The following is a 328,586-nucleotide window of genomic DNA, read 5'->3' as shown; positions in this document are numbered from 1 at the left end:
AGAAGTGAAACACAGTATCGCCGATGGTAGTTTGGGGTCTCCCCATGCGAGAGTAGGTCATTTCCAGGCGCCTAATTACTCGAAAGAGTAGCTTCATTATGAAGCGAGTCTCCTAACCATGACACGTTAGCGACTTAAAAAGCATTTAGCATCGTGCGTAAGCAATTTGCTAAAGGAGCGGTAGTTCAGTTGGTTAGAATACCGGCCTGTCACGCCGGGGGTCGCGGGTTCGAGTCCCGTCCGCTCCGCCAATTACATAGAAGCCTCGTCTAACGACGAGGTTTTTTTGTATCTGAAGCTTACCCATTTTTCCCGAACAGATATCAACAGCCACAAGCGCTGCATTAATTTAGTTGGTCCAATAACGTTCCCGGTATTGCTTTGCATTCATCCAATCTATTTGGACGGTTGACTCTCAATCAATAGAAAGTGACCAGTCACGCCAGATGACTAGTTCATTCTTTATTATAAGCAGCGTCCGCACTGCCACCTTAAGATGAAGGCCTTTGCTGCAATGCAAAGGCCTTTTTCGTATGTGAAAATCAACCGCGACATTTCTGTTTCATTAAGCGGCAATAGGCCTTGTAATTTGTCCGACATTATTTTGTATTGTCTTTCATTTTTGATAATACTTTAATACATTGAATCAATATCAAAATAATCAATTTAGCTATTTTTGAGATATTACTGTTGAGTTGTTGTAATTCATTAAGTCTTTTATTGGCTAATTTTGGATAAATGCGATCTATTGTCTTGCCATTCACATATTGCTCCCCTAACTTAAGTGCCAATAGCATGGGATTAGGAATAATGATGAAGTTAGAAATGATTTGTACTGGTGAAGAGGTACTCTCTGGCCAAATAGTCGATACCAATGCTGCTTGGGTTGCGAATACTTTGATGGAGTTAGGTATCGAGATGCAACATCGAGTGACGGTTGGCGATCGGATGGATGACCTCATAGCCGCATTCCAAGAGCGCAGTAAGCATGCTGATGTCATTATTGTTAATGGTGGTTTGGGGCCTACTAGTGATGATATGTCTGCGTTAGCCATGGCGAAAGCTAAAGGTGAAGACCTTGTCGAAAATGTGCAATGGCGTGAACATTTGGAAGATTGGTTTACGCGTAATAATCGTGTAATGGCCAAGAGTAATTTAAAGCAGGCTTGGTTACCAGCTTCTGCTGTGATGGTAGATAATCCTGTTGGGACAGCATGTGGCTTTAGAGTGAAGCTGAATAACGCATGGTTATTCTTTACTCCAGGCGTGCCGTTTGAATTAAAGCACATGATCACTGAACAGTTTATTCCGTTTATTACTGAAGAGTTTGGTGTACAACAAAAATCGGCTTTAGAAAAATTACTTACAATTGGTCACGGTGAGTCATCATTAGCAGATACATTGTCAGACATCACTTTGCCACAAGGCATTGAGTTAGGTTATCGCTCATCTATGCCACACATTGAAATTAAGATTTTTGCTCGTGGTGAAAAAGCTATCCGTCAGCTACCTGATGTAACAAAGCAGGTTAAAGCTTTATTAGGTTGTGCGGTTGTTGCTGAAAATCGGCCAACATTAGCAGCAGAGATCCATCATCGATTATACCAATCTGGTTTTAGTCTTAGTGTGGCAGAGTCTTGCACAGGTGGCATGATCACCAGTCAATTGATCGACTTTGCAGGGAGTTCATCGTACTTGCATCATGGTTTAGTGACCTACAGTAATGAATCTAAAGTGAAAGTGCTGGGCGTTAATCCACAGATCTTAGATGATCATGGTGCAGTGTCTATTGCTACTGTTGAGGCGATGGCGCAAGGCGTACGAGGTATTCTTGATAGTGATTATGCTTTAGCTACTAGTGGTATTGCTGGCCCTGACGGAGGCTCAGATGATAAGCCCGTTGGAACAGTCGCTATAGCATTAGCAACTAAACATGGCGTATACAGTCAAATGGTCAAGTTACCAAAGCGCTCACGTCAGCTTGTGAGAAGTATGAGTACGGCAATTGCTTACGATATGCTTCGTCGTGCACTACTTGAAGAAGCCGTTATTGTTGATTACCCGTCGATACCTAGATTCGCCAAGTAAGTGTATTTCTCGCTTGCTTACCATTGGTGTAAGCAAGCTAGATTTAATGACTAGGCTGTAAGGTCATCAGCCAATTGACTGTTTTTCGCTTTTTGATAAAAGTAAGCAACCGTTAATAAAATAACGCCAATCAAAATAAAGGCGACGATTTTTTGAATTAATTCAAATGACGCCATATCAACAACAATCACTTTGATACATGCCAAAGCAAATAGTAATGCTGCTAGCCTGACCAGGCTTGCTTGTTGAGGCCGTAAGCTTATAAACATCACCACACTAGCATGCACAACTAACAGCACTGCACTCATTGGTGCAGCAATAATTAGGTCGAATTGATAGCTCCACAGTAAATAACTTATCACTAATAAAGCATGCCAAGCCCACTTAAGCGTGACATAAGAGATAATTTTTCTGTGTGCTCTAATACCTAATCTTGCTGTTAACAAATAATGACCTAATAAAATCAGCACTCCAAGCTCTGCTAAATTGGTCAGAACATTATCAATATTAAGGGTGAGTTGTGTTTCGCTGTGAAATAGGATGGGTAAAATGGCACAAGCAAAAATAGCAAAATACGCCAAGCTATAACTTGGTGCTAAGGCCTGCTTAAAATGTTGACCTATGCGTGTGTTTCTTTCGGTAATAACACTAAAATATCCACAGATGATTAACGCTGTTATTGCCCATGATGGATGGATTAGGTTAGTGAGAGTTTGACTTAGTACGGCTATGACTAAGGCAATATAATATGGAGCAATGTGCCATTGTAGCGTAGTAATTTGCTGCCACTTTTTTGGTAATTGTACATAGCGTACACTAATTAATCCGAGTAATAGCAATCCTATTGTCAATGCAGCAAGTCCTTGCCACAATTCTGCTAGGCACATTGCTGCTGTAACCATGGTTGCTAATACCGTGAGTATTTGCGACTCATAGCGAAGACTCTTGTGATTAATAAAGTAAGCCAAACCTAGACTCATCATACTGCTTAACCATAATGAGATAGCAATGTAGTCAGGATAGCTGCGTATGACTTTGGGCAATAATAGTAATGGTAGCGCGAGATAACATGCTAACTGAACATAGTAAGCAACGTGGATTAACTTGGCATTGGCATAATATTTTTTGTACCAATAATACGCCAATAGTAATCCGATAAAGAGTTCAAAACGGGCTAATTTAGCGTTCATTGCTTGGTCGGCAAAGCTAAGACTATCAGCGTCTATCATGCCAAAAATAACTAACCCTAATAACGGTAGTTGCAATAACCAGGCTAATACTTCGCTAAAACGTAGGGTGTGTTTAGCACTCATGTACAGTAGTAAAAAGCTGATTAATGGTAATGTATTAAGCCAATATTGCTCGGTGATAAAGAAGCTAATGAGTAACAAGGTTACTGTATAGAGCACTCCAAGTAACTCGCGGATAAACCGTACTACTAGGTGTTCAAATTGCATTAAATCAGCTTGATGGCGGCTCAGAAGCTTTTGCGCTACAAAAGTCATCGCACAGGTTAGTGTCATCGATATAATTAATAATGCTTGATATCCTAATAGGCCATCATTGTCATAGCGTGACAGAGCTAGCACATCAAAGACGTTAGCAAAGCTGCCGATTATGCCTAGTACGAGTAAGACATAGGCTTCTGCTCTAATAGGGCTAAACAACTGTTTACAGCCAATCCACAGTAACAATAATCCCTCTAATAACAGCACTAAACCCATCAGTTCGACGCTGAGTAAAAACAGTGCGGCAAAACCAGCAAAGCTTCCGGCAAAAGCCAAGGCTAGGGCACTAATATCTTTATCGCGTTTAATTACCCAATATAACAACCCACACAGCAATGCATTAAGTGCAAATAGCTCACCAGCAAAAATGCTCCACTCCGTTAGGGTGTAGAGAGTAAAAACCATAAGTGCGATTGGAACCGCTAGCAGCCTTGGTGTTAATGCAGACTTGATGACAAATAATAAGCTGGCAATACTGTAGAGGTAGAACAGCCCATTGATCATTAATACTGCTAGGCCGGTTTGCCAATCAATGACAGACAGCGGCAATTGAATAAATAAGCTGAGTATTTGTATGCAAGCTATATGGAGTAAGGCGGTAATTTCGATGAGTATTGGCCAAGCTAATTTGTGGCTTTGTACCATCGAGCAAATACCGATAAGCATTAAATAAGGCAGGTACAATAGCGGCGTTTGTCCACCATCAAGTAGCATCAATGGCGCGAGTGATCCGCCAAGTAAAGCGACAATCGCGACAACTTTGGTGTCGAGTTTAAACGATAAGCTATAACCCAATATCGTATTAAGCAATAACAAGCCAAAGCAGGCAATATCAGGAATAAGATTAAAGTACGGTCCAAGGAAATATAGGCACAAATAATTAAGAATAAGCCCAAGGCCAACTAGGCCTGAGCCGAAGTCTTGCATTCCTGGGCGTTTTTGCCGAATAAATACTCCACCAACAATAATACTATTTGCTACGCCTAAACCTAATAACGCTTTACCCAGTTCTGAAAACCAGTTGTTAATTGAAAACTGCAGTAAATAACCAAAACCTAATGTCAGGGTAATAATGCCTGCAACCGTCATCAAAAATACAGGCCCTAACCCTTTACTTTGATAATGCTGATAGAATTCTTTTGCTTGTTCGGTTAACCCAGAAATGGGAGCAAATGCTGACGCACTGAACTCACCGATAGCGTCAGCTAATTGAGTAACCATCGCACTTAGGGCACTTTGTCTAGCGGGTGACTTTGTGACTACCGAAGTTTGTTGTTCTGATAGAGATGATGTTAACGCTGAATGACTTATATCTAATGGTTGGCGCTCCCAAGCAGAAGACGAGTATTGAGGTTTATCGGCTACGATACTGCCGCTCGAATCGTTTTCTCGACTCTCATGCACTGGGGCATGTAAGTTTTCAGCAGGCAAGGCTATCGGTTGTTCATTATTATTTTGCGCTTGTACCTGTTGGGCCAAAGCATCAAGTTGTTGACTGAACTGAGCCAATTGTCTATTTACATCGGCCTGTTGAGCGCCTTGCTGTGAAGTAAACTCCGCCAGTTGTGCTTTTAGTTTTGCTACGTCATCCATTAACGGCATCATTTATCCCATGATTATTATGCACTCCAATATTGCCAAGTTATTGTACGTGGTTCTGATTGATTAGGAAATGCTCAGTTTTCTGATACTTGAGATGTTTAGCCTTTATTTTCGATGTGCATGTAGATGAGTTTGAAGCAATAAAAAAGCACCCTAAGGTGCTTTCTGCTACTACGATTATAACGTTAAAACTTAACCACCAGTTTGCCTTGTTGTACGGCAATTTCTTTGGTCATTTTAGCCATTAGCGCTTGATTACTGTCGCGAGTGTCTAAGGTATACACTGGCTGGTTTTCAAGATAATTACGTAAAAATCCCATTAGTTGTGGTGTTGCCTGGCTGATGTATCGTTCAATATCAGCGGGTTCAGACTCAACCTTGACTAAGTTTAACTGTCGAAGATAGACACTCTTGGTATTACTGTCATACCAAGGCACTGCCTCAAAAGTCGTTTTCAGCTTTGCATGGATCGGCAAAAGTGGGTTGTTAACTGTGATCACTGTTGCTGCTGTCACTGCCATAGTATTTGGCTTAGCGCCCAACACGACCTGCATATCATTTAGCTTAAGTGATACACCAATTAACTTGTTGCCCTGTTTTACCTCAAAATGCATGTCTTTATTCAGGTACTGCTCAATTTCAGACTCAGTGATACTGTACTGACTGGCACAGCCAGTTAGTAACAATAACAATCCAAGTCCAAGGGTTTTAACCAAGGTTATCATCCAGTGTTTCTCATTCCTGCTGCAACGCCGGCAATGGTCAGCATAAGTGCTAGCTGAACATCTGCAGACGGTTCAACTTCTCTACGTGTACGGGCTAATAGCTCGGTTTGTAAGAAGTTAAGTGGATCTATGTAAGGGTTGCGCAGTTTAACAGACTCACGGCTCCAAGGCGTATGTGCCATTAACTCTGTCGCTTGGGTTAATGATAATACTGCTTCAATACCCAATTGCAGACGTTGACGTAACTTCTCGCCTAAATGATGTAACTCTGGCTTCACTAAACATAGCTCGTAGTACTTGGCTAAGTTAGGTTCTGCTTTGGTGTAAACCATTTCGAGCATTGAAATGCGAGTTTCAAAGAAAGGCCATTGCTCTTCCATTTCACGCAATAATGTTAACTCGCCACGATCTGCCGCATCTTGTAATGCTTCGCCAGCACCAAGCCAAGCGGGTAGCATTAAGCGGTTTTGTGACCAAGCAAAAATCCACGGAATCGCGCGTAAGCTTTCAATACCACCATCAACTTTACGCTTAGCTGGGCGACTGCCTAGTGGCAACTTACCGAGCTCAACTTCTGGTGTGGCAGATCTAAAATACTCAACAAAGTCCGGTTCTTCACGTACGATGCCGCGATAATGCAGTACTGATTCTTCAGCAATACGCTGCATGCAATCACGCCACGATTTTTTAGGCTCCGGTGGTGGTAACAATGTCGCTTCTAATACCGCTGAGGTATATAGCGCTAAACTTTGTACCGCTAATTTTGGTAAGCCAAACTTAAAGCGGATCATTTCGCCTTGTTCTGTCACACGGATGCGACCATCTACCGAACCTGGTGGTTGCGATAAAATGGCTTTATGAGCTGGTCCGCCCCCACGGCCGATAGAACCGCCACGACCATGGAACAACATCAATTTAACGTCAGCTTTTTTACACACAGCAACTAACTGCTCTTGTGCACGATACTGCGCCCAGGCAGCTGCCATTACGCCAGCATCTTTGGCTGAGTCAGAATAACCAATCATCACTTCTTGCATGCCTTTGGTGTAACCACGATACCAATCAATATTCAGTAGCGAAGTCATACAGTCAGCGGCACCCTCTAAGTCAGCGAGGGTTTCGAATAATGGCACTACGCGCATTGGATTAGTGCAACCGGCTTCTTTTAGCAGTAATAATACGGTTAATACGTCAGATGGCTTGCTGGCCATTGATATCACATAAGAGCCCAGTGCATTAACAGGCTGCTGGGCGACTAAGTTGCAGGTTCTGACAACTTCAGCGACATCATCCGTCGGTTTCCAATTTGTTGGGATCAGTGGACGTTTGCTGGTTAACTCGCGCAGTAAAAACGCTTGTTTTTCATTTTCGTCCCAATGGTTGTAATCACCCATGCCCAAATAACGAGTCAGTTCAGCAATCACGTCACTATGGCGGGTAGCATCTTGACGAATATCTAGGCGTAACATGTGAATACCAAAACACGCTAAACGACGTAATATGTCGAGTAACAGGCCATTAGCAATCAGCTTCATACCGCAATCGGTCAAACTCTTATAAAGTAGTTCAAGCGGTTCAAGCAAATCTGATTTATGCCAAATTAGCTCGCTGGTATCAACATCAGGTTTTTTACCTTCAAGACGTGCGTTAAGGTAATCGATGGTGTCACGTAATTGGCAGCGTAATTTGCGTAACACATCGCGGTACGGTTCTTTACTGTTATCTGTTAACGCTGACAATTCAGCATTCGCTTGTTCCATCGACAATTCGCCAAGCAAGCTCACAATATCTTTTAAGTACAATCTTGCTGCGGCATGACGATTGCGATCGAGTACTTCTTGGGTGACGAGAGACGTTACAAACGGATTTCCGTCGCGGTCTCCGCCCATCCAGCTTGAAAATCTCACCGGAGAGACATCAATAGGTAATTGCTGGCCGGTCTTTTGCTCAACTTGATCATTGAGTTGACGCAGAAAGTCAGGAATAGCTTGCCACAAAGACGTTTCGATAGTGCTTAAACCCCAACGTGCTTCATCTACAGGAGTTGGGCGTTCGTTACGAATTTCGTTGGTGTGCCAAATTTGGGCAATAAGCTGACGCAGACGCAGAGTGCTTTGTTGGCGTTCGCGATCCGTCAGTTGGCTGTTTTCTTGTTCCGTTAAGCAATCAACTACAGCCGCATATTTTTGAATTAGCGTGCGGCGTGAAATCTCGGTTGGATGCGCTGTTAATACTAAATCGATGTCTAAGTTTTTTAAGCTCTTAATTACATCTTTTTTATCTAAATCAGTATCAAGCATGCGTCCAAGTAGTTGCTCTACTGGATCGGGCACACACACGAGTTCGTCGCAATTACGGCTAATGGTGTGAAATTGTTCTGCGATATTGGCTAAGTTTAAAAATTGGTTGAAGGCTTTGGCGAAAGGAACCAGTTCTTCGTCTGGTAAAGCGGTTAATAATGCCAACATTTGCTCGCGAGAGGCTTCGTCACCCTGGCGAGATTTTTTTGCTAAAATTCGAATTTGTTCTACTTTTTCTAAAAATGCATCACCTAAATGGTTTTGCATTGTTTCGCCTAATATCTGGCCTAAATGCCCCACATTTGATCGAAGTGACGCATACATATCTGCCGTTTGCTCTGTCATACTTACTCCCGAAAAAAAGAACGATTTTGCCAATAACTCTTACATCACAATACCCAGCGTATCAAAATCGGTCAATACGCAGGCACTGTATTTTGTAATTTTATTTCGTAAAAAAGTTACATTTTGATTTAACTTTCACCGATTATTGATGTTTACTTAATGCAGGCATGAAAAATCATTTTTTTGATCAATTCTACCGTTGGCGTTAAGTATTCTAAGCCAATAAATTCATCTGGTTGGTGGGCCTGGTTAATACTGCCCGGCCCAAGTACTAAAGTTTGGCAACCTAGTTTGTTGATATAAGGTGCTTCAGTTGAATAGTTGACCACTTCTGCTTCGTTGCCAGACAATTCTGCAACGAGTTTGGTCCATGGATTATCTGCTTTTCCTGCAAACGATTCAGCGCCTGGGTACAAAGTACTGACACTTATGCTGCCAGGATACTCTTTACTGATGTCAGATAAGTAGTTCAATACCATTAATTCCAGATCCGCTAACTCCATTCCCGGTAAAGGACGAATATCTAAATGCAAATCGCAGCAACCACAAATACGGTTTGCGGCATCACCGCCATGAATATGGCCAAAGTTCATGGTTGGGTAGGGTACAGTAAACGCATCTTCGCGATAGTTCTCGCTTAAGTGCTGCTTTAGCTTCATTAGCTGGCTAATGACTTTATGCATAACTTCAATAGCATTAAGGCCGCGAGCAGGATCAGATGAATGACCACTTCGACCAATCACGCGGATCCCTTGGGCTAAATGCCCCTTATGCATATAGACAGGTTTTAAGCTGGTGGGTTCACCAATAACCGCATAATCAGGTGCGATAACTTTTGAGTCGGCAAATGCTTTAGCGCCGCTCATGGTGGTTTCTTCATCTGCACTAGCAAAAATAGTCAGCGGACGTTTGAATTGATCAAGTGGCATGTCTTTTAATGCTTCGAGTACTAATGCAAAAAAGCCTTTCATGTCGCAAGTGCCTAAGCCGTACCAACGATTGTCTTTTTCAACCATCTCAAATGGACTTTGGCTCCAACGGCCTTCGTCAAAGGGCACAGTATCTGTATGGCCCGCAAGTAAAAGCCCACCACTGCCGCTGCCGATTCTGGCAATCAAGTTCTGTTTATTACGTGAGTCTTCTACCGTGGGGGTTTCGCATTCAAAACCCAACTCACCGAACCAATTTTGCAACAAGTTGATAACTGCATGATTACTCATATCGTGTTCTGCTTCGAGCGCACTGACTGATGGCGCTGCAATCAGCTGTGTAAAACAACTTTTTAGATCTGGTAGTGTGCTCATGGGTTATCCTAAAAAATAATATGTAAAATACTTATTCACATATATTGCATAATTAATATTGTGTGATAGTCTAGCAAACAGCATTAACCGACACCATAAATAGAACGATAGAAATGAAAATAAACATGTGCTTTCTTACTGCTAAAACCACTATATCAATAATCAACGCGAACTTCCTGCGACGATAGTTCAAAATTAGGCGGCCCCCGTCTAAATAGGCTATGCTGACACTTTCTCTCATTATTTAACAAGAAAACAAACTTATGAAAAGCATCGCAATTATTGGCGCCAGTGGTTATACAGGTGCACAAATTACTTCGTTAATTAACGCAGACAGCAACTTTAGCGTTCAAGGGTTGTATGTGTCGGAAAACAGTTTAGATAAAGGCCGTAAATTAGCCGACCTTTACCCTACATATAGTCACATGGCTTATACGCTTTCGCCGTTATCAGATGACGCTAAAAAGAAAATTGTTGCCGAAGCAGATGCCGTGGTTTTAGCGACTGAGCATTCAGTTAGCCTAGAGCTTGCCGCATGGTTTTACCAGCAAGGTTTAGCGGTATTTGACTTAAGCGGTGCATATCGTTTTGCCGATGTGGCGCAATATCCAAAATGGTACGGTTTTGAACATACTCACCCTGATGTATTAGCTCAGGCGGTGTATGGCTTAGCAGAGTGGAACAGCGAACAAATTAAACAAACAAGAATGATTGCTGTACCAGGTTGTTATCCTACGGCATCACTTACTGCACTAAAACCGCTTAAACCATTCTTAACTGAAATGTATCCAGTCATTAATGCCGTGAGTGGTGTAACAGGTGCAGGTCGTAAAGCACAGTTACATACCAGTTTCTGCGAAGTTAGCCTTACGCCATACGGTGTATTGGGTCACAGACATCAGCCTGAGATTGCGACACATTTAGGTCAGGAAGTTATTTTTACGCCGCATTTAGGCAACTTTAAGCGGGGTATTTTGGCAACCATTACCGTGCAACTAAAACCAGGCACTACAGAAGCCGATGTCTCTAAAGCGTATAGCGTGTACGACAATGCGCCAATAGTGACAGTAAAGCACAATCAATTCCCTAAAGTTGATGATGTGGTTAACACCCCCAATTGTCATTTAGGTTGGAAGTATGATGCCAACAGCGGTTATTTAGTGGTCGCCAGTGCGATAGACAATTTAATGAAAGGTGCTGCTAGCCAAGGTCTACAGTGCATTAAAATCCATTTCGGTGTGTAATTAACTCGCATTAGTGAAGGAATAAAAATAATGGCTACAAAATCAGTATTAGTTTTAAAAGTCGGTGGTGCGTTGCTTCAATGCGAAATGGGCATGGCGCGTTTAATGGCGGCAGCAGCCGAAATGCTTGCTGCGGGTCAACAAGTCATATTAGTCCATGGCGGTGGTTGTTTGGTTGATGAGCAATTAACCGCTAATGGCAAAGAAACGGTTAAATTAGACGGTTTACGTGTTACGCCAGAAGATCAAATTCCTATTATTGTTGGCGCGCTAGCAGGTACCTCAAACAAAATTTTACAAGCAGCTGCAGCTAAAGCTGGCATTGTTAGCGTAGGCATGAGCTTAGGCGACGGCAATGTTGTTACTGCAAAAATCAAAGATGAGCGTTTAGGACTTGTGGGCGAAGTTGAGCCAAAAGACGCGACCTACTTAAACTTTATTTTAAGCCAGGGCTGGATGCCAATTTGTAGCTCGATTGCCATTTCTAGCCAAGGCGACATGTTAAACGTCAACGCAGATCAAGCCGCAACAGCCTTAGCAAAATTAGTTAACGGTACGTTGGTGTTATTGTCAGACGTATCGGGTGTGTTAGATGGTAAAGGTCAATTAATTCATAGCTTAAACAAAAGTGAAATTGAACATCTTGTTGCCCAAGGTGTGATTGAAAAAGGCATGAAAGTCAAAGTAGAAGCCGCATTGGAAGTTGCTCAATGGATGGGTAAACCCGTGCAAGTTGCTTCATGGCGCGATGCCGAACAGTTAAAAACCTTAGTCAAAGGTGGGTCCGTCGGGACTCAAATACAACCTTAATGGAGTAGTAGTATATGCAGCACCTATTGTCGATAAAAGAGTTAACTCAATCTCAGCTTTTAGCCATCATTGATCTGGCTAAAAAAATTAAGAATAATCCCGCTGAGTACCGTCGCGCCTTAGATGGTAAAAGCGTTGTGATGCTGTTTGAAAAGCCATCACTGCGCACCCGAGTCAGCTTTGACATTGGCATTAATAAATTAGGTGGTCACTGCTTATACTTAGATCAACAAAATGGTGCGTTGGGACAACGCGAAACGGTAGCTGATTTTGCGACAAACATTTCATGCTGGGCCGATGCTATTGTGGCAAGAACATACTCGCACACCACCATAGAACAATTAGCTCAACATGGCAGCGTGCCGGTGATTAATGCTTTGTCTGACTTGTACCATCCATGCCAAGCGCTAGCGGACTTTTTAACACTATCAGAGCAATTTGATGACGTCAGCCAAGCAAAACTGGCTTATGTTGGCGATGGTAATAACGTCACCCACTCACTGATTTATGGTGCAGCGATTTTAGGCATGACCATGACAGTGATTTGCCCTGAAGGGGCATTCCCTGATGCACTCATCGTGACAGAAGCTCAGGCGTTAGCAAAGCAAAATGGTGGCAAGTTAACTCTAAGTGCAGACATTAATGCCATTGAAGGCCATGATGCTATTTACACCGACACTTGGATTTCTATGGGTGATGAAACACCGCTTGCTGACATTAAAGCCCGTTTTGCACCATATCAAGTTAATAGTGAGCTAATGGCTCAAGCTGGTGCTAAATTCTTTATGCATTGCTTGCCAGCACATCGTGGTGTGGAAGTGACAGATGAAGTGATGGATGGCGAAGGTTCATTGATTTTACATCAAGCAGAAAACCGCATGCATGCGCAAAATGCAGTATTAGTGACCTTATTAAGTTAGTCACCTTATTTAAGTTATTCACCTTATTTAAGTTATTCAAAAGATTAAGTCAATAGTGCCTCTGGCGTTATTTAAATTGAAAATATACGTAATCGATTTTAGGAAATAAACATGTCTAATGCAGTGAAAAAAAACGGTGTTAAAAAAGTGGTATTGGCATATTCAGGTGGTTTAGACACCTCGGCTATTATCCCATGGTTAAAAGAAACTTATGACGACTGTGAAATCATCGCATTTTGTGCCGACGTCGGCCAAGGTGAAGAAGAGCTCGTTGGCTTAACAGAAAAAGCCTTAGCGTCAGGTGCTTCTGAGTGCCATATCGTCGATCTAAAAGAAGAGTTTGTTGCTGATTATATTTACCCAACTATTGCAACGGGTGCTATTTACGAAGGTACATACTTGTTAGGTACGTCAATGGCGCGTCCTATTATTGCTAAAGCGCAAGTAGAAGTCGCCCGTAAAGTCGGCGCTGATGCGGTATGTCATGGCTGTACTGGTAAAGGTAACGACCAAGTTCGTTTTGAAGGTTGTTTTGCTGCATTAGCACCAGACTTAAAAGTGATTGCGCCTTGGCGTGAGTGGGAAATGCGTAGCCGTGAAGACTTATTGGCTTACCTTGCAGAGCGTGATATCAAAACCAGTGCTTCAGCGACCAAAATTTATAGCCGTGATGCCAACGCATGGCACATTTCGCACGAAGGTGGTGAGTTAGAAGATCCATGGAACGAGCCATCAAAAGGCGTGTGGACATTAACAGTAGCACCAGAAGATGCACCAAATGAGCCTGAATATGTCTCGTTAGCGGTTAAGCATGGTCGTGTGACTCATGTAAATGACGAAGCATTATCGCCATATGCTGCACTCATGAAGCTAAACGACATTGCTGGCAAACACGGTGTAGGTCGTATCGATATTACCGAAAACCGTTTAGTGGGCATGAAGTCTCGTGGTTGTTATGAAACACCAGGCGGCACCGTAATGTTTGCTGGTCTGCGTGCCATTGAAGAATTAGTTTTAGACAAAACTAGCCGTACGTGGCGCGAGCAAATTGCTGGGCAAATGTCGCACCTAGTGTACGACGGTCGTTGGTTTACCCCTTTATGTAAATCACTTATCGCAGCGTCAGAATCATTAGCAGAATCGGTTAATGGTGATGTAGTGATTAAGCTGTATAAAGGCCAAGCGACAGCCGTTAAAAAACGTTCGCCAAACAGCTTGTATTCAGAAGCTTTCGCAACGTTTGGCGAAGATGACGTATACGATCAAAAACACGCTGAAGGCTTTATCCGTTTATATTCTTTAGCGAGCCGTATTCGCGCGCTAAACACTAAATAGATTTTACGCCAACGATATAAAGGCGCTGCAAAGCGCCTTTCTTATAATGACTTTTGGCAAACAGAGAGTCATTACAAGAAAGAGAATAAGACTTACAGCTATATTATTAAACACCCAGTTCTTAAAACAGTTTTCAAAACAGAGGATACCGACATGGCGTTATGGGGCGGAAGATTTCAGGGCGAAACCAGTGCACTTTTCAAGTTGTTTAATGACTCACTGCCAGTGGATTACCGCTTATTTGAACAAGACGTTGTCGGCTCTATTGCATGGGCAGATGCCATTGCTAGCGTCGGTATTATTACTGCAAAAGAATGTATCGATTTAAAAGCAGCGTTAAATGAGCTGCTGGTGGAAGTGGGTAACGATCCGCAAGCGATTATCAGCAACGGCGCCGAAGATATACACAGCTTTGTTGAACAAAAGCTGATTGCCAAAGTAGGCGATTTAGGCAAAAAACTCCACACGGGCCGTTCGCGTAACGACCAAGTCGCCACAGATTTAAAGCTGTGGTGCAAAAAAGAAGGTGCAGCATTACTCGCACGTTTAGGTACATTGCATGCAGAGTTAATTGCATTAGCCGAGCGTGAAGTCGATGCGGTTATGCCGGGTTACACCCATTTACAACGTGCACAGCCAGTTACTTTTGGTCACTGGGCGCTAGCTTATGTTGAAATGTATGAGCGTGACATTAGCCGCCTGCAAGATGCTCTAAACCGTGCCGATTCATGTCCATTAGGTTCTGGCGCACTCGCTGGTACTGCTTATCCTATTGATCGCCACGCGTTAGCGGCGGCATTAAACTTTGCTCGCCCAACCTTAAACAGCTTAGACAGTGTGTCGGATCGCGACCATGTGGTTGAATTATGCAGCGCAGCGTCAATCAGCATGATGCATTTAAGCCGCATGGCTGAAGATTTAATCTTCTTCAACTCTGGCGAAGCTAATTTTATCTCACTAGCCGATGAAGTCACCTCTGGCTCATCTTTAATGCCACAAAAGAAAAACCCTGATGCTTTAGAGCTTATTCGTGGTAAAACCGGCCGTGTTTATGGCAGCTTAATGGGTATTTTAACCACCATGAAAGCCTTGCCATTAGCGTACAACAAAGACATGCAAGAAGACAAAGAAGGCTTGTTTGACGTAGTCGACAGCTGGGCTATTTGCTTAGACATGGCAGCATTAGTATTGTCGGGCTTAAAAGTGAATCGTCCACAAGCCTTGGTTGCAGCTCAGCAAGGTTATGCTAACGCAACTGAACTTGCTGATTATCTTGTGGCTAAAGGCATGCCGTTCCGTGAAGCACATCATGTAGTGGGCGAGGTGGTGGTATTTGCCATTGGTGAGCAAAAGCCGATTGAAGACTTAAGCGTGGCTGAGCTACAAAAATTTGCCAATGTGATTAGCGATGATGTGTATCCAAACCTTACTATTGAAGCGTGTTTAGAGAAACGTGATGTATTAGGTGGCACCGCTATCAATCAAGTGCAAGCAGCCATAGCAGCTAAAAAAGCATAGCTATAAAAGTATAACGATAAGTACTTATTTCGATAGCATCGAGGTAGATATTAGTAACCAAGCCCTGTTGATATTCATCGGCGGGGCTTGTTTGTTTTCGCCACCATAAACCATAGCTAGAACACACTATAGAGCAGTCATTTATTTAACCATGCTGCGTATGCAGAGGTTGTGGTCGTTTGTATCGCTCTTATGTATTCAATTTAGGATCAATGCACATCAGTCTGTCACCACTCTAGTTATCGATTTTACTCATCGATTTTACTCATCGATATCACTCATAAGATAGCCATGCCAATACACGATTAATTTTTTTTACAAGTTTGAGTAATTACTTAAAACATCTGTGTCAAATACTATAACGTCCCATTTAAGTTGTTATTGCCTACCGTTAAATACCGGAATGCTAGTCGGTTTAAATTGTTATCTGTTAATTCAAACACTCGGTCTATTTTGACAATAAATAGGCCGAATTTTTGTGGTTGCATTGTTTTGATTCTGCTCTATGTTGATGTTGGAGTTGTAATAAAAAATCCAATATGAGTAACAAAATAATAGAATTCTGTTAACAGTGTTGTTGGCGCTGCAGCAGATAAATAAGAGGACAACCCAATGACAAAATCGATACTTTTACTGTTGGCAGGCTTATTAACTGGCGCAGCTCAAGCAGCCGTTGGTAGCTACCCAGTAGTGTTAGTGCATGGCTTTCAACCGGATAATTTACAAAGTAAGCCGACAGGTACACAGGTAACTGACAATGGTTCAGAGTACTGGGCGCAATATTGGCGTGATCGCGCTGATGCACGCATTGATTGGCCATCGCAAGAGCGTATTGCCAATAAAATAACCAGTCAGTATGTGTGGCCTAAATTGCAACAGTTGTCGCGTGAGGGGACATGTGCCAGCGGTTGTGTATTTGTGACCCATTCTACTGGCGATTTAGTGATGCGCTATATTATTGATAACCAAGCGCTATGGTTGCAAAACGCAGGTTTAAAGCCGCTTAATATTGTCGCCACATTTGACTTTTCTGGCGCGGGTGGTGGGGTTGAATTGGCTGATTTGGCGGTTAATGTCGCCAGTGGTTCAGGTTTGATAGATGCAACATTAAAACTAGCTGTCTCGTTATGGTTAGGAGAACTGCCATCGTCATCCAATATTGGGGTATTGAATGATTTACGCGTAAATACTGCACGCCAATTGGCAGCGTTTCCCGAAAACCGAGTGCCACGTTTACGTTTTGCTGGGGCAGGCTCTGACTTTCTCGGTGTGACAGGGGCATTTTTACCCGGCGAAGATGATGGCGTTGTTGCCAGCCATTCTAGTTGTGGTGCCGCGGCCGTTGGCAGTTACAACAGTTGTTCGCGCAATGTGGCATTTGATGGCAAGCTCACCTCGACTAATGGCCCGAGCGGATTTATGCCTTATCACTATCCAATGTTGATGAGTGAAGGTTATAGCCATGGCGACACTATTTTAAATAGCGCTAAAGATGAAGTAACTTCTGCTAATAGTCGTGCCAATTATCTCAATGGCGATAACTTACAATTCAACACCTATGATGAAAAACGTGGCTGGTGGATATTTAGTTCACGTTATAGAGTGGTTAATCATTCGAACAAAACCAGCATGTCAGCACTTGTGTATCAGGCTGCTAACTAAGCGTATATGAAATATAAAAAAATCATTATAACAATATCCCTACTCGCTACGGCAGTAGGGTTTTGGGTTTACACTTCTGAGTCGGCACTTGAGCCACCTCAGAGTGCGGCCGTTATCGAGCAAGATGATACAGCGCCAACCAAACTGAAAGTAGTAAAACACATGCAAACTAAAACGATGACCGTGGTTGAAAAGCTTCCACAGCCGATCAGTGATAGTTTTCAGCTTATGGCAGAGGCTTATGCTAGCGAACTTGAGTTGCCATCTTACTCAATGCCTTTATCGGTTGATGATACGCACTTACTTAACCCCAATGCTTACATTCCTCAGCCGGTGCTGCTCCAAGATGGAGCCAGTGCCAGCATAGTGTTGCCTAAGTATCGTTTTAGTTTTCCTGAACCAGTGGTTATTAATCTCGACGTTAATGGCTTGCTTGTTGCTGGGGCAAGTGCAGCATTACACAGTGAGCTTACAAGTGGATCGGAGCCATTAATTAGCGGAACCATGCTAGGTGCCGATGGAAAATGGGCGATACAACTGAATGCTGAAGACGATTGGAATGGTCCAATGGAGGTCAGTGTTACCTTTAGCGCTAAGGGCAAAAAACAAACGTTAAAAACAGGCATAGAATATAGTCATCCTACGGCAACCATAACCGGAGTGGAGGATATCCGCGCTGAAGGCAGTGATATGTTGATACCAGTTAAATTGGATGTTGAGCAAGCGGGTTATTATCGTTTACGGGCAAATCTATATACAGCAGATAAGCAGCCGATTGCCTTGCTAACGGGTTCAGACAAGCTGACTGAAGGCTCTGTGGTGCTGGATCTTAAAGCCTATAAAGGGGTGTTAGCGCAATATAAAGGCCCTTATGTTCTGAGTACATTTGTATTGGAGCGCCGCCCTGCAGTACCCGGTGAGTTAACTCAGTACGGCCACAGTGAGGAACCTGCCTACCAGTTAGGTGATTTTGCGGTTGAGTCGTTATCTGATGAGCCATGGCAACCCGATGAGCAAGAAATGCAGCGACTTGAGTTTTTGCAAAAAATGGCAACAGACTAGGGGGTAATCATTGTTGCTTACATTATCTAAAGCCCGCGTTAGCCAATAACGTGGGCTTTTTTATGCATAAATAACCTCAAAGTTGCCATGATTACTGCATTAATTTGTGCAAATAAGTAATGGAGGCAATGACTATAAAATAGATAATCTGCTTAGTTTCTTCGTTGTTGCAACAGTTTCAATGTATTTTTTGTAATCAGTTCTATACTAAAAATAGGTTCATTGTTTATTTAAGTAAAGACACTTTGATGATAATAAATTGAAATTGGGAGCAGATATGTTTTTAGATTATTTTGCGCTAGGGATTATATTTTTTGTCGTGATATTTATTTTTTACGGCATTATTGCGATTCATGATATTCCTTACGAGATTGCGAAAAAACGTAATCATCCACAGCAAGATGCATTGCATATTGCTGGTTGGGTAAGCTTATTTACATTGCATGCCATTTGGCCATTTTTATGGATTTGGGCCACGTTATATCGAGAAGATAGAGGCTGGGGATTTAGTGATTCGAGAAAGCGAGAATTGATACTCGAGGGTGAAGTTAAAGAGCTAATGAATCATGTCACAGCGTTAACGGATCGTTTGTCGCTATTAGAGCAACGTTCTGCTGTCACGACTCCTCCCGTTTCTGATGAAAACTCACAAGAGGCCTAAGCATGGACTTACTACTGATACTGACTTATACCGCATTTTGTATCGCAGTTTTTAAAGTATTTAAAATTCCGTTAACTAAATGGACTGTGCCGACAGCTATTCTTGGCGGAATTGTATTAATTGGTACTTTATTAATTTTAATGAATTATAACCATCCCTATTCGAGGTTTGCTCGCGAGTATTTTGTCACTATTCCGATTGTGCCTGCAGTTAAAGGATTGGTTATCGAAGTCAATGTTAAGCCAAATACACCAGTAAAAGAAGGTGAGGTGTTATTTAAAATTGACCCTACACCTTACCTTTCAATGGTTAAGCAAAAACAAGCGGCGCTAAAAGAAGCAGAACTGCAAGTACCACAACTTGAAGCCGCTTTTCAAATAGCGGCAGCTAAAGTTGAACAAGCAACAGCAGATAAAGATCGTACAGAATCAGTCTATCGACGCTATGAAGACGGTCGCAAAAAAGCGGGGCGTAATTCACCGTTTACTGAGCTTGAGCTCGACAATCGTCGCCAATTATACATAGCTTCATCAGCGCAACTAGATGCCGCTTTAGCTGAGGGGCTGCGGACTCGTTTGGCATATGAGTCGAATATTGATGGCGTCAATACCAAAGTGGCAGGCCTACAAGCTGAACTCGCTAAGGCTGAATATGACTTACAGCAAACAGTCGTCAGAGCGCCTGCGGATGGTGTAGTGACTCAATTAGCGCTACGAAAAGGCGCTATGGCGGTGCCTTTACCTTTGCGCCCAGCACTGACGTTTATTCCAGATGAGACGAGATATTTTGCTGGCGCTTTTTGGCAAAACTCATTATTACGTCTTAAAGAAGGTGATGAAGCCGAAGTGATAATTGATGCCATGCCTGGACAAGTGTTTAAAGGCAAAGTTGCCAAAATACTCCCTGCGATGGCAGAAGGTGAAATTCAATTTAGCGGAAATTTACAGTCATCGAATAAGTTGTTTCAACGCGGTCGAGTATTGGTGTTGATTGAGCTAGAAGATGACGCAATAAGACAATCATTGCCAGCAGGTGTCGCAGGGCAAGTGGCTATTTATACCGATCATTTTAGCCATGTTGCGGTAATGAGAAAGGTATTATTAAGAATGCAGGGCTGGTTAAATTACTTGTTTACAGAAGGACATTAACCTCGATTTTATGAGCGCCAGGGTTTAAACGTTTTTCTCAATAATGGCGGCAAGATGAAACCAAGTTATACAGTCTGTGCTTGCTGTACTTGGTTTCTGCCGCCGCGTTTGGCGCAATACATAGCCATGTCTGCTCGGCTAAAAAGGTCTTGTATTACCTTGTCTCCGGCGGTTAATGAACTTACGCCAATAGATACGGTAACGTTAATGTTGCTATTTGCCTGAGTGGTATGAAATGAGTGTTTGGCAATATGTTCTCGAATACGCTCAGCAATGATCATAGCACCTTCACCGTCGGTCATCGGTAAGATGATGGTAAACTCCTCACCACCGATTCTGGACAATGAATCTGATTGGCGCAGTAAATCACTGCATATTTGGGCAAACTGTTTAAGTATGCTATCTCCGCCCTCATGACCAAAATTGTCATTAATCACTTTAAAGTAATCGATATCGATAACCAACAAGGATAACTGTTGGTTAAATCTGATCGCTCTGGCACATTCTTGTTTTGCTAATTGGTTATATGAGCGACGATTATGCACCCCAGTTAGTTGATCTGTATTCACTAAACTTTCGATTTGTTGATGTGCTTGTTCTAGTGATGTTTGTGCCTGTTTTAGGTTGGTGATATCTGCGCCCATAATAATGGTGTAACCACTGTCTAAGTTAATCCTGGTCATTTTAAACCAACGCCCATCAGACAGATCTGTTTCATACTGGTTTAGAGCCTTTTCTGAATGCAGTTTATGCAGATTTTCCAGCCATTGTTCAAAATCATCAGTATTGATAATAACGCCTTGCTTAGTTTCCCAAGCGTGGCGTAATAAATCGCCTGATTTTTTGCCAATAGCATCTTCTGTGGTAGTGCCAAAGATGCTGGCGAAGTGCTGATTACAGTAGATAACTTCTTTATCTTGGTTGAGTACACCGAAACAATTTGGAGTGAGTTTTAATGCATCCAAGAGGATGGGCTCTAAATTGACAGGTGGACTTTGCGGCATAGGATACTCAACAATGTGACGATACTTGGGCGTAATTATAAAGGAAAAACGTTACTTTTTGGTAACAAGCTAACCGGTGCTATGACTCTGCTGCTGGATGGACAAAGCTTGTCCACTGTTTTTATTGACGTTTTTTAAATCGAGTCGGGGGAAATAAAATTATTTATCCCTCAGTCTAAAGAATGATAACGATGAGGTGCAGCAAGCATAAAAAAGCCCAGTCATTATCGCTAAGACTGGGCTGTTAAAGCAGATAAATTACGCGTTAGTTAACGCGTTTTTCACGTCGCTAGGCTTCATCGGAATTTTACGTAAACGTACACCGACTGCATTGTAGATTGCATTGGCAATCGCTGGAGCAACAGGGGTTACTGCCGGTTCACCTAATCCAGATGGTGGCATTTTGCTCGGGATAAACTCGATTTTAACTTCTGGAGTTTGGCCTAAGCGCAGCGGGGTATAGGTATCGAAGTTTGAGTCTTTATACTGACCATTAAGCAGTTCAGTACCTTCATACAAGGCCATCGATAATCCCCACAATGCCGCGCCCTGGCACTGAGCTTCAGCACCATTAGGGTCAACAATAATACCGGCATCGATGGCAATATAAAGCTTTTGCACATTGACAATACCGTTGCTTTTGTCGACATGAACTTGTACTGCACACGATACCCATGTTGGCATGTCACGTTCTTGACCAAAGGTTGATGCAATGCCAAGCGCTGTGTCTTTGGCTTGCGGAGTGCCCCAGCCAATCATCTCAGCAGCTTTTTTCAATACTGCGGCTTGGCGAGCCGCGCCACCTTCAGCAACAGGTGTGCTACCAGCATTTCGGCCTTCGGCAATGAGCATGTCTAGGCGGAACTGCAATGGATCTTTACCCGCGTGATGGGCAGCTTCATCCATAAAGCTTTCAACTGCCCAGCTTGTCCAACCTGGTCCAACAGAACGTAACCAACCTGGTCTGAAGGTCGCAATGGCCAGATCATTCGATACCGCGCGTATTTTTTGAGCACCAACAGTGTACCAATGGTCTGCTCCGGCAATCGAGAACGGATCATACGGTTCGCCATTGGTGCCTTTAGGCATAAAGCCTGGCGCTAATACTTGAGTTGGCCAACCTGCTGTGGCGTGATGTTCCATTGCGGTAACCGCTTTTTTATCATCAAATGCCATTTTGAGTTGTTGAACTGATGCCGAACGCGCGCTATCAAATAACATGTCTTGTGGACGTATCATCACCATTTTAACCGGTTTACCGCCTAATGCTTTAGAGGTCAACGCCGCAGGAATGGTGTAATCGCCGTTAAGTCTGCGGCCAAAGCCACCGCCTAACATGTAGCTACGAATAACAATGTTAGCTTCTTCTTCGCCTAATGCCGTGGCTAATACGGGTAGAGTAAGTGATTGCCACTGACAACCTGAATGCACTTCCCATATACCGTCTTGGTTTTTAAATACCAAGGCATTAAGCGGTTCCATTTGCGCATGGAGTACTGTGCTGGTGATATATTCTTCTGCAATGGTACTTTTCGCGCTCGCAAATACAGGCCCAGTGTCAGAATTGCCTGTGTCTAAAATACTGCCTTTGGTTTGGTCGCCAAGTAATTGCTTACCATGAGCAATAATGTCTGCTTCAGACACGTTGGCCGTTTTACCTGCATCCCATGTCACCTTTACCAGCTTCGAGGCTTTTTGGGCCGCATTAAAGCTGCTGGCGATAACCATTAACCAACCTGGTACACTGCCACTGGCATCTTCTAGTACGATAGTTTGCTGATAACCCTTTACTGCTTTTGCTGCAGAGTCATCAAACTTAACTACTTTAGAGCCATAACGAGTAGGGGGTAAAATAGGGTTGGCGTACACCATGCCATCAACTTTCGCATCGATACCAAATATGGTTTTACCGTTGGTCTTGTTGGCGATATCAAGAGAGGTCACCTGTTGGCCAACCAGTTTAAGATCGGCATTAGGCTTCAGCGGCAAGGTTTTCAGTTCTTCTTCAGTAAACTGACGCGTTAGGCCCATGGTGACTAATTCACCGTAAGACAGCTCGCCTTTACTTGAGATAACTTTACCGTTACTGGCTTTACAGTCTTTAGCTGCAATACCCCATTTTTTAGCTGCAGCTTCAATTAACGCTGTACGACCCGCAGCACCGGCTTGACGGTAAACCGGCCAACTTTGTGATATAGACCAACTGCCGCCGGTAACCATGTAACCCCAGCGTGGATCACTGTCGACATGGATAATTTCAATATCATCCCATGAGGCTTCCAGTTCATCAGCAAGAATACGAGCAATAGCGGTACCGACATGTTGGCCCATTTCTGAGCGCATAATGTTGACTTTAATTTTGCCGGCAGTATCGATTGAGTACCATAAAGACGGTTCGTAAATGTCACCTTCGCTTGGGAGTACTTTACCGTCAGGGCTAGCAGGATCCATTGCCGCCATCAAATGGCGAGGAAAACCAAAGCTGACACCTACCGCTGTCATGGCAATTAAAAAACCGCGGCGGGTTATACCCACCGATCCACGTTTAGGCAGTCTGCTCATCGTTGCTCTCCTTGATTGCGTTTGCTGCTTCATGAATGGCGCTGCGAATACGAACGTAGGTCATACAACGACATAAATTTCCGCCCATCACAGCGTCAATGTCTTTGTCTGAAGGCTCAGGAATGTCTTTTAGTAGTGCTGCAGCTTGCATAATTTGGCCCGACTGGCAGTAACCACACTGTGGTACCTGCAGTTTTTGCCAAGAAATTTGCAATGGATGATCACCCTTTTCAGAAAGCCCCTCAATCGTAGTGATTTCGGCTCCTTCAACTGACGATATAGGGGTTATACATGAACGTGTAGCTCGGCCGCCAACATGGACGGTACAGGCACCACAGGTACCAATACCACAACCAAATTTGGTGCCAGTCATGTCCAGTTCATCACGAATAACCCACAGTAGAGGAGTATCACTCTCTACATCGGCAGTCATCGGTTTGCCGTTTAAAATAAATTTTGCCATTGTCACTTCTCCAGTGAAGTTAGTGCTCAAATCGGGGTTGATTACGGATCTCGCCCACTTGTTGTTGTAATTTAGGCCAGGTGTTTTCCCCAGCTGTTTGGCGCAAATAAGCTGCAATTGCGCTAATGTCTTCATCGCTAAGTGCATCACGGAAGCCTGGCATTACAACGCCGCTAATCCCTTGATCGCTGCGCACACCATCCAGTATTACGTTAATCAGGTTAGTTGGATCATTAAGATGTGTTGCCGAGCCGATAGTAATTAATGGGCGGCCTTTAACTAATTGGTCGCTGTTGTAGTGGCATGCTTGGCAAGCTGCCGCATATAAACGTGCACCTTCATCAATCCGCAGATCCGGTTGTTGATGTTGTGCCGCTATTGCTGCTTGTAACGTGCTACTTGAGTCTGGATCGTCGGTGTTATTGGTACGGGCAATTTCAGCAAAGTAGCCACTAATGGCTTCTATGTCGCTGTCTGGAAGAGCTGATAAGCCCTTGTGCATAACCGGCGCCATTGGACCTACCGCGCTACCATGGTAAGGCGAGTTACCGGTTGTAAGGTATTCGTAAAAGTCTTGTGCACGCCATGGGATAGGCGAAGTGCTAGTAGAGGTTAACGATGGTGCTATCCAACCATCAATGGCGGCACCTTGGTACATTTGTGCGTACTTTTCGCCGCCCAATGCATTACGTGGAGTATGACATGCACCACAGTGAGCAATACCTTCCGCTAAGTAAGCACCGCGATTCCATTCGGCAGATTGTTGGCTGTTGACCTCAAAAGATTGGGTATCAGCAAACAGCAGTTTCCAACCCGCTTGAAACCATCTTATATTGAGCGGAAACGGAATGCCGTTGTCTTTTTTTGCTTGGTTAACCGCCGGAACAGACGTCATGATGTAAGCATAAATCGCGTTAATGTCATCGTCGGTCATTTTATTAAAGTGTTCATAAGGGAACGCAGGCAATAAATGATGTCCATCGCGGCTCACACCCGTGCGCATGGCGCGAGCAAAAGCAGCTTGAGACCAGCTACCAATACCGGTTTCGACATCTGGAGTGATGTTACTTGAATAAATGGTGCCAAAGTCAGTATGCATTTCATAGTTACCAGCATAAGGAGTGCCACCTGGCGGTGTATGACAAGTACTGCAATAGCCTGCAGAAGCAAGCATTTTACCTTGTTCGATAACGTGTGGAGAATAATCTGTTTGAGTTGATTCGACGGGATCAATTGCAGGGTGCCAAGCATATATACTGAATATAGCTAGTCCAACAATAGCTGCGCCACATACGCTGTAAACGATGCGCTTTAGCATATTACATTGCCTTATTTTAAATAAAAAATGAGATAGAGAAGGGAATATTTCATCTGACATTCCCTGTTCGACTTTGTATTATTATTGTGATTGGTCAAATATTAATCCTAAGCAAGGGATGGCCCTTTGTCCAGCATTGATATTGACGGATCTTTTACTGTATTAGAATAAAATAATACAGCACTGTGCAGACGAGTAACATGAGGATTGTTAAATAAATAGCTTTAGTTAATCCACTGTTAATCCAGAGTTTTCAAGGTTGCTACTATGTTGCGTTAATCTTAGTGATCTATGATTAAAATGAGCGCCAATGCCAGATTCATAAAGTGTTGGATACATTAATGAAAAAGTGGTTATTAGCCATTAAGGCTTATGTCGATGTTTATCGACTATTTGCTCATCGGTGATCAGCTTATTTCATCGCCAAACAGCTATTTAATATTGTGGTTGTTTGCCTCGGCGATTGTTTTCCCTCGATATGATTGTTGACCATGATAATTTCCATAACCATGATTAAGCCACAATATATCGTTACAGCGCTGTTAGAGCACATTCAAACTGCTATTTCTAAAGGCTTGAGCACAATCAACTTGTATTTGGCAAAGATATTCTGGATAATTAATGCAAATCATTATCATTTGCGTTAAATGGCCGGAGATCGAAATAGATGGAACTTGTCAGTGTAGCTTCTTTATGGCTTGGTTGCTTGTTTGCCTATTTGGCATCTGACAAACAGCAGCTTGTTAGTTTACCTTTTCCCAAATTACTGGCTTGGTGCTTATGCGGTTTAGCGGTGTTATTTGCAGTGTGGGGGTTTAGCCATACTTACAGTGTATTCGTCGCCAGTTTAGTGGTGCTGATTTGCATGATGACCATGTGGATACTACTGGTGCTGGTGGCCTCGCACTATAAAGGTCGTAGCATCTGGGTCAGTTCGCTAGGCTTTGCGTTGTTTGTCAGTATCCTCCTTGTTGGGGTTAAATAACCGTGTGGCCTAAATCTATTGCTGCATTTTTATGGGGGTTATTACTGGCAATCAGTTTAATGCTCATTGTTTTTCGAATATTACCGGCTGCTGTAGATGTAAAACTATTTGTTGGGCTAATGCTGGGTTTTTGTGTGTGGGTTGGGGTGATGACATTTTGTTATAGCCGCAATAGCGCAAAAGCGGCGAGTGTCGTGTGCGCCAAATGGCTTGTGGCCAGTAGTCTTATCAATACGTTGTTATTTTATTCGCAAAACTAACTATTTTTTTTCAAACCTAAGTCATGAATAACTCAATGAAATCTGATTCTCCGGTACAGCACAAAGTCATTAAAAATCTCATCGAAGCCCACAGTTGGCTTGGGTTAATTATTTCACCTTTACTGTTTTTGGTATTTTGGGCTGGCGCGGTGACCTTGTTTCACGATGAAATCGCCCAGTGGGCCATTACGCCTCATCATCCAGTCGATAATACCCAAGCAGATATTCCTTTAGCGAAACTGGTACAGCAAAAGTTTGCTGAATACCCAGTAGATCAAGCTGGCCGTTTTCGAATAAATATGCCGACTGAGCTAGTACCTTATTATATTTTTTACTTCGATGTGTTTGGAGATGCTCCGCAATCGGACCGCCAGTCGATGGCGATATTGGTTGATCCTAAAAGCGGCGAAACCGTAGCGGGCAAAGATGACTTTTACTTATCGCAATTTATGTACCGTCTGCATTACAACCTCGATCTACCCGGCGGCAGTTATCTTATTGGTGTCGTTACGCTGATTTTTCTGTTTGCACTCGTGTCTGGCATTTTTATCCATGCGCGTAAATTACTGAAATATTTCTTTTTGTATCGCGTTGATAAACAGCGCCGGGATAAATTACTCGATCTTCATACTGTAGTCGGAGTAATGACAATTCCCTTTACCTTGATGTATGCCCTAAGCGGCTTGATCCTTAACTTGGCCATAGTGTTCCAACTGGCTTTTGTGGTGTTTATTTATCAGGGCGATCGACAAGCATTGTTTAACGATGCCGGTTTTAACCGTAGCAGCGAACCGCGAAGTGAAACGTCACTGGATATGAGCAATGCGTTTACTTTAATTGAACACACTACACAGCAATCGAATTTTGAGTTACGTAATATTATTTTCCACCATTACGGTGCTGAAAATGCCTTAGTACAAGTGCGTGGTACCGATACGGTTAATTTTGCTCAACGAGATGAAGTGACCTATCGGGTGCAGGATGGCACTGTGATGGATAAGGTTAATGCCGATAACTACAATGTGTTCCGCCAGGGTAGAGATGTACTAGTGACATTGCATTTTAGTAACTTTGCCGGCTTAGACATCCGTATTTTGTACTTTATTTTGGCGATGGCTATTAGTGCGATGATTGTTACCGGCAATATGTTATGGATAAATAAGCGCAGCGCTCAGCGCCAGTCTTCACCGCGCAGTATTGCTATCGTAACCGCGATGACGATTGGTGGCTGTGGTGGCATTATTGTGGCGACAGCAGTTGGATTTTTGTGTGAACGACTATTACCTGCAACCTTATCTGGACGAGGTGAATGGTTAGTGGGGTGTTTTGTAACGTCACTATTGCTCGTTATGTTGTGTAGTATAAAAGTGACCGATATTAAGCGTCATATCAGCCAGCTACTTTTGCTCACCAGTAGTATATTAGCCATTACAATTTTGGCAGATTGGTTGTTGTTTTCTGAGCAAATAATAGCGTTATGGCAAAGCGGTTATCATGGTGTCATCGGGATCCAAGTTGGCATGATGCTGGTAACGGCAGTGTGTTTATGGACTGTCAGTAAGTTAGGCGTATTACCTCGGTCGCAACCAGCCATGGCAAAAAACGTTACTCCTGCTAATGGATAATGGAATGGGTATAAAGTTGAAGCTATTAAGCCTGTGAAGGAACACTATCATAGGCTTAATCATCAACTAACCTCATCTAGGGTAAATCAAAAATCAGTGCAGTTGCTTGAGTGTCCGATGGATTAACTAAGGTCACCGTGGTCATGTCGGTGAGTTTAGCGCCATCACCTATTTTTAGCTGTTGATCTTCAATATTGAGCTCGCCAGCGACTTGATGAACATACACTTTACGGTCAGTCGCAATCTGATAGGTTATTTCAGATTTAGGCGCCAAAATCAGTTGTGACAATGTCGCATTTTGCTTGATTTGCAAGGTTCCGTTTTCACCCGTTGGCGTAGCAATCGTGGTTAGTCCTACTGCTTGACCAAAGTTTTTTTGTTGATATCCTGGTGTATTACCTAAAGCATTTGGCTGGATCCAAATTTGTAAAAACTTCAGTGGCTCTGTGGCGGATGCGTTGTACTCACTGTGAGTAATACCACTGCCAGCAGACATTAATTGGAACTCACCTGCAGGCAACACTTCAACATTGCCTTCACTGTCTTTATGGGCGATAGAGCCTTCAAGTACGTAGCTGATAATTTCCATGTCACGGTGGCCGTGAGTGGCAAATCCGGCACCAGGAGTGACACTGTCGTCATTGATCACTCGCAGTGCTGAAAAGCCCATGTGTTGTGGATCATAGTAGCTGCCAAATGAAAAACTGTGTTTGCTGTCTAACCAACCAAAGTTGGCTATTCCGCGCTCGCTTGCATGACGTAAGGTAATCATAATGTTGTTCCTATCGTTTAATGAATAAGTGATCAGTACGGAAAATTAAGACAGTTTGCTTACAATGGCTTTATCTAGCGCGACTTTGCCTGAACCTGATAGTGCAAGTGACACACTGGCAGCCAATAGTGCTAACGCAAATTCATAACCGTTGTTTGCCATAAATAAACCGTTGCTAATATGTACGCTAGCAATGGCGATAATCATGGTGAATGCTAATACAACCGCTGCTGGACGAGTCAATAAACCCAATAAGATGAACAGTCCGCCAACCAATTCAGCGCTACCGGCTAAGAAAGCCATTAACACGCCGGGCTCAATCCCAATCGATGCCATCCACTGTCCTGTACCTTCAAGGCCATAACCGCCAAACCAACCAAACAGTTTTTGGCCGCCATGAGCCATAAAAATAATCCCAACAGGTAAGCGTAATGCCAAAGTGCTAAAACCTGCAGTAGAGTTTGTGATGCGTTTAACGAGTGCTTTCATGGTATATATCCTCAATAAATTTAAACATTAATTGTTTCTAGTGAGCCTGTCTCACTGGTTGATAAGAAGTATATTGAGACTTGATTGAATAAAAAATCGGAATAAACTGACGTAAAGGTTCAAATTATTTGAATATGGAGAGTTGATGCAAAATCCGATTACTATTGACGCATTACGTGCCCTAGATGCGATTGAACGTAAGGGCAGCTTTGCTGCTGCAGCGGCATCGTTATATCGAGTACCGTCAGCGCTGACTTACACCATCAAAAAACTTGAAGATGATATGGGCACGGCGTTATTTGACCGCACAAAGCAAAAAGCACAACTGACGCCAGCAGGTAAAATTGTGTTAGAGCAAGGGCGGCAGATTTTGTTAGCAACCAATCGGTTGGTTGATTCTGTGCAGCAATTAGAGTCTGGTTGGGAAACTGAAATTCGGCTATCACGCGACACGGTCATCCCCCAGGGGACGTTGTTTCAATTAATTGAACAATTTAATCAGCTAGAACACTCGGTCGACATTAGTGTCGATGTTGAAGCCGTCGGTGGTGGTTGGGATGCATTGCACAGCCGACGCGCCGAGATTGTGATTGGTGCGTCTGGTGAGTTACCAAGAGGTGTATTTCAAACCCATAAAATAGGCGAAATTGAATTTGTATTTGCGGTAGCGCCACATCATCCATTGGCGTTTGTTGATGGCGTATTAGAAGCCGACAAACTAACTGACTATGCTTCGGTGGTGGTCGCCGATACATCACAACTTTTACCTACTCGCAGTAGTGGCCTTTTTAAAAGCAAACAAGTGATTAAAGTTAACACCATGGAAACCAAGATAGCAGCACAGTTACAAGGACTAGGTATTGGTTTTGTACCCAGACACATGGTGCAATGCTACTTTGATAGTGGTGAGTTGATTGAAAAAATGTGTTCAATTCCAAGACCGAATCAAAGTTTGTACATTGCTTGGCATAAAGACCATCAAGGCCGTGCATTTGACTGGTTTGTGGAGCATTTACCTAAAGCCGATTGGGGTTTATAACATCTGAATGTGAGCACAATGATAGCGACCAATGTGAGATCGCAGATACGAGCTCACATTGGTGCTTATCGATCCCATCGTGATGTTGAATATCAGCGTTGATGTCGTTGCTTAACTATTTTTTTAACTATTCTTTTAACTACTCGCTTGAATACTCACTTGAGCATTCTTGCTAGCGTTAGTTTTCTTGTCTAGTGAGCCACTGAAACGTGTTAATGCTAGGGCAATAACCACAATCACCGCACCAACCCAAGGTGTATGCATTAGGCCAGCGTTAGCCACAATCAGCCCGCCACCCCAAGACCCAAGTGCAATACCGATATTAAAAGCGGCAATATTTAATCCTGAAGCCACATCAACGGCGTCGGGTGTGTACTTCTGTGCAAGGGAAACTACGTAAACTTGTAGCCCAGGTACATTACCAAATGCAAATGCGCCCCAGACCAAAATGGTGATCACAGCGGCAATAGGGTTAACCGCAGTAAAGTTAAATATCACTAATATGGTCGCAAGACCGCTGAAAATAATACTTAACGCTTTAATTGGGCCCATTTTATCGGCCATTTTTCCGCCCCAAATATTACCAATAGCGACCGATACCCCGTACACCAACATGATTAAGCCAATAGATTGAGATTCAAAACCAGACACTTGCTCTAAAATGGGGGCTAAAAAAGTAAAGGCTGTGAATGTGCCGCCGTAACCTAATGCGGTAATGGCATAGACCAGTAATAACCGTGGTTGAGTGAGTACTTTTAATTGCGATGATAATTTTGCCGCGGGTGGCTGAGGTAAATTATTGGGAACCAACAAGCTACTGCCAATCAAGGCTACAAACCCAAGAATTGCGACAGTTAAAAAAGTGGCTTGCCAGCCAAAGGTCTGGCCAATATAGGTGCCCAAAGGGACGCCTGTCACTAAGGCGACGGTTAACCCCGTAAACATAATGGCAATCGCACTGGCGGCTTTTTCTTTGGGTACTAACCCAGTGGCAATGGTTGAGCCAATAGAGAAAAACACTCCGTGGGCTAACCCAGTGATAATGCGTGCAGCGATTAAGGTTTCGTAACCGGGCGCTTGCCAAGCCAATAGATTACCCGCAACAAATAAACTCATTACCGCCAGCAATACGTGTTTGCGATTCCATTTACCGGTTAATGCGGTGAGTACTGGTGCGCCAATGGCGACACCTAATGCGTAAAGACTGACCAATAAGCCAGCCGATGGTAATGATACGTTAAGGTCTTGTGCCATTGTGGGGATTAACCCCACAATGACAAATTCGGTGGTTCCAATAGCAAAGGCGCTAAGCGTCAATGCGAGTAAAGCTAACGGCATAATGTGTTCCTCTTAGGTTGTCGCTAGGATTTACCGTCGCGATAAATGTGTCAGTCAGTTGATGGGCGTCATTATTGATTAGATATATGTTGTTAAAAACAGTATGTTTAGCAAATGACTTTTGCTATAAATGCAATAAACAATGATGTTAGAGCGACTCTTTAGATCGACACAGCACAAGATGAGGTATGCATGCTTACGCGTTCAGATGATTTAGATATATTGCTGATGGTGGTCGACTGCGGCGGGTTTTCTGCAGCGGCCGATGCACTCAATATTCAGGTTGCACGAGTGTCACGCGCGGTAAGTAAAATAGAGCAACAGCTCGGGGTCACCATTCTCAATCGCACCACTCGGCGTGTTGAGTTAACCGATGAAGGCCGCCAATTTGTCGAATCTGTTCGGGGTGGATTACAACAATTACAACGCGCAGAAGATGAACTCGTACGTCGTGGTGAACTACCACAAGGACGTTTGCGTGTGGACGCGGCAAGTCCGTTTGTGTTTCATCAATTAGTGCCTTTGATGAAAGATTTTCGCGCCGCTTATCCAGACATTGAATTAGCATTGACCTCGAACGAGGGCTATGTCGATTTACTTGAAAAGCGTACCGATGTGGCCATTAGAATTGGTAAGTTGGCAGACTCAACCTTGCATGCTCGACCATTAGGAAAAAGTGCCTTACATATTGTTGCCTCCGCTGAGTATTTAGCGCGTAGAGGTGTGCCACAAAAAGTGTCTGATTTGACTTGCCACGAGTTACTTGGGTTTACCGAACCTAAAATATTGAATCACTGGCCGCTAAAAGGTTTCGATGTTATTACCCCTACCATCAGCACCAGCAATGGAGAAACTTTGCGTCAACTAGCACTGGCAGGTAATGGCATTGCGTGTCTTTCAGGTTTTATGATTAATGATGATCTCGTGGCGGGTCGGTTAGTGCCCATACTTCAGTCGGAGAAGTTTACTCACATAGAACGTGAACAAGTGAATGCGGTGTATTACAAATCGTCTATTGTTGCGCGACGTATTTCTGCATTTATTGAGTTTATTCAACCAAGATTAACCTTATAACTAAGGGCTCAATTTAACCGTGTGTAGATATTTGCAGTTTGAGCAAAACAGATTTGCTTGGTTGACGGTTTATTTCTGTTGTTAGTTGGCGCACAGTGTTGGTTCAGATACCGTTTTTAGGAAGACAATATGATCACTATTCCATTGTTAGGCACAGGTACCTTCAGACTTAAAGATCAACTGGCATTTGATTCAGTGTTAATGGCGCTACAGCAGGGGTCTCGCCACATTGATACCGCTCAGATTTACGCCAATGAGAAACAAGTTGGTGATGCAATTAAAGCATCGGGTATCGCAAGAGCTGATATTTTCCTCACCACTAAGGTGTGGACAGATCGCTTTGCCCACGACCAACTGATTCAAAGCGCGCATGACAGCTTGGCTTTATTGCAAACCGACTATGTGGATTTGTTACTGATACATTGGCCGTTACGCGATGATTCAGTACCTATGCGAGAGTATTTACTGGCATTAAAAGAGGTGCAAGATGCTGGTTTAGCGAAACACATTGGCGTGTCTAATTTCACTATGGCCCAGGTTACACAAGCGATTGAGATTTTAGGTACCGACGCAATATTCACTAATCAGGTTGAAGTACATCCATATTTGCAAAATAACCGACTGGTCGAATTTTGTCAGCAGCACAATATTATGGTGACGGGTTATATGCCATTTGCCTATGGTGCGGTATTAACCGACGACACTATTGTCGCGATTGCGAAGAAACACCAAATGACACCCGCCCAAGCGGTATTAGTGTGGATGCGCCAAAAAGGTTATGTCACTATTCCATCGTCAACTAAGCTGGTAAATGTTCAAGCTAATATTGCCTCATTAGCGTTATCGCTCCCGTCTGTAGACATGGCCGCAATTGATAAGTTAGACCGAAATCATCGTGTGGCGGCGCCTGACTTTAGCCCCGATTGGGATCAATAATTTATCAGCGAATGTGCCAATAGCTTAAGTGCCCACGCAGTTTGCACTCACCATTAGATTATTTATATATCAAGTATCCACGCCGACATGAGTGTTCATATTGGCGTTTTTTATTTTCAGGGTTATTGGCCACTTGACATAGGTGTAAGACATAGGTTTACAGTCGTTGCATATACTCAATAGATTTATTTATGTAGATCTTATTATTTAATACAGTCGTTACCCCAAGGAGTGATTATGCAAGTAAGTGAACTCGCAACGTTATTGGGTGTTACCACAGACACAATTCGTTTTTACACCCGAATCGGCCTGCTCGCACCAACAAAATCGCCTAGCAATGGTTATAAATACTATCGTGACAAAGAAGTGTCGCGGATGCGATTTATTATGAGTGCCAGAAACTTAGGTTTTTCGGTAGATGAAATTAAAGTGATTTTTTCCAAAACCGATCACGGTGAAAGTGCTTGTACCATGGTGAAGCAGCTTATTAGCCAAAAGTTGGCCGAAACTGAAATACTGTTTAATGAAACGTTAAAGCTACGTAATAAGCTGACTCAAGCCGTAAGTGAGTGGGAAAATCTGCCAGCATTGGCGCCTACAGGTGCCATGATTTGTCACTTGATTGAGGGATTTGATCCAAACCATGAAACCCCTTGTCAGGTTAGTGATAAGGAGTCTTTGTGATGAATACCCAAACAACAACACAATTATTGATAGAGGGTGCAGGTTGTGCCAGCTGTGTTGGCAAAATTGAGAAAGCCCTTAAAACAGTCGCGCAAGTAGAGCAGGCTGAAATGAACTTTGCTGATCGCAGTGTGATGGTCACCGGAGAGGTTGAAGTCGCTAGTTTGCTTGAGGCCGTTGAAAAAGCCGGTTATCACGCTATTTTGATTAACGATCAAGGTGGTGCAGATGCTATTGATGAGAAAGAACAGGCAGATGCAATATATTATAAAAGCCTAATAAAACACACTATTGTCGCATTGGCAGTGGGTATCCCACTGATGATTTATGGTTTGTTTATTGGTGACATGACCGTTACTAACCCAATACAACAGCTGGTTTGGGGAGCAATTGGTATACTGACCTTAGGGATAATGTTCTTCTCCGGCAAGCATTTTTATACTGGCGCATGGAAATCATTTACTCATCATAGTGCCAATATGGACACCTTAATTGCGCTCGGAACAGGCACTGCGTGGGTTTACTCTATGGTGGTGGTATTTGCACCAGATTTATTGCCAGAAATGGCGCGCCATGTCTATTTTGAAGCAACCGCGATGATCATTGGTTTAATCAATCTTGGACTCGCGTTAGAGGTCAAGGCGCGCGGTAAAACCTCGGCAGCGATTAAGCGCTTAATTGGTTTACAAGCTAAAACGGCTAGAGTGATCCGCAATGGTAAAGCGGTCGATATCGATATTGCCTTGGTGCAATTAAACGATAAAGTCAGTGTTCGACCAGGTGAAAAAATTCCCGTAGATGGTGTGGTCGTTGAGGGGAGTAGTTTTATTGATGAATCGATGTTGACGGGTGAACCTATTCCGGTTGAAAAAAGTGTTAATGATGATGTGGTCGCAGGTACATTAAACAAACTGGGATCACTTACTTTTACCGCCACACGAGTCGGTAAAGATACCGCTTTGGCGCACATTATTACTATGGTTAAACGGGCGCAGAACTCCAAACCGCCAATTGGTCGAATGGCAGATGTTATTTCGAGCTATTTTGTTCCTGCAATGATGATTATTGCCATTATCAGCGCCATGGTATGGCTTAATTTTGGGCCTGAACCCTCTGTGGGATACGCCATAGTGTCGGCGATGACAATTTTAATCATCGCTTGTCCGTGTGCGTTAGGGTTAGCAACACCCATGTCGGTGATGGTGGGTGTAGGTAAAGCCGCTGAATCTGGCGTGCTTATTCGTAATGGTGAAGCTCTGCAAACGGCATCGACTATTACCACCATGATTTTAGATAAAACCGGCACGATTACCGAAGGCGCGCCAAAAATCACCGATATCATCGTGGTCAATGGTCGCGAACAAGAACAAGTATTGCAACTGGCGGCAAGTATTGAGCAACATTCCGAGCATCCACTTGCACAGGCCGTTGTTCAAGCCGCAGCGGATAAGGGATTAACCTTATTCAATGTTGAAAATTTTACTGCTATTGCAGGATTTGGTGTCCAAGCTCAGTATCAATCGACTCAGTTATTATTTGGTAATGAAAAATTAATGCGCGAAAAAGGCATAGTCTTAAGCGATTATCAACAGCAAGCACAAGCGTTGGCAGCAGACGCCAAAACGCCAATGTATTTTGCTATCGACGGTGAACTCGCAGCAGTGATTGCCGTGGCTGACCCGATTAAAGCAGACTCTGTTGCCGCCATCGCAAGGCTTAAAAGCAGTGGCATTAAGGTCATTATGCTTACCGGAGATAACCACGCGACAGCCGCAGCTGTGGCTGCCAAAGTGGGTGTCGATGACTTTTTTGCCGACGTATTACCGCAAGATAAAGCCAATAAAGTGGCCGAATTACAAGCATTAGGTGAGGTGGTTGGCATGACTGGTGATGGCATTAATGATGCACCTGCGTTGGCGCTAGCCAATGTCGGCTTTGCTATTGGCACCGGAACCGACGTCGCGATTGAAAGTGCCGACATAACGCTAATGCGAGGATCGCTACACGGTTTGGCAGATGCCATCGCGGTGAGTAAGGCGACTTTAGGCAATATTAGACAAAACCTAGTCGGCGCGTTTATTTACAATATGGCGGGTATACCGCTTGCTGCTGGGGTGTTATTTCCGGTGTTTGGCGTATTACTTAACCCTGTGGTTGCTGGTGCTGCGATGGCATTTTCATCATTAACAGTAGTGAGCAACGCCAATCGTTTGCGCTTTTTTAGCCCTCAACAACACTAGGAGTGAATGATGCTATTAATTAATTTATTTTGTGTGGCATTAATTGCCATTATCGTTTGGTGGTTTTGGTTGTATAAACCCAAAGCGACCACTCATCAAGCAAGTAACGCTATTGTGGTTAAAGACGGGGTTTACTCCCCAGCAAGGATAACTGTGCCGGCCAATACCGCGACGCAATTAACCTTTTTACGCCAAGACAAAGCAGGGTGTTCGGCCAGTTTGTTATTTCCAGACTTAGACATTAGCGAAGAGCTACCACTGGATAAATCTGTGGTAATTTCGCTGCCAGCATTAGCCAAAGGTGAGTATCCGTTTCATTGCCAAATGCAGATGTATAAAGGGGTATTACTGGTTGAGTAAACCTAGATAGTAGCCATGCTAAGCAGGTATCACTCTCACCTTGATGCTTGTCGCTAGGCACATAAACTTTCAAAAAAGCCACACAATTACGTAAGTTAACATCTGTTTATTCAAGATGCTTACTTGCGTAATTGGTGATATTCTGAGGATTCATTTACAACTGATTTTTCGATGACATCATGATACGACGTTTAATGGATTACTTTCGCTTAGTGTTGTTTATTTGTGGTGTCTTGATTGGTATTCAAGTCCCTGCTTTTGTCGAACAATACGGCCAACGACTCGAAGCTCATCAGCTTGAAGCTAAACTCAGTTTGGCAGAATTTCAACGTGATGCAGACCGTTTTTTTGCTGGAGACATCAGTAAACTTATCCTTCACTATCAACAAAATAACGATCCGGTGTTTAGTGCCGGTGGTGAAAGTATTGAGTCAATATACCAACGTTATACATCACTCACCGAAGCGTTGAGTCGTTTTCATCAACACAGTTATAGTCCTTATCAGCAAATAGCATTAGCCCCACAAAAAGACATTCAAGCTGAGGTCTGGCAGGCTTATAGCCATGTGATTTTATTGAAACCAGAGGCGATTGCCATTGGGTTGCTGCTAGGGTTATTGATCTCGATATTGTGTGAATCAGTATTATCTATTTTGTATTTGGGTTGTCGTAGGGTATTTTCCCCAAGGTAACCTTTCTGTTTAACAAGGGTTAATAGCCTCTAATAATCAAGGAAATATTATGATCGCTACAGGACAATCTTTACCAAAAGCTACCTTAAGCCAACTGACAAAAGACGGCATGGTTAATCACGATGTTACTGAGCTTTTCGCCGGTAAAAAAGTGGTATTGTTTGCTGTACCAGGTGCATTTACACCAACCTGTTCAGAAGCTCATTTGCCAGGTTTTGTTGTACTTGCAGACGAGTTTAAAGCTAAAGGTGTTGACCTTATTGCTTGTGTTGCAGTTAATGATGCATTCGTAATGAAAGCATGGGGTGAAGCCCAAAATGCTTCTGAATTAATGATGCTAGCCGACGGTGATGCAAGCTTTGCTAAAGGGTTAGGCTTAGAAATGGATACCGCCGGTTTTGGTGGCGTTCGTTCACAGCGTTATGCGATGGTGATCGACAATGGCGTGGTGACTTTACTGAATGTTGAGGAAGGTAAGTCATTTGAAGTCAGCACTGCTGAAGCAGTAATGGCTGCACTGTAATCTATATTATGTCTCAGTAATAGAGACTTAACAGTACAGTAAAATGGGCGCCAATATGGCGCCCATTTTTATGATTAAAACAGCGATACCGCAAATTTGTCAGTATTGATTATCCGCGGATGCCTAAGTGTTGTTCAATATTATCGACACTGTTACTGACCTCAAGCGCAATCGTTTCACTTTGTTCAAACGCATCTTTAGCATGCAGCATTAGGCTATCCATCGCGATGACAAATTCATCAAGATGCCCCACCTGTTGCTTAGCATGTTCACTCCCTTGGCTCGCACTGCTCGCCATCTCTTGAGCTTGCTGTTGTACTTGCAACGCAACATCTAACAAACTCTGGGCTCGACCTTTCTGCTGTGCAGATGCTTCGCTGATGTCGTTTACGCTGTGGCTAAGTGCTGTGTTAGAGCGGGTTAGTTGCTCGAAAATAGCCATTATGTCTTTTAATGATTGTTGAGTCCGTTGCGATAAACTGCGCACTTCATCGGCTACCACCGCAAAACCACGACCTTGCTCACCTGCACGAGCGGCTTCAATGGCGGCATTTAAGGCCAATAAGTTGGTTTGGTCGGCGATATTACTAATAACATCTACAATTTTAGCCGCGTCGTTAACTGATGTACTGAGTTGGGTTAGTGAGTGGTTACATTGATTGACCTTGGTTAACGTATGATCGGTCGCATCTAACACCGCTTGGGCTTCTTTTTGGCTTGCTTGCATATCATGCATGGTTTGTTCTGCACTGGCAGTTACTAAACTAGACGACCGGTTTACTTCATTTGCAAGAGTAATTAAATCAGCGGTTTGTGATTGCGTTTGTTGTACCACATGTTGCGTTTGTTGCGTGCTAGTTGATAAGAAACCAATTTTGGCGACTAGCTCACTCAATGAGTTAGACACCTGTGCCATATTACTTTTTTGTTGTTCGTCATCTTGTTCAAATCGCTGTAAAAGGCGATTAAAGTGTGCCGCAATTTGGCCTGTTTCACATTGGCTGGTCACGGGTAATGGTTCACGTTGATTCGATTCGCTTAACATTGAAAAAGCATGATTTAAACGTTTAAGTGGGCTAACGACTCGACGTTGTTGTAATACTAAATAACCAATAGAAAACAATGCTATCAATGTCACCATGGTGTATAGCAGCCACTGTAAACGGATTTTAAGTTGTTCATCGGTTACGGCTTGCGTGTCGGCTAGTGTCACCAGTTGTTGTTCCACTAGGCTGGTGGCGTTTATTAGCGCTGCTTGTACCTGTTGATTATCGCTGAGCATTTGCTTGGTATTACTCACTTCTTTGCTATAGCGTTGGGTCAAACTGAGTAATTCTGCCCGTGGGGTTTCACCGGTTTCAATACGTTCCGGTTCGTCATCACCTAAGGCGAATTCATCCACTTCTTCGGTGCGATAAATACCCAGCAAAGATAGCTTCTCCAAATCGTCATGCCATGTGTTGAGGGCATTAATTGAAAAATTAAGACTATTACTGACTCCGGTATCTTGATCAATCAATAAGGCCTGAGTCTGCTGTGATAATTGATAAACTAAGCTGGGTAACTTAAGGCTAAGCGTAAGATATTGCTGCGCGGTATTTGAGTCATTTGGAGCTGATTGGGCATAGCGATGTAAACTACCGCTGTAATCGAGCATTTCTGATTCAGCAAAAGCCAGTAGTTGGCGTGGGTTACCGGCCAGTTTTCCTGCTGCACGGTATTTAGTGTCTAAGTCGCCAATTAATTGAGTCATTAAGGTGGTCAGTGAAGCACTATCAAGCTGCGGGTGAGCAGAATGTAACTGGGTAATATTGACGGTTATGCGGGTTATATCACTACGGGCTTGTTCGAGATAATTGCTTTGCCCTGTTTGTAAGTAGCTATCAATATTCCGGCGAACATCATATTGAAAGGTATGTTGAATATGTTGTAAATCGAGGTTTAATTTTTCACTCGTTTGTCGTTGTTGGTTACTCCATAACACAGTGGCAGCGAGCAATGCCGCAAGCACTAATAATAAGGCGGATGCACTAAGGGATAGGGTTGATATCTTCATAGGTAAATGAGTTCACATAAATGCCAATATGTGTATTTTATGGCACTAATGTTACAGTCTTTCGTGACTTCACTTTATCTATGAGTTGAGTCATGTGGGTGGTGAAATATGGCCGTTGTTAGTTGTAGAGGTTTTTGTCGATTAACGGCAGCCACACTTGCGCTTTTAAGCCACCTTGAGGGCGATTAGACAGTTTAACTTTGCCGTGATGACGGTCGATAATGCGTTTAATAATCGCCAGTCCTAGGCCTGAACCAACACTGCCACGTGCGGTATCGCCTTGAGTAAAGGGTTGAAAGAGCTGTTCAACTTGGTCTTCATTAATACCAGGGCCATTGTCTTCTACACTAAAGCACAAGTATTGACCTTGATTATATGAGCTGATTTTTATCCACCCGTTACCATAGCGGAATGCGTTTTCGACTAAGTTACTTAATACGCGTTTTATCGCCACACTATTGATGGCTATTTCGGGACAGTCAGCCAGAGATAACTCAATGGTGCCTTCGCGGTGTGACTCTTGTTGGCTGATTTCTTGGATCAAACGATTAATTTGGTCGGGTTCACGTATGCCTTCTTGGTCGTTACGAATATAAGCAATAAATTGGTTAATAATCGCATCCATGTCTTCAATATCAGTGACAATGCCTTCTTTCAAATATTGGTCGTCTTCTACCATCATTTCTGACGCTAAGCGTATGCGAGTCAATGGCGTGCGTAGATCATGTGAAATCCCTGCCATTAGCAAGGCGCGGTCTTGCTCAAGCTGCTTCATGCTATTGGCCATTTGGTTAAAGGCATGAGTAACTTCAACAATTTCGGTTGAACCAATCAATGGTAACGTCGGAGGGAAATCGCCTTTAGACACGGTTACTGCCGCTTTTTGTAAGCGTTTAAGCGGACGATTTTGTCTGCGGGCAAACAGCCAGCCACCGGCGACACTGAGCCCGCCAATCACCAGTAAATATAATGTTAGTGGAGACAGGTCTGATTCATTAATGCCTGTGAGCGGCACTTTAATCCATAAAGAAGGGGCTTGTGGCGGTTTAATCCACACATCGAGCTTTTCACCTTGCGAAAAACGCACTTCAGCTTCGCCGCCAAGATAAACCGACATTTGTTCTGACAAGAAACTGTAATAAGTGGCTTGGCCGAGTCCGGCTTCTTGCGCTTGTTTTTGGTTATAAACGGTCATGCCATCGTCACGCACTTTGGCGTTTAAGGCATCCACCATGGTGAGATGTTCACGACCAACATCAACCCCATCAACAAATAGTATATTGATTTGGCGGGCAATCAGTTGGTTAATTTGCTCGTAACTGGGCTTGATAAAGTAAACGGCGACAGACCAATATGACACTAATTGATTGATCAACAGTAAGCTGCCAATCAACAATACGGTTTGACTAAAAGCGCTTCTGGGCAAGAAGCGTTGCCACCATTTTAACTTGAGTTTCATGGATTACTTACGCGTGGTGCCGTCGGGTACAAATACATAACCTAAACCCCAAACCGTTTGAATATAACGTGGGTTAGCGGCATCTTTTTCAATTAAACGGCGTAGACGTGACACCTGAACATCGATTGAACGCTCAAGGGCAGAGTAGTCACGGCCACGGGCAAGGTTCATTAATTTGTCACGTGATAGTGGCTCTCGAGGATGGTTTACCAGCACTTTAAGTACCGCAAATTCACCGCTTGTCAGGGCAATACTCTCATCGCCATGAAACATTTCACGAGTGGCTAAATTTAGCGAAAACTCGCCAAACTCAATCATTTCTTCTTGCTGAGCTGGTGCGCCAGGTACTTCAACAATTTGACGACGCATAACCGCTTTAATACGTGCTAATAATTCACGTGGATTAAACGGTTTAGGTAAATAGTCATCAGCGCCTAGCTCTAGGCCAATAATACGATCAACTTCATCGCCTTTAGCGGTTAGCATCACAATCGGGATAGGGTTCTCTTGCTGACGTAAACGGCGACAAATCGACAAACCATCTTCACCGGGTAGCATGAGGTCGAGCACCAGTAGATGAAAGTTTTCGCGCTCTAGTAATCTATCCATTTGTTCAGCATTGGCAGCGCTGCGAACTTGGAAGCCTTGCTCAATTAAGTAACGTTCTAATAACGAACGTAATCTCATGTCGTCATCGACAACGAGAATCTTAGAGGTTTCTTGGCCCATGACATATCCTTTTAACGCTAAATTGATACCAGCAATGACTCAGTATGAAGTGTAATCGCTTGAATTTGAATAGCTGATTGTGGCAGAAATTGTAACTAAATAGCTGTAAATGTTTGTTTATCGCTTAAATAGCAACAAATGGTCAGTTAAATTACCAGTATCTACGCTAAACGATAATGCCAATTGCTGTTTGCTAGGCTGATAAACCATGCTGGGACTAGTACTGGGTAAGTTAGATGTGTGTTGGAGATGGCTATTAAAAACGGGCTCAAAGGTTAGCTGATTTTGGTGTAATTCAAACCGTCCCCATTGTAAGTGAGTGACGTGCTCATTGGCTTGTGGGTCTTGGTGTAGGTTAATGTTCACCATGGCGTAATAGCCATTGTCGAGCAGTACCAAGCTACTCAGCGCTGGGGTAGACAATTGATGCCATACACCATAGACTGATTGGTTTGGGGTGAAGCCATACTGATGTTGCTCATCCGCAATGCTATCGGCATTGGTATCTATGGTTAAGGCGAGTTGTAACGACTGTGATGTCAGCGTCATGTTTAATTGCGGATACTCGAATTGATATGCGGCTAATCCTTGTTGGGCATTATTGCTGTAGCTAGGGATAAAGTTAGCAGTTGTTGATTGCAGATCCAAGCGTCCCCATTCTGCAACGCTATTTTGTGGCGCGCTTAAGTTAAGTTCTAGGTGTAAGTAGCTGCGATTATGATTTAACTGCAACAAGGTAATACGTTCAGGTGTGTTGATTACCCAATCACCAAATACGTTGTTTTTTGCTTCTTGGATCGTCGGTTTCTCGCTAGCTTGCAGTGGGTTTGCCAACAGTAAACAGCCGGTCAGCAGGAAGGGAATGAGGCTTATTGAGCTAAGCGACGGGATGTCGGGTTTGTTGCCTGTTAACACGGTAAACATAAGATCCCTTTATGTTTGATGATGCGGTTAAAAACGAAAAATAGAATTGCATGCGGTAATTTTAATCAGTCTTAAACCTTAGTCTTTAATGCGGATTTATCAAATAAAAAAGCCCGCAGCATAATGCCACGGGCTTGAAGCCTTGATTGAGTTTAGCCTTTTATTGAACTTAGCCTTTTACTGAGCTTAGTCACTTATGGCACCAATGTAAGTAAAGGCGCTTAGGCTACTACTTGAAAGTCCAATGCCATGGTCACGCTTAATGCGGTAATGGTAATAATGGAAAATCCAAATACTTGCCTAGCCCAAGACTGTAAATTGATGCCGCGACGATAACCTTTTAACGCCATCGCTAGCCACCATAAACTGGTGGCAAAGGTCACGGCCATAAAGGCAATACCTGTGTAACCCGCCAGCGGTAATAGTGCGCTAACCAATGCAAAAACAGCAATGTACAACACGATATGCAACTTAGCTTTAGCCATGCCTTGGGCAACCGGTAATACCGGAATATTAGCAGCGGCGTAGTCGTCAAAGCGAAAAATCGCAATCGCATAAGAGTGGGGCATTTGCCATAGGCTAAACATCAGCAGCAAAATAATTGCGCCCATGTCCATTTGCCCGGTGACCGCACAATAGCCAACGACCGGTGGCACTGCACCCGAAAAACTGCCTACTAGGGTGCCGTAAACCGAGTTGCGTTTCATGTACAGGCTGTACACCCCGACATAAACCACATAGCCAATGGCGGCAAATAACACCGCTAAGCTATTAGTGAATATCGCCAGCATGGTAAAGCCCACAACACCCAAACCAATACCAAAGCTCAATACCGCTTGTACTGATATTTCACCGGTAACGGTAACTCGGTTTCGAGTACGCTTCATCTTGGCGTCGATGTCGCGATCAATGCAGTTATTGATTGCGCAACCCGACGCTACCACCAAAGATAAACCTATCATGGTGGCAAACATCAAGGTCATATCAACATTGCCTTGAGCCGCGAGTAAAAAGCCGCCTGCGACAGAAATTAAATTGCCCATGATGATGCCTGGTTTGGTTACCTGAACATATCTTCGTAAGCGTGAGGTTAATTGTGCTGACATAGATTGACCTTGATTATTCATGATAGCTGTCGGTTACATCATCAATTCATTGGCTGCGTAGATAATCCACACAGACAAACCCACAACCATGACAATAATCAAGGCCGTGAATAAGAACGAGAATGTATTGATTCTGCCTTCTTTAGAAAAATCTAAATGGAGGAAGTATTTCAAGTGCACCACGATTTGCACGATAGCCGCAGCGACGACAATCCATAAGGTGGTGTCATGATCAAAGCTGTGAGTCATTACCGACCAAAATGGAATACCGGTTAAGATCACTGATAATACAAAGCCGACTAAATATGACTTAACGCTAGCGCCAAAGTCGCCCTCGGCATGACTTGAATGTGCATTGCTCATCACAAGACTCCTAACAAATAAACAACGGTAAACACACACACCCACACGATGTCTAAGAAATGCCAAAACAAACTTAAGCAACTCAAGCGGGTGATGCTGCGATTATTTAAACCGCACTTGACGACTTCGACCATCATGATCAGCATCCAAATTAAGCCCGCGGTAACATGCAAGCCATGCATGCCGACTAAGGCGAAAAATGCTGATAAAAAGGCGCTGCGATCTGGACCATTGCCATGTTCAATCAGGTGATGGAACTCGTACACTTCCATGGCGATAAACACACAACCCAAAGCGAAGGTGATTAATAACCACCCTAAAGTCGCCGCTTTCTTTTGGTGTCTCGCACAAATCATGGCAAAGCCATAAGTAATACTACTGACAAGTAATGCGGCGGTTTCGATAAGGACGAAGTCTAATTCGAAAATATCTTTACCCGACACTCCACCATCGGTGTTCATGAATAACACGGCATAAGTGGCAAAAACGGATGCGAACAAAATACAGTCGGTCATTAGATAAATCCAAAAACCGAACAAGGTGTTACCACTGGTATCGTGGTGTTCTTCGTGGTGTTGATCACCGTGCTCAGCAGAATGAGCGTCGTGTAAATCTGCTTTAATAGCAATACTCATTATCGGCCTCTAGCTACGTTATCTATATGTGCATTTTCAATACGCGCGACTTCATCAGGTTGCACGTAGTAGTCAACATCATTGTTATAAGCACGCATCAAGAACAGTACAAACGTACCCGCAAACCCAACAATAGCTAACCACCAAATATGCCAAATTGCAGCAAATCCCATCGCCGTAATACACGCCGCCATAGCAATACCGCTGGCAGTATTTTTAGGCATATGAATAGGCTGGTATGTTTCACGACGTCTGTAGGCAGTGCCTTTTTCTTTCATGTCGGTGAACGCATCAATGTCTGTTACTGGATCTAACTGGGCAAAGTTATAGAACTGTGGTGGTGAAGATGTTGACCACTCAAGCGTGTGGCCGTTCCATGGATCGCCTGTGGTATCTAAGTTTTGCTCACGGTCACGGAAGCTGACATACAATTGTACAAACTGTAAAATAATACCCACAAGAATGATAAATGCGCCGACTACGGCAAAGTAAAGCCAGAAGTTCCACGCTGGGTTATCTGTGTGGTTAATACGACGAGTCATGCCCATAAAACCAAGTACGTACAACGGCATAAAGGCCACATAGAAGCCAATTTGCCAGCACCAAAATGATGCCTTACCTAAGCGTTCATTGAGTGTGAAACCCATCGCTTTAGGGAACCAGTAAGCAAAACCAGCCATGTAACCAAATACCGCACCACCAATAATGGTGTTATGGAAATGGGCGATTAAAAACAAGCTGTTATGCAGTACGTAATCGGCACCAGGTAATGCTAACAATACCCCGGTCATGCCGCCGATGGTGAAGGTCACCATAAAGCCTAAAGACCACAATACTGGCACGGTAAAACGTAAACGGCCGCGATAAATGGTAAATAGCCAGTTAAACAGTTTTACCCCGGTCGGCACCGCAATCACCATGGTCATTACGCCGAAGAAGGCGTTAACGTTAGCGCTTGAACCCATGGTAAAGAAATGGTGTAACCACACAATAAAACCAAGCACCGAAATCGCACCGGTTGCCCACACCATTGAGGTGTAACCAAATAAGCGCTTTGAGGTAAAGGTTGAAAACACTTCAGAGAAAATACCGAAAGCCGGTAATACCAAAATGTATACTTCAGGATGACCCCAAGCCCAAAACAGGTTGATGTACATCATGGCGTTACCGCCACCATCATTGGTAAAGAAGTGAAAATCTAAATAACGGTCTAAGGTCAACATGCCTAAAACAGCGGTTAAAATTGGGAACGATGCAACGATTAACACGTTAGCCCAAGTACAGGCCCAAGTGAAAATAGGCATTTGCATTAGCTTCATGCCAGGTGCACGCATTTTTAACACGGTGGCGATAAAGTTCACCCCAGTTAAGGTTGTCCCGATACCGGATATCTGCAAGGCCCAGATATAATAATCAACCCCCACCCCCGGACTGTATGCCAGCTCAGACAATGGCGGATAAGCTACCCAACCTGTTTTAGCAAACTCACCGAGTCCTAGCGAAATATTGATTAATATTGCCCCAGATGTGGTTAGCCAAAAACTTAAGTTGTTTAAGAATGGGAATGCGACATCGCGAGCACCAATTTGCAATGGTACGACCAAGTTCATCAGACCAATCATAAATGGCATTGCCATAAAGATAATCATTATCACGCCGTGGGCTGTGAAGATTTGGTCGTAATGTTCTGGTGGTAAATAGCCCGCAGCGCCGTTAGTGGCAAGTGCTTGCTGAGTTCGCATCATAATCGCGTCAGAAAAACCACGGACCAGCATTACCATCGCTAATACGATATACATAATACCGAGTTTTTTGTGGTCAACCGAGGTTAACCAGTCGTGCCAAAGCACGCCCCATTTTTGATGTTTAGTAATTAAGGCCGCAATGATGACACCAATAATGGCGACAGCCGCTAGGGTCACCATAATAATGGGTTCATGATACGGAATAGACTCGAGTGTTAATTTTCCAAGAAATGACATGATTACTCCGCCTCCCCAGATGCAGTCGAAGAATGCTCTGTGGTTGAGTGTGTAGAGGATGAAAGTCCAGAATGTTGTTCAGCGTCCATGTCTTTCATATGCTGCATATCTTTCATATGTTCGGTATGTTCCATACCAGACATTGATTTCATGTTGCCCATGTCATGCATACCTTCCATGCCTTCCATACTGTCCATTGGTTTCATATTCGAGTCAGGGTGCATGTATTGCATAACAATGTGGTTAAACATGCCTTTTTGCACTGACCCATAATATTGAACAGGATTATTTTCGCTCTGTTGAGCTAGTTGCTCATATTGCTCAACATCCAAGGTATTCCCTTGTTGTTTTATCTTGGCAACCCACGCATCAAAATCACCGGCTGTTGCAGTCGCAATGGCATTAAACTTCATGCCCGCAAAACCAGCGCCACTGTAGTTAGCTGAAATACCTTTAAAAGTACCAGGCTCGTTTGCGATAAGGTGTAACTTGGTCGCCATGCCAGCCATTGAGTAGATTTGACTGCCTAACTGCGGAATGAAAAATGAATTCATTGCCGTGTCTGAAGTGATTTTGAAGTTAACCGGCACGTTCGCAGGGAAGGCCAATTCGTTAACCGAAGCAATACCATATTCTGGATAAATAAATAACCATTTCCAATCCAGTGACACCACTTCAACTTTTACCGGTTTAGCATCATGAACAAGCGGTTTATAGGGGTCTAAGTCATGGGTCGAATTCCAAGTGATAACACCAAGAATGATCACGATAACAATTGGTACAACCCACACCACAATTTCAATGGCGGTTGAGTGCGCCCATTTAGGTGCATAAATTTCTTCATCGCGGCCATCACGGTATTTCCAGGCAAAATACAAGGTCATGAAAATCACCGGAATAACCACAATCAGCATCAGTAATGTCGCCACAATAATGAGATGCTTCTCATCTATACCGATTTGACCCTTGGGATCCAGCACGCCGCCTTCACAGCCTGCGAGCATAAATGCTAATGCAGCTAGCGCTGGTTTACTTAAATTTCGAATTAACAAAGGAAGATTCCTCTCACCTTAAAAGCTTACTACGCTACCAATTGGAGGATCGGCAGTTGCAGAATAATCATCGAATGCAAATAACTGCACCAAAGGACTCGCTCAAATCAATTAACAGTGATTTTGGCGTACGTCTTAAGGCAATATAGATTTTGCGAATGATGTATTTAAATTAAAATATTTAAGCTTGTAGAGGAGGAGCGCGGCAACCGTGTGCCGTGTATTCAAGGGATTTAGGGGCAACAACAGATAAGGCACTTAGCGCGTAGCTAAGAGCAAGAAGATTACAAAATGTAGAATTGAGATTGAATAAACGCCAAAATTGCTCGATCACCAATGGGTTTAATATTAGTAGGCCCAGAAAGCTAGCGCCCATAACTTCAGCTAGTAAAGTGTCAACAACGGCAATAAATTCACTGATATCGACGACATGCCCCATCGACATAGATAATGAATCAGCTAAGGGTTGCAGCAACAGTAACCCGAAACACAACGTTAAATGTGCTTTACTCAATTTAGACAGCCTTGCGATGCGATTAAGCGGCTTAGCTAGGTATTGGCAAAGAGTTAGATTCAAGAAACGATTCCAAACGAGCTCAAAGGAGTGGGTAGTTGAATCAATAGATCCAGCTGACGATTTTCATTGGCAGGAGAATAACAAGAAGGCGCTATTGATTGAAAGTAAATCAGAGTAGTAAAACAGCGGAATTATTAAATAAACTTGAATTCGAACAATATCTATACTGTCTATTTACATGTTTAACTGTTTTGTTACTTGTCGATAGCTCAAAAATCACAAATCTGTGATCCATACACCTAATATAGATGGGTGGATGTCATCAGATACAAGCGCCTTAATTCAACAATCCTAACATCTATAGATACGCCCTTGAGGGGGTGTGAGGATCATATTTTTTCGATCTAAAATATTTTCTGGCTTCTGTATTGTTACCAATCGATATCGCAATAAATACTTGGGGGACAGCAGATTATCTATTAAGGTTATTAGCGACTGTCACTGCTAGTTCAGCAACGTCAAATAGACAAGCAATAATCGTCTTATGACTCGAGTATAAAGATCTTCTATCCATTGATGTTCCGTTGCGGATAATGCTGCTAAGTGACTAATGATGCAGCTTTAGTACAACAAGTCTCCATCAATAAATAACTCTATAATCCATTTAAAAAGCTGCATTTCATTCACTATAAACGGCGGGTTTTTAAATCATTTAAACAATGAAATATCTAGATCTTTCTCAATAACTGACTGAACTGCTACACTCATTTTGATTATGTTAAGGTAAGATTAATTTTTATGCAGCGTCCACCACTACGTCAAGCCAAAACCATCGATAACGTTTTTAATAGTGCTTATTGGCATCTTGGCCAGCAAGACTTTACCATTAACGAAATTCGCACCAAGCTTGAGCGTAAAACCGACAATCAACAATGGATTGATACCGTACTCGCCAGACTCATCGAGGGCGGTTATTTAAAAAGTGACTTTGACTTTGCGGTACGTTACTGCGAGTTAGCCTTTAGTAATGAAATCGGTATTGGTGCCATAAGACGTAAGTTACAGCTGCGCGGCGTAAGTGCTACAGAGATTGATACCGCGATAGAACAAGTGATGCACGAGCAAACAGTGGACCTTTTTGAGTTAGCCACATCGCGATTGCTGAGTCGGTTTGAAAACTTCTATGGTACCAACATAGAAAAAGTCTATTCCCAGATGACCACAAAAGGTTTCTCTCGGGCTGAAATTGATCACGCATTAGCACAACATCCACAACGTGAAACCCTGCGCAGTAAATTAGCCCTCAAAGCCGACAAAGCCGATTTAACCACTGAAATAATCAAACTGTTTAATAAAGGCAAAGGTAAAACCCTTATCTTGCAGGAATTAAAGCAGCGACTGATTGATGTAAGCGACTTTGAAGAAACCTTGTACCAACTAACGCTAACAGAAGACGTCGATTTTTATCAAAGCTGCAAAAATGAATTGGCTAAGAAACGCTATAACTTAGCGGACTATAAAGAAAAGTCGAAAGCGTATGCCTATTTATCCCGTAAAGGATTTGGCAGTGATGAAATAAAAGAGGCAATGACGCTAGATGATGAGTAATAACGTTTACCGCCGATATCACTGAGACAACGGATATCGGCAGACTTCTTACGACTCACTACTCACGATTTTTCATTCACCATTGCACTTTTACCGACTTGAGTGATGGCTAACATCTAACATCTTCAATCTCAAATTTATGTTATTCACCCAACTATTGTCAGTTTGGTGGCTGCTATTCATTAGGTTTTGCCAGATGTAACGGGTCGAGTATCGCTTGGAGTTTATCTTCGTCTAAATCGGTTTCTTCAAGCGCAATGGCTAATACTGATTTATGTTCTTTATCTGCTCGTTTAGCAATTTTTGCGGCCATATCGTACCCCACTACTGAATTAAGTGCGGTAGCTAGAATGGGGTTTTTCTCTAATGCCTGGGTCAAATGTTCTGCATTGGGCTTAAATTCGGCAAACACTTTATCGGTCATTGCTTGGCAGGCATGGGTTAATAAATCAATACTGGACAGTAGTTTGTCGGCAATCAGTGGCAGCATCACATTCAACTGAAAATTACCCGATTGCGCCGCGATGGTGATGGTTGCTTCATTGCCGATGACTTCAGCGGCAATCATGGCTACGGCTTCTGGGATAACGGGGTTAACCTTACCGGGCATTATCGATGAGCCCGGTTGCAGCGCCGTTAAGCTAATTTCTTGTAGTCCTGCAACAGGGCCAGAGTTCATCCAGCGTAAATCATTGGCGATTTTCAATAATGTAACCGCTAACCCTTTGAGCGCCGAAGCCATGGCTAAGGTGTGATCTTGGCTACTCATATACAACGCAGGGATTGGCGCCGCCTGCCAAGGGATCTGATCTTGCTGTTGTAAATCATCACATGCAAGTTTGGCAAAATTGGGGTCACAATTAACGCCAGTGCCCACCGCGGTGCCGCCCAATGGCAAATGATGCAGGCTCAGCGCTACTTGCTGTACCCTAGCTTGAGCACCGTTTAACTGTTGTTGCCAGCATTGCAGTTCTTGGCCAAGTGTAATCGGCATGGCGTCCATTAAATGGGTGCGACCAGTTTTGACTGTATTTGAATACTCATCGGCCAAAAACGTTAATCTGTCACTTAAGCCCTGAATGGCAGGATATAATAAGCCCTTTAATTGCCTAACCGTACTAATATGAATACAGGCGGGCACCACATCGTTACTGCTTTGACCCATATTAATATGATCATTAGGGTGAACTTTTGCCTGTAAAATGTCGCTAGCGAGGCTGGCAATCACCTCATTAACATTCATATTAGAACTGGTGCCAGAGCCTGTCTGGAACAAATCAATTGGAAAGTGCTGCGAAAAATCAAGCTTCTTACTGGCGATAATCGCTTGTTGAATTGCTTTGGCCATAGCGTTATCTAACAAGCCGAGTTGGCTATTAGCCTGTGCTGCAGCTGATTTTATGTCGAGTAGGGCGAGTATTGCTGGCGACGGAAAGCGTCGCTCAGAAAACTGAAAGTTATCTCGTGCACGTTGAGTTTGCGCCTGGTAATAAACATCATCTGGCACCTGAACTTTCCCCATGCTGTCATATTCTATACGTATCTTACTCATAAGGTTTTCGACTCGATTTTTGATTGGGATATGTTAGTGTGTTCACTAAGCTTAGCAGGAAGTGCCAGTAAACGTTTATAGGGAGATCAGTAATGAACCATTCTATGCAATTATTGAAACAGATTGAAAGTAATGACAAAACTTTCCGGTATTACAGCTTTGATCGACTAGCAGAACACTACGATTTATCCCGCTTACCCTTTGCGGCAAAAATATTATTAGAAAATCTACTGCGTTATGAAAATTCGGAATTTGTCCAGCCGAAGGATATTGAAATTTTGGCCCGCTGGGATCTGGATAACTGGTCTGAAACCGAAATTGCCTTTGTCCCTTCTCGAGTCATTCTACAAGATTTTACCGGTGTACCTTCAGTCGTCGATTTAGCCGCTATGCGTGATGCAATCGTGACATTGGGCGGCAATGCCGACGCTATTAATCCACTGAACCCGGTGGAGCTGGTTATTGACCACTCAGTGATGGTCGATGTATTTGCCGAAACAGGGGCGTTGCAAAAAAATACTGCCATTGAAATTCAACGAAACCGCGAACGATATCAGTTTTTGCGTTGGGGTCAGCAAGCCTTCGACAACTTTAAAGTGGTACCTCCCGGGCGCGGTATCGTGCACCAAATCAATCTGGAATATCTGGCGAGAGTGGTCTTTGTCAAAGAAGATGAAGATAACCTATTGTATCCAGACACCTTAGTCGGAACAGATTCTCACACCACCATGATTAATGGTTTGGGGGTATTGGGTTGGGGCGTCGGCGGCATTGAGGCTGAGGCCGCGATGTTAGGCCAACCCGTGACGATGTTGTTACCCGAAATTGTCGGATTTGAATTTATCGGTAAATTGCCTCCAGGGGTTACCGCTACCGATCTGGTGTTAACCGTGACCGAACAACTGCGCTCATTTGGCGTGGTAGGTAAGTTTGTTGAATTTTTTGGTGCCGGTGTCGATCAATTAACCTTGGCCGATAGGGCGACCATTGCCAATATGGCGCCAGAATACGGTGCTACTTGTGGCATTTTCCCGATTGACCAACAAACACTAGATTACCTAAAGCTTACTGGTCGTGATCCAGAGCATATCGCGCTGATCAAGGCATATCTTAAACAGATGGGTATGTGGGCCAGTGCATCCGACAACAAAGCCTGTTATCACGCCAGCTTACAACTGGATTTAGGCAGTATTGTGCCTTCTATCGCTGGCCCCAAAAGGCCACAGGACAGAATTGCACTTGAGCAAGCTGGAGTCAGTTTCCGTCAGTGGTTGGATAGTCAGATCCCTGTTAGCCACATCGACGCCGAAGGTAAAGACGAGCTGGCAAGCGAGGGTGGCCCATCAGTGCAAGTTTCCGTCGTCGATGGTAGTACCGGTGTTGCTTGCCGTTATCGAGATAAAGACTTTGTGCTGGAAGCTGGCGCGGTAGTGATAGCGGCGATAACCAGCTGTACTAATACCTCTAATCCATCGGTGTTAATCGCAGCCGGATTATTGGCCAGAAACGCTCGTGAAAAAGGCTTACAGGTTAAACCTTGGGTGAAAACCAGCTTTGCACCTGGCTCACAGGTAGTGACGGATTATTTAATAAAATCAGGTCTTAATGTCGATTTAGATGCACTAGGCTTTCAGTTGGTTGGCTACGGCTGTACCACTTGTATTGGTAATTCCGGCCCATTGCCTCAACCCGTCAGCGAAGCGATACAACAGGGCAGGTTAAAGGTGTGTTCGGTGTTGTCGGGCAACCGTAACTTTGATGGACGTATCCATCCAGAAGTGCAAGCCAATTACTTAGCATCGCCGCCATTAGTGGTGGCATATGCATTGGCCGGTAATATGAAAGCCGATATGGTCACTGAGCCATTGGGTGAAGATGCTGATGGTAATGCGGTGTATTTAAAAGATATCTGGCCAGACAATCAGGAAATCCAGCAGGTCATGGCCAGCGCTGTGCAAAGTGAGATGTTTGTTTCCCGTTATGCCGATGTATACAGCGGCGACGCAGACTGGCAAGGGCTTGAGGTGGTACAGAGCCAAAAATATAACTGGCCCGATTCCACCTATGTTAAACAGCCGCCATTTTTTGACGGGATCAGTGCCGAAATACCGAAAATTATGGCTATCGACAATGCCCGTTGTTTACTTAAGTTAGGTGATTCGGTCACTACCGACCATATTTCACCTGCGGGATCTATTGCACCAGACAGCCCTGCCGGAGACTATTTACAGCAAGCTGGAGTCGCCATTAAGGACTTTAACTCTTACGGTTCACGCCGTGGCAACCATGAAGTAATGATGCGCGGCACCTTTGCCAATGTAAGGCTAAGAAACCTGCTGGCACCGGGAACCGAAGGCTGTTGGACACGTTTAATGCCTAACGGTGAGTCGATGACAGTATTTGATGCCGCTATGCAGTATCAGCAACAAGGTACGCCTTGTATTGTGCTGGCAGGGAAAGAATATGGCACCGGTAGCTCACGAGACTGGGCGGCCAAAGGGCCTGCATTGTTGGGGGTAAAAGCGGTTATCGCGCAAAGTTATGAGCGTATTCACCGTTCTAATTTGGTTGGAATGGGTATCTTGCCACTGCAGTTTATGCCTGATGACAGTGCAGAATCGCTAAACCTTACAGGTGAAGAGCAATTTAGTATTCCTGCGGTAAGTGCCGAGCAGAAAACCGTGAATGTATCAGTGACCGACAAAGCGGGTAAGCAACATTCGTTTGAAGCTAAAATCCGCATTGATACCCCTAATGAGTTTAGTTATTACCGACATGGCGGCATCTTGCATTATGTATTACGTAATTTAGCGAGGTAATTTAGTTAAGTCTTCTCGCTCAGTCGCTTGGTTTTAACCTAAGGTTATGACCTGCTTTAAATAACCCGTAAATAGGTTCAAGTTTAACGACTTGAGCCTATTTTTTTGAGTGAAAAATGAGCTGCTACGACGGGAAGATAAGTTGTTTGCTTATGTTGAGTTAGGGATTATGTTGAGTAAGGGATTATGTGGCGCAAGCTTTGTAAACTCATTTATGCCCACTACGAGCAAGAGAGGTTACTACTTCCCATTTTTTTTAGATTAATTTTCAATACATTAATCTGTGAGGGTAAAGCCTTTCGTGCCTATGTATTAGCCACTGAAGACGACATCATCACGACCTCTGTTTTTTGCGAGATAAAGTGCTTCATCTGCGCGTTGTAGCCAGGTGTCTGCAGTTGTACCTGGAACCCAGAGTGCGACACCAAATGACACGGTTATTTCTTCGCCATCTGGATTTTTCAATTCTTTTTTAATCGCCGTTCTCAGGCTGTCAAAAAACGCTGGTTGTTGATTACTGCTCTCGGGAATTAATAGCACAAACTCCTCCCCGCCAAAGCGATAAAGCCGATCATATTTACCAATGTGCGAAGTGGTAATTGTCACAAAATTTTTAAGGATTTGGTCGCCCACAGCATGACCGAATTTATCATTAACCCTCTTAAAGTAATCTAAATCTAGGATGGCTAGCCACTGCCTAATACTGTGGCTATCGGCGTTGGATAACACCTCATTCATATCTGAACTCATGGCACGGCGATTAAATGCACCTGTGAGTGGGTCTATCGTATTGAGATCTTCCAGCAAGCGAAATTGCTTGGCACTGTGGCTGGCATAAACGAAAACACACAATGACAACATCAAGTTTGTCACAATGAAGGAGTCCTCTGATATGGTGGCAAAAATGTTAGATAGTTTTACTACAGCAACGCCGGCGACAGCATTAATACCAAGGGCTTCAATTGGCTTTACCAGAACAAAAGTGCTGGCGAAAACAGGGTAAATCCACAAAAAACTATCTATTCCGTTAGCAATAACAATAACGACAACACCGACATTAATAAATATTGCTATCACCGCGCTTACGATGCGGATTTTTTTTACATAATGTGCATAAGTAACTAGCGCTATGATGCCTAATATCAGCGTAATATCAATAATTGCAGCCGTAAAGTTACCAGCAAGATAACGTATCACCACAAAAGGAGAAATCCCCAATACAGCCACGGCGCTGAGTAGCAACAATAGTGACAGTTGATATTTTTCCTGCAGCTGATTGATCATAATGCACTCGCAATAAGTTTAATTATTATGTTGTTCAAACTGAGACATTAACAAGTTGAAACCCCTGTTTTGCTTGTTAAAAATCACCAGTATCTTTGGCTTAGAATACTACACCTTTCACGATTTAGTTTTGGTTATATTTCGTGCAAATATTGTCTAGTCATCATTTCGTTTAAAATCATTATCGTCATCTCTATTAAGGGTTATCTTTATCCTTACGCTTCGATTATGCTCGCTTGTTAACATCAGTTTTCGTGCTGAAGCTCAGTGAATTTGTCCTGTTGACTCACTGGCAATAACGCTAACGTTGACTTATTTTAGATTTTAAACGCTAAGGTATTGTAGTCCATCTTTAAGTTAACATAACGTACTGACTTGGAAGTCAATTTACAAAGGGAATTTACACAAGGAAGTTACAAAAGGAATTTACATAAGGAATTTGGTTGTGTTTGACATTATTGCCGTTTATTCAGGATTAATCGCGACAATTTGAATTGTTATTGGCGTAACTTCAATTGGCAATAAACTCAGCAAAGACACAAAACAGTTGGCTACGCTGTAAATTGGTATAGCTTACTGTCAATGGTCTATTAGTAAAGCGTTTTACCAACAGCTACGAGGAAGTAACATGGAAGTAAATGTATTTAAAAGAAGCAGTACTACTGACCCCATCATTAGTGCGACAGCCTATAATTTTGCTATCGGTTTAACCCTTTGTTGGGGTTTTGCTATGAACTGGTTGATGGTCACAAATATCGATCCTCAATCGATAGCGGATGTTAATCCTTGGATTTTCTTTATTGGGTACTTTGCTTCATGCTTTTTTGGTCTGTATCTGTTTAATAAGTCTAGTAATCCACTGGTGAGTTTTATTGGTTACAATTTTGTCGTTATTCCCTTTGGTTTAATTATTAACTTGGTGGTGAGTGGCTACGATGCCTCCATTGTATCTGAAGCGATTCGGATTACTGGCTTAGTGACCATTGGCATGATGTGCTTAGGGTCTATGTTTCCTGCTTTTTTTAAAAAAATATCTGGTGCACTCAGTATCGCCCTGCTGCTTGTTATTGTTGTGGAGTTGATTGAGATATTTGTTTTTGGGATCCACCATGGGATTCTTGATTGGATAGTGGTGCTGATTTTCTGTGGCTATATTGGGTATGACTGGGGGCGGGCTAATCAGATACCCAAAACACTCGATAATGCGATTGATAGCGCAGCTGCGTTGTACATGGACATCATCAACTTGTTCCTTCGTATCTTAAGAATACTTGGGCGTAAATAAGTTCAGTGCGTGATTGTGAAGTAAATAGGGAGAATGTTGTGTATAGGGTTATTGTAGAAAAATAAAGCGTATTATCTTCATTATTAATCTATAAATGCATGATGTCGGACTAAAATAATCAATTTGTAAGTCGCAGTAGGCGTCTGTTGTCCTCCCTTTTGTGGTGTGATTAGACGTGATTGAGCTCTACATGCTATGGATGAGAAGACATCTACAGCAGACTTTTGGACTCCTGTAAGATTACCGTTAATTCACAATGGCTAAAAATATTATGGAACATAAACGATACTTTCTCATTCTGTCAGTCATCTTTGGTATTGAATTCCTAGTCATTTCTATATCGCCTTATGATCGAGCCGATTGGGCGCTTGAAAATGTACTCGTTGTCTTATCTGCCATGTTCATTTTTTTTACGTATAAGAAATGCCCATTATCGCGACTCTCTTATAGTTTGATATTTGCCTTTATGAGCTTGCATGAAATAGGTTCATATTATACTTATTCCAATGTTCCCTATGATGCATTTTTAACGTCGTATTTTAACTTTAGCCTTAATGAATATATGGGCTGGACCAGGAACAATTTTGATAGATTGATTCATTTGGCATACGGTCTTTTATTGGCATATCCAGTTAGAGATTTGTATTGTCGGATTGCTGGTTTGAAAGGCTTTTGGAGTTATTTAACGCCTTTAAATCTTATTATGGCAACATCGATGCTATATGAATTGATTGAGTGGGGCGCCGCTGAAGCATTTGGTGGCGAGCTAGGAATGGCATATTTAGGCACACAGGGAGATGTTTGGGATGCACATAAAGATATGGCCCTGGCAAGTCTTGGCGGTTTTATAGCGATGGCGATAACTCTTTTTATCCATTCACGTATTCAGAAAGACTTTCGAGAACAATGGATATTAAGTTTAACAGTAAAAAATAAAGAATATTAAGCAGGAAATTAAAGCCCTAGTGTGCAACTTGACTAGCAATAGACATGCTCACCTAAGATGGGTACTGATTAGAGTCCAGCCTATGTTCACATGGTTGTTAATCACAGAGCTAAAAACTGCAGGCTATGTTGTTACTCTCAATATGAGCCCACAATTTTTAAACCATATACCCAAGACAGATCAAAATATACAATCCTGCATTTTGGGACCATTTGGTTATTATTAACGGTAAACCATACCGCCATCGATCAGTGGCGCCTGACCTGTCATGTAATCAGAGTCTGGACCCGCTAAATATGAAACAAAGTTGGCGACATCTACAGGTGTTTGCGCACGACCAAGGGCAATGCCTTTCACGTATTTATTATAGGTTTCACCTATTGGGGCCCCAGTAATTTCAGAAAAGCGTTTATCAATCTCGACCCACATATCGGTTCCGACCACACCAGGGCAATAAGCATTGACTGTAATACCTGCGCTAGCATATTCCTGTGCTGCAGCCTGAGTTAACGCACGCACTGCAAATTTAGTCGCCGAATATGCGCCCAGTAAAGCAAACCCGTTATGGCCCGCAATGGAAGAGGCACTGATAATTTTGCCTTTTTGCTTGCGTTCGATGAATTTCTTTGCCGCGGCTTGAATACCCCAAAGGGTTCCGTCTACGTTGATCTTTTGGATTTTATCCATTTCTTCTTGAGTAATATCGGCTATGGCTTGAACTTGCGCAATACCTGCGTTATTCACCATAATATCGAATCCACCTAAGGCTTTTTCTACATGGTCTATAGCGGCATAAACTTGTTTCCGGTCGCTAATGTCAGCTTTAAAAGTAGTTGATTTTCGACCTAGGGCTTCGACCTCAAGAGATACAGCGAGCATTTTTTCTTCGTTTAGATCAACGATGGCAACATCTGCTCCATCTTTTGCTAAACGAAGTGCAATGGCACGTCCTATGCCCTGAGCTGCGCCAGTGACTAGCGCGACTTTTCCTTGTAATGACATATCTGACTCCTTTTTGATAATAGATAAGGAAGACCTTTTTATAGCCTTCCAGATAACGATTGAATGATCAGTTTACAAGGACGTAGAGCAATAAAATTAGATGTAGATCAATTCGAGTCAGCATAATGGTTGAAAATTAAACATGTTTAATCTCTAAGAGTGACCTTTCAATATTAGTGAGGAGCATTTAGATATCATGCTTTTAGTTTGAAAATACTACACTAATCAATGGTCAACATCATCAGGGTGTGTAACCGCTCTCCTTCGGTCAATACCTTTAATATCTAATTAGCATGCTAGATAAAAATTGAATCACCCTTCGAACATCAATGCTGTTTATCTACTCCGCTCTCATTAGGTTGTTGAAATTTTATCCTGTATGGCCAGTCTTAATCTGTTAAATGACAATGTTGTCATATAGGTTGCGAGTGCGATGCGTCAGGTGAGATACTTTTAAGTGTTTCCCAAGGATAAAACTCAATGAACGTATTGCTTGTCGAAGATGAACAAAAAATTGCAGATTTTATCTGTGAAGGTTTGCGCGCCAAAAATTTCGATGTCACTCATTGTGCCGATGGTATTCAAGGTTATCAGGCGGCAAGCAACAATACTTATGATGTGATTATTCTCGACATTATGCTTCCGGGCAGAGATGGCTTAGATATTCTTCGTTCGCTGCGTCAACAAGGTGTCGATACGCCCATTATTTTGCTTACTGCGCGTAATGAATTGGGTGACCGCGTTCAAGGGTTAGACATGGGCGCTGATGATTACTTAGCTAAACCATTTTATGTTGAAGAGTTGCATGCTCGCATTCAAGCCTTATTACGACGCCATGGCGGCACACAGCAGCATGTTGTCGAGGTAGGCGCATTGCAACTTGATTGTATTAATCGCAGCCTTAATTGTCAGGGACAATCAGTCGAACTTACTAGTCGAGAATTTAGCTTGCTTGAACACTTAATGCGTTCACCCAACCAAGTGTTAACCCGGGGGCAGTTGTTGGAGCATGTTTGGGGATACGACTTTGATCCTTGTACCAATGTTGTCGATGTGTGCATTAAACGTATTCGCAGTAAAATGGCTTCTTTAGAGAAGGCCGGAAAAATGGTCGGCGCCATTGAGTCTGTCCGCGGCACAGGCTATCGCTTAAGCATTCGATAAGGTGTTAATATGCATTTTCGTACTCGTATTTTTGCCATATCAATTTTAACGGTAACCGCTGTGCTTACGTTGGTTATCAGCCTAAGTTGGTCGAGTATTATGACTGTAGAATTGACTCACCTTGATTCTCGCCTTTGTATGGAAGCAAAACGCTTAATACCCAAGCATACATTACCTGATGTAAATACTTCCGCTGCCAATATAAGTAATTTACGCGACACTTCGCTTTCTAGTAGCCGGTTAATGACTGATTTAACGGACAAGTTACGAATCAATTCACCTAGTCAATTAATGCTGTCTGTCGGTTCTGCTGAGCAAGGCTTTTTAACCGCGCCAGACGGTGTAGACGTACAAGGCGTGATAAGTCGCTTACATTGGCTACGCGCTGAGTCACTCACATTACCCCACAACAATAAAGCCGACGCGGTTTGTCAGCTGGCCTTTTTTAAACATCAGCAAAACCGATGGCGAGCCAGCTTATTTCAAACCTCAAACCAACAAAGTTTTATCGCTGTGAATATTGCAGCCACCACAAATCAGTTAACGAATACCTTGCTGACCGCGTTGGGTGTGGTTATTCCTTTTTCATTACTGCTCAGTATTCTAGGCGCATGGATTATCTCGACCAATACCATTAAACCAATAAACAGATTACATAAAGCCATGGATAAGGTGACCCAAAAAGATCTTAGCCATCGCTTGCCTGAGCATAAAGAAGACAAAGAATTCAAAATGTTGATTGATGCATACAATATGATGCTCGATCGCCTAGAGGACAGTTTTCAACAAGTTTCTCGTTTTACGGCTGATGCAGCCCATGAGCTAAAAACACCACTCACAGTGCTAAGAGGCAAGCTTGAACAAGCTGTATTGTCTGAAAACCCATCGCAATTAGATCTCAATGCCATTCTTGATGAAGTAGGGAATTTGTCAGCTATTACCCGTAAATTGTTGCTGCTATCACAGGCGGATTCTGGCTCTATGGCGTTGCATTTTGAACCGATAAATATCACTGAATTGGTCGATGAGTTGATTGCCGATATGACCTTGCTGTCGGATGAACTGGAGCTTGATTGTGTTATTGAAAAAGGGTTAATCACTAAAGGCGATATTGTGTTGCTGAAGCAGCTGTTAAATAATCTGCTCGTAAACGTAATGCGTTATAGCCTTCATCACAAAGGTGTCACTATCCACGCTCGCCAACACGAGTCTGCTATAGAAGTGGTTATTAGCAATTTTTGTCTGCCGATATCTCACGAGGTCAGGGTTAAACTGTTTGATCGTTTTTACCGCGGAGAGCCTGCTCATACCCAAGGCATATCCGGCAGTGGTTTAGGGTTAAGTTTAGCCAGAGAAATCGCTCGCGCGCATGGTGGCGATCTTACGCTTGAGCCCAGTGATATTGAGGTTGTGACGATGCGGCTGTTGTTACCCATCGTTAAATGACAACATTGTCATCCATCAGCGAAGCCTAATCGATACACTTAAGTTAACTCATTAATCGTTAACTTAAGTGTATTGGAGATTAGGCCATGAATACCCACATTATTGGCGCCATTTTATCTTTGACGTTGCTCAGTGCAACCGCCGTTAATGCCAAGCCGTCACTTGAACTCACCAGTCCTGCATTTTCCGATAATGGGACATTGCCAGTTGAATTTACCTGTGAGGGAGAGGGTATTTCACCACCATTAAGTTGGCGCGGAGTACCAGACGGAACCCAATCATTGGTGATGATAATGGACCACATGCCTAAGCCTCATTTCACAAACAATGTCACAGGCAACGAAAAGAACGCACCAAAGGCTGACTCGGCTGACAATAAAAAAGGCACTCCACCTCAAGGTGACACTAAGGCACCTAAACTAAACCAGCCTGAAGAACTCAAGTGGTATTGGACTGTGTACAATATTCCGGCGCAAGCTTCTGGTATTGGTTCTGGCAGTAAAGAAAATCAATCTGTTGGTTCATTTGGCAGTAATACTGTGAATGATCGTAACGAGTATGCACCGCCATGCTCTAAAGGACCTGGCCAAAAAATGTATACTTTTCATTTGTATGCGCTATCCAAATTTTTAGATATCGATTCGTCTGCCACTGTATCTGCCCCAGTGTCAGCCCCTGTGTCTGCCCCTGTGTCTGCAATATCGCTTCGACAAAGCATGCAAGGCTTCGTACTGGACTCAGACTCTTTGACTGTGAGTTTTGAGCGACACTGTCAAACGCCGCAACGGGCTCATTCACCACAAGCTCATCCGCAAGAAGCTCATCCGGAACAAGCACAGCCACATAATGACAGCATGGATCCGCTGTCAACATTGCCATTGTGTAAACCCACTTTGAATACGACTTCTGCTGTTATTGATAGTAAGTAAACGCAAATCCGTTATTACAAGATTGTTAGCGCAGATCAGTCACTAAAAAGACATTAAGAGATCCACATGAAAAAGAACATTAAAAACACCTTGCTGCTTCTTACTCTTGGCGCAATCGTTGCCGTTGTAGGATACAAGTACACTCAAGCACAACAAGACCAACCTATCTTTACCTCCGATGTGGTTAAACGCGGCAACATCGAAAAAGTAGTACTGACCAATGGCGTGCTTTATCCGTCTAAATTAGTCAGTGTCGGTGCTCAAGTATCGGGGTTAATCGAAACAATGGACGTGAACGTTGGCCAAAATATAAAACAGGGCGACTTGATTGCTCAAATCGATAACTTAACTCAACAAAATGCCCTTAAAGAAGCCCAAGCATCACTACAAAGTATTGATGCGCAATATCGGGCAAAGCAGGCTCAAATAAAAGTCGCACAGTCTGAATATGCTCGTAATAAAAAGATGCTGGTTAATGGCGCTGCGTCGGTATCAGATTTTGACTCGGCAGAATCGATATTGGCGGTTTATCTGGCTGAGCTTGATGAACTCAGTGCTGAAAAAGACAAAGCAATCATCAGTGTCGATAACGCCAAGCTCAATTTAGGTTACACAACTATTCGATCACCTATTGATGGCACCGTGATTTATGTGTCGGTCGAAGAGGGGCAAACCGTTAATAACAATCAAGGCACCCCCAGTATTATTGAGCTGGCGCAATTAGACGTAATGACGATTAAAGCGCAAGTATCTGAAGCTGACATTATCAATGTGAGTGCTGGGCAAGACGTGTATTTCAGTATTTTGGGCGCGACAGCGAAAAAGTACCGTGGTGTATTACGCACCATTGAACCAGGGCCAACTTTGCTTAGCGGCGACGACAGCTCATTGATGATTGGCGATGATGAAGCGATTTACTACAACGCTCTGTTTGATGTTGAAAACCCTGACAACCTATTGCGCTTTGGCATGACAGCGCAGGTATCGATTATTTTAGCCAATGCGCAAGATACCTTGCTGGTCCCATCACAGGTATTGGTCACCAAATTAGGTTCGAGTACTTCGTATCAAGTGCCAGTGATCATAAACAACCACATTGAATACCGCGATGTTGAAGTGGGCATTAACAATAAAATCTACGCTCAAATCCTCTCTGGGCTTAACGAAGGTGATCAAATCATGCTTAGTCAATCTTCAGCTAAAGACAGCGCAGTTTCGATGACCGGTTTAGCTACAGGCAATAAGCTTGGACAACGTACACCTGGTCTTGGCAAAGAGATGAGGTTATAACCCATGGCTGACGTTCTGTTAAATATTAAAGGTGTTAGTCGTTCTTTTACCGCCGGAGAGCAGGAGCTGACGGTACTTAACAACATTAACCTGCAAATCTGTCGTGGTGAATTGATTGCCATTATCGGCGCGTCTGGTTCCGGTAAATCAACGTTAATGAACATCCTTGGCTGTCTGGATAAACCCAATACAGGCAGTTATTTCATTAATGGTCAGGACACATCCAGTATGGATGACAATGAATTGGCCGCCCTGCGACGTGAATATTTTGGGTTTATCTTTCAGCGCTATCATCTTTTGGGAGATTTAACTGCGCTTGGCAATGTGGAAGTGCCAGCATTGTATGCCAATGAGGGGCCGCAAACCCGACACGAAAAAGCTAAAAAATTACTGACTCGTCTAGGGTTGAGCGATCGTTTAGATCATAAACCAAGTCAGCTAAGTGGCGGCCAACAACAACGTGTCAGTGTGGCCAGAGCTTTAATAAATGGTGGCGATATTATTCTGGCCGATGAACCCACCGGTGCTTTAGATAGCAGTAGCGGCGAAGAAATGATGAAACTCATTCAAGAACTGCATCGCGACGGTCACACCATTATTTTGGTGACACACGATCCGCATATTGCTGAGTTTGCCGATCGCGTCATCGAGCTAAAAGACGGCGAAATCATTGCCGATACCCAAAAACGTATCCCAGCAGAAACGAGCTCGTTAATCGCAGACAGACAATCTTCCCAAGCAAGTATGAAGATAAACTGGTCGCGATACCTTGAAGCGTTAAAAATGGCGTTAATTGCCATGTCCAATCATCGTTTGCGTACGTTTCTGACGATGCTCGGCATTATTATTGGCATTGCTTCAGTGGTGTCCGTGGTTGCGTTAGGTGCCGGTTCGCAGCAATCTATTTTGGATAATATTGCCTCAATGGGCACCAATACCATTGAAATAAAACCAGGCACTGGGCGAGGCGATCGCCGCTCTGAACGGGTTAAGTCGCTCACGGCAGACGATGCCAATGCGCTTAAAATATTGCCCTATGTGGACAGCGTTACCCCAACCGTTAGGACCAATGTTGCCATACGTTATGCAAGTGAAACCGTCACAGGCTCAGTTCAAGGCGTGGGTACTGAGTATTTTCGGGTGCGCGGTTATGCGTTGGCCAAAGGACAATATTTTGCCGATGACAGTATCGATGCGTTAGAACAGGTTGCCGTCATTGATGCCAATACTGAGCAAACGCTTTTTTCTGACGGCAGTGCATTAGGTAGCGTCATTTTTCTCGGCCGCCTTCCGGTTCGTGTTATTGGCGTAACAAAGCCAATTGAAAGTGTGTCCGACAACAGTGATGAACTGAATGTTTGGTTGCCGTATACCACGGTTTCAGGACGTATTCTTAGACAAAATTATGTTAACGATATTACCGTAAGGATAGATGCCAATGTATCAAGCGATGTGGCAGAGCAAGGCATTATTAGCTTATTGACTATGCGCCACGGCAAAGTTGATTTTTTCACTATTAATACAGATACGATACGTAAAAGCATTGAAAAAACATCTGAAACCATGACGTTACTGATATCAGCTATCGCGTTTATCTCTTTGTTAGTTGGCGGGATTGGGGTAATGAATATCATGCTGGTATCGGTAACAGAGCGAACGCGCGAAATAGGCATTCGTATGGCCGTTGGTGCCAGGCAAACCGATATTATGCGTCAGTTTTTGATTGAAGCTGTATTGGTATGTTTTTGTGGTGGCGCATTGGGGATTGGACTTGCTTATCTTATCGGTATGATATTTACCTACACAGGCAGCAGTTTTCAGATGATCTATTCGAGTACGTCAATAGTGGCAGCTTTTGCCTGCTCGACCTTAATCGGTATTGTGTTTGGTTATCTGCCCGCCCGGAATGCGGCTAAATTGAATCCGGTTGATGCACTTGCTAGAGACTAACCTCTGCCAAGTAAATATGGCCCCCTAAATTATCGGCTTTGATGAGCAAGCGAAGTAATTGTACCGCGCACAGTTTGAAGCAGTATGGCAAATGTTAAGTTAATTTTGGATCACCCGAAAACACTTACAAAGTCAGCTTGGGTGCACGGCGGTTCTGCATACTTGGGGGCAAATTTTAACCTCGCTATTCACTTACACTGCTTAATCCCAGAATGTAGTGAATGAGTAAAACTGGCCATTAGTTTGTAGGTAATTCAAATAAATTTGATGTAGCGACTGGGAGTTTCAAGAAGGAATAGCCGTTGATTTTCTCTTGGTCTGGTGTGGGCGAAGCGCCACGACATTAGTGGCCGAAGGCCATATCTTAAATACACTGTCGCCCATAAACGGGTGAGCAAATCTTCAGGAATTGATAATGTTTTATTGGGGGAAACTACAATATGATTATGCCGGTTTAAACTGGTTAGATGGAATGTCATCTGGGTGATCAACCGTTATAGGGTGTGACGTTCCACTTTTTATCGAGAACAACAACCTTACCTAATAGTTGTTCAATGTACTCCGAAGTGTGGGCTATCTTCCGTAATTTTGGCAATACATTGTTTGCGTATATTTCATGAGCTGCTGGTGATTCCCAATGCGTTACCACTAAGTAACAGTCATGGTGTTTAACATGGCGCCAAACGTGACCGCCTAAACATCCGAGTTGCGTTGACAGTTGAGGGTTCCAGATAAGTTGTTGATCTCGATTAAACCTATCAATGTCCAGTACTCTTGAGCAGTAAGCGACTCTTAATACTCCAGCACCTGAAAAATCAATCTGTAAGCCAGATATGGTTGAAATGAGTTCGAAGTAATTAACTGAACAATGACGATAAGTGGATTGTTGTTTATTACTTAAATAAATATCATCGTGGGTAGTTCTCATGAATTCACTCACGTGAAACTGAGATTCCCAAAAACCTAAAATAATGGCTGTGGTTGACGAGGCCTCCCATCCACCTGCTTGCCCAACAAAACCGTTACACGTCGACAGTTGACTCCAGGCACTCTGACTTTGTGAAAAAGCCTCCTGTTTACCGTCATCAACCTCGCACATAATCAATTTTGCTATAGTCAAAATGGTTCCTAATATTGATGGTTCATGAGTCAATATGGCTCTTCAAAGCTGAATCTATCAGGGAACAATATCTTTGTGGTGTTGGAGTCACCACGCCCAGTGCTAGCAGCAAAGTTTAACTGTTCAATACTTCTTTTTGACGGAACAAAACCATAGCAACTAACGCCTTTGATTCCGTTTTCCTTGGATAAGTTATTTCTGTTCTAGTTTGTAACTAATCTTATTGATGTACCAGGTTTTATCGCCTTGAGGTGTGCTCACTACCGCTTCATCGTCGACTTGTTTTTTGAGTAACGCGCGGGCCATGGGCGAGTCGATGGAGATGTAGTCTTTACGTTCGTCGTAAATTTCTTCTGGGCCGACAATTTTAAAGGTTTTAATGTCACCGGCGTCGTTTTCAATTTCAACCGTGGCGCCAAAAAACACTTTGCCTTCTTGCTCTGGTGCGTAATAGACAATTTTGAGTTCGGGCAGCAGCTTGCGTAAATAACGTACTCGGCGGTCAATTTGCCTTAATAAACGTTTATTAAAAGTATAATCAGCGTTCTCGGAGCGATCTCCCAAACCTGCCGCCCAAGTGACAATTTTAGTCACTTCAGGACGTTGTTCTTTCCACAAGTAATCGTGCTCAATTCTGAGCTTATTGTAGCCTTCTAAAGTGATTAACTTAGTTTTCACGCAGTTTACTCTTAATGTGGTCGAAGAACGGTGAGGTTTTATATAAGCCGTAATATTATCATCTGTGTTTTAGCACTTCATGTCCGATGATGCATTCTTTTTATCGATTATCTATAAAGACATCATAAAGCCTTTCGTACTAGCAGCGAACTGGTGGTCTTTATGGTATCTTTGGCATAATTTTATTTTAAACCATGTCGAATTCGATTGATTATGCATAATATTGCCCAGATTATCGCTCAAGAACTTAATGTCCGTGAACAACAGGTCACAGCGACCATTGCGCTATTAGATGATGGCGCCACCGTGCCGTTTATTGCGCGCTATCGTAAAGAAGCTACCGGTGGTTTAGATGACACTCAGTTGCGTAACTTGTTTTCTCGTTTAGGTTATTTACGTGAGTTACACGACCGCCGCCAAGTGGTGTTGTCGAGCATTGATGCGCAAGGCAAGTTAACCCCAGCGTTAACTAAAGCGATTAATGACGCCGACAGCAAAACCCGTCTTGAAGATTTATATCTGCCATTCAAACCAAAGCGTCGTACCAAGGGCCAAATAGCCATCGAAGCGGGTATTGAGCCGCTTGTAGATGCAGTATTAGCCAATCGTCAATTAGATATAGAAAGCAAAGCAACAGAGTTTATTAATCCTGATGCAGGTTTTGCCGACACTAAAGCAGTGCTTGATGGTGCGCGTTACATTTTAATTGAGCGCTTTGCTGAAGATGCAGAGTTACTGCGTAAAGTGCGCCAGCATTTATTACAACAAGCGGTACTTGAAAGCCGCATGGTAAAAGGCAAAGAGAAAGAAGGCGCTAAATTCCGCGACTATTTCGAGCATAATGAGCTGATGAGCAAAATCCCATCTCACCGTGCTTTAGCCATGTTGCGCGGCCGTAACGAAGGCATGTTAAGCCTGTCGATGAACGCCGATCCCGATACTCAAGCGACAGAAGGCAGTTATTGTGAAGTGATTATTAGCGATCACTTTAAGTTAGAACTGACTAACTCTAGCGTTGATGAATGGTTGAAAACGGTAGTGACCTCGACTTGGCGCATTAAAGTTGCTTTGCAAATGGAAACCGAGTTTATCGCTAAGATGCGTGAAAGCGCGGAAGAAGAAGCCATTAGAGTGTTTGCCCGTAACTTGGGCGATTTATTAATGGCGGCTCCTGCTGGTGCTAAAGCGACAATGGGACTCGATCCTGGTATCCGTACTGGCGTGAAAGTCGCGATTGTTGATAACACCGGTAAGCTGGTGGCCCACACCACTATTTTCCCGCATGCGCCACAAAACTTATGGGACAAATCGATTCGTACCTTAAGTAATTTAGTGACCATGCATAAAGTTGAAATTATTGCGATTGGTAATGGTACTGGCTCGCGTGAGACCGACAAGCTAACTGGCGAGTTAATCGCTGCCGTGAAAGAAACGCATCCGACGCTGACCAAAGTGATTGTGAGTGAAGCGGGCGCATCGGTATATTCGGCCTCTGAGTTTGCCGCTAATGAGTTTCCTAATCTTGATGTGTCAATTCGTGGTGCGGTATCAATTGCGCGTCGCTTACAAGATCCGCTAGCAGAGCTAGTAAAAATTGAACCCAAAGCAATTGGCGTAGGACAATATCAGCATGATGTAAGCCAAAGCCAGTTATCGCAGTCGCTTGATGCCGTCGTTGAAGACTGTGTTAACGCTGTAGGTGTTGATTTAAATATGGCATCAGCGCCGTTATTAGCTCAAGTTGCTGGCTTAACCAAAACCTTAGCTAAAAACGTGGTTGATTTTCGTGACGCTAATGGTCAATTTACCAATCGTAAGCAGTTATTGAGTGTGGCTCGTTTAGGGCCTAAAGCTTATGAGCAAGCAGCGGGTTTTTTACGTATCCGTAATGGTGATAATCCATTGGATTCATCATCTGTTCATCCAGAAGCTTACAGCCTAGTTGAGTCGATTGCTGGTGCTAAGCAATTGCCATTAACTGAACTGATTGGTAATAGCGATTTGTTAAAACAGATTAATGCTGCCGATTTTGTTACCGACGCATTTGGTGTGCCGACCATTAATGATATTTTAGCCGAACTAGACAAACCAGGACGCGACCCTCGTGGTGAGTTTAAAACGGCTACGTTTAAAGACGGCATAGAAGAATTGAAGCACCTTAAAGTCGAGATGATTTTAGAAGGTGTAGTCACCAACGTGACCAACTTTGGTGCCTTTGTTGATGTGGGTGTGCATCAAGATGGTTTAGTGCATATTTCATCGTTAACCGACAAGTTTGTTAGTGACCCACATACAGTGGTTAAAGCCGGTGATGTGGTTAAAGTGAAAGTGATGGAAGTGGATATTGAGCGTCGTCGTATTGCGTTAAGTATGCGTCTTGATGAAAAAATTGATACCGAAAAGGCAACCAGACAGTCGCAGGGTAAGCCACAAAATAATTACCAGAAAAAGCCTGCTGCGGGTAAATCTTCAGTCAATACCAAGAGTTCTGGTCATAATAAACCAGCCAGTAAACCTGTTAAAGCACCACAAAATGCGGCTATGGGTAATGCGTTTGCTGATGCCTTTGCCAAGATAAAAAAATAATCAATTATACGGTGTGGTAAAACACATTTAGCTAATGTATTGATTATAAAGCCTTTGCACTGATGTGTAAGGGCTTTTTTTTAGCTCATTTTTATATTTTGAAACTGAATATAACCACACAGCAATAATTCAGTTTTTATTCAGTGGATCTTAAGTGTTTTAGTTGAATATCAGCGCCAGTCGAGTTTATTGCGAGTGGCAAAATTGAAATTACTAACGAAAACATTATCCAGTATCACCCCAAAGAGCATCAGTTACGAGGCGATGACCTGCATTATCGCTGTCTATTTTGGCTTGGTATTAAATTTTCCGATAATCCGTAAAATCTATCAATTATCAGCAGATGGTCATGTGCTGTTTTCTTTGTCACCTGCATTGTTATTAAGCAGTTGTTTTATGCTTATTTTTAGCTTATTTGCTTTTAAATTTGTTTTTAAACCCGTGATGATTGTGTTGTTACTGACATCGTCAGCGGCCATGTATGCGATGTTGCAGTACAACGTGATGTTTGATTACGGCATGATTGAAAATATTTTTGAAACCAATTCTGGTGAAGCTTTTTCCTATATAAGTATACCCTCAGTTAGCTATGTGATGGTGTTAGGGGTAATACCTTCTGTTTTGTTATACCGCACTAAATTATCGAGTGGTCCGTCACTGGCCAAAATAGTGCTTCGTCGCGCTGGCTTTACAATATTCAGCGTGGTGTTAGTCGGGTTGATGGTGCTGTTTTTTTACAAAGACTATGCGTCAGTGGGGCGCAATAATAATTATCTGAATAAGATGATTATCCCCGCACATATTTATAATACGGTTAAATACCTAAACAACCGTTACTTTACCGAAAAATTAACCTTTGACCCTATTGGTCAAGATGCACAGTTAATCCCTAGCACGAATGGCAAACCGACTCTTATGGTGCTTGTTGTCGGTGAAACTGCCCGTGCAGAAAATATGGCGTATAACGGTTATCAACGTAATACCAACCCGTACACAGAAAACCTTGACATGATTGCCTTACAAAATGTGTCATCGTGTGGCACGGCTACCGCGCATTCATTACCGTGTATGTTCTCAAACCTCACTCATGATAATTACAATCGTGAAGTTGCCGATGCTCGAAATGACGTACTTGATGTGATTAACGCCGCTGGTGTTAACGTGACATGGTTTGAAAACGATGGCGGTGATAAAGACGTTGGGGCCCGCGTTAATAAGATTGATATTTCGCCGAGCGAGCCAAATCCATTATGTGATGGCTTAAGTTGTTATGACGAGATTTTAGTTGAAAAACTCAGCCAAAAATTACAACAAGACAGCCAAGCCAGTGCACTGTCGGGTAAAGGCTTAGATAATCAATTTATCGCTTTGCATACTATTGGCAGTCACGGACCAACATATTGGCAGCGTTACCCAGCCGATAAAGCGTTATTTACGCCAGCTTGTAGCCGCAGCGATATTGAAAACTGTAGCGACCAAGAGATTGTTAATGTTTACGACAATACTATTGCCTATACCGATTTTGTGTTGGCAGAAACGATTAATGTACTTAAGCAGTATCAAGACAAATATAACGTCGCGCTGGTGTATTTATCTGACCATGGTGAGTCGTTGGGTGAAAGTGGTATGTATTTACACGGTACGCCTTACAGCATTGCGCCGAGCCAACAAACTCATGTGCCTTGGTTTATGTGGTTACCACAAGACTACACACAAGCTAAAGAAATTGACCGTGAATGTGTTGCCGAGCATGCATTAAGTGGCTCGTACTCACATGACAACTTGTTCCATACATTGTTAGGGCTTTACGGTGTTAGCAGTTCGGTACGTGATCCTAAGCTAGATATCACCACCGATTGTAAAATGAACTAGGGATATACTCATGACAATTTCAGCTTCATCATCTACGTCTGATGATAATGTAACAAAGAATACGGCAAAGAGTGCAGCAACTAAACAGCCAAAAATTGTGGTGAAACGCCATGGCATTATGCGCTTGCTGTATACCTGTAAACATACCTTTAATGGTTTAAAGTGGATGTGCCGTAATGAAGCGGCATTTCAGCAAGAGTTAATGCTGTTTATTCCATTAACTGTATTTGCTTGTATGGCAAATATTAGTGCGCCGCAATCTGCCATGTTAGTGCTGGCGTTACTATTTGTATTGTTTGCTGAACTGGTTAACACTGCTGTAGAAGTGGTGGTTGACCGTATTGGCCTGGAGTTTAATGAGTTATCTGGGCTCGCCAAAGATATTGCTTCTGCATTTGTGTTTCTCAGCATGCTGATGGCAGCGATTGTTTGGTGGGTTGTTTTATGGGCATAATTGACTCGTAAACGGTTAATCTGCCCGCAACGTGTCGGCTGTTAACTTATCGCTATGGATAGCATAGAGATAAGTTTGCTAATGGTAGTTTGTTATCCCGAGTTTAGATTATTTTTCCGTTTGGACTGCATCACTCGTAATATGGATATAGGCGCAATTATGATAAAGGACACTCAATGAAAGTGTTGTTAATTGAAGACTCTGAAGCGCTGCGTCGCGGCATTAGAGTTGGGTTAGATCATTTAGGTTATACCGTTGATGAAACCGGTGATGGTTCTGAGGGCTTAAGTATGGCGCTCACTAATTCTTATGATTTCATTATTTTGGATCTCATGCTGCCTAATGTAGATGGTCTGAGTTTACTTAAGAGTATTCGTAAATTAGGTAATCAATCTAAGGTCATTATTTTATCGGCTAAATCACAAGCTGAAGATCGTGTTACTGGCTTATTGGCGGGTGCCGATGATTATCTGTGTAAACCATTTTCGTTTGACGAATTACAAGCCCGACTCGTGACTCTTGGTCGCCGTGGTGAACTCAATCAACAAGTTAAAACTATTTGTATTGCTAATTTTGTTTTAGACACAAGTAATAAATCACTTCATGCAGATGGCCATTATATCGATCTGACTAAAAACGAATTCAAAATTGTTGAATATTTATTTAGTAACCCTAAGCAAGTACTTAATCCTGAACAAATCAGTGAAGCAGTCGTGGGTTCATTTAATCATTTATCAAAAAACACCATCGAGGCTCATTTATCGTCCGTGCGTAAAAAAGCTAAAGCCGTAGGGGTGACGCTACCGATAAAAAACAAACGTGGTTTTGGCTATTTTGTGGGTGAACATTAATGAGATCGTTAACCACCAATTTAGTCAATACCATGACCTATGTGGTATCAGCCATGTTGATTTTGGTGTTTTTGGCGATTGATATCAGTATCGATAATTGGGTCGATGTTGAGTTTGATAGCGCGTTAACAGACAAGTCTAACTACCTAAAGACCTTAGTTAAAGTGACTCCAGAAGGCACCGAGTTTGATTTTGCTGGCGAGTTTATGCCTGAATTTGGCATCTCGACTAAAGCAAGCTTTTTTCAATTGTGGCAAGGCTCAAGCGTGTTTGAACGTTCTGAGTCGTTGCGTAATTTCGAGGGGGTAGATTTACTTAAAAAAGACATTCCACTCAACAGTGCTTTTTTTGCCGATGTGGTGTTACCAGATGGTCGAGACGGCAGGGCGATGGTGTCGTATTTTGAGCCGCAAGTGCCTAAAACTAATCGGTCAATGATGGATACAGTCGAACCCATGTGGTTAACCATAGCCATTACCACTGAAGATTTGTCGCAAATTTTGGTGATCATCGACTCTAGTTTAGCCATTGGCTTACTACTGGTGATTGTGTTGATCCGTTGGGCCGTAGTGAAGGTTATTCATCGTGGTTTGACCCCGTTGAACGAATTAAACATGTCGCTAAAAAGCGTCGATGTCACTAAAAAATACATCCCACTGTCTAATGAGTCTGAACGTTATCTCGAAATTGAACCAATTCGTAATGAACTGAATAAATTTGTCAAAATTAGCCAACAATACTTACAAACAGAAAAGCGCATTACTGCCGATATCGCTCATGAACTGAAAACGCCAATCAGTGAGTTGATTAGTTTAAGTGAAATTTATATTCGTTATCCGGATGATCAGCGTATTGGCGTGAGCTATAAACAAGATGTACTCAGCATTAGTTTACGGATGAAAACCATAGTCAATAATTTACTACTATTGCAACAAGCCACATCTGAAAATATTAATCTACATCGCCAGCATATCAATATCAAAACCTTGATGGGCCAGGTTATTGATGAGTTGGCATTTAAGTACTCGACTATTCATGCTCGTTTGAATATTGAAAATAGTGTTTTGGATCAAAGCTGCCTTGTCGATGAGTTTTCTTTGCACCTTATCTTGACCAATTTATTTGATAATGCACTGTACTACAGTCCGCCAAAGTCATCGATTAAAATAAGGTTAGTCTCTGATAATAAAGGATTAAGTTTTAGTGTTGAAAATCAATTAGTGACCAGTATTAATGCGAATGATTTAGAGCGACTTACGCTACCGTTATTCCAGGCTGAACAATCGCGATCAAATAGCGAAAGGCATGGATTAGGATTGGCCATCGTTGAAAATATTGCCAAAGTGAATGGATTTAAGTTTAGTTTTGAATTGGTTTCGGAAGACAAAATTATGTTTACTGTGTTCATTCCAAATGACCATGCGGCGATGGTGTAAGTCGATGCAAAAAACCTTTTTAAAAAACAGAATTTAACCGACTGTAAATAAGATGTTAATATATGTTATTACGCCCTGAACTTAATATCTTCGCTAAGGTCTTAGGCTCAGATGGTTTTTGTTACTGTGTCTTCTCGTAGCTCGTTTACAATGATGATATTGAAAATATAACAAAAAATCTTGTTTAAAATCGTTGAGTAAACAAGGTTTTCAGTAACACGATAAGCTTAAGTTGCCCTTAAGATACACATACTAGTCTATTACCCAGTAATTATGTTATTACATTTGGGGTAGCTTGTTGCGGACTTAATTGCATATGAAGCCTAAAAATAATAATAATTTTGGAGCAATAAATGGCTGTCAATTTCTTTGGTCTTGGTAGTAGTTCAAGTGAACTCGGTACACAAAAGACCTCGCATAATTTATTTCAAGCAATTGTTATATTTAGTGTTATCTCTCTGCTTATTATGAGTTTGAGCCGTATTGGCATGTCTTTATGGCAAGCTGAGCGAGTATCCGATGCCCAAGGTTGGGGCTACATTTTATTGCAAGGTTTACGGGTAGATTTTGCCTCTTTATGTTGGTTGTGGGGTATTGCAGCGCTCGGAACCGTAGTGTTTGCCGGTGAGCATTTAGTTGGCCGTGTTTGGCTGACGATATTACGCGTATGGCTCACACTAGGTTTATGGGTGGTGGTTTTTCTTGAGGCGTCATCGCCGTCATTTATTGCTGAATATGGTTTTAGACCTAACCGTTTATATGTTGAATATCTTGTTTATCCAAAAGAAGTGTTATCGATGTTATGGGCTGGGCGTAAAGGCGAGCTTATTTTATCGGCGCTAATCACCGTGGGTACCTTATGGGGTGGCTGGTGGTTAAGTGGCAAATTAACGCAATATGTTCGTTTTCCTAAATGGTATTGGCGTCCAGTGCTTGCCGTTATCGTCATTGCTATTACGGTGCTAGGTGCGCGTTCATCGTTGGGGCATCGACCACTTAATCCTTCATTAGTGGCATTTTCTGACGATCCTTTAGTTAATTCTTTGGTGTTGAATTCCTCTTTCTCATTAATCTTTGCGATTAAGCAAATGAGTAATGAAGAAGATGCATCGAAAGTGTATGGCAAGTTAGCGGACGCAAAAGTGATCGATATTGTGCGTCGTGAAAGCGGTCGGCCACTGAGTGCATTTACCTCATCAACCATACCGACGTTGTCATTTAATCAAGCCAGCTATACCGGTAAACCAAAGAACCTTGTGATCATTTTACAAGAAAGCTTAGGTGCGCGCTTTGTGGGGAGTTTAGGTGGTTTACCGTTAACGCCTAATATTGACGAACTCTCTAAACAAGGGTGGTTTTTTGAAAATTTATACGCAACTGGTACGCGTTCGGTAAGAGGTATTGAAGCGGTAACAACCGGTTTTACGCCAACGCCAGCACGCGCCGTGGTGAAACTAGGGAAGAGTCAAACAGGCTTTTTTACCATTGCTGATTTATTGAAGCAACATGGCTATACCACGCAGTTTATTTATGGTGGTGAAAGCCATTTTGATAATATGCGCAGCTTCTTTTTAGGCAATGGTTTTACCGATATAGTTGATCAAGGTGACTATAAAGACCCCGCGTTTGTAGCGTCTTGGGGGGTGTCTGATGAGGATTTATTGTTTAGAGCGGATGAAGAGTTTTCGCGGATGCACAAAGAGGGTAAGCCGTTCTTTAGTCTAGTGTTTAGCTCAAGCAATCATGATCCGTATGAGTTCCCAGATGACCGTATTGAGTTGTACGAACAGCCGCAATATACCATGCATAACGCGGTGAAATATGCCGATTATGCCGTGGGTGAGTTTTTCAAAAAAGCTAAAAAATCAGATTACTGGAAAGATACCTTATTCCTCGTTGTGGCCGATCATGACAGTCGAGTGGGTGGCGCAGCACTAATACCTGTGTCACGTTTTCGTATTCCTGGGCTTATATTAGGTGATGGGGTTGATGCGAAGCGCGATCCACGTGTTGTTAGCCAAATTGATATGTCGCCGACGTTAATTTCGTTGCTGGGTATTTCGGATAGCTATCCAATGCTAGGCCGTGATTTAACCACAATGCCAGACTCTTGGCCGGGTCGAGCAATGATGCAATATGATAAAAACTTTGGTTTATTGGAGGGGAATAAAATGACTATTTTACAACCTGAATTACCACCGGAAAGTGTTACCTATAATTTTGTTACTGAAAAATTGACTCCGACCACATTGAATGAACCGCAAGCAGAAGCCGCGTTAGGTTGGGCATTGTGGGGGAGTTTAGCGTACAACAAAATGTTGTATCGTTCGGCTAATTCAGAGGTAAAACCGACACTGTCTGATATGGCTACCAAAGAAGTATCACGCTAATATTTGTAGTTGAGACTCATTATTTGGGGCGGATTGCTGTTGATAAAATTGACCAATCCGTTGACCGAATTGTTGGTAGGTCGCTTTGGATATGCCAGTGTCTAGCGCTTGGCGTTGACGGGGTTCTGGTGTTGTTTTAGCATTTGTCGATTGTGTTTTTAGTTGAATATCTTTACGTTGCAGCGCTGGGGTTTGGCTAGCCATGATTCTAATGACTTGAGGCCGAATGACTGGCGAGGCAATTGCTTTAGACTCTACCGCTTGTTGTGTGACACTTTGCTGTTGTCGTTTAGCTTGCTCTTGCTGCTGTTTTTTCTCCGCGACAATGTAAGGCGTAGCGCGTTCATTTTGTTGGTTTAATGACCGTTCAGCATGTTCTTTTGTCGGTTCTTGTGGCGGGATAATCGGCGGTTTTTGTTGATTGTCCACTCGTGCAAGATCCGTCGCAACATTCGAAGTTGCTAACGGTACTTGTGGATAATGAGTGGTAATTATCATGTTGACCTTGTCAATACGACGCCTTGACTAAATTATAGACAACATTTGGCTAAGGCCAAAGTGCTATTAAGATATTTTTAGCGGTATTTTGTGATCCACGGTAATAAATGGTTTAAAAATGCATCGGGATGCGAAATAAACGGTGCATGGGATGCTTTGTGGACCAGCACATCTTCAATGTTGTCACTGCTTGGTAATGACGAGATAATCTTTCTCGGCACCAAACTATCTAACTTTCCCCAAATTCGTAACCATGGCTGCTGTATTTGAGTGATCGTGGCGCGTAAATCTACTTGCGCTAACATATCCAATCCTTGTGATAAGCCTTGTTGTGTCGGCAATGGTTTGCTTAACACTAAGCTTTTTATTTGTTGGATATCAGATTTTGGATTATCACTTCCCATGGCTTGAATTGCCAGGAACCGTTCAACAGTGCGAGACAAATCGCGACTTAATTGACTTGAAAATTGTGCCAATACATCAGGTTGAATACCTGCCCAAGATAGGGTTGAGTCGTCTTTTTCGTGAGCCATAACACTTTCGCGGGCCATAAAGCATGGTGATGAGGCAATAGTGACTAATGCAGCCACTGACTCTGGGTAATCGATGGCAATTTGGCTAGCGATTAACCCTCCCAACGACCAACCAATCCAAATTGCCTGTTGTGGAAGTTGCTCTGCAAGTGCTTGTGACCATTGCGTTATGTCTCCGTCGATATTGGGACTTAACCCAAAACCCGGCAAATCAACATAATGCACTCTATACTGGTGCAATGCGTTTTTTAATGGACTAAAGACTTGGTTATTCACACCCCAACCGTGTAATAGCACGATGTCTTGGCCTTGTGAGCCTACGGTATCAATATGCAATGCAGGAAAACTCACGGTTAACACCTCTTTTGAGTCTATTTAATGGAATGAATAGCCAATGCCGCCAATCAATAATTCAATCGATATCACCCATATCTTACGTTTATGCGTCAAGCGCCTTCAGCGTGCCAGGGTCATTTTACTAGGCAGTTTACCCAACCGTTGCTTGCTGTGCCAGCAAAGGATAGATCAAACGGGTTATCAGCAATTGTTCCCTAATCAAGTGCTCACAGGTGTTTGCCAAGTGTGTTTAGCGGCAAGTTTGTATCAGCACGAAGTGTGCTTAGGTTGTGGGCGCGAAATAGCGTTGCTGCAGGCTTATTGTGGTAAATGCAATAAACACACTCCTAATTGGGTGGTAGCCCCTTGTAGTTATCATCAAGGGCTGGGACCTGTTATTGCCGCCATTAAATATCAACAGCAATGTGCACCGCTTAACGCGATAACTCAGCAACTAGCCTGTCGAATCGCATTGTTAATTAAGCATGGCATTATTAGGCGACCACAAGTGTTAATCCCCGTTCCGTTACATCCCAATCGTTTACGTCAGCGAGGTTTTAATCAAGCTTGGCTCATTGCTAAAGAGTTAAGCCTATTAACGAATATTCCTCTAGATGACCGTTGTTTAATTCGGATTGTTGATACGTTGCCACAAACGGGACTTGCGGGTAAGCAGAGGCGTAAAAACTGCCATGGTGCATTTGCACTACAACCAAGCATTACGTATCAGCGTGTTGCGTTGATTGATGATGTTGTTACTACTGGAACAACCGTAGATGAAATTGCAGGTTTATTTAGCCTGCAGTTTGTCCATGTGCAAACTTGGTGCCTTGCGCGTGCTGAAGCGCCGGGATTGTTAGATTAAATCTTTTTAAGGGTAGATTAATCTAGGTTGAGGTTAGATTAATTCGATTTGAGTAATAACAAGATTTTTTGTAAATAAAAACAATTAATTAATATGTCTTGTAACGCTTGGTATATGGGGCATTGCAGTTTTTTTAGGGTAAAAAAAAGTTGAACTGGATCATTTTTTCGAGATCAAATCCCACTGACACTACAAAGCCAATGCAACACAGAGTATCATAGGTCTAATTCTTACTAATTTACTCAGGTATTCCCTGACGGAGCAGGTTTTTATGATCACCATTACCGATACAGCTCAGGCCCATTTCGTCAAACTATTGGCCGACCAGCCGGAAGGTACGCACATTCGTGTGTTTGTTATCAGCCCAGGTACTGCACAAGCAGAGTGTGGTGTGTCTTATTGTCCACCTGATGCCGCTGAAGCTGATGATGTAGAACTTCCATTTAATGGCTTTAGTGCTATGGTCGATGAAAAGAGCGCACCATTTTTAGATGATGCCAGCATTGACTTTGTAACCGACCAGCTTGGTTCGCAACTAACATTAAAAGCACCTAACGCAAAAATGCGCAAAGTGTCTGGAGATGCGCCATTAGTTGAACGTATTGAATATATTATTCAGTCAGAGATTAATCCACAACTTGCTAGCCACGGCGGTAACATCATGCTGGTAGAAATTACCGAAGCTGGTGTTGCAGTATTGCAGTTTGGCGGTGGGTGTAACGGTTGCTCGCAAGTTGATATCACCTTAAAAGATGGTATTGAGAAGCAATTGTTAGATATGTTCCCAACGGAATTGACTGGTGTTCGTGACGTGACAGAGCATGAGCATGGCGAGCATTCTTACGCTTAATCGCGTGACGAATTACTGCTACTAGCAAAGCTAATAAACAAAAACGCGACCTCATTATGAGGTCGCGTTTTTTGTTGGTGTCGATTAGGTTTTCGCCATCTAGTGGCTTTAGTCGTCTCGAGTGAGTACTTCAAGTAATTCAATATCAAAAAATAAATCTGAGTGTGCTGGAATTCGCTCACCAATCTGGCGTTCTCCATAAGCTAAATGAGCCGGAACTGATAGTTGTCGCTTGCCGCCGACATTCATACCAATAATACCCAGATCCCAGCCTTTAATGACTCTGCCCGTGCCAATGACACACTGAAACGCATCTGAAGCGTCAAACTGACTTCCGTCGGCTAATCGACCGCTATAACGAGTGGTAATTAGCGCGCCTTTAACTGCGGTTTTACCGTTGCCAACTTCAATGTCGGTAATAATCAATTCTTGAGTCATAGTATTCTCGTATGTGACGACTTGGGCTATTTGAGGTTATTTTACCCCAAGATTGGTCGCTAAGAAGTGTTCTATTGCAATGAATGTTGTAAGACGATGTTCATTATTACTTAAGTAATGATCGCCATTTTCCAGTTCGATATACTTTACGGGTTTATGTAAATCCTTAAGCGCATCATACATTTCTTCACTGTGTTGCACTCGCACCACGCGATCTTTAGTGCCGTGGATTAATAATACCGGCACGTTAATATTGGCTACTTTGCTAATAGGTGAGCGCTGATACAAATCGTCGTAATCATCACCAATTTGTTTTTTTACAATTTTGCTATTGTCGTACCGACGCGATGATTTAACTAAATATTCAAGGTCAGTTACGCCCGCGACACTAATGGCACATTGATACAGATCGGGGGTGATAGCTACGCCCATTAATGCTGCATAACCACCGTAACTGGCACCGACAATACACACGCGTTTAGGATCGCTAATACCTTGTTCGATAAGCCAGTGAGTACCATCCTCAATGTCGGTTTGCATTTCTAGGCCCCAGTTTTTAAGACCCGAACTCATGAAATTGAAGCCATAGCCTGACGATCCTCGAAAATTCATTTGTAGCACAGCATAGCCACGATTAGCTAAAAACTGCGCCCAATAATCAAACGTGGTTGAGTCGTAGCTAATAGGTCCACCATGGGGGAAAATTATGGTCGGTAAGTTTTTGGCGTCAGTGTCTTTTGGAGTAGTGAGAAAGGCTTCAATGGCTAAACCATCACGAGCATTATAATGGACTGTTTGTGGCTGAGATAACACTTCTGGTGGTAATTGGCTGTAACGGTAAGCGATAGGGTAAAGTGCTTTTTGATCTCTATTTCCAAAGTAATACGCACCAGATTCAATAGGGCCAGTAGCATAAACGATGTAACGACGTTCATCATCACTGAACTGAGTGATCACATTATGTGACTCTGGTAATGCAGTTGTAAGACCATTGTTCAACTTGATATAATCTTGGTCCCAGAACAGATATTCACCTTCAATGTCGGTGCTTAAACCAATGACCTTTTGTTTTAGCGCGGAATACACTAGCCAGCCTTCAACATCGTAATTTTCATTGTGAGAAACGAGTTCTTTAGTCAATGTCGGGTCAGTTAAGTTGACTTTAAAGATGGCTTTAAAACCTTGATGATAGGCGCTGATATATAAGATATTAGGATCATGGTCAAAACCGATAGGCCAAATTACGTCTTCTGCTAAAGCCTCGAACTCCCATAACTTACGGAGATCTTCACCCGCTCCTTTTTGCTCGTAAATACGGTAGGTAGTGTCATCGCGATAAATGCCAATACGCACTTTGTGCTGCCTATCGGTTAACCAGTTTCCAATGTGCATACGTGCTGGTTGTAAAGTCTTGATACCGCCTGTTTTTAAACTGACTTTAACGACGCTTTCATATTGTGGTTTAGAACCTAAACCTTGAATTTGCATGAGGATATGATCTGGATCGTTGTCAAGATAATCAATAACCGATGCTTGTAATTGCGGTAAATCGACAAAACGCGATAGAGAACGATTAGAAAACACACTTGAGGTTTTATTGTCGCTCAGTGAGTATTTTATTAACCGTGTTTCGGTTGTGGGAACACCTCGACGGATGGCGGGATATTTAGACTCGATTAAGATGACATCATTATTTGCCCACGTTAACGATAAAATGACAAATTTATGATTGTCAGTTTGCAATGGATAAATATCTTTATTGGTTTGAATATCGCGAATAGTGAGTACTTGGCCTTCAAGCTCATTAGTACTGACTCGTACGAGCGACGCAATTTTTTTACCGTCTGGAGATAAGCTAACAAAGCGGACATCTGGGATGCTGGCAAAGGCTTCTATAGGCAGAGATTTGGCAAATGAGCTAAGCGAAAATAGACATAAACTAATAACAACAAGCCATAAAATCCGTTTCATTAAAGGTCCATGTAATGCGATATAAAAATGTTATTTGGATGTTACATTTTTATATCAAGGTCTTCAATATATTATACGGCCGCCAGTTGATATCTGAGTTTGTAGTAATAGTGCCAACCAAGAGTCAAGCTTCGGCATAGCATGAATATTGACATCGCAGCCCAAAGGCTGTGGTTGCCCCAATCTTGCAATAGGTACCAACTCGGAAAGTAAACGCCAAAGGTAGCAATTATCATGCTGTTTCGCATAATATTCCCGTGCGCTGCACCAATATACACACCATCAAACAGGTAACAGCCAAATGCCAAGATAGGCATAAAAATGAGCCAGATTAAGTAGTTGTTTGCAGCGTTTTGTACCGCTTCAATATTGGTTAATAGCTGAATTATCCATGGTCCTGCCGACCAAAAAAGCAGGCTAAATAATACCGCAACCATTGCCGACCAGCAAAATGCCAATACGACACTGTCATGCAGTAATGTTGGATTTTTTTGACCAAATGCGCGGCCCACTTCGGCTTCAGCATAATAAGCTATACCATCTAACGCATAAGATATCAGCATGAGTAAATTAAGCAGCACTGCGTTGGCGGCAATCGTATTGTCGCCCAAACCGGCACCATAAAAGGTCATAAAACTAAAGGCGGCTTGCAAGCACAAACTGCGGATAAAAATATCACGGTTTAAGGTGAGTAAACGAGCATATCCGCGCCATGATAAATGGGCGATAACTTGGCTTAAATTAAGCCCTCCAGTAAGTACTAGCTGGCGTTTGACCATAATCAATGCCACTGAAAAAGCACTGATATCAGCAATAACCGATGCCAATGCAGCGCCTTGGACATTCCATTTAAAGATGATGACAAATACAATATCGAGAATAATATTAGCGCTGTTAGCGATAATTAATTGCCACATGGCTGCTTTCGGCGCTTGGCGTCCGAGTAACCAGCCTAATAACACTAAGTTGACGAGAGCAAAAGGCAGTGACCAGATTCGAATTTCGACGTATTGGCGGCAGTAGAACATCACTTGTTCGCTGGCATCGCTGAGGCTTAATGCTAAATCAAGTATGGGAGAGTGTAATATTACACAAGCTACTCCCAAGGTTAATGCTAGGCTGCAACCTTGTATCAGTAATTGTTGTTGAGTTGAGGTATCATTAGCACCGTAGGCTTGTGCGACTAACCCGGTGGTGGACATGCGTAAAAAGCCGAGTAACCAAATCATTAAGGTGATAATGGTACTGCCTAGTGCTACGCCACCAAGATAGTAAGCTTGTCCAAGATGACCAATTACCGCAGTATCAACTAATCCTAATAGCGGAATGGTGATATTCGACAGTATCATTGGTGTCGCTAAAGCCAATAATTGACGATTTTTTTGGCGGTTTAATAGTAATGCGCTAACTGACATAGGTATGGATAATCATGGTTAAAAAAATAGCTTTATTGTTGGTGTTGTTCAGCTTGAGTGTATTGCATTTTGATGCCAATGCGGTGGTCATTTTACAATATCACCACGTGTCGGAAAATACCCCCAAAAGCACGAGTGTGACGCCAAGTCAGTTTGCTGAACAGATGCAGTACTTGGCTGATAATGATTTTACCGTGATTTCATTAGCTGAAGCTGTTGATTCAATAAAGCATAACACGCCAATAGCCGATAGACGTATTGTGATTACTTTCGATGACGGTTATGACAGCATTATCAACAATGCTGCGCCCATTCTAGCCTCACATCAATTTCCGTACACTGTGTTTATTTCTGTTGCCCCCATCGATGCCGGTTTCAAGGGCATGATGAGTTGGAAAGACATTACTGCCTTATCCGATCAAGGCGTGACGATTGCCAACCACAGCTGGGGACACGAACATTTAATTCGTCGTCAAGGCAAAGAAACCCAAGCCCAATGGCAAGCCCGTGTCGAAGATAATATCTTATCGACAGAAGCTGAAATATTAAAACGTACTGGCCAAAGTGTAAAAATGTTTGCCTACCCGTATGGTGAATACACTAACAAATTAGAAGCAATTTTGACGAAACAGGGCTTTGTTGGCTTTGGTCAGCAATCTGGTGCCGCAGGGGAATATGCTTCACTAACGGCATTACCGCGCTTTCCGGTTGCCAATGCTTATGCTGATTTAGCGAGTTTAACGGTTAAGTTTTCCAGTTTACCGATGCCGGTGATTAAGCAGAACATCAGCGATCCATTATTGGTATCAGGTAAGTGGCGACCTAAATTAGAGTTAACTATTGATACGCAAGATATTTATCCACATCAAGTGATGTGTTTTATTCAAGGCCAAGGACCGAAGAAACCTATTTGGTTAAGTGAAAATCGCTTATCTATCCAAGCATCATCAGATTTGGCACCCGGGCGTTCACGCTATAACTGCACAGCGCCCAGCAAAACAAAAACGGGCTATTATTGGTTTTCACAAGCGTGGATCCGCCCGCAAGATAATGGTCAATGGCTCGAAGAGTAACGATATTACGTAAATGGCTAGTGCCAAGATTGAACGATTTGGCTAAAGTCAGCAATGAGCTCAGCATTAAGAATTTGTGCGAGCTGCCCAGGTTGTGGTTTGGGTTTAAATACTGCTATTTTTTCCCCTCTTGGCGAAACCAACACATACGATGCGCTATGGTCTACTTGGTAATCACTGTCCTCTCCCACCATGGCATACACAAAGCCTAAGTCACGACTAAACGGAAATAAGTCGGTGTGTTCTGCGCTGACCGCTTTAAAGTCTTTATTGAAAAAATTTATGTAATCTAATCGTTTAGCTTGAGTGTCACGTTTAGGGTCTGCTGACACAAACACCACTTGTACATTGCTGGCTATTTTTTGCAGTTGTGGATATGCCGCTGCGAGTTTATTCAGAGTGGTAGGGCATACATCCGGGCAAGCTGTGTAACCAATAAAGAACAAACTCCATTTACCTTGTAACGTTTGGTTAGTAAACGCATTGCCGTATTGGTCTGCTAATGTAAATGGTGCTAATGGGCGCTGCTGCTCAAATACATAACTGGTCGCCAATGGCATAGGCTCTGTTTGCGTCTGTTGATAAACGACACCACCCACTAGGGCTAATAACATTAGCCCTACCGCTATCATTATTTTCAATATATTTTCCTTTCTAATTTAAGCGTTTACCCAAAAGTAATGGTCAACTAATAATACTATAAACAACACCATTAAATGATAAATTGAGAATTTAAAGACTTGCATAGACAGCTCTGGATAGTCATGAAACTTTAACTGCCACGCTTTATAGATAAAACCACAACTCAATAACGTTGAACCCACCAAATATATTGGACCACACATGCCGACTAAAACGGGTAGCAGGCAGGCAATGGCTAATAAAATGGTGTAAAGCAAAATACAGGTTTTGGTAAATTCTACCCCATGTGTCACCGGTAACATTGGAATATCGACCTTGGCATATTCTTTACGGCGATGAATGGCTAATGCCCAAAAATGCGGTGGAGTCCAAGTGAAGATAATAATAACCAGTAACAAGGCGTAGCCATGCAGTTCATTGGTTATTGCGGTCCAGCCTAATAATGGCGGCATAGCGCCGGCTAATCCACCAATGACAATATTTTGTGAGGTCGCCCGTTTAAGATAGGCGGTATACACCAAGGCATAACCAATTAAACTGGCAAAGGTTAACCAAGCTGTGAGGGGATTAACTAAGGTATATAACACCACAAAGCCGAGTGATCCGAGCGACACCGCAAAGGTTGCCGCTTTAATGCTGGAGATTTTTCCTTTAGGCAGCGGACGATTATAAGTTCGAGCCATCAAACCATCGATTTTACGATCAATTAAGTGATTAAACGCCGCCGCAGAGCCTGCCATCATCGCAATGCCTGCCATTCCCGCAACCAAAGGTTGTAACGGTACAATGCCAGGCACAGATAAACACATGCCGACCAACACTGTAAGCAGCATAAGTGCTACGACTTTGGGTTTGGTCATTTCAAAATAGGCGCGCCATTGTAGAGTTATCTTAGGTTGAACCTGACTAATAGTAAGAGGTTTTGTCATGGTTGATCCTCACTTATGCTTTACGCAACAGGGCGTAATTAATAAAGACTAAGGTAAGCAGCAATAAGGCTGCGCCTCCATTGTGTGATACTGCGATGCCTAAAGGTAAATTCATCACCACATTACTAATACCCAGTCCGACTTGAGCGATGACCAGTAACACTAATAAGTAACCACTGTTACGCATTATATGTGATTGTGCATAGCGTAATTTGAGTGCAAGTACGATTAGCGTTATGGCGGTTACCACTGCCCAAATTCGATGGCTGACATGAATGGTCATGCGGGTGGAATAGTCTAAAACGCCAAATTCAAAACTGGGGTGATCGCCTTGGAATGGTGAAAAAGCATCGGCTAAACGTAAATTATCGACCCAATTACCTTCACATATGGGCAGGGTGGTACAGGCAAGCGCGGCGTAATTTGATGAGGTCCAGCCACCGAGTATAATTTGAATGACTAATACACCAAAACTGACTAGTGCTAAAGGAATGAGCTTACGCGCATAGGTATCACCTCCGGGGATCCTTAATGGTTTAAGCCGCAGATATAACAGCAGTAACAAGGCGAATAAACTAAAACCGCCTATAAGGTGCGCCATTACTACAACAGGCATTAATTTCATGGTGACAGTCCACATTCCCAATGCGGCTTGAAACACAATGAGTACCGCAATAAAAACGGGCAGTTTTTTGGGTGCTTGCGGCTGTTTAAGACACATAATTAGAATGGCTAAAACCATTAACCCTAAAGTACCAGCAATATAGCGATGGATCATTTCAAGCCAAGCTTTTTCTGGCTCAATTTGAGCATCAGGAAATCGACTTTCAATATTGGCTAAGTCATGGCTTGCACTCGGCACCGCTAAATGGCCGTAACAGCCTGGCCAGTCAGGACAACCTAATCCAGCATCAGACAGACGTGTATAGGCGCCCATTAAAATAACGGCCAAGGTAAACACTAAAGTGAATTTGATTAATCGCTGTATTGCCATTAGCCAACCCTCGACAACTTAAGCATTTTGCGTAAATCGGCAATCATGGCTTTGCCCTGAGCAATATTGGCGTCGTGACCTATTACGTTGTCATATTGCATGACTAAGCTACCGAGAGGGTCGACAATAATAAGCTGTTGATTGATCAATAGTGCAGCAAGTGCGTCATTGGCGTTTGCTTGGTCAAATGAGATATTTAATTGCTTGAGAATTTTGGTGTCACTGTGGCTGTTTACTACAATGATTGGGGTAACACGATCCCTATCTTTGCCCAGGGCAATATAGCTTTGGTGTAAAATGTACAGCCGTTCTTGGCATTGCTCATTGCAGGTTTCGGGTAGAAAAAACAGTACTTGCCATGCATGAGGTTTAGGGTTTTCCATGGCTAAGTTGGTGTAGTTTATGTCGGGAGCGATCAGCGCCCCTTTGTTGGTTGCTGCTCCGTTATACAGCTCTAGGCTTAACACTAATTTGGCTAAGGCAACCGGTAAAATAAATACCAGCAGTAAGACCAGTAGTGCTTTATTGCTTTTTTTCGGTAGGGAGTTCATTCCATCTCCTCTTTATCATTTGATATTATTGTTAAGTTAATTATGAACGACGGTGCTTAGCGTCGAAATTGTCGAAATGCTATCCAACTCATTAGTCCTAAAAATACTGCTGCCATGGTGAACCATTGCAAGGCATACCCTTGATGTTTTTGTGCCGACAATGGAATGGGTATCCAAGGTTGAGGCAGGTGATAATTTGGAACATTGTCGGGTTGCAGCACCACAGGCGTCAGTGTATGGCCAAGCATGTCAGTGAGTGCGGGTATATTGATATTTTGAAAACGTACTGGAGCATGAGTATCGGCTAATTGCTCTGGATCTAGTCGGTCACTTAATGGGTTGGGTTGTTTTTGATAAACTCGGCCAAACAGTGTGTAGTAATTTGTTTTTAAGGGGGTTAGTTCAGGTAAAATTCGACGGTCTTTGTTTGCAGGCACAAAGCCTAGCTCGACCATTATCCAAGGTTGTTCAGGGGTTATTTCAAAAATTTGATACGCTAAATATCCTACTTGACCCTGAAACACTTGATTGTCTAATAACAGCATCATGTTATTGACGGGTTTAGCTGAGATCTTCAGACGATAACCCGTGAGTAATCTCGTCTCCGGTTGAGAGCTTGTTGAGGCTTCTGACGTTTCAACTATTGTCAACATTTCCTCATAAGTGAGTGCTTGTTGCTGTTGGCGCTGGATAAGTGTGCTTTGCCACTCTTGTTTAAAGGTTGCTCGTGATAACTGCCATAATCCTAACTTGACCAACAAGCTAAACACGACCAAAGTAATGATTACGAATAATACCCGAGACACCCCCACACTTTTAAAAGGATTGCCTGTGACAACACCTTTCATCGTTAAGTTAGTTTTAGTCTCGTTGCTTGTATTCATATTATTTAACTTAGGTAGGGCCTTATTTATTATGGTTAAGGGCGAGCATCAACAATCAATGAGTCGTTTTCTCGGCCGGCGCGTATTGTTTTCTGTTGTCGTTATAATGGTATTGCTGGTGGCTTTGGGGCTTGGTTACATTCAACCTAACCCCAGACCTTATTAGTCGTTAATACGTGGTTTTATAGTACGTATACGAAAATGAATAAACATAACCACACCACATCAACGAAGTGCCAATACCAACTCCCAGCTTGAAAAGCGAAATGCTTGTCGGGGCTAAAGTGGCCCTTTACAATTCTGAGTAATAAAATAATCAAGAACAGGGTGCCAATCGTTACGTGCATGCCGTGAAAACCGGTTAACAAAAAGAAGGTGTTGCCGTAGACACCAGAAGAGAGCGTAAGCCCCATTTCTTGGTATGCATGGCTATATTCTTCAACCTGTAAACTGAGAAACGCAATACCCAGAATTACCGTCAACGCTAACCAGATTATCAAAGGTTTACGATTGGCTTTTTCGAGATTGGTATGAGCAAAGTGCAAGGTAACCGACGAGGTTAGCAGTATAATAGTGTTAATTAACGGCAAACCCGTCCATGGCATGGCTTCTGTTGCGGTGCCATCAGGTGTTTTAACCAATGGCCACATAGCTTCAAATGCAGGCCACAACACTTCATGGGTCATGGCATTGTTAGATGCGCCACCAAGCCAAGGTACTGAAATCATTCGGGCATAAAATAGCGCGCCGAAAAATGCCCCAAAAAACATAATCTCTGAAAAAATAAACCAACTCATTCCCTGCCTAAATGAACGATCCATTTGCGGTGAATACAGTCCAGCCATGGATTCATCAATAACGGTCTTAAACCAGCCAAAAATCATAAAGATAATCACGGCCAAGCCGGTTATTAAAATGTAACCGCCAGAGGTTTTTTCAGTGGTTAATTGTTGTACATAATTACCTGCGCCAAACGCAATTAAAAATAAACCGATAGCACCGATTATTGGCCAAGCACTTTGGGTTGGCACATAATAAGTTTGATACTTTGTTGTCATTTTGCTGCTCCTTGCTCCATGACGATCGCCTGTCTATCGGTGATGTCATAAAGGGTATAAGAGAGAGTCAATGTGTTAATGGACGCTGGTAAATCAGGGTCCACGTAAAAAATCAGTGGTAGTTCTGCTGTTGCTGCTGCAGCCAAAGGTTGTTGATTAAAGCAAAAACATTCCGTTTTATTGAAGTATGCCGCCCCTTGCCCTGGCGATACCGAAGGTATTGCTTGGCCTACCGTGTCACGTGTCGATAGGTTTTTAACCAAAAATTGTGCGTGAGTGAGCTCCCCAGGATGTACGCTTATTTGGTTAACTTTAGGGCTAAATTCCCATGGCATACCTGATTGAACTTGAGTCACAAATTCAATGGTTACGGTCCGGTTTTTATCAACCACCACCGCTTCATAACTACTGGCGCTATTTTGGGGTTTGCCATTAATCCCCAATGTATCGCAGAGCACGTCATAAAGCGGTACCAGCGCAAAACCAAACCCAAACATACCAATTGACCCGGCAATCAGGATGATTAATAGCTTACGATTTGATTTTGTTGGCTGTGTCATCTCATTTAATCTCCGGTGGAGTGGTAAACGAGTGATATGGCGCAGGGCTGGCAATCGACCATTCCAAGCCTTCGGCTGCTTCCCAAGGATTATCTCCAGCGGGTTTGCCACCCTTGATACATTTGAGAACTACAACAAGGAAAATTAGCTGAGATAAACCAAATGCAAAGCCACCAATCGACACAATTTGATTCACATCGGCAAACTGTACCGCGTAGTCGGGAACCCGACGCGGCATACCTGCTAAGCCTAGAAAGTGCATTGGGAAAAACAACACGTTGACGGATATTACCGAACACCAAAAGTGCCACTTACCTAAAGTTTCGTTATACATATGGCCGGTCCATTTAGGCAGCCAATAGTAAGCCGCCGCCATAATGGAGAATATCGCCCCAGTCACCAGTACATAATGGAAGTGAGCCACGACAAAGTAAGTGTCGTGGTATTGGAAATCAGCAGGGGTAATTGCCAACATCAAGCCCGAAAAGCCACCAATGGTAAACAGGATGATAAATGCCACTGCAAACAGCATTGGAGTTTCAAATGTCATTGAACCGCGCCACATAGTGGCGACCCAATTAAACACTTTCACCCCGGTTGGAATGGCAATCAACATGGTGCAATACATGAAAAACAATTCGGCAAAAACAGGCATACCAGTAGTAAACATGTGATGTGCCCATACCAAAAATGACAGAATGGCAATACTGGCAGTGGCGTAAACCATCGAGGAGTAACCAAACAGCTTTTTACGGCTAAAGGTTGGTACTATCGCGGAGATAATACCGAAGGACGGTAAAATCATGATGTAAACTTCGGGATGGCCAAAGAACCAGAAAATATGCTGGAACATCACCGGATCGCCACCACCTGCAGCATCAAAAAAGCTAGTACCAAAAAACTTATCGGTTAATACCATGGTGACCGCACCTGCGAGCACCGGCATTACCGCAATCAGTAAAAATGCGGTAATGAGCCAAGTCCACACAAACAAAGGTAACTTCATCCAGGTCATGCCAGGAGCTCGCAAGTTTACAATGGTTACAATGACGTTAATTGCACCCATTATCGAACTTATTCCCATTATGTGAATGGAAAAAACAAATAGGGCGGTACTGTCAGGACTATAGGTGGTTGAGAGCGGAGCATAGAATGTCCAGCCAAAGTTAGGGCCGCCGCCTTCCATAAAGAGTGAACCTAATAAAATGGTAAAGGCGAAGGGTAAAATCCAAAAACTCCAGTTGTTCATTCGCGGTAGTGCCATATCTGGGGCACCAATCATCATTGGAATTAACCAGTTTGCTAACCCGGTAAAAGCGGGCATCACCGCCCCAAACACCATGATGAGGCCATGAACTGTTGTCATCTGATTAAAAAAGTTAGGTTCTACTAGCTGTAATCCAGGCTGAAATAATTCAGCTCGAATCACCATTGCCATCGCACCGCCAGTAAGAAACATAATGAAACTAAACCATAAATACAGCGAGCCGATATCTTTATGGTTAGTGGTGAGTAGCCAGCGCATTAGCCCCTTCGGAGCGCCGTGATGATGATCATCATGAGCGGTAGCCAGTGTATCGTGCGTTGTTGTGCTCATTGTTTTCCCCTACTGTCCATGGCTAGCGACATCGGCAGGTTGCACCGCTTCGCCAGAATTATTGCCCCACGCATTGCGCTCATAAGTAATCACAGCCGCCATCTTTTGCGGGCTAAGTTGACTACTAAATGCCTGCATTGCGGTACCTGGTTTTCCGTGCATAACGATATCGATATGTCCGCTAACCGGTCCAGTAACAACAGGGCTGCCAATAAGTGAAGGGAAAGCGCCTGGTAAACCAGCGCCAGTGGCTTGGTGACATGCAGCACATGTCGTAGCATAAACCTGCTCACCTTCAGCAATTAATTGCTCCAAGGTTAACGTGGGCAGATCCTCTGGTACAACAGCTTCTGCTACGGCTTCGACAGCTTGATTGGCTTTTTCGGTAACCGCATCGGTAATGTCAGTTGTCGTTGCTGCAATAGTATTTGCTGCATCGGTTACTGCTTTACTTGGTTCGGTGCTTGCCTCGTTACTGCCTAAAAAGTTTCCTATATCAGCAGCTTGAACTACATCACCGCTATTATTGCCCCACGCATTACGCTCAAAGGTAATGACTGCGGCAATTTCTTGGGCGCTAAGTTGCTTTGCAAAGGCTTGCATTGCAGTACCTGGTTTACCGTTTAAGACGATATTCAGGTGATCGTTAACAGGGCCTTTTATGATAGGGCTGCCAATTAATGATGGGAATACACCAGGAAGACCCGCACCATTGGGTTGATGACAAGCGGCGCACCTAGCAATATAGATTTGCTCACCTTGTGAGGTTAGCTCCTCAAGAGACAAGGTTTTAGACATTGATGCCGCAGCGGCTGTAGCTGCATTGCTTGCTAGTTTTTTTTGCTCTACTAACCAATTATCAAAATCGGCCTCCGATAATGCTTGCACCACAATCGGCATGAAACCATGGTCTTTACCGCATAGCTCGGCACATTGGCCGCGATACGTTCCAGGCTTATCAATACGAGTCCAGGCTTCGTTGATAAAGCCTGGATTGGCATCTTTTTTAACGGCAAACGCGGGCACCCACCATGAATGGATAACATCATCAGATGTCATCAAGAAGCGCACTTTTTGGTTAATGGGCAGTACTAATGGCTTATCGACTTCAAGGAGGTAATGCTCGCCTTTGGCCTCACTGCCATCAATTTGTGCTCTGGGAGTGGATAATGTGCTGTAAAATTCGATGTCTTTATCAAAATAGCTGTAATGCCACTTCCACTGCGACCCGGTAATTTTTATGGTGAGATCAGCATCACTGGGATCTTCCATAGCAATCAAGGTTTTGGTGGCTGGAATAGCCATGCCGATTAAGATGATGAAAGGGATGACGGTCCAAGCAATTTCCACTTTGGTACTTTCGTGAAAATTGGCCGCGACAGCGCCTTTTGATTTGCGGTGATAAATCATTGAGTAAATCATGATCCCAAACACCACTAACCCAATTGCACAACAGATGTAAAGAATCGTCATGTGGAGGTCATAAACCTTGCCACTGATATCTGTCACGCCTTGAGTCATGTTGAGGGGCATTTCTGATGCCCCAAGCGGAAGTGCTACAAACACCACCAGTAAACAATACAACCATTGCTTCACAAGACTACTCCTCTGCTAATTGCAAATAGCAACTACAAAGAAGAGTCACACAGTAATTCTCTGCTCTATGCAAACTCTTCGGTTCCCGAAAAAAGTTTGATGACCTCAAAGTACTTTGGTGGCTGTAAACATACGGTCTACGGTTTTATTGTTAGCTGTGCACCACGCTTGTACCTACTACTGAACTTATCAATTTTGATTTGGCTCATTTGTCTGAAAGTAATCTTGATTACTGCCATTCACGTCCAATTAAAGATAAAAAATGTTTCATCCTTGTTAACCACATTACTTGTAGATTAAACATTGATCAAGATCACTTTGTTGGCTAATAGGCTGAAAAAAGATGAAAAAAACCCCTGAATTCAATACAGGGCTTGGTAATGAAGGGTTCGTGCTTAGTGAAATGAGCAAAAATTACTTGTTCCATTTGTTAAAGTAGGGCTAACAAGTTGATGTTTGTGAGGTAAGTGAGCATTCACATCTTCAATTACCACCCCTAATGCACGTGCACTTTTGGCGACAATTTCTAAACGGCGACTATCGCGAGCATCAAGTGAGCTTGTCCAAGTTACTACTGCGCTCGATGTACCGCTAGTGAGCGCTTTCTCCATGGCCCATAATGTTTCGACTTCATCTTTGGTGTGCACCAGTAAAATGCGATCCATTCTTACACCAGCACTTGCCAGCATATGTTTATAGCCAATATGGGGCGGGCTAATTAATACAATCCATCTGCCTTGCTGGCTCAATATTGCCAACTGGCTGCACAATTGGCTCAGTTCAGCCTCACCTTGAGTGACAGTTTGTAATGTTTGAATGGTTTGGGTGCCATGCAGTTCTGTTTCAGTTAAATCTACCCATAAGCCCGGGTGGCGTGGCGCGATGCCCATTAGTTTGTTCATAACCAATCTCCATTACGGATAACGCCAACGGCAAGCCCTTCGATGGTTAGGCTTTGGCAACTTAAATCTACTTTTATCGGATTGTAATCTTCATTTTCGGCATGCAGATAAATCACATTACCTTTTTGTTCAAATCGTTTTACGGTGACGTCATCATCAACACGTGCCACAACAACCTGGCCATTACGTGCTTGCTGCATTTTATGTACAGCGAGTAAGTCACCTTCTAAAATGCCGATGTTTTTCATGCTGTCACCACGCACTCGCAATAAAAAATCTGCGGCGGGCTTAAACATGTTTGGATCGACTTGATAGTATTGCTCTACATGCTCTTGGGCCAAAATTGGTTCACCAGCAGCAACCTGTCCAATGAGTGGCAGACCGGTTTCAACCTGTTCTTCATGAGGTAAACGAATGCCTCTTGAGGTACCAGGCATGATCTCGATAAAGCCTTTTTTGGCTAATGCTTTTAAATGCTCTTCGGCGGCATTAGCACTTTTAAAGCCAAGACGATTCGCAATTTCAGCACGAGTGGGTGGCATACCTGTTTCGGCGATATTGTTTTTAATTAAGTCTAAAATTTCTGCTTGGCGCGGCGTTAACGGTCTCATGATAATTCCTGTCTTTTTATACAGTGACTGTCATTATATACAGTGTTTGTGTTCGCGCAAGTATTAACCAACTATTTTTTGTATTTTGTTGATTAAGTATCACTCAACAATATGTTTTAATTAACTATTACTAATGTTCTGTCTTATGTTATTTCTGATAGTGAGAGCTTAAACGTAAAGATAGATCGGTCTGATAGTGTAAGCAGGGTGGTTTCTGGTATCCTATACGACAATATTACAGTGGCTTATGTTGCGAAAATAACCATGTCAAAACCAGATTCAATATTTTTACGAGCATTAAGATGGATTCAAAAGTGGATGGTACAGACCATTGTGGTCCCTCACGATCCTTTTGATGACCTCAATATAGATCCAACTAAACCTTTGGTTTATTTAATGAAAACGGAATCTATTAGCGATATTGCCGCGTTGAGCGAAATCACCGAGGGCTTTGGTCTGCCCAGTCCTTATGAGCCATTACAGCTTGATGGCTTAACCGTGCCTCGTGTGGTCTGTTTAGAGGGCCGCAAACCACTATTTGGTAAACGTGAAAGTGGTGACAAATTCCTTAATTATTTTACCAGCTTATTGTCACTTCATAGTGAGAGCCCTGAATTAGATATACAGTTGGTTCCTGTTTGCCTTTATTGGGGACGTACCCCAGGTAAAGAAGAAGACAGCATGAAAGCTGCAGTATTTGAACGTGAAAACCCTACGTGGTTACGTAAATGGTTAATGATTTTATTTTTAGGACGCCATAATTTCGTCCAGTTTTCTAATGCATTATCGCTTCGTCATATGGCCGATGAACATGGTACTGATAAAAGAATTGCTCACAAATTGACCCGAGTCGCCCGTGTGCATTTCCGCCGTCAACGCAAAGTGATGACGGGGCCACAATTACCGAATCGACAAGCGTTGTTTGCCTCTTTATTAAAATCAGAATCTATCAAAAAAGCCATTGAAGAAGAGTCTGCAAATAAGAAAGTAACAGTCGAGAAAGCGCGTGAAACCGCCATTGAATACCTTGATGAAATTGCCGCCGACTATTCTGATAGTTTGGTGCGTATTGCCGAACGTTTCCTGACTTGGTTATGGAACAAATTATACAGTGGCATCAATATCAAAGGTGCCGAGCAAGTAAGACAGTTACATCATGATGGTCATGAAATTGTTTACGTTCCTTGTCATCGTAGCCATATGGATTACTTGCTACTGTCGTATATTTTGTATTATCAGGGCATGGTTCCGCCGCACATTGCTGCCGGTATTAACCTTAATTTTTGGCCAGCAGGGCCGATGTTCCGCCGTGGTGGGGCATTCTTTATCCGTCGTAGTTTTAATGGTAATAAACTTTATACCGCAGTATTTCGTGAATATTTAGATCAGTTATTTGCTAAGGGTTATGCGGTCGAGTATTTCACTGAAGGCGGTCGTTCGCGTACAGGACGTTTGTTAGCGCCTAAAACCGGTATGTTGGCTATGACAATTAACAGTGTGCTACGTGGGATAGAGCGCCCAGTAACCTTAGTACCCGTGTATTTAGGTTATGACCATGTGATGGAAGTGGCGACGTACCACAAAGAATTAAGCGGTAAGAAAAAGAAAAAAGAATCTGTATGGCAGGTATTTGGTGCTATTCGTAAGTTAGGCAATTTTGGCCAAGGTTATGTGAATTTTGGTGAGCCGATTAATTTACAACAGTTCTTAAATCAGCAGGCGCCAGAGTGGCGTGATGAGCTAGCTAAAGATCCTGACCAAAAACCCTCTTGGTTTACGCCCTCAGTTAATTTGTTAGCTAACCGCGTAATGACTAATATCAATGGAGCTGCCGCAGCCAGTTCAGTAACATTGACTAGTTTAGTGTTATTAGCGTCAGAGCAAAATGCGTTAGAAAGAAGCCAGTTAGAACGTCAGCTTGATTTGTATTTAGCCTTACTTAAAACAGTGCCTTATACCGATTACACCTCTGTGGCCGAAGGTAATGGCAAGTCAATTATTGATCACTGTCTGTCGTTAAATAAGTTTGTTAGTACCAAAGACCTTATTGGTGAAATTATTTCAGTTGATGAAAAAATTGCCATCACCATGAGTTATTACCGTAATAATATTATTCATTTGATGGCGTTGCCGTCATTAATTGCCAGTTGTTTAGTGCATTATGACGTGTGCGATCGCCAGCGAATTCATGGCATTGTAATGGACTTTTATCCATTACTTAAAGCCGAGCTATTTATGAGCATTGATGACGTGCCTCAACATGTGGATAGCATTTTAGATTTCATGGTTGAACAAGGTTTACTGACTGGTAGCGATCAGTTTGAGATAACGCCTCGTCATATTACCCAAGTGTTACTGCTTGCTGAAACTATCAGTGAAACGTTGCAACGTTATGCGATTATCTTCAATTTACTCGCAATAAAACCTGATCTTGAGCGCTCAGAACTGGAACGCGATAGCCATTTGTTAGCCCAACGATTAGGCGCGCTGCATGGCATTACCGCACCAGAATTTTATGACAAAAAATTATATAACACCCTGAGTGTGAAACTGAAAGAATTGGGTTATTTATGCAGCGACGAACATCGTGCTGAAGTGATCAGAATTCGTGATAACGCTAATAAATTACTCAGCTCTTTAGTAAGACAAACCATTGTTGATAGTGTGGAAGCGGAGCACGGACAATAATGGCTAATCATATGAATGCTGCCAAGCATCGTACCAGCGGTAAATCTGTATTGGGTGGGGCGATGATTATTGCCGGAACCACTGTGGGTGCGGGCATGTTTTCGTTACCCGTTGTTGGTGCTGGAATGTGGTTTGGCTATTCTATCGCGATGTTGCTCGGCGTTTGGTTTTGCATGCTAATGTCGGGTTTATTGTTATTAGAAGCCAATTTGCATTTTGAACCAGGCGACAGTTTTGACACCTTAACTCGGGTGACTCTTGGGCAGTTCTGGCGGGTGATTAACGGCGTTTCGATTGCGTTTGTGTTATATATTTTAACCTATGCTTACATCAGTGGTGGTGGTTCGATTGTGAATCACAGTCTGTCAGCATTGGGCGTGAGCCTACCCCAGAGTGTGGCCGGATTGGTGTTTGCGGTAGTCTTGGCTCTGGTGGTATTTATTAGTACTAAAGCGGTCGACCGTATCACCACAATCATGCTTGGTGGCATGGTGATTACTTTCTTTTTGGCTATCGGTAACTTACTAATCGACATTGATACCATAAAGCTAGTATCGCCTGATGGTGAATCGCGTTACCTGCCTTATTTACTTGCCGCTATCCCTTTTGGATTGGCCAGTTTTGGTTATCACGGTAATGTGCCAAGTTTAGTCAAATATTATGGTAAAGATGCCAAAACCATCGTTAAGGCGATTATTACCGGAACCACTATCGCATTGGTGATTTATATATGTTGGTTAGTGGCAACGATGGGTAATATTCAACGAAGCCAGTTTGCCGATATTATTGCTCAAGGTGGCAATATAGGTGTGTTAGTGGGTGCGTTGTCTGGGGTTATTGCCAGCCAATGGCTGGATAACATGTTAACCCTATTTGCTAATCTTGCCGTCGCCTCATCATTTTTAGGTGTGACACTAGGCTTGTTCGATTACCTTGCTGATTTATTTGGGTTTGACGACTCGCGCTCAGGACGAATTAAAACGGCAACGGTCACGTTTGTACCGCCAACAATCCTTGGTTTGTTATTTCCGAATGGATTTATTTTAGCGATTGGTTTTGCTGCGCTAGCTGCCACTATTTGGGCTGTTATTGTACCAGCGTTATTAGCCTATAAAGTAAGACAACAATATCCTGACTCAAAGGGATTTAAGGTCCCTGGTGGAACCCCGTTAATTGCTATTGTGGTGTTGTTTGGGGTTATCACTGCTACATGTCATTTGCTGGCCATGGCCGATATATTGCCGGTGTTTAAATAGACGCAAAAATTCCGGTGAAACAACTTTTAGCCTAAAAGCCTTCGTTTGAAGGCTTTTTGCTTTTCTGCTGATATCGACTTAACTTATGAGACAAGTTTTATGTTGGCCATATCAAGGCAACTATTTTATAGAGGATTAAGATAATGCAGGTACAACAGTATCAACAAGGACAGCCTTGCTGGATTGAATTAGCAACTCATGATTGGGCGGCAGGTAAAGCATTTTATCAGGCGCTATTTGGCTGGGGAGCAGATGATATGCCTATGCCAGAAGGGCATTATACTATGCTGCAAATCGACGGTGATGACATTGCGGCAATGTACCCAATGCCAGCAGAAATGGAAGCCTTACCGACTCATTGGACAATTTATTTTGCGGTCGATGATGTTGATGCTACCTCTAAGGTTGTGACTCAAGCTGGAGGTGAGATTATTGCTGGGCCACATTCTGTTGGAGATGCTGGCCGTATGGCGCTATGCACAGATCCAGAAGGCTGTCGATTTGCATTATGGCAAGGCCAAGACCATATTGGCATTAAGCGATCACAAGAATCAAATACCCTATGTTGGGTTGAGCTTGCTTGTCGTGATACCGCTGCGGCGAAACAGTTTTACAGCCGAGTATTAGGTTATCAAACTCAGCTTAATGATCTAGCTGATTTTGAATATATCGAATGGTATGCGGGGGAGCAAGCCATTGGTGGATTGATGGAAATGACTGCAGAATGGGGCGATACTCCTGCTCATTGGATGAGCTATTTTGCCGTTGATGACTGTGATTTATCAGTGACTAAAGCACAAACCTTGGGGGCTTCAGTTTGTGTACCTGCAACTGATATTCCTAACGTAGGCCGTTTTTCTGTACTCAATGATCCACAAGGTGGGGTGTTTTCAATTATTGCGTTATTTACTGCAGAATAAATAGATTTGAAAATTATGTTTTTACATAATGAATGTTGATTATTTATATTCGTGTGTTGCCGATTAAAGCTAGAGTATCATTTAATGTAGAGTGCCGATTTAAGATAGAAGGGCGATTGAACCTTGATTATTAAGTGATGTCATATTGAGTTGTTGGAAAAATGTTACTGTTAGTAGAGTGTTACTATTAGTTGTTGGTAAGAGTTAGTGTATTTAAACAAGGATGAGTGAATGACACAGGAAAACACCCAAATCACATTAGCCAGTATTCATCGCAGTATGTTGTTAGTGGCACTGATCGATTTTCCTGGCACGATATTATTTGGTCTTGGGCTCTACGGTATCCTTGTAGGGTTTGACCAAGATTTCTTGCCTATGTTAGCCAACCCTTTGATCATTATTATTATGTTGATTATCGGTGCGATTATTATGCTATGGGGGATTATCCGCATGATGCTGCTTGCGCGTCAAAAACAAGGAATATTACAACAATGAAAAAACGGATAATCCAATTAAGCTTGTTATCTAGCTTAGTGATACTTACGGGATGCCGTGGTACCGATATCATCAATATTGGTAATAATATTGGCAATGCAGATGACAATAAAAATGACACAGATTACATGATACTGAATGTCCCTAGGGCAATTTTAGCCAGCGATCCATGCAAATATGGGCATCCTGAAGATATTGCTGCGTGTCGTAAAAAGAAACAAGATGAAGCCGACCAACTTAATGAATCACTTAAGCGTAAATAACATTGTGATTAGCATATAAAAATCCCAAGCGATTAATCGTTTGGGATTTTTTATTTATAGAGATAAAAAGTAAATAAATTTAAGTGAATTATTGCTTGGGCAACTTGCGGCCGTATATGAGTAAGTAAATTGCTGGGATAACAAATAGCGACAGTAGCGGCGCCGTGACCATACCGCCGACCATAGGTGCAGCAATTTTTTGCATCACTTCATTACCCGTACCGCTGCCCCACATGATCGGCAGTAAACCAAAAAAGATGGTTGCGACGGTCATGGCTTTAGGGCGAATTCGCATCACTGCACCTTCCACTAATGCAGCCGTTAAATCCGCTTTACTGTGGTAGTTGTCGGCTTCTTTATAGGCCTTAATACTATTATTAAGGTACACCTGCATCACCACGCCAAACTCTGCGGCAACCCCAGCTAAGGCAATCATGCCGACAGATACGGCAACTGAAAAATTAAAGTCCAGCCCATAAAGTAACCATGCACTACCCACCAATGAGAAAGGTAAACTTAACATGATCACCGATGCTTGTATTACTGAATTGAAAGTCATCATCAGCAACATAAAAATCACCGCGATCATTAATGGGATCACCATTTTCATTTTGGCGTCTACGCGTTGCATATACTCGTATTGTCCAGCAAAACTATAGTTGTAGCGTGGAGGAAGGGTAATTTGTTGCTTAAGCGCCTTTTCTGCTGCAACGATATATTCACCGATAGAAATGTCTTTTAGATCGACAAACACCCACGAGATAAGGCGACCATTTTCACTGGCTAGCATGGGGGCACCATCGGTGATTTTCAGTTCGGCTAAATAACTTAACGGTAAGTACTTACCCGTTTTAGTCAGTACCGGTAAATTTCTGAGCTTCTCGATGTTGTCACGTAACTCTCGCGGGTAACGGATATTGATTGGATAGCGTTCTTGACCTTGTATTGATTCACCAACGGTCATGCCGCCAATGGCAATTTTTACCACATCTTGGATATCTTTTAAGGTCATGCCATAACGTGCAGCATTTTTAAGGTCTGGTGTGATATCAATATAGCGGCCGCCGCTACTGCGCTGTGAAAATGCCGACTCAGTTCCCGGTAATTGGTTTACTACCGCTTCTATTTCTGCACCAATACGTTGTAGTTCTTCAACATTTGCGCCCGATATTTTTATGCCGACAGGGGTTCTCACGCCGGTAGATAGCATATCGATACGGGTTTTAATCGGTTGCACCCAAGCATTGGTCATCCCTGGTATACGCACGGTTTTTTGCAGTTCAGCAATAATGCTCTCTAAGGTTACGCCTTCACGCCATTCGCCAGGCGGTTTGAGCATGATGGTGGTTTCTAGCATTGTTAGCGGCGCAGGGTCTGTTGCTGTCATGGCCCGGCCCACTTTGCCAAATACTCGTTTCACTTCGGGTACTGTTTTTATCAGTCGGTCAGTTTGTTGCAATATTTCTGCTGCTTTGCCTGCACTTACACTGGGTAGCGTGGTGGGCATATAAAGTAGGTCACCTTCTTCTAAGGTGGGCATAAACTCTGAGCCCATTTGGCTTAATGGGTAGTAAGCACTGAATAGCACAATGATGGCTAATCCGATGGTGATTTTAGGAAAATGCAGTACCCATTTTAACAATGGTTGGTATATGGCAATTAATACTCGGCTAATGGGGTTCTTACGCTCATCAGGGATTTTTCCGCGGACAAAATAACCCATTAACACCGGAATTAAGGTGATTGCTAAAATGGCAGATGCCGCCATAGCAAAGGTTTTGGTAAAGGCTAGCGGGTGGAATAAACGCCCTTCTTGCGCTTCAAGGGCAAATACCGGCGTAAAGCTTAAAGTGATAATCAACAAGCTGAAAAATAATGCAGGGCCGACCTCGATAGAGGCTTCTCTGACGAGTTGCCAATGGTCTTCTCCCTCAGGAGCTTTACCGTGTTTTTGGCGATAATGTTCCAAATGTTTATGGGTATTTTCGACCATCACAATTGACGCATCAACCACCGCTCCTATGGCAATGGCAATGCCGCCTAAGCTCATAATATTGGCATTGACACCAATGATATTCATGGCGATAAAGCTGACTAAAATCGAAATAGGTAAGGTGATTATCGCGACTAACGTTGAGCGTGCATGCAGTAAAAATAGTAGACAAATAAGTCCGACAACCAGCATTTCTTCTAGCACTTTATGCTTAAGGTTATCGACTGAGCGTAAGATTAACTCTGAGCGATCATAAGTGGTGACTAATTCGACCCCATCAGGTAATCCATTACTGATCTCTTTGAGTTTTTGCTTAACATTATTAATGGTTTCAAGAGCATTTTCACCATAGCGCATCACCACAATACCGCCGACAACTTCACCTTTGCCATCGAGTTCAGCAATACCACGACGCGCCGCAGGGCCAGTTCGTAGTTGGGCAACGTCTTTCATTAATACTGGTGTGCCAGTTTCAGATAAAATGCCCAGTGGGATTTCAGCAAAGTCGGCAATGGTTTGGCGATAACCACTTGAAGTGATCATGTATTCTGCTTCGGCCATTTCAATCACCGAGCCGCCTGTCGAGCTATTGGAATTATCTAAGGCGTTTTTAATGGTCATTAAGTCGATTTTATACAGTGCTAGCTTATGTGGGTCGACGACCACTTGATATGTTTGTTCCATCCCGCCAACGGTGGCAACTTCTGATACTCCGGCAACACTTTGTAATTCTAGTTTTAAAAACCAATCTTGTAATGAACGCAGTTGGGCTAAATCATACTGTCCATTGCGATCGACTAAGGCATATTGGAAAATCCAACCCACTCCCGATGCATCTGGGCCAATACTGGGTGTAACACCGGCTGGCAGTTGGTCTTGTGTTTGCGATAAATATTCAAGCACCCGTGAACGCGCCCAATAGATATCGGTGCCATCTTCAAAAATGACATACACAAACGAGTCACCAAACATTGAAAAGCCACGTACTGTTTTGGCTCCCGGCACGGCCAGCATGGCCGATGACAATGGATAGGTAATTTGGTCTTCAACTAATTGCGGTGCCTGGCCTGGGTAAGAGGTTTTTACAATAACTTGTACGTCTGATAAATCAGGTAGCGCGTCCAGTGGGGTCATGCGCATGGCTTGATAACCCACTAACGCGATAACGGCCGTGAGTATCAACACCATAACGCGTTGCTTTATTGAAGCACTGATAATTTTTGCTAACATTGTCGTGCTCCTTAGTGCTGATGAGCATCGGTAGTGGTTGATTCTTTGGTCGTTGGCGCATTACTTAAACGCTGTAAACTGCCTTGAATACTGGCTTCTGAGTCCAATAAGAACTGCCCTGAAATAACCACTTTGTCATGTTCATTCAGTCCTTCTAAGATTTCGGCTCTACCGTCTGCCATCATACCAATTTTGACTGGCACGGAAGCAAAGCTGGTATCACTGCGTTGCACCACCACACGGTTTTCACGTCCGGTAAGGATCAATGCTTCAGTTGGTACAGTGAGCACATTATTCTTAGGCAGACCAAATAAGGTCACATCAACTAAACTGCCTGGTCTGAGTTTGTCGTTATGATTGTTAAGCTTGATCCGCACCCGCATCGCTCGGGTGACAGGGTCTAATTCTGGGTAGATATAGTCAATTGTCGAGTCAATATCAAACAGCCCTTGTGCTGCAGCGCTAACAGTGACTTTACGGCCTTGTTGTAGCCAGCTTTGTTCATTTTCAAATACATCAGCAATGACCCATACACTGTCTAAATTAACGATTTCAAACAAGGTATCTCCAGGCTGAATATACATGCCATCACGCACGGTTAGCTTACTGATAAAGCCATCTTGTGGGGCATAAAAAGGCACTTTAAAAATGGTTTCACCGGTTTTTTCTAAACGATCAATTATCGAGGTATCGACGCCAAGCAACTCTAAGCGTTTACGTGCTTTAAGTAATAAACTGCTACCTCGTTTTTTATCTTGCAAAAGGTAGTCTTGAGCTTGGGAATAGTCGTCTTGGGCATTGACGAGTTCGGGCGAGTAAAGCTCATATAAAAGTTGGCCCTTTTTTATCTGTTGTCCCACGTTATTTACCGTGAGCGTTTCGATCCATCCGGTTGCGCGTGTATGCACATGGCCAATCGCATTTTCATTATATTGCACTGTGCCTATGGTATTCACTTGGCGCGACAAATTGGTTTTTTCAACTACATGGCTTCGCATACCCAAAGCTTGTTGCATCCCGCCAGAAACACCGACAACAATTTCTTGGCTTGCATCGGTAACGGTGACTTTCTCTAGGTTCATCCCGCAAATAGGGCAGGTACCAGGAGCATCGGACACTACATGTGGATGCATTGGACAGACATATTTTACATTGGTGCTATCGCTCTGATTTGCTGTCGGCACTAATGTAGGTTTAGGTTGGCTAAACACCTTATCTGCTTGGCTTTGTTTTACAGGAGTCGCACTTTGCATGTTTGCCATTGGATCTTGAGTGCCGTCAACGGTGGACTCTTCTTCCTCCTCTTTGACGACGAGAAACATATTACAGATGGGGCAGGTTCCCTCTTTATCACTGATCACTTCAGGGTGCATCGGGCAAGTATAGGTTTTACTGGCTTGTGACTGATGCTGAGCATGATCGTGCTCTGCGCCATAAGCGACAGGTGATGTGAAAGCCGCGGGGATCATTACCCCAACAAACGCGCCTAATAGCACACTAGAAAGTGGGAATTTTTTCATAACAACCTCGATATTCATCATGACAATACTGACGATTGCCATGATGATAAACGCTAAAAACAATAATGTTGAATGTGCTCAACACACAAGAATGATCAATTAAACTTGTCTGCTAGGCTTGGTTCTTTTGGAATAGCGCCATGCATGTTAGCCATCGGATGTTGAGTGTCGCCAGCACTGGACTCTTGTTGCTCATCTTTGACGACGAGAAACATATTACAGACGGGACAGCGCCCCTCTTTATCGCTGATCACTTCAGGGTGCATCGGGCAGGTATAGGTTTTACTGGCTTGCGACTGATGCTGGGCATGATCGTGCTCTGCGCCATAAGCAACCGTTGATGTGAGAGCTGCGGGGATGATGACCCCAACGAATGCGCTTAATAGCACATTAAAAAATGGCAATTTTTTCATAATAACCTCGATATTCATCATGACAATACTGATAATCGGCATGATGATAAACGCTAAAAACAATAGTATTGAATGTGCTTAATGCACAAGAATGATCAATTGAATTAAGCGATAGGAGGGCGAAACGCAGGAGGGAATGCGATTGACACATGGTTAACAACCATCGCAAGCGGTGCAGAGTAAACGGGAATACTGGTCGTTGCCAATGGAATATCAATTAGGTTGGCAGTAAACGAAATAGTCAAACAGTGGTTACAATCCAAGCTGCAAAATCCGGAACCATTACAACAGCTGGTTTGCGGTAACTTTGCGGCAATAGGTTCATCCATATCATTGACGATATTTTGCATATTATCGTGGCAATTCTTCATTGCCTTATGCGACATGGCTGATGTGGTGTTGGTTGTTTTGTCGGTTTGAGCGGACATTGCTTGAGCCATTTCTGCATGGGCCATTGGCACCATCAAACTGTCATTAGTCAGCAACCCCTGTCCGACAAGTGCGAACAAAGTGATTACGATGATCCAATAGTTTGACTGCTTTGCTCTCATTTAGCCTTAACCAAGTCGTTTATTAGGGGTTAGCTTAACAGACCTTTACTTAAGTAAAAATCTTTCAAGTAATAACAGATTAAATTTATTAATCTGAAAATGATGATAACGCTTTTATGATCAGTATCGTGTGATACACATTCCATTTCATTAATTTAGGGTCAACTTACGTTTAAATCGCCATTATTTGCGCTTTAGTTTGGGCCGATACCTGTTGCGCTTAAGCATATCAATCACCCAAATCAATCCACTAAAGGTTAACCATAACGTTATAAACGCAAAAATCTTGATAGGGATGTTATTAAAGCTGCCTTCACTGGTGTAATCCATAAAGTGCAGCATAAAAAATATATCGGCTAAACGTGTATGTTCATCACTGTGGCCGACGAGTCGACCCGACTGTGCTTCAATATAAACACTGGTGCCAATGTTATCAGCAAAGTTTATCTGCCAAGTGTCATTGCGCTGTTTTGGAAAGTCGTCCAATGGCGGAGTGAGTAAGAGAGTTGAACTTATTACAGCCTCTCCAGAGTAAGATGCTTTGGCCAACCGTTGCGCCATTGTGGTATTAATTATTACTTGGTTACCGTCATAAGCATCAACCAAGGTGTAGTCATTGTTAAGATGATTGTATAAGCCTTTTTCATGGGTTAATAGGTAGTAAGGTTTATCTAATAAAGTAATGATGTTAAGCGATACGCTAGGTTTAAAGGCGGCCAGAATAGTACTAGGTTCACGCAAACGATGAGTCTCTATTACCACTTCAGTGTGAGTGTCGTTAAGGTGGGTAAGTCCTTGGGCTTTATTGTGATCCATAAGATTAAAATACAGCCCGCTGATTAACCAAAGGAGTAACTGAACCCCTACAATGACTGATGCCCATTTATGCAGTTTTCTGACCCAAAACATTAGGCAACCCCACTGTGTTTACGCTTGCTCAACATAGGCTTACGTTTGTTTTTAGTACGACGTAATACCCTGAAATACACTAATATTAACCCGCTAACGGTAGCTAAAGTTGAGAACAACGCTATCCAGAATAATAATTGGTTATCGATTTCTTCAGCATCGCCATAATCCATCACATGAAAACGAAACACCCAGTCGAATAAACGCCAAAATGCATGGCGCTTGCCTACTAATAATCCACTGTCAGCTGAGATATAAAGTGATGGTGCGGAAAAGTGGTCGAAATTAATTCGCCACGCCGGTAAGTGACGAGCACTGAGTTCAAAAGGTGGGTTATCGGTCAGTAAACTCACTTCGCTAATGGGCTCATTACCAAGGTAATAATATTGCGCTAATGCTATGGCTGCCGTTTGATTAAGTGGCGATAAACGTTCACCTGTTTGCGCATTTAGCAGTACCTGCTGAGTCGATTTTATGGTCGCATTTATGGTCGGAATAGAGAAGCGGTATACGTCTTGTTGCATCAGTTTACCGACACTTATTTGCTCTGCTTCAGGATAAGTTTGTAACAGTTTTGCCAATGAATACTGCATTTTATCGGGATTGATTTTTGTTTGGGGGTTACTGATGAGCGAATCCCCATGAATATAGTCAATATGCATAAACACCATATATGTTCCAGTTACTGACCAAATCACAAACTGTAGCCCGAGAAACAGCATCAACCATTTATGGAGTGTTCTTGCGGTTTTATGCATTCAAATTAACCTTATTATTTTTATTATTGGTTTAGTTAGAAAGTGTTTTAGGCTAGTAAATCAAGCTATAAATGACCATCGAGATACCATTATCTGTTAAGTGACTCATAGTTTGCAGCAATTTATGTTAATCGTGAAGTTAAAGCAGAGCTGTCAACGTACGCCAATAGCATTACTAGCACTAATAGCATCACTAGCATGCAATTAGTGGCTAACAATGCGATGCCTGCAATGGAGTCGCATCACATTCAACATTAGTCGTCAGCGCTAACGCCGAATCAATTAGCGGGCCGTGAGTGATTATTTCGCTAATATTTGGCAGGAGATAAATGTTATCTCCTGCCTTTATCAAAGAAGGTGCATTTATCTACCACCGCTGTTGTTAATTTTTGCTCTTCAGTGTTGTTAGCCACTAGTGAAGGGTGAAGGCAAATACTTAAATTCAAAATCAAATTTAAAATCAAATATAAAATCAAAAACAAATTTGGACACTGACAAGTTCACTCTTTTACTCAACGTTATCTTTATTGGCCACTTCGTTGACCTGATCCAGTAATTGATCATTATTTCGGTACGGCATGTGCAAAAGTCGAGATCTAGCTCGCATTTTAGACATATTTTAGATAAACAATTCTCAAAATGGCGACTAAAATCAATTTTATAATTTCGAATAATCCTAAACTAGACTTATAAATATTAGAAATTCCTTTTTTTGCTATTACGGAGATTGAACAATGAACTGGCGTGCACTATTTAAACCAAGCGCGAAGTACTCGATTATTGCCCTTATTGTGGTTGGTGTAATTGTGGGTGTCGTAGGTTATTTCGCAACACAACAAACTTTACATGCAACAAGTAGCGATGCTTTTTGTATGACATGTCACCGTGACCACTCGTTAAGAGAAGAGGTTATGGCGTCAGCCCATGGTGGTGGTAGAGCAGGTGTCACAGTACAATGTCAAGATTGTCACTTACCACATGGCCCATTTGATTATTTAGTTAAAAAAATCATTGTTTCTAAAGACATTATTGGCTTGATGACCATTGATGGCTTTATGACGCAAGAATGGTTAGATGAAAACCGTAAAGAACAAGCTGATTTAGCATTAGAATACTTCCGCGGTAATGATTCGGCTAACTGTCGGCATTGCCACACTCGTATTTATGAAGATCAGCCAGATACGATGAAGAAAATGGCCGTAAGAATGCACAGTATGAACTTTAAAAAAGCACCAGAAGATAGAAAGACCTGTGTCGATTGTCACAAAGGTGTCGCGCATCCTTATCCTAAAAAGTAATGTGCCGATGTTATTAACTAAAAAACCTCGTTAAATAACGAGGTTTTTTTATGTCAATGTCTCAGATAATCGTCATTTTTATTATTTGTTGCTGCGGTTAACAAGCGGACTAGCGTACTGTGAATGATGTTGCTCAAATAGTGCAAATACTCCCCACAGCAAAATCGCCCGATAATGTGCCGCAGGTATACTGTTTCGGAAATTTTTTAAGCGTGTGAGTAGCACAAATAGCATGTGCATTGCTGCGGTGATAAAGGCAAACGTATTAATAAACAGCGATACATCAGGGCTGAAAATAAACAAGCCGTAAGCCACCAAACACCACATCGACAAAGTGGCCGTTTTACCAATTAGTATAATATCGTGTATTGATATAGGCATTAACTTAATCGGCCGATAATTCGGTATTGTTCGGCTGATATTGGTACAGTCGATAACATACTTGACCTGCCTTTTTTTCTTTTAAGGCAACCCAGGTTGCTGGCACATTGACTGAGGTTAATTCTGATTCGGTTTCGAGATAAATTTGTGCATTGGGGTTTAACCATTGATGTTGCATCAATAACTCAATGGTTTTGTTTACTAAATCTTTACGAAACGGTGGATCGATAAACACAATATCAAAACCACTGGGTGTGCCTTTAGCAAGCACTTGTAAACTGTCGGCATTAATAACCTGTGCATTTTGACATTGCAGGGTGGCAAGGTTTTGTTTCAGCTGATGAGCAGCATTTTTTTGCAGTTCAATTATGGTAGCAAAACTGGCATAACGGGATAAAGCTTCAAGGCATAAAGCACCGCTGCCGGCAAAGCAATCGAGTACTCTGGCACCACGGATATCGTTGGCAAGCCAATTAAATAAGGTCTCGCGGACGCGATCAGTTGTTGGGCGTAAACCTTCAAGATCATGGATCGGTAGCTTACGAGATCGCCATTGACCTGAAATAATCCGCACCTGACCGCTGCTGGTATTTTTTTTAGCCATCTCACCCTCGTGATTTTGCCTGAACAAAGAAAATAGAAAGTGGTAGACTATGCCACAATCTGAACCGCCGTTATTTTATATCAAACTTGTGATTAAATGTGAGTATTCATCATTTTACTGGTTAGAGATGCAACAAACGGCTTCAACTGAATTTTTAAGCATATAAATACTGGTAGCAAACATGGCAAAGAAAGGTTTTTTTTCCTGGTTTCGTAAAGATAAGCCCGTCCCTGAAGTTGAAGAACAGCAACAACTCGATATTGATGCGGAACATGAAGTTGCAACAGAGTCTGCTGACCAAACCCAACAAGCTGAGCTGCAAAAGCAAACTGAAGCAACAGCGCGTCTAGACGTTGAGCGTTTTGAGCAAGAACGTCTCGAAAGCGAACGCGCAGAACAAGCGCATATCGACACTGGGCGTATTGCCGCGGATAAGTTAGCTGCTGATGTTTTAACTTCAGAAAAGCTAGCCGTTGAGCAGGCAGAGCAACAAAAGCAAGCACAAGAGACTCAGCGTTTAGAAACTGAACGCTTAGAAGCCGAACGTATTGAACAACTTCGTCTTGAACAGCTTGATCTAGAAAATAAGCGTCTTGAGCAAGAGCGTGTCGACAGTGAACGAGTAGAACAAGCCCGTATCGATGCTGAGCGTATTGCTGCAGAAAAGCTAGCTGCTGAGCAGGCTGAGCAACAAAAGCAAGCACAAGAGATTCAGCGTTTAGAAACTGAACATTTAGAAGCCGAACGTGCTGAACAGATTCGTCTTGAACAGCTTCATCTAGAAACGAAGCGTCTTGAGCAAGAGCGTATCGACAATGAACGAGCAGAACAAGGCCGTGTCGATGCGGAGCGAACTGCTGCAGAAACGTTAGCAGCTGAAGCCTTAGCAACCGAAGCTTTAGCTACAGAACTAGCCGCACAGCAATTAGCAGAGCAGCAATTAGCAGAACAACAGGCTGCCGAGCAACAAGTAGCCGAGCAACAAGCACCGATAGAGTCTATTGAGTTAGCACAACAAGATGAACCGCAAGCTAAACCACAAAAAGAGGGTATGTTTGCCCGCTTAAAACGTGGCTTAATGCGCACCAGCGAGAATATTGGTTCTGGTTTCATTGGCTTATTCCGCGGTAAAAAAATTAATGATGAGTTATTTGAAGAACTCGAAGAACAATTGTTAATCGCTGATGTGGGTGTCGAAACCACCAATAAATTAATTAAAAGCCTGACCGAGCATGCATCACGTAAGCAACTTAAAGATGCAGAAGCACTTTATGATTTAATGCGTGAAGAAATGCAAAAAATGCTCGATCCGGTAGCCATTCCTTTAGTTCCCGATAACGCCAATGGCCCGTTTGTCATTCTTATGATTGGTGTCAATGGTGTGGGTAAAACCACCACGATTGGTAAACTGGCTAAACAGTACCAAAGCCAAGGTAAATCTGTCATGTTAGCAGCCGGTGATACCTTCCGCGCAGCAGCCGTTGAGCAGTTACAAGTGTGGGGACAACGCAATAATATTCCGGTCGTGGCCCAACATACTGGCGCAGACAGTGCTTCAGTTATATTCGATGCCTTACAAGCCGCTAAAGCGCGTAAAGTAGACGTATTAATTGCAGATACAGCGGGACGTTTGCAAAACAAAAGTCACTTAATGGAAGAGTTGAAAAAAGTCGTGCGAGTGATGAAAAAACTCGACCCAGATTCGCCTCATGAAGTCATGCTAACGCTAGATGCTAGCACTGGTCAGAATGCTATTAGCCAAGCACAATTGTTTAAAGAAGCGGTTGGCGTGACGGGGATTACCATCAGTAAATTAGATGGTACCGCCAAAGGCGGGGTGATTTTTGCGATTGCCGATAAGTTTTCTATTCCTATTCGTCATATTGGTGTCGGTGAGCAAATTGATGATTTGCGTACTTTTAACTCCAATGACTTTATTGAAGCATTATTTAGCCAGGATAAAACGGACCAATAATTTATGATCCAATTTGAGCAGGTCAGTAAAATCTATGCTGGAGGCCAAAAGGCCCTTATGGATGTCAACTTTCACCTTCGACAAGGTGAAATGGCTTTTTTAACCGGCCATTCTGGTGCGGGTAAAAGTACCTTGCTCAAACTCATTACGGTTATTGAACGTGCTACGGCAGGTAAGGTGTCTATTAATGGGCATAACATTGCCAATGTAGGGCCAAAACATGTGCCTTATTTACGTCGCAATATTGGGGTGATCTTCCAAAATCATCACTTGTTGATGGATAAAACCGTATTTGACAATATTGCTTTGCCGTTAGTGATCGAAGGTTTCACCCATGGCGAAATTCGTAAGCGTGTTGCTGGCGCACTCGACATGGTGGGTTTATATGGCAAAGAACGGCATTTGCCGATAATGCTGTCGGGTGGTGAACAACAACGAGTCGGCATTGCCCGTGCTATTGTTAACAAGCCACCACTGTTGTTGGCCGATGAACCTACGGGTAACTTAGACCCTAAATTATCGATGGATATTTTACGCTTATTCGAAGCTTTTAATGACTCGGGTACTAGCGTGCTAATTGCCACCCATGATTTAGGCCTTATTGCGCGCATGAAATATCGCACTTTTACTCTGCGTGAAGGACGTATGCTCGGTGGAGAACGTTCTACTGCTGGTGGGGAGACAATACGATGAGTAAAAAAGTGAATATTACTCAGAGTAAATTACCTTTAAGCGGTCGTATTGTGATGTTTTTTATTCGCCATGTGCAACAAGGCATGTCGAGTATGGGAGAACTTTGGCGCAGCCCTGTTTCATCCATTATGACCATGGCAGTATTGGGCGTGAGTTTAAGTTTACCGGCGGCATTGCAGGTACTGGTAAAAAATGCTGAAAACATCACTCAATCTTGGAACAGTGCCGCTGAAATTTCGTTATTTATTAATAAAGGCCGCAGTGAGCAATCCATTCAAAGTTTGTTGTCGCGTATAAAAGCATTCCGCGAGGTTGAATCGGTCACTTATATTAGTCGCGATCAAGCATTAGAAGAGTTTCAACGCTTATCTGGTTTTGGTGAGGCGTTGTCATATTTAGATGAAAACCCACTACCTGCAGTCGTTACGGTAACGCCTTCGCTTAAGTATTCTAGTCCCACAGGGGCGCGTGAGTTACTGGTAAAATTAGAACGTGAATCCGAAGTTAACTTTGGTCGTTTAGATATTGAATGGTTAGAGCGTCTGCAGGCATTACTTAAATTACTTGAAAAAACCGTGTTGGCCATTGCTGCCTTGCTGGTTCTTGCGGTGGTATTAGTAATAGGCAATACCATTCGGCTTGCGATTATGAACCGTCGAACCGAAATTGAAGTGATGAAGCTAGTGGGTGCAACCGAAGCCTTTATTCAACGTCCGTTTTTATATACTGGAATTTGGTATGGGGTCATCGGTGGCATTTTGGCTTGGCTCATTATTAATGTGTTAGTGTGGTATCTCGATGGTGCCTTAGCAGAGTTGCTGGGATTATATGGCAGTGAATTAACCATCCAGTCATTAACATTTTCAGAGTTGATTAAACTGGTGTTATTGGCATCATTCTTAGGCTGGTTTGGCTCATATTTATCTGTACGACAACACTTACGTAGCATTGAACCGTCATAATTGCAGGCGTATAATGAAGCTTAAGCCTTAATAATGAACGTTTGTTCACTTGCATTGCGATAGCCTTGCGGTAAAAATGTTCATCTAGTAGAACCTTATTTGACATATGATGTCATATAGTTGATAGTTTATCGGCTAAATCGAGTTAGCTCTCTTGTGTTGTGAACCAAGAGACCTTATTCATCGTACAGAATCATCGTACCGAGTTAGCTGAAATATATTTTTGAATGTAGTAGGAGAGCGAATGACTTATCAAACGCAATCAATGGCGCTGGCGGTTCCGCATAATGCTAGTAGCCTAGAAGCGTACATCCAGTCTGTGACCAGCATCAATATGCTGGACGCCGATACAGAGTACGACATCGCCAAGCGTTTACAAGAAAATGGCGACCTACAAGCGGCAAAGCAATTAATTATGTCGCATCTTCGTTTTGTTGTGCATGTTGCGAAAGGTTATTCAGGATACGGTTTACCACAGGCAGATCTTATTCAAGAAGGTAACATTGGCTTGATGAAAGCGGTTAAACGCTTCGATCCCGATGTTGGTGTTCGCCTTGTGTCTTTTGCGGTGCATTGGATTAAAGCTGAAATTCATGAATACGTGTTGAAAAACTGGCGTATCGTGAAAGTAGCGACCACGAAAGCACAGCGTAAATTATTCTTTAATATTCGTAAGTCTAAAAAGCGTTTAGGTTGGTTTAGTGACGCTGAAGTGACCATGGTTGCAGAGAATTTAGGCGTATCGAAAGCTGATGTGACCGAAATGGAATCACGGATGGCAGCCCAAGATCCGGCCTTCGACTTAACCAATGACAGCGATGACGATCATCATGATTTTGCCCCAGCATTATATTTAGAAGATCATTCTTCAGATGTGGCGGATCAGGTTGAGCATGCCAATTGGGAAGCAGACTCTCAAACACGTTTATTATCGGCCATTAAAACCTTAGACGAACGTAGTCAGCATATATTACGTGCGCGTTGGTTAGATGATACTAAAGTGACTTTGCAGGAACTTGCATCGACTTATGAAGTATCGGCTGAGCGAATCAGACAGTTAGAAAAGAATGCCATGAACAAGCTTAAATCTTGTATGGAGTAACACTCCAGCGTATTCGATTTTGATAGATTAAAACCTGCTACGGCAGGTTTTTTTATGGCTTAAATTTGATAATTTGATAATTTGGCTGCGAAACTTTATCAGCACTCATTGATGTTGAACTGAGGTCAATCCAATGTAGACCCATTCACTTTAGAGCCTGTCAATGTCGTATAGGCCAATTTCGAATAAACGAGTTTAGTGCCATCAAATAAGCCCGAAGCCACCGATGGTTAAGCGTTGTTGAGCAATCAATATTATTATGGTGCTATTTTTGCTGCGTCTATCTGGGTTTGAATGGCGTTGATGATGCTTTTTCTTGGCACTTTTAAACCACTGGTGACGACGTCTTTTGGCCAACCAAAAAATTGTCTAGGCCGCTTGAAACGCGCCAGTGTTGATTCAACTAACTGACTCAGCTGCAGGTTAATGTTGTCGACATCAATGGCTCTTAAATCAACAGTCTTTAAGTCAACAGCCTCCATGTTAACAGTCTCGAAATCAACTGGATTGGCATTAACGGTTTCGAGTTCAATTGCATTAGTACTATTGTCTACGACACAATAATCAATAATGGCAGCAGGTAAGTGGCCAAAAATTGTATCGTCTAAGGCAAATACAATTGCTTGTGCGACATTAGGATGGGTTAATAACACCGCTTCAAGTTGTTCTGGATGAATGTTCTCACCGCCACAAATAAACATGTTATCCATGCGGCCTAAAATACTCAGTTGTCCCTCTGGATCTAATAGTCCTTTGTCGTGGGTACAAAACCAACCTTGATCATCTAATGGCAAGCTTAACCCCTGGTCGGTTAAATAGCCTAAAAATAAACACTCACCTTTTACCCAAATTACCCCGTCTTTCAACCTCAGTTGTCTTGAAGGCAAAGGACAACCATGATGGCCTAATAAATTGGCTTTAGCGGTGGTAATTTGTGAGCTCATCTCTGTCATACCATAGCTGGTGTAAGCGTTAATGTGCAGGTGTTGTAGTGCATCAATAAGAGCCGGTTCTATGGCTCCGCCACCCAACAGTAATGCGCTTACATTGGTAAACGCCGCGGGATGTTGCTGGAGTATCTGTATCGCCTGGGTTGGCACTAATGACACATGGGTGATATGGCTACTTGCAAGTTGTTCGGCCAGTGTCAATGCGGGATCTCGCAATACAATACAGGCTCCAGCTAAAGTGCAACGATGGATAATGGCCAACCCACCAATATGAAACAGTGGTAACGATAATAGCCAAGTGTCAGACGGGGCTAAAGCAATAAACGTTGCAGCCCCTTTAGCGCTGCTCAAATGGTTAGTTAAGCAATGTACCGCAGCTTTGGGTGTTCCACTTGAACCAGATGTGAGAATAATATTGGAAGCTTGATGCGGTGATACCTCAACAGCTTGGTTGCTTAGTTGATCTACTTTTTGAGGCAGTTCAATATCGAGCCAGTAGGCAATCTCAATTGCGGTTTTTCTGCTGACGTTATCGGTCCATAACCATTGGAGCTCAAAGCGTTTGATAAGCTGATTAATCTGCACATCAGCCAATCGAGGTGACAAAGGTAAAAATATCCATCCCGCATCAATGCATGCCCAATATAGGCAAATCATGTCAATATTATTGTGTGACACACAAGCTACAATATCGCCATGCTTAACACCTTGTGATTGCAATTGTTGCACTACGCAGTGAACTAAACCACTTAACTGAGCATAACTGACGCGAGTCGTGGGGCAAGTATTGTTGCAAGTCTTATTACCAGTAGTGATGCTCGGATTGACGGCTTTATGGCTACTTTCAATAGCAATAGCATCTGGATGATTTAATGCTGCTTGATGCAAAGGTGACATCATTATATATCAGCCTCGCCTGAGTCTTGTGGTTGGCCGATGTGAGTCAGTAATTGCAACACTTGATGATTTAGCCGTGGAGATAACCCAGAGGTGGCTAACAGCAAGGTTTTGCCAAAGGCGCTTAATGTATCAAGGCCTGGTGGTTCATCTGGTGTTAGTGCCTGGCTCACTATGCGTAAGTCGCTGATACCGAGGTCAGCTTCTAAGCTTGAACTTACTATACCGCGCACACCAGCAAGATGAGCTTGGCTAATCATGTTTTGCAATTTTTCCAGCGAACCCAATAACATGGGTTTGATAATTAATGCGCCTAAGCCGGGTTGTTGTAATGCTAAATCGAGATCAAATTGAGATGAATTTAATGACTCATCTAAAGCATATTTTATTCCTAATTGCCGGTGTATTTGGGCATTATCACTGGGGTTAATACATGGCTCTTCAATGTATTCAATTTTGTGTTTTGGTAAACACGCTAAAAAGTCGATAGCCTGTTCAAGACTAAAACCACGATTAGCATCTAAGCGTAATGTTACGTGAGGTGCGATTGCCAGCACTTGATAAATAAATTGGATTTCGCTTTCCATACTGGTTTGAGCGACTTTAATTTTTACGCTGTTGATGCTGGTCAGTGTCTGTAACTTTTGAGTAATAACGTGTGCTGACATTCCATCGTAAAGTAATGGCACCACAGCTAACTGAGTCTGTGGATTTTCGATGCGAACAGGCAATCGATGGGTTAGTTTTGCATCCAATAAGCTCAATGAGAATGCCAATGATGGCAGCGACATCTGCTCGGCAATATTGGCTAAAATCGCTAAGGGTTGATCGATCAAGCTCGGTAATATTGACAACAGTTGTGATGTCACCTCATCAAGCGACTCTTGGCTAAACCCTGTTATTGGTTGGCTATCAATATCAAGGCCTGATAATGGGGCAATTTCAACCCAAGCCACTTGTTGATTATTGAGCTGGATAGCAAGCACTAACCCTTTACGAAAATCAATTCGTTGTATGCCTACAGGTAAACTAGGATTGAGCTCAATTTGATATTGATACAGAGTACAGCTGGTTATCGTTGAGTTATCTGATGACATTGTTACTCCTTTGGATCCGTTAACGGATCTAAGCACAATAACCCCAGTAAGGTGTCGGTAAACAATTGAGGATGCAGGCTGTGAATATTATGTCCTGCGGCGTGCAAAGGATGTAACTGCAAAGTGCCTAAACCAGACTCTGCCAGTGTCGCCTGCCAATCTATAGCCACCTGAGCAAATTTTTTGTCATCAACCCCATACATAAAATGACATGGACACGTTAGCGACTCAAGTACAGTGCGGCAGTCTTGCTGCAAACTAAGAGACGTTGTTATGTAACAATTGGCTAAGCGTTGTGGATCATTGCTGCGGCGTATTGCAATAAGTTGCTGCTTTTGAGATTGACGCAAGTCATTAAAAACCGCTTGTTGATACCAAAGACTGAGAAAGTCCGCTATGGGCATATGCTGGAGTTTTTTCGCCCAGATACTATCGCTTTTAGCTCGCGCGGCTTGTTGCTGAGCATCTTGCAAGCCTGGATGAGCGGATTCGAGCGTTAAGCTCAAGAGCGAATCAGCATAATCATCTGCAATATGCAGCGCTATCCGTCCGCCGAGTGAGTAACCCAATACATGAAACTGCATATAACCCATGCTATGCATTTTACTCACAATAAGCTCTGCCGCTTGGTGTAATCCCGGTGAGTTTAAAGTGTCTACGTTAGCGCCATGGCCTGGTAAATCAATGCAAATACAATGAAAATATTGGCTTAAACGTGGCATTAAAATAGACCAGTCGTCTTTACTACCCAAAAAACCATGCAGCATTAATAATGCTGGTAATTGTGGTTGGCCAAAGCGACTGATCATTACCATTAGTGTTGTTTCACCCATTGACTGATTTGTGCTATTTGGTCGCTGGCTTGAGTTGGGCTGACATTGACTTCAATCACTGAGGCACAATTAAACTCAAAGGCTTCTTGATACGCTTGATTAAACGACTCAATATCATCTGCTTGTCGATAGGCTAAACCAAACATAGCAGCGCCATAACCAAACTCTAAACCGTGGCTTAATCGATAAAAATCATTGCGCAGGCTTTCATTGGGTACAGGTAATAGATTAAAAATATTACCTCCATCATTATTAATAATAACCAGCACAAATGGTTGAGTCATTTGTTTTAACAGTGCCAGAGAATTGAAATCATGCAAACAGGATAGGTCGCCCATCACTAGGGTTGTAGATGCATTTTTGTCTGCGGCTACGCCACAAGCGGTTGCAATTAATCCATCAATGCCCGATGCCCCTCGGTTGGTATAAATTGCCGGTGTATTGGTGGCAATTGGTGCGTACATATCGTAGAGCCTGATAGGTAAACTATTACCGATAAACAGTATATGTTGATCTGTTTGAGCCAATGCTATGGCACGCACAACTTGGGCTTCACCAAAGGTTGTATTGTCGATTTGTTGTTTAAACAGCGACTCCAATGACTCATTCAGCGGTAATAATTGTAATGCCCAGTTGGCTTGTGATGAGCGTGGCCAAGGTAATTGGCATACCGCTTGAACACTTGCCTGATAAAATTCTTTAGATTGATGGCTCGGGTCTAAACGATCGCCGTATTTACTTACATGCCAGTAGCTATGCCAAGATTGTTGGGCAATATATTGAAGTAAACGTTTAGAAATAAAACGCCCACCAAAGACTAATATCCGCTCAGCTTGCTCGAGTTGTTTGTTGGCTTTCGGGTTTAATAATAACTGGTCAACGTGGCCTATTACGCCTGGATGCTGACGCAACTGTGATTGTGCATCAACTAATACTGGCCAGCCAAGCTTCTGTGCTAACGCGACGATTTGCTGTGGATTATCTTCAGGAGCTAAGGTACCAATCACTATCACGCCTTTACCGTGAACAAAGCGCATTAAGGTGTCTGTAGTGGGTAACTCTGCAGTCGTTAGGCTAGCATAGCGCGTCAGTGGTTTAGTGTTTTCAAACCACTGGTTTAATGGTGCAAGATAGGTTGCAGTTGTAAAGCTCGCGGTTTTTTTTACGTGAGCCAATGTCACCAATTCTGTTGGGTATAGCGGCTCACGGTACATACAGTTTATGTGAACCGGCTGGTGTTGGTTAGCTACAGCATGATCGATAGTACTCAATAATGCATTAGCCGGATAACCAAGATCAGGCGTTGGTAAGTTAACTTGTTTAGCATATTGAGCAAAAATAGCGGGCTGAATTATCGCTTGATTCGCACCACAATCAATCAGCTCTGGTGGTCTGTCACCAGATAAAATAATCAGCGGCACATGGGTTAACCACGCCTCAACAATGGCTGGATAAAGATTGGCCACGGCGGTGCCTGAGGTGGTAATGATGGCGACTGGCGCATTGCTGGCTTTTGCCAATCCAAGGGCCATAAACCCTAAACCACGCTCGTCAAAATGAATATGACGAGTGAGCTGGGTTTGACTAGCAGCGGCCAATGTTAGCGGAGTTGAGCGAGAACCTGGTGCCATACACACATGCTTAACCCCTAAGCGTGCAAGCTCTTCCAAGATCAATTGACCCCATAACAAATTCATATCGGCGCTGGTCTGTTGTTGCATATTGGCTCATATTACAAATAAATAAACGAATATTAGTGTAACGCCAAGTTAGCGTTATATCTAAGATTTAGCGCAGATTTTTATCCAAAATCTGCGAAATAAGTTGTTAAGGCTACAATCAAATATCAGCCTCATCCTCTCTTGCTTTATTTATGTTGTGCTAATGTTATTAATATGATTTATTTATTGTATTAAAAATAATAACAAGGACTCTCGGAATATGGAATCTGCTGCATTATTAAAAAGAGTTGATGAGTTACCTCGCTTACCCAAAGCGGTTAGTGAATTGTTAGATGCGGTTAATAATGAAAATACCACCGTAAAGAGTATTGCAGCCAAAGTGGCTCAAGATCCTCTTATTAGCGCTAGAGTATTGAGGTTAGCTAATTCAGCTCATTTTGGTCGCAGTCGTGAAGTGGGTTCTATTGACGAAGCTGTGATTCGATTAGGCATGCAAACGTTGCGGACGTTAGTGATTGCTTCTGCGGTTATTGGTGCAATTCCTAATGCTGAAGGGATTGATCTCGCCCAATTCTGGGGTGAGACTTTTGAGGTCGCCCTGTATTCACAAGAAGTAGCCAAACGTTGTGGCGTTGCACCAGATGAAGCTTTTACGTGCGCAATTTTACACAATATTGGTGATTTACTGATTGCCGTTGTTGAGCCTTCGGTCGCAGCACAAATCAGAGCCGCTGTCGCTGAAGGGGCTGATAAGCAACAGCTTGAAACGAGCTTATTAGGTTTCGACTCACCCTCTGTTGGTGCTCTATTAGCTAAAGCATGGAAATTTACTCCCTCTTTAGTGCAAGGGCTCGAGCATCAACGCGCACCGCTTAATGCCAAGCCGGTTTCTAAGCTGGCTGCCGTTATCTATTTGTCGCACGAGGTGTTTGCCCATTGGGATGATCAACGCGATGACGAATCTTTTACCGCTTGGTTGGCAGATATAACGAATCACAAAGCCGGTATCATCAAAATGGATATGGCCGGATTAGCCGAGAAGCTCATCGAGTTAAGAGGTAAAGGGTTAGAAATAGGTAAGCAATTAGCTTAGTTACAGTTAACACACTTAACCATTAAGCTCTGTCTATACAGAGCTTTTTTAGGCTTGATTGTTAATCCATTCGCTCATAACCACATGGGTTTTAATTTTGACGATGTCAGCTTGAGCATCAATAAATTCGCGGATTTCATGTAATCGTTGCATAGAATTGGCATGCACATAAACCAATAAATCCATGTCGCCGGTAATGCCTTGGCAAGTTATCACTTCCGGTATGGTGGTGAAAATATGGATGACTTCGGCGCAACGGGCGCAACGATGCTGAATTTCAAAGTATGCCGACACGCCTTGTTTTTGCGACTCACTCAGTAAAACCTGATAGCCACGGATAACCCCCGTTTGTTCTAATTTCTTAATTCGCTCGGTGACAGCACTGCGCGATAAATTCACTTGCTCAGCAATAAACGAAATACTCTGTCGAGCATTGTGGCGTAATTCGTTTATAATCGCTTTATCAAATTTATCCAATGATTTATATCCCGATAATTGTGTGTCACACCTACATACTGTCATTATGACGGAAAGTTGCCTTTTATCCGTCATATTGTCGGTTTAGCAAAGCAACTTGAGCTCATTAACCCGCAGAATGTTTTACTGTTTGGCCTTATAATATCGCAATATATCACAGTAAGAATAAGATAATGAATCAAATGACCGCAACAATAGGACGCTGGCAAGGCGCTGGCTTAATGGCCACCACATTGCTAGGCACTGGGGTATTTATTTTACCGCAAATGACCATAGAGGTAGCAGGCTCAGGTTCGCTATTAGCATGGTTGTTATTAACGGTAGCCATTATTCCAGTCGCATTAGTATTTGGTTTGTTAGCGAGTCGATTCCCGCATGCAGCGGGTCCAGCTTACTTTATTGAAAAAGCATTTGGTGCTACAGCAGGCCGAACAATTGGGCTGATTTTTTTATTAGTGATCCCCATTGGTGCACCTGCTGCAATTTTAATGACCTTTCAATTTTTAGAAGCATTAATATCGATTTCTGGGCTAGGTCAATTAGTCGCAGAGTTATTGATTGTGGTTGTGTTATTGCTGCTGAATATTAAAGGTATTCAGGTGTCGGCAAAATTACAGTTTGCATTAACCTTGTTGATTGTATCGGTAGTCGCAATATTATTTGGCGCCAGCGGGTTAAATGTCGATCAGCTACAAACCTTTGCGCATGGCAGTCATCCGCAGTTTAGTGGGGTGATGCTAGCAATGGGTATTGGTTTTTGGAGTTTTCTAGGCATTGAGGCCATGACACATCTTGCCAGTGACTTTCGCCAACCCGAAAAAGATTTGCTGCCTGCAATGATGATGGGCACCGTATTAGTGGGTGTTATTTATTTAGCCTGTACTTTTTTATTGCTAATGGTACCAACCGAGGGTGACGGCTTAGCGATGATATCGGCATTTGATTATTTGTTATCAAACACCTTTTTGGGTGGATATGGCGCGTATATCATCGGAGTATTAGGTATCGCCAGCGGGTTAGCAACCGTGAATGTGTATGCTGCTAGCGCCGCGCGTTTATTGTGGAGCTTCAGTAAAGAAGGCATTTTACCGCGCTATTTTGATAAATTAAACCCACACGGTGTACCCTTTAGAGCCTTGTTTGCCATTTTGGGGGCTATGGCGGTGGTGATCATCGTGACCTTTTATAGCACTCAAGAATTAGAAGACTTAATCGCTTGGAGTAATGGCGTGTTTGTGATTATTTACTTATTGGCGATGTTGTCTGCAGCTAAGTTACTCAGCAAGCGGTATCTACCATTAGTGATTGCAGGTTGTTTGTTTTGTGTTGGTTTGGGCATCGCGCTTGGCAGTAATATGATTTACGCCATTGTATTGGTGTTGGTTATCGCCCCTTTTATGTGGTGGCAAAAAGCTCATCTTACGCGTAAGTATTTACTCAATAATAGCCAAGGCTAATTGGCTATTATTTAGCGAGTTTCCATGGCGATATTGCGCATTTGAATCAGTTCACTGTGCTTTAAATGCAGTAAATCAGCTGTACGGCGAATAATTTGGTCTTCATATTGCGACAATTCACCATCGGCATAAGCTAATTGCCACATTGACAGCAGTAATTTTTGTTTGTCATCAATACTAAATTGAGCATTGATTTCGGCGGTAAACTCAAATAGAGACGTGGCATTTTTACGGCTTTGATTTGCTTCTTCTATAAGGGTTATCGCTTCTTCTGGGTTAATGCCTAAAGTGCTGATGAGCACTTCGGGCAGTAAAGCAGCTTCAGCAGCAGCCAAATTTTCGTCGGCGTACACAACCTCTTGCAATAGGGTTGCCGCGGCCAGGTTGAGGTTTTTCTGTTTCTCTTCTGGGCTACTTTCTTGAGTATGCGATTGGAGAAATTGCTTTAGTTTGGCGATCATAATTATTCTGTCCAATGTTACTATTCATTTTTATGCTAGCAAAAATGCTAATCCCAAGCGAATGGCTTGGGATTAAATAATGTTAACGCGGGTGTTAGGGTAGCTTTAAGCCGTCTTAATAATGATTATAAGACTGAACCTAAGCCTTTCATTAATAAATCAACCGTACCGTCACCACCACTCTGTTGGAGATAGTTTTTAGCGATATCAACCATAGGGGTAATATATTCTTTTGAGATACCAAGCTTTTCAAAAGCATCATATACCATTGCGCTACCTTGTAACGCAGAGCCTAAATCACCTGCTTGTGACAATAATCCTGACATGCCATTGCCTGATGATAAAGCAGGAACTGCAGCCAGTAGACCGTCCGCATTTGGGATGCTGTTGCTTAATTGGCTAAAATCATTTTCACCTAAATTGGTTTGAGCCAAGCTAAGTAGTGAGCCTAACCCGCCTTCAGCTTGGGTTTGAGATAAGCCAAGTTGAGACATAACGTTACCCACTAAAGCACTTGATTGCTCAGTTGTTTCAGACAGTGCAATGGTTTTGGCTTGTTCAGTTGCTGGTTTTTTAGTTATTTCAGCAACGTTGTCTAACCAGCCCGCAGTTGCTGGCGCTGAGAATACGAAGACGGTAAACAGTACCGGTAATGCAGAAGCTAATTTCATAATGAGTGTCCTTTGATGTGGCTCAATGTCTAAACTTATGCATCATTTTACCCTGATTTACATAAATGCGACAGATGATCGCGATTTTTACACATTAGACTTGTGCAAAATGCATTTTTTTTGGGTATCCTAAGCGCAATATTCGTTGTTAATAGATTACTGGAACCCACATGTCATTGTTTGCAATTTTGACTGAAGCATTTAACTTTTTTCGAAACCACATCCGTCAGCTTGCCGTACTGACGCTGCCATTACTGTTAATCCAAGTCGCTATTCAACTTTGGCTAGGTAATGAAATGCTACAGGCTGATGCTGAAAACCCACAATTCGGTGCAGTACACGCTGCAGCAATGATGGTGTTATTGTTGGTGTTTTCGTTTTTAATTGCCGCATTAACTTTGTATTTAGAGCTACGCTCTCAAGGCCATGATCTTGCCCCGGCACAAATATTAAAGGCTAGTTTGCCTTTTGTACCGCCATTATTACTGGCTGGAGTATTTTCTGGTTTAGCCATTTTAGCGCCGGTGATGATCTTTGCTGCGTTTGGCCCACTATGGTTGATTGGCTTAATCGTGAGCTTGTACTTGTTTTCTCGCCTCGCCTATGTGAACTTTATGGTGGTGGTTGAACGTTTAACACCTTTAGAAGCGATTAAGAGTAGCTTTAAATTTAGCGGCCCTATAACGATTAAAACCATTGCGGTATTAATGCTGTACGTGCCATTGTCTCTATTAGCTGGCATGTTTTCACAAGTCGCGATGCAAGTTGGTTTTCCATTGCAGCTGGTGGTTGAAGCAACGTTTTCGTTCTTAGGTTTGTTTGTTAATATTGCGTTATTTAGATTGTATATGGTTAATCGTAAAACACCGGATGCCGATAAAGCAGAGGGATAAATATTCAATCAACATGCTAAAAGGAGAAACCATTGTTAAATGATATTGAGTTTATTAATGGTTTCTCTGTTGAGTTGGGCGATGATTACCGTTTAGCTAAAAGCTATGTACGCGATATTCCTACCCAAGCGTTAGTTTACATTCGCAGCTTTACCCATAAACTCGCCGCTCAATTAGCGGTGCAGCATGATGTAACGTTTACCTCGGCAAACTTGTATGATCGTATCGAGCAGCTAAACCTTCGACGCGTTATTGATGTTGCTGCAGTGCGGGCGTTACACCGATTGCGCAGTGATGGTAATCGTGGTGCGCATCCTGAAAAATATCATTTAACTCAAACTCAGCTTGTTAGCATCGCAGAAAAGTCGATCCATCAAATTCTGCAAATAATTGCAAAGCTATATCCTTCACTGCATCAAGGTGCTGCTCCGCGCTATCAATTTGAAGCATTTGATTCATATGCTGGCCGCGACTTATGTTATCGCGCAGTGATGAAGAATGACCCCGAAGCACAGTATTTAGTGGGGATGTCACTTAAAGCCAAAGGATTAATGCTACAAGAGCAAGAGCGTGCGTTGGCGCAAACCACAGACGGTTCACTCTTAGCAAATTCAAGTTCAAGTTCAAGTTCAAGTTCAAATTCAGCAGAATCAAACACTCCAAGCCTTATATCAACCACGGTTGAGCAAACGTCAGCGGATGTATTTGCCCAAGCAGCACATTGGTTTCATATTGCATCAGTTCATCATCAAGCGGCATTGTTTGAGCATGGCGTGAGCTTACTGCATGGCTATAGTGGTGCGGCAAATCCTGCGACGGGCGAGGCGTTTATTGCGCAAGCTGCAGCACAAGGTATTGTTAATGCGCAGGCCTTATTAGGTTTCTTTTATCTGGTGGGCAGTGATCAATTTGAAGTGGATATTAATCAAGCCGAAACATTGCTGACATTAGCCGCTAATGCGGAAGATGCTGAAGCAATGTCAAACCTTGGGGTGCTGTTTTATCAAAACCAACAATTTGAACAAGCTTACTTATGGGTAAATAAAGCCGCGCAAACCGGTTACCCGCATGCACAATATCATTTGGCGCTGATGCTTGAACAAGGTGAGGGCTGCCAGGTTGATATCGCTACGAGCCAGCAATGGATGCAAGAAGCCGCCGAGCAAGGTCAATTAGATGCGATGTTACGTTGTGGCAGTGATATTTTGCACGACGATGGTGCTAGCCAACAGCAACTTAATATTGCTGAACACTATTTACATGAAGTGATTAAATACGGCCGTAATGTCACCGCGATGATTGAACTGAGTGTCGCCTTAGCCGACGGCATTTTAGGCCGTATCGATGTGGTACAAGCAGCGTATTTATTACAACAAGCTAATTTGCACGCCAACGAGATTCAGCGCCAAGTTATCGAACCGCTTTGGCAGTCGTTACTGATGCAAATTGACAGTGTTATCGCGCTTAATCCAACGGAAGATGAGTTAGCGACCTTGCAACAGGCAAAGTGCTTACTCGTGTAAATTACGTTTGCTTTATTATGGTTTTTTTACTTTGGGGTTGTTTTTACGTTGGGGGGTTATTAGCCAGTAAGGACTTACCGCAGATAAGTTTGTCGCGCGTACCTTCAATTCGCTTTAGTTAGAAACAATGCCTAATATTTAACTGATATATATTCAACATATCTCAACCTGCTTTGAAGCGCTTAGTGGAAAAACTTCACAGCAAGCCTAGCCTTACCATGCTCATACCAATAGAAAAGGTTAACTGACAGGTGCCTGCAATGAATATAACGACTTTGCCACCGCTTCCTGATGCGCATGCACTGGCTGTGTTATTGCTTGTGTTGCTTGCCCTGTTTCTATTTACCAGAGAATCTATTGCCATTGAGACGTCGAGTCTGTTTATTCTGGCAATGCTGAGCATCGGTTTTACTGTTTTTCCTTACGTCAATTCGCAGGGGCAACATCTTGAGGCGTTGCAGTTTTTCAGTGGTTTTGGCCATGAAGCGCTGGTGGCAGTGTGTGCGCTAATGATTGCCGGAAATGGTTTAGTGCGCACCGGAGCGCTAGTACCTCTTGGCCGAATTCTGGCGCGCTTATGGCTTGTAAGCCCCGCATTGAGTATGTTGCTGACCTTGCTGGTTGGCGCTTTTCTGAGTGCATTTGTTAATAATGTACCGATAGTCGTATTGCTGCTGCCTATTCTAATCAGTGTATCGCTGCGAACCGGAGAGCCAGCTTCGGGGATGTTAATGCCAATGGGATTTGCCACTCTGGTGGGCGGTATGAGCACCAGTATTGGCACCTCGACGAATTTGTTAGTTGTTTCAGTTGCTGCAGATATGGGCTTAAGAAGACTGCAGATGTTTGATTTTTTTGTACCGGCAGCAATCGTTGCCGCTATTGCTATTGTTTATTTATGGTTGATTGCGCCACGCTTACTGCCTGCTCGTAAGGCCATACTCAGCGATACCTCCCCAAGAATATTTACTGCCCAACTGGTTATATTGGAAGACGGTTTTGCAGTCGGTAAGACATTGACCGAACTGATTGAAAAGAGCTCAGGTTTGCTGGAAGTATCACGCATTATGCGGGGCACTGGAACCTATGTTGTACCGTTGCCCGATGCGCAAATTCAGGCTGGAGATAGGTTAATGGTGAATGACACTCCGGAAAATTTGAAGGAACTGGAAAGTGCTCTGGATGCCATGCTCTATGTTGGAGATACGCCTGTTGATGAAGAGCATCCATTATCCGGTGAGGGACAGCAGATTGCCGAAATAGTTGTCATGCAAGGTTCACCTTTGCTCGGTATGACCTTGAGGCAGCTTAACTTTTATGATCGTTATCAATTAATGGTGCTGGCAATACATCGAGAGGGAAACTCAGTAGAGACGCTGCGTGAAAAAATAGCACAGGCCCGTTTGCGCATTGGTGATGTTCTTTTAGTGCAGGGAGATCAAGATACCATTGGCGAAATTAAACGTGCTGGTGAGCTATTAGTGCTCGATGCCACCGCAGATCTTCCGTACACGGATAAAGCGGTAACGGCTTTACTGATTATGGCGGCAATTATTCTTGTGTCTGCATTTGGGGATGTTCCCATTGCGATAAGTGCTGTAGGGGGTGTGCTGCTTATGCTGGTCACACGCTGCCTAACCTGGCGCCATGCTTCTATGGCGCTAAGCACTCAGGTCATTTTGATTGTGGCGGCGAGTTTGGCGATGGGGGCGGCATTATTAAAAACCGGTGGTGCAGAGTATTTAGCACAAGTCTTTGTCGCGTTAACCGCAGGGGCTTCTCCGGCGGTTATTGTATCTGGACTGATGTTGCTAATGGCCATTATGACCAATATTGTGTCTAATAATGCTGCTGCAGTCATAGGCACTCCTATTGCTATCAGCATTGCGCAGCAACTGCAGGTTGATCCCGAACCCTTTGTTATTGCTGTGCTGTTTGGTGCCAATATGAGTTATGCCACACCTATGGCTTATAAGACTAACCTACTGGTAATGCATGCTGGCGGCTATAAATTTACCGATTTTGTCCGAGTGGGCGTCCCACTAACGATTATCGTTTGGGTGAGTTTATCGCTATTACTGCCAGTCATGTATTCGCTTAGCTGGTAATCTTTGAAGTGGCTGTTTATTCTTTATTGGCTACGGCCACTAACGTAGTTGGTTCTGACCACTTCAAAGCTAGTTATGTAAATCATTTATGCAGTAAAGTGAGTTAGCAAGGTACATCAGGGAAAGGCAATAATCGAAAAAGATGAAAGCTAACAAAACCCACCTTAAAAGGTGTAATCAGAACAGGAAATTAGCCAAAAGATTGTACAAAATACCACTACCGTTAAAAAGCGAATTCCTATAGCATCTTACGTTAAGAAAAAAGTTACCCGTTAACTTGGATGTGGCTTCGACCAAGTCCAACAAGCGATTTATGCGTCGCAAACAGCGCAACTCATAAATACTAAAACGTTAACTCTTAATCATGAAAAGGACATCATCATGTTTCCAATGGAATTTTACATCCTCCCTGAAGAGCTCTTCCGACTAGGTAATTCCACAAGTCCAAAGCTTGCCAATGTACGCGCTAGAGACGTAGATATAATCGAAATTAACGGTATTAAGGTTATTATCGCAAACGGTAAAGGCATTAGCGTCTTTGATAAGGTTGGGATCAACGAATCGCCAATGACAGGTTGGGCGTGGCGATTCGCTCCTAACACTAGGCCTCCGGTTGGTTTAAAGATGGTTCAGGATAAACCCCATCACTATTGTATTTCACCGGCGTGTAATATGCCTGTTGATAAATACAAAGGATTACTTGAAGAAATGGCATTGATTGCCACTCGGGTGTTCAAAAAAGAAGGCAAATTTGCATGAGTAGTATTCAACTCGATTTAACCGCTTCTGAAGCCAAAATTATTCTTGAGGCTCTGACAGAAATGGAAGCCAAGATGACTGCCATCTGCGAAACCTCTGCAGATGAAGATGAGGTTGCTGATGTTGGAAATGACCTCATTGAGGTTCGGCTGCTGCTAAACCCTCTCAAGAAGCAAGCAATTACTCAGTTTGGTGAAAATGTAATAAATTTTTCTCGAGAGCTACTATAAAGTTAAAAACAAAGTCACTGCGACCAAATACTCTTCACTTCGTTTTCGTGCCGAAAAATGCTCTCACAAAAACAAAGCTCCGGTATTTGGCGCGTGCTTTGGACGTTACCCATAGAAATTTTAATCCGAAACTCACGAACTAGAGTTAGGAATCTAACGCACTTTTGTCCATAAATACGTCAAATACCTTGCTTGAAAATGGATAAATTCAACTCTGAACTTGTGGCCGTTGAAGACTCTTTATAAAAGAATGCGTGAGCCTGACAGGACGTCAGGCTAGCTTTCGCGGTACAGGATGTAACATCGAAAGCGTTAGCATTTTCACTTTTTATTACAAGATGGGTCGAAGATGGTTACATACGCAGTCAGAAGCTGGATCAATTTCCGTCGCAATGTGTTCGCTGCTGATCCCTTTTTTGCCCGAGCAAGGTGGAACCTTGCGATGTTAATCTGGTGTGGGTGAAGCGCCACGACGTTAGTGGCCGCAGGCCATATCTTAAATACACTTTTGTCCAAAAATCAGCAAGCGTATTAGCTTTTATCATTTGCACAATGGTCACTCTTCCACACCTAGATAATCGCCAGTCAGTTCGGTAATCTAGCAGTGTACGATGGTTAAAAATGTCATTTCAGGCTTAAAGTTCAGGGCTAAATAGTGGTGCACCTAACCACGGAATATAGCTGATTTGTTTTATCTAAGACTATGAAAAAATACTAAAAATAAAACGGCCAGCGTTGTGCTGGCCGTTTTATTTCAGTGTTTATAGTGTTGTTAGGCGAATGCCTACTGAATGGATTAATTTAGGACATCAGTGAGGGATTTACTGCCATTAAATAATTCAAAGACTTTGCCGCCTAGCTGTGGTTTTCCTACAGCGTAAATCAGTGCGCGAGCAACATCTTCTCTGTGAATGGTCATTTTTTCTTTGCTGCTCGGCCGTTGGGTTTGGACTTTACCTGTGGCACGATCATCGGTTAATGAACCCGGTCTAAATATAGTGTAGTTAAGCCCACTGCTGATCAAGTATTCGTCGGCCATGTGTTTGGCAACTAAGTAAGGCTTCATTTGTTCTGAGCCTTGGTCGGGATCGTCAGCGCCGATAGAGCTGACCATAATGAAATGTGACACATTAGCCGCTTTTGCGTAATCAATGGCTTTACAGGCCGCCCATAAATCAATGAGCATAGTTTTGTCTGCACCTGTTTTACCACCTGAGCCAGCGCTGAAAATGACTTGATCGCAATCGTTAAATGCTTGGCTAAAGTCCTGTTCTAAATCCGCTTCAACTATGTCTAGCTTCTTATCGCTGGCGATATCAGCCAATTTATTTTTATCTCGCACTAACGCTATGACTGATTGGCCATCTGCTAATAGCTGCTTTGTCGCCATGTTACCGATCTGTCCGCTTGCGCCTAAAATGAGTGTCTTGTTCATTTTATCTTCTCCTCAGTATCGAATTTTTGGCTTATATTACTGGCAAATGTGGCAGCATCGTTTGCTACTCTATTTGCCCGCCTTCTAATAACATTGGGGTTTGATCTGCGCGATTCAATGCCTAAGAGGTGACTAGTGTTTAGCCGCTCTTTATGTGTTACATAAATAATAAACATAGCAAGTCGATATTTTTGGCGAATATTTAAGGTTTTACCAGCTTAGATATCGTTAATAGCTTGCAGGAATGACGACTAATGACGGTAATCTTAAGATAAACATAGCCAATACCAATTTGGACAAATGGCTAGAATCGGTAAGGTTGTCACTAAACGCATTTAACGGTTAGTTAATCTGCCTGATGCTCAAATGTGCGACCAGTGTGTTGAGTTTGAGTCGATTTAGGTCGGCTAAACATATCTGCGTAAGGCGCTGCTTGTTCGCGCTGAACATCAGCGCGGTCTTGGTAAATATCACCTTGTTGAGCTTGTGACTGGTTTCTCTGCAATATTTTTTTACCTAATAGTTGTAAAGTAATAAAGCTTAATAAGCCCAGTAACAATAAAAAGGGTAATAGCACAATTGTGGTTAATGCGATGCTAAAAAACATCAGTAATGCCAAAATGGGGTTCATAGCCGAGAATCGACTTTTTAAATTGGCAGTGTGGAATGATTGATTAAATTTCATGGTAGCTCCTGAATGCGCTTGGTCTGAATATGGGTGTCTAAAGACGTTACCTATAAATTAGTAACGATGACTTAATGTACAGCTTGCAACGTTTTGACATAATATGTCACGTTAAACCTAGTTAATGTTTTAAGTTTGAGAGCGAAAGTTATTGCCCACACAGACAATGCCAAAGGGTTAATCGAGACTAGATTTAGGCATACTGTTTATAAAATGCTTTTAGTGATGGTTACTTTCGCTGTCATGTTATAACGACTGCATGATGGTCAATAGGTGAGTCAATACTAACCTGTTATTTTTTAACTTTAGTTACGATAGTCCTGCAGATTTGGCATGACTCAAACGAGATTTCTGATTCGAGTTTTCTCGTTCAATATTTGGATGATCATGATAAATATCATCTTTGGGATTAGCTGTTGAAAGGGGTGATGATGCAGTACGATGCTGGCGCATGTATTGGCGGCTTAACAGTGTCATACCGATGAAACCTACAAACACAAACAGTAATATTAACGGTAATAATAGCAAGCCGCCGATCAAGACTGTGGCAACCGTTGTTAATGCTGCCAATGGTCGCATTTTTTGCAGATGTTGCATTATTTTGTGAGTGTAAATTGAACTGAACATCCTCTGGTCTCCGAGGGTTTACCCTATTACATAATCCATCAGGTTGGCTTGATGGATTATTTGTCATCTAGTCGTTTTATTTGAGTGTTGCGCGAGCTAAAAGTTCAATTTAGGCTCAATGTCAGCCGTTGTGTTTACTAATATGTTGGTTCGCGATGGCTTTATCGACGCTGCTGAAAATAATATTGCGAAACCATTGATGTCCCGGCTCTTGATTATTTCGTTCATGCCATAAAAACACATAAGCCATAGGCATAAACTCAAAGGGTAAGGGAATGGGCACCAGCGAATATAGTTTTTGTGCATGGTTAGCAAAGCTAGAGGGCAAGGTAAAAATTAAATCGGTATTGGCACAAACGCTGGCAGCACCATAAAAATCTGGCACTGTGGTCGATAGGTTACGATGTAAGCCCAAGTTGGCTAAGTGGTAATCTAGTGCCCACCAATCGTTACCTTCACATCTTACCTGTACATGAGACATGTTAAGGTAGTGAGCTTGATCCCAGCGACCATCTTTTACAGCCTGTAAAATAGGATGATTTTTACGCACTAAGCAAACTTGATGATCGTTAAATAAGACTTGTGATTCAATGCCTTCAGGTACGTTGTCAATATTGACGTCGGTTTGAGGCAGAATATCTCGACCTGCAATGCCAAAATCTATTTGTCCTTGCTGTAGGTCTTGCATGGATTTTTCGGTCCAAACATAGGAATCTAATTTTATTAACGGTGCCTGTTGTAATAATGGTCCGATAAAATAGGGAATTAAGGTTTCATAAGCACTTTCGACCATCGAGAATGAAAATTGGCGGTTACTGGTCGCCGGATGAAAGGTTGGCGGTTGCGTAAGTTGATACAAGTTTTGTAATACTAACGGCAGTTGTTGTCTTAATGCATCAGCATGTGCGGTTGGCTTTAAGCCGTGTGCTGTGCGTTGAAACAGTGGATCGTCTAGTGTTTCTCGCAACCGATTTAAGCTTTTACTGACAGCAGATTGACTCACATGCAAGCGATGGGCAGCCCGAGTGACGCTTTGCTCCTCAAGTAATACTTGTAGAATGACTAATAGATTAAGATCGATTCGAGCAAGGTTGTCTAAATTCATGTGATATTCTCAAATGGAAATTCACTTCGGATTTTATATCATTTTCATTCATACCTCCATTTGACTTATTATAGCGCCCTATTAAGGGTGACCTTTGTGCATTAAAAATTTGAGAGAAAGAAGTTTATGCGTCGTAACTTATTGCCACTGTTAATGTTTATGGTGCTTTTGAGCCCGTTGGCTATTGATATTTATCTACCGTCTATGCCTGCAATGGCATTGGAGTACGGTGTATCAAACAGTGAAGTACAGTCCACCTTAGTGTTATTTTTATTTGCGATGGGCGTAGGGCAAATTTTAATTGGTCCGTTAGCTGACCGTTTTGGCCGTAAACCTGTCGCATTATTTGGGATTGTACTTTATGGCATTAGCAGTTTATTAGGGGCTTATGCGGTTGAGTTTGAATGGTTGCAGGTTGCCCGTGTGTTTCAAGGCTTAGCGGCTTGTTCCACCTCTATTGTGGTATTTAGTGCGGTACGTGACTGCTATTCGCGCAAAGAAAGTGTGTCGATGTACAGTTATCTAAATGGTGCAATTTGTGTGGTCCCGGCACTGGCACCTACATTTGGTGGCTTATTAGCATTACAGTTTGGCTGGCGTTCTACCTTCATTTTTATGGCTTTGTATGCCATTTTTGTGTTGTTTTTGGTGGGGTTCCGTTTTCCGGAAACACGTCCGTTAAATACCGACAGTACAGGGCCTTTATACCGTTGGAGCCGCTATAAGCCGGTTATTGGCGACCCTCATTTTATGTTTTATGCCAGTTGTTGCATGATCGCGATGGCATCAATTTTATGTTACGTGTCTTATTCACCAGTATGGTTAATTGGTCATTTAGGCATTTCAGAATTAACTTTCAGCGGTTTATTTGGCCTTAATGCTGCGGTAAATATTGCCGCATGTTTTGCTGCCCCAGTGTTGGTTAAGCGTATTGGTAACCGTCCGGGAGTAGTAGTGGCATTATCGTTGATGTTGATTGCTGCTGTTATCGAAGCCGCGATGTACTTTGCTGGCCCTCAAGAAGGATTAGCCGCCGCAATTGCCTTTATGGCTCCGATGATGATTTTATGTATTGGCTTTGCTATTTTGCTTGGCCCAGCAACCAGTATGGCGTTGTCGGCTTTCGGTGAGCGCGCAGGTACCGCGACGGCGATGTTAGGTTGCATTCAAATGAGTGGGGCATCAATACTGACGGCGTTGATCCAGCTAACAGATACACCTGCACCTTATGCGATAGCGGTTGTGATGGGGGGCTTTAGTGCAGTATTGCTGATCATTATGGCAATGAACCGTTTAAGCCATTTGCATCAAGAACAGTTACAACATGACTAATTAGCTTTAGTAATATCACCTTTAACCCGCAGAATGCTAACCACATTCCGCGGGTATTTTTTTTGTCTCAATATGATGAAACTTAGAAACGGGCGTTAATTGCTATGCCAACATTAGTTTCTGAATCACTATTATACTCACCATTATCGAAATAATGTTCTAGTGAAAACTTAGCCGAGAATACATCTGAAAAATGCCAGAAGTAACGTGTATTTAAACCCGTTTCAGTGATGTTGTTGCTGTGGCTACTTTTATTTGAGTCATCAATATTACTGCTGCTGAAATCAGTATTTACATCTGTCCGGTAGTAAGTCGCACCCACTGACCATGCGTTATTGATATACCAATCTGCAAACACTGCAACAGTATAAATGTCATTTTCAAAGTTTATTTTAGAATCTTGCACTATAGTCGGAGTTGAGCCATCAACTTGAGTGAGCATTTCGTTGTTGATATATTGTGGGTTTTGATAACCTACAGCCCCAGTTATAAACACTCCAGCGGTTGATTGTAATGGAATAAAATGTTCGTAAGTTAACGTGATAGCATCAATGTTTTGGCTAAAATATGATTCAAATTCATATTCTAGATATGCGCCATTGTTAGATTCTGATTCTGAGTTGGTCGTGTAGTTCAAGGATAACTTTGAGTGTTCGCTAAAAAAATATCCAGCACTAATCTCGTATGTTGTGATGTCAAATACAGCATCATCTGCATTTAACTGGTTGACTCCAGCCCCCAAAAACCATTTTGAGTCAAAAACGTATTCTCCAGAGATGTGATATAAATCTTGGAAGTCAGTTGTGGCATAACGCGCAGAAACAGTTGAGCCTTGATTAAAGAATCCCGCCAATGCGTATGGCTTATCTGCTTGTTCAACCGCTTTAAAGTAATAGCGATAATTGGCGTTAACTAGGCCATCCGCTTCACCTGATGAGTCTAAAAAACCGATTTCTGCTTCGTGGTGATAGGTATTATCTTGGGCTGCATATGCAGGGATTGTGGCCAATGCGAGCATTAATGCCACAGACATCTTTGTTCTAGTCATAGTAATGGTTCTTCCTTGAGGTATTATGGTGTAGAGCGAAGTATATTGAACTCAACTTTACATATTTGCAACAACAGATTTGCAACAAAATAAGACAAAAAATGAGCAGAAGTTATTGTATCCATTGTCAATACCCACAGTCGGCTTGCGTGTGTCATGCGCTCAAACCGGTGGCGTCAAATACCGAGGTGGTGGTGATGCAGCATCCATCTGAAGTGGATCATGCTAAGAACACCGTGAGGTTATTGAAACTGGTGATGCCGCAGATGAAAATTTACGTGGGTGAATCTGCCGCGGACTTTATTGAGCTGCAACATTATTTAGCTGCGCAAACGAAGCCGATTTATGTGGTTTATCCAAATGAGCACAGTCAAACTGTAGCCGAGGCTGGAGCGAGTGAGGCTGCGATAATTATTTTAGTCGACGGTACTTGGCGTAAAGCATACCGAATGTTGCAGCTCAATCCGTGGTTACTTAATTACCCGTCATTGCATCTAGAATGTGAAGATGAGTCGCAATATATCATTCGTAAAGCGAAACGTAGCGACAGCTTGTCGACTCTGGAAGCGGTTGCCCACACGTTGATTGCGTTAAATCCCGCTGCTGAAATCGCGCCAATATTTGCAGTGTTTAACGCAATGGTGCAACATAAGTTAACGGCCATGCCTGCTGTGGTTCGTGAGCGTTATAGCGGCGATAAAATCAAAGGATAGACAAGATGAAACATCGGCTAATAGGCTCATTTATTTTGCTCGTTACTGCCAGTTCATTGGCGTTTTTTACAGTAGCTGCTGATAAGCCACATAAAACAATGACCTTGGCTGAAAAAGGCGAGCAAGCGCGCCAAGAGTCGGCTGAACTTGAGCAAACGCAATTGCAAAAAGCGCGTGAGGCAGCCAAGGCTACCTCGGAACGTGAGCAAGAAGTATTAGCTAAGTCGCAGCCAAACGATTGGGAAGCGCAGCAGCTCGAAAAAGCCCGTGCTCAATCGGATGAGCGTTTAACCCGTCAGCAAAAGTATTTACAACAGGCGCAAGAGGCCGCTACTCAAACCCGTAAAATCCCTAAAGACACCAGTATAGAGCCAGTTCAATCTGATTAGTCTTGCTGTTGATTGACCCATTCGGTTTATTTTGGAGTTCGCTTTGTCGTCTTGTCCTTTGTGTCACCATGAAACAGTTGCTTTTTCTCAAGATAAAAGTCGTCCCTATGTCCGTTGTCCGCAATGTTTTTTGGTATCGGTTCCTGCAGCATTTCATTTGGATCAAATAGCTGAAAAAGCCCATTATGATTGCCACAATAATGACGTTGCCGATGTGGGTTATCAACAATTTTTATCTCGTACTTTAACGCCATTAATCGCCCGTATTAAACCCGACGCAACAGGGTTAGATTTTGGCTGCGGTGAAGGCGCAGTGTTAAGCCAAATGGCTGCAGCGCAAGGTATTAAGGTGGTTAATTATGATTTATTTTACCACCCAGATACTCAAGTACTCTCTCAGCAATATGATTTTGTTTGCTTAACTGAAGTGATAGAGCACATTGCCAATGCGCAGGCGTTGATGACGCAGTTAAGTACATTATTGTTGCCTGGCGGCATATTGGCAGTAATGACCAAACAAGTACCCAGCTTAGATAAGTTTAACAATTGGTACTATAAAATTGACCCAACTCATATCAATTTCTACTCTATAGAAACCTTTCAATGGTTAGCATTACAGCAAGGTTGGCAGCTTGAAATTATCGACAGCGATGTGGTGTTTTTTCACCTTCCAAAGTCGCCAGTTTAGTCGTGAGTGTTGGGTATTAATAAATAGATACAATTGACTTGTTAGCAAAGCGGTAAAAGATTTAACAAAAGCGTCATTTCAAGGTAGTTTTGTTGCACTAATTACTATAATAAATGGAATAAACATGCGCCTGACGTCTGTTGCTTTACTGCTTTCAAGTGTATTTGCCACCAGTGTTTACAGCACGACTACCGTGGCTAGCGTGCCCAATGCTGCAGAACTAACCGCTCAAGTTGAAAGCAAAGTCATTGCATGGCGCCGCGATTTACATCAACACCCTGAATTATCTAATCGCGAATTTCGCACCAGTAAAGTGATTGAGAAACATCTTAAATCTCTCGGACTTGAAGTGCAGACGGGTATTGCTCATACCGGTGTGGTCGCCATACTAAAAGGCGGCAAGCCTGGGCCATTAATTGGTTTACGCGCTGATATGGATGCGCTGCCCGTTACCGAAGTGGTTGATTTACCTTTTGCCTCTAAAGTAACTGACACTTATCGAAATCAAACAGTAGGTGTGATGCACGCGTGCGGTCATGATACCCATGTTGCCATGCTGATGGGCGTGGCTGAAAACCTCGTAAAAGTAAAAGACAGCCTAGCCGGTGATGTAATGTTTATCTTTCAGCCAGCCGAAGAAGGCGCGCCAGAAGGTGAGCAAGGCGGTGCGGAGTTAATGCTCAAACAAGGCTTATTTGCTAAGCGCAAGCCTGAGCAAGTGTTTGGTATGCATGTTACTTCAAGCATGCCTACAGGTATGATTGGTCTACGTTCCGGCCCTGCAATGGCGAGTGAAGACTCATTTACGATTAAAGTGATGGGCAAGCAAACCCATGGCTCACGTCCTTGGAGTGGTGTTGATCCTATCGTGGCCTCGGCACAAATTATTAATAGTGTACAAACCATTATTAGTCGTCAGGTGGATATTACCAAAGCACCCGCCGTAGTGAGTTTTGGGGCCATTAATGGTGGTATTCGATCGAATATTATTCCTGATGAAGTAGAGCTTATCGGTACTATTCGTACTTTCGATCAAGATATGCGCGCCGACATTAAAGTTAAATTGGCCGAAGTGGCAGCTAATGCCGCTAAAACAGTTGGCGCCACTGCAGTAACCGTGATCCAACCTGGTTATCCGGTTACGGTTAACAACCCAGAGTTAGTCAGCAAAATGCGCCCGGTTATCGCCTCTGTAGTGGGTGACAATATGTTGATTGAGCCAGGACTGATTACCGGTGCGGAAGACTTTTCTTATTACGCATTAGAAACACCTGGGATGTTCTTTTTCTTAGGAGTGACTCCTGCTGACCAAGATATCAATAACGTCGCCAGTAATCACTCTCCAGCATTTTATGTTGATGAAAGTGCCCTTAAGGTTGGCGTACAAACCATGACCCAAATTGCTTTAACCGCATTAAGCGCGGCACAATAGCCCTATTTAAAAACCAATTTTAATAATCCATTTTTAAAAAACCAATTTTAATAAACCATTGGACGATAGCTCAAAAGGAGCGAGATATGACCCGCAAGATAATGGCGTTGCTGATGACGTTAGGTGTACTGAGTGCACCTAATGTGTCAGCGACACAAGCTGAAGATATTAATAGTTTTACCTTAGATAATGGCATGAAGATTATGGTGTTGGAGGATAGTTCTATCCCTAATGCCAATATGTACATTTTTTGGAAAGTGGGTTCGCGCAATGAAGTACCTGGTATTACCGGTATTTCGCACTTTTTTGAACACATGATGTTTAACGGTTCTAAAAAGTTTGGCCCTAAAATGTTTGACCGCACGATGGAAGCTGCTGGTGGCGCCAACAACGCTTATACCAGTGAAGATTTAACGGTATATACCGACTGGTTTCCAGCCAATGGTCTAGAAACTATTTTTGATTTAGAAGCAGACCGCATCGCCAATTTAGACATCAACCCTGAAATGGTTGAGAGTGAGCGCGGTGTGGTGCAGTCAGAGCGTACCACAGGGCTTGAAAACTCTAACTGGCGTACGATTCAAGAAGCGCTTAAAAGTGTCGCCTTTGCGGCGCATCCTTATAGCTGGTCGGTTATTGGTTATGAGTCAGACATTGCAGCTTGGACATTAGCAGACTTACAGCAATACCATAAAACCTACTATGCCCCTAACAATTCGCTAGTGGTGATTACCGGTGATGTGAAGCTAGCCGAAGTGAAAGCCCTGGCTAATCAGTATTTTGCGCCAATTCCGGCCCAAGCCCCACCGAAAGCCGTACGCACGGTTGAACCGCAACAAAATGGCGAACGTCGGGTATTTGTTAAAAAAGAATCGGTAAGCACGCCAAACATTATGTTGGCTTATCATGTACCTGCAACTAGCCATGCAGACTACTATGCATTGGATTTATTAACGTCGATGTTAAGCGAAGGTAATAGCTCACGCTTTTATAAAGCGCTAGTCGACAAGCAATTAGCTGTCGCTGCCGACACTTACATGCCGATGTCGTTTGACCCTAACTTGTTTTATATCTTGGGTGTAGCGAATGCGGGAGTCAGTGCCGAGACTTTAGAAAAAGCTCTCATCGAGCAGATTGATCTAATTTCCGAGCAAGGTGTGACTCAGCAAGAACTTGAAAAAGTTAAAAATATTAAGTTAATGGACTTTTACCGCACGATGGAAACCATTAATGGTAAAGCCAATACTTTAGGCACATACGAGCTGTATTTTGGCGACTATGCAAAACTGTTTAACGCCCCAGAAGCCTATAACAAGGTCACTCCTGCTGATATTCAGCGTGTGGCGCAAACCTATTTAATTAAAGCGAATCGAACAGTCGGTGTGCTCGCTGCTACTGAGGAGTCAGACAAATGAAAACCGTAACTCACACACGTATTAAGATATCGTTATCAGCAATTGCATTAGCGTGTAGCTTAGGGATAAGTGGTTGTGCGACGACCCAGAAAACCACTGCCGACTCCGCCAACCCTGTTACCGCTAGCTTTGTTATGCCAAGCTACCAATCTGTTACCTTAGACAATGGCTTAAAGGTTAAGCTGATGGTGCAAAAAGAAGTGCCATTAGTGACCATTGATGCCGTAGTGAGAGCGGGAGCAGTCAATGATATGACTTCTGGTATGGCTTACATTACCTCACAAAGTTTAATGTTGGGTGCAGCGGGTCAATCAAAGGCCGACATCGAGCAGCAGTTAGATTTTATGGGTGCCAGCATAGACACCAACGCTGATTTAGAAGGCAGTTATATTCGTGCCAATATGATGAGCAAAGATGTTGATACCGTGCTCGATATTTTTAGCCACGTATTGCGTCAACCAGACTTTGATAGCGCTGAATTTGATAAACTAAAACAGCGCGAAATTGTGGGTTTATCACAGCAAAAAGAAAGTCCTCGAGCAGTGATTGGTCGCTACTTCAATAAGTTAGTCTTTGGTGATCATCCTTATGCCAATCCGGTATCAGGCAATAGTGACACCATTGGTAAACTTTCTGTTGAGGAGTTACGTGCTTTTCATAAAGGCTATTATCAACCAAACAACATGACCATTAACGTGGTGGGCGATTTTGATGTTGCCGACATGACCGCTAAACTGAATAAAGCCTTTGGTGATTGGCAGACCACTGAAACCGTGGTTCAGCCAGATTTAAGCCAACATTTACCAACATTAACCCAACCTCACGTACTGTTGGTCGATAAGCCTGACGCAATTGAAACCACCTTTTTAATTGGTGGCGTGGGGATCCGTTATGACAATCCTGATTATGTTGGGTTAACTGTAGTGAACACCATTTTAGGTGGTCGTTTTACTTCATGGTTAAATGATGAATTACGCGTCAATGCCGGATTAACTTACGGTGCCCGTTCTGGTTTTAGCCCTTATGCTCAATCTGGGGTATTCCAAATCAGTACTTTTACTAAGTCATCGACCACTAAAGAAGCCATTGATTTAGCCTTAAAAACCTATGCTCGTTTATGGGAGAAGGGCATTGATCAAGCAACTTTAGATTCTGCCAAAGCCTATGTTAAAGGCCAGTTCCCACCTAAGTATGAGACGAGTGGACAGTTAGCCGGTTTATTGTCTGACATGTATCTGTATGGCTTTAATGATGATTTTATTAATCAATTTCAAGCTAAAGTAGATGGACTTACCCTTGCAGACACTCAACGTTTGATTAAGCAATATTTCCCACAACAAAACTTACAGTTTGTGTTGATTGGCAACGCTGAAAACATTGCTGATATTGCGGCGCAATACGGTGAAGTGACTAAAGTTGATATCACTGCGACGGGTTTTGGTCAGTAGTTATTAGTGGGTTAATGACTTATGCAATTAATGGCTTATTCAGTTAATGACTTAGTCTGTTAATTGCACTGTAGTATCGTATGATGGCTCACATAAGTGGGCCATTTTTATGGCTAGATATCATGGTGTCACTGAGTGATTCAATGAGCTCGCTAAGCCAAGATAGATGCAGGCAACATTGGCTATGTTGAGCTTGGGATCCGTTAAGTGTTGAACGCGATTGTGATAAGAGGATGGTTAATGATACATACATGCCGATTTATATTACTGCTAACGGCGATGTTGTTACTGACACATTCAACGTCATCTTATGCTGCGAAAGTAACTTTAGATACGTTTTGTAGCCAACTAGTGGGTGAGTGGCAGGGCAGTGCTGCCAATCCGAATGTTGCGCCGAAGCAGGTAAGCACTTCGGTGATGTGCTCGGCAGATGAACGTAATTTATACATTAGTGTTAGCCGTGGTAGTCGCTTTTCGAACAGTGAAACTTGGTGGTTTAGGCAACAACAAGATCATATTTTATTGGTGTATGCCAATGGGATTACCGATGATATTTCGCAACAGTTAACGCTTTATGAGCAAGCGGGCAGCTACTCATTTTTAGGCAAGGGGGAAATCAATCAACGTCCGGCCTTAGTACAATTGCAGTTCGACCCCATGATGAGTGATACCAAACCGTCAACAGCTGGTTGGCAATGGCAGCAAAGCGCGCACTATTTGGATGACGACAGTGAGCAGTATCAAGTCATTAGAGCTATTAGTCTGCTTAAACCATCGGCAAAGAATACTCTGCCGACAGAATAAAATGAGTGCTTCTTAACACCCACAGTGACTTAGCGATAAAACAAATAAGCGGCAAACAATGCCCAACTCAATAGCAGTAATCCCAGCAACGACCATGTTAAAGGGTTGAATCGACTCTCTGGTTCAATGTAAGACATATCGGAATCGTCATCATTTGAGCTTGTCGCGCTTTTAGATTTTTGCTGCTGTTTACGGGCTTTATCTCGTTCACGAGCCTTAGCCTTCTCACGTTTTTTGTATTCAGCAATCCCCTTTTCAACGCCCGCAGCAATCAGCTTGGTTTGTTCTTTAACTTGCCCAGGTTTTTGGGTTGCTTTAGCAATGGCTAAAGCATCTTGTTGGGTTTCAGGTGATAGCGTCTTTTTCATTACTCAGCGCCTGCAAAACCCAGCTGACGCCATGCTTCATAGCTAATAATGGCGACTGAATTGGATAAGTTTAAGCTACGGCTATTGGCGGTCATTGGGATACGTAAGCGCTGCGCAAGCGGCGTCGCATCAATAATATCCATTGGTAACCCACGGGTTTCGGGGCCAAATAATAATACATCATTTTCTTGGAAAGCAATTTGCGTATGAGGACGGCTACCTTTAGTGGTGCAAGCAATAATACGCTTTCCTGCCATGGCCTCTAAAAAAGCGGCATAGTTTTTATGGCGAGTCACACTGGTTAGATCCGAATAATCGAGTCCCGCGCGACGTAATTTCTTTTCTTCGAGATCAAAACCTAACGGCTCAATCAAATGTAACTGCGAGCCATTGTTGGCGCATAGACGAATGATGTTTCCGGTATTTGGAGCGATTTCGGGTTCATAAAGGGCAATATGAAACATAGCAACCTTAGGTACGAAGCATAAAAAGAGTGGCAAATTATACCCTAACCAAGGTTTGACTGCGAGGCGTTATAAACGCTGACGTTATCAAAATGGGCGATACAGCCCTGATGATAATTGCTGGTTGGGCGCTGACACATAGGCAATAACAACCTGATAAAATACTGGCTATTTTATTGATGCCTTCGCGCTATAGTTCGCATATCGAGAAATAAAAATTCCATGCTTATTCCTCAACCAAAATAAGAGCTTAGATAATATTGGCGCCACTTTCAGGATCTCGTGATTGTGCCGCTTGTTGACGTATATCATCGGTATCGCTGCTGATGTCATCGCTAGTTTCATTATGGGCATCTTCTAATGACTCTTGGGCTTTGTTGCTGTTGTGCTCAGTGCTCTGTATCGTATTCAGAGGTGTTTCACCTTGCTGATGTCCATTGGTGACTAATTGTATCCCTTGAGGGAAAATACGTTCGCGGGCGTCGTCAGGCAAGCTTATCTGATTCGCTTCATAAGCGCGCACCAGCAAGCGCATTAAAATTGAAGCCACTTTTGGAACACTGTGAGTTTCAGCATTGACCCAAAAATACACTTGTAGATTAATCGTCGATGAACCAAGGTTTTTTATCAGCACCTGCGGCTCGGGATCTGCGAGTACGCCGTGATGATCAGTCATGATCTCCATAGCGATGTCTTGAGCCTTACGGATACTTGCATCATAGCCAATGCCAATGACAAAATTGCCACGCATTCTCGGGTTGGCGGTAAGGTTTTTAATCACGTTTTTATAGATAGTGGCATTGGGTATTTGGATATGATTTCCGTCGTAATCGACTAACGTGGTGGCTCTTGCTGTGACTTGCTTTACCACTCCCAAATTCCCTTCGACGGAGATTACATCACCTAATTTGAACGGACGCTGCACACTGAGTAATAAGCTGGAAATAAAGTTTTCGGCGATGTCTTTAAAGGCAAAACCTAAAATCAGCCCAATGACACCAGTGCTGCTAATAATCGCGACCGCAAACTGCGTTAAGCCAGCGAGGCGCAAAAATATATACAGTCCCAATAAGATGATCAATACACTGATGCTGCGCTGCATCACTAAACGGATCAACTCACTTTTTGTCACCCAAGCTAAGGGACTAATCAATAAGCGAGCTAAAGGATGTGAAAGCCAAAATAGGAGTAAAAAAATCGATAACCCTAAAGCCAAACGCGGTAAATAGAGTAAGGCTTTGGCCCAAAATTGCTCAGCATCTTGCTTCAGGGGAGCTAAAGATAAGGGCGCAATAGGTTGCAAGTGAATATTATCCACCACCTGAGTTACACCAGGTAAAGCGGCTATGGTTTGCAGTATGCGCTCTTTACTCGCTTGCTCCGTGGCAGAGCCGTTTAGATTGACGACAGAGCCTTGTATTTCAATGTCTATTGCGCTGCTTGGGTCGTTAATCTGTATCAGTTGTTTCACAGTATCAGGCGAAGGCGCAGCCTGGGCATCAGTAGACACAAAGTTGGTAAGGCAACCAACAGTGACTAAACTCCATAGTAGAATCCATCGACTTAATCTTGGGGATGATCGCTGATTGCAGCGAGAAAAACGGTTTAAAAAAAATCGACAAATCATAAGATTATCCGCAAGGTATTAGCCTGTCATTATTCAATATTAGCAAATAAACTTCAAAGGCACCAAAGGTTGTGAGTGTTATCTGCTAATGTTTTAGAGTATGCAAAAAGGGCTTTTTTCACTTCTAAAGGCATACTAATAGGTCAATATATGGGGTCGTGTAGTTGCTTAAAAACCGATGCTGATTAAGATCTAGAACAGCAACATTAGAAATAGTGGTCTGGTAATTGCTTTGTATATTATGAAAGTGAATACAAATCAGTTCATACACGCTGGGGTAATTGCTAACCTCGGCTCATTCAAAATGGAGAATATCATGGATTTATTACGTATTTTAATCGCAATCTTACTACCACCTCTTGGGGTTTTCCTGCAAGTGGGGCTAAGTAAGACCTTATTATTAAATATAATTTTAACCTTGCTAGGCTACATTCCTGGGATAGTGCACGCGGTATGGGTGATTGCTAAGCGCTAATGGCTGCCAAGATGATTATCCCTAATGGTGAAGCGGCTCAGGCTGCTCACATTTATCGGAAAATGTTGCCAGTTAGGGGTAATTTTTACCTAGTAATGACATGTTTATCAATAATGTGCTTTACGCTGTGTCGTCTATTAAGCTGAGCTAGCTGTTTATTGATACTCGTTTTTTCCCTGCGTATGCAGGGGTTATGGACAATGCCATTACTCAGTCCGATTAGAATATAAGTGGTTGAAGTTTATGTTTTTTATATCGACTAGTTAACCGGTAAACTGATACTGAGCTTAAGGCCTTCGCGCTTTCCTGTTGGGCCGATAAGGTTTTCTGCCACTATACTGCCTTGGTGTAACGTAATGGCGGCTTGAGTGATTGCCAAGCCCAAACCCCAACCGCCGCTTTGCCTGTCTCTGGCAGTGTCGGGGCGATAGAAAGGTTTAAATATAGCTTCGAGTTCTTGTGGCTCTATACCTGGACCGTCGTCTTCCACCGTTATCAATATGTGCTTGCCAACTTGGGCTGCACTAATGGTTATCTGACTATTGGCATAGTAAATCGCATTACGCAGCAGATTTTCTATGGCGCGCGAGAGTGTCTTTGGGTGAAAAGGTAATAGCAGCGCCTCTGGTATATCAATTTGTAATAGTTTGCCTTGCTGCTCGGCTTCAAATTCGGCGTCATCTAACACTTGGCTTAAAGATTCTGCTAATTCGAGTACGACTTTATTTTCATGGCTGGCCAAGCTTACCCGAGATAGAGTGAGCAACTCGCTTATTAGCGCTTCAAGTTGTAGTGCTTCATAGCCGATACGTTCTAGCTCTTCACTTTGCTGCCCTTTTTTACGGCCTAACGCTAAGGCTAATTGCAGCCTAGTGAGTGGTGTGCGCAGTTCATGAGATATGTCGCCCATTAATCTTTGCTGATTGTTAATCATGGTTTGTACGGCATCGGCCATGCCGTTGAAAGCCTGTGCCAATTGGCCCATTTCATCGCGACGATTTGCGGTAGCTGCATCAACTCTGCTAGATAAATCACCTCTAGCGAGGGCATTGGCACTGTGTTTTAGCGAACGTAATGGCTTACCCAAATACCATGCGAGTAAACCGCATAATAAGCCTGACAATAATATGGCTAAGCCTGCAGTCAGTAATTTATTGTCGGCAAAGAAGAAGAACCACGGCCGTGGATGATTATCGGGGAAACGACCAAATAATTGATACGGTTTGCTGTTGACCTCAAAAGAATACGGGCCAAAAATAAGCTCATCTCTAAATTGATGGCTGATCGGTTGGTCAGCTTCTTCTGCCATGAGTTGAAAACGTCTAAATCCACGCGAGACTCGTTTGGTATTTAATACTTGGCCTTCGCCGTCGGTTAAATATAAACGCAATGGGCCGCCATTATGGTTTCTATCACCTTCTTTATTGCGGCTACGGTGCAGACGTTGAAGGTTTTTACCTTCGAGCAATTGAGGTTGCTCTTGTATCCGTTCTGCAACGTTTTTAAGCACTCGCTCAAGGCTGGCAGGTAATGGCGAACGATCATGGTTTTGTTGCAGTAATGGCAATAAAGACACCAGTGCAATAATCAATGAACTGCATAGCCAAAAGCCTAACAATAATTTAAAAAATAGCCCGTTAAATGGATTGTTCTTTAGCATTACGGTATCCAAATATAACCTTTACCGCGCAGGGTTTTGACGCGTGGACGGCCATCTTGGCGCTCTGGTAGTTTCTTGCGTAAGTTAGACAAATGCATATCTAAGCTACGATCAAATGGCATTAACTTTTTGCCTAATACGTTTTCGCTTAATGATTCTTTGGTGACCAGTTCGCCTGACTTTTCGATTAAATGAAACAGCAGTGAAAATTCGGTGCCAGTGAGAATGATTAGTTGCTCATTGCAATAGGTTTCTTGGCGGGTAGGGTCGAGACGTAAATCACCAAACTGCATCATTTCATTGGCTTGGCTATCTTGCTGAGTCGTTTGTGCTCGACGTAATATGGCTCTAATTCGAGCCACTAACTCGCGGTCATTAAAGGGTTTTGGCAAATAGTCATCGGCACCAATTTCAAGGCCGACAACTCGGTCAATTTCATCACCGCGAGCGGTTAGCATTAATACCGGTGTTTGCTTGCGTTGGCGTAAAGCACGCAAGACTTCAAAACCATTCAGTTTAGGCAGCATCACGTCAAGAAGGATTAAATCGAAGTCTTGCTGTTGCGCCATCATCAGCCCTTGCTCACCATCATAAGCTTGGGTTAGTACAAAGCCTTCCAACTCAAGTAATTGGCTGAGTAGATCGGATAAACCAATATCATCGTCGATCAGTAAAATACGATTCATAACTTTCCTCTGGCACAAAGAAAATCTGTATGTTGAAGCTAACATACAGATTTTTCGATCAATTAAGCTTATCTTATGCCAAGATTAAATCATATCAACATTGCACAGTTTTACATTTATCCTGCTTTATTTTGCACTATGTAGCGTTTAATTCTGGCAATAATAAAGGTCAGTACAATAGACCCCAAAATCAGACCTACAGAAAAGACTGCATTTTGCAGTGAGTTAGGGTTAAACACTAACATGCTGCCTAAACCTAACATCATAATACCTGACATCAGTTTAAGTACTTCGCCTTCTTTTTCGGTCAGTTTGCGTTTACCTAAGGTCATTGAGAATACAATCACAATAGCGGCAAGTGGAATAACGTAAACCACATTATAAGCGATGAGGTATAAGTAACGCTGCATGGTATCGAGATCTGATAACGACAACACTGAGGTGTAAATCATTGGAAAACCTGCGGTGCAAAGCAGTTCATAAGTGTTAGCTAAAATAGCCAGAATCGTTGAGCCTAAAATCATTGTTGGTAACGAGCTGGCTTTAGATAATTTGCCCATCCGTTTAATAAGCGAGCCACGATTTTCAACTGACATTGAAAGGCTAACGTCGCCGCGGCCGTAAAAGTAATCTTTTATATTCACTATGGCCGCAATCAATGCCAATACCCCCGCACAAGTGATAATGATACCGCCATCACCGCCGCCAAGTAGTTGGAATAAGTTAAGCCAGGCGCTCATAAATATAAAGTAGATAAAGCCTGAGAAGAATACAAAAATACCGCCTACCAATAACATACGTTTGCGGCTGCCTGCATTAACCATGATGCTCAGTAAAAACAGCAACACGAAAAATGCGCAAGGATTAAAAGCATCGACACCAGCGAGTACTAAGGTGAGCACTGGCAATGACATTTCTTCAGGGTGCACTGCACCAATGAGTGGAATGTCGACAGGCTGAACAGTTGGTATAGGGGTAATGTCACTGGCTTGGTCAAATGACATGCCACACGAACCTTCGGCTTCTGGGTCGTCACTTGTGTCACTACAGGTTTCAAATAGTGGTGGGCTTACCACTGGCGTAGCGCCTAAGAAATCATCGAGCTTATTACCAATGTCAGCTTTACCACCTTGGCGTTGATAGCAGTTAACTAAGCGCTCTAGGATGTAACGCCCTGTGACATCGTGGCTGTTATAGCCAACAACGGCCTCGCCACAAATGGCAAAGTAGGGCACCGATTTAGGTTCAACACCAGTGTGTTGGCCCATTTCCATGAGTTTATCGACATTGCCGGGTTCGCTAATGGCGTAGTCATGTAATTCTATCCAGTCAAAACGTTCGCCTAAAGCATCAATAAAAGGATGCGCTTCACGACAATGAGGACAGGTTTTAGACCAAAAGAAATGCAGTTTAACCACAGGCTGCTGGTTTTGCTGAGTATACCAAAGTGAGTCGTCTGTTGAGGCCGCGGTACTGGCTATTGAGCTGGGTGCCAATATCAGTACACAAAGAAGTAACAGTAATTGGCCAATCAATCGGTTCATAATGTATTCCATTAAAGCGCTAATAGTTAGATTTTATGCCCTAATATGAATACTGTAAGGATCAAGTCTGAATTACGTTAACTGGCTCGCATTACTGCGATTTTTATCATTCAATATGCCAACTTGATCATGAATTACTGGCGCTAAAGTGCTATGAAAACGTTCTTTACATAGGTTTACTCAGTCTTAACCCTCATTGACATTGCATTCGGTAAACTGAGTATCAAATCTGCTAAGGCAGAAAATAAATCCCATTCATACCGAGGTACTTAACAATGAAAACATCATCAATCATCAAAACGAGTTTAGTTGCCTTAGTGGCAAGTTCGGCTTTATTAGCTGGCCAGTTATATGCAGTTGATGCAGCTGATAACACTGTAAAAACTGAAAATGTTGCCGCTAAAGGTGACCGACATCATGGTCACAAAGGTGGCATGCATAAAATGCTTCGTAAACTGGACTTAACTGATGCCCAAAAAGTTCAAGTAAAAGCCATCTTCGATAAGTACAAAGCTAACCGTCCTGAGCGCCCAACTAAAGAGCAGCGCGCTGAGCACCGTACAGAAATGTTAGCGTTAATCACTACCGCTGGTTTTGACGAAGCAAAAGCAACTGAAATGGCTGAAGCACAGCAACAAAAGCATTTACAAAAGATGCTGACGCATTTGAAAATGCAAAACGAAATTTATCAATTATTAACGCCTGAACAGCAACAAACGTTTCAAGATAAATTTAAGCTAGGTAAAGGCCACAAACCGCGCCGTTAATGATTAACTGATACAACATCAGGTTAAATAGATAAAAGCCATTACCTTGGGGTAATGGCTTTTTTATTCATGCAAGTTTGCTAATGGTCACACTTTGCATAAGACCAGCAACGACTTTAGTAAACTTTATCCTAATCGAGCAATGAACTTGCTATAGTAATAGCAGATAAATCATCAGTTAAATGAGCCGACAATTCTTATATGAGTACCTCTTCTGAATATGACTTTTGGGTCAAATTAGCTAGCCGCGCGTCGGTAGCTACTGCGCTGTGTCTTATTGTGATTAAGTTAATCGCTTGGTTGTACTCTGGCTCGGCCAGTATGTTGGGCTCATTAACGGATTCATTTGCAGATGCACTTGCTTCGATTGTTAACTTTATTGCTATTCGGTATGCCATTGTTCCCGCGGATAAAGATCATCGTTATGGCCATGGCAAAGCTGAACCATTAGCAACGTTAGCCCAAGCGGCCTTTATTTTAGGTTCGGCGTCGTTATTATTATTGTATGGCGGCGAAAAGCTTATTCATCCAGTGGCAGTCACCAATGCGATGAGCGGCATCGTGGTGTCGATTATTGCCATTGTGCTGACATTTGCACTCGTTTTACTGCAACGACATGCGTTGAAAAAAACCAATAGCTCTTTGGTTGAAGCCGATTCATTGCATTATAAGTCTGACTTGTTATTGAATGCAGCGGTGTTGTTTGCGCTAATATTAGCGCAATATGGCTGGTGGTGGGCCGATGGTTTGTTTGCGGTGTTTATTGCATTGTTTATTGGTAATCAAGCACTCGGTTTAGGTTATCGTTCAATTCAGAGCTTACTTGACCGTGAGTTAGACAACGAGACTCGTGACAAGATTAAAGCCTTGGCCAAACAAGACCCTCGGGTTCAAGGTATTCACGATTTACGTACTCGCCAAGCAGGTAAAACCACATTTATTCAATTGCACATGGAATTAGCCGGTAACTTGTCTTTGCATGATGCTCATGAAATAGCAGATAAAGCGGGTATGACGATTAAAGCGGCGTTTGATGATGCTGAAGTGATTATTCACCAAGACCCGGTGTGATAGAGATGAATGGGGATGACAAATGCCAGCTCAGCAATACGTGCGATTAAGCTGACACAGGTTAGATATAGAGATTAAAATCCCAGAGCGTTAAATTGCGCCAAAGCCTGCTTTACTATGTCTGTAATACTGGCGTTAATATCGACAGTCACCACTAATGGCTCATTAGTGGGTTCTTCTAATGTGGCAAACTGGCTGTCGACCATGTTTTGTTTCATAAAGTGACCTTTTCTGGCCATTATGCGTGCCAAAATCAATTCATAGCTACCCTGCAAATATAAAAAACCGACCTGTTGATTACCTTGCCGAATTAGATCCCGATAGGATTTTTTTAGTGCAGAACAACCAATAATCACGGTTTTATTTTGGTTGTTAAATTCTAAAGCTAGATCACCAATACGCGATAACCAAGGTGCTCTATCAGCATCATTTAGAGGTTCTCCTCGGGCCATTTTATCTATGTTGGCCTGGGGGTGAAGATCGTCACCGTCTACAAAAGTGGCATTCATAATTTTTGCTAACAGTTCACCTACGCTGCTTTTACCACATGCGCACACACCCATTACAATAATGCATTTTCCTGTCATTCTCTTACCATTCCTTAATATAAGCTTATATAATTAAAGGCTTATTTTTTCGTAACTCAGTTTATAACTTGAGTTTACTGATCTCATTAAGGTTTGTGAATTCGAATGAGCACTCTCATTAATCACTTTGGAATATAGTATGGACACAATGGTACAAATCGCAGACCCGACCTACTTGTTGATGATAGCTGCACTCGCCATTATCGCGTGATTGATCTTGATTATTAAAATGAAATTGCATGCTTTTGTATCGTTAACATTAGTCTGCGTGGCCACTGCACTGGCAAGTGGCATTAGCAGTGATCAAGTAGTGCCGACTATGATGGCGGGTTTTGGTGGCACCTTGGCTTCAGTTGCCTTATTAGTCGGCCTTGGCGCTATGATAGGTAAGATTTTAGAGGTCACTGGCGGTGCTAAAGTGCTTGCCGATACCTTGATTAGCCGCTTTAGTGAAGATAAAGCGCCGCTAGCGTTAGGTATCGCTTCGCTGTTGTTTGGTTTTCCAATATTTTTTGATGCTGGCTTAATGGTAATGATGCCTATTATTTTTAGCGTGGCTAAACGCTTTGGCGACTCACCACTTAAGTATGCTTTACCGTCTGCGGGTGCATTTGCGGTGATGCATGCTTTTGTACCGCCACACCCTGGACCGGTAGCGGCTGCAGACTTACTTGGCGCCAACATTGGTTTATTGCTATTTGTTGGCATGATGGTGGCAATCCCTACATGGTATATCGGCGCTTACTTATTTGGTTTATATGCAGGCAAAAAATTTGATATTCCCGTATCGAAAGTTTTCTTCAGCACCGCACCTATTATCGATGTCGACAAGATCCCCAAGTTTGCTACAGTGATGTCGATTCTGGTGTTACCTGTGATACTCATTTTTATGGATACGGGGTTAAATACCTTAGCGGTAGCAGGAGTTATTGATGGTAAGTTGCCATTAGTTCAATTACTGCGAATGCTGGGTAAGACGCCCATCGCATTGCTGATTACCTTATTAGTGTGTTTGGTGGTCTTTGCTAAAGACTACGGCATGCAACCGCTTGAAAAACTGTGTGGCGATTCATTAGGGCCAATTTGTGCGGTGATATTAGTCACGGGTGCTGGTGGCATGTTTGGTGGTGTGTTACGTGCCAGTGGTATAGGACAAGCGTTAGCGGATGCATTATCCGATACCGGTATGCCGTTAATTGTGGCCGCATTTGTTATTGCCACCTGTTTGCGGGTGGCGCAAGGTTCTGCAACTGTGGCATTAACCACTACAGCTGCATTAATTGCGCCCATGGTTGCGGCAACGGCTGGATTAAGCGCTGCTGATTTATGTTTTATTGTGATTGCCATTGCTGGTGGTTCAACGGTGTTATCGCACTTTAATGATTCCGGTTTTTGGCTGGTAGGGCGTTTGATGGAAATGGACGAGAAAACCACGTTAAAAACATGGACAGTGATGGAAACTTTACTCGGCACCATAGCTTTTATCATTGTTGGTATCTTGAGCATACTGTTCTAAATATCAATCGGTTATCATTAACAGTGACGAATTGACGTTTTAATACTAACAAAGCCGCAATAGCGGCTTTTGTTAGCCAGAATATTGGCTTAATTTAGTGTATTTATGATTCTAGGTTATGCAAACACTAGCTGGCTAGTGATTTGTGATCGGGCTTGTTCTAACGCTGAATCTGCACGCAAAATAAGGCGGTCGATAGTGTCGTCAGCTTGCCAGTTAGATAACCCGACACAGGCACTAAAGCGAATGTGCTTACCGCTTTCTGGTTCGATTAGCTCCGTATGTTCGATACTATGACGAATACTCTCGGCTATTTTTAGTGCCATATTTTTGCTGCTAGCTTGAATGATGGCAATAAATTCATCACCGCTCCAACGGGCGATTAAGTCAGTTTCAGCAAGCTTACTTTGGCAATGCTGAGCAAAGTGAATTAACGCTTTATCACCCATATCATGGCCAAACAAATGGTTAATTTGCTTTAAGTCATCTATACCCATTAAGACACAATAAAGGTGTTCATGCACAAGGGTGCTATGGGTCATTAATTGCTGACTAAAATGGATTAACCCTCGTCGATTAAGGGCTTTTGTGAGGTAATCAACATAGATTTGTTTATCGAGTTTGTCTTTTAATAAATAAGATTCGGTGACATCGATCATGGTAACTTGAATAGCGGGTTGCTGCTCCCAACTGATTACCGTCTCAATTAATTTCACCCATATGATACGACCGCTAAGGTGTAGGCATTTGATTTCAACAGGATGAGGTTTAACTTTATTCGCGAGTAACGCAGCGTTAGCGTCTAGGCGCTGTTCTTGATAGCTTGGTTCAATCACATCCAAAATTGAGGCGAGTGACATAATACTTTGGGTATTAGGGTAACCGAATAGTTGTGCTAATGTCTGATTGCAATACAGCGGGCTAAAGTTGCGATGTACTAATACGCCTTGTACAGATCCATTGACTAATTGCTGATAGCGACTTTCACTTTGTACTAAAGCTTGTTTAAGTGTTGTAGATTCAGTTAAATCCACAATCGTGATTTGTAGGGCTGATCGTCCTTGCCATTCAACTATGTGTTCAATAGCTAATATATTGAGTTTCAAACCTAAACGGTTACGGTTAATGTAGCTGCGTACCTGAGGTTTTTCTATACCACTCATTAATGCGTAGTAAGTGTGTGTGGCTACATCCTGTAGTTCGGGATCGATTAACTCTAGAACACTCTTTAGCGCTAAAATATCTTGAGCTGTATTATAACCGAAGATTTTTGCATAATTATCATCGGCATAAAGTGGTATAAAATCTTGATGAATAACTACACCATAATGAGCATCAAAATCCAAAATCGTTCCTTGTTTGAATGTTATATTTTAATGTAGCATTTTTACTCGATAAATATTCTAGCGCTTTTGGTTATTTGTACCCTGATGTGATGTGTAAACTGGGCAATATGAGATCATCTTCGCACTTACCGTTGTTAAGATCATAGCATTTTCATAAAAGTGTCATTGCCATAATGTTATTACATCATTATGGCTCCCCTGCGTCGTTTCGTTTTTAGTCCATGGACAGTTCTTTTAATTTACGCGTTAGGGTATTACGACCCCAACCTAGACGTTTAGCGGCTTCTTGTTTATGGCCTTGAGTATGTCTTAGTGCTGTTTCAAGTAAAATACGTTCAAATTCAGGTTGCACTTCAGTGAGTAAATCACTTTCACCTGCAGCCAGCTTTTCATCAATCCAATCAGTTAATGCGGTTTGCCAGTCATTTGCTCCAGCTTGTTTCTGCTGGATTGCTACTGGGTCTTTAAGCAATTCTGGTGGTAAATCTTGCGGTAAAATTTCTTGTCCGGACGCCATTACGGTTAACCAACGACAAGTATTCTCAAGTTGACGAACATTACCCGGCCAAGGAAGGTTAGCCAATTTTACCGCGGTTTCTTTAGTGAGTATTTTGGGTTCAACGCCAATCTCTTTCGCTGCGGTGCTTAAAAAGTGATTGGCGAGTTGGGCAATGTCTTCACGGCGCTGCGATAACGGCGGTAAGTGTACTCTGATCACATTGAGGCGATGAAACAAATCTTCGCGGAAGGTGCCTTTTTGCACCTGCACCTCAAGATTTTGATGCGTCGCAGCAATAATACGTACATCAACTTGCACTGCTTGATGACCGCCGACACGATAGAACTGGCCGTCGGCAAGGACTCGTAATAATCGCGTTTGCACATCGATTGGCATGTCACCGATTTCATCTAAAAATAGCGTGCCACCATTGGCTTGTTCAAAACGACCTTGGCGCACGTTGGCGGCACCAGTAAAGGCGCCTTTTTCATGGCCAAAGAGTTCAGATTCAATCAAATCTTTTGGGATGGCAGCCATATTTAATGCAATAAAGGGTTTGTCCTTACGCGGGCTGTGTTTGTGCAATGCACCAGCGACTAATTCTTTACCAGTACCAGATTGGCCATTGATGAGCACACTGATAGATGAGCGAGATAATCGGCCTATGGCACGAAACACTTCTTGCATTGCCGGGGCTTCACCAATAATTTCAGGGGTTTTTATGGTGGTATCAATAACGGGTTGTGGTGCTTGCTCTGTTGCATGTGTGAGTGCGCGTTCAACTAAATTAATGGCTTCATCAATATCAAATGGTTTTGGTAGGTATTCAAATGCACCTGCTTGATATGCGCTCACGGCACTGTCTAAGTCTGAGTGGGCGGTCATGATGATCACTGGAATATGCGGATAATGCAGTTGTAAGCGATCAAGCAAGGTTAAGCCATCAGTACCTGGCATGCGGATGTCTGAAACGATGACTTGAGGTTGTGATGCTTCTAAAGCTTGCCACAAGGATTCTGCAGCAGCAAAGCTAGCCGTTGACAGTGATGCGCCTTTAAGGGCTTTTTCGAGTACCCAACGGATCGAACTATCATCATCGAGGATCCAAACTTGTTCACTAATGTTCATGTTACTACCTCATTCTGCCTACAAAGGGCATGCTAGTTATTGTAATGGCAGGTTAATAATAAATTCGGTATGCCCTGGTGCCGAAACACAATCAATGCGACCGCCGTGTAATCGGGCAATGTTATGCGCAATGGATAATCCTAACCCTGAACCCTCGTCACGTCCGGTGACCATAGGGTAGAAGAGGGTATCCATTAACTCAGCAGGAATACCGGGGCCGTTATCAATAATGGATAAGGCGAGTACCACTTTATAGCGCTGTGTTCCAATGGTGACTTGATGTTGAGTGCGAGTGCGAATGACAATGTCGCCACCACAATGTTCTAACGCTTGTATCGCATTTTGCACAATATTCAATACGGCTTGCTGCATTTGATCTGGATCCATCTGAATATCTGGAATCGATGGATCATAATCTCGTTTTAAGCAGATATTGTCTGGCAGTGCCATTTCGACTAACTTAAGCACTTTTTGAATCACTTGATGGATATTGTGTTCAGCATGTTGCGTTGGTCGTTGTGGGCCAAGTAAACGGTCGACTAAATTACGTAATCTATCTGCTTGTTCGATAATCAGACTGGTAAATTCTTTTAATTCGGGCGAGTCGAGCTCTCGCGATAACAACTGCGCAGCGCCTCTAAGGCCGCCCAGTGGGTTTTTAATTTCATGGGCTAAGTTACGTACCAAAAACTGTGCAGCTTGTTGTTGGGCGTCCATATTAAGCTGCTGATGAATGCGACGTTGTTGGTCTACTTGACGTAATTCTAAAATGCTGAGGTTATTGTCATTTTCAATTGGCATCAAGGTGATATCAATGGTGTGATGTTGGCCGTCTAGGGTAATTAATGCGGCGGTATTGACCGTGAGTCCTTGGCCGGCATTAATGGCATCGCGTAGTAATTGTGGCTCAACCCCCATCAGTTGATAAAGCTCAGGAAGCGTTTGCTCGAGTAGCTTATGGTTACCTACTCCCAATAATTGTGCGGCCGCGGCATTAGCATAGCTCGGCTTGAGCTCGTTATTAATAACAAGCACTGCGGTGACTAAGTGATTGAGAAGGTTATTTGTGTCCATTAGCCGTCCTAGTATAGGGTTGCACCATTATAATGCACCACTTTGGTGCATATCACAACCCGGAACACACAAGCACTTTGTAAGATAAATAGTCACGAAAAATTTCATAAGCTAATGAATGAACTGATTTTTATCTTAATCATTTAGACTTTTTTGCAGGTCCAAATACAGATGCTTGGTGAAGGAATATCTTTCTAGGAGAGCTTGATGCAAGGACTTTGCCGCTTTGTGTTACAGCGTTAACAACCAACGAGTGTTGACCTCTATTAATGCCGGTTAATTGGAATGTATTCGATACTTGAGCAGGACCAGTGATAATGCCATCGACTGCTAATGTCATCAGTACACCACGAGGTAGTTGAGGATTGACGCTCACCGACACGCTAAATGCGCCGTTATTGTCACGCACAGTAGCTTCTTCTTGGGGAGAGGTAATCGAAATCGTGTAGTTAATTGATGCTTCTGTTGTTGGGATGACATTGATTTTTGTTGGGGTGTCAATCGTCATGTTGTTTTGGGTGTTTTCATTTAATTCAACAGCTTCGGCATTATTTTTTTGTTCATCTGAGTAATGAACTTTGCCATTTTCATCTACCCAACGGTATACGGTAGCAACACTTTGGGCGCTCAATAATAGCAAACTAATAAGTATGATAAGGCGCATGATGTACTCCATAAAACGACAGTTTTAATAGAGTAGACGTTTTTATAAAAAAAATCAGCTTAAACTGTTTAGTTAAGCTGAATCGAAGCGGCAATATTAAACCGCTATTGTTTATTTAGGTGCAACAACACTAGATGTATTGGCAGCAGTATTCTGAAATTTGATCTGTTCGGATACTGAAGCTCACATTTGGTGCAAGCTCAAACTGGCTTGCTTCAGCATATGCAACCCACTCAGTTTTACCCGGTAATAACACGTCAAATTTGCCAGAAATAACCTGCATTATTTCACCTTGAGCCGTTGAAAACTCATATTCACCAGGCAATACCACACCAAAAGTTTGTTTACTACCATCAGCTAATACTACGCTTCTGCTTATCACTTTACCGTTAAAATACACATTGGCTTTTTTAGCGACGCTTACCTGTTGCAACATACTCATATATTTTCCCTAAAAATGATCTTGGTTTGAATCTATCTGCGTTTACGTAAAATATCTAGTTAAATGTTTTCATGTTGTATCACGAGAGTCGCTTCGCTGCTAGAGACAGCTTCAGAAACGATAACAAGCGATAACAAGCGAACGCTGCGTGCAGTCTAGCACCTAGGCTCTTGGCTTGTCATCGCTCGTCAGCGCTTGTCATCTCAGGGATAGAGAAAGCTTCGCTGCTAAGCAGTTGACTTTATAGCCTCTAGCCGCGGAGCGTACTAGCAGCGCAGCGTCCTAGGCCTTTCGCTTTTAGCCTGTATAGACTAGACAACAAAAAGCCCAGATGCATGCATCTGGGCTTTTTAGGTCTCAATGAGTGGCAGACGTTGCCACTCATTGATGGTAATTAACTGCGGTTATTACGCTTACGCTCATTCTCAGTTAAGAATCTCTTACGAACACGGATGTTCTTAGGAGTTACTTCAACTAATTCATCATCATCGATGAATTCAAGAGCTTGCTCAAGAGTCAATGTGATAGGCGTAGTCAATACTTGTGCTTCATCAGTACCTGATGCGCGCATGTTAGTTAGCTGCTTACCTTTCAAACAGTTTACTGTCAAATCGTTAGAGCGAGCATGAATACCCACTACTTGACCTTCATACACTTCAGCAGCGTGACCAATAAACATACGACCACGGTCTTGCAAAGCAAATAGAGCGAATGTTAGTGCTTTACCTGTTGCGTTTGAAATCAATACGCCGTTAGCGCGTTGACCAATATCGCCACCTTTGTGTGGACCGTAGTGATCAAATGAATGATAAATTAGACCAGTACCAGATGTTGCTGTTAAGAATTCGGTTTGGAAACCAATTAAGCCACGGCTTGGGATAACGAAGTCGATACGTACACGACCTTTACCATCAAGCTGCATGTCTTTCATTTCGCCTTTACGAACACCTAATTTTTCAATTACGGTACCTTGATGATCTTCTTCAACGTCAACTGTTACAGTTTCGTATGGTTCATGTAGCTCACCATCGATTGTTTTTAGAATAACTTCTGGACGAGATACGGCTAATTCATAACCTTCACGACGCATGTTTTCAATTAAAATCGATAAGTGTAATTCACCACGACCTGAAACGCGGAAACGGTCTGGACTTTCTGTTTCTTCAACGCGAAGTGCTACGTTGTGAACTAATTCAGTCTGTAAACGTTCAAGAATGTTACGTGAAGTAACATACTTACCTTCTTTACCCGCGAACGGAGAAGTGTTTACTTGGAATGTCATCGTTAGTGTTGGTTCATCAACAGTTAACGGTGGCATTGCTTCTACTGCATTCACTGCACAGATAGTATCAGAGATTTTAAGCTCGCCTAAACCTGTAATAGCAACGATGTCACCAGCATTTGCAATTGGCACTTCAGTACGGTCAAGACCCATGTAACCTAATACCTGGCCCATTTTACCGTTACGTGTCTTACCGTCAGCGCCAATAATGGTCACTTGTTGGTTAGTCTTAACGCTACCACGGGTAATACGGCCAATACCGATAACACCCACGTATGAGTTATAATCGATTTGAGAAATTTGCATTTGGAATGGAGCTTCTGCATCAGCATCTGGGAAAGCTACTTTCTCAACGATAGTTTGGAATAGCGGCGTCATATCATCGCTTGCTACATCTGGATCTAACGTTGCAAAACCATTTAATGCCGAAGCATAAACGATTGGGAAATCTAGTTGTTCGTCAGTGGCACCTAAGTTAACGAATAAATCGAATACTTGGTCAATAACCCAATCTGGACGAGCACTTGGACGGTCAATTTTGTTGATAACAACAATTGGCTTAAGGCCTTGAGCGAATGCTTTCTTGGTTACAAAGCGAGTTTGTGGCATTGGGCCATCAACTGCATCAACCAACAATAATACTGAGTCAACCATAGATAGAACGCGTTCAACTTCACCACCGAAATCGGCGTGGCCAGGAGTATCTACGATATTAATACGGTAGTCGTTCCACTGGATGGCAGTGTTCTTTGCCAGAATGGTGATCCCACGTTCTTTTTCAAGATCGTTAGAATCCATAACCCGCTCAGTAGCTTCTCCACGAGATGCAAGGGTTCCTGACTGCGCCAACATTTTGTCAACCAAGGTTGTTTTGCCATGGTCAACGTGGGCAATAATGGCGATGTTACGTAAATTCTCTAGCACGGATAAACCTCTAAACCAGCAAATAAAAAAAAAGGATCTAACAGTAGTTATAGATTATAGCTACTGTAAAAAAGCGTGCCATTCTACTTCACAGCAGCTTTTGTAGATAGGATTATTTTTGAACACTTGTAAATCTATCGCTTGCTATGGATTAATAAACAGCATAAAACGTATATATATGAAGCATAACCATGGTGTAAGACAAAACTGTGACATTGGCTAAAACAGCAACATTAACATGACGCACCATTATGGACTTTTGCACCATGATGAAACATAGTGATGCACGAGGTTGGTGCAAGGTTATGATTTAGAAGATTTGGAAACTTTCTCATCTTCATAAAATCAATTAGTTAGCGATCTGGCATGAATATCGCTTTATTGCTGATAATTATGAAAAGATTCGTTTTCCAGGTGCATCATCTGGCGAATAGCAAGATTATTTAAGGGACAACCCTTTACCCTACCGGAGGCTTGAGAATGTCAGTTGAATCAGTTTTAAAACAACTTGTAGAGTTAGAAGTTAAGTTTGTAGACTTACGCTTTACCGACACTAAAGGTAAAGAGCAGCACGTTTCTATTCCTTCTCATCAAGTAAATGAAGATTTCTTTGAAGACGGTAAAATGTTTGATGGCTCTTCAATTACAGGTTGGAAAGGCATTAATGAATCTGACATGGTGCTAATGCCAGATCCAACCACTTTCGTATTAGACCCTTTCACAGAAGAAACAACAGCGCTTATTCGTTGTGATATTTTAGAACCTGGTACTATGACAGGTTATGATCGTGACCCACGTTCAATTGCTAAAAAAGCTGAAGCTTACCTAATTTCTACTGGTATTGCTGACACAGTATTGATTGGTCCAGAGCCAGAGTTCTTCTTATTTGACGATGTCCGTTTTGGTACCGACATGTCAGGTTGTTTTGTTAAGATTGACGCAAAAGAAGCATCATGGAACTCAGCTAAGAGCTATGAAGAAGGTAACACGGGTCACCGTCCAATGGTGAAAGGTGGTTATTTTCCAGTTGCACCAGTTGATTCTTCACAAGATTTACGTTCGGCAATGTGTTTAGTACTTGAAGAAATGGGTCAAGTAGTTGAAGCGCATCACCACGAAGTAGCAACTGCAGGTCAAAACGAAATCGCAACACGTTTCAATACGTTGACTAAGAAAGCTGATGAAATTCAAATTCTAAAATACGTTGTTCATAACATGGCGCATGCTTATGGTAAGACAGCGACATTTATGCCAAAACCAATCGTTGGTGACAACGGTAGTGGCATGCACGTGCATCAGTCTTTAGCTAAAGACGGCGTAAACTTATTCGCAGGTGATAAGTATGCTGGTTTGAGTGATTTAGCGCTTTATTACATTGGCGGCATTATTAAGCATGCTCGTGCATTGAATGCGTTCACTAACCCAAGCACTAACTCTTACAAGCGTTTAGTGCCACATTTTGAAGCGCCTGTAATGCTTGCATATTCTGCACGTAACCGCAGTGCTTCAATTCGTATTCCAGTGGTACCAAGCCCTAAAGGCCGTCGTATCGAAGCGCGTTTCCCTGATCCACATGCAAACCCATACTTAGGTTTCTCAGCATTACTTATGGCTGGTCTTGATGGTATTCAAAACAAGATCCACCCAGGTGAAGCAATGGATAAAGATTTATATGACTTACCTCCTGAAGAAGCTGCTGAAATTCCACAGGTTGCAACGTCATTAGAAAACGCACTTGAACATTTACAAGCTGACCATGAGTTCTTGACTAAAGGCGGCGTATTCAGCGAAGACTTTATCCAGTCTTATATCCAACTTAAAACGGCTGAAGCAGAACGTGTTGCACGTACTACTCACCCACTTGAGTTTGAGATGTACTACAGCTTGTAATTCTTGAATACAATTGCTTAAACAAGCAAACCAATAAAAAACCCGATAATTGATTATCGGGTTTTTTTTTGCTCAAAAGAGGTGAGAATGATAGTTTTCAGCAAATGTCAGAAGAGGTGATAAACAGCCGTGAAGAGTTATCTCAACGAGTCAGAGATCGCACTGCAGATTTAGTTATTGCCAAAACTAAAGCGTTACATTTAGCCAATCATGATGTGGTGATTGGACTCGCTAATCGGTTGTCGAACAGGCAGGCAACTGAGCGTTTACGGGATAAAAAACAGCCGTTCTCAATCCTTTTTATCGATCTCGATGGATTCAAAGTCATTAATGATACTTACGGGCACGGCATTGGCGATGCTTTGTTAGTCAAAATTGGTCAACAAGTAAGTAAGCATTTGTTTCCGAGTGAAATTCTTGCGCGTTATGGTGGTGACGAGTTTGTATTACTTTTACCGAATGATATCGACAGTGACGCTGTTATGGCCACTGCCAACAGTGTTCTTAAACTGATCAAACAACCTTTTCAAATAGGCTCACATTCTTTAATCATTAGTGCATGTATTGGCGCTGCCATTTATAATGGTGTTGATAGCGATACAGATAGCTTAATCCATCGTGCTGATGTTGCGATGTATCAGGCTAAACATGCCGGCAAAAGTCAGGTGATACTGGCTGATTAATATTTTAGAATAGAGATTAATGTTATTTTTTATTTGGCTGCAGGATGTCTAAATTGATACATACATGCTCATTTAATCATGGTTGTTTTTCGTGGCGTAAGCCGCAAGGGTTTAGCTTAATAGAACTTGTGGTAGTGATTATTATTTTAGGCATTCTTGCTGTCGTGGTTGCTCCGAAATTTATCGATTTAAAAAGTAATGCTTACGCGAGCAGTATGCAGGGTGTTGCAGCAGCAATTAACAGCGGTAAAACTTTGGTCTATTCAGCTTGCGTGATAAGCGCCAGTTGCGATGAAACGGCCCCTGGAGCCAGTAATGGTTTGGGCAATAGTATTACAGTACAAGGCCAATCAGTGACTCTAGCTTACGGATATCCGCGTCATACCTCAGCAGGTATCATCAGGATGATTAACATTGCCGACAACGGTAGCGGTGGTGAATTTAACATCACAACATACGATGTTAATAATCGAAGCGGGTTACGTATTCGTCCTAATGCGGATTATGCTGCGAATAAATGTGAAATTAGATACTCTCAGCCACAAGTTGCAGGAGAGTCACCTTTAGTTGTCGTCGATATTGACGAGTGTTAAGTGCTCTTGTTATTCGCGAGTATCACCTCAAATTACCCTCTTTAGACAAATGCCATGTTAACTTTATGGCATTTATTGTTTTGTGGCTCCCATTTGCTTGAAATATTTGTGATTAACGTAAATTTGTAGAGGATTTCACTCAGGAATATGATATTTATACCGTTAATCACTCACTAAAAAGCGATTTGTTCAATGGATAAGAAAGACCTCAAGCTATTAGAAATTTTACAACGTCAGGGCCGGATGGCTGTTTCTGAATTAGCCGATAAGGTTAATATGTCGGATACTCCTTGTTTACGACGAGTCAAAAAGCTTGAACAAGATAAAGTGATTTTAGGCTATGGTGCCCAAGTTGACCCTTTTAAAGTGGGTCTTAATGTTGTGGTTTATACATCGATACGCTTAACGGAACATACTGATCAATCGACAGCGTTATTTGAGTCAACCATGGCACAATTACCTCAAGTGATGGAATGCGCCGTGGTAACTGGATCTTATGATTATATGCTCAAAATAGTCGCCAAAGATTTGGTTTCTTATGAGCAATTTATCAAAAAATCGCTCGGCAACCTCAAGTTTGTCGCCAGCATTGAAACTACAGTAGTTTTGAAGCAAATATTTAGCCGTACGGCATTGCCAGTGGACCAGTCACCGATCGAATAAGCACAAATACGCAAATAGGCACATATAAATACCCAAAAGCAGCACCTAGGCCGTCATAGACTATGACAGCATAGGTTACCGCTAAGGGCGTTAAGTTGGTAGGTTAGGTAAGGTTTAACCTTGTTCCATTGAGGTAATAAACTTGTTCGATTCGGCAATCGATTTGTTCATTTCTTTAATCAGGCTAGAGATATCAGTCTGTAAATTGGCAAACTCACCTTTAATTGCACCAATAGCCTGCGCATTTAGGTTATGTTTTAAATACAGCATATTATCTTTCATCGCAGTTAGAATGGGTGGCATTTTTGCTTCTGCACGACGCATGCTTCTCACTAGCGTTTTATATGAACGCTTGGTTTCATTGAGCTTGCTGGTGCTGTTACGACGTAAACTGGCTTTACTGATTTCTTCGATTTCAGTTTGCCATTCGTCAAATAATGCATCCGCGACATCTTCGACTTTCTCGATACGATGACTCACTTCATCTGCTGCAGATTGAGCTGACTCATATTCATCTTTCGCTTTATTATAAGCATCTTCTAAATCGCCACCATCAAATGCCAAAAGCGCCTGCATTTCTTCCAATGCAGAGCTAAATTGCTCTTGTGCTTCTTCCTGCGACTCTTTAGCCTCTTGAACTCTATCGACCATAATGTCGCGTTTGTGGTAGCCGACTTTTTCCATTGCACCGTAATAGGCGCTTTGACAACCGCTCAACAGTAAACTGCTACTTAATAGTGCCAGTGATATCCATTTTTTCATCAATGTGTCTCTTTTATTGTGTGAGGCGAAAAGTGTCCTCGTTGAGGTTAACTACCTTATGAGTTAACTGCCTGATTTAAACTTTGCTGCGTCGATGATGCTCCATAAATGGAATAAACCACCGATAATGGCTGGGATGACCAACACAAAAAAGAAATAGCAAACAGCAGTAATGCAGAAGAATAACAAAGCCGCTAATATACGCCCTTGTAAAAGCTGACCTAGGCCTGGGAAAAATAAGCTCGCGACAGCTGCGAGTATATTACCCGCCGAACCTTGTTGTGACATCAATTTGCTCCATTATTCGATGACTAATATGTTATAACATTGTACGAAGTTAGTGACTTAATACAAATGTTATCTCCACTAACATGGTATGAAATAAGGATTATTATGCCCAAAAAGTTTGATTACAGCCCTATTGCGGCTTTTTTTAGTGGGATTTGGCAGTTTCTACTCCATCTCAAACAACGGCTTGCTGAAGACCAAATTAATATACGAGCAGGTCATTTGGCCTATGTGACCTTGTTGTCATTGGTGCCTATGTTGGCTGTCACCATGTCGATGTTATCGGCCTTTCCGGTGTTTAAAGGTATTCGCGGCAATATTGAAGGCTTTATATATAATAATTTTATACCTGCAGCGGGTGATACGGTGCAAGTGCATATCAACGAGTTTGTCGCTAATGCATCTAAAGGCACCTTTGTCGGTATTGTTGCGTTAGTGTTTGTTGCCATTATGCTGATTTCAGCTATCGATAAAGCATTGAATAACATTTGGCGAATTACCGAAAAGCGCTCTTACGTGGTGTCATTTTCGATGTACTGGATGGTGTTAACTCTAGGTCCTGTACTCATTGGTGCAAGTCTAGTGGCCACCTCTTATGTTGTTTCATTAGAGGTGGTAACAGGCAGTGAGTTGTCTGGATTAGTCCCGTGGATTGTTGAGCGTCTACCATTGCTGTTTTCTGTGGCATCTATATTACTGTTGTATATGGTCGTGCCTAACAAGAAAATCCATTTTTTACATGCTCTATTGGGAGCGATTGTAGCAGCGGTATTATTTGAAGCAGGCAAAAAGGGTTTTGCGTTTTATGTGACCCAATTTCCGAGTTATGAAGCCATTTATGGTGCACTGGCAGTAGTGCCGATTTTATTTGTATGGGTATATTTATCGTGGATGATTGTATTACTCGGTGCAGAAATTACTGCCGCACTGCCAGAGTATCTGGAAAGTTTAGCGGTCATCGCGGATGATCTTAAAGCTGAAATTTTTACAGAGACTGAGACTAAAAGCCAGAATCTCAATAATGTGCACGATCCTATAGTGGTCGATAAATCCATTTCGTCGTCTGATAAATCTTAAGTGGCATTGGTGTTCTACGCCAATGTATTCAGTAACAACTAGTCTGTATGGGCCACAAGTAGCAAGTTATGTTGCTACCTGTGGTCTCTCAGTTGGCCTTGTTTTATTTTCTTCAATAAGCATCATCAAATAGCATAGTTTAAGGCAGTTATGATTGCATTAATTCAACGAGTTAAACGCGCGTCAGTGGCGGTCGACAATACAATAGTCGGCAAAATTGACCAAGGCTTGTTAGTATTACTAGGCATAGAGCGCGAAGATAATATTGATAAAATGGTTAAGTTAGCTACAAAAGTCATTAATTATCGGGTGTTTAGTGATGAAAACGGAAAAATGAATCTTAATCTGGCTCAAGTCGGTGGACAATTATTGGTGGTGTCGCAATTTACCTTAGCAGCAGATACCGGCAAAGGCTTAAGACCCAGTTTTTCGAGCGCTGCAACTCCTGAGCAAGCCGATCGCCTTTATTTGGCTTTTGTCGAATATTGTCGCCAACAAGGGGTTATGACACAGACAGGACAATTTGGTGCAGATATGCAGGTCGAGTTGGTCAATGATGGCCCAGTGACCTTTAATCTGCAGGTATAAGGCCTTAATTTATTACCATTCTATTATTGTCAGTAGAGGTTAACCAGTCATCATCGGAGGGATGCCGTTATGTTTGATATTTCATTCACAGAAGCGCAATCAGATGCCAAGGTCAATGCTTTACTGCAGACCTTGTGTGAAACTTGGCATAGTACGATTCCTGTTAGTCAATTTATGGGCATTAAACCAGTGTTGTTTAATGGAGATAGCCTACAAGTCACTGCACCTTTAGAGCCCAACGTTAACTTACATCACACCATGTTTGCTGGCAGTATTTATACCTTAATGACATTAACAGGCTGGGGAATGGTGTGGTTACAGCAGCAATTGTCACAAGCCCATGGTGATATTGTATTAGCTGATGCAAAAGTCAGGTATTTAAAACCGGTGACTAAACAGCCCTATGCCAAAGTTATTTGGCCCTATACTGATTTGAACCCATTAAACCGAGGCCGGCGAGTCAAAATCACCTTAGAAGTGGCGTTATATTGTGATGACATTATGTGTGCTACGTTTACCGGCCAATTTGTGTCTTTACCGCCAAAAAATGGTCGCGTTGATTAACATATTCGCGTTGAACAAGTAAATATGTTTCGATTTTATCGAATATAATTGCATAATTATTGCGCTATTATTCTTTTTTATAGGTCAATATACTAGCTACATTGGTCAGGCACATAGCATATGACCCAACAAACATATGGGTGAGACTTAACAATGGCAAAAGTATTAATTTTAAAATCAAGCATTCTAGGCAGTTATTCACAGTCTTCAGCATTAGTTGATTATTTAAATCAGCAATGGAGCAGTAAAGGTGCACAAATTACAGTGCGTGATTTAGGTAAAAATACCTTGCCAATGTTAGATGGTGAGCTAGCTTCTGGTTTACGTGGCGGCGATAACCTTTCCGAACGTCAATTATCTGCAGTGGCACTATCGAATGAATTAGTCGCTGAAATTAACGATCATGACACCATTGTTATCGCAGCGCCGATGTACAACTTTGGCATACCGACAACGTTAAAAAATTGGATCGATTTTATTGCTCGTGCCGGTGTAACGTTTACTTACACCGATACCGGACCCGTTGGATTAATCAAAGGTAAGCGTGCCATTATTGTGACGACTCGTGGTGGAGCGCATAAAGGCGGGTCTACAGATCATGTTGTACCTTACTTAACAACTGTGTTGGGCTTCATTGGAATTAACAACGTCGAAACCATTTATGCTGAATCATTAAATATGGGCCCAGATGCAGCCGAAGCAGGTATTAGCCAAGCTAAGCTTGATATTGATGCAATAGCACTCTAATCATTTTATAGATGTTTAGATAACGCCACGAATTCGCATACTTAACGCTTAATGAGCCTTTGACATTTAAAGGTTCATTAAGCGTTTTTTTATTTTGTGTTTTGTTGTTATTTTATTAATCCAAAAAAGTATTTACTGCGTATAATTAGTACAACCAGTATCTAGATTGATGCCAATTTTACTTTTCAAAAATGTAGTTTCATTAACAAAAGCCTACGGGTTTATCGTTGAAAAGCCGTCATACTGTCATTTATTTTTTATGAAACTCAGAAAAATTGTCATCGCGTCAGTATTAATCTTGCTCGCTTTGAGTCTTATGCCTATATTGATGCTGATCAATCAGTGGGCTTCAGAGACAGAGGCTTATGGCATTACCGGAAATGACGGCCAACAGATTCATTTTCGGTGGCAAGACGTTAATCAACAAGTTCACCAGTACCCTGCGTCCGCGGGAACATATACCTACTTATTTTTAGGCTTTTTGTCGTGCTCAGAAATTTGTCCAATACGCATTGAGCAATTAGATCAACTTGAGCAACGAATAGAGCAGGATGCTTCGATAAATAAAGCTGAGGTTCAATTTATGTTTGTGACTATCGATCCTGATAACGACACATTAGCCGTGCGCCAAGCGGTGATCGATGCACGCTCTAAACGTTTTGTCAGTGCGTCATTGTCCGAGTCAGATTTACATCAACTTGAGTTACGCTTATCTGACAATATCAATCGACAACTCGCAACGATAAATCATGTAGGCAATCTATTTTTGTTGGATCCTTACGGAAAAATTGCGCGTATTTACACTGCTAAGCAGCTTTCAACATCCAAAATGCTCATCGACCTAAACCATATTATTTCAACTCAACACTAGGGATATGTATGAATGATAATCAAACAGTAACACTGCTTAAAAAAAATGATTCATATATATACCGATTATTGTTGCTGCAGGCTCCACTGCTAGCCGCGAGTGGTTTTATCGGCGCTAAAATGCTGACATTTAGTATCACCGCCGCGATAGCAGTATTGGTAATATCACAGCTCAGTTATGTTTTGCTAAAAGGTACTGAGTTGTTTGGCATTGTGGCTGCTGTGATTATGATGACAGTATCGGGGCTATTAGTTCAAAGCCAAATGGGCATGATTGAAATGCACTTTCATATCTTTGCTACCATGGGGATATTTCTTATTTACCTGCGCTGGCAGCCGTTAGTGGCCGCTTTGTTGACCGTGGCGATACATCACGTCTTAATGACTTATATCCAATTACAAGGTGTTGAACTATTTGATACGCCAGTGATGATTTTTGCTGGCGAGTGTAGCTGGAGTATCATGCTCGTTCATGCGCTGTTTGCCGTAACTGAAACCGGTATTTTAATTCGTATTGCATTATTTATGCGTGCAGACTCAGTTGCCAATCAACGTATTGCTGGTGCAATTCAACATATTTCACAGCATAAAGATTTATCGATTCGGTTACCTTCAGCCGATACTCAGGCAGAAATGTCCTTTAATTTGATGCTGGAAGAGTTGTCGCAATTGTTTAACGACTATCGCGATATTGCTGTGAAAATGGCAAGTACTTCCGACAACTTAATGAGCCTGAGCGATCAAGCTCAACATGCGGTACAACAGCAAAATAACCAAGCGCGATTGATTGCCGAATCGACTCAACATGTTATTGACAGTTTTCAGCAAATGGCTCATGACAGCCAAATTTCAGCGGATCAAGCAAGAGAGGGGGCAACCTCAAGTCTTGGCGATCGCCAGAATGCATTAAGCATTATGAAAGACATGCAGGCGCTAGAAACTAATATGACTGAAGTAACTGAATCAATGACTGATTTAACCACTGATGTTAGTGCTATTACCACACAGTTGCAGGCCATTCGCAGTATTTCAGATCAAACTAACTTACTTGCGTTGAATGCGGCGATTGAAGCGGCTAGAGCGGGTGAGAGTGGCCGTGGTTTTGCGGTGGTGGCAGATGAAGTTCGCACTTTAGCAAAGCGTACCAGTCAGTCTACCGATGGTATTGAAAAAGTACTGAGTCGTTTAAATGTCAGCATGCTAAAAACCGTTGAGTCGATGGATCAAGGCAAGCAACGTACGACGCAAAATGTAGTCCACACCAGTAGCATTGCTCAAGGACTTGAGCAACGTTCTGCTCAAATAGGTCAAGTGGCTACCTTGAGCCACAATGTGGCAAATGGTACACAACAACAAGCAGATAGATTGACTCAAATAGGTGCGGAGATTTTGGATAACGCCCAAGCCGTTGTACTTTTATCGGCGCAAGTTCAAAAGCTGGCTGGTGGCGCGGTAGAAATGAAACGGATTACTCAAGACTATCAAGCCAAAGCTGCGGCTTACAAGGTGTAAAAACACAGGCGAAAGCATCGCTTTCGCCTGCATTATATGGCTGCAAAGGAGCTATACCCTTATATGATTAACGCCAACGTTTAAAAATCAATGAAGTATTAATGCCACCAAAAGCAAAGTTATTACTCATAATATAGTCGGTGTCGATATGACGAATATCGTCTTTAATGTAATCGAGCGGGGCGCATTCTGGGTCGACATGATTAAGATTGAGTGTTGGTGCAAACCAGCCTTCATTCATCATGTTAATACTAGTCCATGCTTCCAATGAACCACAGGCTCCTAGGGTATGACCGGTATAACTCTTTAATGACGATATTGGCGTTTCTGAGCCAAATACTGCATGAGTCGCGGCAGTTTCAGCTGTATCACCGCGATCAGTAGCGGTGCCATGAGCACTAATATAACCGATGTCTTGTGCCGATAGTTGGGCATCTTTTAAGGCTAAACGAATCGCTACTTCCATGGTATTAGCATTGGGTTGAGTGACGTGTTGGCCATCTGAGTTGGTGCCAAAACCAACCAACTCAGCATAAATATTTGCACCACGGGCTTGAGCATGTTCAAGCTCTTCTAATATCAAAGTACAAGCTCCTTCACCGATAACCAAACCATCGCGGCTCTGGTCAAATGGGCGTGGCGTTAGCTCTGGAGTTTCATTTTGGGTGCTGGTGGCATACAAAGTATCAAATACCACCGCCTCAGTAGGACAAAGCTCTTCACCGCCGCCCGCGAGCATAATGGTTTGCATGCCATATTTAATCGCTTCATAAGCATAGCCAATGCCTTGACTGGCAGAGGTACAGGCACTGCTGGTGGTGTGAATACGGCCTTGCAGGCCAAAGAACACCCCAATATTAACCGCGGTAGTGTGGGCCATCATGCGGATATAACTGGTGGCGGTTAACCCCGACATTTCGCCCGTTTTTAACATGTCACCAAAGCCCATAATGGGATCGGTACTGCCTGTAGATGAACCGTAAGCAACGCCAACTTGACCGGAATTAAGGATGGGGTCGTTCAACAAACCTGCATCTTCAAGCGCTAATTCACTGGCTCGTGTCGCCATCATGGATACTCGCCCCATAGAGCGGATCTTTTTACGTGAATAATGGGCAGGTAAAGAAAAATCAGTCACTGGCGCTGCCAGTCGAGTATTTAGACCAGGGTAACGATCCCATTCATCCATACGAATAACGCAGTTGTGTTTGGCTAATAGGCTGGCTTTAATTTGTTGCCAGTCTTGGCCTAATGCGGAAATCCCGCCCATACCGGTAACGACTACACGCTTCATATCATGCCTCCGTTAACGGAGATCACTTGGCGAGTTATGTAGGCGGCATCGTCTGATAATAAAAAGTTAGCTAGCCCGGCTATTTCACTGGGTTTGCCCATGCGCTTCATCGGCACTATTTGGTTGACAATATCAGTTGAAATATCTATGACCATGTCGGTTTCAATCAACCCTGGTGCGATACAATTGACGGTAATTTTTCGTTTAGCTAACTCAAGCGACAAGGCTTTAGTTGCGCCAATAATTCCCGCTTTTGATGCGCTGTAGTTCACTTGGCCACGATTACCTGCAATGCCTGACACTGAGGCTAGGGTGATAATACGTCCGCCTTTACGTGCTTGCACCATTGGCATCACTGTAGGATGGATAACATTATAAAAACCATCAAGGTTAGTGTGGATCACACTGTCCCATTCATCTTCGGTCATCGCAGGGAAGGCGGTGTCGCGATTAATACCCGCATTAAGAATAACGCCATAATAGGCACCATTTTCGGCAATGTCCGTTTCGATAGCAAGCTTGACCGCTTGGCGGTCGGCAATATCAAATTGCAGTAAACTAACCTGCACACCAAGATCTAATAAGGTTTTTTGTACTTGCGCTGCGGCAGCATGATTGCTGTGAAAGTGCAGCGCAATATCGAAACCATTCTCGGCTAATTTAATGGCGATGGCTTTGCCTATTCCTCGGCTTGAACCGGTAACTAATACTCTATTATTCAAAATGTCTCTCCGTGATTGATTCGAGGAACTCCAATGGGGTGTCAAAAGGTTTGTTGATCATGCTTAGCCGTCAGCTTGGCTTTCATCAATATAGGCTTGGGTGTCTTGTGGTTGGAATACATTGACATTAGCTGCCGCCACTAATGTTTGGTGATGATAAATTTGGCAGTCAAATACAGCTAATCCAGACTCTTCCTGGTACAGCCGAGTCACCTGGGTGCGATAAGACTCACCTAAGGTAAAGGTGTCGATATGCATTTGCAGTTTGCGGGTGCCGAGTAAAAAACCGACTCGGATAGTATCGTCGCACAGTAAGGCTTCAACACCCGCTAATGCAGCAATACTTTGGGCCATATACTCGATGCCAACGTAATTAGGCACGCCATTGAGTTGAGCGTCGAAATAGGCACTATTAGGGCTAATATGGGTTGCGGTGATTAAGCAGTCTGGGCGATGTTCTAAGACATTATCAATCAAGATCATCGGTGCTCGATGCGGAATAAAAGTACTTATATCTTGCGCTAACATCGCCGGCGTTGCTGTGGCTATAGACATGAAACTAGGCATCCTTTCGACAAAAAATCAGGCTGGCATTACTGCCGCCAAAGGCAAATGAATTGCTCATAATAAAGTTGAGTTGGCTAAGGCCAGTATTGTTGTTGGCACTAACGAGAGCGATATTCGGGTCATTAGTATCTTGCTGCCCATCCCAGATGTGCGGCGGCAAACGCTTTTCATGGTTAAGTGGGCTTAATAACAAATAACAAAAGGCAGCTTCAATCGCGCCAGCTGCGCCTAAAGTATGGCCCGTGAGCGGCTTGGTTGAGCTGCAGGCTGGTGATGAATGACTGAATATTGCAGTGACCGCACGCGATTCCATGGCATCATTTTTGGGAGTAGCGGTACCGTGGAGGTTGAGATAATCGATTTTTTCCGCAGCAATGTTGGCTTCTGCCAGGGCTTGTTGCATAGCGGCAATAGCACCTAATCCTTGCGGGTGTGGCGCTGAAATATGATGAGCATCGGCAGACTCGCCGATCCCCGCCAACATGACGTCACTTTGGCCACGCTCTAAAGTAAATAAAGCAGCCCCTTCACCAATATTAATTCCATCACGATGGCGACTAAACGGATTGCAATGGCCTTTGGATACCGATTCTAATGCGGCAAAGCCATTAACGGTTAACTGACACAAGCTGTCTACACCCCCCACAATTACCATATCGCACATATTCGCATTGAGTAACCGCTGGGCACTGGCAAACACTTTTGCACTCGATGAACACGCTGTAGATACGGTATAACAAGGGCCTGACAGTTCAAACAACTGTTTTAAATAATCACTGGGGCTACCCAGTTCCTGCTGCGAGTAATGGTAACTCGGGGGGAAATGGCCATGTTCTAGCTGATACTTTAATGCCGCTTCGCCTTTGGAAATGCCAGAGGTGCTGGTGCCTAAAACCACTCCGATGCGATGGGAACCAAAACGCTGCTTAGCTTGCTCTATTGCGGGCACAAGTTGCTGGGCGGCAGTGTTTAATAAACGATTATTACGGCAAGCAAATAAACTGAGATGATCGGCAATTTCTATTAACCGTTTGTCATCGACGCAACCGACTAATGTAGGCGCATCGAACAATAAATTATCGCGCCATTGCATAGCACTGATATCACCGCTAATGAGACGCGGCAGCACCTCTTCTGGCGAGTTGCCCAGAGGTGTACACAATCCGATGTGAGTTATTGCTATGCGACTGTTCATGTTTAGTTTGATGGCCTATTTATCTCGGTTTATTGGATTATGCTGGAGCACTTGTTTATCAATCTGTTATTCAATCAGTTAGTTAATTAGTTAGTCAATTGGGTTTATTTGCATATGAATATCGGCGGCATCGATGTCTACATTCACTTGCGCTAACCACGGGTCGATATCGCTATACGTTATCGTGATTAAGGCTCCACTGGCATCAATAAGTTGCTTACATAACGGCATATCACATGCCATAGTGACTAATTCACCGCCGGTTAAATGTTGATTAACTTGCTCCGTTGGCCAGTAAATCAACTGCATTATGGCCATTAAATACTCTGCTTTAAATTGCTCACCTAATAATAGGCTTTGCTGACTTTGCAGGGTTTGGCCATCGTACACTAACGTGAATAATGCTTGCCCAAGTGGCGCTAATCCCACTAACGTCATCTGTAGTGAATTAAGCTCCAGCTGGGTTAATAACTCGTGATTTTCTTGCCCATAGGTAAAGCTGACCATTTGGCTTAAGCTGATATCTTGCTGCGGTGACGTTGTTAACAGCGCAGAGGCTGAGCTTAGGCAATATTGTGCTTCACTGGCGAGTGGGACACAAGTTTGCCGCTCGATTTGTTGGCTGCAAGCACTTAATAGGCTTAGCAGTAATAGCGCCACCACGCGAAGCAATATAATCCCCGCAGAACGCCCCAGCAGATTAAGCAACATTGGGCTTTGGCTCCTGACATAATTCAACAATGGTATTGAGGCGTCGTTCGGACTCTTTTACAAACGGGTTGCTCATGTCCCAAGCGTAGCCTGCTAAAATTGAGCAGATCATTTGTTTAATCTTGTTGTCAGCTTGCTGATAGAAAATGACATCTTGAAAGCGCCCGTCATACCAAGCTTGGACATAGGTTCTAAAGGTGTTAACTCCTTGCATTAATGGCGCAGCGTATTCGCTATCCCAATCAACTGTTTGGCCATTAAGTTGTTTATTCAAACTGGCAACCGCCATTGATGCTGACTGCATGGCAATTGTCACCCCTGATGAAAATACTGGGTCAAGGAACTCGCCAGCATTACCCAGTAAAGCAAACTTATTGGTTGCTAAGGTGGTGACATTAGCCGAATAACCTTTGAGCGTGGCACAAGGCTGAACAATATTGGCATTACTCAGCAACTGCTGTAGCTCAGGCTCTTCATTAATCACCGCTAACAATTGTTGTTCAAGGCTACCGGATAAATGCTCGAGTAAATGCGGCTCAGCCACCACGCCAATTGAGCAACGGTTATTGCTAAAAGGGATTAACCAGTACCAGATATCCTTATGTTGAGGATGAACACTGATTAAGATCTTATTTCGATCAAAATGGGGATCGCTAATGTTGTCTTCAATATGGGTGAAAATGGCGCTGCGTGGCGGTAAATTTGATGGTTGTTCTAAATTCAGTAATCGCGGTAATACTCGGCCAAAACCACTAGCATCGAGCACAAATTTAGCATTCACTTGATATTGTGCACCTCGGTCATTCGTTACCGTTAAGCGAGGATTATGAGTCAAATCAATCGCATCAACTTGATGACCAAAACGGATCTCAACCCCTTGGCTGATAGCTGTGTCGGCTAGGAGTTTATCAAAATCTGCCCGTTGAACTTGAAACGTAGTCCCAGGGCCAGGGGTAAATTTATCGGTAAAGTCAAAGGTGGTGTAGCGTCCTTGGTGTTGAAATGCTGCGCCATTTTTAAATTGAAATCCAGCCTGATTAACGGCGTCAAGCATGCCTGCTTGTTCGAGAAACTGCATACAACAAGGCAGTAAACTTTCGCCAATCGAAAAACGTGGAAAATGCTGTTTTTCAATAACAACAACCTGATGCCCTTGTTGGCGTAATAGGCTTGCGGCAATGGCGCCAGAAGGGCCTGCACCAATGATGGCAACGTCAACGTCCATGTTGCTGACTGTATGTGAATGACTAGATGGCATTTACAGTTTTCCTAGTAATAAATGAAATAAACGGTGCCAGTAAAAATGAAAAACTGATCCCAAAAAGAAGCGTTAAACCAAAAAAGTGAATGGCATGGGTTTGACTCAGCGCCAGCAACCCAAAAGCCAATAGTGTTGAACAGGCTGACATAAAGATTGCCATCATTACTCCGCGACTAGTGTGTTTGGCCTCGGCAAAAAATAGGCTGTAATCGATACCAATGCCTAACACCAAAATAAGCGCTAAGGCGTGAAACAAGCTAATGCTCGAGCCGACAAGGCCTAAACAGGCTAGCGTGAGCAGTACTGATAAAGCGGGGACTGCGACGATAGCGAATGCCAACTTAATACCGTATTTAATGCTAAAAATTAGGCTAGCTAAGGCAAATACCCACATTAATAGTTGTAATGTTAGTTGGCGATACTTGCCCATTAAATGGGATATATCACCGACCTTATCGATTAACCGCACTTGCCCTAAAGGCCATTTATGTTCAGTCAGCCGTTGCTCAAGAGAGGCTAACGAATGTATGCCACCGAGTAACACTATGGCGCCAAATTGCTGGGGTTGGTCTGTTGTTGGAATCGCACCAAGCCATAACGTCTGTAAATCATCATTAGCTTTGGCTAGCACCATGGTTGGGGTTAACCATTGTGATTCGGCGTGATTAAGTTGTGCCATCATACTGGTGATTATGCTGTCATCAAGGCCCATTCCACTGATGATTTCGTCTAAATGTTGCCCATAAAGCTGTTGCTGTAACTGATAGTGTTGTTGTTGTTTGGCAATGCTGGGCATAAAGCGGCTGAGACTGATAGCTTGGTCTAACTCAGCATCAGTTATGGCTTTATCCAGTACTGGTACCAGTTGCTCTAACGTTTGTAATAAAGCTTGTTCACTGGGACCGCTGACTAAAATAAATTGATTGTCGGTGCCGCCGCTGAGCAGTTGCCGTAGTTGGTTCTCTTCGGTGGTGATGGCTGCAGGGCTTTGCTGTAGCTGACGAATATCATCGTTAGAATCCGTTTGTGACAAACCGAAAAACAATATTGTCGCCAAACCAATGATCAGAGTCGCTATAGCTATTTTTTGCCACAATTGAATAGGGGTGAAAATACGTTGTAATAGCGCCAAATAACCTTGGGCGAGGGTTAATCCTGGCGTTGGTTTAAGCGCATGGTTACCCAGTAATGGAAACACCAATAACAACGTTAGGTATGCACCAATTAACCCAGCAGCACAAAAGACGGCCACTTGTTGCATTCCCGGGAATGGCGTAAAGCCAATGGCGATAAAGGCGCTTGCACTGGTAGCAAGGGCGAGAGTGAGCGCCGGAAAAATCTGCTTTAAAGTGTCACTGGCGTTGTTATTAGGGTGAGCTTGTTTTTCACAATAAAAGTGAAAGCTGTAATCAATGGCGACACCAATTAAGCTGGTGCCAAACACTAATGTGAGTAAGTGCAACTCACCGAAAATACTTAAGGTGGCGACAAACGCAAACACCACCCCAGTGGTTAACGTCAGTAGTGCGGCAAATAACGGCATAATCGACCGAAAGGCTAACCAGACTAATAAGATGATCCCCAACATGGAAATTAAGCCAATTCGACTGATTTCTTGTTTGGCTGATTCGGTGGCGGCAATCGCATGAAAAAGCGCACCAGCTTTAAGGAAACTGACATCGGGGACATGCAGAGTCACTTGGCTAAATGCAGCATCTAATGCTTGAATTTGCTGTTGCTGAGCGGTCGGGCTAAAAGCACTGTCGCGCCCTTTGGCCATGACAATCGCAGCCACACCATCGGTAGTGTCGGTGAGTAAAATGCCTTGTTGGCTACGCAGCGCACTATTAGGTGATAACGCCAGTAAGTTGGCTGGAAACATCAGTAATGGGTCATTGCTGAGCAGCTGGCTGTTGGCAAAACCAAATGCGCTATAAAGTTGATTTTGGGCCGCGTTAAGCAGTTGGCGCCAATTATCTGTTTCAATCGCTTTAGCTTGCTCGGCGGTGAGTAGGGTAAAGCGATGTTCGAAATACACTTTAGCTAAGTCTTGCAGATGATCATCCGCGCCGCTACGAATGTGAATAAAGGGCTGTTGTGGCTGTTTATCTAGTACATCCATCAGTTGCTGTGCGGCACTGATAGCTTGGTTGTCGTCATCGGCTTTTATTGCAATATACACTTGGTTAGCGAGTTGCTGTTCAACTCTGTTTAATGCTGTTTCAGTGAGTTTTTCTTGTTGTAAATTCGGCAACATCGCCAAAATATCAGTTTGAATATGCGCGCCCTGTTGCCATTGTATTAAGCCAGTGACTAACATTGTCAGTAGCAATAATACCCATAAGACAAAACGCCCAATAGGAGATAACAACGCGGTTAGCGATATTGGCTGCATTATTTAGCGGACTCATTTCCAAGACTAAAAAGCGCCAGTTCAGCTTCACTCAGTTGCCCTTGTTGGGTCTGGGTAAATTGAATTTGGGTATAGTCGCGAACATCCGCTTGGTTACTGGTCATGATTAATGAACGTATAAGCGTGTCGCCGCTGAGGGTAATGTTACCCATAGACGATTGCACTTGTGGGTCTTTAGCTTGCAGGCCCAGTTGCCATGACCTATTTGCGGGCTGATTTGCTGGCTGAGCAGCAGGCATAAATAAGTTGAAATCGGCACTTAAAGCATCAATATCACCCGCCATAATGGCTTGTAATAAACGCGGTAATTGCTGTGCAATCGGGTTGCCATTAGCCCCAGCACTAAAGTGTTGAATTTTGCCTTGGCTGTTTTGTTGGATCAACTGCTGATCTTTAAGCACCATCAAGGTGTTGAAAGGACGTTGCTGCTGCCATACCAATCCTTGCGTTGGACTAAATATAAACTGTCCTTGGCTGAGTAAGGGCTTTTTAAGCACCCGTAAATGGCGTAATTGAACAAACTGCCCACGAGTATCTAGTTGTAGATTCAGTTGCTGCGCTAGCGCGCTGAGGGCTTCAGTGCTGGCTGGTTGAGTATACAGAGTCTGAATATCTGCTAATTGACCTTTGGTCAGAGCTTGAGGCTTTGGCTGTGTCAGCTCTGGAGTAAGTGTTTGATTATTGCTTGCTGGTGGACGTTCGCTAGCCGAGGTGGCCGCAATACACAGGCAACACAACATAATGATGCTGCTTACTCGCGCCAATACACTAATAAATATGCCAGTAAATAGGCTCAAAAATACTCTGCTGCGGGCACTCATTACACTTGGCTCGCATCGAGTAATGGGCGAATTTTTTGCTGAAACACTTCTGGAGTAACAAAGCATAATTCTTGGGTAGCAATCTCAACCGCGGCTTGAATGGTATAGCCCTTGGTGATGCGCGCGTTGGTGTCGGCATCAACAATTTGATAGTTAATGCGTAAGCGGTTTTCCCATTCAACAATGGTGGCGATAACCTTGATTTTTTGGTCAAAGGTGCTGCTTTTAACGTACTTAATTTGCACATCGACAATGGGCCATGCATAACCGGACTCTTGCATAGTGCGATAGTTATAACCGAGTTTATCCAGTAATTGACAACGCACAACCTCAAAATAGCGTAAGTAATTACCGTGCCAAGTAATGCCCATCGAGTCGACATCGTGAAACGGGATCACCATTTCCATTTCTGTGAGTAATAAACCTTTCATTTAACACACCTCCCACAGACCCAGTTGAATTTTGTCTACTGTTTGGCGTAGTACTGCTTCTAATGGACGGTCTTCGGTTAGCAGTTCAAAATCTTCACTGACTTGAGCCAGTGTGGTGGCAAGTGAAGGTGTTAGCGAATTAGGGTCCAATTCTTTCTGTATCACCCGCAGCTGAATACCTTGGCTCATGGCCAGTAATGCGGCGGCAGCGACTTGTTCAGTCAGTTGTAATATTCGCATGCAGTCGCGAGCGGCAATAGTGCCCATGCTCACTTTGTCTTGATTGTGGCATTCAGTTGAGCGTGAAAACACACTGGCAGGCATGGTGTTTTTTAATGCTTCAGCAGTCCAAGCTGAAACACCGATTTGTACCGCTTTAAAACCATGGTTAATGGCTCGGCGTTCTCCTTCTGCAGCAGATAAATTAGCCGGTAAGCCATTGTTGAATTTAGGGTCCATAACTAAAGCCATTTGACGATCAATTAAATCGGCGATATTGGCCACTGCATTTTTCATCGCATCCATGGCAAAGGCAATGTGGCCGCCATAAAAGTGACCGCCATGGAGGATATGTTCACCCTCGGCATCGACAATTGGGTTGTCGTTAGCGCTATTGAGTTCGGTTTCAATAAACTGACGCATAAAGGGCAAAGCATCTTGCAGTACGCCAATGATGTGCGGTGCACAGCGTATAGAATAGCGGTCTTGTAAGCGGTCAGAATTACGTGGATGCGCATGATGATTTAAGTCTTCGCGGATCCAACTGGCAATCTGGTTTTGTCCTGGGTGGGGTTTGGCGGCAAACAAAATTTCATCAAAATGATTTGCGTTGCCTTTAAGCGTTAACGATGCCATGGCAGTAATACGGCTTGATAAGCGAGTTAAGTACTGCGATCTGTCATAGGCTAAACAGGCGAGTGCTGTCATCACCGCGGTGCCATTCATTAACGCGAGGCCTTCTTTAGGGCGCAGGGTTAATGGCATCATGCCGAATTTCAGATAAACATCTTTGGTCGCTTGGCGTTTACCTTGGTATATCACCTCACGTTCGCCAACAAGTACTGCGGCAAGATAAGATAGCGGGGTTAAATCGCCGCTGGCACCAACCGAACCTTCTTGAGGAATTACCGGGGTAATATCATTATTGAGTAGCCATTCAATGCGCTGCAGCAGCAGATAACTGACACCAGACTTACCCACAGCCAATGAGTTTAAGCGGCAAGCCATAATCGCGCGGGCTTGCATTGGGCTAAATACATCACCTAAACCACAACCATGAAAACGGGTTAAATGTAGCGGTAGTTCATGGACTAAGTCTAAGCTGACGTTGACTGTGCAGGAGTCGCCGTAACCTGTTGTGACGCCATATACCACGCCTTCTTCATGCAGCAAACTGTCGATGAAACGGGCGCCTTTTTGAATATATTCAACATAGTCTGCAGCATCCGCCAGTTTGACCGTTGCGCCCTTGGCGACTGCGACCACTTGTTCAAGGCTCAGGTAGCTTTGGCCTAAATGCACCGTTTTTTCGGCGGCTGATGACTGTGAAGAAGTGTTGCTCATTGAATTAGTTATCCTGACTAGGTGAAGTGGTGCTGTTAGCGGGTGCAGTATTTGTATTTGACGCAGCACTTGTATTAAGTGCACTACCAGTATTAGGTGCACTACTAGTATTAGGTGCTGTACCCGTATTGACAGCACTAGCGGGGCGCGACAGCGGACGATCAATCAATTCGTCTTTATGCCAAAAATCGTAAAAATTAAACCACTGCAATGGTGCCTGTTTGGCAAAGTACTCTAAGCGTTGGCTGTACAATTTCATTGCATCAGTTAAGCGTGCAATGCGCCCTGCTCGCGGGCCTTTTAAACTATCACTTAAGTGTTCGACATGTACTTTATAACGGCCTTGTTGGCGAATGCAAAACATGGTGTAAACCGGACAATTTAACAAGCTAGCAAGAATAAATGGTCCTTGCGGAAACGGCGCTTCATGACCGAGAAAGGGCAGGTAAACCACCCGACCTTGGCTGTTTGATGAGGTGCGGTCGGCTGCAATAACCACTATTTCGCCCATATCAATTTTTTGCTGTAACAGCATAGAAGTACTGGGATCAAGTTCATTAACATGAATAAGATTAAGGCGACTTTGTGGGTTTAGCTGTTGTAATACTTTGTTAAAGTTTTCGGCGTGTTGAGTCAATACCATAACGTTGACTTTTACTTTCTGCTGGTGGATTGAAATTGCACGGCATAACTCTAAATTACCTAAATGCGACACAATCAGCACGGCTCCTCGACCAGAAGCCACTTGGTTTGCCAGAATATGACGATCGTTAAAATCGACTTGATTGAGTTTGATACGATCGCACCAAGCATCAATTCTATCTAGAGCAGCATTACCAAAAGCAATAAAGTGATTTAGACTGTCGCGCCAATGGGTGGGTTGATGTAAATCTGGATGATCTGGAACTTGTTGCTGCACTCGGGTAAGAAAATTCATCGACGCGTGACGAGCAGAAGCACCGGTTAGAAAAAAATAACCAATAACCGGATACATAATGGCTCGGCACAACCAGTGGCCGCCTAATCTATAGCATTCTGCCAGTAATTTTATGCCCCAATAACTGCCACGTTCTCCCATTGATGACCAATGTTGATGGGGGGTGTTTTTATTCAGAATTTGTGGCAAGCGAGTCAACATAGCAAAAAATAACTTAGTGTGCATCCAGCTAATGCGTACATTGTCTTGCAAGCCTTGAAAGTGGCTAATACCGTCTTCTGGGTAGATGACTTTGGTCGGCACATGAACCACTGGAGTACCTTGCCAGTGCAGTTTGACCATGATTTCAATATCAAAGTCCATCCGTTCGCCCAGAGCTTGTTGGCTTAATAACTGCTCGGTTGCCTCTAATGGATAAACCCGAAAGCCACACATAGAATCTTGAATGTCGAGACTTAAGGTTTCAACCCATACCCAAAAATGGGTGATGTAACGGCCGTATAAACGCCCTTTAGGCACCGAGTCATCATAAATCGGTTGGCCAGATATTAATGCCTGTGGCTGTTGTTCTGCAGTCGATATCATTAACGGGATATCGTCTAAATTATGTTGTCCATCAGCATCAACCTGTAATACATGGCTAAAACCATCGCGGTAAGCTTGGCGTAGGCCGCTGGTTACTGCCGCACCTTTACCACGATTAAAAGGATGGTTAATGAGCGTTACCCAGCTAAATTTTTCTGTCATGGCTTGTAAAATATAACGGGTTTCATCTTGACTACCATCATCAACCAAATAACAAGGCAGATTGAATTTTGCCAAGTCAGTTAAGGTTTGTTCAATGGCAATATGATGATTGTAATTGGGAATAACCAAGGCTAGTTTCATGAGGCGATCTCATTGACTGTCGGCGCAGTAGTCACTACTGCTGGCTTAAGCACAATACGGCCAGAGGCAAACCGTTTATCTTGATCCCGATAGCTAAAGATCAGTTTTGCTTTTTGAGGCTGATGTTCAATGACCAAATCAACATAGGTGTTGGGTAAAATGAGTTGCTGAAATTTAAGCACTTCTAATGTGGCCACTTGGGCTGAATAACCAAACGCCTCACAGCCAAGTTTGACCGCCCAATCTAATTGGGTGACACCTGGTAATACGGCTTGCTGAGGAAAATGGCCATCGAAAAAGGCTAAATCTGCACTGACAAATAAACGCCATTGATAGAGATTGTTACCGCCTTCATGGCTAACAATATGCGGTAATTCTGACTTAATCATGACTAAATAAAGCGACAATTTCTGCTTGGGTACGCTTGCCTTGGCTGTTGAGTGGTAAGTGTGCCGGGTAACGCCAGCGTCGTGGTAGGGTGATGCGCTCAAACTGGCTCAATAAATGGTTTTTTAAGGCATTATTAACCGCTAATTTCCCTTCCGCTTTGAGTGTTTGCTGGCCTAATTCGCTTAAACAGACTGCAGCACCTAACATGGTACGCGGTTGTTCTAAAACCGTGACGGCCGCTTCGCTGACAAAAGGATGAGTTTGCAGTAAATGCTCCACTTGCGCTAACGATAAGCGTTTTTCTTCAATTTTTACAATGCGGTCAAGGCGATGCAATAAACGGAACTGGCCATCTGTTAACAATTCAATTTTGTCATCACATTTTAACCATTGAGTTGGATTGTCTAAATAAACAGACTGCAGCATCAGCGCGCCATCTTGCGGGTCCATATCGACATTCACTTGGGTAAATGCTTGCCATGGTTGCATGGGTTGCTGTTGGCGTCGATATCCAATACCGCCGGTTTCAGTGCTGCCAAATATTTCAATGGGCAACTGATTAAAGCATTGTTTAACCGCTTGGGCGGCATCAAAATTTAACGGACCACCAGAGCTGAAAATTAAGCTTGGGATACGTTGTTGTTTTTGATTTTCTAGAGCATCAGGCAAGCGGGTCAATTGAGCTGGACTACTGATTAAACACAAATTTGGCATGATGGCCAAGTAATAGCTTAAGGTTTCAGGAAAGTCGATTTGTTCACTTAAGAATGCTCGGCTTGCGGCCAAAGGCCACAAAATTTTAAACAATAAACCATAGATATGCTGATGTGAAACCGTCGATACCACTGAACAATGAGGCAAATGCTCGGCAAATGTTTGCTCAAGAATACTGACTTCTGCATCCAGTTGTTGCAGTGTTTTTTTGATCGCTTTAGGCAGGCCGCTACTGCCCGAGGTGAATAACACTAATTCACCTAATGACTTGGTTTTAGGCCAAGTTGCTGCGGGTAAACTGAGTTCTTTTTTGAGCGCGATATACTCACGCACCTCACATAACGGCGTGTCGGCAATAATGGCATCAAACTCATGGTTGAGCTCACTCAAGGTGCCGCTTTGGGTGTTGGCAGGCAATATCACTTGTTTACCGGCTAACAAGGCTGCGCATAAACCAGCGGCAAATAAGTCACTGTGCTTTGCAGCAAGCAGCCAGCGCTGAGCATCACTTTGAATCAGCTGAGCATGTAAGTGGGCCACTTGCGCGCAAAACAACGATCCCGTCATGATGTCATGATGGTCAAAGCTGATTAACTGCTGCGTGGCAGGTCCTGTTGATAACCAATTGAGTAAAAGCTTATTCATGTTTTTTCAACCAAAAGCGACGATAAATCCATTCACCACTGAGCAGCAACCCCATAAGCAGGTATGCGATCAGTCCGTTGTAAAGCGTCCATATTTCAATGCTTGTTGCTATGGCGGTATAGGCAGCCACAGCACCATTAACAACAAATAACCCACACCAAAGTTTAGTGATGGTTTGTAAGTAAGATATAGCTGAGTCTGGTAAATCCGGCTCTTTTAAACGTGCCAAGCGCTCAATCATGCTTGGACCATTAATCAGTGAATAACTGAATAATCCCAACATGCTCAGATTTATCACCACCGGATAAAACAGTAACCAGTCGTTACGTTGAGTAATGAAACTGGCCGCGGTTAATCCTATGCCCACCAGTATTGGCAATGTCATGGATTTTACTTGCTGCTTAGTGACCATAAACCGTAGCAATAATAACAAACACAGCAGCAAAGCGATTGTGCCTGGTGGTAAATACTGCAAACCAAAGTACACCGCAATAGGGTAAGCAATAATCACCAAGGTCGTAATAATCTGCAGGATTAACCGCATTAGCTTTTTATTAAGCCTTCTATGGCATCAACGACATCATTGACTGTGCGCACGGTTTTAAATGCTTCTGGCTGAATTTTTTTACCCGTCAGCTGTTGCAATTTAATCACCAAATCTACCGCATCAATGCTGTCTAAATCTAGATCTTCATACAAAGAAGCTTCAAGCGTGATATCTGCTGCCTCTATTTCAAATTCATCAATTAAAATGCCACTTAGCATCTCAAGGATTTGTTCACGATTTTGCATGCTGACTCCTAAACACGTTGAGATTCAATAAAGCTAGCTAAGCTAGCAACACTGAAAAAGTGTGCTTTAGTCGCATCAGAGTTGGCTTCAATTTTGACATCAAACTCTTTCTTAATTGCTAAGCCTAATTCAAGTGCGTCGATCGAGTCTAAGCCCAGACCTTCGCCAAATAAGGCCGCATCGGTTTCTATATCATCGACAGTGACATCTTCTAGATCTAAGCAATCAATGATCAGTTGTTTTATTTGATTGTGTAAGTTCATTTTTTGTCTTTCTTATAAGTATGGCTATCAATGTGACTTGATAGGCTGTTTAAGTGTATCAAGGTAAAATTGCTGTAAGTCGCGCGTCAGCTGTCGAGCCATTTTGGCTTCATTACCTTGTTTAGCATCATACAGCAGGTATGACATGCTTGTGCCAATTTCTACTGACATATTGATGGTTTGCCGTGGAATTTGGTACCAAGATTGTTGCTTGGTTAAGCCTGCAACATCAGTACGTAACACCACGGGTAAAATATCGGTTTTAGTGCGCAAGGCAATATTGGCGGCGCCACGCGCAAAGGAGTTAACAATATTACCGGTTAATGTTCGGGTACCCTCGGGGAAAATAATCAGATTAGTATCGGTGCGCAGCACTTGCTGGCAGTCATGTAATAGCCAATCGGCGCCACGATTAGGGATGTAACCAGCGCTGGCAAGCACGCCGCGAATAAATGGATTACGCCATAAGCTTTGTTTTACAATACAGCCCGCATTAGGCATAAGACTAATCAATACCACCACGTCCACTAATGTCGGATGATTAGCGATGACCACTTTCCCTTTTGTTTGCTGTAGTGCCTCAATATTTTTGGTGCTCACCGCTATCACTCCAGCAAAACTGAGCATGGCAACAAATGCTTTAAACATCCAGCTGACGGCTTTTTGGGCCCGAGCTACGCGCACTGTTTTCTCGCCCGGCCAAAATCGTAATAGCGGTAAAATAGTTAATGAACTCAACAAGCCGCCTAAACCAAAAGCAATATAACAACACACACCACCAACCCAGCGAGGTATATAACGTAAACCGCTGAGTTTTGGGGCTGAGGCTTTTTTTTGCTCAATAGTGTCAGCAGCTTGTGCTGTATGTTGTTGATTAGGCATGATGTTCAAGCGACCAATACCAATGGCATAATTTACCTTGGATATGCTTTTTACTAGCAATATGGTGAATTAATTCGCTCAAGCAGATGTTGTTTTGGTTGTGATTGTCGAGCGGATGATCAGATACGCTAAGGGTTATTCGCTGAGCTGATGCAGGTTGTAAAACGATGTCTGCAAGCTGTTTTTTAGCTTGTTGGGCACGGCTATTGAATGGCGCGAGGTACAAACCTAAGGCCAGGGGCAGCTCGACTTCGTGAGTAAACTCACTGTATACCGGTGGAACCGGATCATCACCAAAAACAACTAATACTGGTTGTGGCGATTGCGCTAATTGCGCGTAGGCTTCAATGAGTGCTTGAGTGAGAGTTTGTTCTCCAGCGGCAATCGATGTAGACGAAGCGGTATTGTTATTAACAATACCAAAAATTCCACTGGCAGTATTATGCACGGATTGGCTAAAAGCCATTGGCGATAACGCCTGTTTTTGAGTGATATCTTTGAGCAAGCCCAAGGTGCGCGTGAGCTCTCCATGGCGAGATGAAAAAATACTGCGGCAATTATTCTGTGGTTGGCATTGATATGCCGCCGTAAGCATCATTTTGGTTAAGCGACTAAAGCGACGACGTTGCATAGCAGGAATATGCTTCAATGCTGGCGAGTCAGACTTAGGTGACGGGTTGCTGTTAGGCTGCTGCCATTGTAACCAACTCTCAGGTGTCTGAAAGTCCGGCGACCATGCGCCCCATGATAGAAGCTCAAATTCTAAATGCACTACATTCCCTCTATAACGGCTTGGCTATCCTTTTCTAAGTGTTAACAATAATTATGTAATAATGAATATTCGTTAACCTTGCTAATTGTACACCTAAGTTAATGTAGATAAGAAGCTGTATGGACGAAAAAGCCTAATAGCTGATTGTTAATTCAACAAAGTGACCATTAAATAAAAAAGCGCGACGGTAACCGTCGCGCTGATAACAGATAGCTTACTAAAATAGCTTTACCGCTTGATGTAAAAGCTTATTTGTTCGCAAAGCTTTGTTGCAATTTTTTGACCGCTTCTTTAATTTTTCGCGTGTTGTCTGGCCCCATACGGATCAACAATTTTTGAGCATTAGGTAATGCTTCAAGGTTTGGATCGACATATTTATAGTTAACACTGATTGACGATAACTCAATAGGGTCTTCAATAATGGGCGCGCTAGCAATCATGCTAAAAGCCTGTTGCATACGCTTATCAAAATCAATATCACTGTAACCGAGTTCAGTAAAGGCTTCGGCAAATAGTGGTTTTAACTCAGTGTAAGTCGCGACTAAATCTTTATCGCTCAAGCCTGCTATAAAATTAGCATACAAATCATAGCGATGATAACCGTCTGGATTAAGATATGTTTTGTTGGTTATTTCACTCACGGTAAATTGCGTGTCAGGGCCTTTTAACGGGCTCGCTTTACGCACAATATCGCCTTGGGCTAGGTTATCAACAAACACCACAAATTGGCGGGCAATATCTTTTTTCAAGATCATCGGCGCTATTTTCATACCGTTGGCTATAGCTAATGTTTTTGCTTCAACAAAATCATCAGACTCAGCTAATGCAGGAAGTGGTTCTGCAACTACAGCTTCCGTAGATGTTTCAGAGTCTCCTGTGGGTACTACATCATCTGTGGTGGTAATGTTTTGCGGTTCTTCAATAGGCGTTTGTTCTATTGGTGTCTCTGGAACTGACTCTGGCAGCTCAACTGGAGCGATAACAACCGGTTCAAATTCTTCAGTGTCATCACTGGTAAAATAGAAATAACTGCTCGCGCCTAACAGGGCGATTACCGCGATAGCGATTAATAGCATGTTAGACCCTGGTTTCTCAGCGGCTTGTGGGGTAATTCGGTCTTCTTCATTAACTTGCATTTCAATTCCTTGGGGTTATTGCTAATCGATATAAATATCTTGGTGGAGTCGAAAAATACTGCATAATATCAATCACATCAGTTATCTTAACCGTTCAGAGCGTCTCAAGCTTTTCAATTCAAGGCGTATTAATATAGGAATGGTTGTTCCCTTTTAAGTTAATGCAACGCAGTACTTGAATGCTTGAAACGCTTCCGAAGGACGGGTTTCTAATTACTTAACTCTGCGCTGCAGCCTTTCAACGTAAATTGGTTATGCTTTCAAACCTTCGCCCTGATTACAGCCATTTGAATTCCCGCTGCACGACCAGATAACGAATACGATTAGTATACCATTCTGCAATATTCAGCAGACTTGTCTAGTGATAACTGATGATAATGAACAATATATTAAGATCTATTTAAGCTTGGACATATTGCTGTCTATCACCTATCCAGCGTTGAATGATAGCATCTACGTTTTGAGGCACTTGCTGGTAAACGTGTGATGCCAATTTTTGGGTTGGGGCAATTAAATGTTGATCACGTATTAGATCAGCTATTTTAAGATCTGCCAAACCGGTTTGTTTGGTGCCAAGCACTTCACCTGGCCCTCGAATTTCTAAGTCTTTTTGAGCAATTACAAAGCCATCATTACTGCTGCGCAGCACACCTAAACGTTTAGTGGCGGTTTGTGACAGTGGCGCTTTATAAAGTAATACACAATGGCTAGCAACAGCACCTCGGCCTACTCGGCCTCTTAACTGGTGCAACTGTGCTAGACCTAATCGTTCAGGGTTTTCGATAATCATTAAACTGGCATTGGCTACATCTACACCGACTTCTATGACGGTAGTCGCGACTAATAAGTTCAACTCACCCGCTTTAAATTGCGCCATAATCGCCTGCTTTTCAGCACTTTTCATTCGGCCATGGATTAAGCCAATTTTGAGCTCAGGTAGTGCAATGGTGAGTTCAGCTGCGGTGTCTTCTGCTGCTTGGCATTCAAGCACCTCAGATTCTTCAATTAACGTACATACCCAATAAGCTTGGCGATTATCGTGTAATGCAGCTTGTTTGACTCGCTCAATCACTTGTTCACGGCGGCTATCGGCAATCGCAACGGTTGTCACTGGGGTGCGTCCTGGAGGAAGCTCGTCAATTACTGAGGTGTCTAAATCTGCATAAGCTGTCATGGCTAAAGTTCGTGGGATCGGAGTGGCCGTCATGATTAGCTGGTGTGGATGAAAACCTTGGCTGACGCCTTTTTCTCGTAATCCTAAGCGTTGATGAACCCCAAAACGATGTTGTTCGTCAATAATGATCAATGCCAGCTTGTTAAACACCACCGCTTGTTGAAATATCGCATGAGTACCGATGACCATTTGTGCCGCACCAGAGGCAATATCTTCAAGGGATTGGGTTCTGGCTTTACCTTTGAGTTTACCCGCCAGCCAGCCGATTTTTAGCCCAAGTGGTTCAAACCAAGTTGCAAAATTAGCTGCGTGCTGTTCAGCCAATAACTCAGTAGGTGCCATCATGGCCACTTGGTAACCGTTTTCAATTGCTTGTAATGCCGCCAGTGCTGCCACTAAGGTTTTACCTGAACCCACGTCGCCTTGAACTAAACGCATCATGGGTGTTGGATGCTGAAGATCTTGGTTGATTTCGGCGACAACTCGTTGTTGTGCGCCTGTTGGCTTAAAGGGCAGTTGCGCTAAAAAAGGACTTAACAATTGCCCGGTAGCAGGCATTGGCACCGCGGCATCTTGATTACTGCGCTGGCGTATTTGCAACATGCTCAGATTATGCGCCAGCAGTTCTTCTTGGATTAATCTTTGTTGTGCTGGATGTTGACCTTGTTCTAATTCAAAAGGGGACACCGAGCTATGGGGACGGTGCAAAATATGCAGTGCATCACGCAGGCTAATATTGTTTGGTTGTAATCCACTGGGAAGCAACTCGGGTAATCCACCCTGGTCTAACATCGCCAAGGCTTGCGCTGTTAGCTTTATCCAACTGGCTTGTTTTACCCCTTCAGTTGTCGGGTAAATAGGCGTCAGCGTGTCGCTTAATGTGACCGATTCACCAGGATGAATAATTTGATATTCTGGGTGAACAATCTCGTTATGATGATTGCCGCGGCGTATTTCACCGTAAGCCCGAATGCTGGCACCATTTTCCATGGCGTTACGTTGCGCCATCGAGAAATTAAAAAAACGTAGGCTCATCATTCCGCTGTGATCACGGACATTACACACTAACATCCGCCGCCGACCTTGCATGATTTGAGTCGACTGAATTTCTGCTTCGATGGTGCCATAACTGCCAGGAGGTAATGCGGCAATAGGATGGATTTGCGTACGGTCTTCATAACGCAGCGGTAAATGAAACAGTACATCTTGTACTGTTTTAATACCTAACTTAGCCAGTTTTTCCGCAACCTTTTTAGCAACGCCTTTAAGGTCGGTGATCGGAACAAGATCCAGTCGTAGCAAATTGTGCTCACCTAAATTGATTATCAAAGATGTAAAAACCATAGCGATTTCAAGCTATCAATCTCGAATCACTGTGATTATATACAGATGTTTAAGGTATCTTAGCAGACTTTGAATACAAGGCAATATTAAGCCGTTAATTACAACCAACCCTTTTGCTTGGCGATTCTGGCAGCATCAATTCGGTTACTGGCATTGAGTTTGCTGATTGCTTCCGATAAATAGTTTCGTACTGTGCCTTCTGCAATAAACAACTGACTGGCAATATCGCTGGTTGATAAGCCTTCGCTTGCCAGGCGCAATGCACGTCTTTCTTTGTCGTTGAGAGGGTCTATTTCACCAATAGCGGTAAAAGCTAATTCTGGATCGATAACCCGTTTACCCGCCATCACTTGTTTAATCGCATTAATTAAGTCATCAGACGGAGCGTCTTTTAATAAAAAACCACCGACACCGTATTCTAATGCGCGTTTGATATAACCGGCTCGGCCAAAGGTGGTCAAAATAATCACTTTGGTCTGGCTGCGCTGTTGTTGTAACCATTGGCTCAGCTCTAAACCTGATTTTCCAGGCATTTCAATGTCGGTGAGCAACAGGTCAAATGAATCTGTTTTAAGTTGTTGCATCGCTTTATCGCCGTCTTCGACTTCGACAATCTCTATTTCATTTAAGCTATCACACGCTAATGTGAGCAACGCGGCGAGGGCACCTCTTACCATCGCTTGATCTTCGGCTAATAGAATTTTCATCTAATGGGCTCACTTAGTGGCAATTGGATACTCACTTTATAATGGGGAATTAATTGATAGTCGATTGTGCCATGTAGCAAGCTTACTCGCTCTTGAATGCCTGTTAATCCGTTGCCTTTGGTGATGATTTTAACCGGCACATTCTCGATAAAGTTGAGTTTGAGCCAGTCTTGGCTTGTTTCAATACACAAGGTGCAATGTGTCGCTTGGCTGTGTTTTATGGTGTTATTAATCAACTCAGTTAGTAGCAAGCTGATTTGCGATTCCATGAGTTCACTGAGTTTAGGGAATGTGCCTTCTATGCTGACAGCAATAGCGTTATCTCTTAACGTGTTGGCTAAGGTGTTTAACGTTTGGGTTAACCCTTGATGTTTATAACCCGATACCGTGTGGCGAATTTGGCTTAAACAGTCTCGAGTTATCACGCTAACTTGATGAATTTGCAGCTGCGCTTGGTCGATTTTACCTGAGGTAATGAGCTTGTCTGCCAGTTCTGCTTTTAAGGCGATGGCGGCTAAGTGATGTCCCATAACATCATGTAAATCGCGGCCAATACGTTCGCGCTCTAATGCGGTGGCTAAATTGGCGACTTCATCTTTTGATTGTTGTTGCTGGCGTTTTATTCGTTGGCGATTTTGTTCAATCACACCAAACACTCCGACACCTAAGCAAATTCCCATACCATAAAAAGTAAAAAAATAGCCTGAGTAACCCACACTGATATCGATGACTAAAAGCAAAATACTCAGTCCGATAAAACTCAATATTGCAGTGCGAAGTGAGTAGAAAAAACCAACAAAGAAGCAGCAAAAACTGAATAGTGATATTGCACCACTGCTGACGAATGACGACGCTATTGCTGTGAAAAACATTAACCCAATGGGTTTGAGGGCTTGCTCTTTGCTACTGTTATAAGCCCAGAAATAACCAATAATAAAGGGCACTAATAATCCGATCGCAATCGTAATCTTTAACCATTGACCGTCCATGAAATACAAGGGAATAAAGTAAAAACCTAAGTTTATGAGGTAAACCCAAGCGGTTCTTTGCTCGTAACTTTTTTCATTATTAGATGATAAACATGATGTCATTGTGCCTCCTAGCGCAGTTAATCATAGAGTAACTGCGCGCTAACTAAAACCTATGCGAGTAATAATTAACTGGTCGATTACTGCTTTACTGTTTGTTGGTTTAACAGATATGTTGCCCATCCATACTGAGGGTCAACCTCAGTGGCGGTTTGCCAATCTTGTAAAGCACCTTTTAAGTCGCCTTGTTCCTGTTTCGCTAGTCCGCGCCAAGTATAGGCTTCTGCATGTCCCCAACAGATTTCGTTACAAGGCTGCTCAAATTGACTAATTGCTTGGGTTGCTAATGTTTGTGACTTATCGAGGCCGCCACCAAATACGCTTGGGGTATAAAATGCATTAATTGCTCGCACTAGGCTGACTCGCGGATTGTTAGGTTCGAGATCGCTTGCTTGTTGTAATAATTGCGCTGTTTTCATTCCTAATACGGCACCTTTGCTATTATCAAACGAGATTTGCATTCCGTATACCGCAGCAAGTAGAGCTTGTTGGTCTGCAGATGGATCTTGGACTAAAAGGGATTCTAATGTGTGCTGGGCATTGTTTAATGAATCTGTAGCGAGTTGACGTTGGCCGATGATGTTGGCTGTAATGGCTAGGCGATAATCAGCATAGGCTTTTTCATAATCAATAGCCTGTTCACTGTATTGACTTAGTTCAGTGATGTTCATGGTATTTGCTGCAGCATCAATATCGCTAATGTAAGCAAAGCTAGTGTGGCTGACTAAGGTTAAGCTGGTGATCAGTAGTAAGGTTTTCATGGCTATCTCCATTTACGTTTCCCCAATCAAGATGTTGTTGGGATAGGTGTAGTATGGCGATAGACGAAGGATATTCTTAGATACAAAGGTCATCAATTGAAGATGACAAATGTCATTTATTTTCAGTAGAGCTTGTTAAATATGAGTGAATATTCAGCATTTTTTATGAAAAGACCGAATCAATATTCGGTCTTTATTGTGAGTAATATTTCCGCTAACTTAAACCACTTGCATCACTAAATAACTGGTGTAGCCAAGGTAACCTGCTAACAGAACACTACCTTCACGACGACCAATACGTAAGCCACTCCAAGCAAACGGTAATACCATGAAGGCAAAAATCAGCATGGCGATAAAATCGATTTCGTTAAATCCGGCCGCGGAAACTGGGTGGATTAATGCTGTTGCGCCTAAAATACCGAGTACGTTGAAAATATTTGATCCAACAACATTACCGATGGCAATGTCGCTTTGACCTTTAAGAGCTGCCATCACCGAGGTGACAAGCTCTGGCATACTGGTACCAATAGCCACAATGGTTAAGCCGATGATGACTTCGCTAATGCCAAACTGTTTGGCTAAATCGACGGCACCATCAACAAATAATATGCCACCACCAACTAACATCGCGATACCAACAATGATTAATGCGATAGATAAGCCAGGGTGTTGCGGGCTGGCATCAACATCCAGATCTTCTGGGTTATTTTTGGCACTAACATAACTAAAAACTAAATAGCCAACAAGCGCGCTGAATAAAATGGCACCGTCGATAAAGCTCACTTCACCATCAAGCAGCAAAAACCACATTAATACTGAAGCGGCAATCATGATAGGGATGTCGCGCTTCACCATTTGAGATTGCACTGTAATAGGGCGAATAAGAGCGGTGATAGCTAGAATTAAACCAATGTTGACAATGTTGGAGCCGACGACATTACCTAAGGCTATACCTGGATTACCTGCTAATGCTGATTTAACACTAACGGCTAATTCAGGGGCGCTGGTACCAAATGCCACAATGGTTAAGCCAATAATAAGTGGGGCAATGCCCAAACGCAGCGCTACGGCACTGGCTCCGCGCACAAGTGCTTCAGCGCCAATGGTTAAAATAATAAAACCGCCGATAATGGATAACGCAATGAACATTCGAGTTTCTGCCTAATAAATGGTGTACAACGATATTGTTAACGCTGCATAGTTAATGGCGGGTATATTGACAGAATATGTCAAAAAAATACACGCATATTGCGTGTATTTTTTGAAGATAGATAATCGTTAGCTGATTATTACAACTCGTCTTCCCAACGTACTTTGGCGCCGCGAACACCGTCTACTTTGGCGGTAAACGCTTTTTCAAGTACGTGACGTTTAATTTTTAACGTCGGAGTTAACACGTCATTCTCAATGGTCCACTCATCATTAACAACGATAATGGCATCAACATGTTCGTGTGACTCTAAATGTGGATTAACACCATCGAGAGTCTCTTTTAACGATGTTCTTACTTCTTCGCGAGGCTGAAGTTTTGAACCTTCTGAAAGCTGCACTAACGCGACCGGATGTGGTAAACCTGAACCGATAACACAAATTAAATCTACATGAGTGTCCTGAGCTAATTTACGTTCAATCGGCACTGGAGCAACATACTTACCTTTTGAGGTTTTGAAATTGTCTTTAACGCGGCCGGTAATGTCGATGTAACCGTCTGCGTCAATTTCGCACAAATCGCCAGTGTGGAAAAAGCCATCTTCAGTAAATGCTGCGGCGGTGGCTTCTTCTTGTAAGTAATAACCGTTCATCAAGCCTGGGCTTTTAACTAATAACTCACCTTCTTCAGTTTGACGTACTAAGCAGCCTTCAACTGGCCGGCCAACCGTGCCGATCTTCTTGGCGTTGAATGGGAAGTTAATTATCGAGTAAGCACAGTTTTCGGTCATTCCCCACGCTTCACAAATATCGATGCCAATGCTGTAATACCATTGAATCAATGATGGTGGGATGGGTGCTGAGCCTGAGCCGTTCAAGCGAGATTGGTCGAGTCCCAAACCTTTCTTAATTTTACGCTTAACAATACTGCTAATGATGGGCAGTTTGAGTAAGGTTTTGAGTTTTTTCTCACCAATCTTGTTGATGATATTTAATTGGAATACTGTCCATAAACGCGGTACCGAGAAAAACACCGTTGGGCGACAGCGTTGAATGTCATCAACAAATGAATCGAGGCTTTCTACAAAAGAAACCGTTGCCCCTGAATAAAATGACGAGCCTTCAATAGCAACACGTTCGGTAATGTGTGCTAGCGGTAAGTACGATAATAGTCGGTCAGTAGTATTGGTTTGTAAATCACGAATCACCGCTTCGCAAGCCCAGCCATAACTGGTAAAGCTTTGAATCGCGCCTTTGGGTTTGCCGGTTGAACCTGAGGTGTAAATCAGTGTCATGACTTGATCTGCAGTTGGGAACGGCTCGTCAACGAGCGGCTGACCCAGCTTTAACAAGTGATCCCAATGATATTGTGCTGGCATGGTGTCATATGGCATGGCTAAACGGAGAATTTCACCGCCAACAGCGGCTTCTTGTTCAGCCCAATGATCGAGTTTACCGGTAAAAATGGCTTTAGCGCCGCTATGTTCAAGTACATAGCGAATAGTTTCTGCATTAGCGGTTGGATAAACAGGCACACTAATGTAACCACCGTACATTAATGCTAAATCGACAATAAACCACTCGGCACAGTTTTTCGACAACACAGCAATTTTATCGCCACGTTCTAAACCTAAATGACGGAGTGAACCTGCAATTTGTTGCATCTTTTGCTGAACTTCACGCCATGTGAAATCAACATATTTACCGTCAATCGGCTGGCGAAGGTAAACTTTGTCACCTTGCGTATCTACCCAATGAGACAACATCTCAACAGGAGTTTTAATTAAATTTTCCATCGACGCTTCCATGTTCTTTATTGTTATTGTGGGTCTCTATAAATTTAGTATGGCCATTTTTGTGCGCTGGCGCAAACAATTGCACAGTATGTGTGCAAGATAACACTATAAACACGTTAGCAGAATCTACTGAATAAACAATAGATATTGAGCAAATACTCTACTAAGTAAAACGGATAGACGATTCGTTGCAGAAATTGAATTCACTAACTGATTGATGCCACATTTCATCAGAATGAGCACTTCTGTTTAAAGTATTAAATGCTTGTAGCGATGATTTTGTATCTATTTAACCTATTTTTTGCGGCGATACCAGTACTGATAAAGCCCAGTAAAAGCCAATGTCATTAGTATTAAGCTGACAATACACCAAATGCTCCGCGTGAATTATCCACCGGAAAAACCGAAATAAAGTTTATCAACGCTGTCTAAAAGCCCGTAAGAGTAACCGCTGAACAAATGGCTTGTTTCGCTAAAGATAATCCTGCAAGTGCTGAGATAATCTCTTGCAGCTAGACGTCTTTTAATTGCGTATCGGTTATAACTGAAACAGATTGAGAAAATCTCTGAGATGGCTAAATCTTAACGTGATTCGCCGCTAGCTGATTGAGCGATATAGTTAGCAATGTCACTGCCTTTTACTTCAATTGTTTCGATATTTTCTTTTTTAGTATTTTCATCAGGCACTGTCTCGGCGGCAATGGCCTGTTGAGTTAAACTGATAGTACATAACACGGTTAAGGTGATTTTTCTGATTTCAAGGTGTGATCATTTTGTACTGCGATGAACGAATCCATTTTCTGGGTGTTAGCAAAGTCAGTTTTTGTAGCTAAACTATTCAATCGCTGAGAATTAATTGCTAGGAGATGCCGTCGCTGAGTGTTTAGCAGATGGTCGTGTAGCTATTCACTGATGATGATTTTGGGGCGAAGATAATCTTCTTTTTATTGGTATTAATGTGGTCAGCTAATAATAAATAAGGCGCTATTAGCGCCTTATTTATTATACCGTTAAATTAATTTATACAATTAAATCATACTGCTCACGTAGCACTTTAATAATGTCCGCTTTTGGGTTGGCTGGTAATGGAATACTTGAACCAGTGACTTTTTCTGCCACACCAATATAAGTGCGCGATACATTCATCATCGCGTCTAATGGTAAGTCGTTGTCACGAGCAAGTGCTTCACGCTCTGGCATTCTGTCTTTGTTTAGCAAAATGTCGGCATCGTCAAAATGATTCAGTAAGAACTGGCGGAAGCCTTCTTTTGAGTTTTCAACAATCTTGCCCTCTCGATAAGCGGCCCCGTCCCAAATGCGTGATGAGTCAGGCGTACCGACTTCATCCATGTAAATCAGTTTTGATTGGCCATTTTTGTCATTGACATAGCCAAACTCAAACTTAGTATCGACAAACACTTGATCAAGCTTTGCTAGCGCATCTGAAATTACTTTAAAGCCTTGCTTTAGCAAGGTTTCATACAAGTCGATATCTTGTGGTTTTTCAAATCCAAAGGCTTGGTAGTTAGCTTCAATATCGCTACGGCTAATGTTAACGTCATCTTGCGCAGGCACGCCCGGGATACCGGTTAAAATACCTTTGGTTGACGGGGTGATCAGTAACTCTGGCAGTTTTTGATCTTTGCTTAACCCTTCTGGCAAGGTGATACCGCAAAATACCCGTTCGCCTTTTGAATAAGCACGCCACATTGAACCGGTAATGTATTGGCGACAAATCGCTTCTACTTTAATTGGGCGGGCTTTTTGCACTATCCATACAAAAGGGTGCGGAATATCTAGAATGTGGCTGTCAGCTAAACCATTTTCGGCGAATAAACCAAACCAATGATTTGAAATCGCATTCAGTGCAGCGCCTTTACCTGGAATACCCTGCAAGTTACCTTCGCCATGAAAAATACAATCGAACGCCGAGATCCTGTCGCTGATCACCATAATTGCTAGCGGAGTATCTTCAGGTACATCGTAACCTTTGTCGCGGATTAAGCGGCGACTGTCTGTGTCGGTTAACCAGTAAACACTGCGTACTTTGCCACTGTGGACAGGCTTGTCGGTACGGATAGGTAAATCATTGTTCACGGCAAGAACGGAATCGGCAAGATTCATGCGAGTGTTCCTTAGGTAGTAGGGTACATAGGTTTTTATGGCGGCTATTTTACCTGCATTCAAAGCGTTTGCACGATAAAAGGAGGGGTTAAAATAGGCTTTTTTGTTATGCGAACAATCAAGGGTAAGGTTAACCTTTCTTGATAAAGACTTTATTGGGTTATTCAGGCAGAATTCACGCCTTAATGATGTGATGGATAAACCAACGTGAACAGTGAACAAGAAAGCGCGAATGCCCGTTTAGGACTGATATTTGTTTCTATAGCAGTATTTTTCTGGGGTATTTTGCCTATAGCATTAAAGCTATCAGGTGGATTCATTACACCAGTTACTCTGACCTGGTTTCGGTTTGTCATGGCGTTAGTCGTGACCTTGTTAATTCAATGGCGCTTAGGTGCATTACGTCAATTTGTCGGTTTACCTTCATTAGTATGGTTGAAATTGGTGCTCGCTGGCGTGCTGTTGATGTGCAATTACGTGTCGTTTGTTTATTCGTTGGGATATCTAGCTCCAGGCACTGCACAGCTTAACTTCCAAACTGCGCCTTTTTTCTTGGCATTTGGTGGGGTGTTGTTTTTCAAAGAGCGTTTTAATGCATTTCAGTTAAGTTGTTTTGCCACGCTTGGACTGGGCATGCTGATGTTTTTCCATCCGCAGCTCGATTTAAATCAAGCAAGTGATCATCAAGTGTTGGTTGGGATTATGATTGTGCAGTTTTCGGTGATGTCGTGGACCAGCTATGCTTTGTTACAAAAGTCGGTGAGCCAACGTCTGTCACCCAGTAATGTACTGTTATTTATTTACGCATTAGGCATTGTGCTTATGGCGCCATTTAGTGACTTTAGACAGTTTGAAGCTATGACGCTCGATCAATGGTGGATAGTACTTTTTTGCGGCGCCAATACTTTGATTGCGTATGGCTGTTTTGGTCAAGCAATGCAATATTGGCCCACGGCACAAGTCAGTGCCATGTTGGCATTAACACCGGTATTGAGTTTTACTGCGACAGAAGTTGTGGTCAATCTTGGTTGGTGGAGCGGGGTATTTGCCGGTGCCGATATTGATGTATTGTCATTTGCTGGCATCGTTATGATTGTGTGTTCGGTGTTTGCCGTGCAAATTGTCCCCTTGTATCAAAAGCGTAAGCAGGCAAAAGCGTTCAGGACTGTATTGTAAATAGTCGCTAGGCATTAACTATGTTGCGCAAGGTAATAGAGCGTTAAGCCAAATGCGCTAAATAGTGTGCCGCCAATTATCATCATCCACAATAAGGTTTTATCTTGTTTAGCTGATTTTGTAGCGTCAAGGAATGGCGAGCCAAATATTTGTGCAACGACGAGTAAAAAATCCATGTAGATTACCTATCGGGTTAATTCATTCGAGAATGATAATATTACCTACATTCTTGCAGTAACCAAATTAATTAGTGTTAATTAGTGTTAATTGGTTTTATCATTTTTAGCTTATAAAGAATTGGTTTAACCAAAAGCGGAAAACAAAAATGGAGCCCTTAGGCTCCATTTTTTGTGTCATTCAACTGAATGATTAACCGTTGTCACGTGGCTTACGTGGACGACGCTCTGCACTTGCAGGGCGGTCACTAGCCGGACGATCACCCGCAGGGCGGTCAGTACGTGGACGGTCACTGCGAGCACGATCACTACGTGGGCGACGTGGAGCGCCTGCGCCGCGAGTCGTGTCAGCAAACACTTCATCACCCGCTTCACGAATGTTTAAAGGACGACCACACACACGCACTTTTCTTAGGTGCGAAAGGATGTCTTTAGGCATTCCGTCTGGTAAATCAACGGTTGTGACTTGATCAAACAATTGGATTTGACCAATGAAACGGCTATCGATGTTTGCTTCGTTAGCGATAGCGCCAACGATGTTACCTACACCAACACCATTTTCACGACCTACATCGATAACATAACGATTCATTTTAACGTCTGGGTTATCTTTTAAGCCTTCTGCATCGCCAAAGCTATTTGGTGCTGGACGGCTACTACGCTCGCCACGGTCACTGCGTTCACGACGTGGACGGTCGCTGCTACTATTGCGATCACCACGGTCACTACCACGATCACTACGTTCGTCACGTGAATCACGTTGACGTTCGGTAATCGTTGGTAACTGTAGTGGACGCTCTTGCTGTACTTGTTGTAACAATGCAGCAGCCAGTAAATCGGTATCAACTTCAAGTTGTTGACATAATTCAGCTACAGCGTTTTTCATGAAATCTAAGTCACCGTTAATGGTTTCTTGGATTTGCTCGCCTAAACGAGATAAACGACGCTCTGCAACTGATTCAGGGCTAGGCACTTTCATTGGCGAAATACGGCTGTTTGTAGCGCGTTCGATAGTGCGTAACATACGCATTTCACGATTGGTTACAAATAGGATTGCCATACCAGTACGACCAGCACGACCTGTACGACCGATGCGGTGAACATAGGCTTCTGAATCATAAGGAATATCATAGTTTACTACGTGTCCAATACGTTCAACGTCAAGACCACGTGCCGCAACGTCAGTCGCGATTAAAATGTCTAACTTGCCGCGCTTAAGCTGCTCAACAGCACGCTCACGTGCTTGTTGATTCATGTCACCATGTAATGGAGATGAAGCATAACCACGGGCTTCTAATTTTTCTGCTAATTCAACACAGCTGTTACGGGTACGAACGAAGATGATAATACCTTCAGTATTTTCAACTTCTAAAACACGTACTAACGCTTCTAGTTTATTGTGTTGTGATACTTGCACATAACGTTGGTCGATAGACTCAACAGTTGTCTGGCTAGACGCTATGCTGATGTTCACTGGGTTTGTTAAGTGCTTAGCTGCAACGCGCTTAATTTGCTCAGGCATAGTGGCAGAGAATAATGCAAGTTGGCTGTCAGTAGGCTTGTGCTCTAATACCCATTCGATATCATCGATGAAGCCCATTTTTAGCATTTCATCGGCTTCGTCTAATACTAAGGCTTTTAGATTATCTAGCTTTAATGTGCCACGACGCATGTGATCCATTACACGACCAGGAGTACCAACAATCACTTGTGGTCCACGCTTAAGGGCGTTTAATTGTTGTTGCATGCTTTGACCACCGTAAATCGGTAGTACGTGGAAGCCTTTCATGAATTTGGCATAACTACCAAATGCTTCGGCAACTTGAACCGCTAATTCGCGGGTTGGTGCTAACACTAAAATCTGTGGAGCATTGATTTTCATGTCGATTTTGTTTAGTAAAGGCAGGGCAAACGCGCCTGTTTTACCGGTACCGGTTTGTGCTTGACCGATAATATCTTTACCAGCCATAAGCGGGTCGATACTAGCAGCTTGAATAGGAGTTGGGTTTTCATAACCTAACTCGTCAAGCGAACGCAACAAAGACTCAGACAGGCCGAGTTCGCGGAAAGTTCTTTCAGATGACATTGAGTTGTAGCCTTGTGGATGCGCACGAAGTTCGGAAGCTCGTGCTAAAGTTTCACAGACAGAAAATCAACCCCGTGTCGATTTCCCGCGCCGATAAGGGGGCGTATTATAGCAGCAACAATGCTAGTTGACCACGTAAAAACTGAAAATAAACATTAAATTGCCTATTCTAGTTTAAGATTGGCCTGATTCTTGATTTTTAAGATTTGTTAATTGGTTGAAAAATGAACATTTGTTGGCGTGAATTAGGCTGTTTATGGGGCCTTGGTCAGCTTATCGATGCTGAGCATTTGATATACTGTTTCAGCAACCGCCACAATAAAGTCGATGTCTAACGTGGCTATTGTGTCGTCGACCGTATGATATTTCGCGTGGGGTGGTACGCCAAAATACACCCAGGAGTAGCCCGCTTTATGAAATGGATAGTGGTCTGAGGCTCTGAGCCAATCATTTTTTTTCATCCGCCCACTTAATAAATTTGTGTGATGAGTGCGAATACATAATTGGGTCTGTTGCATCAACAACGGTTTGATTGACTCAAAATTTGACAGATTTTTTTGCCCTTCCATGTAGATTGCTCTACGACGATCTGGGTGGCCTATCATGTCCAAGTTTACACTTAGCTCAATGTCCATCTGTGGGTATTGCTGCAATAACGTCACTAATTCATAGCTGCCATATAAGCCTGGTTCTTCAGCGTCGGTTGCCACAATCATCAAATTAACATCATCTAACGGCGGATTTTCCTGCCATTGGGCTGCAATTGCCATCATTCCGGCAATGCCTGAGGCATTATCATCAGCACCTGGATACATTTTATTGGCCGTTTGACCTAAGTGATCATAATGAGCGGTAATCACTCGCCATCGGTTTGAGCTATTTTTTGCCGCAATAGTGGCAATAACATTGACCCCAGAGACGGTCGAAAATTGATGTTGAAAACTAAACGGGACGGCAAAAGTTTGCTGCCAGGGTTGTAAGCCCATCTCTGTAAATCGTGTGATTAAATACTCTTGAGTGAGGCGGGCGCCTTCAGAGTCAGTCTTGCGGCCTTGAAATTCAGTGGAACTCAGTGTGGTGATATCTTCAGTAATTTGGCTATGGGCGCTAGACCAAGTGGTGATAATAGCTGACGAGCATTGCTGAGGTATTTGGCTGCAGGCATTGAGTAAGCCGCACAATAACATCATAGCCAATACCTTGAGGTGAATTTGAGTAGTAAACATAATGTTATCTCCTCTCATTCACCTAAGGTTTGGTATGTGATCTCTGCTTGTTATTTGGCTTTTTTCGCCTTTACCCGTTTGTTGTGTAACGCCAACATCGGCTTTAAGAATCTCGCGGTATGAGACTCTGGGTGCTCTGCTACTTCTTCTGGGCTGCCTGCAGCTAAAATCATGCCGCCGCCAGCACCACCTTCAGGGCCTAAATCGATAATCCAGTCTGCGGTTTTAATCACATCTAAATTATGCTCAATCACCACAACAGTGTTGCCATGAGATTTTAAGCGATGCAATACTTCTAACAATAGTTGAATATCGGCAAAGTGAAGCCCTGTAGTGGGTTCATCTAAAATGTATAAGGTTTTACCTGTATCGCGTTTAGACAGCTCTTTGGCCAGTTTAACGCGCTGAGCTTCACCGCCAGATAAGGTGGTCGCGCTTTGCCCTAAGCGAATGTACGACAAGCCGACATCCATTAAGGTTTGCAATTTACGAGAAATAGATGGAATCGCATCAAAATAGCCACGAGCGTCTTCAACCGTCATTTGCAGCACTTCGTGAATGTTTTTGCCTTTGTATTTTACTTCTAAGGTTTCGCGGTTATAACGCTTACCTTTACACGAATCACAAGGCACATAAACATCAGGTAAAAAGTGCATTTCCACTTTAATTAAGCCATCACCTTGGCAGGCTTCACAACGACCGCCCTTGACGTTAAACGAGAAGCGACCCACTTGATAACCACGGGTGCGCGATTCTTGTGTGCCAGCAAACAGTTCACGTATTGGGGTGAAAATACCCGTATAGGTGGCAGGGTTCGAGCGTGGCGTGCGGCCAATAGGGCTTTGATCAATATCGACTACTTTGTCGCAATGATCCATGCCTTCAATACTTCTGTAAGGCGCAGGTTCGTCCACGGTAGCGCCATTGAGCATCCGATGGGCAATTTTAAAGAAAGTGTCGTTAATCAGTGTCGATTTACCTGAACCCGATACGCCAGTAACACAGGTAAACAATCCAACTGGAATGGTTAAATCAACATCTCTTAGGTTATTACCCGATGCGCCAAATAACTGAATCACCTTTTTCGGATCGATAGGGGTGCGCTGGTCACTAATGTGTATTTGCTTTTTACCGGAAATATATTGGCCCGTAACCGACGCTTCACAGTTAAGAATATCTTCTAGCGTACCGTCACAAATCACTTCACCGCCATGTACACCGGCACCTGGGCCAATATCGATAATGTGATCGGCTAAGCGAATCGCATCTTCATCGTGTTCAACCACAATCACGGTATTGCCTAAATCACGCAGGTGGATCAAGGTTTGTAATAAACGTTCGTTATCGCGTTGATGCAAGCCTATTGAAGGCTCATCAAGCACGTACATCACGCCCACTAAACCCGCACCAATTTGGCTGGCTAAGCGAATACGTTGCGCCTCGCCACCTGATAAGGTTTCGGCTGAGCGTGACAAGCTTAAATAGTTAAGCCCCACATTGACCAAGAAGCCAAGGCGTTGACTGATCTCTTTTAATATTTTTTCGGCAATTTGCGCGCGTTGTCCTTCAAACACTACGGTGTCGAAGTATTGTTTAGCTTCGCCAATCGACCAAATGGTCAGTTGCGGTAGGTTTAACTCACCAATAAATACGTTACGGGCTTCTTCACGTAAGCGCGAACCACCACAACTATTACAAGGCTGCATATTAATAAATTTAGACAGCTCATCGCGTACCGAGTTACTTTCGGTTTCACGATAACGGCGATCCATATTATTTAAAATGCCCTCAAACGGATGATTACGGATCACTACGTCGCCGCGGTCATTAATGTATTTAAAGGCAATATTTTGTTTGCCAGAACCATATAAGACAATCTTTTTAACTTTGTCGCTTAGTTCGGCATAAGGCTTCTCAACGTCAAACTTATAATGTTCAGCTAATGAACTGAGCATTTGGAAATAGTAAAAATTACGTCTATCCCAGCCTCTAATCGCGCCGCCGGCTAATGAGAGTTCATCATTAGCAATCACTCGCTCAGGGTCAAAAAACTGCTGCACACCTAAACCATCACAAGTTTGGCAAGCTCCGGCCGGATTGTTAAACGAGAAAATACGCGGCTCAAGTTCGGCCATCGAATAGCCACAATGCGAACACGCGAAATTAGCTGAAAATATCAGTTCTTCGGCTTTGCTATCATCCATACTGGCAATTTTTGCAATGCCACCCGACAATTCTAAAGCGGTTTCAAACGACTCAGCCAAACGCTGTTTCATGTCCTCGCGTACTTTGAAGCGATCGACAACCACTTCAATGGTATGTTTGATGTGTAAATCTAATGTTGGAGGATCGGTTAAGTCACATACTTCACCGTCAATACGGGCGCGGATGTAGCCTTGTGCCGATAAGCTTTCCAGCAACTTAACGTGCTCACCTTTACGGTCGTTAACCACTGGCGCAAGCAGCATTTGACGGCTGTCTGCCGGCATCGCCAACACTTTATCCACCATTTGACTCACTGTTTGCGCCGACAGCGGCTGATTATGCGTTGGGCAGCGAGGCTCGCCCACACGTGCAAACAACAAGCGTAAATAGTCATAGATTTCGGTAATGGTACCGACGGTCGATCGCGGATTGTGCGAGGTTGATTTTTGTTCAATTGAAATGGCAGGGCTAAGGCCTTCAATATGATCTACATCGGGTTTTTCCATTAAGCTCAAGAATTGACGCGCATACGCCGACAGCGATTCGACATAACGACGTTGGCCTTCTGCATACAAAGTATCGAAGGCTAATGATGATTTTCCTGAACCGGATAACCCAGTTATCACAATAAGTTTGTCACGGGGAATGGTTAGATTGATGTTCTTAAGATTGTGGGTTCGGGCACCGCGTATTTCAATTTTATCCATCTATATCACTCTATGACTTATGTAAAACAAAACAGCGATCAGTATCGCATAGTTTGTTGGGGGACTTCATATCAATTTTGACTATGTTGGTTTCATGGTACGCATAAAACTCAGCTAAAGTTTAACATGCGCAGATAAAACACCTTATATCAAAAACTGTGATTTCCTTTTGAGCTAATTTCTGGCGCTGTGATAATATGCGCACCTTATAATATTGTTGAATTACTTATCGAAGGGCAACAGCATGGCCAGTAATGGACTGTCGGGTATGGAGAAAAAGGTCGCATTTTCGTTAGCCAGTGTGTTTGGTTTACGAATGATGGGATTGTTTATGATTATGCCTGTCTTCGCGCTGTATGGTCAGCACCTTGAAGGCTTTTCACCGCTATGGGTGGGTATTGCCATTGGTGCTTACGGATTAACCCAGGCTTTTTTACAGATCCCAATGGGCATTTTGTCCGACAAATACGGACGTAAGCCGATTATTCTAGGTGGCTTGGTATTGTTTGCCATTGGTAGTTTAATTGCCGCATCATCGGATCACATTTACGGGGTGGTGTTTGGTCGCGCAGTCCAAGGTATGGGCGCAATCGCTGCCGCCGTGTTAGCGCTTGCCGCCGATTTAACTCGAGACGAGCAACGCACTAAAGTCATGGCGATTATCGGCATGTGTATTGGCTTTTCATTTGCCTTGTCATTATTGGTCGGGCCTATTGTGGCGCAATACATGGGCTTAACGGGGTTGTTTTTATTAACAGCAGTTCTGGCAGTATTGGGCATGTTAATTGTGCAGTTTTTTGTTCCCAATCCTATTAGCCAAGCGCCTAAAGGCGATACGGTCGCCACTCCGACAAAATTAAAGCGTATGTTGTTAGACCCGCAGTTATTTCGCCTAGATGCAGGTATTTTTATTCTGCACTTAGTGCTAACCGCGGTGTTTGTTGCATTGCCGCTCGATTTGGTGGATGCCGGTTTAGTCAAAGAAAAGCATTGGATGCTGTACTTCCCCGCTTTTGTTGGTGCATTTTTCTTAATGGTGCCGTTAATTATCATTGGGGTGAAACGCAACAACACCAAAACCATGTTCCAGTTGTCGTTAATGATCATGATGGTGTCACTTGCCGCGATGGGGCTGTATGCCGATAACCTTTGGGTGTTAAGTGGGGCTGTAGTGCTATTTTTCACCGGCTTTAATTACCTTGAAGCATCATTGCCAAGTTTGATTGCTAAGTTTTGTCCTGTCGGCGATAAAGGTTCGGCTATGGGCGTGTATTCAACTAGTCAATTTTTAGGCGCATTTTGTGGCGGCATGTTAGGCGGCGGAGCTTATCAGCTCGTTGGCGCATCTGGGGTGTTTTTTGTTGCGCTAGGGCTAATGTGTGTGTGGTTATTTTTGACCCTCGGCATGCAAAAGCCTGTGTTATTGAAAAGCTATACGCTTGAAGCTACAGTAAAAGATAGAAGCGATGCACAAGATATGGCCAGTAAATTGTCACAGTTAATCGGTGTTGTAGAGGCCATTGTGGTGCTCGAAGAGAAAGTGGCTTATTTAAAGGTCGATGATAAATTCAATTTAAGCGAAGCGCGAGCTGTGTTAGGCTCTGTGAATTAGATCGTGTAGATCATTCAGCTTAGTATTCAGTTAAAGTAAACAGATAAAAATCTCAGGAGATTTCGATGGCTAGTCGTGGTGTGAATAAAGTGATTTTGGTCGGTAACTTAGGTAAAGACCCTGAGGTTCGTTACATGCCAAACGGCAATGCTGTTGCCAACTTTACTATAGCGACAAGTGAGTCGTGGAAAGACCAACAAGGTCAAATGCAAGAACGTACCGAGTGGCACAACATTGTTATGTATCGTCGTCTTGCGGAAATTGCTGGCGAGTACTTAAAGAAAGGCTCTAAAGTTTATTTAGAAGGCAAATTGCAAACCAGTAAGTGGCAAGATCAGACTACCGGTCAAGACCGTTATAAGACTGAAATCAACGCTATGGAAATGCAAATGTTAGACAGCCGCAACTCAGGTGATAATGCTGGTGGTGGTCAGTATCAAGGGCAAGGTCAAAGCTCTGGGCAAAACGCCGGACAAAATATGGGACAACAACAGTCTCGTCCTGCACCAGCACCTCAAGCTCGTCAGCCACAAGCGCAATACAATCAAACTGCGCCTGCTGCAGGTAATGAAGCTTACCAAGCTCAGCCTAATGCTGGCCAGCAAGGTGGTGGTTACCAGCAACAATCTGCGCCAGCGCAACAAGCTGCACCTGCTTATGCACCAAAGCCAGCCGCTGCACCTCAGGGTAATTTCCAACCACAAAATGCTCCTGCACAGCGTCCAGCACCACAGCCACAACAAAACTTCACTCCAGATTTAGATGAAGGCTGGGATGACGATATTCCGTTCTAATTTTCACTAGAGATTACATAATCCAATGTGTTGATTAAAACTTTTAAGGCCTGCTTTTGCAGGCCTTTTTGTTTTCTACGTTAGAGAAGCAACGAGACTGACTCTGCCAGCAGTATCTTTATGGTGTAAATATCACTGTGGCAGTTTTAGGATATAAAATGTTTTATTCAATTAAAACAGAGTATTCATCAAGTGACTTATGACCTCTTGCCGTCAGAAAGCTCAACAACGCTTCGGGGCTACGGTTCAGTAAGCGTTCAATTGGAAACCCCACTGTTTCAATGACCTCAATGGCTTTTTCAAACTCGCCTAAGCTAAAAGCAACATGCGAGTCAGAACCCATAACGAGCAGTCCACCTGCTACTTTTACTGCATTAGCTATTTCAATACAGTTGCATTTACTGCCTTTTCTCGACGTCAAAAAAGAGGAGTTATTTATCTCTAGTGCCACGTTATGTTTGGCAGCGGCAGCGGCGACGCGCTTAATATCGATCGGATAAGCAGGGTTGCCTGGGTGAGTAACAATGTCGACATTACCACTTTCAATACAGTTGATGAGTGCTGTAGTGTGAGCCTCTTTAGTCGATGGTGGGAAAACGGGTTCATGGAACCCTGCCAACACAATATCGAGCTCCTTTAAATAATCACCAAAAAAATCAATCTCGCCATGTTCATTTTTGATATTCGCTTCAATGCCGCGCAGCACGCCAACACCGTCAACAATTCTAGGTAACACTCTCATATTTACAAAGTGCCAAAAATGGGGCGCATCAGCCATATCTGGGCCATGATCGGTAATGGCGAATAACTTGATACCTTTGGCTTTCGCAACACAAAGGTAATCATGGAAGGTACTATAAGCGTGAGTTGACGCTATAGTATGCGCGTGAATATCAACAAGGAATTTCATGGCGAGTCTCGTTCTCTGAATCAAAAACAGTAGGCATCAAGTCTACGCTGTTAACTGGGCTTTCTCTATGATCACTTTTGTTGATTACTTGCAGCAGGTATTGGGCATATTGTCGAAGATGCCTTGGCGTTATACATGGCTGTTTTCCGGCATTTGTAGTGAGCCAATCGGCCGCACATGATATTAACGATGTTGTAAGGCATTTGATCTGAAATAGGCCGAATGTTGTCACTTTGCCTTATATATTCCACTTCTTAACCCGAGTTGAGGCTGAATAATGAGAGATGAGTTAAGAGCGAAAATTATTGCCGTGTGTGATAAAAAAATTGCGGCGAAAGGCGATAACGTCGGTTTGTCATTTTATGCATTTTTTGCCAACAAAAATGATAATCCTCAATTGCTGATGGAAGCGGCAACATGGTGGATTCAAACACACCAATTGGATCATTTTGTGAAGGCCCACAAAATTAAACAAATGATTCATAATGGCTTGTAATAGTCTGAATAAATTATGTGCGGCGGAGCAATACTGACCAATATTCAATAAGTAACCGATATATAGATTAAGTCATGCCTTAATGATTAAGCTTAATCGCTTAACGGGTTTTTAGATGACACAAGTCGTTTTTGAACGATCAATCAAAATTGTACTAATAGTTTTGACCGTTTTAATGTTATATTTTCACTCTTGAGTGACATTAACGATATTAAATGTCGTGCTTAATACCGATATAGTTAGCAGATATTTTTTGAAAAAAGCCGGAGGAATGAGTGGGAATAATTGGTCGACTGTTAGTTATTGGCGCCACTTTACTATTTTTTAGTGGCTGCGCTAGCACCTCAACAGCGGGTGATCCATTCGAAGCGGTTAATCGAAAAAGCTGGGACTTTAATTACCAGGTCATGGATAAATATGCTTTAAAACCAGCAGCTGAAGGCTATGAAACAGTCCCTCAGCCGATCCGACAAGGTGTGACAAATCTGCTATCAAATCTAAGTGAACCTCTTTACGCAGTAAATAACCTCTTACAATGGAAAGTGACCGACAGCGGTAGCAGTGTTTTACGTTTTGTCGTCAACTCCACAATCGGCCTTGTGGGTCTTTTTGATCCTGCTACCGATATGGGATTAGTGAAAAAAGAAGAAACATTTGCGCAAACCTTTGGTGTTTGGGGTATTGGCAATGGACCGTTTATTATGTGGCCTGTTTATGGTGCCAGTACTGCACGTAATACCGTCGGCGATTTTGTTGATGTTTTTGTGTATCCCTTATCTATTCTGTCGTTTGAACAAAGGGCCGGAAAGTTTGTGTTGGAAGGTTTAGACAGTCGGATTGATTTTAAGCAATATGAACCCATATTAGACGGATCGTTAGATCCTTATGGCTATGTTAAAGATGTCTATTTGCAGCGAGATGCTCACTTGGTCAATGACGGTAAAGTGGCTGAGACTGAATCTGACGAATTTGATCTAGAGTTTGATGACGAACTATTAGATGATGAGCTATTAAATGACGCACCTGCAGACGACAAATCAGACGATCACACTGATTACAAGGTAACGGACTAGCCAATGTCAAACATCAAAACGTTTTCATCTTGTACGAGTGAATTAAAAAATATTCGCGAATTTGTGGTAGATGCATGCCGCGATTTTCCTTTTAGCGAAGGTAAAGTCAATGAAATCGTATTAGCCGTTGATGAGGCTTGTGCCAATGTTATTCGTCATGGTTATCACATGTCGAAAAAGGGCTGTATAGAAATCGTGGTCAGCAGTGATGATGAGCATGCGCTATTTGTGATTAAAGATGTGTGTTCGCAGATTACTGACAAGCAATTAATACCGGCAGAAAACAATTTATGTAAACCAGGTGGATTAGGCCTTTGCCTCATTCATTATGTGGCTGAAAAAGTAAGACTTATCCCACATAAAGGCAAAGGTAATTGGTTAGAACTGACGGTTAAATTTGAGTGATATAAAATGAATATTGAAATTGAGACACATAACAATTACCAAGTGGTTAAGCTTTATGGCGAGGTCGATCTGAGCAACTCTCGCAGTATCAAACTCGACATCATAAAGTTAATTAAGAGTAAAAATAACATCATTGTCGATTTCACCCACCTGCAATATATCGATAGCTCAGGCATGGCTTCACTGGTTGAGGCCTTCAATGAAGCCAGAGAAAATGACACTGAATTTCATATCGTTGGTGCCAATGGTTCACCGCTTCAAGTACTGCAACTAACCCGTTTAAACACGGTGTTTAACTTAGCTGATTCAGTAAGTGCTGTGAGTAACAATGGTTAACCCTATCATTACTGTAGAGCATTTGTTTGCCCAATATGGCGATACCCATGTACTCAAAGACGTCAATTTAGAGGTCAACCCCGGCGAAATTCTGGTGGTGATGGGCGGATCTGGTTCTGGTAAAAGTACCTTGCTTAACCATATGCTTGGGCTTAAAACCCCTACGTCAGGCACTATCATGATTGATGGTGTGAATATTTTTACGGCTAAAAATAAGCAATTACGTAACTTACGCAAAAAAATGGGCGTGGCTTTCCAAGGCGGCGCACTACTGAGTTCATTAACGGTGGCAGATAATGTCAGGTTACCTTTAGAGCACAACACTTCGTTGGATACCCAAACCATTGATATTATGGTGCGGATGAAGCTTGAATTAATGAACATGGCTGGAACAGGCCATCTAATGCCTTCGGAATTATCAGGCGGCATGCTAAAACGAGCAGGACTGGCTAGGGCCGTTATTATGGACCCTAAATTACTGTTTTTTGATGAACCTTCAGCAGGGCTTGATCCCACAACTGCAGTTGAACTTGACGAGCTTATTCTCACTTTGAGAGATGCCATGAACATGACTATCGTGGTGGTCACTCATGAGTTAGAAAGTGTGTTTAAAATTGCCGATCGCGTGGTGGTATTGTTTGCGGGTGAAGTGGTGGCGAATGGCACCGTTGATGAGATTAAAAACTCTCCAGATGAACGCATTCAAAACATGATCAACCGTCAACCGAACACTTACAGAGATGATGGTGAGGTTTATCTCAATCGTTTGTTAAATAAGGATGAAAAATAATGAATGCCTTGTTTAATTCAGTCAGTAACTTAGGTGCCGCAACGCGTAAAAATATTGAAAGTGTTGGCCTAGCAACATTATTTTTAATGCGTATCGTCAGCAGCCTATTCACTGGGCTGGTGTCATTTAAGCAAGTGATTAAGCAGATATATTTTATTGGTAATCGGTCTTTAATTGTCATTATTGTTGCGGCGCTCTTTACCGGTATGGTTGTGGCACTGCAGTTTTACGATACCTTAGTGCGATTTGGTTCAGTGGATTTATTGGGTTCGGCAGTTGCCTTGAGCCTGATTAAAGAATTAGGTCCGGTGATGACAGCATTAATGGTAATAGCACGAGTTGGCTCTGCGACCTGTTCAGAAATTGGTATTATGCGTAACGAGCAACAATTTGATGCGCTTGATTGCATGGCGATTAACAGTTACCGCTATGTGATGCTGCCAAGACTATTAGCGGCGTTGTTTTGTGTTCCCATGCTGACGGCCGTTTTTGACTTGGTGGGCATTGGCGGTGGCTATATCGTTGGAGTACACATTCAAGGAGAAAGTCCTGGTGCATATATTCAAGGTGTAATGGATACCATTAGCTTTAAAGATGTGCTGGTTGGTCAAATAAAGTCACTGGTATTTGGTTTGTTTATTATGTGGATACCTTTATATTACGGCTTTTATTTACACTTAAACCAAAAAAATATGGGCGCTGAAGGCGTCAGCAATGGCACCACTCAGGCGGTGGTAATGAGTGCAATTATTATGTTATTTAGTGACTATATCGTTAGCTCATTAGCGCTATAACTAGAGGTTTCAATGAAAAACAATTACGTCAATTTTCTCGTCGGCCTGTTTGTATTATTCGGGATTGGGGCCTTGGTATTTATGTCAATTACCATTGGTGGAGCATCGGTCACTAATAGTGGTAACTACACCTTAGTGGCTAAATTTGAAAATTCTTCAGGTTTAAAAGAAGGTGCCTTTGTCGAAATGTCAGGTGTACGTGTTGGATTAATTCAATCGATTAATTACGACCCTAAAGCGTATGAGTCAGTCGTTAAAATATCATTAGATAATGCGATTACCGTACCTGATGATTCGATAGCCTCTATTCGTACATCAGGTATTATTGGCGACAGATTTGTTAAAATATCTACCGGTGGTTCAGAAATAAACATGGCAGATGGTGAAGAGTTTATTGAAACAGAATCATCAATCAGCATCGAAGAGTTAATAAGCAAATATATGTTTAGTCAGGATAAATAATGAAATCAATAATTTTTTTAATCATGATGCTAGTGATGCCGTCTCTAGCTTTGGCGGCACAAGAACCAACAGAACGCGTTAAATTAGGTGTGACAGATATCATTAGTATCGCATCAAATAGCGCCTTGTCAGTCGAACAGAAAAAACAATCACTCAGTGATGTGATTGAAAAACACGTCGACATACAAGCCTCTGCACAACGAGTGTTAGGTAAGTATTGGAGACAGGCAAGCGATACCGAAAAACGTCAATTTATGGTGTTGTTAAAAGGCGTATTAGTCGATACCTATATTGTGTTGCTAGAACAGTATGATAATCAAACGGTTGATTACACCAATGAAACAATCAAGAAAAAAGTGTATGCATCAGTCGATACTGAAATTCATACCAAAGAAAATATCATTCCGGTTTCATATCAGCTTTATCAACGTAATAATGAATGGAAAATTTACGATTTTGTTGCTGAAGGTTTATCGATGATCCGTACCTTTAGTAACGACTATAAAAGTACTTTGAAAAAAAGCGGTGTCACTGGTTTGAATGAAGCCCTTGCTGCTAAATTAGCCCAAAAGTAAGGTTACCCTTGAATATTGATAGAGCATTAGCTAACAGCATTATTGATGAAACCTTATGGTTTAAAACCAATTTGGCAGTCACATTAAGTGAGTTTAATTATTACTTAATTAAAAAAAATGGCCAAGTCAGCTGTAATTTTTCATCCTTGTGTGATGAGCATTACACCCGGCTCTATCAACAATTTAAAGCATTGTCGTTACAACACAGTATTACGGAAATTGTGCCTCTAAAGGACGATGGAAAAATGTGTTGGGTGCTGCCTTTTGGTAAAGAATCGAGCTTATTTGACTGTATTATTCTGCTTAATTTACCTGCAGGAACTGAATCGCATCATGTTAGCTCGTTGTATTTTAGGCTTTTGTACCAGCTAAAAAGCTTCCAGTTTTCCGAAGCGTCATCACAACTTAACGCTGCCCAGGTGTGGATCCGCGATGAGATAGAAGAAATTTCGCGCTTGCAGCAATTGATGTTGCCAGACAAAGGTATCGTACTTAGCTCTGTTAAAATGGCTTATACCTATAAAGCGATGAAAGGTGCTGGTGGTGATTATTTAGACATTGTCGACCTTGGTAAAAGTCGCCCGGATGTCCAGGGTGATATCGGAATGATTATTGCTGACGTATCGGGTCACGGCCCTGCCGCGGCAGTAGAAACCGCCATGATAGATGCCATCTTACGCACCTTTGAACCGAAAGATTTAAACAGTAGTTCTTCTGAAGTGCTTAATTATATCAATCAACATTTTTTCACTAAAAAGCCTCGTGGCAGCTTTTTAACCGCTACAGTAATGCGTTATAACTTCCAAGAGAAAGAACTTATTTATGCTAATGCAGGCCATCCTCACGCCTATTTGAAAAAAGCCAACAGGCTGGTTGCCTTAGATCAAGGTGGCATTCCTATTGGGGTACTGCGTGAGCAAAATTGGGATACCTACCGGGTTAGTGTTGATGTAGGTGATATCTTATTTGTGTATACCGATGTGGTCATCGAAACGCAAAATGCCCACAAAGAATTATTTGGTTTCGATCGCTTAGAAAAAGCCATCAGCGCAGCACCCGATGAACCCGAAGCTATGCTGGAGTATCTGGAGCAGCAAATGAAACAGTTTTGCGGTTTTTCAGAGTTTCAGGATGATTTGACCATGTGCGCAATCCAGTTTATCTAAGCTAATTGAGTATTTAATCATTGAGAAGATGAAGATTGGGATGACGATATCCCGTTCTAGGACATCTCCAGTCACAGGTTTAATCTTTTTTATCAATAACTAAAAAGCCCTGAGTTACCGCTCAGGGCTTTTTTTATCTCACTGGTTTGTTGGGCTATTAAGCGGTTAATGCTTCAGCTGGGCCGAAGAATTCATAATGAATTTGGCTTTCTGGTACACCTAAGCTGGTGGCGATGGCCAATGCTGCTTTCATAAAACCGGTAGGGCCAAGCAGGTAAAATTCTACATCGCGGTCTGCAGGGAGTTGCTCTGCAATGATTGATGCATCAATAAACCCAGTGGCATGAGGTTGGCAGTGTTGTTCTGGCTGGCTGTAAACATACAAAGGTTTGATGTGGTCATGTGTTGAGGCAAGTTGATCGACATGGTGTTTAAACGCATGGACATCACTATTTATGGCCGCATGAATAAAGCGAATATCGCGTCCTGAACCCGCTTCAGTATTGAGCATACTAATCGCAGGAGTAATACCGACACCGCCAGTCAATAATATTAACGGCTTGGTGTTTTTTCGTAAGATGAAATCGCCACTGGGTGCACGTAATTTCACTTTATCGCCTAACTGAATATTGTTATGTAAGTGATTTGAAACCACGCCATTAGGTTCACGCTTGACGCTAATTCTTAAGTAATCTTTGCCTGCCGCGTCAGATAGACTGTAGTTACGACGCATTGATACACCGTCGATATCATCAAATACTAAGGTCAAAAATTGCCCAGCGTCAAAGTTTGGTAAGCCTTTATTATCAAAAGGTTGAAAGTAGAATGAGGTAATCACTGAGCTTTCATCTACACGTTTGACTAAAATAAAGTCACGCTCGCCACGCCAACCACCTTGTTGATGCTCTTTAGCTGTATAAATTGATTCTTCCGCCGCAATCAATATGTTGGCTAATTGGCCGTAAGCCTTGGTCCAAGCATCAATCACTTCGTCTGTTGCAGCATCACCGAGTACGGCTTTAATGGCTTGTATTAAACAACTGCCAACAGCGTCATATTGTTCAGGTAAAATGCCTAATGCAACATGCTTTTGAACGATTTTACTAACGGCATCACTTAAATTGCCCAATTCATCAATATTGGCACCGTAAGCAATAACCGCATTTGCCAGTGCTTTAGGCTGAGTGCCTTTGGCTTGGTTAGTTTGATTGAAAAATGGTAATACTTCTGGATGCTGTGCAAACAGTAATGGATAAAAATGGCTGGTGATGTCATTAGCGTAAATTTGCAGAGCCGGAACGGTGGCTTTAATAATTTGAACAGTTGCAGTGTCTAACATTAATGATTTCCTTCTAGGGAGTAAAATAGCGATAAGCTTCAATCAATTACCTTGTCTACCCATACATTGCACAGAACACGCCAATATTTATCTAGCTGATTTAGCAGGTATAATTTTCATAAGGGTTAATTTGACCTAGATCAATATATATGTCAAATTAACCTAAATTGGGTTAATTTGACATATTATGAATATTGTTCCCTTTATCGACATTGTAGAAGACTTAAATCGTGACCTGATAAAATCGGAACGATACTTACGACTGATTTTAGCGATTCAGCGCGCTATACCATGTGACGTAGTGGCCTTGTTGAAACTTAAACATGATCATTTAGTCCCTGTGGCTGTTGTAGGGCTAAAGCAACAAGCCCTCGCTAGACAGTTTTCGATCAACCACCATCCACGCTTACAGCAAATTTTAGCTAACCCACATATTACCCGCTTTGATGCCGACTCAACACTGCCCGATCCCTACGACGGTTTAGTCGATGATGGTAGTGAACAATTGCACGTGCATGACTGCATGGGCAGTACCATTTATATCGACGGTAAAGCGTGGGGCGTTTTAACCTTAGACGCCATGAAAGCAGGTAGCTTTGATGCGCTTAACCCAACCGAAACCCGCGCTTATATTGCTGCTGTGGCCGCTGCGATTAGTACCAGTGAACATATTGAAGCATTAGAAGTGCAAGTTGAACGTAATCATCAAGTGGCGCAGTGCATGTTAGCGACTGCTGGACCGTCGAGTATTATTGGAAACAGTGTCGCAATTACGGATTTATTGTCTGAGATAAATACCGTTGCAGCCAGCGATCTATCGGTATTAATCACTGGCGAAACTGGCGTGGGTAAAGAGCTGGTTGCCAAAAGTATTCATCAGCAATCACGTCGCAGCGAGCAACTACTAGTACAAATTAACTGTGCTGCATTGCCAGAAAGCATCGTCGAAAGTGAATTATTTGGTCATGTAAAAGGCGCGTATTCTGGTGCGGTAAGTGACCGTCGCGGCCGCTTTGAATTGGCTGATGGTGGGACATTATTTTTAGATGAAGTGGGTGAGTTACCACTTGCGGTGCAAGCTAAGTTACTACGTGCGTTGCAAAACGGTGAAATTCAACGAGTCGGCAGCGATAATATTATCGTGGTGGATGTCAGAATTGTTGCCGCTACTAACCGTAATTTACAGTTAGAAGTCAAAGAAGGTCGCTTTAGGGCTGACTTATATCATCGCTTGAGTGTGTATCCTTTACCTGTGCCACCATTACGGGATCGTGGTAAAGACGTTATTTTACTGGCTGGCTATTTTTTAGAAAAAAACCAACATCAGCTTGGCGTCGCGAAACTGAGGTTACAGCAAACCGCCATTGATCAGTTAACCCAATACCATTGGCCTGGCAATGTGCGAGAGTTAGAACACTTACTCAGTCGAGCTGCGTTAAGGGCTATTAGCGAGCAAGGGCGTCATGCCAGTATCATTAACATAAGTCGTGTTCATCTCGGTTCAGAGTTTGTTGTGAGCCATACAGTAGCACCAGCAATAGCCGAGGTTGATAATATCAGCGACAGTAATGTCGCAGCCGCATTATCGCAGGTGTTAACCCTTGGACTACGTGATTCAACCGATGAGTACCAACGACAAATAATACAGACGGTATTAGCGACCGAAAGAGGTAATTTAGCCGCTGTTGCCAGAAGTTTACAGCTGGATAGAAGCAATTTAATCCGCACCATGCGTCGTTTAGGGCTTGATCCTAACGCGGCATACTAAGAATGATATCCAAAGAAGCCGTGACGTGTGCGGCTAATTGTCTCGTCTGAAGTCATCTCGTTCTGCAGTAATGACGATTTGAGTTTAATTAGAATATATTTTGTTATTTCAGTAATATATTCCGAAAAATTCTGGTCTATATATACTGAGTGAAGTTGGATTAATTAGAGTTTCCTAAAGGATTAATGTTATGCAAAAAGGTTATGTAGGTCATATTTCGTTGGTGGTTGCCATCGTCGCAGTCGCGATTGCTGCTTTGATGGTTTTTGGCTCGTCACTGGGATTGTGGGACCCGATTGTCGGCTTTATGGCCAGTCGTAATTACAATAACCTGTTGGGTTATTTAGTGGTGGTGGTTGCGGTGCTGGCATTAGTGACCAGCTTTACCATTAAGCAAGACAGTAACGCTAAGGGCAAAGGCATATTAACCTCTACAATAGCGCTATTACTGGGCTTAGCTATATTGTCGCCAAGCATTATGGCGTTGGTTATCAAACCAGTGAAATATCCACCTATTCACGATATTACTACCAACACTCAATCACCACCGCAGTTTGAGTTTTTAACTGACAGCCGGGTTGGCGCTAAAAATAGTTTGGTATATGGCGGAGAAGAGATTGCCGCGCAGCAACTGCAAGCTTTTCCAAATATTCAACCAATTGCGTCAGACTTATCGGTAGAGGCGGCTTATGAAAAAGCATTAACTGTCGCTAAAGCCATGGGCTGGACCATTGTCGCTCAAGACCCAAAAGCACTGCGCTTTGAAAGTACGGCAACAACACCTTTTTTCAATTTTGCAGATGATGTCGTTATCGTCGTGTCTACACTAGAACAGGGCAGTCGTATTGATTTACGCAGCGTGTCGCGGATTGGTATTGGCGATGCTGGTGTGAACGCAAAACGCATTCAAGAATTTAGTCAGCGGTTCTCTGAATAGTCTGGTCTTGAATAAATTATGCAGCAGGTTTTAACCAATAAAAAGGAGCATAAAATGCTCCTTTTTATTAATGACGACAAAACGGTTAATTAACTTAAATGCTTAATCGAAGATACAGCTGCTAACGATTATTATGCTAAGTTTTGTGATGCGAGATATTTCTGACTTTAAATCAGCTTTTTAAATTAGCTCTTTAGCAGAACTGCCATTGTTTGTAGCCATCAATCAGTCGGTATCGCGCTTGATGGCCCTAATGTGAAAGTGTATAAAGCTTTTCATCAGTATTTTACTTGCCTAAAAAGCTATCAAAAAATACATAACAAACAGCGCTATATTGATGCTCTAATTGATATTGGCTGCTTATCATTTAACTGCAGTAAGTCCCAAAGATTGCCGTACAGATCTTCAAAAACCGCAACTGTGCCGTAGTCTTGCTCTTGAGGTGGGCGCACAAATTTAATCCCATCGAGTTGCATGCGGTTATAGTCGCGCCAAAAATCGTCGGTATTCAAAAAAAGAAAAACCCGTCCGCCGGCTTGGTTACCAATAAAATCATGCTGCTCCGGTTTAGATGCACGAGCTAGCAACAACGACACTCCGTTTGACCCAGGAGGCGACACCACAACCCAGCGTTTGTCTTGTTCTGCTTGATAGGTGTCTTCAATTAAATCAAACTTCAATTTATTAACATAAAAATCAATGGCTTCATCGTAATCATTCACCACTAGCGAGATGTGAACTATAGACTGTTTCATTATTATCCTTTGATAGCGTTGTAAATTAGCCAGTGAATTAGCCATTGAGTTAGCTAGTGAGTTAATGCAAATTTACTGTGCCGTCGATTATGCATTAATTAACCAGAACTCGGGATAACAAACGCCTCGCAAACTGCCTTTTGCCTTGCTAACTGCGTTATTTTTTACATGAGAAGACTTGCAATAGGCCAGCTATTGACGGGTTAATTCGTTTTGTTAGTAAAACAAATGACAAGTTTGAGAGCGGTTAATGACTAAGCTTAATATCTTTATCATTCTATTCTCATCTCTACTCCTAGTTGAGGTTAATTCGATAGGTATGGAGATATAGACGCATAAAAAAAGCCACAGCAATGAACTGTGGCTTACTGATACTAGCGAGTCAGTGAATTCTAAATCGATTAGTTCTTTTTAGAATATTTTGCAGCTTCTTCACCCGCTAAGCGACCGAAGGTGATGATGTCTGAAATGGCATTACCACCTAAGCGGTTAGCACCATGAACACCGCCAGTCACCTCACCAGCACCATACAAGCCTGGGATAACCTGCTTCTTAGCATTCATGACTTCAGCTTTAGTGTCGATCATCACGCCACCCATAGTGTGGTGAACACCAGGTGTGACTTCGATTGCGTAGTAGTTACCTTCGTTAAGTGCGCGCGGTAGGTTTGGACGCTCAAAATCAGTGTCTTTACCGCTACTCACTAAGCTGTTGTAACGCGCAACGGTTTCAGTCAGTGCTTTGCCGTCAATACCTTCCATTTTTCCTAATTTAACTAGGCTATCTGCCGTTGGTGCAACACCTAAACCAATATACTTATCAATTTTTGACAGTGATTTACGCACAGAATCATCAAAAATCAAATAAGCTGATTTACCGGTTTGCGCTAAAATAGCGGCAGACGCTTTATCACGAGTGGTAATTTCGTTAACGAAACGCTTACCTTCGCGGTTAACCAAAATCGCACCATTACCGCGTACCGCTTCAGTGACCATTACGCCACCTTTAACAGATAGTGTTGGGTGAGCTTGGATATACTGCATGTCTTTCAATGCGCCACCCGCATTTTCAGCCACATCCAGTCCATCACCTACTGCACCAGGTTGGTTAGTAGAGATAAAGCCTTTTAGTGAAGGATCAAGTTTAGCGACACGCTCATTATTTTTAGCAAAACCACCCGTTGCTAATATTACCGCATCGGCTTTCACCCAGTAGTAACCTTTGTACATACCCTTAACCAGAATACCTTTAACAGTGCCTTTATCATCTTTAAGCACTTCAATGCCGCGAGTGTTCATGCGTAAGTCGATATTGCGTTTCACTGCATTATCATAAAGTACTTGAACGACATGGGCACCAACACCAGCACCACCAGTTGGACGGTGTGCACGGTTAACAGATGCACCGCCCATCATGCCTACATCGGTTAAATCGGCACCCATCGCGGTCAGCCAATCAACAGAGCCTTTAGAGTGCGAAGTTAACACTTCAACCAATGCAGGATCGTTTATGTTTTGGCCACCTTTCATAGTGTCTTCGAACATTAACTCAGGGCTATCAGTAATTTTTTTAGCTTTTTGTTGATCAGTCCAAGCAGCGTTCATGCCACCTGCAGCCAACTTAGCATTACCGCCAATAACAGGCTCTTTCTCTATAAGAATGACTTTAGCACCACTGTCTGTTGCAGATATTGCAGCAGAGAAACCTGCGCCGCCAGAACCGACAACCACTACGTCAACAGTGTCGTGTGGGGCGCTAGCAAGAGCAGCCTGACGTTCTGATTTATCTTTGGCCAATTCAGCAATAGTAGGTTCGTCACGTAGCCATTTTTTAGCATAAGGCATGTTGAAATCGAAGCTGTGGCAAGAATCACAGTACACCATCGATTTTTCGTGGGCGCTGTGGCATGAGGTACAAGCTACTTCGCCAGGGAAATGGGAAGCATGAGCATTATAATGTTCATGTTTTGTGGTTTCAGCGACTTCCTCTAATGTGCCATGGCAAGATACACATTGGGCATTTTCATAGGTTAAGCTGTCGTTTGACAGTTCACCGTCTGGTGTATGACAGCTATCACACTCTTGGTTTTGTACATGGAATTCAGCTAAGTTATCAGCGGCAACAGCATTGCCCATTAGGCCTGCGGTGCCCATTAATGTAGCAATACAGACTGCAAGATTGATCTTTTTCATTTTTGCTCCCCCTTCTATACGTAATGACGGTTTATTCATTAACGATAGAAGCCTCTTATTGTTTTAGTTAGGCTGAAGTGAAACTGACTTCACTTCACTTCACTTTAAAAATACGGTCCAAATTAGCATCGAGTTGATCAGCTATTATTTTCGCTCAATGTAATCTTTGCCTAAGGGGGCGCAATCAACAACAAGATAACCAGAATAGAGGGCAGAAATGACAACTCAATCACAAGCCTAAAAATGCGCTATGCAAACATGCATAGCTATAAAGGGGTATATGCAATTTTGCATAGCTTATGTAGAGGTAGATCACATCGAGTTAACATCATAAGAAAACGTACATAATGATTTGCTAATTCGGGTAATGCTGCACAGTTTCAAGTGGAGAAAATAGGTAATATCGCGGCATGAAAACTCTATTGCTATTACTTATCATCATCACTATGCCTGTGCTCGCGCAAGACAGCATTGTCTTAGGCGTGCATTCAAAAACAGCGCCATTAGAGTGGCGTAATAACGGCGTTGATCAAGGTTTTAATATTGAGTTGATGGATAGAATTGGCCAGCTGACCAATAAGCGCATTATTGTTCGCCGAAAGAGTTTTCAACAATTGGTGAAAGATGTTCATGATCCTGACAGCGATATCGATGTGATTACTGTGGTTAGCCCGGTGAACATGGATCGCAAGTTAGCTCAATCTGATCCAATATATGCAACCCATGCTAAAGCTTATACTTTGCAAGGTAAGGCGTTAATAAACAATTGGGCAGATCTTGTTGGTAAGCGGGTTGCCATTAAAAATGGTGCCTTTGTTGATGTGTTTCTATCTGACCATCTGCAAAATTTTGACCGCGTGGATGTTGATTTGTATGAAACCGGTTTTCAATTACTGATAAAAAACCAAGTCGACGTGGTTATTGCCGAGAGCTTTGTTGCGCGGCGTTTACTTCCGCTGTATCCATCGGTGCGAAGTTCCAGTGATGCGTTAATTTATGGTGCGTTTAATTTTGTCGCGAATGAGACAAAAACCGAACTGATGTACCAAATTAACGAGGCGCTTAGGCAGTTAAAATTATCGGGCGAATACGACAAACTGGTTAATAAATGGTTTGGCACCGGGCGTGAAAAAGTTGATTTAACCTCTTCCGAAAAGCGCATGTTTGCCCTCGCAATTTTAGTGGCGATTATGTCTGCTATTGGGATGATTTTCACCGGATTTATAAGCGCTAGTTTACGCCGTCATACTAAAGCGCTCGATGCCGAATTAATTCAACGAAAGCGAATTGAAGTTGAAATATCTGAATTGTCACAACAGTTCCAATCCGTTCTCGATGGGCTTCCTAATGGCGTGACCATAGTAAACCAGGAACTCCAGCATTTATGGAGTAACGATAACAATATTCACCTGCTAGATTCAGATGGATTTTACTATGTCGACAACGATGTTTTTAAGCTTAAAGCCGCAGTATTGGAGGTGTTATCGACCCAAAAATCGCTTACTGCCGACATGCGGTATCAGCAGCAATTTTGGCAATTACAAATTCATCCCATTGCCAACAATCAGGTGGTGATTCTACTTGAAGAATCAACCGAGCAGCATCGATTACGCCAAGCTAATGAAGAAGCCAGTCGTTTAGCTTCATTGGGAGAGTTGTCTGCGGGAATTGCCCATGAAATCAATAATCCAACCGGACTTATTGTGCATGCTGTATCACTATTTACCGCGGCCATGAAAGACTTAACGCCTGCCGCTAAGCAGTATCAGAAACAAAATCCTTTCTGGTTAATTGCAGGGCTAAATCCAGACATTGCGATAGAAGAGTTACAGTATAGTTGTGGCTCTATAGAAGAGGGTGCTAAACGTATCAGTCGAATTGTTAATGACCTAAAACGTTACGCCATGCCGCATATTGCCGATCAATATACCCGAGTGAGCTTAAATGATGTGGTTCAAGTGGCCCAGCGCCTCACCGCGAATCAAACAAAATCTCATCAGATCAGCACCCTGTTATGTCAACCCAGCCCTAGCATTACAGGCGATGCTCAACAGTTACATCAGGTGTTAATTAACCTCATTCAAAATGCGTGTAATGCTTGCTCAACTCAGCTAGGGATAATAGTGATAGACACACATGTTGCAAACAATATGGCCATCTTGAGTATCCAAGATAATGGCTGCGGGATGGGCAGTGCCACATTAAAGCGTATTACCGAACCCTTTTTTACCACTAGGCGCAACGAAGGTGGTAGCGGCTTAGGGTTATCGGTGTGCAGTAAAATAATTAAAGAACATCAAGGCGAAATGCAGATTCAGTCTACCTTAGGCAAAGGCACGCAAATTCGACTTATTTTTGCATTAGCACAACAGGATTAGCCCATGAAACTAGCCAGAAATATTCTGTTAATCGACGACGAAGCAGCATGGTTACGCACACTCGCGATAACTCTGAACCGTCTAGTTCCCGAAGCTGAAATTGACACTTGTGTCGACAGTCGCCAGGTGAGTAGTCGCTTACAGGTTGGCGACTATGCGCTAGTGCTAGTCGATCTCACCATGCCATTTCACTCCGGTGAAGAGTTATTAGCGATGATCCGCAGTGATTTCCCTAACACTCGAGTCATTATAGTGACAGGGGTAAATGAGGTTGATACAGCAGTTCGTTGCATTAAAAATGGTGCTTATGACTACTTTATCAAAACAGACAATGTCGATGAACTTGCTCGTACAGTTCGCCGCGCACTTGAAGTAGTCGGGCTTGAAAGAAACTACCTTTATATCAAAGAGAAATTTTTAAGCCGAACCTTAGATAACCCGCAAGCATTCAATAACATGTTAACTTGCGAGCCACAGCTATTAGATCAATTTCGCTATCTTGAAGCCGTATCATGTAGCCCTGAGCCCTTGTTAATTTATGGCGCCAGCGGAACCGGTAAAAGCGAGTTTGCTCAATCTTGCCATGCGCTTTATAGCCCTAATGAACCCTTCGTTAGTATTAATCTTGCTGGTATTAGTTGCGAGTCATTTGAGCAAAAAATGTGTGGCCAACTGTATCATCACAATAATGGCGAGCTAGAAGCGGTTGCAGGTTTATTGCATCAAGTTGGCCGTGGGGTACTCTATCTTAACGACATTGGCACGCTACCACTGGATGCCCAAATTAAGTTATTAGCGCTGTTAGAAAGCAAACAATATTACCCTTTAGGTAGCGACACTGCCTATCCGGTAAAATGTAAGTTTGTGGTATCAACTCAAGATGATTTACTCAAGCTTCATCAAGCGGGCCAGTTTAGGAGCGATCTACTCTATCGTTTACGGGCACATAAAATTAAATTACCGCTGTTAGCTGAAAGGCAGTTAGATATTACTATGTTGATCAATCATTTCATCGCCCTTGCCGCAGCAGAAATGAATCTGCCTGCGCCGATTCAACCAAGCGACTTAGCGTCAAAACTCGCCAGTTACAATTTTCCCGGTAATCTACATGAACTTAAAGGAATGGTCTTTGATGCTGTAAGCCGCAGCGATGGCATAGCGCTTAACACCTCTGCTTTTATGGAAGCCATTAATGAACACAAGTCATTGACTGCAACGCCGCAAGACCGAATTATCTTTCCCAAACAACTGCCCACCATTGCACAGATGAACCAAGCGTTAATGGACGAAACCATGAGCCGTACCGCTAATAACCAAACTGCAGCAGCGCAAATACTGGGTATCAGCCAAAGTGCATTAAGTAGGCGGCTTAAAGGGCATTAGCGCAAAACAATGCCCGATATTAAGAGCCAAAGCCGTTTTGTGACCTTCTCGTGTATTCAATCGCGAATCGCTAATTGATCTTTGCTGAGTTTTGCTAATGTGATCGGTTCGGTTGAATGACCATGCCACTATCACTAAAAAGTGGTCAATGTTCCAAACTCGTATTTCAATGAAAGTTTATTCCCACCTTAACCTCTCCTTAACCCGTCCATCAGTATGCTTGTTCCAATATGGTGTAATACACACGTTTGGAGATGCAGTTGATGATGGTAAAACCGACCTTACGAAAGGCGATGCTGGCACTGATGGTCATAAGCCTGTTGGGCTGTAGCGCTGTCGATAATGTCAATTACGCCGACCGAGCCAGTCAAGCTGAGGCGGATACGAGTCAGCGTTTGATTGAGCCGTTATTGGCTGCATCAAATACTCAAGATGCGCCGATGCAATCTGTAGTTTGATTAACGGATTTAGATAAACCGTGCATTATAATGTGATGATAATTATATTATCATCAGGTGTTAACTTAATTCGATTGTACTGTAAGGTAATCGGCCTATAATGAGGGGTATCTTGACGCCGTACTAGGTTATGGGATCGCCGCAATGAAATACCGCACACATTTATTTTCTCTTCGTATCGGGCATGCACTCCGAGAGTCTTTAAAAGACGCTCCCTACAATGCCAATGCATTCGCTAAAGATTTATTAGCCGGCTTAACCGTTGGCATTATTGCCATTCCACTGGCAATGGCACTTGCAATTGCCATTGGGGTCGCGCCGCAATATGGGTTATATACTGCCATTATTGCTGGGTTTGTTATTCCGCTCACCGGTGGCTCGCGTTACAGCGTGTCTGGCCCTACCGCCGCGTTTGTGGTGATCCTTTATCCCATAGTGCATCAATATGGTTTGTCAGGGTTATTGCTTGCCAGCCTGTTATCCGGACTAATGTTGATTATCATGGCGTTGTTTCGCTTAGGTCGTTTTATTCAATATATTCCCGAGTCGGTCACGTTGGGTTTTACCGGTGGTATTGCTGTTGTTATCGCAGTATTACAAGTGAAGGATTTTTTTGGTTTAAGCATTAGCGAAATGCCAGAAAGTTTTGTCGGTAAGGTGGCTACCTTGGTTCAAGAAATACCAGGGTTTTCTGGGCCAACATTGCTGGTGGGATTAAGCACCTTAGTAGTGTTTATTCTGTGGCCTAAACTCAAGTTGGCGGTACCCGCACATCTTCCTGCCGTGGTTGTTGCGAGCATTGTGGCGCTGGTACTAAATCAACTCGGTTTTCATGTGGCGACAATTGGTTCTACGTTCAGCTTTACCTTAGCCGACGGCTCAATCGGGGCGGGCATTCCCTCTATGCTGCCTGACTTTGAATGGCCTTGGCTTCGCGCGCAATCCGGTGAAGTGCCATTGGTACTCACTTGGCAATTAGCCAGTGACCTATTGTCTGCCGCCTTTGCGATTGCCATGTTAGGCGCCATTGAATCGTTACTGTGTGCAGTGGTGTTAGACGGCATGTCAGGTAAAAAACACAGCGCCAATAGCGAATTACTTGGCCAAGGTATCGGTAATATTATCGCGCCATTTTTTGGCGGTATTACCGCGACTGCTGCTATTGCTCGTTCGGCAGCTAACTATAAGTCGGGCGCGGTAAGCCCAATCGCGGCCATGATCCATGCGGTGGTGGTATTAGTGTCTTTATTATCGCTCAGTACTATTTTAGCTTATATCCCCATGGCGGGCATGTCGGCGCTGCTTATCATGGTGGCATGGAACATGAGCGAAGCGCCTAAGATTGTCCATCTGGTTAAAAAAGCCCCTGCCAGTGAAATACTGGTGTTGATGGTGTGTTTATTACTGACCATATTCTTCGACATGGTCATTGCGATCAGTGCAGGGATCATTTTGGCGTCGTTATTATTCATGAAACAAGTGGCTGATATGACCAAGGTGCAAGACATTAGCGAGCAGAAGAAACACATTCATGTTGAATTACCGCCGCGTTGGAAAGTGTTTAAAATCAATGGACCATTATTTTTTGCTGCCGCCGACAGTGTCTTTGGCGAGTTGGCGCATTTGAGTGGCGACCAAGATGGGGTGGTGTTGTATTTTGATGGGGTATCGCTTTTAGATTCTGGTGGTGTCTCGGCGCTGTATAAGTTTATTGCTAAATGTAAGCATGATAATACTCGGGTATTGTTGGCCGATTTTCAATTTCAGCCACTTAAAACCTTGGCCAAAGCAGGCTTTAAGCCTGACGGCGTGCAGTGCGTGACGTATTCAACCTTGGCAGGTGCGCTAGACGATGTGGTGGCTGGAGCTTAAAAACACCATAAAGGCTGACAAACCAGTATGGTGTTTTCGATAAACTAGCTGCGATAACGTTTTGTCAGTTATTGGGCTGGTTTAGCCACTTCAATATAATGCCAAGAGTCTGCAATGTTCAGCCTTGCTGAAGTCACACGTTTATTCCGCTCAACATTAATGTGGTTAGTTTGCTCTGACCACAACTCTTGCAGGGCGGTCATCTTAAGATAAAAACCGTCCATATTAGTGGTGATCGGCGTTTCCTGATAAACCCACAAATACTTGCCCTGTAACTCGGTGCCAACATAGGTCAGCGTTAACGGATGTTGCTGCTGATCCTGCATCGAAAACGTCGAAATAGCATAATAAGCAAACGCTTCACGGCCAACGGGATCGCCGATCAGATCGGTACTTTTATCGATCACTTGTTGGGCTGCGTGTTCAGCATCGTGTAAATAAAACCGATGCTGGACTTCTAGCATGCCGCTACGCTGATTAAATACAATACTGGTGTAAGCTTCTTTTTGCTGGTGGGCCGTGACATTGCCCGCCAGCAAACTTAACGCGATAGCCATGAATCCTGCATAAAATGATAGACGCATTATTTCTTCTTCACTTTTATTTCAGGCTCTTTCAGGGCTTCTTTATTGTCATGCATAATGTCGCGATACTTATTGCCCTTACGTTCTTCTTCTTTAAAGGCTTCAATGCGTGAGGGAATAATTTGTCTTGGGTAATAGTTGTTTTCAATATCGACATCGGCTGTTTCGCCGCGACGATCAACCACGGCAGACACTAAGATTTTGTCTTTGTCGGTGACAATGAGCTTACTGACTTCAAACGGTGAACGGCGCCAAATTTCTGCAGGTAGCACCAATGACTCGGTATCACCATTTTCAAACGTGAGTTCGAGTAAAATTGGCATCACTAAGCCACCTAAATTGGCAAAGTTAAACACATAATAGTTTTTATCTTCTTTGAGTGCGCGTGCGAGTGTTTGTTGCTCCCACGGGTCTAGCTCGGCGTGTTTTTTGTTGTACTTGTTGCGCTCTTTATTGGTCACGCTAAATTGATCATATTGGTCATGATAATCAACGTTATCTGAATTAAGTTCTACCCAGGTTTTTAGGCCACTTTGTTGGTTACGCTCAACCGAATAAGGCATGGGTTTGTCTTTATAATCTTGGCGACGACGATCAAAATCAATATCAGGATTATTGCTGTCTAAGCGCAGTTTATAAATGCGATCTATCGAGATATCAACATGATCTGTGGTGTAAAACCAGCCACGGAAAAACCAATCTAAGTCGACGCCAGAGGCTTCTTCCATGGTGCGGAAAAAGTCGCTTGGAGTAGGGCGCTTGTTCATCCAGCGACGGCTGTACTCTTGAAAGGCAAAATCGAATAGCTCACGGCCTAATACCACTTCACGTAAAATGTTGAGTGCCACAGCAGGTTTAATATAGGCGTTTGGACCAAGCTGTAACACGCTGTCTGACTGCGTCATCACCGGCACTTGCACGTTAGACTTCATGTACTCAATAACGTCACTTGGCTCACGCCCCCACGGTAGCGATGGGTCCCATTCGCGAGTGGCTATGCCGTCTAAAAAGCTGTTTAAGCCTTCGTCCATCCACGTCCATTGGCGCTCGTCTGAGTTCACAATCATTGGGAAATAGTTATGGCCGACTTCGTGGATTACTACGCCGATTAAGAATTGTTTTTCCGACAAGGTATAAGTACGGCTTTCATCGTCGTGCCAAATGGTGCGTGGACCATTAAAGCTAATCATCGGGTATTCCATGCCGCCAACAGGGCCGTTTACACTAATGGCCGCAGGGTAGGGATAATCGAAGGTAAAGCGCGAATAGACTTTAAGGGTGTGAATAACCGATGCAGTTGAATAACGCTGCCAAAGTTCTCCACCTTCTTTAGGATAAAACGACATCGCCATCACTTGTGGGTTCTGGCTGCCTTTTTGTTGGTAACCTTGAGCATCCCAAATAAATTTACGTGAAGATGCCCAAGCAAAGTCGCGTACGTTTTCAGCTTTAAAATGCCAGGTTTTATTGCCTTTAGCAGTGCTTGACTCATTAGTAAGTGCTTCGTCTTCTGAGACAATAAATACAGGCTTTTTGGCTGTTTTAGCTTTATCTAAACGTTTGATTTGTTCAGGTGATAACACCTTTTTGCTGTTTTGTAATACGCCAGTGGCTGTGACGATGTGGTCGCTGGGTACGGTCATACTGACATCGTAATTACCAAACTCGAGGGTAAACTCGCCGCTGCCTAAAAACTCTTTATTGTGCCACGCTTCGTAGTCGGAATAGCTGGCAACTCGCGGAAACCACTGCGCTAATAAGAAGATGTCATTACCGCCTTTACGCTTGTCGTCAGGGAAGTGCTCGTAACCCGAACGCGCGCCAACGGCGTCTTCTTCTAAAATGTTATAGCCATAATTAATGTGTAGCTGCGTCGATTTATTGTGGCTTAACGGGGTGGGTAAATCGACGCGCATTTGGGCGCCGACAATAGTGTATTTTAAAGGCTTATTATTAGTGTCAGTAACAGCCGCTATTTGATAACCCAAGTTATTGTCAGCTAAAAATTGTTGACGACGAAGATCACCTAAACTGATTTTGGCAAAGGCATTATCACCGTAAGTGTTGTTAGCACTAACACTACCATCCACGCCATTAAATGCGGCGCTGCGTTCAGATATCGAATCTGATTTAAAACGATTTTGTTCTAGCTGTAACCATAGATATTTAAGCGTATACGGTGAGTTGTTGTGATAAGTAATCACTTGCTTGCCTTGAATGCGACGCTTTTTTTCATCCAGAGTGACATCGATTTTATAATCAACTTGTTGTTGCCAGTAGTCTTTACCTGGTTCGCCAGCAGCATTGCGGTAATCGTTTGGTGTTGGGAGGCTCTCTTCAAGTTGACGAAACTTGTCTACAAAATGACCTTTGCTTTGGACAATTTCAGAAGCCGAACTGGTAATAATAACTGAACTGGTTAATGCCAGTAACAGCAGCTGACGATACACGCGCATAAATACTCCTTTGACGTCAGCAAGCTGATGCCAATAATCCCAAAATGATGATTTGTTATATTTTTTGTAGGCGGAGTGTAACTAAATTGACCCTGTTATGCAGTGATTAGAGTGTTACGAAGTTTTGCACCTTGCTGATGCCAATTCCGTATGGCATAACAACAGCAAGCGAGATTAATTGAAAATAGGCAGGAATTTTTGCAGGTTTTTATGACGGGCCTCGTCAGAGGTCAGTTCAGGTAATATTTTGTATTTACTCATAATCTGCTGATATTCGCCATTGGCTTTTAGCATGTCGATGCCGTTAGCAAAGGTTACAGCATAAGCTTTATTGTGTGGATTAAAGCCAACATATAAAGGCACCGGTTTGCCTATGGTGCCAGCGTAGCGAAGTTGCTTGGTTAAGTTTAATTGACTCGCGGTGTACTCAATGACATTTTTGTTGTCGATGATGACCGAATGACGTCCTTTTACCAGCCGAATAATATTCATCGCTAATGGATCTCTACCCGAGGCAAAGTAGGTATTAGAATGTGCAGCAAACCAAGCATCGAGCTCAACACCATAGTCATAGCCAGTGACGACAGCAGCTTGTTGAGTGCTATTAAGGTCGGTAATCTGCTCAAATGTTTCATTACTATCAACAAGAGTATAAAAGTCATTGCTGTTATAGCCGACAATCACATCAGCATTAATCAATTGGTTTTCGGCAATGGCGTTCGGCGTCAATGCCAGTACAGCATCAATGTTGTTTCTTTGCAGTTCAATCAGTGCGCGTTTATAAGGAAGAATCTGAAATTCAATCGGTTGGCCTTGGATTTCAAAAGCGCGACTTGTGAGTTCTACAACGTAGCCTGTTTGGTTGTTGCAGATATAAGGACACCAAATATCAGATGCGATACGGATAGGTGTAGCATGGGCGTGAATACTGAAAATAGACAGTAAAACGAACAGGTACTTTAACAAGTATTTTGCTCCATGTGTTGAACGGGCGGGTATATTAATGGTTTAAAGAGTATAGGCAATCTTTTTTGATTAAAAAAAATACTACTTTATGTTTTGCTAACAAACATGCCGATTTTGTAAACAGGTAACCGGTGCCAGTAACAGGCTATTCATTATAGTTACATTTTAATAACAATTAACCAAGGTGATATTTTTATGGCAATTTTAAACAGAACATTTACCCATGTAGTAGTTGAGCAGCCTGGCGAACCCAGTGCGATGACCATGACTAAATCGACACTTGCGATGCCGACAGAAGGCCAGGTGACGATTAAGGTGCATGCCGCTGGAGTTAATGGGCCTGACATTAAACAGCGCGTTGGCGCTTATCCACCGCCAGCAGATGCCAGCCCGATTATCGGGCTAGAAGTGGCTGGTGAAATAGTTGCCGTGGCAGACGATGTTACCCAATGGAAAGTGGGCGATAAAGTGTGTGCCTTAGTGCCTGGTGGCGGCTATGCCGAGTTAGTGAATACTTACGCAGCACATTGTTTACCCATTCCTACCGGTTACAGTTTTGTACAAGCTGCCGCGTTGCCAGAAACCTTTTTTACCGTGTGGGGTAACTTGTTTATTCGTGGTGGACTTAACGCGGGTGAAACGGTGCTTATTCATGGCGGTTCTGGCGGTATCGGTACGACCGCAATTCAAATGGCGAGTCGTTTAGGCGCAACGGTATTTGCGACCTCTGGCAGTGCAGAGAAATGCCAATACTGTCTTGATCAAGGTGCTAGTGTAGCGATTAACTATAACGAGCAGCACTTTGTTGAGCCGATTTTAGAAGCAACAAATGGATTAGGCGTTAATGTCATTATGGATATTGCAGGTGGCGACTTTATTAACGAAAACCTCAAAGCGATTGCAACCGACGGACGTATGGTGTCGGTTGCCATGCAACGTGGTCCACAGGCAAACGTGGATATTTTCCGTATTATGGCTAAGCGAGTGATTTGGACAGGGTCAACGTTACGACCACAAAGCGTGGCGAATAAAGCCCTTATTGCTCAAGGTTTGGCAGAGTTCGTATGGCCGTTATTAAATAGCGGTAAAATGAGCATTCCAATTGATAGTGTGTTCCCATTCTCGCAAGTGGTGCAGGCACATGAACTAATGGAGTCGGGCACACACAAAGGCAAGATAGTGTTAGATCTACAAGCTGATCCTCGTTAAGTAAATGAATACCCTTATCAATACACATATTAATATTGTGGTTTTAATCAGCGATATATTTTGATAAAAAACTTGAAGCTTGATGTTTTTAAGCTAAAGTCGTGATCACAAAGTGATTGGCCTGAAACGGGTTAATCACTTTTGTGAGGCGTTTATTTTGTGAGAAAAATGACGATAAAGTGTTAAAAATTGACGACAACCAACATTTTTATGCGATTACTCGAAAATTTCATCGTTTTAGGCATTGATTCTCAGAAATATTCTGTTTAAATACCCACACAAATACAGAACAGATAATCGTGGCGCAGTATGAAGATGTTATCTTCAATAATCCTGCATCATTTTTAGAATATGTGTTGATTAAGGGCGTTAGCATATATGTATAACACTGCAAAAAAACAACTTTGGTTTGGTGAATTAAGAACATCGAAAGGTAACACTATCGTCGTTCATGATAATCAATTGCCAGAAGCGTCACCAGGGCGCATTTTCATGTACAACACTATCCGTAATACGATTGTGGAGTACGTAGAAGACATCGTTAAAGTTAACTTACACGACTTAGACGAGCAACAAACAAAAGCCGCTATGGCTGAGTTTGGCGATGCTTGGAAGGTGGCACGTAGTGAGTTTATGGCAAAGCATCAGTTACGAATTGATTTATCAAAAGTACCCGATACAGCGCCACCGCGTAAGGCTAAACCGGCTCCAGAGCCAGATGAACCGATTAACGCCGATGATGACATTCCAGAATTTGATGATTCAGATGATGACAATGATAGCTTTGATGACATGGGTGATAGCGTAGACGATTAAACCTGCAGATAACATTGAGTCTCTGGCTCAGTGTATTGCGTGGTCTATGTTATTATCCTGCTTATATCTGCTATAGATAACTGACTACATAAGGAATAATTTATTATTCCTTATGTAGTTTATTCCTTGTCGAAACTGTCGACAATAATCGCACCCATGGACGCGGGCATCGCGATTAAAATAATCCGTTTTAACGCTAAAATTGGGTCGGTGATTAATGGCAATTTATCTAATGCCAATAGCACAATGCTGACCACCAATAACGTTAATATATACGCTGCAATTACCCGCAACAAAAATGCTCGTCTGCGCTTAACAATATTTGCCTGAAACACACTCTGATAAGCAAACAGAGTAATAAATGCCAGCGACAATACCACCACCAATACCAAATTTAATGCAGGCAAACTGGCCGACAATCTCCATGCTTCTTCAGAAAATGCAATCGGCACCGACAGGGCAAAAGCCCCAACAGCAATTTGACCAATATCTTCGGCATTAAAACTAGATTTTACTGGCTGATTATTCTGCATCAAACTGATATCGAGTGATGTGGTGATAAACCTTGCCAGGTGTTACCCACACATCGCCGGGCAAGTCAGGTTGATTCGGCGAGTCGGGTAGCATTTGCGGTTCAATACACACAGCTTGATGATCGCTTAATACTCGCTGCTTTTTGCCTACAGTGCCTTGCAAAAAGTTTGCGCCGTAAACCTGCACCCCAGGCTGGTTAGTATAAACCGTCATATTACGGCCGCTATTCGGGCTGGCTAAACAACCAAATCGTTGTAAATCTGCACCGGGATTATCTAACACATAGCAATGGTCAAAACCCTTGGTGGCAGCTAATGCTGGGCGCTCGGTTTGTACCGACATCGGCGTGGCTTTTGCCATGTCTAAATCGCTACCTGCGGTAGGTTGCATTGCGGTAGGTACGCCAACATCATTCATTGTGAGGTACTTTTTAGCATCCACTTGCAGCGTATGTTGCTTATTAGTGTCGCTGCGATTACCGTCTAAATTAAAGTAGCTGTGTTGGGTTAAACTAATGGGACAGGCTTTATCTGTGCTGGCCAGCATTTCAATGTACAAGTTATTACCCACTAAACGGTAATCGAGTTGCACAGTACAATTGCCCGGAAATCCCATGTCGCCGTCAGGGCTTGTTAAGGTTAAGCGAACGCCATCACTTAAGGTACCGAGTTGCCACAATTTTCGATTAAAGCCCTCAACACCACCGTGCAAACAATTGCTCGCTTGATTTACGCTAAGTTGATATTGATGGCCATCATATTGGGTTTTACCATTGGCAATTCGATTGCTATAACGTCCTGCTATCGCGCCTAAATAAGCTTGTTGAGCTAGATAATCTTCGACATTGTCGCAGCCTAAGACGATATTTTTGCGTTCACCGTTACGATCTGGAGTCCATAATGATCGAATTATGCCGCCTAAACTTAATACTTCAAGTGCGATGATGCCATTATCAATTCTAACCCGTTCAATCTCACCACCACGGGGATCTTGCCAAGGTTCCAGCACACTAAAACGTACCATTTATGCCTCTCTAATCTGTAAATTGTTAACCGATGCGTCCTGCACCGCCACTTGCTGAACATAAGTATATTGTTGCTTCGATGCCAGTTTGCTTAAAATATTGGTTTTCAACCAGGTTAATCACCTCATCGGTGAGGTCATGATTAACCAGCGCCAATACGCAGCCATCGCTCATACGCACGCCGCCTTTCTCACCGATTAAAGTGGCAATCATGCTCACTAAGGTGTCAATGTCGGCAGTGATAATGTCAAAATCATCGCGCATAGATGCTTGAGACTGTGCCATTAGCTGACTAAAACGAGCAATATTGTTTTGTTGCAAAGCTCTGGCGGCATTACTCGTACGTTGATTTTCGGTGATGATATGGCGCGCTCGGCGAAATTGGACATCGCTGAGTAAGTCTTTATCTGCTGTGAGTAAGCTTAATGATAAATCACGCAGAGAATCGAGACCAAGTAACTTGGTTATCTGATTACACTCTTGCTTGCGTTGTTCAAATTGTTGGGTAAAACCATGACGGTCTTGTTTTAAGTCGATTACGATTAAGCTGAGTTCTTCAGGTAATAGCACTGATTCGCTTTCTAATTCTAAGCAATCAATCAATAAGGCGTGATCAGGCTCTGCCATCGCGCTAATGATTTGGTCCATCATGCCGCAATCTAACAACATAAATTGGCTTTCACCACGCTGAGCCAATTGGGCAATAGCGATAGGTGATAAGTTTAGCTGGCTGGCATAACTGATTGCAGTACCAAAAGCGATTTCAAGCGCTGCCGACGATGATAAACCTGCTCCTAGCGGCACGTCACCCACAATGGCTAAGTCTAAGCCTTTGGCTCGTAACCCCGATTGGTTCATGGCGGCGGTAACGCCTTTTAGATAGTGGCTCCAATCATCGCCTGCAGCAACGGGGCCTTCTTCACCAAAGTGCCATTGCTTAATTTCCCCAGGAAACGCCGTTGTTACAGCGCGAAATAAATTATCATCGCGATGCTTAACAGCAATAACAGTATGAAAATTAATTGCGGCGGGTAATGCGAGACCTTCGTTATAGTCGGTATGCTCGCCCATAATGTTAACTCGCCCGGGCGCCTGGTATAAATCATCTGGCTTGGTGCCAAATGTACGAACAAATAATTTAGTCGCGCGTTGAGCAGGGTTTGACATACTTCAAAAAATCCAACAAAGGGTGACATGGAAAGACTTGTTACTTGAGTTATAGCATGACTTAACCGTGTCTGTAACTGAGATTTTTTTATCTGAAGCAAAATTGAAAATATGCGGTAGTAAACAAAAACGCCTAGAGAGTTATCTAGGCGTTTGCAATTGTTGATTAGTTTTATGATGGCAACTCAGATGTCGTTTCATTTATTGCCGATTGATCTGGCTTATCACTACTAGCAGCAACTGAACTTGGAACCAGTTCTGGCGGTGAATCGAGTAGCTCTTTAATCACATGGTCTACAAAACCGGCACCTGCAGCTTCATACAAGTTATACACAGTATTAACACCAGATTCTTTTAATGACTCGGCATCTTCAGCGTATTGCACAATCGCGCTGATTTTTCCTTCGTAATTAAGCTTTTGCAGTTGTTGCACTGCAAACAAATTACCCGCGTGATGTGGCATTGCCAATAGTACTAACTCTAAGTGTGGCGCTCGTTCAAGCTTGACCCAAAAGTCAGTATCGCTAGCGTCACCTTGCACAACATTACGGCCTTCATTTCGATGAAAATCAACCAATTCTTGTTTGTGTTCAATCCCTAAAATTTCGCCGGTGTATTTGGCGCGTAATTCATCATATGCCCCAGAACCAATACGGCCCATCCCCAAGATCAAAAAGCGTGGATTACCAATGCGGATTTGTCTGTCTTCTGGGTGTAATGGGTGGCGTTCGAGTTTGGTTAATTTAGACTGGAAACGCTGATAAATATTACTGACGTTATTATTAAACGGCGCAGCAAATAAAAAACTAATACTTAATGCCACAGCAATAATGATCAGCCATTCTGGTGGTAACCAACCTTTGTGTGCCGCGACTGCGGCTACGATTAAACCAAACTCACTGTAGTTACCCAAGTTAAACGAGGCGAGCAGCGAGGTTCGCGACCGCAGCTTAAAGCGAGTTAGCAGATAGACAAACATCAAAATTTTCACTGGAATTAGCGCAACTAAAATCGCCGCTAAACCAATATCGGCTAAGGTCGGCAATCCATTTAACCCAATAGTTAAGAAAAATGCGACTAAGAATAACTCTTTAAAGAAATAAATAGATTTGGCTAATTCAGATGATTTAGCATGCCCAGCGAGTAAAATACCCACAATCAATGCGCCTAAATCGGGTTTTAAACCGACGGCTTCAAATAACCATGCCCCCACCACTAATGCCATAACAAGGCCAAACAATACCAACATTTCGCCGTGGCCGACCCGATCAAATATTTTATAAATAAGCGGTCTTGCAAGCGGTAGTAATAACAATGCAAATGCCCAAACCGACGGGATGTTACCTTTAGAAATGGTTAAAAATATCACCGCGAAGATGTCTTGCATAATCAAGATACCAATCGCGACTCGGCCATAAAGCGACTGCATATCACCGCTATCTTCAAGCACTTTTACCGCAAATACGGTACTGGAAAAACTTAATGCAAAGGAAATTAGCATCAGTTGATTGAAGCTGTATCCGTCGAGCTGTTCAATACCTAAAAAGCCCAATAACTTCAGTACTGGCACAAAAAATAGAATCGAACCAATTAAATGTAAGCTTGAACCCGCCCACACTTCGGCTTTAAACAGGCTTTTAAGGTCAAGTTTGAGACCAATAGAAAACAATAATAAGGTGACACCTAAGTCAGCAAGTTGCTGCAAAATAGGTAAGCTAGTGTCTTCAATGCCTAAGGTGAACAATACAAAACCAGCAGCAAGATAACCAATCAGTGGCGGTAAACCCACTCGGCTGACCAGCATTCCGCAAAGTAGGGTGATAATCAGGATAGCGGGTTCCATAAAGCGCCTTGAATGAGGGATACAAAATCTTATTGTATAAGAAAAAAGTTAACTTTCGATGACTTTAATAGCCTAAAAGCAAAAAACAGCATCTTTAGTGGCTAAAGATGCTGTTTTATATAGTGTATTACTAAATGATTCTACCAACTGCTTTTACGGTACACAGCACAACATGCGATCATTCATTAAGTTGATTTGATTAATGCTCTCACTTTGCACATTCACTCAGCCCAGTAAGTTAATGTGCTTAGTCTGTTAAGTCAGTCTGTTAACTTACTTTGCTAACAGTATATCTAAATGAGCAGCAAAGTCTTTTGGTCCCATAAAGCCGGTAACCCGCAAGTCTTCACGCTGCTCACCGTCGCTATTAAACATTAACAATGTCGGTAAACCTAACACGCCATAATGTTCTAAAAGGGTGATATCAATGTCATCGCTGGCAGTCACGTCAGCTTGCAATAACACCATTTGGTTCATACGCGTTTCCACGTCGGCATTTTTAAAGGTAATGGCTTCAAATTCTTTACACGCCACACACCAGTCGGCGTATAAATCTAACATCACCGTTTTACCGCTAATACTGGCTTTATCCAATTCAACTTCTAAGTCTTCCAGCGACTTAATACGGATAAAGTGATTGGCTTCGGTGTTGGTTTTGCCATCAATACTGGTTTGGGTCATATTTGAGGATTGATGACCAAAGCTGCTCATTAATGCTTGGAAACCATATGAGAAACTTGCCATCAAAGCCAGTAATAACAACACCCCACGAGTGCTTTGTTTCCAGTTAAATTCTGACAACCTGTTTTGATGCATTAAGTAAGCGATTAAGCTTATTGCCCATACTGACCAAAGTAAATCGGACACTAAACCAGGCCAAATACGACCAATCATTACAATAGAAACTGAAATCAGTAAGAAGCCAAAGATGGTTTTAATAATGTCCATCCACGCTCCTGCGCGCGGTAAAATTTTGCCACCCGAAGTCCCAATCACTAATAACGGTAAACCCATACCCATGCTGAGTACATACAGCGCTAAAAAGCCTTGCAGTAAATCACCAGACTGCGCCACGTAAATCAGCACGCCAGATAACGGCGCCGTGGTACAAGGCGAAGCGACTAAACCTGAAATCACCCCCATCATAAACACACCAATAAGGTTGCCACCTTTTTGATTGTTCGACATCGAGTTCATTTTTTCTTGCCACTTCGATGGCAGCTTTAAATCGTACATGCCAAACATCGATAAGCTCAGCAGCACAAACATCACCGCCAAGAAAATCAAAATAGCAGGGTGTTGTAATGCCGCTTGAAACTTAAGTCCGGCAGAGGCAACCACTAATCCTAATAATGAATAGGTAATGGCCATGCCTTGCACGTAGGCCATTGATAGGGTGAAGGCTTTAGCGGTAGAGAGCTTCTTGCCTTGACCAACAATAATGCCCGACAAAATAGGGTACATCGGAAACACACACGGTGTTAATGCTAAACCAATACCTAAACCAAAGAAAATAACTAAAGTCCATAATAGGCTATCGTTTTGGAGCATTTGGTTTAACGTGTCTTGCTGAGTAATCGGTGCCGCTGGTGCATCGGTTGCCGTTGTTGATGCTTGCGCATCATCAGGTGCGCCAATCACTTTTTTACTGCTTAACGTGCCGTCATTTGCTTCAATCGCTGCTAACGTTACATCGTGCTTGGTTGGCGGATAACACAAGGTACCTTCTGCACAACCCATAAAGGTGACATGAAATACCGCATCGGCTTGCGCTTCTTTAAACGCGATAGGGATTTCAACAAACGAGTAAAACACCTCTTGGTCGCCAAAGTATTCGTCATGATGGTTTTTACCATGAGGTAATTCAATATCACCAATCACCGCACCGTCGACCGAAAACTGCAGCTTATCGCGATATAAATAATAGCCCTCTGCAATCACAAAATTGATTTTGAGCTGATTACCTTGTTGTTGGTAATCAAACACAAAAGCATCGTTAACCTTCATTAACTCAGGTTCGCTGCTTAAAAAGCTGAATTTATTACTCAATACATTAGCGCTGTGTGCTGCTGGCGCGAGTATCATTGATGACATCATTAACAATGATGTCAGGCATATGGCGACGAGTTTTTTCATGATGGTGAGTTGTCTTTTATCCATTGTAAATAAGGGCCAAAACCACCGGTAATTGGAGTGGCAATGAATTCTGGTACTTCATAAGGATGCATTGTGATCACGAGCTGTTCAATTGCATGGTAATCAATTGCCATGCATTTTATCTGTATTGGCACTTCGTGTGACTGACAAATGTTATTGTCCCAATAATAAATTGACTCAACGGCTTGGCCTATTTGTACACATGCCGCTAACTTTGCCTCTACTAATGCAGTCGCAATACTGGCTGCAATGTCAGCATCTGGGCAAGTGGTCAATATAAGTAGCAGTTCAGGTTTATACATAAGTTGTCTTAAAGTTTACTTAAGCTAATGCTGTTATCATGCACAAGGTCATCACAGTACGCTTTTTTAAACGCATTTTCATTAAACTGAGGTGATATTCGTGACGCGTCTTGAAAAGAGACCCGTTCACCCCCATTTAAGTTTCATCGGCAACAGTTTTTTTACAGGTCGCCACTCTGTTATCTTATAAGTCGTCACTCTATCAAAAAGCGATCCTTAGAGGCCAATATGTTTTTTATTTTATTGTTAATATTTGTTTTAATACCGGTTATTGAACTCAATGTACTCATTGAAGTTGCCAGCTCAATTGGTTCATGGACCACGGTCGCGTTAGTGTTATTTACCGCGGTTGTTGGAGTGTCATTGGTACGCAGCCAAGGCCTTAGTACTTTAATGAGTGTGCAACAAAAATTAGCCCGAGGTGAAGCTCCGGGGCAAGAAATTGTTGAAGGTATGATGTTGGCTGCCGCTGGGGTGTTATTGCTTATTCCTGGTTTTGTTACCGACTTTATTGGCTTAATTTTATTAACCCCATTTACCCGCGCTCCTATCGCGGCGTTTTTATATAAACGTATGCAACTTCGTGTTGTGGCTAATGGTGGTATTCCCCCTGGCTTTGGTGGCGGACAAAGTCCTTTTGGACAGTCCGGTCCATTTGCAGGGCAAAAGCCATTTGATCAACAGGGCAAAACTTTCGACGGTGATTTTGAACATAAAAATGATCGTCCACGTAGCCATCAAATTGAAGTAGTTGATCTTGATGATGACATTAACAATGATCGTGATGATGACATTAAAGATAAGCGCCATGACGACAATCGCGACGATATTATAGATGTAGAGCCTATTAAGCCCAAAGATGACGACAAGCCGTCTTAATACGCACCATTTATGACACCATCTTAATACACATTATGGTAATACCAGCTTATTTAACAAACCAAGTTTGATCTGTGATTTGCCGTGATGTGTAGAGCGTGTTTTGTTAAGCGCCGCGCTTAGCACTTGATCAAATATAACGTAAACAGCCGACTAATGCAGATGCATTACTTGGCTGTTTTTGTTTTTGCGCCTGTCTCGGAATCGGCTTGCCGCTGGAGTTGCTTATCTTGCTGAGCACCAAACCAAAATGCACTGATGATACTTAATCCCCAATTGGCTAAAAATATCCAAGTGAGTATCGGCATGGTTGAGCTACTGTCGATGGCAACGTTGGATACCGCAGCATAAATAGAGGTTAAATCGTTGCCGATATTGCCTGCTAAAATTTGCTCCGCAATCACTTGTGCACGGCTAATAATTTGATCCATTATCACCAAAATACACACCATACTGACACTGATAAATCCCCAGCCGAGTAGCTTTTTACCCAACCAAATCTGGCCACTGCCAGGGCAAACAATGCCAGAGAGCATGGCGGCGTAAATGGATTTTTTCATGTTAGACCAAGATTTTATGCAAGTAATATAGTGTTATTAATCCACTGACACAGATTAAAAAGCAAGTGTGGCTGCCATTATTAACACAGTTTAATATTCGCCCAGGCGAGAGGTTGGTTTATTGGTATCGTCTTGCTCGCCGTCTGTAGCTAATGAGTTATCTGAACAAGGCACCGTGTGCTTAATCTCTTTTGGCTCACTAATTTGAGTAGCCAGGTAATAACAAGCTATCCCCATCAATGTATTAGCAATGGGTAACGCCAATAAAATACCTTTCACTCCGCCAACATACGAGCCTAGCGCCGCCAGCGGTAACATTAATAACATTAAGCGGCACAAGTTAATCACCAGTGAACTCAACGGCCTATGGTAAGCATTTAAGCTAGTAGCAACCATAATAACAATGGCAAGTGGCCCATAAGAGGCAGGCAACACCATAATATAAAAACTCAACCACTCAATAACCAGTGGGTCGTGAGTAAACAATCTTGCGATAGGTTCGGCATAAAAATACAGCGGAATAAACAAGATTGTTTGAAATACAAAAGCAAATCGCAACGACATCAATAAGGCTTTTTTGGCGCGTTCAGGTTGGCTGGCACCTAGGTTTTGGGCAATAAATGGCATTAAACTCGACGACAGCGCCATCACCACAATCAATAATACCGACTCAAGCCTAATTCCGGCGCCAAAGGCCGCCACACCCGCATGATCAATCCGTGCCAACATGGCCATTATAATGCCGTTGGCAATAGGATTTATTACATTCATTAACGCGGCTGGGCGGGCGATATGGGATAAGACTTTCCAATGTAAAATTAATCGACCCACATCAAAATCAGCAAACTGAACCAGTTTACGTTTGACAATAATCAAGTGGCCAGCAAATGACATTGCCACTACCCAAGAGAGTGTGGTCGCAATAGCAGCGCCTTGAATTTCTAAACGCGGAAAAGGGCCAATGCCGAAGATAAGTAACGGGTCGAGAACCAGGTTTATAATGGCGGCCAGCATCATAATTTTAGCCGGTGAGTGAGTGTCACCTGTGGCACGTAATGCTTGATTACCCACCATTAATAGCACTAAGGCAGGCGCGCCTAAATACCAGTACCACATGTAGTCATTAATTAATGGCAAACTGGCACCGTTAGCACCAAGCAAACTAAAAATAGGTTCAATAAACACACAGCCGAGTATCGACAAGCCCCAAATAATCACCAGTGTCATGCACAAGGCATCAAATAAAAACACTCTGGATTCGGGCGCATGCCCAGATCCAATCAAACGACCAAGATTGGTTGACACACCCGCGCCAATGCCAATGCCGATGCTCGTAATCACTAAGGTTACCGGAAACGTAAAGCTCACTGCTGCCAGTGCATCTGTACCCAACTGGCTAATAAAAAAAATGTCCACCAGACTGCCACCTAGAATGGTCATAATCCCAATCAGGTTAGGCAAAGTCATGTTAAGCAGTACACGACCAATAGGTGCGCTGAGCAACCCGTGTCTGTCTTTCATCTATTCTCAAACGTTTGCTGTTTCAAAGGAGCCGAATTCTATCAGGATTAGCATTGCTTTAATAAAACAGACGTAAAAAAAGTGCAATTATTTTTAAAATTCCCCTTGGATCTGTGACCAGTCACCCCCATATCACATGCATCAAGGGGGAAACCCTTATTTGTTAGTCAATAGCCTCGCTTTTTGGGCATCAAATCATTAGGAGAGTTCATAGATGAATATTCGTCCATTACATGACCGCGTTATCGTTAAACGCTTAGAAGTTGAATCTAAATCTGCAGGCGGTATCGTGCTTACAGGCAGCGCAGCAGAAAAATCAACTCGCGGTAAAATCCTTGCAGTAGGCAACGGTCGTATCTCAGAAAATGGCACAGTTACACCACTTGACGTTAAAGTGGGCGACGTAGTGATCTTCAATGAAGGTTACGGCGTGAAGAAAGAAAAAATTGACGGTGAAGAAGTGTTAATCCTGTCAGAAGCTGACCTGATGGCAGTCGTAGGCTAAGCCTCACGCATCAATCGACTTTCCAATTAATCATTAAATTTAAAGGAACATCAAAAAATGGCAGCAAAAGAAGTCTTATTTGGTAACGACGCACGCGTAAAAATGCTTGCAGGCGTTAACATCCTAGCCAACGCAGTTAAAGTAACCTTAGGCCCTAAAGGTCGTAACGTTGTTTTAGATAAAAGCTTTGGTTCGCCAATGATCACCAAAGATGGTGTGTCAGTTGCTAAAGAAATCGAACTAACAGACAAGTTCGAAAACATGGGCGCACAAATGGTTAAAGAAGTTGCTTCTAAAGCCAATGATGCTGCCGGTGACGGTACCACTACTGCAACAGTATTAGCACAAGCTATTGTTGTTGAAGGCCTAAAAGCAGTTGCAGCGGGTATGAACCCAATGGACCTTAAGCGCGGTATCGACAAAGCGGTTATCGCAGCCGTTGCTGAACTTAAACTACTTTCTCAAGAATGTTCAGACACTAAAGCGATTGCTCAAGTAGGTACAATTTCTGCTAACTCTGACGAGTCAATCGGCGACATCATTGCAACCGCAATGGAAAAAGTCGGTAAAGAAGGCGTTATCACCGTTGAAGAAGGCCAAGCGCTTGAAAACGAATTAGACGTTGTTGAAGGTATGCAGTTTGACCGTGGTTACTTATCACCATACTTCATCAACAAGCCAGAAACTGGCAGCATTGAATTAGACAGCCCATTCATTTTATTAGTAGACAAAAAAGTTTCTAATATCCGTGAATTGTTGCCAATCCTTGAAGGTCTAGCTAAAACAGGTAAGCCATTGCTTATCGTTGCAGAAGACGTTGAAGGCGAAGCATTAGCAACACTCGTTGTGAACAACATGCGTGGCATCGTTAAAGTAGCTGCTGTTAAAGCACCTGGTTTTGGCGACCGTCGTAAAGCAATGCTTCAAGACGTTGCAATCCTAACTGGCGGTACTGTTATCGCTGAAGAAATCGGTCTAGAACTTGAAAAAGCCACTCTAGAAGATTTAGGTACAGCTAAGCGCGTAATCATCACTAAAGATAACACTACAATCATCGATGGTAGTGGCGACCAAGTGCAAATTTCTGCACGTGTTTCGCAAATCAAACAACAAGTTGAAGATTCAACTTCAGACTACGACAAAGAAAAGCTTCAAGAGCGTATGGCTAAGTTAGCTGGCGGTGTTGCAGTAATCAAAGTTGGCGCAGCAACAGAAGTTGAAATGAAAGAGAAAAAAGCGCGCGTAGAAGATGCATTACATGCAACTCGCGCAGCGGTTGAAGAAGGTGTGGTCGCCGGTGGTGGTGTTGCCCTTGTTCGCGTAGCAAGCAAAATTAAAGATGTTGAAGTATTGAACGAAGACCAAAAGCACGGTGTGGTTATTGCCCTACGCGCTATGGAAGCGCCACTTCGTCAAATCGCTACTAACGCAGGTCAAGAAGCCTCAGTTGTCGCTAACACTGTTAAAAACGGCACCGGTAACTTCGGTTACAATGCCGGTAATGACACTTACGGTGACATGTTAGAGATGGGTATCCTAGACCCAACTAAAGTGACTCGTAGTGCGCTACAGTTCGCCGCATCTATTGCTGGTCTTATGATCACAACAGAAGCGATGATTGCTGAAGTACCACAAGATTCTGCGCCAGATATGGGCGGAATGGGTGGTATGGGCGGAATGGGCGGCATGATGTAATCTAGCTTGTCTAAATCGGTGATAACTGCGTTGCTTCACCACTCGTTTATGAAAAACTAAACGTCGTGGTAAAGCGCCTTGTTCTAACCCGATTTATCCTGCGCTATATTGCTTGTCGTTCTAAAGCCTAGAAGCTTAGAGCTAAATTTCTTGTAAAAGAAAAGAGAAAGCCTCGATACCTCACGGTATCGGGGCTTTTTGTTAAGGGGGTTTATCTCATGGATAAAGACTGGGTTATATAGAAGAGTAGGCTGAACTAGGTTATAATATAAGCGTTATCGCGGAGGGTATAATGGCAAATACAACAAAAGATAAAACACCTAAAAACGCTCGAGTGTTCACGCCGAAAATGAGCAATTTTGAAATGAGCTCTCGCTATGAAGGTTTATCTATGAAGAAAGAAAATGCCGGAAAATCGATTGATGATTTGAAACTGAAGTATGCGCGATAAATACGGGGTAAGCCACGACAGTTACTGTTACCCTGATTCGGAAGTACTTCAAAATAAGCTTAATATTCAGGACTATGACAACCTCGCCGAAGCCGAATTAGCCTTTACTGCAACTCGATACCGTGAATACTCTTCAACAATTACCTCGTTACAAGACTTTAACCTAAAACATCTACAAAGCCTGCATAAGCAACTATTTCAAGATATCTACCATTGGGCTGGTGATATTCGAACCGTGGATATTTCTAAGGGGGATACGCGTTTTTGTACATGTTCAAGAATTGAGGCTGAAGCGAACAAACAATTCTCTCGAATCGTATTATTAGAACGATTCGATTCAAAACATGAACTAATTGCAGAAATCACCGATATCTTTTGTGAACTGAACATTATTCTCCCATTTAGAGAGGGAAATGGAAGAACGCAAAGATTCTTTTTTGAAGAGCTCTTTTTCTATTTTGAGCTGAGTGTTAATTGGCCTGATATTTCGAAAGATGAATGGGTAAATGCAAACATTCAAGGGTATTTAGGCGACCTGAGATCATTAAATCAAATATTGAGTGATGCCACTTCATCAATTTAAGCATTCTCTTATGCCTCATTGGGGGTGTAGAACTTGATGAATACCGGGTTACCTAGATTTCAAACAATTATTAAAGGGCAAATTATGGAGCAGTTTAGGAGTGAGTTTATTAAGGCTAGAAAGATATTTTACGAGATTAAGCATCTTAAGCTCACGTATGAACAGCTCTATAGTGATGCAGAAAATCGACAGATTATTTCAGAGGCTTCACTCGAGTTTTTTAGATTAGTACATTGGTCATTCCGTGACTCAATGATACTGCAATTGTGTAAGCTGACGGACCCAGCAAAGCAAGGTAGAAATAAGAATCTTACTTTGGAGTACTTATTAAGTACTAGTGAGGTTAAAAAAAACGCCAAATATCAGGAGATCACTGATGTATATATCCAGAAAATCACCCATTTACGTAAACCTCTAAAAGAGTTTAGACATAAATTAGGTGCTCATGCAGATTATCCAACGATGATGAGTTCGAGTATTGTCGATCCTGTAGAAGGTGAGATTTTTGCTTTATTTGATGCAGTTGAAGAGTTTTTTATCTTGATGAATTCCAGTGTTTTTGGTTGTAGTTCACTTAAAAGCAGTTCATCGTCTAATAGTTATAGAAAAGGAGCTTCTGATTTACTGAAAATTTTAAAAAAACAATGAAAGTAAGCACATATAAAGGTGCCAAGGGAAAAGGTAATCGTTATTTCCCCTTGCCGTTTATCGTTTTATGCCTTTTTTGTCTTTTATCCAAATGATAGAGCCATGGGTTTTCTTCATTTCAAAAAGATCTATAGATGCGAATAAATCACTTAGCTTCTTAAAGCCATAATTACGTTGATCAAACGAGGCATGATTAGAAATATGGGTACCTATAGGCCCTAACATTGCCCACCCGTCATCATCTTCTACTGCTTCAATGGCTTGCCTCAGTAAACTAATAAGCTTTGTATTCTTGTTTAAGCTTTTAGTGGCTGTAGGTAATGGAATCTCTTCACTTTGGTTATCATCAAGAAATAAAAAGCGAGAACAACTATTCACAAATGGCATCGGAGCTTTGCGCTCACCAAACCCGATGATAGTTTTACCATCAGCCAGCATAAATTTAGTGGGGTCAGATCAAACTTTCAGCCTCACTATCCAGATATCCCCATTGTAAGGCCGATAGCACAGAAGTGATGTGGGTGAGTAAATACCACATAATTTTGTCATTCGCGATATTTTCGGCATTCATAAATACTTTAAGTCGGTGAATAGATGACATCGTTACTATTGACGTAGCTACTTTGTTTTTAAGCGAACCAGCGTCCATTTTTGACTAGCCAGTTGAGTTTCTCACTGTTTTCCCCTATATCAAGCTGTGAGAAGAAATTTTAATGATCTGAAATATGACTATTATTGTGTCTGATTGGTGAGTCTGAGAAGAAAAATCAGGTCGCTTTGATGTTACCAAGTAAATGACCGAGCAAATTACGTTGTGATTAATCCCTTAAAAAGTCAGCTTGAACTCGGTTTTTTACAATGACGCTGGATTATTCAGAAGTAGAATTAATCAACTTTAAAATCATCACAAGTAATTATATTTGATTAAAAATCTATCATTTCTGATGATTTAACTTTTCTAGTATTTCAAGTATATTTTATCTATCAATTTCAGCTTATTTTTTAATTGTCAGATAGTTAAAGGCTTAGTTCTCCTGTCTATTTGACATTAGATATGGCTATTATTGACTACCATAATACAAGACAATCTATTGCATCAATTACCATCTAACTCTTTATCTAACGAAATAATCTGCTGATGTACTTGACCACTTAAGCGCCTTAAAAGTTAGCCTTTAAAAGGCTAACAAAGGAACACCAAATAGTTTTTTGAGTTTGTAGGGCTCGTTTAGATGCACTAATGGATTACACATCTTATGAATCAGTGCTAATTAAAACATTTGACATTTACAAGGAGTAACAATGGCTAAGTTAATAATGGCTCAATCTGTAGGGATGGGCGGTGTAAATACACCAAATGATGTGAAAGCCGTGCAGGGAGCACTAAATAATTTATTAAGACTTATACCACCCACAAGAAAACTGGTTGAGGACGGTAGATTGGGTTCTCGTCCAGAGCATTCAAAAACAGTCGCAGCGATTAAGATATTTCAAAGTAAATCTGTTGGCATGGTTCGTCCTGACGGAAAAATCGATGCAAACGGTCGCTCCCATCGTAAGTTTAACGAAAAATTAAGTGCACATTTGGCGGCTTCAGTAGTACCTATTTCAGGTTCACTCAAAGTGATTTTGAAGAAAAATCTAGAGAAATATGAGGGGCGTGTACCGCATATGTATTTAGATTCTGTCGGTCAAGTCACTGTAGGTATTGGGCATATGATGACCGATGTTCAGGCTGCTCAAAAGGTACCTTTTGTTGTTAGTAGTTCGCGTGTCCCCGCAACCGCTCAGCAGATTGAAGATGAGTTTAACCTCATAAAAGCACAATGGGTTAGAGTTCAGGGCGCACAGAAACTACCTAATGCTGCTTATTACAAAAAATTTACTAAGTTGGAACTTCTTAATACAGATATTGATGTAATTAGGGACTCTCATATTGTAAATTTTGAAAAAGAGTTAAAAGGTCTCTATGGATACTCTACGTTCTCGACTTACCCTGACGATGTTAAGCTAGCATTATTTGATATGATTTTTAATCTTGGATTGACAAGGTTGAGTAATAAATTTGTTAATTTTAATATACATATCAAGGCTAGTGATTTCAAAAAAGCGGCATTGGAATCTAATCGACATCAGCTGAGTACAGATCGTAATTTTTATGTGCGTAATTTATTGAGTAATGCAAAATGATATTAAAAGTAATGTTAGTAGTAGGATCTGTAGCTGTATTTGGGATTGGGTGTGTGAGTGCAACGGGAAATATAGCACCATCATTACCATTAAATGCAGGTGAGTTTTTCCTCGAACAAACAAGGGAAACACACAATGCTGATGACTTCAAACTTTTACATAAAGACATATGGGGTTATGAAACAGAGCTGAAACATAATCACCATAAGAAGTTAACGGTTAATACCTGCGCAGATTTAGTTACGAGTATAGATTTAGGGTATGAAGCTTCGCAGTCTGCGGATTATGGGGCCGTTATAATAGATTATAAAATATGTAAGTCATGGCAAGAATTATCCCTGTTTAAGCCGTCGCATCAAAGCTACCTTAGTGTTGTTAATTTGGACAAAAACTTTGCCAAACGTGTTCCGCCGCAATTAGCTTTAATTATCTCGAAGGATGATGAGCGTCGTCTGGTTGTAGCCACAAATTGGGATGAAATGAGTCACATTTTGAAGGTTAAAGCCATCGATGAAACTAGCGCAATTTTTGTTGATAATTCTGGAGGATCGCAAAGGCTTAATATAAGAGCTAAAGGTGACTATAATGGTGACGGTATTGAGGATATGCTTTTGAGCACCAGTAATACCGTCGAAGGTGGGAGCTACCATTCAGTAGATTACTTCATTCTTACGCGTCTATCTTCAGAAGCATCTTTTACCTTGTTAAAGCAATGGTAGTAAAACTAGCCCCATTTGATAGGGGCTTATTTTTAATTCTGCTATTATTTGCGCGTAATCTTATCCAAATATCCCATGGCGAAGGCTGATAACACGAAGGTGATGTGGATGAGCAAATACCACATAATTTGTCGTTATCTATATTGATTTCTATCAATCTTAAGGTCAATTTCACAGACTGTATTGATTACATTTAACCGTCAAATTACTAAACAATCATATAGTGTAACAACCTACACTTATAACTCGTTTGGCGACTTAGATAATTAAAAAGTGTACTTAACTACACTTTTGTTGATCTTGACAGGGGAGATCACAATAAAGTGTAGGTTGCTACACTTTACTGTTGAATACTTAACCATTCATAGCTAAAGTGTAGCAAAGTACACTTTGGACTAACGTTATGGCATCTGCACTCAATCAACAATCTTTGGGCTTACTCATTAAAGAAACCAGAAACAATGCGGCACTGACTCAAGATGTGGCGGCGATGCTGTGTGGCGTGACCAAAAAGACGTTAATTCGTGTCGAGAAAGGCGAAGATGTTTATATCTCGACAGTGTTCAAAATTCTTAATGGCTTGGGGATTAGCATTTTGGCGGCACAACATAGTGATGCAGACTCTAATGGCTGGTACTAATGATGAGTACAGCTGAAAAACTGACTTTGGATATGCATCTTGGCGATCAGATAATTGGTGAGCTGTCATTTGACCCCGCGACCGAGACATTCACTGTTCAATACACCCATGATTGGCAACAAAGGGGGTTTCCCATTTCGCCGATGGTCCCCTTAGATGGAACCGCTAACAGCCATCAAATTGCGATGTTTTTAGTAAACCTATTACCCGAAAATAAAGGCTTAGAATACTTAATTGAATCGCTAGGGGTATCTCGTGGTAATACGTTTGCCCTTATTCGTGGTATCGGCCTTGATACCGCGGGTGCCATCGCTTTTTCGCCAAAAGGAACATTGCTACCAGCAACAGCCTTAAGGGAGATAAGTGCTGATGAAGTGATTAAGCGAATTGAAGATCCGCAGCTATGGCCAATGGAAGTGTGGGATGGAAAACCAAGGCTGTCAGTCGCAGGGGTGCAGTCCAAACTAAACCTATTTTACAACGGCAAAACTTTTGGCTTTGGTGACGGTTCGCTGGCATCCACACATATTTTGAAGTTTGCGCAATACCGTCATTTAGTGATTAACGAGTTTCTTACCATGCGCTTGGCTAAGGCTATTGGTAACGATGTTGCTCATGTCGATATTGTCGAGTTTGGTCAACACAAATCCCTTTGTGTCGAACGCTTTGATCGTCGTTATATGCCTGAGCCTCAAAAAGTCTTGAGACGGCACATGATTGATAGCTGCCAAGCGTTGGGTTTCAGTGTTAACAAAAAATACGAACGTAACTTTGGCACAGGTCGTGATGTGAAAGGTATTCGAGAGGGCGTAAGCTTTGCTCGTTTGTTTAGCCTCGCCAGTCAGTGCACTAATCCTGCAGCGGCTAAACAAAATATGCTGCAGTGGGCTTTATTTAATTTACTCAGCGGTAATGCTGATGCCCATGGCAAAAACTACTCATTTTTCATGACTCCCACAGGTATGGTACCGACCCCCTGGTATGACTTAGTCAATGTGGCAATGTATAAGGATTTCGAGCAGGAGATAGCAATGGCTATCGATGATGAATTCGACCCTAATAAAATTTATGCTTATCAACTGGCTTCATTCGCCGAAGAACTTAGCTTGCCACGAGCCTTGTTAGTGAGCAATTTAACCAAAATGGCAACCAGAATAGAGCAAGCCATAGACGACGTGATTGCCATGCTGCCAACGCTGGATAAAGATGAACATGCCTTTGTGGCTGATTATCGCCAGCAACTCATGACAAGGTGCGAACGCTATCTTGATATGGCTAGCGAAGTTAAGGCCGTTGAATTGTAGAATTTGGCACTGCCACGGATTGATAAATCTTTCTGCAAGGCTTATCTGGTGCCAAGATTGTAAAAATCCTTGCTGGTCTAAAACCTATAAGCTTAGATCCAAACTTCTTATAAAAGAGAAAGCCTCGATTCCTAACCGTATTGAGGCTTTTTGTTTTTCGCGGGATGCTTAATATGTAACGGTTTTTTTCGTTAAGTCTTATTAGGATGCGATGTGAACGATATTGGGCTCAAAGCTTTACTTATTTCACCAATAGTTAGTTAAATTCAGCATTATTTGTAAACACTCTAATTGAGTGAAGCTTAACTTGTTGAATTTTGATAGATTATTTTTGGCGCTGTATTTGCATTGTTATTTCATCTTGATCTATATAGGGAAATACAATGTTATTGGATATTCAATCACTTAGTCATCAATACCAAAGTGGGAAAAAGGCTAAGCCTGCAATCAAATCGCTGTCGCTGCAAGTTGAGCCGGGGATTTTGGGGCTGTTAGGTCCTAATGGTGCGGGTAAATCTAGCTTGATGCGTATTCTCGCAACAATAACAAAACCAACCCATGGGAATATCTTCTGGCAAGGGCAAGATATTATTAAGTCACCTCAAGTATTGAGGAAAGAGCTGGGTTATTTGCCACAATATTTTGGGGTATATGATCAGTTATCCGGCATCGAATTTCTGCACTACATGGCTAGCTTAAAAGGGTTAGATAAATTAATCGCAAATCACACCATCGACGATTTACTTCATAAACTCAACCTAACGCACGCTGCGCATATGCCATTGAAAGGCTATTCTGGCGGCATGAAACAACGAATTGGTATTGCACAGGCTTTACTTAATGATCCCAAATTGCTGATTATTGATGAACCCACCGTTGGCCTTGACCCACAAGAGCGTGCTAATTTTCGCCAGTTATTAACCGAGTTAGCAGGTGAACGGTGCATTATATTCTCTACGCATATCGTGGCCGATGTTGAATCCATTGCAGACCGTATTGCGATTATGCACTCAGGGAGTTTAATTCAATCAGAATCACCACGTGCACTTCAAGATAAGATCGCTAATAAATGCTGGCAACTCACCGCAAATTTCAGTGAACTAAAGCAAATTCAGCATGAGTTTATTGTTAGCCATAGTGTGCGTAAAGACACCATGGTTGAACTCAACATTATTGCTGACAATTGCCCCGATGAAAGAGCCATTTCAAGAACTCCATCCTTAGAAGATGCTTACCTTTATTTTACCAGTAACCGACAAGCTCAAATTGGCTATGCGAGGGCAAGTTAATGAATCAAGTTTGGCAATGCATTGTCGCTGATTTTAAACAACGAACTCGCCAGCAAAGCTTTGTAGTAACACTTCTGGCGATGTCGGTATTAACATTACTTTTTTTCCCATCCCCCGATGCCCATTATCAAACGCTAGTGATTAATGGTTATCGTGGTATCTACAATAGCGCCTGGCTTGGTATATGCCTTGCGATGTTGAACGTGTTGTTTTTGCCTCTTATCTGTTTTTATCTAGTCAAAAATGCTCTTGAATTAGACCGAAAATCAATGACCTGTGAACTCATCGCAGCAACCCCGATTAATAAACTGACTTTTTTATTAGCCAAGTGGTGCACAAGTGTATTTATTCTGGTTTCTATTGTGCTGGTTATGTTGCTGAGTAGTATTGGGATCCAGCTTTATTATGGTGAAAGTTATCAAATCGATCTTTGGGCGTTAGCATGGCCACAATTCGTTTTTGTATTGCCAATGCTATTGGCTATTGCCGCTATCGCGATAATGTTTGAGTCAATTAAGTGGCTTAGAGGCGGGTTAGGCAACGTCGTTTATTTTTTCTTATGGATTGGTTCCATTGTTCAAACCATTGAAAGCGTGTCTGGGATCGGAGCATTAGTCGACCATTTAGATGCAGAAGTCGCAGAGCGCTTTCCGCTACAGCAAGGTAATACTAATATAGGCATAAATATCAGTGATGAAACACGCGAAATAAATACCTTTGTTTGGCAAGGAATAGAGCCGACGATAATGCACCTTTGGGGAGCGCTGCCTTTGCTTCTTATTTGTCTTGGTTGTTTAGTGTTAGCGTTTATCTTTTTTGACCGTTTCAGCGCACACTCACTATCTGAAAACAAACCAGATTTATGGATGAATTTCACATTAAAAACCAAAGTGGCTAGCCTACTGGATAGTTTTTTTGTCACGTTAACTCAGCATTTCGCTTTTACTCGTTTATTAAGATTAGAGCTAAAATTAATACTCAAAGGCCATTCGGTATATTGGTTTATCGGTTTGCTGGTGTTGAATGGTATTCAGTTGTTTATCAGCCAGGATTTACTTCTCAGCATTTTTTTACCCATTTCATGGTTGTGGTGCGTGTTAGTGATTTCTCAGTTAGGCCAATTAGAAAAACAATCGAATACGGTAGAGCTGATGACTTACAGCAAACAATCCCCCATATTACAAAGCTTAGCCAGTTATTCAGCAGCATGGATGTTATTAGGCTTAGCAAGTATGGGAAGTGTGCTGCGCTTTACCGGAGGAGCTGAGTGGTTGTTGCTGGTTCAATTGATTATCGCCATTTCATTTACTGTATCTTTGGCCTATTTTTGTGGCACGTTTACAGGAACAAAACGGATGTTTGAAGTGCTTTATCCGGCACTTTGGTACATGGGGCCCATTCAAGCTGCACTATATGTCGATTTTTTTGGTGTGAATAGCCAAGCAAGTTGGCAGGCGGGTGTACCGTATTTATTTTTTGCTACTGCAATCGGTCTGCTGATGTTAACCGTTAGTGCTAAACGCACCCGCTAGCATATCAACATCAGTTTAATAGCCGGATAGTGGCTAGATAAATGATGGAAAAGTAATTAAGTCCATTCGCAGGAATGAGTGTAAACCTCGAATGTAGATTGTGGTTGTGTCGTCTATTTCAAAAAAGTTATTAAAAATAAGTGGGGAAGAGTTAACTTTCCCCCACTATTTATCTCTGCTATTTACATCAAGTGAGCCTGATATTACTTGCGGGTAATCTTATCCAGATATCCCATGGCGAAGGCCGATAATACAAAGGTGATGTGGATGAGCAAATACCACATGATTTTGTCGTTATCTATATTGATTTCTATCAATCTTCGGGTCAATTTCACAGTCTGTAGTGATTACATTTAATCAGCAAATCACGAAATAATCGTATAGTGTAACAACTTACACTTTAACTCATTTAACAACCTAGACACTGTGAAGGTGTACTATGTTACACTTTTAACTGAAGCAAAAGAGTCAATCACTATAAAGTGTAGCAAAGTACACTTTGGACTAACGTTATGGCATCTGCACTCAATCAACAATCCTTGGGCTTACTCATTAAAGAAACCAGAAACAATGCGGCACTGACTCAAGATGTGGCGGCGATGCTGTGTGGCGTGACCAAAAAGACGTTAATTCGTGTCGAAAAAGGTAATGATGTTTATATCTCGACAGTGTTTAAAATTCTTAATGGTCTGGGGATTAGTATTGATGTTGCGCAGAATCATAACGCTGATCCTAAAGTGTGGTACTAATCGATAGTAAATAAAAAGCCCTGATGCTGTTATGTATCGGGGCTTTTTATTTTGTGATGGATTGTTATTTACGGGTAATTTTATCCAAATATCCAATGACGAATACCGATAAGACTGATATTTATCTCGTATTCATAAGTGTAGGTCGAATTTATTTTTCTTAAATAAGCGTTCAATTTGTTGTTTGGCGTTTTATTTAAGTTTAGTCAGCCAAGCATTTAAAGGATGTTATGTAAACATGCGATTATTGAGTTATATAATGCTCAATACGTAGTGTTATGGCTCATTGCTGAGTATTATACAACTCAATAATAAACCGGCCCGATAGCTTTTGAGTATTATAAGACGTATTAGCTATCAGCGTAGCAATCTTCTAATTATCCAAATTAACGACAAGAACAAACAACTAAATGAGTCTTATAGTACTCAGTAATTGAAGGTGATAACAATTATTGAGTACTATAAGTTACTTTTATTGAGATTTTACATGTTTTTGAGTACAATAGTATTCATTAAGTATAAAAAAGAGTATTCAATGGAAGATATTAATCTTGAAAATTTAAATGAACTAACTGTACAAGCTTTCATTGATAACTCATGGAAGGATATTGCGAAAATTACATTCCCGAATAATGCTGATTACACATTTGACGCTACCGAAGTCGATTATGAACTTGACTATATAATTGCTAATCTTTCTGCGGATGATCACCATGCAGTATCTATAAATCACCCTGTTGAATTTTATTTTGATGACAATGGACAACAAGGTTGGTTGAAGTTCATTGACGACATCATCCCTAGTGGCTCAAGCCGAAAGTACTGGCTGACTCAAATAGATACAGATGGGATGTCAGCCAATCAACAAAAGTTCGTGTTGCTAGCATATGGCACTATTTCTCCCATTGGAAATTTGCGTATCAAAGAATCTATAGAAGCAGTTAATAGAGTTCCTAATCAATACTTTGAAGTTTCAGACGTAGCAAGTAGAGGTGCAGACTTTTTGAGTTACGCACAAACTCGGGGGGCCGCTGCTGGTGGAGCTACTGGAGCAGGTGGAGAAGCCCCAAAACTGCTACTAAGACGTAGCAAAAACGATGTCGTGTGGATAGATACCTATCAAGACAATACAAATATTGATGATATGTATTACCTCGTTAAATTCCCAAGAGGGAATAGAAGGGGAGTTAATGATGCGGTGTTAGTTGCCGAATACCACTATTATCATGAGTTAACCGCTATGGGTTTTAGTACTATACCTGTAGCAGACATGAAACTAGAAAAAGGTGAAAACTATCATTCACTTTGGTTGCCAAGGTTCGATATAGAGACTCAAGTAGATGGGACTACCAAACGTTATGGTATGGAATCTGTGTACTCAATGTTAAAAAAACCGCCAGCTACTATTCAAGATCATGGTGAGACAATACGTGAGTTGGTTGACCTGATCACTCAGAGTAATACAGTCAAAGAGAAGCATCTGCATTTTGATGTTGAGGCATTTATTATTGAATGGGTTCGCCGTGACTTATTAAATATTGCGTTTGGTAATAGCGATAACCACGGACGAAATACTTCATTCTATAAAGATGACAAGGGTATAAGGTTAACCCCCATTTATGACTTTGCGCCTATGAAAGCTGATCCAGATGGTATACCAAGAACAACGAAATGGGCTGCTCCAGATCTTGAACTTGGTGGTAAATTTAATTTTATTGAGATTGCTTACTCCTTAAGTGATTTAATTGATCCAGAACTATTGATCAATGAACTAAGGACAACAGCACATCAACTAGTCGGTTTAAAGCAAAGGCTAATCGATCGTGGTGTTCCTGATCAAATAGTGAATATGCCAACATTTGGGTTTGATTTTCTAGATGAAAAATTGAAACAATGGGAATTATTATGAAAAAGAAAAATTTAACGAATACAGTTAACTTCTTAAAAAAACATAATTCTGATAGCAATATGAAATTTAACAGCGAGGGGGAACGTATACAGACTAGAAGCGACCAAATTATAACGAATCGAGTTGATAACAGCGTTGTCCATATGACTGTTGGAGATGCTGGAAAACCCGTTGTTGTTCAGAGAGGCCCGCACCCTAGATTGGAGGGAGCTCCTAGAGGTAAGTCATTTGCAAGCGACGTAACAACTAGTGATAAAACTCAAACTAGGCAACGTTCGTCTACGAAAACGGCTATTAAGGATGCTAAGTTACGTAGGGCAGTTATTAATAATGTTATAACTAAATTACTATTTTCTAACATTACACAAGGAGATGCCTTAATTCAGTTACGCATACAGGTGCTCGGTTTGAACCAAGAAAAATATGCAAAGTTAGTTAACGTTTCTCGTAAAAAGCTTTCTGATATAGAAAATAATAGAAGCAACCCAAGCGTTGTGGTTTTGAATAAAGTGTTTAAGCCTTTTGGTTTAAACGTAGGTTTGATCCCAATCTCACCCACGGTATTGCAAAATGTTCTAGATGATGGTGACTTTGTTAGGTATTTGCCCGAGTAAGGTAAATATTTGCTCCTAAAATAGGTTGATGATTTTTATTAAGCTTGTTGGATCTCCCAACTGGCTATTTTATGCACTTCGTTTGGGGTTTCATTCTAAATCAGTGAGGCAGAGTAAGGTTTCTGCCCCACGATGTTGTCTATGCTATTTCTAGGACGTAAATCTGCTATTATTTGCGCGTAATCTTATCCAAATATCCCATGGCGAAGGCTGATAACACGAAGGTGATGTGGATGAGCAAATACCACATGATTTTGTCGTTCGCGATATTTTCGGCATTCATAAAGACTTTGAGTAAGTGAATAGACGAAATCGCCACAATAGACGCTGCTACTTTGTTTTTTAGCGAGCCTGCGTCCATCTTGCCAAGCCAGTTGAGTTTTTCACTACCTTCACCCACATCGAGTTGTGAGACGAAGTTTTCGTAACCTGAAAACATCACCATGATGAGTAGACCACCGACTAAAGTGATGTCGATTAACGATAGGGTGATTAGCACCAAATCGACTTCTTTTATCGAGAAAATATTGGGGATAATATGAAAGATCTCTTGAAAGAACTTTATGCCTAAGGCGAATAAGATTAGGCTTAATCCCAAATAAATCGGCGCCATGATCCAGCGTGATGCATACATCAATCTTTCAAACACTTTTTCCATTAAAAATTAATCCTTCAGATAAAATAGGTAGAAATAACTCAAGTCACTCATTCTAAAACAATAACAAAATGAACGTTAACTGCGCCGACATGCACTGGCACACGTGATGATGTGTTGCCTGTACACTTTGCATAATGCACAGTGTATTGCATTATGTTCTTAGTGGTTGATATTTAGTGAGGGCAGAGTAAACGTTATTGCCGTCTAAATCACCTATTGTCTATTCATCCCAGACGTTTTTAATCTAAGCCTCAGGTTTATTGATTATACTGTTTTGCTTGGGTATGTATTTCAACACTTAAAAGAGAGATCTATCATTATGGATAAACCTGCCAACGCGCCTCGTAAAATGCCTTGGGTTGCGATAAGTGTCATCGCATCCATAGTATTGCTGTTTGGGCTGTTGTTAATGCTTATGCCCAAGGGGTTTACGTCTAATCTTGAACAAATTGGTACGGGCAAACCTGCGGTAGTATTTGTCTATGATCCTAACCTTGTTTCAAGTATCACCCAAACAGAGCAGATGAATGAAGCTCGGTCTCATCTTGGGGATAACGTGTACTTTCTGCTTGCTAGAACAGCAACGCCTGAGGGCGATGCGTTTATCGCCAAGCATAACGCACGAGTAACTGAACTATTCCTCTTTGACTCTGCTGGAAGCCTAACTGAAAGACAGCTTGCGGTGATAGATGCGAATGAGCTGATGCGGTGGGTACGCTAGTCATTTATAGGAATCCCTTAGTTTGCGCTTAGGGGTGAACTTTGATGCTTCAATATTTTGAAGTGGTTGTTGTATATTTAAGTCATTGTGAATAGCTGCTTGCTTAGCTAAGTTGATTAAAATTTATAATCCAGATGTTGGATACTAAAAAACCTCGATACTATAAGTTTAGAGGTTTTTTACTTTTTAGCTATTTAAGTGTATTGGTGTTGGCGCGATAATTAATAAGTTTACTTACTTGTGTAGCGCCATTTCTTTGTGCCTGTTGCTTGCAGTAACGTTTTAAGCTACAACTTAATGAATACTCTTTAGTGAGAGGCTACTAATGTACGTTTTTCAGACAATATATCAACATAGCCATTGGGATAAACCGTTACTGCAAAATTCAGCGATTAATTTGGTGCTGGCATTTGGTTCACCTGAGCTAATGTTAGACAATAAGCTTAATGATGAGCTATCAATAGCTTTTCCTAATGCGCAAATAGTGGGTTGTAGCACTAGCGGTGAAATACAAGATGATTGTCTGTTTGACGACAGTATATGCGTTACCGCAATTGATTTTGAGCATACCCAGGTGCAAGTTGTCAGCAATTCGATAAACCAATTTGAGCATTGCGCTGAATTAGCAAAGCAGTTGATAGATCAATTAAGCTTTGATGGGCTAAAGCATGTTTTCGTTATTTCTGATGGTCATGTAGTTAATGGTTCTGAACTGGTTGATGGTTTACAGCAACACTTGCCTAAAGGCGTTATGGCAACGGGAGGCTTAGCCGGTGATGGGGAGCGTTTTAGTCAAACCACGGTATGGCATAATCAGCGAATAGAAAGTGGTCTTATTGTGCTGGTAGGGCTTTATGGTGAAAGATTATCTGTTGGTTTTGGTAGTCTAGGAGGCTGGCGTCCATTTGGGCCTAAACGGGTGATCACCCAGTCGATAGATAATGTGCTTTATGAACTCGATGGGCGGCCAGCTCTTGATTTATATAAAGAGTTTTTAGGTGAGTTTTCTGCTGGTTTGCCTGCTTCTGCTTTACTATATCCGTTAGCGCTACAACTCGATGGCGAGCAAGAAATTGTGGTTCGCACTATATTATCCATTGATGAACTGCAAAAAAGCATGTTGTTTGCAGGTAATATGCCAACAGGCGCGACATGTCAGTTAATGCATTCTAATAATGAAGACTTGCTTGATGGCGCTCAACTTGCCGCAGAGGATGCTGTCTCTTCCTTTGAGGGGATACAGCCTGAACTGGCTATTCTAATCAGTTGTGTCGGTCGTCGACTCGTTTTACGGCAACGGGTTGAAGAAGAGTTAGAAATTATAAAACAAGGCTTATCTGCTCAGTGCGCTATTTCGGGTTTCTACTCGTATGGTGAAATATCGCCTATTAAGTCTATTGGTCGGTGTGGTTTACATAATCAGACCATGGCTGTCACGTTATTTTCTGAGAAATAGTGATATTAACAATGCATAAACTGCTATTGCGTCAGCTTAAACGTAACCAGAAAGATGATGTGTTTATTTCAAAAAATGACCTTTTTTTAAATTCAATATCAGATGCTTATGCTCAAAACGAGCAAAGTGTAAAAATGTTAGAGCGTTCTTTATTTCTTATCTCAAATGAGTTGAACGAGCGTAACCAAACGCTAAATGACCAGTTAGCAAAGATGAAACTGGTTCAAGATAAGCTTGAACATTCCATTGGTTTATTAAATGCGACGGTTAATTCGACCGGTGAGATTTTATTTGTGTATGGATTAAATGGCGAACTATTGTCATTTAACACCATGGGGCAAGAATTTTTTGACGATATAGGCTTTAAACCTGTATCGCATTGGGAAGAGTTTCTTAGCATTATAAAAGATAAACAACATATGTTATCTATTATTGATCGTCTTAAACATGACCCTTTTCAATATTTAACTGGCACTATAGAGTTACTCGATAACCGTTTTTTTGATTACCGGTCTTTACCTCAGATACAAGAGAAGCAAATTTATGGCCGAGTGTGGTGCTTTCGCGATGTGACAGTGCAAAAGCAGTATGAGGCTACTATTGAATATCATGCTTTTCATGATGCACTCACTGGCTTACCTAATCGTGCATTATTATTGGATAGAATTAGCCATTCTATTGCGACGAGTAAAAGAGAAAATAAAAAGTTAGCGGTGTTATTTTTAGACTTAGATGACTTTAAAAAAATCAACGATACAGAAGGCCATGACGCAGGTGACTTGCTGCTAAAAGAAGTGGTTCGACGACTTCAAACACGCTTAAGAGATTTTGATACTTTGTCCCGCCAAGGTGGTGATGAGTTTATTATTGTTTTAGAAAAAATAGAGTCTGAAATGACCATAAAACAGGTTTGCCAAGACTTGTTGGCATTGATTAAACAGCCTTTTACTATTGGTTCTCGTCAATTTATTGTTACCTCAAGTATTGGCATTTCACTATTCCCTAATGATGATGACAATGCCAACGCGCTGATCCGTAAAGCGGATTTAGCTATGTATGAGTCAAAATCACTGGGTAAAAACAGCTTTCATTTTTATAGTCAGGCGCTTGAAAAAGAGGCATTAACTCAACTTGCTGTAGAGCAAGCGCTACGCCAAGTCATTGAAAATAATGGTTTACATTTGGCGTATCAACCTAAAGTTGATTTAAAAACAATGAAAGTGGTTAGTGTTGAGGCGTTATGTCGCTGGACTCAGCAAGATGGCACAGTGATCCCACCCGATATATTTATTCCAATAGCAGAACAAACGGGGCTGATTATTGATATCGGCTGCTTGGTGATTTCTAAAGCCTGCTTACAATTAGCGAAGTGGCGAGATACCGGTATTACTGAGTTGGCTATTTCAATTAATCTAAGCTGTTTAGAATTTCAAAACGAAGCGCTAATAACACATTTAATTGATACATTAACCCATTATAAGTTAGAGGGTAAATATCTTGTTATTGAATTAACTGAATCGATTTTTATGGAAGATAAATTCAGTGTAAAAGAAATTATGTTACGGCTTAATCAATATGGGATTACTTTTGCACTGGATGATTTCGGAAAAGGTTATTCATCATTTAGTTACTTACAATTTTTGCCATTGCATTATCTCAAAATAGATAAAGCATTTTTACAAGATGTTGAGAGTAGCAGCTCATCGGCAGCGATTGCTAAAACTATTATCGACATCGGACATAACCTAGGATTAAAAGTTATCGCTGAAGGGGTGGAAGACCAATTTATGCTTGATTACATTAAGACCTATAAATGTGATTTAGCCCAAGGTTTTTATCTGTATAAGCCCATGCTGCCAGAGGCGATAGAATCCTTATATCTCGGCTGATCTGATTGAGTAAAGGCGGGATTGAGTAAGGCCAGAGCATAAGGTATAGATACTTATTCACTGAAGTGGTTGTTTCACGCTAAACCTTGCTCATTCTGTGGTGAGTCGTTAGTGCTTATTGATTAGTTATTTCTCAATTGTACGATTTGATATATGATGCGCCACCCTAAATTTGCCTATGTCGCCGATCCCTTTTTATGTCTACCAATGCCCTTTATACCGATTTGTCCGCTTATTACGATTTAATGTGTTGTGACATTAATTACCAGCAGCAAAGCAATAGCATAGTGCGCTTGCATCAGATTTTGGGTAACAGTGGTAAACAGCATTTAGATTTAGCCTGTGGAACGGGGCCTCATGTAAGGCATTTTATCGACTTAGGGTTTCAAAGTAGTGGCCTTGATATCAATCAACCCATGCTCGATATTGCTATGCGTCGTTGCCCTGAAGCGCAGTTTAGTTTACAAAATATGACAGAGTTTTATGTAGAAGAAAAACTCGATCTGATTACCTGCTTTTTGTACTCTATTCACTACTCACAAGGTATCGAGGCACTTAAAGCCTGTATTGCCAGTGTGCATAAGGCATTAAATACCGGTGGCTTGTTTTGTTTTAACAGCGTTGATAAACATAAAATCAATAACAAGGCGTTAGTGAGACACAGTGCCGAATTTGAAGATAGTCAGTTTGTGTTTGAATCGGGTTGGCATTATAGCGGTGAAGGTGAGATGCAGTCGCTCAATCTAAGTATTGGTAAAACTCAGTCTGATGCGACGCAGTTATGGCAAGATTCGCATGCGATGGTCGCCACCAGTTTTACTGAACTTGAAGCATTGTTAAGCCCGTATTTCGATATTCAAATATTTGAACATGATTACGACAAAATCATCCCTTGGGATTTAGCGTCTGGCAATGCCTTGTTTGTGTGTACGAAACGTGAGATTTAGTGGTTAAGTTTTTAGCTGCTATTCACTAAGGTTTTTAAGCGATAATGCTGATAAGCCGGAATGAAACGTTGATCATTAGACTATAAATAAGTAGTTCAGACTAATACTTTTACACATGGACCATTAAACTGCGAAAGTCGAATTGGAGTGAGTGGATTCAATTTAGTCGCATGCCTGTTGAGCTTCACCAGCTTTCAAATACCGATTTTTATAGGCTAGAATGTATAAAAATAAGTATTTGAATGTGGTCAGCCATCATCATTAACAATGGCTGTTGATGAGGTTTTACTGCGCGGTATCAGTAAATTCAGCTTGAACCTTGTCTAATTCTTGCTGATTTTTAAGCTCAACTTGTTGCTGTTTTTTAATGCTGACTTCTTCTACAAGTGCCGCTTGTCTTTCTTTAAGGCTGTGTTTCTCATCTTTGGTCAGAAACTTAAACGCTTTTTCATTGGCAAGTGCATACGCAACAACATCTTCGCCTTTTACTCTGCGTTCATCCACTCGTTTTGAAAAACGATCGTTATCTCGAGCTTTACGCTCTTCGGCATTTAACTTACTCATTGGTGTATCCTCATTAGTTAATCACGGTAGGGTTCACTACGCTCAGTCAAACAAATGAGAATTGCACATTCATAAAGCTGATCGGCGCATTTTAGCATAAGTTGGCTTGTTAGCCTGTAATACATGGCGTCTGAGTAAACTTTATCATCTGTTGGCGATTTCTAGAGTCGGTTTTGCTGTCAGTTACCTATAACGATCATTCATTAAAGCTGTTTAATGCCATTGCGATGTTATGAGTGGCTTGTTTGGCGCGCGGGCTGAGTTTTGTGATTGAAATAAAGCCATGCATGCAATCGTCATAATGTTGGTGTTGTGTATTGATGCCTGCCGCTTTTAGGCGCTGGGCATACGCAATGCCATCGTCCCTTAATGGATCGAACCCAAGGGTTAATATGTAGCTTTTTGGCGATTCGCTAATGTCTGCTGCTTGTAGTGGACTCACTAATGGCAGAGTGACTTCGTCGAGAGAGTGTAAATATTTCAGCCTGAAGTAATCCATTAAATCGCGGGTGAGTATTAACTGTTTATTGAAACGGCGATAAGACTCGGTTAAGCCTTGTAAATCTACCATTGGGTAGATCAAAAACTGAAATGCGGGTGTTACTTTTGCCTGTACTGGCAGCGATGTTTGCAGTGAATGTAAACCGATGATACACGCTAGATATCCGCCTGCGCTGTCGCCACCCACGCCTATGTGTTGTGGGTTAATATTAAGTTGTTGATGATTGGCATTGATATAGTTCCACGCTTCGATGGCATCACAAATCGGGATGGGGAATTTATGTTCTGGAGCCAGTCGATAATCGACTGAGATAATGTTCATGTTGCCATGTTTAGCCAGATAGCGGCAAAAGTGGTCATGAGTGTTAATACTGCCAATAACGCCACCGCCACCGTGAAAGTACACTAAGGTTTTTTGAGGCTTGTTGGCGCTAGGATGGTAGATGCGAAGCTTTATTGTGCTATTGCTTTTATTGCTGTCATTACCGTTATTGCTGTTATTACTAGTACTAGTAACGCTGGCGCTATGTTCGTTCAAAGGAATAGTGCCCATAAAAGGAGTGCCAGCGCTCACCGGAACCGTTAAATTAATCACCTTATCCATTTCAATTTTAGTCAGCCCAAGTACTCGGTCCATCGCTAGAAATACATATCTGAATAATGTGACTGGTAACTTGTATAACGGCGCTAATGACAACCACTTGGCGACCATTAATTGTTTCGCTTCAAGCTTGGGCGCTTGTAGACGTTTGCCTTGTAGCGGTTCGTCTTGTGGTAGTTCGTTTTGCGACGGTTTGTCAGATGATGATGTGTCTTGTGGCAATGATGCTGGCTTATTCACGTTGTCCATTTCTATAGCCTTTTTCTTATTGTTAACTGATTAGAACCGCATGTTTTATCGACTTAGCCACTTCATCGCTAGGCGATTGATAAATGCCGGTGATACGTTACTTAATCTATGTAATAGGCCATAAAAAACACTGACCGTTCTATGGGTTTTAGGCTGTTTCACTTGTTTAGCAATCACTGCGACCACGTGTTCAGCGGTGATGTTCACGCCGAGTCGTTGCATGACTTTGGCGCTGTTTTTCTGTGCCTTCAGCATATTGGTTGCCACAAAGGGCGGCATAACATCGCATACGCTGATGCCATACTTTTTCCACTCAAGTTCCAGCGCCTCGGTCAGTGCTTTTACGGCAAACTTACTGGCCGAATAGCTGGCTAATTCTGGTACACCATAATCGCTGCTGGCTGATGACATATTGATAATAGTACTTGTGCCATTGTTGTGTAGATATGGCCATGCAGCATGGCATAGGTTCATTACTCCAATGACATTGACACTTAATGTGCGCTGATGTTGTTCGATAGGGATTTCTTCAAAGGAGCCTATTTTCAATATGCCGGCATTATTAACTAATATGGCCAGGCAGTTATTATGTTCCGCACAAAATTTAGCCATGGCGTGTTGTACCTGTGAAAAATCACTGACATCTAGCTGAAACAACCGTACACGAGTTCTGTCCCATATTTCGGTGGCTTGTGTTAATTGCGCCAAATTGATGTCGGCCATACCGACCCAATAGCCCTTTTTGTGAAAGTGTCGAGCGGTAGCTAAGCCAATGCCGGAAGCTGCGCCGGTAATAAATATAGTGTTTTTATTCATCATAAACCTGGTTGTTTCTAGTATGAGTCAATCAGCACGAGTGAATCAATACGGGTGGATATGTAAGGGTGAAAGGTGGATAAGCCAACTAAAATGATCGGGTATTAAGGTGTTCCATCTGCGGCTGTTTCATTTCATCAACCCATCGTTGCCAGGTGTAGGGCCATAAAATTGGGTCGCCATCGGCATCTAAATACCAACTTTGGCATCCTCCAACCCAGCTAGTGCCCTTTAACCCTTCCTTTACGTAGGCATTAAAGTCGTCAATGGCTTGTTGCTTGGCTTCAAACTCATCAAATTCATGGTCACGCCATTTATCGATCAGTTTAATAACGTAGTCAGTTTGCACTTCGCTCATGGCGATAACGGAGAAGTTACCAATAGGTGTGTTGGGGCCGAGCATTAAAAAAAAGTTAGGGTAGTCGCTGAGTAACATTGATCGATAGGCTTTGATTTTATGAGCCCAGGCTTTATCAATGTGCAAATTGTTGCGCCCAATGAGATTCATGGGGCGCATAAAATTAAATGCATTAAAACCGGTCGATAATACCAATACATCGAGGTCGTGATGTTTACCGTCTTTAGTGATAATGCCTGTTTCAGTTATGCGCTCAATGCCTTCTGTTATTAACTCAGCATTGGGTTTTTGAATGCCTTTATAAAAGGTGGTGTTGATAATGACCCGTTTGCAGCCCACTTGATAATGAGGTCGTAGCTTTTCGCGTAAGGTTTTGTCTTTAATGCTTAATCGTAAGTTGGCTTTACACAAAAAATTTAACGCATGCTTTTGGATAAAGTGTCCCGTGACTGCTTTGGTAAAAAAATGTTCTAGAAAAAACTTGCCCATATTGCGATGAATTTTGGTGATGATGGGAAAGCGATCCATTAACTTTCGGCTGGTTTTTGAAAAGGTAAAATCGGGCAGATGCATTAGCCATTGTGGTGTGCGCTGAAAAACTGAAACCTTAGCACCGGTTTTAATCAGTTCGGGTATGGCTTGTGCGGCCGTTGACCCAGTACCGATAACTCCAACCCGGGTTGAGGCGGATATGTCGACGTCATGATTCCATTGGGCAGTATGGAATGTTGTGCCTTTAAAATCTTTTAATCCAGGAATGTCTGGAAATTGTGGATGGTGCAAAATGCCCGTGGCGCACACAATAAAATCAGCGATGTAGGTTTGCTGTTGGCTGGTTTTTACCGTCCATTTACCATTGGCATATTGTGCATCGGTAACGGCTTCGTTAAAGCGTATGTCTCGTTTAACATCATATTTATCTGCCACGCGCTCAAAATATTGTTTAATCTCTGGTCCATGGGCAAAAAAACGGCTCCAATTTGGATTAGGTTCAAATGAATAGGTATACATGTGAGCGGGTACATCGCAGGCCGCTCCAGGGTAGGTATTTTCTCGCCACGTTCCGCCCACGCAGTCTTTTTTCTCCAGTACTACAATATCGGTGATGCCAGCTTGGCGCAGTTTAATGTCCATTAAGATGCCCGTCATACCTGCACCAATGATCACCACAGTAGGATTTCGTTTAACTTGGGTCATGATGCCCTCTATTCTTGTTATGGTTATTTATTAACGTGCTTGGTTGTTGTTAGCTTTTGTTATTAGCTTTTGTTATTCGTCATCGCTATTTTTACTTGTTCCGTTGAGCATTAATTTCTGGATAACGGTTCATTCAAATGTTGTTAATAAATTGTATTATCTATCCAGCATAGGAAACTATTGTTCATTGATCTACGCGCTAAAGGGACGTATATTTGTGATTTTAAGACATGGTAGCCCTCAGTTATGACATTTCGCAGTATTACCAGTGTGCAAATTATTGTTTCCTATGGCATTGAGCTGGGCATTGAGCAAGATAAACTGCTGCAAGGGTCTGGTTTGACGGGGGGCCAATTAACCGACCACGAGCAACTGGTTGAAGGAAAACAAGAATTACAGGTGTTAAATAACCTCATGCTCAATACTCCATGCCCATTCAAGGTTGGAATGGAGTTAGGTTGCCGTTATCACCTGACCAGTTATGGCATCATGGGTTATGCTCTATTGGCGAGCAGCACTGCGAGAAAGGCGATTGAATTAGGCTTACGTTATCTAGATTTAACCTATGTTTTTTCACAAATAACATTAACTGAGCTTAAAGACGATTTATCTCTAAGGTTCTCATGTGACATTCCTGGAGAGTTAGGCGAGCTGGTGTTAGTTAGAGACATGTTGGGCGCTGCGATGATCCAACGAGAAGTATTTGAAAGTAACGACTTACCGATAAAATTGCAGTTTACGTCGCCTCAGCCCGCAGGCTTGTCACTCGAAGGTATAAAGCAAAAACTGGGTGCTGAGATTGAGTTTAATGCTAGTTATAACGGTTTTACTGGATTAGCACCGCTATTAGATCTGCCATTATTAAAAGCCAATGAAGCCACCGCCAGATTATGTGAGGCGCAATGCAACCAGCTACTGCAACAAAAGCAAAACTGGAAACCTGTTGCTAAATTGGTCAAAGACACCTTAGTACACTTAGGCTTAGCAGCATCAATGGAAGATATCGCCCAGCATTTGGCTCGAACGACTCGCACTTTACATCGTCAACTCACACTAGAACAAACCAGTTGGCGCCAGGTGCGTGACGATGTGCGTTTTGGCATAGCCGAAGCGTTATTATTAACGCCGATGCAACTTGATGAAATAGCCGAACGCCTTGGTTTTAGTGATGGGGCTAATTTTAGTCACAGCTTTAAACGCTGCAAAAATATGACCCCAAGCCAGTATCGAAAGCAGGCGAAAAAATAACGATAGTCACCTGTGACACATAGATAAAGACTAGCCAGAACCTTATATCTCAAGCCTAGAATCTAAAGACCCATACCTAGGGTCTAGGATTTAGCACTCTAGTGCCCAAGCAAGCGGCTGTTAGCCAGAACCTGCTTTCTATGACTTATTCCTTAATGTTTAATTACAGAACTGCCTTTCACATGGGACTCCGTCCCCATCACCATCCATTTCAGTTCCTGGACAGTTGCGGGTGTAAAAGGTTGCTTCTGCACATGAGCGCATTTGGCTGCAGTGTGTTTTACCGGCTTCGCATCTGAACTGTGGTTGTAGATTGATTGAGCTTGGTTTTGATACGGTTGGTGTCCACTCCATCTGTTCAACATTCTCATTGGTCAGCACTGGCGTAGCGGTCATTTTTTGATATTGTTTATAACCGAAAATACCAACCCCAAGCAGGATAATAAGCATGATTACGCGGCCAAGCACGGGGCTTGAACGGTAGTTTTCGTCTTGATGAGATGGGTTGTTTCGATGATGTTGACCAGTGTGAGAAGCTGGACGGGTTGTGTTAGACATAACAGCCACGCCTTCAATACTGGCTTTTACGGCTTTGACTTTGCCATCGGGTTGGTTCTCGCGATGAAATAGTATCTCATCGCCAACAATGGGCTTTCTGGCCATGTGCTTTAGGGTTGAGATGTGAATAAAGACATCTTGATTATCACCGGTATCTGGCTTGATAAAACCAAAGCCTTTTTCGGTGTTCCAACGAACTAACGTGCCTCTTTCCATGGCGATACCATATCCTTGATAGTCATTAAGTTAATAAAAATCATGATGTAGAATCATGCTTTTAAATCAGTAACATAATACCTATAACTACAGTGTTTTAGCCAGTAATTTGATTGAGTTTATAGATAGAGTCATAAAATATATCCGCTACGCTTACCTGCTAAGGTAAAAACTGAATTGATATCTACTTGGGCAAATTATCAACTGGCTACAACAAAAGCGTGGTGTTATTTAAGATTAAGTTTAACGTGTATATAGGCAGGATTATTTTTAATGAATTGACCAAAAGTGAAAATAGAAGGGGCCACCGATGAATGATGAACAATACCAAAAAGGGCTTGAGGTACGTCGCCAGGTGATGGGGGACGCTTATGTCGATAAAGCGCTTAGTAATGTCACTGATTTTACTCAACCATTGCAAGCGTTAGTCACTGCAAATTGTTGGGGTGAAGTCTGGGTGCGTGATGTTATTTCTAAGCAAACGCGCAGCCTAATCACTATTGCAACATTGGCAGCATTAAAGGCGCCAACTGAATTAAAGGGCCATGTTCGAGGGGCATTACGTAATGGATGTTCTATTGAAGAAATTCAGGAAGTATTGCTGCATTCAACCGTTTATTGCGGCATGCCGTCTGGTATTGAGGCTTTTCGGGCTGCTAAAGAAGCCATCGAGGAATGGCAGCTAGAGAATAGCTAGCTAATGAGATGCTTATGGTATTTTGCTTTGGGTAAAATGAGGGTACAGTAATCACATTAGCTTTTTAATGCTGTGAATTATTATTTGAATTTGGCAACAAGCAATCCTTTTGCCATTTGGCTGCGTATAAAAGAATCGGATATTTATAAACAAGGATTACAGATGCGTTTTTTAATGATTATTGCCGCTTTACTGCTGAGTGCTTGTAGCACCAGTTATCCCAATCAGTCTATTACAGGGCAAGATTTTCCATCGGTAACAGGTCAAACACTTGAAAACGAGTCGATGGCTTTACCTGACGATTTACAAGGTAAAATGTCGCTGTTGTTGATTGGTTACAAGCAAGATTCACAGTTTGATATTGATCGCTGGTTGATTGGTTTAGACATGACCCAAACTCAAGTGGCGGTATATGAAGTGCCGACCATACAGGGGTTGTTTCCAAGAATGTTCAGTCCTCTGATTAATAATGGCATGCGTGCAGGCATACCTAAACCATTATGGAAAGGTGTGGTCACCATCTATAAAGATGGTGACCAAGTACAAGCCTTTACCGGTAATGAAAATCCCAATAATACTCGAGTCGTGTTGCTCAATGCGCAAGGTAAAGTCATTTACTTTTATGACCAAGGCTTCTCTGTCGATGCGCTCAATCAGTTAAGAGCTCTGCTTTAGTTATTAGCTCAATGACTCGCCCATAGGCTCAGTTAATCGCTCGCGGTAGTACTGAGCTTTTTTGGGCGCAGTAGCTGAATTAATGTTGGCGCGATAGAGGCTAAAATCATCCCACTCATTAATAAATATTGGTGTGGAGTGTATGATTCGCCTATTAATACTAGGCCACAGACGATGCCCGCTATCGGATTGGCAATGCCGCCAAATGTGAAGTCGACCACAGACATACGTTGCAGTAACCACACATACATACTGTAACCGAGTACGGTGTTGAGCAATATTATCCAGCTTATACCGAAGCCATTTGTCAGGCTAAATTGGCTGACCACATTGAGATATTGTTGTGGTGAAAATAGCGCTTGAATACCAGCGACAACGAATAGCAATGTACCGCCGATAATCAATTGCCAGGTGAGTATCGTCCACCAATGAATGCGCGACCCTAACGCTTTGGTCATTGTGCTGCCGATAATTATGCAGCTGATTGCGGCAAACATTGCGACTAATCCTATGGGGTTTAAGCTAATGGAGCTTGGGTCAAACAGCATCCAAGCTAAGCCAATTAACACCGCGCCAGAAAGTGCTTGTAGCAAATTAGGACGTTTTTTACTGACTACCCAATGAAATAACATCGCAAAAACCGGCACTGAAATCATCCCGATACCAGAAATAGCCGATGGCAGCGTCAGTGCCATGATAAAAATCAAACTGAAAAACACCGCAATGTTAATAGCACCGAGTTTAATTAAAATAGACCAGTCGGCTTTGTGCGGTAGGCTCGGTTTAATCGCCAGTAGAATCAGTCCTGCAGGCAGCGCACGAAGGGCACCGAGTAATAATGGTGGCCAGTCTGGCAAAGTAAGCTGGGTCATCGCATAAGTGGTACCCCAAAAAAATGCAGGGATCATGGCCAGTAAAATATTCATAAACTACCTTTGTATTAAATATCTTTATGTAAAGATAAATGCTAATTCTGGACTGATAAGTTATTTTTGTAAAGTACCTTTTTATGAAGTATCTTTATGTTAAGTTTTTAAGTTATGTTTTGAGTGCAAAATGATAAGGGTGAGGTATGGAGGATATTGATAGAGTCGTAGCGCAATGGGGCGAACAAAAGCCGCATTTAGATACCGAGCCAATGGCGATTCTTGGGCGTTTTTTGCGTTTGCAAAAACATATTGAGGCTGAAATATCAACTTGTCATAAGCAGTTTGACCTGACCATGGGTGAGTTTGATGTGCTGGCGACATTAAGACGTAATGGTAAACCTTACACCTTAACCCCTTCGAAATTATTATCGTCGATGATGTTAACCTCTGGCGCGATGACAAATCGCTTAGATAAGCTTGAATCTAAAGACTTAATTGCCCGTGTACACAGCACTGAAGACAGGCGCAGTGTATCGGTAGCTTTGACTAACAAAGGTCTTGCCACAATAGATGAAGCGATTGAGGAGCATGTAAAGGTTCAACACCAACTGGTGGCAAATCTTTCTGACATTGAACAGCCCGAGCTTAACCAATTATTCAAAACCTGGTTAGCAGGCTTTGAAGGTAATCAATAGCAGTCGTGATCGGATAAATCAAAAACGGCCAGCATCTTAAGATACTGGCCGTTGTTGTTTGTGCATTTTTAATGGCTTAGTACTTATGGTTGTAGCTGCGCTTTTGCTGCTTCAACTTTAGAAAAATCTAGTCCTAACTCTTCAACTGCTTCTTTGATTAAGGCTGGGTTTTGCATCACCATGCCCATCAACTGTTGTAGCTTTTCTGCAGGAATACCTAATTGACCAATAGTTGCCATTGCTGCGAATGGGTTTTCAGTTAACGTCTGGAACAACTCATTAATTTGTACGTCACTGATATTGTGTTCTTTGAAGATGGCAAGAATCGGGTTCATTGCTATACCTTGTAATGTTAATGGACTAAGTTGTGATTTTATCACGTTTTCACAATACTGGTGCAAGCCTCATTATCTATTCATGATAACTGTCGATATGATTGATGTAATGTTTAAGGCCTCTGAGCAGCCGCCACGATTAACGTCAGTCTAGTGATTCAGTCTCGTCTCTATGCTTCATGACTCTATCTTAATTGCTCTGTCTTATTACTCTACAAAATATCAACTACTTGAAATAACTACATGAATAAAGATCTGTAATAATTCATAGGCTTATTCATGCCTGCTTGGTGTTGAGTTGAGGGATTATAGTGATAGTTCATCATGCCTATATTAACGGCGATGAATTATTGATTGAGTTTACAATATTGGCGTTTATACTAAGCCCGGTATGGCATGGTGCTGTATGTTTTGTTTAACTACACGGATGTTTTATATGGATATTGTTACCCTTTGTATTACCGTTGTTATTTCTCAACCGTTAATTGTGTATTTGGCATTTTATAAAGATACCGGTCTGACAACGAAAAAAAACGAGTTTTATCAATCCTTTTTAGTTATTCCCCCCAGCTTTGCTTTCTTCTATCTAGACCAATATTGGTATGCGTTAAGTTTACTGGCTGCAGTCACGTTATTCGGTCTGCTATTGGCCAAAATGGTTAATCATAAGGCAAGTCATCCTATTGTTCGAGATGATCTCATCTCATTCGGTATTGCGTGGTTGATAATATTCGGCATAGGTCATTTTATTGCAAGTTTGTTTACAGACTCAAGTCCAGACATCGCTGTAACACCAGAGGTTACGGCGGTAACAATACAACAAGGAATGTACTCCGCATTATCAATTTCACTGCTTTATTTAGCGATTATGCTGGTGGTATTTTTTGTCCGAGTCTTAGAGATAAAATATATAACCAAAGAAAAATTTAGCGACTTTTTGCTACTCATTTGTAGTGTTATCGGTGGCGCGCTTCCCGTCATGGGCGACTATTTTATGTTGAGTATGATGCTAAACTTTTTTATCTTGTTTTATGTCAGTGGAATGATTATTCGCTTAGATGAGACAGGTCCTTCTAGTGGGGCCGTTGGTTTTATTTTTGGCTATTTATTTATGATGGGTGCAGGAGTTTGTCTGTTGGTTAAAGGTGGAGCTTGGTTGTTTGGTTAGCCTTTACTCAGCATAAAGCTCATTATTCAGCTGTCGATGTTGTACTAGCATTTCAATACGCCTAATGACAAGAAAGGGATATAAAAAAGCTAGATTATTTTGTGGTAAATGTTGGGTTTTGCACTGCGTTTTTAAGGTTGTTTCTACGATTTAACATGCTTGCAATAAGGGCTTGGTATTACCGCTTGGTACTTGTTATGTTATGCAGGGTTATGACTATTAACGTGATGTTAATGGGGCTTTTATAGGATCAGCAAAGCACAATTGAGGTGTGACATTTAGTGGTTTAAAAATAAAAAATCATCTCAAATTGAGATGATTTTTTGTTCGGATTATTTAAGCTATAGCCTCATTAATAACGATTGTTTCTAGCTAATTAAAACGTGACACTTTTTTCTGCACTACAAGTGGCTGTAGATGATTCGCATACTTGATAAGTGTATGTTCCACCGCCTTTTGCTGAAATGCTATCTGTATAGCTACCGTCATTTGCCGTAGTGGTTACTTTGCTGTTGTTGCGGAAAATGTCTACATTGGTTGAACTTGCACCGCCAAAGGTTAAATCAACTTGGTTAACGCCTTTCGATTTATAACCATTAAGTGACAATGTAATATCGCCGCCCGTTGGTGGCGGAGTTACCCCACCGCCTGCACAGCCATTACTTGATAAATAAGCATCTGCAGCAGCAGCTTGCACAATACCATAACCAAAGTAGTCATCTTTACCTGATGCTCCGGCGTCTAACGCTGTGGCTTTAAGTGCTGCACGGATTTCACTGCCCGTACATTCGTTATGTTGTGACCATACTAAAGCTGCAATTCCCGACACAGCAGGAGTGGCCATTGAAGTACCACTCATAAAGCCAAAGTCCGATGTACCAATATCAATATTTGCAGTTGCCGCATTCACTAAGGCTGATCTGTCTTCAAATGCAGCCCCAACAGCAGGAATACTTGTGGCATTAGTATCGCCTAATGTCCCGTATAACATGCCTGGTTCGTTATTAATAATAATGGCACCGACACCACCAGATGCTTCACAGTTAGCGACTTTATCGTAAAACGAAATTACACCACGGTCGATCACACATATATTGCCGTTAGCACCTGAGTTAGTTGACTCAGCGGTACCCATATAAAAAGTGTTACCCACTACTGAACCGGCGTTTTCCATTGCCGATGAGGAAAGAGCGAATCCGTCTGCTGATAAATTTGACGCAGTAGCTTGTCCTGCTGGATAGGTTGAAAGGGTATCTACACCGCCGGCAGAAACTTCAACACAAATGGTTTCATCAGTTGTGACTCTGCGACCTTTACCCGATGTACATGTCGGGAACTGAGAAAAATCTGCAATAACGTTATTACTATCATTGGCACCAATCATCATCACTGACGAATAACCTGCAGGGTATGAACGCACATTATTGCCATCGTTACCTGCAGCGGCAATGACGAGTCCACCTGCATCGCTGAAGCTTTGGAATGCATTTGATTCTGTTGAGTTTGAACCGCCGCCACCTAAACTCATGCTAATGATATTGGCGCCCGCTTGTGAACAAAGATTTGCAGCTTGAGCTAAATCAGATGAGTAACCCCATCCGTCGGCGTTAAAGACTTTGATGATGTGCATATCAACACCAGGAGCCATGCCAATAACGCCAAAACCGTTATCTGCAGCGCCAATGGTTCCTGCTACGTGTGTACCGTGTGGGCCACCATTTTCGTCCCAGTTGCCCGTACCGCTGTCGTTGTTACCGGTAATATTATTCCACACAAAATCAGCATTACTGCGATCGAGACCTGAGTCGATTACACATACCTTGATGCCTGCATTAGGGTTAAAGGTGACCTGATTTGCTTGTGATTGGTAAACTGCATAAGGTGTTATTTGGGTTGCCATTGGATTACCAATGTCGTCAGCAAAACCCATTAAATGACGTCGTTGATCTTCTTCAACTAACTTAACGTGTGGGTTATTGAGTAATCCCCTAACTTGATCTAAATCTTTGCCGGTAAATGTCGCGGCGATAAAACCTTCACCATCAACATTAATTTGTGCACCTAATTTTTTGGCAAGAGCTTTTACAATCCCTTTTTTTTGCGGGTCAACTTGAATGACATAACGGTCGTCGCTTGCTTGTACTTGGGCCGTTGCTGTAAGTCCAAGAGCTAATAGTGACATTGAAATGGTTGATAGTTTCATAGAGTAAGCATTCCTATTTGTTATTATTTTGTGGTTGTTAACTCTGCTTTATAGACATCTCTGGATCACATCTCTGGATCTTAGTCTTCAGCAGTTAAACTATTTCTACATTTATTTTGTAACATAAAACCCACTTAATTAACAAATTATTAACCATGTGTATTTTAGATCTAACCATAAAACTGATTTTTATTTGCTGTTTAGTCGAGCAGGGCATTACCATGATGCACAATAAGAGAATAGCAAAGGGCATATCATGCGAGCTTTATCAATCAATGGATCACCACCACTCAGTCTGCAACGTGGAGCCTCTGGAGCCAAACTGTTACTGATTATTGCAGCAACAATGCTTGTTACAGCAGGGCTGACATTTTTTATTATCCGCACTTATATCTTTCCGTCACCGCTTACCCCAGTCAGCTTAAATGCTAAAGAAGAGCAACAATTGGATCAAAAGTTGACTCAGTTAGGTTGGCAAGTTGAACCTCGCTCAACGGTTACTGCATCAAGTGGTGATTCCCGTGCAGCTAATAATGCTAGTGCTAGTGAAAATAGTGATGAGTTAACCCCTGAAGCGTATCGTGAGTTTGACGCTGATCGGCAAGTGACATTTAGTGAGAAAGAAGTGAATTCGATGATTGGCCGTAATCCTGATTTTGCTCGGCGTGTAGCGATTGATTTTTCTGATAACTTAGCCAGTGCCAAAATGCTGATCCCGATCCCAGACGACTTTCCGATTATGGCTGGGGAGATTTTACGCGTGAATACTGGGCTTGATATTCATCTTGATGCTAATCGTCGTCCAGTTGTTGCGCTAGTTGGCGTGAGCTTAATGGGCGTGCCTATTCCGAATGCGTGGCTAGGAAACATGAAAAACGTCAATTTGGTCGGTGAGTTTGGCGATCGCGGCTTTTGGAATGCTTTTGCTGATGGTGTAGATGATATTCAAATTCGTGATGGAGAGTTGTCGATCAAACTGCGCAAGTAAATATTGTAAGTCGTTGGTGTTTTGAAAAGTGGGCGTTGATATCAAGCCCACTTTCGCCTTGAAATATCACGGATGAAAACCGTTAATCTCTTATCTTATCGCTAGACTGCTCTGGACTCATTCATCTTATGTGTGATTGATTCTAAGCGCGACTATTGTCGACGCGCTATTCCTCAGACCGACGATTGCTAGGTGCGATAAAGTACCTTCACCACATGCCAGCCAAATTTAGTTTTGACGAGGTGTGGCGTAATGAGCTCGCCGTTGAAACAGACTTTATCGAATGGTGGCACCATTTGCCCCTTTTTAAACTCGCCCAAATTACCGCCGCTTTTGGCCGAAGGACAGCTAGAGTGCTTTTTGGCTAATACATCAAATTTAGCACCATTATTAAGCTGCTTGATGATGTCTTCAGCCTGAGTCTGATGTTTAACTAATATATGTAATGCTGCTGCGGTTTTGGCCATGTTGGTGCCTGTATTTATTTGTTTGAATGGGTAGAACAATGTTTAGCGCGACATTATACCTGCTTAGTCGACCAAATTGGCATGATAATCTAGCAATAATTTGCTCTGTTATGGGGCTTGCCTGTTACAGTTTGCTCTCCTTATCGATTGAACATCTACATGGATCCTATAAAGTAGATGCATGCTAGTAAAATGCCGCGAGCAAATAACAAAAAGGAAATTTTTAATGCTTAAGCGAATCATACCCCTATGTATAGCGAGTGCGATGACAATGGCAACACCAGTGAATGCAGAAGAAGACAAATATATTTGGTTAGAAGATGTTGAAGGCGCCAAGCCTATGGAGTGGGTTAAGCAGCAAAATGCCGTATCTGCAACTCACATTAAGGCTTACTCAGGTTTTGATAACTTGGTGTCAAACAGCCTAGAGATTTTAAACGATAAAGCCCGTATTCCTTATGCCACTCGTATTGGCTATTATTTGTATAATTTTTGGAAAGACGAAACCCACGAGCGTGGGATTTATCGTCGTACCACACTAGCGGAATATGCTAAGGCTGAACCCAACTGGGAAACCGTGCTTGATATCGATGCCCTTGGTAAAGCCGAGGGGGTTAATTGGGTGTTTAAAGGCATTGAATGTCAATACCCACAAAACGAGCGCTGCTTTGTGTCGTTGTCACGTGGGGGGGCAGATGCCGCTGAGGTGCGTGAATTTAATTTAACCGCAAAAGCGTTTGTTGACAGCACCCAAAAGCCATTCGTATTGGCTGAAGCTAAGTCAAGGTTAAGCTGGATTGATAAAGATACCGTGTTTGTCGGAACTGATTTTGGTGATGCACAAAGCATGACGGATTCAGGCTATCCAAGCGTGGTTAAATTGTGGAAACGTGGCACACCGTTGTCTGCAGCCAAATTAGTGTTTAGAGGCGATAAAGCCTCCGTTGCCGTGTCGGGTTATGTGATGTTTGATGATAAAACACCGCTGAATATCGTCACCGAAAGTTTAACCTTTTACACCGCTAAACATTATGTTTATCAAGATAGTAAGTTAGTGTCGCTGCCTATTCCTGAAGATGCCGATTTAAAAGGTTACTTTAAAGGTCAGCTATATATAGAGTTAAAAAGCGATTTAGTCACCCCCAAAGGGTCTTTCAAACAAGGCGCCATTGTTTATACACCTGTTGATAAACTCATTGCGCAAAAACCGGAGTTTAGTGAACTGGTATCGCCAACGAAGCATGCTTCAATTTCACAAGTCGCATTTAGCCAGAATGCCATTTTTGTCACTTGGCTAGATGATGTAAAAAGCAAGCTTGTACGATACATGCAAAACGATAAAGGTGAGTGGCAAAGCAAACCTGTGCCATTTGAAGCCAATGGCACCTTAAGTGTGTTTGATGTTGAACGTGATAGTGATGATTTTTTTGTTAATTACACCAGCTTTTTAGAACCAGCCAGTTTATATCGCTTAAATGGTGCAAGCTTAAAAGCCGATAAAATTAAAGCTATGCCGCAACAATTTAGCGCCGATAAGTTTGTCACAAAACAGTACTTTGTGACGTCAAAAGACGGCACAAAAGTGCCTTATTTTGTGGTGATGGCTAAAGACATTAAACTCGATAGTAGTAACCCTACATTACTTTATGGTTATGGCGGTTTTGAAGTATCGCGCTTACCAGCCTATTCGGCCACTATTGGTAAAAACTGGTTAGAGCAGGGCGGTGTTTATGTACTGGCTAACATTCGCGGTGGTGGAGAGTACGGCCCAGCTTGGCATCAAGCAGCGTTAAAGCAACATCGTCATAAAGCGTATGAAGACTTTGAAGCCATTGCCGAAGACTTAATTGCGCGCAAAATTACGTCAAGCAAGCATCTTGGTATTCAAGGTGGTAGTAACGGTGGTTTGTTAATGGGCGCAGCATTTACTCGTCGTCCTGAACTGTATAACGCTGTAGTGTGCCAGGTGCCATTGTTGGATATGAAGCGCTATAACAAGTTATTGGCTGGTGCCAGTTGGATGGGCGAATACGGTAATCCTGATATCGCAGAAGAGTGGGATTACATTAAAACCTATTCGCCATATCACAATTTAAAACAAGGGGTTAAATACCCTAAAGTGTTCTTTACCACGTCAACTCGTGATGACCGTGTACACCCAGCGCATGCGCGTAAAATGGTGGCGAAAATGGAAGACATGGGCATAGATGTGTTGTATTTTGAGAACATTGAAGGTGGCCATGCTGGCGCGGCAGACAATACCCAGGCCGCCGAGTTAAGTTCAATGGTTTACGCATACTTAATGCAGCAGCTTCGTTAAATTTATCAGTAGCCAGTGTTGAATAAAAAAGGGTTTCAGCGCTGCTGAAACCCTTTTTTTGTTTTCAATATTCACAGCTGTACAGCGTTAAACTGTTTATCTAAGCGGTGCATACCCAGTTTTGTATATTCAAGCCGTGCTGCGAAAATGATAAAAAGAGCCGCAGTGTAATACTGCGACAAATAGCCTGAAGCTAATGAGCACAAGTGGTCTTCTCTCGCCATTAGCCGGGGGGAGGCTGAATGATGATTAATTGCTAGGGTCAATCAACTCAATTTCATTACTGGCAAGCGCGCCCTTAATTTGGACCGCAACCTTATAAATCATTTCAGCATTTGCCGATGCTTTACTTTGTAAGTCGAGATCGCTCACATTAAAAGTATATTTTCCCGCAGTATCTGTCGCTTCTAATGTGCCTGTACAGCTGTCGGTGGCTGTACTATCACATTGATAGTTTTGAGTGACATGCCAACGTTTCCAAGCCTTAGGCTTTATGGACGGTGAGGCTGGGTCAGGAAAACCAAAATACACAATATCGTAATCGGCTACGTTAGTCAGCGCTTCACCTTCGCTATTGGCAACGGTGAATGATAGTGCGCCAGTGGTCGAGTCAAATGTGTCGAGTTTAACCACCACAGTGCTGGCATCATCAATACTCACGCCATCAATAACAGGCGGTACAACGACTACTGGTGGCACAACAACAGGGGGAATAACTACCACCGGTGGCTCAGTGACAACTTCGTCATCATTGTCGCTATTACAGCCAAAGATTAACAATGAACTCGCTAATATGGCGCTAAGATATTTAACCTTCATGATGCGCTCCTTAATTGTAATGCCCTGTGTGACAAGTGGTACATTCCATATCTGTTTTCACGCTGGCTGCAGAGCCCATAGTTTCGGTAACGCCATGACAAGACTGACATGCTTGCGCTTCTACAGACGGTTTTGCTTCTGCTAATACTGAAATATCTTCACCGCCATAGGCACGATTGAGTAAATCAACAATATAAAAAGCCATGCTGGCAGAGAGGCGTTTGCAACGTTCACCTTTTAATGCAAAAGGCTTTCCAGATGCCGCAGACCAATTACTAATAGATGAATGGCACAGTGGGCTGTTGGCAATAGAGGTTTTACCTACTTCGAGTGATTTATCGGCTGTAGAACCAATCCCCGCAATGAACTCAGCAGATGATAACGGTAAATCGTTGGTTTCGTAGTAACGGAACGATGCACCAATAATGGCGCTGTTTTGACCATTAATATCGTCAAGGAAATTAATCAACATACCGGCAGCATTAAGGTTGCCACATAATGTTCCCTGGCCAACTACGCCTGCCCAACCATAACCTGCTAATGCGGTAGGGATAGTGGCAAACTTACTGGCGTCTACGCTGCCAGATGCCGCTAGCATAGTCACAATGGCGTGAAATACTTGGTGCATACAACCGCCACCCGTTTCATAGGCAAGTTTTGCTGTTTGCATCGCATCAAGTGGCGCATATTTAAGTTTTTCACCAAGTTCTAAACGGTAGTTGCCATCTGCGTCTGTGGCAGCAAATGCAGATGTGCCTAATAACGTTGCCCCAGCTGCTGCAGTGCTTAAACCAATAATTTGTGTCAATGCTTGACGTCTGTTTATGCTCATAATAATCACCCTTTACTCATCGTTATTTTATTATTCCCAATCTCTAGTGTTGGGGGTTTTGAGTTGCTAGTAAAAATGGGTTAGCAACTTGATGTGGTAACAATAAGCAATGGAGCAATTAAAGATGTGATTCAAGACAGATAAAAATAGCGGCTTGAAATGAGGTTTTTTAGTGATTGTGGCATCGATTTATTGAAGCTGAATGTGCTTAACGTCATAGGCTTTTGTGATGTGAGTCTCACTATTTTGCACATTTATGCATTTTTGCAGCCGTTTAGTGTGTTTTTAAAATCATGAAATGACGTGATGTCGCTCGCAAATTTATCAGTTTGCACATTTAAAGACTTACTTTTACTAAGGAATAAAGCGCTTAGGTATAAGGATCACAGATTTCATAAGATTTTATGCATACACTTCAGTATGTCGAAGTTAGGTCAATTATTGAGGCGGTCTACATGCAATTGGGACATTGCAGGTTCAGTGTCGACAAAGGGGAGTTAATTAACCAGGAAACCGGAGTGGTGTGGCATCTTCCCAGAGCCGAGTTACATGTGCTGACATTATTGGTCGAGTATCAAGGGAAAGTTGTTGCTAAACCATTATTAGAGTCGGGTCATGAAGACGATTCACATTTGAGTTCAGCGTCAGTCGCAAGGGCTATTTTTACCTTACGCTCTTTTCTTGGACCACAATATGAAACGCTTATCGAAACAGTAAAAGGCCAAGGCTATTTGCTGAGGCATCATCGTGCCCGTAAAGAAACCGACAATAAATTAGCCCGCGTAGTCATTCGGCCATTACAAGCTTTGCTGGTGGTCATTGCAGTTGTTAGCGTGTCGCTGGTAAGCCTATGGTGGTTTAATCAATTTGGCCATTCTATCAATCCAACCATGCCGCTTAGCATTGAAACAGTGACTTTAGATTCGGGCCAGCAAGTCGATGTGATTCTGTATTCACCTTCAAACACCAATAATGAGTTACTGATTGGTCAAGGACAACTGCTCACACAAAGTTTATTAGGTTGTGCTGAAATGGTATGGAATAAAGCTTTTTTATCGTTATCTCATGACAAGCAAGTACTGAACATTACCCTCAGAGGTGATTATTTGGGCCAGTCTATTATTCGTAATTTAAAAATTAGCGACTTACGCCAACCTAAGCGATTTATCAATTCAGCATGGCTTGAACAAGTGAACATTTGCGACTCATTACCTGTTCGACTCGCTTCATCTCATCGATCTCAGGGGCATTAGTACAATGGCAAGAAAAGGATTATGGGTAATCAATATTGTCATTCTATTGTGTTTGCTGGCCAGTATTGGCGGCATTTACTCGTTAACATCCAAGACTCCGAGTTTTATGCTGAGCTGCAGTTCAGAACTGTTTAATCATGAAGTTGGCGCTGCAGATAGCGATCATTATTTATTGGTCGATCTCGTTTCTAAAGATGGTTTAGCCCAAATTAATTACCGCTATTATGACTTAGAGGGCAATTCAGCTGGCACATTAGCGATGACGGGTAGAGTGAATAGAATTGATGCTCAAAGGCAAATGTACGATATTTCAGTGACCACTAAACAAGAGTATTTAGGCGGGGGCAGTCTCGATATACCGGCACATTATGAATATTTGTCGTATGTTAGCGGAATAAATTTAAACAAGAATGGTATGCACTCATTAAGTCTTCAGGTATTGGAGCGCGATGAAACAAAAGATTATGCAGTGGTTTTATTTCAGCCGAGTAATACCGTGTGTGGCTGTCGTTTGGTGCATTAATTTATGCAAACAAAAAGGTCGATGCAATGCATCGACCTGTTAAGTATTTAACCCGAGCTCGGGTTATTTATGCTTTAACCGAGTGTAAGGTTACTTTTTCCGCTTCAGTTGCTTGGGGCTGAACCTGAGCTTTAGTCTGAGTTAACTCCCCAACAGGTAAAATAGTGCGACCATATTCAGCGTTAAGCACTTGGGCCATGGCAAAGTAAATAGCGCTTGCTCCGCAAAAAATACCTTCAAATCCTGCAATAGTGCCAAGCAGTGCATTATCGGTAAAGTCGCGTGCGGCCAATAAGAAAAACAGGATGGTTAATGAACCAAATATTACTTGTTTTGCCCGAGGGTAACGTAACGATCCCACAAACATAAAGGCAGTAAAGGTGCCCCACAGCGTTAAATACCAACCCATAAAGTGTGCTGGACTGGCGGCTATGCCCATATTTGGCATTAAAATAATACCCACTAAGGTTAACCAAAATAAGCCGTATGAAGTAAACGCGGTGGTGCCGAAGGTGTCGCCACGCATAAAGCACATCATACCGACAATCACTTGGCCAATGCCACCGTAGAAAATCCCCATTGCGAGGATCATCGAATCAATTGGAAAATAGCCAGCATTATGAATATTGAGCAGTATGGTTGTCATGCCAAAGCCCATTAATCCTAATGGCGCAGGATTCGCTAATTTTGTAGACATCATGTTCCCTTAATGGAAAGTTTTAACGCCGATATAACGTCGCTAAAGATTAATTTACACCCCGATTGGGCAAGGCGCGCATTTTAGAGAAAGCGTCTACGGGTAGCAATAAGCAGCAATAGGGATGAATAGCTAATCGTAAAGCAAGTTATTCATTATTAAAAACAATGACTTAATTTATATTTTGTATTTAACAGTGTAAAACTAAACTTAATTTTTCCAATAAGTTATTTAAATTCAAACAGATACTGAAAGCACATGCGAGTGAGGTGATATTGTGCAAGTTGTTGCGGTTAGTGCGACAGGTATCAAAAATAGCATTGTTCTGCTATTCACTAGGGCGGTTAAGTGGTGACTGATGCGGAGTATTCTGTGATGTAAGCGATACAAATTCACTAAGTTTGTTGTGGCTTGCAAAAATAACATTTACAGCAAAAATCATCTCTATGGTCAATAATTTATGACTAACTCCGGCTCTCTTCTGCTATAACGTTGAGCATTATACCAACCATTTTCACCTGCTCGATGACATAATCTATCGCTATGTTTGGTCGCTGATGACAACTCATTTGTTTGATTTGTGTCCTAGACCACAGACGTGCTTTCGCGTGATAGCTAGTCTGTAGTTAGGCTTTAATTAAAACCACATTAAATATACCAACATCATTGTGGTTTATTGGTATCGGAGGTTATATGCAACATAGGTTTATCACTACTGTATTAGGGACTTTAAAGCCCAATCTTCTGCAATCACTTGCTCAAGTTAGCCGTGAAATAGGCGCAAGTTGGGAAACCAGTAAAGTCATTAAACTCGACGGACAATTTGTGGCCATGATGCGGGTAATGATAGATGTCGATAAAGAAGCGGCGTTAAAACAAGCATTAGAACAGCAGTTTTCACAATTAACGTTTGTCTACGCTGAGTACGATCATGAAGCTAAACATCTATCGCCAGAATGTAAACTCACTTTAGATTGCAATGATCGCTCAGGCTTAACCCATGACATGAATCAAATTTTAGCGGATCTTGAAGTCAGCGTAGACCACCAAGAATGTTACCGTGTACAAGTCACTAGTTTAGGTAAAACGGTGTACAGCGCTAAGCTGACATTAAGATTACCGGAGAATGTGACTATCGCACTGTTAATTTCCCAGCTTGAAACATTAAGCGATAATATTCGAATAGAAGTTAACTAACCTTCTCTTAATCTGGGCAATCGTTCATCGTTTTAGGCAGTGGCTTCGATTCACAAAGGGTTAGTTATCCTTTACGGAGGTTAGCTAAACACCACTTTGTTTCTGCCACTGCTTTTGGCTTGATATAACGCACTGTCGGCGAGATCGATAGCTTGCTCTATCGTTATGTCTTGGTTACTGAGTTCAACGACCCCAAAACTGGCGGTTACGCTAATTTGCTGGCCGCAATAAACAATAGGTGTTTGGTTAATCATGGCTCTTAATCGCTCGGCAACATTGATAGACTCTTGATAATTGCTGCGCTCGATCAATATAACAAACTCTTCACCGCCCATGCGGCCGATTAAGTCGTCTTTTTTTATATGTTGTTTAATTAACTGGGTAATGCTGATTAATACTTGATCGCCGCCAGCATGGCCGAACTGATCGTTAATGGCTTTAAACTTATCAATATCCCAGTAAATGAGGCATGCATGTTGCGGCTGCTTTTGTAGCTCAAGTAATTTTTGTTTTGCGTGGCTATAAAATCCCCGACGATTAAAGCAATCAGTCAATGAATCTGTCATCGCCAGCAACTTCATTTCTTCGGCCAAATCAGAAGCCAGCATATAAATCACAAATACTGACATACCAACATAAGCCGCAGGTAGGGCGGTAAAGTTAACAATGGCGTAGAGCTTGATAAGTTCCACATCCATCTCTTTACCTTGGAATAGCGCGATACTCGCTGCAACAAATATGCACATGGCAAATATGAAATGCATTAACGACGCACCAATTTCGGCTGGCCGTGATTTGGTGCGATGCTTAATAATCACCACACTAGTGATCATCAACAACAGCACATCAACGTATAAATACAACGACATTCTTAAGCCTAGATGTGGGCTAATATAAGTAAAGTAATAGGTTAGCGCCATCCCACATACGCCTAGGCCAAGCAATGTTGCAGGGTGGATTTTAGTGTTAGTGCGTAAACAATGTCCCCATGTCCCGAGCACCACCGACAGCATGGATACACTGCAGCCGATCATCCAATACAGGTTATGAGAAAGAAATAGGCTTTTAAATAAACTATTAGCCCACAGTACAGTCGAGGCTAAAAAAGACAAAGAAAACATCAACGCATATTTTTGCTTACCCATGGTTTGCCAGGTCATGAAAAAGATTATCGACAGCAGAATGCTAGAAAAAAACAAGGTGATTAAAATATACGTAAACGGACTTTCCATATGGTGACTTCCTAGCTTATGGCTTTGTTTATACAAACCCAAAACGAAGCTATGTTTACTCGAATTAGACAGAGGATTGCAGTGTTTGTTGGTAATAAATAACCGATGGATGACAACAAATACTACAGTGTTTATCAACTGTAGACGGCAATAGCAGCCTTAGCCAATTGGGATAAGATAATAGCCTTTAGGTGGTTAATTAATCAGCAATAATGAGCGTTAAGCTGTGGTGAGTTGTTTTATCGCTTGCTCGGTTAGCGCTTCGGTATATAGGTTGATTTTGAAATGCTCAACACTCCAACCTTTAATAAAACGCTGGAAATCAGCCCAGGCTAAACAATATAAAGGTCGCCATGCCTGCTGTACCTCAAGCGGATTGATTAGCGGATGACATTCGGCTAGGCCTTGGGTTAGCGCGGCAAAATAATGATTAAGATAGCCATTAATTAACGCTTCTGGTTCGTGATAGTTCAATACACTGCTTAACAACATGATCACGTCTTTCATGCCGCAACCTTGGCCGATATATTGAAAATCGACTGCTGCAGCATGGTCATCCTGACTAAAACAAAAGTTAGCTAATTTGGCATCGCCATGCACCAAGGTTTGAAATGGACATTGTTTCAAGGCATCGTCGATGAGATGGGCTGCCGACTTAAGTGGGCTGTCGGCTAAAGCGGCTAACTCGTCTGGTCGTGTATCTAGATGCCAGTATGTGCCGACAGGCCAAAGCCCTTTTGGCTCTACGTGCATGTATTTAGCATGAAAATGCCCTAACCACGTTAAGCACGCGAGTACGGTTTCAGATGTGGTGGTTTTTCTTACTTGAGTAAATCCCAGGGTATGCAAGTCTTGTAACACTAACAGGGTTTCATTGGCTTGTTGGTCTACATACAAACAACGCGGCAGAGGACTGAATCTCTGCTGTGTATGAAGATTTGCATAGTGCTGATACCAATTCACTTCCACTTGGTACGACTGCAATTTACGCTGATGCGACAGTGGCGTATTCCAACCTCTAGGATGCGATTCCTGTTGAGGTAAACAGATATATTTCACAATCACTGACGAGTACGATTTACCCGTTACATAAGCCCTAAATAACTGACCATAACCACCCCAAAGCGGTTGAATCGCTTCAATATGAGTTAAGGCCGAAGCATCAATTGCGAGGCTAACACGCTGTAAAATATAGTCTGGAATATACAAAGGTGTCTAGTATTCGTGATTTTGGGGTGAATAATAACAAATATTTCGAATTCATTTTTATGAGGCTGCATTATTAATCTCTTTAATTCGTGCTGTCTTCTGTTTTATTGATACCTCGATGATAAATTATCCTGTTCGGATTTATCTTTATATTGGCATTTCATTTTTAGCTCAGTCGCTGCCATAAAACATCTTCATGGGTATTTTTATCAATATTCATTCACGATAATGAAAAAAACTAAATTAATGCCCCTTATTAGAAATGCTCATAAAACAAGCTGAAAAATATTAGGCGATGATTTTTTTTGATTGTTTTAATAATCGAACTAGCAATTGTTTTGAAACATATTTTTAACATTTAATTGTTTCAATTACGATTGGATTATCTTCAAAATAAAGTCAATATAATGGCTGAAACATTGTGCTTTTACACAACCTATTGTTTATATTCTATTTGATAATTAAGTCTGCGTTGTTGAATAGTCATTAAATTGACGGTATCCTGTTCTCAAAATGTAACAAATATTTACAAATTAGTATCAAATCCGCCAAATTTATCCAGGAGTAATCATGGCAACTGCAAAGACAACCATTTTCAAACTGAGTACAATTTCTGCTGCTATTTTATTGACTGCATGTAGTAACTTGTCACAACCCGCTAATGTATCTGTATATAACGCTGAAGAATTATCGCAACGAAACAGTGCTTTGTTAGAAAGAGAGAAAGCGGTCGCCAAGCGTGAAGCAGAAGCGCAAGATGCTTTAGTTGTTAAAACCAGTCCAGAGGGCGAATTACTTCCACCTAACGCTAAGCCAGGTGAGTGTTACGCGCGTGTATGGGTAGAACCTACATACGAAAATTACACCGAAACTTTAATGGTAAAGGAAGCTAGTGAAAACGTGAGTATTGTGCCAGCACAATACCAGCAAGTAACTGAAACCATTGAGGTACAACCTGCTAGCTTTAACATGGTCGCCTTACCAGCTACTTATGATGTTGTGACCGAGAAAAAGTTAATTCGTGCGGCGGGTTCGCAATGGTTAGTCGACCTACGTAAAGGCAGTGCGCCTGCAAGTGCTGAATTACTAAAAGCGGCTACAGAGCACGGCATTAACCTAAATAATGCAACTGCTGGTATGTGTTTCCATGAACATTACATGCCTGCACGTTATGAGCAAAAAGGTGAGTCGGTTCTTATTGCTGAAGCCTATGATGTGGTTGAAACTCTCCCAGCTGAATTTCGTTGGATTGAGAAGCGTATTTTAGTTAAAGAAGCCAGTACTCGCATGGAGCAAGTGGCAGCACAATATGAGACTGTTACTGAAGATGTTGTCGACGTACCAGCTCACAATATTTGGAAAAAAGGCGTTGGCCCAATCCAGAAAATTGATGAAGCGACTGGCGAAATCATGTGTTTAGTTGAAGTGGCAGCCACTTATAAAACACTCACAAAACGAGTGCTAGTTTCACCTGCTACATCACGCACTGTCGATATTCCTGCAGAATACGAAACAGTACGTGTACAAGAATTAGTGAGCGAAGCAAAAGAAGTGCGCACACAAATTCCTGCTAAGTATAAAAATATTCAGGTAACTCAAAAAGTTGCTGATGTTGAATTTGTTTGGCATGACGTGCATAACGAGGAACATCCCAAAGCAACTCGCACGGGTAACAAGATCTGTTTGACAGAAACGCCAGCTGAATTTGAAACGGTTAGTCGCCGTGTCGTAGTAAGCCCTGCATCGACTAAACGCATAGATGTTGCTGCAAAATACGAAACGATGAGTGTCACTAAGTTAGTCTCTGCTGCTAAAGAGATGCGTTCTGAAGTGCCTGCAGAGTTTGAAACCGTTTCGCTGAGCCGTATCGATAAAGATGGCTTTATGGAATGGCGTCCAATCTTATGTGAAACCAACATGACACGTTCGACCATTACCGATTTACAACAGGCGTTAGCATCGAAGGGTTATAACCCAGGTAAAATCGATGGTGTTGTTGGTGTTGATACCATTAAAGCGGTAAATGCTTTCCAAAATGATAATAACTTACCAACTGATAAATACATTAATATCGAAACGGTAAAAGCATTAGGCGTTAACCTGTAGCTTACGGTTTAATCGCTAACATAAAACCCCAAATGCCAATCGAACGTTGATTGTCTCTTGGGGTTTTTATTTGTTTTACATTTGTGAAGCTTGAAATTTCCGCCCTGATAATAGTTTCAACATCATCAAGTTAGTCCTGTCCAACTTTTGTTTCTATAGTGTGAGTCAATCACTTCATTTCGTACCAATATAAAGCAGAATTGCGTTATCAATCATAGTGTATTAAGTCAATACGATACCGACATCAACTAGCCTAAAAGATTAATATTATTAATTGTTTACAGAATAATATTACATGCTACTATTCTGCGTTTTTTCAAATATCATTAAGGAACAATGATGTACAAAATGTCTCTTCTAGCCACAATATTGTGCGCGATTTTAGTTACTCCGGCTTTTGCCAACACAGATACAAGCTTATCAACATCAGATAGCAGTGGTTTTTATATTGGTGGTGCGGTGAATAAAACAGAACTTGGTTCAGATGATGCCAGTGGTTCTGAATCAGCAACAGGCTTCGGTGTTTACGGTGGCTATCAGTTTAATGACTGGTTTGGCTTAGAAAGCAATTTTTTTGCGGCCAACGTAGGTGAAGACGATTTTGATGTTGTTGCCGGTGCGCTGACCTTTACACCAACATTTACTCTGCATTTTAATGAGACATTTTCGGGTTTCGTTAAAGTGGGTTTCGCATCAATGGCCGTTGTTGTAGATGGTTATTATGATGATTTTACTGCTTCTGGTATTGGTTTTACCTATGGTGTGGGTATTAATGCTGCATTGACTGAGCACCTAAACCTGCGTTTAAGCTACGATATGAGCAAAGGTGATCTTGATATTGATGAATATGGTTATATTGATGATATTGATGCTGAGATTGAACAGATTGCATTGGGTTTACATTACCAGTTCTAATCATCAGCTTTAACTGATTCTAAAGTGATTTAAGGCTACCAATGGTAGCCTTATTTGTTTCATAGGATTGGTATAGATACTTATAAAGTCGGGCGATGTAAGTCGAAACGCTGTTCGTCGGAAATACCATAATAAGCCGATGGTCCACCTGCGCGCAAAACAGGCTCAGCTAATGCTGTTTGATAAATGCCTTCTGGGCTCAGCAAGTGTTTTTCAATGTGTACAGCTACAACCTCACCAAGCACTAACCAAGTATCAATTTTGTCACCATTAGCTGCGGTTAACTGAATGCATTGCGACAGTTTGCATTCGAAGCTGACCGGGCTTTGTGCAATGCGGTCAGCCTTAACAATGTTGCCTGCTATTGGTGTCAATCCAGCAAATTCAAACTCATCAGTGCCACCGGGCAATGCTGCAGAGGTTTGATTCATTTGCGCGGCTAAACTGCGGGTAGTTAAGTTCCATACAAACTCGCCAGTTTCAACAATGTTGGCGACGCTGTCTTTCCAACCTGTACTGGCAAAGCCGATAATTGGCGGATCGTAATTAAAGCAGTTAAAGAAGCTATAAGGCGCTAGATTTCGCTGGCCTTGAGCATTGCGAGAGGCAATCCAACCAATGGGACGTGGGCCTATAATGGCATTAAGTGGGTTATGTGGCAGACCATGACCTTTGCTGGGTTCATAAAAATAGCGATTATCAGCACTCATATTTTACCTTATTTATATTGTTGGGCTTGTTATAGCGGTATCAAATATTACGATGATTTAAATTGGATGGCTCAATTTGATAGCTCAATTTATGAATCAACGCGATACATAAATATTACCACATCAATTATGGTATCAGTGCCGTCCACAATAAGCGTAAACCTACCACGATCATTAAACTGAGGATGATTTTTTTAAACTGTTTTTCATCAAACTTATCTTGAATGCGCAGTCCGAGTTTTACCCCAATCCAGGCAATGGGCGCCAATGATGCAGAGATTAATAAATTACTAAGGTTAATTTGTCCTAGCATGCTGTAGGGAATTAACTTCACAGCATTCACTACTGCAAAAAATACCACCGCAGTGCCTAAGTATTCTGTTTTAACTAAACGCAGCGGGATTAAATAGGCATTTAATGGTGGCCCACCGGCATGAGCAACAAAACTGGTAAAGCCAGCAATTGTGCCGCAAACTCGGCCGATAAAAGAGGATGGTTTTCGTTGTGACCATTCTCCTAATGTCAAACCATAAACACCAAATCCTAACGAAATAACCCCTAATAAGCCGCGTAAATACTGCTCGTTAAGTTGATCAAATAGCAGATAAGCCACCACAATACCGATAATGGCCGCAGGCAACAAAATCCACAGTTGGGTCGTATTTTGTTTTCCCCACCAAGAGCGCACACTTAGAAAGTCCATGTAAACCAATAGCGGTAACATCACTGCCGCGGCTGCTGCTGGGCTAATGGCCAAGGCAAGTAAAGGCACGGTTAATCCGCCTGCACCGCCAGCAAAGCCTGATTTTGACATCCCGGTGATTAATACCGCTGGAATAGCGACTAACCAAAACAATGGATCTGTTAACACTGACGTTCCTCGCGATGTTAATCAGTTAAAATGGATAGGCTAATAACAGATGGTTAATAGCCTATTCATGAAAATGAATAAGTTAACTGAACATGTCGTTTGGTTGAAGTTAAACGAGATGGAATCATAGCACCCGCTCCCGTTAATTAGGCAAGAAATTAGCAGGAGGTTAAGTGCTTATGACTAGATTAAGAATTAGCAGACCGCAATAAGAAGGGAATACTACTTTCGTGATGATTTAAAGGAACGAAAAATGCTGGCTAATTTAAGTATCTATTTATCATTAATTTAAGTGTAATTAAGTTAATTTTTATGGATTAATTTCCATAAAAACAGACTAGCCAATATGGGGATGATGTGTGATTCTGTTTTCTAAACTCATTATTTAGCGGAAAATATCGTCATGATCGAACTGTGCGAGTGGCAACAGCAGGGGCAATTTTTGTCTATTAACGATCAGCAGATCTTTACTCGTCAAGCGGGTGATAGAACGGCACCAGCGTTATTGCTAATTCATGGTTACCCTAGCGCAAGTTGGGATTGGGAAGGTATGTGGCATGAGTTAACTCAACACTATTTTGTGGTAACTCTTGATATGTTGGGTTTTGGATTTTCAGACAAACCCAAAAATGTTGATTATTTAATCAGTCAGCAAGCCGATATTTATGAAGCTGTTTTACAGCAGTTTGGCGTTAGCCATTATCATATTTTAGCCCATGACTACGGTGATACAGTCGCGCAAGAATTATTAGCAAGACAACTTGATGGCAGCAGTACATTGTGCATCAACAGTGTGTGTTTTCTTAATGGAGGTTTGTTCCCAGAAACCCACAAACCTTTGCTTATTCAAAGCTTGCTACTGTCTCCATTAGGGAGCGTGGTAGTCAAACTAATGAGTAAACAAAAATTTGCCGCGAGTTTACAAGGTATATTTGGGCCATCGACACCACCTACGCCACAGGTTATTGACACATTATGGCAATTGCTTAATCACAATAATGGTATCGCGGTAATGCATAAAGTCATTAGCTATATCACCCAACGTAAACAACATCGTGAACGTTGGGTAGGGGCTATTATCAATAGTGCAATACCGATCAAGTTGATCGCAGGAGCTAAAGATCCGATCTCTGGTCAACACATGATCGATCATTATCGTAAATTGATTCCTCATGCAGATGTAACCGAACTGTCTACGCTGGGACATTACCCACAAATCGAAGATGCCAATGGAATTACAGCTGCCTATATGCAATTTAGGTTAAGTCGTACAAAGTAGATGAGTGAAAGGGGGCAGTAAAATTAATGCCTGTTATATCATCGAATAAGGTGAAGTATTCAGTTAGCTCTAGACGGGGATGTAGCGAAATCTATCATTGGATAATAAGCACTTTGGGCTATTTTTAGGTGGTGGCTCCATTGTGATAATTTACAGTAATATATCTGTTTTTCTTTAAGAGCAATGAACAGGTACTAAGTGTGTAAAATGATGTCTTTAATGATAATTTCAGATGTTTGTTCAGTGCTTATTTTAGGTGTTTGGAATAAATAACCTTGTAAAAAAATAGGCTTAAATTGACGTAAATAATCTAGCTGCTCTTTGGTTTCAACCCCTTCAGCAACAACATCAATATCGAGTTTATGAGCAAGTGCGACAATGCTTTCATAAATCCCTGCGCTTTTTTTATCATTAACAGCATCATTTAAAAATTCACGATCAATTTTAATTTTGTCTACTTTTAGATGTTTTAGTCGGCTTAATGACGAATAACCTGTCCCAAAATCATCAATCATGACTTTAATGCCCATCGTATTAAGTGCGTCAATTCTGTTGGTTGTTTCTGTAAAATTTGCGATTAACGAGCTTTCTGTAATCTCAAACTCAATATTAATATGATCAAATGCAGAGATGATTTTTTGAGTGTTAACCAGAAAATTTACGTCTAAAAATTGTTTAACTGATACGTTTATCGCGATAAATTGATCTCGTTTTAAAAACCGACTTCCTTCTGCCAACGTTGTTTTTAGCAGCCATTTAAAAAAGTCTTCCGATAGACCAATGTCTTCAGCAAGGTTAATAACCAGTTCTGGATTAATATGTGTTCCTTGCAAATTCCAGCGTATCAGTGTTTCATAACCCTCTATTGCTCCAGACACAGCGCAAGCGATAGGTTGATAGACTAAATATAGTTGTTCGTTTTGAATGGCCAGCTTAAGTTGCGCGGATAGTCGATAGCGTTCAGAGATTTTTTGGCCTATTTCATCGGTATAGTAACAAGCTGTATTCAGTTTATTACGTTTTGCTTCATACATTGCACAATCTGCTGCAATTAATAATTCTTGAACGGAGTTACCATGCTGTGGTGAAAGTGCGACACCCATGCTGAAGCTCATATCAATGCTGCGACTATTGATGCTAAATGGTTCGTTTTGACACTTAAAGAGCCGATTAATCAGTGACTCTATATTGGTTGTTCCTTGAGGAAAACCTGCAATTATTAAAAATTCATCGCCGCCAAGTCGAGCCACTATCTCATCATTTCTTATAATCGAAGCTAGCTTTTCACCCACCTTTTTAATGAGTATGTCGCCCGCTTCATGGCCGTATGAATCATTAACATCCTTGAAGCCGTCTAAGTCCAAAAAAATGACACCAATACTCGTTGATGTTCTATGAGAATTTTGCAGTAATTTATCTAATTGAGACAGCGCTAATGTTCGATTTGGAAGACCAGTTAGTGAATCGTAATACGCGTGATAGGTGATTTCTTTGTTAATTGATTTAATGTCAATGACTCGTCTTATGCCATAAATAGTTGCAGTTAATGCAATCCATAAAAAGCTAAAAATCAACTCATCCATTTCCCAGCTTTCGTGGCTACGAGTAAATTCATAAACTGATTCAACAAATTCGACATTAAACGCGAAAGACAAAATGACCATGATTACCACGAATAATGTACCAACAATAAAATCAACTCTAGCTCGTTTTTTCATGAGCATGCTGGACTGAGTTTGTGATTTTAGAATGTCTAACTTCATCCAATCTCCAACACTGTGATGCCAATAACATATTGGTTATCTTATAACTATATATTAATATCGCCTGTTTCACGTCAGCCATTTACTCGTTAATAACAAATTATCTTTAATTCTTACTGAGTGCTGAAGGGAGAGGCTGTATAAAGGCGGATTAATTAAGTGTTGTTATAACCAGGTATTGCAAAATATATTGAATTAAACAAGGCAATGTTATTTAGTTTATCCACATAAAATCAATAGCTTATTTTATTTCATCCGTTACTGCTTATTCGCCGCTTTAGTAAGAATACGACATAGAGATATTGACAAAAAATGGCACTGGTAAAGCGGCCTAATATTGCTTAATGAGGAGTGCTTTCTTTTTTTGCTTACTCAACACTCAACAGCTGCTAAATATGCAGGGCTACTACACTAAAGCACTGGATGATTTATTGGTCGTTATCACACAATAAATTCACTTCTATTTTGTTTAATCTGCTCATCGTTAAAATATGCACGCACTCGTCCTGAGCCTATTGAGAATGTCTTGGTTACGTGATCCACGCTTATCTTCTCGAATTAATAAGGTTGGGTGGCTAGGTTATTCGCCATGTGATTGATACGTTCTGCGGTGAATCCATTATTGTGGGTATATCTTCAATACTAATGCCACTGGAATGTCATTAGCATGGTTTATTTGTAGTGTAGACATCATATTGACAGCGCTTTATATATTGATAAATATAGAATCAAAATCAATAAAATTGTCATATTCATTTGATATCATTAATATTTATATATCATGGGGAATCATCATGCGTGTCATTGCTATTATATGTGGATTGCTTACTAGCTTATTGAGCTGTTATTTATCAGCTAACACTACAGCAGCAGTACCAGAAAAACCCTATGTATTACTCGTGTCTATTGACGGTTATAGATACGATTACAACAGCTTGCATAGCCCTAATCACCTTACTGATTTTGCTAAACACGCTGCCACAATCACTCGTTTTAAGCCGTCGTTTCCGACAGTGACGTTTCCTAATCACATCACCTTAGTGACAGGCCTTTACCCCGCTCATCACGGCATAGTGTCAAATCGATTTTATAATCATGTTTTGCAACAGCCTTATGCCATGAATATTAAACAAGCGGTCACTGACGGCCGCTTTTACCATGGGGTGCCGTTATGGTCATTAGCGGGCCAGCAAGGATTAAAAAGTGCCACCTATTTTTGGCCAGGTTCAGAAGCTAAAATTGCTGGTCAGCGACCAAATTATTGGTTGCCTTATCGTGACAATGCTCCCAACAATGAAAGAGTCGAGCAGGTTTTGCAGTGGTTTAATTTAGCCGAAGATCAGCGGCCACAATTTGTAACGTTATACTTTTCAGATGTAGACACCGCAGGCCACCTTTTTGGCCCAGAGTCTACAAACACCTATCAAGCGGTGCAGAAAGTTGACCAAGCTGTAGGGCTGCTTTTAGCGGGAATAAAAGCCTTACCTTTTAAGGTTAATGTGATTATTACATCCGATCATGGTATGGCGAATGTTGCAGGATTTGAACGTCTGTATACCGATAAATTGTTTGCGGGTAATAAAGCGTTAAAAGCTAGATTTAGCTTTAATAACGATGCGGCTTTTTCATTAGTCACAGCCACTGGTGAGAATAAGCAACAAGATTTAGATGCCTTAAAAGCGTTAACCCAAAAAGTGCCTGGTTTGCAATTTTATCGCCAACAAGATATTCCCGCTTCTTTGCACTTTAACAATAATCCGTCAATTGGTGATGCAATATTAATCAGTAATCAACATTACATTACTAGCACCGATGCGAGGGCTGGCGTAATAGGCAAGCACGGTTATGATGCCAGTGTCATCAGCGACATGAACACAGTGTTGTACGCTCAAGGGCCGGCATTTAATCATGTGACAGTCGACTATGCTGAAAACATTCATTTGTATCCACTCATTGCTGATATTTTAGGGTTAACCATAACCGAACCCATTGATGGAAGATTGTCGGTATTATCGCCACTATTGGCCGACTCGAGATAATATTAGCGCGTGGCGTATTGATGTTGTCTAAACCCCGTGGTTAAACTCATTGGTTTGACTGAGCTAGAGGCAATATATTCTAAAAAGTGTTGCTGTTTCATATCCTCTTGCAAAATAACATGATATTTTACAATCAAATGGAGTTTAACCCGTTAGGTTTATGGAGGAGCCATGCAGGCTTTTTTAGTCGCTCAAGCAAATATACCCTTTTCAATTGCGCTTGTTATTGTGGTCATGCTGGGGATGTTTGAAATCATCGCCATGATTGCAGGGTTAAGTGTATTTAGTGCACTTGATAATTGGTTTTCACTCGATGTCGATACAGATGTTGATACCACGGTATCGGTTACCGGTATGACAGGTATATTGGGTTGGCTGTGTCTTAATCGCTTACCGTTACTTATCTGGTTTGTATTAGCATTAAGTAGTTTTGCGATAGCAGGGTATGTGATTAACTTTGGCTATTCACAACTTTTTGGCAGCTTCTTACCCCAAATCATCACCGTACCTGTTGCGTTAGTCATAATGTTTTTTTCAAGCCACTTTATTGGTAATGGTATTGCCAATATTCTCCCTAAAAACGAAACCTCAGCAATATCAATTGATGCGCTTGGCGGTTGTGTCGGCAAGATCACCCAAGGTCGTGCAATAAAAGGCATGCCGACAGAAGCGGTGGTTCGGGACACATTTGGGCAGAAACACTACGTGTTAGTTGAACCAGAACACGACGATGTCGAATTTTTGCCAGGCGTCGATGTTGTACTCATCGCTCATCAAGGCAAAGTCTGGACAGCAACCAGATTCAGTTAACCTAAAAATATCTTATTGAGATATACCCTAAAAATAAAAATGTCATTCCAATGACACTTTTTGATAAAACACAGTTGTATTTAAAAGGAAATTAAATGGAAACGTTAACAAACTTTGATTCAGGAAGCGGCTTTGTCCTCCTTATTGCTGGCATAGCAGTATTAGGATTGATTATTATTGGACTTATTTTTGCCAAACTGTACAAACGAGCTAGTAAAGAAATGGCTTTTGTTCGTACCGGGTTCGGCGGTGAGAAAATCATTAAAGATGGTGGCGCAATTGTGCTGCCAGTGCTGCACGAAACGATTTCGGTCAATATGAATACCTTGCGTATTGAAGTCGAAAAAAATCAAAAAGATGCCCTGATCACCAAAGACAGAATGCGCGTGGATGTAAAAGCCGACTTCTATTTACGTGTTGCGCCAAATGCCGAAGGGATTTCAATGGCAGCGCAAACGTTAGGCACTCGCACTAATCGTGTTGAAGAACTTAAAAAATTAATGGAATCAAAGTTTGTCGACGTATTGCGTACCGTTGCAGCCGAAATGACCATGACCGAAATGCACGAGCAGCGCGCTGACTTTGTCCAGCGAGTGCAGAATAATGTCGCCAATGACCTTGAGAAAAACGGCCTAGAATTAGAATCTGTGTCGCTCACGGGTTTTGATCAAACTGACTTGCAATTTTTTAATGAAAATAACGCATTTGATGCCGAAGGTCGTGCTCGTTTAGCAAAAATCATTGAAGAAAAACGTAAAGAAACCAACGATATTCAACAAGAAAACCGCATCAAAATTGAACAGCGTAATCTTGAAGCAGAAAAAGAATCGTTAGAAATCGAAAAGTCGGAAGAAGAAGCTCGCCTCGCTCAGCAGCAGTCACTCGAGTTTAAACGTGCCGATCAAAAAGCTGAAATCATTAAACAAAAAGAAAATAAAGCCCGCGAAGAGCGTGAAGCCGAAATTGCCAAAGAGCGCGCAATTGAAACGGCTGAAATTGAAAAAACCAAAGACATCGAAACCCGTGAAATTGAAAAGTATAAGTCTATTGAACAGTCACGCATTCAGCAACAACGCGATATTGAAGTATCTGAACAAGACAAACGCATTGCGGTAGCCGCTAAGTCAGAAGAAGAGTCAGCCGCTCGCGCTCGCGCTGCAGAAGCTGAAAAAACCAAGGTAGAAAAAGAAGAAGCGGTTATTACTGCGCGCCAAACTGCTGAAGCTAATCGTCGTAAAGACATTGAAGTTATTGATGCCCGAAAAGAAGCTGAGCGTGAGGCCGTGGGTGTTACGGTTCGAGCTGAATCAGAAAAAGTTGCCGCGGAAGATAGAGCTAGCGCCATTTTAATTGAAGCGCGTGCCAGTGCAGACGCTAAGATGCTAAAAGCCTCAGCCGATGAGAAAATCTATGCAGTTGAAGCTGCGGGTAAGCGGGCACAGTACGAAGCTGAAAACGTACTGAGTAACGAACAAATTGCACTGCAAAGATCATTAGCCATATTAAAAGCCTTACCAGACATTATTGCTCAAGCCGTTAAACCGCTTGAAAAAATTGAAGGTATTAAGATTTTACAAGGCTATGGTACGGGCAATCAAATGAGTAACGGCGAGGGTAACCAATCCCAGGGTGGTATTGCAGAGCAAGTAACCACTGCTGCATTAAACTATCGTGCTAATGCCCCTGTGGTTGACGCCATGCTACGAGAGTTAGGCCTAGTTAATTCAGAGTCTGGTAATTTAAATGACCTACTGACAGGCAATAATGCACTGACATCTGAAGCGATTAATGTCATTCAATCGGCCAAAACAGGCTTTGGTGTGGATGAAGTTATCCCTGGCATTAATCCAGCGCAATAAATGCTAAGTTGCTAAAGAGGTATCTTTCCTCTTTAAAATATAAAAAGTGCCTTTTGGCACTTTTTGTATTTATCAGCATCACTCTATAACAGCGTTATGCCGACTATGTTCAATCTCAGTCACTTAGCGGGAGTGTGAAACACTTTTTAAGCTAAAGAGTGAGTTACAACAATTGATCCTGTAAAAGATTCTGTGTTGTTCTGCCTTATGACATTATGGTCTTAATCGTTGAGAGACTTAATATTCTTTAAGGTTTATTGTGAGATTATCATAGACTTTATATTAACTTTCTCAGTGGCCAGAAGGCAGACTTTCAGCCATAGTACTTGGAATTTAACTGTTAGTTATGATTGTATTATGGTCGTTATCAGTTAATGCTAGATATAGGCTAAATACACGTGTGTGACGACTCAGCCTCTCAAATAAGCCCAAAAAGGTAATGTGAACCATGACAACAGCAATAGAGTATTATTTTACGAGTCTTTCTCCTTATGCCTATTTAGGCCATAACACCTTTATCTCGTTGGCTGAACAGCACAAAGCTGCTATCAACTATAAGCCGATTAAACTGGCAAAATTATTTGCAGTATTAGGTGTGTTACCAGTAAAACAACGCCTGCAAGCTCGACAAGACTATCGCTTAATTGAGTTAGCTCGTTGGTCAACAAAGCGCAAATTGACCCTTAATCTACAGCCTGCTTTTTTCCCTGCAGACCCAAGTTTGGCCGACAGATGCATAATTGTGTTACAACAAGCTGGACAAGATGTCGGTGAATTTGTTGGTAATGTACTGGCAGCATGTTGGGCAAAAGATCAAAACATTGCTGATGAAGCGGTGATTAAGCAAATATTAACCTCACTCAATGTCGACGCCGACAGTGTTGTGCAGCAAGCATTGTCAGCCGAAATCGAAGTAATATACGAATCTAATACTGTAGATGCTATTGAAAAAGGCTTGTTGGGTGTGCCGACTTATGTGTATCAAAATGAGCCATTTTGGGGACAAGATAGACTCGATTTACTTAACGACAAGCTGGCTGGATAACGTTATTTAGGTGAGGTCTAAAATAAGGTTGCAGTGGTTATTTACTGCAACCTTTACCGGTGCCAATAGTAATGAACGTTCAAAAGTAAAAACCAATAATCAATTGCTGTTTACACGTATTAATTTGGTTTTTGTAGTCAATAACTTTACTTATAAATAGTCATCAGTTGGCAGCCATTATGGTTGAATGTTTTTACATCAACGTTTAATCACAATCCATTATTTCAACTTTGTAATACCTATTAGAACCGCAATAATACCACCCGCCATTCCAGCCCAGGCTTCAATAGGTGTATCACCACTTATGGCGCGGGTAAGTTGGGAGCTCGCTGCATCATAAATATTGTAGCCCCACAATGCTAAAAAAATACCCGCAATAACAAGTACAATCCCAATAATTTTATTATTCATGCTAACTCCAGACTTTGATGAGCTGATAGTTGATAGCTAATAGTTGATGATGTCACCGTTGATGACGTTTAGTTGACCATGTCGCAGTAGATAACCTGAAACTAACCAAACACATAACGGCTCTGTATACGAACGCTTCAGACCAACCTCTGGGTAAGACCGTTTCCGTCTATTTCATTTTTAGCCAAATGAAATAGACACAAGCTAACCTGTTATTTACCTGGCAGTCACTATAGTTTGACGTTATTTCTAATCTGTTCTATTCGCTCGCGGTTAACCCCAAAGTCAGACTCTCCGATACGAGAAGCGGATCTAACATGGATGGTTATTTTATCGGATGCTGTTGACGGAAAGTAAAACTCAACATCATCGACAAACCGCATTATCTGAGAGGTAAACTCTACTCGGATATAATCATCCTCAACCACGACGATATTCGCTCGTTCAGCAGTCTTTAATACGTGCAACAGTTTTGCCTGCGCCTGCTGGCGTGTGCCGACGAACTCAATCGGTTGTATCGCATGCTCTTCATCTGCAGCTGATTGTTGGCTACTGACACAATTTGGCGATTCAGGACATGGCATTAACTGGCCATCATTAATGCCTAAAGTAGGCACTGTGCCAGAACAACCCATTAACAGCGTCATGCTGAGTGTAATAATTGAAATCTGCTTGTACATTATTAATATCCTTTTATTTATTTTCACGGTGACCATAACTCAATACTCGGGTTATTTGCCATTTGTCGTCTACTTTACGCCAAACCATGACAAAGTCAGCTTTACCTTCACATTGGTTGGTTTTATTTTGACAAAAGATATGCACCCCTTCTGTAATCGCACCAAAATCTTTAATCGAGTGGACGTTAAAAGATCCTTCAACCAGCTTTCGGGTGTAATGACCACATGCATTGTTTTTAGTATTGGCAATCATGCTGTCACGGTCCCACGTTACCCCACCATTATCATGATAAAACTCGACATCAGCTGCAAAAAAGCTTGCGTGCTTATCTAGCTCTTGCAGATTTTGGCAATGGTTAAATGAGTCAAACACCGCAGTATCAAGCGCTTTCATTGTGTCAGCTAACACCATGTCATCAGACAATGAAGGTATTGAGAAAAAAGCTAATAAAACCAAGCAGATTTGTTTCATCGTTTCGATTCCTTATGTGCCAGTGAGAAAGTTAGTGAAAGTGCCGGATTTAGTGCCCCACTTCACAGCCATCATTGGCAGTTTGAAAGCCTTACCGTCGTTTTCTTTCTAAATTTTGGTAATTCGGTGGTGATTTTTAATCCGTTTTCTGTGGGGATATACAGTCTATTCAAAATATTGATTTGGCAATGTTCGTTAGCCAATAAATCAGACAATAACTCAACATTGAACCTAAAGAAAGCGCTTAAAAAATGACAATTAAAATCATGAGTATTTTACAGTGGGGGCGTAATAAAAAATTCACAGAAAATCAAACCATGAAGATAATAAAAACCGTTAACAAAGTCTAAAATATGTAGCACGTAGACTCCAATTTTTATGTAACAAGTTTGTGGTTCAATTTGTTTCGATGGTAATGTCACTTGTTACTAAAAATTGTGGGCAGATTTTGAATTGCTGCTCTATTCTTTAATTATCTTTTAATAGGTGGTAAATGATGTTTAAACCAAGACGAATTATTGATAATTTGGGGAATATTGCCACTTTTCATTACATCTCATCTTTGCTGTACAGAGCAATATCCTGCAAAGTTGATGATATGACGAGAGAAAATCTATTACATCGACAGAAGTGGCTTACTTTAAATTTTTTTCAGTTGGCTCTTAACTTTATTTATACAATATGTATTTCTGCATACTTGTTTATTGGTAGAAATCAACATTCAATAATATTTGTCTCGATAACTTTTATTGTATTAGGTTGTGGAAGTTCTAATGCTAATACGAGTTCAATACAAGCCCCTGTGGTGTTGTCAGACAGTTATTATAGTGACTTATATTCTTGGAATATAAGTGGTGGCCTAAAACAAACACGATTAGGCAGAGGGATCAACGTTGGCAATTACTTAGAGGCTCCTTTTGAGGGAGACTGGACTGGTGGTAAGGTCTTAATTGAAGATGACTTTAAAATAATTGCCAAAGCAGGTTTTAAAAATGTACGTATTCCAATTCGCTGGACTGCGCATGCAGATAAAACCTTTCCCTATACCATAGATTCTGTATTTATGAATCGTGTTAAAGAAGTTGTAGGTTGGGCGAATAACGCCGGTCTTAAAGCTATTATAAATGTACATCACTATAACGAATTGATGCGTGCTACTGACAATGACAAAATGTCGCATATTTTACGTTTAGAAGGTATTTGGAAACAAATTAATGAGCAACTTCCACTTTCTAAGTATTCTCGAACGGATCTAATTTTTGAACTATTAAACGAGCCGCAAGACAGTATTCACTACAATGATTGGAATGACATTATCGAACGTTTATTGACTGTCATTTGGGGCGATACAGATATTCCACAAAAAAATAATACCCAACGTATTGTTATGGTAGGTACTGCTTATTGGAATGTACCTGATACCTTACCTAAACTGTCATTGCCACACTATGCAAATCAATATAATACAATTATTACAGTGCACAATTACAAACCCTTTCATTTTACTCACCAAGGAGCTAAATGGGTTAATGGTTCAAAAAAGTGGATAGGAACGACTTGGTTAGGTACTGAGAGCGAAACCGCACCTTTAATCACTTTACTGGATAATATGACTCGTTGGAATTCTAAAGCTAATCGTAATTTTGAAATTTATTTGGGGGAGTTTGGCGTATATTCACGCTATGCGGATCCCAAGCAGCAAAAAGCTTGGACGGCTTTTATTGCTCGTGAAGCAGAAAAACGGAATATTAGCTGGGCATATTGGGAATACTCATCGAGTTTTGGTGTATACGATAATAAAGCTCAGCAGTGGCGACCACATTTAATAGAAGCATTAGTTCCAGTAAAATAATCTAGGCTGACCTAGAATATCGACTGGCGCAGTGGTAAATATTTCATTTGGGACTCAGCTAGAATTTTTTGCTAGGACCGTTGATAAGTATAAGTGCAGTACAACCGCTTATAGCGGTATATGAGTCGCATCTAAGGCTATGATAATAGTGAGCTATTAAATAGAAAAATAAGGCATAAAGCCTGCGGTGAGCAGACTATTATCTTAACTTGTCATGAATGTCTATATGAGCATACTATTAAGTCATATCTGTATTCAGTTTTGATATTCACTCGGGCATTGAGCTGATTGTTTAAAATCAATAGTGCTATTAACAAATAAAATACCTATTTCATCGATAAGCCAACGGTCATGCTCATAAATATATTTAATGTTAAATGACATTGGCATACTCTCATTGTCTAATCCATTAATTGATAAGTATCCAACTAATCCATCTATTTTTTCAAAGTGTTCAATCTGCTTAGACATATATTTTTTAAATAGTAATTGCTCAGATACGTGAGTCTCATTTATATTTAATTTTGTGAGTAAATTCTGACTAAAAATGTCAGGGCTTATCTGCAATAGATTGTCTTTATGGACACTATTTTTATAATGAAAGTAGTTCAAATACAATTGCTCTTCATTAGTCTTTATTGAACATGAAGACACTAAAAAAACTAAGCAAAAAATAATCAACTTCATATTATCTTCCCATTATACTCTGTAGTTCAGCCTCATAGGCTTTATGTCGGTCTTTAAGAGCTTTAGCTGCAGTACATAGTAAACCTGAACAAGAAGTGATTTGTGTCGTGTAGAAAGTTAATGATACACGTTTACTCGGTAATATGACGTATCCTCACAAAAATTTAGAAGCATTCATGGTATTTGAAGAATTAATCGTGGCTCCATTATTAATCTGCAATGCCTGATGGTACTTTTTCGTATTTATCTTGGATCTGGATGATGGATAGCTTGCTTGTAATAAATAGGAACCCAGACTATTGAGTTAAATAGTTAAATAGTTAAATAGTTAAATAGTTAAATAGTTAAATAGTCTTTTAAATTCATTTATTTGCAGAACTTTGCACCTTCAAAGTCTGCAATTGCTAACTAAGATTGACTTTATTCCTGAAGTTGAAAAAGTCAATAATTATGAGCCTTTAAACTTTTTTATATATACTTTTCAGCTGAATACTTTATGGATTATTCCTAATCTAATTGTAAAATATCCGAACTGCTTGTTTTCCAAGCTGATAGCTCAACAATAAACGCATTCAAAGACAACTGCTCACATTGGCTTCCACTCAAGGTATTGAAATAGTTTATCCCAATACTTGTTCTTACCAAAATATCCTTTTGCAAATAAAAAGAATGATATAAATCACCGTCAGAATTCAACTTTAAAGGGGTAATAGCTATTGGCCCTTTATCACCATAAATACCAAGATCTACTTTATTTAATTTTAAACAATGAAATTTTGTTGGAATACTTCCTATCTTTACATCAATTTGGTACATACCGTATATTTCACTTGCTTTAACTTGTATTTCTACATCGTAGCTTGCTGCATTTACTCTTGTTATATAAGTAGACTTATAATTACTTGGCCAAACGCAGACGCTAATTACGGCCAGAATAATAATCAAATACTTGATTGATATCATTTTAAATTTCCCCAACCAATAAAACCAAGCCATATATGGGCAATTAACATAATTCGTTTTCATTGCTTTGGTGATAGTTATGCTCAATGTACTCAATTCATCAATTTCAATAAAAATAGTTAAATAATTAGTGTTAAATTAGTAGTCTATTCAGCAGCGAACATTAATTTTTACAGCCATGTTTATTGTTATTTAAAAATTGGGAGAGATCTCAATGAGAGATTCTCCCGTTTATAACCATATCGCTAGACTAACCGTTTCGCGCAGTTCTTAACTTGCTCTTTCAAAAGGTCTGTTTCATCGAAAGCTGTTAAGCTTGGTCCTATTTCTTCGTATTTTATAATTGATATAGTTTACAAACATTTTTTGTCTCGATAGCAGCACTAGAATGATTAATAACATTTCAACGAACATTGTACCGCCAGATGAACCGCTTTTGTCAGAGTTATCAGGTGTTGGTATATCAGTCTCATCATCCCCATCGTTTCCACCAGTATCTGTATTACCTTCTTCCTCATCATCAGTTTTGATATTAATTGAAAATGGCACGCTAGATGTTGTTTCTGTGCCATCTGAAACAGTGACAATGATATTGTCTATATTTGTATTGAAATCTGCTGGGATTTGACCATGAATTTCTCCATTTTCAGAGTTAAACTTCACCCAGCTAGGTGTTTGGCTAATGGAGTATGTTAACTTATCCATGTCTTCATCCCATGCTCTGGTTGGAACATAAAGATACTGATTAGCTTCCAATGTCGGGCTATCAATATCTAACATGATGGGAGGCCTATTTTCATACGGTGTTTTACATTGATCACCGTGAACCACTTGAGAAACTAAGCAGCTTTGGTTTACAGTAAACATTTCGTAGCCATTTGGGTATGATTCATATCGGAAATAATAATGACCGTCAAAATATAAATTTTTCGAATCAAAAGTTGTTTCATTGTAAACATTTGGAATTTTTATAGTGTGCCAACGGTCATACTCAGGCATATATACTGCTAATTGAAGCAGTCCATCTAAAAGTGTAACGGGTAGAAATATCCAGCTCTTTGGGTCATTATCAAACGTGAATGGTGAAATAGACATAAACATATTGGAAATATTTAAACTACTCAGTTCAGTATTGGTATTATTTGAGAGCAAAGAAAATCTAAATTTTCCATCCTCTAATTTGAAATGGTACGCGCCCTTATTCGTATAAAACATAGAGGCTGAATTAAACTGAGAATAGTCATCATGTAAAATCGTCAAGTTGTTTGTGTTAAGATCTAAAGATTGCAACTTCGAAGTGTAACCATTAGCTCCATATAAATAGCTTGAGAATATTATTTTATTATCAAGATACTGTATATTTTGAGTGCTTTCATCTTCTTCAAGCGAATATAACTTTTCAGCTTTTTCAGTTTGGCAATCGAAAGAGTAAATGGAAAGTGTTTGCTTAGGAACATAATCTTGATTATATGTTGCTTTAAGGTAATAAAATTTAGCATTTTTATTATCTAAGTGATATACATCATAACTGCTGGATAGGAGACCTATTGATTGTTTAAGAGTATATTGACTGCCATTCCATTTGTTAAAATTCATTTTTGTTTCAGTATCATATGAATACTTCGGGGATACAACAAGTTGCCCACACTGATACACCGAATCAGCCTCTAAACCCAAATCACTAGTTGAGAAGGATTTACTTGATTGAGTATCAATAACTCTTAATTCATTAGCGCTAGCTTCTACAAACAATCTATTTTCATCTGTGAATAACAACTTATTTATCCAGCCACCAGGGATATCTCTTTCATAATTAAATACTTCACTCGTAGATTGAGCTGAGTTATCATATTTGTTTACTTTTCCATTTAACAAATAAAAGACATCGTTTTCCATGTTTGTTATAGCATTATTTCCGTATTTCGGGTAATCGGTAGGTAAGGTTTGGTTAATTACTTCCACCCCGTTTTCAACCGACATTTTAAAAAATACATGGTTTCCATTTATTTCATTAAAGTCTAATTTTTCTAAAGGTTTTATTTCTTCATCTAACCAGCCATAAGAAAAAATATGTGAATTATTTATACTAGAAAAACGAATGTCACTTGAAACTGTACGCGTACCTTTCTCTACGCTTGAAACATAGTCAAATGTTTTAGTGATATTGTTGAATATATGTAATCCATTACCATAACTAGCTTCTTTTAAGATTTTATCAACAAATAATTTATTGTCATGAACAAATGATTTAGAGATATAATTTATTTTGCTAAAAGAAGTATCCGAAAATGTCATTGTTTCTGGCGAGTAAGTTTTTATATGTTCACCATTATTAGCACAATAAAAATAAACTTCATCATCTGTTTGATTTATGTATCCCACTCGATTTTCATTAGGTGGTAATTTTATTTCTGATAACGTATTATCACTACTTAATGAAAAGAAATCATCTGGATTGTTAGAATGAGGATTGCTATTACCTTTTATTAATAGTTGGTCTTTTATATAGTATATTGATAAGTCGCCCCAATAATTTTCCACTTTATCTCTATAGATAAAATCTGATTTTTTAGTTTTATTGTTATATTTAAATAAATTATATGTGAGTTCCGATTCATTTAGTGAGCTTATGGCTAATTCTACAAAAAATGAAGCGTCATTGGTATGTATGATTTTCTTGGATAAAAACCATTTCTCACTCGCCTCGTATAAAGTATGCTTCTCACCTGTTTCAATATTTATTTTAATGAGTTTAGATTGTTCCCCTAATAAAGTAAGAGTAACAAACTCATCATGTTTGTTGGTGTCAGCAAAGTTATATCGGTCTTCGTCATCAGACTCATAAATTAACCTTGTTCCGTTTACTGTTCCATCTGAAATGTAAAGTTTACCTTCCAATATACAAACTACCGAAGATCCCCAAAGTGAGCACTCTCTTTGATTGTAAAAACGCTCTAAATTATGAAATTTATGGCTTTTTTTCGTTGTTATATCGAATAAATAGTTACCATCAGCTAGTGAGTAAAGGTAGTTGTCATTCCCGATTTTCAATATATTTTGAGGGATTTCAACAGGATCTTTAAACGTCCTAATACTTTCTTTTATTAATTCAAACTCGTTGAATATCCGAGTTCCTTGGGTTGTTCCATCCGTAACAAATATATCATTCGTTGGAAAAGGATTAAATAAAACTTCATCTTTACTTAGCTGATATGTATTGTTATTTACCTGTTGAATTGATGGGCAGTTAATGTATTTTGAACCATCCTCCCATAGCAATTGTGGTACGACCTCACCATGCTTTATTACCCAAGGCTGTAGCCCATTGTCATTACAAGCTTGTAAAAAAGTACCTGCTTTGACTCGAAAGTGATTAAAGTTTTCATAGTTTTGAAATCCAGTGCTTAAGTAATAGTGGTTTTTATTGAGGTCATAAGTTTTTACAAAGTTTTTATCATCAAGAGCTGAAACCTGAAAAGACAAAAGGGCAAGTATTAAATAAATCATTCTCATATCGATTCCTTCGATTAAAATTATTATTCCTGTATAGTGATTGTCGAAGTTTTTCTTTGTATCGACAAATTTCGACATAGTTTAATTAAGCTATGTTCAACAATCATTCGAGTCTACAAGTCGACTCAAAATTGTACAATAGTTGCTATTTTGTTAAAAGTGTTTTATTGAAAAAGTAACATAGTTATTATTTGTCTAAAGTACTAAAATTCAATACTTTTCGATTTTAATTGTCTTGCGGAGGGATAGCTTGCTTGTAATAAATAGGAACCCTGGTTTTAAAGTCCTATCTTTCGCCCAACAAAAAAGGCCCTGTATTTATCGATTTGGCATTTAGTCTTGAATCTTGCGGAGGGATAGCTTGCTTGTAATAAAGAGGAACCCTTGGGTTCAAAGCCCTATCTTTCGCCCAAACAAAAAGGCCTTATCTTTCGATAAGGCCTTTTTGTTTTTAATGTGGCGGAGGGATAGGGATTTGAACCCTAGAACGGGATAAACCGTTGCCGGTTTTCAAGACCGGTGCATTCGACCACTCTGCCATCCCTCCGAACGCGGTGAATAATAAGGGTATTAGAAAAAATGTAAAGCCTTGATGTGTTCGATGGCACAACAAATGTGCAAAATGACACAAAAAGGCTCACGTTTGCACAATATTTACCCTTTTTAATCTTTAAAGCGCTTTCATTGCAAGCTCGCCTCTCTTGTTGGCGAGTTGCCAATAAGAGAGGCTTATATCAACAATAATACTTAGTGTACTAAACCACGACGCTTTAATAGGGCGTCGGTTGATGGTTTTTTACCGGCAAAGTCGATGTAGCTTTGCATTAGATCTTGGCTATTACCTTTTGACAATACTGCGTCACGGTATTTTTGGCCGTTCTCTAAGGTTAATCCACCGTGAGCCATCATGTAAGCAAACGAGTCTGCAGCAAACACTTCGGTCCAAAGGTACGCATAGTAACCCGCTGAGTAACCGCCGCCGAAGCTGTGGCTAAAGTAAGTGGTTTTGTAGCGTGGTGCAATTGGGCCGTAGTCTAGGCCGTGTTTGGCTAGTGCTTGTTTCTCAAAGGCGGCAACATCGGTAATTTCGGTGCCAGCTGGAATTGAATGCCATTCCATATCAAGCAACGCTGCAGCTAAGTATTCAACTGTGCCAAAACCTTGGTTAAAGGTGTGTGCTTTTAACACTTTAGCTAATAACTCTGCAGGAATTGGCTCGCCCGTTTGGTAGTGTTTCGCATAGTTGGCTAGCACTTGTGGATCAACACTCCAGTCTTCGTTAGCTTGTGATGGAAACTCAACAAAGTCACGTGCAGTTTTGGTACCAGCTAAGCTTGGGTAGTTAACTTGCGAATATAAACCGTGAATGGCATGACCAAATTCGTGGAATAAGGTGCTCACTTCATCAAACGTTAACAGAGTAGGTTGACCTTCTGCTGGTTTAGGTACGTTAAGTGCGTTGTACACCACTGGCTTAGTATTTTGTAAGAATGACTGACTAACGTACTCATCCATCCATGCGCCGCCACGCTTACCAGGGCGGGCGTACATATCGAGATAGAACAAACCTAGTGAGCTGCCGTCTTTGTTAAAGATTTCATAACCAGTGACGTCTTTGTGCCACACAGGTAAGTCAGTACGAGGTTTTACGGTAATGCCGTACAGTTTTTCCATTGCGAAAAACAAGCCGTCGTTTAATACGGTATTCATTTCAAAATAAGGTTTAACCTGGCCGTCGTCTAAGTCATATTTGGCTTTACGCACTTTTTCTGCGTAGTAAGCCCAGTCCCATGGCTCTAAAGTAAAGTCTTTACCGTCTTTAACGATTTCGGCTTGAATGTCTGCCGCTTCTACTTTGGCTTTAACCAGTGCTTTTGGGGCTAAGTCGTCAAGAATGCCATAAACCGCTTCTGGGTTTTTGGCCATTTGGTCGCCTAGCGAGTATGCCGCCCATGTTGGGTAACCTAATAGTTTGGCTTTTTGTGCACGCAGTTGAGCAATTTTGATGTTTAACGGCGCGTTGGTGTCCATGGCGCGATATGCTGAGGTTTCCCATAGCTGTTTACGTATATCGCGGTTTTTAAGGCTAGAAAGCAATGGTTGAGTGGTGGTGTTCACTAAAGTGATCATGTAACCCGTTTTACCAGCAGCTTTAGCGGCAGCAGCTAATGATGCAATGTCGTTGTCTGATAAGCCGTCAAGTAGGGCTTTATCTTCAATTACGATCACGTCGTCATTAAATGACTTTAATACGTTTTGTGAGAAGCTGGTTTCAAATTTGGCTAGTTCACCGTTTAGCTCACGCATTGTTGTTTTGTCTGCGACTGATAATTCAGCACCGGCACGCACAAAACGGTCGTAATACACTTCAACTAAACGTAAGTCTTCGCCTGTTAATGTGGCTTTATTTTTATAAATCGCTTGGATACGAGCAAACAACTTTTCATCAAGATAGATGTTGTCTTGATGTGCCGTTAGCTTAGGCACAATTTGTTCTTCAACACTGATGAAGTTGTCGTCTGAGATAAGCCCTGACAGGTTGAAAAACACTCGTTGAGTACGGTCTAAAATCGCGCCGGTGTTTTCTAGTGCGACAATGGTATTGTCAAATGTGGCTGCTTCGCTGTTATTGGTGATAGCGGCGATTTCAGCTTTGTGATCTTTCATGCCTTGCTCAAATGCTGGCAAGTAGTCGCTGGCTGTTATTTTGTCGAACTGTGGTGCCATGTATTGTAAAGGGCTTGGTGTTAACAGTACGTTTTCGGCAGTTGCAGGCGCTTTAGTCATAGTTGTTGATGCATCTGTTGTGGTTTTGGCTGCCATGGCGGTGTCTGCTGATTGCTCTGAACACGCGCTGAGCATCAGTGCAGCACTAACTGCAGTCGTGATAAGTGTTTTACGCATTGAAATATCCTTGGGTCTTGGCCCTTTTAGGTGTTTTTATGCCTATTCAAAGTGTGTGGTGCGGCTGAATAGTGACAATAAAAACATAAAGTAATAACCCCAGTACAATACCAAGCCTGCGGCTTGCCGCAAAGGTTAATGGTATTAACTAAGATTAATTATTGTAACTAAAGTTGCCAATAGTGATGTTTGTTAGATTTTGCGGCATTCTGGCCGTAATTGTAGTGGTAATTTGCGGATATTCGCGTAGCTTAATAGCAATAGATAGCACGACGAGGGTGATAGATGAAAGCGGGTAAACACGATACAAAACTGCTCAAGCTCGCGATGGAGATTGGCATGGGATACGCGCAAAAGCGTGGTTTTGAAGATTTTGGCAAAGGCATTTCGCCAAAAGATAAAGTGGAATGTATTTATCGATTATTAGTGCAAGACAATTTAATCCAACCATTAGCCGAAGATAAAGATGATGGTCCGAATCGTAAACATAAATTGATATTGTGGATTAGTAAGCAACTGCCTAAAGAACATGAGTTATTGAACTAAGGTTACCAACCTACACCATAAATTAAGCCCAAATGAAATGGTATTTCATTTGGGCTTTTTGTTATTGATTTTAAAATATATTTCTCGTATTGGATCTAGTGCTGACGCTTACGTCCGTACCTATTTTCGTACCTATTTTCGTACCTATTTCCGTGTCTAGGTTCAGGATTAGATATTGAATTAGCGTGATTCAATTTCAACAATTTTTAAGCTTATCAACTGCTTTTGCCATTGCTGCTTATTCACACCCTCTACCCAAATAGTATCACTTTGGCGATGTTGACCATTACGCAGGTAAGTTTCTGGCATACGGAATATAGCTTCCCAGGCTTCAAGCTTTTCTGTTTTGAGCAATGCACCGTTGTCATTGTAAAAACTTACTTCAACTTCAACAACCGTGACATGTTCGTTACTGGTGCTGTCAAAATCGAACACTAAACCGAGTTTATCGCCTTTCCATTTTGTGTCTGCAAGGGCGATTTTAATGCCGTCTTTAGCCGTACTACCCAATAACTCTGGTTGTGCTAACGCCGCTGCAGTTAAGCGTGTGGTTGATACTTGAGTATTCATTGCTGGTGCAGTTGGCATGGCAACCGTTGGTGCTGCAACAGGTGTTGTTACTGCTGCTATTGACGCTGCAGATGCAATGGTCGGCTGTGTTACTACGTTTGCTTGCTTTGCGATGTCGGCTTTAGCGGCTTGCACTGGTTGGGTTACTGTTTCGGTAATGATGTATTCCCAAGTGAAGTCGTCTTTTAGACGAACATTGGCGCCATTTTCTAAGGTGATAACAGCAACATTGGCGGCCATAGCGGCTGGAGCAAGTAATAAAAATAGGGCTGATGCGATCGCATTAAGTTTGGTTTTCATCTATTCATCCTGATTGAAAGTCTTTAACACTTTGGCTCATTCTACGGACTTTTATAGTAGAAATGGAAATAAACTGTGGTTCGATATTCATATTTTGCCCCAGTATGTGATGGGGCAATATTTTATGCGTGTGTCGTTATTGTTAGGTGATGCATAAATTCATTTTAGAATGTTAATTTCAGGTTAATAATCATACTCATTTAAACGCTGTTTGTTGATGTCGATCAAATGCAGATACCTCTTTGTGAGTAACACTGAGCATGTTTCGAATACATAGAGGACGTGTGATGAAAATTTATTATTCAGTATTGATGTTATCTTCGGTTTTATTGCTGAGCGCTTGTGGCGGCAGTGATAGTACAACCGATGAAGTTAACCCTTTAGGACAATTCTCTTTAGGGGTGTCAGATGCCCCTATGGCGGGAGTGTCCCGGTTAGGGCTAGTGATGAATGAACTTGTTATGACGGACGCTGCGGGGGAAATACACCGTTATAGTTTACAACATATGGAGTTTAATTTGCTCGATTATCAGGGCATGAATAGGCATCTTGCTATTGATAATATCGATCTACCTGTTGGCCAATACCATAATGTCCACGTGACAATTGATCAGGGTGATGGCAATCAGGGTTGTTATGTTGAAGATGGCCAAGGCCGTCATAGTTTGCAAGTTGAAAATGGTTATTTGCCAATAGAAGATGTTGAGATTATAGCTAACCAACACCGTGTAATGACATTGGAAATTAACTTGTACCAAGGTCTGCTAATGGAGCAAGAACAATACCAATTACGTCATCGTGCAATGTGGTCAGTCGATAATAGTCAAATGGGCCATTTAATTGGAGAAGTTGATCCGCAATGGATTGCCAATTGCGAAACTGAGTATTCGGCTCTCACTCCTGTTGGCGGGGAATTTTATCATTTAGCTTATTTATATCCTGACAGTGTCAGCTCTATTGATCAAATGGCCGATATGGGAACAACACCTCCTGCAGGGCTAACGGCTCCACTGTCGGTGAGCCGATTGTTACAAACTACGGATGGAGATTGGTATTTTGCAATGGGCTATTTACCCGAAGGGAACTACCGCGTTGGTTATAGCTGTTTAGGTCATTTAGATGATCCAATCCTTGATGACATTAGCACCGGGCCATTTGTCATGTATGAAGATGCAGGCTCTATAGCGATTGAATCTGGCCCTCTTGGTGGACAACAAACGGTACATGAGTGTGGCAACGGCAATGGTGGGCATCATGAAGGCCATGGTGGACATGGTGGCTAGTACTGAGGTCAATTGAATTTATCCACCATTTGATTTGGTCAATCAACGAGAGTCAGTAAGACATACAATCAATGATGTCTTACTGACTCTAGCCACGTTATTTTCCCTGTATCCATGTTTATTATGTCGCGATAGATAATGATTTTAGCGCGCCATAACCTCCGTTTTCTCTCTCGATATGATCCAATAAAAAACCAATCAATATTAGCAATTGCTGAAGGTGATGTAGCTCATAAAATCTAACATTGGTGTCAAAAACGGGTTTTGATTTACAGAGTAAAGAGTAAACTCATCCTTAACATGTAAAATTTATACATGAATAATATTTGAGGAGTAGAGTTATGTTTTGTGTGCAATGTGAGCAAACCATTAGAACACCAGAAGGCAATGGCTGTAGCTACTCGCAAGGTATGTGCGGCAAGTTAGCGTCGACGTCTGATATTCAAGATTTATTAATCTTTATGCTGCAAGGCGTGTCGGCTTATGCAGTTAAAGCGCGTGAGTTTGGCATTGTAGACAACGACATTGACACTTTTGTGCCTAAAGCCTTTTTTGCCACGTTAACTAACGTAAACTTCGACGATGAACGCTTAATTGATTATGCCTACCAGGCACAAACCTATCGCGACCAATTAAAAGCGGCTTACATTGCTGCTTGTAAAGGCCAAGGTGTCGAGCCAGAAATGGTCAGCGGTCAAGGTGAGTTATTACTTGCTACATCAAAACCTGAGATTTTAGCCCAGGCGCCAATTGCACTGCTTAACGGCGGAGACGTAAATGAAGACATTTTAGGCTTACGTTTATTATGCCTATATGGTTTAAAAGGCGCAGCAGCTTATATGGAGCATGCTCGCGTATTAGATCAAACTGACGTTGATGTGGCTGCTGAGTTCCATAAAATCATGGCATTTTTAGGTGAAGATTCTGTTGATGCAGACAAGCTGTTTGCTACTGCAATGGAAATCGGCCAATTAAACTACCGCATCATGGCGATGTTAGATTTAGGCGAAACCACCTCTTTTGGCCATCCTGAGCCAACACAAGTGAATACCAAATCTGTTAAAGGTAAAGCGATTTTAGTGTCTGGTCACGACATGAAAGATCTAGAGCTTATTCTTGAGCAAACCGCAGGCAAGGGCATTAATGTCTTTACTCACGGCGAAATGTTACCAGCACTTGCTTACCCAGCATTTAAAAAATACGCGCATTTAGTCGGTAACTACGGCGGCGCTTGGCAGAATCAGCAAAAAGAATTTGCCACTTTCCCAGGTGCAGTAGTGATGACCTCAAACTGTATTATCGACCCTACAGTTGGTGAGTACTCTGACCGAATTTATACCCGCAGTATCGTAGGTTGGCCTGGTGTCACTCACGTTGAAGGTGATGATTTCAGCGAAGTGATTAACAAAGCCCTTGAACTTGAAGGTTTTGCTTATGATGAAATTCCCCACATGATCACCATCGGTTTTGCCCGTAACGCCTTAATGGCAGCAGCACCCACCGTAGTTGAAAACGTTAAAAATGGTTCTATTAAGCACTTCTTCTTAATTGGTGGTTGTGATGGCGACAAATTAGAGCGCAATTACTTTACTGACTTAGCTAAGTCTGTGCCTGATGATTCAATTATTTTGACCTTAGGTTGCGGTAAGTACAAGTTCAATAAATTAGACTTTGGTGACATCAATGGTGTGCCACGTTTACTTGATGTGGGCCAATGTAACGATGCCTATTCAGCTATTCAGTTAGCGTTAGCGTTAAAAGATATTTTTGAGTGTGACCTTAATGATTTGCCGCTGAGCCTAGTGTTGTCGTGGTTTGAGCAAAAAGCGATTGTAGTGTTGTTAACCTTGTTATCACTTGGGGTGAAAAACATCCGTACAGGACCTACTGCGCCAGCATTTTTATCTGAAAATCTAATGAATATTTTAGAGCAACAGTTTGGTTTGCGTGGCACTACCGATGTTGAGTCAGACTTAAAAGCAATGATGAACGTGGCGTAATTAGCCATAAAAATCGTGCATTTATGTTACACGTATTTGCACGATAACGATTAAAGGCGATATGAGATTTTCATATCGCTAACTGTATTTTTTACTGCGTTAAGGTATCAAAATGAGTAGTACTCCCTCAGTTGGTTTTTCATTTTCACAAGCGCTTTCTGCCCAAGTGGCTAAAAAGGTGACTCCTGTTAGCGAGGCCCCCGTTATCGAGACCACGCCAACGGTTGAACCCGCTGCACTGGCAACCCCGAAAGCACTTTTGGCAGCTGATAACTGGCAACGAGGCGAGGTACAGCTTTGCTGTGTTGAAAAATGGAATGAAACCCATGATGTGGTCAGTTTCCGCTTTCAGGGACTCACACCGGTGAAATTTAATTTTAAACCGGGGCAGTTTATTACCTTTAAATTAGATATTAATGGCGACAAGGTTTACCGCAGTTACACTATTTCATCGTCACCTTCACGACCATTTTCATTAGTGGTCACGATTAAAAAAATCGCTGGTGGCGTGGTGTCTAATTACTTAACTGAGTCGCTCAATGTTGGCGATGAAGTGACGGTTACTGGCCCTGATGGGATATTTAACTTGGTCGACATTGAGGCCGATAAATACTTATTCTTAAGCGCGGGTTGCGGCGTAACACCAATGCATTCTATGTCGCGCTGGCTTTGCGATACCACTACCGACAGCGATATTGCCTTTGTACACAGTGCCAAAACTGTCGATGACATTATGTTTGCTAATTCAATGGCGTCGATGGCATCATGCAGCCAACATTTCAATCTCAATTATGTATTAGAGTCTGACGGCAATAAGCAAAATTTGACTGATAAGCATGCCTCTACAGGTTGTGAAAGTGGTCGCTTAAGTTTAGAAACCTTAGTTAAGTTAGTGCCAGATTATCAACAGCGTACCGTATTTGTGTGCGGACCTGAGCCATACATGGCGGCGGTAAAGTTAATGCTTGAAGCTGCCGAATTTGATATGAGTCAGTTCAATCAAGAAAGCTTTGGTGCGAGTAGTGCCATGGGATTGAAAGCTGCGTTGGAAAGTAATCCATCAACCGAGCAGTTTATGCTGAGTATTGGTGATAATCAGGTGCAGCTAACTGGCGACCAAAGCCTACTTGATGGCATAGAGTCAGCAAAATTACCGATTATTGCCGCATGTCGTTCAGGCGTATGCGGTGCGTGTAAATGTCAGGTTGTTTCAGGCACCACTGTGTCGTCTAGCAAAATGGCGTTAACGGCTGACGAAATTGCAGCAGGCTTTGTATTGGCGTGTTCAACCCAAATGACCTCAGATGTGCGCTTACAAATGTGATATGTCTTACCGTATACATATAAGCCGACTTTGTAACGGTCGGCTTATACGGTACTCGTTGAGTGCGAAACTATTGCGATACCATTTGCGACACATGCAGTAGATTAAAATAGTGGTGTCATTGAGGGGATTAAGTATTGCTGGGCAAACTCATTGGCATCTACCGGTTTTCCCAGATGATAACCCTGCCATATGTCAGCCCCTTGCTTAGCCACAAAATCGGCTTGAAATTGATTTTCCACCCCTTCTGCCACTAACGACAACTGTAAGTTATTTGCCATGGCGATAATGGTGTTAACTAACTGTCGGCTCTGTTCTGAAGTATCAAGATTACGAATAAAGCTGCGATCAATTTTGACTGAGTTAAACGGATAGTATTGCAAGTAACTGAGTGACGAATAACCGGTACCAAAATCATCTAACGACAAACGGATCCCATGCTGATTTAACTTGCTCAATACTTCCTGGGCATATGCTGCATCGTGGATTAACGCATTTTCAGTTAGCTCAATCTCAAGCAAATGGCCGGGTATGTTGTATAACTCAAGCAAGCTAACAATCTTATCGACTAAGTAACTGTCTTTTAGTTGTATGGGTGACATATTGATTGCCAGATAAAAATCGCGATTATATAGCTCACGCCAGTAAGCTAATTGTTTCAGAGCGCTTCTTAATACAAAATAACCTATTTCAATGATTTTGCCTGAATGTTCTGCAATTTCAATAAATTCAGCCGGCGAAACTTGGCCTAAAGTTGGGTTGTTCCATCTTATAAGCACTTCAGCGCCAACAACACTTTTGCTTTGAGTGCTTACAAATGGCTGGTAATGCAATGACAATTCATCGCGTTTAAGTGCGCCTCTTAATAATGATTCCATTTGTATGCGACTAGACAGTTCGGATTCCATTTTTTGGTTAAAGAACTTATAGCTATTGTTATTACCCATTTCACAATGTGATAGCGCGGCGCTGGATTTTCTTGATAGGTCCATAAATCCACTACCATCGTTGGGGTAAAATGCGACTCCCATAGCAGTAGTAATGGATAGCGGTAATTCATCGACATAAATATCTTGGCTAAAGTGCTGACATAAGCGACTGCAAAAAGTCGCCATCTTATCGCCATATAGTTGTTTCTTGGTGGAGATGACGATACAGAAGGTCGTATCACTGACAATGGCAAGATAAGTATTATTGGGTATAAAATGTTGTAGTTTTTGCGCGACCACATTACGTACTTTTTCAGTGATGTCATAACCTAAACCGTCTTGAATGACTTTTAAGTTGGTGATGCTGAAATGGGTTACCGAAATACAGGTTAAGGCGTCGCTTTTCGTCAGGTTGTTAAACACTGTTTCGAGTTGACTAAATTTAGGCAAGCCAGTGACGCTGTCGAAACGTTGTTGAATATCCAATAGTTTTTCCGCGGCGATGCGTGAATCGATTTCTTGCATTAAATTGCTGTTAAGCTGCTCTAAGTCTGATGTGCGCTGCGCAATACGAGTTTCTAACTGTAAATTGGCTTGAGCCAGCTTTTCTTTTTGGTAGAGTATTTCTAGATTACTTTCAACATTTTGACGAAAACAATCTAACAGCAAAATAAGATCATCGGAGTAGCTATTTGCTTTTTGGTCTAGTATGCAAATGGTGCCAAAGGGCTCTCCATCAGGCCAGTTGAGTGGTACGCCATAATAAGAAACCATACCAAATTCAAGCTCAGGATTTTGACTCCAGCGAGGATCTTCTAGGGCATTTTTGACATGTAATTCTGTTTGCTGCTCAATCACTGATTCGCAATATAAACTATGTCCCAGCATGTCTTTCATCCCGGGGGCATATGGGCTGTTGGCATTATGATTGGCGACAAACACTTCCATTTCATCAGTGTGAAGTTTCATAATTAACGATGCAGGCACTTGAGCGACTTTGGCAATCAGATCAACTGTTTTTTGCCAAGACTTCAGCATTTCAGGGGTTATCGCAATCGTATTATTTTTCAAAAGTGTAATTACCTCTTATTTTATTGTGTTGTTACTCAATAAACAGGCTGTTTGTATGTGAAGAAATACGGTAACAGGCCACCAGTCTGTAATGGGTGAGTTCGAGATAATTAACATCTAAACTTTATGGGATCTAAATTTATTGCATATAACTAATTGATATTATTATTCTTTATAAAACAATTCGTTATATTGGCACGGCGTCATGGTTCAATGATGTAACCTGAAGTCTTGAATGAAGGAAAAATACTGGTTGGGTAATTTCAGAGAGTCCATTGTGATACTACATACCGGCTTAAGTGTTGTAGCTGCTCTTTCATCCATGAATATCGTATCGATTTCTTGCAATACACTAATACAACCTAACACATATGCAGTCTCTATGTTGGTCATTAATATTGTTTTGTTATTTACTCGGCTATAGGCGAGTGATATGGCTTAGTGTGAGCTTTATGGTATTTAACTTTTTATGTAAGCATTTGATTAAAAAATAATTTATATTTTATTGCTGAAAACGTTTAATACTATTATCAGCGGTACTAATTTTATAAGGTCAATTTGATTTCGGTACATGAAACTAAGCTAATGTTAAGCCAGCACGATAGAGCCAGCTTTAATGAAAAAGCAGCATGTCAGTTTTTGGCTTGCTGTTTTTTTAGATTTAGATGTTGAGATAGATTTAGTGCTTAGATTTAGAGCTTAGATTTAGAGCTTAGATTTAGAGCTTAGATTTAGAGCTTAGATTTAGAGCTTAGATTTAGAGCTTAGCGTTAGTACTTATATAAGTGCTCGTTAGTTGCCGTTCAATAACATGACATAACGATTAAAAGTAAATTCATCTCGTTGGAATTGAGAATGAAATGTCATGCCTAACTTTGTGGCCACGTTGATCGAGCCGCTATTGGCATCGACAACATCGGCATAGACGATGTCTAAATCCATGTGTTGTTTGGCATACTCGATACAGGCTAGGTTGGCTTCTGTCGCTAAACCAATGCCCCAGTAATCCGGGTGTAAGCGATAGCCAATATCGACGGCATTAATACGAGTTTCATTTTTAAAACCGCAAAACCCAATCACAGTATTGGTCTCTTTAAGTACCACAGCCCAACGGCCAAAACCGTATTGCTGATATTCAGCTAACCAAATATTGGTAATGATATTTTCGGCGTCGGGTAATGTTGTGCACATTCCAGCGTCACCGGTATAGAGGCTGACTTGTTCTGGAGTATTGAAGTGTAATACGGCTGGCGCGTCATCAAAGGTAAATTCTCTTATAATTAACCTTGGTGTTTCAGTAATGATTGTCATTGATTTCCTTTATTATTATTTCTCTGACCACAATGACTTAATCACTGTGCCACTACTAACATTATCCCTTAACTTGCGGTTACCTAAAACCCATTACAAAGTGGCTTAAGCTTATGGTAGGTTAACATACTCAAATCCCGACAATTAAGAATAATAATATGACCTGCTTACGTGTTGCGTACCCCTTATTGGCGTTAGTGTTTTCAGCTTCGTCGTTATCATTTACTGCTAGTGCGAGCGATCTTGATCTCTCTGTAAGTAAAGCATTACCAAAGCTTGAGCAACTATATCTACACCTGCATCAACACCCTGAATTGTCATATCAAGAAAAAGCCACTAGCCAACGCATGGCGCAAGAACTCAAGCAATTAGGCTTTGAGGTTACTGCTAATTTTGGCGGTTATGGTGTGGTCGGTATTGTCAAAAACGGTAAAGGGCCCGTGGTGATGATCCGTGCAGATATTGATGGCTTGCCTATTATTGAACAAACGGGAAAAGAGTACGCCTCGACCGTGACAACCCTTAATGCGGACAACAGTACCGTTGGTATTATGCATGGTTGCGGCCACGATATTCACATGACCAGTTTAATTGGTACTGCACAGCAACTGATGCTTCACAAAGCCGACTGGCAAGGTACTTTGATGATGGTGGCTCAACCCGCAGAAGAAGTCGGTGGCGGCGCCAAAGCCATGCTAAAACAGGGGTTGTTTAGCCAGTTCCCAACACCAGACAGCATTATTGGTTTGCATGTGAGTGCGTCAATTCCTGCAGGCAAAGTCGGCACCGTAAGTGGTTATGCCTTGGCGAATGTTGATTCGGTTGATATTACCATTAAGGGCAAAGGTGGCCATGGTGCTTATCCGCACGTCACTATCGATCCTGTGGTACTTGCTGCGCGCACAGTGCTTGCACTGCAAACCATTGTTAGCCGAGAAGTCTCGCCGTTAGAGCCTAATGTGGTTACTGTTGGCGCTATTCATGGCGGCTCAAAGCACAATATTATTTCAGATGAAGTGAAGCTTCAGCTAACCTTGCGTTCATATAACCCTAAGGTTCGTGAGCAGCAAATCGCGGCGATTAAACGTATTACTACCGGTATCGCGATTAGTGCAGGCTTGCCAGATGACCTCATGCCAGTGGTGTATGTGCATGATGATGAAACCATTCCATCAACCTATAACGATCCCACGTTAGCCGCTAAGGTTAAAGCCAGTATTGAAGCCGAATTAGGCAGCGATAATGTGCTGGTGGCACCACCGGTAATGGCTGGCGAAGATTTTGGTTTATATGGGCTCACTGCAGAGAAACGTCCGATTACTTTATTTTGGCTGGGCGGGGTAGAACCTAGCCAGTATCAAGCGAGTGTTGAGTCTGGCGATACCTTGCCGTCTTTGCATTCTAGTCAGTTTGCGCCAGATTATTCGTTAACTATCCGCACTGGGGTTAGGGCTATGACAAAATCCGCGATGGATTTATTTAATTAACCAGCGCAATAAACTTGAACGTTTACATTCAAGTCAGTTTGCACCCGGTTATCTATGCCGTTAACTATTCGCACTGGGGTTAGGGCTATGACAAAATCCGCGATGGATTTATTTAATCAACCAGCGCAATAAACTTGAACGTTTACATTCAAGTCAGTTTGCACCCGGTTATCTATGCCGTTAACCATTCGCACTGGGGTTAGGGCTATGACAAAATCCGCGATGGATTTATTTAATCAACCAGCGCAATAAACTTGAACGTT

Annotated in this window: 293 protein-coding genes, 2 tRNA genes and 4 pseudogenes; 143 read left to right on the top strand and 156 right to left on the bottom strand. The window is 42.2% G+C overall.

The genetic code is table 11. The annotated features are described in order from the left end of the window. The first annotated feature begins 174 nt into the window (after window positions 1-174). Window positions 175-251 (top strand) — tRNA-Asp (locus tag AAEY99_RS01485). A 562-nt stretch (window positions 252-813) separates the two neighbouring features. Continuing rightward, on the top strand, window positions 814-2,088 hold the full coding sequence (locus tag AAEY99_RS01480) for a CinA family nicotinamide mononucleotide deamidase-related protein (protein ID WP_351008718.1): 1,275 nt from the start codon (window positions 814-816) through the stop codon (window positions 2,086-2,088). Between the two features lie 50 nt (window positions 2,089-2,138). Here AAEY99_RS01480 and AAEY99_RS01475 read toward each other — a convergent pair whose 3' ends face one another. The 4 genes from AAEY99_RS01475 to argE all read right to left on the bottom strand — a co-directional run bounded on the left by AAEY99_RS01475 (window position 2,139) and on the right by argE (window position 9,872). Continuing rightward, the gene (locus tag AAEY99_RS01475; RefSeq protein ID WP_351008716.1) at window positions 2,139-5,198 is read right to left on the bottom strand and encodes a DUF2339 domain-containing protein; all 3,060 of its coding nucleotides are present in this window, start codon (window positions 5,196-5,198) and stop codon (window positions 2,139-2,141) included. A gap of 185 nt (window positions 5,199-5,383) precedes the next feature. Beyond that, window positions 5,384-5,923 carry a YceB family lipoprotein gene (locus AAEY99_RS01470; RefSeq protein ID WP_162022032.1) on the bottom strand — a complete coding sequence of 180 codons (540 nt, stop codon included), beginning with the start codon at window positions 5,921-5,923 and terminating at the stop codon, window positions 5,384-5,386. Continuing rightward, on the bottom strand, window positions 5,920-8,568 hold the full coding sequence (ppc, locus tag AAEY99_RS01465) for a phosphoenolpyruvate carboxylase (RefSeq protein WP_351008705.1): 2,649 nt from the start codon (window positions 8,566-8,568) through the stop codon (window positions 5,920-5,922). The genes AAEY99_RS01470 and ppc overlap by 4 nt, the downstream gene beginning before the upstream one ends. A 152-nt stretch (window positions 8,569-8,720) precedes the next feature. Then, complete coding sequence (gene argE, locus AAEY99_RS01460) at window positions 8,721-9,872, bottom strand: acetylornithine deacetylase (protein ID WP_351008703.1); 1,152 nt, start codon at window positions 9,870-9,872, stop codon at window positions 8,721-8,723. A gap of 263 nt (window positions 9,873-10,135) precedes the next feature. Between argE and argC the strand changes: the two genes are divergently transcribed. From argC to AAEY99_RS01415, 9 genes are all read left to right on the top strand, one after another. Next, the gene (argC, locus tag AAEY99_RS01455) at window positions 10,136-11,116 is read left to right on the top strand and encodes an N-acetyl-gamma-glutamyl-phosphate reductase (RefSeq protein WP_351008700.1); all 981 of its coding nucleotides are present in this window, start codon (window positions 10,136-10,138) and stop codon (window positions 11,114-11,116) included. A gap of 30 nt (window positions 11,117-11,146) precedes the next feature. Beyond that, window positions 11,147-11,926, top strand: a complete 780-nt coding sequence (gene argB, locus AAEY99_RS01450; RefSeq protein ID WP_351008698.1) for an acetylglutamate kinase — start codon at window positions 11,147-11,149, stop codon at window positions 11,924-11,926. Window positions 11,927-11,940: 14 nt separating this feature from the next. Beyond that, window positions 11,941-12,846 carry an ornithine carbamoyltransferase gene (locus AAEY99_RS01445; protein WP_162022034.1) on the top strand — a complete coding sequence of 302 codons (906 nt, stop codon included), beginning with the start codon at window positions 11,941-11,943 and terminating at the stop codon, window positions 12,844-12,846. Window positions 12,847-12,957: 111 nt separating this feature from the next. Next, on the top strand, window positions 12,958-14,181 hold the full coding sequence (locus AAEY99_RS01440) for an argininosuccinate synthase (RefSeq protein ID WP_101084820.1): 1,224 nt from the start codon (window positions 12,958-12,960) through the stop codon (window positions 14,179-14,181). A 153-nt stretch (window positions 14,182-14,334) separates the two neighbouring features. Further along, window positions 14,335-15,699 carry an argininosuccinate lyase gene (argH, locus tag AAEY99_RS01435; RefSeq protein ID WP_351008695.1) on the top strand — a complete coding sequence of 455 codons (1,365 nt, stop codon included), beginning with the start codon at window positions 14,335-14,337 and terminating at the stop codon, window positions 15,697-15,699. 612 nt (window positions 15,700-16,311) lie between these two features. Further along, window positions 16,312-17,361, top strand: coding sequence for a hypothetical protein (locus AAEY99_RS01430; protein WP_351008692.1), 1,050 nt, complete (start codon window positions 16,312-16,314; stop codon window positions 17,359-17,361). A 6-nt stretch (window positions 17,362-17,367) separates the two neighbouring features. Continuing rightward, window positions 17,368-18,423: a hypothetical protein gene (locus AAEY99_RS01425; protein ID WP_351008690.1), complete on the top strand. Its 1,056-nt coding sequence runs from the start codon at window positions 17,368-17,370 to the stop codon at window positions 18,421-18,423. A gap of 277 nt (window positions 18,424-18,700) precedes the next feature. Next, the gene (locus tag AAEY99_RS01420; protein WP_351008687.1) at window positions 18,701-19,084 is read left to right on the top strand and encodes a DUF3302 domain-containing protein; all 384 of its coding nucleotides are present in this window, start codon (window positions 18,701-18,703) and stop codon (window positions 19,082-19,084) included. Between the two features lie 2 nt (window positions 19,085-19,086). Continuing rightward, complete coding sequence (locus AAEY99_RS01415) at window positions 19,087-20,232, top strand: HlyD family secretion protein (RefSeq protein ID WP_101084825.1); 1,146 nt, start codon at window positions 19,087-19,089, stop codon at window positions 20,230-20,232. A 65-nt stretch (window positions 20,233-20,297) separates the two neighbouring features. Here the strand turns inward: AAEY99_RS01415 and AAEY99_RS01410 are convergent, their stop codons facing one another. The 4 genes from AAEY99_RS01410 to AAEY99_RS01395 all read right to left on the bottom strand — a co-directional run bounded on the left by AAEY99_RS01410 (window position 20,298) and on the right by AAEY99_RS01395 (window position 25,579). Next, on the bottom strand, window positions 20,298-21,236 hold the full coding sequence (locus tag AAEY99_RS01410) for a sensor domain-containing diguanylate cyclase (RefSeq protein WP_351008684.1): 939 nt from the start codon (window positions 21,234-21,236) through the stop codon (window positions 20,298-20,300). Window positions 21,237-21,494: 258 nt separating this feature from the next. Continuing rightward, window positions 21,495-23,798 carry a xanthine dehydrogenase family protein molybdopterin-binding subunit gene (locus AAEY99_RS01405; protein ID WP_351008681.1) on the bottom strand — a complete coding sequence of 768 codons (2,304 nt, stop codon included), beginning with the start codon at window positions 23,796-23,798 and terminating at the stop codon, window positions 21,495-21,497. Continuing rightward, complete coding sequence (locus AAEY99_RS01400) at window positions 23,782-24,261, bottom strand: (2Fe-2S)-binding protein (RefSeq protein ID WP_101084828.1); 480 nt, start codon at window positions 24,259-24,261, stop codon at window positions 23,782-23,784. The genes AAEY99_RS01405 and AAEY99_RS01400 overlap by 17 nt, the downstream gene beginning before the upstream one ends. Window positions 24,262-24,280: 19 nt before the next feature. Beyond that, a complete protein-coding gene (locus AAEY99_RS01395) occupies window positions 24,281-25,579 on the bottom strand; it encodes a cytochrome c (RefSeq protein ID WP_192113982.1) in 1,299 nt (432 codons plus the stop codon). A 667-nt stretch (window positions 25,580-26,246) separates the two neighbouring features. Here AAEY99_RS01395 and AAEY99_RS01390 point away from each other — a divergent pair. The 3 genes from AAEY99_RS01390 to AAEY99_RS01380 are packed head-to-tail and all read left to right on the top strand — an operon-like array spanning window position 26,247 to window position 28,449. Further along, the gene (locus AAEY99_RS01390; RefSeq protein WP_101084830.1) at window positions 26,247-26,564 is read left to right on the top strand and encodes a hypothetical protein; all 318 of its coding nucleotides are present in this window, start codon (window positions 26,247-26,249) and stop codon (window positions 26,562-26,564) included. A 2-nt stretch (window positions 26,565-26,566) separates the two neighbouring features. Continuing rightward, complete coding sequence (locus AAEY99_RS01385; protein WP_101084831.1) at window positions 26,567-26,824, top strand: hypothetical protein; 258 nt, start codon at window positions 26,567-26,569, stop codon at window positions 26,822-26,824. Between the two features lie 35 nt (window positions 26,825-26,859). Beyond that, window positions 26,860-28,449, top strand: coding sequence for a PepSY-associated TM helix domain-containing protein (locus tag AAEY99_RS01380; RefSeq protein ID WP_351008678.1), 1,590 nt, complete (start codon window positions 26,860-26,862; stop codon window positions 28,447-28,449). 76 nt (window positions 28,450-28,525) lie between these two features. Here the strand turns inward: AAEY99_RS01380 and AAEY99_RS01375 are convergent, their stop codons facing one another. Beyond that, on the bottom strand, window positions 28,526-29,221 hold the full coding sequence (locus AAEY99_RS01375) for a pirin family protein (protein WP_162022041.1): 696 nt from the start codon (window positions 29,219-29,221) through the stop codon (window positions 28,526-28,528). A gap of 45 nt (window positions 29,222-29,266) precedes the next feature. Continuing rightward, window positions 29,267-29,710, bottom strand: coding sequence for a DoxX family protein (locus tag AAEY99_RS01370; protein ID WP_101084834.1), 444 nt, complete (start codon window positions 29,708-29,710; stop codon window positions 29,267-29,269). Between the two features lie 145 nt (window positions 29,711-29,855). Here AAEY99_RS01370 and AAEY99_RS01365 point away from each other — a divergent pair, with 145 nt between their 5' ends. Beyond that, complete coding sequence (locus AAEY99_RS01365; protein WP_351008675.1) at window positions 29,856-30,749, top strand: LysR family transcriptional regulator; 894 nt, start codon at window positions 29,856-29,858, stop codon at window positions 30,747-30,749. A gap of 135 nt (window positions 30,750-30,884) precedes the next feature. On the opposite strand, the gene AAEY99_RS01360 is transcribed toward AAEY99_RS01365, so the two are convergent. Beyond that, on the bottom strand, window positions 30,885-32,087 hold the full coding sequence (locus AAEY99_RS01360; RefSeq protein ID WP_192113984.1) for an MFS transporter: 1,203 nt from the start codon (window positions 32,085-32,087) through the stop codon (window positions 30,885-30,887). A gap of 192 nt (window positions 32,088-32,279) precedes the next feature. Between AAEY99_RS01360 and AAEY99_RS01355 the strand changes: the two genes are divergently transcribed. The 7 genes from AAEY99_RS01355 (at window position 32,280) to AAEY99_RS01325 (ending at window position 38,596) form a co-directional block, all read left to right on the top strand. Continuing rightward, complete coding sequence (locus AAEY99_RS01355; RefSeq protein ID WP_351008674.1) at window positions 32,280-33,161, top strand: LysR family transcriptional regulator; 882 nt, start codon at window positions 32,280-32,282, stop codon at window positions 33,159-33,161. Between the two features lie 129 nt (window positions 33,162-33,290). Next, complete coding sequence (gene dkgB / locus AAEY99_RS01350; RefSeq protein ID WP_351008671.1) at window positions 33,291-34,097, top strand: 2,5-didehydrogluconate reductase DkgB; 807 nt, start codon at window positions 33,291-33,293, stop codon at window positions 34,095-34,097. Window positions 34,098-34,334: 237 nt separating this feature from the next. Continuing rightward, entirely contained in the window at window positions 34,335-34,781 is a 447-nt protein-coding gene (locus AAEY99_RS01345; RefSeq protein WP_101084838.1) for a MerR family transcriptional regulator, read from the top strand. After that, window positions 34,781-37,021 carry a heavy metal translocating P-type ATPase gene (locus AAEY99_RS01340; RefSeq protein ID WP_101084839.1) on the top strand — a complete coding sequence of 747 codons (2,241 nt, stop codon included), beginning with the start codon at window positions 34,781-34,783 and terminating at the stop codon, window positions 37,019-37,021. The genes AAEY99_RS01345 and AAEY99_RS01340 overlap by 1 nt, the downstream gene beginning before the upstream one ends. Before the next feature lie 9 nt (window positions 37,022-37,030). After that, window positions 37,031-37,381, top strand: coding sequence for a cupredoxin domain-containing protein (locus AAEY99_RS01335; protein ID WP_162024249.1), 351 nt, complete (start codon window positions 37,031-37,033; stop codon window positions 37,379-37,381). Window positions 37,382-37,575: 194 nt separating this feature from the next. Further along, entirely contained in the window at window positions 37,576-38,073 is a 498-nt protein-coding gene (locus tag AAEY99_RS01330) for a DUF2937 family protein (protein WP_242445071.1), read from the top strand. 49 nt (window positions 38,074-38,122) lie between these two features. Further along, on the top strand, window positions 38,123-38,596 hold the full coding sequence (locus tag AAEY99_RS01325; protein WP_162022045.1) for a peroxiredoxin: 474 nt from the start codon (window positions 38,123-38,125) through the stop codon (window positions 38,594-38,596). 109 nt (window positions 38,597-38,705) lie between these two features. Here the strand turns inward: AAEY99_RS01325 and AAEY99_RS01320 are convergent, their stop codons facing one another. The 10 genes from AAEY99_RS01320 to AAEY99_RS01275 form a co-directional block, all read right to left on the bottom strand. Further along, window positions 38,706-40,652: a methyl-accepting chemotaxis protein gene (locus tag AAEY99_RS01320; RefSeq protein WP_351008666.1), complete on the bottom strand. Its 1,947-nt coding sequence runs from the start codon at window positions 40,650-40,652 to the stop codon at window positions 38,706-38,708. A gap of 118 nt (window positions 40,653-40,770) precedes the next feature. After that, the gene (envZ, locus tag AAEY99_RS01315; protein WP_101084844.1) at window positions 40,771-42,111 is read right to left on the bottom strand and encodes a two-component system sensor histidine kinase EnvZ; all 1,341 of its coding nucleotides are present in this window, start codon (window positions 42,109-42,111) and stop codon (window positions 40,771-40,773) included. Window positions 42,112-42,114: 3 nt separating this feature from the next. Next, window positions 42,115-42,840, bottom strand: a complete 726-nt coding sequence (gene ompR / locus AAEY99_RS01310; RefSeq protein ID WP_101084845.1) for an osmolarity response regulator transcription factor OmpR — start codon at window positions 42,838-42,840, stop codon at window positions 42,115-42,117. Between the two features lie 117 nt (window positions 42,841-42,957). Then, window positions 42,958-43,764 (bottom strand): hypothetical protein, encoded by an 807-nt coding sequence (locus AAEY99_RS01305; RefSeq protein ID WP_182743400.1) that lies wholly within the window; start codon window positions 43,762-43,764, stop codon window positions 42,958-42,960. Window positions 43,765-43,985: 221 nt separating this feature from the next. After that, window positions 43,986-44,891: a heme o synthase gene (gene cyoE, locus AAEY99_RS01300; protein WP_351008663.1), complete on the bottom strand. Its 906-nt coding sequence runs from the start codon at window positions 44,889-44,891 to the stop codon at window positions 43,986-43,988. A 12-nt stretch (window positions 44,892-44,903) separates the two neighbouring features. Beyond that, window positions 44,904-45,233 (bottom strand): cytochrome o ubiquinol oxidase subunit IV, encoded by a 330-nt coding sequence (gene cyoD / locus AAEY99_RS01295; RefSeq protein WP_101084848.1) that lies wholly within the window; start codon window positions 45,231-45,233, stop codon window positions 44,904-44,906. Next, window positions 45,233-45,868, bottom strand: coding sequence for a cytochrome o ubiquinol oxidase subunit III (cyoC, locus tag AAEY99_RS01290; RefSeq protein WP_101084849.1), 636 nt, complete (start codon window positions 45,866-45,868; stop codon window positions 45,233-45,235). The genes cyoD and cyoC overlap by 1 nt, the downstream gene beginning before the upstream one ends. Further along, window positions 45,868-47,850 (bottom strand): cytochrome o ubiquinol oxidase subunit I, encoded by a 1,983-nt coding sequence (cyoB, locus tag AAEY99_RS01285; protein ID WP_335692056.1) that lies wholly within the window; start codon window positions 47,848-47,850, stop codon window positions 45,868-45,870. The genes cyoC and cyoB overlap by 1 nt, the downstream gene beginning before the upstream one ends. A gap of 2 nt (window positions 47,851-47,852) precedes the next feature. After that, window positions 47,853-48,902 carry a ubiquinol oxidase subunit II gene (cyoA, locus tag AAEY99_RS01280; protein WP_351008660.1) on the bottom strand — a complete coding sequence of 350 codons (1,050 nt, stop codon included), beginning with the start codon at window positions 48,900-48,902 and terminating at the stop codon, window positions 47,853-47,855. Between the two features lie 181 nt (window positions 48,903-49,083). Continuing rightward, window positions 49,084-49,479 carry a hypothetical protein gene (locus tag AAEY99_RS01275; protein ID WP_101084852.1) on the bottom strand — a complete coding sequence of 132 codons (396 nt, stop codon included), beginning with the start codon at window positions 49,477-49,479 and terminating at the stop codon, window positions 49,084-49,086. A gap of 738 nt (window positions 49,480-50,217) precedes the next feature. On the opposite strand from AAEY99_RS01275, the gene AAEY99_RS01270 reads away from it, so the two are divergent. Then, a complete protein-coding gene (locus AAEY99_RS01270) occupies window positions 50,218-51,027 on the top strand; it encodes a RecX family transcriptional regulator (RefSeq protein WP_101084853.1) in 810 nt (269 codons plus the stop codon). A 175-nt stretch (window positions 51,028-51,202) separates the two neighbouring features. On the opposite strand, the gene AAEY99_RS01265 is transcribed toward AAEY99_RS01270, so the two are convergent. Further along, window positions 51,203-52,579 (bottom strand): lyase family protein, encoded by a 1,377-nt coding sequence (locus AAEY99_RS01265; protein WP_162022053.1) that lies wholly within the window; start codon window positions 52,577-52,579, stop codon window positions 51,203-51,205. Window positions 52,580-52,671: 92 nt separating this feature from the next. On the opposite strand from AAEY99_RS01265, the gene acnA reads away from it, so the two are divergent. Further along, the gene (gene acnA, locus AAEY99_RS01260; protein WP_351008657.1) at window positions 52,672-55,398 is read left to right on the top strand and encodes an aconitate hydratase AcnA; all 2,727 of its coding nucleotides are present in this window, start codon (window positions 52,672-52,674) and stop codon (window positions 55,396-55,398) included. 312 nt (window positions 55,399-55,710) lie between these two features. Here the strand turns inward: acnA and AAEY99_RS01255 are convergent, their stop codons facing one another. Continuing rightward, complete coding sequence (locus AAEY99_RS01255) at window positions 55,711-56,682, bottom strand: GGDEF domain-containing protein (protein WP_351008654.1); 972 nt, start codon at window positions 56,680-56,682, stop codon at window positions 55,711-55,713. A gap of 628 nt (window positions 56,683-57,310) precedes the next feature. Between AAEY99_RS01255 and AAEY99_RS01250 the strand changes: the two genes are divergently transcribed. Together AAEY99_RS01250 and AAEY99_RS01245 are read left to right on the top strand one after the other, a co-directional pair. Next, window positions 57,311-57,967 (top strand): Bax inhibitor-1 family protein, encoded by a 657-nt coding sequence (locus AAEY99_RS01250; RefSeq protein ID WP_351008652.1) that lies wholly within the window; start codon window positions 57,311-57,313, stop codon window positions 57,965-57,967. Window positions 57,968-58,223: 256 nt separating this feature from the next. Beyond that, a complete protein-coding gene (locus tag AAEY99_RS01245; protein ID WP_351008650.1) occupies window positions 58,224-58,913 on the top strand; it encodes a DUF2238 domain-containing protein in 690 nt (229 codons plus the stop codon). A 222-nt stretch (window positions 58,914-59,135) separates the two neighbouring features. On the opposite strand, the gene AAEY99_RS01240 is transcribed toward AAEY99_RS01245, so the two are convergent. Further along, window positions 59,136-59,915, bottom strand: a complete 780-nt coding sequence (locus tag AAEY99_RS01240; RefSeq protein WP_101084858.1) for an acetoin reductase — start codon at window positions 59,913-59,915, stop codon at window positions 59,136-59,138. Window positions 59,916-60,395: 480 nt separating this feature from the next. Between AAEY99_RS01240 and AAEY99_RS01235 the strand changes: the two genes are divergently transcribed. From AAEY99_RS01235 to AAEY99_RS01210, 6 genes and pseudogenes are all read left to right on the top strand, one after another. Further along, the gene (locus tag AAEY99_RS01235; RefSeq protein ID WP_351008647.1) at window positions 60,396-61,079 is read left to right on the top strand and encodes a response regulator transcription factor; all 684 of its coding nucleotides are present in this window, start codon (window positions 60,396-60,398) and stop codon (window positions 61,077-61,079) included. Between the two features lie 9 nt (window positions 61,080-61,088). Continuing rightward, window positions 61,089-62,525: an ATP-binding protein gene (locus tag AAEY99_RS01230; protein WP_351008646.1), complete on the top strand. Its 1,437-nt coding sequence runs from the start codon at window positions 61,089-61,091 to the stop codon at window positions 62,523-62,525. A gap of 86 nt (window positions 62,526-62,611) precedes the next feature. Beyond that, on the top strand, window positions 62,612-63,454 hold the full coding sequence (locus AAEY99_RS01225) for a YbhB/YbcL family Raf kinase inhibitor-like protein (protein WP_351008644.1): 843 nt from the start codon (window positions 62,612-62,614) through the stop codon (window positions 63,452-63,454). Window positions 63,455-63,520: 66 nt separating this feature from the next. After that, window positions 63,521-64,744: an efflux RND transporter periplasmic adaptor subunit gene (locus tag AAEY99_RS01220; RefSeq protein ID WP_101084862.1), complete on the top strand. Its 1,224-nt coding sequence runs from the start codon at window positions 63,521-63,523 to the stop codon at window positions 64,742-64,744. A 3-nt stretch (window positions 64,745-64,747) separates the two neighbouring features. Continuing rightward, window positions 64,748-66,694, top strand: a complete 1,947-nt coding sequence (locus AAEY99_RS01215; RefSeq protein WP_335692063.1) for a MacB family efflux pump subunit — start codon at window positions 64,748-64,750, stop codon at window positions 66,692-66,694. A 58-nt stretch (window positions 66,695-66,752) separates the two neighbouring features. Next, a pseudogene (locus AAEY99_RS01210) lies at window positions 66,753-66,904 on the top strand (transposase); the annotation flags it as partial. 277 nt (window positions 66,905-67,181) lie between these two features. Here AAEY99_RS01210 and AAEY99_RS01205 read toward each other — a convergent pair. Together AAEY99_RS01205 and greB are read right to left on the bottom strand one after the other, a co-directional pair. Beyond that, window positions 67,182-67,814, bottom strand: coding sequence for a DUF4937 domain-containing protein (locus AAEY99_RS01205; RefSeq protein ID WP_351008641.1), 633 nt, complete (start codon window positions 67,812-67,814; stop codon window positions 67,182-67,184). Window positions 67,815-68,006: 192 nt separating this feature from the next. After that, window positions 68,007-68,492 carry a transcription elongation factor GreB gene (gene greB, locus AAEY99_RS01200; RefSeq protein WP_011635724.1) on the bottom strand — a complete coding sequence of 162 codons (486 nt, stop codon included), beginning with the start codon at window positions 68,490-68,492 and terminating at the stop codon, window positions 68,007-68,009. A gap of 213 nt (window positions 68,493-68,705) precedes the next feature. Here greB and AAEY99_RS01195 point away from each other — a divergent pair, with 213 nt between their 5' ends. The 6 genes from AAEY99_RS01195 to AAEY99_RS01170 all read left to right on the top strand — a co-directional run bounded on the left by AAEY99_RS01195 (window position 68,706) and on the right by AAEY99_RS01170 (window position 78,081). Further along, window positions 68,706-71,078 (top strand): Tex family protein, encoded by a 2,373-nt coding sequence (locus AAEY99_RS01195; protein ID WP_351008638.1) that lies wholly within the window; start codon window positions 68,706-68,708, stop codon window positions 71,076-71,078. A 204-nt stretch (window positions 71,079-71,282) separates the two neighbouring features. Next, window positions 71,283-72,950 carry a phosphoethanolamine transferase gene (locus AAEY99_RS01190; protein WP_351008636.1) on the top strand — a complete coding sequence of 556 codons (1,668 nt, stop codon included), beginning with the start codon at window positions 71,283-71,285 and terminating at the stop codon, window positions 72,948-72,950. Window positions 72,951-72,960: 10 nt separating this feature from the next. After that, window positions 72,961-73,404 carry a diacylglycerol kinase gene (locus AAEY99_RS01185; RefSeq protein WP_243756311.1) on the top strand — a complete coding sequence of 148 codons (444 nt, stop codon included), beginning with the start codon at window positions 72,961-72,963 and terminating at the stop codon, window positions 73,402-73,404. Between the two features lie 176 nt (window positions 73,405-73,580). Next, window positions 73,581-74,255: a response regulator transcription factor gene (locus AAEY99_RS01180; protein WP_101084868.1), complete on the top strand. Its 675-nt coding sequence runs from the start codon at window positions 73,581-73,583 to the stop codon at window positions 74,253-74,255. Then, window positions 74,255-75,691 (top strand): sensor histidine kinase, encoded by a 1,437-nt coding sequence (locus tag AAEY99_RS01175; RefSeq protein ID WP_351008631.1) that lies wholly within the window; start codon window positions 74,255-74,257, stop codon window positions 75,689-75,691. The genes AAEY99_RS01180 and AAEY99_RS01175 overlap by 1 nt, the downstream gene beginning before the upstream one ends. A gap of 353 nt (window positions 75,692-76,044) precedes the next feature. After that, on the top strand, window positions 76,045-78,081 hold the full coding sequence (locus AAEY99_RS01170; RefSeq protein ID WP_351008628.1) for an LTA synthase family protein: 2,037 nt from the start codon (window positions 76,045-76,047) through the stop codon (window positions 78,079-78,081). On the opposite strand, the gene AAEY99_RS01165 is transcribed toward AAEY99_RS01170, so the two are convergent. Both AAEY99_RS01165 and bioH read right to left on the bottom strand, forming a co-directional pair. Beyond that, the gene (locus AAEY99_RS01165; protein ID WP_101084871.1) at window positions 78,073-78,579 is read right to left on the bottom strand and encodes a hypothetical protein; all 507 of its coding nucleotides are present in this window, start codon (window positions 78,577-78,579) and stop codon (window positions 78,073-78,075) included. The genes AAEY99_RS01170 and AAEY99_RS01165 overlap by 9 nt on opposite strands. A 77-nt stretch (window positions 78,580-78,656) precedes the next feature. Next, window positions 78,657-79,463: a pimeloyl-ACP methyl ester esterase BioH gene (gene bioH, locus AAEY99_RS01160; protein WP_101084872.1), complete on the bottom strand. Its 807-nt coding sequence runs from the start codon at window positions 79,461-79,463 to the stop codon at window positions 78,657-78,659. Window positions 79,464-79,506: 43 nt separating this feature from the next. On the opposite strand from bioH, the gene AAEY99_RS01155 reads away from it, so the two are divergent. Together AAEY99_RS01155 and nfuA are read left to right on the top strand one after the other, a co-directional pair. After that, window positions 79,507-80,313: a ComF family protein gene (locus AAEY99_RS01155; protein WP_351008626.1), complete on the top strand. Its 807-nt coding sequence runs from the start codon at window positions 79,507-79,509 to the stop codon at window positions 80,311-80,313. Window positions 80,314-80,584: 271 nt separating this feature from the next. Further along, window positions 80,585-81,163, top strand: coding sequence for a Fe-S biogenesis protein NfuA (gene nfuA, locus AAEY99_RS01150; protein ID WP_101084874.1), 579 nt, complete (start codon window positions 80,585-80,587; stop codon window positions 81,161-81,163). Between the two features lie 108 nt (window positions 81,164-81,271). Here nfuA and AAEY99_RS01145 read toward each other — a convergent pair whose 3' ends face one another. From AAEY99_RS01145 to dinF, 3 genes are all read right to left on the bottom strand, one after another. Beyond that, window positions 81,272-81,601 carry an FKBP-type peptidyl-prolyl cis-trans isomerase gene (locus AAEY99_RS01145; protein ID WP_351008625.1) on the bottom strand — a complete coding sequence of 110 codons (330 nt, stop codon included), beginning with the start codon at window positions 81,599-81,601 and terminating at the stop codon, window positions 81,272-81,274. A 36-nt stretch (window positions 81,602-81,637) separates the two neighbouring features. Next, a complete protein-coding gene (locus tag AAEY99_RS01140; protein WP_101084875.1) occupies window positions 81,638-83,572 on the bottom strand; it encodes an alpha/beta hydrolase family protein in 1,935 nt (644 codons plus the stop codon). 71 nt (window positions 83,573-83,643) lie between these two features. Next, window positions 83,644-84,987, bottom strand: coding sequence for an MATE family efflux transporter DinF (gene dinF / locus AAEY99_RS01135; RefSeq protein WP_101084876.1), 1,344 nt, complete (start codon window positions 84,985-84,987; stop codon window positions 83,644-83,646). 14 nt (window positions 84,988-85,001) lie between these two features. Between dinF and AAEY99_RS01130 the strand changes: the two genes are divergently transcribed. Then, a complete protein-coding gene (locus tag AAEY99_RS01130; protein WP_101084877.1) occupies window positions 85,002-86,060 on the top strand; it encodes a polysaccharide deacetylase family protein in 1,059 nt (352 codons plus the stop codon). Window positions 86,061-86,077: 17 nt separating this feature from the next. Here the strand turns inward: AAEY99_RS01130 and AAEY99_RS01125 are convergent, their stop codons facing one another. From AAEY99_RS01125 to AAEY99_RS01105, 5 genes are read right to left on the bottom strand one after another with little or no spacing between them, the layout of a single operon-like run. Then, complete coding sequence (locus AAEY99_RS01125; RefSeq protein ID WP_162024255.1) at window positions 86,078-86,692, bottom strand: SCO family protein; 615 nt, start codon at window positions 86,690-86,692, stop codon at window positions 86,078-86,080. A gap of 27 nt (window positions 86,693-86,719) precedes the next feature. After that, window positions 86,720-87,631 (bottom strand): heme o synthase, encoded by a 912-nt coding sequence (gene cyoE / locus AAEY99_RS01120; RefSeq protein WP_101084879.1) that lies wholly within the window; start codon window positions 87,629-87,631, stop codon window positions 86,720-86,722. Window positions 87,632-87,644: 13 nt separating this feature from the next. Further along, window positions 87,645-88,625: a COX15/CtaA family protein gene (locus AAEY99_RS01115; protein WP_101084880.1), complete on the bottom strand. Its 981-nt coding sequence runs from the start codon at window positions 88,623-88,625 to the stop codon at window positions 87,645-87,647. Further along, on the bottom strand, window positions 88,625-89,176 hold the full coding sequence (locus AAEY99_RS01110; protein ID WP_101084881.1) for a redox-active disulfide-containing membrane protein: 552 nt from the start codon (window positions 89,174-89,176) through the stop codon (window positions 88,625-88,627). Before AAEY99_RS01110 ends, AAEY99_RS01115 begins: the two co-directional genes overlap by 1 nt. A gap of 56 nt (window positions 89,177-89,232) precedes the next feature. Then, a complete protein-coding gene (locus AAEY99_RS01105; protein ID WP_351008624.1) occupies window positions 89,233-90,060 on the bottom strand; it encodes an SURF1 family protein in 828 nt (275 codons plus the stop codon). On the opposite strand from AAEY99_RS01105, the gene AAEY99_RS01100 reads away from it, so the two are divergent. Then, window positions 90,008-90,226, top strand: a complete 219-nt coding sequence (locus AAEY99_RS01100; RefSeq protein WP_041412724.1) for a DUF2909 domain-containing protein — start codon at window positions 90,008-90,010, stop codon at window positions 90,224-90,226. The two genes, AAEY99_RS01105 and AAEY99_RS01100, sit on opposite strands and share 53 nt — an antisense overlap. 16 nt (window positions 90,227-90,242) lie before the next feature. Here AAEY99_RS01100 and AAEY99_RS01095 read toward each other — a convergent pair whose 3' ends face one another. The 6 genes from AAEY99_RS01095 to lexA all read right to left on the bottom strand — a co-directional run bounded on the left by AAEY99_RS01095 (window position 90,243) and on the right by lexA (window position 96,384). Next, window positions 90,243-91,118, bottom strand: coding sequence for a cytochrome c oxidase subunit 3 (locus AAEY99_RS01095; protein ID WP_162022070.1), 876 nt, complete (start codon window positions 91,116-91,118; stop codon window positions 90,243-90,245). Continuing rightward, complete coding sequence (locus AAEY99_RS01090; protein ID WP_182743371.1) at window positions 91,115-91,678, bottom strand: cytochrome c oxidase assembly protein; 564 nt, start codon at window positions 91,676-91,678, stop codon at window positions 91,115-91,117. The genes AAEY99_RS01095 and AAEY99_RS01090 overlap by 4 nt, the downstream gene beginning before the upstream one ends. Window position 91,679: 1 nt before the next feature. Then, window positions 91,680-93,275, bottom strand: a complete 1,596-nt coding sequence (gene ctaD / locus AAEY99_RS01085) for a cytochrome c oxidase subunit I (protein ID WP_101084886.1) — start codon at window positions 93,273-93,275, stop codon at window positions 91,680-91,682. 9 nt (window positions 93,276-93,284) lie between these two features. Next, the gene (coxB, locus tag AAEY99_RS01080; RefSeq protein WP_351008622.1) at window positions 93,285-94,871 is read right to left on the bottom strand and encodes a cytochrome c oxidase subunit II; all 1,587 of its coding nucleotides are present in this window, start codon (window positions 94,869-94,871) and stop codon (window positions 93,285-93,287) included. Window positions 94,872-95,266: 395 nt separating this feature from the next. Further along, the gene (locus tag AAEY99_RS01075; protein WP_059745868.1) at window positions 95,267-95,773 is read right to left on the bottom strand and encodes a cell division inhibitor SulA; all 507 of its coding nucleotides are present in this window, start codon (window positions 95,771-95,773) and stop codon (window positions 95,267-95,269) included. Further along, window positions 95,770-96,384, bottom strand: coding sequence for a transcriptional repressor LexA (gene lexA, locus AAEY99_RS01070; protein WP_059745867.1), 615 nt, complete (start codon window positions 96,382-96,384; stop codon window positions 95,770-95,772). Before lexA ends, AAEY99_RS01075 begins: the two co-directional genes overlap by 4 nt. Before the next feature lie 264 nt (window positions 96,385-96,648). Here lexA and plsB point away from each other — a divergent pair, with 264 nt between their 5' ends. From plsB to AAEY99_RS01045, 5 genes are all read left to right on the top strand, one after another. Beyond that, on the top strand, window positions 96,649-99,072 hold the full coding sequence (gene plsB, locus AAEY99_RS01065) for a glycerol-3-phosphate 1-O-acyltransferase PlsB (RefSeq protein ID WP_101085352.1): 2,424 nt from the start codon (window positions 96,649-96,651) through the stop codon (window positions 99,070-99,072). Further along, on the top strand, window positions 99,072-100,328 hold the full coding sequence (gene mtr, locus AAEY99_RS01060; protein ID WP_162022074.1) for a tryptophan permease: 1,257 nt from the start codon (window positions 99,072-99,074) through the stop codon (window positions 100,326-100,328). The genes plsB and mtr overlap by 1 nt, the downstream gene beginning before the upstream one ends. 143 nt (window positions 100,329-100,471) lie before the next feature. Continuing rightward, a complete protein-coding gene (locus tag AAEY99_RS01055; RefSeq protein WP_351008619.1) occupies window positions 100,472-101,248 on the top strand; it encodes a VOC family protein in 777 nt (258 codons plus the stop codon). A gap of 231 nt (window positions 101,249-101,479) precedes the next feature. Further along, on the top strand, window positions 101,480-101,743 hold the full coding sequence (locus AAEY99_RS01050) for a hypothetical protein (RefSeq protein WP_059745865.1): 264 nt from the start codon (window positions 101,480-101,482) through the stop codon (window positions 101,741-101,743). Then, entirely contained in the window at window positions 101,740-102,006 is a 267-nt protein-coding gene (locus AAEY99_RS01045) for a hypothetical protein (RefSeq protein WP_123883622.1), read from the top strand. The genes AAEY99_RS01050 and AAEY99_RS01045 overlap by 4 nt, the downstream gene beginning before the upstream one ends. Window positions 102,007-102,094: 88 nt before the next feature. Here the strand turns inward: AAEY99_RS01045 and AAEY99_RS01040 are convergent, their stop codons facing one another. The 6 genes from AAEY99_RS01040 to AAEY99_RS01015 form a co-directional block, all read right to left on the bottom strand. Beyond that, the gene (locus tag AAEY99_RS01040; protein WP_101084892.1) at window positions 102,095-105,229 is read right to left on the bottom strand and encodes an efflux RND transporter permease subunit; all 3,135 of its coding nucleotides are present in this window, start codon (window positions 105,227-105,229) and stop codon (window positions 102,095-102,097) included. Window positions 105,230-105,240: 11 nt separating this feature from the next. Next, window positions 105,241-106,749 carry an efflux RND transporter periplasmic adaptor subunit gene (locus tag AAEY99_RS01035; protein ID WP_162022077.1) on the bottom strand — a complete coding sequence of 503 codons (1,509 nt, stop codon included), beginning with the start codon at window positions 106,747-106,749 and terminating at the stop codon, window positions 105,241-105,243. 95 nt (window positions 106,750-106,844) lie between these two features. Next, a complete protein-coding gene (locus AAEY99_RS01030) occupies window positions 106,845-107,162 on the bottom strand; it encodes a heavy metal-binding domain-containing protein (RefSeq protein WP_502959483.1) in 318 nt (105 codons plus the stop codon). Between the two features lie 104 nt (window positions 107,163-107,266). Then, window positions 107,267-107,713: a CopL family metal-binding regulatory protein gene (locus AAEY99_RS01025; RefSeq protein ID WP_162022078.1), complete on the bottom strand. Its 447-nt coding sequence runs from the start codon at window positions 107,711-107,713 to the stop codon at window positions 107,267-107,269. A gap of 183 nt (window positions 107,714-107,896) precedes the next feature. After that, complete coding sequence (locus tag AAEY99_RS01020; RefSeq protein ID WP_162022079.1) at window positions 107,897-108,622, bottom strand: PepSY-associated transmembrane domain-containing protein; 726 nt, start codon at window positions 108,620-108,622, stop codon at window positions 107,897-107,899. Then, entirely contained in the window at window positions 108,622-109,380 is a 759-nt protein-coding gene (locus tag AAEY99_RS01015; RefSeq protein WP_351008615.1) for a PepSY domain-containing protein, read from the bottom strand. Before AAEY99_RS01015 ends, AAEY99_RS01020 begins: the two co-directional genes overlap by 1 nt. A gap of 734 nt (window positions 109,381-110,114) precedes the next feature. On the opposite strand from AAEY99_RS01015, the gene AAEY99_RS01010 reads away from it, so the two are divergent. Further along, on the top strand, window positions 110,115-110,678 hold the full coding sequence (locus tag AAEY99_RS01010) for a NapC/NirT family cytochrome c (protein ID WP_101084896.1): 564 nt from the start codon (window positions 110,115-110,117) through the stop codon (window positions 110,676-110,678). A gap of 81 nt (window positions 110,679-110,759) precedes the next feature. Here the strand turns inward: AAEY99_RS01010 and AAEY99_RS01005 are convergent, their stop codons facing one another. Together AAEY99_RS01005 and rsmD are read right to left on the bottom strand one after the other, a co-directional pair. After that, window positions 110,760-111,059, bottom strand: a complete 300-nt coding sequence (locus AAEY99_RS01005; RefSeq protein WP_101084897.1) for a DUF1145 domain-containing protein — start codon at window positions 111,057-111,059, stop codon at window positions 110,760-110,762. 4 nt (window positions 111,060-111,063) lie between these two features. After that, a complete protein-coding gene (gene rsmD / locus AAEY99_RS01000) occupies window positions 111,064-111,663 on the bottom strand; it encodes a 16S rRNA (guanine(966)-N(2))-methyltransferase RsmD (protein WP_351008612.1) in 600 nt (199 codons plus the stop codon). 181 nt (window positions 111,664-111,844) lie between these two features. Here rsmD and ftsY point away from each other — a divergent pair, with 181 nt between their 5' ends. The 4 genes from ftsY (at window position 111,845) to rpoH (ending at window position 116,395) form a co-directional block, all read left to right on the top strand. Beyond that, entirely contained in the window at window positions 111,845-113,638 is a 1,794-nt protein-coding gene (gene ftsY / locus AAEY99_RS00995) for a signal recognition particle-docking protein FtsY (RefSeq protein ID WP_351008609.1), read from the top strand. A gap of 3 nt (window positions 113,639-113,641) precedes the next feature. Next, window positions 113,642-114,331: a cell division ATP-binding protein FtsE gene (gene ftsE / locus AAEY99_RS00990; protein ID WP_101084900.1), complete on the top strand. Its 690-nt coding sequence runs from the start codon at window positions 113,642-113,644 to the stop codon at window positions 114,329-114,331. Continuing rightward, window positions 114,328-115,293, top strand: coding sequence for a permease-like cell division protein FtsX (gene ftsX / locus AAEY99_RS00985; protein WP_101084901.1), 966 nt, complete (start codon window positions 114,328-114,330; stop codon window positions 115,291-115,293). Before ftsE ends, ftsX begins: the two co-directional genes overlap by 4 nt. A gap of 244 nt (window positions 115,294-115,537) precedes the next feature. Further along, window positions 115,538-116,395, top strand: coding sequence for an RNA polymerase sigma factor RpoH (gene rpoH, locus AAEY99_RS00980; protein WP_011635768.1), 858 nt, complete (start codon window positions 115,538-115,540; stop codon window positions 116,393-116,395). A 257-nt stretch (window positions 116,396-116,652) separates the two neighbouring features. Here the strand turns inward: rpoH and menE are convergent, their stop codons facing one another. From menE to menD, 4 genes are read right to left on the bottom strand one after another with little or no spacing between them, the layout of a single operon-like run. Continuing rightward, entirely contained in the window at window positions 116,653-118,245 is a 1,593-nt protein-coding gene (gene menE, locus AAEY99_RS00975) for an o-succinylbenzoate--CoA ligase (protein ID WP_351008607.1), read from the bottom strand. Then, the gene (gene menC, locus AAEY99_RS00970) at window positions 118,245-119,339 is read right to left on the bottom strand and encodes an o-succinylbenzoate synthase (RefSeq protein WP_351008605.1); all 1,095 of its coding nucleotides are present in this window, start codon (window positions 119,337-119,339) and stop codon (window positions 118,245-118,247) included. Before menC ends, menE begins: the two co-directional genes overlap by 1 nt. A 2-nt stretch (window positions 119,340-119,341) precedes the next feature. After that, window positions 119,342-120,154 carry a 2-succinyl-6-hydroxy-2,4-cyclohexadiene-1-carboxylate synthase gene (gene menH / locus AAEY99_RS00965; protein WP_351008603.1) on the bottom strand — a complete coding sequence of 271 codons (813 nt, stop codon included), beginning with the start codon at window positions 120,152-120,154 and terminating at the stop codon, window positions 119,342-119,344. Next, entirely contained in the window at window positions 120,154-121,893 is a 1,740-nt protein-coding gene (gene menD / locus AAEY99_RS00960; protein WP_192114017.1) for a 2-succinyl-5-enolpyruvyl-6-hydroxy-3-cyclohexene-1-carboxylic-acid synthase, read from the bottom strand. The genes menH and menD overlap by 1 nt, the downstream gene beginning before the upstream one ends. A 220-nt stretch (window positions 121,894-122,113) precedes the next feature. Between menD and AAEY99_RS00955 the strand changes: the two genes are divergently transcribed. Next, on the top strand, window positions 122,114-122,947 hold the full coding sequence (locus AAEY99_RS00955; RefSeq protein ID WP_192114018.1) for an HDOD domain-containing protein: 834 nt from the start codon (window positions 122,114-122,116) through the stop codon (window positions 122,945-122,947). 48 nt (window positions 122,948-122,995) lie between these two features. On the opposite strand, the gene AAEY99_RS00950 is transcribed toward AAEY99_RS00955, so the two are convergent. Continuing rightward, window positions 122,996-123,424 carry an Lrp/AsnC family transcriptional regulator gene (locus AAEY99_RS00950; protein ID WP_101084907.1) on the bottom strand — a complete coding sequence of 143 codons (429 nt, stop codon included), beginning with the start codon at window positions 123,422-123,424 and terminating at the stop codon, window positions 122,996-122,998. A gap of 173 nt (window positions 123,425-123,597) precedes the next feature. Here AAEY99_RS00950 and yjeH point away from each other — a divergent pair, with 173 nt between their 5' ends. Next, a complete protein-coding gene (gene yjeH / locus AAEY99_RS00945; RefSeq protein WP_351008600.1) occupies window positions 123,598-124,881 on the top strand; it encodes an L-methionine/branched-chain amino acid transporter in 1,284 nt (427 codons plus the stop codon). Window positions 124,882-124,892: 11 nt separating this feature from the next. Here yjeH and AAEY99_RS00940 read toward each other — a convergent pair whose 3' ends face one another. Together AAEY99_RS00940 and AAEY99_RS00935 are read right to left on the bottom strand one after the other, a co-directional pair. Beyond that, entirely contained in the window at window positions 124,893-125,342 is a 450-nt protein-coding gene (locus AAEY99_RS00940) for a tellurite resistance TerB family protein (RefSeq protein WP_101084909.1), read from the bottom strand. A 125-nt stretch (window positions 125,343-125,467) separates the two neighbouring features. Further along, the gene (locus AAEY99_RS00935; RefSeq protein WP_182743340.1) at window positions 125,468-126,013 is read right to left on the bottom strand and encodes a DUF2780 domain-containing protein; all 546 of its coding nucleotides are present in this window, start codon (window positions 126,011-126,013) and stop codon (window positions 125,468-125,470) included. A gap of 170 nt (window positions 126,014-126,183) precedes the next feature. On the opposite strand from AAEY99_RS00935, the gene AAEY99_RS00930 reads away from it, so the two are divergent. The 5 genes from AAEY99_RS00930 (at window position 126,184) to AAEY99_RS00910 (ending at window position 131,526) form a co-directional block, all read left to right on the top strand. After that, complete coding sequence (locus AAEY99_RS00930) at window positions 126,184-126,906, top strand: hypothetical protein (protein ID WP_101084911.1); 723 nt, start codon at window positions 126,184-126,186, stop codon at window positions 126,904-126,906. A gap of 32 nt (window positions 126,907-126,938) precedes the next feature. Then, the gene (locus tag AAEY99_RS00925) at window positions 126,939-128,429 is read left to right on the top strand and encodes a DUF4145 domain-containing protein (protein WP_351008597.1); all 1,491 of its coding nucleotides are present in this window, start codon (window positions 126,939-126,941) and stop codon (window positions 128,427-128,429) included. 260 nt (window positions 128,430-128,689) lie between these two features. Then, complete coding sequence (locus AAEY99_RS00920) at window positions 128,690-130,537, top strand: SLC13 family permease (RefSeq protein ID WP_192114020.1); 1,848 nt, start codon at window positions 128,690-128,692, stop codon at window positions 130,535-130,537. Window positions 130,538-130,918: 381 nt separating this feature from the next. Then, window positions 130,919-131,296: a Tse2 family ADP-ribosyltransferase toxin gene (locus tag AAEY99_RS00915; protein ID WP_011635781.1), complete on the top strand. Its 378-nt coding sequence runs from the start codon at window positions 130,919-130,921 to the stop codon at window positions 131,294-131,296. After that, window positions 131,293-131,526: a hypothetical protein gene (locus tag AAEY99_RS00910; RefSeq protein WP_123778767.1), complete on the top strand. Its 234-nt coding sequence runs from the start codon at window positions 131,293-131,295 to the stop codon at window positions 131,524-131,526. Before AAEY99_RS00915 ends, AAEY99_RS00910 begins: the two co-directional genes overlap by 4 nt. Window positions 131,527-132,322: 796 nt before the next feature. Here AAEY99_RS00910 and AAEY99_RS00905 read toward each other — a convergent pair. The 4 genes from AAEY99_RS00905 to AAEY99_RS00890 all read right to left on the bottom strand — a co-directional run bounded on the left by AAEY99_RS00905 (window position 132,323) and on the right by AAEY99_RS00890 (window position 135,378). Continuing rightward, the gene (locus AAEY99_RS00905) at window positions 132,323-132,961 is read right to left on the bottom strand and encodes an SDR family oxidoreductase (protein WP_350977396.1); all 639 of its coding nucleotides are present in this window, start codon (window positions 132,959-132,961) and stop codon (window positions 132,323-132,325) included. A 346-nt stretch (window positions 132,962-133,307) separates the two neighbouring features. Beyond that, complete coding sequence (locus AAEY99_RS00900; RefSeq protein WP_162022094.1) at window positions 133,308-133,646, bottom strand: hypothetical protein; 339 nt, start codon at window positions 133,644-133,646, stop codon at window positions 133,308-133,310. Between the two features lie 309 nt (window positions 133,647-133,955). Further along, entirely contained in the window at window positions 133,956-134,273 is a 318-nt protein-coding gene (locus tag AAEY99_RS00895; protein WP_351008594.1) for a hypothetical protein, read from the bottom strand. Window positions 134,274-134,394: 121 nt separating this feature from the next. Beyond that, window positions 134,395-135,378, bottom strand: coding sequence for a LysR family transcriptional regulator (locus AAEY99_RS00890; protein WP_101084919.1), 984 nt, complete (start codon window positions 135,376-135,378; stop codon window positions 134,395-134,397). Window positions 135,379-135,504: 126 nt separating this feature from the next. Between AAEY99_RS00890 and AAEY99_RS00885 the strand changes: the two genes are divergently transcribed. Next, window positions 135,505-136,710 carry a multidrug effflux MFS transporter gene (locus AAEY99_RS00885; RefSeq protein ID WP_335692091.1) on the top strand — a complete coding sequence of 402 codons (1,206 nt, stop codon included), beginning with the start codon at window positions 135,505-135,507 and terminating at the stop codon, window positions 136,708-136,710. Window positions 136,711-136,792: 82 nt separating this feature from the next. Here the strand turns inward: AAEY99_RS00885 and AAEY99_RS00880 are convergent, their stop codons facing one another. Then, window positions 136,793-137,758: a hypothetical protein gene (locus AAEY99_RS00880; RefSeq protein ID WP_351008592.1), complete on the bottom strand. Its 966-nt coding sequence runs from the start codon at window positions 137,756-137,758 to the stop codon at window positions 136,793-136,795. A gap of 101 nt (window positions 137,759-137,859) precedes the next feature. Here AAEY99_RS00880 and AAEY99_RS00875 point away from each other — a divergent pair, with 101 nt between their 5' ends. The 7 genes from AAEY99_RS00875 (at window position 137,860) to AAEY99_RS00845 (ending at window position 144,647) form a co-directional block, all read left to right on the top strand. Continuing rightward, on the top strand, window positions 137,860-138,471 hold the full coding sequence (locus AAEY99_RS00875) for a tRNA-uridine aminocarboxypropyltransferase (protein ID WP_351008590.1): 612 nt from the start codon (window positions 137,860-137,862) through the stop codon (window positions 138,469-138,471). A gap of 5 nt (window positions 138,472-138,476) precedes the next feature. Continuing rightward, window positions 138,477-138,860 carry a hypothetical protein gene (locus AAEY99_RS00870; protein WP_192114027.1) on the top strand — a complete coding sequence of 128 codons (384 nt, stop codon included), beginning with the start codon at window positions 138,477-138,479 and terminating at the stop codon, window positions 138,858-138,860. Between the two features lie 43 nt (window positions 138,861-138,903). Beyond that, window positions 138,904-139,548, top strand: a complete 645-nt coding sequence (locus tag AAEY99_RS00865) for a class I SAM-dependent methyltransferase (protein ID WP_192114028.1) — start codon at window positions 138,904-138,906, stop codon at window positions 139,546-139,548. Window positions 139,549-139,672: 124 nt separating this feature from the next. Continuing rightward, the gene (locus AAEY99_RS00860) at window positions 139,673-140,980 is read left to right on the top strand and encodes an amidohydrolase (protein ID WP_192114029.1); all 1,308 of its coding nucleotides are present in this window, start codon (window positions 139,673-139,675) and stop codon (window positions 140,978-140,980) included. A 101-nt stretch (window positions 140,981-141,081) separates the two neighbouring features. Continuing rightward, a complete protein-coding gene (locus AAEY99_RS00855; RefSeq protein WP_502959484.1) occupies window positions 141,082-142,395 on the top strand; it encodes a M16 family metallopeptidase in 1,314 nt (437 codons plus the stop codon). After that, window positions 142,392-143,843 carry a M16 family metallopeptidase gene (locus tag AAEY99_RS00850; RefSeq protein WP_350977413.1) on the top strand — a complete coding sequence of 484 codons (1,452 nt, stop codon included), beginning with the start codon at window positions 142,392-142,394 and terminating at the stop codon, window positions 143,841-143,843. Before AAEY99_RS00855 ends, AAEY99_RS00850 begins: the two co-directional genes overlap by 4 nt. A 240-nt stretch (window positions 143,844-144,083) precedes the next feature. Beyond that, window positions 144,084-144,647, top strand: coding sequence for a hypothetical protein (locus AAEY99_RS00845; RefSeq protein ID WP_351008584.1), 564 nt, complete (start codon window positions 144,084-144,086; stop codon window positions 144,645-144,647). A 29-nt stretch (window positions 144,648-144,676) separates the two neighbouring features. Here the strand turns inward: AAEY99_RS00845 and AAEY99_RS00840 are convergent, their stop codons facing one another. From AAEY99_RS00840 to AAEY99_RS00830, 3 genes are all read right to left on the bottom strand, one after another. Beyond that, window positions 144,677-145,015 carry a DUF2956 domain-containing protein gene (locus AAEY99_RS00840; protein WP_101084929.1) on the bottom strand — a complete coding sequence of 113 codons (339 nt, stop codon included), beginning with the start codon at window positions 145,013-145,015 and terminating at the stop codon, window positions 144,677-144,679. Further along, a complete protein-coding gene (gene trmL, locus AAEY99_RS00835; protein WP_059745837.1) occupies window positions 145,015-145,479 on the bottom strand; it encodes a tRNA (uridine(34)/cytosine(34)/5-carboxymethylaminomethyluridine(34)-2'-O)-methyltransferase TrmL in 465 nt (154 codons plus the stop codon). The genes AAEY99_RS00840 and trmL overlap by 1 nt, the downstream gene beginning before the upstream one ends. A gap of 250 nt (window positions 145,480-145,729) precedes the next feature. Then, window positions 145,730-147,106, bottom strand: coding sequence for a mechanosensitive ion channel domain-containing protein (locus AAEY99_RS00830; RefSeq protein WP_351008581.1), 1,377 nt, complete (start codon window positions 147,104-147,106; stop codon window positions 145,730-145,732). 316 nt (window positions 147,107-147,422) lie between these two features. Here AAEY99_RS00830 and AAEY99_RS00825 point away from each other — a divergent pair, with 316 nt between their 5' ends. Next, on the top strand, window positions 147,423-147,581 hold the full coding sequence (locus tag AAEY99_RS00825; protein WP_011635799.1) for a YqaE/Pmp3 family membrane protein: 159 nt from the start codon (window positions 147,423-147,425) through the stop codon (window positions 147,579-147,581). 259 nt (window positions 147,582-147,840) lie between these two features. Here AAEY99_RS00825 and AAEY99_RS00820 read toward each other — a convergent pair whose 3' ends face one another. The 3 genes from AAEY99_RS00820 to AAEY99_RS00810 all read right to left on the bottom strand — a co-directional run bounded on the left by AAEY99_RS00820 (window position 147,841) and on the right by AAEY99_RS00810 (window position 151,471). Then, a complete protein-coding gene (locus AAEY99_RS00820) occupies window positions 147,841-149,241 on the bottom strand; it encodes an ATP-binding protein (protein WP_182743313.1) in 1,401 nt (466 codons plus the stop codon). Then, window positions 149,241-149,927 (bottom strand): response regulator, encoded by a 687-nt coding sequence (locus AAEY99_RS00815; protein WP_059745835.1) that lies wholly within the window; start codon window positions 149,925-149,927, stop codon window positions 149,241-149,243. Before AAEY99_RS00815 ends, AAEY99_RS00820 begins: the two co-directional genes overlap by 1 nt. A gap of 116 nt (window positions 149,928-150,043) precedes the next feature. Further along, entirely contained in the window at window positions 150,044-151,471 is a 1,428-nt protein-coding gene (locus AAEY99_RS00810) for a thioredoxin family protein (protein ID WP_351008578.1), read from the bottom strand. A 275-nt stretch (window positions 151,472-151,746) separates the two neighbouring features. Between AAEY99_RS00810 and AAEY99_RS00805 the strand changes: the two genes are divergently transcribed. Both AAEY99_RS00805 and fieF read left to right on the top strand, forming a co-directional pair. Beyond that, window positions 151,747-152,238, top strand: coding sequence for a Spy/CpxP family protein refolding chaperone (locus AAEY99_RS00805; protein ID WP_350996663.1), 492 nt, complete (start codon window positions 151,747-151,749; stop codon window positions 152,236-152,238). A gap of 201 nt (window positions 152,239-152,439) precedes the next feature. Next, on the top strand, window positions 152,440-153,309 hold the full coding sequence (gene fieF, locus AAEY99_RS00800) for a cation efflux pump FieF (protein WP_101084934.1): 870 nt from the start codon (window positions 152,440-152,442) through the stop codon (window positions 153,307-153,309). A gap of 74 nt (window positions 153,310-153,383) precedes the next feature. Here fieF and AAEY99_RS00795 read toward each other — a convergent pair whose 3' ends face one another. Then, window positions 153,384-153,896 carry a gluconokinase gene (locus AAEY99_RS00795; protein ID WP_351008575.1) on the bottom strand — a complete coding sequence of 171 codons (513 nt, stop codon included), beginning with the start codon at window positions 153,894-153,896 and terminating at the stop codon, window positions 153,384-153,386. A 211-nt stretch (window positions 153,897-154,107) separates the two neighbouring features. Between AAEY99_RS00795 and AAEY99_RS00790 the strand changes: the two genes are divergently transcribed. After that, window positions 154,108-155,412 (top strand): GntP family permease, encoded by a 1,305-nt coding sequence (locus tag AAEY99_RS00790; protein WP_351008573.1) that lies wholly within the window; start codon window positions 154,108-154,110, stop codon window positions 155,410-155,412. Between the two features lie 116 nt (window positions 155,413-155,528). Here AAEY99_RS00790 and AAEY99_RS00785 read toward each other — a convergent pair whose 3' ends face one another. The 6 genes from AAEY99_RS00785 to typA all read right to left on the bottom strand — a co-directional run bounded on the left by AAEY99_RS00785 (window position 155,529) and on the right by typA (window position 162,771). Continuing rightward, a complete protein-coding gene (locus AAEY99_RS00785) occupies window positions 155,529-156,758 on the bottom strand; it encodes a sensor domain-containing diguanylate cyclase (protein WP_351008570.1) in 1,230 nt (409 codons plus the stop codon). A gap of 214 nt (window positions 156,759-156,972) precedes the next feature. Then, window positions 156,973-158,385: a nitrogen regulation protein NR(I) gene (glnG, locus tag AAEY99_RS00780; RefSeq protein WP_351008567.1), complete on the bottom strand. Its 1,413-nt coding sequence runs from the start codon at window positions 158,383-158,385 to the stop codon at window positions 156,973-156,975. Between the two features lie 36 nt (window positions 158,386-158,421). Continuing rightward, complete coding sequence (gene glnL / locus AAEY99_RS00775; RefSeq protein ID WP_101084938.1) at window positions 158,422-159,459, bottom strand: nitrogen regulation protein NR(II); 1,038 nt, start codon at window positions 159,457-159,459, stop codon at window positions 158,422-158,424. A gap of 139 nt (window positions 159,460-159,598) precedes the next feature. Next, window positions 159,599-160,123 (bottom strand): DUF4124 domain-containing protein, encoded by a 525-nt coding sequence (locus AAEY99_RS00770; RefSeq protein WP_351008565.1) that lies wholly within the window; start codon window positions 160,121-160,123, stop codon window positions 159,599-159,601. A 130-nt stretch (window positions 160,124-160,253) separates the two neighbouring features. Next, on the bottom strand, window positions 160,254-160,565 hold the full coding sequence (gene ppnP / locus AAEY99_RS00765; protein ID WP_011635813.1) for a pyrimidine/purine nucleoside phosphorylase: 312 nt from the start codon (window positions 160,563-160,565) through the stop codon (window positions 160,254-160,256). A gap of 394 nt (window positions 160,566-160,959) precedes the next feature. Then, entirely contained in the window at window positions 160,960-162,771 is a 1,812-nt protein-coding gene (gene typA, locus AAEY99_RS00760) for a translational GTPase TypA (protein ID WP_101084940.1), read from the bottom strand. A gap of 480 nt (window positions 162,772-163,251) precedes the next feature. Here typA and glnA point away from each other — a divergent pair, with 480 nt between their 5' ends. The 4 genes from glnA to AAEY99_RS00740 all read left to right on the top strand — a co-directional run bounded on the left by glnA (window position 163,252) and on the right by AAEY99_RS00740 (window position 166,600). Continuing rightward, on the top strand, window positions 163,252-164,661 hold the full coding sequence (gene glnA / locus AAEY99_RS00755; RefSeq protein WP_101084941.1) for a glutamate--ammonia ligase: 1,410 nt from the start codon (window positions 163,252-163,254) through the stop codon (window positions 164,659-164,661). A gap of 68 nt (window positions 164,662-164,729) precedes the next feature. Then, window positions 164,730-165,344, top strand: a complete 615-nt coding sequence (locus AAEY99_RS00750) for a diguanylate cyclase domain-containing protein (RefSeq protein ID WP_351008562.1) — start codon at window positions 164,730-164,732, stop codon at window positions 165,342-165,344. 44 nt (window positions 165,345-165,388) lie between these two features. Continuing rightward, window positions 165,389-165,937 carry a type II secretion system protein gene (locus AAEY99_RS00745; protein ID WP_162022113.1) on the top strand — a complete coding sequence of 183 codons (549 nt, stop codon included), beginning with the start codon at window positions 165,389-165,391 and terminating at the stop codon, window positions 165,935-165,937. Window positions 165,938-166,129: 192 nt separating this feature from the next. Beyond that, complete coding sequence (locus AAEY99_RS00740; protein ID WP_101084943.1) at window positions 166,130-166,600, top strand: Lrp/AsnC family transcriptional regulator; 471 nt, start codon at window positions 166,130-166,132, stop codon at window positions 166,598-166,600. Window positions 166,601-166,714: 114 nt separating this feature from the next. Here AAEY99_RS00740 and AAEY99_RS00735 read toward each other — a convergent pair whose 3' ends face one another. Together AAEY99_RS00735 and AAEY99_RS00730 are read right to left on the bottom strand one after the other, a co-directional pair. Further along, the gene (locus tag AAEY99_RS00735) at window positions 166,715-167,362 is read right to left on the bottom strand and encodes a DUF2959 domain-containing protein (protein ID WP_351008559.1); all 648 of its coding nucleotides are present in this window, start codon (window positions 167,360-167,362) and stop codon (window positions 166,715-166,717) included. Between the two features lie 63 nt (window positions 167,363-167,425). Beyond that, window positions 167,426-167,650: a hypothetical protein gene (locus AAEY99_RS00730; RefSeq protein WP_101084944.1), complete on the bottom strand. Its 225-nt coding sequence runs from the start codon at window positions 167,648-167,650 to the stop codon at window positions 167,426-167,428. 105 nt (window positions 167,651-167,755) lie between these two features. On the opposite strand from AAEY99_RS00730, the gene AAEY99_RS00725 reads away from it, so the two are divergent. The 6 genes from AAEY99_RS00725 to AAEY99_RS00700 all read left to right on the top strand — a co-directional run bounded on the left by AAEY99_RS00725 (window position 167,756) and on the right by AAEY99_RS00700 (window position 173,008). Next, on the top strand, window positions 167,756-168,727 hold the full coding sequence (locus AAEY99_RS00725; RefSeq protein ID WP_162022114.1) for a virulence factor BrkB family protein: 972 nt from the start codon (window positions 167,756-167,758) through the stop codon (window positions 168,725-168,727). A 150-nt stretch (window positions 168,728-168,877) separates the two neighbouring features. Further along, a complete protein-coding gene (dtd, locus tag AAEY99_RS00720; RefSeq protein WP_101084946.1) occupies window positions 168,878-169,315 on the top strand; it encodes a D-aminoacyl-tRNA deacylase in 438 nt (145 codons plus the stop codon). A gap of 69 nt (window positions 169,316-169,384) precedes the next feature. Continuing rightward, on the top strand, window positions 169,385-169,879 hold the full coding sequence (locus tag AAEY99_RS00715; RefSeq protein WP_101084947.1) for a thioesterase domain-containing protein: 495 nt from the start codon (window positions 169,385-169,387) through the stop codon (window positions 169,877-169,879). Window positions 169,880-170,032: 153 nt separating this feature from the next. Beyond that, on the top strand, window positions 170,033-170,626 hold the full coding sequence (locus AAEY99_RS00710) for an FMN-dependent NADH-azoreductase (RefSeq protein WP_101084948.1): 594 nt from the start codon (window positions 170,033-170,035) through the stop codon (window positions 170,624-170,626). 316 nt (window positions 170,627-170,942) lie between these two features. Further along, window positions 170,943-171,497: an SCO family protein gene (locus AAEY99_RS00705; protein WP_351008556.1), complete on the top strand. Its 555-nt coding sequence runs from the start codon at window positions 170,943-170,945 to the stop codon at window positions 171,495-171,497. Between the two features lie 8 nt (window positions 171,498-171,505). Next, window positions 171,506-173,008: a methyl-accepting chemotaxis protein gene (locus tag AAEY99_RS00700; protein WP_182743299.1), complete on the top strand. Its 1,503-nt coding sequence runs from the start codon at window positions 171,506-171,508 to the stop codon at window positions 173,006-173,008. 67 nt (window positions 173,009-173,075) lie between these two features. Here AAEY99_RS00700 and AAEY99_RS00695 read toward each other — a convergent pair whose 3' ends face one another. From AAEY99_RS00695 to AAEY99_RS00565, 27 genes are all read right to left on the bottom strand, one after another. Further along, window positions 173,076-174,302, bottom strand: a complete 1,227-nt coding sequence (locus AAEY99_RS00695; RefSeq protein ID WP_351008553.1) for a beta-ketoacyl-ACP synthase — start codon at window positions 174,300-174,302, stop codon at window positions 173,076-173,078. Then, window positions 174,299-175,024, bottom strand: coding sequence for a 3-ketoacyl-ACP reductase FabG2 (locus AAEY99_RS00690; RefSeq protein WP_351008551.1), 726 nt, complete (start codon window positions 175,022-175,024; stop codon window positions 174,299-174,301). Before AAEY99_RS00690 ends, AAEY99_RS00695 begins: the two co-directional genes overlap by 4 nt. 63 nt (window positions 175,025-175,087) lie before the next feature. Next, complete coding sequence (locus AAEY99_RS00685) at window positions 175,088-175,579, bottom strand: hotdog family protein (protein ID WP_351008549.1); 492 nt, start codon at window positions 175,577-175,579, stop codon at window positions 175,088-175,090. A gap of 4 nt (window positions 175,580-175,583) precedes the next feature. Beyond that, window positions 175,584-176,786: a beta-ketoacyl-[acyl-carrier-protein] synthase family protein gene (locus AAEY99_RS00680; protein ID WP_351008547.1), complete on the bottom strand. Its 1,203-nt coding sequence runs from the start codon at window positions 176,784-176,786 to the stop codon at window positions 175,584-175,586. Between the two features lie 90 nt (window positions 176,787-176,876). Beyond that, window positions 176,877-177,497: a DUF3261 domain-containing protein gene (locus AAEY99_RS00675; RefSeq protein ID WP_351008545.1), complete on the bottom strand. Its 621-nt coding sequence runs from the start codon at window positions 177,495-177,497 to the stop codon at window positions 176,877-176,879. Further along, window positions 177,487-178,755 carry an NAD(P)/FAD-dependent oxidoreductase gene (locus AAEY99_RS00670; protein WP_351008542.1) on the bottom strand — a complete coding sequence of 423 codons (1,269 nt, stop codon included), beginning with the start codon at window positions 178,753-178,755 and terminating at the stop codon, window positions 177,487-177,489. Before AAEY99_RS00670 ends, AAEY99_RS00675 begins: the two co-directional genes overlap by 11 nt. Next, the gene (locus AAEY99_RS00665; RefSeq protein WP_351008539.1) at window positions 178,745-181,153 is read right to left on the bottom strand and encodes an MMPL family transporter; all 2,409 of its coding nucleotides are present in this window, start codon (window positions 181,151-181,153) and stop codon (window positions 178,745-178,747) included. Before AAEY99_RS00665 ends, AAEY99_RS00670 begins: the two co-directional genes overlap by 11 nt. Continuing rightward, entirely contained in the window at window positions 181,153-181,992 is an 840-nt protein-coding gene (locus tag AAEY99_RS00660; RefSeq protein WP_351008536.1) for an outer membrane lipoprotein carrier protein LolA, read from the bottom strand. The genes AAEY99_RS00665 and AAEY99_RS00660 overlap by 1 nt, the downstream gene beginning before the upstream one ends. Then, the gene (locus tag AAEY99_RS00655) at window positions 181,992-182,423 is read right to left on the bottom strand and encodes an acyl-CoA thioesterase (protein ID WP_351008533.1); all 432 of its coding nucleotides are present in this window, start codon (window positions 182,421-182,423) and stop codon (window positions 181,992-181,994) included. Before AAEY99_RS00655 ends, AAEY99_RS00660 begins: the two co-directional genes overlap by 1 nt. Continuing rightward, on the bottom strand, window positions 182,424-183,986 hold the full coding sequence (locus AAEY99_RS00650) for an HAL/PAL/TAL family ammonia-lyase (protein WP_101084959.1): 1,563 nt from the start codon (window positions 183,984-183,986) through the stop codon (window positions 182,424-182,426). 4 nt (window positions 183,987-183,990) lie between these two features. After that, window positions 183,991-185,811 (bottom strand): glycosyltransferase family 2 protein, encoded by a 1,821-nt coding sequence (locus tag AAEY99_RS00645; protein WP_101084960.1) that lies wholly within the window; start codon window positions 185,809-185,811, stop codon window positions 183,991-183,993. Then, window positions 185,808-186,200 carry an ApeI family dehydratase gene (locus AAEY99_RS00640; protein WP_101084961.1) on the bottom strand — a complete coding sequence of 131 codons (393 nt, stop codon included), beginning with the start codon at window positions 186,198-186,200 and terminating at the stop codon, window positions 185,808-185,810. The genes AAEY99_RS00645 and AAEY99_RS00640 overlap by 4 nt, the downstream gene beginning before the upstream one ends. Then, on the bottom strand, window positions 186,193-187,560 hold the full coding sequence (locus AAEY99_RS00635; RefSeq protein WP_101084962.1) for an AMP-binding protein: 1,368 nt from the start codon (window positions 187,558-187,560) through the stop codon (window positions 186,193-186,195). The genes AAEY99_RS00640 and AAEY99_RS00635 overlap by 8 nt, the downstream gene beginning before the upstream one ends. Beyond that, complete coding sequence (locus AAEY99_RS00630; protein WP_101084963.1) at window positions 187,553-188,104, bottom strand: COG4648 family protein; 552 nt, start codon at window positions 188,102-188,104, stop codon at window positions 187,553-187,555. The genes AAEY99_RS00635 and AAEY99_RS00630 overlap by 8 nt, the downstream gene beginning before the upstream one ends. Next, the gene (locus AAEY99_RS00625; protein WP_101084964.1) at window positions 188,104-188,352 is read right to left on the bottom strand and encodes an acyl carrier protein; all 249 of its coding nucleotides are present in this window, start codon (window positions 188,350-188,352) and stop codon (window positions 188,104-188,106) included. Before AAEY99_RS00625 ends, AAEY99_RS00630 begins: the two co-directional genes overlap by 1 nt. 8 nt (window positions 188,353-188,360) lie before the next feature. Next, window positions 188,361-188,615: a phosphopantetheine-binding protein gene (locus AAEY99_RS00620; protein ID WP_101084965.1), complete on the bottom strand. Its 255-nt coding sequence runs from the start codon at window positions 188,613-188,615 to the stop codon at window positions 188,361-188,363. 27 nt (window positions 188,616-188,642) lie between these two features. Then, window positions 188,643-189,497 carry a lysophospholipid acyltransferase family protein gene (locus AAEY99_RS00615; protein ID WP_162022129.1) on the bottom strand — a complete coding sequence of 285 codons (855 nt, stop codon included), beginning with the start codon at window positions 189,495-189,497 and terminating at the stop codon, window positions 188,643-188,645. Continuing rightward, entirely contained in the window at window positions 189,490-190,269 is a 780-nt protein-coding gene (locus tag AAEY99_RS00610; protein ID WP_101084967.1) for a beta-ketoacyl synthase chain length factor, read from the bottom strand. Before AAEY99_RS00610 ends, AAEY99_RS00615 begins: the two co-directional genes overlap by 8 nt. A gap of 248 nt (window positions 190,270-190,517) precedes the next feature. Further along, window positions 190,518-191,405: a DUF3014 domain-containing protein gene (locus tag AAEY99_RS00605; RefSeq protein ID WP_351008528.1), complete on the bottom strand. Its 888-nt coding sequence runs from the start codon at window positions 191,403-191,405 to the stop codon at window positions 190,518-190,520. 400 nt (window positions 191,406-191,805) lie between these two features. Continuing rightward, window positions 191,806-193,881, bottom strand: coding sequence for an ATP-dependent DNA helicase RecG (gene recG, locus AAEY99_RS00600; protein WP_351008525.1), 2,076 nt, complete (start codon window positions 193,879-193,881; stop codon window positions 191,806-191,808). Between the two features lie 140 nt (window positions 193,882-194,021). Further along, on the bottom strand, window positions 194,022-194,630 hold the full coding sequence (locus tag AAEY99_RS00595) for a response regulator transcription factor (RefSeq protein ID WP_162022132.1): 609 nt from the start codon (window positions 194,628-194,630) through the stop codon (window positions 194,022-194,024). Then, window positions 194,627-195,721, bottom strand: coding sequence for a sensor histidine kinase (locus AAEY99_RS00590; RefSeq protein WP_351008522.1), 1,095 nt, complete (start codon window positions 195,719-195,721; stop codon window positions 194,627-194,629). The genes AAEY99_RS00595 and AAEY99_RS00590 overlap by 4 nt, the downstream gene beginning before the upstream one ends. A gap of 77 nt (window positions 195,722-195,798) precedes the next feature. Continuing rightward, the gene (locus AAEY99_RS00585) at window positions 195,799-196,479 is read right to left on the bottom strand and encodes a tetratricopeptide repeat protein (RefSeq protein ID WP_162022134.1); all 681 of its coding nucleotides are present in this window, start codon (window positions 196,477-196,479) and stop codon (window positions 195,799-195,801) included. Between the two features lie 219 nt (window positions 196,480-196,698). Next, window positions 196,699-197,628 (bottom strand): calcium/sodium antiporter, encoded by a 930-nt coding sequence (locus AAEY99_RS00580; protein WP_101084972.1) that lies wholly within the window; start codon window positions 197,626-197,628, stop codon window positions 196,699-196,701. A gap of 140 nt (window positions 197,629-197,768) precedes the next feature. After that, entirely contained in the window at window positions 197,769-199,424 is a 1,656-nt protein-coding gene (locus AAEY99_RS00575; protein WP_101084973.1) for an AMP-binding protein, read from the bottom strand. Window positions 199,425-200,006: 582 nt separating this feature from the next. Further along, the gene (locus AAEY99_RS00570) at window positions 200,007-200,159 is read right to left on the bottom strand and encodes a hypothetical protein (RefSeq protein ID WP_157822756.1); all 153 of its coding nucleotides are present in this window, start codon (window positions 200,157-200,159) and stop codon (window positions 200,007-200,009) included. Window positions 200,160-200,444: 285 nt separating this feature from the next. Next, window positions 200,445-201,548, bottom strand: a complete 1,104-nt coding sequence (locus AAEY99_RS00565) for a phosphoribosylaminoimidazolesuccinocarboxamide synthase (protein ID WP_350998612.1) — start codon at window positions 201,546-201,548, stop codon at window positions 200,445-200,447. Between the two features lie 207 nt (window positions 201,549-201,755). Here AAEY99_RS00565 and AAEY99_RS00560 point away from each other — a divergent pair, with 207 nt between their 5' ends. Then, on the top strand, window positions 201,756-202,724 hold the full coding sequence (locus AAEY99_RS00560; RefSeq protein WP_351008518.1) for a DMT family transporter: 969 nt from the start codon (window positions 201,756-201,758) through the stop codon (window positions 202,722-202,724). Between the two features lie 14 nt (window positions 202,725-202,738). On the opposite strand, the gene AAEY99_RS00555 is transcribed toward AAEY99_RS00560, so the two are convergent. From AAEY99_RS00555 to uvrA, 4 genes are all read right to left on the bottom strand, one after another. After that, complete coding sequence (locus AAEY99_RS00555) at window positions 202,739-202,900, bottom strand: hypothetical protein (RefSeq protein ID WP_162024045.1); 162 nt, start codon at window positions 202,898-202,900, stop codon at window positions 202,739-202,741. Between the two features lie 193 nt (window positions 202,901-203,093). Continuing rightward, window positions 203,094-204,986, bottom strand: a complete 1,893-nt coding sequence (locus AAEY99_RS00550) for a DEAD/DEAH box helicase (protein WP_101084976.1) — start codon at window positions 204,984-204,986, stop codon at window positions 203,094-203,096. Between the two features lie 254 nt (window positions 204,987-205,240). After that, window positions 205,241-206,212 (bottom strand): M20/M25/M40 family metallo-hydrolase, encoded by a 972-nt coding sequence (locus AAEY99_RS00545; protein WP_351008514.1) that lies wholly within the window; start codon window positions 206,210-206,212, stop codon window positions 205,241-205,243. 50 nt (window positions 206,213-206,262) lie between these two features. After that, on the bottom strand, window positions 206,263-209,124 hold the full coding sequence (gene uvrA, locus AAEY99_RS00540; RefSeq protein WP_351008511.1) for an excinuclease ABC subunit UvrA: 2,862 nt from the start codon (window positions 209,122-209,124) through the stop codon (window positions 206,263-206,265). A gap of 244 nt (window positions 209,125-209,368) precedes the next feature. Between uvrA and AAEY99_RS00535 the strand changes: the two genes are divergently transcribed. Both AAEY99_RS00535 and AAEY99_RS00530 read left to right on the top strand, forming a co-directional pair. Beyond that, a complete protein-coding gene (locus AAEY99_RS00535; RefSeq protein ID WP_101084979.1) occupies window positions 209,369-210,736 on the top strand; it encodes an MFS transporter in 1,368 nt (455 codons plus the stop codon). A 65-nt stretch (window positions 210,737-210,801) separates the two neighbouring features. After that, window positions 210,802-211,530, top strand: a complete 729-nt coding sequence (locus AAEY99_RS00530; protein ID WP_162024042.1) for a single-stranded DNA-binding protein — start codon at window positions 210,802-210,804, stop codon at window positions 211,528-211,530. A gap of 163 nt (window positions 211,531-211,693) precedes the next feature. Here AAEY99_RS00530 and AAEY99_RS00525 read toward each other — a convergent pair whose 3' ends face one another. Continuing rightward, on the bottom strand, window positions 211,694-212,440 hold the full coding sequence (locus AAEY99_RS00525) for a phosphatase (RefSeq protein ID WP_351008508.1): 747 nt from the start codon (window positions 212,438-212,440) through the stop codon (window positions 211,694-211,696). A gap of 277 nt (window positions 212,441-212,717) precedes the next feature. On the opposite strand from AAEY99_RS00525, the gene AAEY99_RS00520 reads away from it, so the two are divergent. The 9 genes from AAEY99_RS00520 (at window position 212,718) to AAEY99_RS00480 (ending at window position 218,537) form a co-directional block, all read left to right on the top strand. Further along, window positions 212,718-212,936, top strand: coding sequence for a DUF6500 family protein (locus tag AAEY99_RS00520; RefSeq protein ID WP_162024040.1), 219 nt, complete (start codon window positions 212,718-212,720; stop codon window positions 212,934-212,936). Between the two features lie 275 nt (window positions 212,937-213,211). After that, complete coding sequence (locus AAEY99_RS00515; RefSeq protein ID WP_351008505.1) at window positions 213,212-214,009, top strand: MlaA family lipoprotein; 798 nt, start codon at window positions 213,212-213,214, stop codon at window positions 214,007-214,009. A 3-nt stretch (window positions 214,010-214,012) separates the two neighbouring features. Beyond that, complete coding sequence (locus AAEY99_RS00510) at window positions 214,013-214,414, top strand: ATP-binding protein (RefSeq protein WP_101084984.1); 402 nt, start codon at window positions 214,013-214,015, stop codon at window positions 214,412-214,414. Between the two features lie 6 nt (window positions 214,415-214,420). Further along, entirely contained in the window at window positions 214,421-214,750 is a 330-nt protein-coding gene (locus tag AAEY99_RS00505; protein ID WP_011639120.1) for an STAS domain-containing protein, read from the top strand. Beyond that, entirely contained in the window at window positions 214,743-215,540 is a 798-nt protein-coding gene (locus tag AAEY99_RS00500; protein ID WP_101084985.1) for an ABC transporter ATP-binding protein, read from the top strand. Before AAEY99_RS00505 ends, AAEY99_RS00500 begins: the two co-directional genes overlap by 8 nt. Further along, on the top strand, window positions 215,540-216,334 hold the full coding sequence (locus AAEY99_RS00495) for an MlaE family ABC transporter permease (protein ID WP_162024038.1): 795 nt from the start codon (window positions 215,540-215,542) through the stop codon (window positions 216,332-216,334). Before AAEY99_RS00500 ends, AAEY99_RS00495 begins: the two co-directional genes overlap by 1 nt. A 12-nt stretch (window positions 216,335-216,346) precedes the next feature. Next, a complete protein-coding gene (mlaD, locus tag AAEY99_RS00490) occupies window positions 216,347-216,796 on the top strand; it encodes an outer membrane lipid asymmetry maintenance protein MlaD (RefSeq protein WP_101084987.1) in 450 nt (149 codons plus the stop codon). Continuing rightward, the gene (locus tag AAEY99_RS00485) at window positions 216,796-217,371 is read left to right on the top strand and encodes an MlaC/ttg2D family ABC transporter substrate-binding protein (RefSeq protein WP_101084988.1); all 576 of its coding nucleotides are present in this window, start codon (window positions 216,796-216,798) and stop codon (window positions 217,369-217,371) included. Before mlaD ends, AAEY99_RS00485 begins: the two co-directional genes overlap by 1 nt. 8 nt (window positions 217,372-217,379) lie before the next feature. Beyond that, a complete protein-coding gene (locus AAEY99_RS00480) occupies window positions 217,380-218,537 on the top strand; it encodes a PP2C family protein-serine/threonine phosphatase (protein WP_101084989.1) in 1,158 nt (385 codons plus the stop codon). Between the two features lie 157 nt (window positions 218,538-218,694). On the opposite strand, the gene hmpA is transcribed toward AAEY99_RS00480, so the two are convergent. Further along, window positions 218,695-219,876 carry an NO-inducible flavohemoprotein gene (gene hmpA / locus AAEY99_RS00475; protein WP_182743785.1) on the bottom strand — a complete coding sequence of 394 codons (1,182 nt, stop codon included), beginning with the start codon at window positions 219,874-219,876 and terminating at the stop codon, window positions 218,695-218,697. Between the two features lie 187 nt (window positions 219,877-220,063). On the opposite strand from hmpA, the gene norR reads away from it, so the two are divergent. Next, window positions 220,064-221,644 carry a nitric oxide reductase transcriptional regulator NorR gene (gene norR / locus AAEY99_RS00470; protein ID WP_162024036.1) on the top strand — a complete coding sequence of 527 codons (1,581 nt, stop codon included), beginning with the start codon at window positions 220,064-220,066 and terminating at the stop codon, window positions 221,642-221,644. A gap of 190 nt (window positions 221,645-221,834) precedes the next feature. Beyond that, the gene (locus AAEY99_RS00465) at window positions 221,835-222,581 is read left to right on the top strand and encodes a DUF1499 domain-containing protein (RefSeq protein WP_351008499.1); all 747 of its coding nucleotides are present in this window, start codon (window positions 221,835-221,837) and stop codon (window positions 222,579-222,581) included. A 329-nt stretch (window positions 222,582-222,910) separates the two neighbouring features. Here the strand turns inward: AAEY99_RS00465 and AAEY99_RS00460 are convergent, their stop codons facing one another. Both AAEY99_RS00460 and AAEY99_RS00455 read right to left on the bottom strand, forming a co-directional pair. Continuing rightward, window positions 222,911-223,336, bottom strand: a complete 426-nt coding sequence (locus AAEY99_RS00460; RefSeq protein WP_351008496.1) for a VOC family protein — start codon at window positions 223,334-223,336, stop codon at window positions 222,911-222,913. Between the two features lie 401 nt (window positions 223,337-223,737). After that, window positions 223,738-225,528 carry a flavocytochrome c gene (locus AAEY99_RS00455; RefSeq protein WP_351008493.1) on the bottom strand — a complete coding sequence of 597 codons (1,791 nt, stop codon included), beginning with the start codon at window positions 225,526-225,528 and terminating at the stop codon, window positions 223,738-223,740. A gap of 410 nt (window positions 225,529-225,938) precedes the next feature. On the opposite strand from AAEY99_RS00455, the gene AAEY99_RS00450 reads away from it, so the two are divergent. The 4 genes from AAEY99_RS00450 (at window position 225,939) to dauA (ending at window position 231,619) form a co-directional block, all read left to right on the top strand. Continuing rightward, entirely contained in the window at window positions 225,939-227,906 is a 1,968-nt protein-coding gene (locus tag AAEY99_RS00450; RefSeq protein WP_351008490.1) for an ATP-binding protein, read from the top strand. Window positions 227,907-227,909: 3 nt separating this feature from the next. Further along, entirely contained in the window at window positions 227,910-229,289 is a 1,380-nt protein-coding gene (locus AAEY99_RS00445; RefSeq protein ID WP_351008487.1) for a sigma-54-dependent transcriptional regulator, read from the top strand. 263 nt (window positions 229,290-229,552) lie between these two features. Next, a complete protein-coding gene (locus AAEY99_RS00440; protein WP_101084999.1) occupies window positions 229,553-229,747 on the top strand; it encodes a hypothetical protein in 195 nt (64 codons plus the stop codon). A gap of 144 nt (window positions 229,748-229,891) precedes the next feature. Beyond that, window positions 229,892-231,619 (top strand): C4-dicarboxylic acid transporter DauA, encoded by a 1,728-nt coding sequence (dauA, locus tag AAEY99_RS00435; protein WP_335692217.1) that lies wholly within the window; start codon window positions 229,892-229,894, stop codon window positions 231,617-231,619. A 68-nt stretch (window positions 231,620-231,687) separates the two neighbouring features. On the opposite strand, the gene AAEY99_RS00430 is transcribed toward dauA, so the two are convergent. The 3 genes from AAEY99_RS00430 to AAEY99_RS00420 all read right to left on the bottom strand — a co-directional run bounded on the left by AAEY99_RS00430 (window position 231,688) and on the right by AAEY99_RS00420 (window position 235,625). Further along, a complete protein-coding gene (locus tag AAEY99_RS00430) occupies window positions 231,688-232,203 on the bottom strand; it encodes a DUF6702 family protein (RefSeq protein WP_351008482.1) in 516 nt (171 codons plus the stop codon). Then, window positions 232,203-234,653 carry a M1 family metallopeptidase gene (locus tag AAEY99_RS00425; RefSeq protein ID WP_351008712.1) on the bottom strand — a complete coding sequence of 817 codons (2,451 nt, stop codon included), beginning with the start codon at window positions 234,651-234,653 and terminating at the stop codon, window positions 232,203-232,205. Before AAEY99_RS00425 ends, AAEY99_RS00430 begins: the two co-directional genes overlap by 1 nt. Before the next feature lie 180 nt (window positions 234,654-234,833). Next, window positions 234,834-235,625, bottom strand: a complete 792-nt coding sequence (locus AAEY99_RS00420; protein WP_350998668.1) for a substrate-binding periplasmic protein — start codon at window positions 235,623-235,625, stop codon at window positions 234,834-234,836. A gap of 195 nt (window positions 235,626-235,820) precedes the next feature. Between AAEY99_RS00420 and AAEY99_RS00415 the strand changes: the two genes are divergently transcribed. Both AAEY99_RS00415 and AAEY99_RS00410 read left to right on the top strand, forming a co-directional pair. Then, complete coding sequence (locus AAEY99_RS00415; RefSeq protein ID WP_182743797.1) at window positions 235,821-236,834, top strand: NAD(P)H-quinone oxidoreductase; 1,014 nt, start codon at window positions 235,821-235,823, stop codon at window positions 236,832-236,834. 378 nt (window positions 236,835-237,212) lie between these two features. Next, a complete protein-coding gene (locus tag AAEY99_RS00410) occupies window positions 237,213-237,650 on the top strand; it encodes a hypothetical protein (RefSeq protein WP_101085004.1) in 438 nt (145 codons plus the stop codon). Between the two features lie 119 nt (window positions 237,651-237,769). On the opposite strand, the gene AAEY99_RS00405 is transcribed toward AAEY99_RS00410, so the two are convergent. The 6 genes from AAEY99_RS00405 to cutA form a co-directional block, all read right to left on the bottom strand. Continuing rightward, window positions 237,770-238,183: a DUF2391 family protein gene (locus AAEY99_RS00405; protein ID WP_335692222.1), complete on the bottom strand. Its 414-nt coding sequence runs from the start codon at window positions 238,181-238,183 to the stop codon at window positions 237,770-237,772. After that, window positions 238,173-239,207: an aldose epimerase family protein gene (locus tag AAEY99_RS00400; protein WP_182743798.1), complete on the bottom strand. Its 1,035-nt coding sequence runs from the start codon at window positions 239,205-239,207 to the stop codon at window positions 238,173-238,175. Before AAEY99_RS00400 ends, AAEY99_RS00405 begins: the two co-directional genes overlap by 11 nt. 25 nt (window positions 239,208-239,232) lie before the next feature. Beyond that, window positions 239,233-240,375, bottom strand: coding sequence for a galactokinase (gene galK / locus AAEY99_RS00395; protein WP_101085007.1), 1,143 nt, complete (start codon window positions 240,373-240,375; stop codon window positions 239,233-239,235). 172 nt (window positions 240,376-240,547) lie between these two features. Then, a complete protein-coding gene (locus tag AAEY99_RS00390) occupies window positions 240,548-242,218 on the bottom strand; it encodes a cation:proton antiporter domain-containing protein (RefSeq protein ID WP_350977569.1) in 1,671 nt (556 codons plus the stop codon). Between the two features lie 273 nt (window positions 242,219-242,491). Further along, window positions 242,492-244,354, bottom strand: coding sequence for a protein-disulfide reductase DsbD (locus AAEY99_RS00385; protein ID WP_162024416.1), 1,863 nt, complete (start codon window positions 244,352-244,354; stop codon window positions 242,492-242,494). After that, the gene (cutA, locus tag AAEY99_RS00380) at window positions 244,351-244,677 is read right to left on the bottom strand and encodes a divalent-cation tolerance protein CutA (RefSeq protein ID WP_162024017.1); all 327 of its coding nucleotides are present in this window, start codon (window positions 244,675-244,677) and stop codon (window positions 244,351-244,353) included. Before cutA ends, AAEY99_RS00385 begins: the two co-directional genes overlap by 4 nt. Before the next feature lie 228 nt (window positions 244,678-244,905). Between cutA and AAEY99_RS00375 the strand changes: the two genes are divergently transcribed. Next, the gene (locus AAEY99_RS00375) at window positions 244,906-245,556 is read left to right on the top strand and encodes an FxsA family protein (protein ID WP_351008478.1); all 651 of its coding nucleotides are present in this window, start codon (window positions 244,906-244,908) and stop codon (window positions 245,554-245,556) included. Window positions 245,557-245,723: 167 nt separating this feature from the next. Here the strand turns inward: AAEY99_RS00375 and AAEY99_RS00370 are convergent, their stop codons facing one another. Together AAEY99_RS00370 and AAEY99_RS00365 are read right to left on the bottom strand one after the other, a co-directional pair. Then, on the bottom strand, window positions 245,724-246,116 hold the full coding sequence (locus AAEY99_RS00370; protein ID WP_162024015.1) for a hypothetical protein: 393 nt from the start codon (window positions 246,114-246,116) through the stop codon (window positions 245,724-245,726). A 90-nt stretch (window positions 246,117-246,206) separates the two neighbouring features. Beyond that, window positions 246,207-247,637, bottom strand: coding sequence for an MATE family efflux transporter (locus AAEY99_RS00365; protein WP_351008475.1), 1,431 nt, complete (start codon window positions 247,635-247,637; stop codon window positions 246,207-246,209). 214 nt (window positions 247,638-247,851) lie between these two features. Between AAEY99_RS00365 and AAEY99_RS00360 the strand changes: the two genes are divergently transcribed. From AAEY99_RS00360 to AAEY99_RS00340, 5 genes are all read left to right on the top strand, one after another. Then, complete coding sequence (locus tag AAEY99_RS00360) at window positions 247,852-248,142, top strand: co-chaperone GroES (RefSeq protein ID WP_011639076.1); 291 nt, start codon at window positions 247,852-247,854, stop codon at window positions 248,140-248,142. Between the two features lie 57 nt (window positions 248,143-248,199). Continuing rightward, window positions 248,200-249,837, top strand: a complete 1,638-nt coding sequence (gene groL / locus AAEY99_RS00355; protein ID WP_351008473.1) for a chaperonin GroEL — start codon at window positions 248,200-248,202, stop codon at window positions 249,835-249,837. A 292-nt stretch (window positions 249,838-250,129) separates the two neighbouring features. After that, the gene (locus tag AAEY99_RS00350) at window positions 250,130-250,288 is read left to right on the top strand and encodes a hypothetical protein (RefSeq protein WP_351008470.1); all 159 of its coding nucleotides are present in this window, start codon (window positions 250,130-250,132) and stop codon (window positions 250,286-250,288) included. After that, the gene (locus AAEY99_RS00345) at window positions 250,278-250,871 is read left to right on the top strand and encodes a Fic/DOC family protein (protein WP_351008468.1); all 594 of its coding nucleotides are present in this window, start codon (window positions 250,278-250,280) and stop codon (window positions 250,869-250,871) included. The genes AAEY99_RS00350 and AAEY99_RS00345 overlap by 11 nt, the downstream gene beginning before the upstream one ends. 36 nt (window positions 250,872-250,907) lie before the next feature. Beyond that, window positions 250,908-251,519 (top strand): AbiU2 domain-containing protein, encoded by a 612-nt coding sequence (locus AAEY99_RS00340; RefSeq protein ID WP_351008465.1) that lies wholly within the window; start codon window positions 250,908-250,910, stop codon window positions 251,517-251,519. Between the two features lie 57 nt (window positions 251,520-251,576). Here AAEY99_RS00340 and AAEY99_RS00335 read toward each other — a convergent pair whose 3' ends face one another. Both AAEY99_RS00335 and AAEY99_RS00330 read right to left on the bottom strand, forming a co-directional pair. After that, complete coding sequence (locus AAEY99_RS00335) at window positions 251,577-251,957, bottom strand: OST-HTH/LOTUS domain-containing protein (protein ID WP_502959482.1); 381 nt, start codon at window positions 251,955-251,957, stop codon at window positions 251,577-251,579. Window positions 251,958-251,970: 13 nt separating this feature from the next. Beyond that, window positions 251,971-252,229, bottom strand: a pseudogene (locus AAEY99_RS00330) (YqhA family protein); the annotation flags it as partial. Window positions 252,230-252,821: 592 nt separating this feature from the next. On the opposite strand from AAEY99_RS00330, the gene AAEY99_RS00325 reads away from it, so the two are divergent. Then, window positions 252,822-253,709 carry a hypothetical protein gene (locus tag AAEY99_RS00325; RefSeq protein ID WP_351008463.1) on the top strand — a complete coding sequence of 296 codons (888 nt, stop codon included), beginning with the start codon at window positions 252,822-252,824 and terminating at the stop codon, window positions 253,707-253,709. Further along, a complete protein-coding gene (locus AAEY99_RS00320) occupies window positions 253,706-254,428 on the top strand; it encodes a hypothetical protein (RefSeq protein WP_351008462.1) in 723 nt (240 codons plus the stop codon). The genes AAEY99_RS00325 and AAEY99_RS00320 overlap by 4 nt, the downstream gene beginning before the upstream one ends. A gap of 44 nt (window positions 254,429-254,472) precedes the next feature. Here the strand turns inward: AAEY99_RS00320 and AAEY99_RS21805 are convergent. Next, a pseudogene (locus AAEY99_RS21805) lies at window positions 254,473-254,559 on the bottom strand (TIGR00645 family protein); the annotation flags it as partial. 272 nt (window positions 254,560-254,831) lie between these two features. On the opposite strand from AAEY99_RS21805, the gene AAEY99_RS00315 reads away from it, so the two are divergent. From AAEY99_RS00315 to AAEY99_RS00300, 4 genes are all read left to right on the top strand, one after another. Then, complete coding sequence (locus tag AAEY99_RS00315) at window positions 254,832-255,068, top strand: helix-turn-helix transcriptional regulator (protein ID WP_192114094.1); 237 nt, start codon at window positions 254,832-254,834, stop codon at window positions 255,066-255,068. 2 nt (window positions 255,069-255,070) lie between these two features. Then, complete coding sequence (locus AAEY99_RS00310; protein ID WP_351008709.1) at window positions 255,071-256,372, top strand: HipA domain-containing protein; 1,302 nt, start codon at window positions 255,071-255,073, stop codon at window positions 256,370-256,372. Window positions 256,373-256,755: 383 nt separating this feature from the next. Then, window positions 256,756-257,661 (top strand): ATP-binding cassette domain-containing protein, encoded by a 906-nt coding sequence (locus AAEY99_RS00305; protein WP_192114095.1) that lies wholly within the window; start codon window positions 256,756-256,758, stop codon window positions 257,659-257,661. Continuing rightward, on the top strand, window positions 257,661-259,193 hold the full coding sequence (locus AAEY99_RS00300) for a hypothetical protein (RefSeq protein ID WP_351008460.1): 1,533 nt from the start codon (window positions 257,661-257,663) through the stop codon (window positions 259,191-259,193). Before AAEY99_RS00305 ends, AAEY99_RS00300 begins: the two co-directional genes overlap by 1 nt. 203 nt (window positions 259,194-259,396) lie before the next feature. Here the strand turns inward: AAEY99_RS00300 and AAEY99_RS21800 are convergent. Further along, window positions 259,397-259,498 (bottom strand): annotated as a pseudogene (locus tag AAEY99_RS21800) (TIGR00645 family protein); the annotation flags it as partial. A 207-nt stretch (window positions 259,499-259,705) separates the two neighbouring features. Between AAEY99_RS21800 and AAEY99_RS00295 the strand changes: the two are divergent. The 3 genes from AAEY99_RS00295 to AAEY99_RS00285 all read left to right on the top strand — a co-directional run bounded on the left by AAEY99_RS00295 (window position 259,706) and on the right by AAEY99_RS00285 (window position 262,465). Continuing rightward, a complete protein-coding gene (locus AAEY99_RS00295; protein ID WP_162024003.1) occupies window positions 259,706-259,942 on the top strand; it encodes a helix-turn-helix domain-containing protein in 237 nt (78 codons plus the stop codon). A gap of 535 nt (window positions 259,943-260,477) precedes the next feature. Next, the gene (locus AAEY99_RS00290; protein ID WP_351008458.1) at window positions 260,478-261,851 is read left to right on the top strand and encodes a type II toxin-antitoxin system HipA family toxin; all 1,374 of its coding nucleotides are present in this window, start codon (window positions 260,478-260,480) and stop codon (window positions 261,849-261,851) included. Further along, the gene (locus AAEY99_RS00285; RefSeq protein WP_162024001.1) at window positions 261,848-262,465 is read left to right on the top strand and encodes a helix-turn-helix transcriptional regulator; all 618 of its coding nucleotides are present in this window, start codon (window positions 261,848-261,850) and stop codon (window positions 262,463-262,465) included. The genes AAEY99_RS00290 and AAEY99_RS00285 overlap by 4 nt, the downstream gene beginning before the upstream one ends. A gap of 169 nt (window positions 262,466-262,634) precedes the next feature. Here the strand turns inward: AAEY99_RS00285 and AAEY99_RS00280 are convergent, their stop codons facing one another. After that, the gene (locus AAEY99_RS00280) at window positions 262,635-263,123 is read right to left on the bottom strand and encodes a TIGR00645 family protein (protein WP_162024000.1); all 489 of its coding nucleotides are present in this window, start codon (window positions 263,121-263,123) and stop codon (window positions 262,635-262,637) included. 319 nt (window positions 263,124-263,442) lie between these two features. Between AAEY99_RS00280 and AAEY99_RS00275 the strand changes: the two genes are divergently transcribed. The 4 genes from AAEY99_RS00275 to AAEY99_RS00260 all read left to right on the top strand — a co-directional run bounded on the left by AAEY99_RS00275 (window position 263,443) and on the right by AAEY99_RS00260 (window position 268,136). Next, on the top strand, window positions 263,443-263,844 hold the full coding sequence (locus AAEY99_RS00275) for a hypothetical protein (RefSeq protein ID WP_351008457.1): 402 nt from the start codon (window positions 263,443-263,445) through the stop codon (window positions 263,842-263,844). Between the two features lie 325 nt (window positions 263,845-264,169). Further along, window positions 264,170-265,300 (top strand): FIST signal transduction protein, encoded by a 1,131-nt coding sequence (locus AAEY99_RS00270; RefSeq protein WP_101085020.1) that lies wholly within the window; start codon window positions 264,170-264,172, stop codon window positions 265,298-265,300. 11 nt (window positions 265,301-265,311) lie between these two features. Then, complete coding sequence (locus tag AAEY99_RS00265; RefSeq protein ID WP_351008454.1) at window positions 265,312-267,189, top strand: sensor domain-containing protein; 1,878 nt, start codon at window positions 265,312-265,314, stop codon at window positions 267,187-267,189. Window positions 267,190-267,386: 197 nt separating this feature from the next. Then, complete coding sequence (locus tag AAEY99_RS00260) at window positions 267,387-268,136, top strand: class I SAM-dependent DNA methyltransferase (RefSeq protein WP_351008452.1); 750 nt, start codon at window positions 267,387-267,389, stop codon at window positions 268,134-268,136. A gap of 285 nt (window positions 268,137-268,421) precedes the next feature. Here the strand turns inward: AAEY99_RS00260 and AAEY99_RS00255 are convergent, their stop codons facing one another. The 4 genes from AAEY99_RS00255 to AAEY99_RS00240 all read right to left on the bottom strand — a co-directional run bounded on the left by AAEY99_RS00255 (window position 268,422) and on the right by AAEY99_RS00240 (window position 272,422). Next, entirely contained in the window at window positions 268,422-268,700 is a 279-nt protein-coding gene (locus tag AAEY99_RS00255; protein WP_011639067.1) for a hypothetical protein, read from the bottom strand. 196 nt (window positions 268,701-268,896) lie between these two features. Further along, complete coding sequence (locus tag AAEY99_RS00250; protein WP_351008450.1) at window positions 268,897-270,051, bottom strand: alpha/beta hydrolase; 1,155 nt, start codon at window positions 270,049-270,051, stop codon at window positions 268,897-268,899. 45 nt (window positions 270,052-270,096) lie between these two features. After that, complete coding sequence (locus AAEY99_RS00245; RefSeq protein WP_351008447.1) at window positions 270,097-270,870, bottom strand: SDR family oxidoreductase; 774 nt, start codon at window positions 270,868-270,870, stop codon at window positions 270,097-270,099. A gap of 85 nt (window positions 270,871-270,955) precedes the next feature. After that, entirely contained in the window at window positions 270,956-272,422 is a 1,467-nt protein-coding gene (locus AAEY99_RS00240) for a flavin-containing monooxygenase (RefSeq protein WP_351008446.1), read from the bottom strand. Window positions 272,423-272,668: 246 nt separating this feature from the next. Here AAEY99_RS00240 and AAEY99_RS00235 point away from each other — a divergent pair, with 246 nt between their 5' ends. Beyond that, a complete protein-coding gene (locus AAEY99_RS00235) occupies window positions 272,669-273,670 on the top strand; it encodes an AraC family transcriptional regulator (protein ID WP_351008444.1) in 1,002 nt (333 codons plus the stop codon). 159 nt (window positions 273,671-273,829) lie between these two features. Here AAEY99_RS00235 and AAEY99_RS00230 read toward each other — a convergent pair whose 3' ends face one another. Continuing rightward, complete coding sequence (locus tag AAEY99_RS00230) at window positions 273,830-274,444, bottom strand: excalibur calcium-binding domain-containing protein (RefSeq protein WP_351008442.1); 615 nt, start codon at window positions 274,442-274,444, stop codon at window positions 273,830-273,832. Between the two features lie 310 nt (window positions 274,445-274,754). On the opposite strand from AAEY99_RS00230, the gene AAEY99_RS00225 reads away from it, so the two are divergent. Both AAEY99_RS00225 and AAEY99_RS00220 read left to right on the top strand, forming a co-directional pair. Continuing rightward, window positions 274,755-275,141, top strand: a complete 387-nt coding sequence (locus AAEY99_RS00225; RefSeq protein ID WP_101085029.1) for a carboxymuconolactone decarboxylase family protein — start codon at window positions 274,755-274,757, stop codon at window positions 275,139-275,141. Between the two features lie 162 nt (window positions 275,142-275,303). Continuing rightward, window positions 275,304-275,816 carry a hypothetical protein gene (locus tag AAEY99_RS00220; RefSeq protein ID WP_351008439.1) on the top strand — a complete coding sequence of 171 codons (513 nt, stop codon included), beginning with the start codon at window positions 275,304-275,306 and terminating at the stop codon, window positions 275,814-275,816. Between the two features lie 32 nt (window positions 275,817-275,848). Here the strand turns inward: AAEY99_RS00220 and AAEY99_RS00215 are convergent, their stop codons facing one another. Beyond that, complete coding sequence (locus AAEY99_RS00215; protein ID WP_351008437.1) at window positions 275,849-276,742, bottom strand: DMT family transporter; 894 nt, start codon at window positions 276,740-276,742, stop codon at window positions 275,849-275,851. Between the two features lie 146 nt (window positions 276,743-276,888). Between AAEY99_RS00215 and AAEY99_RS00210 the strand changes: the two genes are divergently transcribed. After that, window positions 276,889-277,380, top strand: a complete 492-nt coding sequence (locus AAEY99_RS00210) for a MarR family winged helix-turn-helix transcriptional regulator (RefSeq protein ID WP_351008434.1) — start codon at window positions 276,889-276,891, stop codon at window positions 277,378-277,380. Window positions 277,381-277,463: 83 nt separating this feature from the next. On the opposite strand, the gene AAEY99_RS00205 is transcribed toward AAEY99_RS00210, so the two are convergent. Continuing rightward, window positions 277,464-277,715 carry a DUF2999 family protein gene (locus tag AAEY99_RS00205; protein ID WP_101085033.1) on the bottom strand — a complete coding sequence of 84 codons (252 nt, stop codon included), beginning with the start codon at window positions 277,713-277,715 and terminating at the stop codon, window positions 277,464-277,466. 436 nt (window positions 277,716-278,151) lie between these two features. Here AAEY99_RS00205 and AAEY99_RS00200 point away from each other — a divergent pair, with 436 nt between their 5' ends. Then, complete coding sequence (locus tag AAEY99_RS00200) at window positions 278,152-278,883, top strand: hypothetical protein (RefSeq protein WP_351008432.1); 732 nt, start codon at window positions 278,152-278,154, stop codon at window positions 278,881-278,883. 376 nt (window positions 278,884-279,259) lie between these two features. Here AAEY99_RS00200 and AAEY99_RS00195 read toward each other — a convergent pair whose 3' ends face one another. Continuing rightward, a complete protein-coding gene (locus AAEY99_RS00195; protein WP_351008430.1) occupies window positions 279,260-281,086 on the bottom strand; it encodes a S8 family serine peptidase in 1,827 nt (608 codons plus the stop codon). 256 nt (window positions 281,087-281,342) lie between these two features. Here AAEY99_RS00195 and AAEY99_RS00190 point away from each other — a divergent pair, with 256 nt between their 5' ends. Further along, entirely contained in the window at window positions 281,343-282,074 is a 732-nt protein-coding gene (locus AAEY99_RS00190; protein ID WP_351008427.1) for an arginine N-succinyltransferase, read from the top strand. A gap of 188 nt (window positions 282,075-282,262) precedes the next feature. Here AAEY99_RS00190 and AAEY99_RS00185 read toward each other — a convergent pair whose 3' ends face one another. Next, window positions 282,263-282,541, bottom strand: coding sequence for a peptidylprolyl isomerase (locus tag AAEY99_RS00185; RefSeq protein ID WP_011639051.1), 279 nt, complete (start codon window positions 282,539-282,541; stop codon window positions 282,263-282,265). 226 nt (window positions 282,542-282,767) lie between these two features. On the opposite strand from AAEY99_RS00185, the gene AAEY99_RS00180 reads away from it, so the two are divergent. Next, a complete protein-coding gene (locus AAEY99_RS00180; RefSeq protein WP_351008425.1) occupies window positions 282,768-284,861 on the top strand; it encodes a prolyl oligopeptidase family serine peptidase in 2,094 nt (697 codons plus the stop codon). A 249-nt stretch (window positions 284,862-285,110) separates the two neighbouring features. On the opposite strand, the gene AAEY99_RS00175 is transcribed toward AAEY99_RS00180, so the two are convergent. Next, entirely contained in the window at window positions 285,111-285,680 is a 570-nt protein-coding gene (locus AAEY99_RS00175) for a hypothetical protein (protein WP_192114106.1), read from the bottom strand. A 10-nt stretch (window positions 285,681-285,690) separates the two neighbouring features. After that, complete coding sequence (locus AAEY99_RS00170; protein WP_162023987.1) at window positions 285,691-286,512, bottom strand: cytochrome c3 family protein; 822 nt, start codon at window positions 286,510-286,512, stop codon at window positions 285,691-285,693. Window positions 286,513-286,967: 455 nt separating this feature from the next. On the opposite strand from AAEY99_RS00170, the gene AAEY99_RS00165 reads away from it, so the two are divergent. Together AAEY99_RS00165 and AAEY99_RS00160 are read left to right on the top strand one after the other, a co-directional pair. Beyond that, window positions 286,968-287,765 (top strand): winged helix-turn-helix domain-containing protein, encoded by a 798-nt coding sequence (locus tag AAEY99_RS00165; RefSeq protein ID WP_351008422.1) that lies wholly within the window; start codon window positions 286,968-286,970, stop codon window positions 287,763-287,765. Between the two features lie 4 nt (window positions 287,766-287,769). Beyond that, the gene (locus AAEY99_RS00160) at window positions 287,770-288,288 is read left to right on the top strand and encodes a hypothetical protein (protein ID WP_101085040.1); all 519 of its coding nucleotides are present in this window, start codon (window positions 287,770-287,772) and stop codon (window positions 288,286-288,288) included. 67 nt (window positions 288,289-288,355) lie between these two features. On the opposite strand, the gene AAEY99_RS00155 is transcribed toward AAEY99_RS00160, so the two are convergent. Then, window positions 288,356-288,985: an acetate uptake transporter gene (locus AAEY99_RS00155; RefSeq protein WP_351008707.1), complete on the bottom strand. Its 630-nt coding sequence runs from the start codon at window positions 288,983-288,985 to the stop codon at window positions 288,356-288,358. Window positions 288,986-289,678: 693 nt separating this feature from the next. Between AAEY99_RS00155 and AAEY99_RS00150 the strand changes: the two genes are divergently transcribed. Beyond that, complete coding sequence (locus AAEY99_RS00150; protein ID WP_182743826.1) at window positions 289,679-290,182, top strand: glycine cleavage system transcriptional repressor; 504 nt, start codon at window positions 289,679-289,681, stop codon at window positions 290,180-290,182. Between the two features lie 80 nt (window positions 290,183-290,262). On the opposite strand, the gene AAEY99_RS00145 is transcribed toward AAEY99_RS00150, so the two are convergent. Both AAEY99_RS00145 and AAEY99_RS00140 read right to left on the bottom strand, forming a co-directional pair. Beyond that, a complete protein-coding gene (locus AAEY99_RS00145; protein ID WP_182743827.1) occupies window positions 290,263-291,414 on the bottom strand; it encodes a GGDEF domain-containing protein in 1,152 nt (383 codons plus the stop codon). Window positions 291,415-291,633: 219 nt separating this feature from the next. Further along, a complete protein-coding gene (locus AAEY99_RS00140) occupies window positions 291,634-292,623 on the bottom strand; it encodes a phosphotransferase (RefSeq protein WP_351008419.1) in 990 nt (329 codons plus the stop codon). 570 nt (window positions 292,624-293,193) lie between these two features. On the opposite strand from AAEY99_RS00140, the gene AAEY99_RS00135 reads away from it, so the two are divergent. Both AAEY99_RS00135 and AAEY99_RS00130 read left to right on the top strand, forming a co-directional pair. Then, a complete protein-coding gene (locus AAEY99_RS00135; protein WP_101085045.1) occupies window positions 293,194-294,729 on the top strand; it encodes a peptidoglycan-binding domain-containing protein in 1,536 nt (511 codons plus the stop codon). 348 nt (window positions 294,730-295,077) lie between these two features. After that, entirely contained in the window at window positions 295,078-295,644 is a 567-nt protein-coding gene (locus tag AAEY99_RS00130; protein WP_310734185.1) for a porin family protein, read from the top strand. Between the two features lie 80 nt (window positions 295,645-295,724). Here the strand turns inward: AAEY99_RS00130 and AAEY99_RS00125 are convergent, their stop codons facing one another. Beyond that, window positions 295,725-296,354, bottom strand: coding sequence for a flavin reductase family protein (locus AAEY99_RS00125; protein ID WP_351008416.1), 630 nt, complete (start codon window positions 296,352-296,354; stop codon window positions 295,725-295,727). A 127-nt stretch (window positions 296,355-296,481) separates the two neighbouring features. Continuing rightward, window positions 296,482-297,225 (bottom strand): sulfite exporter TauE/SafE family protein, encoded by a 744-nt coding sequence (locus AAEY99_RS00120; RefSeq protein ID WP_351008415.1) that lies wholly within the window; start codon window positions 297,223-297,225, stop codon window positions 296,482-296,484. 403 nt (window positions 297,226-297,628) lie between these two features. Here AAEY99_RS00120 and AAEY99_RS00115 point away from each other — a divergent pair, with 403 nt between their 5' ends. Beyond that, entirely contained in the window at window positions 297,629-298,504 is an 876-nt protein-coding gene (locus AAEY99_RS00115) for an alpha/beta fold hydrolase (RefSeq protein ID WP_351008413.1), read from the top strand. 194 nt (window positions 298,505-298,698) lie between these two features. Here AAEY99_RS00115 and AAEY99_RS00110 read toward each other — a convergent pair whose 3' ends face one another. Beyond that, window positions 298,699-300,267: a putative bifunctional diguanylate cyclase/phosphodiesterase gene (locus tag AAEY99_RS00110; protein WP_351008411.1), complete on the bottom strand. Its 1,569-nt coding sequence runs from the start codon at window positions 300,265-300,267 to the stop codon at window positions 298,699-298,701. Between the two features lie 794 nt (window positions 300,268-301,061). Between AAEY99_RS00110 and AAEY99_RS00105 the strand changes: the two genes are divergently transcribed. The 4 genes from AAEY99_RS00105 (at window position 301,062) to AAEY99_RS00090 (ending at window position 306,020) form a co-directional block, all read left to right on the top strand. Next, window positions 301,062-302,306 (top strand): alkaline phosphatase family protein, encoded by a 1,245-nt coding sequence (locus AAEY99_RS00105; protein ID WP_351008409.1) that lies wholly within the window; start codon window positions 301,062-301,064, stop codon window positions 302,304-302,306. Between the two features lie 171 nt (window positions 302,307-302,477). Then, window positions 302,478-303,116 (top strand): OB-fold-containig protein, encoded by a 639-nt coding sequence (locus AAEY99_RS00100; protein WP_101085053.1) that lies wholly within the window; start codon window positions 302,478-302,480, stop codon window positions 303,114-303,116. Between the two features lie 95 nt (window positions 303,117-303,211). Then, complete coding sequence (locus AAEY99_RS00095; protein WP_162023979.1) at window positions 303,212-304,975, top strand: flotillin family protein; 1,764 nt, start codon at window positions 303,212-303,214, stop codon at window positions 304,973-304,975. A gap of 448 nt (window positions 304,976-305,423) precedes the next feature. After that, window positions 305,424-306,020, top strand: a complete 597-nt coding sequence (locus AAEY99_RS00090) for a 2-hydroxychromene-2-carboxylate isomerase (protein WP_351008406.1) — start codon at window positions 305,424-305,426, stop codon at window positions 306,018-306,020. Window positions 306,021-306,239: 219 nt separating this feature from the next. On the opposite strand, the gene AAEY99_RS00085 is transcribed toward AAEY99_RS00090, so the two are convergent. The 3 genes from AAEY99_RS00085 to AAEY99_RS00075 all read right to left on the bottom strand — a co-directional run bounded on the left by AAEY99_RS00085 (window position 306,240) and on the right by AAEY99_RS00075 (window position 307,583). After that, window positions 306,240-306,431: a DUF3185 family protein gene (locus tag AAEY99_RS00085; RefSeq protein WP_101085056.1), complete on the bottom strand. Its 192-nt coding sequence runs from the start codon at window positions 306,429-306,431 to the stop codon at window positions 306,240-306,242. A gap of 230 nt (window positions 306,432-306,661) precedes the next feature. Then, complete coding sequence (locus tag AAEY99_RS00080; protein WP_162023977.1) at window positions 306,662-307,111, bottom strand: DUF1499 domain-containing protein; 450 nt, start codon at window positions 307,109-307,111, stop codon at window positions 306,662-306,664. A 13-nt stretch (window positions 307,112-307,124) separates the two neighbouring features. Further along, the gene (locus AAEY99_RS00075) at window positions 307,125-307,583 is read right to left on the bottom strand and encodes a nuclear transport factor 2 family protein (protein WP_351008402.1); all 459 of its coding nucleotides are present in this window, start codon (window positions 307,581-307,583) and stop codon (window positions 307,125-307,127) included. Between the two features lie 493 nt (window positions 307,584-308,076). On the opposite strand from AAEY99_RS00075, the gene AAEY99_RS00070 reads away from it, so the two are divergent. Then, entirely contained in the window at window positions 308,077-309,435 is a 1,359-nt protein-coding gene (locus AAEY99_RS00070) for a glycoside hydrolase family 5 protein (RefSeq protein WP_351008399.1), read from the top strand. A 255-nt stretch (window positions 309,436-309,690) separates the two neighbouring features. Here AAEY99_RS00070 and AAEY99_RS00065 read toward each other — a convergent pair whose 3' ends face one another. From AAEY99_RS00065 to AAEY99_RS00045, 5 genes are all read right to left on the bottom strand, one after another. Beyond that, window positions 309,691-310,122, bottom strand: a complete 432-nt coding sequence (locus AAEY99_RS00065; RefSeq protein WP_351008396.1) for a hypothetical protein — start codon at window positions 310,120-310,122, stop codon at window positions 309,691-309,693. 507 nt (window positions 310,123-310,629) lie between these two features. Then, window positions 310,630-311,085 carry a hypothetical protein gene (locus tag AAEY99_RS00060; protein WP_351008394.1) on the bottom strand — a complete coding sequence of 152 codons (456 nt, stop codon included), beginning with the start codon at window positions 311,083-311,085 and terminating at the stop codon, window positions 310,630-310,632. 297 nt (window positions 311,086-311,382) lie between these two features. Further along, complete coding sequence (locus tag AAEY99_RS00055) at window positions 311,383-314,598, bottom strand: putative Ig domain-containing protein (protein ID WP_351008391.1); 3,216 nt, start codon at window positions 314,596-314,598, stop codon at window positions 311,383-311,385. 457 nt (window positions 314,599-315,055) lie between these two features. Further along, window positions 315,056-315,145 (bottom strand) — tRNA-Ser (locus AAEY99_RS00050). Window positions 315,146-315,345: 200 nt separating this feature from the next. After that, window positions 315,346-317,502 (bottom strand): M3 family metallopeptidase, encoded by a 2,157-nt coding sequence (locus AAEY99_RS00045; RefSeq protein ID WP_192114116.1) that lies wholly within the window; start codon window positions 317,500-317,502, stop codon window positions 315,346-315,348. A gap of 285 nt (window positions 317,503-317,787) precedes the next feature. Between AAEY99_RS00045 and AAEY99_RS00040 the strand changes: the two genes are divergently transcribed. Further along, complete coding sequence (locus AAEY99_RS00040; protein ID WP_011639029.1) at window positions 317,788-318,048, top strand: DUF5062 family protein; 261 nt, start codon at window positions 317,788-317,790, stop codon at window positions 318,046-318,048. Window positions 318,049-318,228: 180 nt separating this feature from the next. On the opposite strand, the gene AAEY99_RS00035 is transcribed toward AAEY99_RS00040, so the two are convergent. Next, entirely contained in the window at window positions 318,229-318,918 is a 690-nt protein-coding gene (locus AAEY99_RS00035; RefSeq protein WP_335691283.1) for a DUF3157 family protein, read from the bottom strand. A 287-nt stretch (window positions 318,919-319,205) separates the two neighbouring features. On the opposite strand from AAEY99_RS00035, the gene AAEY99_RS00030 reads away from it, so the two are divergent. The 3 genes from AAEY99_RS00030 (at window position 319,206) to AAEY99_RS00020 (ending at window position 323,525) form a co-directional block, all read left to right on the top strand. Further along, the gene (locus tag AAEY99_RS00030; protein ID WP_351008388.1) at window positions 319,206-320,201 is read left to right on the top strand and encodes a DUF4382 domain-containing protein; all 996 of its coding nucleotides are present in this window, start codon (window positions 319,206-319,208) and stop codon (window positions 320,199-320,201) included. Window positions 320,202-320,542: 341 nt separating this feature from the next. Beyond that, window positions 320,543-322,201, top strand: a complete 1,659-nt coding sequence (gene hcp, locus AAEY99_RS00025) for a hydroxylamine reductase (protein ID WP_351008386.1) — start codon at window positions 320,543-320,545, stop codon at window positions 322,199-322,201. Between the two features lie 112 nt (window positions 322,202-322,313). Continuing rightward, window positions 322,314-323,525 (top strand): FAD-binding oxidoreductase, encoded by a 1,212-nt coding sequence (locus tag AAEY99_RS00020; protein WP_192114119.1) that lies wholly within the window; start codon window positions 322,314-322,316, stop codon window positions 323,523-323,525. A gap of 104 nt (window positions 323,526-323,629) precedes the next feature. Here AAEY99_RS00020 and AAEY99_RS00015 read toward each other — a convergent pair whose 3' ends face one another. After that, complete coding sequence (locus tag AAEY99_RS00015) at window positions 323,630-325,525, bottom strand: sensor domain-containing phosphodiesterase (RefSeq protein ID WP_192114120.1); 1,896 nt, start codon at window positions 325,523-325,525, stop codon at window positions 323,630-323,632. Between the two features lie 792 nt (window positions 325,526-326,317). Next, complete coding sequence (locus tag AAEY99_RS00010; protein ID WP_351008383.1) at window positions 326,318-326,836, bottom strand: GNAT family N-acetyltransferase; 519 nt, start codon at window positions 326,834-326,836, stop codon at window positions 326,318-326,320. 158 nt (window positions 326,837-326,994) lie between these two features. On the opposite strand from AAEY99_RS00010, the gene AAEY99_RS00005 reads away from it, so the two are divergent. Further along, window positions 326,995-328,323 carry a M20 metallopeptidase family protein gene (locus AAEY99_RS00005; protein WP_351008381.1) on the top strand — a complete coding sequence of 443 codons (1,329 nt, stop codon included), beginning with the start codon at window positions 326,995-326,997 and terminating at the stop codon, window positions 328,321-328,323. Window positions 328,324-328,586: the final 263 nt, after the last annotated feature.

The sequence above is a fragment of the Shewanella sp. S1-58-MNA-CIBAN-0166 genome (genome assembly GCF_040310085.1).
Taxonomy (GTDB): Bacteria; Pseudomonadota; Gammaproteobacteria; order Enterobacterales; family Shewanellaceae; genus Shewanella.
The sequence above is the reverse complement of the archived record's forward strand: the minus strand, read 5'-3'. Positions and strand labels throughout refer to the sequence as shown.

What these genes read in the sequence shown, in the direction of transcription:
- AAEY99_RS00745 (WP_162022113.1), top strand. Translation starts at nt 165,389, where the DNA reads ATGTCTAAATTGATACATACATGCTCATTTAATCATGGTTGTTTTTCG.
- AAEY99_RS01030 (WP_502959483.1), bottom strand. Translation starts at nt 107,162, where the DNA reads ATGAAAAAATTGCCATTTTTTAATGTGCTATTAAGCGCATTCGTTGGG.
- AAEY99_RS00545 (WP_351008514.1), bottom strand. Translation starts at nt 206,212, where the DNA reads ATGTTTACTACTCAAATTCACCTCAAGGTATTGGCTATGATGTTATTG.
- AAEY99_RS00805 (WP_350996663.1), top strand. Translation starts at nt 151,747, where the DNA reads ATGAAAACATCATCAATCATCAAAACGAGTTTAGTTGCCTTAGTGGCA.
- AAEY99_RS01330 (WP_242445071.1), top strand. Translation starts at nt 37,576, where the DNA reads ATGGATTACTTTCGCTTAGTGTTGTTTATTTGTGGTGTCTTGATTGGT.
- AAEY99_RS00915 (WP_011635781.1), top strand. Translation starts at nt 130,919, where the DNA reads ATGTTTCCAATGGAATTTTACATCCTCCCTGAAGAGCTCTTCCGACTA.
- AAEY99_RS00415 (WP_182743797.1), top strand. Translation starts at nt 235,821, where the DNA reads ATGGCAATTTTAAACAGAACATTTACCCATGTAGTAGTTGAGCAGCCT.
- AAEY99_RS01180 (WP_101084868.1), top strand. Translation starts at nt 73,581, where the DNA reads ATGAAAGTGTTGTTAATTGAAGACTCTGAAGCGCTGCGTCGCGGCATT.
- menD (WP_192114017.1), bottom strand. Translation starts at nt 121,893, where the DNA reads ATGCAACAACAGACCAGCGCCGATATGAATTTGTTATGGGGTCAATTG.
- AAEY99_RS00275 (WP_351008457.1), top strand. Translation starts at nt 263,443, where the DNA reads ATGGATAAACCTGCCAACGCGCCTCGTAAAATGCCTTGGGTTGCGATA.
- AAEY99_RS01005 (WP_101084897.1), bottom strand. Translation starts at nt 111,059, where the DNA reads ATGCCTATATCAATACACGATATTATACTAATTGGTAAAACGGCCACT.
- AAEY99_RS01230 (WP_351008646.1), top strand. Translation starts at nt 61,089, where the DNA reads ATGCATTTTCGTACTCGTATTTTTGCCATATCAATTTTAACGGTAACC.
- cyoD (WP_101084848.1), bottom strand. Translation starts at nt 45,233, where the DNA reads ATGAGCAATGCACATTCAAGTCATGCCGAGGGCGACTTTGGCGCTAGC.
- AAEY99_RS00360 (WP_011639076.1), top strand. Translation starts at nt 247,852, where the DNA reads ATGAATATTCGTCCATTACATGACCGCGTTATCGTTAAACGCTTAGAA.
- AAEY99_RS00125 (WP_351008416.1), bottom strand. Translation starts at nt 296,354, where the DNA reads ATGAGTGCTGATAATCGCTATTTTTATGAACCCAGCAAAGGTCATGGT.
- AAEY99_RS01015 (WP_351008615.1), bottom strand. Translation starts at nt 109,380, where the DNA reads ATGCATAAAACCGCAAGAACACTCCATAAATGGTTGATGCTGTTTCTC.
- AAEY99_RS00500 (WP_101084985.1), top strand. Translation starts at nt 214,743, where the DNA reads ATGGTTAACCCTATCATTACTGTAGAGCATTTGTTTGCCCAATATGGC.
- AAEY99_RS00715 (WP_101084947.1), top strand. Translation starts at nt 169,385, where the DNA reads ATGTTTGATATTTCATTCACAGAAGCGCAATCAGATGCCAAGGTCAAT.
- AAEY99_RS00345 (WP_351008468.1), top strand. Translation starts at nt 250,278, where the DNA reads ATGCGCGATAAATACGGGGTAAGCCACGACAGTTACTGTTACCCTGAT.
- AAEY99_RS00085 (WP_101085056.1), bottom strand. Translation starts at nt 306,431, where the DNA reads ATGAATAATAAAATTATTGGGATTGTACTTGTTATTGCGGGTATTTTT.
- AAEY99_RS00880 (WP_351008592.1), bottom strand. Translation starts at nt 137,758, where the DNA reads ATGACTAGAACAAAGATGTCTGTGGCATTAATGCTCGCATTGGCCACA.
- glnG (WP_351008567.1), bottom strand. Translation starts at nt 158,385, where the DNA reads ATGAACATTAGTGAACAAGTTTGGATCCTCGATGATGATAGTTCGATC.
- AAEY99_RS00680 (WP_351008547.1), bottom strand. Translation starts at nt 176,786, where the DNA reads ATGAACAGTCGCATAGCAATAACTCACATCGGATTGTGTACACCTCTG.
- AAEY99_RS01470 (WP_162022032.1), bottom strand. Translation starts at nt 5,923, where the DNA reads ATGATAACCTTGGTTAAAACCCTTGGACTTGGATTGTTATTGTTACTA.
- AAEY99_RS00175 (WP_192114106.1), bottom strand. Translation starts at nt 285,680, where the DNA reads ATGAAGGTTAAATATCTTAGCGCCATATTAGCGAGTTCATTGTTAATC.
- AAEY99_RS00870 (WP_192114027.1), top strand. Translation starts at nt 138,477, where the DNA reads ATGAAACATCGGCTAATAGGCTCATTTATTTTGCTCGTTACTGCCAGT.
- AAEY99_RS00390 (WP_350977569.1), bottom strand. Translation starts at nt 242,218, where the DNA reads ATGGAACCCGCTATCCTGATTATCACCCTACTTTGCGGAATGCTGGTC.
- AAEY99_RS00440 (WP_101084999.1), top strand. Translation starts at nt 229,553, where the DNA reads ATGATGGTAAAACCGACCTTACGAAAGGCGATGCTGGCACTGATGGTC.
- hcp (WP_351008386.1), top strand. Translation starts at nt 320,543, where the DNA reads ATGTTTTGTGTGCAATGTGAGCAAACCATTAGAACACCAGAAGGCAAT.
- AAEY99_RS00095 (WP_162023979.1), top strand. Translation starts at nt 303,212, where the DNA reads ATGGAAACGTTAACAAACTTTGATTCAGGAAGCGGCTTTGTCCTCCTT.
- AAEY99_RS00460 (WP_351008496.1), bottom strand. Translation starts at nt 223,336, where the DNA reads ATGAAACAGTCTATAGTTCACATCTCGCTAGTGGTGAATGATTACGAT.
- ctaD (WP_101084886.1), bottom strand. Translation starts at nt 93,275, where the DNA reads ATGAGCACAACAACGCACGATACACTGGCTACCGCTCATGATGATCAT.
- AAEY99_RS00105 (WP_351008409.1), top strand. Translation starts at nt 301,062, where the DNA reads ATGCGTGTCATTGCTATTATATGTGGATTGCTTACTAGCTTATTGAGC.
- AAEY99_RS01355 (WP_351008674.1), top strand. Translation starts at nt 32,280, where the DNA reads ATGCTTACGCGTTCAGATGATTTAGATATATTGCTGATGGTGGTCGAC.
- AAEY99_RS00290 (WP_351008458.1), top strand. Translation starts at nt 260,478, where the DNA reads ATGGAAGATATTAATCTTGAAAATTTAAATGAACTAACTGTACAAGCT.
- AAEY99_RS01035 (WP_162022077.1), bottom strand. Translation starts at nt 106,749, where the DNA reads ATGAAAAAATTCCCACTTTCTAGTGTGCTATTAGGCGCGTTTGTTGGG.
- AAEY99_RS00200 (WP_351008432.1), top strand. Translation starts at nt 278,152, where the DNA reads ATGGATATTGTTACCCTTTGTATTACCGTTGTTATTTCTCAACCGTTA.
- AAEY99_RS00020 (WP_192114119.1), top strand. Translation starts at nt 322,314, where the DNA reads ATGAGTAGTACTCCCTCAGTTGGTTTTTCATTTTCACAAGCGCTTTCT.
- AAEY99_RS01095 (WP_162022070.1), bottom strand. Translation starts at nt 91,118, where the DNA reads ATGACAACAAAGTATCAAACTTATTATGTGCCAACCCAAAGTGCTTGG.
- dkgB (WP_351008671.1), top strand. Translation starts at nt 33,291, where the DNA reads ATGATCACTATTCCATTGTTAGGCACAGGTACCTTCAGACTTAAAGAT.
- AAEY99_RS00485 (WP_101084988.1), top strand. Translation starts at nt 216,796, where the DNA reads ATGAAATCAATAATTTTTTTAATCATGATGCTAGTGATGCCGTCTCTA.
- AAEY99_RS00845 (WP_351008584.1), top strand. Translation starts at nt 144,084, where the DNA reads ATGATACATACATGCCGATTTATATTACTGCTAACGGCGATGTTGTTA.
- ftsY (WP_351008609.1), top strand. Translation starts at nt 111,845, where the DNA reads ATGGCAAAGAAAGGTTTTTTTTCCTGGTTTCGTAAAGATAAGCCCGTC.
- AAEY99_RS00640 (WP_101084961.1), bottom strand. Translation starts at nt 186,200, where the DNA reads ATGATTAAGTCAGAATTACCGCATATTGTTAGCCATGAAGGCGGTAAC.
- AAEY99_RS00875 (WP_351008590.1), top strand. Translation starts at nt 137,860, where the DNA reads ATGAGCAGAAGTTATTGTATCCATTGTCAATACCCACAGTCGGCTTGC.
- menE (WP_351008607.1), bottom strand. Translation starts at nt 118,245, where the DNA reads ATGATGTCACCTTTGCATCAAGCAGCATTAAATCATCCAGATGCTATT.
- AAEY99_RS00320 (WP_351008462.1), top strand. Translation starts at nt 253,706, where the DNA reads ATGATATTAAAAGTAATGTTAGTAGTAGGATCTGTAGCTGTATTTGGG.
- AAEY99_RS01225 (WP_351008644.1), top strand. Translation starts at nt 62,612, where the DNA reads ATGAATACCCACATTATTGGCGCCATTTTATCTTTGACGTTGCTCAGT.
- AAEY99_RS00655 (WP_351008533.1), bottom strand. Translation starts at nt 182,423, where the DNA reads ATGAAAGGTTTATTACTCACAGAAATGGAAATGGTGATCCCGTTTCAC.
- AAEY99_RS00585 (WP_162022134.1), bottom strand. Translation starts at nt 196,479, where the DNA reads ATGAAAACCTTACTACTGATCACCAGCTTAACCTTAGTCAGCCACACT.
- AAEY99_RS00850 (WP_350977413.1), top strand. Translation starts at nt 142,392, where the DNA reads ATGAAAACCGTAACTCACACACGTATTAAGATATCGTTATCAGCAATT.
- AAEY99_RS01165 (WP_101084871.1), bottom strand. Translation starts at nt 78,579, where the DNA reads ATGATAATTACCACTCATTATCCACAAGTACCGTTAGCAACTTCGAAT.
- AAEY99_RS00430 (WP_351008482.1), bottom strand. Translation starts at nt 232,203, where the DNA reads ATGCGTCTATCATTTTATGCAGGATTCATGGCTATCGCGTTAAGTTTG.
- cyoB (WP_335692056.1), bottom strand. Translation starts at nt 47,850, where the DNA reads ATGTCATTTCTTGGAAAATTAACACTCGAGTCTATTCCGTATCATGAA.
- AAEY99_RS00150 (WP_182743826.1), top strand. Translation starts at nt 289,679, where the DNA reads ATGCAACATAGGTTTATCACTACTGTATTAGGGACTTTAAAGCCCAAT.
- AAEY99_RS00930 (WP_101084911.1), top strand. Translation starts at nt 126,184, where the DNA reads ATGTCATTGTTTGCAATTTTGACTGAAGCATTTAACTTTTTTCGAAAC.
- menH (WP_351008603.1), bottom strand. Translation starts at nt 120,154, where the DNA reads ATGGTAATGATCAGTCGCTTTGGCCAACCACAATTACCAGCATTATTA.
- glnL (WP_101084938.1), bottom strand. Translation starts at nt 159,459, where the DNA reads ATGGACACAAATAACCTTCTCAATCACTTAGTCACCGCAGTGCTTGTT.
- norR (WP_162024036.1), top strand. Translation starts at nt 220,064, where the DNA reads ATGAATATTGTTCCCTTTATCGACATTGTAGAAGACTTAAATCGTGAC.
- AAEY99_RS01480 (WP_351008718.1), top strand. Translation starts at nt 814, where the DNA reads ATGAAGTTAGAAATGATTTGTACTGGTGAAGAGGTACTCTCTGGCCAA.
- AAEY99_RS00195 (WP_351008430.1), bottom strand. Translation starts at nt 281,086, where the DNA reads ATGAAACTATCAACCATTTCAATGTCACTATTAGCTCTTGGACTTACA.
- AAEY99_RS01155 (WP_351008626.1), top strand. Translation starts at nt 79,507, where the DNA reads ATGCCGCCAATCAATAATTCAATCGATATCACCCATATCTTACGTTTA.
- AAEY99_RS00305 (WP_192114095.1), top strand. Translation starts at nt 256,756, where the DNA reads ATGTTATTGGATATTCAATCACTTAGTCATCAATACCAAAGTGGGAAA.
- AAEY99_RS01215 (WP_335692063.1), top strand. Translation starts at nt 64,748, where the DNA reads ATGGCTGACGTTCTGTTAAATATTAAAGGTGTTAGTCGTTCTTTTACC.
- hmpA (WP_182743785.1), bottom strand. Translation starts at nt 219,876, where the DNA reads ATGTTAGACACTGCAACTGTTCAAATTATTAAAGCCACCGTTCCGGCT.
- AAEY99_RS00405 (WP_335692222.1), bottom strand. Translation starts at nt 238,183, where the DNA reads ATGCAGAATAATCAGCCAGTAAAATCTAGTTTTAATGCCGAAGATATT.
- AAEY99_RS00710 (WP_101084948.1), top strand. Translation starts at nt 170,033, where the DNA reads ATGGCAAAAGTATTAATTTTAAAATCAAGCATTCTAGGCAGTTATTCA.
- AAEY99_RS01445 (WP_162022034.1), top strand. Translation starts at nt 11,941, where the DNA reads ATGCAGCACCTATTGTCGATAAAAGAGTTAACTCAATCTCAGCTTTTA.
- AAEY99_RS00900 (WP_162022094.1), bottom strand. Translation starts at nt 133,646, where the DNA reads ATGAAATTTAATCAATCATTCCACACTGCCAATTTAAAAAGTCGATTC.
- AAEY99_RS00650 (WP_101084959.1), bottom strand. Translation starts at nt 183,986, where the DNA reads ATGAGCAACACTTCTTCACAGTCATCAGCCGCCGAAAAAACGGTGCAT.
- AAEY99_RS00535 (WP_101084979.1), top strand. Translation starts at nt 209,369, where the DNA reads ATGGCCAGTAATGGACTGTCGGGTATGGAGAAAAAGGTCGCATTTTCG.
- lexA (WP_059745867.1), bottom strand. Translation starts at nt 96,384, where the DNA reads ATGAGACCGTTAACGCCGCGCCAAGCAGAAATTTTAGACTTAATTAAA.
- AAEY99_RS00300 (WP_351008460.1), top strand. Translation starts at nt 257,661, where the DNA reads ATGAATCAAGTTTGGCAATGCATTGTCGCTGATTTTAAACAACGAACT.
- menC (WP_351008605.1), bottom strand. Translation starts at nt 119,339, where the DNA reads ATGTCATCAGATAACTCAACGATAACCAGCTGTACTCTGTATCAATAT.
- AAEY99_RS00030 (WP_351008388.1), top strand. Translation starts at nt 319,206, where the DNA reads ATGAAAATTTATTATTCAGTATTGATGTTATCTTCGGTTTTATTGCTG.
- AAEY99_RS00590 (WP_351008522.1), bottom strand. Translation starts at nt 195,721, where the DNA reads ATGACATCATGTTTATCATCTAATAATGAAAAAAGTTACGAGCAAAGA.
- argC (WP_351008700.1), top strand. Translation starts at nt 10,136, where the DNA reads ATGAAAAGCATCGCAATTATTGGCGCCAGTGGTTATACAGGTGCACAA.
- glnA (WP_101084941.1), top strand. Translation starts at nt 163,252, where the DNA reads ATGTCAGTTGAATCAGTTTTAAAACAACTTGTAGAGTTAGAAGTTAAG.
- AAEY99_RS01305 (WP_182743400.1), bottom strand. Translation starts at nt 43,764, where the DNA reads ATGTTTACCGTGTTAACAGGCAACAAACCCGACATCCCGTCGCTTAGC.
- AAEY99_RS00685 (WP_351008549.1), bottom strand. Translation starts at nt 175,579, where the DNA reads ATGTCTATAGCCACAGCAACGCCGGCGATGTTAGCGCAAGATATAAGT.
- AAEY99_RS00465 (WP_351008499.1), top strand. Translation starts at nt 221,835, where the DNA reads ATGCAAAAAGGTTATGTAGGTCATATTTCGTTGGTGGTTGCCATCGTC.
- AAEY99_RS00210 (WP_351008434.1), top strand. Translation starts at nt 276,889, where the DNA reads ATGGAGGATATTGATAGAGTCGTAGCGCAATGGGGCGAACAAAAGCCG.
- cutA (WP_162024017.1), bottom strand. Translation starts at nt 244,677, where the DNA reads ATGTATAAACCTGAACTGCTACTTATATTGACCACTTGCCCAGATGCT.
- AAEY99_RS00220 (WP_351008439.1), top strand. Translation starts at nt 275,304, where the DNA reads ATGCGTTTTTTAATGATTATTGCCGCTTTACTGCTGAGTGCTTGTAGC.
- AAEY99_RS00115 (WP_351008413.1), top strand. Translation starts at nt 297,629, where the DNA reads ATGATCGAACTGTGCGAGTGGCAACAGCAGGGGCAATTTTTGTCTATT.
- AAEY99_RS00370 (WP_162024015.1), bottom strand. Translation starts at nt 246,116, where the DNA reads ATGAAAAAATCCATTTACGCCGCCATGCTCTCTGGCATTGTTTGCCCT.
- AAEY99_RS00795 (WP_351008575.1), bottom strand. Translation starts at nt 153,896, where the DNA reads ATGACAGGAAAATGCATTATTGTAATGGGTGTGTGCGCATGTGGTAAA.
- AAEY99_RS00830 (WP_351008581.1), bottom strand. Translation starts at nt 147,106, where the DNA reads ATGATTTGTCGATTTTTTTTAAACCGTTTTTCTCGCTGCAATCAGCGA.
- AAEY99_RS00230 (WP_351008442.1), bottom strand. Translation starts at nt 274,444, where the DNA reads ATGGAAAGAGGCACGTTAGTTCGTTGGAACACCGAAAAAGGCTTTGGT.
- AAEY99_RS01090 (WP_182743371.1), bottom strand. Translation starts at nt 91,678, where the DNA reads ATGACACAGCCAACAAAATCAAATCGTAAGCTATTAATCATCCTGATT.
- AAEY99_RS01140 (WP_101084875.1), bottom strand. Translation starts at nt 83,572, where the DNA reads ATGAAACGGATTTTATGGCTTGTTGTTATTAGTTTATGTCTATTTTCG.
- cyoE (WP_351008663.1), bottom strand. Translation starts at nt 44,891, where the DNA reads ATGAATAATCAAGGTCAATCTATGTCAGCACAATTAACCTCACGCTTA.
- AAEY99_RS00375 (WP_351008478.1), top strand. Translation starts at nt 244,906, where the DNA reads ATGTTTTTTATTTTATTGTTAATATTTGTTTTAATACCGGTTATTGAA.
- AAEY99_RS00445 (WP_351008487.1), top strand. Translation starts at nt 227,910, where the DNA reads ATGAAACTAGCCAGAAATATTCTGTTAATCGACGACGAAGCAGCATGG.
- AAEY99_RS01130 (WP_101084877.1), top strand. Translation starts at nt 85,002, where the DNA reads ATGGTTAAAAAAATAGCTTTATTGTTGGTGTTGTTCAGCTTGAGTGTA.
- AAEY99_RS00325 (WP_351008463.1), top strand. Translation starts at nt 252,822, where the DNA reads ATGGCTAAGTTAATAATGGCTCAATCTGTAGGGATGGGCGGTGTAAAT.
- AAEY99_RS01335 (WP_162024249.1), top strand. Translation starts at nt 37,031, where the DNA reads ATGCTATTAATTAATTTATTTTGTGTGGCATTAATTGCCATTATCGTT.
- AAEY99_RS00045 (WP_192114116.1), bottom strand. Translation starts at nt 317,502, where the DNA reads ATGCGTAAAACACTTATCACGACTGCAGTTAGTGCTGCACTGATGCTC.
- AAEY99_RS00595 (WP_162022132.1), bottom strand. Translation starts at nt 194,630, where the DNA reads ATGAAAATTCTATTAGCCGAAGATCAAGCGATGGTAAGAGGTGCCCTC.
- ftsE (WP_101084900.1), top strand. Translation starts at nt 113,642, where the DNA reads ATGATCCAATTTGAGCAGGTCAGTAAAATCTATGCTGGAGGCCAAAAG.
- AAEY99_RS00280 (WP_162024000.1), bottom strand. Translation starts at nt 263,123, where the DNA reads ATGGAAAAAGTGTTTGAAAGATTGATGTATGCATCACGCTGGATCATG.
- AAEY99_RS00565 (WP_350998612.1), bottom strand. Translation starts at nt 201,548, where the DNA reads ATGAATCTTGCCGATTCCGTTCTTGCCGTGAACAATGATTTACCTATC.
- AAEY99_RS00265 (WP_351008454.1), top strand. Translation starts at nt 265,312, where the DNA reads ATGCATAAACTGCTATTGCGTCAGCTTAAACGTAACCAGAAAGATGAT.
- AAEY99_RS00670 (WP_351008542.1), bottom strand. Translation starts at nt 178,755, where the DNA reads ATGCCATCTAGTCATTCACATACAGTCAGCAACATGGACGTTGACGTT.
- AAEY99_RS01410 (WP_351008684.1), bottom strand. Translation starts at nt 21,236, where the DNA reads ATGCCGCAAAGTCCACCTGTCAATTTAGAGCCCATCCTCTTGGATGCA.
- AAEY99_RS01245 (WP_351008650.1), top strand. Translation starts at nt 58,224, where the DNA reads ATGGCTAAAAATATTATGGAACATAAACGATACTTTCTCATTCTGTCA.
- AAEY99_RS00365 (WP_351008475.1), bottom strand. Translation starts at nt 247,637, where the DNA reads ATGAAAGACAGACACGGGTTGCTCAGCGCACCTATTGGTCGTGTACTG.
- AAEY99_RS00700 (WP_182743299.1), top strand. Translation starts at nt 171,506, where the DNA reads ATGAATGATAATCAAACAGTAACACTGCTTAAAAAAAATGATTCATAT.
- AAEY99_RS00530 (WP_162024042.1), top strand. Translation starts at nt 210,802, where the DNA reads ATGGCTAGTCGTGGTGTGAATAAAGTGATTTTGGTCGGTAACTTAGGT.
- AAEY99_RS00060 (WP_351008394.1), bottom strand. Translation starts at nt 311,085, where the DNA reads ATGATATCAATCAAGTATTTGATTATTATTCTGGCCGTAATTAGCGTC.
- AAEY99_RS01240 (WP_101084858.1), bottom strand. Translation starts at nt 59,915, where the DNA reads ATGTCATTACAAGGAAAAGTCGCGCTAGTCACTGGCGCAGCTCAGGGC.
- AAEY99_RS00630 (WP_101084963.1), bottom strand. Translation starts at nt 188,104, where the DNA reads ATGCGGTTAATCCTGCAGATTATTACGACCTTGGTGATTATTGCTTAC.
- AAEY99_RS00620 (WP_101084965.1), bottom strand. Translation starts at nt 188,615, where the DNA reads ATGAACTTACACAATCAAATAAAACAACTGATCATTGATTGCTTAGAT.
- AAEY99_RS01175 (WP_351008631.1), top strand. Translation starts at nt 74,255, where the DNA reads ATGAGATCGTTAACCACCAATTTAGTCAATACCATGACCTATGTGGTA.
- AAEY99_RS00055 (WP_351008391.1), bottom strand. Translation starts at nt 314,598, where the DNA reads ATGAGAATGATTTATTTAATACTTGCCCTTTTGTCTTTTCAGGTTTCA.
- AAEY99_RS00550 (WP_101084976.1), bottom strand. Translation starts at nt 204,986, where the DNA reads ATGTCATCTGAAAGAACTTTCCGCGAACTCGGCCTGTCTGAGTCTTTG.
- ppc (WP_351008705.1), bottom strand. Translation starts at nt 8,568, where the DNA reads ATGACAGAGCAAACGGCAGATATGTATGCGTCACTTCGATCAAATGTG.
- AAEY99_RS01420 (WP_351008687.1), top strand. Translation starts at nt 18,701, where the DNA reads ATGTTTTTAGATTATTTTGCGCTAGGGATTATATTTTTTGTCGTGATA.
- AAEY99_RS00675 (WP_351008545.1), bottom strand. Translation starts at nt 177,497, where the DNA reads ATGTTGCTTAATCTGCTGGGGCGTTCTGCGGGGATTATATTGCTTCGC.
- envZ (WP_101084844.1), bottom strand. Translation starts at nt 42,111, where the DNA reads ATGAAACTCAAGTTAAAATGGTGGCAACGCTTCTTGCCCAGAAGCGCT.
- AAEY99_RS01365 (WP_351008675.1), top strand. Translation starts at nt 29,856, where the DNA reads ATGCAAAATCCGATTACTATTGACGCATTACGTGCCCTAGATGCGATT.
- AAEY99_RS00040 (WP_011639029.1), top strand. Translation starts at nt 317,788, where the DNA reads ATGAAAGCGGGTAAACACGATACAAAACTGCTCAAGCTCGCGATGGAG.
- AAEY99_RS01220 (WP_101084862.1), top strand. Translation starts at nt 63,521, where the DNA reads ATGAAAAAGAACATTAAAAACACCTTGCTGCTTCTTACTCTTGGCGCA.
- AAEY99_RS00825 (WP_011635799.1), top strand. Translation starts at nt 147,423, where the DNA reads ATGGATTTATTACGTATTTTAATCGCAATCTTACTACCACCTCTTGGG.
- AAEY99_RS00955 (WP_192114018.1), top strand. Translation starts at nt 122,114, where the DNA reads ATGGAATCTGCTGCATTATTAAAAAGAGTTGATGAGTTACCTCGCTTA.
- trmL (WP_059745837.1), bottom strand. Translation starts at nt 145,479, where the DNA reads ATGTTTCATATTGCCCTTTATGAACCCGAAATCGCTCCAAATACCGGA.
- AAEY99_RS00895 (WP_351008594.1), bottom strand. Translation starts at nt 134,273, where the DNA reads ATGTTCAGTTCAATTTACACTCACAAAATAATGCAACATCTGCAAAAA.
- AAEY99_RS00940 (WP_101084909.1), bottom strand. Translation starts at nt 125,342, where the DNA reads ATGATCGCCAAACTAAAGCAATTTCTCCAATCGCATACTCAAGAAAGT.
- AAEY99_RS00910 (WP_123778767.1), top strand. Translation starts at nt 131,293, where the DNA reads ATGAGTAGTATTCAACTCGATTTAACCGCTTCTGAAGCCAAAATTATT.
- AAEY99_RS01105 (WP_351008624.1), bottom strand. Translation starts at nt 90,060, where the DNA reads ATGAATACAAGCAACGAGACTAAAACTAACTTAACGATGAAAGGTGTT.
- AAEY99_RS00335 (WP_502959482.1), bottom strand. Translation starts at nt 251,957, where the DNA reads ATGCTGGCTGATGGTAAAACTATCATCGGGTTTGGTGAGCGCAAAGCT.
- AAEY99_RS01235 (WP_351008647.1), top strand. Translation starts at nt 60,396, where the DNA reads ATGAACGTATTGCTTGTCGAAGATGAACAAAAAATTGCAGATTTTATC.
- AAEY99_RS01425 (WP_351008690.1), top strand. Translation starts at nt 17,368, where the DNA reads ATGAAATATAAAAAAATCATTATAACAATATCCCTACTCGCTACGGCA.
- AAEY99_RS00310 (WP_351008709.1), top strand. Translation starts at nt 255,071, where the DNA reads ATGAGTACAGCTGAAAAACTGACTTTGGATATGCATCTTGGCGATCAG.
- galK (WP_101085007.1), bottom strand. Translation starts at nt 240,375, where the DNA reads ATGTCAAACCCTGCTCAACGCGCGACTAAATTATTTGTTCGTACATTT.
- AAEY99_RS00665 (WP_351008539.1), bottom strand. Translation starts at nt 181,153, where the DNA reads ATGCAGCCAATATCGCTAACCGCGTTGTTATCTCCTATTGGGCGTTTT.
- AAEY99_RS00400 (WP_182743798.1), bottom strand. Translation starts at nt 239,207, where the DNA reads ATGGTACGTTTTAGTGTGCTGGAACCTTGGCAAGATCCCCGTGGTGGT.
- AAEY99_RS01475 (WP_351008716.1), bottom strand. Translation starts at nt 5,198, where the DNA reads ATGCCGTTAATGGATGACGTAGCAAAACTAAAAGCACAACTGGCGGAG.
- ftsX (WP_101084901.1), top strand. Translation starts at nt 114,328, where the DNA reads ATGAGTAAAAAAGTGAATATTACTCAGAGTAAATTACCTTTAAGCGGT.
- AAEY99_RS01055 (WP_351008619.1), top strand. Translation starts at nt 100,472, where the DNA reads ATGCAGGTACAACAGTATCAACAAGGACAGCCTTGCTGGATTGAATTA.
- AAEY99_RS00820 (WP_182743313.1), bottom strand. Translation starts at nt 149,241, where the DNA reads ATGCTAAAGAACAATCCATTTAACGGGCTATTTTTTAAATTATTGTTA.
- AAEY99_RS00935 (WP_182743340.1), bottom strand. Translation starts at nt 126,013, where the DNA reads ATGAAATTAGCTTCTGCATTACCGGTACTGTTTACCGTCTTCGTATTC.
- AAEY99_RS01050 (WP_059745865.1), top strand. Translation starts at nt 101,480, where the DNA reads ATGACACAGGAAAACACCCAAATCACATTAGCCAGTATTCATCGCAGT.
- AAEY99_RS00205 (WP_101085033.1), bottom strand. Translation starts at nt 277,715, where the DNA reads ATGAACCCGATTCTTGCCATCTTCAAAGAACACAATATCAGTGACGTA.
- AAEY99_RS00905 (WP_350977396.1), bottom strand. Translation starts at nt 132,961, where the DNA reads ATGAACAAGACACTCATTTTAGGCGCAAGCGGACAGATCGGTAACATG.
- dtd (WP_101084946.1), top strand. Translation starts at nt 168,878, where the DNA reads ATGATTGCATTAATTCAACGAGTTAAACGCGCGTCAGTGGCGGTCGAC.
- rpoH (WP_011635768.1), top strand. Translation starts at nt 115,538, where the DNA reads ATGACTTATCAAACGCAATCAATGGCGCTGGCGGTTCCGCATAATGCT.
- AAEY99_RS00555 (WP_162024045.1), bottom strand. Translation starts at nt 202,900, where the DNA reads ATGGATTTTTTACTCGTCGTTGCACAAATATTTGGCTCGCCATTCCTT.
- AAEY99_RS00735 (WP_351008559.1), bottom strand. Translation starts at nt 167,362, where the DNA reads ATGAAAAAATGGATATCACTGGCACTATTAAGTAGCAGTTTACTGTTG.
- AAEY99_RS01145 (WP_351008625.1), bottom strand. Translation starts at nt 81,601, where the DNA reads ATGACTCAAGAATTGATTATTACCGACATTGAAGTTGGCAACGGTAAA.
- AAEY99_RS00705 (WP_351008556.1), top strand. Translation starts at nt 170,943, where the DNA reads ATGCCTATATTGATGCTGATCAATCAGTGGGCTTCAGAGACAGAGGCT.
- plsB (WP_101085352.1), top strand. Translation starts at nt 96,649, where the DNA reads ATGTCAAAACCAGATTCAATATTTTTACGAGCATTAAGATGGATTCAA.
- AAEY99_RS00740 (WP_101084943.1), top strand. Translation starts at nt 166,130, where the DNA reads ATGGATAAGAAAGACCTCAAGCTATTAGAAATTTTACAACGTCAGGGC.
- AAEY99_RS01320 (WP_351008666.1), bottom strand. Translation starts at nt 40,652, where the DNA reads ATGAAGATATCAACCCTATCCCTTAGTGCATCCGCCTTATTATTAGTG.
- AAEY99_RS00385 (WP_162024416.1), bottom strand. Translation starts at nt 244,354, where the DNA reads ATGAAAAAACTCGTCGCCATATGCCTGACATCATTGTTAATGATGTCA.
- AAEY99_RS01040 (WP_101084892.1), bottom strand. Translation starts at nt 105,229, where the DNA reads ATGTTAGCAAAAATTATCAGTGCTTCAATAAAGCAACGCGTTATGGTG.
- AAEY99_RS00285 (WP_162024001.1), top strand. Translation starts at nt 261,848, where the DNA reads ATGAAAAAGAAAAATTTAACGAATACAGTTAACTTCTTAAAAAAACAT.
- AAEY99_RS00645 (WP_101084960.1), bottom strand. Translation starts at nt 185,811, where the DNA reads ATGAAACTAGCCTTGGTTATTCCCAATTACAATCATCATATTGCCATT.
- dauA (WP_335692217.1), top strand. Translation starts at nt 229,892, where the DNA reads ATGAAATACCGCACACATTTATTTTCTCTTCGTATCGGGCATGCACTC.
- acnA (WP_351008657.1), top strand. Translation starts at nt 52,672, where the DNA reads ATGAACCATTCTATGCAATTATTGAAACAGATTGAAAGTAATGACAAA.
- nfuA (WP_101084874.1), top strand. Translation starts at nt 80,585, where the DNA reads ATGATCACCATTACCGATACAGCTCAGGCCCATTTCGTCAAACTATTG.
- AAEY99_RS00080 (WP_162023977.1), bottom strand. Translation starts at nt 307,111, where the DNA reads ATGTACAAGCAGATTTCAATTATTACACTCAGCATGACGCTGTTAATG.
- AAEY99_RS01390 (WP_101084830.1), top strand. Translation starts at nt 26,247, where the DNA reads ATGGAACTTGTCAGTGTAGCTTCTTTATGGCTTGGTTGCTTGTTTGCC.
- cyoC (WP_101084849.1), bottom strand. Translation starts at nt 45,868, where the DNA reads ATGAGTATTGCTATTAAAGCAGATTTACACGACGCTCATTCTGCTGAG.
- AAEY99_RS00215 (WP_351008437.1), bottom strand. Translation starts at nt 276,742, where the DNA reads ATGAATATTTTACTGGCCATGATCCCTGCATTTTTTTGGGGTACCACT.
- AAEY99_RS01125 (WP_162024255.1), bottom strand. Translation starts at nt 86,692, where the DNA reads ATGATAGCGGTAGGGCTAATGTTATTAGCCCTAGTGGGTGGTGTCGTT.
- AAEY99_RS01440 (WP_101084820.1), top strand. Translation starts at nt 12,958, where the DNA reads ATGTCTAATGCAGTGAAAAAAAACGGTGTTAAAAAAGTGGTATTGGCA.
- dinF (WP_101084876.1), bottom strand. Translation starts at nt 84,987, where the DNA reads ATGTCAGTTAGCGCATTACTATTAAACCGCCAAAAAAATCGTCAATTA.
- AAEY99_RS01255 (WP_351008654.1), bottom strand. Translation starts at nt 56,682, where the DNA reads ATGATCAATCAGCTGCAGGAAAAATATCAACTGTCACTATTGTTGCTA.
- AAEY99_RS00075 (WP_351008402.1), bottom strand. Translation starts at nt 307,583, where the DNA reads ATGAAACAAATCTGCTTGGTTTTATTAGCTTTTTTCTCAATACCTTCA.
- AAEY99_RS00920 (WP_192114020.1), top strand. Translation starts at nt 128,690, where the DNA reads ATGAATATAACGACTTTGCCACCGCTTCCTGATGCGCATGCACTGGCT.
- AAEY99_RS00505 (WP_011639120.1), top strand. Translation starts at nt 214,421, where the DNA reads ATGAATATTGAAATTGAGACACATAACAATTACCAAGTGGTTAAGCTT.
- AAEY99_RS00245 (WP_351008447.1), bottom strand. Translation starts at nt 270,870, where the DNA reads ATGATGAATAAAAACACTATATTTATTACCGGCGCAGCTTCCGGCATT.
- AAEY99_RS00625 (WP_101084964.1), bottom strand. Translation starts at nt 188,352, where the DNA reads ATGCAAAATCGTGAACAAATCCTTGAGATGCTAAGTGGCATTTTAATT.
- AAEY99_RS00100 (WP_101085053.1), top strand. Translation starts at nt 302,478, where the DNA reads ATGCAGGCTTTTTTAGTCGCTCAAGCAAATATACCCTTTTCAATTGCG.
- AAEY99_RS01195 (WP_351008638.1), top strand. Translation starts at nt 68,706, where the DNA reads ATGCATAATATTGCCCAGATTATCGCTCAAGAACTTAATGTCCGTGAA.
- AAEY99_RS00815 (WP_059745835.1), bottom strand. Translation starts at nt 149,927, where the DNA reads ATGAATCGTATTTTACTGATCGACGATGATATTGGTTTATCCGATCTA.
- mlaD (WP_101084987.1), top strand. Translation starts at nt 216,347, where the DNA reads ATGAAAAACAATTACGTCAATTTTCTCGTCGGCCTGTTTGTATTATTC.
- AAEY99_RS00340 (WP_351008465.1), top strand. Translation starts at nt 250,908, where the DNA reads ATGAATACCGGGTTACCTAGATTTCAAACAATTATTAAAGGGCAAATT.
- AAEY99_RS00350 (WP_351008470.1), top strand. Translation starts at nt 250,130, where the DNA reads ATGGCAAATACAACAAAAGATAAAACACCTAAAAACGCTCGAGTGTTC.
- AAEY99_RS00240 (WP_351008446.1), bottom strand. Translation starts at nt 272,422, where the DNA reads ATGACCCAAGTTAAACGAAATCCTACTGTGGTGATCATTGGTGCAGGT.
- groL (WP_351008473.1), top strand. Translation starts at nt 248,200, where the DNA reads ATGGCAGCAAAAGAAGTCTTATTTGGTAACGACGCACGCGTAAAAATG.
- AAEY99_RS00315 (WP_192114094.1), top strand. Translation starts at nt 254,832, where the DNA reads ATGGCATCTGCACTCAATCAACAATCTTTGGGCTTACTCATTAAAGAA.
- AAEY99_RS00005 (WP_351008381.1), top strand. Translation starts at nt 326,995, where the DNA reads ATGACCTGCTTACGTGTTGCGTACCCCTTATTGGCGTTAGTGTTTTCA.
- AAEY99_RS00525 (WP_351008508.1), bottom strand. Translation starts at nt 212,440, where the DNA reads ATGAAATTCCTTGTTGATATTCACGCGCATACTATAGCGTCAACTCAC.
- AAEY99_RS00770 (WP_351008565.1), bottom strand. Translation starts at nt 160,123, where the DNA reads ATGCGCCTTATCATACTTATTAGTTTGCTATTATTGAGCGCCCAAAGT.
- AAEY99_RS01375 (WP_162022041.1), bottom strand. Translation starts at nt 29,221, where the DNA reads ATGATTACCTTACGTCATGCAAGCGAGCGCGGAATAGCCAACTTTGGT.
- AAEY99_RS01325 (WP_162022045.1), top strand. Translation starts at nt 38,123, where the DNA reads ATGATCGCTACAGGACAATCTTTACCAAAAGCTACCTTAAGCCAACTG.
- cyoE (WP_101084879.1), bottom strand. Translation starts at nt 87,631, where the DNA reads ATGACAAAACCTCTTACTATTAGTCAGGTTCAACCTAAGATAACTCTA.
- AAEY99_RS00145 (WP_182743827.1), bottom strand. Translation starts at nt 291,414, where the DNA reads ATGGAAAGTCCGTTTACGTATATTTTAATCACCTTGTTTTTTTCTAGC.
- mtr (WP_162022074.1), top strand. Translation starts at nt 99,072, where the DNA reads ATGGCTAATCATATGAATGCTGCCAAGCATCGTACCAGCGGTAAATCT.
- argB (WP_351008698.1), top strand. Translation starts at nt 11,147, where the DNA reads ATGGCTACAAAATCAGTATTAGTTTTAAAAGTCGGTGGTGCGTTGCTT.
- AAEY99_RS00035 (WP_335691283.1), bottom strand. Translation starts at nt 318,918, where the DNA reads ATGAAAACCAAACTTAATGCGATCGCATCAGCCCTATTTTTATTACTT.
- AAEY99_RS01075 (WP_059745868.1), bottom strand. Translation starts at nt 95,773, where the DNA reads ATGAACAAACTAATGGGCATCGCGCCACGCCACCCGGGCTTATGGGTA.
- AAEY99_RS00410 (WP_101085004.1), top strand. Translation starts at nt 237,213, where the DNA reads ATGTATAACACTGCAAAAAAACAACTTTGGTTTGGTGAATTAAGAACA.
- AAEY99_RS00885 (WP_335692091.1), top strand. Translation starts at nt 135,505, where the DNA reads ATGCGTCGTAACTTATTGCCACTGTTAATGTTTATGGTGCTTTTGAGC.
- AAEY99_RS00450 (WP_351008490.1), top strand. Translation starts at nt 225,939, where the DNA reads ATGAAAACTCTATTGCTATTACTTATCATCATCACTATGCCTGTGCTC.
- AAEY99_RS00840 (WP_101084929.1), bottom strand. Translation starts at nt 145,015, where the DNA reads ATGAAAAAGACGCTATCACCTGAAACCCAACAAGATGCTTTAGCCATT.
- AAEY99_RS01345 (WP_101084838.1), top strand. Translation starts at nt 34,335, where the DNA reads ATGCAAGTAAGTGAACTCGCAACGTTATTGGGTGTTACCACAGACACA.
- AAEY99_RS00635 (WP_101084962.1), bottom strand. Translation starts at nt 187,560, where the DNA reads ATGAATAAGCTTTTACTCAATTGGTTATCAACAGGACCTGCCACGCAG.
- AAEY99_RS00160 (WP_101085040.1), top strand. Translation starts at nt 287,770, where the DNA reads ATGGCAAGAAAAGGATTATGGGTAATCAATATTGTCATTCTATTGTGT.
- AAEY99_RS00855 (WP_502959484.1), top strand. Translation starts at nt 141,082, where the DNA reads ATGGCGTTGCTGATGACGTTAGGTGTACTGAGTGCACCTAATGTGTCA.
- argE (WP_351008703.1), bottom strand. Translation starts at nt 9,872, where the DNA reads ATGAGCACACTACCAGATCTAAAAAGTTGTTTTACACAGCTGATTGCA.
- AAEY99_RS00010 (WP_351008383.1), bottom strand. Translation starts at nt 326,836, where the DNA reads ATGACAATCATTACTGAAACACCAAGGTTAATTATAAGAGAATTTACC.
- AAEY99_RS00110 (WP_351008411.1), bottom strand. Translation starts at nt 300,267, where the DNA reads ATGAAGTTAGACATTCTAAAATCACAAACTCAGTCCAGCATGCTCATG.
- AAEY99_RS01010 (WP_101084896.1), top strand. Translation starts at nt 110,115, where the DNA reads ATGAACTGGCGTGCACTATTTAAACCAAGCGCGAAGTACTCGATTATT.
- AAEY99_RS01110 (WP_101084881.1), bottom strand. Translation starts at nt 89,176, where the DNA reads ATGAACTCCCTACCGAAAAAAAGCAATAAAGCACTACTGGTCTTACTG.
- AAEY99_RS00235 (WP_351008444.1), top strand. Translation starts at nt 272,669, where the DNA reads ATGACATTTCGCAGTATTACCAGTGTGCAAATTATTGTTTCCTATGGC.
- AAEY99_RS00730 (WP_101084944.1), bottom strand. Translation starts at nt 167,650, where the DNA reads ATGTCACAACAAGGTTCGGCGGGTAATATACTCGCAGCTGTCGCGAGC.
- AAEY99_RS01340 (WP_101084839.1), top strand. Translation starts at nt 34,781, where the DNA reads ATGAATACCCAAACAACAACACAATTATTGATAGAGGGTGCAGGTTGT.
- AAEY99_RS00155 (WP_351008707.1), bottom strand. Translation starts at nt 288,985, where the DNA reads ATGTCTACAAAATTAGCGAATCCTGCGCCATTAGGATTAATGGGCTTT.
- AAEY99_RS01250 (WP_351008652.1), top strand. Translation starts at nt 57,311, where the DNA reads ATGGAAGTAAATGTATTTAAAAGAAGCAGTACTACTGACCCCATCATT.
- AAEY99_RS00890 (WP_101084919.1), bottom strand. Translation starts at nt 135,378, where the DNA reads ATGAATTTAGACAACCTTGCTCGAATCGATCTTAATCTATTAGTCATT.
- AAEY99_RS01115 (WP_101084880.1), bottom strand. Translation starts at nt 88,625, where the DNA reads ATGGCAATACAGCGATTAATCAAATTCACTTTAGTGTTTACCTTGGCC.
- AAEY99_RS01360 (WP_192113984.1), bottom strand. Translation starts at nt 32,087, where the DNA reads ATGCCGTTAGCTTTACTCGCATTGACGCTTAGCGCCTTTGCTATTGGA.
- AAEY99_RS00510 (WP_101084984.1), top strand. Translation starts at nt 214,013, where the DNA reads ATGTCAAACATCAAAACGTTTTCATCTTGTACGAGTGAATTAAAAAAT.
- AAEY99_RS00580 (WP_101084972.1), bottom strand. Translation starts at nt 197,628, where the DNA reads ATGTTCATTGCGTTATCCATTATCGGCGGTTTTATTATTTTAACCATT.
- AAEY99_RS00860 (WP_192114029.1), top strand. Translation starts at nt 139,673, where the DNA reads ATGCGCCTGACGTCTGTTGCTTTACTGCTTTCAAGTGTATTTGCCACC.
- AAEY99_RS01400 (WP_101084828.1), bottom strand. Translation starts at nt 24,261, where the DNA reads ATGGCAAAATTTATTTTAAACGGCAAACCGATGACTGCCGATGTAGAG.
- AAEY99_RS00270 (WP_101085020.1), top strand. Translation starts at nt 264,170, where the DNA reads ATGTACGTTTTTCAGACAATATATCAACATAGCCATTGGGATAAACCG.
- AAEY99_RS01370 (WP_101084834.1), bottom strand. Translation starts at nt 29,710, where the DNA reads ATGAAAGCACTCGTTAAACGCATCACAAACTCTACTGCAGGTTTTAGC.
- AAEY99_RS00135 (WP_101085045.1), top strand. Translation starts at nt 293,194, where the DNA reads ATGGCAACTGCAAAGACAACCATTTTCAAACTGAGTACAATTTCTGCT.
- AAEY99_RS00725 (WP_162022114.1), top strand. Translation starts at nt 167,756, where the DNA reads ATGCCCAAAAAGTTTGATTACAGCCCTATTGCGGCTTTTTTTAGTGGG.
- ppnP (WP_011635813.1), bottom strand. Translation starts at nt 160,565, where the DNA reads ATGAGTATGTTGCAACAGGTAAGCGTCGCTAAAAAAGCCAATGTGTAT.
- AAEY99_RS00575 (WP_101084973.1), bottom strand. Translation starts at nt 199,424, where the DNA reads ATGGAAAATTTAATTAAAACTCCTGTTGAGATGTTGTCTCATTGGGTA.
- AAEY99_RS00615 (WP_162022129.1), bottom strand. Translation starts at nt 189,497, where the DNA reads ATGCCTAATCAACAACATACAGCACAAGCTGCTGACACTATTGAGCAA.
- AAEY99_RS00260 (WP_351008452.1), top strand. Translation starts at nt 267,387, where the DNA reads ATGTCTACCAATGCCCTTTATACCGATTTGTCCGCTTATTACGATTTA.
- AAEY99_RS01025 (WP_162022078.1), bottom strand. Translation starts at nt 107,713, where the DNA reads ATGAGAGCAAAGCAGTCAAACTATTGGATCATCGTAATCACTTTGTTC.
- AAEY99_RS01270 (WP_101084853.1), top strand. Translation starts at nt 50,218, where the DNA reads ATGCAGCGTCCACCACTACGTCAAGCCAAAACCATCGATAACGTTTTT.
- AAEY99_RS00185 (WP_011639051.1), bottom strand. Translation starts at nt 282,541, where the DNA reads ATGGCCAAAACCGCAGCAGCATTACATATATTAGTTAAACATCAGACT.
- AAEY99_RS00190 (WP_351008427.1), top strand. Translation starts at nt 281,343, where the DNA reads ATGCGAGCTTTATCAATCAATGGATCACCACCACTCAGTCTGCAACGT.
- AAEY99_RS00520 (WP_162024040.1), top strand. Translation starts at nt 212,718, where the DNA reads ATGAGAGATGAGTTAAGAGCGAAAATTATTGCCGTGTGTGATAAAAAA.
- fieF (WP_101084934.1), top strand. Translation starts at nt 152,440, where the DNA reads ATGAGTACCTCTTCTGAATATGACTTTTGGGTCAAATTAGCTAGCCGC.
- AAEY99_RS00130 (WP_310734185.1), top strand. Translation starts at nt 295,078, where the DNA reads ATGTCTCTTCTAGCCACAATATTGTGCGCGATTTTAGTTACTCCGGCT.
- AAEY99_RS00255 (WP_011639067.1), bottom strand. Translation starts at nt 268,700, where the DNA reads ATGAGTAAGTTAAATGCCGAAGAGCGTAAAGCTCGAGATAACGATCGT.
- AAEY99_RS00810 (WP_351008578.1), bottom strand. Translation starts at nt 151,471, where the DNA reads ATGAACCGATTGATTGGCCAATTACTGTTACTTCTTTGTGTACTGATA.
- AAEY99_RS00695 (WP_351008553.1), bottom strand. Translation starts at nt 174,302, where the DNA reads ATGAAGCGTGTAGTCGTTACCGGTATGGGCGGGATTTCCGCATTAGGC.
- AAEY99_RS01395 (WP_192113982.1), bottom strand. Translation starts at nt 25,579, where the DNA reads ATGCTAAAGCGCATCGTTTACAGCGTATGTGGCGCAGCTATTGTTGGA.
- AAEY99_RS00090 (WP_351008406.1), top strand. Translation starts at nt 305,424, where the DNA reads ATGACAACAGCAATAGAGTATTATTTTACGAGTCTTTCTCCTTATGCC.
- AAEY99_RS00165 (WP_351008422.1), top strand. Translation starts at nt 286,968, where the DNA reads ATGCAATTGGGACATTGCAGGTTCAGTGTCGACAAAGGGGAGTTAATT.
- AAEY99_RS01170 (WP_351008628.1), top strand. Translation starts at nt 76,045, where the DNA reads ATGGCTGTCAATTTCTTTGGTCTTGGTAGTAGTTCAAGTGAACTCGGT.
- AAEY99_RS01020 (WP_162022079.1), bottom strand. Translation starts at nt 108,622, where the DNA reads ATGTTTTGGGTCAGAAAACTGCATAAATGGGCATCAGTCATTGTAGGG.
- AAEY99_RS00070 (WP_351008399.1), top strand. Translation starts at nt 308,077, where the DNA reads ATGATGTTTAAACCAAGACGAATTATTGATAATTTGGGGAATATTGCC.
- AAEY99_RS00180 (WP_351008425.1), top strand. Translation starts at nt 282,768, where the DNA reads ATGCTTAAGCGAATCATACCCCTATGTATAGCGAGTGCGATGACAATG.
- argH (WP_351008695.1), top strand. Translation starts at nt 14,335, where the DNA reads ATGGCGTTATGGGGCGGAAGATTTCAGGGCGAAACCAGTGCACTTTTC.
- AAEY99_RS01380 (WP_351008678.1), top strand. Translation starts at nt 26,860, where the DNA reads ATGAAATCTGATTCTCCGGTACAGCACAAAGTCATTAAAAATCTCATC.
- AAEY99_RS00495 (WP_162024038.1), top strand. Translation starts at nt 215,540, where the DNA reads ATGAATGCCTTGTTTAATTCAGTCAGTAACTTAGGTGCCGCAACGCGT.
- AAEY99_RS00455 (WP_351008493.1), bottom strand. Translation starts at nt 225,528, where the DNA reads ATGAAAAAGATCAATCTTGCAGTCTGTATTGCTACATTAATGGGCACC.
- AAEY99_RS00295 (WP_162024003.1), top strand. Translation starts at nt 259,706, where the DNA reads ATGGCATCTGCACTCAATCAACAATCCTTGGGCTTACTCATTAAAGAA.
- AAEY99_RS00660 (WP_351008536.1), bottom strand. Translation starts at nt 181,992, where the DNA reads ATGAGTGCCCGCAGCAGAGTATTTTTGAGCCTATTTACTGGCATATTT.
- uvrA (WP_351008511.1), bottom strand. Translation starts at nt 209,124, where the DNA reads ATGGATAAAATTGAAATACGCGGTGCCCGAACCCACAATCTTAAGAAC.
- yjeH (WP_351008600.1), top strand. Translation starts at nt 123,598, where the DNA reads ATGAATCAAATGACCGCAACAATAGGACGCTGGCAAGGCGCTGGCTTA.
- AAEY99_RS00065 (WP_351008396.1), bottom strand. Translation starts at nt 310,122, where the DNA reads ATGAAGTTGATTATTTTTTGCTTAGTTTTTTTAGTGTCTTCATGTTCA.
- AAEY99_RS00225 (WP_101085029.1), top strand. Translation starts at nt 274,755, where the DNA reads ATGAATGATGAACAATACCAAAAAGGGCTTGAGGTACGTCGCCAGGTG.
- AAEY99_RS01265 (WP_162022053.1), bottom strand. Translation starts at nt 52,579, where the DNA reads ATGAGTAAGATACGTATAGAATATGACAGCATGGGGAAAGTTCAGGTG.
- AAEY99_RS01415 (WP_101084825.1), top strand. Translation starts at nt 19,087, where the DNA reads ATGGACTTACTACTGATACTGACTTATACCGCATTTTGTATCGCAGTT.
- AAEY99_RS01185 (WP_243756311.1), top strand. Translation starts at nt 72,961, where the DNA reads ATGACAATTTCAGCTTCATCATCTACGTCTGATGATAATGTAACAAAG.
- AAEY99_RS01430 (WP_351008692.1), top strand. Translation starts at nt 16,312, where the DNA reads ATGACAAAATCGATACTTTTACTGTTGGCAGGCTTATTAACTGGCGCA.
- ompR (WP_101084845.1), bottom strand. Translation starts at nt 42,840, where the DNA reads ATGGGCCAAGAAACCTCTAAGATTCTCGTTGTCGATGACGACATGAGA.
- AAEY99_RS00170 (WP_162023987.1), bottom strand. Translation starts at nt 286,512, where the DNA reads ATGAGCATAAACAGACGTCAAGCATTGACACAAATTATTGGTTTAAGC.
- AAEY99_RS01045 (WP_123883622.1), top strand. Translation starts at nt 101,740, where the DNA reads ATGAAAAAACGGATAATCCAATTAAGCTTGTTATCTAGCTTAGTGATA.
- rsmD (WP_351008612.1), bottom strand. Translation starts at nt 111,663, where the DNA reads ATGGCTAAAAAAAATACCAGCAGCGGTCAGGTGCGGATTATTTCAGGT.
- AAEY99_RS01405 (WP_351008681.1), bottom strand. Translation starts at nt 23,798, where the DNA reads ATGAGCAGACTGCCTAAACGTGGATCGGTGGGTATAACCCGCCGCGGT.
- AAEY99_RS00605 (WP_351008528.1), bottom strand. Translation starts at nt 191,405, where the DNA reads ATGCAAGTTAATGAAGAAGACCGAATTACCCCACAAGCCGCTGAGAAA.
- AAEY99_RS00250 (WP_351008450.1), bottom strand. Translation starts at nt 270,051, where the DNA reads ATGGACAACGTGAATAAGCCAGCATCATTGCCACAAGACACATCATCA.